This window comes from Pseudomonas coronafaciens pv. oryzae str. 1_6, from assembly GCF_000156995.2.
Taxonomy (GTDB): domain Bacteria; phylum Pseudomonadota; class Gammaproteobacteria; order Pseudomonadales; family Pseudomonadaceae; genus Aquipseudomonas; species Aquipseudomonas tremae.
Genome location: NZ_CP046035.1, coordinates 575,560 through 1,036,932, shown reverse-complemented (window position 1 = coordinate 1,036,932; position 461,373 = coordinate 575,560). Strand labels below are relative to the sequence as shown.

Annotated in this window: 373 protein-coding genes, 4 tRNA genes, 1 other RNA gene and 16 pseudogenes (2 of these 394 cut by a window edge); 197 read left to right on the top strand and 197 right to left on the bottom strand. The window is 57.9% G+C overall.

Annotation, left to right across the window (positions count from 1 at the left end):
• From POR16_RS04570 to mreB, 6 genes are all read right to left on the bottom strand, one after another.
• On the bottom strand, positions 1–921 hold the 5' end (the start) of the coding sequence (locus POR16_RS04570; RefSeq protein ID WP_005889030.1) for a YhdP family protein. Its footprint begins 2,895 nt before the window's first position; 921 of the gene's 3,816 nt are visible here — the first part of the coding sequence; its start codon is at positions 919–921; its stop codon lies off the left edge, out of view.
• Positions 922–1,114: 193 nt separating this feature from the next.
• Entirely contained in the window at positions 1,115–2,572 is a 1,458-nt protein-coding gene (rng, locus tag POR16_RS04565; protein WP_005889028.1) for a ribonuclease G, read from the bottom strand.
• Complete coding sequence (locus tag POR16_RS04560) at positions 2,569–3,171, bottom strand: Maf family protein (RefSeq protein ID WP_005889026.1); 603 nt, start codon at positions 3,169–3,171, stop codon at positions 2,569–2,571. The genes rng and POR16_RS04560 overlap by 4 nt, the downstream gene beginning before the upstream one ends.
• A gap of 67 nt (positions 3,172–3,238) precedes the next feature.
• Complete coding sequence (mreD, locus tag POR16_RS04555) at positions 3,239–3,730, bottom strand: rod shape-determining protein MreD (RefSeq protein ID WP_024668794.1); 492 nt, start codon at positions 3,728–3,730, stop codon at positions 3,239–3,241.
• Positions 3,723–4,790, bottom strand: coding sequence for a rod shape-determining protein MreC (gene mreC, locus POR16_RS04550; RefSeq protein WP_024690096.1), 1,068 nt, complete (start codon positions 4,788–4,790; stop codon positions 3,723–3,725). The genes mreD and mreC overlap by 8 nt, the downstream gene beginning before the upstream one ends.
• Positions 4,791–5,020: 230 nt before the next feature.
• Positions 5,021–6,058, bottom strand: coding sequence for a rod shape-determining protein MreB (gene mreB / locus POR16_RS04545; protein WP_002555108.1), 1,038 nt, complete (start codon positions 6,056–6,058; stop codon positions 5,021–5,023).
• Between the two features lie 205 nt (positions 6,059–6,263).
• Here mreB and gatC point away from each other — a divergent pair, with 205 nt between their 5' ends.
• The 6 genes from gatC to POR16_RS04515 all read left to right on the top strand — a co-directional run bounded on the left by gatC (position 6,264) and on the right by POR16_RS04515 (position 11,514).
• Complete coding sequence (gene gatC / locus POR16_RS04540; RefSeq protein ID WP_005889019.1) at positions 6,264–6,551, top strand: Asp-tRNA(Asn)/Glu-tRNA(Gln) amidotransferase subunit GatC; 288 nt, start codon at positions 6,264–6,266, stop codon at positions 6,549–6,551.
• A 14-nt stretch (positions 6,552–6,565) separates the two neighbouring features.
• Complete coding sequence (gatA, locus tag POR16_RS04535; protein ID WP_024668792.1) at positions 6,566–8,017, top strand: Asp-tRNA(Asn)/Glu-tRNA(Gln) amidotransferase subunit GatA; 1,452 nt, start codon at positions 6,566–6,568, stop codon at positions 8,015–8,017.
• A gap of 10 nt (positions 8,018–8,027) precedes the next feature.
• The gene (gatB, locus tag POR16_RS04530) at positions 8,028–9,473 is read left to right on the top strand and encodes an Asp-tRNA(Asn)/Glu-tRNA(Gln) amidotransferase subunit GatB (protein WP_005889013.1); all 1,446 of its coding nucleotides are present in this window, start codon (positions 8,028–8,030) and stop codon (positions 9,471–9,473) included.
• A 160-nt stretch (positions 9,474–9,633) separates the two neighbouring features.
• Positions 9,634–10,002, top strand: a complete 369-nt coding sequence (locus tag POR16_RS04525) for a septal ring lytic transglycosylase RlpA family protein (RefSeq protein ID WP_005889011.1) — start codon at positions 9,634–9,636, stop codon at positions 10,000–10,002.
• A gap of 64 nt (positions 10,003–10,066) precedes the next feature.
• Positions 10,067–11,098 (top strand): calcium/sodium antiporter, encoded by a 1,032-nt coding sequence (locus tag POR16_RS04520; RefSeq protein ID WP_005889010.1) that lies wholly within the window; start codon positions 10,067–10,069, stop codon positions 11,096–11,098.
• Positions 11,099–11,130: 32 nt separating this feature from the next.
• Positions 11,131–11,514 carry a carboxymuconolactone decarboxylase family protein gene (locus POR16_RS04515; protein ID WP_005889009.1) on the top strand — a complete coding sequence of 128 codons (384 nt, stop codon included), beginning with the start codon at positions 11,131–11,133 and terminating at the stop codon, positions 11,512–11,514.
• On the opposite strand, the gene POR16_RS04510 is transcribed toward POR16_RS04515, so the two are convergent.
• Both POR16_RS04510 and POR16_RS04505 read right to left on the bottom strand, forming a co-directional pair.
• Entirely contained in the window at positions 11,501–12,451 is a 951-nt protein-coding gene (locus POR16_RS04510; protein ID WP_005889008.1) for an AEC family transporter, read from the bottom strand. The genes POR16_RS04515 and POR16_RS04510 overlap by 14 nt on opposite strands.
• Positions 12,452–12,556: 105 nt before the next feature.
• Complete coding sequence (locus POR16_RS04505) at positions 12,557–14,140, bottom strand: alkaline phosphatase D family protein (protein WP_005889007.1); 1,584 nt, start codon at positions 14,138–14,140, stop codon at positions 12,557–12,559.
• A 163-nt stretch (positions 14,141–14,303) separates the two neighbouring features.
• Here POR16_RS04505 and POR16_RS04500 point away from each other — a divergent pair, with 163 nt between their 5' ends.
• The 3 genes from POR16_RS04500 to POR16_RS04490 all read left to right on the top strand — a co-directional run bounded on the left by POR16_RS04500 (position 14,304) and on the right by POR16_RS04490 (position 18,718).
• Positions 14,304–15,320: a class I SAM-dependent rRNA methyltransferase gene (locus tag POR16_RS04500; protein ID WP_005889006.1), complete on the top strand. Its 1,017-nt coding sequence runs from the start codon at positions 14,304–14,306 to the stop codon at positions 15,318–15,320.
• A 111-nt stretch (positions 15,321–15,431) separates the two neighbouring features.
• Entirely contained in the window at positions 15,432–18,386 is a 2,955-nt protein-coding gene (locus POR16_RS04495) for a DUF748 domain-containing protein (RefSeq protein ID WP_122381234.1), read from the top strand.
• A 26-nt stretch (positions 18,387–18,412) separates the two neighbouring features.
• Positions 18,413–18,718 (top strand): DUF2845 domain-containing protein, encoded by a 306-nt coding sequence (locus tag POR16_RS04490; protein ID WP_005889003.1) that lies wholly within the window; start codon positions 18,413–18,415, stop codon positions 18,716–18,718.
• A 148-nt stretch (positions 18,719–18,866) separates the two neighbouring features.
• Here the strand turns inward: POR16_RS04490 and POR16_RS04485 are convergent, their stop codons facing one another.
• From POR16_RS04485 to rlmE, 16 genes are all read right to left on the bottom strand, one after another.
• The gene (locus tag POR16_RS04485; RefSeq protein WP_002555119.1) at positions 18,867–19,220 is read right to left on the bottom strand and encodes a BON domain-containing protein; all 354 of its coding nucleotides are present in this window, start codon (positions 19,218–19,220) and stop codon (positions 18,867–18,869) included.
• Between the two features lie 290 nt (positions 19,221–19,510).
• Positions 19,511–21,616: a polyribonucleotide nucleotidyltransferase gene (gene pnp / locus POR16_RS04480; RefSeq protein ID WP_005889001.1), complete on the bottom strand. Its 2,106-nt coding sequence runs from the start codon at positions 21,614–21,616 to the stop codon at positions 19,511–19,513.
• A gap of 175 nt (positions 21,617–21,791) precedes the next feature.
• Positions 21,792–22,061 carry a 30S ribosomal protein S15 gene (rpsO, locus tag POR16_RS04475; RefSeq protein ID WP_002555121.1) on the bottom strand — a complete coding sequence of 90 codons (270 nt, stop codon included), beginning with the start codon at positions 22,059–22,061 and terminating at the stop codon, positions 21,792–21,794.
• A 158-nt stretch (positions 22,062–22,219) separates the two neighbouring features.
• A complete protein-coding gene (gene truB, locus POR16_RS04470; protein ID WP_005888999.1) occupies positions 22,220–23,137 on the bottom strand; it encodes a tRNA pseudouridine(55) synthase TruB in 918 nt (305 codons plus the stop codon).
• A gap of 3 nt (positions 23,138–23,140) precedes the next feature.
• Complete coding sequence (gene rbfA, locus POR16_RS04465) at positions 23,141–23,557, bottom strand: 30S ribosome-binding factor RbfA (protein ID WP_005888997.1); 417 nt, start codon at positions 23,555–23,557, stop codon at positions 23,141–23,143.
• Between the two features lie 159 nt (positions 23,558–23,716).
• Entirely contained in the window at positions 23,717–26,254 is a 2,538-nt protein-coding gene (infB, locus tag POR16_RS04460) for a translation initiation factor IF-2 (protein WP_005888995.1), read from the bottom strand.
• 27 nt (positions 26,255–26,281) lie between these two features.
• Positions 26,282–27,763 (bottom strand): transcription termination factor NusA, encoded by a 1,482-nt coding sequence (nusA, locus tag POR16_RS04455; protein WP_005888993.1) that lies wholly within the window; start codon positions 27,761–27,763, stop codon positions 26,282–26,284.
• A 59-nt stretch (positions 27,764–27,822) separates the two neighbouring features.
• A complete protein-coding gene (gene rimP, locus POR16_RS04450) occupies positions 27,823–28,281 on the bottom strand; it encodes a ribosome maturation factor RimP (RefSeq protein WP_005888991.1) in 459 nt (152 codons plus the stop codon).
• A gap of 130 nt (positions 28,282–28,411) precedes the next feature.
• Positions 28,412–28,488: transfer RNA gene (locus POR16_RS04445), tRNA-Met, on the bottom strand.
• A 95-nt stretch (positions 28,489–28,583) separates the two neighbouring features.
• Positions 28,584–28,669, bottom strand: a tRNA-Leu gene (locus POR16_RS04440).
• A gap of 46 nt (positions 28,670–28,715) precedes the next feature.
• Positions 28,716–29,096, bottom strand: a complete 381-nt coding sequence (gene secG / locus POR16_RS04435; protein ID WP_005888989.1) for a preprotein translocase subunit SecG — start codon at positions 29,094–29,096, stop codon at positions 28,716–28,718.
• Between the two features lie 4 nt (positions 29,097–29,100).
• Positions 29,101–29,856, bottom strand: coding sequence for a triose-phosphate isomerase (tpiA, locus tag POR16_RS04430; protein WP_005888987.1), 756 nt, complete (start codon positions 29,854–29,856; stop codon positions 29,101–29,103).
• A gap of 66 nt (positions 29,857–29,922) precedes the next feature.
• Positions 29,923–31,266 (bottom strand): phosphoglucosamine mutase, encoded by a 1,344-nt coding sequence (gene glmM / locus POR16_RS04425; protein ID WP_005888986.1) that lies wholly within the window; start codon positions 31,264–31,266, stop codon positions 29,923–29,925.
• A 16-nt stretch (positions 31,267–31,282) separates the two neighbouring features.
• Positions 31,283–32,134, bottom strand: a complete 852-nt coding sequence (gene folP, locus POR16_RS04420) for a dihydropteroate synthase (RefSeq protein ID WP_005888984.1) — start codon at positions 32,132–32,134, stop codon at positions 31,283–31,285.
• An 8-nt stretch (positions 32,135–32,142) separates the two neighbouring features.
• Positions 32,143–34,047 carry an ATP-dependent zinc metalloprotease FtsH gene (gene ftsH, locus POR16_RS04415; RefSeq protein WP_003313633.1) on the bottom strand — a complete coding sequence of 635 codons (1,905 nt, stop codon included), beginning with the start codon at positions 34,045–34,047 and terminating at the stop codon, positions 32,143–32,145.
• Between the two features lie 193 nt (positions 34,048–34,240).
• The gene (gene rlmE / locus POR16_RS04410) at positions 34,241–34,891 is read right to left on the bottom strand and encodes a 23S rRNA (uridine(2552)-2'-O)-methyltransferase RlmE (protein ID WP_005888982.1); all 651 of its coding nucleotides are present in this window, start codon (positions 34,889–34,891) and stop codon (positions 34,241–34,243) included.
• Positions 34,892–34,994: 103 nt separating this feature from the next.
• Here rlmE and POR16_RS04405 point away from each other — a divergent pair, with 103 nt between their 5' ends.
• On the top strand, positions 34,995–35,306 hold the full coding sequence (locus POR16_RS04405; protein ID WP_005888980.1) for a YhbY family RNA-binding protein: 312 nt from the start codon (positions 34,995–34,997) through the stop codon (positions 35,304–35,306).
• 80 nt (positions 35,307–35,386) lie between these two features.
• Here POR16_RS04405 and greA read toward each other — a convergent pair whose 3' ends face one another.
• From greA to grpE, 7 genes are all read right to left on the bottom strand, one after another.
• Positions 35,387–35,863, bottom strand: a complete 477-nt coding sequence (gene greA, locus POR16_RS04400; RefSeq protein ID WP_002555134.1) for a transcription elongation factor GreA — start codon at positions 35,861–35,863, stop codon at positions 35,387–35,389.
• The gene (gene carB, locus POR16_RS04395) at positions 35,860–39,081 is read right to left on the bottom strand and encodes a carbamoyl-phosphate synthase large subunit (protein WP_005888978.1); all 3,222 of its coding nucleotides are present in this window, start codon (positions 39,079–39,081) and stop codon (positions 35,860–35,862) included. The genes greA and carB overlap by 4 nt, the downstream gene beginning before the upstream one ends.
• 137 nt (positions 39,082–39,218) lie before the next feature.
• The gene (gene carA, locus POR16_RS04390; protein WP_005888976.1) at positions 39,219–40,355 is read right to left on the bottom strand and encodes a glutamine-hydrolyzing carbamoyl-phosphate synthase small subunit; all 1,137 of its coding nucleotides are present in this window, start codon (positions 40,353–40,355) and stop codon (positions 39,219–39,221) included.
• 215 nt (positions 40,356–40,570) lie between these two features.
• Positions 40,571–41,374: a 4-hydroxy-tetrahydrodipicolinate reductase gene (gene dapB, locus POR16_RS04385; protein WP_005888974.1), complete on the bottom strand. Its 804-nt coding sequence runs from the start codon at positions 41,372–41,374 to the stop codon at positions 40,571–40,573.
• Between the two features lie 22 nt (positions 41,375–41,396).
• Positions 41,397–42,536 carry a molecular chaperone DnaJ gene (gene dnaJ / locus POR16_RS04380; RefSeq protein WP_005888972.1) on the bottom strand — a complete coding sequence of 380 codons (1,140 nt, stop codon included), beginning with the start codon at positions 42,534–42,536 and terminating at the stop codon, positions 41,397–41,399.
• 326 nt (positions 42,537–42,862) lie between these two features.
• Entirely contained in the window at positions 42,863–44,779 is a 1,917-nt protein-coding gene (dnaK, locus tag POR16_RS04375) for a molecular chaperone DnaK (RefSeq protein WP_005888970.1), read from the bottom strand.
• Positions 44,780–44,889: 110 nt separating this feature from the next.
• Positions 44,890–45,453 carry a nucleotide exchange factor GrpE gene (grpE, locus tag POR16_RS04370; RefSeq protein ID WP_005888968.1) on the bottom strand — a complete coding sequence of 188 codons (564 nt, stop codon included), beginning with the start codon at positions 45,451–45,453 and terminating at the stop codon, positions 44,890–44,892.
• 270 nt (positions 45,454–45,723) lie between these two features.
• On the opposite strand from grpE, the gene recN reads away from it, so the two are divergent.
• Positions 45,724–47,397 (top strand): DNA repair protein RecN, encoded by a 1,674-nt coding sequence (recN, locus tag POR16_RS04365; RefSeq protein WP_005888965.1) that lies wholly within the window; start codon positions 45,724–45,726, stop codon positions 47,395–47,397.
• A gap of 47 nt (positions 47,398–47,444) precedes the next feature.
• Here recN and fur read toward each other — a convergent pair whose 3' ends face one another.
• On the bottom strand, positions 47,445–47,852 hold the full coding sequence (gene fur / locus POR16_RS04360; protein WP_002555142.1) for a ferric iron uptake transcriptional regulator: 408 nt from the start codon (positions 47,850–47,852) through the stop codon (positions 47,445–47,447).
• Between the two features lie 98 nt (positions 47,853–47,950).
• On the opposite strand from fur, the gene POR16_RS04355 reads away from it, so the two are divergent.
• On the top strand, positions 47,951–48,472 hold the full coding sequence (locus POR16_RS04355; protein ID WP_005888962.1) for an outer membrane protein assembly factor BamE: 522 nt from the start codon (positions 47,951–47,953) through the stop codon (positions 48,470–48,472).
• A 65-nt stretch (positions 48,473–48,537) separates the two neighbouring features.
• Here the strand turns inward: POR16_RS04355 and POR16_RS04350 are convergent, their stop codons facing one another.
• The 3 genes from POR16_RS04350 to POR16_RS04340 are packed head-to-tail and all read right to left on the bottom strand — an operon-like array spanning position 48,538 to position 50,690.
• A complete protein-coding gene (locus POR16_RS04350; protein ID WP_005888960.1) occupies positions 48,538–48,852 on the bottom strand; it encodes an RnfH family protein in 315 nt (104 codons plus the stop codon).
• Positions 48,845–49,279, bottom strand: coding sequence for a type II toxin-antitoxin system RatA family toxin (locus POR16_RS04345; RefSeq protein ID WP_005888959.1), 435 nt, complete (start codon positions 49,277–49,279; stop codon positions 48,845–48,847). The genes POR16_RS04350 and POR16_RS04345 overlap by 8 nt, the downstream gene beginning before the upstream one ends.
• Positions 49,280–49,286: 7 nt before the next feature.
• On the bottom strand, positions 49,287–50,690 hold the full coding sequence (locus tag POR16_RS04340) for a sodium-dependent transporter (protein ID WP_042932144.1): 1,404 nt from the start codon (positions 50,688–50,690) through the stop codon (positions 49,287–49,289).
• Between the two features lie 113 nt (positions 50,691–50,803).
• On the opposite strand from POR16_RS04340, the gene smpB reads away from it, so the two are divergent.
• The 4 genes from smpB to POR16_RS04320 all read left to right on the top strand — a co-directional run bounded on the left by smpB (position 50,804) and on the right by POR16_RS04320 (position 53,815).
• Positions 50,804–51,286, top strand: a complete 483-nt coding sequence (gene smpB / locus POR16_RS04335) for an SsrA-binding protein SmpB (RefSeq protein WP_005888957.1) — start codon at positions 50,804–50,806, stop codon at positions 51,284–51,286.
• Between the two features lie 283 nt (positions 51,287–51,569).
• Positions 51,570–51,854: a potassium-transporting ATPase subunit C gene (locus POR16_RS04330; protein WP_005888956.1), complete on the top strand. Its 285-nt coding sequence runs from the start codon at positions 51,570–51,572 to the stop codon at positions 51,852–51,854.
• A 111-nt stretch (positions 51,855–51,965) separates the two neighbouring features.
• Positions 51,966–52,357, top strand: a transfer-messenger RNA (tmRNA) gene (gene ssrA, locus POR16_RS04325).
• 183 nt (positions 52,358–52,540) lie between these two features.
• On the top strand, positions 52,541–53,815 hold the full coding sequence (locus POR16_RS04320) for an integrase domain-containing protein (RefSeq protein WP_005888955.1): 1,275 nt from the start codon (positions 52,541–52,543) through the stop codon (positions 53,813–53,815).
• A 201-nt stretch (positions 53,816–54,016) separates the two neighbouring features.
• On the opposite strand, the gene POR16_RS04315 is transcribed toward POR16_RS04320, so the two are convergent.
• The 5 genes from POR16_RS04315 to POR16_RS04295 all read right to left on the bottom strand — a co-directional run bounded on the left by POR16_RS04315 (position 54,017) and on the right by POR16_RS04295 (position 62,084).
• Positions 54,017–55,639, bottom strand: a complete 1,623-nt coding sequence (locus POR16_RS04315; protein ID WP_005888954.1) for a type I restriction-modification system subunit M — start codon at positions 55,637–55,639, stop codon at positions 54,017–54,019.
• Positions 55,636–56,835, bottom strand: a complete 1,200-nt coding sequence (locus POR16_RS04310) for an AAA family ATPase (RefSeq protein ID WP_005888953.1) — start codon at positions 56,833–56,835, stop codon at positions 55,636–55,638. The genes POR16_RS04315 and POR16_RS04310 overlap by 4 nt, the downstream gene beginning before the upstream one ends.
• The gene (locus POR16_RS04305; protein ID WP_005888952.1) at positions 56,832–58,145 is read right to left on the bottom strand and encodes a restriction endonuclease subunit S; all 1,314 of its coding nucleotides are present in this window, start codon (positions 58,143–58,145) and stop codon (positions 56,832–56,834) included. The genes POR16_RS04310 and POR16_RS04305 overlap by 4 nt, the downstream gene beginning before the upstream one ends.
• Positions 58,135–61,143, bottom strand: coding sequence for a type I restriction endonuclease subunit R (locus POR16_RS04300; RefSeq protein ID WP_005888951.1), 3,009 nt, complete (start codon positions 61,141–61,143; stop codon positions 58,135–58,137). Before POR16_RS04300 ends, POR16_RS04305 begins: the two co-directional genes overlap by 11 nt.
• A gap of 707 nt (positions 61,144–61,850) precedes the next feature.
• Positions 61,851–62,084 (bottom strand): helix-turn-helix domain-containing protein, encoded by a 234-nt coding sequence (locus POR16_RS04295; RefSeq protein WP_005888949.1) that lies wholly within the window; start codon positions 62,082–62,084, stop codon positions 61,851–61,853.
• A 203-nt stretch (positions 62,085–62,287) separates the two neighbouring features.
• On the opposite strand from POR16_RS04295, the gene POR16_RS04290 reads away from it, so the two are divergent.
• The gene (locus POR16_RS04290) at positions 62,288–62,692 is read left to right on the top strand and encodes a hypothetical protein (protein ID WP_005888947.1); all 405 of its coding nucleotides are present in this window, start codon (positions 62,288–62,290) and stop codon (positions 62,690–62,692) included.
• Positions 62,689–63,174: a hypothetical protein gene (locus tag POR16_RS04285; protein ID WP_005888945.1), complete on the top strand. Its 486-nt coding sequence runs from the start codon at positions 62,689–62,691 to the stop codon at positions 63,172–63,174. Before POR16_RS04290 ends, POR16_RS04285 begins: the two co-directional genes overlap by 4 nt.
• A gap of 579 nt (positions 63,175–63,753) precedes the next feature.
• Here POR16_RS04285 and POR16_RS04280 read toward each other — a convergent pair.
• The 6 genes from POR16_RS04280 to POR16_RS04255 all read right to left on the bottom strand — a co-directional run bounded on the left by POR16_RS04280 (position 63,754) and on the right by POR16_RS04255 (position 67,841).
• Positions 63,754–64,974, bottom strand: coding sequence for a hypothetical protein (locus tag POR16_RS04280; protein ID WP_005888943.1), 1,221 nt, complete (start codon positions 64,972–64,974; stop codon positions 63,754–63,756).
• 95 nt (positions 64,975–65,069) lie between these two features.
• Positions 65,070–65,699 carry a helix-turn-helix domain-containing protein gene (locus POR16_RS04275; protein ID WP_005888941.1) on the bottom strand — a complete coding sequence of 210 codons (630 nt, stop codon included), beginning with the start codon at positions 65,697–65,699 and terminating at the stop codon, positions 65,070–65,072.
• A 2-nt stretch (positions 65,700–65,701) separates the two neighbouring features.
• A complete protein-coding gene (locus POR16_RS04270) occupies positions 65,702–66,283 on the bottom strand; it encodes a recombinase family protein (protein ID WP_005888939.1) in 582 nt (193 codons plus the stop codon).
• A gap of 174 nt (positions 66,284–66,457) precedes the next feature.
• Positions 66,458–66,841, bottom strand: a complete 384-nt coding sequence (locus POR16_RS04265; RefSeq protein WP_051126717.1) for a recombinase family protein — start codon at positions 66,839–66,841, stop codon at positions 66,458–66,460.
• A gap of 2 nt (positions 66,842–66,843) precedes the next feature.
• Positions 66,844–67,086 (bottom strand): AlpA family transcriptional regulator, encoded by a 243-nt coding sequence (locus POR16_RS04260; RefSeq protein WP_005888935.1) that lies wholly within the window; start codon positions 67,084–67,086, stop codon positions 66,844–66,846.
• Between the two features lie 107 nt (positions 67,087–67,193).
• A complete protein-coding gene (locus POR16_RS04255) occupies positions 67,194–67,841 on the bottom strand; it encodes a hypothetical protein (protein WP_005888934.1) in 648 nt (215 codons plus the stop codon).
• Between the two features lie 640 nt (positions 67,842–68,481).
• On the opposite strand from POR16_RS04255, the gene POR16_RS04250 reads away from it, so the two are divergent.
• The 4 genes from POR16_RS04250 to POR16_RS04235 all read left to right on the top strand — a co-directional run bounded on the left by POR16_RS04250 (position 68,482) and on the right by POR16_RS04235 (position 70,709).
• Positions 68,482–68,985, top strand: coding sequence for an Hcp family type VI secretion system effector (locus POR16_RS04250; RefSeq protein WP_005888931.1), 504 nt, complete (start codon positions 68,482–68,484; stop codon positions 68,983–68,985).
• 11 nt (positions 68,986–68,996) lie between these two features.
• Positions 68,997–69,428, top strand: a complete 432-nt coding sequence (locus POR16_RS26980) for an STM2901 family protein (RefSeq protein ID WP_005888930.1) — start codon at positions 68,997–68,999, stop codon at positions 69,426–69,428.
• Positions 69,429–69,430: 2 nt separating this feature from the next.
• Positions 69,431–69,856, top strand: coding sequence for a DUF1493 family protein (locus tag POR16_RS04240; protein WP_005888928.1), 426 nt, complete (start codon positions 69,431–69,433; stop codon positions 69,854–69,856).
• A gap of 286 nt (positions 69,857–70,142) precedes the next feature.
• Positions 70,143–70,709 (top strand): GNAT family N-acetyltransferase, encoded by a 567-nt coding sequence (locus POR16_RS04235; protein ID WP_005888926.1) that lies wholly within the window; start codon positions 70,143–70,145, stop codon positions 70,707–70,709.
• A gap of 621 nt (positions 70,710–71,330) precedes the next feature.
• Here the strand turns inward: POR16_RS04235 and POR16_RS04230 are convergent.
• Entirely contained in the window at positions 71,331–71,762 is a 432-nt protein-coding gene (locus POR16_RS04230) for a GNAT family N-acetyltransferase (protein WP_005888924.1), read from the bottom strand.
• Positions 71,763–72,170: 408 nt separating this feature from the next.
• Here POR16_RS04230 and katG point away from each other — a divergent pair, with 408 nt between their 5' ends.
• Entirely contained in the window at positions 72,171–74,441 is a 2,271-nt protein-coding gene (gene katG / locus POR16_RS04225) for a catalase/peroxidase HPI (RefSeq protein ID WP_005888922.1), read from the top strand.
• Positions 74,442–74,563: 122 nt separating this feature from the next.
• On the opposite strand, the gene POR16_RS04220 is transcribed toward katG, so the two are convergent.
• Together POR16_RS04220 and nhaA are read right to left on the bottom strand one after the other, a co-directional pair.
• Positions 74,564–74,866 carry a hypothetical protein gene (locus POR16_RS04220; RefSeq protein WP_005888920.1) on the bottom strand — a complete coding sequence of 101 codons (303 nt, stop codon included), beginning with the start codon at positions 74,864–74,866 and terminating at the stop codon, positions 74,564–74,566.
• A 379-nt stretch (positions 74,867–75,245) separates the two neighbouring features.
• Entirely contained in the window at positions 75,246–76,424 is a 1,179-nt protein-coding gene (nhaA, locus tag POR16_RS04215) for a Na+/H+ antiporter NhaA (RefSeq protein WP_005888918.1), read from the bottom strand.
• A gap of 232 nt (positions 76,425–76,656) precedes the next feature.
• Between nhaA and POR16_RS04210 the strand changes: the two genes are divergently transcribed.
• The 4 genes and pseudogenes from POR16_RS04210 to POR16_RS04200 all read left to right on the top strand — a co-directional run bounded on the left by POR16_RS04210 (position 76,657) and on the right by POR16_RS04200 (position 80,213).
• Entirely contained in the window at positions 76,657–77,661 is a 1,005-nt protein-coding gene (locus tag POR16_RS04210; RefSeq protein ID WP_005888916.1) for a proline iminopeptidase-family hydrolase, read from the top strand.
• A gap of 197 nt (positions 77,662–77,858) precedes the next feature.
• Positions 77,859–78,629 (top strand): annotated as a pseudogene (locus tag POR16_RS26975) (MCP four helix bundle domain-containing protein); the annotation flags it as partial.
• Positions 78,603–79,484 (top strand): methyl-accepting chemotaxis protein, encoded by an 882-nt coding sequence (locus POR16_RS26970; RefSeq protein ID WP_371903653.1) that lies wholly within the window; start codon positions 78,603–78,605, stop codon positions 79,482–79,484. The pseudogene POR16_RS26975 and the gene POR16_RS26970, both read left to right, overlap by 27 nt.
• 228 nt (positions 79,485–79,712) lie before the next feature.
• On the top strand, positions 79,713–80,213 hold the full coding sequence (locus POR16_RS04200; RefSeq protein ID WP_005892831.1) for a GAF domain-containing protein: 501 nt from the start codon (positions 79,713–79,715) through the stop codon (positions 80,211–80,213).
• Between the two features lie 12 nt (positions 80,214–80,225).
• Here POR16_RS04200 and POR16_RS04195 read toward each other — a convergent pair whose 3' ends face one another.
• Positions 80,226–80,681 (bottom strand): GNAT family N-acetyltransferase, encoded by a 456-nt coding sequence (locus POR16_RS04195; protein WP_053480158.1) that lies wholly within the window; start codon positions 80,679–80,681, stop codon positions 80,226–80,228.
• 315 nt (positions 80,682–80,996) lie between these two features.
• Between POR16_RS04195 and POR16_RS04190 the strand changes: the two genes are divergently transcribed.
• The 3 genes from POR16_RS04190 (at position 80,997) to POR16_RS04180 (ending at position 84,103) form a co-directional block, all read left to right on the top strand.
• Positions 80,997–82,820, top strand: coding sequence for a sensor domain-containing phosphodiesterase (locus POR16_RS04190; RefSeq protein WP_005888911.1), 1,824 nt, complete (start codon positions 80,997–80,999; stop codon positions 82,818–82,820).
• Between the two features lie 91 nt (positions 82,821–82,911).
• Positions 82,912–83,697 carry a sulfite exporter TauE/SafE family protein gene (locus POR16_RS04185; protein ID WP_005888909.1) on the top strand — a complete coding sequence of 262 codons (786 nt, stop codon included), beginning with the start codon at positions 82,912–82,914 and terminating at the stop codon, positions 83,695–83,697.
• Positions 83,698–83,899: 202 nt separating this feature from the next.
• Positions 83,900–84,103 (top strand): hypothetical protein, encoded by a 204-nt coding sequence (locus POR16_RS04180; protein ID WP_005888908.1) that lies wholly within the window; start codon positions 83,900–83,902, stop codon positions 84,101–84,103.
• A gap of 262 nt (positions 84,104–84,365) precedes the next feature.
• Here POR16_RS04180 and POR16_RS04175 read toward each other — a convergent pair whose 3' ends face one another.
• The 9 genes from POR16_RS04175 to POR16_RS04130 form a co-directional block, all read right to left on the bottom strand.
• Positions 84,366–84,560, bottom strand: coding sequence for a hypothetical protein (locus tag POR16_RS04175; RefSeq protein WP_005888907.1), 195 nt, complete (start codon positions 84,558–84,560; stop codon positions 84,366–84,368).
• A 189-nt stretch (positions 84,561–84,749) separates the two neighbouring features.
• Positions 84,750–84,989: a PLD nuclease N-terminal domain-containing protein gene (locus POR16_RS04170; protein WP_005888906.1), complete on the bottom strand. Its 240-nt coding sequence runs from the start codon at positions 84,987–84,989 to the stop codon at positions 84,750–84,752.
• 177 nt (positions 84,990–85,166) lie between these two features.
• Positions 85,167–86,720: a galactarate dehydratase gene (garD, locus tag POR16_RS04165; RefSeq protein ID WP_053931536.1), complete on the bottom strand. Its 1,554-nt coding sequence runs from the start codon at positions 86,718–86,720 to the stop codon at positions 85,167–85,169.
• A 10-nt stretch (positions 86,721–86,730) separates the two neighbouring features.
• The gene (locus POR16_RS04160) at positions 86,731–88,116 is read right to left on the bottom strand and encodes an MFS transporter (RefSeq protein ID WP_005888903.1); all 1,386 of its coding nucleotides are present in this window, start codon (positions 88,114–88,116) and stop codon (positions 86,731–86,733) included.
• A gap of 164 nt (positions 88,117–88,280) precedes the next feature.
• On the bottom strand, positions 88,281–89,192 hold the full coding sequence (gene kdgD, locus POR16_RS04155) for a 5-dehydro-4-deoxyglucarate dehydratase (protein WP_005888902.1): 912 nt from the start codon (positions 89,190–89,192) through the stop codon (positions 88,281–88,283).
• A 501-nt stretch (positions 89,193–89,693) separates the two neighbouring features.
• Entirely contained in the window at positions 89,694–90,443 is a 750-nt protein-coding gene (locus POR16_RS04150; protein ID WP_002555183.1) for a FadR/GntR family transcriptional regulator, read from the bottom strand.
• 99 nt (positions 90,444–90,542) lie between these two features.
• Positions 90,543–92,276: an ABC transporter ATP-binding protein/permease gene (locus POR16_RS04145; protein ID WP_005888900.1), complete on the bottom strand. Its 1,734-nt coding sequence runs from the start codon at positions 92,274–92,276 to the stop codon at positions 90,543–90,545.
• A gap of 87 nt (positions 92,277–92,363) precedes the next feature.
• Complete coding sequence (locus POR16_RS04135) at positions 92,364–92,927, bottom strand: response regulator transcription factor (protein WP_005888899.1); 564 nt, start codon at positions 92,925–92,927, stop codon at positions 92,364–92,366.
• Positions 92,924–94,183 (bottom strand): ATP-binding protein, encoded by a 1,260-nt coding sequence (locus POR16_RS04130; protein WP_055003467.1) that lies wholly within the window; start codon positions 94,181–94,183, stop codon positions 92,924–92,926. Before POR16_RS04130 ends, POR16_RS04135 begins: the two co-directional genes overlap by 4 nt.
• Before the next feature lie 192 nt (positions 94,184–94,375).
• Here POR16_RS04130 and POR16_RS04125 point away from each other — a divergent pair, with 192 nt between their 5' ends.
• The 11 genes from POR16_RS04125 to POR16_RS04075 all read left to right on the top strand — a co-directional run bounded on the left by POR16_RS04125 (position 94,376) and on the right by POR16_RS04075 (position 109,505).
• Positions 94,376–95,089, top strand: a complete 714-nt coding sequence (locus POR16_RS04125; protein WP_005887034.1) for an SIMPL domain-containing protein — start codon at positions 94,376–94,378, stop codon at positions 95,087–95,089.
• A gap of 205 nt (positions 95,090–95,294) precedes the next feature.
• Positions 95,295–96,836 carry an HET-C-related protein gene (locus POR16_RS04120; protein WP_005887033.1) on the top strand — a complete coding sequence of 514 codons (1,542 nt, stop codon included), beginning with the start codon at positions 95,295–95,297 and terminating at the stop codon, positions 96,834–96,836.
• Between the two features lie 94 nt (positions 96,837–96,930).
• Positions 96,931–98,538, top strand: coding sequence for an ABC transporter substrate-binding protein (locus POR16_RS04115; RefSeq protein ID WP_005887031.1), 1,608 nt, complete (start codon positions 96,931–96,933; stop codon positions 98,536–98,538).
• A gap of 258 nt (positions 98,539–98,796) precedes the next feature.
• Positions 98,797–100,425 (top strand): ABC transporter substrate-binding protein, encoded by a 1,629-nt coding sequence (locus POR16_RS04110; protein ID WP_005887028.1) that lies wholly within the window; start codon positions 98,797–98,799, stop codon positions 100,423–100,425.
• 320 nt (positions 100,426–100,745) lie between these two features.
• Complete coding sequence (locus tag POR16_RS04105) at positions 100,746–102,335, top strand: ABC transporter substrate-binding protein (protein ID WP_005887026.1); 1,590 nt, start codon at positions 100,746–100,748, stop codon at positions 102,333–102,335.
• Positions 102,336–102,486: 151 nt separating this feature from the next.
• A complete protein-coding gene (locus tag POR16_RS04100) occupies positions 102,487–103,866 on the top strand; it encodes an OprD family porin (RefSeq protein WP_005887025.1) in 1,380 nt (459 codons plus the stop codon).
• An 83-nt stretch (positions 103,867–103,949) separates the two neighbouring features.
• Entirely contained in the window at positions 103,950–105,545 is a 1,596-nt protein-coding gene (locus POR16_RS04095; RefSeq protein WP_005887024.1) for an ABC transporter substrate-binding protein, read from the top strand.
• A 74-nt stretch (positions 105,546–105,619) separates the two neighbouring features.
• Positions 105,620–106,630, top strand: coding sequence for an ABC transporter permease subunit (locus tag POR16_RS04090; RefSeq protein ID WP_005887021.1), 1,011 nt, complete (start codon positions 105,620–105,622; stop codon positions 106,628–106,630).
• Between the two features lie 10 nt (positions 106,631–106,640).
• Complete coding sequence (locus tag POR16_RS04085; protein ID WP_005887019.1) at positions 106,641–107,552, top strand: ABC transporter permease subunit; 912 nt, start codon at positions 106,641–106,643, stop codon at positions 107,550–107,552.
• A gap of 10 nt (positions 107,553–107,562) precedes the next feature.
• A complete protein-coding gene (locus POR16_RS04080; RefSeq protein WP_005905942.1) occupies positions 107,563–108,531 on the top strand; it encodes an ABC transporter ATP-binding protein in 969 nt (322 codons plus the stop codon).
• The gene (locus POR16_RS04075) at positions 108,531–109,505 is read left to right on the top strand and encodes a peptide ABC transporter ATP-binding protein (protein ID WP_024690161.1); all 975 of its coding nucleotides are present in this window, start codon (positions 108,531–108,533) and stop codon (positions 109,503–109,505) included. Before POR16_RS04080 ends, POR16_RS04075 begins: the two co-directional genes overlap by 1 nt.
• Before the next feature lie 103 nt (positions 109,506–109,608).
• On the opposite strand, the gene POR16_RS04070 is transcribed toward POR16_RS04075, so the two are convergent.
• From POR16_RS04070 to POR16_RS04055, 4 genes are all read right to left on the bottom strand, one after another.
• Positions 109,609–112,134 (bottom strand): sulfite reductase flavoprotein subunit alpha, encoded by a 2,526-nt coding sequence (locus tag POR16_RS04070; RefSeq protein WP_005894262.1) that lies wholly within the window; start codon positions 112,132–112,134, stop codon positions 109,609–109,611.
• A gap of 132 nt (positions 112,135–112,266) precedes the next feature.
• On the bottom strand, positions 112,267–113,280 hold the full coding sequence (locus tag POR16_RS04065; protein WP_005894265.1) for an alpha-xenorhabdolysin family binary toxin subunit B: 1,014 nt from the start codon (positions 113,278–113,280) through the stop codon (positions 112,267–112,269).
• 35 nt (positions 113,281–113,315) lie between these two features.
• Positions 113,316–114,515 (bottom strand): alpha-xenorhabdolysin family binary toxin subunit A, encoded by a 1,200-nt coding sequence (locus POR16_RS04060; protein WP_005894266.1) that lies wholly within the window; start codon positions 114,513–114,515, stop codon positions 113,316–113,318.
• A gap of 283 nt (positions 114,516–114,798) precedes the next feature.
• Complete coding sequence (locus POR16_RS04055) at positions 114,799–115,962, bottom strand: type III PLP-dependent enzyme (RefSeq protein WP_003379704.1); 1,164 nt, start codon at positions 115,960–115,962, stop codon at positions 114,799–114,801.
• Positions 115,963–116,395: 433 nt separating this feature from the next.
• Between POR16_RS04055 and POR16_RS04050 the strand changes: the two genes are divergently transcribed.
• Complete coding sequence (locus POR16_RS04050; RefSeq protein ID WP_042932736.1) at positions 116,396–118,882, top strand: M60 family metallopeptidase; 2,487 nt, start codon at positions 116,396–116,398, stop codon at positions 118,880–118,882.
• Positions 118,883–119,165: 283 nt separating this feature from the next.
• On the opposite strand, the gene POR16_RS04045 is transcribed toward POR16_RS04050, so the two are convergent.
• The 5 genes from POR16_RS04045 to POR16_RS04025 all read right to left on the bottom strand — a co-directional run bounded on the left by POR16_RS04045 (position 119,166) and on the right by POR16_RS04025 (position 123,089).
• Complete coding sequence (locus POR16_RS04045) at positions 119,166–119,390, bottom strand: EF-hand domain-containing protein (RefSeq protein ID WP_005894268.1); 225 nt, start codon at positions 119,388–119,390, stop codon at positions 119,166–119,168.
• Positions 119,391–119,592: 202 nt separating this feature from the next.
• Positions 119,593–120,759, bottom strand: coding sequence for an osmoprotectant ABC transporter ATP-binding protein OsmV (locus tag POR16_RS04040; protein ID WP_005894269.1), 1,167 nt, complete (start codon positions 120,757–120,759; stop codon positions 119,593–119,595).
• A complete protein-coding gene (locus tag POR16_RS04035; RefSeq protein WP_005894270.1) occupies positions 120,756–121,409 on the bottom strand; it encodes an ABC transporter permease in 654 nt (217 codons plus the stop codon). The genes POR16_RS04040 and POR16_RS04035 overlap by 4 nt, the downstream gene beginning before the upstream one ends.
• Positions 121,410–121,422: 13 nt before the next feature.
• Entirely contained in the window at positions 121,423–122,316 is an 894-nt protein-coding gene (locus tag POR16_RS04030) for a glycine betaine ABC transporter substrate-binding protein (RefSeq protein ID WP_002555211.1), read from the bottom strand.
• Between the two features lie 14 nt (positions 122,317–122,330).
• Positions 122,331–123,089 (bottom strand): ABC transporter permease, encoded by a 759-nt coding sequence (locus POR16_RS04025; protein WP_268948630.1) that lies wholly within the window; start codon positions 123,087–123,089, stop codon positions 122,331–122,333.
• Positions 123,090–123,388: 299 nt separating this feature from the next.
• On the opposite strand from POR16_RS04025, the gene POR16_RS04020 reads away from it, so the two are divergent.
• Together POR16_RS04020 and POR16_RS04015 are read left to right on the top strand one after the other, a co-directional pair.
• Positions 123,389–124,972, top strand: coding sequence for a peptide chain release factor 3 (locus POR16_RS04020; protein ID WP_024670501.1), 1,584 nt, complete (start codon positions 123,389–123,391; stop codon positions 124,970–124,972).
• A 225-nt stretch (positions 124,973–125,197) separates the two neighbouring features.
• Positions 125,198–125,440: a PA4570 family protein gene (locus tag POR16_RS04015; protein WP_005894274.1), complete on the top strand. Its 243-nt coding sequence runs from the start codon at positions 125,198–125,200 to the stop codon at positions 125,438–125,440.
• Positions 125,441–125,519: 79 nt separating this feature from the next.
• Here the strand turns inward: POR16_RS04015 and POR16_RS04010 are convergent, their stop codons facing one another.
• The 5 genes from POR16_RS04010 to POR16_RS03990 all read right to left on the bottom strand — a co-directional run bounded on the left by POR16_RS04010 (position 125,520) and on the right by POR16_RS03990 (position 130,280).
• Complete coding sequence (locus POR16_RS04010) at positions 125,520–126,137, bottom strand: BamJ family beta-barrel-assembly machinery protein (RefSeq protein WP_005894275.1); 618 nt, start codon at positions 126,135–126,137, stop codon at positions 125,520–125,522.
• A 153-nt stretch (positions 126,138–126,290) separates the two neighbouring features.
• On the bottom strand, positions 126,291–126,599 hold the full coding sequence (locus tag POR16_RS04005; RefSeq protein WP_005894276.1) for a DUF6482 family protein: 309 nt from the start codon (positions 126,597–126,599) through the stop codon (positions 126,291–126,293).
• Positions 126,600–126,708: 109 nt separating this feature from the next.
• Entirely contained in the window at positions 126,709–127,197 is a 489-nt protein-coding gene (locus POR16_RS04000; protein WP_003379718.1) for a TIGR00645 family protein, read from the bottom strand.
• Between the two features lie 136 nt (positions 127,198–127,333).
• Positions 127,334–127,663 carry a PA4575 family protein gene (locus POR16_RS03995; RefSeq protein ID WP_032618620.1) on the bottom strand — a complete coding sequence of 110 codons (330 nt, stop codon included), beginning with the start codon at positions 127,661–127,663 and terminating at the stop codon, positions 127,334–127,336.
• 181 nt (positions 127,664–127,844) lie between these two features.
• Entirely contained in the window at positions 127,845–130,280 is a 2,436-nt protein-coding gene (locus POR16_RS03990) for a Lon protease family protein (RefSeq protein ID WP_005894279.1), read from the bottom strand.
• Between the two features lie 288 nt (positions 130,281–130,568).
• On the opposite strand from POR16_RS03990, the gene POR16_RS03985 reads away from it, so the two are divergent.
• From POR16_RS03985 to POR16_RS03970, 4 genes are all read left to right on the top strand, one after another.
• Complete coding sequence (locus POR16_RS03985; RefSeq protein ID WP_002555221.1) at positions 130,569–131,057, top strand: DUF3015 domain-containing protein; 489 nt, start codon at positions 130,569–130,571, stop codon at positions 131,055–131,057.
• Between the two features lie 62 nt (positions 131,058–131,119).
• Positions 131,120–132,973 (top strand): Lnb N-terminal periplasmic domain-containing protein, encoded by a 1,854-nt coding sequence (locus POR16_RS03980; RefSeq protein ID WP_122381232.1) that lies wholly within the window; start codon positions 131,120–131,122, stop codon positions 132,971–132,973.
• A 132-nt stretch (positions 132,974–133,105) separates the two neighbouring features.
• Positions 133,106–133,459, top strand: a complete 354-nt coding sequence (locus POR16_RS03975) for a lipoprotein (RefSeq protein WP_005894284.1) — start codon at positions 133,106–133,108, stop codon at positions 133,457–133,459.
• A 76-nt stretch (positions 133,460–133,535) separates the two neighbouring features.
• Positions 133,536–134,033 carry a GreA/GreB family elongation factor gene (locus POR16_RS03970; protein WP_122381231.1) on the top strand — a complete coding sequence of 166 codons (498 nt, stop codon included), beginning with the start codon at positions 133,536–133,538 and terminating at the stop codon, positions 134,031–134,033.
• A gap of 53 nt (positions 134,034–134,086) precedes the next feature.
• Here the strand turns inward: POR16_RS03970 and ettA are convergent, their stop codons facing one another.
• Entirely contained in the window at positions 134,087–135,751 is a 1,665-nt protein-coding gene (ettA, locus tag POR16_RS03965) for an energy-dependent translational throttle protein EttA (RefSeq protein ID WP_003399986.1), read from the bottom strand.
• Positions 135,752–136,130: 379 nt separating this feature from the next.
• Between ettA and POR16_RS03960 the strand changes: the two genes are divergently transcribed.
• The 4 genes from POR16_RS03960 to POR16_RS03945 all read left to right on the top strand — a co-directional run bounded on the left by POR16_RS03960 (position 136,131) and on the right by POR16_RS03945 (position 143,644).
• On the top strand, positions 136,131–139,967 hold the full coding sequence (locus POR16_RS03960; protein ID WP_042932738.1) for a sensor domain-containing protein: 3,837 nt from the start codon (positions 136,131–136,133) through the stop codon (positions 139,965–139,967).
• Positions 139,968–140,123: 156 nt separating this feature from the next.
• A complete protein-coding gene (locus tag POR16_RS03955; protein ID WP_005894287.1) occupies positions 140,124–141,116 on the top strand; it encodes a response regulator transcription factor in 993 nt (330 codons plus the stop codon).
• A 93-nt stretch (positions 141,117–141,209) separates the two neighbouring features.
• A complete protein-coding gene (locus POR16_RS03950; protein ID WP_042932739.1) occupies positions 141,210–142,145 on the top strand; it encodes a SphA family protein in 936 nt (311 codons plus the stop codon).
• 47 nt (positions 142,146–142,192) lie between these two features.
• The gene (locus tag POR16_RS03945; RefSeq protein ID WP_005894289.1) at positions 142,193–143,644 is read left to right on the top strand and encodes an amidase; all 1,452 of its coding nucleotides are present in this window, start codon (positions 142,193–142,195) and stop codon (positions 143,642–143,644) included.
• A 74-nt stretch (positions 143,645–143,718) separates the two neighbouring features.
• Here the strand turns inward: POR16_RS03945 and POR16_RS03940 are convergent, their stop codons facing one another.
• Positions 143,719–146,460: a HopW family type III effector protein gene (locus tag POR16_RS03940; RefSeq protein WP_162010122.1), complete on the bottom strand. Its 2,742-nt coding sequence runs from the start codon at positions 146,458–146,460 to the stop codon at positions 143,719–143,721.
• A gap of 346 nt (positions 146,461–146,806) precedes the next feature.
• On the opposite strand from POR16_RS03940, the gene glyA reads away from it, so the two are divergent.
• A complete protein-coding gene (glyA, locus tag POR16_RS03935; RefSeq protein WP_005894291.1) occupies positions 146,807–148,060 on the top strand; it encodes a serine hydroxymethyltransferase in 1,254 nt (417 codons plus the stop codon).
• A 108-nt stretch (positions 148,061–148,168) separates the two neighbouring features.
• On the opposite strand, the gene yjiA is transcribed toward glyA, so the two are convergent.
• The 3 genes from yjiA to POR16_RS03920 form a co-directional block, all read right to left on the bottom strand.
• Positions 148,169–149,146, bottom strand: a complete 978-nt coding sequence (yjiA, locus tag POR16_RS03930) for a GTPase (RefSeq protein ID WP_005894293.1) — start codon at positions 149,144–149,146, stop codon at positions 148,169–148,171.
• Between the two features lie 95 nt (positions 149,147–149,241).
• Positions 149,242–149,439 (bottom strand): YbdD/YjiX family protein, encoded by a 198-nt coding sequence (locus POR16_RS03925; RefSeq protein WP_002555232.1) that lies wholly within the window; start codon positions 149,437–149,439, stop codon positions 149,242–149,244.
• Positions 149,440–149,466: 27 nt separating this feature from the next.
• Positions 149,467–151,542 carry a carbon starvation CstA family protein gene (locus POR16_RS03920; RefSeq protein ID WP_005894294.1) on the bottom strand — a complete coding sequence of 692 codons (2,076 nt, stop codon included), beginning with the start codon at positions 151,540–151,542 and terminating at the stop codon, positions 149,467–149,469.
• 284 nt (positions 151,543–151,826) lie between these two features.
• Here POR16_RS03920 and POR16_RS03915 point away from each other — a divergent pair, with 284 nt between their 5' ends.
• On the top strand, positions 151,827–152,201 hold the full coding sequence (locus tag POR16_RS03915; RefSeq protein WP_005894295.1) for a PilZ domain-containing protein: 375 nt from the start codon (positions 151,827–151,829) through the stop codon (positions 152,199–152,201).
• A 13-nt stretch (positions 152,202–152,214) separates the two neighbouring features.
• On the opposite strand, the gene radA is transcribed toward POR16_RS03915, so the two are convergent.
• Positions 152,215–153,582 (bottom strand): DNA repair protein RadA, encoded by a 1,368-nt coding sequence (radA, locus tag POR16_RS03910; RefSeq protein ID WP_003381736.1) that lies wholly within the window; start codon positions 153,580–153,582, stop codon positions 152,215–152,217.
• Between radA and POR16_RS03905 the strand changes: the two genes are divergently transcribed.
• On the top strand, positions 153,581–153,763 hold the full coding sequence (locus POR16_RS03905; protein ID WP_144106539.1) for a hypothetical protein: 183 nt from the start codon (positions 153,581–153,583) through the stop codon (positions 153,761–153,763). The genes radA and POR16_RS03905 overlap by 2 nt on opposite strands.
• 13 nt (positions 153,764–153,776) lie before the next feature.
• Positions 153,777–154,223, top strand: a complete 447-nt coding sequence (mscL, locus tag POR16_RS03900) for a large-conductance mechanosensitive channel protein MscL (protein WP_005894296.1) — start codon at positions 153,777–153,779, stop codon at positions 154,221–154,223.
• Positions 154,224–154,395: 172 nt separating this feature from the next.
• Here mscL and POR16_RS03895 read toward each other — a convergent pair whose 3' ends face one another.
• Entirely contained in the window at positions 154,396–155,172 is a 777-nt protein-coding gene (locus tag POR16_RS03895; protein WP_005894297.1) for a ferredoxin--NADP reductase, read from the bottom strand.
• Between the two features lie 336 nt (positions 155,173–155,508).
• Between POR16_RS03895 and POR16_RS03890 the strand changes: the two genes are divergently transcribed.
• Positions 155,509–155,742: a response regulator transcription factor gene (locus POR16_RS03890; protein ID WP_005894298.1), complete on the top strand. Its 234-nt coding sequence runs from the start codon at positions 155,509–155,511 to the stop codon at positions 155,740–155,742.
• A gap of 128 nt (positions 155,743–155,870) precedes the next feature.
• Positions 155,871–156,995, top strand: a complete 1,125-nt coding sequence (locus POR16_RS03885; protein ID WP_005894300.1) for a methyltransferase — start codon at positions 155,871–155,873, stop codon at positions 156,993–156,995.
• 94 nt (positions 156,996–157,089) lie between these two features.
• Here the strand turns inward: POR16_RS03885 and POR16_RS03880 are convergent, their stop codons facing one another.
• The 6 genes from POR16_RS03880 to POR16_RS03855 all read right to left on the bottom strand — a co-directional run bounded on the left by POR16_RS03880 (position 157,090) and on the right by POR16_RS03855 (position 163,944).
• Positions 157,090–157,257 (bottom strand): DUF2474 domain-containing protein, encoded by a 168-nt coding sequence (locus tag POR16_RS03880; protein WP_005894301.1) that lies wholly within the window; start codon positions 157,255–157,257, stop codon positions 157,090–157,092.
• A 21-nt stretch (positions 157,258–157,278) separates the two neighbouring features.
• Entirely contained in the window at positions 157,279–158,286 is a 1,008-nt protein-coding gene (cydB, locus tag POR16_RS03875) for a cytochrome d ubiquinol oxidase subunit II (protein WP_005894303.1), read from the bottom strand.
• 3 nt (positions 158,287–158,289) lie between these two features.
• On the bottom strand, positions 158,290–159,729 hold the full coding sequence (locus POR16_RS03870) for a cytochrome ubiquinol oxidase subunit I (protein ID WP_024671634.1): 1,440 nt from the start codon (positions 159,727–159,729) through the stop codon (positions 158,290–158,292).
• Between the two features lie 500 nt (positions 159,730–160,229).
• On the bottom strand, positions 160,230–162,431 hold the full coding sequence (locus POR16_RS03865) for a xanthine dehydrogenase family protein molybdopterin-binding subunit (RefSeq protein ID WP_005894306.1): 2,202 nt from the start codon (positions 162,429–162,431) through the stop codon (positions 160,230–160,232).
• Entirely contained in the window at positions 162,428–163,417 is a 990-nt protein-coding gene (locus POR16_RS03860) for an FAD binding domain-containing protein (protein WP_005894307.1), read from the bottom strand. Before POR16_RS03860 ends, POR16_RS03865 begins: the two co-directional genes overlap by 4 nt.
• Positions 163,414–163,944, bottom strand: coding sequence for a (2Fe-2S)-binding protein (locus POR16_RS03855; protein ID WP_024671635.1), 531 nt, complete (start codon positions 163,942–163,944; stop codon positions 163,414–163,416). Before POR16_RS03855 ends, POR16_RS03860 begins: the two co-directional genes overlap by 4 nt.
• A 265-nt stretch (positions 163,945–164,209) precedes the next feature.
• On the opposite strand from POR16_RS03855, the gene POR16_RS03850 reads away from it, so the two are divergent.
• The 5 genes from POR16_RS03850 to POR16_RS03830 all read left to right on the top strand — a co-directional run bounded on the left by POR16_RS03850 (position 164,210) and on the right by POR16_RS03830 (position 170,154).
• On the top strand, positions 164,210–165,505 hold the full coding sequence (locus tag POR16_RS03850) for an NCS2 family permease (RefSeq protein WP_005894309.1): 1,296 nt from the start codon (positions 164,210–164,212) through the stop codon (positions 165,503–165,505).
• Positions 165,502–166,587, top strand: a complete 1,086-nt coding sequence (gene trmA / locus POR16_RS03845) for a tRNA (uridine(54)-C5)-methyltransferase TrmA (RefSeq protein ID WP_005894311.1) — start codon at positions 165,502–165,504, stop codon at positions 166,585–166,587. The genes POR16_RS03850 and trmA overlap by 4 nt, the downstream gene beginning before the upstream one ends.
• Positions 166,588–166,818: 231 nt before the next feature.
• Positions 166,819–168,105: an MFS transporter gene (locus POR16_RS03840; protein ID WP_005894312.1), complete on the top strand. Its 1,287-nt coding sequence runs from the start codon at positions 166,819–166,821 to the stop codon at positions 168,103–168,105.
• Between the two features lie 164 nt (positions 168,106–168,269).
• A complete protein-coding gene (ypfJ, locus tag POR16_RS03835; RefSeq protein WP_005894313.1) occupies positions 168,270–169,160 on the top strand; it encodes a KPN_02809 family neutral zinc metallopeptidase in 891 nt (296 codons plus the stop codon).
• 4 nt (positions 169,161–169,164) lie between these two features.
• Positions 169,165–170,154 (top strand): hypothetical protein, encoded by a 990-nt coding sequence (locus POR16_RS03830; RefSeq protein ID WP_005894314.1) that lies wholly within the window; start codon positions 169,165–169,167, stop codon positions 170,152–170,154.
• A 153-nt stretch (positions 170,155–170,307) separates the two neighbouring features.
• Here POR16_RS03830 and POR16_RS03825 read toward each other — a convergent pair whose 3' ends face one another.
• The 3 genes from POR16_RS03825 to POR16_RS03815 all read right to left on the bottom strand — a co-directional run bounded on the left by POR16_RS03825 (position 170,308) and on the right by POR16_RS03815 (position 172,478).
• Positions 170,308–170,898, bottom strand: a complete 591-nt coding sequence (locus POR16_RS03825; protein ID WP_005894315.1) for an HAD family hydrolase — start codon at positions 170,896–170,898, stop codon at positions 170,308–170,310.
• Positions 170,895–171,764, bottom strand: a complete 870-nt coding sequence (tesB, locus tag POR16_RS03820; protein ID WP_005894317.1) for an acyl-CoA thioesterase II — start codon at positions 171,762–171,764, stop codon at positions 170,895–170,897. The genes POR16_RS03825 and tesB overlap by 4 nt, the downstream gene beginning before the upstream one ends.
• Positions 171,765–171,908: 144 nt before the next feature.
• A complete protein-coding gene (locus POR16_RS03815) occupies positions 171,909–172,478 on the bottom strand; it encodes a GNAT family N-acetyltransferase (RefSeq protein WP_005894318.1) in 570 nt (189 codons plus the stop codon).
• A 119-nt stretch (positions 172,479–172,597) separates the two neighbouring features.
• On the opposite strand from POR16_RS03815, the gene POR16_RS03810 reads away from it, so the two are divergent.
• Entirely contained in the window at positions 172,598–173,521 is a 924-nt protein-coding gene (locus tag POR16_RS03810) for a histone deacetylase family protein (protein ID WP_005894319.1), read from the top strand.
• 70 nt (positions 173,522–173,591) lie between these two features.
• Positions 173,592–174,830, top strand: coding sequence for a TIGR03862 family flavoprotein (locus POR16_RS03805; RefSeq protein ID WP_042932741.1), 1,239 nt, complete (start codon positions 173,592–173,594; stop codon positions 174,828–174,830).
• A gap of 128 nt (positions 174,831–174,958) precedes the next feature.
• Here POR16_RS03805 and POR16_RS03800 read toward each other — a convergent pair whose 3' ends face one another.
• A complete protein-coding gene (locus tag POR16_RS03800) occupies positions 174,959–176,287 on the bottom strand; it encodes an RNA helicase RhlE1 (protein WP_054997672.1) in 1,329 nt (442 codons plus the stop codon).
• A 61-nt stretch (positions 176,288–176,348) separates the two neighbouring features.
• Positions 176,349–177,260: a drug/metabolite exporter YedA gene (yedA, locus tag POR16_RS03795; RefSeq protein ID WP_005894328.1), complete on the bottom strand. Its 912-nt coding sequence runs from the start codon at positions 177,258–177,260 to the stop codon at positions 176,349–176,351.
• A gap of 164 nt (positions 177,261–177,424) precedes the next feature.
• Between yedA and POR16_RS03790 the strand changes: the two genes are divergently transcribed.
• A complete protein-coding gene (locus tag POR16_RS03790; protein WP_005894329.1) occupies positions 177,425–177,910 on the top strand; it encodes an Lrp/AsnC family transcriptional regulator in 486 nt (161 codons plus the stop codon).
• On the opposite strand, the gene POR16_RS03785 is transcribed toward POR16_RS03790, so the two are convergent.
• From POR16_RS03785 to POR16_RS03770, 3 genes are all read right to left on the bottom strand, one after another.
• Positions 177,888–178,499, bottom strand: a complete 612-nt coding sequence (locus POR16_RS03785) for a 3'-5' exonuclease (RefSeq protein WP_005620592.1) — start codon at positions 178,497–178,499, stop codon at positions 177,888–177,890. The two genes, POR16_RS03790 and POR16_RS03785, sit on opposite strands and share 23 nt — an antisense overlap.
• Positions 178,500–178,520: 21 nt before the next feature.
• Positions 178,521–178,997: an NYN domain-containing protein gene (locus POR16_RS03780; protein ID WP_005894332.1), complete on the bottom strand. Its 477-nt coding sequence runs from the start codon at positions 178,995–178,997 to the stop codon at positions 178,521–178,523.
• Between the two features lie 250 nt (positions 178,998–179,247).
• Positions 179,248–179,955 carry a DUF2076 domain-containing protein gene (locus POR16_RS03770; RefSeq protein ID WP_005894334.1) on the bottom strand — a complete coding sequence of 236 codons (708 nt, stop codon included), beginning with the start codon at positions 179,953–179,955 and terminating at the stop codon, positions 179,248–179,250.
• Positions 179,956–180,154: 199 nt separating this feature from the next.
• Here POR16_RS03770 and POR16_RS03765 point away from each other — a divergent pair, with 199 nt between their 5' ends.
• Together POR16_RS03765 and POR16_RS03760 are read left to right on the top strand one after the other, a co-directional pair.
• On the top strand, positions 180,155–180,817 hold the full coding sequence (locus POR16_RS03765) for a YciC family protein (protein WP_024691261.1): 663 nt from the start codon (positions 180,155–180,157) through the stop codon (positions 180,815–180,817).
• Between the two features lie 39 nt (positions 180,818–180,856).
• On the top strand, positions 180,857–181,996 hold the full coding sequence (locus POR16_RS03760) for an endonuclease/exonuclease/phosphatase family protein (RefSeq protein ID WP_005894338.1): 1,140 nt from the start codon (positions 180,857–180,859) through the stop codon (positions 181,994–181,996).
• A 21-nt stretch (positions 181,997–182,017) separates the two neighbouring features.
• Here the strand turns inward: POR16_RS03760 and POR16_RS03755 are convergent, their stop codons facing one another.
• The gene (locus POR16_RS03755; RefSeq protein WP_122381236.1) at positions 182,018–182,794 is read right to left on the bottom strand and encodes a hypothetical protein; all 777 of its coding nucleotides are present in this window, start codon (positions 182,792–182,794) and stop codon (positions 182,018–182,020) included.
• Positions 182,795–183,025: 231 nt separating this feature from the next.
• Between POR16_RS03755 and POR16_RS03750 the strand changes: the two genes are divergently transcribed.
• Positions 183,026–183,280 (top strand): hypothetical protein, encoded by a 255-nt coding sequence (locus POR16_RS03750; RefSeq protein WP_005894343.1) that lies wholly within the window; start codon positions 183,026–183,028, stop codon positions 183,278–183,280.
• Positions 183,281–183,494: 214 nt separating this feature from the next.
• Here the strand turns inward: POR16_RS03750 and POR16_RS03745 are convergent, their stop codons facing one another.
• The 5 genes from POR16_RS03745 to POR16_RS03725 all read right to left on the bottom strand — a co-directional run bounded on the left by POR16_RS03745 (position 183,495) and on the right by POR16_RS03725 (position 188,200).
• Positions 183,495–184,529, bottom strand: a complete 1,035-nt coding sequence (locus tag POR16_RS03745; protein WP_005894345.1) for an iron-sulfur cluster-binding domain-containing protein — start codon at positions 184,527–184,529, stop codon at positions 183,495–183,497.
• Positions 184,530–184,535: 6 nt separating this feature from the next.
• Positions 184,536–185,312, bottom strand: coding sequence for a TSUP family transporter (locus tag POR16_RS03740; RefSeq protein ID WP_005894347.1), 777 nt, complete (start codon positions 185,310–185,312; stop codon positions 184,536–184,538).
• Between the two features lie 2 nt (positions 185,313–185,314).
• On the bottom strand, positions 185,315–186,226 hold the full coding sequence (locus POR16_RS03735) for a diiron oxygenase (RefSeq protein ID WP_032618589.1): 912 nt from the start codon (positions 186,224–186,226) through the stop codon (positions 185,315–185,317).
• Between the two features lie 254 nt (positions 186,227–186,480).
• Positions 186,481–187,386 (bottom strand): dihydrodipicolinate synthase family protein, encoded by a 906-nt coding sequence (locus POR16_RS03730; protein ID WP_005894353.1) that lies wholly within the window; start codon positions 187,384–187,386, stop codon positions 186,481–186,483.
• 31 nt (positions 187,387–187,417) lie between these two features.
• Positions 187,418–188,200 carry an aldolase gene (locus tag POR16_RS03725; RefSeq protein ID WP_024670297.1) on the bottom strand — a complete coding sequence of 261 codons (783 nt, stop codon included), beginning with the start codon at positions 188,198–188,200 and terminating at the stop codon, positions 187,418–187,420.
• A 149-nt stretch (positions 188,201–188,349) separates the two neighbouring features.
• Here POR16_RS03725 and POR16_RS03720 point away from each other — a divergent pair, with 149 nt between their 5' ends.
• Positions 188,350–188,892 carry a helix-turn-helix domain-containing protein gene (locus tag POR16_RS03720; RefSeq protein ID WP_024670298.1) on the top strand — a complete coding sequence of 181 codons (543 nt, stop codon included), beginning with the start codon at positions 188,350–188,352 and terminating at the stop codon, positions 188,890–188,892.
• 674 nt (positions 188,893–189,566) lie between these two features.
• Here the strand turns inward: POR16_RS03720 and POR16_RS26870 are convergent.
• From POR16_RS26870 to POR16_RS26515, 3 genes are read right to left on the bottom strand one after another with little or no spacing between them, the layout of a single operon-like run.
• Entirely contained in the window at positions 189,567–189,842 is a 276-nt protein-coding gene (locus POR16_RS26870; protein ID WP_005894366.1) for a BPSL0761 family protein, read from the bottom strand.
• Entirely contained in the window at positions 189,835–190,614 is a 780-nt protein-coding gene (locus tag POR16_RS03715; RefSeq protein ID WP_005894368.1) for an SIR2 family NAD-dependent protein deacylase, read from the bottom strand. The genes POR16_RS26870 and POR16_RS03715 overlap by 8 nt, the downstream gene beginning before the upstream one ends.
• 57 nt (positions 190,615–190,671) lie before the next feature.
• A complete protein-coding gene (locus tag POR16_RS26515) occupies positions 190,672–191,136 on the bottom strand; it encodes a hypothetical protein (protein WP_005894370.1) in 465 nt (154 codons plus the stop codon).
• A 199-nt stretch (positions 191,137–191,335) separates the two neighbouring features.
• Here POR16_RS26515 and POR16_RS03710 point away from each other — a divergent pair, with 199 nt between their 5' ends.
• Both POR16_RS03710 and POR16_RS03705 read left to right on the top strand, forming a co-directional pair.
• Positions 191,336–191,800 (top strand): helix-turn-helix domain-containing protein, encoded by a 465-nt coding sequence (locus tag POR16_RS03710; RefSeq protein ID WP_005894372.1) that lies wholly within the window; start codon positions 191,336–191,338, stop codon positions 191,798–191,800.
• Positions 191,801–192,157: 357 nt separating this feature from the next.
• On the top strand, positions 192,158–192,367 hold the full coding sequence (locus POR16_RS03705; RefSeq protein WP_005894374.1) for a hypothetical protein: 210 nt from the start codon (positions 192,158–192,160) through the stop codon (positions 192,365–192,367).
• 979 nt (positions 192,368–193,346) lie between these two features.
• Here the strand turns inward: POR16_RS03705 and POR16_RS03695 are convergent.
• Positions 193,347–193,661, bottom strand: a pseudogene (locus POR16_RS03695) (IS481 family transposase); the annotation flags it as partial.
• Positions 193,645–194,155 (bottom strand): annotated as a pseudogene (locus POR16_RS03690) (recombinase family protein). The pseudogenes POR16_RS03695 and POR16_RS03690, both read right to left, overlap by 17 nt.
• A 759-nt stretch (positions 194,156–194,914) precedes the next feature.
• Between POR16_RS03690 and POR16_RS03685 the strand changes: the two are divergent.
• The 12 genes from POR16_RS03685 to hopAD1 all read left to right on the top strand — a co-directional run bounded on the left by POR16_RS03685 (position 194,915) and on the right by hopAD1 (position 220,022).
• A complete protein-coding gene (locus tag POR16_RS03685; protein WP_005894383.1) occupies positions 194,915–196,444 on the top strand; it encodes a class I adenylate-forming enzyme family protein in 1,530 nt (509 codons plus the stop codon).
• Between the two features lie 86 nt (positions 196,445–196,530).
• Positions 196,531–196,782: an acyl carrier protein gene (locus tag POR16_RS03680; RefSeq protein ID WP_005894385.1), complete on the top strand. Its 252-nt coding sequence runs from the start codon at positions 196,531–196,533 to the stop codon at positions 196,780–196,782.
• An 11-nt stretch (positions 196,783–196,793) separates the two neighbouring features.
• Positions 196,794–197,291, top strand: a complete 498-nt coding sequence (locus tag POR16_RS03675) for a 3-hydroxyacyl-ACP dehydratase FabZ family protein (RefSeq protein ID WP_011105118.1) — start codon at positions 196,794–196,796, stop codon at positions 197,289–197,291.
• A gap of 29 nt (positions 197,292–197,320) precedes the next feature.
• Positions 197,321–198,430, top strand: a complete 1,110-nt coding sequence (locus POR16_RS03670) for a beta-ketoacyl-[acyl-carrier-protein] synthase family protein (RefSeq protein WP_005894389.1) — start codon at positions 197,321–197,323, stop codon at positions 198,428–198,430.
• A complete protein-coding gene (locus POR16_RS03665; RefSeq protein ID WP_005894391.1) occupies positions 198,427–198,960 on the top strand; it encodes a hypothetical protein in 534 nt (177 codons plus the stop codon). Before POR16_RS03670 ends, POR16_RS03665 begins: the two co-directional genes overlap by 4 nt.
• On the top strand, positions 198,957–200,375 hold the full coding sequence (locus tag POR16_RS03660) for a class I adenylate-forming enzyme family protein (protein ID WP_005894393.1): 1,419 nt from the start codon (positions 198,957–198,959) through the stop codon (positions 200,373–200,375). Before POR16_RS03665 ends, POR16_RS03660 begins: the two co-directional genes overlap by 4 nt.
• A 31-nt stretch (positions 200,376–200,406) precedes the next feature.
• Positions 200,407–208,422 carry a type I polyketide synthase gene (locus POR16_RS03655; RefSeq protein WP_162010121.1) on the top strand — a complete coding sequence of 2,672 codons (8,016 nt, stop codon included), beginning with the start codon at positions 200,407–200,409 and terminating at the stop codon, positions 208,420–208,422.
• A gap of 5 nt (positions 208,423–208,427) precedes the next feature.
• Entirely contained in the window at positions 208,428–214,628 is a 6,201-nt protein-coding gene (locus POR16_RS03650; protein WP_122381229.1) for a type I polyketide synthase, read from the top strand.
• Positions 214,625–215,068, top strand: coding sequence for a PaaI family thioesterase (locus POR16_RS03645; RefSeq protein WP_005894402.1), 444 nt, complete (start codon positions 214,625–214,627; stop codon positions 215,066–215,068). The genes POR16_RS03650 and POR16_RS03645 overlap by 4 nt, the downstream gene beginning before the upstream one ends.
• A 49-nt stretch (positions 215,069–215,117) precedes the next feature.
• Positions 215,118–216,323 carry a crotonyl-CoA carboxylase/reductase gene (ccrA, locus tag POR16_RS03640; protein WP_011105123.1) on the top strand — a complete coding sequence of 402 codons (1,206 nt, stop codon included), beginning with the start codon at positions 215,118–215,120 and terminating at the stop codon, positions 216,321–216,323.
• A 55-nt stretch (positions 216,324–216,378) separates the two neighbouring features.
• The gene (locus tag POR16_RS03635; RefSeq protein ID WP_005894403.1) at positions 216,379–217,122 is read left to right on the top strand and encodes a thioesterase II family protein; all 744 of its coding nucleotides are present in this window, start codon (positions 216,379–216,381) and stop codon (positions 217,120–217,122) included.
• Between the two features lie 1,001 nt (positions 217,123–218,123).
• Positions 218,124–220,022, top strand: a complete 1,899-nt coding sequence (gene hopAD1 / locus POR16_RS03630) for a type III secretion system effector HopAD1 (protein WP_005894404.1) — start codon at positions 218,124–218,126, stop codon at positions 220,020–220,022.
• A gap of 12 nt (positions 220,023–220,034) precedes the next feature.
• On the opposite strand, the pseudogene POR16_RS26865 reads toward hopAD1, so the two are convergent.
• Positions 220,035–220,438: pseudogene (locus POR16_RS26865) on the bottom strand (MATE family efflux transporter); the annotation flags it as partial.
• Positions 220,439–220,740: 302 nt separating this feature from the next.
• Between POR16_RS26865 and POR16_RS03625 the strand changes: the two are divergent.
• Positions 220,741–221,896, top strand: a pseudogene (locus tag POR16_RS03625) (IS3 family transposase); the annotation flags it as partial.
• Positions 221,897–221,908: 12 nt separating this feature from the next.
• Positions 221,909–222,513: pseudogene (locus tag POR16_RS26230) on the top strand (IS5 family transposase); the annotation flags it as partial.
• Positions 222,514–222,962: 449 nt separating this feature from the next.
• On the opposite strand, the pseudogene POR16_RS03620 reads toward POR16_RS26230, so the two are convergent.
• The 3 genes and pseudogenes from POR16_RS03620 to POR16_RS03610 all read right to left on the bottom strand — a co-directional run bounded on the left by POR16_RS03620 (position 222,963) and on the right by POR16_RS03610 (position 245,690).
• Positions 222,963–223,813 (bottom strand): annotated as a pseudogene (locus POR16_RS03620) (IS5 family transposase).
• A gap of 94 nt (positions 223,814–223,907) precedes the next feature.
• Entirely contained in the window at positions 223,908–243,887 is a 19,980-nt protein-coding gene (locus tag POR16_RS03615; RefSeq protein WP_154897045.1) for a non-ribosomal peptide synthetase, read from the bottom strand.
• A 953-nt stretch (positions 243,888–244,840) separates the two neighbouring features.
• A pseudogene (locus tag POR16_RS03610) lies at positions 244,841–245,690 on the bottom strand (IS5 family transposase).
• Positions 245,691–245,751: 61 nt separating this feature from the next.
• On the opposite strand from POR16_RS03610, the pseudogene POR16_RS26505 reads away from it, so the two are divergent.
• The 13 genes and pseudogenes from POR16_RS26505 (at position 245,752) to POR16_RS03550 (ending at position 255,677) form a co-directional block, all read left to right on the top strand.
• Positions 245,752–245,971: pseudogene (locus POR16_RS26505) on the top strand (type II toxin-antitoxin system RelE/ParE family toxin).
• A 328-nt stretch (positions 245,972–246,299) separates the two neighbouring features.
• Positions 246,300–246,551, top strand: a complete 252-nt coding sequence (locus tag POR16_RS03605) for a type III effector (protein ID WP_005906196.1) — start codon at positions 246,300–246,302, stop codon at positions 246,549–246,551.
• A gap of 150 nt (positions 246,552–246,701) precedes the next feature.
• The gene (locus POR16_RS03600) at positions 246,702–247,301 is read left to right on the top strand and encodes a response regulator (RefSeq protein WP_054079727.1); all 600 of its coding nucleotides are present in this window, start codon (positions 246,702–246,704) and stop codon (positions 247,299–247,301) included.
• The gene (locus tag POR16_RS03595; protein ID WP_005888854.1) at positions 247,298–248,773 is read left to right on the top strand and encodes a sensor histidine kinase; all 1,476 of its coding nucleotides are present in this window, start codon (positions 247,298–247,300) and stop codon (positions 248,771–248,773) included. The genes POR16_RS03600 and POR16_RS03595 overlap by 4 nt, the downstream gene beginning before the upstream one ends.
• Before the next feature lie 227 nt (positions 248,774–249,000).
• Positions 249,001–249,177, top strand: coding sequence for a hypothetical protein (locus tag POR16_RS26130; protein ID WP_007251965.1), 177 nt, complete (start codon positions 249,001–249,003; stop codon positions 249,175–249,177).
• A gap of 233 nt (positions 249,178–249,410) precedes the next feature.
• Entirely contained in the window at positions 249,411–249,641 is a 231-nt protein-coding gene (locus tag POR16_RS03585) for an acyl carrier protein (protein ID WP_005888851.1), read from the top strand.
• Between the two features lie 10 nt (positions 249,642–249,651).
• A complete protein-coding gene (locus tag POR16_RS03580; RefSeq protein WP_005888850.1) occupies positions 249,652–250,500 on the top strand; it encodes an alpha/beta fold hydrolase in 849 nt (282 codons plus the stop codon).
• Positions 250,497–252,284, top strand: coding sequence for an L-allo-isoleucine:holo-[CmaA peptidyl-carrier protein] ligase (gene cmaA, locus POR16_RS03575; RefSeq protein WP_005888849.1), 1,788 nt, complete (start codon positions 250,497–250,499; stop codon positions 252,282–252,284). Before POR16_RS03580 ends, cmaA begins: the two co-directional genes overlap by 4 nt.
• Positions 252,271–253,200 carry a chlorinating enzyme gene (locus POR16_RS03570; RefSeq protein ID WP_005888848.1) on the top strand — a complete coding sequence of 310 codons (930 nt, stop codon included), beginning with the start codon at positions 252,271–252,273 and terminating at the stop codon, positions 253,198–253,200. Before cmaA ends, POR16_RS03570 begins: the two co-directional genes overlap by 14 nt.
• Positions 253,201–253,209: 9 nt before the next feature.
• Positions 253,210–253,632 (top strand): coronamic acid synthetase CmaC, encoded by a 423-nt coding sequence (cmaC, locus tag POR16_RS03565; protein WP_005888847.1) that lies wholly within the window; start codon positions 253,210–253,212, stop codon positions 253,630–253,632.
• A gap of 9 nt (positions 253,633–253,641) precedes the next feature.
• On the top strand, positions 253,642–254,403 hold the full coding sequence (locus POR16_RS03560; protein WP_007251966.1) for a thioesterase II family protein: 762 nt from the start codon (positions 253,642–253,644) through the stop codon (positions 254,401–254,403).
• 5 nt (positions 254,404–254,408) lie between these two features.
• Complete coding sequence (locus POR16_RS03555; protein ID WP_005888845.1) at positions 254,409–255,047, top strand: alanyl-tRNA editing protein; 639 nt, start codon at positions 254,409–254,411, stop codon at positions 255,045–255,047.
• An 18-nt stretch (positions 255,048–255,065) separates the two neighbouring features.
• Entirely contained in the window at positions 255,066–255,677 is a 612-nt protein-coding gene (locus POR16_RS03550) for a LysE family translocator (protein ID WP_005888844.1), read from the top strand.
• 152 nt (positions 255,678–255,829) lie between these two features.
• Here POR16_RS03550 and POR16_RS03545 read toward each other — a convergent pair.
• Positions 255,830–256,033: pseudogene (locus tag POR16_RS03545) on the bottom strand (IS5/IS1182 family transposase); the annotation flags it as partial.
• 826 nt (positions 256,034–256,859) lie between these two features.
• On the opposite strand from POR16_RS03545, the gene POR16_RS03540 reads away from it, so the two are divergent.
• The 3 genes from POR16_RS03540 to POR16_RS03530 are packed head-to-tail and all read left to right on the top strand — an operon-like array spanning position 256,860 to position 258,063.
• Positions 256,860–257,357 carry a hypothetical protein gene (locus tag POR16_RS03540; RefSeq protein WP_011105131.1) on the top strand — a complete coding sequence of 166 codons (498 nt, stop codon included), beginning with the start codon at positions 256,860–256,862 and terminating at the stop codon, positions 257,355–257,357.
• A 25-nt stretch (positions 257,358–257,382) separates the two neighbouring features.
• Positions 257,383–257,634, top strand: a complete 252-nt coding sequence (locus POR16_RS03535; RefSeq protein ID WP_024691293.1) for a hypothetical protein — start codon at positions 257,383–257,385, stop codon at positions 257,632–257,634.
• Between the two features lie 9 nt (positions 257,635–257,643).
• On the top strand, positions 257,644–258,063 hold the full coding sequence (locus POR16_RS03530) for a hypothetical protein (protein ID WP_005888840.1): 420 nt from the start codon (positions 257,644–257,646) through the stop codon (positions 258,061–258,063).
• A 182-nt stretch (positions 258,064–258,245) separates the two neighbouring features.
• Here the strand turns inward: POR16_RS03530 and POR16_RS03525 are convergent, their stop codons facing one another.
• Positions 258,246–259,619 (bottom strand): hypothetical protein, encoded by a 1,374-nt coding sequence (locus tag POR16_RS03525; RefSeq protein ID WP_024691294.1) that lies wholly within the window; start codon positions 259,617–259,619, stop codon positions 258,246–258,248.
• A gap of 447 nt (positions 259,620–260,066) precedes the next feature.
• Here POR16_RS03525 and POR16_RS26225 point away from each other — a divergent pair.
• Together POR16_RS26225 and POR16_RS03515 are read left to right on the top strand one after the other, a co-directional pair.
• Positions 260,067–260,234, top strand: a pseudogene (locus POR16_RS26225) (hypothetical protein); the annotation flags it as partial.
• Positions 260,235–260,284: 50 nt separating this feature from the next.
• Positions 260,285–260,389: pseudogene (locus tag POR16_RS03515) on the top strand (IS5/IS1182 family transposase); the annotation flags it as partial.
• A 189-nt stretch (positions 260,390–260,578) separates the two neighbouring features.
• On the opposite strand, the gene POR16_RS03510 reads toward POR16_RS03515, so the two are convergent.
• From POR16_RS03510 to cmaL, 4 genes are all read right to left on the bottom strand, one after another.
• Positions 260,579–261,826 carry a hypothetical protein gene (locus POR16_RS03510; RefSeq protein ID WP_005888838.1) on the bottom strand — a complete coding sequence of 416 codons (1,248 nt, stop codon included), beginning with the start codon at positions 261,824–261,826 and terminating at the stop codon, positions 260,579–260,581.
• Between the two features lie 9 nt (positions 261,827–261,835).
• Positions 261,836–262,228, bottom strand: a complete 393-nt coding sequence (locus POR16_RS03505) for a CesT family type III secretion system chaperone (protein ID WP_007251972.1) — start codon at positions 262,226–262,228, stop codon at positions 261,836–261,838.
• Positions 262,229–262,615: 387 nt separating this feature from the next.
• Complete coding sequence (locus tag POR16_RS26770; protein ID WP_011105134.1) at positions 262,616–264,022, bottom strand: effector protein hopD2; 1,407 nt, start codon at positions 264,020–264,022, stop codon at positions 262,616–262,618.
• A gap of 503 nt (positions 264,023–264,525) precedes the next feature.
• The gene (gene cmaL / locus POR16_RS03495; RefSeq protein WP_005888835.1) at positions 264,526–264,822 is read right to left on the bottom strand and encodes a coronamic acid biosynthesis protein CmaL; all 297 of its coding nucleotides are present in this window, start codon (positions 264,820–264,822) and stop codon (positions 264,526–264,528) included.
• 778 nt (positions 264,823–265,600) lie between these two features.
• Between cmaL and xopB the strand changes: the two genes are divergently transcribed.
• Entirely contained in the window at positions 265,601–267,736 is a 2,136-nt protein-coding gene (gene xopB / locus POR16_RS03490; protein WP_081021955.1) for a XopB/HopD1 family type III secretion system effector, read from the top strand.
• A 233-nt stretch (positions 267,737–267,969) separates the two neighbouring features.
• On the opposite strand, the gene xopAG is transcribed toward xopB, so the two are convergent.
• The gene (gene xopAG / locus POR16_RS03485) at positions 267,970–269,451 is read right to left on the bottom strand and encodes a XopAG/AvrGf1 family type III secretion system effector (RefSeq protein ID WP_005888833.1); all 1,482 of its coding nucleotides are present in this window, start codon (positions 269,449–269,451) and stop codon (positions 267,970–267,972) included.
• Positions 269,452–270,262: 811 nt separating this feature from the next.
• On the opposite strand from xopAG, the pseudogene xopG reads away from it, so the two are divergent.
• Positions 270,263–270,928, top strand: a pseudogene (gene xopG, locus POR16_RS26965) (XopG/HopH/AvrPtoH family type III secretion system effector).
• Between the two features lie 146 nt (positions 270,929–271,074).
• Positions 271,075–271,482 (top strand): annotated as a pseudogene (locus tag POR16_RS03475) (type III secretion system effector XopQ); the annotation flags it as partial.
• A gap of 778 nt (positions 271,483–272,260) precedes the next feature.
• On the opposite strand, the gene POR16_RS26480 reads toward POR16_RS03475, so the two are convergent.
• The 12 genes from POR16_RS26480 to POR16_RS03410 form a co-directional block, all read right to left on the bottom strand.
• Positions 272,261–273,067 (bottom strand): hypothetical protein, encoded by an 807-nt coding sequence (locus POR16_RS26480; RefSeq protein ID WP_226992658.1) that lies wholly within the window; start codon positions 273,065–273,067, stop codon positions 272,261–272,263.
• Between the two features lie 97 nt (positions 273,068–273,164).
• A complete protein-coding gene (locus tag POR16_RS03460) occupies positions 273,165–273,392 on the bottom strand; it encodes a hypothetical protein (protein ID WP_005888829.1) in 228 nt (75 codons plus the stop codon).
• 481 nt (positions 273,393–273,873) lie between these two features.
• Positions 273,874–276,396 carry an ATP-dependent helicase HrpB gene (hrpB, locus tag POR16_RS03455; RefSeq protein ID WP_122381215.1) on the bottom strand — a complete coding sequence of 841 codons (2,523 nt, stop codon included), beginning with the start codon at positions 276,394–276,396 and terminating at the stop codon, positions 273,874–273,876.
• Positions 276,397–276,597: 201 nt separating this feature from the next.
• On the bottom strand, positions 276,598–277,020 hold the full coding sequence (locus POR16_RS03450; protein ID WP_005888823.1) for a hypothetical protein: 423 nt from the start codon (positions 277,018–277,020) through the stop codon (positions 276,598–276,600).
• A gap of 3 nt (positions 277,021–277,023) precedes the next feature.
• Positions 277,024–279,072 carry a site-specific integrase gene (locus POR16_RS03445; RefSeq protein ID WP_005888821.1) on the bottom strand — a complete coding sequence of 683 codons (2,049 nt, stop codon included), beginning with the start codon at positions 279,070–279,072 and terminating at the stop codon, positions 277,024–277,026.
• Positions 279,072–280,967 carry a hypothetical protein gene (locus POR16_RS03440; RefSeq protein ID WP_024689911.1) on the bottom strand — a complete coding sequence of 632 codons (1,896 nt, stop codon included), beginning with the start codon at positions 280,965–280,967 and terminating at the stop codon, positions 279,072–279,074. The genes POR16_RS03445 and POR16_RS03440 overlap by 1 nt, the downstream gene beginning before the upstream one ends.
• Positions 280,960–282,447 (bottom strand): site-specific integrase, encoded by a 1,488-nt coding sequence (locus tag POR16_RS03435; RefSeq protein WP_042932056.1) that lies wholly within the window; start codon positions 282,445–282,447, stop codon positions 280,960–280,962. Before POR16_RS03435 ends, POR16_RS03440 begins: the two co-directional genes overlap by 8 nt.
• 79 nt (positions 282,448–282,526) lie before the next feature.
• Positions 282,527–285,031 (bottom strand): ATP-dependent helicase HrpB, encoded by a 2,505-nt coding sequence (gene hrpB / locus POR16_RS03430; protein ID WP_122381214.1) that lies wholly within the window; start codon positions 285,029–285,031, stop codon positions 282,527–282,529.
• A 170-nt stretch (positions 285,032–285,201) separates the two neighbouring features.
• On the bottom strand, positions 285,202–286,104 hold the full coding sequence (locus POR16_RS03425) for a pyridoxal-phosphate dependent enzyme (RefSeq protein ID WP_005888810.1): 903 nt from the start codon (positions 286,102–286,104) through the stop codon (positions 285,202–285,204).
• Positions 286,105–286,117: 13 nt separating this feature from the next.
• Positions 286,118–287,311 (bottom strand): MFS transporter, encoded by a 1,194-nt coding sequence (locus tag POR16_RS03420; RefSeq protein ID WP_005888808.1) that lies wholly within the window; start codon positions 287,309–287,311, stop codon positions 286,118–286,120.
• Positions 287,308–288,102: an alanyl-tRNA editing protein gene (locus POR16_RS03415; protein WP_005888806.1), complete on the bottom strand. Its 795-nt coding sequence runs from the start codon at positions 288,100–288,102 to the stop codon at positions 287,308–287,310. The genes POR16_RS03420 and POR16_RS03415 overlap by 4 nt, the downstream gene beginning before the upstream one ends.
• A complete protein-coding gene (locus POR16_RS03410; RefSeq protein ID WP_005888803.1) occupies positions 288,099–288,812 on the bottom strand; it encodes a serine O-acetyltransferase in 714 nt (237 codons plus the stop codon). Before POR16_RS03410 ends, POR16_RS03415 begins: the two co-directional genes overlap by 4 nt.
• A gap of 167 nt (positions 288,813–288,979) precedes the next feature.
• On the opposite strand from POR16_RS03410, the gene POR16_RS03405 reads away from it, so the two are divergent.
• Positions 288,980–290,320 (top strand): aminotransferase-like domain-containing protein, encoded by a 1,341-nt coding sequence (locus POR16_RS03405; RefSeq protein WP_005888802.1) that lies wholly within the window; start codon positions 288,980–288,982, stop codon positions 290,318–290,320.
• Between the two features lie 80 nt (positions 290,321–290,400).
• On the opposite strand, the pseudogene POR16_RS03400 reads toward POR16_RS03405, so the two are convergent.
• The 4 genes and pseudogenes from POR16_RS03400 to POR16_RS03380 form a co-directional block, all read right to left on the bottom strand.
• Positions 290,401–291,524: pseudogene (locus POR16_RS03400) on the bottom strand (J domain-containing protein).
• Between the two features lie 97 nt (positions 291,525–291,621).
• Complete coding sequence (locus POR16_RS03390; protein ID WP_005888799.1) at positions 291,622–291,936, bottom strand: hypothetical protein; 315 nt, start codon at positions 291,934–291,936, stop codon at positions 291,622–291,624.
• A gap of 218 nt (positions 291,937–292,154) precedes the next feature.
• Complete coding sequence (locus POR16_RS03385; RefSeq protein WP_051126712.1) at positions 292,155–293,144, bottom strand: DKNYY domain-containing protein; 990 nt, start codon at positions 293,142–293,144, stop codon at positions 292,155–292,157.
• A gap of 123 nt (positions 293,145–293,267) precedes the next feature.
• Positions 293,268–293,651, bottom strand: a complete 384-nt coding sequence (locus POR16_RS03380; RefSeq protein WP_005888795.1) for a RidA family protein — start codon at positions 293,649–293,651, stop codon at positions 293,268–293,270.
• Positions 293,652–293,821: 170 nt separating this feature from the next.
• On the opposite strand from POR16_RS03380, the gene POR16_RS03375 reads away from it, so the two are divergent.
• Together POR16_RS03375 and POR16_RS03370 are read left to right on the top strand one after the other, a co-directional pair.
• Entirely contained in the window at positions 293,822–294,517 is a 696-nt protein-coding gene (locus POR16_RS03375) for a tRNA (adenine(22)-N(1))-methyltransferase (RefSeq protein ID WP_005888794.1), read from the top strand.
• A gap of 107 nt (positions 294,518–294,624) precedes the next feature.
• Complete coding sequence (locus tag POR16_RS03370) at positions 294,625–295,164, top strand: DsbA family protein (RefSeq protein ID WP_054997220.1); 540 nt, start codon at positions 294,625–294,627, stop codon at positions 295,162–295,164.
• 10 nt (positions 295,165–295,174) lie between these two features.
• Here the strand turns inward: POR16_RS03370 and POR16_RS03365 are convergent, their stop codons facing one another.
• On the bottom strand, positions 295,175–296,143 hold the full coding sequence (locus POR16_RS03365; RefSeq protein ID WP_005888788.1) for an alpha/beta hydrolase: 969 nt from the start codon (positions 296,141–296,143) through the stop codon (positions 295,175–295,177).
• A gap of 73 nt (positions 296,144–296,216) precedes the next feature.
• Positions 296,217–297,143, bottom strand: a complete 927-nt coding sequence (locus POR16_RS03360; RefSeq protein WP_055004139.1) for a Gfo/Idh/MocA family protein — start codon at positions 297,141–297,143, stop codon at positions 296,217–296,219.
• A gap of 536 nt (positions 297,144–297,679) precedes the next feature.
• Here POR16_RS03360 and POR16_RS03355 point away from each other — a divergent pair.
• Both POR16_RS03355 and POR16_RS03350 read left to right on the top strand, forming a co-directional pair.
• Positions 297,680–298,099, top strand: a complete 420-nt coding sequence (locus POR16_RS03355; RefSeq protein ID WP_005888782.1) for a hypothetical protein — start codon at positions 297,680–297,682, stop codon at positions 298,097–298,099.
• Between the two features lie 27 nt (positions 298,100–298,126).
• Positions 298,127–299,020: a cation diffusion facilitator family transporter gene (locus POR16_RS03350; RefSeq protein WP_005888779.1), complete on the top strand. Its 894-nt coding sequence runs from the start codon at positions 298,127–298,129 to the stop codon at positions 299,018–299,020.
• A 5-nt stretch (positions 299,021–299,025) separates the two neighbouring features.
• Here the strand turns inward: POR16_RS03350 and POR16_RS26860 are convergent, their stop codons facing one another.
• Entirely contained in the window at positions 299,026–299,736 is a 711-nt protein-coding gene (locus tag POR16_RS26860) for a DUF6515 family protein (RefSeq protein ID WP_005888777.1), read from the bottom strand.
• Here POR16_RS26860 and POR16_RS26855 point away from each other — a divergent pair.
• Complete coding sequence (locus POR16_RS26855) at positions 299,728–300,246, top strand: hypothetical protein (protein WP_050587048.1); 519 nt, start codon at positions 299,728–299,730, stop codon at positions 300,244–300,246. The two genes, POR16_RS26860 and POR16_RS26855, sit on opposite strands and share 9 nt — an antisense overlap.
• A 344-nt stretch (positions 300,247–300,590) precedes the next feature.
• On the top strand, positions 300,591–301,070 hold the full coding sequence (locus tag POR16_RS03340; protein ID WP_005888773.1) for an Lrp/AsnC family transcriptional regulator: 480 nt from the start codon (positions 300,591–300,593) through the stop codon (positions 301,068–301,070).
• Between the two features lies 1 nt (position 301,071).
• Here POR16_RS03340 and POR16_RS03335 read toward each other — a convergent pair whose 3' ends face one another.
• From POR16_RS03335 to POR16_RS03320, 4 genes are all read right to left on the bottom strand, one after another.
• On the bottom strand, positions 301,072–301,710 hold the full coding sequence (locus POR16_RS03335) for a pseudouridine synthase (RefSeq protein WP_005888771.1): 639 nt from the start codon (positions 301,708–301,710) through the stop codon (positions 301,072–301,074).
• 78 nt (positions 301,711–301,788) lie between these two features.
• Positions 301,789–303,252: an AMP nucleosidase gene (gene amn, locus POR16_RS03330; protein ID WP_005888770.1), complete on the bottom strand. Its 1,464-nt coding sequence runs from the start codon at positions 303,250–303,252 to the stop codon at positions 301,789–301,791.
• A 52-nt stretch (positions 303,253–303,304) separates the two neighbouring features.
• Entirely contained in the window at positions 303,305–304,954 is a 1,650-nt protein-coding gene (locus POR16_RS03325; RefSeq protein WP_054997219.1) for an acyl-CoA dehydrogenase family protein, read from the bottom strand.
• A 138-nt stretch (positions 304,955–305,092) separates the two neighbouring features.
• Positions 305,093–307,087, bottom strand: coding sequence for a sensor histidine kinase (locus POR16_RS03320; protein ID WP_005888765.1), 1,995 nt, complete (start codon positions 307,085–307,087; stop codon positions 305,093–305,095).
• Between the two features lie 373 nt (positions 307,088–307,460).
• Between POR16_RS03320 and POR16_RS03315 the strand changes: the two genes are divergently transcribed.
• From POR16_RS03315 to POR16_RS03300, 4 genes are all read left to right on the top strand, one after another.
• Positions 307,461–308,258, top strand: coding sequence for a hydroxymethylpyrimidine/phosphomethylpyrimidine kinase (locus POR16_RS03315; RefSeq protein WP_024670313.1), 798 nt, complete (start codon positions 307,461–307,463; stop codon positions 308,256–308,258).
• 23 nt (positions 308,259–308,281) lie between these two features.
• The gene (gene thiE, locus POR16_RS03310) at positions 308,282–308,899 is read left to right on the top strand and encodes a thiamine phosphate synthase (RefSeq protein ID WP_005892444.1); all 618 of its coding nucleotides are present in this window, start codon (positions 308,282–308,284) and stop codon (positions 308,897–308,899) included.
• Positions 308,900–309,319: 420 nt separating this feature from the next.
• The gene (gene hemL / locus POR16_RS03305) at positions 309,320–310,603 is read left to right on the top strand and encodes a glutamate-1-semialdehyde 2,1-aminomutase (protein ID WP_005888763.1); all 1,284 of its coding nucleotides are present in this window, start codon (positions 309,320–309,322) and stop codon (positions 310,601–310,603) included.
• 295 nt (positions 310,604–310,898) lie between these two features.
• Entirely contained in the window at positions 310,899–311,447 is a 549-nt protein-coding gene (locus POR16_RS03300; protein ID WP_005888762.1) for a tetratricopeptide repeat protein, read from the top strand.
• A 41-nt stretch (positions 311,448–311,488) separates the two neighbouring features.
• On the opposite strand, the gene POR16_RS03295 is transcribed toward POR16_RS03300, so the two are convergent.
• Positions 311,489–311,815: a DUF1820 family protein gene (locus POR16_RS03295; RefSeq protein WP_005888761.1), complete on the bottom strand. Its 327-nt coding sequence runs from the start codon at positions 311,813–311,815 to the stop codon at positions 311,489–311,491.
• Positions 311,816–311,945: 130 nt separating this feature from the next.
• Here POR16_RS03295 and miaB point away from each other — a divergent pair, with 130 nt between their 5' ends.
• The 5 genes from miaB to lnt all read left to right on the top strand — a co-directional run bounded on the left by miaB (position 311,946) and on the right by lnt (position 317,377).
• Entirely contained in the window at positions 311,946–313,274 is a 1,329-nt protein-coding gene (gene miaB / locus POR16_RS03290) for a tRNA (N6-isopentenyl adenosine(37)-C2)-methylthiotransferase MiaB (RefSeq protein ID WP_005888760.1), read from the top strand.
• Positions 313,275–313,451: 177 nt separating this feature from the next.
• On the top strand, positions 313,452–314,474 hold the full coding sequence (locus POR16_RS03285) for a PhoH family protein (protein WP_005888759.1): 1,023 nt from the start codon (positions 313,452–313,454) through the stop codon (positions 314,472–314,474).
• The gene (gene ybeY / locus POR16_RS03280) at positions 314,467–314,967 is read left to right on the top strand and encodes an rRNA maturation RNase YbeY (protein WP_005888758.1); all 501 of its coding nucleotides are present in this window, start codon (positions 314,467–314,469) and stop codon (positions 314,965–314,967) included. The genes POR16_RS03285 and ybeY overlap by 8 nt, the downstream gene beginning before the upstream one ends.
• Positions 314,968–314,972: 5 nt before the next feature.
• On the top strand, positions 314,973–315,815 hold the full coding sequence (locus tag POR16_RS03275) for an HlyC/CorC family transporter (protein ID WP_005888757.1): 843 nt from the start codon (positions 314,973–314,975) through the stop codon (positions 315,813–315,815).
• A 41-nt stretch (positions 315,816–315,856) separates the two neighbouring features.
• Positions 315,857–317,377 (top strand): apolipoprotein N-acyltransferase, encoded by a 1,521-nt coding sequence (gene lnt / locus POR16_RS03270; RefSeq protein ID WP_024670314.1) that lies wholly within the window; start codon positions 315,857–315,859, stop codon positions 317,375–317,377.
• Positions 317,378–317,429: 52 nt separating this feature from the next.
• On the opposite strand, the gene POR16_RS03265 is transcribed toward lnt, so the two are convergent.
• The gene (locus POR16_RS03265) at positions 317,430–318,200 is read right to left on the bottom strand and encodes a YdcF family protein (RefSeq protein WP_005888751.1); all 771 of its coding nucleotides are present in this window, start codon (positions 318,198–318,200) and stop codon (positions 317,430–317,432) included.
• A gap of 103 nt (positions 318,201–318,303) precedes the next feature.
• Positions 318,304–318,648: a hypothetical protein gene (locus tag POR16_RS03260; RefSeq protein ID WP_005888749.1), complete on the bottom strand. Its 345-nt coding sequence runs from the start codon at positions 318,646–318,648 to the stop codon at positions 318,304–318,306.
• Positions 318,649–318,958: 310 nt separating this feature from the next.
• Here POR16_RS03260 and leuS point away from each other — a divergent pair, with 310 nt between their 5' ends.
• From leuS to POR16_RS03230, 6 genes are all read left to right on the top strand, one after another.
• Positions 318,959–321,565, top strand: a complete 2,607-nt coding sequence (gene leuS / locus POR16_RS03255) for a leucine--tRNA ligase (protein ID WP_122381213.1) — start codon at positions 318,959–318,961, stop codon at positions 321,563–321,565.
• Positions 321,566–321,653: 88 nt separating this feature from the next.
• Positions 321,654–322,259, top strand: a complete 606-nt coding sequence (locus POR16_RS03250) for an LPS-assembly lipoprotein LptE (RefSeq protein WP_005888742.1) — start codon at positions 321,654–321,656, stop codon at positions 322,257–322,259.
• Between the two features lie 41 nt (positions 322,260–322,300).
• A complete protein-coding gene (gene holA, locus POR16_RS03245; protein ID WP_005888740.1) occupies positions 322,301–323,338 on the top strand; it encodes a DNA polymerase III subunit delta in 1,038 nt (345 codons plus the stop codon).
• A 5-nt stretch (positions 323,339–323,343) separates the two neighbouring features.
• Positions 323,344–323,565: a hypothetical protein gene (locus POR16_RS03240; RefSeq protein ID WP_005888738.1), complete on the top strand. Its 222-nt coding sequence runs from the start codon at positions 323,344–323,346 to the stop codon at positions 323,563–323,565.
• A 142-nt stretch (positions 323,566–323,707) separates the two neighbouring features.
• The gene (arfA, locus tag POR16_RS03235) at positions 323,708–323,863 is read left to right on the top strand and encodes an alternative ribosome rescue factor ArfA (RefSeq protein ID WP_003376569.1); all 156 of its coding nucleotides are present in this window, start codon (positions 323,708–323,710) and stop codon (positions 323,861–323,863) included.
• A gap of 83 nt (positions 323,864–323,946) precedes the next feature.
• Complete coding sequence (locus POR16_RS03230; protein WP_024670319.1) at positions 323,947–325,284, top strand: lytic murein transglycosylase; 1,338 nt, start codon at positions 323,947–323,949, stop codon at positions 325,282–325,284.
• Between the two features lie 119 nt (positions 325,285–325,403).
• Here the strand turns inward: POR16_RS03230 and lipA are convergent, their stop codons facing one another.
• The 12 genes from lipA to POR16_RS03165 form a co-directional block, all read right to left on the bottom strand.
• Entirely contained in the window at positions 325,404–326,411 is a 1,008-nt protein-coding gene (lipA, locus tag POR16_RS03225; RefSeq protein WP_005888734.1) for a lipoyl synthase, read from the bottom strand.
• On the bottom strand, positions 326,404–327,060 hold the full coding sequence (lipB, locus tag POR16_RS03220; protein WP_005888732.1) for a lipoyl(octanoyl) transferase LipB: 657 nt from the start codon (positions 327,058–327,060) through the stop codon (positions 326,404–326,406). The genes lipA and lipB overlap by 8 nt, the downstream gene beginning before the upstream one ends.
• Complete coding sequence (locus POR16_RS03215) at positions 327,060–327,335, bottom strand: DUF493 domain-containing protein (RefSeq protein ID WP_003340907.1); 276 nt, start codon at positions 327,333–327,335, stop codon at positions 327,060–327,062. The genes lipB and POR16_RS03215 overlap by 1 nt, the downstream gene beginning before the upstream one ends.
• Positions 327,336–327,428: 93 nt before the next feature.
• Positions 327,429–328,589: a D-alanyl-D-alanine carboxypeptidase family protein gene (locus POR16_RS03210; protein ID WP_005888730.1), complete on the bottom strand. Its 1,161-nt coding sequence runs from the start codon at positions 328,587–328,589 to the stop codon at positions 327,429–327,431.
• Between the two features lie 240 nt (positions 328,590–328,829).
• Positions 328,830–329,858 carry a septal ring lytic transglycosylase RlpA family protein gene (locus POR16_RS03200; RefSeq protein ID WP_005888728.1) on the bottom strand — a complete coding sequence of 343 codons (1,029 nt, stop codon included), beginning with the start codon at positions 329,856–329,858 and terminating at the stop codon, positions 328,830–328,832.
• Positions 329,858–330,865: a lytic murein transglycosylase B gene (gene mltB / locus POR16_RS03195; RefSeq protein ID WP_005888726.1), complete on the bottom strand. Its 1,008-nt coding sequence runs from the start codon at positions 330,863–330,865 to the stop codon at positions 329,858–329,860. The genes POR16_RS03200 and mltB overlap by 1 nt, the downstream gene beginning before the upstream one ends.
• 17 nt (positions 330,866–330,882) lie before the next feature.
• On the bottom strand, positions 330,883–331,986 hold the full coding sequence (gene rodA, locus POR16_RS03190) for a rod shape-determining protein RodA (protein ID WP_005888724.1): 1,104 nt from the start codon (positions 331,984–331,986) through the stop codon (positions 330,883–330,885).
• 31 nt (positions 331,987–332,017) lie between these two features.
• A complete protein-coding gene (mrdA, locus tag POR16_RS03185) occupies positions 332,018–333,913 on the bottom strand; it encodes a penicillin-binding protein 2 (RefSeq protein WP_005888721.1) in 1,896 nt (631 codons plus the stop codon).
• A gap of 28 nt (positions 333,914–333,941) precedes the next feature.
• Positions 333,942–334,409, bottom strand: coding sequence for a 23S rRNA (pseudouridine(1915)-N(3))-methyltransferase RlmH (gene rlmH, locus POR16_RS03180; RefSeq protein ID WP_002555336.1), 468 nt, complete (start codon positions 334,407–334,409; stop codon positions 333,942–333,944).
• 9 nt (positions 334,410–334,418) lie between these two features.
• A complete protein-coding gene (gene rsfS, locus POR16_RS03175; protein WP_002555337.1) occupies positions 334,419–334,805 on the bottom strand; it encodes a ribosome silencing factor in 387 nt (128 codons plus the stop codon).
• A gap of 60 nt (positions 334,806–334,865) precedes the next feature.
• On the bottom strand, positions 334,866–335,525 hold the full coding sequence (nadD, locus tag POR16_RS03170; protein ID WP_167346611.1) for a nicotinate-nucleotide adenylyltransferase: 660 nt from the start codon (positions 335,523–335,525) through the stop codon (positions 334,866–334,868).
• A 22-nt stretch (positions 335,526–335,547) separates the two neighbouring features.
• On the bottom strand, positions 335,548–336,813 hold the full coding sequence (locus tag POR16_RS03165; RefSeq protein ID WP_005888715.1) for a glutamate-5-semialdehyde dehydrogenase: 1,266 nt from the start codon (positions 336,811–336,813) through the stop codon (positions 335,548–335,550).
• Between the two features lie 316 nt (positions 336,814–337,129).
• On the opposite strand from POR16_RS03165, the gene POR16_RS03160 reads away from it, so the two are divergent.
• The 3 genes from POR16_RS03160 to POR16_RS03150 all read left to right on the top strand — a co-directional run bounded on the left by POR16_RS03160 (position 337,130) and on the right by POR16_RS03150 (position 341,326).
• Entirely contained in the window at positions 337,130–337,804 is a 675-nt protein-coding gene (locus POR16_RS03160; protein ID WP_024670322.1) for a DNA-3-methyladenine glycosylase, read from the top strand.
• Between the two features lie 3 nt (positions 337,805–337,807).
• Positions 337,808–339,124 carry a bifunctional DedA family/phosphatase PAP2 family protein gene (locus tag POR16_RS03155; protein ID WP_024670323.1) on the top strand — a complete coding sequence of 439 codons (1,317 nt, stop codon included), beginning with the start codon at positions 337,808–337,810 and terminating at the stop codon, positions 339,122–339,124.
• Between the two features lie 162 nt (positions 339,125–339,286).
• The gene (locus POR16_RS03150) at positions 339,287–341,326 is read left to right on the top strand and encodes a pilus assembly protein TadG-related protein (RefSeq protein WP_005888710.1); all 2,040 of its coding nucleotides are present in this window, start codon (positions 339,287–339,289) and stop codon (positions 341,324–341,326) included.
• Positions 341,327–341,361: 35 nt separating this feature from the next.
• Here POR16_RS03150 and POR16_RS03145 read toward each other — a convergent pair whose 3' ends face one another.
• The gene (locus POR16_RS03145) at positions 341,362–344,130 is read right to left on the bottom strand and encodes a PAS domain-containing sensor histidine kinase (protein WP_005888709.1); all 2,769 of its coding nucleotides are present in this window, start codon (positions 344,128–344,130) and stop codon (positions 341,362–341,364) included.
• Positions 344,120–344,575 carry a TadE/TadG family type IV pilus assembly protein gene (locus POR16_RS03140; RefSeq protein WP_005888708.1) on the bottom strand — a complete coding sequence of 152 codons (456 nt, stop codon included), beginning with the start codon at positions 344,573–344,575 and terminating at the stop codon, positions 344,120–344,122. Before POR16_RS03140 ends, POR16_RS03145 begins: the two co-directional genes overlap by 11 nt.
• 72 nt (positions 344,576–344,647) lie before the next feature.
• Here POR16_RS03140 and POR16_RS03135 point away from each other — a divergent pair, with 72 nt between their 5' ends.
• Together POR16_RS03135 and POR16_RS03130 are read left to right on the top strand one after the other, a co-directional pair.
• Positions 344,648–345,118: a prepilin peptidase gene (locus POR16_RS03135; RefSeq protein ID WP_024670326.1), complete on the top strand. Its 471-nt coding sequence runs from the start codon at positions 344,648–344,650 to the stop codon at positions 345,116–345,118.
• Between the two features lie 146 nt (positions 345,119–345,264).
• The gene (locus POR16_RS03130) at positions 345,265–346,059 is read left to right on the top strand and encodes a response regulator transcription factor (protein ID WP_202906980.1); all 795 of its coding nucleotides are present in this window, start codon (positions 345,265–345,267) and stop codon (positions 346,057–346,059) included.
• 6 nt (positions 346,060–346,065) lie between these two features.
• On the opposite strand, the gene POR16_RS03125 is transcribed toward POR16_RS03130, so the two are convergent.
• Positions 346,066–347,721 carry a response regulator gene (locus tag POR16_RS03125; protein WP_005888704.1) on the bottom strand — a complete coding sequence of 552 codons (1,656 nt, stop codon included), beginning with the start codon at positions 347,719–347,721 and terminating at the stop codon, positions 346,066–346,068.
• A 295-nt stretch (positions 347,722–348,016) separates the two neighbouring features.
• On the opposite strand from POR16_RS03125, the gene POR16_RS03120 reads away from it, so the two are divergent.
• From POR16_RS03120 to POR16_RS03095, 6 genes are all read left to right on the top strand, one after another.
• Entirely contained in the window at positions 348,017–349,096 is a 1,080-nt protein-coding gene (locus tag POR16_RS03120) for a DUF2333 family protein (protein WP_005888703.1), read from the top strand.
• Positions 349,096–349,641 (top strand): NUDIX hydrolase, encoded by a 546-nt coding sequence (locus POR16_RS03115; RefSeq protein WP_005888702.1) that lies wholly within the window; start codon positions 349,096–349,098, stop codon positions 349,639–349,641. The genes POR16_RS03120 and POR16_RS03115 overlap by 1 nt, the downstream gene beginning before the upstream one ends.
• Before the next feature lie 203 nt (positions 349,642–349,844).
• Positions 349,845–350,216, top strand: a complete 372-nt coding sequence (locus POR16_RS03110) for a translation initiation factor Sui1 (RefSeq protein ID WP_005888701.1) — start codon at positions 349,845–349,847, stop codon at positions 350,214–350,216.
• A gap of 87 nt (positions 350,217–350,303) precedes the next feature.
• Complete coding sequence (gene speA, locus POR16_RS03105; RefSeq protein WP_005888700.1) at positions 350,304–352,217, top strand: arginine decarboxylase; 1,914 nt, start codon at positions 350,304–350,306, stop codon at positions 352,215–352,217.
• 220 nt (positions 352,218–352,437) lie between these two features.
• A complete protein-coding gene (locus tag POR16_RS03100) occupies positions 352,438–353,829 on the top strand; it encodes a type VI secretion system Vgr family protein (RefSeq protein WP_005888699.1) in 1,392 nt (463 codons plus the stop codon).
• Positions 353,830–353,909: 80 nt separating this feature from the next.
• Positions 353,910–354,812: an alpha/beta hydrolase gene (locus tag POR16_RS03095; RefSeq protein ID WP_005888698.1), complete on the top strand. Its 903-nt coding sequence runs from the start codon at positions 353,910–353,912 to the stop codon at positions 354,810–354,812.
• Here the strand turns inward: POR16_RS03095 and POR16_RS03090 are convergent.
• Positions 354,806–356,146: an MATE family efflux transporter gene (locus tag POR16_RS03090; RefSeq protein ID WP_005888697.1), complete on the bottom strand. Its 1,341-nt coding sequence runs from the start codon at positions 356,144–356,146 to the stop codon at positions 354,806–354,808. The genes POR16_RS03095 and POR16_RS03090 overlap by 7 nt on opposite strands.
• A 226-nt stretch (positions 356,147–356,372) precedes the next feature.
• Between POR16_RS03090 and POR16_RS03080 the strand changes: the two genes are divergently transcribed.
• Positions 356,373–361,322, top strand: coding sequence for an alpha-2-macroglobulin family protein (locus POR16_RS03080; protein WP_122381212.1), 4,950 nt, complete (start codon positions 356,373–356,375; stop codon positions 361,320–361,322).
• A 166-nt stretch (positions 361,323–361,488) separates the two neighbouring features.
• On the opposite strand, the gene POR16_RS03075 is transcribed toward POR16_RS03080, so the two are convergent.
• Entirely contained in the window at positions 361,489–361,782 is a 294-nt protein-coding gene (locus tag POR16_RS03075) for a hypothetical protein (protein ID WP_005888694.1), read from the bottom strand.
• A gap of 95 nt (positions 361,783–361,877) precedes the next feature.
• Between POR16_RS03075 and pbpC the strand changes: the two genes are divergently transcribed.
• Complete coding sequence (gene pbpC, locus POR16_RS03070) at positions 361,878–364,226, top strand: peptidoglycan glycosyltransferase PbpC (protein WP_005888693.1); 2,349 nt, start codon at positions 361,878–361,880, stop codon at positions 364,224–364,226.
• A 145-nt stretch (positions 364,227–364,371) separates the two neighbouring features.
• Here pbpC and POR16_RS03065 read toward each other — a convergent pair whose 3' ends face one another.
• The gene (locus POR16_RS03065; protein ID WP_005888690.1) at positions 364,372–364,779 is read right to left on the bottom strand and encodes a response regulator; all 408 of its coding nucleotides are present in this window, start codon (positions 364,777–364,779) and stop codon (positions 364,372–364,374) included.
• Between the two features lie 42 nt (positions 364,780–364,821).
• Positions 364,822–365,049: a Flp family type IVb pilin gene (locus POR16_RS03060; RefSeq protein ID WP_005888688.1), complete on the bottom strand. Its 228-nt coding sequence runs from the start codon at positions 365,047–365,049 to the stop codon at positions 364,822–364,824.
• Between the two features lie 318 nt (positions 365,050–365,367).
• Here POR16_RS03060 and cpaB point away from each other — a divergent pair, with 318 nt between their 5' ends.
• The 20 genes from cpaB (at position 365,368) to POR16_RS02960 (ending at position 387,989) form a co-directional block, all read left to right on the top strand.
• A complete protein-coding gene (cpaB, locus tag POR16_RS03055; RefSeq protein WP_005888685.1) occupies positions 365,368–366,324 on the top strand; it encodes a Flp pilus assembly protein CpaB in 957 nt (318 codons plus the stop codon).
• Positions 366,325–366,344: 20 nt separating this feature from the next.
• Positions 366,345–367,595 (top strand): type II and III secretion system protein family protein, encoded by a 1,251-nt coding sequence (locus POR16_RS03050; RefSeq protein WP_005888683.1) that lies wholly within the window; start codon positions 366,345–366,347, stop codon positions 367,593–367,595.
• On the top strand, positions 367,592–368,782 hold the full coding sequence (locus tag POR16_RS03045) for a CpaE/TadZ family protein (protein ID WP_005888681.1): 1,191 nt from the start codon (positions 367,592–367,594) through the stop codon (positions 368,780–368,782). Before POR16_RS03050 ends, POR16_RS03045 begins: the two co-directional genes overlap by 4 nt.
• Entirely contained in the window at positions 368,782–370,038 is a 1,257-nt protein-coding gene (locus POR16_RS03040) for a TadA family conjugal transfer-associated ATPase (protein WP_005888680.1), read from the top strand. Before POR16_RS03045 ends, POR16_RS03040 begins: the two co-directional genes overlap by 1 nt.
• Before the next feature lie 19 nt (positions 370,039–370,057).
• On the top strand, positions 370,058–370,942 hold the full coding sequence (locus POR16_RS03035) for a type II secretion system F family protein (RefSeq protein ID WP_005888678.1): 885 nt from the start codon (positions 370,058–370,060) through the stop codon (positions 370,940–370,942).
• Complete coding sequence (locus POR16_RS03030; RefSeq protein WP_005888675.1) at positions 370,943–371,830, top strand: type II secretion system F family protein; 888 nt, start codon at positions 370,943–370,945, stop codon at positions 371,828–371,830.
• Between the two features lie 30 nt (positions 371,831–371,860).
• The gene (locus POR16_RS03025; RefSeq protein WP_024670340.1) at positions 371,861–372,601 is read left to right on the top strand and encodes a tetratricopeptide repeat protein; all 741 of its coding nucleotides are present in this window, start codon (positions 371,861–371,863) and stop codon (positions 372,599–372,601) included.
• Complete coding sequence (locus POR16_RS03020) at positions 372,598–372,867, top strand: DUF3613 domain-containing protein (RefSeq protein ID WP_005888667.1); 270 nt, start codon at positions 372,598–372,600, stop codon at positions 372,865–372,867. The genes POR16_RS03025 and POR16_RS03020 overlap by 4 nt, the downstream gene beginning before the upstream one ends.
• Positions 372,868–372,966: 99 nt before the next feature.
• Positions 372,967–374,751, top strand: coding sequence for a protein-disulfide reductase DsbD (locus POR16_RS03015; protein WP_005888666.1), 1,785 nt, complete (start codon positions 372,967–372,969; stop codon positions 374,749–374,751).
• Positions 374,752–374,880: 129 nt separating this feature from the next.
• Positions 374,881–375,333 carry a type II 3-dehydroquinate dehydratase gene (aroQ, locus tag POR16_RS03010; protein ID WP_005888664.1) on the top strand — a complete coding sequence of 151 codons (453 nt, stop codon included), beginning with the start codon at positions 374,881–374,883 and terminating at the stop codon, positions 375,331–375,333.
• Positions 375,334–375,409: 76 nt separating this feature from the next.
• Positions 375,410–375,871, top strand: a complete 462-nt coding sequence (accB, locus tag POR16_RS03005; protein ID WP_005888663.1) for an acetyl-CoA carboxylase biotin carboxyl carrier protein — start codon at positions 375,410–375,412, stop codon at positions 375,869–375,871.
• Between the two features lie 17 nt (positions 375,872–375,888).
• Entirely contained in the window at positions 375,889–377,232 is a 1,344-nt protein-coding gene (gene accC, locus POR16_RS03000; protein ID WP_005888662.1) for an acetyl-CoA carboxylase biotin carboxylase subunit, read from the top strand.
• Between the two features lie 137 nt (positions 377,233–377,369).
• Positions 377,370–378,248: a 50S ribosomal protein L11 methyltransferase gene (gene prmA / locus POR16_RS02995; protein WP_024670345.1), complete on the top strand. Its 879-nt coding sequence runs from the start codon at positions 377,370–377,372 to the stop codon at positions 378,246–378,248.
• A gap of 24 nt (positions 378,249–378,272) precedes the next feature.
• A complete protein-coding gene (locus tag POR16_RS02990) occupies positions 378,273–379,613 on the top strand; it encodes a DUF3426 domain-containing protein (RefSeq protein ID WP_005888659.1) in 1,341 nt (446 codons plus the stop codon).
• A gap of 317 nt (positions 379,614–379,930) precedes the next feature.
• The gene (gene dusB / locus POR16_RS02985) at positions 379,931–380,944 is read left to right on the top strand and encodes a tRNA dihydrouridine synthase DusB (RefSeq protein ID WP_005888658.1); all 1,014 of its coding nucleotides are present in this window, start codon (positions 379,931–379,933) and stop codon (positions 380,942–380,944) included.
• Positions 380,941–381,261 (top strand): DNA-binding transcriptional regulator Fis, encoded by a 321-nt coding sequence (gene fis, locus POR16_RS02980; protein ID WP_005888657.1) that lies wholly within the window; start codon positions 380,941–380,943, stop codon positions 381,259–381,261. Before dusB ends, fis begins: the two co-directional genes overlap by 4 nt.
• Before the next feature lie 80 nt (positions 381,262–381,341).
• Positions 381,342–382,946: a bifunctional phosphoribosylaminoimidazolecarboxamide formyltransferase/IMP cyclohydrolase gene (gene purH / locus POR16_RS02975; RefSeq protein ID WP_005888656.1), complete on the top strand. Its 1,605-nt coding sequence runs from the start codon at positions 381,342–381,344 to the stop codon at positions 382,944–382,946.
• A 198-nt stretch (positions 382,947–383,144) separates the two neighbouring features.
• A complete protein-coding gene (gene purD, locus POR16_RS02970) occupies positions 383,145–384,440 on the top strand; it encodes a phosphoribosylamine--glycine ligase (RefSeq protein WP_024690953.1) in 1,296 nt (431 codons plus the stop codon).
• Between the two features lie 90 nt (positions 384,441–384,530).
• Positions 384,531–387,320, top strand: a complete 2,790-nt coding sequence (gene retS / locus POR16_RS02965) for a hybrid sensor histidine kinase/response regulator RetS (protein ID WP_005888652.1) — start codon at positions 384,531–384,533, stop codon at positions 387,318–387,320.
• 72 nt (positions 387,321–387,392) lie between these two features.
• A complete protein-coding gene (locus POR16_RS02960) occupies positions 387,393–387,989 on the top strand; it encodes a MarC family protein (protein WP_005888650.1) in 597 nt (198 codons plus the stop codon).
• Positions 387,990–387,994: 5 nt separating this feature from the next.
• On the opposite strand, the gene POR16_RS02955 is transcribed toward POR16_RS02960, so the two are convergent.
• From POR16_RS02955 to cobG, 8 genes are all read right to left on the bottom strand, one after another.
• The gene (locus POR16_RS02955) at positions 387,995–388,630 is read right to left on the bottom strand and encodes a hypothetical protein (protein ID WP_024690951.1); all 636 of its coding nucleotides are present in this window, start codon (positions 388,628–388,630) and stop codon (positions 387,995–387,997) included.
• A 37-nt stretch (positions 388,631–388,667) separates the two neighbouring features.
• Positions 388,668–389,300, bottom strand: coding sequence for a hypothetical protein (locus POR16_RS02950; protein ID WP_005888646.1), 633 nt, complete (start codon positions 389,298–389,300; stop codon positions 388,668–388,670).
• On the bottom strand, positions 389,293–389,991 hold the full coding sequence (locus tag POR16_RS02945) for a hypothetical protein (RefSeq protein ID WP_005888644.1): 699 nt from the start codon (positions 389,989–389,991) through the stop codon (positions 389,293–389,295). Before POR16_RS02945 ends, POR16_RS02950 begins: the two co-directional genes overlap by 8 nt.
• Before the next feature lie 57 nt (positions 389,992–390,048).
• Positions 390,049–390,873: a hypothetical protein gene (locus tag POR16_RS02940; RefSeq protein WP_024670353.1), complete on the bottom strand. Its 825-nt coding sequence runs from the start codon at positions 390,871–390,873 to the stop codon at positions 390,049–390,051.
• A gap of 347 nt (positions 390,874–391,220) precedes the next feature.
• Positions 391,221–392,924 carry a precorrin-3B C(17)-methyltransferase gene (gene cobJ, locus POR16_RS02935; RefSeq protein WP_005888642.1) on the bottom strand — a complete coding sequence of 568 codons (1,704 nt, stop codon included), beginning with the start codon at positions 392,922–392,924 and terminating at the stop codon, positions 391,221–391,223.
• Complete coding sequence (locus POR16_RS02930) at positions 392,924–393,655, bottom strand: precorrin-2 C(20)-methyltransferase (RefSeq protein WP_005888640.1); 732 nt, start codon at positions 393,653–393,655, stop codon at positions 392,924–392,926. Before POR16_RS02930 ends, cobJ begins: the two co-directional genes overlap by 1 nt.
• Positions 393,655–394,281 carry a precorrin-8X methylmutase gene (locus POR16_RS02925; RefSeq protein ID WP_003368856.1) on the bottom strand — a complete coding sequence of 209 codons (627 nt, stop codon included), beginning with the start codon at positions 394,279–394,281 and terminating at the stop codon, positions 393,655–393,657. Before POR16_RS02925 ends, POR16_RS02930 begins: the two co-directional genes overlap by 1 nt.
• The gene (gene cobG, locus POR16_RS02920; RefSeq protein WP_122381211.1) at positions 394,278–395,618 is read right to left on the bottom strand and encodes a precorrin-3B synthase; all 1,341 of its coding nucleotides are present in this window, start codon (positions 395,616–395,618) and stop codon (positions 394,278–394,280) included. The genes POR16_RS02925 and cobG overlap by 4 nt, the downstream gene beginning before the upstream one ends.
• 135 nt (positions 395,619–395,753) lie before the next feature.
• On the opposite strand from cobG, the gene POR16_RS02915 reads away from it, so the two are divergent.
• The 6 genes from POR16_RS02915 to POR16_RS02890 all read left to right on the top strand — a co-directional run bounded on the left by POR16_RS02915 (position 395,754) and on the right by POR16_RS02890 (position 401,368).
• Positions 395,754–396,956 carry a bifunctional cobalt-precorrin-7 (C(5))-methyltransferase/cobalt-precorrin-6B (C(15))-methyltransferase gene (locus POR16_RS02915; RefSeq protein ID WP_005888633.1) on the top strand — a complete coding sequence of 401 codons (1,203 nt, stop codon included), beginning with the start codon at positions 395,754–395,756 and terminating at the stop codon, positions 396,954–396,956.
• Positions 396,956–398,068 carry a cobalt-precorrin-5B (C(1))-methyltransferase gene (locus POR16_RS02910; RefSeq protein ID WP_053931577.1) on the top strand — a complete coding sequence of 371 codons (1,113 nt, stop codon included), beginning with the start codon at positions 396,956–396,958 and terminating at the stop codon, positions 398,066–398,068. Before POR16_RS02915 ends, POR16_RS02910 begins: the two co-directional genes overlap by 1 nt.
• Positions 398,065–398,787 carry a cobalt-precorrin-6A reductase gene (locus POR16_RS02905; protein WP_055002334.1) on the top strand — a complete coding sequence of 241 codons (723 nt, stop codon included), beginning with the start codon at positions 398,065–398,067 and terminating at the stop codon, positions 398,785–398,787. The genes POR16_RS02910 and POR16_RS02905 overlap by 4 nt, the downstream gene beginning before the upstream one ends.
• 214 nt (positions 398,788–399,001) lie before the next feature.
• Positions 399,002–399,463, top strand: coding sequence for a copper chaperone PCu(A)C (locus tag POR16_RS02900; protein ID WP_005888622.1), 462 nt, complete (start codon positions 399,002–399,004; stop codon positions 399,461–399,463).
• Between the two features lie 46 nt (positions 399,464–399,509).
• Entirely contained in the window at positions 399,510–399,911 is a 402-nt protein-coding gene (locus POR16_RS02895; protein WP_042932088.1) for a DUF2946 domain-containing protein, read from the top strand.
• Positions 399,912–399,994: 83 nt separating this feature from the next.
• Entirely contained in the window at positions 399,995–401,368 is a 1,374-nt protein-coding gene (locus POR16_RS02890; RefSeq protein ID WP_005888619.1) for a PepSY-associated TM helix domain-containing protein, read from the top strand.
• Positions 401,369–401,784: 416 nt separating this feature from the next.
• On the opposite strand, the gene POR16_RS26470 is transcribed toward POR16_RS02890, so the two are convergent.
• A complete protein-coding gene (locus POR16_RS26470; RefSeq protein WP_230855599.1) occupies positions 401,785–402,141 on the bottom strand; it encodes a hypothetical protein in 357 nt (118 codons plus the stop codon).
• On the opposite strand from POR16_RS26470, the gene POR16_RS02885 reads away from it, so the two are divergent.
• The 12 genes from POR16_RS02885 (at position 402,127) to ureC (ending at position 415,489) form a co-directional block, all read left to right on the top strand.
• On the top strand, positions 402,127–405,039 hold the full coding sequence (locus tag POR16_RS02885; RefSeq protein ID WP_234887631.1) for a dermonecrotic toxin domain-containing protein: 2,913 nt from the start codon (positions 402,127–402,129) through the stop codon (positions 405,037–405,039). The two genes, POR16_RS26470 and POR16_RS02885, sit on opposite strands and share 15 nt — an antisense overlap.
• Before the next feature lie 257 nt (positions 405,040–405,296).
• A complete protein-coding gene (gene urtA / locus POR16_RS02880) occupies positions 405,297–406,562 on the top strand; it encodes an urea ABC transporter substrate-binding protein (protein ID WP_005888615.1) in 1,266 nt (421 codons plus the stop codon).
• Between the two features lie 172 nt (positions 406,563–406,734).
• Positions 406,735–408,324 carry an urea ABC transporter permease subunit UrtB gene (gene urtB / locus POR16_RS02875; RefSeq protein WP_024670363.1) on the top strand — a complete coding sequence of 530 codons (1,590 nt, stop codon included), beginning with the start codon at positions 406,735–406,737 and terminating at the stop codon, positions 408,322–408,324.
• Complete coding sequence (urtC, locus tag POR16_RS02870) at positions 408,324–409,403, top strand: urea ABC transporter permease subunit UrtC (protein WP_005888608.1); 1,080 nt, start codon at positions 408,324–408,326, stop codon at positions 409,401–409,403. The genes urtB and urtC overlap by 1 nt, the downstream gene beginning before the upstream one ends.
• Positions 409,400–410,260, top strand: coding sequence for an urea ABC transporter ATP-binding protein UrtD (urtD, locus tag POR16_RS02865; RefSeq protein WP_005888607.1), 861 nt, complete (start codon positions 409,400–409,402; stop codon positions 410,258–410,260). The genes urtC and urtD overlap by 4 nt, the downstream gene beginning before the upstream one ends.
• A 74-nt stretch (positions 410,261–410,334) precedes the next feature.
• Positions 410,335–411,033 (top strand): urea ABC transporter ATP-binding subunit UrtE, encoded by a 699-nt coding sequence (gene urtE, locus POR16_RS02860; protein WP_005888606.1) that lies wholly within the window; start codon positions 410,335–410,337, stop codon positions 411,031–411,033.
• Positions 411,034–411,081: 48 nt separating this feature from the next.
• A complete protein-coding gene (locus POR16_RS02855; protein WP_005888605.1) occupies positions 411,082–411,927 on the top strand; it encodes an urease accessory protein UreD in 846 nt (281 codons plus the stop codon).
• 43 nt (positions 411,928–411,970) lie between these two features.
• A complete protein-coding gene (gene ureA / locus POR16_RS02850; RefSeq protein WP_005888604.1) occupies positions 411,971–412,273 on the top strand; it encodes an urease subunit gamma in 303 nt (100 codons plus the stop codon).
• Between the two features lie 10 nt (positions 412,274–412,283).
• Complete coding sequence (locus tag POR16_RS02845) at positions 412,284–412,826, top strand: GNAT family N-acetyltransferase (RefSeq protein ID WP_005888603.1); 543 nt, start codon at positions 412,284–412,286, stop codon at positions 412,824–412,826.
• Between the two features lie 10 nt (positions 412,827–412,836).
• On the top strand, positions 412,837–413,370 hold the full coding sequence (locus POR16_RS02840; protein WP_005888602.1) for a GNAT family N-acetyltransferase: 534 nt from the start codon (positions 412,837–412,839) through the stop codon (positions 413,368–413,370).
• Positions 413,367–413,675 carry an urease subunit beta gene (locus tag POR16_RS02835; protein ID WP_005888601.1) on the top strand — a complete coding sequence of 103 codons (309 nt, stop codon included), beginning with the start codon at positions 413,367–413,369 and terminating at the stop codon, positions 413,673–413,675. The genes POR16_RS02840 and POR16_RS02835 overlap by 4 nt, the downstream gene beginning before the upstream one ends.
• Before the next feature lie 113 nt (positions 413,676–413,788).
• Entirely contained in the window at positions 413,789–415,489 is a 1,701-nt protein-coding gene (ureC, locus tag POR16_RS02830) for an urease subunit alpha (RefSeq protein WP_005888600.1), read from the top strand.
• Positions 415,490–416,027: 538 nt separating this feature from the next.
• On the opposite strand, the pseudogene POR16_RS26850 reads toward ureC, so the two are convergent.
• Positions 416,028–416,264, bottom strand: a pseudogene (locus POR16_RS26850) (thioredoxin); the annotation flags it as partial.
• A gap of 14 nt (positions 416,265–416,278) precedes the next feature.
• A complete protein-coding gene (locus POR16_RS26460; protein WP_230855601.1) occupies positions 416,279–416,836 on the bottom strand; it encodes a thioredoxin family protein in 558 nt (185 codons plus the stop codon).
• Here POR16_RS26460 and POR16_RS02820 point away from each other — a divergent pair.
• Positions 416,807–417,937 (top strand): sensor histidine kinase, encoded by a 1,131-nt coding sequence (locus POR16_RS02820; RefSeq protein WP_005888596.1) that lies wholly within the window; start codon positions 416,807–416,809, stop codon positions 417,935–417,937. The two genes, POR16_RS26460 and POR16_RS02820, sit on opposite strands and share 30 nt — an antisense overlap.
• Positions 417,938–417,996: 59 nt before the next feature.
• On the opposite strand, the gene cbpA is transcribed toward POR16_RS02820, so the two are convergent.
• The gene (gene cbpA / locus POR16_RS02815) at positions 417,997–418,941 is read right to left on the bottom strand and encodes a curved DNA-binding protein (RefSeq protein ID WP_005888594.1); all 945 of its coding nucleotides are present in this window, start codon (positions 418,939–418,941) and stop codon (positions 417,997–417,999) included.
• 313 nt (positions 418,942–419,254) lie between these two features.
• Between cbpA and POR16_RS02810 the strand changes: the two genes are divergently transcribed.
• Complete coding sequence (locus POR16_RS02810; RefSeq protein WP_005888592.1) at positions 419,255–420,520, top strand: Hsp70 family protein; 1,266 nt, start codon at positions 419,255–419,257, stop codon at positions 420,518–420,520.
• A 115-nt stretch (positions 420,521–420,635) separates the two neighbouring features.
• Here POR16_RS02810 and POR16_RS02805 read toward each other — a convergent pair whose 3' ends face one another.
• On the bottom strand, positions 420,636–421,646 hold the full coding sequence (locus tag POR16_RS02805; RefSeq protein WP_005888590.1) for an AI-2E family transporter: 1,011 nt from the start codon (positions 421,644–421,646) through the stop codon (positions 420,636–420,638).
• Between the two features lie 188 nt (positions 421,647–421,834).
• The gene (locus POR16_RS02800) at positions 421,835–422,125 is read right to left on the bottom strand and encodes a PsiF family protein (protein WP_024670367.1); all 291 of its coding nucleotides are present in this window, start codon (positions 422,123–422,125) and stop codon (positions 421,835–421,837) included.
• Positions 422,126–422,276: 151 nt separating this feature from the next.
• Here POR16_RS02800 and POR16_RS02795 point away from each other — a divergent pair, with 151 nt between their 5' ends.
• Positions 422,277–423,158 carry a DMT family transporter gene (locus tag POR16_RS02795; RefSeq protein WP_024670368.1) on the top strand — a complete coding sequence of 294 codons (882 nt, stop codon included), beginning with the start codon at positions 422,277–422,279 and terminating at the stop codon, positions 423,156–423,158.
• Here the strand turns inward: POR16_RS02795 and POR16_RS02790 are convergent.
• Complete coding sequence (locus tag POR16_RS02790) at positions 423,155–423,388, bottom strand: hypothetical protein (RefSeq protein WP_005888582.1); 234 nt, start codon at positions 423,386–423,388, stop codon at positions 423,155–423,157. The genes POR16_RS02795 and POR16_RS02790 overlap by 4 nt on opposite strands.
• 311 nt (positions 423,389–423,699) lie before the next feature.
• Between POR16_RS02790 and osmE the strand changes: the two genes are divergently transcribed.
• Both osmE and POR16_RS26455 read left to right on the top strand, forming a co-directional pair.
• On the top strand, positions 423,700–424,038 hold the full coding sequence (gene osmE, locus POR16_RS02785) for an osmotically-inducible lipoprotein OsmE (RefSeq protein ID WP_005888580.1): 339 nt from the start codon (positions 423,700–423,702) through the stop codon (positions 424,036–424,038).
• 201 nt (positions 424,039–424,239) lie between these two features.
• Positions 424,240–424,383, top strand: a complete 144-nt coding sequence (locus tag POR16_RS26455) for a hypothetical protein (protein WP_005888577.1) — start codon at positions 424,240–424,242, stop codon at positions 424,381–424,383.
• 301 nt (positions 424,384–424,684) lie between these two features.
• On the opposite strand, the gene POR16_RS27250 is transcribed toward POR16_RS26455, so the two are convergent.
• Complete coding sequence (locus tag POR16_RS27250; RefSeq protein ID WP_441344152.1) at positions 424,685–424,771, bottom strand: small membrane protein YohP; 87 nt, start codon at positions 424,769–424,771, stop codon at positions 424,685–424,687.
• A gap of 211 nt (positions 424,772–424,982) precedes the next feature.
• Between POR16_RS27250 and POR16_RS02770 the strand changes: the two genes are divergently transcribed.
• On the top strand, positions 424,983–425,522 hold the full coding sequence (locus POR16_RS02770) for a ferritin-like domain-containing protein (RefSeq protein ID WP_005888575.1): 540 nt from the start codon (positions 424,983–424,985) through the stop codon (positions 425,520–425,522).
• Between the two features lie 252 nt (positions 425,523–425,774).
• Here POR16_RS02770 and POR16_RS02765 read toward each other — a convergent pair whose 3' ends face one another.
• Positions 425,775–427,841 (bottom strand): AsmA family protein, encoded by a 2,067-nt coding sequence (locus POR16_RS02765; protein ID WP_005888573.1) that lies wholly within the window; start codon positions 427,839–427,841, stop codon positions 425,775–425,777.
• Positions 427,842–428,063: 222 nt separating this feature from the next.
• On the opposite strand from POR16_RS02765, the gene POR16_RS02760 reads away from it, so the two are divergent.
• The 6 genes from POR16_RS02760 to POR16_RS02735 all read left to right on the top strand — a co-directional run bounded on the left by POR16_RS02760 (position 428,064) and on the right by POR16_RS02735 (position 432,646).
• Entirely contained in the window at positions 428,064–428,696 is a 633-nt protein-coding gene (locus tag POR16_RS02760; RefSeq protein WP_024670370.1) for a TetR family transcriptional regulator, read from the top strand.
• Positions 428,697–428,934: 238 nt separating this feature from the next.
• On the top strand, positions 428,935–429,435 hold the full coding sequence (gene ureE, locus POR16_RS02755; RefSeq protein ID WP_005888569.1) for an urease accessory protein UreE: 501 nt from the start codon (positions 428,935–428,937) through the stop codon (positions 429,433–429,435).
• A complete protein-coding gene (locus tag POR16_RS02750) occupies positions 429,432–430,106 on the top strand; it encodes an urease accessory protein UreF (RefSeq protein ID WP_005888567.1) in 675 nt (224 codons plus the stop codon). The genes ureE and POR16_RS02750 overlap by 4 nt, the downstream gene beginning before the upstream one ends.
• A 21-nt stretch (positions 430,107–430,127) precedes the next feature.
• The gene (gene ureG / locus POR16_RS02745; protein WP_005888565.1) at positions 430,128–430,742 is read left to right on the top strand and encodes an urease accessory protein UreG; all 615 of its coding nucleotides are present in this window, start codon (positions 430,128–430,130) and stop codon (positions 430,740–430,742) included.
• A gap of 26 nt (positions 430,743–430,768) precedes the next feature.
• On the top strand, positions 430,769–431,341 hold the full coding sequence (locus POR16_RS02740) for a HupE/UreJ family protein (protein WP_005888563.1): 573 nt from the start codon (positions 430,769–430,771) through the stop codon (positions 431,339–431,341).
• A 90-nt stretch (positions 431,342–431,431) separates the two neighbouring features.
• Positions 431,432–432,646, top strand: a complete 1,215-nt coding sequence (locus POR16_RS02735; protein WP_122366187.1) for an AGE family epimerase/isomerase — start codon at positions 431,432–431,434, stop codon at positions 432,644–432,646.
• Here the strand turns inward: POR16_RS02735 and POR16_RS02730 are convergent, their stop codons facing one another.
• The 6 genes from POR16_RS02730 to POR16_RS02705 form a co-directional block, all read right to left on the bottom strand.
• Complete coding sequence (locus POR16_RS02730) at positions 432,647–433,411, bottom strand: SDR family oxidoreductase (RefSeq protein ID WP_005888557.1); 765 nt, start codon at positions 433,409–433,411, stop codon at positions 432,647–432,649. It abuts the gene before it with no gap.
• A 719-nt stretch (positions 433,412–434,130) separates the two neighbouring features.
• Positions 434,131–434,847: an ABC transporter ATP-binding protein gene (locus POR16_RS02725; RefSeq protein ID WP_003317226.1), complete on the bottom strand. Its 717-nt coding sequence runs from the start codon at positions 434,845–434,847 to the stop codon at positions 434,131–434,133.
• Entirely contained in the window at positions 434,844–435,719 is an 876-nt protein-coding gene (locus POR16_RS02720; protein ID WP_005888553.1) for an ABC transporter ATP-binding protein, read from the bottom strand. Before POR16_RS02720 ends, POR16_RS02725 begins: the two co-directional genes overlap by 4 nt.
• Positions 435,716–437,029, bottom strand: a complete 1,314-nt coding sequence (gene livM, locus POR16_RS02715; protein WP_005888552.1) for a high-affinity branched-chain amino acid ABC transporter permease LivM — start codon at positions 437,027–437,029, stop codon at positions 435,716–435,718. The genes POR16_RS02720 and livM overlap by 4 nt, the downstream gene beginning before the upstream one ends.
• 2 nt (positions 437,030–437,031) lie before the next feature.
• On the bottom strand, positions 437,032–437,946 hold the full coding sequence (locus tag POR16_RS02710; protein WP_005888550.1) for an ABC transporter permease subunit: 915 nt from the start codon (positions 437,944–437,946) through the stop codon (positions 437,032–437,034).
• A 162-nt stretch (positions 437,947–438,108) separates the two neighbouring features.
• Positions 438,109–439,245, bottom strand: coding sequence for an ABC transporter substrate-binding protein (locus POR16_RS02705; protein WP_005888546.1), 1,137 nt, complete (start codon positions 439,243–439,245; stop codon positions 438,109–438,111).
• A 495-nt stretch (positions 439,246–439,740) separates the two neighbouring features.
• On the opposite strand from POR16_RS02705, the gene POR16_RS02700 reads away from it, so the two are divergent.
• The 3 genes from POR16_RS02700 to nadE all read left to right on the top strand — a co-directional run bounded on the left by POR16_RS02700 (position 439,741) and on the right by nadE (position 442,826).
• The gene (locus POR16_RS02700) at positions 439,741–440,646 is read left to right on the top strand and encodes a LysR substrate-binding domain-containing protein (protein ID WP_005888544.1); all 906 of its coding nucleotides are present in this window, start codon (positions 439,741–439,743) and stop codon (positions 440,644–440,646) included.
• A 99-nt stretch (positions 440,647–440,745) separates the two neighbouring features.
• Entirely contained in the window at positions 440,746–441,969 is a 1,224-nt protein-coding gene (pncB, locus tag POR16_RS02695; protein ID WP_005888542.1) for a nicotinate phosphoribosyltransferase, read from the top strand.
• 26 nt (positions 441,970–441,995) lie between these two features.
• Positions 441,996–442,826, top strand: coding sequence for an ammonia-dependent NAD(+) synthetase (gene nadE, locus POR16_RS02690; protein WP_005888540.1), 831 nt, complete (start codon positions 441,996–441,998; stop codon positions 442,824–442,826).
• A gap of 154 nt (positions 442,827–442,980) precedes the next feature.
• Here the strand turns inward: nadE and azu are convergent, their stop codons facing one another.
• The 12 genes from azu to rnr all read right to left on the bottom strand — a co-directional run bounded on the left by azu (position 442,981) and on the right by rnr (position 460,339).
• Positions 442,981–443,427: an azurin gene (azu, locus tag POR16_RS02680; protein WP_005888538.1), complete on the bottom strand. Its 447-nt coding sequence runs from the start codon at positions 443,425–443,427 to the stop codon at positions 442,981–442,983.
• 154 nt (positions 443,428–443,581) lie between these two features.
• Positions 443,582–444,475: a transglutaminase family protein gene (locus POR16_RS02675; protein ID WP_005888537.1), complete on the bottom strand. Its 894-nt coding sequence runs from the start codon at positions 444,473–444,475 to the stop codon at positions 443,582–443,584.
• The gene (locus POR16_RS02670; protein ID WP_024670378.1) at positions 444,475–446,970 is read right to left on the bottom strand and encodes a circularly permuted type 2 ATP-grasp protein; all 2,496 of its coding nucleotides are present in this window, start codon (positions 446,968–446,970) and stop codon (positions 444,475–444,477) included. The genes POR16_RS02675 and POR16_RS02670 overlap by 1 nt, the downstream gene beginning before the upstream one ends.
• 87 nt (positions 446,971–447,057) lie before the next feature.
• A complete protein-coding gene (locus POR16_RS02665) occupies positions 447,058–450,336 on the bottom strand; it encodes a transglutaminase family protein (protein ID WP_055003685.1) in 3,279 nt (1,092 codons plus the stop codon).
• A 379-nt stretch (positions 450,337–450,715) separates the two neighbouring features.
• Complete coding sequence (locus POR16_RS02655) at positions 450,716–453,025, bottom strand: YgiQ family radical SAM protein (RefSeq protein WP_024670380.1); 2,310 nt, start codon at positions 453,023–453,025, stop codon at positions 450,716–450,718.
• Between the two features lie 102 nt (positions 453,026–453,127).
• The gene (gene dnaB, locus POR16_RS02650; RefSeq protein WP_005888531.1) at positions 453,128–454,522 is read right to left on the bottom strand and encodes a replicative DNA helicase; all 1,395 of its coding nucleotides are present in this window, start codon (positions 454,520–454,522) and stop codon (positions 453,128–453,130) included.
• 124 nt (positions 454,523–454,646) lie between these two features.
• Entirely contained in the window at positions 454,647–455,093 is a 447-nt protein-coding gene (gene rplI / locus POR16_RS02645) for a 50S ribosomal protein L9 (protein ID WP_003317208.1), read from the bottom strand.
• A 19-nt stretch (positions 455,094–455,112) separates the two neighbouring features.
• Positions 455,113–456,009, bottom strand: a complete 897-nt coding sequence (locus tag POR16_RS02640) for a YybS family protein (RefSeq protein ID WP_005888529.1) — start codon at positions 456,007–456,009, stop codon at positions 455,113–455,115.
• Between the two features lie 39 nt (positions 456,010–456,048).
• The gene (gene rpsR, locus POR16_RS02635) at positions 456,049–456,279 is read right to left on the bottom strand and encodes a 30S ribosomal protein S18 (protein ID WP_002551829.1); all 231 of its coding nucleotides are present in this window, start codon (positions 456,277–456,279) and stop codon (positions 456,049–456,051) included.
• A 28-nt stretch (positions 456,280–456,307) separates the two neighbouring features.
• Positions 456,308–456,733, bottom strand: coding sequence for a 30S ribosomal protein S6 (gene rpsF / locus POR16_RS02630; protein WP_002551828.1), 426 nt, complete (start codon positions 456,731–456,733; stop codon positions 456,308–456,310).
• Positions 456,734–456,947: 214 nt separating this feature from the next.
• Positions 456,948–457,709: a 23S rRNA (guanosine(2251)-2'-O)-methyltransferase RlmB gene (rlmB, locus tag POR16_RS02625; RefSeq protein WP_005888527.1), complete on the bottom strand. Its 762-nt coding sequence runs from the start codon at positions 457,707–457,709 to the stop codon at positions 456,948–456,950.
• On the bottom strand, positions 457,706–460,339 hold the full coding sequence (gene rnr / locus POR16_RS02620; RefSeq protein ID WP_005888525.1) for a ribonuclease R: 2,634 nt from the start codon (positions 460,337–460,339) through the stop codon (positions 457,706–457,708). Before rnr ends, rlmB begins: the two co-directional genes overlap by 4 nt.
• A gap of 225 nt (positions 460,340–460,564) precedes the next feature.
• On the opposite strand from rnr, the gene POR16_RS02615 reads away from it, so the two are divergent.
• Both POR16_RS02615 and POR16_RS02610 read left to right on the top strand, forming a co-directional pair.
• Positions 460,565–460,651 (top strand) — tRNA-Leu (locus POR16_RS02615).
• A 156-nt stretch (positions 460,652–460,807) separates the two neighbouring features.
• Positions 460,808–460,894: transfer RNA gene (locus POR16_RS02610), tRNA-Leu, on the top strand.
• Positions 460,895–460,999: 105 nt separating this feature from the next.
• Here POR16_RS02610 and POR16_RS02605 read toward each other — a convergent pair.
• A protein-coding gene (locus POR16_RS02605) for a methyl-accepting chemotaxis protein (protein ID WP_005888523.1) crosses the window boundary here: on the bottom strand, positions 461,000–461,373 show its 3' portion. The gene runs 1,561 nt beyond the window's last position; 374 of the gene's 1,935 nt are visible here — the last part of the coding sequence; its start codon lies beyond the right edge, outside the window; the stop codon is at positions 461,000–461,002.

Here is a 461,373-nt window from a genome sequence, read left to right as displayed (position 1 = left end):
AAAGCCTGCGTCTGTACGCGCGAACCAGGCGTTAAGTGCCAGATTATCGACCGTCGATGGCTTGCGGCCGGCGTAGGCGCCTTTGATCTGCGGCGCATTGAGGCGCGCGGTGGCGCTTTGGACGGTGCCTTTACCCCAGCTCATCCACACCTCGCCGCCAGCCTGCAGGGTCGAAAGGCTCCACTCACGCGTGAGGCTTTTCGGCAACCATTTGGCCCAGTCGCTTTGCGGCAGGCTGGCGTATATATCGGCCTCGCCTTCTTTCCACTGACTGGCCTGAATGCGCGAGCGCACGTTCAGCGCAAACGGCTGACCGTCCGGCAGAGTCAGGCGGGCATCAAGACGCTGGTGATAGGGGCCGGTGGCCAGGCTCAGATCGACATAGGTCAAGGTCATCGGCGCAGCATCATACGGCTGCACCGTCACCTGACTACCAAGCAGCGACAGATGTTCGACCGCCTGCACCTGGTTCAGCACCTGCTCGGGGTCGAACGGGCTGTCGTCACGCACCGGCAAGCCCTGCACTGCCCAATTGCCGTCCTGATCCTGCCTGAGGATGAACTGCAGACCGTCTACCTCAAGGTGAGCGATCCGCACTTCTCGGGCCAGCAGGCTGCCCCATAGATCGGGAACGACCCGCACGCGATCCAGACGCAAGGCTGTCGCCCCTTCGCCGACCATCACATCGTGGGCCAGCAGCACTGGAGCAAAGCGGCTCCAGCTGCCTTCCAGCCGCCCGATGCTCAATGGCATGCCCAGCGCGCTGGTGGCTTTGGTTTCTACATCGACACGGTATTCGGCAACCAGGGGTGTGAGCTGACGTCCGAGGCTGACGTAAAGCGCCGCGAGCACCAGCAGCAGCGCACACAGGCCGAGCCCCCAGCGCGTCAGAGTCGCAATGATGCGAGAAAGGCGCCCCATTTCAGGATGCCCTCCACTGCGGGATGCAAAAACCGGAATCGGCGAATCGATTCCGGCTCAACGGTGCAGGTGCGGTCAGGTACAGGTTTTGCTCGTTCGCCACACATCATTCTCGATAAAACGGCATACCTGCCAAAAACCCTTCGGGCGCTCGTTATAACTTCTCAAAATAACTTTCAAACGGCCAGCATCCTCAGAGCAGCACTACGTCGTATTGTTCCTGCGAGTACATGGTTTCTACCTGAAAACGGATGGTGCGGCCAATAAAGCTCTCAAGTTCAGCCACATTGCCCGATTCTTCGTCCAGCAATCGGTCCACCACACGCTGATTGGCCAGAACCCGATAACCCACGGCCTGATAAGCACGGGCTTCGCGCAGAATCTCGCGGAAGATTTCGTAACAGATGGTCTCGGGGGTTTTCAGCTTGCCGCGTCCGGCACAGCAATGGCAGGGCTCACACAGCACCTGCTCAAGGCTCTCACGGGTGCGCTTGCGCGTCATCTGCACCAGACCGAGCTCGGTGATACCGATGATGTTGGTCTTGGCGTGGTCGCGCTCCAGCTGCTTCTCGAGCGTGCGCAATACCTGACGCTGGTGTTCACCGTCCTCCATGTCGATGAAGTCGATAATGATGATACCGCCCAGGTTGCGCAGACGCAGTTGCCGGGCAATCGCGATCGCCGCTTCGAGGTTGGTCTTGAAGATGGTTTCTTCCAGGTTGCGATGCCCCACGAACGCCCCGGTATTGACGTCGATGGTGCTCATCGCCTCGGCAGGGTCGATCACCAGATATCCGCCCGACTTGAGCGGCACCTTGCGCTCGAGAGCTTTCTGGATTTCGTCTTCGACGCCATACAGGTCGAATATCGGTCGCTCGCCCGGATAATGCTCGAGTCGATCAGCAATTTCAGGCATCAGTTCAGCCACGAACTGCGTGGTCTTCTGAAAGGTTTCCCGAGAGTCGATACGGATTTTCTCGATGCGCGGGCTGACCAGATCACGCAAGGTCCGCAGCGCTAGCCCCAAGTCTTCGTAAATCACCGTGGGCGGGCTGACAGTCTTTATCTGCTCGGCAATCTGATCCCAGAGCCTGCGCAGGTAACGAATGTCCATCAGGATTTCATCAGCACCCGCGCCTTCCGCTGCGGTGCGCAGGATAAAGCCTCCGGCCTCCTTGATACCCTCAAGGGCCACGCAATCACTGACCACTTTCTTGAGCCGCTCGCGCTCCGCCTCGTCCTCGATTTTCAGGGAAATACCGACGTGGGCAGTGCGCGGCATGTACACCAGGTAACGTGAGGGGATGGATAGCTGCGTCGTCAGCCGTGCGCCCTTGCTGCCGATCGGATCCTTGGTGACCTGCACCACAAGGCTCTGCCCGTCGTGCACCAGCGATGCGATGCTTTCGACCGCAGGCCCTTCGCGCATGGAGATTTCCGATGCATGAATGAACGCCGCGCGGTCCAGGCCGATGTCGATAAACGCTGCCTGCATACCAGGCAAAACCCGTACGACCTTGCCCTTGTAGATGTTGCCGACGATACCCCGCCGCTGGGTGCGCTCGACATGCACCTCTTGCAGCACGCCGTTTTCCACCACTGCTACCCGTGATTCCATGGGGGTGATGTTGATCAGAATCTCTTCACTCATGACTTGTCACCTTCCAGGCATTGCCAGCAGGGTATGCCGAAACGGCCGAGCAGTTCTGCGGTTTCGCACAGAGGCAGACCCACAACCCCAGAATAGCTGCCTTGCAAGGCCTCGACGAAAATCGCCGCCAGCCCTTGAATGGCATAGCCCCCGGCCTTGTCGGCAGGTTCGCCGCTGGCCCAGTAGGCGTGTGCCTCAGGGGCCTGAATCGGGCGAAAGCGCACAAGACTGCTCACGACACGGGTTTCACTGCGTTGCCGGTCACAGAGCGCGACGGCCGTCAGCACGCTGTGTTCACGCCCTGACAAGGCATTCAGCATGGCCAGGGCGTCCGCTTCATCGACCGGTTTGCCGAGAATGCGTCCATCCATCACTACTGCGGTGTCAGCACCCATCACACACGCCTGCTGATCGGCTGGCAACAACGCCAGCCCGGCCTGGGCCTTTCCGAGCGCCAGACGCTCGACGTAGGCCGCAGGGGTTTCGTGGTCAAGAGGGGTTTCGTCGATCTGAGCGCCCAGCACAGTAAAGGGCACACCGATCTGAGTCAGAAGTTCGCGGCGGCGCGGCGAGCCAGAAGCCAGATAAAGCAAGGGCATAAGGACATCTCCGTGTCTGTGCGGGTGAGCACGAACGACGCAACAGGGCGTCTCGCTCACCTTGCGTTTAATTGATTTTCAAACGTTTGCGCAATCCACGCAGGCCGTAACTTATCCAGGGCCACAACAGCGCACTGACCAGCGCCGGCAGAACCAGCGCCAGAGTGGGCTGACGATTACCCGTCAACGCGCTCAGCCAAAGCTGCGCAAGCTGCGCCAGACCAAACACTACCAACAGCACCAGACACTGCTGCCACATGGGAAACATGCGCAGGCGCTGCTGCAAGGACATCACCAGGAACGTGATCAGGCTGAGGATCAGCGCATTCTGGCCGAGCAATGTGCCGTACAGCACATCTTCCATCAGCCCGAGTATCCACGCAGTGGCCATACCGTATTTGTGCGGCAGCGTCAGAACCCAGAAGGTCAGCAGCAAGGCCAGCCACAAGGGCCGGAAGATTTCCATGAACTGTGGCAGCGGCGAAACGCTCAGCAGCAGGCCGATCGCGAACGTCAGCCAGACCACCCAGCCATTGCGTCCGGAAACATGACTAACCATCGATAGGCTCCCGGGCGCCGGAAGGCGTCGTTGCAGCCGGTCGGGACGAGGCAGGCCGGGAGGCGGGCTTCGCTGGCGTGACAGGCACAGCGGCAGGCGCTGGCGTCGTCGGCTGAGCGGCAGATTTATGAGCAGCGGTGCTGCCGGGGAATACCGGGATGCTCGCCTGCGGCCACATCGGGAATGCGGGCGCCGGCGGAGGCAATGTCGCCATCACTGTAGGCTCGATACCCTTGTCGAGCGATTCCTGAGCCTGCGCAGCGTCGGCTGCCCGCTCTTCCGGCGAGCGACCGTCGGAGAACACCAGCAGCAGGTAGCGGCTGCGATTCAGGGCTGCCGTGGGCACAGCGCGAACGATCGCAAACGGCTGGCCGGAATCGTGAATGACTTCCTTGACGGTCGCCACCGGGTAGCCTGCCGGAAAACGCTGGCCGAGCCCGGAGCTGACCAGCAGGTCGCCCTCTTTGATGTCAGCCGTATCTGCCACATGCCGAAGCTCAAGACGCTCCGGGTTGCCGGTGCCACTGGCGATGGCGCGCAGACCGTTGCGATTGACCTGCACCGGGATGCTATGGGTCGTGTCAGTCAGCAACAAGACGCGTGAGGTGTAGGGCATGAGCTCGACAACCTGGCCCATCAGGCCGCGCGCGTCGAGCACCGGCTGGCCGAGCACCACGCCATCGCGCTCGCCCTTGTTGATGATGATGCGATGGGTAAAAGGGTTCGGGTCCATGCCGATCAGCTCGGCGACCTCGACCTTCTCATTGACCAGTGCCGAGGAATTCAGCAACTCGCGCAGACGAACGTTCTGCTCGGTCAATGCCGCCAGCTTTTGCAGGCGACCTTGCAGGAGCAGGGCTTCAGTCTTGAGTTTTTCGTTTTCTGCGATTAGCTCGGTGCGGCTACCGAACTGACTGGCAACGCCTTGATACAAACGTTGTGGCAGATCGACGATCCAGTAGGACTGCATGAGCACCATCGACATCTGGCTGCGCACGGGCTTAAGGATCGTAAAGCGGGCGTCGACAACCATCAACGCAACCGACAGAACGGCCAGCACCAGCAGACGAACGCCCAGCGACGGGCCTTTTGTAAAAAGCGGTTTAATAGGCCGCTCCTTCCAGGCATGCGATCGTCGGATCGAACTTCAAATGGCAATTATTCATGCGGTATGTAACCGGCCCGGACAAATGAGAGAGATAGGCACCTGTTTCGGCGTCAGCCTAATGCACACAGGTAGCACATACGCCACCTGCATACAAAAGGCTCCATGAAAGGCACCCCGGCGAATTATTCGCTGGAGAGCAGATCCATGGTGTGCTTATCCATCATTTCCAGCGCACGGCCACCGCCACGCGCCACGCAGGTCAGCGGGTCTTCGGCAACGATCACCGGCAGACCTGTTTCCTGAGCCAGCAGTTTGTCCAGATCACGCAACAGCGCACCACCACCGGTCAACACCAGACCACGTTCGGCGATGTCCGAAGCGAGTTCTGGAGGCGATTGTTCCAGGGCGCTTTTGACCGCCTGAACGATGGTCGCCAGCGACTCCTGAAGTGCTTCAAGCACTTCGTTGGAGTTCAGGGTGAACGCACGAGGCACGCCTTCAGCCAGGTTACGGCCACGGACGTCGACTTCACGCACTTCACCGCCCGGGTAGGCCGTGCCGATTTCCTGCTTGATGCGTTCGGCGGTGGACTCGCCGATCAGGCTGCCGTAGTTGCGACGCACGTAGGTGATGATCGCTTCGTCGAAACGGTCGCCGCCCACACGTACAGATTCGGCATACACCACACCGTTCAGGGAGATCAGCGCGATTTCCGTGGTGCCGCCGCCGATGTCGACAACCATCGAACCGCGAGCTTCCTCTACTGGCAGACCCGCGCCGATGGCTGCTGCCATTGGCTCTTCGATCAGGAATACTTCCCGTGCGCCTGCGCCCAGGGCCGATTCGCGAATGGCGCGACGCTCAACCTGAGTGGATTTGCACGGCACGCAGATCAGCACACGAGGGCTGGGCTGCAGAAAGCTGTTTTCGTGAACCTTGTTGATAAAGTACTGCAACATTTTTTCGCAGACGCTGAAATCGGCGATAACGCCGTCTTTCATGGGGCGAATGGCTGCAATGTTGCCTGGAGTACGGCCCAGCATGCGCTTGGCCTCGGTACCGACAGCGACGACACTCTTCTGGTTGCCATGAGTACGAATGGCGACGACAGAGGGCTCATTCAGAACGATACCGCGCTCACGCACGTAGATAAGGGTGTTGGCAGTGCCCAGGTCGATGGATAGATCACTGGAAAACATGCCACGCAGTTTCTTGAACATGGGAAAGGGACCCTAGGGAACGCGTGGTAAAAAAAGTGCGGCAAACTCTAACAACGACAGGGATTTTGGGCAAGGAGCCAATATGCTAAATTGACGCTTTTCCGAACCCTACCCTCGACGTTAGCGGCTTGAGACAGTCATAACGCGATAGTGTTCCGCAATTGGCAACAAAGCAAATCCGTCAGCCTTCCACTGGAGATACCCCATGGCGCTTGAACGCTCCGACGTGGAAAAAATCGCTCATCTGGCCCGACTGGGGCTAAATGACGCCGATATCCCGCGTACTACCGAGGCATTGAACAGCATTCTCGGCCTGGTCGATCAGATGCAGGCGGTCGACACCACCGGCATCGACCCGCTGGCCCATCCGCTGGAAGCAACCCAGCGCCTGCGCGAAGACGCTGTCACCGAGCGAAATCGCCGCGACACTTACCAAGCCATCGCACCTGCGGTCCAGGACGGTCTGTATCTGGTTCCGAAAGTCATCGAGTAAGGGAAAGCGCCTGCATGCATCAAATGACTCTGGCCGAGATCGCTCGCGGACTCGCCGAAAAAAAGTTTTCTTCTGAAGAGCTGACCCGGGTTCTGCTGTCGCGCATTGCACAGCTCGACCCGCAGCTCAACAGTTTCATCACCCTCACCGAAGACCTGGCCATCACTCAGGCCCAGGCGGCGGACGCTCGGCGTGCAGCTGGTGAGAATGGCGCCCTGCTAGGCGCCCCGCTGGCGCACAAGGACCTGTTTTGCACCCAGGGCATCCGCACCAGTTGCGGCTCGCTGATGCTCGATAATTTCAAGGCACCGTACGACGCCACCGTGGTTTCACGACTGGCCTCGGCTGGCACAGTGACGCTGGGCAAGACCAACATGGACGAATTCGCCATGGGTTCGGCCAACGAGTCGAGTCACTATGGCGCCGTGAAAAACCCGTGGAACCTGGAATGCGTGCCAGGCGGTTCTTCGGGTGGTTCGGCAGCCGCTGTCGCTGCACGCCTGCTGCCTGCCGCAACCGGTACCGATACCGGCGGCTCGATCCGCCAGCCTGCGGCACTGACCAACCTCACCGGCCTCAAGCCGACCTACGGTCGTGTGTCGCGCTGGGGCATGATCGCCTACGCCTCCAGTCTCGATCAGGCCGGGCCGATGGCTCGCACCGCAGAAGACTGCGCACTGCTGCTGCAAGGCATGGCCGGCTTTGACCCGCAGGATTCCACCAGCATCGACGAGCCGGTCCCGGATTACTCCGCCAGCCTGAATACCTCGCTCAAGGGCCTGCGTATCGGCGTGCCGAAAGAGTATTTCAGTGCAGGCCTCGACCCGCGCATCGCGCAGCTGGTGCATGAAAGCGTCAAAGAGCTGGAAAAGCTCGGTGCTATCGTCAAGGAAGTCAGCCTGCCGAACCTGCAGCATGCCATCCCGGCCTACTACGTCATTGCCCCGGCAGAAGCATCGTCCAACCTGTCGCGTTTCGACGGCGTGCGCTTCGGCTACCGCTGCGAAGACCCGAAAGACCTGACCGACCTGTACAAGCGTTCGCGCGCCGAAGGCTTCGGCCCGGAAGTCCAGCGTCGCATCATGGTCGGCGCCTACGCGCTGTCGGCGGGTTACTACGACGCCTACTACTTGCAGGCGCAGAAAATCCGTCGCCTGATCAAGAACGATTTCATGAGCGCATTTGCCGAAGTGGACGTGATTCTCGGCCCGACCACGCCTAACCCGGCCTGGAAAATCGGCGCCAAGACTCATGACCCGATTGCCGAATACCTGGAAGACTTCTACACCATCACCGCCAACCTGGCGGGCCTGCCCGGCTTGTCCATGCCAGCGGGTTTTGTCGATGGTCTGCCGGTCGGCGTGCAGCTGCTCGCTCCGTATTTCCAGGAAGGCCGCCTCTTGAATGTGGCGCATCAGTATCAGCAAGTCACTGATTGGCACACTCGCGCACCTGAAGGCTTCTGAGGAGAAACACATGCAATGGGAAGTCGTCATCGGGCTGGAGATTCACACTCAGCTCTCGACCCAATCAAAGATTTTTTCCGGTAGCGCCACCACATTCGGCTCCGAACCCAATACTCAGGCCAGCCTCGTAGACCTCGGCATGCCGGGCGTGTTGCCGGTCCTGAACAAGGAAGCCGTGCGCATGGCCGTCAAGTTCGGCCTGGCAGTTGATGCGGAAATCGGCCAGCACAACGTGTTTGCCCGCAAGAACTACTTCTACCCTGACCTGCCCAAGGGCTATCAGATCAGCCAGATGGAATTGCCGATCGTCGGCAAGGGCCACCTGGACATCACGCTGGAAGACGGCACGGTCAAGCGCGTCGGCATTACCCGCGCGCACCTGGAAGAAGACGCAGGCAAGAGCCTGCACGAAGACTTCCAGGGCATGACCGGCATCGACCTGAACCGTGCTGGCACGCCATTGCTGGAGATCGTTTCCGAGCCGGACATGCGCAGCGCCAAGGAAGCCGTGGCCTACGTCAAGGCGATCCACGCGATTGTCCGCTACCTGGGCATCTGCGACGGCAACATGGCCGAAGGCTCGCTGCGTTGCGACTGCAACGTGTCGATTCGCCCGAGGGGCCAGGTCGAGTTCGGCACGCGCTGCGAGATCAAGAACGTCAACTCGTTCCGCTTCATCGAGAAGGCCATCAACAGCGAGATCCAGCGCCAGATCGACCTGATCGAGGACGGCGGCAAGGTTATCCAGCAGACGCGCCTGTACGACCCGAATACCAACGAAACCCGCGCCATGCGCAGCAAGGAGGAAGCCAACGACTACCGTTACTTCCCCGACCCGGACCTGTTGCCGGTGATCATCGAAGACTCGTTCATCGAAGAAACCCGCGCCACGCTGCCGGAACTGCCACCCCAGAAACGCGAGCGTTTCCAGAGCCAGTTCGGCTTGTCGACCTATGACGCCAGCGTGCTGGCTTCGAGCCGCGAGCAGGCCGACTATTTCGAAAAAGTGGTCAGCATCAGCGGCGACGCCAAACTGGCGGCCAACTGGGTCATGGTCGAACTGGGCAGCCTGTTGAACAAACAGGGGGTCGAAATCGACCAGTCGCCAGTCAGCGCCGAGCAACTGGGCGGCATGCTCAAACGCATCACCGACAACACCATTTCGGGCAAGATCGCCAAAATGGTCTTTGAAGCGATGGCCAATGGTGAAGGTAGCGCCGATGAAGTCATCGAAAAGCGCGGCCTGAAACAGGTGACCGACAGCGGCGCCATTAAATCGATGCTCGATGACGTACTGGCTGCCAACGCAGAACAGGTCGAACAGTACCGTGCAGCTGATGAAGCCAAGCGCGGCAAGATGTTCGGTTTCTTCGTCGGCCAGGCCATGAAAGCTTCGAAAGGCAAGGCCAACCCTCAGCAGGTCAACGAACTGCTGAAGGCCAAGCTGGAGGGTTGATCGCCTCGTCACTCTAGCGTCTAGCGTCCCCATGCCCTGCGTGGGGACGCCTTTCCGGACGCTCTGCGTCGAGTACGCGGAGCATCACGAAATGCATATCAACGCAGAGCATTGGCACGAGATTCACCTCAATCCCACTGGCACTCAGGACCTCCCCCCCATGCGCCGACTTCTTCTTGCCGGCAGCCTGCTGACCTTGCTGGCTGGTTGCGCCAATCACATCATTGACCCTCACGGTTATGACGAGACGGGCACGGCCGCTTATTACGGAGCCCGCCATCATGGCAATCGCACTGCCAGCGGCGAGCCCTTCAATCAAAATGCCCTGACCGCCGCCCATAGGCAGCTGCCGTTCGGGACACGAGTGAAGGTCACCAACCTGAACAACGACAAATCAGTGATTGTGCGCGTCAATGACCGCGGCCCCCACACGCGCGGGCGACTGATTGATGTCTCTCGCGAAGCCGCCGAACAACTGGGTATGCTGCGCAGCGGCACCGCGCCTGTTCGCGTTCAGGCCCTCGATTAAACCCTCAGTCAAGGACACTCCTATTCTCCAGCTATCGGCCCTGCCCGCTCCCGCGCTGATTCAGATGCTCAGCGGTTTGCTGTTGCTGCTGATCGGCGCAGAGCTGTCGGTGCGCTCAGCCGTGCACCTGGCTGCAATTTTCAAGGTCAGGCCCTTGATCATTGGCCTGACCGTCGTGGCAATGGGCACCAGTGCGCCGCAGATGGCTGTCAGCCTGCAAGCCGCCTTCTCGGATAACACAGACATCGCGGTAGGCAGTGTCATCGGTGGCAATATTTTCAATGTGCTGGTCATACTCGGCCTTTGCTCGCTGATCATCCCGCTGCGCGTGGCCCGCCAGGTGGTGCGTGTAGACATCCCGCTGATGATCGGCGCCTGCCTGCTGGCCATCGGCCTTTCGTGGAGTGGCGAATTCAGCAGGTTCGACGGCCTGCTGCTTCTGAGCGGGCTGCTGGCCTGCCTGATCATCATCATCCGTCAAGGCGGGCATGGCCCTCGCCATGGCAACGCCGCCACAGCGGAAAAACCTCGTACCTTCACGCGCATGGCCATGCTTGCCACCGGTTTGCTGATGCTGACTGCCGGCGGACACTTGCTGGTCGGTGCCTCGGTGGTGATGGCTATTCATCTGGGGCTTTCCGAGCGTATTGTCGGCCTGACAGTGATTGCCATTGGCACTTCGCTGCCTGCGCTGATGACTTCGCTGATAGCGGCGCTGCGCGGCGAACGCGATATTGCAGTGGGCAATGTGATCGGCAGCAACCTGTTCAATCTTCTGGGAGTGTTGGGGCTGACTGCGCTGGTCGCCCCCGTGCCACTGACCATTTCGCCGAACGCGTTGGTGTTCGACCTGCCTGTCATGCTGGGTGTTTCGCTGCTGTGCGTGCCGCTGTTCTATTCCGGCTACCGCATCGACCGTATCGAAGGCCTGCTACTGTTGGCGCTGTACCTGACCTACGGGCTGCATATTCTGGCGATAAGTACCGGCATGGCGCTGGCCAGCAGGCTTGAAGGCGGGATGCTTGCCTTTGTTTTGCCTGTGCTGGGCCTTATCGTTGCCTGGCGCACAGTCAGCGCGTGGCGCCGCCAGCACTGATTTCAACCCGCATCGACCCAAGGAGAAACGCCATGACAGACAAAAAAATCAGCGACGGCGAGCAGATCCGCCGCCAGGTAATGGGCGATGTCTACGTCGACCGAGCCTTGGGTAATGCCACCGATTTCAGCCAGCCTTTGCAGGACTTCGTCAATGAACACGCTTGGGGCAGCGTCTGGAACCGTGAAGGTCTGCCGTTGAAGACCCGCAGCCTGATTACCCTGGCCACCCTGACTGCCCTCAAATGCCCGCAAGAGCTGAAGGGCCATGTACGAGGTGCGTTGAACAACGGCTGCACGGTCGAGGAGATTCGGGAAGCGTTGCTGCATTGCGCGGTATACGCGGGCGTGCCGGCAGCCATCGACGCGTTTCGTGCAGCGCAGGAAGTGATCGACAGCTACGTCACGTCGGCGTGATCCAGCCACCCCACTGCAGGATGAAAATTCCGACATTGGTGGTCACCGCGGCAGCCAGCGTGGTGATCACGATGATCGCCGCAGCCAGTTCATAGTTGCCGTTGGCAGTGCGCGCCATGATGTAGCTGGCTGCGGCGGTCGGGCTGCCGAAGTAGAGAAACAGAATCCCCAGCTCCGTCCCGCGAAAACCTGCCAGCCAGGCTGCCAGCGTGCAAAGCACCGGCAACGTGACCATCTTCATGACACTCGCGCTGATGGCCAGCTTGCCGCTTTTGCGCAACGACGCCAGCGACAGGGTGCCACCGATGCAGATCAGCGCCAGAGGTAACGTCATCTGTGCCAGATAGCTGCCGGAAGTCTCCAGCCAGGTAGGCAGACCGATGCTGAAGTAGGCGAAGGGTGAGGCAATGAGCACGCTGATGATCAGCGGGTTGGCCAGCACACTTTTGAAGATGCTCCAGGGGTCAGACTTGATCACCGGGCTGTATACAGCCAGCACTACCGTCGACAGCGTATTGTAAAACACGATAACGAGCGCCGCGAGAATCGCCCCCAGAGAAATCCCGGGCGGGCCATACATACTGGCTGCCAGCGCCAGACCAATCACGCCATTATTGCCGCGGAACGCGCCTTGGACGTAGATCCCCCGCTCGGCGTACGGGCAGCGCCAGATCGCCCAACCCCAGGCGAACGCGAAACTGAGCAGCGTCGCTATGCTGAAAAAAATCAGCAGCCGGGGTTGCAGCGCGGTGCGCAAATCAGCGTGGATGATGCCCAGAAACAGCAATGCAGGCATGGTGACGTTGAACACCAGCCCGGAAGCGGCGACGATGAAACCGTCGTTGATCGCGCCGATGCGCCTGAGGAACACACCCAGGAACAGCATGGCAAACACCGGGGCGGTGATGTTCAGGGTTTCGAGAAAGATAGCCAGCATGCAACGCATCCGGTCTCGTCGTTAGGTAGCTCATGATAGGCCACCGGCGACAAGCATGTTGCAAGGAATTTCCGAAAAACCTACCCGCCCCGCTACCGCTGTCTGTCAGACGATTCGGCTGACTTCCGCCGTCGGCTGCAATTTGCGCTCAAACACCGACACACCATCAAGATCACGCAGCGCGACGGACATCTCGCCGGTTTGCCCATCGATATTCACTTCACCAAAGAACTGGTAACCCGCGAAAGGTGAAGTGTTCTGTGCAGGCGGCGCCTTCTGGAACACCAGCTCAGGGCCAAACGTCTTGTCCAGCACGTTGGGGCCATAGCTGCCCGCATTCAGTGGCCCGGCCACGAATTCCCAGAACGGGTCAAAGTCCTGAAACACGGCTCGATCCGGCTGGTAATGATGCGCCGCGCAGTAATGGACATCGGCGGTCAGCCAGACACAATCGCGAACCTTCTGCGCGCGCAGGTACGCCAACAGCTCGGCAACCTCCAGCTCCCGGCCGAGCGCCGGGCCATCATTGCCGTTGGCAATGGCCTCCCAACGAGGGACACCGGGGCTCACCTCGCCATCCGGCACGCCCAGACCGATAGGCATGTCAGCGGCAATGACTTTCCATTGCGCACGCGACGCGCTGAGTTCGCGCTTGAGCCAGTCGAGTTGCTCACGACCAAGAAAAGCGGTGGTCGGGCCAGGCTTGTCGGCCAGGTTGGCGTCATTGCCGTCGCGGTAGCTGCGCATGTCGAGGACGAACACATCGAGCATCGGGCCATAGGGGATCTTGCGGTAGATGCGCCCGCCCTTGTCCGCCTCTTGCAGGCGCAAAGGCGCGTATTCCAGATACGCCTGACGGGCACGCGAGGACAGCAACTGAATATCCTTGACCTTGTAACGATCATCCAGCTGTTTGCTGGGCGACCAGTTGTTGGTGACTTCGTGGTCGTCCCACTGCCAGATCTGCGGCACTTCGGCATTGAAGCGGCGCATGTTTTCATCCATCAGATTGTAGCGGTAATTGCCCCGGTATTCGTCGAGGGTCTCCGCCACCTTGCTTTTTGCCTCGGTGGTAATGTTGCGCCAGATGCGGCCCCCTTCGGTAGTGAGCTGCTCCGGCACCGGGCTGTCGGCGTAGATGGTGTCGCCGCTGTGGATAAAAAAATCGGGCAAGCGCAAACGCATCGCTTCGTAGATACGCATGCCGCCAATGTCGGGATTGATGCCAAAGCCCTGCCCGACCGTGTCACCACTCCAGACGAAACGAATGTCACGACGCTGTTGCGGCATGCTGCGCAGATGGCCGAACCATGGTTCGCTGACCACACCGCTCTGTGCATCTTCAAACGAAACGCGGTAGAAAATCGCCTGATCGACCGGCAGTCCGCTCAATTCGACGCGCGCGGTGAAATCGGTGCGCTGATCAGCGAGCGCCGACACCACCCGACGAGGCTGGGTAAACATACTGCGCGTGTCCCACTCAACGACCATGCGCGAAGGCCGATCGCTGCGGCTCCAGACGATTGCCTTGTCGCCGAATACGTCACCGGACTGAACACCGTCAGCCATCTTTGGCCGGTCCTGGACGGATGCGATAACTGCCGGCGCAACGCCCGGCAGCATCAAACCCGCCCCGACGGCCCCGACTGCCTGAATGACACGGCGACGCTTGAGATCGAACTGGCTCACGGTTATCCCCTCACTGACAGGCAAAAAAGCAACTTAGCAGGACAATGTTGGCACTGTGTGACAGCCCCTCCCAGGCTTCCAGACTCTAGAACAGACGGCAAAAACCTCTGGCGACCGGTAACTGGTAAACTCCCGCGCCTAATTCCTGCCCGAGGCGCTCAGCATGTCTTCCTTGAATCAGGCGCTCGGCGTCGCCCTCGACAATCGCCAACCATTGCTTGGCGAACTGCACAGGCAGGGTACGGATTGCTATCGACTGTTTCACGGCAGCCAGGAAGGCGCCAGCGGGCTGACCATCGACCGTTACGGCCCGCAGTTGCTGGTGCAGAGTTTCCACACCCGCCTGGATCGCGAGGCATTGCTCGCTTTGCATGCGCAGGTCAATGCTTACCTGGGGCTGGAAACCCTGCTGGTCTATAACGATCGCTCGCAAGGCAACTCGCGTGTGGACCGTCAAGACACGGTCTACAAGGCTGAAGATGCGGCGCTGGCCGACCATGTCGGGCACGAATGGGGGCTCAATTACCGGGTCCGTGGACGACATGCCGGCCAGGACCCGCTGCTGTTTCTCGACCTGCGCAATACACGTGGCTGGGTGAAGCAGCACAGTGCGGGCAAGCGTGTCTTGAACCTGTTCGCTTACACCTGCGGCGTAGGTCTGAGCGCTGCGGCCGGTGGCGCCAGCGAGGTGTGCAACCTGGATTTCGCCGAAGGCAACCTCGCGGTGGGCCGCGAGAATGGTGCGCTGAACCCCCATCTGCCAACGATGCAGTTCATTCAGTCGGATTATTTCCCGGCGATTCGCCAGTTGGCCGGGCTGCCCATCGCAGCGCGGCGCAGCCAGCAGTTGCCCAGCTACGTAAAGCTGCAACAGCGCCAATATGATCTGGTCCTGCTCGACCCGCCTGCCTGGGCCAAGAGTGCTTTCGGCACCGTTGACCTGCTGCGCGATTATCAAAGCCTGCTAAAACCTGCCCTGCTGACCACAGCAGACGACGGCGTGCTGATCTGCTGCAACAATCTGGCAAAGGTCAGCATGCAAGACTGGCGTGAGCAGGTATTACGCTGCGCAACCAAGGCTGGGCGCCCGGTGCGCGACTGTCAGGAAGTGCGCCCCGCCGAGGACTTCCCTTCTCTGGATAATCAGCCCCCGCTGAAAACGCTGATTCTGCAACTTTGATCCGTATTTAATACCGGAAAACTCCTACAAGCCGTGACGGCAGTGCCTTGGGAACCGAACAGGCATGCCATACTCCAAGGGCTTCCAAAAGAGAGAGAGACGCCGCTGCCCATGTCCAGAGGATTGAAATACACACTTGGCTCCGTGCTGGCTGTGCTTACGCTCTACAGCTTGCTGGGGTTTTTCATCCTTCCCGGCGTTGCTCTGCGTGTTGCGAATCAGCAACTGGCCAATTACTCGACCGTACCGGCCAGGCTGGAGCGGCTTGAATTCAATCCCTACACGCTCGAATTGACCCTGTGGGGCATGAACATCGGTACGCCGGGCAAGGAGCAGGTTGCGTTTGAAAAGCTCTACGCCAATCTGCAAATCGACAGCCTGTGGACACGGGCCCTGCATCTGCAACGTGTCGAGCTGATCAAACCAAAGACCGAGCTGTTGTTCGACAAGCAAGGCAAGCTCAACCTGGCTCAGCTGTTCAAACTGCCAGCCAGCGAACCTAAGCAGGATGAGCCACCCGCCAAGCCGTTCCCGCTGCGCATCGACGAAATAAAACTGGCCGATGGCTACGTTCACTTTCAGGATCTGCGCCCCGGCCAGCCCATCGAGTTTCTCTACGACGCACTCAATTTCGAACTCAAGAACCTCAGCACGCTGCCCGAAGACAATGCCGACATGACACTGGTCGCGGCAGGGCCGGATGGCGGACAGATTGATTGGGTAGGCCGTATCAGCCTGATACCGATCACGTCCGAGGGCACGCTTAAAGTCACCGATGGAAAGATGAAACTGTGGTGGCCCTATGTGCGTGATGCCTTGCCTCTGGCACTTGAGGATGGCGTGCTCAATTTCAGCACCGCCTACAAGCTCGATCTGACCAAGGAAACCCGCTTCCAGTTGACCAACCTGTCAGCCAGCGTCGCGCCCTTTGCGTTGAACACGCCTGACAAGCGACCTCTGGTGCGCCTGCAACGCCTGGACGTCAGCGAAACATCGGTCGACCTGGCAAAGCAACTGGTCAACGTAGGCAAGATCCGCAGCCAAAAGCTGGAAACCTGGGCCGCGCGCGAGGCGGACGGGCAGCTGGACTGGCAAAAATTGTTCGCCAGCCAGCCGGGCAAGCCGGCCCCGCCGCAAAAGCCGGCAGTGGACGAAAAGGCAGCTCAGCCAGCGTCAGCCAGCAGCGCTCAAGCGTCGACGCCGAGCAAGCCATGGCAGGTGCTGTTGCGTGACGTACAGCTGCGCAACTACACGGTCCACCTTGCGGATCGCGTGCCCAAGGAACCTGTTGCGCTGGATGTCGGCCCGCTTAATGTGGATATCCAGAACTTCGACAGCCTGAATAAATCACCCTTTACCCTCAAGCTCGACACCGGGCTGGGTAAACAAGGCACTCTCAGCGCAAGCGGCGACGTAAATCTCAACCCGGTGAGTGCGCGTCTGAACGTGACGACCCGAGACATAGACTTGCGAGTGGCTCAGGCCTATATCAGCCCGTTCATTCTTCTGGAATTGCGCAGCGGCATGCTGGGCAGTGACCTGGCAGTCAATCTGAAAAGTACCGAACCGCTTGCATTCAGCGTGACCGGCAAGGCGCAGGTCAACCAGCTCCATACGCTCGATACCCTCAAACAGCGGGACTTTCTCAAATGGCAACAGCTGGAGCTTGAAGGGTTGGATTACCAGCACGGCACCGGGCTTTCGATCGCCAGGGTGAACATGAGCCAGCCTTACGCGCGCTTCATGATCAACGAGGACCGCACCACCAATATCGATGACCTGCTGATCCCGCAACCGGACGACAAGACTGCAGCGCAACCGAAAACAGCCAAGTCGCCGCCCAGGAAGAACAAGGAAAACCCGCTGGCGATCTACGTCGGTGAAGTGAACATCAAGGATGGCTCGGCCAACTTTGCCGACATGACCCTGACACCTAACTTCGCGACCGCCGTGCAACAACTCAACGGTCGCATAGGCACCATAGACAACCGCAAGGCCACGCCTGCTCCGGTAAACATCGAAGGCAAGGTCGACCGTTATGCACCAGTGACCATCAAAGGCAGCGTCAACCCGTTTGACCCGATGGCCAGCCTGGATATCACCACCAGCTTCAAGCGTGTCGAACTGACCAACCTGACGCCCTATTCCGGCAAGTTCGCAGGGTTCAGGATTCGCAAGGGTCGGTTGAACCTCGACCTGCACTACCTGATCACCAAAGGCCAGCTCAAGGCCCAGAACAAGGTATTGATCGAGCAGTTGCAATTGGGCGAACGGGTCGACAGCCCGGATGCACTTGATCTGCCTATTCGCCTGGCCGTCGCCTTGCTCAAGGACACCAAGGGTCGAATTTCGCTTGAGTTGCCGATCGAAGGGGACCTCAACAATCCTCAGTTCAGCGTGATGCCGATTGTCTGGCAAACCCTGCGCAACCTCGTGCTGCGCGCCGCGCAAGCCCCGTTCAAGATGCTCGGCGGGCTGGTTGCCGGCGGAAGCTCCGAGGACCTCGGTAGCGTCAGCTTCGCGCCAGGCTCGAGTGACTTGTCGGCAGAAGCGCAAAAGGCCCTGGACAAGCTCTCCGGCGCCCTCAAGGAACGTCCGGACCTCAAGCTTGAGATCGAAGGCACCAGCGCCGCCAGCAGCGACGGTCCGTTGATTGCCCAGCAGAGGCTCGAACGCGAATATCAATACACGTATTACAAGATTCTTCAGCGCCGCGGCGACAAGGTTCCGGCCAAAGCTGGCCTTATAGAGGTTCCAGACGTTGAGAAAGCACCGATGCTGGAAGGCATCTACCGGACTCGCCTGAAACAGCAGCCGCCTGCCGAATGGGCCAGCCTGAGCAAGGACCAGCGTGCCGGCCAGATGCGTGCAGCCGTACTCAAGTTCTGGAGCAGTAACGAAGTATTGCTGCGTGAGCTGGGCCAGAACCGGGCCAGCAGCATCAAGGACTACCTGGTTGACAAGGGCAAACTGGAAGACGCGCGGGTCTACTTTGTGGACGCGCGACTCGGTCAGGCCCAACCGGATGGTAAAGTCATCAGCCCGCTCCACCTGGACAGTGAGTAAATCCGTTGCCACACATGCGAATCAAAATGCTGATCAACCTGACACTGACCCTGGCAGCAGGATCAGTCGCCTTGCCGAGCCTCGCATCGACCTTGCGTTGCGGCAACCAGCTGATCAGTACCGGGGACAGGACGTTCGAGGTTCAGCAGAAGTGCGGCGCGCCAGCCAGTCAGGAGGTTACCGGCACCCAGGAAACATTCAGCGCCGACTATCGCCGGGCAGAGACCGTCAAAATCGAGGAGTGGATCTACGGTCCAGACAACGGGATGTATCAGTACTTGCACTTCGAAGGCGGACGTCTGGTCCGGATAGACAGCAGGCGCGGTCGCTGATCGCCACAAGCACCTGTCTGTAAAACGGCTGCCCACAATAGAACAGGCCCCAACTCTTCAGTCGGGGCCTGTAATGGCAACATCCTTGTTGCCTCGCATGAACTTTCCATCAATCAATGACTGCGGGTGTTCATGAGGCAGTATTCGATTACTCGGCTTTCAGGCCAGCAGCCGATACGTCTTTAACACCTTTGATTTTCTTGGTGATGGCGACGGCGGTGTTTTTCTGGGCTTCAGTAACTTTTACCATGGAGGACAGGGAAACCACGCCTTTGTTGGTCTCAACCTTGATGTCCGAACCAGGAATGCCTTTTTCAGTCAGCAGGTCAGCTTTGACTTTGGTGGTGATCCAGGTGTCAGAAGTATCTTCTTTGACTTCTTGAGTAGTGGTATTGGCTGCCAGAACCATTGGCGCTTGAGCCGAGGTCTGTGCAAAAGCAGCGTTAGCCATGGTCAGAGTCAGGGCAGTTGCGGTAGCGGCAGCGATAGCAAACTTCTTCATACGATAACTCCTGTTTTTCTCAAAAACTGCGCCAGGTGAGTGGCTGCAGGGTTACTGGTTATATCGCAAGCGCTGTGCCAGATACGAGCTCGACGAAAAATCCATATAAATCATATAGTTATATTTTTAGTTAGTTTGCGTAATCGTGCAGATTGCCCGTTAACCAGCTTTAATCCTTGCAAGATGCATGTTTCAAAGATGGCTTTTTGCGCGACGGCGCTGTAACCCCCTAATTGCGCACATAAAAAAAGGACTCCGAAGAGTCCTTTTTCACAAGCGGCTTAAATCAATCAGACGCCCGACGCTTTCGCTGCGGCTACGTCTTTGATAGACAGCTTGATACGGCCGCGGTTATCCACGTCCAGTACCAGTACTTCGACTTCTTCACCCTCTTTCAGGATGTCGGTCACTTTCTCTACGCGAGCGTCGCTCAACATGGAGATGTGAACCAGACCGTCCTTGCCAGGCAGAATGTTGACGAATGCGCCGAAGTCGACGATGCGCTCAACCTTGCCGAGGTAGATCTTGCCGATCTCTGCTTCTGCGGTGATACCCAGAACGCGCTGACGTGCAGCCTCAGCCGCTTCCTTGGATTCGCCGAAGATCTTGATCGAGCCGTCGTCTTCGATGTCGATCGAAGCCTTGGTCTCTTCACAGATTGCACGGATGGTTGCGCCACCCTTGCCGATCACGTCACGGATCTTGTCGGTGTCGATTTTCATCGCGATCATGGTCGGAGCATTGGCCGACAGCTCGTTACGCGACTGACCGATGATCTGGTTCATCTGACCGAGGATATTCAGGCGAGCTTCCAGGGCCTGGCCCAGAGCGATCTCCATGATTTCTTCGGTGATGCCCTTGATCTTGATGTCCATCTGCAGCGCGGTAACACCTTTGGAGGTACCGGCTACCTTGAAGTCCATGTCGCCCAAGTGATCTTCGTCACCCAGGATGTCGGTCAGAATGGCGAACTTCTCGCCTTCCTTGACCAGGCCCATGGCGATACCGGCAACCGGCGCTTTCATCGGAACACCAGCGTCCATCAGTGCCAGGGATGCACCGCAGACCGAAGCCATGGAGCTGGAACCGTTGGACTCGGTGATTTCCGACACAACACGGATGGTGTACGGGAACACATCAGCGCCCGGCAGCATGGCCTGTACGCTGCGACGAGCCAGACGACCGTGACCGATCTCGCGACGGCCAGCACCGCCCATGCGACCACACTCGCCCACCGAGAACGGAGGGAAGTTGTAGTGCAGCATGAAGGGGTCTTTTTTCTCGCCTTCAAGGGTGTCGAGCAACTGTGCGTCACGGGCAGTACCCAAAGTGGCAACAACCAGCGCCTGAGTTTCGCCGCGGGTGAACAGTGCCGAACCGTGAGTCTTGGGCAGAACGCCGACTTCGATGTTCAGAGGACGTACGGTGCGGGTGTCACGGCCGTCGATACGCGGCTTGCCGTTGACGATGTTTTCGCGAACGGTGCGGTATTCGATTTCACCGAAAGCCGCTTTGACTTCGCTGGCAGACGGGCTGCCTTCTTCAACAGCCAGCTTGGCAACGACCTGATCTTTCAGCTCGCCCAGACGCGCATAGCGGTCGGCCTTGACGGTGATGGTGTAAGCCTGGGAGATCGCGTCGCCAAACTCGGCACGGATAGCGCCCAGCAGTGCGGTCGCTTCAGGCTTAGGCTGCCAGTCCCATGTAGGCTTGGCGGCTTCGGCAGCCAGTTCCTTGATGGCGTTGATGACCACCTGGAACTCGTCGTGGGCGAACAGCACAGCGCCCAGCATCTGGTCTTCGGTCAGCTCTTTGGCTTCCGATTCAACCATCAGAACGGCTTCGGAAGTACCGGCCACAACCATGTCCAGGCTCGAAGCCTGCAACTGCTCGTAGGTCGGGTTCAACAGGTAGCCGGTGCTTTCGTGGAAAGCAACGCGCGCAGCACCGACCGGACCGTCGAACGGAATACCGGAGATGGCCAGAGCAGCAGACGTACCGATCATCGCAGCGATGTCCGGATCGATTTTCTTGCTGGTGGAGACGACGGTGCAGACAACCTGCACTTCGTTCATGAAGCCTTCTGGAAACAGCGGACGGATCGGACGGTCGATCAGACGCGAGGTCAGGGTTTCTTTCTCGGAAGGACGGCCTTCACGCTTGAAGAAACCGCCGGGAATCTTGCCGGCAGCGTAGGTTTTTTCCTGGTAGTGCACGGACAGAGGGAAGAAGCCTTTGCCAGCGTCAGCATGTTTGGCGCCGACCACAGTCACAAGTACGCTGACGTCGTCGTCAACGGTGACCAATACTGCGCCAGAGGCTTGACGGGCGATACGGCCTGTCTCGAGGATTACGGTCGATTGACCGAACTGAAACTTTTTGATTACCGGGTTCACGGTTTCCTACCTTTCTTTGTGGCTCTTGGGGAACTGGTTTCTTGCGAATTCTTGGGCAGCGTGGGGAATCGGCCCCTTCCACAGCCCAGATAAAACTTGAGGCTGGGAGCCTGCCATCCCCCCCGGGCAAGCCCGATGGATCATGACAGACAACCAACCTCTAGCAACGTCGTTATTAGCGACGCAGACCCAGACGACCGATCAGGGCGCTGTAACGGCTAACGTCCTTACCTTTCAGGTAATCCAGCAGCTTGCGACGCTGGTTTACCATACGGATCAGGCCACGACGCGAGTGGTGGTCCTTACCGTTGGCCTTGAAGTGGCCTTGCAGTTTGTTGATGTTGGCGGTCAGCAGTGCAACCTGCACTTCTGGCGAACCTGTATCACCAACAGCTTGCTGGTAGTCGGTTACGATCTGAGCTTTTTCTTCAACGCTGAGTGCCATGTGGGCAATCCTTATTTCAGGGAAGCGCTTCCGGAGAAACGTTTCCAACAGGCCGGGGACAAAACCCCGTATTAAAAAATGAGATATGACCGTGCCTGTTGACAGCCATCCTCGTTCCACCCCACTCGCAGGCTAGCCTGCCAATGGACTGGTTTCGGTCACTCTGACCGAATCAATCGACGCGGCGCAATGCGCCCGTCTTCGCTGACTTCACCGATACCGATGAAGCGACCTTCGTGATCCTGCACCCGTACCATGCCGAATTGCGGCGCGTCCGGGGCGCGTACTGGCTGACCATGCAGCCAGTAAAACGAACTGTGCTCGGAAAACTTCAGCAGCGGCCAGTCCAGCAAGCCACTGTCCGAAGGCATCAAAAAGCGGTCTACCGCTTCATTGCCGCCGTCGGCATGCACTTGCTCCAGCTCTTCCAAGGTAACTGTTTGTGCCAGCGAGAAAGGCCCGGCCTGGGTACGGCGCAGCTCTGCGACGTAAGCACCACAACCAAGCTTCTCACCAATATCCTCGACCAGCGTACGGATATAGGTGCCTTTACTGCAGTCCACCGAAAAACGGGCTGTCTCGCCTTCGCAATCAAGTAATTCCAGGCGCGCAATAGTAACAGAACGAGGCTCGCGCTCCACTACTTCCCCTGCACGCGCCAGCTTGTAAAGTGGCTGCCCGTCACGCTTGAGGGCTGAGTACATGGGAGGTATCTGGCTGATTTGCCCGCGAAAATGCGGAAGAACCGCTTCAATATCGTCGCGACCAACGGTCACCGGACGGGTCAGCAAAACCTCACCCTCGGCGTCGGCCGTGTTAGTGGTCTTACCGAGTTGCGCCAGGGTCTCGTAGGACTTGTCCGAATCGAGCAAGTACTGAGAGAACTTGGTAGCCTCGCCAAAGCATAACGGCAGGACGCCGGTTGCCAGAGGATCAAGACTGCCCGTGTGCCCGGCTTTCTCGGCATTGAGCAGCCAGCGGACCTTCTGCAGTGCGGCGTTGGAAGTGAAGCCCAGCGGCTTGTCGAGCAGGATGATCCCGCTGACATTGCGACGTATACGCTTGACCTGAGCCACCGCTTATTCCCCGGTACTTTCAGGTTTTGCGTCTGGCGAAGCAGGGCCTTCCTGATGCTGGCCGTCTTCTGCCACTGCGCGCTCGATCAGGGCCGAGAGGTGCGCACCACGTACGACGCTTTCGTCATAGTGGAAATGCAGTTGAGGCACGCTGCGCAACTTCATTTCACGGGCCAGCTGCATGCGCAGGAAACCTGCTGCAGAGTTGAGCACCTTGATGGTCTGCGCGATATCTTCGGCATTGTCCTGCCCCATGACAGTCATGAAAATCTTTGCATGACCGACATCACGGCTGACGTCTACGGCGGTGATAGTGACCAGACCCACACGTGGGTCCTTGATTTCGCGACGAATCAGCTGCGCCAGTTCGCGCTGCATCTGATCACCGATACGTTGGGTACGGCTGTATTCTTTTGCCATGTTTGTTACCTGTTACTGATCCGGGACCAAACCCTGACCGTCTGAAAGCGGCAAACGCCCGGCCTGACAATTGTCAGACCGGGCGTTGCGTTTAGAGCCCACGCAGGAAACAGGGCATTTGCATGCGACGCTTCCACCGTGGCTCCCGAGGCTCGCGATTTAGAGGCTGCGAGCCACTTGGACCTTCTCGAAGACTTCGATCTTGTCACCGACCTTGACGTCGTTGTAGCTCTTGACGCCGATACCGCATTCCATGCCGGCACGTACTTCGGCAGCGTCGTCCTTGAAGCGGCGCAGGGATTCCAGCTCGCCTTCGAAGATAACGATGTCTTCACGCAGTACACGGATCGGACGGTTACGGTAGACAGTGCCTTCCAGAACCATACAGCCTGCGATCGCGCCGAATTTCGGCGAACGGAACACATCGCGGACTTCGGCGATGCCCAGGATGTTCTCCCGAACGTCGCTGCCAAGCATACCGGTAAGGGCTTTCTTGACGTCTTCGATGATGTCGTAGATCACGTTGTAGTAACGCATATCCAGACCTTCCTGCTCGACGATCTTGCGGGCGCCAGCATCGGCACGCACGTTGAAGCCGAACAGTACAGCGTTGGAGGCCAGTGCCAGGTTGGCGTCGCTCTCGGTGATACCACCGACACCGCCACCGACCACGCGCACTTGCACTTCGTCGTTACCCAGGCCGTTCAAGGCGCCGTTCAACGCTTCGAGGGAACCACGTACGTCAGATTTGAGGACGATATTAAGCGTCTTCTTCTCTGCCTGGCCCATGTTCTCGAAGATGTTTTCCAGCTTGCCGGCATGAGCGCGAGCCAGTTTGACCTCGCGGAACTTGCCTTGACGGAACAGCGCGACTTCACGGGCTTTCTTCTCGTCAGCCAGTACCGACATCTCGTCGCCAGCATCCGGAGTACCGTCAAGACCCAGGATTTCGACCGGAATCGAAGGACCTGCTTCTTTGACCGGCTTGCCATTCTCATCAAGCATGGCGCGAATGCGACCGAAGTTCGAACCGACCAGAACCATGTCGCCCTGACGCAGAGTACCGTCCTGAACCAGAACAGTAGCGACCGGGCCACGGCCCTTGTCAAGACGGGACTCGACAACAACACCACGGCCAGGAGCCGAAGGAGTTGCCTTGAGTTCCAGAACTTCAGCTTGAAGCAGAACAGCTTCCAGCAGTTCGTCGACACCAGTACCCATTTTCGCGGAGACCGAAACGAAAGGCGTATCACCGCCCCACTCTTCGGAGGTCACGCCATGGACTGACAACTCGCTGCGGATGCGATCGAGGTCGGCACCCGGCTTGTCGATCTTGTTCACAGCAACGACCAGCGGCACACCAGCAGCAACAGCATGCTGGACGGCTTCGATGGTCTGCGGCATCACGCCGTCATCGGCAGCAACCACCAGGATGACGATGTCGGTAGCCTTGGCACCACGAGCACGCATGGCGGTAAACGCGGCGTGACCAGGGGTGTCGAGGAAAGTAACCATGCCGCGTTCGGTTTCAACGTGGTAGGCACCGATATGCTGAGTGATACCACCGGCTTCGCCAGCAGCTACCTTGGCGCGACGGATGTAGTCGAGCAGCGAGGTCTTGCCGTGGTCGACGTGGCCCATTACGGTCACAACCGGCGCACGAGAGAACGACTCGCCTTCGAACTTCAGCGATTCAGCCAGGGAATCTTCCAGGGCGTTGTCGCTGACCAGCGTGACCTTGTGGCCCAGCTCTTCGGCGATCAACTGGGCAGTTTCCTGATCCAGTACTTGGTTGATGGTCACCGGGGTGCCCATCTTGAACATGAACTTGATGACTTCAGCAGCCTTGACCGACATCTGTGCCGACAACTCGCCGACAGTGATGGTCTCGCCAATGGCAACGTCACGAATAACAGGGCCGGTAGGGCTCTGGAAACCGTGCGCGTTACGCTTCTTCAGCTTGCCTTTGCCGCGACCACCACGACGGAAGCTGTCGCTTTCTTCGTCGGTGGTACGAGGAGCAACGCGAGGGGCCGGAGCCTTCTCTTTTACCGAAGCGCGATGCGGCGCGTTTTTACGCTCGCCGTCGCCGCCACGGGCATTGCGGTCATCAGCACGAGGCTTGTCAGGGCGACGCTGTTCGTCACGCTTGCGAGCGTCGGCTGAAGGTGCGGCATTGGCAGGTGCCGGAGCAGCGGCCACCGGTGCTTCACGCACTGGATCGGCAGCAGCGACAGGCTGAGCAGGTGCCGAAGCAGCCTGTTCGGTAGTCTGGGCACCAGCAGGCTGGCTACGCGCATCTTCTTCAGCGCGGCGCTTGGCTTCTTCTTCAGCCTTTTGACGAGCGGCATTTTCTACCGCACGGCGTTCGTCCATCTCGCGCTTGCGCTCGGCTTCGATCTCTTCCGGGCTACGCTGCACGAATACTTTTTTCTTGCGCACTTCAACGCTGATGCTCTTGCTGCCAGCAACGCGCAGGGTGCTGGTGGTCTTGCGCTGCAAGGTAATCTTGCGAGGCTCTTCCACCTTGGCCTTGTGACCACTTTTCAAGTGCGTCAACAAAGCCTGTTTTTCGTTATCGGTCACAACTTGCTCGGCGGCGGTGTGTGGCAGACCTGCCTCACGCATCTGCTGTAACAGGCGCTCTACCGGTGTGTCGACCACTTTGGCCAGTTCTTTCACCGTGACTTGCGTCATGCACTTCTCTCCTCAGGCCGCGCCTACTTACTCGAACCAATGGGCTCGGGCGGCCATGATCAACTTGCCGGCACGATCATCGTCAATGCCGTCGATGTCGAGCAGATCGTCTATAGACTGCTCGGCCAGGTCTTCGCGGGTAATTACGCCGCGCACCGCCAGTTCCATCGCCAAATCCTTGTCCATACCCTCAAGCGAGAGCAGGTCTTCGGCCGGATGGGCGTCTGCCAGCTTTTCCTCTGTAGCGATGGCTTTAGTCAACAAACGATCCTTGGCACGAGCGCGAAGCTCGTTGACGATGTCTTCGTCAAAGCCGTCGATGTTGAGCATTTCTTCCAACGGTACGTAGGCAATCTCTTCCAGGCTGGTAAAGCCTTCATCAACCAGAACCTGTGCCAGTTCTTCATCGACTTCGAGCTCTTCGATGAAATTGCGCAGGATGTCACCGGTTTCAGCTTGCTGCTTGGCCTGGATGTCCGATTCGGTCATTACATTCAGGGTCCAGCCGGTCAACTGACTGGCCAGACGCACGTTCTGACCGCCACGACCAATAGCCTGGGCCAGGTTGTCCGCCCCCACTGCGATGTCCATTGCATGCGCATCTTCATCTACGATGATTGCCGCTACTTCTGCAGGGGACATTGCATTGATCACGAACTGCGCAGGGTTATCGTCCCAAAGCACGATATCCACACGTTCGCCACCCAGCTCGCCGGAAACAGCCTGAACTCGCGAACCGCGCATGCCGATACAGGCGCCTTGCGGATCGATTCGTTTATCCTTGGAGCGAACAGCGATTTTTGCACGCGAACCCGGGTCACGGGAGGCAGCCATCACCTCGATGAGACCTTCGGCAATTTCCGGTACTTCAATGCGGAAAAGCTCGATCAGCATCTCTGGCGCAGTACGCGACAGGATCAGCTGAGGGCCACGGTTTTCAGTGCGAATTTCCTTGAGCAGAGCACGGACGCGAACACCGACCCGGAAAGTTTCCCGGGAAATGATGTCTTCACGCGCCAGCAATGCTTCGGCATTGTTACCAAGATCAACGATGACATTGTCACGCGTGACCTTCTTAACAGTACCAGAAATGATTTCACCCAGACGCTCGCGGTAGGCATCTACTACCTGCGCACGCTCGGCCTCACGAACTTTCTGCACAATGACTTGCTTGGCAGTCTGCGCCGCGATACGACCGAATTCGATGGAATCAATCTTTTCTTCGATCAGCTCGCCAGCAACGGCACCCGGCCTTTTAGCCTGGGCCTGATCAACGGCCAGCTCGTAAGCCGGATCGTCCAGGTCTTCGTCCTCGACAACTGTCCAGCGACGGAAAGTCTCGTAGTTACCCGTTTGGCGGTTGATCTCTACACGGAGCTCAACTTCATCTTCAAAACGTTTTTTGGTAGCAGTGGCCAGAGCCAGCTCCAGCGCTTCAAAAATCACACTTGCCGGAACGCCCTTTTCATTGGACACCGACTCAACAACCAGCAGTACTTCTTTGCTCATCGTACGCCTCGCCTTTCGCAAGCCATTGGATCCGCGGGATCCGCAATAACCGGCACGTCTCAGTCAAACGTGGGAATAATGTTGGCCTTGTCGATCAAGTCGATCGGCAACAGGAATTCATGGTCTTCAACCTGCACCACGACATCCTGCTCCTCCACCCCGCGGAGAAGGCCTTGAAAGTTGCGCCGACCTTCGAAAGGCGAGCGCAGCTTTATTTTCACTTGTTCCCCGGCGTACGAAGCAAACTGCTCAATAGTGAACAGCGGGCGCTCCATGCCAGGAGAAGACACTTCGAGGGTGTATTCGGTGCTGATTGGATCTTCTACGTCCAACACACCGCTGATCTGGCGACTGACGATTGCGCAGTCGTCCACCAGAACACCACCTTCCTTGTCGATATAAATGCGCAGCACCGAATGCTTGCCCTGGGAACTGAAATCGATCCCCCAGCATTGATAGCCAAGGGCCACGACCACCGGGGCCAACAAGTCCTGCAACTGTTCCAGCTTGCTCGACACCTGAACCCCCTCGTGCATGCTTTAAAAATAAAAAAATGGGCAAAAGCCCATCCCTGAAAACGCCGCTGAACATCGACGTCATGTACTGTCCAGCTAACAAAAAGCCCCTTAAAAGGGGCTCCGCTAAAACTGGTTGCGGGGGCTGGATTTGAACCAACGACCTTCGGGTTATGAGCCCGACGAGCTACCAAACTGCTCCACCCCGCGACAAAGCTGGGGCGGAAGTATACGACCGATCCATTGCTGGGTCAATCCAACATCCACCTACAAGAAAGCCCGCTAATGCGGGCTTCCTTGTTAATTGGTACCGAGAAGGGGACTCGAACCCCTACACCCATTGGGCACAACCACCTCAAGGTTGCGTGTCTACCAATTCCACCACCTCGGCATTACAACTCTTTGGCGATCTCGCAGAAACATCGCCGAATTCTTTTTTACTTTTGCTCGGAAGCTGGAGGTACTTCAGCAGGAACAACTGCTGGCTTTTGCGCTTCGAGCACCGGAACATCATCTGCCGCCGGCTTTTGCTTCACTTCCAGTACTGCCGGGTCTGGCAAACCTGCTTGAGTCAGCTGATGAGCTTTCTCTTTAGCAAAGTAACCTAACCCCAAGCTGGTTATGAAAAAACATGCCGCAAGTATAGCAGTAAACTTACTGAGAAAGGTAGCAGTTCCTTGCCCACCGAAGACGGTATTTGATGCACCGGCTCCGAAAGACGCACCGGCGTCCGCACCTTTACCCTGCTGCAGCAATACGAGAGCAACAACGCCCAGAGCGCCCAACAGGTGAAAAACAATTACGACTGTTTCCAGCATTTTTTCAGTTTCCCGCGGCGCGACAGATCGCACCGAACTCATCTGCATTCAGGGAGGCGCCACCAATGAGCCCCCCATCGATATCCGGCATACTGAAAAGCTCGACCGCATTGGCCGCCTTCACGCTGCCGCCATAGAGAAGCCGCACACCTTGTGCGACTTCGGCATTCTCTTTTGCCAGTTGCGCACGAATTGAAGCGTGCACGTCCTGCGCCTGTTGAGGCGAAGCGGTCAATCCGGTGCCAATGGCCCAGACCGGCTCGTAGGCGATGACTGAATTGATCAGCGCCTTGATGCCAAACTCGGCAATTACGCTGTCAAGCTGACGCCCGACAACTTCAAGCGTCCGACCTGCCTCGCGCTCTTCCAGCGTCTCACCTATGCAAAGCACAGGGGTCAGACCGCTTGCCTGAATGGCTGCAAACTTCTTGTTGAGCACATCATCCTGTTCGCCAATCAACTGACGACGCTCGGAGTGCCCGACGAGTACCAGTCTGCAACCGGAATCAGCCAGCTGGCTCGAAGCAACTTCACCCGTCAATGCGCCCTGCTCGGCCTTGATGGCTGCATCTTGCGCACCAACGATGATGGAGGTCTTCTGCAGCCCCTCGACCACTTGATGAATGAACAGACTCGCAGGCATTACGGCAATATCAACGTTGCCTGGCAACACCTGCGTGCCCAGCCCCTCGATCAGCTCAGCGACGCTGGCGCGGGTACCGTGCATTTTCCAGTTACCAGCTACCATTGGGCGACGCATGCTACACCTCGTGGGTCAAAGTGGGCGCAGATGTTACCCAACACTTCCGACACTGGCAAGCCGAAATCAGGCGCAAACTTCAGCAACCAGTTTTGCAAGCTCTTCGGCGTACGCCCTGACCTGCGCCTCGTCCTCACCTTCGACCATTACACGCACAAGCGGCTCGGTGCCCGACTTGCGCAACAAGACCCTGCCACGCCCCGCCATCTGCTCTGTAACGCGCGCACAGGCCTCCTGCACAGACGGATGAGTAACCGGGTCGACACTTGAGCCCTCGAACCGCACGTTGATCAGGATCTGCGGGCATTTACGCAACTTGAGTCGCGCTTCGGCCAGGCTGATGCCACTGCGACGCAGCGCCAGTATCACTTGTAACGAGGCGATAATCGCATCGCCGGTCGTGGCATGCTGGAAACAGACAATGTGGCCGGAGTTTTCTCCGCCGATCTGCCAGTTGCGCTCGAGAAGCTCGGCGATGACGTAACGGTCACCGACGTTCGCGCGCACGAACGGAATATTCTGCTCGGCAAGGGCCAGCTCAAGCCCCAGGTTGCTCATCAGCGTACCGACGACACCACCCTGCAAGCGGCCACGTTCATGCAGGTCACGAGCAATGATGTAGAGCAGTTCATCGCCATCGACGATGGTCCCGGTATGATCGACCATCAGCACGCGATCGCCGTCACCATCGAAGCCGATGCCCATGTCGGCATGCTCCGCAACCACTGCAGCCTGCAGCGCCTCCATGTGGGTAGAACCGCAATCCTTGTTGATATTGAGCCCGTCAGGCTGCGCAGAAAGCACCACGACCTGAGCACCCAGCTCACGAAAAACGTTCGGGGCAACCTTGTAGGTAGCGCCATGCGCGCAATCGATCACAATCTTGAGACCGGCGAAATCGGTGCTGGTCGGCACGCTGCTCTTGCAGAACTCGATGTACCGCCCTGCGGCGTCGTTGATCCGCGAGACCTTGCCGAGATTTTCGGATTCGGCCACGGTCATCGGCGCATCAAGCAACTCTTCGATCATCATTTCGATTTCATCCGGCAGTTTGGTGCCCTGCCCGGAGAAAAACTTGATGCCGTTGTCGTAATGCGGGTTGTGCGATGCGCTGATGACAATGCCCGCTTCGGCGTGAAAAGTGCGTGTCAGGTAGGCGATGGCAGGTGTCGGCATCGGCCCCAGCAGCAGCACGTCGGCACCTGCCGCAGAAAGTCCGGCCTCAAGCGCGGACTCGAACATGTAACCGGAAATACGCGTGTCTTTGCCAACCAGAATCCGGCAGGTGCCCATTTTGCGGAAAGCCATGCCTGCAGCCCAGCCCAGCTTGAGCATGAACTCGGGTGTGATCGGGAACTGCCCTACCCGACCACGAATGCCGTCGGTTCCGAAATATTTTCTGGTACTCATGGATGCCCCACTGTTGTTATTCAGCTGCTTCGACAGCTGCGATCATGCGCACCACGTCAGCCGTTTCGGCGACATCGTGCACACGTAGAATTTTTGCTCCTTTGGTCACAGCCAAAGCAGCGAGGGCCAGCCCTCCCGACAGACGCTGGTCTACCGGACGCCCCAATACGGCGCCAATCATACTCTTGCGCGATACACCGACCAACAAAGGCTGACCCAGAACATGCAGCGCCTCCATCTGCCTGAACAGGCTGAGGTTGTGTTCAAGCGTCTTGGCAAAACCAAAACCCGGATCAAGAATGATCTGATGCCGATGAATACCTGCAGCAACGCAATGATTCATGCGCTCGAGCAGGAACGCACTGACCTCACCCACCAGGTCCTGATAATGCGGATCGTCCTGCATGGTGCCGGGCTCGCCCAGCATATGCATCAGGCAGACCGGCAAACCCGTGCTTGCAGCAGCCTCAAGCGCGCCTGGACGCTGCAGGGAGCGTACGTCGTTGATAAGGCCTGCGCCCAGACGCGCCGCCTCCAGCATGACCTGAGGCGTGGATGTATCGACCGAGATAATCACGTCAAGCTCACGCGCGATGATCTCGACAACAGGCGCCACGCGCTCTACCTCCTCGGCGGGAGATACCGGTCGTGCACCAGGGCGCGTGGACTCTCCACCGACGTCGATCAGAGTGGCACCTGCCATGACCATTGCTTGCGCATGCCGCAGCGCAGCATCCAGCGTGCCATAACGGCCGCCATCGGAGAAGGAGTCTGGAGTTGCGTTGAGAATGCCCATCACGTGCGTATGAGCCAAATCAAGAACCCGGTTGCCGCAAGGCAACCGGGTCGGGTACAGCGCAGATGTCATGTCAGACCTTAATGCTCGGCAGCCGGACCGCCGATCGGAGTCTCAGGGCGTGGGTCCGGTGTAATCGGCGTACCATTGGTACCCGAGCCACCGCCCCAGTCACGCGGCTCGCGCGGTGTACGACCAGTCATGATGTCGTCGATCTGATCGGCATCGATGGTTTCATACTTCATCAACGCGTCGGCCATCGCTTCGAGCTTGTCGCGATTGTCGGTAAGCAACTGCTTCGCAGTACCGTAGCAGTGGTCGATAATGCTTCGTACTTCCGAATCGATCAGCTTGGCGGTATCACCGGAAACGCTGGAGTTCTGACTGCCGCCACGCCCCAGATAACCTGCATCTTCATCTTCGGAATACATCAGCGGGCCGAGCTTTTCGGAAAGGCCCCATTTGGTGACCATATTCCGGGCAATCTGGCTGGCACGCATGATGTCGTTAGAGGCGCCCGTCGTGACGCCGTCAAAGCCCAGTGTCATTTCCTCTGCGATACGGCCGCCGTACAGCGAGCAGATCTGGCTGATCAGCGCGCGCTTGGACAGGCTGTAACGATCTTCTTCAGGCAGAAACATGGTCACACCCAGCGCTCGACCGCGCGGGATGATCGAAACCTTGTAGACCGGATCATGCTCAGGCACAAGGCGTCCTACGATGGCGTGACCCGCCTCGTGGTAAGCCGTGTTGCGCTTCTCTTTGTCGGACATGACCATCGATTTGCGCTCGGCGCCCATCATGATTTTGTCTTTGGCCAGTTCGAACTCTTTCATCTCGACGACACGCTTGCCGGAGCGCGCAGCGAACAACGACGCTTCGTTGACCAGGTTGGCCAGATCGGCACCTGAGAAACCCGGAGTACCGCGAGCGATAACGCCTGGATTGACGTCTTCACCCATAGGCACTTTGCGCATGTGAACTTTGAGAATCTGTTCACGACCGCGAATATCCGGCAGCCCGACCACAACCTGACGGTCGAAACGGCCTGGACGCAGCAACGCAGGGTCCAGCACGTCAGGACGGTTGGTCGCTGCGATAACGATGATGCCGTCGTTCATCTCGAAGCCGTCCATCTCCACCAGCAATTGGTTGAGAGTCTGTTCGCGCTCGTCGTGACCGCCACCCATGCCAGCGCCACGATGACGGCCGACCGCATCGATTTCGTCGATGAAGATGATGCACGGAGCGTGCTTCTTGGCTTGCTCGAACATGTCGCGAACGCGGCTTGCACCGACACCCACGAACATTTCGACGAAGTCGGAACCGGAAATGGTGAAGAAAGGCACTTTCGCTTCACCGGCAATAGCCTTGGCGATCAGCGTCTTGCCGGTACCCGGAGGACCGACCATCAGCACACCGCGAGGGATTCGGCCGCCGAGACGCTGGAACTTGCCCGGATCGCGAAGAAACTCGACCAGCTCGCCAACTTCTTCCTTGGCTTCGTCACAACCTGCAACGTCAGCCAGGGTCGTCTTGACCTGATCTTCGGACAGCAGACGCGCCTTGCTCTTGCCAAAGCTCATCGGGCCGCCTTTGCCACCCGCCCCGCCCTGCATCTGGCGCATGAAGAACATGAACACCGCGATGATGACCAGTATCGGGAAGCTGGCTACCAGCAACTGGGTCCAGATGCTTTGCTGCTCGGGCTGCTTGCCTTCGATCACGACATTGTTGCTGACCAGATCGCCAATCAGACCGTTGTCCGGGATGTTCGGGCGGATGGTCTTGAAGGTATCACCGTCACTGCGTTTGCCCGTGATGACGTAGCCGTCTACAGAAACCTTCTCGACCTTGCCATCCTTGACCTGCTGGATGAACTCGGAATAGTTGAGGTTCTGCGGCTCGTTCGGGCTGGAGAAGTTGTTCATCACCGTCACCAGGACAGCCGCGATGATCAACCACAGGATCAAATTCTTTGCCATATCGTTCAATTAGCTACCCTCTGAAGCAAGCTCCACGCAGCAAGCGTGCCTCGCATGATATTCACCGGCCTAACTTACTACAGAACCTACAGATACGGCAGACACCGTCTGTAACCCTTTGTGAAACTTTGACAACACGATGTTCAGTCATGCTGCATCGATTACGCCATTTGAAAAAAGCTATCGCGCTTCGTCAAAAACGCTCGATGCTGGCTGCACCATCGATTCCACGAAAGCCACGAGCCAGCAGATATTGTTCGCGTGACCTGTCGCGGGACGACGAAGGCTTGCGCATCTGCACCTTGTCGAACAGCTTGCGAATATCCTTGTGGTAGACATCGAAGCCTTCACCCTGGAAGACCTTGATCAGAAAATCGCCACCGGGACGCAGTACCCGACCGGCAAGATCGAGCGCCAATTCACAGAGAAACATTGCACGCGGCATGTCGACAGCGCTCAATCCACTCATATTGGGGGCCATATCGGAAATCACAAGGTCTACCTGTGTATTACCGACAGCCTCCAGAATCTGTTCCAGAATGGCATCCTCGGTAAAATCCCCCTGAATGAAGGTCACATCCGGGATGCTGTCCATCTCGAGTATGTCGGAAGCAATCAGACGACCTTGACCGCCGATCAGACGACTGGTCACCTGCGACCAGCCTCCAGGCGCGGCACCGAGGTCGATAACGGTCATGCCGGGACGAATGATCTTGTCCTTTTCCTGAATCTCTAAAAGCTTGTAGCTGGCACGCGAACGGTAGCCGTCCTTTTGAGCCATTTTGACGTACTTGTCGTCGAAGTGTTCTTTGAGCCAGTTATGGCTTGTCTTGGAACGGGCCACAGGGCACCTCAAAAATAAACGAGTCGTGATTAACTGGGCGGTCCCGGACTCGCTCGGGTAAACTGGCCGCCGCTTTTAAAAGATCAGACGCAGAGGTCAGATTATGCCGCTCACTCCAGAGCAGAAGAAACAATACAAATCCATTGGCCACCATCTGAAACCGGTATTGATCGTGGCAGACAATGGTTTGACTGAAGGTGTGCTTGCAGAACTTGAGCGCGCTTTGAGCGATCACGAGCTGATCAAGATCAAGCTCAATATCCTCGACCGCGAAAGCCGTCTGGGAGCCGTAGCAGAACTGTGCAAGGCGGGCTCGGCCGACCTTGTACAGGTCATCGGCAAGATGGCGCTGATCTACCGCAAGAACCCAAAGGTAAACAAGCTGCTGTCCAACGTCCACCGCGCACACGGATAAAAACAGAAGTCAGGGCCGCCAAAAGCGCGCCCTGACTCTTTTTTACCACTGACTGCGCCCGCCACAGCGGGCGACAGGCATCAGATATGACGCACTTCGATGATTTCGTACTCGATGACGCCACTCGGCGTTTTTACGACAACGACATCACCCTCTTCCTTGGCAATCAAGGCACGAGCGATGGGCGAACCCACTGAAATCTTGCCCTTCTTGATATCCGCCTCGTCCTCACCCACGATCTGGTAGACCACGCTTTCATCCGTTTCGACGTTGGCGATTTCGACTGTCGTGCCGAAAATAACCTTGCCGGTATGCGGGATAGTTGTGACATCGATCACCACAGCGTTCTGCATGCGGCCTTCGATATCACGAATACGTGCCTCGACCATACCCTGCTGCTCACGAGCAGCATGGTATTCGGCGTTTTCCTTAAGGTCGCCTAGCTCACGCGCAGTACCGATGTCCTGGCTCAACTTTGGACGAATCACCTTGGTCAGGTGAGTCAGTTCTTCTTCCAGGGCGCGAGCGCCCTGAACAGTCATTGGGTATTTGATCATGCCTTCAATCCTGCATGGAGATCCTGCAAGCGACGCACGGTCTTCTCAGGACCGAACTTGAGCGCTTCACAGATCGCTTCGCCCGCTGCAATGGTAGTGGTGCAGTAGATTTTATGCTGCAAGGCGTTGCGACGGATGGAGTAGGAATCCGCGATCGACTGACGCCCCTCGGTGGTGTTGATGATCAGCGTGACTTCGTCATTCTTGATCATGTCGACCACGTGTGGACGGCCTTCGGTGACCTTGTTGACGCGACGCACTTTCAGGCCTGCCGCCTCGATCAGCTTGGCAGTCCCCGCCGTTGCGACGATCTCGAAGCCCAGATTGATGAGGTCACGAGCGACCGCTTCAACCAGAGGCTTGTCATCGTCCCGCACGCTGATGAACGCAGTGCCACCCGTTGGCAACACTTCGCTGGCGCCCATCTGGGCTTTGGCGAACGCTTCACCGAAGGTATCGCCTACGCCCATCACTTCGCCGGTCGACTTCATTTCCGGGCCGAGGATCGGGTCAACGCCAGGGAACTTGGCAAACGGGAACACGGCCTCTTTCACACTGTAGAAATTCGGAATGATTTCCTTGGTGAAGTTCAGCTCTTTCAGGGTTTTACCTGCCATCACGCGAGCGGCGATCATGGCCAGGGAAACACCGATGCACTTGGACACGAACGGCACGGTGCGCGATGCACGCGGGTTCACTTCAATGACGTAGATATCTTCGCCTTGAAGGGCCAGCTGTACGTTCATCAGTCCGACGACGCCTAATTCCAGAGCCATCTTCTTGACCTGCTCGCGCATCTCGTCCTGGATATGAGCAGGCAGCGAGTATGGCGGCAGCGAGCATGCGGAGTCACCGGAGTGAACGCCCGCCTGTTCGATGTGCTGCATGATCGCGCCGATCACCACATCGGTGCCGTCGCAGACCGCATCGACGTCCATCTCGATTGCACAGTTCAGGAAGTGGTCGAGCAACACAGGGCTGTCGTTGGAGACCTGAACCGCCTCACGCAGGTAACGCTTGAGCTCGTCTTCCTGGTAAACGATTTCCATCGCCCGACCGCCCAACACGTAGGACGGACGCACCACCAGCGGGTAACCGATCTTGGCCGCAGCCCGAATAGCTTCATCTTCACTGCGCACGGTAGCGTTTGGCGGCTGACGCAGGTTCAGACGCTCGACCATGTGCTGGAACCGCTCGCGGTCTTCGGCACGGTCGATGGCATCAGGGCTGGTACCGATAATCGGCACGCCAGCAGCTTCCAAAGCGCGAGCCAGTTTCAATGGCGTCTGGCCACCGTACTGGACGATGACGCCTTTCGGCTTCTCGACGCGCACGATTTCCAGCACGTCTTCCAGAGTGACTGGCTCGAAGTACAGACGGTCGGAAGTGTCGTAGTCAGTGGAAACGGTTTCCGGGTTGCAGTTGACCATGATGGTCTCGTACCCGTCTTCACGCAGCGCCAAAGCGGCATGGACGCAGCAGTAATCGAACTCGATACCCTGGCCGATGCGGTTCGGGCCACCACCAAGGATCATGATCTTGTCGCGAGTCGAAGGGTTGGCTTCGCATTCTTCTTCGTACGTGGAGTACAGGTACGCTGTATCGGTGGCGAACTCGGCTGCGCAGGTATCGACACGCTTGTAGACCGGGAACACTTCGAGTTTGTGGCGATGCGTACGCAGATTCTTCTCGGTGACGCCCAGCAGCTTGGCCAGACGCGCATCGGAGAAGCCCTTGCGCTTGAGGCGGAACATCAGGTCGCGATCGATAGCCGACAGACCCAGGGTCTTGACCTTTTCCTCATCCTTGACCAGATCCTCGATCTGAACCAGGAACCAGGGGTCAATCATGTTCATAGCGAAGATGTCTTCGACCGACATGCCCGCACGGAATGCATCGGCGACATACCAGATGCGCTCGGCACCCGGCACAGTCAGCTCACGCTTGAGCGTGCTCATGCTTTCCGGATGGCTCAGGTCCAGCTTCGGGTCAAGACCACAAACGCCCACTTCCAGACCGCGCAGGGCTTTTTGCAAGGACTCCTGGAAGGTACGGCCGATGGCCATGACTTCACCGACCGACTTCATCTGAGTGGTCAGGCGGGCATCTGCGTTGGCGAACTTCTCGAACGCAAAGCGCGGCAGCTTGGTGACCACGTAATCGATGGACGGCTCGAAAGACGCCGGTGTCTTGCCGCCAGTGATTTCGTTCGACAGTTCGTCGAGGGTGTAACCGACAGCCAGCTTGGCAGCGACCCGGGCAATCGGAAAACCGGTGGCCTTGGAGGCCAGCGCCGAAGAGCGCGAAACACGCGGGTTCATTTCGATCACGACCATGCGACCGGTGTCCGGGCAGATGCCGAACTGTACGTTGGAACCGCCGGTTTCAACGCCGATCTCACGCAGTACCGCCAGCGAGGCGTTACGCAGGATCTGGTATTCCTTGTCGGTCAGGGTCTGTGCGGGCGCAACGGTGATCGAGTCGCCGGTGTGCACGCCCATCGGATCGAAGTTCTCGATGGAGCAGACGATGATGCAGTTGTCCTTTTTGTCGCGGACAACTTCCATTTCGTACTCTTTCCAGCCGATCAGAGATTCATCGATCAGCAGTTCCTTGGTCGGCGACAGGTCCAGACCGCGGGCGCAGATTTCTTCGAACTCTTCGCGGTTGTAAGCGATACCGCCGCCCGTGCCACCCATCGTGAATGAAGGACGGATGATGCAAGGGAAGCCGAGTTTTTCAAGAACCGCGTTGGCTTCTTCCATGCTGTGCGCGATGCCGGAACGTGGGCACGCCAGGCCGATGGACTTCATGGCCTTGTCGAAACGCGAGCGGTCTTCAGCCTTGTCGATGGTGTCGGCATTGGCGCCGATCATCTCGACGCCGAACTTCTCCAGGACGCCTTCGCGCTCCAGGTCCAGCGCGCAGTTCAGCGCGGTCTGGCCACCCATGGTCGGCAGCAGTGCGTCCGGGCGCTCTTTTTCGATGATCTTGGCAACGGTCTGCCACTTGATCGGTTCGATGTAGGTCGCGTCGGCCATCGCCGGGTCAGTCATGATGGTGGCGGGGTTGGAGTTCACCAGGATGACGCGGTAGCCCTCTTCGCGCAGTGCCTTGCAGGCCTGGGCGCCAGAGTAGTCGAACTCACAGGCCTGGCCGATCACGATGGGGCCGGCACCAAGAATCAGGATGCTTTTTATGTCTGTACGTTTTGGCATGGTTGGTCACTCAAATCCGCAGGTTCAGTCGGCAAGCCGTCTTGAACATTTATCTGAGGTGGCCGGGGCGGCAGCAACCGGACATTGGGTCCGGGGCCGCCCTGGGCACCTGCGTATTACAGTCTCAAGGCAACCGGTCAGCGGCGCTTGGCCATGGCTTCGATAAAGCGATCAAACAGCGGCGCTACATCGTTCGGGCCAGGGCTCGCTTCGGGGTGACCCTGGAAGCTGAACGCGCTCTTGTCGGTCAGCTCGATACCCTGCAGGGTGCCGTCGAACAGCGACTTGTGGATAGCGCGAACGTTGCCCGGCAGCGTCGCTTCATCAACCGCAAAACCGTGGTTCTGGCTGGTGATCATCACAACGCCGGTGTCCAGATCCTGAACCGGGTGGTTTGCACCGTGGTGGCCGTGACCCATTTTCACGGTCTTGGCGCCAGCAGCCAGCGCCAGCAACTGGTGACCGAGGCAGATGCCGAATACCGGCAATTCGGTTTGCAGCACTTCTCTGATGGCCTTTATAGCGTAGTCGCAAGGCTCGGGATCACCCGGGCCGTTGGACAGGAAAACGCCGTCCGGCTTGTAGGCAAGCACTTCGCTGGCAGGCGTTTGCGCCGGGACCACTGTCACACGGCAACCGCGCTCTACGAGCATGCGCAGGATGTTGACCTTGATGCCATAGTCGTAGGCGACAACGTGGTAAGGCAGCTCGGAAGCAGCGATCTCAGGGTGGCTGTCGGTCTTCAGATTCCAGACACTGTGGCGCCACTCATAAGTGTCCTTGGTGCTGACTTCTTTCGCCAGATCCATGCCCTTGAGGCCAGGGAAGCCGCGAGCGGCAGCAATGGCTGCCTCTTCCGAAATGTTATCGCCGGCCATGATGCAGCCGTTCTGGGCGCCTTTCTCACGCAGGATGCGGGTCAGGCGACGCGTGTCGATGCCAGCGATGGCAACGACGTTGTTGGCTTTCAGGTAATCACCGAGGGACATCTTGTTACGCCAGTTGCTGGCTACCAGCGGCAGGTCACGAATGACCAGGCCGGCTGACCACACACGATCAGACTCTGCGTCTTCAGGTGTAGTACCGGTGTTGCCGATATGAGGGTAAGTCAGGGTAACGATCTGCTGGGCGTAGGAAGGATCGGTAAGAATTTCCTGATAGCCTGTCATTGCGGTGTTGAACACCACCTCACCAACGGTCTGACCGTCGGCTCCAATGGCTTCGCCGCGAAAAATGCTGCCATCAGCAAGGGCGAGTATGGCTGGCTTAGTCAAGAAGACCTCCCGTAAATAAAACCTGAAAGGGCGATCGCAGGCTGCAAAAAAGCGGAATGACGTAGTAACGTCACCCCGCTTTCTTATGGAATCATCTGCGCGCTTTTAGTGGACACACTAAAGCTGTAGCTTACAGAAAAGGCCCATTTTGGTCTACCACCAATGAGCCTGAAAAGCGGGAAAATGCGACAGGGCCTTGGCCGGCCCTGTAAAAATCAATGCAGACCCAATACATCCTGCATGTCATAGAGCCCTGGAGCCTTGCCTTCAAGCCACATGGCCGCACGGACCGCGCCCTTGGCGAAGGTCATGCGGCTGGATGCCTTGTGAGTGATCTCGACCCGCTCACCTTCAGCTGCGAACAGCACGGTATGATCACCGACCACGTCACCCGCACGAATGGTCGCAAAGCCGATGGTCTGGCGATCACGCGCGCCGGTCTGGCCTTCACGCCCATAGACAGCGACTTTTTCCAGATCCCGGCCCAGTGCATTGGCAACCACCTCACCCATACGCAGGGCGGTTCCGGAAGGCGCATCGACCTTGTGCCGATGGTGCGCCTCGGTGATTTCGATATCGACCTCATCACCCAGAACCCGTGCCGCAGTGTCGAGCAGTTTCAGGCAAAGATTCACACCGATGCTGAAATTGGCGGCAAACACGATCGGAATGTCTTTGCCCGCCTCTGCCAGACGCTGCTTTTCTTCGGCACTGAAACCGGTCGTGCCAATGATCATGGCCTTGCCTGCCTTGCGGCAGAACGCCAGGTTCTTCAGCGTCACCGACGGATGAGTAAAATCGATCAGCACGTCGAACTCGTCCGCCACTTTTGCCAGATCACCTGACAGCGGCACACCGATACGACCCAGCGCCGCCAACTCGCCGGCATCAGCCCCCACCAGCGTGCTGTCGGGACGATCGACAGCAGCAGTCAGCCCTGCGCCAGGCGCCTGCTGAACCGCTTCGATCAAAGTCTTGCCCATGCGCCCTGCGGCACCTACTACAGCAATACGTCGCATGCTCTGCTCCTGTTTGTCAGCCTTACAGATCGCCGAAGAAACGCTTCACACCCTCAAACCAGCCACTGGCCTTGGGAGAGTGGGATTCGTCGTTTTCGAGCGATGTGCGGAACTCTTCAAGCAATTCACGCTGACGCTTGCTCAGGTTGACCGGCGTCTCGACTGCCACGCGGCACATCAAATCGCCCGCACCGCCGCCACGCACCGGAGCGACACCCTTGCCGCGCAAGCGGAACTGCTTGCCGGTCTGAGTACCTTCCGGAATCTTCAGTTTGACGCGACCGTCGAGCGTCGGCACTTCAAGCTCGCCGCCCAGCGCTGCATCGGTGAAGCTGATAGGCACTTCACAGAAAAGATGCTTGCCGTCACGCTGGAAGATCGCGTGTTCGCGCACATTGATCACGACATACAGGTCGCCAGTCGGCCCGCCCTGCACGCCCGCCTCGCCCTCACCAGACAGGCGGATACGGTCACCGGTATCGACGCCAGGCGGCACTTTGACGGAAAGCGTCTTGTACTCTTCAACACGACCTTCGCCATGACACGAATCGCACGGGTCGGAAATGATCTTGCCCTGACCATGACAGCGCGGGCAGGTTTGCTGCACAGAGAAGAAACCCTGCTGCATACGCACCTGACCAATACCGCCACAGGTAGGGCACGTCACGGGGGCCGAGCCTTTCTTGGCGCCGCTGCCGTCGCAAGGTTTGCAATTGACCAGTGTCGGAACACGAATATTCACGGTCGTGCCGCGAACTGCTTCTTCCAGATTCAGCTCCAGCGTGTAACGCAGATCGCTGCCACGCTGCGCACCGCCGCGACCACCGCCGCCGCCAGCGCGACCGCCACCGAAGAAATCGCTGAACACGTCGCCGAAGATATCGGAGAAATTGGCGCCACCGGCGCCGCCACCGAAACCGCCGCCACCCATGCCTGGGTCGACACCGGCATGACCATATTGATCGTAGGCAGCGCGCTTGCTGGCATCCGAAAGAACTTCGTAAGCCTCGTTGGCCTCTTTGAACAGTTCTTCCGACGCTTTGTCATCAGGGTTACGGTCAGGGTGGTGCTTCATTGCCAGACGACGGTAAGCCTTTTTCAGGTCTGCCTCGCTGGAGCCTCGCTCCACTCCCAACACTTCGTAATAATCACGCTTTGCCATAGTTCTTCCGTACTCTTGAGGACGTTCGGCGAGACTCTCCTGAGACCTGCCAAACTCGTTGAGCCCAACTCAGGCCCCGGACCCAACTCACGTCGATTCAACGATCCTGGTCTTCATTCAAAAGCCAGATATGACTGACCGGTAAAGCGGCAGAATGAGTCGCTACGCAGGAGCGTAGCGACCTTGCCACATGACATGCGGAGCGACTCCACACGTCGAAATTTTGGGTGTTCCAGACACGCCAACGCGGGAGCAAGCTCCCGCGCGGCGACATCCTACCAGCCACCGCCCGAAAGAGGTCAACCGGCTTTCAAGTGAGCCTGCGCTTACTTGTGGTCTTTCACTTCTTCAAACTCGGCGTCGACGACATCGTCAGCCTTGGTCGCTTCTTCAGCAGGCTTGGCTGCTGCTTCAGGGTTTTCGGCCTGCTCGGCATACATCTTCTGAGCGATTGGCGCGGAAACTTTCGACAACTCTTCGACCTTGGCTTCAATGACAGCCTTGTCGTCGCCCTTGATGGCAGCTTCCAGAGCAACCAGCGCAGCTTCGACGGCTGTCTTCTCTTCGGCAGTGACCTTGTCACCTGCGTCAGTGATCATCTTGCGAGTCGAATGGACCAGTGCATCGCCCTGGTTACGGGCAGATGCCAGCTCTTCGAACTTGCGGTCTTCTTCAGAGTTGGCTTCGGCGTCGCGAACCATCTTCTGAATTTCTTCCTCGGACAGACCGGAGTTGGCCTTGATCACGATGGACTGCTGCTTGCCGGTCGCCTTGTCTTTCGCGCCAACGTGCAAGATGCCGTTTGCGTCGATGTCGAAGGTTACTTCGATCTGTGGCACGCCGCGTGGAGCTGGCGGAATCTCGGCCAGATCGAACTTGCCCAACGATTTGTTCTGAGTCGCCTGCTTACGCTCACCTTGCAGCACGTGAATGGTCACGGCGTTCTGGTTGTCGTCAGCAGTCGAGAACACCTGAGATTTCTTGGTAGGAATCGTGGTGTTCTTCTCGATCAGCGCAGTCATCACGCCGCCCATGGTTTCGATACCCAGGGTCAGCGGGCTTACATCCAGCAGCAGAACGTCTTTGACATCACCGGCCAGTACAGCGCCCTGGATGGCAGCACCCATTGCAACAGCTTCGTCCGGGTTGACGTCTTTACGTGCTTCCTTACCGAAGAACTCGGTAACAAGCTTCTGGACCAGCGGCATACGAGTCTGACCACCGACCAGAATCACGTCGTTAATCTGGCTTCTTTCGATACCGGCATCTTTAAGCGCCATTTCGCACGGTGCGATAGTGCGCTGAACCAGGTCTTCAACCAGTGATTCCAGCTTGGAACGCGAGATTTTCACGTTCAAATGCTTTGGACCGGTTGCATCTGCAGTGATGTAAGGCAGGTTGACATCGGTCGACTGGCTGGACGAAAGCTCGATCTTGGCTTTTTCAGCAGCCTCTTTCAGGCGCTGCATGGCCAGCGGGTCACCTTTAAGGTTCATGCCGCTTTCTTTCTTGAACTCGTCGACCAGAAAGTCGATCAGGCGAATATCGAAGTCTTCACCGCCCAGGAACGTGTCACCGTTGGTTGCCAACACTTCAAACTGGTGCTCGCCATCAACTTCAGCGATCTCGATAACCGAGACGTCGAAAGTACCGCCACCCAGGTCATAAACGATGACAGTGTGATCGCCTTTGGCCTTGTCCATACCGTAAGCCAGCGCGGCTGCGGTTGGTTCGTTGATGATGCGCTTGACGTCCAGACCAGCAATACGGCCAGCGTCCTTGGTTGCCTGACGCTGACTGTCATTGAAGTAGGCCGGAACGGTAATGACCGCTTCGGTAACCGTTTCGCCGAGGTAGTCTTCGGCAGTTTTTTTCATTTTCTTCAGGATTTCAGCGGAAATCTGAGGAGGCGCCATTTTCTGGCCATTCACCTCAACCCAGGCATCACCGTTGTCAGCCTTGACGATCTTGTAAGGGACCATCTGGATATCTTTCTGAACGACATCCTCTTCGAACTTACGACCGATAAGGCGCTTCACCGCGTACAGAGTATTGTGCGGGTTGGTGACCGCCTGACGCTTGGCGGACTGACCGACCAGAATCTCGCCATCATTTGCATAAGCGATGATCGAAGGTGTAGTACGAGTACCTTCGGCGTTCTCGATAACCTTGACGTTACCGTTTTCCAGAATGGAGACGCAGGAGTTGGTAGTCCCCAAGTCGATACCGATAATTCTGCCCATCTTGACTCTCCCGAAACTTGCAAAATTTGAATGTGGTTGCCGCAATTGCGTTTACAACTTGCGGTAGCTCTTAAACGCTTGACCTTTAAATGGGGGCCTTACTGCTTATTTCAAGCCTGCTCGTTGATTGACGGCGTTGCAGGCGACGGTGCCTTGCTGACCACAACCATGGCCGGGCGCAACAGACGACCGTTAAGCTGATAACCCTTCTGGAACACTTTGAGCACCGTATTGGGCTCTACATCAGTACTTTCCTGCATGGCCATCGCCTGGTGCTGGTCAGCACTGAACGGTTGACCGTGCGGATCGATGGCTTCCAGCTGATAACGCTTGAGAGTGTCCTGGAACATCTTCAAGGTCAGCTCGATGCCTTCACGCATCGGACGAATGCTTTCATCGTCCGGACTGGACAGATCAAGGCCTCGCTCCAGACTGTCGATGATCGGCAAGAGATCACCGGCAAATTTTTCCAGCGCAAACTTGTGCGCCTTTTCAACATCCTGTTCGGCACGGCGGCGGACATTCTGCAGATCCGCAGCCACCCGAAGAGATTGGTCCTGCGCAGCAGCCAGTTGCTCTTCGAGCACCTGCACGCGGGTTGTCAATTCTTCACCCGCGCCTGCCTCGGCAGCCTGATCCTGAGCCTGCGCATCCAGATTCTGTTCGTCAGCCATAAGTATTCTCCTCTAAAAACTTCCGCGATCCCGATTCGCGCTTCTGTCCCCTATATGGGACCGGATTTTTCGGCTTCAAGGGTTCCAAGTCATCCAGATACGTATTCCCTGACAAAAAATCCGCCTTCCAGCCCCTCGGGAAAATCGCCCAGGCGAGCAACAGGGACTAAGAACCCCTGGAAACCGATCAAATCGAGCTAAGCAGGGGCATTGTCAGCAACAAGAAAAACACTGTATAAATAACCAGACAAACAGCCCGGGAGCCGCTCAATGCTGGTGCACCTTTCCGTACACAACTACGCCATCGTCGAACACCTTGATCTTGAACTGGATCGGGGCATGAGCGTCATCACCGGCGAAACCGGCGCTGGCAAATCGATCATGCTCGATGCTCTCGGGCTGACTCTGGGCGATCGGGCCGACAGCGGCGTGGTCAGGCCTGGTGCCGACAAAGCCGACATACTCGCCACGTTCGATCTGGGCGACATTCCCGAGGCCGAGGCCTGGCTGAAAGAGCGCGACCTGGACAACGACGGCCCTTGCATCCTGCGTCGTGTGATTACCGCCGAAGGTCGTTCACGCTCTTATATCAATGGTTCGCCCTGCCCTCAGGGCGACCTGAAAGCGCTGGGCGAACTGCTGATCGACATCCACAGTCAGCATGAGCATCAGTCGCTGCTCAAGACCGACACCCATCGTCGCCTGCTGGACGAGTACGCTGGCGCAACCGACCTCGCACGTCAGGTCCATCTTGCCGCCCAGCGCTGGCGCCAGACACGCCAAGAGCTGGAGCGCCTTTCCAATTCCGGCGACGAACAACGCGCCCGGCATCAGCTATTGAGCTATCAACTGGAAGAGCTGGAAAGCTTGAGCCTCGGCGAGAACGAGCTTGAACAGCTCGAGCAGGAACACAAGGACCTGACCAACGCAGAAAGCCTGCTGAGCATCTGTCGGCAAGTAGTCGAGCAGTGCAGTGAAAGCGACTCCGGCAATGTGCTGAATGCCCTGACCGCCAGCCTTCACAGGCTCGGCAGTGTCGACCATTCGCCCTCGGCATTGAGCGAGGCGACAGGCTTGCTGTCCAGCGCCCAGATTCAGGTTGAAGAAGCGGTGGGCGAACTGAACCGCTTTCTGGATCATTTCGATGCCGATCCGGCTCGACTGCAACAGCTTGAAGAGCGACTCGATGCTATCTATACACTGGCACGCAAACATCGCATCCAGCCGGGCGAAGTCGCTACACTGCAACAGAAACTGCTGGATGAAATAGAAACGCTGAACGCCAATGACGAATCCATCGAGCGCTTGGAGCACGAAGTCCAGGCCTTCGCTCGCCACTACCAGGAAAAAGCCCGTGAGCTGAGCGATCTGCGCCACACGTCGTCGACAAAACTGGCCAGCGCCGTCGAACAGGAAATTCATCGCCTGGGCATGCCCGGCGGTCGCTTCCAGATCGAGCTTAAACCCAATGCCAATGCAGAACCGCTTCCGCATGGCCTGGAGCAGGTAGAACTGCTGGTCAGCGCCAACCCGGGCCAGCCGCTGAAGGCACTGGCGAAAGTCGCGTCAGGCGGTGAGCTTTCGAGAATCAGCCTCGCCATCCAGGTCATTACTGCGCAAACCTCGCGCGTCCCGACGCTGGTGTTCGACGAAGTCGACGTCGGCATTGGTGGCCCCACCGCTGAAATCGTGGGCCAGCTCTTGCGCCGCCTGGGTGAACGCGGGCAAGTGATGACCGTCACGCACCTTCCGCAGGTTGCAGCGCAGGGCCATCAGCACCTCTTCGTGCACAAGGTCAGGGACAACGACGCAACGCGCACAGCGGTTTCCAAACTCAGCAAAACTGAGCGCATAGAAGAAGTGGCCCGAATGCTGGGCGGCATCGACCTGACCAAGGAATCCCTGGCGCACGCCAAGAAGATGGTCGTCACGGCCAAAAGCTGAACGATAAAAAGCACAAAGGCGACCCTGGGTCGCCTTCGTTGCTAGTGCTATGCCTTCTTGTTGCGGACGTAGAGCACCAGATTGTGATCCACCAGGTCAAAGCCGTGTCTTTCGACAATGGCCTTCTGAAGCTTCTCGATTTCTTCGTCGAAGAACTCGATCACCTCACCTGACTCCACATTGACCATATGGTCGTGGTGGCCGCCGTCAGCCAGCTCGAACACAGCGTGACCGCCGTCGAAATTGTGGCGAACCACCAATCCCGCGGCTTCAAACTGGGTCAGGACACGGTAAACCGTGGCCAGGCCGACGTCCTCGCTAGCCTCCATGAGAGCCTTGTAGACATCCTCGGCGCTCATGTGGCGCTGCTCGGCAGAATCGAGCATTTGGAGTATTTTAACCCTCGGCAATGTTACCTTGAGTCCTGCTTTACGTAGTTCGCTATTTTCAACCATGGTCAGCTTTCTCGCAGACGCTGCTTCGCAGCTTCTCTTAATGCAGGTATGATCGGGGTTTACGTTGTCCCAGCCAAGATAGTGGAAGTCGCCCACCGATGCAAAACACCAAGCTCTTGCTAACCAGTTTCACCTTCGTGGGACTGCTCGCACTCGCCGGTTGTTCATTCCCCGGGGTTTACAAAATCGACATCCAGCAGGGTAATGTCGTCACGCAGGACATGATAGACCAGTTGCGCCCCGGAATGACCCGGCGGCAAGTACGGTTTATCATGGGCAACCCCCTGTTGACCGACACTTTCCACTCCAACCGGTGGGATTACCTGTACAGCCTGCAGCCAGGTGGCGGTGAACGCCAGCAGGAGCGTGTCAGTCTGGTATTCAACGACAGCGACCAACTGGTCAGCCTGTCAGGTGACTTCATGCCCGGCGTCAGTCGCGATGAGGCCATTCTCGGCAAAGGCAGCGATACCGCGACGCCTGCAGAGAAGCAACCTGAGCAGAAACCAGAAGAGCCAGCCAAACCAGGCTCGCTGCTGGACACTATCCAGAAGGACGTGGACAGCGTTGAGACCGTTCCGGTCCCGACCCAGGAGCCGCTGGACACTAACAACCGTTAGTCTTCAGACGCTCATCAAAAAGCCCGGCGTGCCGGGCTTTTTTGCGGGTCTCTTTCAGCAAATGTTCAGCCAGACAGCCCTCTTTTTTCACGCGCCTTGGCTGCGCGCAGACGTCTGATTTCCATCGGGTCGGCCAATAGCGGGCGATAAATCTCGATCCGCTCCCCTGCTGCCAGCAGACGCTCGGCGGGATTAGTGACCACTTTACCGAAAATACCCACCGGGCATTGAGTCAGATCCAGCTCGGGAAACTCCCGATCCATGCCACACATCGCCAGCGCCTGACTCACGGTCGAGCCGGCGGGGACCTCAACCGTCATCAACACCTGACGCTGTACCGAGGCATACACCACCTCGACCTGAATCGATGCCTCAGCCATGTAGCTCTTTCGCCCGCTGGCAGAACGCATCCACCAGCGTATTGGCCGCCTGATTGAACAGTGGCCCCAAGGTTGCGCGAACGATTGTCCCGGCGTAATCAAACGAAAGATCAAGGCTGATCTTGCAGGCTTTCTCACCCAACGGCTTGAAAGTCCAAACGCCGTGAAACTGCTCGAATGGCCCTTCGACCAGATCCATCACGATCGACTCGCCGGGAATCAGCGTGTTGCGCGTCATGAATTTCTGACTCAGACCGCTCTTGGCAATCTCCAGACTGGCGCGCATTTGCGCTTCACTGGCCTCCAGCACGGTGGCAGACGAACACCACGGCAGAAATTCGGGATAACGGGCCACATCATTGACCAGGTCGTAAAGAAACCTGGCCGGATAAGGCAATAGGGCAGAACGTTGTATGTGCGTAGTCATGTGAGCGTCATTTCCAGAGCTGAGCGGCAAACACCACAAGAATGCCGAGCGGCGCCACGTAGCGCATCAAAAAGAAGGTCAGGTTGAAGAGCAATGGGCTGCGAATCGACAATTCGTCGCGCACCGCCTCACGGTTCATCACCCAGCCAGCGAATACCACGAAACACAAACCACCCAGCGGCAGCATGATCCGCGAAGTGAAGAAATCAATGACTCCGAAGAAGTCGAGGCCAGTTGATGCCCCCCACTGGTAGAGGTGGAATACGCCCCCATCGTTCACGAAGAACTTCGCTCTTTGCCAAATATTGAAGGAAAACACCGTCCCGAGCCCGACAAACCAGCACGTAAACGCCAACCAGAACGTTACCCAGCCCCGGCGAACGCGGGTGCGTTCGACCAGATAAGCCACCATCGGCTCTAGCAATGAAATGGCCGAGCTCCAGGCTGCGACGGCCACCAATACAAAGAACACGATGCCCATCAACTGACCGAAAGCCACATTGCCGAACGCGTAAGGCAAGGTGACGAACATAAGGCCGGGGCCTTCACTCGGGTTGAGGCCGGCGGCAAACACAATCGGAAACAGTGCCAGCCCTGCCAGCAGCGAGACGAACGTGTCGAGCAATGCAATGCCGACAACGGTTGTGCTGATCGAGGCGTCTTTGGTCATGTAAGCGCCGTAGACCATGATCGAGCCAACGCCGACGCTCAACGAAAAGAACGCGTGCCCCATCGCCGGCAGCAAGCCATCCAGCACTTTGTCCGGGTTGAAGTCAAACATGAAATGCACACCTTCCATGAAGTGCCCGGTTGTCAGGCTATAGCCCAACAACGCCAGCATCAGCAGGAACAGCATGGGCATCATGATGCGCAGGCTTTTCTCCAGGCCCGCCTCGACGCCTTTGCCGATCACCACGGCCGATAGCAGCATGAACATGGTGTGCCACAGAATCAGGCGCCACGGGTCGGCAATTACAGCGCCAAAATACGCACCGACCTGATCCGGCGACACATCCTGAAAATCGCCGCGCCCCATGTCGATGATGTAATCCAGCGACCAGCCGCCCACCACACTATAAAAGGAGAGAATCAGCAACGCCGTGATCATCCCGGCGAAGGCCCCCCAGGACCAGCGCGCCGAATGTCCCGATTCCACCGCCAGGGTCTTGAGCGCATTGGCAGGGCTGAGGCGCGAGCGACGACCGATAAGCGTCTCCGCAATCATGACCGGAATGCCGATCAACGCGATGCACGCCAGAAACACCAGCACAAATGCGCCGCCGCCATAGGCACCGACCATGTACGGGAATTTCCAGATACTGCCCAGCCCCACGGCGGAACCAGTGGCAGCCAGGATGAACACCCAGCGGCTTGCCCAGCTACCGTGGACCGAAACCTTGTCCGTCGACATTATTGAAACGCCCAGCCAAAAAAGATCGCGCATTGTCCGGGATTCAACCTTTGTGCTCAAGCACGCGCTTTCCCGTAGCCGACATTGATGCAACTCCCTATAATGCGCCCCCTATGGCTAAGCTCAAGAAAAACCCCACAGGGACCATCGCGCAGAACAAGAAGGCGCGTCACGATTACTTCATCGAACACAAGTTCGAGGCCGGTCTGGTCCTGGCTGGCTGGGAAGTAAAAAGCCTGCGTGCCACAAAGGTACAGCTGGTCGACAGTTACGTGCTGCTCAAGGACGGTGAGGCCTGGCTGATGGGTTGCCACATCACGCCGCTCAAGACTGCCAGCACGCACGTCATCGCTGACCCGACACGCACCCGCAAACTCCTGCTGAACCAGCGCGAGCTCGAAAAGCTCACCACCGCGGTTCAGCAGAAAGGCTATGCCTGCGTGGCCCTTTCCATTTACTGGAAGCAGCACCTGATCAAGTGCGAAATTGCTTTGGGTAAGGGTAAGAAGGAATACGACAAGCGCCACACCGAGCGCGAACGCGACTCGGACCGCGAGCTGCAACGCGCCGTTCGCTCCAAGGGCAAGGACGAATAAGTCCTGCGACGCGTCCAATGCCATGCCCGTGCATTGGACGCTCCTTCACCTCAGCATTGCCCTCTCCTCCGCTAACAATCCACAATCTCCTCGAAGATCGCCCCACTTTGGTGCCCGAACAGCCCTATTTGGCTTTTTCGCCCCTGTCCAAAAATAAAATAGAACGCCTGCGTTACGACACAGTCAATCTTTTAGGCCCAACTGTAAAACGGGCTTTCAAAACCCTCGGGCGACGGCGTCAAAGACCGGCCACACCGAGTCCACAGGTTATAAGGAGAGACATATGAAGCGTACCGCCCTCACTGGATTGTTCTTCAGCGCTGCCCTGTTGGCTTCGCCGGTTTTCGCCGCCGATGATTTGTGTGCTGCGAACATCAAGACCATCGAAAATGCCCAGGCCTCTTCCGGCACCAACCTGAGCCCTGAAAACAAGACCATGCTCGAAACCACCGAGAAGAACGCCAAGGCCGCTCAAGCCCAGAACGACGAGAAAAAATGCGTCGAAATCACCACCAAGGTGATCACTTCGCTGAAAAACACTGGCTCGGGTAGCGAAGGCACTAAATAACACCGTCGATCAGGCTGGCTGTGCAGGCTGACCTGATCGATTGCAGCAAACGGGTCGACGTGGCACGCCAATCGGCGTACACTCCGCCCCAGCGATTGCGAAAGCAATCTCGGGGCCGATTTGGATTCGACGCCGGTGATGAAACTTTAGGTGCATGCCGAGTTGGTAACAGAACTCGTAAATCCACTGTTGCAACTTTCTATAGTTGCCAATGACGAAACCTACGGGGAATACGCTCTCGCCGCGTAAGCGGTGCTAGCCTTCCTTCTGGTAGCTTCGGCTCCAGCAATCATCAGGGGATGCCTGTAAACCCGAAATGATTGTCATATAGAACAGGATCGTCGCCTAGTACGTTGCGGACGAAGCGACTAAAACTTACGCAACTCGCCCAAAGCACCCTGCCCGTCGGGTCGCTGAGGGTTAACTTAATAGACACGGCTAAGCATGTAGTACCGACAGCGGAGTACTGGCGGACGGGGGTTCAAATCCCCCCGGCTCCACCATATCAACATCTAAAGACGTCTAAGGACGTCTTTTTTTGTGCCTAAAATCCAGTAAATACAAAGGTTTAGGCTCCATAGCAGTCTTATTGCGTCTAGGGACATCTGCTGGCTCGTGTATTCCAAGTGGTATTCCAAGCGTTCACCTGCTAAATTTTGGAATACATAAATAGCTTGGAATACATCATGGGAGCTCGAGCGGCACGCCTTTCAGACGTCAAAGTGAAGGCCGCCAAGCCGAAGGAGAAGGACTACATCCTCACTGATGGTGACGGCCTTCAGATGAGAGTTAGGGCCAATGGATCGAAGCTTTGGAACTTCAATTACATCCACCCGGAGAGCAAAAAACGGATCAACATGGGTTTGGGTACCTTTCCAGAGGTAAGCCTGGCTCAGGCACGGACACGCACCGTGGGTGCCAGAGAGCTAGTTGCTCAAGGTCTCGATCCTAAGGAAAAGCGTGACACGGATCGGCAGACGTTAAAGGCGGCCACGGAACACACATTTAAGAACGTAGCCACCACCTGGTTTGATCTCAAGAAAGACTCAGTGACCACGGCTTACGCTGAAGACATCTGGCGCTCTTTAACGCTCCACGTCTTTCCCGATCTGGCGCTGACGCCGATTTCGGCAATCACTGCTCCAGTGGTCATTAAATTGCTGAGACCTCTCGAGACAAAAGGCAGCCTAGAGACGGTCAAGCGGCTTAGCCAACGCCTTAACGAGATCATGACTTACGGGGTGAATGCCGGGCTCATTTTCTCTAATCCACTCAGTGGCATCCGGTCCGTCTTCAAAAAGCCGAAGAAACAAAACATGCTAGCGCTCGCGCCGGATGAGCTTAAAGAATTGATGATAACTATCGCCAATGCCAGCATAAAGAGGACAACGCGCTGCTTGATTGAGTGGCAACTCCACACCATGACTCGTCCAGCGGAAGCAGCTACGGCTCGCTGGGCAGATATCGACCTTGAGAAGAAGGTATGGACGATACCTCCAGAACGCATGAAAAAACGTCGCACGCATGTTATCCCGCTAACCCAACAAGCTCTTGAGCTTTTGGAAGCTATAAAGCCTTTCAGTGGGCACCGTGAGTATGTGTTCCCGGCGGATCGAAATCCGCGCACCCATTGCAACAGCCAGACTGCGAATATGGCGCTCAAACGGATGGGATTTGAGGGGCGTCTAGTGAGCCACGGTATGCGCTCCATGGCGAGCACCATACTTAACGAACATGGATGGGATCCAGAGTTGATTGAGGTCGCACTCGCACACGTTGACAAGGACGAAGTACGAAGCGCCTATAATCGGGCTGACTACATCGAGCGTAGGCGTCCAATGATGAAATGGTGGAGCGAGCACATCCAGACAGCGGCTACCGGAAGTCTCTCGATGTCAGCAATCATTTGCGCGGGGGAGGGAGCACTCACTAGACCTTACCGTGACACGAGTGATCATTAAAAGCTGGGCGTATAGCAGGAGATTGCCAGCTCACGCTTGCATACTGACACGCTCGCGAAGCTACTCTCCCGCTATCGGGGGGGGGCTAAAATCGGCCGGTCTACCCTATAAGTAAATCGTCCCCTTTTCTTTAGACGCATAACAAGGCATTGCTGTCCATGCAGTACCTTGTTGTGCTAACTCGCTGAATAGCTTCGCAGTTCACACTAAGAGTGGCAGGCCAAGCTCTTTCAAAAATGCATTGTGTTTGTCCCGAGCCTCTTGAGTAGCCTCTTCCAGTGCGGCCAGCTCGTCATTCACCGCTTGTAAATCAATCTCTGTTTCCGTGCTTGCAGTACTAATGTAGCGGGAAATATTCAAGTTGTAGCCGTTCTTTTCGATCTCCTCCATTTCTACCCGGCGCGCATAGCCAGGCTCTGGTTCACGAGTCTGGTAGGTGCTGATGATCTTGGCAATGTGCTCTTCCGTGAGCTGGTTCTGGCGCTTGCCTTTAGCGAAGTGCTCAGCCGCGTTGATGAACAACACGTCGTCCGGTTTTTTGCATTTCTTAAGTACAAGAATGCAGACGGGGATACCGGTGGAATAAAACAGGTTGGATGGTAAGCCGATCACGGTGTCTATGTGGCCGTCTTTCAGAAGCTTAGTGCGGATACGCTCCTCGGCACCGCTACGGAACAACACGCCATGCGGAAGGATGATGGCCATCACACCCTCGTCTTTCAGGAAGTGAAAGCCATGCAGCAGAAAGGCAAAGTCAGCAGCCGACTTAGGTGCCACGCCGTGGTTTTTGAAACGCACGTCATCGGCCATGGCTTCTGTTGGATTCCAGCGGTAGCTGAACGGTGGATTGGCAACGATTGCGTCGAATGCAGGTTTTTTAGCGGGGTTCAGCTCGCGCAGAATGTCCCAATCATTGCTCAAGGTGTCGCCGTGGTAAATCTCGAACTCAGTGTCCTTCACACCGTGCAGCAACATGTTCATGCGGGCAAGGTTATAGGTGGTGATATTCTTTTCCTGGCCGTAAATCTTGCCAACACCATGTGGCCCGACACGCTTACGCACATTTAGCAGCAGAGATCCTGAGCCGCAGGCGAAGTCCAGCACGCTTTCCAACCGCTTCTTCGGGCCGGTTTTCGGTTCCTGGCTGTCCAGAGTGACGATGGCTGAGAGGATGTCAGAAATCTGCTGGGGGGTGTAAAACTCACCCGCCTTCTTGCCGGAACCGGCGGCAAATTGGCCGATCAGGTATTCATAGGCATCTCCCAACGCATCGATGTCCGTGGAGAACTCGTTCAGCCCCTCGGCGATCTTCTGGATGATAGTGCAAAGCTTGGCGTTGCGGTCGACATAGGTTCTACCCAGCTTATCTGAGCCGAGGTTGATCTCGGAAAAGAGCCCCTGAAAGGTGCTCTCAAACGATTCAGTTTCGATGTATTTGAAGCCCGCTTGCAATGTGCTGAGTAGCTCACCGTTCTGAGTGCGAGCCATATTAGCGATGCTATTCCAGAGGTGTGCCGGCTCGATGACGTAATGAACCTTGCGACGCATCTGCTTCTCAAAGGCCGGAATGTCAGCTTTGTTCTCTTGATACCAGACTTGTAGAGGAGTCGCTGCTCCCTTTTTTACCAAAACGTCAGTTGGCAACTCGGGATAGTCGTTTCCAAGTTCCTTTTTGGCTGCTATCTCATAGTTATCGGAGAGATAACGCAGGAAGAGGAAGGAAAGCATGTAATCGCGAAAGTCGTCTGCGTTCATGGCCCCGCGTAGCTGATCTGCGATGGCCCAAAGGGTTTGGCCAAGTTGTTTTCGATTGGTGTCGTTCATGTGGTGGCTTCGGTTGTGGGCGCTGGGATTGGCGCGGCAGCAGCTGCGGCTGGCGACGGGCCCAATAGGTCAGGCAGGGCGAATTTAAATGTGTGGATGAAGTCACTAAGAATGCGGCGGAACAAATTTTTATTGTCATCGCCCATTTCAGTTGGTTCATGTACGGCATATTTTCCGTGGCTCAGAAGGTTGAGGGCACGGTTGTAGAGCGCTGTGTCTTCCTCGTTCCCGAGAGCTTTGAGGCAAAAGGAAATGTCCGCGTGCCCAAAGAACGAGGCCGTCTTCTCCATGATGCTGCGCAGAGCATTGAAGTGAAACGTGTAGAGCTTGCCGGAGCCAGGATCAGCGGCTGCCTGTAGTTCTGCGAGGGCCGCGACATGGTGGAAAAACGGGGTATCCTCGGTGGACCGTAGCGTAAAGGCAGCTTCACCATTAGGACGGTGCAGGAAGTATCGTTTGTGAGACACCTTCGGCTCCCCTTCCTTCGCCCTGCCGATCTCATTGCACATCACGTTGAAAAAGAGGGCGTGATGGGAGGAAAAAATCACCTTAATGGGCTCGGGAGCGCCATTCAGCCCCGTTCGACTAGCGGCCCGGCGCAGGAGTTTGGCAAGGTCGCAGGCAACAGCAATGGCGTTGTTGTCGTCAAGCGATGATATGGGGTCGTCGATGTAGAGATATTTGTTTGATTGATAAGAAACGTGCCCGTCAAGCATGCGCTCGCAGATGGCCATGAAAAGGCACCAAACGAAAATATTCTGCTCACCTCGGGAAATCTTGATGTTCTCAGTTTCGCCTTTGCGGAAAGTGACCTTCCATGTCCCGTAGTCAATGTCGAAATCAAAGTCTGCATAACGGCTGAGGTAGCCCGCAATAGTTTCATCGAGCGAAAGGTCTTTCAGGCCGTTAAAGAAAGTAGAGCCAGAATTGAGCTGCAGGTAGCGGGCTGTATCACCGACGAGGTCATTTTCCCAAGTGAACAGGTCCTCTGTATAGGCGTTGAAGTAGAGTGTGTCAGCGGTGCCGTTGTTCTTCCGCTTGCCTGCGTCCTTGAACTCCATGGAGAGCCGTGTCTTGCCGGTGCGGTTGTAAGCATAAAGAAGAACTAGTTCTGTGGACTTCGTCGGATTGTTTAAGTCGTCGCGCAGCCGTGTCACCAGCGTGCGCAAACTTTGGTAAGTGCGAATACCGCTCATGCCTCCACCTGCGCTGGGGCTGGGAAAAGCTGCTGCATTAGCGCTTTCTTGTGGGTCCTGAGAGAGTCAAGTCTTTGGGTCTGAGCAGCGATCAGGTCGTCGAGGGCGGTGAGGCAGTCGGCGATGCGTTGTTGTTCGAGAAGTGCCGGAACAGAAACTATCAATTCTTTCTTAAAAGTAGTCGGATTGATATTCGCCTGGCTGATACTAGGTTTGGCCAGTTTCTTGATTCGTGCCTGGTACAGCGGTGTGTTCAGCATGTAGTTGCAGAATGAAGGATCGATTCGATTTTTTTTCAGACGATACGTGACAATATACGAGGCTGTTATACACTCTGATTTGAGCTGGAAGAGCGAAATTTTTCCGACTAAGGCGGGGCTGTTGGTTCTATTGAGCAGAATATCTCCTTCCTCCAGCCGGAAGGATTCGAACGAATCGGGATCCAAATCGATATAGACTAAGTTAGTGAAATCCAACCTGCCGTCAGACATGTTCCCCATGCGCAGGACCGGATACTGGCCTGTCGGTGAGGTTGAACTTGATGTTCCGTAGAAAGACTTAGCTACAAAATCTTCAAATGGATGCGCATTCCACTCCCCGGCATTTTTGAATTCAGGGAAACGGAGGCGGGGTTGAGTTTCGCCTTCCTGGGGAAAAATCTGCTGCATTAGCCCTTTTTTATGAGACTTGAGCGCATAAACTTTCCGGGTTTGCGCGGCGGTCAGCTCGTCCAAAGAACTGAGGCAGTTGGCGATTTTTTGTTGTTCTGGGAGAAGCGGGACCGGGATTTCAACGCCAAAAAAAGTCTCTTTGCTGATATTCAGCAAGCCATTGCTCCGAGCCCCACTTGTGATGTGTTTCTTGAGCTGATTTCCATGCTGGTTTTGCTCGAAGCAATTTTGAAAAAAGCCATTCGAGTAATCGTCTTTTAGCCGGAAACAGATGAAGACATTTGGCGCAGCCACCTGCCCCCATCCCTGCAAAAGGTACACGCAACCTTGCGGAAACTTGAGTGAATTGCCTTTGTTAAAAACAAAGTCCCCATCCCGGACCAAGGTGTAGAGTTTATATTGCTTGCCTGAAATATCGCGACCGAACTTCTCGGCCTGCGGCACAAATCCAACTCCAGCAGAAATGCTCACCGGCGTAAGTTTCCTTTCGCCGACTCGCTCAGTCACTGGCACGGATGCTTTCCGCAGTGTTACTGGTTTCCACCCTGACGCGTCCCGAAACTCCGGAAACCGCAATTTAGGAATCAGCGCGGGCATGCTGTCTCCCAGCACGCTGGTTGTTTTTATCTTACTGCTCATACGCGCTGAGTCCTGAGATGTCGCGGCCTTGGGCGCGCTTGTGAAGGAGGGGATGCAAGTCTTCCATAAGGGCAAGTTCGGCCTGGGTGCGGGCCTTCCAGCCGAGATCTAACGGTGCCATAAGGTCGCTGAGCTGTTCGCCGTCGAAGATCATGCGCTGCAGGATGCTGTTCACAAAATCTTGCAAAGCAGCAGGGGACAGGTGATGTTTACTCGCAATGTCAGCGAGTTCGGCGGCATCTTTACGTTGTTTGAAGCAGGTATAGCCACTTCGAATAGCAGTTTCGCTAAGGCCTTCACCAGCTTTGAGGGTAGTGATGTAGGCAGCAATGTCTTCGCGCTCGTTCATAAACTTGGCGTCGGCTTGGATCAAGCCGATGAGCTGCTCGCGACTCATCTTCTGCTTGCTTGGTTCCTGCTGGGAGAAGCGTGACATCAGCCCCACGATGTAATCGTAATCAATAACGGCGGAGGCGAAGAGCACAAACTCGAAATCGAGCTGGTCCACTGCATCGACTTTGCCACCTGGGTCTTTGCTGTTCTTATCTTGCTGAGCCTTAAGGCGCTGGGCTGTTTCCAAATAAGCACCGCGAAAGCCCAGAAGGTTTTCTTTTGGCAGGATGTGTTCAATAGCAGCGGAGTCGTCTTCAGTGAGGTCGGTGTATTGGTCAAGCTGCGTTTTGAGGCGCTGCACTTCCTTAAAGTGGCTGATAAAAGCAGCGCGCGCATCATCGCCTTTTAGATTATGTACGGCCTCAGGTGCGCAGACCACACCTTGCGATTGCATAAAGACATCCAGCTTTTGCACGGCAGTCTGTAATTTTTCAATAACCACAGGAGCTTTATCTACCAGCCAGATTTCGCGGGCCTGTTTGCCAGATTGTTCGCCAGAGAATCGAGAAATAGCGATATCTACAGCGTCTTGCTGCTGACGGAAGTCAAGAATGTTACCGTAGGGTTTGGTGCTGTTAAGTACTCGGTTTGTACGCGAGAACGCCTGGATCAAACCGTGGTACTTGAGTTTTTTATCCACGTAGAGGGTGTTCAGATATTTAGAGTCGAAGCCAGTGAGCAGCATGTCCACCACGATGGTGATGTCTATTTTCTGCGTATGCGGGTGGTCGGTATTGGGCCACTGTTGGTCTTTGATGCGCTTTTGCACGTCCTGATAGTAGACGTCGAACTCGCTGATACTGTAGTTGCTGCCGTAGCGGATGTTGTAGTCCGCCAGGATGGCTTTGAGCGCCGCCTTTTTGCTTTCTGGGTCTTCTTCGTTGTCCTGTTTTTCTTGCGGTAAGTCCTCCTGAATCTGCTTTACGTCCGCATTCCCTTCGGCAGGCGGCGAGAATACACAGGCGATATTCAGCGACTGGTGGTCAGGATTGGCCTGCTGCTTGGCGCGTTGCAGCTCCGTAAACAGTCCGTAGTATTCGATCGCATCGTTGATGCTGGATGTAGCAAAAATGGCGTTAAAACGACGTTGCGCAGTGGCCATGTCGTGCTTGGCGAGTATGGCTTCGACCACCGCTCGCTTAGCCAAGCCTTCTCCAGGCTTGGGTGTTTTTTTGCCCTCTGGTTTGAAGTAGTCGATATGGAAGCGTAGTACGTTTGCATCCTCAATAGCGTGAGTAATGGTGTAAGCATGCAACTGCTTCTGGAATAGCTCATCTGTGGTTTGGTAAGAGGCCTGCTGGTCTTCCACTTTTATACGCAAGGCGTTTTCTTCAAAGATGGGCGTGCCGGTAAAGCCAAAGAGTTGGGCTTTGGGGAAGAACTCTTTGATGGCTTTGTGGTTCTCCCCAAACTGGGAGCGATGACATTCATCGAAGATGAAAACAACGCGTTTATCGCGCAGTGGAGCCAACTGCTCCTTGTAGGTAAGCTGGTCATTCCGCTTGCGCTGCCTGTTACGCTTGCTATTTTCATCCAGCGCGAGGCCGAGCTTCTGGATAGTAGTGACGATAACTTTGTCAGAGTAGTCCTCGGACAGCAGTCGACGCACCAGCGCAGCGGTGTTGGTGTTTTCTTCGACACAGCCTTCCTGAAACTTGTTGAATTCCTCACGGGTCTGGCGGTCGAGGTCTTTGCGATCCACCACAAAGAGGCATTTCTCAATCTCTGAGTTGTCCTTGAGCAAGGTGGAGGCTTTGAAGGACGTGAGCGTTTTGCCGCTGCCGGTGGTGTGCCAGATATAGCCGTTGCCGCAGTTCTGCTGGATGCACTCGACTATGGCTTTGACTGCATAGACTTGGTACGGGCGCATCATAATGAGCTTTTGCTCGCTGGCAATGAGCACCATGTAGCGGCTAAGTGTTTGGCCAAGTGTACATTTGACGAGGAAGGTCTCGGCGAAGCTGTCGAGATAGGTAATCTTTTTATTCGCCTCATCAGCAAACTGATAGATGGGCAAGAAACGCTCATCAGCGTTGAACGAGAAATGGCGGGCGCTGTTGTTGGCGAAATAGTAAGTATTGTCGCGATTGCTAACGATGAACAATTGCAGGAAGCACAGCAGTGTTTTGGTGTAGCCATTGCCGAGGTCGTTTTTGTATTCGACGATCTGCTCCATGGCGCGCCGCGGGTTGATACCCAGCGTTTTGAGTTCCACTTGAACGCACGGAACACCGTTGATAAGGATGAGAACATCGAAGCGGTGGTGGCTGTTGTCGGTGTTGATGCGTAGCTGGTTAACCACCTCAAAGGTGTTTTTACACCAGTCTTTGATGTTGACCAGCGTGTAGTTCAGGGGTGTGCCGTCTTCGCGGGTAAATGCATTACGTTCGCGCAAGCTGCGCGCCGCCGTAAACACGTCAGGGGTGACGATCTCGTCGAGCAGACGTGCGAATTCGCCATCAGTGAGACGAACGCGGTTGAGCTCCTCGAATTTTTCGCGAAAATTGAGCTCCAGTGAGGTTCGGTCCGTGATATCTGGGCGGTACGTGTATTTGAGCTCAATTAGCTTGTCGATAAAGCCTTGTTCGATTCTTTGCTCACTCATGGATGGTGCTCTGCGATCTTCGTATGGCCCGAAGTCTATCGTCACTGTCAGCGTCGTGCAGTCATCTGCTGAATATGGTTACGAATCGTTCTGGTCAAGCCTGTGCCGCGGGAACTCTGAAAAAATATTATTCCAAGCGCTTGCTACGGCTCGGCGTCTACTGTCCATCGTAAAAAACTCCTCATGCAGAGAATGCGTCGTGGCAAAAAAACAGCGGCTACTTATCGCTACGCCATGCAGCTGCGTCCGACCTGTCTGGTGGCGAGGGTCTGAGACAAGCATCGTCAGCGGAATGTCTCGTCGCGTGAGAAGCAATGGCCGGGATGCCCCTGAGAGTTTGCTGAGGCTTTCAAAGCAGTTACTCGGGGGAGAAGCTCAGTATGGCTGCAGAGGTTGCTAAAGCGGTTATAGAGACGTAGCCGAAACCGAACGCTACGTAAAGCGCTCTGCCTGCAATGGTCACAAGCTTATAAATGCTGGCGGACCACTGTCATCCATTGCGCCAAGCCCAGATGACCTCATAGGAAACTTTCAGCTCTGCGTGAGCTCCTGGACAACGTACTCCGGACGTTTTTACGCCTCCGTTCAGTGCAGTTTGGTAGCAGTGCTATCGTCCTCTCTAATGCAGCAACCAGTTCAACCAGCGGTTTGTGATCGGGCCGAATTGCTATGAGTAACCAGTTCAGATGGGAGTACAAAACCACTTGTCATTTAGGCTCAATCAACAGGTCTACTGCCTCAACCTGAAGAGCACAAGCTAGCCGCCATATATTGTAAATAGTGACATTTTTTTCACTCCTTTCAAGCATCCCGATGTAGGTCCGGTGGAGCCCGGCGAGCTCCGCTAACTCTTCTTGCGAAAGCCCGAGCGCCAGCCTTTTGATGCGCACATTGGAGGCGAAGGTGGCGACGAGTGGGCATTGATCTGGTGGGATAGGCATAGGCCAAATTTGGCTTTTTGCATACTATGGGTCGACATACTATGATTAGCATCTCAGGGCATTTGCTTGATGCTCGTCGCGTAATACAGACCCGTCGCCTGCAAGGAGCTGCATGTGCTAACCGCTGAACCAATGGTCATCCGTTTTACCCCTCATCCCAGCCTGTCAAATGAGTCAGGCGGAAATATCTCTGGTGATGCGTTATGAACGGGTGGCAGCGAGCCTGGGCGGTGTGTTGCGTCGCACTGATTTTGGCGCCGGTGTATGTCTACCGTACGTACATTCCTAGCGATGAAAAGTTGAATCGGGATCATCAGAAACGTATTGAGGAGCAGCTAGCGGATATCAAGACTATTGAGGAACCAGTGCACGGTTCGAACCGCCTGGTTCGTGATGCTCTGATGCATATCCCGGCTTCTGTACGTCTCGCCCAAATCGAAGAGAGCAATGCCCAGCATGCTGAGTTCATGGCAAACGTGAGCAAGCAGCGGCCGGTTACTGTGGCCCAGCTCGCTGGAGCTTGGATCGTTTTATGTTCGTTGCTCTATCTCTTGGGATGGAGCATCGCTTGGGTAGCTAGGGGTTTGGGTAAAGGGGCCGCCGCATGATCGCTGATTCAACTGGGCATAAAACACCTGACGGTTGCGAAGTGCGTGAATCGATGAGCCTACGCAGAGCGAGAGGATTTTCATTTGACGCGTCTCTAGGATGTATTGCGTTGCTGATCACTATTGCCGCTATGGTCACTGGATGCAGCTATGGTCTTACTCAGAAAGGCATCGACAATTCGCCAGAAAGTAGGACAGTCACAGTAAAGGGCTCAGCCCGTCAGGTTTACCAGTCGCTCGCTCAGGAGATGCAGGGGCCAGGTTGCCCTCCGATTCATTCAAGTAAGCTTTACGGCAATGGAGACGGTTTCGTGGTTTATTTTGGCGAGAACTTCATTGGGCACAGCTACATTTGGGACGGCGCTTACGGAAAGCAGGATGGTGATGCGGTCAAGGTGACGATACGGGATCAGAGCTACACACCCCAGACTGACTTTGTAGACGAGATCGCTACTTTTTTGAAAACAGGTTCGTGCCAGTAACATTCCGGTCTTGGATGGGGGCTATCGGGGGAGCAGGCAGTTCTCAAAAGCGTTCGCAGGTGACTCCGAGTCCACAGAAGCTTTTGATTTGGGGCTGCGTGCTTATGAGCTTTTTTACCCGTGTCGAGTCAAGCAATAGCCAATCGATCAGAGCCTCTTTCACGACGTGAGCTATACATGGATGAGCGGGGAATTTGGATGTTCCTTGCCTCGCATAAGGAGGTGTGTGATGTATGAAGTATTTGATGTGAATACGTACTGCCAGGAGCTCAGCAAAAGCGAATTGCTCAGCGCCAGGGTGATCGGGTGGACCGGGCGATGGTCACTCTTTGGAAGCTTTGTTCTGTGTTGTCAGTGCCTAAACGCGCAATCTGTTGATGATGCAGGTCGTGCCTTTACGCATCTGCCTGGGTGTACAGCAGGGCAGACTGGCAGCAACCCTTGGCGCGAGCTAAGGCAAGTTCTCATTGATGTACCGCTGCCTGACAATCATGCGCAAGCACGGCTCGGTGACCCTCGCTTTATGTAGGTCAAGCATGCGTTGCGGCGATAGGCGCACAATTCGCCTGTCGCTGGCAGCTACTCCCCAAGCCAAGCGCTGATGGTTTTATAGAAAGCTTTCGCGTCCTTAGTCAGCTCTCGAGTCGAGTATTCCGGACGGGTTTTTCGCCCACGATCAGTCGTCAGCTTGATAGCAGTGGTGTCGTATTCTTTCACGCAGTAAGCAGCCCACCAGTGAGAGCTCCGAGGCTGTTCGATATGAACTGCAAGGTTCTTGTACCGCTGCCTGTAACCTTCCGCCAGAGCACTCCTGAGCGCCTCTGTGACCTCATTTACTTTGTCATCCGGGATGCATAGCGTGCCGTGAATATGCGCGGGGTGATTTTCCGTGCGACCGGTGTGATTGAATTCAAGATTGAAGGTCAGATCAGTTTCGATACCCAGCTTCGCCAAGGTTCGCTTTATAATCGCAGCGAGGTAGTTCGCCGGGCCACGTGCAGCAACCAGAGCAGCCTCAGCCGTTTTGTGATCGAGCCGGATGGTGAGGGTTTTTGAGTCAGGCTTCCCACACTGATGGAAGATACGGAAAAACTGTTTGATTTCTGGACTGACAAATTTTTCCCAACCTGGCAGCTCTCCTGCTCCCTGATAATCACGCACCAGCTTTTGGATAAAGGTATCTATCTTGAGGAGCGCCTCTAGCTGATCATGATCAACGTCTGGGTGTAGTTTCTTAATAGCTACAACGTGCGCCTCGTGACTCAAGCTGAAACTAGCTACAAGCCCTGCCCTGCCTGGAGTTGAGAGGGACTGCCCAAGGCGATTTGAGCGGCTGCTTTTTGCATTTACTCCAAGCTCGGCGAGAATCGCCTGGCGCGGGATGCGCTGCTCATCGAGAAAGTGGATTGCCTGTCCTGGCTCCTGACGAGGCATAGCTGAAGCAGCAACACGATATGAAGGTGCGCCAGCAAAGAGCCCCGGCTCAATAGCCGAATATTTTCCAGGCTCACCGGGTGTTATCGCCGACCTCTCCAACGGACACTCGTCGAGTAGAGCATTCAGGTCCGCTGATAACAGGTCGTCGCTTAAGTCTGTATCAACCGTTTCGCCCTCAAACCACTCATCTCCGAAAAGAGCTCTGTAGGCTTTCCTCTCCACTAGATTTTCTGCGTGCCGGGTACGAGCACTATCGAGCAGGCGCCTTTGAATCTGTAAAACCTCCCCCTCCTTGAATGGGCTCTGATGTCTGATGGTCATGGCGGTCTCATTGCCGGAAATAGATCCGGGGCAGATTTTCATTTTCGTGGTTCCCTGGTTGTCGCCAGGGTGTTCGGCACTTTTCTATGGTTCTAAGGGTTTGACACTTGCCCGGTCAACCTAAGGTCAAGATGTGTTCACTCTTCACTGACGATGTCATTATCTAACTCCTGAGCTTGGACTAATCGTCTCTCTGCCAACCAGCTCAACGTCTCAATAGCATCGTCTACACCTTCGCTATCTCCGTTGATCTCCGCATCTTCGCGGCGCTGGTGCGCTCGCATTTCGGCCACATCATGCTCATTCATAATGTGTATCTGGAGTACTGGGAGCTCCTCTCTTTCGAGCGACTGATCAAGCTTGTCTAGAGGCAATGCCCGACGAGTGATGTCCTGCGTCAATTTCAGCGCTGTTGCGCTAGCAGCTAGAGATCGGAAGACTATCGGATTGCTCACATCGAGAACGTCTATAGCAGACGAGAGCTTTGTCCGGATCTTTTCACTGAGCGCCAGATCGTCGAGAATAAGTGAGGCCGCTTTCCGCTGAACGTTCTCCAAGGAGAAAGCCATGTCCAGCATTCCCTCTCTAGCTCTTTCTATCAGTGCCAGGGTACTGGCGCCTGACACTGCGCCGTGCTTTTTCAACAACCGTTGGGCGGTGCTGATGCTGATCTCCAATTGACCAGCAATGGCCGAGATAGTCCAACCTGCTTCCCTGAGTATCACTGCCTGCGCGGCTTGATCTGGGGTTTTCTGTTTACCTGACATGATCACGCCCCCTCTACGGTGCTGATGGGATTGTTAGCGCAAGCTCGTTTGACTGCGGCAATTGAAATCCCGAATTGATTGGCCGTCTCTTGGATGGTCGCCTTGCTTGCTCTACGCCAATCACTTACAGCGGCGTCATCAATCTTTTTAGGGGCCCCAAGCTTTTGCCCAGTTGCTCGAGCTCGAGCGATACCGGCCATCTGACGCGCCTTGATGTTCGATCTTTCTAACTCAGCAACGGCGGCCAGCATCGTAAGCATCGCCTTCCCAATTGGAGATGAGAGGTCAAAGCCTTCACGCATTGACACGACCGCTACACCTTTGGCCTTAAGAGCTTCGACGGTTTCAAGCAAATCAATGGTGTCTCTCCCCAGTCGATCAATTGCAGATACGATCAAGGTATCGCCCTTGCGAGCGAACTTGAAAAGCTCTGCAAAGCCGGGGCGATCTAAAGCTTTGGTCATCCCACTGGTGGCCTCGTCAGCGTACCAATGTTCTACATTGTGCAATTCAGCAATCGAATGACGCTGTGCGTCAGTGCTTTGGTCTTCGGTGCTGACTCGGACGTAGGCTAGAACTGTCATTGGTACGCATCACTTAATAGCTCAAAAGTATAGCTCAGAATATACATGATAGCTCAGATTAAAACAACACATTTGAGCCATCGGTGGGAGCAGCATTTACAGCTATAGGAAAAGACTGATTCCCTGGCTCAAAAAGTACACTCTTTGAGCCAGCGAACGGCACGACCATGACCGTCAACCTAGTCGTAAGAAATACGCCCCCTTTTTGCCCGTTAGGGCTTCAGCCAACAGCTCCTCTACTGCAACCCCGCCAAAAGCGAAGAGATGAAGGCCTTCACGTACCGAGATCACCGCTACCTCTTTTTCTCTGAGCGCTTGGAAAACCTCAAGTAACTCCGTGGCACTTCCACCTAAACAATCGAGTGACGGAACAATCAAGATGTCGCCCTTCCTGGCAAACTGATGGAGCTCACCGAACCCGGGCCGCTCTAGCGCACCGATAAAGCCGACGGACCCCATATCTGAAAACCAATGAACAACATCCTGCGCCATTTCAATAGCTTCCAACTTAGGCAGGGTTTCTTGGCCATCAGTGCCAACTAGAAAATAGGAGAGCATTCTCACACACGTTCTCCTTTCACAGCGGAACCGCTGGTGGCGTCGTAAATACGATCCTCAATCCATTTTTCTACTGCGAGTGAGTCCCAGCCCACCGCCCTGGGTCCGAGAGGCACTGACCGTGGGAATAATCCTTGGCTCATCAAGCTGTAGATGTGAGCCCGCTTGAATCCTATCCTTACCTGTACTTCAGGCAGTCGGAGAATCCGGCGTTGTGTTGTGGTGTGACTGAAACCAGTTTCCATTACCTTGCTCCTTGGCGCTCGGTGGCGCTGTGTGGTTGATGAGCAAGGTACAAACCAGAGGAGTGAGGATGTTCTAATAGTGAAAGGTTTAGGTCTATTAGCGGCTATTAGGCTGATGGTGAGGCAGTAGGTCTAGACCCCTTCGCCGCCTTCAAATACTTGATAATCGTGTCTTTGGTGAGGGCTTTGTAACCGCTAAGCTGGGTCGCTGTTTGAATAGTAATCGCATCCGCGGCTGGGTGAACGAGGTCCAGGCCTGCCATTTCCGCTAGCGTCTCGATCAGTTGGTTGATACTTTTTCGTTCACGCGGATCGAGATCGTCCGCACCATTTATTTGGCTTGCAAGGTCGCGAATCTCCGACGTTTTGAAAAAGAACGGCTGATCCGGGTCAATTGAAGCATCCCAACCGATATTTTCGACTTCAGGAGACTTGACGTCTGGTTCCGTTCGAACGCTCCCGGTCAGGCGGACCATCACAGCTTTACTTTTGCGCTGAGCTATCAAAAGCTCGGGAGTAGCAACGTGCTGATATCCCACGCCAATCACTTCATATGTCCACTCACCTGCACCATCCTGTATCGGTTCGTCGCACCTACCTGTGGAAGGGCTTATCCGAATGTAAGCTCCGCATTGTCCCTCATCGCAGAGTCTGATTAAGTCAGCCGCTGTCGTGGGAAGCTTGGTCATTTCTTGAAGGCATTCTAAGGCTTGGTCAAGGTTAAGCCACTGGAGCAGAGCAAAGTCTTTTCTCACAGGTCTCTCTCCGGCGTGAGGGTCAAAGGGTCAGATGTGCCACCGTATCAGAAGGGATATTTCTGCGAAACTTGCGCTGTTAGTCATTGGCTCTTGACGGTTGCCGGACTGAGTAACTCGTCGACCCACAGCTCCCGTCGCGTCAGAGACGGCGTACTCTTACCAAAACCGCGTCACCTTAGATGAGCCGATACCTCCCGTTATGAGCATGCCAACGACTTCGGTATTCCAAAAAGCATTCCAAAGTTTTTTTTGAATCAGAAAAAACTTGCAAAAACAGCTACTTAAGTTATCGATTCAGATTACCCCGGCCCATACAAGCGTTACAAATCAAGCACTTCGCGTTTACGCAAGTGCTTTTTTTGTGCCTTTTTGGGCTGTTTTGGCTGAGTGATGCAAGCTTAATGATAGCAAAAACACAGCGGACCAGTTGGCCGCAGAGGCTGGCAGAGATAGTGAAAGATTCTGATACTTGCCATCGACTGGAATCCGAACCAGAATGATGCGCCATTATAGGAATGGGGGTTACGCCGAGAGGTCAACCTATACTGTCTGACGGTTGCTTACGAGCCTTAGATACATACTTTATGCTATCGTGTAAAGGCAACAATTCACATTAAAAATATTCCAAGGAGCTGGAATGAGTATTGATGCATTTCTTTGGATTGATGCTATTAGTGGAGAGTCAACGGACTCTGACTGCAAAAACTGGATTGAGATTAGTACGTTTTGCTTATCAGCCGCTCAGTCAGTGTCAAGAACCGCAAGCTCGGCTGGCGGGGCTACAGTTGGCCGAGTGTACTTAAGCGACTTCAGCGTTGTAAAAACCATTGACACTTCGACACCTAAGATTTTCGAGGCATGTTGCGCAGGCCAACATATTAAGCAAATGAAGCTATGCGTGCGTCGTGCTGGCGGCGAAAAGCAAAAATATCTGGAATATGTGTTTGACGAAGTCATCATAAGCGGCGTTGCCTCCGGCAATCTATTTGAGCAATCGCCCTCAAACTTTCCCGAGGAGGTGGTAAGGTTTAGTTACGCTAAGGTCAGCATGCAGTATTCACAGCAAAGCCGAACCACCGGCTTGATAATTGGACAGATCTCCGGCGGCTGGGATCAAATACGAAATAGCACTTACGCATAAGGACATCTTAAGTGGCGAGAATATATTGTTATGACGGCGACTGCGGACTAACCGCGAATGAACTGCTATTTGTTATTGCCACGGAGGTGGCAATGGATGAATTTGGATTGGACGATGTAGGGGCTGCACTGTCCATCGTCTTAGGCGCCAATATAATACCTACTAGAGCGAAGCCTGGCGGAGCGATTAATAACACGTCGATCATGTCTATAGTCATGCGGCGCACTCTAAATAACCGCAAGTTCCCCGGAAGCTTCAGGGCACCGTCTCTTACAGGATGGTTCCCGCCGCACCTTCGATGGACACGAAGTATTGGTGGTTTCATCGCACGAGCAACACCCGTTATAGGATGGTCCTATACCGCATACGAGCTTGGTAAAATAGGCTACATAACGGTGAACACCTACAACTCTATCGTAGATGAACAAGATCAGGTTTTTTAAAAATGGATAGAAACGATCTGAACTATGAAATAGTTGACTATCTCGTAGAGAGAATCTACTTTTATGTTGGATTTGGCCGAAAGGCTTTTGAAACTCTCAGCCTCGCCACTAGAGTCAGCTGGGATCTAGGGCTTGATGGTGACGATGCCAGTGACTTTATGGAAAATTTTTTCGAACATTTTGGTGTTGACCCCGGCGACTACGACCATTACCGTTACTTCAAGCCAGAAGGGACTGACATTTTTGTGTTCTTCAGATCTAAAGACCGACGCGCAAAGAGGATCATGACGTTAGGCATGCTATATAACGCTGCCCAAACCAAGACATGGAACTGCGAAACTCTTGAAAACATAAACTTTAGCACTTCGCCAATTTACAATCGAACCGAAGAAATCCCTCTTGAGGGCTTTAGCATAAGAACAAGGTAATATCTGTGTCGGAGGATAGACCAGTGAACACTCGCCGAGTCGGCCCTTCCCGGACGATAAACTCGCCAGTCCGCATTTTCGTTTCTTGATACAGTGCTCAAATCTCCAGATTGTCGATCAATGACTTCTACAAATCTCGTTAGCATGATGTACCCCTTGATGACTGCCTTTGGCGGGTCATAGGGCGGTGCGCGCTTAGAACAGAAGCATTGACCAGAAGCCCCGCCAGAAATGGATAGGGCTTTTTCATTGCCCTTCCAACTCATTGATGACAAGGAGAGTGAAGATGCTGTTGATTCGCCCAGCCAAACGTACTAACACCGAGGCCGTGTTTGATATACGCCTCCAGGCGATCCGGCATCAATGCATTACCGTCGATACCGCTGAGCAGATAATGGCGTGGACTGATGTGCCGCTCACAGACCGATATCGGGCTTGGGTGGAAAAGGAGTACCACTTTGCCTGGTTGGGCGAGATACCGGTCGCAACAGGTCTGATTGATTTCCAGTCTGGAGAGATAGGCGCTATTTTCGTATTGCCTGCATTCATGGGACAGGGGATTGGCAAGACAATGCTCCTATACCTTGAGCGACTGGCCTTTAAAGCTGCGATCGTCGACATCCATTTAGATGCTACCTCTAACGCAACCGCGTTCTATCGTCGGTGTGGCTATCACGGAGATATTCAAGCTTTCTATACCTCGCCCACCGGTCTTGAGCTGGCTTGTACACCGATGCGGAAAAACTCCGGCATCTTTATAGCGATTGGCTGCATCCCAATCCAGGGCCTTGGCGAAAAACTCATCCAACTGGCCATTAAACGGATCACCGCTGGCGTGCGGACGCCAGACTGAAATCTGATCCTCGCGCTCCAATCGTTTATCCACAAAGCAAATGCGGTGAGCGATCTGGCCAAGTAAAAATACGTCCACGCGAAAGGGGTCGAGAATGTCGCCCGCTCCGCTGAACACATCTTCGGGCAGTTGCAACTGCGTGCTTTTAAGCAGTGTCCGGATGTCTTTGACTGTGGTTTGTTCGGAAATAAATGAGGCGTAGTATTCCGAGGTCACAATAGTGGCGTTATCCGTTGCATACCACAAATTGTGGCAATCCACGTCGCGGTGAGCCATGCCCATACCATGCAGCTCTGCAAATGGTACCAACAAGGCTCGTACGTGGTCAGCACGTTGATCCATTGTCCAAGTGGGCCCGTTTTGATTTAAGTAACGATCAAAGCGCTTCATGTTGTGCCTAAGCTCAAAAGCTTCGGCGTAATAGGTCTGAATGTCCTCCGGGTCTAGGCCAAAGGCCGGCCGCAGCATGAACTGTTCAAGTCGACTATTTTCGGTACGTGCACGGCACTACTGAGCCTATCACCCTTGCTATCGAACAAGTTGAAAAAGCGAAACGTATGGGATGTGGTGACAAGCTAGCCAAAATATTATCGATTTTTATCCCAGAGAGAGCCCCCCCCTTCAAACATCCCCCTCCCGCCGCACCATCGAATACCGATCAATATCTTCCCGCAACACCCAACCCTGCCCCGACCAGTACCGCCCAGCAGCCTCATTCGTCTTCATCACATCCAGATGGCACTTATAAATCCCGATGTTCTCCAGGCAACCAAGACACCGCTCAACCAACTCTTGGGCGATTCCCTGCCGCCGGTAATCAGGCAGCACAATCAAATGCTGCAGATACCCTCGGCGACCGTCGTGGCCACACATGACGCAGCCGCACAGAACGCCATCGGCTTCGGCGACAAAGCTCATGCCAGGGTTGCGCTCCAGATAGCGTGCGGTCAATTCGCGAGAGTCGGCGTCGCGGATCGAGATGCCGGGTGTGGTGCGCATGAGTTCGATGACTGCGTCGTAGTCGTTCATCGTCATGGGGCGGATTGTGATCATTGGTGAATCCATTCTGCTGTCCGAACGGCTTCACAGGCTAGCAGATGGACTGGGCATTTCGATGACACCGCGCTATAGATCCGCCAGCACGACCCGTCTCTAAATCTCCCTATCACCCCCCAACGTTCTTTCTATTAGAAATATCCGCCAAGGAGGCTAATCTACAAGGCGTCGGTGGAGGCCGCACGGTTTTACCCTGATGAGGAGATAAGAATGAGCTCAGGTTTACTGCGCACGTTGTGGGCTCGCCTCGCGGCAATCTGATTATCGCCACGCGACGTATTTACAGAGTTGGCCTGATCGTTGATCGAACGGCCGATATGAACCCTGTGCTATGAGTTCTTTCAGTGTTGTTCAGGTCCCGAAGGACTGGATGACCGAATGAAAATGACCAAAGGTGTATCAAGCATGTCAACTGAATCGAAGTGCCCTTTCAACCATGCTGCCGGCGGCGGTACAACGAACCGTGACTGGTGGCCGAAGCAGCTGAATCTTAAGATTCTGCACCAGCACTCCCCGCTCTCTGACCCGATGGGTGAGAGCTTTGACTATGCGAAAGAATTCAAGAGTCTGGACTTTGAAGCGGTCAAACAGGACCTGCGCGATGTCATGACTCAGTCCCAGGACTGGTGGCCAGCTGACTTCGGCCACTACGGTCCGTTGTTCATTCGCATGGCCTGGCACAGCGCTGGTACTTACCGTACCGGTGACGGCCGTGGCGGTGCAGGTGCCGGTCAGCAGCGGTTTGCGCCGCTTAACAGCTGGCCTGACAACGTCAGCCTGGATAAAGCCCGTCGTCTGATCTGGCCGGTCAAACAGAAGTACGGCCGCAAGATTTCCTGGGCCGACCTGATCGTGCTCACCGGTAACGTGGCGCTGGAGTCGATGGGCTTCAAGACCTTCGGTTTCTCTGGTGGTCGCCCGGATGTCTGGGAGCCGGAAGAAGACGTTTACTGGGGTTCCGAAACCACTTGGCTGGGCGGCGAAGAGCGTTACGGCGCGCAGAAGAAAATGCAGCAGCCGGGCGACGGCACGCTGGTGGCCGAGCCGGAGAATCACCCTAACGAAGAAAGCCGTACCGCCAGCGGCGAACGGAATCTGGAAAACCCGCTGGCCGCAGTGCAGATGGGCTTGATCTACGTGAACCCGGAAGGCCCTGAAGGCGTTCCTGATCCGGTTGCTTCGGCGCGGGACATTCGTGAAACCTTCGGCCGCATGGCCATGAATGATGAAGAGACCGTGGCGCTGATTGCCGGTGGTCACGCGTTCGGCAAGACTCACGGTGCCGGCCCTGCCGACAACGTCGGTCCGGAGCCGGAAGCCGCGGGTCTTGAACAGCAAGGCTTTGGCTGGAGCAACAAGTTCGGTACGGGTAAAGGTGGTGACACCATCACCAGCGGCCTGGAAGTGACCTGGACCTCGACGCCCACCAAGTGGAGCAACGAGTACCTCGAAAACCTCTTCGGCTTCGAGTGGGAGCTGACCAAGAGCCCGGCGGGCGCACATCAGTGGACGCCGAAGAACGGCGCTGGCGCCGGCAAGATTCCGGATGCCCATGATCCGAGCAAACGTCATGCACCCAGTATGCTGACTTCTGACCTGGCGCTGCGTTTCGATCCGGCTTACGAGCAGATCTCCCGCCGCTTCCTGGCCAACCCGGAGCAACTGGCCGATGCATTTGCACGCGCCTGGTTCAAGCTGACTCACCGCGACATGGGCCCACTCGCCCGCTACCTCGGTCCGGAAACACCGGCCGAAGAGCTGTTGTGGCAGGATCCGATTCCGGACGTTGATCATCCGTTGGTGGACGATCAGGATGTTGCCGCGCTCAAGAGCAAGATTCTTGCTTCGGGGCTGTCGGTGTCGCAGCTGGTTTCAACCGCATGGGCGGCAGCTTCCACCTTCCGCGGCTCTGACAAGCGCGGTGGTGCCAACGGCGGGCGTCTGCGTCTGGCGCCGCAGAAGGACTGGGCTGTGAATCAGCCTGCGCATTTGGCGAACGTGCTGAAGACCCTCGAAGGTATTCAGAGCGAGTTCAACGGCGCTCAGTCGGGCGGCAAGAAGATTTCCATTGCTGACCTGATCGTTCTGGCCGGTAGTGCAGGCGTCGAACAGGCCGCTAAAAACGCTGGCCAGCACGTTTCGGTTCCGTTCACACCGGGCCGTGCCGATGCTTCTCAGGAGCAGACCGACGTCGAGTCGTTCAGCTTCCTGGAACCTATTGCCGACGGTTTCCGCAACTATCAGAAGGGTCATTACAAGGTGTCGGCTGAGTCGCTGCTGGTCGACAAGGCACAACTGCTGACCCTGACTGCACCGGAAATGTCCGTGCTGTTGGGTGGCCTGCGGGTCTTGAATGCCAATGTCGGGCAAAGCAAACATGGCGTGTTCACTCACACTCCAGAAAGCCTGACCAACGACTTCTTCAAGAACCTGCTGGACATGGGCGTCGAGTGGAAAGCGACTTCGGGTGCCAACGACACCTTTGAAGCACGTGACCGCAAGACTGGCGAAGTGAAGTGGACCGGCACACGTGTCGATCTGGTCTTCGGCTCTCATGCTCAACTGCGTGCGATCTCCGAGGTGTATGGCAGCTCGGACGCGAACGAGAAGTTCGTCAAAGACTTCGTGGCCGCCTGGACCAAGGTGATGAACCTTGACCGTTTCGACCTCGCTTAATGCTTGGGTGATATACCGAGTGTAAAAAACGCCTCCCTTGTGGAGGCGTTTTTCTAGGCTTGCGCTTGCAACAGGGCCCTTATTGCTAATGCACCTTGGACCGTAAATGCCGAGAAAGAGGATTAATTTCCGAGTTTCTTTTGTGCATCCTGCTCTTGGTCAATACAGCCTGAAAGTATCTGATAGCTGCCACCGATTGACTGGGCAACCTGATCGCAATATTTCAGTATTTTTGGCGTTGCGTTTTTGCCCGGTATAGCAGCTTTCGCATCGTTTTCCTGCTCACGACATCCGAGTTCGATTTGAGCGCTCCCACCTACAGAGTCGGCTACTTTTTTGCAGTACGTCTTTACGTTGTATTCCGCTGCGTACGTGAAAAAAGGCAAAGCACACAACAGTAAAGCCATCGGAATCTTTGAAGTCATAGCTGAATCCCTTCTTTAATAAAGACGTAAAATTGCCATCCTTAGATGGGTTATTGCAACAGGACGAGGTTTGCGATCACTCTGCGGGTCCGTTTTTTTCAGTAGCGCGCAGATCGGGCGTTATAGCCAGCATGTGTCATTCAAGGCCTTTCACACCGGATAATTGACCGCTTGACCAGCAAGGCCTGTTTGCTCAAGCTGTATCGACGCTCAACCCATAAACATTAATAAACAGGATCCTGTGACGGTCCCATTTTCCGGGTAACTCAGGGGTTGTGTGTAACGCGTGTGAACGAGAGTCTGCATAGTTTCAGACCCGCTTTCCAAGCTCATCGAGACTTTTGCGTAAAGATGAGTGCTTGTTGCGCAACGCAGCGATTCACCCCCGCGCCCCAAACCTGCGCAACACCATCACCCCCAGCAACGCCGACAACACTGACCCGATCAGCACGCCCACCTTGACCTCATCCACCAGATCCGGAGCGCCTGGGAAGGCCAGTGCGCCGATGAACAGGCTCATGGTGAAACCGATACCGCACAGTGCCGAGACGCCGTATAGCTGGCCCCAGTTGCTGCCGTCTGGCAGCCGGGCCAAACCGGCGCGGATGGCGAGAGCCGCCATTGCAAAGATGCCGACCTGTTTGCCGACCAGCAGCCCCAGTGCGACGCCAAGCGGCACCGGGTCTACCAGTTTGTCGGCGGTGATGCCTGACAGTGACACGCCAGCGTTGGCAAAGCCGAAGATCGGTACAACGGCGAACGCGACCCAGGGGTGCAGTTTTTCTTCAAGGTGCAGCAGCGGCGAAGTAGCTTCTTCATCGGGTTTGCCGAGCGGAATGCACAGTGCCAGCGCGACACCTGCGAGGGTGGCGTGAATACCGGACTGGAGCATGAAGAACCACAGCAGCGCGCCGATGATCAGGTAAGGCAGCAGCTTTTTCACACCCAGTCGATTAAGTGCAACCAGCGCGGCAATGCTGGCAAAAGCTGCCAGGAGCATGGGGATCGACAGGTCACTGGTATAGAACAGCGCGATGATCAGGACAGCACCGAGGTCATCGAGAATCGCCAGTGCCGACAGGAATATCTTGAGCGACAGGGGCACGCGCTTGCCAAGCAAGGACAACACGCCCAGCGCAAACGCTATGTCGGTCGCTGCCGGAATGGCCCAACCGCCGATGGTGTCTGGATGGCCCCAGTTGAATGCCACGTAGATCAATGCCGGAACCACCATGCCGCCCAGCGCGGCGAAGCCTGGCAATGCTCGCTGGCCCCACGATGCGAGCTGGCCCGCAAGCACTTCACGTTTGATTTCCAGCCCGACCAGCATGAAGAAAATCGCCATCAACCCGTCGTTGATCCAGTGCGCAACCGACAGCCCGGCGAATACCGCGTGCAGCGCCGCAAAGTAGCTGTCGGCCAGTGGCGAGTTGGCAACGATCAGGGCAGCCAGAGCAGCGCCCATCAGGACCAGCCCGCCAGCGGACTCAGCGGCGAAAAACCGCGTGATGAACGCCAGCGCGTTAGGGGATTCGTTATGAGGCGTGGGGGTGTGCATGAAGGCTCCGCGGGGTGTAGCGTAAAAAGGCAGCGACTTTACCACCCGCCGCCCTCGCCAATGCCCAGGTAAACCTGAGGATACAAATTAGCCGCTGGATGCACAGTGCTCCTGCCGCCAGCCAGGTGCGACAGCCGACCGGGCTCTCGGCCAAAACCTATCACTTCCTATAGTTACAAGATTTTCCCGCCCGCGCTATGGTGCCAGTAATTATCCAGCAGGGACCGGTGATATGGCATATATGCCGATAGAGGAAGGCTACGCGTCCTTTGGCGAATACAGGACCTGGTATCGCGTCACTGGTGATCGCCATACCGGTAGCACGCCGCTGGTCATCCTCCACGGCGGCCCTGGCTGTACACATGATTACGTCGATTCGTTCAAAGACATTGCCAGTACGGGCCGGACTGTCATCCATTACGATCAGTTGGGCAACGGACTCTCGACCCACCTACCCCACAAAGGCACAGCGTTCTGGACAGTCGATCTGTTTCTGAAAGAACTCGATAACCTGCTGGCGCACTTGAAAATCACTGACAATTACGTGCTGCTCGGCCAGTCCTGGGGCGGCATGCTGGCTTCGGAGCACGCTGTGCTCCAACCGCCAGGCCTGAAAGCACTTATCATCGCCAACTCGCCGGCGGATATGCATACCTGGGCCAGCGAAGCTAACCGGCTGCGCAAGGAATTGCCTGAGGCCGTGCAGACGGCGTTATCGCTTCATGAACAGGCTGGCACGCTGGACCATCCGGACTATCTGGCAGCCTCCGGGCTTTTCCACAAGCGCCATGTGTGTCGCGTGAAGCGCTGGCCGGACGAGGTGAAACGCACTTTCGAGCAGATCGACAAAGACCCGACCGTATATCACTCGATGAACGGGCCCACGGAGTTCCATGTCACCGGCACGTTGAAAGACTGGTCCATTGTCGACCGCCTGCCGCTCGTCAATGTCCCTGCCCTGTTGATTTCCGGTCGCCATGACGAAGCCACCTCGACGGTGGTCAGGCCTTACGTCAAAAAAATCCGCGGTATCGTCTGCAAAGTATTCGAGGATTCAAGCCACATGCCGCATGTGGAAGAACGTATCGCCTGCATGGGCTGTGTAGCGAACTTTCTGGATAACGTCGCCGACGCCAACCGGCGATCTGTCGCTCACGCGCAGACGGAAGAAGGGTTCATCGACAATAAAAAGCTGCCCCATAAAGAGCAAGGCAGTAAAAATAGAGTTAATACTTAAATCGAGAAGTGCAATCATCAGCATCTGAAACTATCAGCGCTGGGACCTCACAGTAACTCGTTACATCCAGCAACTTAACGCGAGCATGAAATAACTTTCATGGCGTTTTGATTAAAGCTCTATCAACTTCGGCAGAAAAACAGGCATAGGAAGGGGCTTTTCACCCCTCCGTCTGTTTTTAGCCGCTGGAGGCTGATATGAATCTCAGGTCGTTGAATATCTCGCGCAGAGCATCCTTATGCTTTGGCATCATCACCATGATCCTGATAGGCCTGGGCGTGTTTTCGTACATTCAGATCGGACACCTGCGTGCGGCAGAGCAGAACATCGAGGAGAACTCACTGCCCAGCGTTCAGGTCGTCGACGACATCCAGATCGCCCTGCTTCATGCTCGCCTGGAAAGCATCCGCATGCTGGCCAGCACCGACTCTACCGTACGAAGCACGGCGGCGAGCAGCGCCCGGGAAGCCATTGACACGCTGCAGGGGCGCAGTGAGTTCTACCGAAAGAATTTGATCTCCGACGAGCAGGACCGGGTGCAGTTCGAGGAGGCCCACAACAAGATGGACAATTACGTGGCCGGCGTGAAGCAGATAATCACGACCGACGCGACAGACCACGAAAAAGCCCTGTCTTTCGCCAACAACGAACAGGTTCAGCGAGCCAATGCCTATCAGGCCGACCTCAACACGCTGCGCGGTCGTAACGCAAAAGACGCCCAACGCTCAGGCGAGGACGCAACAGCGGTCTATAACCACAGCGTCAATGTGTTGGTGGCTGTCGTCATCGTTGCGTCGATCCTCACCGTATTCCTCGCCATTGCACTGACGCGCAGCATTGTTCGCCCGATCAGCGCTTCTCTGGAGCTAGCAGAAGACATTGCTGCGGGTGATCTGACCCGGCAACTGGAAGTCTCCGGCAAGGATGAGGCGGCCCGGCTGATGACCTCGCTGAACACGATGTCGAGCAACCTGCGCGATACCATCCGGCAAATTTCCGGCGCGTCCGCTCAACTGAGCACTGCCGCCGTCGAGATGACCTCGATTACCGAAAGCGCCGACCGCACATTGCAGCAACAGAACAGCGAAATTGAACAGGCCGCAACTGCGGTAAATGAAATGAGCGCCGCCGTAGAAGAGGTCGCTCGCAACGCCACGTCAACGTCTGCGGCTGCTCAGCAGTCCAGTGTTTCCGCCGATCTGGGCAACCAGCGTGTCGCCGAAACCCTGACCGCCATGCAGAACCTGACCGGGCTGGTAGAGGGCTCTTCCGCACAGGTCACGGCCCTTGCGGGCCAGGCGCAGGACATCAGCAAAGTGCTGGGCGTGATTCGCGGGATTGCCGAGCAGACCAACCTGCTGGCACTCAACGCCGCCATTGAAGCCGCGCGTGCAGGCGAACAGGGCCGCGGGTTTGCCGTGGTGGCGGATGAAGTGCGCGCACTGGCGCATCGCACACAGACTTCCACTCAGGAAGTGGAACAGATGATTTCGGCGATACAGGCTGGCTCGTCCGCCACGGTCGAATCCATGCAAAAGAGCACTCTTGAGGTACACAACACGCGCAAAACGGCTGAAGACGCCGGGCAGTCGTTGCGGCAGATCACCGATTCGGTATTGGAGATCAACAACCGCAACCTGCAAATCGCCACGGCGTCCGAACAACAGGCGCATGTGGCAAGAGATGTGGACAGAAGCCTGATCAGTATCCGTAACCTGGCCGTGCAAAGCAGCGAGGGCACACGCCAGACACTGGAAGCCAGTAACGAGCTTTCGGAACTGGCGGTAAATCTGAACGATTTAGTATTGCGATTCAAAACCTGATGCGCTTGTTTTGACAGTGGCGACAACGGCACCCGACAAGTAAGGCCTTGTTTGGGTGGTCGCGCTGAGAACGTACTGAAAGTTGATAGCCGATCGTGACGTACGTGGACCAAGATAGTTATGTAAGCCTTGATCAGATATGGCACGATCACACCCTGCACAAGATCGGCATGCGCCAGGCGTACTGCCAAGGTTGCGTGAGTGCTTTTATGACCAGGGTGACGCATTTTGAACAACAACCTGACTTCGGCAGAGCTGGCAGTCATCAGTGAAATCGAAGCCACTTCCAGCCTTCTGCGGCTGGTAACCCGGCTGACCGGGCTGAGATTCGCGGCTATTGCAAAAGTGACCGACAGCAGCTGGACCGCGTGTGCGGTGTATGACGAGATCCAGTTTGGACTGGAACCCGGCCATCAGCTTAAACTGGAAACAACGCTCTGCAACGAGTTGCGTCAGCACAGAAAGCCTATCGTGATCAACGAACTGGCCACTGATGCGGTTTACTCCGAGCACCCGGTGCCGAAACTCTACGGGTTTCAGAGCTACTTTTCGTTGCCGATCATTTTTCCCAACGGAGACTTCTTCGGCACGCTGTGTGGCCTGGACACGCTGCCCGCGCAGCTCGACGATCACGATACGCTCGACACCCTGAAAGTGTTCTGCACGTTGATCGGCAGCACGCTGTATGCCCACTACCAGCTACAGGAAATCCAGGAACTGACCACCTGACCCTTCGTTGCCTCAGCTGTGCAGGTGCCGCTCCATGATCAAGGTGCGTTCTTCGTCCTCAATGTGCTCGCGCACAACCTTGAAGCCCAGAGCGGCGTAGAACCCCTGCGCGGTCACTGACGACGGCACCACCAGCCGCTCTTCGCCCGCGCCACGGGCCACGCGCTCAATCTGCTCCATCAACAACCGGCCCACCCCGCGCCGATGCCAGTCGGGGTCCACGAATACCGAGCGAACGGCATGGCCGTCCAGGCTCGCCGTTCCGACAATGACGGCTCTTGCTACTGCCACAAACATCTGGCGTTGCCTCATCAGTGCACAAAGCGCAGAAGCACTGAAGCTCTGCGCGACACGCTCGATTACGTCGGCCGAGTAATCCCTGGCATTGCTGGTGTGCAAGGCTGCCAATACCACTCGACTGATGACCTCGGCATCTGCCTCGCAGGCGGGCCGGATCTGGACATTCATATGAAGCGCTCCATGACTGACGATCACTGAGCTTATTTCGGACTGCAAAAGCCTGCAAATCCCAAAGACAGCGCCCGGTGCAATACACGAGATTCGAAGGTTTTCCTGACAAGCCGACGAATGGCACCACGCGCAAAACCCCGAGAAATATGAAGCTGCATCCTTTATCTATCTGCCCCATAGAGCGATTACGCTAAAAAATAAGTGGCCGCTGCCGATTAACTGGCATCTCGCGCCCGTGGTCGAAATCTTTTCTCCTGCTAAAGTGCGTTTCGTGATGTCAAATAGGCATCACCGCACACCCTTGAGAATCTTATGAACGCCAGCGCCCCTATCCCGTTTAATGAATCGCAACGTCTGTTGCGCATACGGGAGCTGTGCGTGCTCGACGATACGTCAGACGACGTACTCGATGAGATCGTGGCGATGACTGCCGAGTTTTTTCAGGCACCTATCTCGCTGGTCTCCATCGTCGACGAGAATCGCCAGTGGTTTCGCGCCAGGGTTGGCCTGAAACCACGGGAAACGCCGCGTAATGTGTCGTTCTGCGCCTATACGATCCTTTCCGACGTCCCGTTTGAAGTTCCTGACGCAACCATTGACGAGCGTTTCGTGAACAATGGCCTGGTCACCGGCCACCCGGATATCCGCTACTACGCTGGCGCGCCGCTGATCACCGACGACGGCCTTGCGCTGGGCAGTCTGTGCGTGATCGACACCAAACCTCGCGAGCCGATGAGCGAGCATCAAATGCTGATGCTCAAGCGCTTCGCCTCGCTGGTCATGAAACGCATCGTCAGCCTGCGACTCAGCTGCTTCATCGATCAGCCTACCGGCCTGTACAACCGCTCGCGCCTGCAGGAAGACATCCATCAGGCGCTAGCCTCGACTCTCGATTATCAGCTGATTGCGGTGGACATGATCACCTCCGCGTTCCTGAATGACATCGTCAAGGCATTGGGCTACAGCTTCTCCCAAGACCTGGTGACAGCGATCAAGGGCCGCCTGGAGGCTTTGCTGCCGCCGACCTGTCCGCTGTACAAAGTCAGCCCTACCCGCTTCGGTTTTCTGCTGCCTGGCGATCAGGTGCCTGATTACCTGCTGCGCATCATTATTGAAGATTTCCAGACCCCCGTTGAATGCCGAGGCATTCCCGTGCAGATGCAGGTGGGCCTGGGCGTCGTGACGCTGAGTCGCGACGCGGCCGAAGAGCAGGACTGGATGCGCATGGTCATCAGCGCCGCCGATGACGCGCGTGATCGCAACCTCGGCTGGGCAATGTACGAGCCGCATTTCGATGCCGCGCAACAACGCGCCTTCAAATTGCTCAGCTCATTGACCACTGCTGTGCATGCCGACAATCAATTGCGTCTGGTCTACCAGCCGCGCATTGATCTGGCGTCCGGTCTCTGCACATCGGTAGAAGCCTTGCTGCGCTGGAATCATCCGACACTCGGCCCCATTGGCCCGGCCGAGTTCGTGCCGCTGGCCGAAAAGACCGCCCTGATGCGCCCGCTGAGCCTGTGGGTGCTCAAGACCGCAATCGAGCAGGCCGCGCAATGGCAGCAGAAGGGGTTCGACTTCCGCATTGCGATCAACGTCAGCCCGGCAGACCTCTCCGGCCCTGCGTTTACCGACCGGATGATTCGCCTGCTGAGCCAGCACAAGATCGACCCCACGCGCTTTGAACTTGAGTTCACCGAAGGGGCGCTGATGCAGAACCCGGCGGAAGTGCGCCACCAATTGGAACGCATGCGTCAGATGGGCATGGACGTGGCAATCGATGACTTCGGCACTGGCTATAGCAACTGGAGCTACCTGCGCCAGTTGCCCGCGACCACGGTCAAGCTCGACCAGTCGCTGATTCGTAACCTGGCGTCCGACAAGACCGATCAACGCTTGGTCAAAGCCTTGATCGGTCTCGCCAAGAAGCTGGGTTATTGCGTAGTCGCCGAAGGCATCGAGACAGATGATATCCGGCGCCTGGTCAAACAGTGGGGTTGCGACGAAGGCCAGGGCTACCTGATTGCCAAACCGATGGAAGCCGACGCACTGCTGAAATGGATTGGCCCTACTCGGCGTCTGCAAAGCGTTGCCGAAGCCGCTGAGGCCGCTGTCATCCGTGACAAACGGTTATAACCTTAGACCACATCTTCATAACCGTTTCAGGCATAAGCCGTTATGCTGCCCGCCACTTTTTACCTGATGCGTTTGCTTGACAGGGTTGGATATGGAAGCGGGTGGTCTGGGGTTTGTAGTTGCAGGGCTGGTAGTCGGTTTTATCGTGGGCATGACCGGAGTCGGTGGCGGCTCGCTGATGACGCCGATTCTGTTGTGGTTTGGCATCAACCCGGCCACAGCGGTAGGCACGGATCTGCTGTACGCGGCGATTACAAAATCCGGCGGGGTGCTGGTCCATCGCAAAAATGACAACATCGACTGGAAGGTCACAGGTCTGCTGACAATGGGCAGTGTGCCTGCAGTGCTGTTGACGCTGTGGTTCCTGAGCACCTTGCATGCTGCACCCGAAGCCCTGAATGCAATCATCAAGCAGGCGTTGGGCTATGTGCTGCTCCTCACTGCCCTTGCCGTCCTCTTCAAGAAAAAACTGTTGGCGTTCGCTCATGGTCGCGGCGACGGCCACTCGTTTTTCAGCGGCACCAGCCTGACGGTCCTGACTGTCATCACCGGCCTGATCCTCGGCACCATGGTGGCGCTGACCTCCATCGGTGCGGGCGCGCTGGGCACTGTCGCCTTGTTCATCCTCTATCCGCTGCTGCCTACCCGGCGTCTGGTGGGCACTGAAATCGCCCACGCGGTTCCGCTCACGCTGGTTGCAGGCCTGGGCCACGCCAGCATGGGCAACATGAACTGGGCATTGCTGGGCTGGCTGCTGATGGGCTCGTTACCCGGCATTTATCTAGGCAGCCATATGGCAGGCCGGATTTCCGACGATATCTTGCGGCCCTTCCTGGCAATCATGCTGGGCATGATCGGCTTCAAACTGGCGTTCTGACCCTCCCCCATCAGCCTGTCACATTTTTGCGTCAGGCTGCGCGCATGCAAACAACGTCAGGATCTGTTGCGCGAGGCTTACATTCATCGGGAAGTGTGATTTTTTGTAGCCCCGCACAGGTTTTCGGCGCAGGATTTTGTCGGTCTGCTTTCACGCCGATGACCCGGCACAGATTTACCCTCGCTAACAGGAGATGCCAGCAATGCTTATCCGAATTGAAGAAGGTGTATACGGGGCTGATTGGGTTGTAAAACTTGATGATTACCCGGTCAAGTGCAGGAGTTGGCAGGAAGCCAGAGAATTTGCAGATCGCATGAAATCCAGAATCGATGCGCCTCACTCGTTGCCCCACATGGCACATCGGGTGATGCCTGCTGAAAGAACCGCAAGAGCAATGGCCCGCTAAGTCCCCGCGTCTCGTCCAGGCAACAGCCAGGACCCGCCACCAAACAGCGTTATCACACAGCTGACAACGCTGTTTTATCCAGATGGCATCTTTTTTTCAAACTGAAAGACTTCTCATTTCCATGACATCCGTTTCACATCCTCTTCACGTCTGGATGGGTAAATTGACCCCACTCCTTTGATGAATCCCATTTGGCCCACCCTGTTGTGGGCCATTTTTTTGCCTGCAGAAAAGTAAGGCCATCTAGCGGCTTGTGCGTGATTTATTCGCCCTGCACAGTCGCGGAGCGGGTGGCGCTCACAGTCGTGCTGCTGAGTACACCAACGCTCAACTCGGCCAGACGATCGCTGCCGGTGCCACTGGCAACACCGCTGTTCCAGCTTGCCGTCACTGTCGCCATCCAGCCCAGCACAATCAGTGCAACCGCCTGCAACGCCCACTTGGTAATGATAGACATGCGCTCTCTCCTTTTCGGGTCTGAATGGCGAGCATATGAACACCTCACCATGTCAGAAGAATTGCAGAGATTTGAATTTTTGCCAGCTGGCGACTCATCTTTATGATGACAGCTGCCCGGCGGGAGAGAATCAGGGGCGTATAAACAACAATGCCCCGCAGCAAGGCGGGGCATTTCTGGAAGACGGGGTTAATACTTTGTACTTTGCTGCTCAGGTCGCGCAGGGGTGTCGACAAGGCGCGGTCCCGCAATGACGAGTGCCAGCACGCCCAGGACAGGCACAGCGATGACAACGATGATCCACATCAGCTTGTTGCTGGATTCAGTCTTGCTTTTGCGAATGCGCATGACCGCCCAAATGTCTGAAATCACGACCAACGCCGTCAGCGCCGCAAACAGCCATAAATGATTTTCCGATATCCAACCCATTTGAAATCTCCTGCACCTTCAACGAAGGCAGCCAGACCGGCCGCCCTTACTGTAGAAGAGGCCTGAAAGTGCCTTAAAGTTCAGAGAATCTTTTGGATCGGACCTTTACGCAGGATTGGACGGACGCCGCCCCGCTAGAGTGAGAGCGACGTCCGTAGCGTTCTGCGTAACAGACTGTCAGGTAATAGGCGCAGGGTTGAACAGGGTGATGTCGTTGTGCAGCCGGTAGTGCTCGGTCCAGGTCTTCTTCTTGCCGCTGGCCACGTCCAGGTAGAAGTGAAACAGCTCCCAGCCCAAGTCCTCGATGCTTGCGCGCCCGGTGGCGATACGGCCAGCGTCGATATCGATCAGGTCAGGCCAGCGCTGAGCCAGTTCGGTGCGGGTCGAGACCTTCACCACCGGCGCCATCGCCAGGCCGTAAGGCGTGCCGCGCCCTGTCGTGAACACATGCAGGTTCATTCCGGCAGCCAGTTGCAGCGTGCCGCAAACGAAGTCGCTGGCGGGTGTGGCACAGAAGATCAAGCCTTTGCCACTGACCCGTTCGCCCGGCCCCAGCACGCCGTTGATGGCGCTGCTGCCGGATTTGACGATGGACCCGAGGGACTTCTCGACAATGTTCGACAATCCGCCCTTCTTGTTGCCCGGCGTGGTGTTGGCGCTGCGATCGGCTTCGCCCTTGGCCAGGTAACGGTCGTACCAGTCCATTTCGCGAACCAGCGCTTGCGCGACTTCTTGATCCTGCGCGCGGGATGTCAGCAGATAGATAGCATCGCGCACCTCGGTGACTTCGGAAAACATCACCGTCGCCCCTGCGCGCAGCAGCAGGTCCGAGGCATAACCCAGAGCCGGGTTGGCAGTGATACCGGAAAACGCATCGCTGCCGCCGCACTGCATGCCCAGGATCAGCTCCGAAGCCGGAACAGTCTCGCGGCGGCGCAGGTCCAGTTTCTTCAAGCGTGTCTCGGCCAGCTCCATGATCTGCTCGATCATCTCGTTGAAGCCGTGGCTGGAGTCCTGAAGCCGGTACAGCCAGGGTTCGCTCAGGTCCACCGAGCTGTCGCCTTCATGCATGACCTGCCCGGCCTGCAGCTTCTCGCAGCCCAGGCTGATCACCAGCGCCTCGCCACCCAGGTTCGGGTTGCGTGCCAGATTGCGCACGGTCCGGATCGGGATGTAAGCATCAGTGGCTGTGATAGCAACGCCGCAACCGTAGCTGTGGGTCAGGGCCACCACGTCATCGACATTCGGATACTTGGGCAACAGTTCGTCACGGATGCGCTTGACCGCATGATCCAGCACGCCGGTCACACATTGCACCGTGGTGGTGATCCCCAGAATGTTGCGGGTGCCCACCGTGCTGTCGGCATTTCGGTAGCCCTCGAAGGTGTAACCCTCCAGCGGCGCCTGTTTTTCCGGCACTGCATCAGACATTGGCAGGCTGTCGAGCGCGGGCGCGGATGGCATGCGTAACTGGTCTTCCCTGACCCAGCTGCCACGCGGTATCGGTTGCAGCGCGTAACCGATGGTATGGCCGTAACGAATGATCGCCTCGCCTGTTGCCAGGTCAACGGTGCTGACCTTGTGGCTCTGCGGCACGTTGTCGACCGTCACCAGCCCGTTATCGAACTCGGTGCCGGCTGGCACGCCCTGATCGTTGACCACGACCACGACGTTATCCAGCGGATGCAGCCGGATGTAACGCGGAGAATCGGCATGTTGAATCAGGTTCATCACGGTTTCCTCAGGATTTTGCTTCGGAAAGGTCGCTGACCGAGTCGTTCAGCGATGGCCCCTTGGCAGGCGGCTCTTTCAATTCCACACGCTTTATTTCGCCCACGATGAAAATGTAACTGATCACCGCAACCAGCGCGTTGGCGCCCACGAACACCAGTGCCCATTTGAACGAGCCGGTGCTGCTGATGATGTAACCAATCACGATTGGGGTGGTGATCGATGCAACGTTACCAAAGGTGTTGAACAGGCCACCGCTCAAACCGGCAATCTGCTTGGGCGAAACATCGGACATGACCGCCCAGCCCAGCGCACCGACGCCTTTACCGAAGAAGGCCAGCGCCATGAAGCCCACGACCACCCATTCGACATCGACATAGTTGCAGGTCACGATCGAGGTGGACAGCAACAGGCCGCCGATGATCGGCGCTTTGCGGGCGAAGGTCAGCGAGTGGCCCTTGCGCAGCAGGTAGTCGGAAATGATCCCGCCCAATACCCCGCCAATGAAGCCGCAAATAGCCGGCAAGGAGGCAATCATGCCAGCCTTGAGGATGGTCATGCCGCGCTCCTGAACCAGGTACACCGGGAACCAGGTCAGGAAGAAGTAGGTGATGCCGTTGATGCAGTACTGGCTCAGGTAGATGCCGAGCATCATACGGTTGGTCAGCAACTGACGGATGTAGTCCCATTTGGGGCCACTGCTGGCTGTTTTCTGTGTGCTCTTGCCTTTGTCCTGATCAAGATCGACCAGCGCACCGTTGTTCGATATGTGCTCGAACTCGGCCTCGTTGATCATCGGGTGGTTACGCGGGCCGTAGATGACCTTCATCCAGACCATCGAGAACACGATACCGAATGCGCCCATGACCACAAATACGTGCTGCCAGCCGTAGGTGTAAACGATCCAGCCCATCAGCGGTGCGAATAGCACAGTCGCGAAGTACTGCGCCGAGTTGAAGATCGCCGAGGCCGTGCCGCGTTCGGCGGTCGGGAACCAGGCTGCCACAATGCGTGCGTTGCCCGGAAAGGAAGGTGCTTCAGCCAGACCGACGAGAAAGCGCAACATGAACAGCGCGACGATTGCCGTGGAGACGCCGAACTCGCCCACGTAGCCTTGCAGCAGGGTGAACAGCGACCACGTGAAAATGCTCATGGCGTAGACTTTTTTCGACCCGAACCGGTCGAGCAGCCAGCCACCAGGGATCTGACCGGCCACGTAGGCCCAGCCAAATGCGGAGAAGATATAGCCCAGAGTGACAGCACTGATGCCGAGGTCTTTCTGGATGCTGGAACCAGCGATAGCGATGGTGGCGCGGTCGGCGTAGTTGATCGTGGTGACCAGAAACAGCATCAACAGGATCAAATAGCGGACGTGCGTCGGCTTGGACTTTTGCATCGTAGAGCTCCCACTGATTATTTTTTTACGCGGGTAAAGCTGTTTTGGGGTGTAGCGTTACAGGCCCCTTGGCAGTGTCACGGCGACGACATCTACCACCTGTAAGGGTCATGCGCGGCAACGAAAAAACCGCTGATCGCTCAGCGGCTCTGTCGTCACAGGTGTTATTGCTTGCCTTGCTTGTCCATCAGGGCAGCGAGCATGTCGCACTCGTCTGGCGTAAGGTCGGTCAATGGCGCACGAACCGGACCTGCGTCGTAACCGGCGATTTTGGCACCGGCCTTGACGATGCTGACTGCGTAGCCCGCTTTGCGATTGCGGATGTCCAGATAAGGCAGGAAGAAGTCGTCGATGTACTTGCCGACTGCTTCATGATCGTCTCGGGCAATGGCGTGGTAGAAGTCCATCGCCAGTTTCGGCACGAAGTTGAACACCGCCGACGAGTAGACCGGTACGCCCAGCGCCTTGTAGGCAGCGGCGTACACTTCGGCGGTAGGCAAACCGCCCAGGTACGAGAAGCGATCACCCAGACGGCGACGGATCGAAACCATCAGTTCGATATCGCCCAGGCCATCCTTGTAACCAATCAGGTTCGGGCAACGCTCGGCCAGTTGCTCCAGCAGCGTTGGTGTCAGACGGCAGACGTTGCGGTTGTAGACAACCACACCGATCTTGACCGATTTGCACACAGCCTCAACGTGCGCGGCAACACCGTCCTGGCTGGCTTCGGTCAGATAGTGCGGCAGCAGCAGCAAACCTTTGGCGCCCAGACGCTCGGCTTCCTGAGCATATTCGATGGCCTGACGAGTTGCCCCGCCTACACCGGCCAGGATCGGCACACTGGTAGCGCAGGTGTCGACAGCAGTCTTGATGATTTCGGAGTATTCGCTGGCTGCCAGGGAAAAGAACTCGCCTGTACCGCCTGCAGCAAACAAGGCACTGGCACCGTACGGGGCCAGCCACTCGAGGCGCTTGATGTAGCCAGCGCGATGGAAATCACCTTGGGCGTTGAAATCGGTAACCGGGAAAGACAGCAGACCGGAAGAGAGGATGGACTTCAGTTCTTGTGGATTCATTATTCGAACACCCTGGGGGACATAATTGTTAGAAGATCACCGGGTCGTTGCCGATGTCGTAAGTCATCGTACAACTGATAATAAAATCACTCAACAGGGATTTAGGGTTTTTTCAGCGGGAGAGGATGGAGTCCGATTTTGACGCTGCGGTGCGAAACGGCACCAAAACAAGCCACCTCGGCTGTATCTGTATGCGAGTGACCGGGGCGGCGATCCGCATTGCTCACGACGAGGCCATTACAGCCTCTGGAGATAACTGACCTGTCAGACCGCCTTCGTGGACAAGTCCGCGGGTGGTCTTCGCCATACGTCGTGGGAGCGAGCTTGCTCGCGAATGGGCCAGTACATCCGGTGCATTTTCTGTGTCTGAACCATCGCCTTCGCGGACAAGTCCGCTCTTACATCCCCCCGCACAAGGAGCTTAATCTGATGCGAAGCCATTGCAGCCTCTCGAGATCGCCGACCTGCCAATTCGTCTTCGCGGCCCGCTACATCCGATCCTCAAGCCCGCTGCGACTCTGCTTCTTCATGCGCGTGGCGCAGGCGTTCGCGGCTGTTGGTCAGGTGCAGGCGCATGGCAGCGCGAGCGGCATCGGAGTCCTGACGGGCGATGGCGTCGAAAATCTCTTCGTGCTCACGGCTTAGCCGGTCCATGTAGTGCTGCTGATCATCATGGGCCAGACGCGCCGAGTTCAGGCGCGTGCGCGGAATGATGCTGGTCCCCAGGTGAGTCATGATGTCAGTGAAATAGCGGTTGCCGGTCGACAGGGCAATCTGCAGATGAAACTGGAAATCCGACGCTACTGCATCGGTGGCATGTGCGGCACTTTCATTGAGTGCGTCCAGTGCCGAACGCATGGCCGCCAGTTGCTCATCGCTTCTGCGCTGAGCTGCCAGCCCTGCCGACTCGACTTCGAGGCTGATGCGCAATTCGAGAATCGCCAGTACATCACGCAGGGTCACGATGGTCGCCGGATCAATCCGGAAGCCGCTGGGGCTGGGAGTGTCGAGAACGAAGGTGCCGATCCCGTGACGGGTTTCGACCAGCCCGGACGCCTGCAGGCGCGAAATGGCCTCGCGCACCACCGTGCGGCTGACGCCCTGCTCTTCCATGATCGCGGATTCAGTGGGCAGTTTATCGCCACGCTTGAGCTGTCCGCTGCGAATACGCTCGGACAGCTCGGTGACCAGCTCCTGCGCGAGGCTGCGGTGTTTTCTACGGGCGCGGGGCGGAGCGCTTTGATTTTCCATCCAACATCGATCTCTGGACTGCTAAACAAGGGCTAATGATAGCTCAGCGGTTATATGATCACACCCTCAAAAAATACCGCCTGTAGGACACAAGCCTTGTCAGACAGAGCCCGCTGCCCGCTGTTCGACCAATTGACCGCCCTCGACACGCACATGCCGATCGTGAAAACGTTGCAGGCTGCTGCGATGGCCGACGCTGACCAGCGTCAGGCCGGGCAAGCCGTCAATGATCGCGCGATGCATGGCGGTTTCGTCATCCTCGTCCATGGCTGAAGTGGCCTCGTCTACCAACAACCAGCGCGGTGCAATCAGCAAGGCGCGCGCAAACGCTACCCGCTGCTGCTCGCCCGGCGACAGAAAACGCTGCCAGTGATTGCTTTCATCCAGTCGTGGAATCAGGTGTTCCAGACGGCATTGATTCAACACGTCGGCAAAGCGCTCGGCAGCATAGTGATCTGCAGGCTGTGGATAACTCATTGCCTCGCGCAGCGTCCCGATCGGTAGATAAGGCCGTTGCGGCAGAAACAGCGCTGGCCCTGCGGGAAGACGGATCTGCCCTGAACCGTTTGGCCATAGCCCGCCCAGCGCCCTCAGCAGCGAGCTTTTCCCGCTGCCGGAACGACCGCTCAACATGACCCGCTCGCCTGCACCAATACGCAGGTTGGCATCGGTGAGCAATTGACGACCACCGGCAATTTCCAGCCCCAGATTACGCAGTTCCAACGCGTCTTCGGAGCGTGTCCTTTCGATGGCAGGTTGCTGCGCCTCGTGATCGCTCATGGCCTGTCGGAAGCTCAGCAGACGGTCAGACGTGGCACGCCAGGAAGCCAGCGTCCCATACGCACTGATAAACCAGCTGAAGTTCTCCTGCACGTTACCGAACGCCGAGTTGATCTGCATCAGATCACCCAGTTCGATCTTGCCCGCGAAATACCGTGGAGCTGCCACGATGAAGGGGAAAATCAAGGCGATCTGCGAATAGCCCGAGGTGAAGAAGGTCAGTCGCTTCTGCACTTTCATCGACGTTCGAAAGTTATTCCAGATCATCTGGAAGCGTCCGCTGAGGCGCTGGTTTTCATTACGCTCGCCCTCGGACAAGGCGATGCTCTCGGCGTTTTCGCGCACCCTGACCAGCGCGAAGCGCAGGTCTGCCTCAAAGCGCTCCTGCTGGTTGTTCAACGGGATCAGCCGTTTACCGATCCAGTGCGTCAACAGGCTGCCCACCAGCGCATAGAGCATGGCCGCCCAGAACATGTAACCTGGAATGGTGATGCCGAACAGCTCGATGCTGCCTGACACGCCCCAGAGAATGACCGAAAACGAAACAAGGCTGACAACCGAACTCATCAGACCGAGCCCCAGACTGAGGGTGCTGGTGGTGAATTCGTTCAGGTCTTCTGAAAGGCGTTGGTCAGGGTTATCGGTGTAACCGCCCTGCTCCAGGTGATAGTAATTTTTATCCGCCAGCCAGCGGGCGAAGTGCTGCTCTGTCAGCCAGCGGCGCCAGCGGATGGTCAGCAGCTGGGTCAGGTACAGGCGATAGACCGCAGCCAGAATGGCGATGGCTGCGATGCCGCTGAAGTACAGGATGAGGTGGGTGAACGCCGCCAGATCCTTGTTCTGCAGGGCGTTGTAAAAATCCCGGTACCAGCTGTTGAAGAAGACCGACACCTGCACGCTGAACAGCGACAGGGCGATCACCGAAATCAGCAACAGCCAGGCAGTGGCCTTTTCTTCGCTGCGCCAGTACGGCGTTATCAGCTTCCAGACGCGGCGTAGAAACGCCCCTTTGACAGCATCGTTGACGGCAGAATATTCAGCATTGCGATTCATGTAGTTCAGGCTCGCTCTCTTTGAAAGTACGGCCTGAGCACAATGAAGCAAAAGAACGCTTACACGATCACTATGAAAAAACCTTCATCAACGCCGCACCGGGCGCTTCTGCAACTTGCGCTGCAAGGTCCGGCGATGCATGCCCAATGCACGGGCAGTTGCTGAAATATTGCCCTCGTGTTCAGTCAGCACACGCTGGATATGCTCCCACTGCAGACGATCCACCGACATAGGGTTCTCGGGGACCAGCGTGTCGAGATTGGCGTGTTCGGACAGCAGCGCCGCCAATACGTCGTCCGCATCAGCCGGCTTGCACAGGTAGTTGCATGCACCACGCTTGATGGCTTCGACTGCGGTGGCAATGCTCGAATAACCGGTGAGGATCACCACGCGCATGTCCGGGTCCAGTTCCAGCAGCTTGGGCAGCAGAACCAGACCGGAATCGCCGTCCATTTTAAGATCCAGCGCGGCATATTCGGGAATGTCCTGCTGCGCCAGCGCCAAGCCCTCTTCTGCCGAGCCTGCCGTGCTCACGCGAAAGCCACGGCGGCTCATGGCCCTGGCCATCACACGGGTGAACGTCGCGTCGTCATCGACCAGCAACAGATGCGGCAGCTCTTCGCCTTCGACCTGAATGTCATCCTCACTCATGCTTCTTCTCCTCGCGTGTTTCGGGGCAGGCGCAACTCGGTGAGCGTACCGCCTTCTTCATGACTGTAGAGCTTTACCGAGCCACCCGCACGGGTGACGCTGGCCTTGCTAAGGAACAGACCCAGGCCGAAACCTTTGCCCTTGGTAGTAAAGAACGGTTTGCCGATCTGCTCGGCAATGGCCAGAGGCACACCGGCGCCGTGGTCACGAATACTGATGCAGATTTCCGCGTTGTCCCAATCCAGGTTCACTTCCAGCCCGTCGGGACAGGCATCGGCAGCGTTATTAAGCAGATTGAGCAACGCCTGAGTCAGGTCGGGCGGCGGCGCCAGTGTAGGCACTTCGCCCTCGCCCAACTGATAGAAGCGGTAACTCACTTCAGGGCGCATCAAGTGCCAGCGATTGAGCGATTCGTCCAGCCAGCGCGTGGCAGTCTGATGCTCGACGGCCATGCGCCGGTTGGCCTCGGCAGCCCGCACCAGTTGCTGGAGGGTCTGCTTGCACTGCTTGACCTGCTCCTGCAACACCGACAGGTCTTCTTGCAGCGCCGGGTCGCTGTGGTCCTGACGCATTTCCTTGAGCAGCACGCTCATGGTCGCCAGCGGTGTACCCAGCTCATGGGCGGCGCCTGCTGCCTGGGTGGCGACGGCGAGCAACTGCTGGTCGCGCAGGCCCTCCTCACGACGCTCGGCACGCAGTTGCTCCTGACTACGTAATTCTTCGGCCATCTTTGCCGCGAAGAACGTGATGACTGCCGCTGCCAGCGCAAAGCTCAGCCACATGCCGTAGACCTGCATGCTCTCACGGGCAATCGAGTCCGTTTCCAGCGGGTAGGAACGCACCATCAACAGGGTGTACATGGTCAGCGCGAAACCGGACAGAATCAGCGAGTAACGCCACGGCAAGGTTGCGGCGGCGATGGTCAGCGGCACCAGATAGTAGGAAACGAACGGGTTGGCCGAGCCGCCCGAGTAGTACAGCAAGGCGCTGTGGATAAGCAGGTCCAGCGCCAGTTGCAGCGCATACTCGAACTCGGTCAGCGGCAGGGACGTGCGCAGGCGGATCACAGTCAGCCCGCACAGCACCAGCGAGCAACCCAGTGTTATAGACAGTTGCAGCCACGGCAGCGGCAGAAAGTCGAACAGCCACGCCATTCCCACCGAGCCCGCTTGCGCGGCCAGCACCAGAATACGGATGAATGTCAGGCGCCACAGGTTTTGCCGTGTGGCTGAAAGCATTTGAACGGGGGCGAGCATGAGCTCTCCTGATGAGTGCTCCAGGTGGATCGTTGCGAGTATAACCAAGCGGGAGCCAAAACTGGAAAAGTGCGTCAACGCACCGCACACCGAAGCAGTCTGTCATCGCAGGAACCGGGCCAAACCGCTACAGTCAGAGAACTTTGCGCCATTCGACAATTGTCGGCGGCCGTTTGATAACAAGGAGCTTTCATGTTCAATCTCCGTCCTGCTGCCGCGCTCGTCGCGCTGGCCGCTGCCCTGTCCAGCCTGCCAGCGCTGGCTGAAGAAGCCCGCTATAACCAGATATCCTTGCGCGCCGAGGTCAATCAGGAGGTTCAGCGCGACCTGATGCTCGTCACGCTGTACACAGAAGCCCAGGACAGTGACCCGGCCAAACTGGCGGCACAGATCACTGAGACACTGAACAAGGCGCTGGGTCAGGCACGGCAGGTCAAGGATGTGAAGATTCGCCAGGGCAGCCGCAACAGCTACCCGGTCTACGACGACAAAGGCCAGAAGATCACCGGCTGGCGTGAACGCGCCGAACTGCGCCTCGAAAGCGCAGACTTCGCGGTGCTGTCGAAGCTGACCGGCGAGCTGCTGACGGACCTGAAAATGGGCGGCATGGACTTCTCGATATCGCCTGCGACCCGCAAGACCAGCGAAGACGCATTGCTCAAGGACGCCGTGAACGCATTCAAGGCCCGCGCGCAACTGGTCACCGAGGCGCTGGGCGGCACAGGCTACAAGCTGGTCAACCTGAACCTCAATACGTCAGGCTACCCGCAACCCTACCTGCGTGCGCCCGTCATGATGATGGCCAAATCGTTACGTGAAGATTCTGCACCGACCCCGGATGTCGAAGCCGGCACCAGCCAGGTCAGCGTTGCAGCTGATGGCATCATCGAAGTCGCTATTCCCTGAATCATGGGGCGGTAGTTTCGGCTACCGCCTTTTCCCACACTCGCCCTTCTCTTGCCCCCCTCCCCCTCGGCAATCGCCTACGCCTGCTGATACGTCGCCTGATTGTCGGCAAACCCGGTGCGCGCGAAAATTGCCACCTCCCGTTCAAACACGGTCACGCCGGCCGAATGACCCGGCTCGCCGTCTTATCATCAAGGAATCAAGGATGAGTCCCCAGCACCCGGCTGTTGCCATCGATCAGATCATGGATAGCAACGGCGAAGAGCTTCCAGTGCCACTGCGATTTGAAGCAGGCAAAGGCGACGAAGACAAACACACGCATGCTTCGATCGAGACTGCTCTCGAATCTGCCGGTTTCACGCCGGAACAAATCCGCGCGATCTATTTCGGCAACTGGCTGCGCGACTATTCGCAACTGCTCGACCCGAAGATCGTCAGGGCGACGAGCATGCCGAAAAGCTTCCCTGACCTGCTTTCCCGCGATGCACTGACCCGCATCGTGGATGTTCTGGCAGTGAAGGAGTTCACCGACCTGATGCACGTGGACCGTTCACACTTTGTAGTAAATGCGCAACGGCTCTGCGTCTATCGCCCTGGCGAGCACATCGACAACCCTAAGGCTACAAACCCCAACCCGGCCAACCCAAAAGAGCGCGACGGCGACTTTGACGAATGGGTACTACCTGACGATCCGGCCTTGCAGGTCGACCATGACACCTCGATGAAGCGCTACCTTCAGCGCTCGGCAGACATCATGACCGCAGGCCTGAAGTCGGCCGTAGAGGCCGGTGCCCACTCCACGGACGGGTTGCGGGACATGGGTGCTGCACTGCATGTTCTCGAAGACTTCTTTGCCCATTCCAATTTCGCTGAACTGAGCCTGATCAAGCAGGGCTATACCGACGTGTTGCCGTGGACGTCGAAGGCAGACTGCAGGCACTCACTGCCCCTCGTCACAGGTACGTTCGGCGGCAGCGACATCATCGCCAGCCTTGCAGAACCCCTTGGCAAGATTCTGTTCTCGCCAGACGACAAACCGTTCGAAGCGTTCAAGGCCGGAGAACGCTACGAGCGCGACCAGATCATCCAGATCATCCTTGGCGAGCACCCTGACCAGCGCCTGCTTGCAGGCTACGAGGCTTTCCTCGAAGCGCGTGACCAATGGGCCAGCCAGCCGTTCTCCGAACAGGTCGAACAGTTCTATGCCTTCATTGTTACACCAGGACGATTGCTGGGAAATGCTTTCGGGATCGTCCTGCAAAGCCTGACCGTCTGGCTGGGCAACAGCGTTGACGACGTGCAGACCATGCTCGACGAGGACCCGAACACCAGCGGCTCGACCGACCCGTCGCATTCCCAGCTGGCCAAAGATCATGCGCAACATCCGCTGCATGTCCTCGCCGCAGAGCTTGCCAGAACAGCGGTGCTTGAAACAGGCAGGGCCGTTCTGAACCATTGGCACGCGAAGGAAGGTGTCGAACATCCGGCCCACGTTGCCGCAAGTTTTTTCACCCACCCGATGGACTGTGACTGGCAGGACCGCATCGTCAGTGAATGGGCCGAGGCAAACCCCGAACAGCTCAGCCGTGCTGCACTCAAGAGCGAGCTGGACCAGACCCGTGTTCAATTGCAGAGCAACGCGAAGAAAGACCTGCAGCGTTTCAGCCAGGACGGCAGCCATTTTCTGAACGTATTCTTCGAAAGTGCCTCGCTGTCGGACTTGTGGGCGAGGATTACCGGCAAGTAAGCGTATTGTCCCACCCGGACCAAGTACGGCACTATCCGTGTCTATCTTATTGTCGACTTAAAGCACGGTGACTGCCGTACCACGCGAGGGATCCATGGGACACACACTTTTCAAACCGCTGCTCCTGAGCACCACACTGCTGGCCTGCGTCCCGCTGGCCCACGCAGCCAGCACCCTGGTGTACTGCTCTGAAGCCAGCCCGGCAGGCTTTGACCCCAGCCAGTACACCAGCGGCACCGACTTCGATGCGTCGGCCGAAACCGTCTTCAATCGCCTGACCCAGTTCAAGCGTGGCGGGACCGAAGTAGAGCCCGGGCTGGCGTCCAACTGGGACGTATCACCCGACGGGCTGACCTACACGTTTCATCTGCGCGACGGCGTGAAATTCCACACCACGGACTATTTCAAGCCAACCCGCGCGTTCAACGCCGACGACGTTTTGTTTACGTTCAACCGCCTGCTCGACGCCAATCATCCTTTTCGCAAAGCCTACCCGTCGGAGTCGCCCTACTTCACTGACATGGGCCTGAACACGACAATCAAGAGCGTCGAAAAAATAGACCCGCAAACCGTCCGTTTCACCCTGAACACTATCGATGCAGCGTTCGTGCAGAATCTGGCCATGAGCTTTGCCTCTATTCAGTCCGCCGAATACGCCGACCAGTTGCTCAAGGAAGGCAAGGCCGAAGAACTCAACCAGAAACCCATCGGCACCGGGCCGTTCGTATTCAAGCGCTACCAGAAAGACTCGCAGATCCGTTACGTCGGCAACACCGAGTACTGGAAGCCCGAGGACGTGAAGATCGACAACCTGATCTTCTCGATCAGCAGCGATGCCGCGGTGCGCATGCAGAAGCTCAAGGCCGGCGAGTGCCAGGTCAGCGGCTATCCGCGTCCTCAGGACATTGAAGAAATGAAAAAGGACCCTGACCTCAAGGTCCTCAGCCAGCCTGGCTTCAACCTGGGTTTCCTGGCCTACAACGTTACCCACAAGCCACTTGACCAGCTCAAGGTCCGTCAGGCGCTGGACATGGCTATCGACAAGCCGGCCATTATCAAGGCGGTCTACCAGAGCGCAGGTCAACTGGCCGAGAATGCCCTGCCGCCAGACCAGTGGAGCTTCGACCCGACGATCAAGGATGCGCCACACGACCTGACCAAGGCCAGACAACTGCTCAAGGAAGCTGGCGTCGCGCCGGGGACCAAAATCGACCTGTGGGCCATGACGGTCCAGCGCGCTTCCAACCCCAATGCGCGCATGTCGGCGCAGATGATTCAGTCGGACTGGGAAAAGATAGGCATCAAGGCCAACATCGTCAGCTATGAATGGGGCGAGTACATCAAGCGCGCCAAGGCAGGCGAGCACGACGCGATGATCTACGGCTGGACCGGCGACAATGGCGACCCTGACAACTGGCTGGGTGTGCTCTATAGCTGCGCAGCTGTCAAAGGCAGCAACTACGCCAAATGGTGCGACCCGGCTTACGACAAACTGGTGCAACAGGCCAAGATCACGACCAACCGGGACGAACGCATTAAGCTCTACCAGCAGGCTCAGCACATCCTCAAGCAACAAGTGCCGATCACGCCCATCGCCAACTCCAAAGTGTTTCAGCCAATGCGCAAGGAAGTGCAGGACTTCAAGATCAGTCCGTTCGGCCTCACCCCCTTCTATGGTGTCGGCCTGACTACAGCGAAGTAACAATATGGCCCTAACCGGGTGCATTTTTCACACCCGGTTGCGCCTTAACGGTGCGCGAACCCCTGCGAAATACCCCGCGCAAACGTTCAACTCTCCAAAAAATTACACTTTCGCGACATTCCTGTACGATCGTGCCACTCTTTGTAGCTTCTTTGACGTCATTGTCTTGCTTTGGGTATGGCCCCTGCATAAGTATCGGATGGATCGGCTCATGAGGTCGTTCCCTCTAATCAAAAAATGACAACAACTGAGGCAACCATGCTCAAAAACGCGGTCATTCCGTTTCTGCTCGGCGCCAGCTTGCTAGCCAGCGCACCTTTCGCCCACGCAGCCTCGAACCTGGTGTTCTGCTCCGAGGGCAGTCCTGCCGGATTCGATCCGGGTCAATACACCACAGGCACTGACTTCGACGCCTCGGCAGAGACCATTTTCAACCGCTTGAGCCAGTTTGAACGTGGCGGCACCGCCGTTGTGCCAGGCCTGGCCACAAAATGGGACATCTCTGAAGACGGCCTGACGTACACCTTCCACCTGCGCGAAGGCGTCAAGTTCCACACCACGCCGTACTTCAAGCCGACGCGTGAATTCAATGCCGATGACGTGTTGTTCACGTTCAACCGCATGATCGACAAGGACATGCCTTACCGCAAAGCGTATCCGACCGAATTCCCTTACTTCACCGACATGGCGATGGACACCAACATCACCAAGATCGAGAAGGTCGACGATCACACCGTCAAATTCGTTCTTGGCAAGGTCGACGCTGCGTTCATCCAGAACATGGCCATGAGCTTTGCGTCGATCCAGTCCGCAGAATATGCCGCCAAGCTGCTCAAGGAAGGCAAGCCCGAGCTGATCAACCAGCAGCCGATCGGCACTGGCCCGTTCGTGTTCAAGAGCTACCAGAAAGACTCCAACATCCGTTACACCGGTAACAAGGACTACTGGAAGCCTGAGGACGTCAAGGTCGACAACCTGATCTTCGCCATCACCACCGACGCCTCGGTGCGCATGCAGAAGCTCAAGAAAAACGAATGCCAGATCACCGCTTACCCACGCCCTGCCGACCTCGAACCACTCAAGGCCGACAAGAACCTGAAGATGCCTGATCAGGCTGGCTTCAACCTGGGTTACATCGCCTACAACGTGATGGACCAGATCAAGGGTGAAGACCATCCGAACCCGCTGGCCCAGTTGAAAGTGCGTCAGGCACTGGACATGGCGGTCAACAAACAGCAGATCATTGACTCGGTGTATCAGGGCGCAGGTCAATTGGCAGTCAATGCCATGCCACCGACACAGTGGTCTTATGACACCACCATCAAAGATGCCAAGTACGACCCCGAGAAAGCTCGCGCGCTGCTCAAGGAAGCAGGCATAAAGGAAGGCACCGAAATTACCCTTTGGGCAATGCCGGTTCAGCGTCCTTACAACCCCAACGCCAAACTGATGGCCGAAATGCTTCAGTCTGACTGGAAGAAGATCGGTATCAACGCCAAGATCGTCAGCTATGAATGGGGCGAATACATCAAGCGCGCCAAGAATGGTGAAAACGGCGCGATGCTGATTGGCTGGAGCGGCGACAATGGTGACCCGGACAACTGGCTCGGCACCCTGTTCGGCTGCGACGCACTCAATGGCAACAACTTTGCCAAATGGTGCGACAAGCCGTTCGACACGCTGATCCATCAGGCGAAACAAACGCCTGATCAAGCCAAGCGCACCGAACTGTACAAACAGGCGCAACACCTCTTGAAAGACGCAGTGCCGATGACGCCTATCGCGCACTCGACGGTCTATCAACCCATGCGCACCAGCGTACAGGACTTCAAGATCAGCCCGTTTGGCTTGAACTCCTTCTACGGTGTGAGCGTGACCGGCAAGTAACGGCGCCGGTCTGCTGCGCTGCTCACGCGGCGCAGCACAGCTGCTACACCTGAACATGAGCCTATGCGACCAGTGAAAGAGTGTCGTCACCGACACTCTTTCACTGTCATCGCGATTTTTCCTACGAGCTTTACAGCATTCGAGCCTATTTACCGCGTGCCTTTACCGACTTACCGTCCAAAGGTCGCGACAACAGGCAGGAAGCTGTCGCGTGGGGGCTATGGCAAATCGTGAAGCATGGGGCGCGCTCTTTCGGTTATCGCCTGTGGGCCTGTTAGACATTCGAGCCGCGGCTCGTCCTTTGAGGGATAGGGATTATCATGCGTAAAACTCTTGCGATGACGTCGTGCCTGGGGCTGTTTGCCCTGGCTCCGCTGGCCCATGCAAATAATCTGGTGTTCTGTTCGGAAGCAAGTCCTGCAGGCTTTGACGGGGCGCAATACACCTCATCAACCGATAACGACGCTTCAGAGCCGATCTATAACCGCCTGACCGAATTCAAGCAGGGCGATACCACGGTGGTGCCGGCTTTGGCGACCTCGTGGGATGTTTCAGAAGATGGGCTGGTCTACACGTTTCATCTGCGCGAAGGCGTGAAGTTCCACAGTAACAAGAACTTCAAACCCAGCCGTGATTTCAATGCCGACGATGTAGTCTTCACGTTCAATCGCATGCTTAACCCCGAACATCCATTTCGTAAAGCCTACCCGACCGAGTTCCCTTACTTCACCGGTATGGGCCTGAACAAGAAGATCAAGTCCATCGAGAAGACCGGCCCGCTGACGGTGGTATTCACCCTCAATACGGTCGACGCTGCGTTCATTCAGAACATCGCGATGAACTTCGCCAGCATCCTGTCTGCCGAGTACGCCGAACAACTGATGGCCAAGGGGGACGTTCGCGACATTAACCAGCAGCCGATCGGCACTGGCCCATTCGTGTTCCAGCGTTATCAGAAAGACTCGCAAATTCGCTACAAGGGCAACAAGGAGTTCTGGGACCCGAGCCGGGTGAAGATCGACCAGTTGATCTTCGCCATAGTCACCGACGCTTCGGCGCGCATGCAAAAGCTCAAGGCCAACGAGTGCCAGGTTTCGGTCAACCCGCGCCCTGCAGACCTCGCCAAGCTCAAGGAAGACAAAAGCCTACAGATCATCGAGAAACCGGGCTTCAACCTCGGTTACATCTCCTACAACGTGCGTCATGAGCCATTAGGCAAGCTGGAAGTGCGTCAGGCGCTGGACATGGCCGTCAACAAGAAAGCCATCATCAACGCGGTTTACCAGGGCGCCGGGCAACTGGCAGTCAACGCCATGCCGCCAACCCAGTGGTCCTACGACGACAGCATCAAGGACGCACCCTACAACCCGGAAAAAGCCAAAGAGCTTTTGCGTGCAGCCGGGGTCAAGGAAGGCACCGAACTGACCCTTTGGGCCATGCCGGTACAGCGCCCTTACAACCCCAATGCGAAGTTGATGGCCGAGATGCTTCAGGCCGACTGGAGCAACGTGGGCATCAAGGTCAAGATCGTCAGTTACGAATGGGGCGAATACCTCAAGCGCACCAAGAATGGCGAGCACGATATCTCGCTGATCGGCTGGACCGGCGACAACGGTGACCCGGACAACTGGCTCGGCACCCTGTACAGCTGCGCGGCAATTGGCGGTAACAACTACTCGATGTGGTGCGATGAGAAATACGACCATCTGGTCAAGGCCGCCGTCGCCGTCACTGACCGCGAGCAACGCACCGACCTGTACAAACAGGCACAGCGTTACCTCAAGGAACAGGTGCCAATCACCCCGATTGCCCACTCGACGGTCAATCAGCCGTTGCGCGCCGAGGTCAGGGACTTCCACGTCAGCCCATTTGGCCGCAACAACTTTTCCGGCGTAAGCATCGCCGACTGATCGGAAATCAAGCTTGCCTGCGCTGCCTTGAAGGGTGGCCGGCGCCAGCACTTGCGCATTGATAACAACGCAGGGCCACCAACCCTGCACCACCAAAAGCCAGACCTTAAAGAACTGGCATTTATAAAAGTGATAAAGGGAGCAGTACATAGTGAAAACCACAAGCACCGCATTATTGGCCTTGTCTCTGTCCTCGTTCGGCGCGTTGGTTCAGGCAGAGCCAGCCAGCCAGACATTCGTGCCGACCCAGCTGAGTTCCAAGAATGCCCAGGCCGACGCCAACGGCTTTTTCGAAGATCAGCACCTGACCGGCACGACCCGTAACTGGTATGCCAATGAACTCAAGCGTCGCGACGAGGTGTTCCGCTACAACGACAACGGCGTCGCTGAGCAGACCTCGCGCCGTATCAACTGGCAGCAGGGCACCATCGTCAACTACACCTCGGGTTACACCCAGGGTGTTGTTGGTTTCTCCACAGAACTGGCCCTGTACAACGCCATCGCACTGGACCGCGACACTGATGACTTCGCAGGCAATTCCAACCGTACCCTGGCCCACAGTGACGGCGATGCAGTTGGCCAGTGGAGCAAAATGGGTCTGGGCAACGTCAAGGCCCGTGTCTCCAATACAGTTCTGACCATGGGCCGCCAGTCGGTGAACACGCCGGTTATCGCCTTCATCGGCAACCGTGCCCTGCCGTCCAGCTTCCAGGGTTTTGCCGTACAGAGCGACGAATTCAACAACCTGTCCCTGCAGGCCGGCAGCTTCGACCGCGTGTCGCCACGTATGGAGCAAAGCCTGGACAAGTTCCGCTCCGAATACGGTGATCGCAGCAAGACTGCTGATCGTCTGGACATGTTCGGCGGCGACTACAAGCCTACCGATAGCCTGACCGCCAGCTTCTACGCCTCAAACCTGGAAGACTTCTGGCATCAGTACTACTTCGGCTTCACCCACGAACTGGGTGACAGCAAGGCCTTGGCCCTCAGCACCAACCTGAACTACTACAAGACCAAGGATGCTGGCCAGAGCAAGCTGGGCGCGATCGACAACGACACCTACAGCCTGTCCTTCACCGGAACACACAACGCCCACAGCGTGAGCGTTGCGTATCAGGAAGTGAACGGTAACGAGTACTTCGACTACGCCCACGACACCAACGCGATCTTCCTCGCCAACTCCCTGCTCTCGGACTTCAACGGCCCGAATGAGAAATCCCTGCAGATCGCTTATGTGCTGAACATGGCCGAATACGGCGTGCCAGGCCTGAAGTTCAACATCTACCAGGCTCGCGGCTGGGACATCGACGGTACGCATTACAAAGGCACCGGCTACACCGACGTGCTGGCAATGGACGGCGAAACCCACTACGAGTACGGCATCGGTTCGTCTTACTCCGTGCAGTCCGGTCCGCTCAAGGCTACTGCTATCCGCGCGACCTACACCACCCACCGCGCCAGCGAGAATCAGGCTGATGGCAACATCAACGAATTCCGTCTGGTGACCACTGTCCCGTTCAACATTCTCTGATTCGCTGAAAAACGCCCTGACGCAATGCAACAGCCTTGCGTCAGGGCATCACCATCGGCGTCAACTCTATGGAGGGTTCACAAATGAAACTGTTATCGCTACGCAACTCGATCGCCCTGGCCCTGCTCAGCGTCGCCGTCAGTGTTTCGGCTAAACCCCTGGTGGTCTGCACCGAAGCCAGCCCTGAAGGCTTTGACATGGTGCAGTACACCACTGCCGTCACGGCCGATGCCGTGGCTGAAACCGTGTTCAACCGTCTGGCAGATTTCAAGCCCGGTTCGACTGAAGTCATCCCCGCACTGGCTGAATCCTGGGAGATCAGCGAAGACGGTCTGACCTACACCTTCCACCTGCGCAAAGGCGTCAAGTTTCACACCACCGATTATTTCAAACCGACCCGCGACATGAACGCCGACGATGTGCTTTGGAGTTTTCAGCGCCAGCTGGACCCGAAACACCCGTGGCATGACAAGTCGAGCGTGGGTTTCCCCTACTTTGAAAGCATGGGCTTCAAAGAGCTGCTGAAAAGCGTCGAAAAAACCGACGACTACACCGTCAAGTTCACCCTGACACGCCGAGAAGCGCCATTTCTGGCTGACATCGCCATGGCTTTCGCTTCGATCTACCCGGCCGAGTACGCCGACCAGTTGCTGAAAGCCAACAAGACCGGTGACCTGAACAGCAAGCCGATCGGCACCGGCCCGTTCATCTTCCAGCGTTACGCAAAAGATGCCCAGGTGCGTTTCAAGGCCAACCCGGATTACTTCCGTGGCAAGCCACCTGCCGAAGCACTGATTCTGGCCATCGCCACCGACAACAACGTGCGCCTGCAGAAGCTCAAGGCCAACGAATGCCAGATCGCGCTGTACCCCAAGCCGGACGACATTCCGAGCATCAAGAAAGACCCTAATCTGAAGGTCGAAGAACTGGAGGCCATGACGACTTCCTATATTGCGATCAATACGACGCACAAGTACCTGAGCGACGTGCGAGTGCGCAAAGCGATCGACATGGCCTTCGACAAGGCAGCCTATGTCAATGCACTGTTCGGCAAGGGCAATGCGCTGGTTGCGGTCAACCCGTATCCGCCGACCCTGCTGGGTTACAACAACAGCCTGAAGAATCCGCCGATTGATCTCGACAAGGCACGGGCCTTACTCAAGGAAGCCGGTGTGCCGGAAGGCACCACGTTCACCCTGTTCACCCGCAATGGTGGTGGCCCGACCAACCCCAACCCGATGCTCGGGGCACAAATGATGCAGTCCGATCTGGCCAAGATCGGCATAAAGATCGACATTCGCGTCATGGAATGGGGTGAAATGCTCAAACGTGCCAAAAATGGCGAACATGACATGGTGTCTGCCGGCTGGGCAGGCGACAATGGCGACCCTGATAACTTCCTGACCCCGATGCTCAGTTGTGAAGCGGCGAAAAACGGCGAGAACTATGCGCGCTGGTGCAACGCCGATTTCCAGAAACTGATCGATCAGGCTCGCGAAACAGTGAACCCCCAGGAGCGCGCCACGCTCTATGAACAGGCCCAGGCAATCTTCAACAAGGACCAGCCTTGGATCAGCATGGCTCACACCAGAATGTTCACCGCCATGCGCAACAACGTAGAGGGCTATGTAATCAGCCCGCTCACCACCAATAACTTCGCCACTACCCAGGTGAAGTAGAAAAATAATCCGGCGAGCTCGTCACCCGAGACTCGCCGGAGCACGCCTAACCGGCTGATGAGGTACACACCAAGATGTTTAGTTTTATCGCCCGCCGAGTGGGGTTGCTGATACCCACTTTCTTCGGCATCACCTTGTTGACGTTCGCACTGATTCGTCTGATCCCGGGCGACCCGGTTGAAGTCATGATGGGTGAGCGCCGGGTCGATCCGGAAATGCACGCTCAGGCCATGGAACGTCTTGGCCTGAACAAACCGCTGTATGCCCAGTACATCGATTACATCGGCAAGCTCGCCCAAGGCGATCTCGGTGAGTCGTTGCGCACGCGCACCAGTGTCTGGAGCGAGTTCACCTCGCTGTTCCCGGCCACCCTGGAGTTGTCGCTGGCAGCCCTGATTTTCGCGGGTATCCTTGGCCTGCTGGCGGGCGTGATCGCCGCACTCAAGCGAGGGTCCCTGTTCGACCATGGGGTCATGGGTATATCCCTGGCCGGCTATTCCATGCCGATCTTCTGGTGGGGCCTGATCCTCATCATGTTCTTCTCGGTGACCCTGGGCTGGACCCCGGTGTCCGGGCGGATCGACTTGCTGTACGACATTCCGCCGGTCACCGGCTTCATGCTGATCGACACGCTGCTCAGTGACGAGCAAGGCGCGTTTCTGGATGCCCTGCATCACCTGATCCTTCCAGCCATCGTGCTGGGTACCATCCCGCTGGCGGTGATCGCCCGGATGACTCGCTCGTCGATGCTTGAAGTACTGCGTGAAGACTACGTGCGCACGGCTCGCGCCAAAGGCCTGTCGCCTGCCCGCGTGGTGTTCGTTCACGGCTTGCGTAACGCGCTGATCCCGGTACTGACCGTATTCGGTCTGCAGATCGGTACCTTGCTGGCCGGTGCGGTTCTGACAGAAACGATCTTCTCCTGGCCCGGCATCGGCAAATGGCTGATCGAAGCCATTGGCGCACGGGACTACCCGGTCGTGCAAAACGGCATTCTGCTGATCGCCTGTCTGGTGATCCTGGTCAACTTCGTGGTGGACATCCTCTACGGCTTTGCCAACCCACGCATTCGTCACCAGCGCTGAGATTATCGATATGAGCACCCCTACTCCTGCGGTAGCAGTCGATCAAAGCCTGCTTTACCCGTCCCCGTACAAAGAATTCTGGCAAGCGTTCTCCAAGAACAAAGGCGCAGTTGCCGGCCTGATGTTCATGATCCTGATCGTGTTCTGCGCCCTGTTCGCCCCATGGGTTGCCCCCCATGACCCGAGCGAGCAGTACCGCGACTTTCTGCTGACCCCTCCGGTCTGGCTAGAAGGCGGCCAATGGCAATTCATCCTCGGCACCGACGAACTGGGCCGTGACCTGCTGTCGCGCCTGATCCAGGGTTCGCGCCTGTCTCTGCTGATCGGCTTGGCCTCGGTGGTCATGTCGCTGATCCCTGGCATCCTGCTGGGCCTGCTGGCGGGCTTCTTCCCGCGCGTGTTGGGCCCGTCGGTCATGCGCCTGATGGACATCATGCTGGCCCTGCCATCGCTGCTGCTGGCGGTCGCCATCGTGGCAATTCTCGGCCCTGGCCTGATCAATACCGTCATCGCCATCGCCATCGTGTCGCTGCCGTCCTACGTGCGCCTGACCCGTGCTGCGGTGATGGGCGAACTGAACCGCGACTACGTGACCGCTGCACGTCTGGCCGGTGCCACCCTGCCGCGCCTTATGTTCATCACCGTGCTGCCGAACTGCATGGCGCCGCTGATCGTTCAGGCAACGCTGAGCTTCTCGTCGGCGATTCTCGACGCAGCGGCACTGGGCTTCCTGGGCCTTGGCGTACAACCGCCAACGCCTGAGTGGGGCACCATGCTCGCCTCGGCCCGCGACTACATCGAACGTGCCTGGTGGGTCGTAAGCCTGCCTGGTCTGACCATTTTGCTCAGCGTGCTGGCAATCAACCTGATGGGCGACGGTCTGCGCGATGCGCTGGACCCGAAACTCAAAAACGCCGCCTGAGGAGATTCGCATGTCACTTCTTGAAATCAAGAATCTCAATGTCCGCTTCGGCGACACCACGGCCGTACCCGTTGTGGACGGCCTGTCCCTGAGCGTAGACCGGGGTGAAGTACTGGCCATCGTGGGTGAATCGGGTTCCGGTAAATCCGTCACCATGATGGCGCTGATGGGGCTGATCGATTCGCCCGGCATCATCACCGCCGATGCGCTCAACTTCGACGGCAATGACCTGCTCAAGCTCAGCTCGCGGCAGCGTCGTCGCATCATCGGAAAAGACCTGTCGATGGTTTTTCAGGACCCGATGACGGCCTTGAACCCGAGCTACACCGTCGGCTTCCAGATCGAGGAAGTATTGCGCCAGCACCTGAACATGTCGGGCAAGGCTGCACGTCAACGTGCGCTGGAACTGCTGGAAAAGGTTGAAATACCTGGCGCTGCTGCGCGTCTGAATGCCTACCCGCATCAGCTGTCGGGCGGCATGAGCCAGCGTGTGGCGATTGCCATGGCCATTGCCGGCGAGCCAAAACTGTTGATTGCCGACGAACCGACCACCGCACTGGATGTGACCATTCAGGCGCAGATCATGGACCTGCTGCTGAGCCTGCAGAAAGAACAGGACATGGCGCTGGTGCTGATCACCCACGACCTGGCCGTCGTTGCCGAAACAGCGCAGCGTGTCTGCGTGATGTACGCCGGTCAGGCTGTCGAAGTCGGTCAGGTGCCGGGGCTGTTCGACGTACCTGCCCACCCGTACAGCGAGGCGCTGCTCGCCGCCATTCCCGAGCACAGCATGGGCGCCGAACGCCTTGCCACCTTGCCGGGCATGGTCCCAGGCCGCTATGACCGCCCGCAGGGTTGCCTGCTGTCGCCGCGCTGCCCTTACGTGCGCGACAACTGCCGGACCCAGCGTCCGGACCTGGCGCCTAAGGCACATAGCCTGGCACGCTGCTTCTATCCCTTGAACCAGGAGGTGGCGTAATGAGCGTCGTACTTACCGCCCGCGACCTTACCCGTCACTACGAAGTCTCCCGCGGCCTGTTCAAAGGCACAGCGCTGGTGCGTGCGCTCAATGGTGTGTCCTTCGAGCTGGAAGCCGGCAAGACCCTGGCGGTGGTCGGCGAGTCCGGCTGCGGCAAGTCGACACTGGCCCGCGCCCTGACCCTGATCGAAGAGCCTTCCTCCGGTTCACTGAAAATCGCCGGTCAGGAAGTCACTGGAGCAAGCAAGTCTGAACGTAAGCAACTGCGCAAAGATGTACAGATGGTCTTTCAGAGCCCTTATGCCTCGCTGAATCCGCGTCAGAAAGTCGGTGATCAATTAGGCGAACCGCTGCTGATCAACACCAAACTGTCAGCCGCAGAACGCCGCGAAAAAGTGCAGGCCATGATGGCTCAGGTCGGTTTGCGCCCTGAGCACTACCAGCGCTATCCGCACATGTTTTCCGGTGGTCAGCGTCAGCGTATCGCGCTGGCCCGGGCGATGATGCTGCAGCCCAAAGTGCTGGTGGCGGATGAACCGACTTCAGCGCTGGACGTGTCGATTCAGGCGCAGGTGCTGAACCTGTTCATGGATCTGCAAAAGGAGTTCAACACTGCTTACGTGTTCATCTCCCACAACCTGTCGGTGGTGCGTCATGTCGCCGATACAGTTCTGGTGATGTACCTGGGCCGCCCTGCGGAAATGGGCCCGAAGGAAGAGATCTACAACCGTCCGCTGCACCCTTACACACAAGCGCTACTGTCTGCGACCCCGACCATTCACCCGGACCCGCTCAAACCGAAGATCAAGATCGTCGGCGAACTGCCCAACCCGCTCAACCCGCCAAGCGGCTGCGCCTTCCACAAGCGCTGCCCCTATGCGACCGAGCGTTGCTCCACCGAAGTGCCGGAGCTGCGTCTGGTGGACAACCGCCAGGTGGCCTGCCATTACGCCGAGCAGTTCGTAGCCGCGTAGCTAAAAGCTAAAAGCCTATCGTGCCCATGCTCCAGCGTGGGCACGCCTTTCTGGACGCTCCGCGCCTGATCTTCATAAACCGCTCCATTAGCAAGAACCCCGGTCAGTACACATCCCGCCGATAACGTCCCTGCTCGATCAGCTCACTGACTCTCTGCTCTCCCAGCACGTCCTTCAACACCTGATCCACCCCCGCCGCCATACCCAGCAAGCTGCCGCAGATGTAGATAGCTGCACCGTCATCAAGCCATGTGCGCAACTCATCAGCCGTCTCGCGCAAGCGATCCTGCACGTAGACCTTCTCGGCCTGATCACGCGAGAACGCCAGGTCAAGACGGCTCAGACGACCGGCCTCCAGCCAACTCTGCAGTTCTGTAGCGCAATGGAAGTCATATGCCCGATTACGTTCACCAAATAACAGCCAGTTACGCATCTGCCCTTGGGTAATGCGGGCCCTTAAAAGGCTGCGCAAGCCGGCCAACCCGGTGCCGTTGCCAAGCAAAATCAGCGGCACCGGTTCAACCGGCAGGTGAAAGCTGCTGTTACGCCGCACGCGCAGGCTGATCGCGCTGTCGAGAGCGGCATGCTCGGTAAGCCAGCCAGACCCCAGCCCCAGCGTGCCGTCGGGATGAACCTCCTGACGAACAATGAGTTGCAGACAGCCATCTTCGGGAATGGAAGCGATTGAATACTCACGCGCAGACAGAGGCGCCAACGCATCGACCAGCGCTTGCGCATGCAGGCCCACCAGATGCGCACGGTTCTGCGGTAACTGGCAGGTGGCCAGCGCCTGTACGAGTGATTCGCGCAACCCGCCGACCTGCACCTGAGTAAACGGATCAATGCCCAACCCATCAAGAAACGGCTCAATGGCAGAAGCTGCGTTACGAGGCATCACCTCGGCCAGGTCACCCGCCTGCCAGCTGGTTGATGCTGGAGCAATCAGGTCCAGCAGATACACCTTCGAACCGCTGCTGCCAGGGTTCAGGTGCTCGCGACGCGTCAAGGTCCAGTTTTCGAAAACCGGCGCTTGCCAACTTCCCGATTGCGGTGCGCTACCGGTCAGTTGCCCGAGTTGCTGCTGCCATCGCTGCAAGGCGGCGGGATCGACCCTGTCGACTTCGATCGGAGCGAACAGGGTGCGTGCGCCACGTTCGGCCAGCCAGTCATTCAAACGATGGGCGAAACCACAGAAATGCGCATACTGCCGGTCGCCCAGCGCCAGTACTGCGTAATTGAGCGTGTCCAGAGCGATCGGGCTGCCCATTAGCTTGCGCTCGAACCCTCGGGCACTGTCCGGGGCTTCTCCGTCTCCGAATGTGCTGACGATAAACAGCGCGTTACGGCTTTGACACAGATCCTGCACGGTCACGTCGCCCAATCGCTGCACGCGCGCAGGCACCCCTGCGACCTGTAACTGGCTCGCCGTCTGCCACGCCAGTTGTTCGGCAAAGCCGCTTTGACTGGCGAAAACGATCAACCAGGCAGGCGTGTCAGCGGATACGTCTTCTGACAACGCCATGCGTGCGCTTTTGATGTCACGCTGCTTGCGGCGTCGATCCAGGTACAGCAACCAGCCAGTAACAAAAAACAGCGGCATCATCAACGCCGCAGCAGTCATGACGATTCGACCAAAGAGGCCGAAGTAGCTCCCCACGTGCAGCGCATAGTTGCTGGCCAGCAATTGCTCCCCGATGCTGAGCTCGGCATAGCGCGACACTGAACTGACCTGCCCGCTGGCCGGGTCAAGCGTGATGCTGTTCAGGGCGCGCGAATGCGGCGAGTTCTGCAGCAGGTAAAATACCGTGGCAGGCTGACCACCCGCAGCAGGCAGGCGCAGGTTATAAGCTCGTAAGCCAGGCCCGGCAGTTTTCTGAATACTGTCCCAGATGGCCGCATAGTCCACTGCCAAAGGTTCTTTATTGCCGGTGATAACCGTGGAGATCTTGCGCGGCTCCAGCGACGGGCCGCCCAGCAGCTTGTTCAGACCATTGCTCATCCAGTCATAAGACCAGCTCAAGCCAGTAATGGCGAACAGCAGGTAGAACAACAGGCACCATGTGCCAAAAACCGAATGCAGGTCCCAGTTGAAACTGCGGCCTTTTTTGGCCCAGTCGAGGGTCAGCCAGACACGCCAGTTGCGTGCCTGTCGGGGCCAGCGAAGGTAAAGCCCGGACAGGCAGAAGAACACCAGAATCAGCGTACAGGCCGCCGTAATCTGCTTGCCGAACTCGCCCATGGCCAGATAACGATGCAGTTTCAGGACGAAATCGAAAAAACCTTCACCCGCAGCATCGCCCTTCAGCTCGCCCGTGTAAGGATCGAAATTGCGTTTGGGGCCTCGTCTTTCGCCCGGTTCAGGTGTGAAGTACACCTGAGCGGCACGATTCCCAACGGTCTCGACACGCAGGATGGCAACGGTTAGCCCGGTTGCGGCCTCCAGTTTGCGCACAAGCTCGAGGGGCGGCAGTGTCGCGTGGCGCGCTTCAACAAGCAGAGCGTCAGGGTTGAAGGCATCGAGAATTTCGTCCTCGAACGAATACAGTGCGCCGGTGATACCCATCAGGGTCAGAACCAGGCCTGCCGTGATCCCGAAGAACCAGTGCATCTGAAACAGGACTTTCTTCAACACACTCGCTACTCACTCATATTGCGCGGCGCAATTAATGCACTGACGGCCATGGTGTGTCCATCTGTAACGTGCGTTTTGCCATAAGCCGCAAAGCCAGCCGGTGGTGCCAGGCGTTGCAATACCGGGCTATCAGCTACGCCAGTCGCCTCGCAGATCCACCAGGTAAGTGTTCAACGCGTTCGCCTGGCGGCTGAAATGTGTGACACGTTCTTCGCTCGTGTCGGTGGCAGGCAGCAGGCAATTGGACAGGACCTGAGACAGCGCCGCGTGGAGTTTTTCGACCTCTCGAGCGTAGTCGCCCCTGTATCCATGAACCAGTACCAGGCCAGAGAGCTGATCGCGCTTGCCTACTTCGATTGCAAGTGCTGCCCGAGTATCGCCAATCGTTTCCTGTCGGTCGGTCAGCTGTGCTTGCAGCCTGTCTCTAAGGGCCAGCAGATGATCGTAGTCAACGGCAGCGTCCAACAGGTTCAAAATGTTGGACACACCGACGATACCCGCCTTGATTGAACCAATCAGTGGACTTCTGGGATCGATGTCCGCCAGTTTCTCCAGCGACGCAACCAGAGGCTTCAATCTGTCGAAAATACTGAGGTTCTCGAGGTCTGTAATCAACGCGTTAACCACAGCGGCCTGTTCTGACACTTCATCCAGGCGCGTATTTTCAGCCGCCAGTCGAGCGCCGAGCGCAATGATTTCCTGATCAAGAGCGGGCGCAAGATAATCGACGGCGTCAACCTGCACTGCATTCAGATTGGCCAGAGCCTTATCGAGAACTTTGGCGTGGTTAGCCAGATAGGCGATTTTTTCGTCCAGCAGCGTGCTGATGATCTTATTGAACTCTGCAACCGCAGCGTCACGTTTAGTGTCGTCAGACTGGCCCTTGAGTTGTTCGACAGCCTCAAGATAAGGCAGCATCTCATCACTGTTGAAGCCATGCGGGACAAGCGTCAGCGTATCCAGCACGTTCTTGTCGACATTGCCCACTTCGATGAGCAGGCTGCGCAAGGTTTCCATCATCACGGGTAAATAAATATCACCCAGCGCGTCCGCTTGTTGTTTCAGTTTTTCACGACCGGCAACAAGCACTTCCATGTTGGGTGCGGGCAGTTGAAAAGGCGTATCAAGCACGTGAACATTCATCACAGTATTTCCTTGAATATAAGTTATATCCGCACTCAGACAACGGGCTCGTCCAGTGCATTATTGAAAGCGGTCAACAGATCAAAGGCCTGGGCCTGAATCTCTTTCCAGTTGCTCATCAAGGTTTGAAAACGGGACACAAAACTGACGAGGTACACGGCATTGCTGGTACTTTTTATGCGGTCGTAGGAGGACTCGACCAATTCTTCCAGCAGTACCCACAGGCTTTCAATGTTGCTGACGCCACTGGCAGCGCCATCAATTCTGGCTTTCAAATCCTGAAGACTGGTTTCGAACGCCAGCAGATCGCTCAACAACCTGTTTTTTTTGTTTATCGACAGTTCTATCTGACGCTTCTCTTCAATCAGCGTGTCTTTTTCAAAGAGCGCCGCGGATGCTTTGGGGCCATAGATAGAGTAGGACACCGCCCCGCCAAGAAACCCCCACCAGAAACCGATCCACCTGTAATCACAGTACGCTTCATATTCCGCAAGCTTCTGATTGATGCGCTTGTTGAGCTGCTCGGCTTCACCGGTGAGCCAGGCGATATCGTTACCTGCACTTCCTGAGCTGACCAGGTTTATTTTCAACGCCACTGCAGGAGAGATATCATCCTTGAGGTGACGCTTGAACTCAGTCACGCCGACCCTGGTACGCGTGGTGCTGGCGCTATGCTCCTTGATGTAGACCTTGAGGTCATCAATCAAGGCAAGCAAACCGGGCATCTTCTTGCTGTCCTGGTCCATCAGCGCGACCGGAGGCATCTGATCGATCTGCGACGGAGTCAAGTCGCCCACTTGAAGGGTCTGATAGGAATCCAGCCCTTTGATGAACCCGACAATCTCGGTTGCGATAGTAATCAGATTGCCCGAGAAGACATAAAGATCGCTGCCGACTTTTTGCATATTGGTTTCAATCGCTGACCAGCTTTTGGCATGGTTCTGGATACCGGTGTGCAACTCGGCAATTGCTTCCGGGCCCAAGCCGGGAATGCCATTGTCACTGCCACCTACTAACTGGCGTACTTCTTCCAGTGCGGTAGGCAGTGCCAGCCCCGTGTTGACATAACGCCTGATGCGTCGAACATCTTCGTTGGTGATCAACAAACCGGGGGCACGCGCAACTTCCGCGCCCTGACCAGTAAGGACGTCCATCAACTCCTTGCTGACACGACTGACCTCTTCCAGCGAGTGTTCATTGCCATCTGTAAATTGCGGTTCAACCGTCGTAACCATTATTAATTTCCTTATTATTGAAGCCCTGTTTTGCGACAATCAAGAACTGCCGCTTCAAGGCCACTGAAAATTAACAGAGGGTGTCAACTTTAAACAGCGAACGTAATGGACGACCCCTGTAGGAATAAGCAGCGCACCGCGCTAGAACTTATTACACACCAGAGAATACGATCATTAATACTGTGGCACCTACCGTACTTTCCGCCACACAAAGACTTATATAATTATTTTTTTGCGAACAAAAAAAAACCCATTTTCATGGGTTTTTTCTTAAGCCGGGAATTTACAGGTAAAACGATTTCAATGGTGGGAAACCGTTGAATTCCACAGCGCTGTAGCTGGTGGTGTAAGCACCGGTCGACAACCAGTACATACGGTCACCAATGGCCAGGTTGAGTGGCAGGCCGTACTTGTAGTTTTCATACATAATGTCGGCGCTGTCGCAGGTCGGCCCCGCGATGACCACTTCTTCCATCTCGCCTTTCTTCTCGGTCCAGATCGGAAACTTGATGGCTTCGTCCATGGTTTCGATAAGGCCGGAGAACTTGCCCACGTCGGTGTATACCCAACGCTCGACCGCCGTACGCGATTTACGCGCGACCAGTACCACTTCGCTGACCAGGATACCGGCGTTGGAGATCAGCGAACGGCCTGGCTCCAGAATGATTTCCGGCAGGTCATCACCGAAGTCTTCCTTCAGGAAGCGGATGATCTCTTCAGCGTAGGTTTCCAGGCTGTTGGTGCGGGTGATGTAGTTGGCCGGGAAGCCGCCACCCATGTTGATCAGCTTGAGAACGATGCCGTCTTCTTCTTTCAGGCGCTCGAAGATGACCTTGACCTTGGCGATGGCCGCATCCCAAACGCTGATGTCGCGCTGTTGCGAACCGACGTGGAACGAGATGCCGTAGGGCACCAGACCCAGATCGCGAGCGAGGATCAGCAGGTCCATCGCCATGTCGGTCTGGCAACCGAATTTGCGCGACAGGGGCCAGTCAGCCGTGGTCGAACCTTCGGTCAGGATACGCACATAGACTTTCGAGCCCGGTGCAGCCTTGGCAATGTTGCGCAGGTCCGCTTCGGAGTCGGTTGCGAACAGACGCACGCCCTTCTCGTAGAAGTAGCGAATGTCCTTGGATTTCTTGATGGTGTTGCCGTAGCTCATGCGCTCCGGGCCAACGCCACAGCTCATGACCTTGTCCAGCTCGTAGATCGACGCGATGTCGAAGCTCGACCCCTTGTCCTTGAGCAGATTGATCACTTCAACGGCCGGGTTGGCCTTGACGGCGTAGTAAACCTTGGCGAATTCGAAGCCCGCACGCAGGTCGTCATAAGCCTTGCTGATGATGGCGGTATCAATGACCACGAACGGAGTTTCTTGCTTGTCAGCGAACGCTTTCATTTTCTTGAAGGTGTCGGCTGAGTAGTAGTCTTCGACATTGATCGACATGCTGCGGGAACTCCTGATGGCAAACGGTATTGGTAAATGGGTGCAAATGAACGCCCTCTGTGTCCCCACTTTGGTTCGCCTACTTCCCAAGGCACGTCGCCGAAAGCAAAAAGGCCCTGAAGGGCTGCCTTCCTGGCCTTGCTGTCTCGTCGTCAGTACTTGAGCCGGATGGATCGTTTCCAGCATGGACGTTCGGCGCGAACTTTAGGACCTGAGGGGCCGGAGATCAACAAAAAATGTCGCGTTCTTGCACAAGGCGCTTGAGTTGCCTCGTCAAGGACCTGTTTAACCGACCAGCATGACAGGCAGATGTTCCCCTGGGCCCAGAACACGATGAGGCAAAGAGCAGCCAAACCTGTCAGCTCTGACAGTAGACGGATCGACTGCCCACGCGCCCAATATAAAGCCCAAGCCACCTCATCCGGAAATGATCATGGACGATAGACACGGTGACACTCCAGGCTCGGAGCCTGTCAGCCCCACACCACGTCAAACAAGTTTTACCGTCACAGGGAGAACCTCTGCCTACCTGAACAAGGTTCGGCAGATGCGCCCCAGGGCGCACAGTGACTACCAACCAACCAGTTTCTATGTCACGAAAGGCGAGCGCCTGGAACTCAGCCACTATGAGCAATCAGCAGGGAAAATCTCCGCTGTTATCGGCGTCCCCCGAATCAATACCCCCATCGTTATTGATCTGAAGGTCGGTCTGAATGCCATAGACGTGCCTGAGTCAGGCCTGCTGAGTTTTATCTATCAAGAGGCGGGCAAGTCTGTCCCTATAACCATAAAGGGCGACTACAGCTATGTGCCAGCCTTCACGTTGAAAGAAACAACCAACGCGATGTGGCAGGCCAGGATGGCCCAATACAACAATGCGCCTGTTGTGATGCTTACCAGCGAGCGAGCCATCATCATCGTCCGCTACGAAAGTGCCCGGCTCTACATCACCGACCCTGAAAAGCTGATGGCTTACTACGATGAAGTCATTCGGTCTCAGGATGACATCTCGGGGGCCTTGGGCGAAGGTGAGACGGAGTGGGCAATAGACCCCAATAAGCATTTCCATGTAGAAGCAGACACAGGCTACATGTTTGCCGCGGATGGACATATGGGCTACAGCGGCGCAGTGGCCCTGAGGTACTTGTTATCAGGCAATATCGCTGAGGAGCGCTGGGGCCCGTGGCATGAAAGTGGTCATCAACGGCAGATAGACCCCATGACATGGGCGGGGATGACGGAGGTGACCGTCAATATATATTCACTTGCAACGCAAGAAAGAATGGACGGCCGTGCCTCTCGCCTGGACAACCAGTACCCGTCCATAAAACAGTACCTGAACAGTTCACACCGCGTTTTTAGTGAGCTGCCCAATCTTTTTCAGAAAGCCGCCATGTTTTGGCAACTTCACCAAACATTTGGTCCGCCGTTCTACCCTCAATTGCACCAGCGCTACCGGCTCATGCAAGCCCCGCCGCAGCAGAGTGGCGACAAGATTCAACGTTTTATCGTGGAAACCTCGCTGATTAGCGGCAGGGATCTCTCAACATTTTTTGATAAGTGGGGCATTTACTCGACGCCAGAAACACTGCGACAAATTACCGATTTGCCTTCGCTGGAAAAACCAATCTGGGAGACCGATGCGACAATAACCTTTCCGATTTCTCTGCCTGTTCCGGTGTATTTTCCTGAGCTGCCCCATATCCTGTCGGACCTGAAGGCAGATTTCAACCAGACCACCCGCTTCTCTATCAATGAGAAATGGTTCGAGAAATTCCGCTACAACGTGACCAGAAACGGACTGGTTATGGCAACGGTAAATCATGCAGTCTGTACAAATTGCAGCGTCATTCTTGACGGCAACCGTTGCTATGTAGAGGTCCACATTCAGATCATGCCGGGTGAGAAATGGGCTGTAAATGTCGTCACCCACGAGCCCAATTCATTGCAGTATGAGGCGGCCAGTACCCGATCCTACCCTTTGCTCTTGGCCACCATAAGAAACCTGTTTACCGATGACCATTGTGCCGAGCTTAGACCGGGGCTTACTCAGCTCGCTTTGAATACGTATTTCTCGGAAGTCAACAGACTTCAAATCAACGAAATCCATGCTCGTTTACTGCGTCGGGCACAGCGCATTTATCTACAAAAAATGATCGCCAGCGTGCAGATAAGTTCGGGATTCATCAGCGTCGCGTTCGCCACCGCAGACTTCAAGAACTACACCTATGCACTCCGCGGCACTTCGTTGGTCTACGCCACGCTTGACAAGGGATACCCAAGCCAATCGGACCTGATCGAGAACATCTGGGTCAAGTATGGAGCTGTAGACCCCAACGACACCTACTCCATTACCGTCAGCATGGATCACTCCAGCACACCCTATGTGCTTTTTTCGGCAACCTTGGCGGAAAGCCGAATAGCGCTCCCGATACGAGCACTTTTCACTGATTACACCATGACGACGCTAACACCATTGGCCGATCAACAAACCATCAACACCCTGTACAGGACCGTCAATGGCGACCCGCTTATCAGTATTACCAATAGAGCGGACTACCAGTCTTATCTGAGCATCGCACAGCGTTTGCTGCTTCAAACAACCATCGCCAAGGTGGTGCGAACAGCAAATAGCCTGTCTGTCTACTTCGAAGGGGACGTCTTCAAAACACACAACTATAAACTTTATGTCAACGACCGATATTCCTCCGAAGTCACTCAAGGGCGCCCGTATTATTCAAGCCTGTCGAACGGAGTCTGGACCAGTAATGCAAAGTTCGACAGCGATGACAATTGCAAAGTCTTTTGCGAGCACAGCGGCATGACGTATACCCTGTATGAAAGCAATACCGCTACTGCAGTACACCTCTCAGCGTTGCAAGACGCAGACTTGACTCACTGCGACCCGAGCGCACTGTAAACAGCCCTCAGTGCCGCCGGCCATGCAGAATGGCGGCACTGCGGTAATGCTGCAACTCCACAAATCAGGAAGCCACTTGCTCCGCTGGCGAGACAATACTGGTCTTCATGCCACGCGAACGGCCCGACTTCGAAAAGACCGCACGTCTCCTCTGACCTCATCACCCACAAAAAAGATCGACAAAAAAAAGCCCTGACTCAACTCGGGCAGGGCTTAAAGTATAACGTCCAGACGTAAAACGGCCTATCGAACGTCGTCATTCTGCATTGATGACGCTGTCACACTAACCCAGGTCATTCTCATAATCCGTCAGGAACTCTTCCCAGCTTATTTCGTCATTACCATCCGAATTTATCTTGGCAAGCAAGGCTTCAAAATCTTCCGGAGTCAGGTACTTTTCCATCGTTAAACGAAACTCTGCGACGGTTACTTTTTCATCGCCATTCGTATCGTACCGGTAGAAGTCTTCGAGCGCTCGCGCCAATTGCTCATCCGTAAGCGTGGCCATCACTCACTCCCTCACTTGAATATAAAACAGCACGTAAAGCCACGAAAGTAAACGGTGCTGCGTGAAGCCACGTTAGACTCGCGACCCTCGCAACGCTACTGACAGATCTGAGAGTTGACTTACATTGTGAGGTGTGAAAAAGCAAACGCTATCTGATCAGCTTAGCCCAGGCATTTGCAGCACCGGGCTATGCATTTTCACATCAAACCTGCGCGTCTGCCGCCGCTTCCGCTGGCGAGACAATACTGGTCTTCATGCCACGCGAACGGCCCGAGCTCAGATACGCCGCAATGGACTCTTGCGTCACTTCACCTAGGAACACGTTCTCGGCATCCAGCACCGGCAGCCAGGCGCGGTTGAACTCATACATGCGCGACAGCAGGATGCGCAGGTGCTCGTCGTATGCCGCAGTGGCATTGAACTCGCGCAGGAACTGCGCACAGTTGCCTTGCTGACGATGCAGGTCACGACGACGCACATAGCCCATCGCCTTGTTTTCGCTGTCGGTGACGACGATGTAACGACGGTCGTTTTCGTCCATCACTTCCAGCGCATCGGCAACAGGGGTTTCCGGGCTGACTGAAGGTGCGTTGTCGGCGGCGTCTTCGGCCTTGACCAGCAGCAGACGCTTGAGGGTGCTGTCCTGGCCAACGAAACTGCTGACGAAGTCGTCAGCCGGATGCGCGAGCAAGGTGTCCGGGTGGTCGATCTGCAGCAGCTTGCCGCCACGGAAGATCGCGATCTTGTCGCCCAGCTTGATGGCTTCGTCGATGTCGTGGCTGACCATGATCACAGTCTTGTTCAGCGCCCGCTGCATCTCGAAGAACTCGTTCTGGATCATCTCGCGGTTGATCGGGTCGACCGCACCGAACGGCTCGTCCATCAGCAGCAACGGTGCGTCGGCAGCCAGGGCACGGATCACACCGATGCGCTGTTGCTGGCCACCGGACAATTCGCGCGGGTAGCGATGCAGGTACTGCTTGGGCTCCAGCTTGATCATACTCATCAGTTCACGAGCACGGTCATGGCAACGCTGCTTGTCCCAGCCGAGCAACTTGGGCACGACCACGATGTTTTCTTCGATGGTCATGTTCGGGAACAGACCGATCTGCTGAATCACGTAGCCGATGTTGCGACGCAGGGTCACTTCGTCCAGGCCTGTGGTGTCTTCGCCGTTGATCAGCACTTTGCCGGAGGTCGGCATGATCAGACGGTTGATCATTTTCAGCGTGGTGCTCTTGCCGCAGCCCGACGGGCCGAGGAAGACACATATCTCGCCTTCATTGACTGTGAGGCTGACCGAATCGACAGCCTTCACTTCTTTGCCGTTGCTCTGGAAAGTCTTGGAGAGGTTCTGGAGTTCGATCATTTCAGTAATCCTTTTGGAGTCAGCGTGCGTTGCAGCAATTGCAGAAGCAGGTCGGCGATGATGGCCAGAATACTGACCAGGACCGCGCCGACGATCAGCATCGACATATCGCTGCGGCTGATGGAAGCAAGAATAAGTACACCCAGACCACCGGCACCGATGGTCGCGGCAATGGTCATGACACCGATGTTCATCACCACCGCGGTGCGCACACCGGCAAGGATCACAGGCACCGCAATAGGCAGCTCGACCATGCGCAGACGCTGGCCGAAGGTCATGCCGATGCCTTTGGCGGCTTCGCGAATACCGGGTTCGACGCCAGTCAGCGCCAGGTAGGTGTTACGCATGATCGGCAACAGCGAGTAGAGAAACACTGCAGTAATTGCCGGCATCGGACCAAGGCCCTGACCGAATTTGGAGTAGAACGGCAGCAGCAGGCCGAACAACGCAATGGACGGCACGGTCAGCAGCACGGTGGCGCTGGCTTGCAGCGGGCCGGCCAGCGCCGGAAAGCGGGTCATCAGTACGCCCAGCGGGACGCCGACCAGAATGGCCAGGGTCACAGCAATGCCGACCAGGGTGATGTGCTGCGTGGTCAGATGCAGCACCTGAGCCCAGTCGATCTGGGAGAAAACGTTAAAAAAACTCATGTCGTCTCCGTCCTTAGTTAAGTGGGTGCTGACGCAGGAAATCTGCGGCAACTTTGGATGGACTCTCGTGACCAACATCGATGCGGGCGTTGAGGTCGATCATGGTCTGGGTGTCCAACAGATCAGCCAAAGGCTTGAGCAACGGGGCAATATCCGGGTGCTTGTCCAAGTAATCCTGACGGATCACCGGCGCGGCGGTGTAGTCCGGGAAGTAACGTTTGTCATCTTCCAGCACCTTGAGCTTGAAGGCGTTCAAGCGACCGTCAGTGGTGTACACCAGGCCCGCAAACACCTGGCCGTTCCGTAGCGCGGTGTAAACCAGCCCCGCGTCCATCTGGCGAGTGTTCTCACGACCGAGATTCATGTCGTAATGCTTGACCATGCCGAGCAGACCGTCGGAACGGTTGGCGAACTCAGTGTCCAGCGCTACGAGATGACCCTCTTTCGCTTCGTCTTTGAGAACTTTGGTCAGGTCGGTCATGGTGTTGACCTGTGGGTACTTGTCAGCGATTTTCTGCGGCAGCGCCAAGGCATAGGTGTTGCTGAATTTCGACGGGGAAAGCCAGACCAAGCCTTTTTTCGCGTCGAGTTCTTTCACCCGAGCGTAGGTTTGTTCGCTGTCGAGCTTTTCATCAACGTGGTTGTAATTCACCAGCGATACGCCGGTGTACTCCCAGATCAGATCCAGTTGAGCACTTTCCTGCGCGCTACGCGCCAGGCTGCTGCCCAGGCCGCCGGTGACTTGAACGTCATAACCCTTTGTACGCAGGTATTGCGCAGTGAGTTCAGACAGAATGGTCTGTTCGGTGAACACCCGTGCGCCGACGCGTAGCAGCGGCTTTTCTGCCGCCTGGGCAAATGCCGGAAACAGCAAGGCAAAGCCTAAAAACAAACATATTCTTTTCATGATAATTCCTTCGCTCAGCGAGCCAGACCGCGTTCCAGCCAGATACGACTGGCCAGTGTCACCAGGCCGTCGAGCAGCAGCGCCAGCAGAGCGGTACATGCCGCACCCAGCACCAGTTGCGGCTGATTGTTCAGCGCGATGCCGGGGAAAATCAGGCTGCCAAGGCTGTTGGCACCGATAAGAAACGCCAATGGCGCGGTCCCGACGTTGATCGCCAGCGCGACGCGCACACCACCGATGATGATCGGGACGGCATTAGGCAACTCGACACGCCACAGCACTTGGCGCGGGGTCATGCCGATGCCGACGGCAGCTTCCTTGAGTGAACCCTGGACGTTTTTCAGGCCTTCGTAGGTATTGCGCACGATGGGCAACAACGAGGCGAGGAACAGCGCGAAGATTGCAGGCCCGCTGCCGATCCCGAGAATCCCGAGGGCAATGGCCAGAACGGCGAGAGGCGGAACAGTGTTGCCGATGTTGAATATCTGCATGAAGCGTTCGGCACGGCCAACCATGCTCGGACGGCTGAGTGCGATACCTGCCGGGATACCGACCACCAGGGCCGCCAACATTGAAACCAGAACCAGAATCAGGTGAGCCTGGAGGTAGAACAGCAGGTCGTCCTGGTATTGCTTGATAGTACTGATGCCGATCCAGTGGATCAGCAGGGCCAGGAGTGCGATCACAACCGCGCCTCCCAATAGCCCCTTGCCATAGCGATTTGCCACAGGCGGACTCCTTATTTCAGTCGGCGAACGCGTTGACCTGTGCATCCGAAAGGGATGCCGCCAATAACGTTCGCGAAGAGCAGCGGGTGGGTCGCCGGTAAGGGATTAACCTCGGCGAAAACACAAGCCATAAGCGCAGCTTCGTCAAACCAACATGCTGATGATTCAGCCCCCGACGTTGGCCTCCGTAGCGGCCTTGACGGGGGAATGGACGTCTCCACGACCGGAAAGGTTCCCACATGAGACATTATCTAGCCATCGTTTATTGTCTGAACGGTTCGGTTATTGCCGCAAGTTGAGCTATAATCTGCGCCCTTTTTCGATCCCATTCCAGGCGATTTCCCATGACCCAACAGGCCGCCGAAGTCGCGAAACGCCGCACTTTCGCCATTATTTCCCACCCGGATGCGGGTAAAACCACCATCACGGAAAAACTCCTGTTGATGGGCAAGGCAATCTCCATTGCCGGTACGGTCAAGTCGCGTAAATCCGACCGGCACGCCACATCCGACTGGATGGAAATGGAGAAACAGCGTGGTATTTCGATTACCACATCCGTGATGCAGTTTCCGTATCGCGACCACATGATCAACCTGCTCGACACGCCGGGTCACGAAGACTTCTCCGAAGACACCTACCGCACCCTGACGGCAGTCGACTCGGCACTGATGGTCCTTGACGGTGGTAAAGGTGTCGAGCCACGTACCATTGCGCTGATGGACGTCTGCCGCCTGCGCGACACGCCTATCGTGAGCTTCATCAACAAGCTCGACCGCGACATTCGTGACCCTATCGAGCTGCTCGACGAGATCGAAGCGGTCCTGAAGATCAAAGCCGCACCGATCACCTGGCCGATTGGCTGCTATCGAGATTTCAAAGGTGTCTATCACCTGGCCGATGACTACATCATCGTCTACACCGCAGGCCACGGGCACGAGCGCACCGAAACCAAAATCATCGAGAAGCTCGATTCGGACGAAGCCCGCGCCCATTTGGGCGACGAGTACGATCGCTTCGTGGAGCAACTGGAACTGGTGCAAGGCGCCTGTCACGAGTTCAACCAGCAGGAGTTCATCGACGGTCAATTGACCCCGGTTTTTTTCGGTACGGCGCTGGGCAATTTCGGGGTCGATCATGTGCTTGATGCCGTGGTGAACTGGGCGCCGATGCCGCTGGCACGGGTTGCCAACGAGCGCACCGTCGAGCCGGAAGAAGAAAAATTCGCCGGCTTCGTGTTCAAGATTCAGGCGAACATGGACCCCAAGCACCGCGATCGCATTGCGTTCATGCGTATCTGTTCGGGGCGCTACGAGAAAGGCATGAAAATGCGTCACGTGCGCCTGGGCAAGGACGTGCGGATCGGCGACGCGCTGACCTTCTTCTCCTCGGAACGTGAGCAACTCGAAGAAGCCTACGCTGGCGATATCATCGGCTTGCACAACCACGGCACCATCCAGATCGGCGACACCTTCACCGAAGGCGAAGCACTGGGCTTCACCGGTATTCCGCACTTCGCCCCGGAGCTGTTCCGTCGCGTGCGACTGAAAGACCCGCTCAAGTCCAAGCAATTGCGCCAGGGCCTGCAACAGCTGGCCGAAGAAGGCGCCACCCAGGTGTTCTTCCCGCAGCGCAGCAACGACATCATTCTCGGCGCCGTCGGTGTGCTGCAGTTCGACGTGGTCGCCAGCCGCCTGAAGGAAGAATACAAGGTCGAATGCGCGTATGAGCCGATCACAGTGTGGTCAGCTCGCTGGATCGACTGCGCCGACAAGAAGAAGCTCGAGGAGTTTGAAAACAAGGCCGTGGAAAACCTGGCAGTGGACGGTGGCGGTCACCTGACCTACCTCGCCCCTACCCGCGTGAACCTGGCGCTGATGGAAGAACGCTGGCCCGACGTGAAATTCCGCGCCACTCGCGAGCACCATTGACAGACCGATAGCGAGGCAGTGTGACGCAGAGCGTGACCCTACTACCGCCTCTATCGTGCCCATGCTCCGCGTGGGCATGTCTTTCTGGACGCTATGCGTCCGATTCTGAAGGGCATTCACTGACCTGCATCAACCATTCAGCGCAAAATGAGAATTAATCTCAATAGTGCCTTGCTATTATCCCGATAAGAATTATTCTCATCTTACTTGCACAGGAGATGAGACATGACTTATTTGATCGATGCTTGGCTGGACCGCCCACACCCTTATCTTAGAATTCTTCATCGGGAGACAGGTGAGGTGTGTGCCGTTCTGGAAGAGGAAGCGCTCGAAGAGCTGCGCGATCAGGGCGATCTGGACGTTTACAGTCTGAGTTCAAGCGAGCCGATGGTGCTGAAGGAACTGGTGAGAAACCTGTTTCTGTTCTGCTATGCAAGGGCGTTGCGCCCGATGGGTGAGTTGCACTGAGCATGAAGCATCAGCACAACTCCGTCGCTGAACGAATCAGCGCGATTCGTTCAGCGACCCTCTGTATCGACCGGGTCGATTACAGAACGTCCAGCAGTTCCACGTCGAATACCAGCACGCTGTGCGGTGCGATGCTGCCAACGCCCTGGGCGCCGTACGCCAGTTCGCTCGGCACGTAGACGCGCCATTTGCTGCCGCTGTTCATGAGCTGCAGCGCCTCGGTCCAGCCTGCGATCACGCCGCTGACCGGAAATTCTGCAGGTTCGCCACGATCATAGGAGCTGTCGAAGACAGTGCCGTCGATCAGCGTGCCGTGGTAGTGAACGCGTACCTGATCTTCGCGGGTCGGCTTGGCGCCGTCGCCTGCGGTCAGGACTTCGAACTGAAGACCCGAAGCCAGAGTAGTCACGCCTTCGCGCTTGGCGTTTTCAGCCAGGTAGGCCTTGCCGGCACCCGCAGCCTGCTCAGCCTTGGCGGCTGCTTCAGCCTGCATGATTTCACGGATAACCTTGAAGCTGGCGGACATTTCTTCCTGACCCACACGGCTTGGCTGACCGCCAAAAGCATCGCGCAAGCCCGCCACGATTGCTTCCAGGTTGACGCCCGGCGGCGGGTTTTCGCGCAACTGGTCGCCCAACTGACGGCCAATACCGTAGCTGACGCGGGTTTCGTCGGTAGACAGATTGACTTCGGACATGACACTGCTCCGCAGAGGGGCACGCAGTCGATAATCGCGTGAAAACTGAACGGCAATCACGCTTTACCCTGATGCGCCCCGAACCAAAAGGCCGAGCAGCCTAGCACAGTTGACCCGGCAGGCCCTACTGCGCCTGCGATTGCCCCTTGGCAATCAGGACCATGAAGAGTGGAAAGAGATTGGCAAGCGCATTTCCGAGCGGTCATTGACCGGCATACCGCACAACTCGTCGTGGACCACGCAATGCACCAGATAAAACGGCACCACCGGAACATCTTTCAGCAATTCGCGTGCGTGTTCCACCGAGCGCAGGTGCAACGTCTTGCCCGCTGGGTCCTTGAGCATCACCGAAGTGCCGTCCATGCGCACATCCAGCAGATAGATACCGCCTTCGATGGAGATCAGGTTCAGCTCCTCGACGCGCCCTGCCTGGGCGTGCGCGGTAAATTCCTGATAATTCATAATCGAACCTCCTGCGCTGCACGTTAAGCATCGGAACGGACGTTTTACCGCATCATCGAGCAACATGCCAGAAACAGGACCTGCCAGGCCGCCTGATACAGCCTGGGCTTCAATGCTTGGTCAGCTTGTCCAGATAGCCCATCGCAAACGCCGAAATAACGAACGTCATGTGGATGATCACGTACCACATCAGGTATTCCGGCTTGATGTTGGTGGCATCCATAAACACCCGCAGCAGGTGAATAGACGAGATAGCCACGATAGAGGCGGCGACCTTCATCTTCAGCGAGGACGAGTCCATCGTGCCCAGCCAGTTGAGCTTCTCCTTGTCTTCGTCGATGTCCAGTTGTGACACGAAGTTTTCGTAACCGGAGATCATCACCATCACCAGCAAGCCCCCTACCAGGGCCATATCGATCAGCGACAGCAGCACCAGAATCAGGTCCGCTTCAGCCAGGGAAAAGATATTGGGGATGACGTGGAAGATTTCCTGGAAGAACTTCAGACACAACGCAAGAAGGCCCAGCGACAGCCCGAAGTAAATCGGGGCCAGCAGCCAGCGCGATGCGTACATGGCATTTTCAAAAAAACGTTCCATTGGTACTCGCAAGGTGTTTTGGAGGGACGGGCGAGTATATCAGCGGTTACACGCCGCTCTGGGCGTGCGACAAAATATCGCACAGCGGCCAGACCCGCACCGTTGAGGAACTGAATACACGGAAGCCGGGAGGAACCTAGAAGGTTGAAGACTTTTGTCGAAGTGCATTATCACTGTTGATGCGCCGTAACTCGGCCTGCATGTGCAAGACCCAGATAGGCACATCGTCGAGGCATTGGTAGCCCTGCACAGAGAGGTTTTCGACAATGGCCGTCAGTACCGACCGGGCGCAGGGCAAGCCCGGAAAAGGACCCTGAAACCTCACTGCAGAAGGCTGTTCTCCAGCCATTCCTGCTGCCAGCAGCACGATCCACTGGGCGTTGTCTCTGGGAAGAGGCCGAATGACGCATTCGATTCGAGTCATCAGCCCCATGCATTCTCGGGTGAGGCAAAGGCTACGCTGCATGATGCGCTCCTGATCAGCGAAATTGTTCATCCTTCTCACAAAGCAGGATGTACGCCAATCCGTCTGGCCACTGCGATTAAGGTGAAAGACTAGAAGAAAAACGCGCCTGCGCAAAACATCCCTGATGAACGGAAGAGTAAGGCACCGGGCGGCATCTGAGCTGCCCGGTATCTGGCGTTTATCAGGCTTTCAGCTCGGGCTGCAACTGAGCAGGCTCTTTCTCCAGTTCTTCCTTGAGGTCTTCGTCGCTGAGCATTTCCGCGATGTCGCGCAAACGCTCCACCACGCGCGCGTTCACGCTGCCCTCCGGAAATTCACCGTTCTCGTCAGGCGTACCGGCGGGCTCGCCGACCAGCAGGCTCAAGGCCTCATCCGCCTGACGCACAGCATAGATATGGAATTGCCCGTCACGCACCGCCTGCACCACACGCTCGTCCAGCATCAGCGTAGTGACGTTGGCGTGCGGGATAATTGCGCCCTGCTCGCCCGTAAGACCACGCGCTTCGCACAGGCGGAAAAAGCCCTCGATCTTCTCGTTGACCCCGCCCACCGCCTGCACTTCGCCGAACTGGTTGATGGAGCCGGTGATCGCGAAGCATTGTTTGAGCGGGGTGCGTGACAACGCGGAAATCAGCGTGCAGGCTTCGCCGAGCGACGCACTGTCGCCATCCACGTAACCGTAGGACTGCTCGAGCGCGATGCTCGCGGAAATCGCCAGCGGGAATTCCTGAGCGTAGCGGCTGCCCAGGTACCCGGTCAGAATCATCACCCCCTTGGAGTGGATCGGCTGGCCGAGGTTGACTTCACGCTCGATGTCGACGATCCCGCTGCCACCCGGGTAAACCGTGGCCGATATACGGGCCGGTACACCGAAGGCGGAATCACCGACTTCCAGCACCGTCAGGCCGTTGCATTTGCCGACAGCCGCACCGTCGGTGTCGATCAGGATCACGCCGGCCATCATGTCATCGAGAATACGTGCCGAGACCCGTCCGGTACGCGTGGCCTTGGCTTTGAGGGCCCGCTCGATATGCCCTGCATCGGTCTTGTCGTCATTGGCCAGTTGGCGAATGAAGTCAGCCTCGCTGACCAACTGGAACAGATCGCCGATGCGCGCAGACAAACGCCCCTGATGCTCGGCCAGTCGAGCGCTATAGGTCGCCAGCCGCGCAACCGCGTCGGCCGTCAATGGCGCCATGCCTTCTTCCGAAGTACGGGTTTTCAGCAACTGGGCGAATTGCTCCAGTGTCTCGTCAACCATGGGGATTTCTTCGTCGAAATCGACCAGCACCCTGAACATCTCCTGGAAGTCAGGATCGAGGTCTTGCAGGGTGTAATACAGCGAGCGCGAACCGATGATGATGATCTTGACGTTCCACGGGATGACCTGCGGCGTCAGGCTCACGGTGGCGACCCGGCCCAACTCACCCAGAGGCGATTCCATCTTCAACTTGCGCGACTGCAGCGTGCGCTTGAGGGCATCCCACACGAAGGGTTCGCCGAGCATTTTCTCTGCTTCAAGAATCAGGAAGCCGCCGTTGGCACGGTGCAGGGCGCCAGGTCGCAACTGGCGATAGGTGGTGTACAACGCGCCCTGATCGGTACTGTATTCAATGCGCCCGAACAGGTTGTCATACGTAGGGTGCTGCTCGAAAACCACCGGCGCACCGCCATTATGGTTATTGCCGACCACCAGGCTCGGGCTGTATTGCTCCTCCAGCAACTTGCGCGCCTGGGCGTCGGTCTTGGCATCGTCGACCAGTTGCTCGACCACTGTTTTCAGCAAGTAAACCTGCATTGCCTGCAAATACGCGCAGACCGCTGCATTTTCGGCGTACTTTTCCGACAGCGGTGCCAATAGCGGCTGCAAGGTCAGGGTGATGGTTTCTTCGTTCAACTGACGCAACTGATTATTGGACTCGCGCTTCCATTGCGGCAGGCTGGCCAATTCTTCATTTAGACGCTCTTCAAGGGCGGAGATGTCTTCATGAAAACGTTCGCGGTCAGCCTCGGGCAACTGTGAAAACTCGGCTTCGTCCAGCGCCTTCCCATCCGCCATCGGGGTGAAGGCGATGTTGGTGCTGTCGCGGTACAGCGCGATGTCTTTCTCCAGAGAAAGGCGCTCGATCACATCCAGCGCACGGTCATAGCGCTGATTGAATGCACGGTCGATCGAGCTTTTCTTCTGCTGGTAGGACGGATGCTCGAACACCGCCGGGAACGTCACCAGCAAATTGTCGATCAGGCCATTGATATCGGCGATGAATGCGTGCGCGCTGCCTGGCGGCAGCTCCAGTGCCTTGGGCTCGCGGGGTTCGTCAAAGTTGTTGACGTAAACCCAGTCCGACGGGGTCTGCATCCGCTTGCCTTCGGCCTTGAGGTAGCGTTTGACGAATGAAAAGCGCCCGGTGCCGGGTTCGCCCATGACAAAAACGTTGTAACCGGGACGCGGCATGGCCACGCCGAACTGCAAGGCTTCTACAGCGCGCTCCTGGCCAAGTACACCGCGAAAGGGTTCAAGCTCGTGGGTAGTCGCAAAGCTGAACTGCTCAGCGGAAAACGGACGGGTCAGCGCGTGGGGCGCTAGGCGTAGGTTGGCTGCGACAGAATCGGGCATCAGTGTTCCTTACATCAGGCAGGGCAGATGTCGGCATTCTGGCGCTCGCCGCATGCGACTTGCAAGGCAGGAAAGAACCCGAGGCCTTGCCCGGCAGGAAGTAATGGTCGGGACGATGCCGAACGCAAGATGAAAAAACAAATTTCAGGTAATAATCTGTGACAGGTCGCGGAACCCTTCGAACCCGCCTACGCTCCAAATTGCACAGGTGGTTGCTGGCAGACCATCTGTCTTGATGTGACGACTCAAGAAACTCGACCCTTGGCTGAACTAAAAAGAGAAAAAGCTATGAAACGGATTCTTCTTGGAACGCTCTTCGCCGCTGTATCCATCAACGCTATGGCACAAGCTCCAGGCGGTCCTGACTGCGGTTGGGGCAACATGTTGTTTGAAGGCCAGCGCGGCACTCCAGCTCACTTCCTGGCTTCGACCACCAACGGCACTTCGGGTAACGCCACGTTCGGCATGACCTCCGGCACCAACGGCTGCTCCACCAATGGCGCACTGACCTACGGTGGTAAATCCTGGCTTGCCATGAATGGCATGATGGACGAACTCTCCAAGGACATGGCGATGGGTCAGGGCGAAGCGCTGACCACCTACGCCGTGGTATTGGGCGTTGCGCCTGAAGACCGCGAGCATTTCGCGGCCGTCACTCACGAACACTTCTCGCAAATCTTCAGCAAGGCCGACGCCACCGCTGAAGACGTTCACACCAACACTGTCAACGTTCTGAAAAACGATCCGACCCTGGCCAAGTACGCTACCCAGGCTTAAAGTCGTTCGCCCGCCTCTCTTTCGTGAGAGGCGGGCTCCTCCTTCCTGACTAGTTGCCCTCTATGCTCAAACGTCTTGTATCGCTGACGCTGTTTGTCTGTGCCCCCTTGTCTGCGGCCCCTCATGCACCCGCCGACCGTTTGCAGCAACTGGCCAACGAGCCATTCTGGATTTCACTGGGCCACTACGAGGCTGGCAAGCTCGGCGGCTGGCGCAGTTACGTGACCGACCCCAAATTCTTCCTCGCCGCCGACGGTGCTCATGACCCGCAGGCAGAGCTGAGCGCAACCCTGGACGCTATTTACGCGCCAGTCACCGATGAGCAGAACCACGCCCAGTGCGTGTACCCGGCCCGAACCCGCTGGCTGCGCGATCAGTTGCACCTGACCGGCCTGCCGACCCCGGAATGCAAGGAGTTCAAGGCTTGGTACAAGGACGTGGCCCCGGACAGCACCGTGCTGATTTTCCCGGCGGCCTACCTCAACAGCCCGTCCTCCATGTTCGGCCACACGCTGCTGCGCATCGACCCGGCCAGCGCGAAAACCAACAACACCACACTGTTGAGCTATGCGATCAACTTCGGTGCCTACATAGAAGGCATGGACAACAGCATTCTGTATGCCTGGAAAGGCTTGGCGGGCGGCTATCCGGGGCTGTTTGCACTGGTCCCTTACCAGGAGAAGCTGTCCGAGTACCGCAGCCTGGAAAACCGCGACTTGTGGGAATACCGGCTGAACCTGACCCCGGAAGAAACCGGGCGCATGGTCGAGCACGTATGGGAACTGAAGCAGATCCGCTTCAGCTACTTTTTCTTCGATGAAAACTGCTCCTATCGTCTGCTGGAATTGCTGCAGGTTGCACGCCCGGGGCTGCATCTGACCGACCAGTTCGAATTGACCGCAATCCCTACCGACACCGTCAAAGCCATCAAGGCCGCCGGGCTGGTCGAAAAAATCGACTATCGCCCGTCCCGCGAGCGCGAACTGCTGAGCCGTGCGGCGCCGCTCGATGCCGACGAACAGCAGTGGGTGTTGAAGGTCAGCGCCGATCAAAAGCAGTTGCAGGATAGCCAGTATATGGCCCAGCCCAAAGAGCGCCGTGCGCTGATTCAGGATGCGGCCTATCGCCTGGAGCGTTATCGCGCCAACGGGCTTGAGCGCGACACACAGCGCTCGCAACGCAGTTTCGAGTTGCTGCAGGCGATCAACCAGAACCCGCCGCCACAACTGGATATCCAGCGTCCCGGTCTGCCGGAAGAAGGCCATGAGTCGCGCACCTGGCAACTGGGCGCCGGTACACGCGGCGACAAAGCTTTTGCCGAGTACGGCCTGCGCATGGCCTACCACGACCTCAACGACAACGCTTACGGCTTCCCGCTGGGCGCACAGATCGAGATACTGCAACTCAAGGTTCGCCAATACGAGGGCAACGACTGGCAGGTTCAGCAACTGGATCTGGCGACCATTCGCTCGCTGACGCCGCGCACCGAGCTGCTCAAGCCGTGGTCATGGCAGGTCACTGGCGGGCTCGAACGGGTGCTCGGCAAGCATGGCGATGAAAACCTCGTCAGCCATGTCAACGGTGGTGGCGGCGGAACCTGGCAACTGGCCGACGAAGTGCTCGGCTTTGCACTGGGTACGGTGCGCGTAGAGCACAACAACGACTTCGCCGAGTTCATCTCCCCCGCTGCCGGCTTCAATACCGGCGTGCTGTGGCGCAACCCGCTTGGCAACCTGAGCCTGGAAGCCAAGGGCGATTATTTCACCAATGGTGAAGTACGCCGCAGCGTCAGCCTCAATCAGCAATGGGAGCTGTCCCGCAACCTGGGCTTGCGCCTCAGCGCACAACGCGAATTCAGCCAGATGAGTTCGCCGCAGAACGAAGTAATGCTTGAAGTGAAGTGGTATCACTACTGACTCGGCTGCTAAAACGCTTTCATCGCGCCTGGGGCGATGAAAGCGTGATCACCTGACACATTCCCTACGTCGCTTTTACAAATAACTCACACATTTGCTTCTAGACTCCTCCAATAAGAAGAGGAAACCATCATGAAGCGGTTTTGGCTGTTGTTGTCGCTGGCCATTGTGCTGGCGGGTTGTCAGTCCACCCGTGACCAGATGCTGGCCGAGGGTTATCCACCCGGTTTTGCCGACGGGTACCAGGACGGTTGTGGCAGCGGCCGTGAAGCGGCAGGCGCCAGCACCGGGCTTTTCAGAAAGAACGTACCTCGTTACCTGAAGGAAAAACTCTACGCCGAAGGCTGGACGGATGGTTTTCGCCAGTGTCAGGCCGCCCAGAACAACCGCGACCGCTTCTACCCCGGGCAGATCCTCAATGATCGTGATCGTGCCTGGGAACAGGAAAAGACCCGCAGCGCCGCCAAGGCCTATCGTCCAAACTGACTCGCGGACAGACTGGAAATCCGACGAAACCAATAACCTGCACGCGTGGCCTAACCTCTATTAGGGAGGACACTTCATGAGTCGCGCTTTTGTAAACGAAGACAACGCTGCCGCCGATGCCGAACAACCGATAGAACGGCTGGTCAGCGAGCAGACCAATTACGTCACCGCACTCGGTCTGCAGCTGTTGCATGAACACGTGAGCACCCTGCAAGCCCAGCACAGTGCGCAAAGTGCCTTGGGAGACGACTTCGACAAACAGCGACTGGCCGACATTGAACGCGATCTGCGTTACTTCAACCAGCGCTTGCAAAGCGCACAGGTGGTCGCGCCCGCGGTCTCGACCGACAAGGTGCAGATTGGCAGTTGGGTGACTTTCGCCGATGAAGACGACAATCGCCAGCGGGTGCATCTGGTCGGGGAAGATCAGGCTGATGCAGCCAACGGGCTCATCAACTGGGGCTCACCACTGGGTCGTGCATTGATTGGCGCCCGCCAGGGTGACGAGGTGGTGTGGCAGCGGCCGGCAGGGGATCTTTCGATTGAAGTGCTGCTGATCGAAACCGAAGAATGACCCTTCAAAACAGCGCCGCTCCCGGTCGGGAGCGGCGCATGCCTGAACGCTGATCAGGCCAGTTTTTTGTGCCGAACGCGGTGCGGTTGAGCCGCTGCTTCGCCCAGACGCTTCTTGCGGTCGGCTTCGTACTCGGTGTAGTTGCCTTCGAAGAAGATCGCCTGTGAGTCGTCTTCGTACGCCAGAATGTGCGTGGCCACGCGGTCCAGGAACCACCGATCGTGAGAGATCACAATGGCAGCGCCCGGGAAGTCGAGCAGCGCTTCCTCCAGCGAACGCAGGGTTTCCACGTCGAGGTCGTTGGACGGTTCGTCGAGCAGCAGGACGTTGCCACCCTCCTTCAGCGTCAACGCCAGGTGCAGACGACCGCGCTCACCACCGGACAGGTCCTTGACGAACTTCTGCTGATCGCCACCCTTGAAGTTGAACCGACCAACGTAGGTACGCGACGGAATTTCGTAGTTGCCGATACGGATCACATCGGAACCGTCGGAAACAGCCTGGAATACCGACTTGCTGCCGTCCAGATCGTCACGGCTCTGGTCGACACAGGCCAGTTGCACGGTCTCGCCGACTTCGATGCTGCCCGAATCCGGCTGTTCCTTGCCCATCAGCATGCGGAACAGGGTCGACTTACCGGCACCGTTACCACCGATAACGCCGACGATGGCGCCTTTAGGCATGCTGAACGACAGGTTGTCGATCAACACGCGGTCGCCGTAACCCTTGGTGACGTTCTTGAATTCGATGACCTTGTCGCCCAGACGCGGACCGGCAGGGATGTAGATCTCGTTGGTCTCGCTGCGCTTCTGGAATTCCTGCGACTGCATTTCTTCGAAGCGTTGCAGACGTGCCTTGGATTTGGACTGGCGCGCCTTGGCGCCCTTGCGGACCCACTCCAGCTCGTCTTTCATGGCCTTTTCATGGGCGGTCTGCTGCTTGGATTCCTGGGCCAGACGATCGGACTTGGCTTCAAGCCAGCCAGAATAGTTGCCCTCATAAGGAATGCCCGCGCCACGGTCAAGTTCCAGAATCCAGCCAGCCACGTTATCCAGGAAGTAACGGTCGTGCGTGATCGCTACCACGGTGCCCGGGAAGTCGTGCAGGAAGTGCTCCAGCCAGGCGACGGAATCGGCGTCCAGGTGGTTGGTCGGTTCGTCGAGCAGCAGCATGTCCGGCGCAGACAAAAGCAGACGGCACAGTGCCACGCGGCGCTTTTCACCACCTGACAGAACCGAAACCTTCGCGTCCCAGGCTGGCAGGCGCAACGCATCGGCCGCCACTTCCAGCTGGCGCTCCAGGTTGTGACCGTCGCTGGCTTGCAGGATGGATTCGAGCTTGGCCTGCTCGGCCGCCAGCTTGTCGAAATCGGCATCCGGCTCGGCGTACTCGGCATACACCTGATCAAGACGCGCCTGCGCATCCTTGATGACGCTGACCGCCTCTTCCACGACTTCACGAACCGTCTTGTTCGGATCAAGTTGCGGCTCTTGTGGCAGATAACCCACATTGAGTTCCGGCATCGGGCGAGCTTCGCCATCAAATTCGGTGTCGACGCCTGCCATGATCTTCAGCAGCGTGGACTTGCCCGAACCGTTAAGGCCCAGCACGCCGATCTTGGCGCCTGGAAAGAAAGACAGAGAAATGTTTTTCAGGATTTCACGCTTCGGCGGCACAACTTTGCTCAGCCGATGCATGGTGTAGACGTATTGAGCCATGGAATGAAAACCTAGCGTCTGTGATGAAGACCGATTTGGGCAACGAGCTTAAAGCTCCGGTCGAAAAAAGCTTTATTTGTCCTTGAAACTTGCCGCCTGACCGTTCCGCGCCTTGAATCAGACAAGGCATAAACAGATTGGGGCAGTGCAGGCAATTATAAAGCCGGGTCGATAGTGCAAAAAGTGGGGTCACTCATGCAGGAGTCTGCGGGTAACGCGCGTTGCGCAAAGCTACCGGAATGCAGGCCGCAGGGCAAACAATCCGCCCCCAAAAGGCTGGCACTCTGCCATAACTAAGGGCATGCTAGCCGCCCCTCGGGCAACCGACCTGTTTACTATAAAGCACCACCGCGTCAGTCCAGCAATCAGGAACAACGATTTGCCCACTACAGCACCTTCGCCGTCACCCAATGTCGCTCCGGAAAGTACGACCAGGCCTCTGCGTGGGTCAGTGAAAGGTGCGCTGGCAGCGTTGGTGCTGGTAATGCTGGCGCTGTTGCTGTGGCAGTTGATCGAGCAGTTCCATCAGACGCAGGAGCGTCAGCGTCAACGTAGTCTGGACTACAGCGTCCAGCTCTCCGACCGATTGAGCCTGAACATGGCGCTCAAGGCGCAGATCGCCATGAACCTGCTGGACGAGGCCCAGGCTTCCGGGGAACTGCTGGGGCAGTCGGCAACGCTGGCGCACCTGCGTACAGCCCTGCCCGCGCTGCGCAGCTTCGCCCGTCTGAACATGAGCGGAGCCGTCGTCAGTGACAGCGCCGAAGCGTCCCGGGACGGAGAATTTCTCAAACAGGCGATGAAACAGGCGCTCGGTCGGCCCTACTTCTATACCAGCACTGACGACAGCACACAGGTTTACGCGCTGATTCGCCAGGGTAGCGACGCCAACGGCTACTACTGGGTATTGCGCATGGCCCCGGAAGCCCTGAAGGATCTGGCAAGCCAGCCAGGTCAGAACTTTCAGTACGCCTGGCGCCTGGAGCAGCGCAAGACCCAAAGGGTGATTCTGCGCGAGCCACTGCCCTCCAACGAGGCGGACAGCGGCCTGTCCGAAACTGTTCTGCTGCAACCGCTCAGCAACAGTGACTGGCAACTGCGGGGCATGTACGATGCCTACAAGGCCCGCAACGATCTGCTGACGCCATTGATAGGTAAATGCCTGATCGGCCTGCTGCTGTCGATTCTGCCGCTGATCGCACTGATCAGCCTGCGCAGGCGTCAGCGCCAGATGATGCAAAGCCGTCGCCGTTACCGAGACATCTTCGAAGGCGCAGGTGTCGCGATCTGTGTGATGGACATGTCCGGCCTTCAGGAGCAACTCGAGGCGCTTCAGGTCAGCACTGGCGAAGACTTCGAGGTTCTGCTCAAAAGTCAGCCTGCGTCGCTGAAACGGCTGTTACAGCAGTTGCGCATCAATGAAGTCAATGAAGTGGCTCTGGGCCTGCTGGAAATAGAGAGCAGCGAACAGGCCTGGCAGCAATTGATCGAAGGCGAACCGCGTTTCCGCCGCGGCATCGGCGTCCAGGTGATTCATGCTGTACTCGCCAGACAATCGCGGCTGGAGCTGGAAATATGCCTGCCCCGCGCCAGCGGCGAGGATCAGCATCTCTGGCTGGTCATGCGCCTGCCCGAAGCTCGCAGTGACTTCGATGCAGTAATTCTCAGTATCGGCGACATCACCAGCCGCAAACAGGTAGAGCTGTCGCTGCAGGATCGCGAAAGCTTCTGGTCCGATGTGGTCCGGACCGTGCCGGATCACCTGTACGTTCAGGACGTACTCAGCCAGCGTATGATCTACAGCAACCATCATTTTGGCCACACGCTGGGGTACAGCGCGCCGGAACTACGCGCCATGGGCGAGTTTTTCTGGGAGGTCCTGTTACATCCGGAGGACGCCAAAAGCTATCAGGACATGCGACTGCGTCAACGCCATCATGGCCATAACGAGCTGCTGCAAAGCGTATTGCGCTTTCGCGATAGCCAGAACAACTGGCGTAGTTTCGATGTGCGCGAGCAGGCATTGGCCTGGGACTCAGAGCATCGGGTCACGCGCATCATCGGCATTGCCAAGGACATCACCGAGCAGGTGGCATCCAGCCAGTCGCTGCGTGACAGCGAACAGCGTTATCGCATGCTCGCCGAAAGCATCAGCGACGTGATCTTTTCCACAGATGGCCTGCTGGACATCAACTACGTAAGCCCTTCCGTAGAACGTGCCCTGGGCTACAGCGCCGACTGGATTGTCCAGAATGGCTGGTCGGCAGTACTGGCCAACCGTCAGCAACTGGCTGGCTTCGACGCCCTGATGAGCAGGATCGGCAAGGTACTCAAAAAACCTCGGGAACTGGCCAGGCTGCGTGATGAAGTGACCACCCGGATGTTTGTGTTCGACTGCCTGCGCGCCGACGGTCGCAAGATCCCGGTGGAGCTGCGCGTCGTGCTGGTATGGGATGAGCACGGTCACTTCGAGGGTATCTTCGGCGTCGGCAGGGACATCAGCCAACAGCGCCGCGCCGAGAAGGACCTGCGCATGGCCGCCACGGTATTCGAACATTCGACATCGGCAATCCTCATCACCGACCCGGCGGGCTATATCGTCCAGGCCAACGAAGCCTTCACCCGCGTCAGCGGCTATGAGGTGGCTCAGGTACTCGATCAGTTGCCCGGCATGCTCACTGTAGAGACCGAGCAGGAAGCGCAAATGCGCCATATCCTCAAGCAGTTGGACGGTCGCGGCACCTGGGAGGGTGAGATCCGGCTGAGAAGACGTAACGGTGAACATTATCCGGCCTGGGTCGGTATAACGGCCGTTGTCGATGATGAAGGCGACCTGGCGAGTTACGTGTGTTTTTTCAGTGATATCAGCGAACGCAAGGCCAGTGAGGACCGTATCCATCGTCTGGCCTATTACGATGCACTGACCCATCTGCCCAATCGCACGCTCTTTCAGGACCGGCTGCATTCAGCGCTGCAGCAGGCCGAACGCCAGAAGGCGTGGGTGGTGCTGATGTTCCTCGACCTTGACCGTTTCAAGCCGATCAATGATTCCCTGGGCCACGCCGCAGGCGACCGGATGCTTCAGGAAATGGCCACCCGTCTGCTTGCCTGTGTAGACATTGATGACACCGTCGCACGCATGGGCGGCGATGAGTTCACGTTGCTGCTGCAACCGGCAATCACTCGCGAAGCTGCGCTGAACCGCGCCATTCATGTTGCAGAGCGGATCCTGACCAGCCTGGTGACTCCGTTTGTGCTTGAAGGCCGGGAGTTTTTCGTGACCGCGAGTATCGGCATCGCGCTCAGCCCACAGGACGGCAATGAGCTGAGCCAACTGATGAAGAACGCCGACACGGCGATGTACCACGCCAAAGAGTGCGGCAAGAACAACTTCCAGTTCTATCAGGCGGACATGAACGCGACGGCGCTTGAACGCCTGGAACTGGAAAGCGATCTGCGTCACGCGCTGGAACAACAGGAATTCACCCTTTATTACCAGCCGCAGTTCAGTGGCGATGGCAAACGTCTGACCGGCGCAGAAGCTTTGCTGCGCTGGCGTCATCCACGCCGCGGGCTGGTCCCGCCGAACGACTTCATCCCGGTGCTCGAAGAGCTCGGGCTGGTCGTCGAAGTCGGCGACTGGGTACTCGCTGAGGCCTGTCGGCAGCTCAAGCACTGGCATCAGGCCCGGGTGCGAGTCCCCAAAGTGTCAGTCAACATCTCGGCGCGACAGTTTTCGGACGGCCAGCTCGGCAAACGTATTGCCGGCATTCTGGAGCAGACGGGGCTGTCACCCGCCTGCCTGGAGCTGGAGTTGACCGAGAGCATCCTGATGCGCGAAGTCGAGGAAGCGATGCACATCCTTGATGGCCTGAAAAACCTCGGGTTGAGCATCGCTGTGGACGATTTCGGCACAGGCTATTCATCACTGAATTACCTCAAGCAGTTCCCGATCGACGTTCTGAAGATCGACCGCACCTTCGTGGACGGCCTGCCGTCAGGCGAGCAGGACGCCCAGATCGCCCGCGCCATTATTGCAATGGCCCACAGCCTCAACCTCTCGGTCATCGCCGAGGGCGTGGAAACCCACGAGCAACTGGAATTCCTGCGCCAGCACGGCTGCGACGAAGTTCAGGGCTACCTCTTCGGCCGCCCGATGCCTCCTGGCCAGTTCGAAGCGCAATTTAGCAATGACGCGTTGTTCATGCTCGATTAGCAGGCTGTCTTGCCAGGCGCACGTTCGAATAATCCCGCCACCATCGTACATTTGAACGATAGCCGAAACCCTGAATATGGGTAGACTTGAGCCACTGCCTCGCACAGCGTTCACGTGCGATTGCTCTACCCATAACAATGAACACAAGGGGGTAGCATGGTCGACGAGATAACATCCCTGAACAGTGTTTCCTGTCAGGTCATAGACGCCTTGAACACGGTAATTCTTGAACTACAGACCGGGGTTCGCAGCGCATCGATCTCAACGTTTCACCAGCAGGCGCTTGCGCAGGTAAACACCCTGGTGTCATTCGACAAGGCCTGGTGGGGCCGATCTGCCTGGCGTGACAACTGGCCTGTCGAGCACAGTTCTTTTTTGCTGGGCCTGTCTTCCGATTACCCGGCCGAGTGGGAGAAACTCAAGACCGAAGATGCCAGCCTCGGCAAAATGCACATGAACCGGGGCATCTGTGAGGTCATTCACTGTGTTGCACCAGACGCACCTGCAGCGCTTGCCGGACTCGGCCGCCGTTACGATCTATCGTTCGCACTGGGCATTGTGCTGACAGACCCTCACACACAACTGGGCGTCCATTTGACGCTGTTCCGCTCGGAAGACGGTGAACCCTTTTCACCCCTGGAAAAACGCTTGGTCGAGTGGTTGATGCCGCATCTGATAGCCGCCGAACAGGCAAGTTATCTCAGAACACTCGTCACCCTGAGGGAAACTCAAGGGGCCTGCGACGAGACGGCGATGGCCGTAAGCGATCGTTACGGCGTGCTGCTTTCGATGGAGCCTGCGTTTTCTTCGATGCTGAACCCGGAATGGCCTGACAGGCCGTCCAATCGTCTGCCAGGACAGGTCTGCCCTGAAAAAGGCTACCTGAGCCAGAACCTTCAGATCACCGCCCAACCCATAGACGACCTTGTACTGCTGACGGCTCGCCGACGCAGCACCCTGGAACTGTTGAGCCAGCGAGAACTTCAGGTCGCACAAGGCTTTGCGGTCGGACAAACCTACAAGGAAGTCGCCCGCACGATCGGTGTTTCTCCCTGCACCGTCCGCCATCACCTGAGAAAGATATACAACAAGCTGGGTGTCACCCGTAAAGCGCAGATCACTCAGTTACTGCATTTGACTGACGGCTGACGTCAGGCACTTAACCCCCGTCGAAATGTTCAATAACGGCCACCCTGCCAGGGAGGCACGTGTTCGCCCATAAAAATAACAAGGCGCATTCCAATGTCATTAAAAAAGCGGATCCTTACAGCGTCAGGACTTGTCATTCTGATCTTTGCACTGGCGCCCGGAACCTACGCTACCGAGAACGCAGCCCCCACCACAGCGGCGGGGGTGTTCGACTTCGGGTCAGGGTTCATGCCACCGTCGACACCCAATGGCACCGTCGGAATGCGCGTCAGCAACTACCGGGCGAACGTCATCACCGACAGCAAAGGCAATAACAGCGGTAACGATTTCCATATCAACGTTCTGGCAATCGGCCTGGCTTACTTGCGCATGACCGGGCAAACGTTTCTGGGCGCCCGCTATGGCTTCGCTGCAGTGCCCGTGTTTTTCAAGATGGATGCAGACCTGGGCGTGAACGCCGGAGGTCAACGCGTCTTCAGCGACAGCGCATCGGTCTTTCGTCCCGCAGACCTGCAAGTGGTGCCGATTATTCTGGAATGGACGCCTGGCCCGGGCCTCGGTATCAATACCCAACTGATGATTCAGGCCCCTACCGGAGACTATGACAAGAACCGTCTGGTCAGCCCCGGAACCAACCACTGGACGCTCTCCCCCTTGCTGAATGCGACCTACATTTCACCCGGCGGATTTGAGGTTTCTTCCAGTTTTCAGATCGATATCAACGCGCGAAACCCCGACACCGACTACCGCAGCGGCGTCGAATATCGCCACGAGTTCGCGGTGGGTCAACACGTTGGCGACTGGACCCTGGGCATCGGCGGTTACTACTACAGACAACTCTCGGATGACGACGCGCCAGGACTGACTCGGGGCAACCGCGCCCGCGTAATCGCCGCAGGTCCCGCCGTGAGTTACTTCAAACCCGGTAGCGGTCTGCCTCCTGTGTGGCTGCACGCCTACAAGGAGTTCGATGCCCGCAATCGGGCCGAGGGCTACACCGTCGCGCTGCGCACCGGCATCAGTTTTTAAGTGGCGTACTCATCACGACCACCTGCTTTAACTCCTGGAGGCAATCAATGAAAGACCTGCACGAATTATTCAATACCCTGGATGGACGTGGCCTGGCAGCGCTGGTACGCAAAGGCGAAGTGAGCCCGAGTGAACTGCTGGAAACCGCAATCGCGCGGGTCGAACAGGTAGAACCCAGCCTGAATGCGGTCTGCGAAAAGCTCTATGAACAGGCGCGCGGTCAGGCGACCGAAAATAGCGTTCGACAGGGCGTTATGGCAGGGGTCCCTACCCTCGTGAAAGACATGTTCACCCCTATGGCAGGTGCGCGGATGACCTGTGGCTCACGCGCATTGGGCGAGTTCCGCTCGGACATCGACTGCGAAATCGTCAGCCGGCTGCGTCGCGCAGGATGCCAACTGATCGGGACCACCACTGCACCTGAGTTCGGCGTCTCTTACAGCACCGAATCGCAACGTTTCGGGGCGACCCGTAACCCGTGGAATCTGGATTACAGCGCGGGCGGCTCCAGTGGTGGTGCCGCAGCGCTGGTGGCAGCACGCGCCATCCCCTTCGCGCATGGCAACGACGGTGGCGGCTCCCTTCGCGTGCCGGCCTCCTGCTGCGGCGTATTCGGCTTCAAACCATCGCGTGGCCTGTTGCCTTCAGGCCCTATGGTCGGTGAAGGTTGGGCAGGACTGGGAACGGCGCATGCAATTACCCTGTCGGTAGGCGACAGCGCCGCCCTGCTCGATGCCACCGCAGGAATTGATTCAGGTGCTCCCTATGCGGCGCCCATGCCGCCAACCTCCTTCTCGCGGGCAGTAGAACGCGAACCCAAACGGCTGAAAATCGCCTTGATCTCGACCCTTTCGCCTTGGCATGCAGAACCGGAGGCCCTAGCTGCACTGCAGCACACCGCGGCCTTGCTGGAGTCGCTCGGCCATTACGTTGTGCCAACGACACTGCCGGTCAGGCTGCCTGAATTCCTCGATGCGACGTTCGACATCATCGGCTCCCACACCCAGGGCTACCTTGAGCTGCTCGGAAAAATGCGCGGTTTCCCGGTTGCCATGGACGAACTGGAGCCCCGCACCCGCGTCATTCTGCGCGAGCGTGGCCAACTGCCTGCGACACGCTACATTTCGGCAGTCGAATCAATGCATGCACTGGGCCGGGCCATGGCCGGCTTCTTCGAGGATTACGATATCGTCCTCACCCCGACGCTCAACCGCGCACCACCCCGACTCGGAGAACTGGCGTTCGACGACGACAGCCGTTCGCTGCAAGACTTCATTGCCCTTTCACACAGCTATTCGCCTTACACGGCGCTGTTCAATGCGACAGGGCAACCGGCCATGTCCGTGCCTCTTTACTGGACAGCCGATTCGCTACCTCTGGGTTCTCACTTCGCAGCCCGGTTTGGCGACGAACTGACCTTGTTGAGCCTTGCAGCTCAACTGGAACGCGCCCAACCGTGGGCAGCACGCAGGCCTCCTTGCAGTGCAAAAGGGGATTGATAAGGAGGGATTGTTGCCGGAGGCCAGGCGGGACTGCAGCCTAGGTCGCAGGCTGCAGTCTTCAGGCTAAGAACTTATGGCTCGCCAGCCGTTTCCTGTACAGGCTCCGGGTGCGCCCCGGTCATGTACCGGTAGCGGTCATAGAGGCTCGCCACTACTTGCCCACCGGCAACCCTGCCGGGAATTGCAGCCTGCAGAGAGCTGACCGCCCCCCCAAGACGTGAGATGCCGACGTAATTGCCGGCCCGGGACGCTGCCGCCTTGCCAGCCTGGTGCGCCGCCTTGCCCTTGTCAGTCAGGTAGCTCAACCCCTTGCCGGCTGCGGCGCCTGCCACTTCGCCAACCATACCGGGCAGCGTGAGGTTGGCTGCGGTCAGCACTGCGGCGCCCGAGGCGTAGCCTTTCAAACCCTTGTCGAGGAAATTCCAGGCTTTGTTGACGCCCAAAAACCCCGTCATCACCAAGTTAAGCCCGACGATTTCCTTGAAGACCTGAACCGCCTTTTGCATATCGACTTCGGGATTCATGGCCAGTTTGAGCATCTCCGACACGCACCAGGCGCCGTCCGCCGCATAATCGGCTTTACCGACCATGCTTTTCATCAACATCACCAGCGCCGCACCGATACTCGCAGTGAGAGCAACCAGACCCAGCTTGGTGTAGAAATCAGGGTCCTCCTTGCGCTCGCTCGCAGGCAGTTCCAGCCCTGCACGCATGGCATCGGCGACTTCGAATGTAGCCCGGAACTCGCTGCTCTTGGAGCCGAGATACGTCAGGCTTGAATTCATGATGTCGGTGATGCTTTTGTCCTGCTTGTAAACCTCGGTCGCCACTTTCATCTGCTGAGCGAAATGCTCGCTGACGTCGAAGTGCTTGACCACGGCAAGGTGATCTTCTTCCGAGATGTTCGCGTCCCCGGTGTCTTGCTTTGACTTGCTCTTCACCATCTTGAAAGCGGCTGCAATCGACTCGCGGTTGAACACGCCCAGCGTGGCCGCGCCGGACGCGACAGCCGTTGCGATACCAAAGCCGACCTGATCCAGCAGGTGTTCGTTTTTGGCGAAAGTGGGCTGCGCCACGATGGCGTTGGACAGCAACGTGACGAAGTAGCGGTTGAGGCCGTGATCGACGTTGGTCCGCGCGTTGGTCAGCTCGTTCATCATCAGGCCGGCCATGAACACGGCGTTCTTGGTGTAGTGTGCAACCAGCGATGAGCTGTAGGAGTTGTCATTGCTGACGAACGCCACGGCCAGAGGCAAGGGGGCCAGCGCGAGCAGCATCGCCGGGCTTGCGCCAACGCGGCTGATCAACGAGGCGCCATTCTTGAGCGTGCCCAGTTCGGCATTCATGCTTTTATTGAGGCTGAGCAACTCCTCACGCACGTGGGATGGCAGCCCCGAGCGCTGCAATACCTCAGGCAACTTTTCGTTGTGAGCGCGCCAGGCGTCGAGTTGTCCCTGCGCGTTGGCCTGAACGATTGCGCCAAGCATGTCGTGCTCTGCCTCGGTCAGCGCAGACGATGGTTTTTCCAACAGCGGCTTCAACACGTCGGATGTCGTGGTACTCGCCTTCGGTAACTCATCGAGTTCGGCCAGTTGTTCCTCGGTCAACACCAGCGTGCCTGCGGCCAGCGCCAGCCGCAGTTTTTCATCGAACCCCATGCCGCGCTGGGCCTCGATGTTTTCTTCAGAGGCGACAGGCAATGGTGTTTCGCTGACGATGTTGCGCTGCTCCTGAGTGAGGTGGAGCACATGCCTGTTCAGAAAGGCATGCATCTGATCGGGCGACAGGTGCGGCGCCGGGGTGCGCATCAGGGCCAGCAAGCCCTTGTCATCCATCGGCGCCAACGCCCCGTAGGCATCGAACTTGCGCACCAGATTGCCGCCGGCCATAAGCAGTGCCTGGCTTCGCGTCAGCCTTGGCTCGGCGGGCTCGACAGGCTCCTCACTGTGCACTGATGCCTCTTCGGGTTCACTGGAGATTTCCTGCAACTGCGGCAAAAGATCGTGTACGCGTAATTGCTGCAGCAGCTCCCCGGCCACCTCCGCCAACTCCTGCAGCGCGTTGCGGGCAGACACGTCCGGGCAGTTTTCTGTCAGTGCCTGCAAGGCGCCAGGCAATCCCTCAAGGCTTTTGAGCGTATCGGCATGCGAGCGCAACAGACCGACGGTTTCTGCGGATTGATGCTGAAGGTTGTTAATCAACTCAAGCGCACGATGTTTGGTCGTCTGAACGAAACTGCTGAAGAGCGCGTACGACAAGGCATTGGTGGGCTTTGCGGCCAGAGACTCGGGTTCCAGATGGGCCAGCGCCAGCAGATCCGGGACCGCTAGCGCCAAGGCAGGCGTCCGGGTGGTCAAACAGGCGAGAGACTGATGCAGCCGCGCCGTGCTGAGCCCTTCAAGGGCCTGGGCCAGCGACGCGTGGGATGCGCTGGACCCGGGCTTATCGAACAGACTTTTAGTGCAATGATCAAGCACATTTTTCAGCGCTGGCTGCTGATCTTCGCTTGCCAGCTGATGCCAGCCCTGCTCAGTCATGGCGACCTCCGCGAGGTCCTGCCCGAGCTGGGCAACATCGGGCCAGGACGGGTGTGTCTTGCCCAGTTCACGCTGGAGATTAGACAACAGGCGCACAGGGTCCTGCACCGGCACAGCGGAAGTGCGACCAAATGCCACGGCCAGCTCGCCGGAGGCGACAAAGGCCGTGGTACGAGCCTGTTGCGGGGTTTGCTCACAGCTGCTGGCGGCATCGGAGGACGCCGGGGCGGCGTCCGGTAATGAGGAATGAGAGGAGCGCGTGATCTGAGAGGGCATCATGGGCGTTTTCCCTGTGGTTAGTGGGTACAAGCAATTGACCGACTAAGTGGCATCCGACCCGCAACGGTTCCCGGCAGCCAAGGAAGAGTCGACGCATGGCCACTGAAATTTAGAGTGAATGTGCCGGGATCAAGCCAGGGATGACGCCATCGAACCGGGCAATCTCATGCGGGTGAGCCCCGCCCAGAGCAGGGCTTGCGCCTGCACAGTGGCAATGATTTCACGCCTTGCAGAGCGCAGCGTGAACGCTGTCACTGGTCAAGATGACTGCCTTTCATATGCCAGATAAAACCCGATGGGGTAGAATAGTCGCCTTTTCCGCCATGCCCCTTTGAGGACTGCCATGTTCAGCCGTGATTTGACTATCGCCAAGTACGACGCCGATCTGTTTGCCGCCATGGAGCAAGAAGCTCTGCGCCAGGAAGAACACATCGAGCTGATTGCCTCGGAAAACTACACCAGTCCGGCCGTCATGGAAGCTCAAGGCTCGGTCCTGACCAACAAGTACGCTGAAGGCTACCCAGGCAAGCGTTACTACGGCGGCTGCGAGTACGTCGACGTTATCGAGCAACTGGCCATCGACCGCGCCAAGGAGCTGTTCGGCGCCGATTACGCCAACGTTCAGCCACACGCAGGCTCGCAGGCCAACTCGGCTGTCTACCTGGCCCTGCTGCAAGGCGGCGACACCATTCTCGGCATGAGCCTGGCCCACGGTGGTCACTTGACCCACGGCGCCAGCGTTTCGTCCTCGGGCAAGCTGTACAACGCCGTCCAGTACGGCATCGATGCCAACGGCATGATCGACTACGACGAAGTCGAGCGCCTGGCTGTTGAACACAAGCCGAAAATGATCGTCGCCGGTTTCTCTGCCTACTCGCAGATCCTCGACTTCCCGCGCTTCCGCGCCATCGCCGACAAGGTCGGTGCCTACCTGTTCGTCGACATGGCTCACGTTGCCGGTCTGGTCGCAGCAGGCGTCTACCCGAACCCGGTGCCATTCGCCGACGTCGTGACCACTACCACGCACAAGACCCTGCGCGGTCCACGTGGCGGCCTGATTCTGGCTCGCGCCAACGCCGACATCGAGAAGAAGCTGAATTCAGCTGTATTCCCTGGCTCGCAGGGCGGCCCGCTGGAGCACGTCATCGCGGCCAAGGCGATCTGCTTCAAGGAAGCACTGCAACCCGAGTTCAAGGCTTACCAGCAACAGGTGGTCAAGAATGCCAAGGCGATGGCCGGTGTCTTCATCGAGCGCGGCTTCGACGTCGTGTCCGGCGGTACTGAAAACCACCTGTTCCTGCTGTCGCTGATCAAGCAGGACATCTCCGGTAAAGACGCAGACGCCGCACTGGGTCGCGCCTTCATCACCGTGAACAAGAACTCCGTACCGAACGACCCACGCTCCCCGTTCGTCACCTCCGGCCTGCGCTTCGGCACCCCGGCAGTGACCACTCGTGGCTTCAAGGAAACAGAGTGCAAGGAACTGGCTGGCTGGATCTGCGACATCCTGGCAGACCTGAACAACGAAGCAGTGATCGACGCTGTCCGTGAAAAGGTCAAGGCCATCTGCGCGAAGTTGCCGGTCTACGGCGCTTGATAGACTTCGTCTAGACGCAACACCGAAAAGCCCCGGTTCGTGAGAACCGGGGCTTTTTTTTGGGTGGTTCACTAGCGGAGGCAGCTACTCAGATCATAGCCAAATACCTTATGCACAAACCCTCTCGAACCCCGCTCGAATCTTCTCCTCCGGCAACTCATCGGCAATAAACACGATCACGCTCTCGCGCTGCTCGCCTTCAGCCCACTCGGTATCCCAGTCAAAGCCGTACAGTTTCAGCACCCCCTGAAACACCATTTTGCGCGGTTCGTCTTCGATGTTGAGCACGCCCTTGTAGCGCAACAACTGCTTGCCGTGGTCTTCCAGCAGTTCGTTCATGAACTCACTGAGACGGTCCAGGTTCAGGGGTTTGTCGCTGCGCAGGACCAGGCTGGTGATGCGGTCGCCGGAGTTGCCGACCGGGGCCAGTGGTCGCAAGACCATGCCGCCGCCGAGGTCGGCGTTGAGGTTGAAGCCACGCACGTCGAGCAGTTCGGCGAGGTCGATCTTGCCGTGGTCGACGATGCGTATCGGGGCGCGGCGGTTGATGCGCGCAAGACGCGCGCTGAGGGCATCGAAGGCTGCGTCGTCTACGAGGTCACGCTTACTGACCAACAGACGGTCGGCAAAGCCGATCTGTGCCTGGGCGATGGTTTGCGCCAGATGGGTATCTGCGTGGGCAGCGTCCACCAGGGTAATGATGCCGTCGAGGATATAACGCTCGCGCAGCTCTTCGTCGATGAAAAACGTCTGGGCGACCGGTGCCGGATCGGCCAGCCCGGTGCATTCGATCACCAACCGATCGAAAGCGATTTCGCCACTGTCCAGGCGCTCCAGCAGCAGATACAGCGCTTTGGTCAGGTCGGTGTGAATGGTGCAGCACACGCAGCCGTTGGACAGGGTCATGATCTGCACCGGGTCGGTGCCGAGCAACTGGCTGTCGATACCGGCATCGCTGAATTCGTTTTCGATTACCGCAATCTTCAGGCCGTGCTCGGCCTTGAGCAGATGGCGCAGCAAGGTGGTTTTGCCTGCGCCCAGAAAACCGGTCAGCACGGTCACGGGGATGGGTTGCAACTCAGTCATAAGGCTCCTGGCGTGATGCATTCAGCTGGAATGAAAACGCGCCACAGGTGATGGCCTGTGGCGCGTCGGGTCAGACAATAACGCAGATCAGCATATCAGCAGCACTTCGGCCCGCCCTTGCCGCCGTAACGTGCCTCTTGCCGCTCCCGAAAGAACTGCTCGTAGGTCATCATCGGCTTGTCCGGGTGGGTGTTCTGCATGTGCTCGACATACGTATCGTAGTCAGGCATGCCCACCATCAGGCGCGCGGCCTGACCGAGGTATTTGCCGAGGCGACTCAGGTCATTGAACATGGGCAAATCCTCTGTGGGTGAACATCATCACACCTGCGGCGCTGGCGGCATGGCCTGATAAGGAGCTTCCTTGTCGGAGCGCTCCTTGGTCGTCCACGCCGCACGGCCTACTTTGATGGCATAGAACAGAATGCTGAACACCACAAACAGGAACAGCATGGTCAGCCCGGCGTTGGTGTAGGCGTTGAAGATCACATGTTGCATCTGGTCCATGGTCTTCGCCGGAGCCAGAATCTGACCGGCATCCGCAGCGGCGCTGTACTTCTTGGCCAGGGCCAGGAAGCCGACCGCTGGGTTGGCGTCGAACAGTTTGATCAGGCCAGCCGTCACGGTGCAGATCAGCAGCCAGACAGCAGGCAACATGGTGACCCAGACGTAGCGCTGACGCTTCATCTTGATCAGCACGACGCTGGCGAGCATCAGCGCGATACCGGCGAGCATCTGGTTGGAGATACCAAACAGCGGCCACAGGGTGTTGATGCCACCCAGCGGGTCGATCACGCCCTGATACAGCAGATACCCCCACAGGGCGACGCAACCACCTGTACCGATGGCGTTGGCGGTCCAGGATTCGGTGCGTTTCAGGGCTGGCACGAAGCTGCCCAGAAGGTCCTGCAGCATGAAGCGTCCGGCCCGTGTGCCGGCGTCGACAGCGGTGAGGATGAACAGCGCTTCAAACAGGATCGCGAAGTGGTACCAGAACGCCATGGTGTTCTCGCCCGGCAATACCTGATGGAGAATCTGCGCGATACCGACCGCCAGGGTAGGCGCACCACCGGCGCGGGCCAGAATGGTGTTTTCGCCGATGTCTTTGGCGACCGCTGTCAGTTGTTCGGGCGTGATGGCGAAGCCCCAGCTGGAAACCGTCTGCGCGACCGTCACCACATCGCTGCCAACCACGGCAGCCGGGCTGTTCATCGCAAAATAGACACCTGGTTCGATGACCGAAGCGGCGACCATCGCCATGATCGCCACGAATGACTCCATCAGCATGCCGCCGTAGCCGATGTAACGGGCATTCTTTTCGTTATCCAGCAGCTTGGGCGTGGTACCCGAAGAGATCAGCGCGTGGAAACCCGACACCGCGCCGCAGGCGATGGTGATGAACAGGAACGGGAACAGCGCGCCTTTCCAGACCGGGCCGGTGCCATCGGTGAACTGGGTCAGGGCCGGCATTTTCAGCTCGGGGGCCAGAATCAGGATACCGATTGCCAAGGCCAGAATTGTGCCGATCTTGAGGAAGGTCGACAGGTAGTCACGTGGCGCCAGCAGCAGCCAGACCGGCAGCATGGCTGCGACGAAACCGTAGCCCACCAGCATCCAGGTGATCTGTATGCCGGTGAAGGTGAACATCGGCCCCCAGGTCGGATCAGCCGCTACCGCACCGCCGACCCAGATCGAACCCAGCAGCAGAATGACACCGACAATAGAGATTTCTCCAATGCGTCCCGGACGGATGTAGCGCATGTAAATGCCCATGAACATTGCAATCGGAATCGTCGCCATGACCGTGAACATGCCCCAAGGGCTTTCGGCCAGCGCCTTGACCACAATCAGCGCCAGCACCGCAAGGATGATGATCATGATCAGGAAGCAGCCGAACAAGGCGATGGTACCGGGAATGCGGCCCATTTCCTCGCGAACCATGTCGCCCAGCGAGCGACCGTCGCGGCGCGTGGACAGGAACAGAATCATGAAATCCTGCACCGCTCCTGCCAGCACCACACCGGCGATCAGCCAGAGCGTACCGGGCAGATAGCCCATTTGCGCGGCCAGCACCGGCCCGACCAGCGGCCCCGCGCCAGCGATGGCGGCAAAGTGGTGACCAAACAGGATATGTTTGTTGGTCGGCACGTAGTCCAGACCATCGTTATTGACCACCGCCGGCGTGGCACGCAGCGGATCGAGCTGCATGACGTGCGTGGCGATGAAAAGACTGTAGTAACGATAAGCAACCAGATAGATAGCCACCGCAGCAACCACTATCCACAAGGCATTGATCGCCTCTCCGCGACGCAAGGCCACGACCCCAAGAGCACATGCTCCGACAATTGCAACGATGAGCCAAGGAACGTGGCGCATCAGGCTATTATTATTTTTCATTTTTTATTCCAGCAGAGTTGACTAGAAGGCAAGCAGTGCGAGTTTAGCGTCGGATCCACGAAAGACCACCCCCAACCAAGGTCTAGGTCGAAAAATGATCAATTGCGGCAGATACCCGGCATAGAGGGCTGGAATGGCCTCAAGAGATGGTGGCCGGATCACAAAACGGCAAGGAGGAACTGTTCTGCCATTGCTTTCCGGTCTATCGTGCAGAGACGAAAGAATTGCTCGGAAAACAACCTGCCCGCTGACTGGTTTCAACGGGCGACAAGAGAGTTAACCCGATGACCGACTCACCCGAAGATCGCCGTCGTTTCAAACGCATTGCCTTTGATGCCAAGACCGATCTGAAGCAAGGCGACAAAAGCTGGAAAGTGAAACTGGTCGACCTGTCCCTCAAAGGGTTGCTGATCGAACGGCCTGATCCTTGGAACGGTGATCCGACGCAACCCTTTGAAGTCGACATCATTCTAAGCAACGATGCCCACGTGAAAATGGATGCCGAAGTCACCCATGACAACAACCGGCAACTGGGGTTTGTTTGCCGGCATATAGGGCTGGAGTCGATCAGCTACCTGAGGCGGCTGGTCGAATTGAACCTCGGCGACCCCGAGGAACTCGATCGGGAACTGGCGGCCTTGATCGAGTTGTACGAATAACCCCAAGGGAGGGTTACTCGAACAGCGCATCCAAAGCCTGCTCCAGGCGCGTGACAGCAATGATTTGCAAGCCGGGAGGTGCTTCTTTCGGCGCATTGCCTTTCGGCACGATGGCCCGTTTGAAACCGTGCTTGGCGGCCTCCTTGAGGCGCTCCTGACCACTGGGCACGGGCCTGACCTCACCCGACAACCCCACTTCGCCAAACACCAGCAGGTCATGCGGCAGAGGCCTATTGCGCAGGCTGGACATGACCGCGGCCATCAAGGCCAGGTCTGATGCGGTCTCGAGCACCTTCACGCCCCCCACCACGTTGAGGAACACGTCCTGATCGTGGGTCGGAATGCCGCCATGCCGGTGCAATACGGCCAATAGCATCGCCAGACGGTTTTGATCGAGCCCCAGTGTCACCCGGCGCGGATTGGACATGTGGCTGTCATCCACCAGTGCCTGGACTTCCACCAGCATGGGTCGCGTACCTTCCCACGTAGCCATGACCACGCTGCCCGGTACTTCTTCCTGAGCACGGGTCAGGAAAATCGCCGACGGATTGGAGACTTCCTTCAAGCCCTTGTCGGTCATGCCGAACACGCCCAGCTCGTTCACGGCACCGAAGCGATTCTTCACGGCCCGCAACAGGCGCAGACGGCCGTCCGACTCGCCTTCGAAATACAACACGGTGTCGACCATGTGCTCCAGCACGCGTGGACCGGCCAGCGCGCCTTCCTTGGTGACGTGACCCACCAGAAAGATCGCGGTGCCGCTTTGTTTGGCGTAGCGCACCAGCAAGGCAGCGCTTTCACGAACCTGCGATACGCCACCCGGTGCGGATTGCAACTGTTCGGTAAAGATCGTCTGGATCGAGTCGATCACCATCACTTTCGGCTTTTCGACCTTGGCTGTGGCAATGATCGTCTCGATGCAGGTTTCGGTCATGACGCGCAGTTTGTCCTGCGGCAGGCCCAGACGGCGGGCGCGCATGGCCACTTGCTGTTGGGATTCCTCACCAGTGACATACAGGGCAGGCATGCGTTGCGCAATGTTGCACAGTGTCTGAAGCAGAATGGTTGATTTACCGATGCCAGGATCACCGCCGATCAACACCACCGAGCCGTCTACCAGACCGCCACCGAGCACGCGATCCAGCTCGGCGGAGTTGGTGGAGAAACGCGGGATCTCTTCGACGCTGACTTCCGCCAGGGTTCTGATCTGCGCCTGCGAACCGGTCCAGCCCGTGCGTCCACTGGGGGGCGCAGCGGCACCACTCTCAATCATGGTTTCGACCAGTGTGTTCCAGGCGCCGCAATCAGCGCACTGGCCCGCCCACTTGGGAAACGTCGCGCCACACTCGGTGCAGCCGTACAAGCGTTTGGCCTTGGCCATGACAACCCCAGTCGTGAAAAACGCCCATCATAGCGCAGGTTTCGGTACCCGCTACTCGCTCGGCGAAGCACAGGTTTCAAAACCGGATAAAACTTACGCAGGCGGCTCCGGTCGATTAAACGTGGTTCAAGCGGCAACACTACGGCTGGGCTACACTCTTCTGGATCAATTTTATCTGTAACAAGGAATTACCCATGAGCGTACTTAGCGAGTTCAAGGCCTTTGCGGTCAAAGGTAACGTGGTCGATATGGCCGTCGGTATCATCATTGGCGCGGCATTCGGCAAGATCGTTTCGTCGTTCGTCGGCGATGTCATCATGCCGCCGTTAGGCCTGTTGATCGGCGGAGTGGACTTCAGTGACCTGGCCGTCACCCTGCGTCCAGCACAGGGCACAGCGCCCGCAGTACTGCTGGCGTATGGCAAGTTCATCCAGACCATCATCGACTTCATCATTGTCGCGTTCGCGATCTTCATGGGCGTTAAGGCGATCAATCGCCTGAAACGCGAAGAAGCCAAGGCGCCTACCCTGCCGCCAACGCCTTCCAGGCAGGAAGTTCTGCTGAGCGAGATTCGCGACCTGCTGAAGGAACAGAACAAGCCGGCAGAACCCGTCACCGTGGACCCTGCACGCCCACTCTGATTGTGGGTTTGAAACACGAGCTTGTGTTTGTGGGGCGTGGGAGTATCAGAAGGTTACGATAGCTGCGATGGGCTGCGAAGCGGCCCTGAAGCAGCTTGCTGCCGGTTCCCGGCATATCGCGGACGAGTCCGCTCCTACGATCCTTGGGGATTGTGGACGAGCGAAGCGTCGTCTACCAATACGTCTCGACTGCCACCTGCCCTGGCTTACGTGACAGGCTCAGGCGCATGTCGCGCTGTTTGAGAATCGCTCGTGTGTCATCGATCATCTGCGGATTACCACATAACATTACGCGCGAATGCTCTGGCGTGAGGGCAATTCCGGCGGCGCGCTCCAGTTCTCCGTTGTCGATCAGTTGCGTGATGCGTCCATTCAATGCGCCCGGATGCTGCTCGCGGGTTACCGTGGGCAGAAACAGAAACTTGTCCGCGTACTCAGCCAGATACTCACGCTGCATCAGCTCGGCAATCAGCTGCTGATAGGCCAGCTCGCGGGACTCGCGCACGCTGTAGACAAGGATCACCCGCTCGAACTTCTCCCAGACTTCGAAATCCTGAAGGATCGACAGAAAAGGCGCGACGCCTGTGCCTGTAGACAACAGCCACAGGTCACGGCCATCAACAAATCGATCCAGCGTCAGGTAACCAAATGCCTGCTTTTCCACCATCAGGGTGTCGCCTTCGCGCAGGCGGTTCAGCTCGCTGGTGAACTCGCCGTCGGGCACCACGATGGAGAAGAACTCCAGAAACTCGTCGTAGGGTGAAGACACCATCGAATAGGCACGCCACACGGTCGTGCCATCGGCCTTGGTCACGCCAAGCCGCGCAAACTGGCCGGCACGAAAGCGAAAACCCGGATCGCGTGTAGCGCGCAGGGTGAACAGGTTCTCGGTCAGCGGCGTGACACGCTGCAGTGTCTGTCGGGTGAACTTGTCATCACTGACGGTCATGGTGCGCTTTGAACTCCTGAATATGGAAAGCAGAACCCAGTGTCCCGCAAAGCCGTCGCGATAAACACCGGCTGTTTGTGATGATTTACCTCGAAACCGACCTGTCGGCTTAGAGCATTTGGTTCTCGAAGACTGCCTGAGCTGGCTGAACGGCTGCGCGACAAATTACCTGAACCGCTCTTGCACAAGGGTTACAGGGTAAAGACATATTTCGCGGTGCCAAGTGCCATCAGTCCATCCGTCAGCGCGCCTGCGCAGTCGGCGGGTTGCCGGTGATTTGTTCCTAGACTGGATAAGCGAACAGCAAGGTCTGGATACACACCGCAAGGAGGCTTCATGAACACCATGGAAATCAATTTTCTACAGCCCTCGCCAGCAAAGAACCTGACACAGAGAGAAATCGAAGTCCTCAAGTGGTCCGCAGAAGGGAAAACAGCTGGTGCCATTGCAATCATTCTTTGCCTGAAGGAGCGCACCATTCACTTTCACATCGCCAGTGCCATCCAAAAGATGGGCGTGTGCAACAAGACCGCCGCTGCTGTACGTGCTGCGATGAGCGGCATGTTCTGACAAAAACCGCCGTTGTTCAGCAATAGGCAGATATCTGTCGGAAAACTACGTAAAATCCCGGGTATCGGCGAGTCTGCCTGTCACAGGACTCGCTGATATACCTTCGATTGCACAGAGTTCTCCCGCCAATGCCCCTGCTCATCAGTCCCTTCGCTGAACTTGATCTCATCCGCCAGCCAGAGCAACAGGATGAGCCGCTGCAGGCATTCGATGCCGCTGACGAATACCTGCTCAGCCACGTTGCAGAGACCGGGCTGAGCCTTCAAAGCCGGGTGCTGGTGCTCAACGACAGCTTCGGCGCCCTTGCGGCGAGCCTCGCCCGCCACGCGACAGTGTCAAGCAGTACCGATTCGTACCTGGCGGCGCAAGGGCTGGAAAAGAACCTGGCACGCAACGGCATGGCCTATGACGCAGTGCCTCTGATACCAGCCAGCGAGCCACTGAACGGCCCGTTCGACTGGGTGCTCATCCGCGTCCCCAAGACCCTTGCCCTGCTGGAAGAGCAACTGATACGACTGCAAGGCCAACTGGCACCCGGCGCGCGGGTGATCGCTGCGGCGATGGTCAAGCATTTGCCGCGCTCGGCCGGAGACTTGCTGGAAGAGTATGTGGGGCCGGTGCAAGCCTCGCTGGCGGTGAAAAAAGCCCGATTGCTGTTTGTGACACCGCAGGCGCAGGAGGTGCAAGCCTCGCCCTACCCGACACGTTACCGGCTGGATGAACCGGCCATCGAACTGATCAACCACGCCAATGTGTTCTGTCGCGAGGGTCTGGATATCGGCACTCGGGCCTTTTTGCCTCAGCTGCCGAAGAACCTGGGCAGCTCGCGGGTTGCAGACCTGGGTTGCGGCAACGGGGTGCTGGCCATCGCCAGTGCGCTGGACAATCCCGATGCGCACTACACGCTGGTGGACGAGTCATACATGGCTGTGCAATCGGCTGCAGAAAACTGGCGGGCACAGTTGGGCGAGCGAGAAGCCGTCATCCGTGCAGGCGACGGGCTGGACGGCCAGGAACCTGACTCTCTGGATGTGGTGCTGTGCAATCCGCCGTTTCATCAGCAGCAGGTGGTAGGGGATTTCCTCGCCTGGCGCATGTTCCTCCAGGCGCGCGAGGCGTTGGTAACAGGTGGCGCACTGTATATCGTCGGTAATCGACATCTGGGTTATCACACCAAGCTGTCGCGCCTGTTCCGGGGTGTCGAGCAGGTTGCATCCACACCCAAGTTCGTCATCCTCAAGGCACGCAAGTAAGCCGCAGCACGCAAAAAAAGACCCTCTTGCCACACGAGCGGTGACAGAGGGTCGTAAACGTGCCCGGAAGGCACGAACGGGAATGCAGTGATGATCAGTGAGTCGTCAGGCCTGCAGCGCTCATGAACATGCGCATCAGGCTGGCGACGATGAACAGCGCAAACACACTGCCCGACCAGATCCCGACCAGCCAGGCCAGTCGTTGCCAGAGCGGTTTGCTCAGTGCCGGATCCGGATCGTGCATGGAATTTTTACCAGACATCGTCATTCTCCTCGGTTCGGGCTAGTGATAACCGTCTTCGGTCGTCACCTTGCCGCGGAACACGTAGTAGCTCCAGAAGGTGTAGCCCAGGATAAACGGAATGATGAACAGCGTGCCGACCAGCATGAAACCCTGGCTCTGTGGCGGCGCGGCGGCCTGCCAGATAGACACTGAAGGCGGAATGATATTCGGCCACAGGCTGATGCCCAGACCGCTATAGCCGAGAAAGATCAGCAACAGGGTCAGCAGAAACGGCGTGTAGTGGGCATTTCGCGCCACAGCCTTGAACAGCCCGTACATGGTCACCAACACCAGAATCGGCACCGGCATGAACCAGAACAGGTTAGGCATGCTGAACCAGCGATGCGCAATATCCGCATGCGCCAGCGGCGTCCACAGGCTGACCATGGCCATGACGGCAAGAACCGCCAGTGCCAGAGGGCGCGCCAGGTCATGCATGGCCTTCTGTAGCGGGCCTTCGGTCTTCATGATCAGCCAGGTGCAGCCCAGCAACGCATAGGCAACGATCAAGGCCAGGCCGCAGAACATCGGGAACGGCGAAAGCCAGTCCAGCGAGCCGCCTGCAAACTGACGATCGACCACCGGAATGCCTTCAATATAGGCACCCAGCGCCACACCCTGAAAGAAAGTCGCCGCGAGCGAGCCGCCAATGAAGGCCTTGTCCCACCAGTGACGCTTCAGCTCGGTCGCCTTGAAGCGGAACTCGAACGCCACGCCGCGGAATATCAGGCCCATGAGCATGAACATCAGCGGCAGATACAGCGCAGACAGAACCACAGAATAGGCCAGCGGAAACGCGCCAAACAGTGCAGCGCCGCCCAGTACCAGCCAGGTTTCGTTACCGTCCCAGACCGGCGCGACAGTGTTCATCATCACGTCGCGGTCGTGACTTTCCTTCATGAACGGGAAGAGAATCCCGATGCCCAGATCGAATCCGTCCATCACGACGTACATCATAATGCCGAAGACGATGATGATGGCCCAGATCAGCGGAAGATCGATGCCCATGGCTTAGTTCCCCTTGCCAAGATGGTCAATATTGTCGCCATCTTCTGCGCCTTCAACAGCGGCGGAGAGCGGACGGGCCGGTGTGCGTTTCTGGCCAGGACCACCGTCAGGTACGTGCTCGACGTAGGCTTTCGGCCCTTTGCGGACCAGCCGCATCATGTAGCCCAGACCTGTGCCGAACAGCACGAAGTACACGACCACGAACAACACCAGGGTGATGCTCATCTGCGCAACGCTGTGACCCGAAGAGGCATCTGCGGTACGCATCAGGCCGTAGACCACCCACGGCTGACGACCGATCTCGGTGGTGAACCAGCCCGCCAGGATCGCGATCAGGCCCGAAGGTCCCATCCACAGCGCCATGTACAGGAACGGACGCGAGTTATACAGGGTGCCGCGTTTGCGCAGCCAGAGGCTCCACAGGCCGGTGAAGATCATCAGCATGCCGAGTGCGACCATGACCCGGAACGACCAGAACACGATCGTCGAATTAGGGCGATCCTCGGGTTTGAATTCCTTGAGCGCAGGCACTTGCTTGTCGAGGCTGTGGGTCAGGATCAGGCTGCCCAGGTACGGGATTTCCACCGCGTACTTGGTACGCTCTTCCTTCATGTCGGGGATGCCGAACAGAATCAGCGGCGTGGGCTTGTCACCCTCGTTTTCCCAGTGGCCTTCGATTGCTGCGATTTTCGCGGGCTGATGCTCGAGCGTGTTCAGACCGTGGAAGTCACCGACCACTGCCTGAACAGGCGCCACCAGGAGGGCCATCCACATGGCCATCGAGAGCATCTTGCGTACCGCCGGTGTATCGCGGCCACGCAGCAGGTGCCAGGCGGCGGAAGAACCGACAAAGAACGCAGTTGCCACGAACGCAGCGATCGCCATGTGTGTCAGGCGATACGGGAACGACGGGTTGAAGATCACGGCGAACCAGTCAGTGGGGATAATCCGACCATCGATGATCTCGAACCCTTGCGGGGTCTGCATCCAGCTGTTGGACGACAGAATCCAGAAGGTGGAAATCAGCGTGCCGATGGCAACCATCACCGTGGAGAAAAAGTGCAGGTTGCGACCGACGCGATTCCAGCCGAACAGCATCACGCCGAGGAAACCGGCCTCCAGGAAGAAGGCGGTCAGCACCTCGTAGGTCAGCAGAGGGCCGGTAACAGCGCCGGCAAAATCAGAGAAGCGGCTCCAGTTGGTGCCGAATTGATAGGCCATGACCAGCCCGGACACTACGCCCATGCCGAAATTGACGGCAAATATCTTGGACCAGAAGTGGTACAGGTCACGGTAGACATCATCGCGGGTCTTCAGCCACAGGCCTTCGAGCACAGCCAGATAACTTGCCAGACCAATGGTGATGGCAGGAAACAGGATGTGAAACGAAATCGTGAATGCGAACTGAATTCGGGCGAGATCGATAGCCTCTAAACCGAACATAAAACGTTCCTCTCTCAGATGAAACCTGCTGCCGACAACAAGCCAACAGCGATTGCCCCCACGGTAATGAGTGCATTTGTTTCTTTTTATGCAGCGTTCTTGAACGAGCAAATGCTGGTCGATTGGTCATCCTGTGCCTTTAAGCAATGACGTAGATCAATCGACAATGAAAGAGTAGTCCTGTTCAGCCCTTTAAGCCGTGTGGTCTATTGTCGCGTGGCGGGATGTCTCACGTGGAGAGCGACGCTCCGCTTCTGTGGGAGCGGAGGGAGAGGAATTGTGTAGGAGCGGACTTGTCCGCGAACTGCCGGGAACCGGCAGCAGGAACGTGAACAGCATCAGGCACAAGCAATGTCGCCCGTTCAGAGCCGTTTAGCAGCCCGTCGCAGCCGTCGTAACCTCCTGAAGCCCCCACGCCCTCCGGGAAGAAGCCCTATCTGCGGGCCTCTCAAGACTCGCTTACAACGACGAGCATGGGCGTGGGAACGACAGCCGAAGAATTACAACAGCTTGTCCAGCGTGATCGGAAACTCGCGTATCCGCTTGCCGGTCGCGTGGTAGATGGCGTTGGCAATAGCTGCCGGTACTCCCACGATGCCGATTTCGCCGACGCCTTTGGAGCCCAGCGCATTGACGATCTCGTCATTTTCTTCGACAAACAGCACGTCGATGTCACCAATATCAGCGTTCACCGGGATGTGATACTCGGCAAGGCTGTGGTTCATCGGGCGGCCAAGGTCATGGTCAAGCATCGCTTCTTCATGCAGCGCCATGCCCATCCCCCAGACCACGCCACCCAGAATCTGGCTGCGTGCCATTTTCGGATTCACCACCCGGCCTGCTGCAACCGCGCTGACCACACGGTTCACCTTGACGGTGCCCAGATCTTCATCCACCAGCACTTCGACGAATACCGCCGAGTGCGTTGCCGCCGCGTAGGCTTCGCGCTTCTTGTCCGGCTCGGCGTCCACCTGCACTTCGATCGCGCCATTGGCCTGCGACGCTGCAAGCTCGGCCATCGACAGCACCTGATCACCCAGGTACAGCTTGCCTGCTTCAAAGCGAACCTGATCTGGCGTGGCAGAGGCGAACTGCGGATGCAGACCTTTGGCCACTTCCAGTACTTTACGCTGCAAGGCCTGACAGGCCTGCTGCACCGCTGTACCCACTGAAGACACGGTAAACGAGCCACCCTGCAACGGCGCGGTCGGCAACGACGAATCGCCCAGCAGGAAAGTGACCTTGTCTACATCGACACCCGCAGATTCGGCTGCGATCTGGGTCATGACAGTGTAAGTGCCTGTGCCGATATCGGTGGTGGCACTGCTAACCACCAGCGAACCGTCTGCTCCCAGACGCGCCTTGGCACTGGCTTTCATCTGCATGGCTTCCCAGACACCGCCTGCCATGCCCCAGCCCACCAGTTGGCGGCCCTGGCGCATGCTGCGTGGCTCAGGGTTGCGGCGTTCCCAGCCAAAACGCTCGGCGCCCTGGCTGTAGCATTCGCGCAACTCCTTGCTGGAATAAGGCTTGTCTTCGTTACCATTGCGTTCGGCATAGTTGGTCAGGCGCAGGCGTACCGGGTCGATCGCCAGCGCGCAGGCCAATTCATCCATCGCGCATTCCAGGCCGATCATGCCCAGTGCAGCGCCCGGCGCACGCATGTCCAGCGGCGTGAACACGTCCAGCGGCACCAGCTTGTAAGTCAGTTGCACGTTGTCACACTGATAGAGCATGCCGCTCCATTCCACGACGTGCTCGCTGAAATCCTCGAAACGCGAGGTCTGGCCGATGGCTTCGTGGCCCACAGCCAGCAGGCGGCCATTGGCAGCAGCACCCAGGCGCAGACGCTGAACAGTGCGTGGGCGGTAACCAAAGGTGAACATCTGCTGGCGAGTCAACGTCAGGCGTACCGAACGCTTCAAGTGCAGCGCAGCCATCACCGCCAATGGCAGTTGATACTGCGGTCGCAAGCCGGAACCGAATGCACCGCCGACAAAGGCAGCCAACACACGAATCTTGTCCTTTTCCAGACCGAAGACCTTGTGCAGGTAGTCCTGACAGTTCTGCGTACCTTGGGTCTTGTCGTGGATCTGCAAACTGCCGTCTGCCTGATACAGAACCGTCGAAGCGTGCGGTTCCATCGGGTTGTGGTATTCGCTTGGCGTGCTGTATGTCACATCGACACTCAGCGCAGAACTTGCCAGCTCACCCTCGAAGTTGCCACGCGGCGGCGGCAGTTCGGCAGGTGCGTCGTACGCGGTATCCAGCATGGCCTGCAGATCGGTCTGGTGGCTGGCCTGTTCGTAATCGATGCGTACCAGCGAACCAGCGTGTCGCGCCAGCTCCTGGGTGTCGGCCACAACCAGCGCCAACGGCTGACCGCTGTACAACACTTTATCGTTGTACAGCGGACGGAATGGCGAGCCGTCTGCCGAGTCAGCGTCTTCATAGTTCTCGTCATAGCTGGCCAGCGAAGGACGATTGGTGTGATCAATTACCGCAACTACACCCGGCACTTTCATGGCTTCGCTGATATCGATGCTGACCACGCGACCGCTGGCGATGGTGCTGGAGACCACACTGCCGAACAGCAGGCCTTCTTCAGGGTACTCGCCGGCATAACGTGCGCCGCCGGTTACTTTCAGACGACCGTCGACGCGGTCCACGGGTTTGCCCATTGGCGAAAATGGCTGGTTCATTGGGCGCTCCCTCCTGTTGCGGCGTCGCTCAAGGCACGAATGATCGCGCGGCGGGCCAATCGAACTTTGAAACCGTTGTGCGCAAGCGGCTGCGCGTCTTCCAGCATGGCGTCAGCCACTGCTGCGAAGTTTTCGCGAGTCACGGGCTTTCCGACCAGCAGGCTCTCGACAGCTTTGTCACGCCACGGCTTGTGCGCGACGCCGCCCAAGGCAATGCGCACGTCGCGCACCACGCCATTGTCGAGTTCCAGCGCGGCTGCAACCGACACCAGTGCAAAGGCGTAGGACTGACGGTCACGAACCTTGACGTAGGCGCTGTTGCTGACAAAGCGCGCCGCTGGCAATTCGACGGCAGTGATCAACTCGTCGTCTGCCAGTTGGTTGTCACGCTGCGGCGCATCACCAGGCAGGCGATGGAAGTCTGCAAACTCGATGGTGCGTTTGCCGGCGCGGCCTTCAACATGCACAACGGCCTCGAGCGCAGCCAGGGCTACGCACATGTCAGACGGGTGAGTCGCCACACAGGCATCACTGGCACCGAGAATCGCGTGAATGCGGTTCAGGCCATCGCGGGCCGGGCAACCGGTGCCGGGCTCGCGCTTGTTGCAGGGCACGCCGGTGTCGTAGAAGTAATAGCAACGGGTGCGCTGCAACAGATTGCCGCCGGTGCTGGCCATGTTACGAAGCTGCGGCGATGCACCTGCCAGTACAGCCTGACTCAACAGCGGATAATGCTGCTCGATCAAGGGGTGATAGGCCAGATCGGCGTTGCTGACCAGCGCCCCGATCATCAGCCCGCCAGACGCGGTCTCGCTGACTTCACGCAATGGCAGGCCGGTGATATCGATCAAATGCTCAGGCCTGGCAACGTTTTCCTTCATCAGGTCCAGCAGGTTGGTGCCGCCCGCGATAAACCGTGTGGCCGGCCCGCTCAGATTGACCGCTGCACTGACGTCGGTCGGCTTGCTGTAGGTGAACGGGTTCATGCGTTCACCTCCGGCTTGGCTGCGGCATTGTGAAACTGTGGCAGCGCTTCTTCGACGGCAGCAATGATGTTGCTGTAAGCACCGCAGCGGCACAGGTTACCGCTCATCAGCTCCTGAATTTCGGCGCGGGTGCTGGCACGACCTTCATTGGCGAGGCCCACCGCCGAGCAGATCTGCCCAGGGGTGCAATAGCCACACTGAAAGGCGTCATGCTTGATAAACGCTTGCTGCATTGGATGCAGTTGCTCACCGTCGGCCAGGCCTTCGATGGTGGTCAGCTCAGCGCCGTCGCACATGATCGCCAGCGTCAGGCAGGCATTGATGCGCGTACCATCACGCAGCACGGTACATGCGCCACACTGGCCGTGGTCGCAGCCTTTCTTGGTACCGACCAGGTCGAGCTGATCTCGCAGCAGATCAAGCAGCGTGGTCCAGGGCAGCACATCAAGCTGACGGAGCTGCCCATTCAGGGTCAGGGAAATCGCGTGGGTAGCGAAATCCTGGGGGTTCGGGGTCGTTGCACTCATGGAAACCTCACGGTAGGCGGTCGCTTGGCGCACTTTTTATGCGTCTTAAGGGGTGGGACTTCGCGAGGTTTGCAACGTTCAGGCTTTCTGGATGAGCGTACTTATCGTCGAAAGACCGTCATCCGCAGGCAGCCATCCCGACAAGCTGCTGGTATGATGCGCGGCTTTTTCCGACCCGCAAAAATCGAGCGGGCTGCCCTGCAGTCTGTGCTTTGCTGTTGGAGTCGATCATTCACGACGCACGCCGCGTCACGGAGAGCCAGACATGCTGGAAAGGCTGTTTCAACTCAGGGCACACAACACCAACGTGCGAACCGAGATTCTTGCGGGCGTCACGACTTTCCTGGCGATGGCTTACATCCTGTTCGTCAACCCGAGCATCCTCGGCGAGACCGGCATGGACAAGGGCGCCGTGTTCGTCGCCACCTGTCTGGCGGCAGCCATCGGTTCGACCGTAATGGGCCTGATCGCCAACTACCCGATTGCCCTGGCACCGGGCATGGGCCTGAACGCCTTCTTTACCTACACCGTCGTTCTGCACATGGGCCATAGCTGGCAGGTGGCGCTGGGTGCAGTGTTCATTTCCGCTGTGATGTTCTTCATCCTGTCGATCTTCCGCATCCGCGAATGGATCATCAACAGCATCCCCCTGCCCTTGCGCTCGGCGATTGCCGCCGGTATCGGCCTGTTTCTGGCACTGATTGCCCTGCACAACGCAGGCATCGTGGTCAGCAACCCGGCCACCATGATCGGCATGGGTGATCTCAAGCAGCCTGCTCCGGTGCTTGCCACCCTGGGCTTCTTTCTGATCGTTGCGCTGGACCACCTCAAAGTGCGTGGCGCCGTGCTGATCGGCATTCTGGCGGTCACTCTGGTTTCCATCGCACTGGGCTTCACGCCCTTCGGCGGCGTTGTGTCGATGCCGCCTTCACTCGCACCGACTTTCATGCAACTGGACATTATGGGCGCGCTGGATGTAGGTCTGGTCAGCATCATCTTTGCGTTCCTGTTCGTCGATATCTTCGACAACTCCGGCACCCTGATAGGCGTGGCCAAGCGCGCCGGGTTGATGGGCAAAGACGGGCACATGCCGAAAATGGGCCGTGCACTTATCGCCGACAGTACCGCTGCAATGGCAGGCTCGCTGCTGGGCACCTCGACCACCACCAGCTACATCGAGTCGGCTGCGGGCGTGAGTGCTGGTGGCCGTACCGGCCTGACGGCGGTCGTTGTCGCCGTGCTGTTCCTGTTGGCACTGTTCTTTGCGCCACTGGCGAGCAGCGTGCCAGCCTTCGCGACGGCCCCGGCTCTGCTGTTCGTGGCAGTACTGATGGCTTCGGGCATGGCTGAAATCGACTGGGATGACATCACCGTGGCAGCACCTGTGGTGATCACGGCCCTGGCGATGCCATTCACCTATTCCATCGCCAACGGCATTGCTTTTGGCTTTATTTCCTGGACCGCGATCAAGCTGCTGTCGGGACGCTGGCGCGAGCTGAATTCGGCGCTGGTGATCCTGTCGATTCTGTTCGTGATCAAGCTGGGCTGGTTCAACGCATGAGTGTTTCCTTCGACCCTGCGAGCTACGACCGTCAGCTCGAAGAAAAAACCGTCCGCCTGCGCGAGCTGCTGGCACCGTTCGATGCGCCCGAGCCGCAGGTGTTCGATTCGCCACGCGAGCATTACCGGCTGCGCGCCGAGTTCCGCCTGTGGCGTGAAGATCAGAAACGCTATTACGCGATGTTCGCGCCGGGCGACAACAAGACGCCGATCCTGCTCGAAGGCTTGCCGATTGCCAGCGAGCGCATCAACGCACTGATGCCAGTGCTGCGTGAACGCTGGGAAGCCAGCCTGACGCTGAACCACAAGCTGTTTCAGGTGGACTTCCTGACCACTCTGGCCGGCGACGCGATGATCACCCTGTGCTATCACCGCCCGCTGGACGATCAATGGATGGCTGAAGCCGAGACGCTGGCAAAAGAGCTGGACGTGAGTGTTATTGGCCGCTCCAAGGGTCAGAAACTGATCATCGGTCACGACTACGTCACTGAAAAGCTCGACGTCGCGGGCCGCACCTTCAGCTATCGCCAGCCGGAAGGTGCGTTCACCCAGCCTAACGGCACCGTGAACGGCAAGATGCTCAACTGGGCCTTCGATGCACTGGGCGAGCGGGAAGATGATCTGCTGGAGCTGTATTGCGGCAACGGCAACTTCACCTTGCCACTCGCAACCCGCGTGCGCAAAGTGCTGGCGACCGAAATCAGCAAGACCTCGGTCAACGCCGCTCTGAGCAACCTGGATGACAACGGCGTCGACAACGTCACGCTGGTGCGCTTGTCAGCAGAGGAACTGACCGAGGCATTGAACGAAGTGCGCCCGTTCCGTCGTCTGAAGGGCGTGGACCTGAAAAGCTACGATTTCGGCAGCGTCTTCGTCGACCCGCCCCGCGCCGGCATGGACGCAGACACCTGCGAGCTGACCCGCCGCTTCGAACGCATCCTGTACATCTCTTGCAACCCGGAAACCCTGGCCGCCAACATCGCCCAGTTGCACGACACACACCGGGTCGAACGCTGCGCCCTGTTCGATCAATTTCCGTATACCCACCATATGGAATCGGGGGTATTGCTGGTTCGGCGCTGAGGCACCTTTGACTGTCCGTAAGAACACTATCGTGCCCATGCTCCAGCGTGGGCATGCCGCTCCGGATGCTTCGCGTCCGATCTTGACTACGCAGCGCAAGTTTGTGGCATGACAGCGTCGCGCAGAGCCGAATCAGTGAATCGCGAAACTGTCAGATTATTTATTAGCTTCCTATCGATACGCTGAGGTATAAACCGAAAAGTGAATTAGCCGCTTCGATGGGATCCAGTCTTGAGCTCCGAGTCCTCCACGCCTTCTGCCCCGGCCAAGCTGTCCAGCCAGCCCGGTTTCATCAGTTTTATCCTGTCACGCCTGATGGCGGTGTTTGCCATGCAGATTCAGGCGGTGGTCGTCGCATGGCAGGTTTATGACATGACCCGCGAGCCGATGGCGCTTGCGTATGTCGGCCTGGCTCAGTTCATCCCCATGTTGCTACTGTTGATGCCCGCCGGAGATCTGATCGACCGTTACAACCGCAAAGTCATCCTGATGATCAGCTGGAGCGTGCAAGCGGTCTGCGGTGTCATTCTCTTCGTGTTCTCGGCGCTCAAACTGCAAGACCTGCGGCTTATCTATGGCGCGCTGATGCTCTACGGCTGCGCCCGCGCCTTCACAGGCCCGGCTCTGCAAAGCCTGCTGCCGCAAATCGTCCCGCGAGACCAGTTGCCCTCGGCCATCGCCACCAACAGCGTGATCATGCGCTGCTCGACCGTTGGCGGTCCGTTGATAGGCGGCTACCTCTACTGGCTGGGCGGTGCCGAACTGACCTATTCAGTGTGTGTCGCGGCGTTCATCGCAGGCGTTCTGTTGCTGGCTCCGGTTGCCACGCCCTTTGCCGGCAAGCCGATGGAGCTGGGTTCAAGTGCATGGGGACGATTCACCGCGGGCATCGCCTTCATCCGCTCGCGGCCGATTATTCTTGGCACCATTTCGCTGGACCTGTTCGCCGTGCTGCTGGGCGGCGTGGTGGCCTTGCTGCCGATCTACGCCCATGAAGTGCTGAACCTCGGGCCGCAGGGGCTGGGCATGCTGCGTGCGTCAATGAGCCTGGGCGAGCTGGGGGTCGGCATTTACCTAAGCATGCGCCCGCTACAGCGCAATGTCGGCATGACGATGTTTCTCGCTGTCGGGCTGTTCGGTGTGGCGAACCTGGTGTTTGCCCTGTCCACGCTGTTCTGGCTGTCATGCCTGGCGCTGCTGGTCGCGGGCGCAGCGGACATGGTCAGCGTATTCATTCGCTCGGCGCTGGTGCAGTTCTCGACCCCCGACAACATGCGCGGGCGGGTCAACGCAGTAAACATGCTGTTCATCGGCTCCTCCAATGAATTGGGCGAATTCCGGGCTGGCACCAGTGCCTCGCTGATAGGCGCGATTCCCGCTGCGATCATGGGCGGCGTGTGCACGCTGGGCGTGGTCGGCGCCTGGATGACGTGCTTCAAATCACTGCGTCAGGTCGATCGCTTTGCCGATGCCTCACCTCCAGACTTGCAAACGGCGCAGCCCGTAAAACAGGCCTGACCGCAGCAGGCATCCGGAAAACACAAACGCCGCCTTAACCGGGCAGAACCAATCTGCCCGCCATACCTCTATACTCTCGCATTCTGCACAGCGCTGGTCGGACCGCCGCAATGGTCAGACCTATCAGCAGCAACACTCATTGCAAGAAAAAAGAGGGATCCGACATGCTCTGGAAAAAAGGCCGACGTAGCGACAACGTAGTCGATGCTCGCGATGGCGGCAGCAGTGGGGGTGGCGGAGGCATGCGCATCGGCGGCAAAGGGCTGGGTATCGGCGGTATCGTGATCATTGTCGCGATCGGCCTGCTGACCGGTCAGGACCCGATGCAGATTCTTGGCCAGTTGACCGGCCAGAGCACCGAGCAAAGCGCACCACCCACTGCCCAGACGCGTGAGGCGCCGCCGGCCAATGACCAGCAGGCCGAGTTCGTGCGCAGTATTCTGGGAGACACCGAAGACACCTGGCGTGCAGTGTTCGCGCAAAGCGGTCGCGAGTACAAGGACCCGACACTGGTGCTGTTCAGCGGCCAGGTGAACTCCGCCTGCGGTCGCGCCACCTCGGCAACCGGGCCGTTCTACTGCCCTGCGGACCAGCAGGTCTATCTGGACATGGACTTCTTCCGAGAAATGTCCCAGCGCTTCTCCGCCGCCGGGGACTTTGCCCAGGCTTACGTGATCGCACATGAAGTCGGCCACCACGTGCAGACGTTGCTGGGCATTTCAGCAAAAGTCGACAAGGCTCGTCAGGCCGGTCAAAAAATGGAAGGCAACAACGGTTTGCTGGTGCGTCAGGAGCTTCAAGCCGATTGTTTTGCAGGCGTTTGGGCCTACAACGCACAAAATCGTTTGAACTGGCTCGAGCCGGGTGATATTGAAGAGGCATTGAATGCGGCGAACGCCATCGGCGATGACCGCTTGCAGCAGCAGAGCAGTGGCCGGGTCGCTCCAGACTCCTTCACTCACGGGACTTCTGCACAGCGTGTACGCTGGTTCAAGACCGGCTTCTCCCAAGGCCAAATCAATCAATGCGACACGTTCGCCGCCAAGAGTCTCTGAGCACATGATTAAACCGCTTCTGGTCCTGTTATTGAGTACCGCCTTCGTGAGCCTTGGGGCGCATGCCGAGGATCAAGCGGTCAATTCAATCAGCCCGGATCGCCTGGCGATCAATGGCGCCGAGGCGACACTCGGGCTGAGCCAGGAGTGGGTACACCCCAAACCGAAGATCGAGCGTGTGGTGATCGTCCTGCACGGTCGCCTGCGCAACGCGCAAACGTACCTGCGCAGCATCGAACGTGCTGCCAACCAGTCCAGAGAGCGCAGCAAGACCCTGCTGATCGCGCCGCAATTTCTGGATGAGAAAGACATAGTCGCCCATCACCTGCCTGAGTCGATCCTGCGCTGGCGGCAGAACAGCTGGATGGAGGGCGCAACGGCCAGTAATCCCAAGCCGGTCAGTTCGTTTCTGGTGCTGGACCACATCCTCAAGCGCCTGAGCGACAGCAAACTGTTCCCCAACCTGAAAGAAATCGTCATCGCCGGGCATTCCGGAGGGGCGCAGGTGGTGCAGCGATACGCAATGATCGGTGGCAAGGAAGACGCCCTGCTGCACCGCGAAGGCGTGAAACTGCGCTATGTGATTGCCAACCCGTCGTCCTACGCCTATTTCGATGCAGAACGACCAGAGCCGGTGACCGCGCAAAGCTGCCCGAACTTCAACGACTGGAAATACGGCTTGAACAAGATGCCGTTCTATTCGGGCAAGGAAACGCCGGCTGACATCGAAAAGAACTACGTGAAGCGCGACATCACTTACCTGATGGGTGAGCTGGACACCGACCGTAACCACCCGGCACTGGACAAGACCTGCGCTGCAGAAGCCCAGGGCCCTTACCGTTTGATCCGCGGACAGAACTACTTCAACTACTTGCAGAAGCGCCATCCGGAAGGGCTGAATCAGCGCTTGGTGATCGTGCCGAAAGTCGGCCACAACGGTGACGGGATCTTCACCTCGCCGGAAGGTCAGGCGGTGCTGTTCAAGCCGTTTTGAGTGGTATGGATATCGTCCCCATGCTCCGCGTGGGGACGCATTTCTGGACGCTCTGCGTCCAATCTTGAGTGTGCGATGCTGCTCAGCTTTGTGAAGTGGGAGCGTCAACCGGTGCATGCCAACGAACAGCATTGGCATGGGAGCCCGTTCAGATCACCCCAACATCCCGCGCAGCGCCTTGCAATCCACCGCGTGCCAGTCGGTCAGTTCCGGCCAGGGATTATCCGGCAGGTTGACCAGGATGGTTTTCGCCCCTGCGGCACGCCCGCAGCTCAGGTCGTGCAGGTAATCACCGATCATGACCATTCGTTGCGGCTCGACTTCCCAGGCACCCGCCAGCTTCAGCAAGCCTGCAGGGGCCGGTTTGGGCGTGGCTTCGTCGCGGCCCAGCACGTCTTCGATGGCAAAGCAGTCAGCCAGGCCGATGGCCTTCAAGGTGATATACGCCAGCTCTTGAGCGTTACGGGTCAGTATCCCCAGCCGATAACCGCGCGCTGACAATTCTCGAACCAGCTCGACCGCGCCGTCGGCAGGCAGCGAACCCAACGCAAGCTCACGCTCGTGCTCCAGCAGCCAGGCATGCTTGGCCGCCGACTCCTCAGCTGGCAACGCGGCAAGATGGCCAAGAATGTCGTGATCCTGCGGGATATCCAGCTCACGCTTGATCGCTGCAAAGTCATGCACAGGGACAGTCAACGTGCCGTCCATGTCAAAGACCCAATGCCGTATGCCGTCGAGTGTCATGCCCAGTCCTCGCGATGGCGGATCAGCCCTTCCTGACTGACCGATGCGACCAGTTGCCCGGCGCGGTTGAAGATACTGCCCCGCGAGAAGCCACGGGAATTGCCTGCCCACGGGCTGTCCATTGCATACAGCAGCCAGTCATCGGCACGCAGGTCGTTATGAAACCACAGCGAATGATCGAGGCTGGCAACCTGCATGTCACGCTGCCAGACGGTCTTGCCGTGGGGCAGCAGCGACGTGGTCAGCAAGTTGAAGTCCGAAGCGTAAGCCAGCATGTAGCGATGCAACGCCTGTATATCCTGCAAACTGCCATCAGCGCGGAACCACACGTACTTGATCGGCTCGCCAGGCTTGGGATCATACGGATCCTCAGCCGTCACCGGGCGAAACTGAATCGGCTTGGGACGCAGAAACTTGTCATGCGCCGCTTCCGGAATCAGGTGCGCGCGACGCGTCAACAGCTCAAGTTCGGAGGGCAGGTTTTCCGGGCCGACGATTTCCGGCATCGTGGCCTGATGTTCGAAGCCTTCTTCGTCGTACTGAAACGAGGCGCTGCACGTGAAGATCGGCTTGCCCTTCTGGATCGCCGTGACGCGACGGGTGCTGAAGCTGCCGCCATCCCGCACGCGGTCAACCTGGTAGACCACAGGCAGAGCAGCATCGCCGGGACGCAAAAAATAGCCATGTAGCGAATGGACGTGCCGAGCCTCCTCGACGGTCTGACTGGCAGCAGAGAGCGACTGGCCCAGCACCTGACCACCAAAGAGCTGGCGAAAGCCCAAGTCCTGACTGCGTCCGCGAAACAGGTTTTCTTCAATGGGTTCCAGCGTCAGCAGTTCAACCAGATCATCCAGCACTTGACTCATTCTCACTCCTGGCGCACATCAAGGCAGGCCCCGCAAGGCAGCTATGGCCGATGTGGTGTGTGGCAAGCCCTTTGGCCCGCAGCATTTAAATGGAATGATACAGATTTTAAGAGGATGAGCCGACGTGCAACTTGATCGGCCCGATCAAGGCTTCAAAGTCTTGAGCCACTGCGCCTGGCTGACCCGGTAAAGCACATGCGGCTTGAGCGGATGGCCGTCCGGCAAGCCGGGGTGCTCGAAACTGCCGGATTCATCCTGTTGCATACCGATCGCCTGCATCACTTTTTGCGAAGGCTCATTGTTGACGGCCGTGAACGACACGATTTCTTTCAGCTTCAAGCGTTCGAAGCCACACCCCAGTGCAGTCCAGGCAGCTTCACTGGCAAACCCAAGGCCCCAATGTTCACGCGCCAGCCGCCAGCCGATTTCGATCGCAGGCGTGAAAGGCGCCTTGAAACCCACCACATGCAACCCGGTGAAACCGATGAACTCGCCCGTGTCCTTGCGCTCGAGCGCCCAGAACCCGAAACCCAGTTCGGCAAAATGCCCACGCAGGCGGCCGATCATGGCCGCACTTTCAAGGCGACTCAGGGGCTCGGGAAAATAGCGCATGACTTGCGGGTCCATACAAAGGGCGGCGAACGCAGGCAGGTCGTCGTCACGCCACTGACGCAACAGCAGTCGGGCGCTCTCCAGCTTGAGTATCGGTTCCATCGATTTCCCCGTGTAACGAGACATGAGTATCAGCCAGCATTCCTACCGGCCCGCCACTTGACTGGGCGTCCGGCTACATTACTGGCACTATCGAGATTCGCCCCTTGAACGGACGCACAATGTCACTGCCGCTCATCTACCACGACGATTACAGCCCGGCCTTCCCGCCGGAACATCGGTTCCCGATGGACAAGTTCCGGTTATTGCGTGACTACTTGGTCGACAGCGGCCTGACCAGTGACGTTCAATTAATACGGCCCGATATATGTCCGGCGGACATTCTGGCGCTTGCTCACGACCCTTCCTACATAAGCCGCTACCTGAGTGGCGACCTGTCGCGAGAAGACCAGCGGCGCCTCGGCCTGCCCTGGAGCGAGGCGCTTGCACGCCGCACGGTGCGCGCTGTTGGTGGCTCACTGCTAACCGCCGACATGGCACTGAAACATGGTCTCGCCTGTCATCTGGCCGGCGGCACCCATCATGCGCACTACGATTACCCGGCCGGTTTCTGCATTTTCAACGACCTGGCGGTGATCAGTCAGTACCTGCTGCAAAGCGGTCGCGTGGATAAAGTATTGATCTTCGATTGTGACGTGCATCAGGGTGACGGCACCGCTCGTATTCTCGCGGATACAGAAGATGCAATCACCGTCTCGCTGCATTGCGAAAAGAACTTTCCGGCCCGCAAGGCCCAGAGCGACTGGGACATCCCGCTGCCGATGGGGATGGGCGACGCCGAATACCTGAACGTTGTCGATGACCTGCTCAATTATCTGCTGCCGTTCTACAAGCCGGATCTGGTGCTGTATGACGCCGGCGTGGATGTTCACAAAGACGATGCCCTCGGCTACCTGCAACTGACAGACCAGGGCGTGGCCAGGCGTGACGAAGCGGTAATGCGCCACTGTCTGGGGCGCGACATTCCGGTCATGGGCGTGATCGGCGGCGGCTACAGCAAGGACCGTCAGGCATTGGCGAGACGCCACGGCATATTGCATCACAGCGCGCAAAAGGTATGGAACGCTATGGGGCTGCGAGCCTGAGCGGCAGTCACACCTGAAAAGAGCGCTCGGGTAGAATGCCTGACCCTTCTTCCGACGACCTCTGCCGACCATGACTGACTTCGCCTCCTCCGCTGCCCGATCCGTTGCCATCATCGGAGGTGGCCCTGCGGGGTTGATGGCAGCTGAAGTGCTGAGTCAGGCCGGAATCAAGGTAGACCTGTATGACGGCATGCCCTCGGTGGGACGCAAGTTTCTGCTGGCAGGCGTGGGTGGAATGAACATCACTCACTCCGAACCCTATACGGCCTTTCTGGCGCGATACACGGAACGTTCGCCAATGATCGCGCCGATGTTGCGAGATTTTGGCGCCGACGCGCTGTGCCGCTGGATTCATGAGCTAGGCATAGAGACATTTGTCGGCAGCTCTGGCCGGGTGTTCCCCACCGACATGAAAGCCGCACCACTGCTGCGCGCCTGGCTCAAGCGATTGCGGGATGCGGGCGTTGCTATCCACACCCGACATCGCTGGCTGGGCTGGAATGCCGATGGCAGCCTGCGCATCGACAGCGTGGGCGGCGAACTGGCGCTAAAGCCAGCGGCGACGCTGCTGGCACTGGGTGGTGCCAGTTGGGCCAGACTGGGTTCAGATGGTGCCTGGCTGCCGTGGCTGCAAGCAAAGCAGGTAGACGTTGCGCCCCTGCAAGCCGCCAATTGCGGTTTTGAGGTGAGCGCGTGGAGCGATCTGCTGCGCAGCAAGTTTGCCGGTGCGCCACTGAAGAACATCGCCATGGGCCTGACTGGCCTGACGCCGCGGCTGGGTGAATGCGTACTGACTGAAACCGGTGTTGAAGGCAGTCTGGTTTATGCGTTGTCGGCGCAGATACGCGAACAGATCAACCTTCATGGCTCAGCGACTGTGCAAATCGATCTGCTGCCCGGTAAAAAGCTGGCAGACATACAGAAAGCACTGAACAAGCCACGCAGCTCACGCTCGATGGCCAAGCACTTGTACAGCCAGCTGGGGCTGGACGGCGTAAAGGCAGCGCTGTTGCGCGAGCTTGCACCTCGTGAAGCGTTTGCCGATCCGCTGATGCTGAGCGAAGCCATCAAGGCCCTGCCACTGCCCCTGCTCAAACCGCGACCCCTTGATGAGGCAATCAGCACAGCGGGCGGCGTGACATTTGAGGCGATGGACGAGCGCCTGATGCTCAGGCAACTGCCTGGCGTATTCTGCGCAGGCGAAATGCTCGACTGGGAAGCCCCCACTGGCGGCTACCTGCTGACCGCCTGCTTCGCCAGCGGTCGAGCTGCGGGGTTGGGAATGGTGGAGTGGCTGCGCTCGCGATAATCATCGTCCCGGCACCCTGCGATCAGCGGGAGCGCGGGAGGTGTGCGAGATAACACTATCGTGCCCATGCTCCAGCGTGGGCACGCAGTTCTGAACGCTCTGCGTCCGATCCTGGGGTACAACACCTTTCAAGGCTTCTTTTTACGCGGCCCGGTATTGAAAACGGGCACTTTACGCACAGGTTTGACCGCCGGCGTTGGCTCGGACTCGCCGCTGTCGACCCATTTACCAAGGTTGCGCTTGCTGCCTGAGACCTTGGGCTTTTTCGGCTTCTTGGGCTTTTTCAGGATCTGGCCGCTAGCATCAGTGCTAGGGACCCGGTGCTCCGGCTCGAAGTCCTGCTCTTCCCTGCGCTCCAGGGTCTGTCGGGTCAGCACTTCAATGGCCGACAGCAATTCCACCTCATCGGCACACACCAGCGAAATGGCTTCACCGGTCTGACCCGCACGGCCCGTGCGGCCAATACGGTGGATGTAATCCTCGGCAACGATCGGCAGGTCCAGGTTGACTACGGTCGGCAGGTCGTCGATGTCCAGGCCGCGAGCCGCCACATCGGTTGCGACCAGAATCTTCACTTCGTTGCTCTTGAAGCGGTCCAGCGCACGTTGACGGGTAGCCTGTGGCTTGTCGCCATGAATGCCGTCAGCGTTCAGACCCAGCCCCTGCAAACGGTCCACCAGTTGATCGACGCCAACGCGGGTCTTGGCAAACACCAACACCTGGCCCCAGCGATGCTTTTTCATCAGGTGAATGAACAGATCAGCCTTGCGCTTTTTATCCACCGTAACAACCCATTGCCTGACCGAAGACGCCGCGACGTTGCGCGGGCTGACTTCGATGGTCAGCGGGTCATTCAGCATCTGCGAGGCCAACAGACGAATCTCGTCGGAGAAGGTGGCGGAGAACAGCAGAGTCTGACGCTGCTTGGGCAATACGGCATAAATCCCGCGCAATTCCTCGGCAAAACCCAGATCGAGCATGCGGTCGGCTTCGTCGAGGATCAGGGTCTGCAATTGTGAGAACTTGACTGCCTTCTGACGATGCAGATCAAGCAGGCGACCGGGTGTCGCGACCAGCACATCGACGCCCTTGCGCAGCTTCATCATCTGCGGGTTGATGCTTACGCCACCGTAGGCTGCGTAGGTGCTCAGCGGCAGGTGTTCGGCGTATTGACGAATGCTTTCGTGAACCTGATCGGCCAGCTCGCGAGTCGGTGCCAATACCAGCGCACGAATCGAGTTGGGCGCGACCTTCGGCCCTTCCATGGTCAGGCGTTGCAGCAGCGGCAGGGCAAAGCCGGCGGTCTTGCCGGTGCCGGTCTGGGCTGCAGCCATCAGATCGCGGCCCGCCAGAACCGGGGGAATGGCCTGGGTCTGTACAGGCGTCGGAGTCTGGTAACCGAGCGTTTCAAGGGCGCGCAGCAGGGGTTCGATCAGGCCGAGAGAGGCGAATGTCATGGGGATACCGTAGGAAAAATTCACGCAAGGCGCGCAGTTTAACCTGTCCGGCCTGCCTCGGTTAGCTTGTACGTGTTGATCCGGCTTCGCGCAGTGGCGGTCTGCGCCATTGCGGCAGGCCGATCAGTACCACGCCGCTGATGATCACCATCGCCATACACTCCTCGAGGCCGATGGTCTCGCCAGCAAACAGCACACCGAGCATTACCGCCACCGCCGGATTGACGTAGGCATAACTGGTCGCGGCGGCTGGCCGCACATTCTTGAGCAAGTACATGTAGGCGCTGAAAGCGACGATGGAACCGAACACCACCAGATACAGCAGCGCACCCCAGCCCGCAGCTGTCGGCATATGTGCCAGGCGCTCGCCACTGAGCGTGCTGCCGATCAGCAGCACCGCCCCTGCAGTGATCATCTCCGCTGCACTGGCCATCGGACCTTTCGGCAGCGGCAGATGCTTGCTCAGCACCGAACCAAAAGCCCAGGCCGCCGCTGCAAAGATCACCACTGCTGCGCCGTACGGACTGGCTTGCAGGTTGGAACCGAGATTCAAAAGGCCGATGCCGATCAGGCCCAACACTATTCCCGCCCACTCGAGACTGGTTGTGCGGTTGCCCCAGAACAGCCCGAACACCAAGGTAAACAGCGGCATGGTCGCCACCGCCAGTGCTGCAACGCCCGACGCAACGCCTGCGTGTTCGGCAAGCGTTACACCGCCGTTACCACACGTCAGCAGCAGAAACCCGATCACGAAAGCTGCCTTCCACTCGGCCCAGGTCGGTGCGGGCACGCCACGAAAGCGCAAAAAACCGTACATCAGGCTGCCGGCGATCAGAAAGCGTACACCCGCCATCATCAACGGCGGCCACGACTCGACGCCAATGCGGATCATCAGGTAGGTAGACCCCCAGATCAGGTACAAGGCCAGAAAAGCGCCAATGAGCAACGGCGAAACACGAACGGACTGCGGCATGGTCAGGCTCTGGGATCATTGTTATGGTTAACCTATTGTATGAAGGCCATAACTGGACATTAAGCAGTAAAACCTGTTTAACCAGCCCCACGACTTATGAATCAACGCTTGTTCGGCACCTTTACCTTTCTTTGAAAAACATGCCACGCAACGAGAGACCCACCATGACGCTCGATAAATATGACCGGATATTGCTGGATGAACTGCTGAAGAACGGCCGCGCTTCTTTTGCGCAATTGGCAAAGCTGGTTAACCTCTCAGCGCCCGCTGTCGCAGAGAGAGTCGCCAAGCTGGAAGCCAGTGGCGTTATTACCGGTTATGAGGCCAAGGTCGACTTGTCAAAAGTCGGCCTGCCGATTCAATGCATCATCGAACTGCGCATGGGCAGCCACGGCAATCAGCAGGCGTACAAGGAATTGTGGAAAGTGCCCGAATTGATTCAGTGCTACCGAGTGACGGGCGACCCGTGTGTGATCATGCGGGCAGCGGTCGACTCGATGCCGCACCTGGAGGACCTGATCAACCGGATTGCCAAGTTCGGTTTCAGCAAAACCTCTATTGTGCTGTCAACCGCGGTCGAGAGAAGCCTGCCGTCCGATTACCTGACCAGGCAGGAAAAACCAGAGATCAAAAACCGCGCTGACGCTTGAGCGTTTCGCCGATCTTCGCAGCCGGGACTTTCTGCAGCGAACACAGCATCTGATGGGAGATCCCGGCGATACCGTGGGTATTGCGCAGTTCGTTGGTGAGGTACGCAGTCAGGTTGGCGGCCATTTCCGCATCGGCCATCGCCCGGTGAGCCTTGCCGGTGTTGGGCAGGCGTGCATAGCTGGTCAGCGTACCGAGCTTGTGGTTTGGAGCACCGGGCATCAGACGCCGGGCCAGCAGCATCGAACAGGCAAAGCTCTGTTCGCGTTTGCGCTGGATACGAGACAGCTCGTAATCCCAGAACTTCTGGTCGAACGACGCGTTGTGCGCCACTAACGGAGTCGAACCGACAAAGTCTGCCACATCGCCCATCACCCGTTCGGCACTGGGCGCGGTGCGGATCATGTTGTTGCTGATGCCCGTCAGGCCTTCAATAAAAGCAGGAATGCGTACACCGGCATTCATCAGGCTCTGAAAGCGCTCGACGATACGCCCCTGCTCCATGATGACCACGGCGATCTCGGTCGCCCGGCAACCAGGGTTCGGGGAGATTCCGGTGGTTTCAAAGTCGATGACTGCTACACGTTCCAACACTGGCCTGGCCCTGTAAATTCATTTCAACAACAACGCGCCTTCGATGGGCACATAACGACTTGCAGCGCGGATCAATGAGTTCGCTGTCAGCCCCGGCACCCCGTAGGCCACCGCTGCGACGCCGTGCTTGCTGATCACACGATCAAGCAGCATATCGAAATCGCCATCACCCGATGCCAGCACCACTTCATCCACCTGCGGTGCAAAGTCCATGATATCGATGGTAATGCCGACATCCCAGTCCCCTTTCGCGGACCCGTCGCTACGCTGGATATAAGGCTTGAGCCTGACCGTGAAGCCCAGATTGCGCAGGATCTGCTGAAACTGCTGTTGCTTGCTGTCGCCACGGTCGATGGCATACGCGAACGCATGAACAATTTCGCCACGCTTGCTGATATCCGCCCACAACGCGGCGTAATTGAAATGACAGCCATGCGCCTGGCGCACGGTGTAATACAGGTTCTGCACGTCGGCGAACACCGCAATCTTCTTCACCGCAATTCCTCATGGCGGGCAACGTGCCCACTGGTTACAGCGATCCGGAATGTGAATCGGCGCCCAGTATGCCAGCTTGAGGAAAGAATTGAGGCCGAGACAAGGATTATCGTTACCACGCTCGGGCGTGGTAACGACTTTCTGGATGCTCAGCGTCCGATCCTGAGTAAACGGCGCTGCGCAGATTTATGACGCCGAGCGTCACCCAGTGCCCCCCCACGCTGGAGCGTGAGGAACACGCATCACGTCATCAGACAAACGAATCATCATCGTCCGAAAACATGTCGCCGCCATTATCGAAGCTGTCATCGGCGGTGTATTGCTGATCCGGCTGGCCCCAGCCGCCCTGATCACTGGATGAGCTGGTGTCCTGCACCGGCGGCGCATCATGAATGACTTCGACAATTTCCTGCGGCTGACTATGGTGGCTGAACATGCTGCTGATTCCTTCCGCCAGCAGCACGCCGCCCGCGACACCGGCTGCAGTCTTCAACGCACCGCCCAGAAAACCGCTACCAGCCGCAGCGGCTGCGGGCGCAGCATAGCCGCCCTGCGGCGCTGCAGGTGCCGGAGCAGGATTGAACCCTGCGCCATCACGCCAGCCGCCTCCGGAAGGCTGCCCCTGTTGAGGCTGAGGCGCGCGCGAAGCACTGCTGCCAAAGATGCTCGACAGAAACCCGCCGCTGGCTGGCGCAGACGATTGCCCCTTGGCCTGCTGAAGCTCAGCCTGCAACTGCTGAATCTGCTCGTCACGCTGTTTCACCTGCTGATTGAGCTGATTGACCGCAGCCTCCTGCACCAGAATCGCCTGCGTCATGTAATACGGCGCTGCCGGCTGACGGGTCAGATGCTCCTTGATGCGTGCTTCGGCCGCTGCATCGCGGGGCGCGGAAGCCGTTTCGGCGTCTTTCAATTTCGTGAAAAGACCATCGATCAGGGTTTGTTCTTCGCTGTTCATGACCACCTCATTGAGTTGCCACTGGAATTCTTCCCTGCCGCAATAGCAGGGCCATGAATAGGAAATGGGGCCTGCGCAACGCGCTTCAATGACATGAAGAAAAAGATAACAAGTCACAAGGCCGCGTCATTGCCGTGCTTGGTTCAGCGAGGGGCATGGGCTAAAGTGGCGACCTGCTTTCAGCCTGTGATCTACCCACATGAACCCGTTGAACATCATCCAGGATTCGCTCTACTTTTTTCGTCGCCATCTGGGCGGCATTCTGGTGCTGTGTCTGCCGCTGGTCATACTCGAAGTCCTCGCCAAACAGGCCCTGACCGGCGCCATGCCGGCCCAGACATCGCCTGCCTACACACTGGTCATAGGGCTGTTCTTCTACCCGATCTACACCGCAGCGCTGATCCTCTTCCTCGACACCCGCAGCCGTGGCGAAGACGTACACACCCGTGACCTGCTGGCCATGGCATTACGCCTGTGGCCAACCTTCGCAGTGCTTTCGGCCATGAGCACCCTGCTGATCATGTTCGGCCTCTCGCTGTTCGTCGTTCCCGGCCTCTGGGTGATGGTCAAACTGGCGTTCAGCGAGTACCTGCTGGTCCTGCGCAAACTCACGCCGTTCATGGCTATGCGCGAAAGCATGCTCATGACCACCGGGCACTTCACCCGCATTCTGGTGTGCGTACTGAGCGTCTACATTCCGCTATGGCTGCTCGAGGGCGCCAGTCTTTACCTGTTTCCCGAACCGCAAAGTCTGCCGGTTTCAGTGGCCATCGACAGCCTCAGCAGCTTTCTGCAACTGTTCATCAGCATCGTGATGTTTCGTTTGTTCATGCTGGTCAGCGAGCCTGCGCGCAAAGCCTGACCCTGAACCCGGGGCTGACGTCAGGCGCGCTGATTCGGTATGCTCCAACCCGAATCCCTCACCGAGCGCCATGCGCGCCAAGTCGAGCCGATGCCCCGTGTCCTGTTACGCCTGACCTTGTACTGCCTGATCATGATCGCCGTGGCGCTGCTGCTGGTCTACCAGTTGACCTGGCGCCCGCCTGCTCACGAATTGATCACCGCCAGCTGCAACCCGGCGATACAGGCGCCAAAACTTGTGCCCGGTCAGGCCCTGAAAGTCATGACCTGGAACATCCAGTACCTGGCGGGCAAACGCTACGTGTTCTGGTACGACATGGCCGACGGCAGCGGCCCGGACGAACGTCCGACCCACGAAGACCTTGCCTATAACCTGGATGAAGTGGCACGAGTGATCCGCGATGAACAGCCTGATATCGTGCTGCTTCAAGGCGTGGACGATGGCGCGAAGAACTCCGACTATCAAGACCAGTTGAAGCTGCTTGAAGAGCGACTGACCGACCTGTACCCGTGCAGTACCCAGGCGTTCTACTGGAAAGCGGAATTCGTGCCCAACCCGCATATCTGGGGCAGCGTCGGCAGAAAGCTCGCCACCCTCAGCCGCTTCCATATCGACAGCGCCGAACGCCTGCAACTGCCGGTGCCCGACGCCAATATCATCAGCCGCCAGTTCCAGCCAAAGGATGCATTGCTGGTCAGCTACCTGCCCTTGCGCGACGGCGGGGAACTGGCCGTCGTCAACACCAGCCTCAGCACCGCTAAACGCGACGGCACTGCCCAAAAACAGATTGCGGCCACGGAAACACTGCTCGACAAACTGGAAAGCGGCGGCACGCCCTGGCTGATTGGCGGCGACTTCAACCTGCTGCCGCTGGGTCAATACCAGCGCCTGCCGGAACCGCAACGCCAAAGCTACGCCGCCGACAGCGAGCTGCACGCGCTGTGGGAAAAATACCCGATGATCCCCAGCAACGCAGAATCCAGCGGCATCGACCGCAGCAAATGGCTGACCCGCTTCCCCAACGACAGCCGCATCAATGGACCAGACAGGACGGTGGATTACCTGTTTTACAGCCCGAGTTTGAAGCGGGTCAGTGCGAGGGTACGGAGGGATGACACGTTGTTGATCTCTGATCACTTGCCGGTGATTGGGCGGTTTTTGTTGCCGGTTTTGCCTTGAGGGATAATTGGCATCAAGGCTTCACTTGCGCTCAACATCGGTGCCCAGCGTCGCGTCGAGTGCGTGCTCAAGTTTCACTAGTTCCACCTCAAGACCCTTTTTGTAAATTGCCGTACCGCGACCGCAGTCGATAATCACCGTTGTTCCGACTCCGGTAAGCCTTCCGGGATATTTGCGCAGGGTCAACTCGACACATGAGCAGTCCAGCCAGCGTGCCTGATCGACTGACCAGCAGTTGTCTTCAAAGGCAAACACACGCATATCGCGCCTGATGTCTATTATCTCGGGTGGATAAATCCACTGTGTGGCAAGTGCCTCGTAAGGCGTCGCCTGGACACGATAGCGAGCACTGGGAGACAGAGCGATCACTTCGATGCGTTCTCGTTGCGTGATCCCGCCTTCATGCTCAGCGCTCGAGAATATAGGTTCATAACCTTTCCTGTTGAGCGTAAAGAATTTCGTTTTTCCATCAGCCTGCAACTGAGCCAGAGCTGCGCTCACCAACGGAAGGGACCGATCGTCAGGCTCAAGCGCCCGGTCATATCCATCAAACTCGATGCCCATAAAATCCGCCCTTTCTGCATCATCCGTGTAGCAGCGAGCGACGAGGGACAAGGTGCCTTCGGTGAAGTAGTACATATCGTACTCATAGTAATAGTCATAAAAGCCGTCCTTGTCCTGAGTACCAGCGTCGATATGGTGATACCTCTCCATGCGGATTGCACCTGGCCCCTGGGATGTCCACTCAGGCTTAAGCTCGCGGTTGCGGCCGTCATCCCGCGAGAAGGTATTTTTCATCCAGCGCTTGATGCAGGATTTGAAAAGCAATTTGACTCTATTCAATGTCCCTCCCTGATTACCCGGTTGCCAAGCGACTCCGTGATCAGCTGCGAGCCTTGGCATCTGAATGGTGTCCCTCGAGGGCCTGTACGATCAAAACAGTTTGAACCGTTTTCGAGCGCGCTCGCCTAATGATTAGCCTGTGGATACTCCCACAGGCGAGGTGCCAATATCGGCATACACCAAAGGGTGATCAACGTGGCTAAAGACGACAAGAAAAGCAAAGGCGAAGCCTCCAAAGCCAGCAAGGACCTGAAGGACAAGAAAGCATCCCCGGCAAAGAAATCTGAAGCGGCCTCGACGCTTTCCAAGTCTTCCGAAAAGAAAGACAAGAAGAAAGACGTCGAGCCAAAGAAAGCTGCCAAAAAAGCTGATAGCAAGCCAGAAAAGGCCAAGAAATCAGACAAGGCAGAAAAGCCGGCCAAGGCTAAAAAGAAAAAGTGATGTTTGCTGCCTGCCAGGGCTTTACGCCCTGGCGTTCTCTGGCGCTGTTGCCGTCCTTTTTAGTCCCCTAACAGCCTGTTAATGGCGGGTGCTGCAACAGTATATCGACGGTCATCAAAACAAGTCCCACCTGAGTAGATCCACGCGACAGCCTATATCCCGATTGCTTTGATAGGTATTTTGGTCGGGGTACTGTACTTCCAACATATGGTGGCTATATTTCTATGCAGATACTCTCGCTCGTCGGATAAGAGCAACATGACAGTATATATCCATTCTCCTTCTCTCTAGGGGTCAATGCAAAATCGCCGTCGCTTCGTACAGACCCACTTCTCAGCCTCACCCTGCAACTGCCACAAATACCGGATTTACACTGGCTTTTGACTTCGAGATTGCATCGAGAAAGTTCGCCAAGTAGCGTAGCACTTCTGGAAACCTGATGCTGCTGATCGGTTCCATAGACAGTGACATTACACGAGACTTCATCACAGCCTGCAAAACTGCTTGCTGAGTCAAAGACCTGCGTGAAATTCTCTATCAGTAATTTTGTTTCCGGAAATAAGTGATTCAGGACGTCACGATTTTCCGAAACAAAGCCTTTACTCCCACAAATCACGGAAATATCCGGAACACTCATTTCCTTGTAATCTGCTCGCAACGGCCTACCCGAGGTAAAAAGCCTGGAGTCACTGACGAACTTTTCCTGTGTTAGAAAAATCCTCACGTCGAGCCATGCGCTCGAAAGTGACATCGCCAAAAGCTCATCCAAATAGGGAAGTTCTACAAGCGAGGGCACTGACACAAAAAGCTGAACGCTCGGCGTCCGCAGTTCTTGCTTGGCCCGCTTGTCCAGTTGGCGTATGAGCGCCATGGGTAAAGTTATACCAATACCCCCAGCAAACATGGCAACGCTCTGCGCATCCGCCAAGCTCTCTATCGTGATAGCGCCTCCAACCCCAGCAGAGAGCAGCAGTGAGTCTACAACCACGTTTGAATGAAGCTGACTTGATATGCCTGACCTGCCGGTGTCCTTGACCGATATCTCGACCAAGTCCATTTCGGGCCTGCCGACGATCGAATAATTACGCTGCTGAATAACGCCCTCATGATCAGGAAGCTCTAAAATCAAATACCTCCCCATGTCACATTGCTCGACCATTTCCTTCGCGAGCACCCGCAAAGCGTATGTTCTGACCGAGGCAGTATCCTGAGTAATGTTCTCACAGCGTAAAAAACTTCTGTTGTGCATAGGTCATCAACTATAAATGGATTTTACGGCCATGCCAATGCAAGCCACAACAACTAACGGTTTAACGAGTTTCGTGCCGTTCTTCTGGACCAGATGCGAGCCCAAGTAAACACCTGCAACCTCGCCTATAGACATGGCGAAACCGGCGATCCATACCATCTTCCCGAGCAAAATAAAGATCAGCAGAGATATCGCATTGCTAAACAAATTTAAAACTCTGGAATAGGCAACCGCGTGAGTCATAGCCATCCCGCCCAGCGACACCAAAGCCATCAAATAAAACGTACCGGCTCCCGGCCCAAAGAACCCATCATAGAGACCGATACAAGGGATGACTGATGCCCCCAACATCGATATAGGCATAACCGCTTTTCCGCCGACATCGCTGACTTGGGGAGAAAACGCAAAATAGAATGCCATGGCCACCAACATTATTGGCAGCGCGGCCTCCATAAAACTGTTGCCTACAAAATAGACCATTAATGTGCCCAATGTCCCACCCAGGAGGGAACCAAGGGTCATCTTTTTCAGCACAGCCCATTCGATTATTTTCTTATTTAAGTAATAGTGGGTTGAAGCAAGGCCGCCCAATGTACCCTGAAGTTTATTGGCTGCTATGGCTTCAGCGGGTGTAAATCCGGCGAGCAGCAGAACCGGAACAGAGATCAGACCGCCTCCGCCGCAAATCGAATCAATAAACCCGGCAACCGTGGCGCCAGCGATGAGAAAAAGAACAACATAGACAGAAACCCCAAACATTTCGTGGAAATGTAAAGCATCCATTATCAGTTCAACCCTATACGATCAATCAACGACTCAACAGAGCCCGTGTAGATGTTTATGCCATCCAGAGACTTCGTATCATGTAGCAGTTCCTTGTAACCCTGCAGGCCAATCACAGAGAATGCTTTCTCCCATGCGCCGAGCTCATTGTCGGCAAACATGCATACCGTTTTTGTGATGATGGCTCGGAGGTAGTCTCGTTCGTTGCGACTCAACCCTTGGACGATGTCGGTGGCGACCAAGCTGAACACGCTTGAGTGACTCCATTCATCCATAGCGTGAGCGCGGGTGACCTCATGACAGATGGGCTGAATGGACGTATCTTCAGACATGGTTTTCAGGTAGTCCGTTATTAATGTTTCGCTGGCACAGGCAATCCCGAATCGGGTTAGCCGACGCTCCCAAGCTGCCGTACAAGATGACAAAATATCCCGCTGCCATTTCACCAAATTGAAATCTGTGAACTCAAAATAGTCGATACCGCGCAGCTTATAAATATAGTTACAGGCGGACAGTGACATTTTCGTATGCAGGGCTTCATCCAGCAATGCTTCGGCCATAACGTCCTGAATAATCTCCCTATTGCTCGAGTTGGAGGGAGGGGATTTGATCAGGTCCTCACACACGGGCGTAACTATATCGCATTCGATGTAGATAGTTTTCATATTGTAAATGATCCAAGCATAAGAAAGGCACTTGGATCGAATGTGCGCCGGTGCGTCGAGCCATACCTGATGCTCTTTGAAGGGCAGCAGCGACTCGCTGTAGTCAGCTTTGCCAGGGTCGAATGCCAGTGCGGAATAAATCAAGGGGGGCTTATTTACAGCCGCCCTACTGGCCCAAAGATCTGATAACTTGTTGAGCATCGCGCCCACATTATTGTTCCCACCAAAGCTTTGATTAAGCGACGTCACTGTTACTTCCCATCTTCAGTCTATATAAAAAACATGCCCACGCAAAACAAGGGAGCTTCATAAATATGCAGCACACTGATTTTTCGGGCGGAGGTAAAATTCCATTTTGCTCGCTGGCGTTGCAAGCATGGGCAAACGGATCAAATTAGATCCAAGCAATCGTTCATGTCAGCGTGATAGAGTCCGCCCGGCCTAATTCTTTTGTGATTGAGGCCGGCGAAGCCAGACAACATAAGGCTCAGGCGGCAACTCACTCAGCGTGTAACATCTTCCTGTCGCACGTTAGCCAGTAAGGCGCGCAACTCAAGACAGGCATCATCACTTAATGCAGACACCGGCAACCGTGGATCTCCAACCTCTAGCCCGGACATGCGGAGACCTGCCTTGATGGTCGCCGGCAATCCGCCTTTTAGTATAAAGTCCAGCAATGGAAGCTGCCTGTAAAATAGCTCGCGGGCGCTACGCAGCTCATTGCCAAGAATGGCTTTATACAGTGCTACATTCAAGTCAGCAATCAGGTTGGGCGCCGCAGTGCACCAACCTACAGCGCCAGCTGCGAACGCTTCCAACGCCAAAGGGTTACACCCATTATAGAATGGCACCCGGCCTTCTCCGAGAAGGTGCATTTTGTGCATCCTCTGAATATCGCCAGTGCTCTCCTTGACCATCGTAACGTTTTCCACGGCATCGAAAATCCGTAAAATAAGTTCCACCGGCATGTCGGTACCGCTGACAGCCGGATTGTTATAAAGCATGATTGGCAAACTTACGGAGTCACCAATAGTTTGGTAGTGCTGCAGGATTTCCTGTTCGCTCAGCCTCCAATATGATGATGGGAGCACCATGACGGCATCAGCGCCATGGGCTTCTGCAAAGCGCGCCCGTCTTACAGCATTACCAGTGGTCAAGTCCGACACACTGATTATAGTAGGTACGCGCTTGGCAACATGAGAAAGACTGTACTCAGCGACCTGATTCCACTCCATATCACTCAGGTAAGCCCCCTCACCAGTGCTGCCTAACGGGGAAATTGCGTGAACGCCTCCGCTGATCAGACGATCAATTGAGCGGCCAAGCGCATCGAGCTCAATGCCTTCTCCATTAGAAGTAAAGGGGGTAATGGTGTAACCGATTATTCCGTGTATGGAAGGGGTAGACATCATGTCTCTCCAGTAAAGCAAATGGCTTAGTTCAGTTCAGGCAGTCGGCATGCCGACGCAGTATTTGCCGCGCATAGTAGTTAAATGCTGCGCTGTGCCGTTTGGGCCTGGAAATCCAGTCGTGAGCTTCTTGCCCTAATTCCGGTCGTATGGGCTTGATTTCACCTGCTGCGCTGGCCAGCAACTGCAGCTTAGCGGCGCGCTCGATCAGCAGTGCGGTAACACAAGCTTCCTCGATTGTTCGCCCTGTCGACAACTGACCGTGATGGGCAAGCAAAACCGCCCGCTTCTCCCCGAGCACACGCGTGATGAGTTCTCCTTCCTCATTCCCTACCGGTATACCCGGCCAGTGCTCTAAGAAGGCGCAATCGTCGTACAGCGGGCATACATCCATGTGCGAAACGACCAAAGGCAGTTCGAGCATTGAGAGCGCCGCAATATGAGTCGGGTGGGTATGAATCATGCACATCACATCTGTGCGGCCGCGATATACCCAACTGTGGAAACGGTTAGCGGGATTAGGCATACCGCTGCCTTCCAGGACATCAAGATCTTCATTTACCAGAAGCAAATTGCCTGCTGTTATTTCGTCGAAGCCCATACCTAACTGTTGGGTGTAGTAAGTACCAGGCTCTGGGCCACGAGTCGTAATCTGTCCAGAGAGTCCAGAATCATGGCCGTTTTCATAGAGAATACGGCACGTCAATGCCAGCTTCTCCCGCTCAGTCCATGTGTTGTCAGCGAGGTTGCTTTGCATCTTTTCAAGGGCCTGCTTGACAAGCTGATCCTTTGGTAATGCTAATGTCTTAGCCATGTCCGTCCTTAGAAGCCACCTGAAATATGCCGTCAAAGGTTCCACCTGATGTGTCGCTGATGATCAGGTAGAATGCATATGACACAAATGAAGATATATGACACATTGTGTCATTGTCAACTGGAAAAAGCTTTTTACGGAAATGGTAGATGTCTATCCGACTGAAAATGTTAAGAAAACGGCTGGGAATGACCCTTGAGTCACTTTCCGAAAAAACAGGCTTGACCAAGAGCTACCTGTCCAAAGTGGAGAGAGGGTTGAACACGCCCTCGATTGCAGCAGCTTTAAAGCTTGCAACGGCGTTTAACGTGAGTGTTGAAGAGCTTTTTACGGAAAGATCGACTTCACACGCCAGCTATAGCCTAGTCAGAAGCAACGAGCGCCAGTCCCTACCGTATAACGGTCACAGGGCTGACTATGCTGTATTAGCCCACAGAATCGCAGACCTCACGCTGTTGCCATTCATCATTCGCCCACCTACGACCTTCGACGATTCGACATTCAAAGAGCACCTTGGTGAGGAGTTCTTATTCGTCCACGAGGGCGAAGTCGAGGTGGATTTTATGAATGAAAGGGTGATTCTCAGTTGCGGGGATGCGTTGCATTTCAATGCACAAAAACCGCATCGTTTACGTTCGGTTGGGGAGAAGCAGGCGCAATTGCTGGTCGTGATTCATAACGATGAGGAGTGATGCTAGCGGGTGCAGTTATCCGTCTCGGGTCACGTTACAGAATCTCCTTGCGAGAGCCTCGACCTCTCTCAACGTTTCAGAATCTCTTCATGAACCATTGCAGCATCTTGAGACACGCGGATGCCGACGCCTCAGAGTTCGGACAATACAGCTCCGATTTCGAGCCGTCTCAGTACTACGTCCCCCGCGGCTTCACCCTAGCCGTCGCCTCCGCAACCAACGGATCATCCGGCCAGTAATGATTTGTACCACGTGAGTGCTCTGAAGATTGACAGGCTCCAGAACCAGTAAAATATATACTCCATGAGAGATGCTCGTGACACTGGTTGACCGTCAATCCATATACGCTTTATTGACAGTAACTAGACTGAAATACCGCTTGATTGACACTCGATCCAGCGCGACTTCCCGGGTAGGCGTGACAGGATTGACACTTCCTCATGGCAGGCATGAGATAGAACAGCTCCAACATCGTCATAAAATGGGAAATGAGCTCTGACTCACAACCTTACCCCCACCAAGCCTGCATCTTAATCAACGCGGGTATGTGCTCAAAAAGAGACTAAGAGACTTCCCCATACATCGAGCCGTAACGCTTCGTCATGTGATGGCCACCTGTGGGTTTAGGCTTCTCAATCCCCATCGCATCAGGTCGACACCGGCACGGCTGACGGTCACATTTTGTCCTGAGAATCGCAAAAAAACGGTTCGCAGAGTGGCCAGGTTAGGAGGACTGCTGGCAAAGGCACGGGCGTAGTAGAGAGTTGAAGGATTTCATTTTGCCTTAACAGCTCGAGACGCCCGGCCAGCCAGACTTCGTGTGCACTGGGGTAATGACGTAACAGCCTTTTGGCCTCATTACGGATGAAGTCTGGCAACGCAGTGTCTTTAACTATTTCAGCCAGAAACTCGCCCGCCTGAACAACGCTACGGGTTCGCTCATCAACCATTGTCATTGTTCTTCCCGGTCGACAGAGACTCGTGAATCTTCGCGAGCACATCGGTAGCCCGACCTACGAGCATGAGTTCATTAGCCGCTTGCGCTCCGACATCAACAGTATTGACATGAATAACCGTTGCTCCCGACGCCAGTGCAATGTGGGGGAGATCAGCAGCCGGAGTAACTACTCCAGAGGTACCCACAGATATCAGAGCATCGCAGTTCTTCACGAGTGAAACTGCATTCTTCCATGTGCCCGGTGGCAGATCCTCTCCATACCAGACAACGCCAGGACGCAACTTGCCTCGACACCTTTTACAGCGGGGAGGTTCGACGAGCGCTCCTTCATCCGGTATTTCCATCTGATCAGATGTCAGCTCGGCTGGTCGATGGCAAGCGAAACACTTGGGCATCGTAAGACTGCCATGGAGATGAATCACATCTGTAGACCCGGCTCGTTCATGAAGGTCATCAACGTTTTGAGTGACGACAGAAACCTCGTAGCCAAGATTAACCATTTGAGGCCACACTAAATGTGCTGCGTTGGGTTGGGCGCGGTCTACCTGGCGCCGTCGCCATAGGTACCAGCCCCAAACCAATGCTGGGCTTTCGCGGAAGGCGTTGGCTGTTTCAAGCGCACGAGGGTCATAAGGTGCCCACAACTTAGGCATCTGGTCTAGGTACGTCAGAATGCCGCTCTCAGCAGAAATCCCTGCACCAGAGAAGCAGACAATTTTTCTGGCATCCTTCAACGCCTCTGCAGGTAGTCTCAAAACCGCCATCGGATTCCTCGTTGTTATCAGCAGCTCGCCTCGGATAAAGCGACTCAAAAATTCGCCTTATCGCCTCGCGGAATAAAGACGTTGCTCGCTCAGCTCGATCGCACGATCAGAGGTTCGGGGCAAACGGGAGCGAACCTGTGCCTCGGAGAACCAAGCGCGCGATGTTTTCTTTCTACGAAGATCGAGATCACCTAGTTTGTATGTCCCTCCTGATGTCCGATAAATCACTGCGGATTCATCAATATCCACGCCATTGAAGAAGATGATCTCTACCAGTTCCTCCAGACTCCAGACGCTTCTACCGGTCAAAGCCGGCGGGCATAGCATCTGGACTCCTTCGATCACAACGTCTTCAGCGTTGAGGAGGTACGCCTGAAGCTCATAGGCGCAACGAACGATTGCAGCTCTGTCTCGCTTCCCTGTCTGGATGCACGTAATTGTTGCTAAGAAACATAGGCCTTCAACTTCGCAGTGCGACCTTGCATCGACGTCTTTGGTGACGGGGTCAAGCACGTATATCACTGGTTACACCATTGTGTGTCGCTAGCCAAGCACGTTAAACCACTTGAGTTGGGGAATTGCACCATGAGCAGTGGACGGTCTCGTGCGATCAAAAAAGAAGCCTAAATCTCACAACATCACCACTTCGTAATCTTATAGGTACACGATGATGGGTGTCAAAGCGTGGCCTTATAGTTTCTTTTAAGGCCACGGATTATTCATGGAATATCGGGAAGCCCTTGGACAGGTGTTAAGAGAAATTCGAGTGGCAGCAGGATTACGTAGGGAGGATTGTTCGGCAGCTCTTAGTCGCGAATACCTTGCCGGCGTCGAACGAGGCCAGCGAAGCATTTCTATTGAGAAGCTTCACTCAATCTGTGACTGTCTGGGCATAACACCAAGCTTGGTGCTTTTTGCAGCAGAAGCACGCTTAGCCGCTTTGAGCTTGGAGGACTACCGGACAAGGCAGGACCACCAAATAAGAGCACACGTTGATGCTGAGAGACTGCGCAACACTGCCGACACAAAAGTGCATGAGGGGGTTCGCGGCAAGCGCGCTGAGATCACCCGAAAGTCTATTCAAGCCTTGAAGGCAGAGGGATCTACGAAAACAGAAGTCGCTCGGAGACTTGGCGTTGGACTCAGCACAGTTGATCGGTATTGGCTGAAAGCTGACAAGGAGTGACTCAGCAAAACCGCTTGAGAGGTCAGCTAAGCGACGCTCAAACTCGGTTGTGACGGCCACCCTCATCAGCCAACCCGACGCTTGATCCCCCGCCCGAGCGAGGTTCGAAGATGGCCCGGACGGACGGTTACATAAATTCATCGTTTATGAATCGTCCATATCGCTAAACCGAAAATCAAGCGCCCTAAGCGCTGGAGGTCAGAGGGTGAGTTCGGCAAGCGCATACGGTGGAGCTGAGAAATGTCACGGTTTGGTTCAAGGTTAATTAGTGGCTGTTTTCGCCGACGACCGAGTAGGTTGTTTTTTGCGGGTAGCACGATGTAAATGGGTTGTGGCATATAACCATTGGAGGCTTTTATGTGCGCCACCATTCATCAAGGGAACGGGGGCGGCATGGACGATATCGAGCGACGTATAAGCGAAAAGTACTTCAGGAATGGCGAGGGGTTTCTGCAGATCTATCCAGGCGACCAAGACGGCGAGATCTATGGCTCGCTTCTGCGCAAAGGCAGGGAAATCTGTGCTTCGATGGGGTGTCGTGTCAGGCTGGTGCGGATCAGGAGCTAAAAGTGCTTCTAGTGTGGGCGGGTATGCTTGATCTGGTATTTAAGCTAGCCGTCTTGGTGACCGTGTATGCCAAGCCCATCCCATCTGCACACCAGGTCGTCCTCTTGCCTTGGGGTGGAGATATTAAGGCGTGGCTCAGGGATGGCGTCTTCGACTGGAATGCACGGATTACCGGCGCGAGAGGCCCAATGCGATCACCGCTGCTTGCTTTACCTTTGCTTAAATTTCGGTATCGGCAGTGTTCTGGGGATTCAGCGTCGTCATTTCCCGGACGAGTCGCATCAGGAGAATGTCTACCCTGGGCATTCCTTCCGGCTGCGTTCGACTTAGAGCCCGGCACTGGAGCATGGAATAAATGGTCTCGAACCTAGGTTGGCTTTCTCGATAGTTGGAATGGCGATCAAACAGTGCTTTGGAATCTTCAAGAACATCTCAAGCGCTGATTTCGTCGCGTGGGATCAAGCCCTTCGAGATCCTATCCACGGTGCTCATTACAAAGAGGTGTGCTAGAAGGTCAGGTATTGATCGAATCCCTTCTATGGCAGCAGAAGTTGATCTGCCGCCTTCAACCTTGAATGCCCTGAACCAATGGGTGTCTCGCCATCCCTCTGCAACCGCAACGTGGGAAGCCTGGAAGAGGCCATTCGAGATGGTGGCCCCGCAGAATCTCGCGGTGCTGCTCCAGCGCATCGACTGCGACGTGCTTGGGTCGGGCGGTATCAACAACCCTGTCTTTCGCCACATGATGGGCGCACTGGCAGCCGATCGAACCGGGTCGGTCGCGGTAGGAACAGCAGTTACCTGCCGCCCCCCCGCACAGAACCGCTCGACCAGATCCTTGATGCGACAGCCATGGCGCGTCAGGGTAGGCTCCAAATCATCCAGTTGCCGCGACAGCACGGACTCCACCAACTCAGCTGAGACAGGTTTCTCGCCGGTCAGGTGCCCTGACCAAGCCTTGCTCAGTTTCCACTCCTTAATCTTCCAACAGAGTGGAAAGGTGACGCCCTTGCTTGTTCGTGGTACGTAGTTTGAGCGCAGCGATCAGCTCGCATTAGCGTTCCAGCTGGGCCTGCTGCAATACACGCGACTTACCGCGATCGGCACGCTGGACCGCATGGGGTTTATAAATGAGGTTCAGCGCCCGGTACACGGCGCTGGGGGACACGCCATACAACTCAGCTATCGCGGCCACTTGTGTAGCCCGCTCCGGGCTTTTCTTCGGTAAGCGGTCAAGCCGTTGCCGTAATTGCAGCAACGAGTCAACAGGAATGGAACTACGTTTGGCGTCCATTTTGAGCTAGAGCTCGATACTCTGAAGCACGACCAACGCCGAGCTTTCGAGCAATTTCTGTGGCACCTAGATTTTCTTCGGTCCATAAGCGCTGAACTTACAGCGGGTCAATCGACGGTTTGCGGCCCCGGTAAAAACACCACGAGCTTTAGCGTCAGCAATTCCTTCCAGCTGCCGATCGCGTCGCAGGTGAGTTTCAAAATCAGCAAACATGCCCAGCATGTTCAAAAATGCTTTTCCGGCTGCGCTCTGCGTATCGATTGGTTGCTCCGTCCTCTTGAGACTAACCCCACGTTCTTTGAATGTATAAACGATGTCTTGAAGATCCTTGATGCTCCGCGCGAGACGATCAACACGCGTCACCACTAACGTATCGCCAAGGCGTAGAAAATCGAGCAGTGTTTTCAAATCCGTCCGACCAACCCGGCTAGCCCCGCCTTTTTTCTCGGCGCGCGCGACATCATAACCCGCTTCACGCAAAGTTTTTCTTGCAGAACGAAATCTTAATCGCTTGTGGAAACACGAGTGTATCCGTAAACGGCCATCGTCAAATTTGTCTCTTTAAGCTCTAGAAGGCGAGTGGTCACTCGCAACTAATTCTGGTTCATGCCGGTCGCTAGCAGGTCTAACCAGATGAGTGCAGGTTCATTCGCAAATAATCCCGGTTTGCCGGATCGGATAGACGCAATCAATCCCGGTCGAAAAACGCGATGATTGCAGGTCGAGGCCATTCAGATTGCAGGTCGTTACGCCTAGGGAGCTTTTGGTCAAAATGGACGATGGGCGTTAGCCCATTATGCCTTTAACGTAGGTTCGTGGTTGAGCGTGGGCTATCTCCCTGAACGAGCAGATGGTTTGCGTCCCGATGATAATACTTTGGCGAAGGTTACCCTCATTGCGATCAGTCATTCAGCGTTACAGAACCGTTCTAGAAAACGGCTTTGCAGGTGCCTTACGCCAAGCGGACTTAATCCACTCCCCCTTCCCAATGGGGCTTCAGACTTGTCCGCCTCTGCTCCTTGACCGGGCAGCATCAATGAAGCCGACGCTTCCGCAGCAGCGCTTTATGCTCCGACACCATGCGCTGCTCGCGACTGTGGGCCCTCCCAAAACCAAGCATTAGCGGACCGGTACGTCTGTAAGACGGCCTCCCGTACGGAGGCCCTTGAATCCGGTCCTGCTTAGGGACGCAGCTTCACAACACGCCTCGTATTTTCCGATCTGCACGCAGGTGCAAAAAAAGGTGATCTAGCATGAGTCTGATTTCTGAGTTCCGCAGCGTCGTCGCCCAGCAGCCGGATACCACGGCCGTAGTGGAAGATCAGCGCGCGGTTTCCTTCACAGAGCTGGCACAACTGGCCGACAAAGTCTCCGCCGGGCTGTTGCAAGCGGGCCTGCAGCCGGGCGATCGCGTGGCTATTCACCTAGGTAATCGGCTGGAACTGGTGGCGTTGTACTATGCCTGCCTGGAAATCGGCGCAGTGACAGTGCCTATCAATCGGCGCCTCGTCACCGGCGAAATTGAGCATCTGCTCCACCACAGCGGCGCCCGCTACTACATCGGCGACCAGGAGACCTACAGCCGTTACGCCGCTGTGATCGCGGGTAGTGCCACGGTGGAACGGGCCTGGATCGTCGCGGGCGAGGAAGCGCTCAAGGAGGAGCAGTATCTGCCCTGGTCCGATCTGCTCGTCTCGTCGCCAAGTAAGCGGCCGCCTAGCCACGCGGATTCGCTCGCGGCGATTTTCTATACGTCCGGCACCACAGGACTAACTAAGGGTATCGTGCATTCCCAAGCGACCCTGGCGCAGGCCGTCGATCTGATGAAGGCTATGATGCCACCCCGCACGGCCCAAGGTGCCCTCGACACGGGGGCCGTCCATTCGATGATGGATGCGATCGTGCCTTGGAGCATCCTGATGATCCTGGCCGCGCACCGTCTGGGGCGGGCCGTCGTGTTGCTACCCGTACTTACGGCGGAGACGACCCTGGCGCTACTACAACGACTGCCGCTGAGTTTTCTCAAAGGCGCTCCCTCGCACTTCAATAATCTGCTCGCTGCAGGCGAGGCATCGGCAGCCACCCCCCTTCCCTCTCTGACGAGCACCTATAGCGTCAGCGGCGGTGACCCCTGCCCTCCGAAGCTGGGTAGGCGTTGGCACAACCTATGGGGCGGCACGTTGCGTGGTTCCTACGGTACGACGGAGTCTGGCCCGATCTTCTGCCAACCCGATGTAGCCGCCACCGAGCAGTCATCGATCGGCTGGCCGCTGCCTGGCGTCGCGCTGCAGCAGACGGAGAACGGCGAGCTGTTGATTCGCTCGCCAGCCAATACCCCGGGACTGTGGAACGGCCAGGATGCAGATCGCCTGCCTGCTGCGCGCTGGATAGCTACGGGCGACCTGGTGCAGCGCCAGGACGATGGCGGTTATCTCATCATCGGTCGGGAAAAGGACATGCTGAAATGCGACGCTTACTCCATCTCCCCCGTGGAAGTCGAGCAGGAGCTGCTCAAGCTGCCCGACATCGCCGAAGCCGTGGTGTTCGGTGTTCCTGATGCCACCATCGGCGAGCGCCCAGTCGCTCTGTTGCGTACTACCAGTGGGCGGGAGCTTCCCACGCAACAGCTGAAGCAGCACTTGAAGGCGTTGATCGCAGAATACAAGCACCCCCGCCAATACCTGTTCGTCGAACGTATTCCGCTGTCCTCCGCGGGGAAGGTGAGCCGTAAACAATTGGCAAGCGACTACCGAGAGATCCTCGGCGCCGCCCCATCGACCTAGCCCCGTCAGTGACGCGCGTTGCCTGCGGGACCGGCTCTACAGCCGGCCCCGATACCAACCCTTTGCCCACCACTGGAGCTCTCAACGTGAACGAGATCGAAAAAACCATCGTCGACATTCTGGTCGATGACCTGTTCATCAGCACGCCCCGCGCGGATATCGACCTCAACGCCAACCTACGCAACGCCCTGGGGCTGGATTCACTCGGGTTCAGCGAATTGCGGGCCCAGTGCGAATACGCCTTCGGCGTCAAAATCGAGGACGAGGACTTCAATCCGAAGCACTTCGACTCGGTCCACACGCTGGCCCAGTTGCTGACCGCCCTGCAGGCCAAGTGAGGGCTATCGCCATGAGCCTTCCCGAGAGCGATAAGCAGCCCCGTGCACAACGCACTATGGGCTTCACCGAACTCAAGACCTGGCTGCGCCATCGCCATCCAATGGTGTACCTGGATCGTGTGCTCGACTACGAGCCAGGCGTCCAGATCAAGACGCTGATGGCGGTATCGGGGCAGACCGACGCGCTCGCCGGCCACTTCCCGGAACGGGCGATCTACCCGGCGAGCCACCTGATGCAGGCCATTTCTCAGTCGGCGATCATACTGTTCCAGCTATCGACCTCGCGCCTGGCGGGCGATGAGATGACGCTGGTCGGCTCGATCAAATCGCGCTTCACCCGCCCCGTGGTACCGGGCGACCTGGTGATCTTCCAGCTCGATTGCGAAAGCCTGAGGCCGGATTTCTTCACTTTCAGTTGCCGAGCGACGGTGGACGGTCGCAGTGTCGGGATGCTCAAGGGTTCGCTGGTCCGCAAGTCGCTCGCCGACTTGGGAGAGCACCTATGGTGAGCCGCCCCGTGGAGGTATGGGTCACGGGGATGGCTTGGTCAACCGCTTTGGGCGACGATCTGGAAGTCGTCTGGCAAAGCCTGCTCGCCGGACGTTCGGGCATCCGCTCGGTTGACTTCCCTGTTGCGCTGCGCAGTCCCTTGGCTTCGCCATTGCCCGACCTAGACCCAGCCCTGCCGCTGCCGGAGCGTCAGCACCGGTTGACGGTGGCGACCCTGCGCCGGGCGTTGCAGGACGCTGGACTGGCGAAAGCTACCGAGGAAGTGGTGCCGGTCCTGGCCACCAGTTATGGGCACCATCTGGACGTGCCGGAGACCGAATCGCTCTCCCGCTGGGCGGTGGAGGCGGCGCGAGAGGCAGGCTGCCAGCACGCGCCGATCACCGTTAGCACGGCCTGCTCGGCAGGGGCCGATGCGCTGTTGCTGGGGTTGAGCCTGATTCGCAGGGGCTTCACCGATACTTGCCTGTGCGGCGGTGCTGACATCCTCACCCCGGCCAAGCGGCTCGGGCATTCGCAACTGGGTACGCTGTCGGCGGACGGTCTGCGTGCCTTCGATCGCGCGCACAGCGGGACCGTACTGGGCGAAGGCGCGGGTTTTCTGGTGCTGGAAACGCGGGCCGCCGCACTGGCCAGGGGCGCGCGGCCCTACGGCATCCTCGCCGGGGCTGGCTCGGCCAACGACGCCGTGAGCGCGGTCGCGCCGGACCTGTCGGGCGACTGTCTGGCCTTGGCAGTACGACGCGCTCTTTGCGACGCGGGCCTTACCGCCCACGAAGTCGGTTGCATCAGTACCCACGGTACCGGCACGCGGCTCAACGACGAGGTCGAAACCAAAACCTACAGCGATCTATTCGCCAGCTCGCCACGCCTTCCACTGCTGTTCGGCACCAAGGGCGCCTTCGGGCATACGCTCGGGGCTACCGGCGCGCTGGAGGCTATCAGTCTCCTGCTGGCGCTAGGTAACCAGCAGGTACCGCCAATCGTCGGCCTGGAAAATCCCCTGACAGGGATAGCGCTGCCCTTGGCCATGCGGACGGCGCTTGCCTGTCCCGCCGAGGTCGGCATCAGCGTGACCCTAGGCTTCGGTGGCTTCGATACCTGCCTAGTCTTTCAACGTGCACGAGAGGCGATGCGATGACCGACCTCGATTGGAGCGTCTACCATCTAAACGCCCTTGGTCAAGCGGAGTCAGTGGCCGCCCTTGGCTCGGAGGGAGGCGCGGCGCAAAAAGCCTCCGCCTATGCCGATCCACTGTCCTGGCTGGTGTTCGAGGCCGTGGATTACGTCCTGGACAACTGCCGCGATGCGGTGCTGGCCGCCGGCCAGACGGTGGGGCACATTGTCGTGAGCGACGTCTGCACCCTGCACACCATGCAGCATATCGCCCGCGGTCTGGGTAGGAATCGCCTGTCGCCGCTACGTTTTTCCGGTGCCTGTCCGGGACTGGTCTGCAGCCTGCCAGGCCAACTGCTGCGTTTTAGCGGTCCCAGCCTGGTCCTGTCCATGCCCCCCCAGGGCGGCCTGAGGCCGGCCGCCCTACTCGCCCGGGACTGGCTCGATAGCGGCGCTGCCAGTTACGTATTGGTGAGTGCCCACGACACGGACGGCGCACAGCATCGAGTGCGCTGCACCTTGCTGCAACTGCAGACCGAGCAGGTGAGCCCATGAATGTGGTTGTCGACACCCAAGGCGTCCAGGCGCTCTTCGAGCGGGTACTGCCTATGGAAGCGGGCAGCGGACGCGAGCCTTTTGAGGGATTCGCCACCCTGTGCGAGGGCTTGCAGCGCCTCGGGGTCAAGCCCGGACGCGCGGTGCTGGTGGCGCTGCCCAACGGGACCCACTTCGTGGCCTTGCTGTTTGCGCTGCTGCTGCTGGGTGCGGTACCGACCCCCTTGCCCTACGCAGCACCGCCTGGACGTATTCGCCGCTTCGCCAAACTACTAGGCGCCGACCTGTTGATCCTGCCCTGCGGCGCCGCCATCAAGGCGCTCGACGCGCGGGAGGCCGGACGGCTATCGAGCGAACTGCAATGGGCCAGACTGAAGGACATCGTCACCCTGCCCTACGAACCAGGCGAAGTGGTGCTGCTCACCTCTGGGACTTCCGGCATCTTCAGCGGCTGTGTGTTCGACAGCGCGGCGCTACTGCTCAACGCTAGGCGACATGCCGCCTCCATTGGCCAAAGCGCCGCCGATCGGCTGTTGATCAACCTGCCGCTATTCTACTCTTTCGCCTTCGTGGCGCAGTTGCTCAGCAGCTATGTCCTGGGCAACGAGGTGGTCCTGGCTACGCCGCCGTTCACTCCGATCCATTATCACCGCACGCTCCTGGACCTTGGCATCACCCTCTCTTCCTTGACGCCCGTGATGGTTACGGCGTTGTGTGCGGCGGACCTGGATGGGCTGCCGCCCTCACTGCGCCGGTTGACGATCGGTGGCGACGCCTTGGCCGCCAATCTTGTGCCGCGGCTGCTGGCCCGCAACCCGGACCTCGAGCTCTATCTGACCTATGGCCTGACCCAGGCCGGCCCACGCGTAGCGACGCTGGCCGCGCACCTCGAGCCCGCCGAACGGCACGCGTCGGTCGGTCGGCCGTTACCGGAGGTCGAGGTCGAGCTGGGAGGAGCGCCGGGTGCTAGTGAAGGGGAGTTGTTGGTGGTCACAGACACCGCCATGCAGCGGCGCATCCGTGCCGGTGAAACGGACCGCTTGCCGCCGCTGCGCGGCCAGAAGCGCCTGGTCGCCACCGGTGATCACTTCCATATCGATGCGGATGGCTATCTGTTCTTCCGCCAGCGTAAACCGACGTTCGTCATGCGCCGAGGGGAAAAGCTCTGTCCCCGCTCGATTTGCGAAATCGTCGAAAGCCTGCCCGGAATCGTCAGTGCCGAGGCTTGGGTACGGCCGAACGCCGGGCCGAACGACGAGGTAGCGCTGATCCTCGATGTGCAGAGCCAGGACCCCGATCTCAATGAACAAGCGCTACGGCAACAACTTGCCGGGATCCTGTTGCGCGCTGAGCAACCGGATCGACTGGACGTCACCTTCGCGCAGCACGCCATCTGGCAAAAAGGCCGCCGTTAATCGTTTCCAATATTTCTGCAGGAGTCTGCCCGTGACCACCTTCACCGTGCCCCTGATTCTGTCGGATGCAAGCCCCACGGCACTCGCCGCTACCGCGCAACGTCTGCGCGCCGAGCACGAGACGCGCTCCTTCGCCGAATGGCAAGTATTCTGCCGACAGCAACTGACACGCGACCATGCCGAATACCGCGCGGCCATCTTAGCCACCGATCAAGCCAGCCTACTCAAAGGGCTGGATATGCTGGCCCGCGGCCGAGCCTCGCGCCATCTGGTGCTGGGCCGCGCCGACCAGTTGCGGCAGCCGGTACTGGTGTTTCCAGGCCAAGGACCGCTATGGCCGCGGATGACTACCGGACTGAGCGCGACCCTGCCGAGCTACCAGCAGGCCCTGCACCGCCATGGCGATGTCATAGAGGCGCGTATTGGCTGGAATCCAGCACGGGCCCTCGCCGAGGGCGAGGGAATCGAGCGCCTCCTGCGAATCCAACCGCTGCAATTCGCGCTGGCCTGTAGCTTGGCAGAAACCTGGCGGGCCTTCGGGATCGAGCCCGCTGCCGTGATCGGTCACTCCGTGGGCGAGGCCGCCGCCGCCCACGTCGGCGGCTATCTGGACGAGGCCAGCGGTGCCGCGCTCACAGTGCTCTGGGGCGAGACGCTCACCGCCATCGAAGGCCAGGGCGGAATGCTGTCGGTAGCCGCAGCGCTGGACGACATCAAGCCCCTGCTGGACGACCAAGAAAGCCTCAGCGTCGCGGCCATCAACGCGCCGCGCAGTGTGACGTTGAGCGGCACCCTGATGGCCCTCGATGCTTTGCAGGCGCGACTCACCGACGCTGGCTTCTGGGCCTGGCGCGTACCTGGTGGTCAGGTGGCGGGTCATGGGCCGCAGGTGGAGCAGCTACGCGACGCCGTAACGTCGCGCGCCCCGGCCAAAGTCATGGACGGACAGGTTCCCTACTATTCCTCGGTCAGCGGCGGACGGCAAAACGGCGAGCATCTGGATGCGGACTATTGGTTCCGCGTACTCCGCGAAACCGTGCGCTTCCAGGATAGCCTGCAGGCGTTGATTGCCGATGGGCACCGCCTGTTCATAGAAGTGAGCCCGCATCCGGTGCTGACCTCGCTTATCGACGAAGCCCTACGTGGCGCTGGTGTCGTCGACGGGGCCGTGGCTACCCTAGACCAGCGCAAGGATGATCGTGAAAGCCTGCTGCAGGCCATGGCCCATGCCTTCGTGCACGGCGCCCCGGTGGACTGGTCGCAGGTGATCGAGCGGTTGCTGCCGGAAGGGTCGATGTCAGCGCAGCTGGCGCCCACCGCCGCAACGGCAGGTGACGATACCCTCGCCGCGGCGAACCTCGCCCAACTCGGTGAGCCTGAACAGTGTCGGCTGCTGCTCAAGCTGCTGGCGCAGGAGATGGAAACGCTGATCGGCCAGCCATTTGCCAGCGAGACCCAGGCATTTCGCGACTGCGGCTTCACCTCGCTGCATGTGGTCGAATTTGCCCAGGCCGTGTCGGCCGCGGTCGGCGTCAGCCTGCCGGTGACTCTGGTATACGACCATCCTACCCCTCGCGCCGTCGTCACCTATCTGCGCGGCGTCCTTGGGCTGCAGTCACCGAGCCAGCGCCAGGCCGCACCCATCGTGACGGGCGCGCACCATGACGAGCCCATCGCCATCATCGGCATGAGCTGTCGTTATCCGGGTGGCGCCAACAGCCCGGAAGCGCTCTGGACGCTGTTGATGCAAGAGCGGGACGCGATCAGCGAGTACCCGACCGACCGCGGTTGGGACACCACCAAGCTCTACGATTCCGAGCCCGGACGGTTCGGCAAGATATCCACCCGCACCAGTGGTTTTCTGCATGATGCCTCGGCCTTCGATCCAGCCTTCTTCGGTATATCGCCGCGTGAAGCCCTCACTTTGGAACCTCAGCAGCGCCTGTTGCTGGAGGTTTCCTGGGAGGCCCTAGAGCGTGCTGGAATAGACCCGGCCTCGTTGCACGGCTCCCTGACCGGGGTCTACGCCGGCATCATGGGGACGGAGTACGGTACCCAGATCCAGCACGCCTCGGAGGACGTGACCGGCTATGGCTACATGGGCACGGCCACCTGCGTAGCCGCGGGCCGGGTGTCCTACTGCCTAGGCCTGCAGGGACCGGCGCTGGCGATCGATACCGCCTGTTCGTCCTCGTTGGTGGCAATCCATACCGCCTGCGAAGCGCTGCGTAGCAACGACTGCCAGTTGGCCTTGGCCGGCGGGGTCACGGTCATGCCGACCCCCGGGGTGCTGATCGACTTTTCCCAGCAGCGGGTTCTGGCCCCGGACGGCCGCTGCAAGGCCTTCTCGGCGTCGGCCGATGGCGTTGGCCTGGGCGAAGGCGTGGGCATGCTGGTGCTCGAACGCCTCTCCCAAGCGCAAGCCAAGGGGCGCTTGATCCTCGGCGTCATCCGCGGCAGCGCCGTCAACCAGGACGGCGCCTCCAACGGCCTGACCGCGCCCAATGGCACCGCGCAACAACAGGTCATTCGCCACGCCCTAGCCAATGCGGGTCTGCAGCCCGAGGACGTGGATGCCGTCGATGCCCACGGCACGGGCACCCGCCTCGGCGATCCCATCGAAGCCAATGCCCTGCTGGCCACCTATGGCCAGCGCCCGGCGGAGCGGCCGCTGCTGCTGGGCTCGATCAAGTCGAACACCGGCCATACCCAGGCCGCCGCCGGGGTCGCCAGCCTGATGAAGATGGTGATGGCCCTGCGCACAGGCACCCTGCCCCGCAGCCTGCACATCACCGCGCCCTCCACCGAGGTGGATTGGTCGACCGGTGCCATCGAGCTGCTCAGCGAACGGCGCCCTTGGCCAACCGTAGCCGACCGGCCGCGCCGCGCCGGGATTTCCTCTTTCGGGGTCTCCGGCACCAATGCGCACCTGATTGTCGAAGAATACGTCGCCCCCGCGGCTACAAGCGCCTGCCAGGTGCCCGAGACCCAGGCTCCGTTGTGGCCGCTGGCAGCCAAGAGCACCGAAGCCCTGCGCGATGTTGCCGCACGCCTGCACGGCCATGTGCTCGAGCAAGCGCACCTGGCGCCGGACGATATCGGCTACACCCTAGGCATCTCACGCAGCGGCTTCCCCTTCCGCGCCGCTCTGCGCGGCACCTCGCGCGAGGCACTCTTGGAAGCCTTGCATGCGCTAGCGAGCGGTACGGACCATCCGTGCCTGCTCCAGGGCACGGCGCAGGTCCGGGCGCGCAAGCGGGTCTTCATCTTTCCCGGTCAGGGCTCCCAGTGGGCCGGCATGGGTATGGAGCTGTACGCCGCCTTCGCCGTCTATCGCCAAACCATCGACCAGGTCGAGACCGCGCTGCAGCCCTATGTCGACTGGTCGCTGGTCGCGGTGCTGCGTGGCGAGGAAGGTGCACCTTCGCTTGAGCGTATCGACGTGGTCCAGCCCGCCCTGTTCGCGGTGATGGTGGCCATCGCCCGCCTTTGGCAGTCGCTGGGCTGCACCCCGGACGCGGTGATTGGTCACTCGCAGGGCGAGATCGCCGCGGCCTATATCGCCGGGGCCCTGAAGCTGGAGGATGCGGTCAAGATCCTGGCCATCCGCTCGCAACTGATGCTGGCCCAGGCCGGCACCGGCGCCATGGCTACCGTCGTCCTGCCGGAGCAGCAGGCCGCCGAACTGGCCGCGCGGGTGGACGCCTCGCTGACGCTGGCGGTCTTCAACAGTCCTAGCAGCACGGTGATCTCCGGCGCCACCAATGCCATCGCGCGGCTCCTGGAAACCTGCAAGCGAGAACGCATCGTAGCCAGGCGCGTCGCGGTCGACGTGGCGGGGCACTCCCCACAGATCGAAGTCCTGCGTCCCCAGTTGCTGGCGCGCTTCGCCGACCTGCGACCCCAGGCGACGCAGATCCCCTTCTACAGCACCGTCGCCGGACACAATCCTGCCGTCTCCCTGGATGGCCGCCAGCTGGGCGCGGGCTATTGGTGCGACAACCTCTGCCTGCCAGTGCGCTTCGCCGACACGGTCCAGGCGCTGAGCAGTGCAGGCGACGTCACCTTCATTGAATGCAGTCCCCATCCGGTGCTCTTGCCACCACTGGAAGAAACGATTGGCGACCAGACCAGCAGCCTCGGTTCGCTGCAACGCAACAAGCCTGCGGTCGATTGCCTTGTGGCAGGCCTCTCGCAGCTCTACCTTGAGGGTCACCCGTTGAGCTGGCGGGCGCTGTATCCCCAGGGACGCATCGTCGAACTGCCCACCTATCCGTTCGATCACAAGCCGTTCTGGCTTACCGGACAAGGACCGACCGATGTCACCGGTGCGGGCCAGCGAGCCACCCAGCACCCACTGCTGAGCGCGGCCGTGGATCTACCCGAGGGTGGCATGCTGCTGACCGGCACCCTCGGACTCGGCGCCCATCCGTGGCTGGCGGATCACGCTGCGGCCGGCGTGGTACTGCTGCCCGGGACCGCCTACCTGGACATGCTGCTGTTCGCTGCGGCCCAGACCGACTGCACCCAGTTGCTGGAGCTGACGCTACAGGCACCCTTGGTGCTGGAGCAGCAGGGGCAGATCGACCTGTTGCTCACGGTGAGCCGAGCGGAAGCCGAAGGCCTGCGCCAGGCCAGCCTGCATGCGCGACGCCATGGCGATGCCACCGCCGGTTGGACCCTGCACGCCAGTGCGCAGCTGGTGCCGATGCCCCCCCAGACACTTATTCCGCTCGACCAGGCTTGGCCACCGACGGCCGCCATCCCCTTGGACAGCGCCGCGCTCTATCAACGGCTCAGCGAGGCCGGCTACGAGTACGGCCTGGCCTTCCGGGGGCTAACCGCCGCCTGGCAGGACGGCGAACGGACCTACGTCGAGGTAACACTACCCGAGACCCTGCCCAGCGGCACCCACGTCCTGCACCCCGCCCTGCTGGATGCGGCCCTGCATCCCTTGGCACTGGCTGACGAAGAAGCCGCCGCGCCATTACGGCTGCCCTTCGCCTTCTCAGGCGTCAGCGTGACCGCGGAGCGCCCGCGCCAGCTCCGCGCAGTGCTGCAGCGCACTCAGGCCGAGACCTATTCGGTCAGCGCCTATGACGAGACGGGTAACGCCCTGCTGCACATCGCCGCGCTCCAGCTGCGCCCGGCCTCCCGTGACACCCTGCGAGATCTGGCCCGTGTCCAGCCCGCCCATGACCTGCTGCGGCTCACCTGGAGTCAGTTGTCGGCACGACCGCGCGTGCAGCGAGCCGTGACGCGCTGGGTACGGATAGGCACTGCCGAGCCAGGGCTCAGCAGCGCGCCGACCTATCCCTCTCTTACGGCTCTCGGCCAAGCGTTGGAGTCCAGCACCACACCAGCCGATGTCCTGGTCTGGCCCTTGCCCGAGGTGCAGGGCGCGAACAGCGCGCTGGCGACCCGCCAGCTATGCGTCGAGGTGATCGCCCAACTGCAGGTCTGGCTAGCCGAAGAGCGTCTGGCCGATACCCGGCTGCTGGTAGTGACCCGCAAGGCCAACGCCACGGTCGCCGGTGAAGCCGTCGATCCGGCTCATGCTGCCCTCTGGGGTTTGCTGCACAGCGCGCAGAACGAGAATCCGGGGCGCTTGTTGCTGCTGGACACCGAGGGGCCCTTGGCCGATCCGGCACCATTGCAGGCCGTGCTGGCCAGCGACCAGCGCCAGTTGGCCCTGCGGCGCGGCCAGCTGCTGGTTCCGCACCTTACCCGCAGCGGCCCGAACAGCGTTCTCACCCCGCCGCTTGGCGGTGGCGCCTGGCGGCTAGAGATCACGCGTGCAGGCAATCTCGACGACCTGGCGTTGCAACCGGAACCCCAGGCCGATGCTCCATTGGAAAACGGCCAGATACGCTTGGCAGTGCGCGCCGCCGGGGTCAACTTCTACGACGTGGTCTGTGCCCTAGGGCTGATTCCGCCGCAACACAAACTGGGGACGGAAGCCGCAGGTATCGTCACCGAAGTCGGCACGGGCGTCACCGACCTGCGGCCCGGCGATCGTGTTATGGTAATGAGCGAAGGCGCCTTCGGCCCGCTGCTGGTCGCCGACCAGCGCACGGCGCGCAAACTGCCCGCCGACTGGACCTTCGCCCAGGCCGCCGGCTTCCCGGTAGCGTTCCTGACCGCCTACTACAGCCTGGTCCGGCTCGCCCAGGTGCGCCCCGGTGACAAGGTGCTGATCCACGCGGCCGCAGGCGGTGTCGGCCAGGCGGCAATCCAGTTGGCGAAGCATCTGGGCGCCGAGGTCTTCGCCACCGCCCACCCGGACAAATGGCCGATCCTGAAGGCCTTGGGCATCGCCCAGGATCATATCGCCACTTCGCGGGATCTGAGTTTCGCCGGCCGCTTCGGCGCCCTGCTTGGCGAAGCGGGGATGGATGTGGTGCTCAACTCCCTGGCCGGCGAGGCGATCGGCGTCTCCTTGGCCTTGCTCGGTCGCGGCGGACGCTTCATCGAACTGGGCAAGACCGAGGTACGCGAGCCCGCCGCGGTCGCGCTTCAGTATCCCGGACGCCACTATCATTACCTAGACCGACCGGACCAGGATCCACAGGACACCGGGCGTATGCTCGACGAGTTGCTCGGCTTGATGTGCGACCGGATACTGACGCCCCTGCCGGTCACAGCCTTCGACCTGCGCGATGCTGTCCAGGCCCTGCGCTGGATGCAACAGGGGCGCCACACCGGCAAGGTGGTGCTGACCCTGCCGCGCACCCTGGACCCGGACGGCACGGTACTGATCACCGGCGGCACCGGCACCCTAGGTAGCCTGGCGGCACGCCATCTGGTCGTCACCGGGCAAGCCCGGCATCTGGTATTGGCCAGCCGCAGTGGCCCCCAAGCGGACGGCGCCCTGGCGCTGCGCCAGGAGTTAGAGGCCGCGGGCGCCCAGGTCCGGCTGGCAGCCTGCGACCTAGCCGATCCCGAGTCCGTCGAACGCTTGCTCAACTCGCTGCCTGCCAAGCACCCGCTGACCGCCATCATCCATACCGCCGGGATCCTAGCCGATGCCACCCTGCCCAACCTAGGCCCCGAGGAGCTGGAGCGGGTCTTCGTGCCTAAGGCGGACGCCGCTTGGATGCTGCATGAGCGCACCCGCCAGCTGGATCTGGCGGCGTTCGTCCTCTACTCTTCCAGCGCCGGCACACTGGGCAGTCCCGGCCAGGCCAACTATGCCGCGGCCAACCGCTTCCTCGATGCTCTGGCGCAGACGCGGCAGCGCCAGGGGCTGCCGGCGACCTCCCTGGCATGGGGCTGGTGGCAGCCGGTCACCGGGCTCTCCAGCCGCCTCACGGCGGCGGATAATGCTCGGATCGCCCGCACGGGCTTTGCGCCCATCACCCCCGAGCATGGTCACGCGCTGCTCGACACGGCAATCGCCGCGCCCCAGGCATTCTTCGTCGCGGCACCGCTCAATCCGCAGACGCTACGCAAGAATGCCCAGGCGGGTACCTTGCACCCGCTGTTCGAGCGTCTGGGGGGGGGCAGCCCCGGCGCGCGGGGCAGCGAGGGTCCGGCAAAGGTGCAGGACCTGCGCCAGCTACTGGCTGGACTTGATCCTCAAGCACGAACCAAGCAGTTGCAGACCGTCATCGCGACCCAGGTCGCCGCTATCCTGGGCCTGGACGATCCGGGCCAGGTGCTACCGGAGGCGACCTTCAAGGAGAGTGGCATCGATTCGCTGATGGCGCTCGAGCTGCGCAACCGGTTGGCTACCGCCGCGGGGTTAAGGCTAGCGGCGACCCTTACCTACGACCAGCCGACACCGGCCGCCTTGGCGGCCTACCTGAACGACGCCTTGTTCCCCGACGGCGGCGCCCCCGACGCGGACACCGCGGCGATAGACGAGCCTAAGGTGCGGGCGCTGCTCGCCAGCCTGTCGCTGAGCGCCTTGCGGGAAGCCGATCTACTCGCCCCTCTGCTGCAGCTTGCCCAGCATCCCTTTGTCAAGGCGCCGCCCCTTGCCGCCGACCTCGCGACGGCGAGCGCGGACGAGCTCGTTGCCCTCGCCCTGCGAACCCAGGAGTAAGCGCCATGACCGAGACCAAGAACACCGACAGCGAGCGGCTGACCGAAGCCCTGCGGGCTAGTCTGATGGCCAACGAAACGCTCAAGCGGCAGAACCACGAGCTGCAGGCCGCCGCCCAGGAACCCATCGCCATCGTCGCCATGGGCTGCCGGTTGCCCGGTGGCCTGGCTTCACCGGAGGCGCTGTGGCGCCTCGTCGAAGCGGGAGAGGCCTTGAGCAACGCCTTGCCGAGCGACCGGGGCTGGCAGCTAGACAGCCTGTTCCCCGCAGACTCGCCGCTCCGCGAACGCGTTGCCGGCTGGCGGGGTGGTTTTCTCGACAAGGTCGCCGGCTTCGACGCCGCCTTCTTTCGCATTTCCGACCGTGAGGCCCTGGCGATGGACCCCCAGCAGCGACTCCTGCTGGAGGTCTGTTGGGAGGTTCTGGAACGGGCCGGCATCGTGCCCGACACCCTCAAAAACAGCGCCACCGGCGTGTTTCTCGGCGCGACTCAGAACGGCTATCTCGCCGACTTGCAACGGCGTAACCCGGCTGCCGACGGCTATCGCTTGCAGGGAGGACTCAGCAGTATCATCTCGGGACGCATCGCCTTCGTCCTCGGCCTGCGAGGCCCGGCGGTAACGGTCGATACCGCCTGCTCCGCTTCCCTTACCGCCATCCACCTAGCGGTCCAGTCGCTACGCAGCCACGAGTGCTCGCTAGCGCTGGCCGGCGGGGTGACCGTCATGGCCACGCCTGAGGTCTTCGCAGAATTCACCAGGCAGAACGGCTTGGCCGCCGATGGCTACTGCAAGGCCTTCGCCGAACAGGCCGACGGCACCTGCTTCGCCGAGGGTGCCGGCGTGTTGCTGTTGGAGCGGCTCGCCGACGCCCAGCGCGCCGGTCATCCGGTGCTGGCGGTGATCCGCGGCACCGCAATCAACCAGGACGGCGCCAGTAACGGCCTGACCGCGCCGAGTGGCTCGGCCCAAGAGCAGGTGATCCAACTGGCGCTACAGAATGCGCGGTTACGCTCGCTCGACATCGACGTGGTCGAGGCGCACGGTACCGGTACCGCGCTGGGCGATCCCATCGAAGCAGGCGCGCTGATCAACACCTATGGGCGCGGACGCCCGCCGGAGCGGCCACTCTGGCTGGGCTCGCTCAAGAGCAACATCGGGCACACCCAGTTGGCGGCGGGCGTCGCCAGCGTCATCAAGATGGTGATGGCGCTGAACCAGAGCTTGCTCCCCAAGACCCTGCATGCCCAGGAGCCCTCCCGAAAGATCGATTGGTCGGAGCAGACCGTGCGCCTGCTCGACAGGGCGCGTCCTTGGCCCGAGACCGACCGGCCCCGGCGGGCCGGAGTGTCGTCGTTCGGCTTCTCCGGCACCAATGCCCACCTGATCCTCGAACAGGCGCCACCGGCCACGCAGGTTGCCTGTCACCCGACCGTCGCCGAGCTGGAAGGGCTGCCAGCCATCAGTTTCCCGCTGTCGGCCGCCTGTGCGAAAGGCTTGCGGGCCCAGGCGCGCCAGACCATCGCCCTGCTCGAAAACCCGACAACCGACCTGGCCGCGCTCAATGCATCGCTGGCACTGCAGCGCAGCGCCTTCGATCATCGCGCGGTGATTCTGGCCACCCAGCGCGAAGACGCCCTGATGCAACTCCGCGCGCTAGCCGAAGGCCGGCATGCCCCGGGCCTGATCCAAGGCAAGCGCTCGCCAAGCGGCACGACCGCCTTTCTGTTTTCAGGCCAGGGCGCGCAATGGCCGAGCATGGGCCGTAATCTGTACCGCCTCTGTCCGCCGTTCGCCGCAGCGCTGGACGAGGTCTGCGCCGCCCTCGACCCCTTGCTGGCGCAGCCGCTCAAGAACGTCATGTTCGCCGACAAGGGCAGCGACCGCGCCGCGCTTCTGGATCGCACCGACTTCACCCAGCCAGCCTTGTTTGCCTTTGAGGTGTCCCTGTACCGGATGCTGCGGCATTTCGGAATTGTCCCCGACGTGCTGCTGGGCCATTCCATCGGCGAAATCGCCGCGGCCCATGTCGCTGGCGTCTTCGCGCTGGCCGATGCCGCACACTTTGTCGCCGTGCGTGGCCGCCTCATGCAAGCCATCACCCATGAGGGCGCGATGGTCGCCATCGAAGCGAGCGAGCAGGACGTCAGGGCCACCTTGGCCGGACTCGAACAGAGCGTCGCCATCGCCGCCGTGAACGCGCCGACGGCCGTGGTGATCTCCGGCGATCGCAGTGCGGTCGAGCGCCTGGCCGCGGACTGGCAGCAACGGGGGCATCGCACCCAAATGTTACGGGTCAGCCATGCCTTCCACTCGCCGCACCTCGACGGCATCCTCGCAGAACTGCGCCAAACCCTGGCAGGGCTCAGCTTCCACGCCCCCACCCTGCCCATCGTCTCGACCGTCACCGGTATGCCGCTGACCGCCGAGCAGGCGCGCTCGCCCGATTACTGGGCCGACCAGGCCCGCCAACCGGTACGCTTCGCCGCTGCGCTGTGCTGGCTGCTGGAGCATCGCCTGACCACGGCCGTAGAAATCGGGCCGGATGCTGTCCTCACGGCGCTCGGCCGGACCAACGCGAGCCACCATCCCAACGGTGATACGGCGGCGCAGTGGATCGCCCCCCAGCGTCGCGACAAGGACGATTCTCGCCCGCTGTTCGCAGCGCTCGCCCAGCTATACACCCGCGGCGCCGCGCTGGACTGGCGCCGCCTGCTGCCGCCCGCCCCCACCTTGGCCTTGCCCACCTATCCTTTCCAACACCGGCACTATTGGTTGCAGCCGCGCTCCTGCGCGAACGGCCACGCGGGCAACATGCCAGGCCTGCTAGCTCTGGAGCATCCACTGCTGGCGCACGGGCTCGAACGTGCCGATGGCCAAGGTTGGGTGTTCTGGGGGCAACTGGATGGTTCCCGCCAGCCCTGGTTGCTGGAACATCGCGTCGGTGGCCAGGCGTACGGTGCCGGCGCCATGACCGCAGAGTGCATCCTGACAATAGGCAACCGGCTGGGCTGTCCGTGGCTCCAGGACCTGACACTGCAACGCCTGGTGCCCTTGCCGGAGCAGGGTGCGGTCGATATCCAGATTTACCTCGACGTACCCGACGCACAGGGTGTACGTAACGTCGCGGCCTACTATCGCCCGGCGGAGCCAGATGCCACGGGTGGCTGGCAGCACTTTGCCAGTTGCCAGCTGTTGCCCGACCCTACCGAGCCACCGCTCTGGCCTGACCTGCAGACCGCCGTCTGGCCGCCAGCCCACGCCGAGCCGACGGCCTTCGCCGACCTCTATGCGCGCCTGGCCGAACAGGGCGTGGTACTGGAAGGCTCCTTCCGGCGGATCGTCCGCGCTTGGCAGAGCCCCGAAGGCATCTACGTAGAAGCGGAGCGTGCCCATAGCGAGCCAGGCTCGACTTTTACCCTGCACCCGACGCTGTTGGACGCAGGCCTGCAATCGGGCCTGCTGGTCGAGGGTGCGGCGTCTTCCGCCGCCGCACCACGCCTGCTATTCTCCATGAGTGGCATGCGCCTGTACCAAGCCGGTGCCACGCAGCTACGTGGCCTGCTGCAACTCAAGGCGCGGCCCACCTCGCCGACCGCGCCCCGCGACTACCGTATGCGCCTCGCGGACTACCAAGGCCGGGCCGTCGTCACCCTGGACTCAATGGTGCTGAAGTCGGCCAGCACAGGCGTCCTACCACGCCGCCTCGTCGGCTACCGGGTACTGTGGCGCGAGGTATCGCCCGACCACGTGGCTGACCCGCACGAAGCGCTCTGGCTGGGCGCCAAGGACGACCTGCCGAGCGATTGCGTCAGCGCTGCCTACCAGCACCTGGCCGACGCGATCACCACCTTGGCAACGACGCCACCCGGCACGGCGCTCGTTCTTGTACCGCCAGTACCCCCGGCTACGCCGGCCGCGGCGAACCGCGCCCTGCAAGACCTAGCGGCCACGCTACGCGAGTGGCTGGAAGATGAGCGGACGGCAAGGCATCCGTTACTGGTGGCAACCCGCCGGGCGGTGGCCACCGCCGATGACGAAGACGTGCCCAACCTGTCCCAGGCGGCGCTCTGGGGACTCGTGCGTACCGCACAGGAGGAACACCCCGGCCGTATCCTGCTGCTGGACCTGGATACCGCACACGCTACCCCGCGTGACTTCGCGCGCGCCTTGGCAGCCGCAAAGGGCGACGAACCGCAATTGGCATGGCGCCAGGGGCGTCTGTTGACACCGCGACTGGTCCGATCCAGTGGCGTGGAGCCGGCAACCGAGCAACGATCGGACGTCTCGCTCGATCCGGAGGGCACCGTGCTAATCACCGGGGGCACCGGCACCTTGGGTCGGGCCCTCGCGCGTCACCTGGTCGCCAAGCACGGCGTACGTCACCTGCTCTTGGTGAGTCGTAGCGGTGCCGCCGCGCCCGAGGCCACCGCCTTGGTGGAAGAGCTGGCCGAACAGGGGACCGCCACCACGGTCGCCGCCTGCGACGTCGCCGACCCGCAGGCCCTCGCGCAGTTGCTGGACGGCCTGCCCGCACGGCATCCACTGACCGCCGTCTTCCATGTCGCTGGCGTCATCGAGCCGGCGCCTCTGTTGCAACTCACCCCCGCACAGCTCGAAGCGGTGGTAAGGCCCAAACTGGACGCGGCCTGGCAACTCCACCTCCAGACCCGCCATCGAAACCTGGCTGCCTTCGTTCTCTATTCCTCGGCAGCCGGCCTGCTGCCCCAGCCGGGCCAGAGCCACTACGCCGCAGCCAACACCTTCCTCGATGCCCTCGCCCACCATCGTCGCCACTTGGGCTTGCCCGCAGTGGCCCTGGCCTGGGGCCTGTGGGCCGAGCGCTCGGCCATGGGTGAACGAATGGCCGCCGCGGGTATCCAGGAACTGCTCGACCGAGGTCAGTTGCCCATCGCCCTGGAGGATGGCCTGAGCCAAGTGGATCTGGCGCTGACCGGCTCCCTGCCGCCCCTCGCGATTCCTGCACGCCTGGACCTGCCGGCACTCCGCCGCCATGGCCCCCTGGCGCTGCTGCGCGAATTGCTCGCCGAAGGCAGCGGGCAGACGGCAAGCCAAGGCCCCGAAGCGTTGGCGAAACTGGCTCCCACCGAGCGGCGGACACGCCTGCTCGCGGTGATTGCCCAAGGGGTCGGTGAGGTGCTCGAGCATCCCGATCCAGCGGCGATACCTGGGGATACCGAGTTCCTTGTCCTAGGTTTCGATTCCCTCACGGCCGTCGAGTTGGGCAGTTGGCTGGCGGCCACCACCGGCATCCGCTTGCCGTCCACGGCCGTGTTCGACCATCCGACCCTCAGCGCCTTGGCCGACCACCTGAGCGCCTGCCTAGACCAACCGGAGCGCGCCCCAGCGCCAACCATCGCGACAGTGGGCATGCTTTTCGAAGAATTGCGCGAGGCTATGCGGCAGGGGCGTCTGGCACAGGGGCTGGAACGATTGGCGCAATTCGCGGCCAAACGTCCGACGTTTGCCCCGGATGCCGCCGAAGGGCACGCGCCCGCGCCCAGCTGGTCGCGACAAGAGCGTGACCGGCCACTGCTCATCTGCCTGAACTCCTTTCTGCCCGCAAGGGCCAATCTCACCTATCAGCGCTTGGGCCGCGAACTCAAAGGCCACTATGACATGGCCACCTTGCCCCTGCCTGGCTACGATAACGGGCCGTTGCCGGCCTCCGCCGAAGCTGTTGCAGTGGCGCTCGCGCACGCCGTCGAAGCCTGCGCTGCCGGTCGCCCCTTCACGCTGCTCGGCTTTTCCACCGGCGGACTGGTCGCCTATGCAGTCGCCGAGCTCCTGCAACAGCGCGGCATCCACCCCGCGGCCCTCTGCCTGATCGACACCTACCCGCCGGCCGCCATGCGTTCGGCGGTCCTTAAGGAAGTCCTGAGCGATTGGTTGGAAAGCCGCAGCGACTTCTGGTCGACCGACGACGACGGCCTGAGCGCCATGGCCTATTACCTGGAGCTCTTTGGCCGCTGGAGCCCCCTGCCGCTGGAGGCTCCGGTCCTGCTGCTGCAGGCGGAGCAGGCCTCCGCAGCGGGCGCCAGCGACACCTGGCCGCAACTTTGGCCACGCCTGACGCAGGTGGTGAAGACGTCTGGACGGCACTTCGCCCTGCTCAGCGATGAGGTGCAGCAAACCGCACAGCACCTCATCCTGGTGCTGGCGGACTACAGCGGAGCGGCGTCATGACCTCGGAGAACTTCCAATATATCCTGGATCGGTCGCCACTCTTCCAGAGCCTGGGCCTGAGCGTCGTTACCCTGAGCGCCGACAGGGTCTGCCTAGCCATCGCAGAGTCGTGCCCGACCCATGGTGGCGCCTTCGGAGACATGACCCTGCCTGGTATCAATGGTGCCGTGCTTTGCGCTGCCTTGGAGGCCGCCATTGGTCTCGGCGGTCATGCCGCCCTCGGTCACACGCCTGCGGGCGTCATCGAGTTGTCGGTGAAGCTGCTGCGCCAGGTACGTCACCTCCCCTGCTACATCACGACACGGCTCGATCGCCAGGCACCGGGTCTGACATTCGTTTCCGCGGTCCTGACCAACTCGCGAGGGACGCCTTGCGCCACGGCCTCCGGCATCGTGGTCGCCACCAGGGGGGCGACCGAACGAGGCCTCCCTCTCGACTAGCCCCAGATCGGCCTTACCGATTCTCAACCTAAAAACCAGTAGGAAGCCCATGAATCAAGCACTGACTGAAACCATGCAGGCCTTTCTGATCCGCCCCGAGCGCTATGGCGAACCGCAGCAGGCCATCCAGCTCGAACAGGTCCAGATCCCCACCCTGGGTCCGCATCAGGTCCTCATCGAAGTGATGGCAGCCGGACTCAACTACAACAACGTCTGGGCCGCCCAGGGTAAGCCGGTGGACATCATCGCCGCGCGGCGCAAGCGGAACCGTGACGCCGAACCCTTCCACATCGGAGGCTCGGAAGCCTCCGGTTACGTGAAAGCCGTGGGCGACGCTGTCACCCACGTCAAGGTGGGCGATACCGTGGTGGTGTCCTGCTCGGTCTACGACGCCACGGCCATCGAATCGCGCGTCGCCCCCGACCCCATGTTCTGCAGCAACCAGGAAATCTACGGCTACGAGACCAGCTACGGCTCCTTCGCCGAATACACCCTCGTCGAAGACTACCAATGCTTCCCAAAACCAAAGTTCCTGAGCTGGGAGGAAAGTGCCACCCTGATGCTCAATGGTCCGACCGCCTACAAGCAGCTCACGCATTGGGCACCCAATACCGTCAAGCCTGGAGACGCAGTCCTGATCTGGGGCGCGGCAGGTGGCCTGGGCTCTATGTCTATCCAGTTGACCCGCGCGCTCGGGGGGCTGCCGGTGGCCGTGGTGTCCAGTCCAGACAGGGGCCGCTACGCCTGCGAACTCGGCGCCGTGGGGTACTTGCTCAGAACCGACTATCCGCACCTGGGACGTCTGCCGGACTTGAACTCCGACGCTCACAGCGCCTGGACCAAAAGCTTCGCGAGTTTCCGTCGCGACTTCTTCATGACGCTGGGGAAAAAGGAGCTGCCCAAAGTGGTGATCGAGCACTCCGGCCAAGCCACCTTCCCCACCTCGCTGCAGATCTGCGACCGCTCCGGCATGGTGGTCATCGTGGGTGGCACGTCCGGCTACAACTGCGACTTCGATGTCCGCCACCTGTGGATGCACCAGAAGCGCATCCAGGGCTCCCACTACGCCAACATCCGCGAGTGCCAGGAATTCCTGCAACTAGTCGAACAACGCCGGGTAGTGCCGACCCTGAACACCCTCTATCGCTTCGAGGAGACACCTAGGGCGCATCAGGCGCTACTGAGTGGAGAAGTCGTAGGCAATGCCGCCGTGCTGGTCAAGGCCGAGCGACCCGGCCTAGGGGTCGGTTGTTGAACGGTTGCCGGCTCGACGCGCGACCTCCTACTCCCTATTGCTCTGAGACCTAGCCATGTCCTCAACCAATGACCACCCCTGGCTGGTACGGGCCAGCCGCGAGCAACGACCGCGCACCCTCTATGCCTTTCCCTATGCCGGTGGCGACGCCCAGGCCTACTTAGGCTGGGCGAGCCGGCTCGATGCCTCCATCGAGTGGATCACCTTGGAACTGCCAGGCCGAGGGAGTTGCCCCGCAACGTCCTATGCCGACGTCCAGGAATTCGTCCAGGCGCTGGTGCCGCTTTTCGCCGACTGCCAGAAACCCTTCGCTTTCTTCGGCCATAGCTTCGGGGCCCTGCTGTCCTTCCTGATATGCCGAGCCTTGGCAGAGCGACAGCTACCCTTGCCACGCGGCTTGATCCTGTCTGGCTGCAAAGCCCCCGCCTACTTCGAACCGGTAGCGCAGCCAGCACTTTCCGACGATGATACAATTGCCCTTATCCGCGCCTACGGCGGTACGCCCGAAGTTGTCCTGAGCAACCGGGCACTGATGAGTTTCTTCCTCCCGACCATCAAGGCAGACCTGACCCTAGTTCGTAGCTATCGCTGGCAGCCGCAACCCCGCCTGCCGATCCCCCTCTTGATTTTGAGCGGTCGCCAAGACTCCACCCATGGTCCCGACGTGGCCCAGGGTTGGCGCGACGTAACCTCTGGTGAAACCACCTTCCAAGCATTCGACGGCGGCCATTTCTTTATTAAGGACCATCATTACGACGTACTACAGATCATGAATCAATTCTTGCTAAAATCCTTATAAAGTCGGGCATTCTTGGACGATTTGAGACTTGAAGAGCTTGGGATAAGTTGTGCGTTGACGCATGGTGAACCTGGCAATAAGGGCTATGGTGTCCACGTATTTCAAAGTGGACACCATCGTCATTAATGCTGGGGGTTTGAAGGTGTATTCGCCGGCCGCTTACGATCCAAGTCATATGCATTTCAGAAGGCGCTGGGAATTTATGTATCCAGATTGAAGCACCGGTTTTTTTGCGGCACAGTCCAAACACGTTGATAGCAAAGTGACCGAACGCAAGGCTGGCCCTGTCATTATTCATAAGCGCCGGTGGCGTTTGTTTTGGGCTTGGATGAGCAATTTGCGCCGCGTCGGCCAAGGCAAAGTGATTTTCCTGCCCGGCCCACCTGTTTTTTTCCAGCAAAAGCTAGCCTCTTTCAGGAACCTTTTTCTTGCATAGCGCCACAGACTGACAGTGGCGTAAAGAAAGAGAATATGTCATTGAATGACTAAGGGTCTAAAGGCAAATTCATAGCGAAAATCACTACCATTTAGAGGTAATATCCGTGACTAATCGCGTCCGTGGCGGGACTGGCAGATCAGCTTATTACCCCTCAAACTTCTGATGAGTTGAAACTCGATCAGGGGCAAATTAAGGAAGGGGGGGGGGGGAAGCTGAAAGAGAAAAGAGACGTCACTATTCCCAAGTTGAAACCACGAGAAGCTATTTGCGTCACCAAAACAGTCTCAGCGATACCGCCTGGCAAACGATAACGCCGGATAAGACGTTGACCTAGGGGCGATCGCTATTGAAAGCTCCAAAACTGCGGTTGCAAAACATATTGCTACCACTCGTACCGTGCCTACCCAAGTTGACGTGCTGTTACATAATCGCCGCAAGCCGCGGCCAATGCGAAGGAAAATTTGAACCGAGAATTTCCATAGTAGTACAAAAACGGGCAGGTATTGCAAGCTCGTATTAGATCTTAATGCTTCCTAACTGATTTTAGAGAGAGCACCACACAATGCTTATCGGGCACAGCTTGCATCACATGCGACCCACTGCTATGGATTCTAGCCTACCAACTTCCGCAACTAGCCAGACTATCAGCAATACCAAAAGTCGGCTGGATCCGCATCGTGTCCGTGAACTTACATTCATCGGAGTGGGTAGTAGTGTTGCCTACCTACTCAATGAGCTTAATGGTCGCTTTGCCGATAGCGGGGTAACAACGCCGTTTTTAGGAAAAGTCAGTATTGTAGGCAAGGACGACTCTTGGGCCGAGAATGTTCGTGGGAAAGGTTATATTAACCACCAGACTGAAATTATAAGCCAATGGGACCAACAGGTTCCAAAATATGATCCTAACTATGCTGCTCGTGCCGAATTTTCTGCGAGTAACCGAAGACAGTTGACGCGAACAGTGGAGTTAGGCGCAGAACATTTGAAAGCACAGGTAACAGGCATTTCGCGATTGGATGACGGTTGTTTTCGAATAAATCTGGACAATGGCCAGATTTTGCAAAGCCGACAGATTGTACTGGGGACTGGTGCCGGACCCCATACCAGTATCTGGAACAGCGTTACATCACACACTCAAGCAGAAAAACGACTGGACAACATCAAATTGCATGAGCAGAAAGCCTTGCGTGGCAAGGTGCTGGACCTGGATGAGTTTATGCGAGCGAGTGATGCCTCTCCCCAGACGTTTGCTGGAAAAACGGTGGTGATACATGGACCAAATGCAGGCATTGATGCAGCTGAACGTGCCGGGGAGCTTGGGGCAAATGCGGTTTGGTTTACCCGCAGTACGAATCCGGTATTGCTGGATGGCAATCAACTAAAATTCGCGCCAGAGCTGGCCAAAAGCGCTATACATAAAGTTGACAAATTAGATATTCGCCCAACAAAACTAGAGAATGGTTTCGCATTGCGACTACATTACAGTTCGCTAGGACAAGACTCACGGGAGCCAAAGAAGGTGCTAGATGCGGACTATTATGTGTACGCCATGGGTCAAGATATTCATAAGCCGGGTAGCGCAGCGGCCATACTAGGCAGTCTTCTTGACCACCTAGAACCTATATATGACTACGATCAAGTCTATAGCGACCAGCCTTTCAAGACAGTAATAGGCTTGCAAAGTCGCGGCTCCAATAGCGATAATGGTTTAATTATTGTCGGGGCGGCAGTTGCTCAGCTGGCCACTAATGTTCAGCATAGCTATAAGGACCACGCGTTGGATCGTATACTTGAGGAAATGACCAGGCTCCCCGAAAAGCAAACAGAAAAGCTATCACAAATGCTGTTAGAAGGTGCGCCATCAGTACAGATCCAGACATATCTAAAAACCTGGCAGTTAGATAGCGGTCAACCGCCAGATAAACAGGTACTGCAGAATCAAGTAGAAAACTATCTGGCGGCCCGAGACTACTTCCAGCGGCAAATCAACGAACAAAAGGGCAACCTGGACGGGGTTGCCGCAGAGGTAAAAAATCAAACCTTAACCGAGGTTGCATCGGTCATCGTGTCACCACAGTTAGGCACGATCAAGGCCTCCGCTGCAGCATTGTCGGGACTTATGCCAGCATATGTGGCTAACGGCGAAAATAACTTTACCACCGATAATCGAACTATGCTCCGTGCCGGCATTGCAGCAAGATATCCGAATATAGGTAACGCTGAAGCCAGTGCATTTATCGATGAAGTAGTAACTTTGCGTCACCTTAATAGTCAGCGTTTTATTGAGAAGGTAGCAGGCGAAATGATGGACAAAGGAGCTCAACCACTGGTGTCGTTACGCCCCCCGGTCCTAGGTGTCCCGGCGTCGGTCAGGACTGCTTATGAGGCTTACTTGCACGCGCTGAATTCTGGAGCGCACGATGGTACGCCGTTAAGTCAGCGCTGGCTGCCCAAAAAATAGTTCCACAGGGACAACATGGGACAGGTCGGCTAATGGCTCAACCAGCAGAATCAGTAACATCGAGGTGACTGCGCCGTATCCGATCAACAACCCCTACGTTGTCGTTATGGCTTGCGAAAAGCGAGCAGTGTGCACAGAGGTTCTGCACCAGTCTCCGGATCAGCGCACCGGACAAGGCGAACTCGACACAAAGAGCAACCTGAATGACACTGCCGATAACACCCATAGCGGCCAGCTCCTGAGAGCAGAACGGCGCCATCGCAGCCATTACGTATGGCTATGCCCACTGGAGTTGACAGGTTGCCGATCATCGCAGGCAAGACAGTTCGGCCGATATTGCTGATGTCACCTGAAAGGTCTGATGGGTGACTCAGTGGACGTAATAAACCCAGACATGCCGCTACTAGGTTCTGTACGAAAAGTCGGCGCGCGAAGGTCAGGCAAGGCAAAAACAGGCGAGGAACGGCCGGGGTTGCGTTCGACTCTACGTGTTGTAAATGAGCATTCCGATTGGACTCGCATCCGAGCCTGTTTTTAACGCAGCATAACCGCAGCCACTTTTCGTACAGCCCCTAGGCTCGACATCAGGTAGGCGACGGCAGTCGCCGTTAGCAGGGTCAAAACCGACTGTTTGCCGAAGCCAGCACTGCGCAATATTTGTACTGGTCTAATGATTCCGGACACTCACTTAGGCAAGAATGTCGCCAGATAGAGGTGTCTGAGGACAAAACAACGCCGTACCTTCTCCACTGAATTCAAGCGCGAGGCCGCAGGCCTCGTGCTCGATCAAGGCTATAGCCATATCGAAGCCGCCCGCTCGCTCGGGGTGGTGGAATCTGCGCTGCGTCGCTGGGTGAGCCAGCTCCAGCAGGAGCGCAATGGCGTAACGCCCCAGAGCAAAGCCCTGACGCCCGAGCAGCAGAAAATTCAAGAGCAGGAAGCCCGGATCGCTCGCCTTGAGCGGGAGAAATCCATTTTAAAAATGGCCAACGCGCTCTTGATGTCGGAAGAGCACGAGCGCATGCGCTGATCGATCAGCTCAGTGCCATGAGCCGATCGAGTTGCCGTGCGAAGTGTTCGAGATACCTCGCTCATGCTACTACGACCATTGCTTGCGACGCCGGTCCACCAACTCCGAACTGGTGCGGCTACGCGGGCGGTTCAATGAGCTGTTTACACAAAGTCGAAGCGCTGCTGGCAGCCGCAGTATTGTGTCGTTGATGCAGGAAGATAGCGAGCAAATCGGTCGGTTCAAGGTGCGTGGCCTGATGCGGGAACTGGGATTAATCAGCAAGCAACCGGGCTCGCATGATTACAAAAAAGCAACAGTGGAGCGACCTGACATTCCGAACATTTTGAATCGGGAGTTCGATGTAACCGCGCCCAATCAGGTCTGGTGTGGCGACATCACCTACATCTGGGCGCAAGGAAAATGGCATTACCTGGCGGTGGTTATGGATCTTTATGCGCGTCGGGTGCTGGGCTGGGCGTTTTCAAAAAAATCGGATACGGACTTGGTGATCAAGGCGCTGGACATGGCTTATGAGCAACGCGGCAAGCCTCAGGGCCTGCTGTTTCATTCGGACCAGGGCGCCCAATACGGTAGCCGACAGTTTCGCAAGCGGCTTTGGCGATATCGCGTGCGCCAGAGCATGAGTCGCCGAGGTAATTGCTACGACAACTCGCCGATGGCGCGTGTATTCCGCAGCTTGAAAACCGAGTGGATACCCGCCGTGGGCTACATGACGGCCCAAGAGGCACAAGGGGATATTAGTCATTATCTGATGCATCGCTACAACCGGGTTCGGCCACACCAGTTCAATGATGGACTGGCGCCCGCTCAGTACGAGAAAACCTTAACGTCGTGTTCGGGATCCGTTGACCATTACATTCGACTCAATCAGCAGGGACTGATCGATCTGAACACCTGGATGATCGACTCCACGGCGGTACGTGCAACCCGAGCCTCTTCAGGCGCCGGAAAAAGGGGGCCTGAAGAACCGCTAGACCATGCTCTGGGGCGCAGTCGAGGCGGCCTGACAACCAGGATTCATATGGTTTACGACGCTAATGGCGTACCATTGCGCTTCATGTTTTCACCGGGACAAGCCAGCGATATCGCCCACGCCCAGTCGTTGCTGGATCTGGTGCGCGTTCCCGGTAAGCCGGGGCGACCACGAAAGCGCAGTAGATGGTTACTGGCTGACAAAGGCTATGGTGCAGAACACCTGCGTTACTACTGCGACCGTTATCGAATGCAGCCTGTGATCCCGCCACGCGCCATGCCACGCAAACCCGGCCTGGCTTGCCCCGACTCTTTGATCGTCCAAAGTATCGGCAGCGCAACATAATTGAGCGGATGTTTGGCTGGCTAAAAGAGAACAACCGAATCGGCACTCGCTACGACAAGCTGGCCAAGAGCTACGCAGCCATGATCACGCTGGCCTGCAGCCTACGTTGTAGGCAGCAATACTTTTCTTACAAAACCTAGCTTTGGTATTTCCTTACACCTCGCGGTCAGCTTCTATGGATTCAACCTGAAAGGCTACATGCTAGGCGTACGATTTTTTCCGTTTTATCTATCGATCCCATCAAGGACCACACAGCGATGACCTCGAATGATCATTTTTTTGGACAGGTCGAAATATCCTCCCGCACAGGCGAAGCCATTCTTTCACTCCCCCCTAGCGCAGCTGGTTGGCCGTGACCACTTCACAACACAGCTGCGCCGGCTGCTAACGTTCATGGGCACGTTGCGCCTACTGACGGTGCCTCAGCGCCAGACTTTGCAACCATGTTGCAGCACCTGTTATAAGAGCAAATTGGTTATGCCCGCCTGAGCCTGCGGCAGGCATCTCCGAAGGTAACAATTGGGTCTGCACACTGATATTTGTGGAAGGAACACCCGAAATCCGGGCCATTCGGACTGGTTACAAAGAGCTAGGGATTGTCTGAAAAGTCAGCCCGCAAGCATCTTTCGATGCATACCCAGTGTGACCATGGCTTTAAAGCTACTGGCCAGTTTGTCGTAATGCGTACAGATCCGACGTTTTTCCTTGAGCAAGCTGAACAGCCGCCCAATACCGTTGCGTTTTCTGCCCTGAGTCCCGTCAAACAGCCGAGGCACGCCAGGTCGAGGCTTGCGGTGCATCCTGCGCAGAGGAATCACCGGCTGCATGCCGTAGCGATCGCAGTACTGACGCAAGATCTGGCTGTCATGACCCTTGTCGGCAAGCACATAACGGCAATGCTTGCGCGGGTGCCCCTTGCTGCCAGGAAGGCTGATCTGATCCAGCAACGGCGTGAAATAGCGCGAGTCAGCCTGTTCGCCAGGCGACAGCAGGATGGCCAGCGGGAAGCCATGGCTGTCGCAGGCTAGGTATATCTTGGTATTCAGCCCGCCCCCGCTTCGGCCGAGACAGTGATGTGGCAGTTCCTGCGGGCTCTTTTTTTCCAGCGCCGCTGGCTGTTCGGGTGGCCCAGATTGGCGTGGAATCGAACATACAGGTGTCCAGATCGATGAAACCGTCTTCTCGCAAATGAAGATGAAGGTGGCGCAGAACCTGCTCGAACGTGCCGTTGTAACGCCATTGTCTGAAACGCTAGTAACCGGTCTTCCAAGGCCCGAAACGTTCTGGAAGATCCCGCCATTTGGCACCAGAGCACAAAATCCAGAAGATCCCGTTAAGCATCTGACGATCATCTCGCCTTGGCCGCACCATGTATTGAGGAGAAACAATGGCTTCAATGATCGCCCAACGCTTAGATGAAATTTCATAACGGCTTGTCATACCGGCTCTCCTTGCAACCAGAGGGCATCATTCTAGCCAAAGCGACTTTTCAGACAAACCTTAGGGCTTCGGGTGATGGCAAAAAAAAGTCACACTAAACTAAACTGGTTTTGGCTGCCCCCTTATTGGTGACTACCTCAAGGATCGCCCGTCCCAGAGCACGAATGTCGGGTTCTTTCAAAATAGAGTGATGAGTTCCCCTGACGGAGATGATTTGCAGTTGCTCCTTGGGGATAAGCCCCCCCCAACCAATGCTGATATCACTGCGACTTTCTCCGGTCGCCGAGAATAAAGTGAGGCGTGTCGGTAGCGCTGGCGGAACGTAACGGTAGAGGGCCAGACCGATACTGTGGATCAGTGCCAGGTATCTTTTTGCGAGATCACTATCTATCCCTTCGGGAAGCAGACCTTGAACTTGCGTATAAGCCAATAAGGCCTCGAAATCCCGAGCAGCAGCCAGGTGGCTGACAGCCCCGTGACGTGCATCAGGGGACAAAAGCCTCAACAAGGCTTCGATCTCAGGCGTCTCATAGGGATGAGCGTGTTCAACCTCCTGCGCATTAAACAAATGCCTATAGTCACTGGTGGTGTCGATAAGCCCGAGAAACTCTACTGTAGCACCGGCCCCTATCAACTGATGGGCAATTTCATAGGCGATCGTTCCCCCGGCAGACCAACCGGCGACGCGATACGGCCCATCCGGCTGTATATGGCGGATACCCTGAATGTAGCGTGAGGCCATTGCCTCGATAGTGGTGAGGTGCTCCTCTCCGATTTGCAGTCCGCTCGCCGAAAAGCCATACACCGGGATATCAGAGGAAATTTGCTTCGCCAGCTGTTGGGCATAACCAATATCCCCTGAGCCTTCATGAATGAGGAACAAGGGGTATTGAGTCCCCTCTTTGCGAATGGTGGTTAGATTCGGATGAAGAGACTTGTTCAAACCACTAAGACAAGACGCGGCAAGTTCACAGATTGTCGGATGCAGGAACAGATCGCCCAATGCCACTTCGACCTCGAAACGCTCACGTAGGGACGAAACCAGTTGCACCGCCAGTAACGAATGCCCGCCCAGTTCAAAAAAATGGTCATGGCGACCCATCCGCTCCAGCCCCAGCAACGCCTTCCAGATCTCTGCCAGCGCATGCTCGATTTCACCTACCGGCGCCTCGTAACCACGACTGGCATAAGCGTCGTCTTCCGGCGCCGGCAATGCCCGTCGATCCAGCTTGCCGTTCGGCGTTAGCGGGAAACTCTCCAGCGTTACAAAGGTACTCGGAATCATGTATTCGGCCAGCCCTTGCGACAGTTGCTCGCGCAACTGCGTCGCCGACAACACGGCACCTTCATGCGCTGTCAGATACGCCACCAGGCGTTTGTCTCCGGGACTGTGCTCGCGCGCCAGTACCACTGCCTCCCTGACCCCGAGACAAGCCGCAAGCTGCGACTCGATCTCGCCCAGTTCGATACGGTAGCCCCGGAGCTTGACCTGATCGTCGTTACGCCCCAGGTACTCGATATTGCCGTCCGCCAGCCAGCGCCCCAGATCACCGCTCCTGTACATCCGCGCCGCCGGCCCTGCACTGAACGGATCCTCCAGGAAACGCTCCGCCGTCAATTCCGGTCGATTCAAATAACCGCGGGCGACCCCTACTCCGCCGATATAAATCTCGGCGCTGATCCCGATGGGCACTGGCTGGCCGTGCATATCCAACAGGTAAATCCGTGTATTCGCTATCGGACGGCCGATCGGAACGATCCCGATCTCCTGCTCTGCCACGTAATGCCATGCAGTGACGTCAATGGCTGCTTCGGTGGGTCCATAAAGATTATGCAACTCGCTTTTCGGGAAATGCGCCTGGCTTTGCAATTGCAAAGTATGCGGCAGTGTTTCTCCACTGCAAATTACTCGCTTGAGCGTCGAACACCGCCCTGCTGGCGTCTGATTGACAAAGGCCTGCAGCATGGAAGGAACGAAGTGCAGCATGCTAATGCTTCGGCGCTCGATCACTTCCATCAGGTAGTGAGGGTCTTGATGGCCTCCGGGGCGGGCCATGACCAGCTGTGCTCCGGCAAGCAGAGGAAGAAAGATCTCCCAGACCGATACATCGAAGCCGAATGGAGTCTTCTGCAAGACACAATCGTCGGCCCCGAGCTGGTATTCACTCTGCGCCCACCACAACCGGTTTACGACGCCGTTATGCTGGTTGGCCACACCTTTGGGTTTACCAGTGGAACCTGAGGTATACATCACATAGGCCAGGTGCTGCGGCTTGATGGTCGGCACCACGGGATTATGATCAGCCTCAACCTCCCAGTCGCCTTCTTGCAGATCAAGCATCGGCACCGCCAACTCGCCCAACAACATCCGGGTTTCGCCCTGCAACAGCAACCCCACCGGCGCACTGTCTTCCAGCATATAGCGCAACCGCTCTGGCGGATATCCAGGGTCCAGCGGCACATACGCACCGCCCGCCTTCAAAATTCCCAGCAAGCCCACCACCATTTCCAGACTGCGCTGAACACAGATCGCCACCCGATCGTCCGGCTGGACACCCAGGCCGATCAGATAATGTGCCAGTCGATTCGCCCGCACATTCAGTTCGCCATAGGTCAGGCTTCCGGCTTCATCGACCACCGCCAGGGCATCCGGATGTTGTGCCACCCGCTCCTCGAACAGTTGATGAAGCAGCTTGTCCGCCGGGTAGGCCGCCGCCGTATCGTTGAACGTCTCCAGCACCTGCCGACGTTGCGCGCAGGACAGCAGCGGTAGTTTTCCGACCGGCTGCTGGTCATCCGCCACCATCCCTTCCAGAAGCACCTGCAAATGCCCCGCCATCCGATCGATCGTCGCACGCTCGAACAGATCGCTCGCGTATTCCAGAGAACCGAGCAACCCACCCTTCGCCTCGACAAGTGAAAGCGACAGGTCGAACTGGGCTGTCGTGTGCGGCGTTTGCAGCGGCTCCAGGCTCAGCTCCGGCAGGCTGAGTTCGCCGCCGCCCGGGGTGTTGTTCAGCGCCAGCATGACCTGGAAGATCGGGCTATGGCCCAGGCTGCGCGGTGGCTGCAACGCCTCCACCACCTGCTCGAACGGCAGGTCCTGATGCGCATGCGCCGCCAGCATGACCGCCTTGACCTGCTCCAGCAACGCCGCCACGCTCAGGCTCCCTTCCGGCCGGATGCGCAGCGCCAGTGTGTTGACGAAGAAGCCGATCAGCGACTCCAGTTCGCTACGCGGACGATTTGCCACCGGTGTGCCGATCACCACGTCATCCTGCCCGCTGAACCGGCTCAACAGACTCGACCACCCCGCCAGCAATGTCATGAACAGCGTCGCACCATGACGCTGACCCAACTGTCGCAGCCCTGCCGTTAATGCTGGGCCCAGGGCCAGACTCACCCGCCCGCCCGCGTAACTGCGCAATGGTGGCCGGCGGTGGTCGGTGGGCAGCTCCAGCAGGGCCGGAGCTCCGCTCAGGTGTTGCCGCCAGAAGTCGACCTGCGTTTGCAGGGTTTCGCCCTGCAACCACTCCCGCTGCCACGCGGCATAGTCGACATACTGGAAGGCCAGTGCCGGCAGAGGATCGGCCAGCCCCTGGCTGAAGGCGCGGTACAACGTACCGATTTCCTGCAGCAGAACGCCCGTCGACCAACCGTCCGAAACGATATGGTGCTGCGTCACCAGCAGGACGTGCTCTGTCTCCGACAGTTGCACAAGCCGCCCACGAATCAGCGGACCACTCGACAAGTCGAACGGTGCAACCGACTCCTCGCGAGCGAGCCGCTCGACCGCCTCGTGCTGCGCCGTGCTGCCCAGAGAGCGCAGGTCGTGGGTAGCCAAGGCAAACCCTTGGGCCGCTGGTGCGATCAACTGTATCGCCTGGCCCTTGTGCAAGACAAAATGGGTGCGCAGGATTTCGTGGCGAGCCACGATGCGGTCCAGCGTGGCTTGCAAGGCGTCGCGATTCAATTGGCCGCGCAAGCGTAGCCCTGCAGCGATGTGATAGGCGGCTCCCGCCGCACGGTCCAGTTGATCGAGGAACCACAAGCGCTGCTGCGACCACGACAACGGCAATGGCAGATTGCGGTCGACCGGCGTCAACGGCGGCTGCGCCGTGAGCCTGGCGTTCGTCACCTGCCGTGCCAGACCTTGTAATGTAGGCTCGGCAAACACATCTCGCAGTGCCACGTCGACTCCGAACTGCCGACGCAGGCGTGAAACCAGTTGCACGGCCAGTAACGAATGCCCGCCCAGTTCGAAGAAGTGGTCATGACGACCCACCCGCTCCAGCCCCAGCAGCGCCCGCCAGATCTCGGCCAGCGCAGGCTCGACTTCACCTGTTGGCGTCTCGTAGCCACGACTGGCATAAGCGTCGTCCTCCGGCGCCGGTAATGCCCTACGATCCAGCTTGCCGCTCGGTGTCAGCGGGAAGCGCGCCAGCGTCACAAAGGCGCTCGGGATCATGTAATCCGCCAGCCCTTGCGAAAGTTGCTCGCGCAACTGCGCCGCCGACAACACCGCGCCTTCCTGTGCTGTAAGGTAGGCCACCAGTCGTTTGTCTCCGGGACTGTGCTCGCGCACCAGTACCACCGCCTCCCTGACCCATGGGCACTCGGACAGTTGTGACTCGATCTCGCCCAGTTCTATACGAAAGCCCCGGATCTTCACCTGATCGTCATTGCGCCCCAGGTACTCGATGTTGCCGTCCGCCAGCCAGCGGCCCAGATCGCCGCTCCTGTACATCCGCGCCGTCGGCTCGGCACTGAACGGGTCCTCGACGAAACGCTCCGCTGTCAGTTCCGGCAGATTCAGATAGCCACGGGCAACGCCTACACCGCCGATATGGATCTCGCCGATGACCCCGATCGGTACCGGTTGGCCGTATGCATCCAACAGGTAAATCTGTGTGTTCGATATCGGACGGCCTATCGGAAGCGAGTGGCCGGCTTGAACAGCGCTGTCGCACAGGTAAAAAGTAGAGTCAGCCGCCACTTCCGACGAACCGTAGAAGTTCAGTATCGTGGCCGAAGGTAACCACGCGCGAGTGCGAGCAAGCAGGGAGGACGAAAAAACCTCGCCACTGCAAACGATCAGCCGCTTTTCTTGCGAAACTTGCCGGTTCTCCATCCTCGACAACTCTTCCAACAGTGACGGGACAAGAACCAGACGGGTCAATTGATGCTCTGTAACCGCCTGCCATAACTTTACCGGATCCATGGAGGCCAACGGCGACACGATATACAATTGCGCACCAAACAGTAAGGGCGTCAGCGTTTCGCTCAACGAATCGAGAAAACTGATCGACGTTTTTTGTGCATGCTTTTCGAATCGCTGACCATCGAAAGTGCTATGCATCCAGTAAAGACGGTTAACCATGCCCTGATGTGAGCCGCCCACGCCTTTCGGTTTACCGGAGGAGCCTGAGGTGTAAAGCACATAGGCCAGGTGCTGCGGCTTGATGGTCGGCACCACGGGATTGTGTTCAGCCTCAACCTCCCAGTCGCCTTCTTGCAGATCAAGCATCGGCACCGCCAACTCGCCCAACAACATCCGGGTTTCGCCCTGCAACAGCAACCCCACCGGCGCACTGTCTTCCAGCATATAGCGCAACCGCTCTGGCGGATATCCAGGGTCCAGCGGCACATACGCACCGCCCGCCTTCAAAATTCCCAGCAAGCCCACCACCATTTCCAGACTGCGCTGAACACAGATCGCCACCCGATCGTCCGGCTGGACACCCAGGCCGATCAGATAATGTGCCAGTCGATTCGCCCGCACATTCAGTTCGCCATAGGTCAGGCTTCCGGCTTCATCGACCACCGCCAGGGCATCCGGATGTTGTGCCACCCGCTCCTCGAACAGTTGATGAAGCAGCTTGTCCGCCGGGTAGGCCGCCGCCGTATCGTTGAACGTCTCCAGCACCTGCCGACGTTGCGCGCAGGACAGCAGCGGTAGTTTTCCGACCGGCTGCTGGTCATCCGCCACCATCCCTTCCAGAAGCACCTGCAAATGCCCCGCCATCCGATCGATCGTCGCACGCTCGAACAGATCGCTCGCGTATTCCAGAGAACCGAGCAACCCACCCTTCGCCTCGACAAGTGAAAGCGACAGGTCGAACTGGGCTGTCGTGTGCGGCGTTTGCAGCGGCTCCAGGCTCAGCTCCGGCAGGCTGAGTTCGCCGCCGCCCGGGGTGTTGTTCAGCGCCAGCATGACCTGGAAGATCGGGCTATGGCCCAGGCTGCGCGGTGGCTGCAACGCCTCCACCACCTGCTCGAACGGCAGGTCCTGATGCGCATGCGCCGCCAGCATGACCGCCTTGACCTGCTCCAGCAACGCCGCCACGCTCAGGCTCCCTTCCGGCCGGATGCGCAGCGCCAGTGTGTTGACGAAGAAGCCGATCAGCGACTCCAGTTCGCTACGCGGACGATTTGCCACCGGTGTGCCGATCACCACGTCATCCTGCCCGCTGAACCGGCTCAACAGACTCGACCACCCCGCCAGCAATGTCATGAACAGCGTCGCACCATGACGCTGACCCAACTGTCGCAGCCCTGCCGTTAATGCTGGGCCCAGGGCCAGACTCACCCGCCCGCCCGCGTAACTGCGCAATGGTGGCCGGCGGTGGTCGGTGGGCAGCTCCAGCAGGGCCGGAGCTCCGCTCAGGTGTTGCCGCCAGAAGTCGACCTGCGTTTGCAGGGTTTCGCCCTGCAACCACTCCCGCTGCCACGCGGCATAGTCGACATACTGGAAGGCCAGTGCCGGCAGAGGATCGGCCAGCCCCTGGCTGAAGGCGCGGTACAACGTACCGATTTCCTGCAGCAGAACGCCCGTCGACCAACCGTCCGAAACGATATGGTGCTGCGTCACCAGCAGGACGTGCTCTGTCTCCGACAGTTGCACAAGCCGCCCACGAATCAGCGGACCACTCGACAAGTCGAACGGTGCAACCGACTCCTCGCGAGCGAGCCGCTCGACCGCCTCGTGCTGCGCCGTGCTGCCCAGAGAGCGCAGGTCGTGGGTAGCCAAGGCAAACCCTTGGGCCGCTGGTGCGATCAACTGTATCGCCTGGCCCTTGTGCAAGACAAAATGGGTGCGCAGGATTTCGTGGCGAGCCACGATGCGGTCCAGCGTGGCTTGCAAGGCGTCGCGATTCAATTGGCCGCGCAAGCGTAGCCCTGCAGCGATGTGATAGGCGGCTCCCGCCGCACGGTCCAGTTGATCGAGGAACCACAAGCGCTGCTGCGACCACGACAACGGCAATGGCAGATTGCGGTCGACCGGCGTCAACGGCGGCTGCGCCGTGAGCCTGGCGTTCGTCACCTGCCGTGCCAGACCTTGTAATGTAGGCTCGGCAAACACATCTCGCAGTGCCACGTCGACTCCGAACTGCCGACGCAGGCGTGAAACCAGTTGCACGGCCAGTAACGAATGCCCGCCCAGTTCGAAGAAGTGATCTTGACGCCCTGCCCGATCGATACCGAGCAACGCCTGCCAGATCTCCGCCAGCGCAGGTTCGACTTCACCTACAGGCGCCTCGTAATCACGACTGGCATAAGCGTCATCCTGCGGCGCCGGTAATGCCCGTCGATCCAGTTTGCCGTTAGGCGTCAGCGGCCATTCCGACAATTTCATATATGCCGCCGGCACCATGTATTCCGGCAGCCTTGCCAGTAAGGCAGCACGTAACGTCTGCGCCGTAATAGCTTGTTCCGCTTCCGGCATTGTGTAATAAGCCGTCAGGCGCTTTTCACCCGGTGTGTCCTCCCGGGCGATCACTACGGCGTCCTTGATGTTCACGATCTGCCTCAGCTGCATCTCGATCTCGCCCAGCTCGATACGAAAGCCTCGTATCTTGACCTGATCGTCATTGCGCCCCAGGTACTCGATGTTGCCGTCCGCCAGCCAGCGGCCCAGATCGCCGCTCCTGTACATCCGCGCTGCCGGCTCGGCACTGAACGGGTCCTCGACGAAACGCTCCGCCGTCAGTTCCGGCAGATTCAGATAGCCACGGGCAACCCCCGCACCGCCGATATGGATCTCGCCGCTGACCCCGACGGGTACCGGCTGGCCTTGGGCATCCAACAGGTAAATCCGTGTATTGCCGATGGGGCGGCCAATGGGAATCGAGCGCGAATTGTTGGACAGCGCATGGACTTCGTAGGTGCTGGCAAATGTCGTTGTTTCCGTTGGCCCATAGCCATTGATCAGATGCCTGGGCCGATGGGCGCTGGACAAAACCTTCGCAACGTTCACTGGATCGAGCACATCCCCACCGACCAGGAGGTATCGCAGCTTTGAGAAGGCTACGGCGAGTACATCGACATATTCATTGAACAATCCAGCAGTCAACCATAAAGCAGTCACGCCACCTTCAATCAATACATGGTTCAAGCGCGCGGCATTGAGTAGCGTCGCCTGAGACACAACCAACAGTTTCGCGCCATTGAGCAGCGCACTCCAGATTTCCCAGGTCGATGCATCGAAGGCCGTATTGGCGCCGTGCGCAACACAATCATCGGTGGCAATCAAGGCATAAGGATTATTGATAACCAGACTCAGCACACTGCGATGTTCAATCAGCACGCCTTTCGGTCTTCCCGAGGAGCCGGATGTGTACATCACATAAGCCGGCATTCTCGACGTCAGCCCTAAGGCATCAATATCCGGATTGCCGCACGGTAGATCACCGGGCCCGGGGGACAGGTCCACGCTATCCAAAACGACACGCGGCACATTTACCACCGGCAGGCATTCCTGCAGCGCCGCTTGCACCAGCACCGCCACCGGCGCACTGTCTTCCAGCATGTAGCGCAACCGCTCTGGCGGATATCCAGGGTCCAGCGGCACATACGCACCGCCCGCCTTCAAAATTCCCAGCAAGCCCACCACCATTTCCAGACTGCGCTGAACACAGATCGCCACCCGATCATCCGGCTGGACACCCAGGCCGATCAGATAATGTGCCAGTCGATTCGCCCGCACATTCAGTTCGCCATAGGTCAGGCTTCCGGCTTCATCGACCACCGCCAGGGCATCCGGATGTTGTGCCACCCGCTCCTCGAACAGTTGATGAAGCAGCTTGTCCGCCGGGTAGGCCGCCGCCGTATCGTTGAACGTCTCCAGCACCTGCCGACGTTGCGCGCAGGACAGCAGCGGTAGTTTTCCGACCGGCTGCTGGTCATCCGCCACCATCCCTTCCAGAAGCACCTGCAAATGCCCCGCCATCCGATCGATCGTCGCACGCTCGAACAGATCGCTCGCGTATTCCAGAGAACCGAGCAACCCACCCTTCGCCTCGACAAGTGAAAGCGACAGGTCGAACTGGGCTGTCGTGTGCGGCGTTTGCAGCGGCTCCAGGCTCAGCTCCGGCAGGCTGAGTTCGCCGCCGCCCGGGGTGTTGTTCAGCGCCAGCATGACCTGGAAGATCGGGCTATGGCCCAGGCTGCGCGGTGGCTGCAACGCCTCCACCACCTGCTCGAACGGCAGGTCCTGATGCGCATGCGCCGCCAGCATGACCGCCTTGACCTGCTCCAGCAACGCCGCCACGCTCAGGCTCCCTTCCGGCCGGATGCGCAGCGCCAGTGTGTTGACGAAGAAGCCGATCAGCGACTCCAGTTCGCTACGCGGACGATTTGCCACCGGTGTGCCGATCACCACGTCATCCTGCCCGCTGAACCGGCTCAACAGACTCGACCACCCCGCCAGCAATGTCATGAACAGCGTCGCACCATGACGCTGACCCAACTGTCGCAGCCCTGCCGTTAATGCTGGGCCCAGGGCCAGACTCACCCGCCCGCCCGCGTAACTGCGCAATGGTGGCCGGCGGTGGTCGGTGGGCAGCTCCAGCAGGGCCGGAGCTCCGCTCAGGTGTTGCCGCCAGAAGTCGACCTGCGTTTGCAGGGTTTCGCCCTGCAACCACTCCCGCTGCCACGCGGCATAGTCGACATACTGGAAGGCCAGTGCCGGCAGAGGATCGGCCAGCCCCTGGCTGAAGGCGCGGTACAACGTACCGATTTCCTGCAGCAGAACGCCCGTCGACCAACCGTCCGAAACGATATGGTGCTGCGTCACCAGCAGGACGTGCTCTGTCTCCGACAGTTGCACAAGCCGCCCACGAATCAGCGGACCACTCGACAAGTCGAACGGTGCAACCGACTCCTCGCGAGCGAGCCGCTCGACCGCCTCGTGCTGCGCCGTGCTGCCCAGAGAGCGCAGGTCGTGGGTAGCCAAGGCAAACCCTTGGGCCGCTGGTGCGATCAACTGTATCGCCTGGCCCTTGTGCAAGACAAAATGGGTGCGCAGGATTTCGTGGCGAGCCACGATGCGGTCCAGCGTGGCTTGCAAGGCGTCGCGATTCAATTGGCCGCGCAAGCGTAGCCCTGCAGCGATGTGATAGGCGGCTCCCGCCGCACGGTCCAGTTGATCGAGGAACCACAAGCGCTGCTGCGACCACGACAACGGCAATGGCAGATTGCGGTCGACCGGCGTCAACGGCGGCTGCGCCGTGAGCCTGGCGTTCGTCACCTGCCGTGCCAGACCTTGTAATGTAGGCTCGGCAAACACATCTCGCAGTGCCACGTCGACTCCGAACTGCCGACGCAGGCGTGAAACCAGTTGCACGGCCAGTAACGAATGCCCGCCCAGTTCGAAGAAGTGATCTTGACGCCCTGCCCGATCGATACCGAGCAACGCCTGCCAGATCTCCGCCAGCGCAGGTTCGACTTCACCTACAGGCGCCTCGTAATCACGACTGGCATAAGCGTCGTCCTCCGGCGCCGGCAATGCCCGACGATCCAGTTTGCCGTTCGGCGTCAGCGGGAAACTCGCCAGCGTCACAAAGGCGCTCGGGATCATGTGTTCCGTCAACCCTTGCGACAGTTGCTCGCGCAACTGCGCTGCTGACAATACGGCACCTTCCTGCGCCGTCAGGTACGCCACCAGGCGCTTGTCTCCGGGGCTATACTCGCGTGCCAGCACCACCGCTTCCCTGACCCCGGGGCAAACCGCCAGTTGCGACTCGATTTCGCCCAGCTCGACACGAAAGCCCCGGATCTTGACCTGATCATCATTGCGCCCCAGGTACTCGATATTACCGTCCGCCAGCCAGCGGCCCAGATCGCCGCTTCTGTACATCCGCACCGCCGGCTCAGCACTGAACGGGTCATCCAGGAAACGCTCCGCCGTCAGTTCCGGCAGATTGAGATAGCCACGGGCAACCCCCGCACCGCCGATATAAATCTCGCCGCTGACCCCGATGGGCACTGGCTGGCCGTGCACATCCAACAGGTAAATCCGTGTATTCGCGATCGGACGGCCGATCGGAAACACCGAAGACCGATAACAGTCGATATCCTCAACCAGTCTATGCCAGGCCACCACGTCGCTGCACTCCGTGGGCCCATAACTGTTAATGAATTCCGGCCTCGGCTCGGGAAGCATTTCCAATCTGGCGAACTGAACAGGCTCTCCGCCCAGTACCACCCGGCGAATGCTGTCTAGTTGCCTTGAATCGTTTGCATTGATGAGCGCGTTGAACGCACTGGGTGAAAGATTGATGTGGGTAATACGCTCGCGTTGAATCTGCTTCAGCAGCACGTCGGGAATAAAAGCCTCTCTGGCCAGATGCAGCGTTCCACCGACCAACAACGGCCCCAGAATGTTTTTTTGCGTCAGATCGAAGCTATAGGATGAAACAAGCAGTACGGCATCATCGGACGCCAGTTTCAGCTCGTCGAGATACCAGTGCATCAGATTGCGAAAACCCTTTTGCTCAATCAACACGCCCTTGGGTCGGCCGCTTGAGCCTGACGTATAAATCACATAGGCCAGATGATGCGGCTTGACTGCTCGCGCCACTGGATCATAGTCAGCCTCAGACTCCCAGCCCCCGCCTTCCAGGTCGAGCAACGGCACTGCCAACTTGCCTGGCAACGCCCGGGTCATGCGCTGCACTAGTACCGCCGCCGGCGCGCTGTCTTCCAGCATGTAGCGCAACCGCTGCTCCGGATACGTCGGGTCCAGCGGCACATAGGCAGCGCCCGCTTTTAAAACCCCCAGCAAGCCCACCACCATTTCCGGGCTGCGCTCCACGCAGATCGCCACCCGGTCATCCGGCCCGATGCCCAGGCCGATCAGATAATGCGCCAACTGGTTGGCACGCGCATTCAGTTGCGCATAAGTGAATTTGCGCGCCTCGAATACCAGCGCAATCGCTTCTGGCGTCTTTTCCACTTGCGTTTCGAACAACTGATGGACGCAGGTGTCTTGCGGGTAATCCACGGCCGTCGCATTCCACTCCTGAAGCAACTGACGCTCGGCTCGCGGCAGCACGTCCAGACGGCGCAGCAACGACTCGGGATAGTGCTCCAGCGCTTCGACCAGACTCTCCAGCGCCGTCTCCATGTAAGCACATACCCTTTGCGGATCGACCCCCGCCGTGGATTGAACGGTCAGTGCAAAGCCCTCGCCCAGATCGTCCACGGCAAGCGTCAACGGATAGTTGGTCCACTCATTCCAGCCCAAGACCTCGATTTCGCCCCAAGGGCGGTCTGCTTGATCCGATATTTCCGGCTGGGCGCTGTGCCGATAATTCAGCAGCGCGCTGAACAGCGGCAACGACGGGGCAATGGCGCTGCAGCGTTGCGCCAGCGGCAACGACGCATGTTCGTGACCAAGCAGCGCAGTCAGGCGGGCATGCGTGGCCTTCACCCCCTCACTTACGCTTTGCTCACCCACGTTCAAGCACACCGGCAAGGTATTGATGAACATCCCCAACGAGCGGTCGGCACCGTCGCCACCCTGCATCCGCCCCAGCAACACCGTACCGAACACAACCTCTTCCCTGCCCGACGTGCGTCCCAGAACGTGCGCCCACGCCAGATGATGCAGGCTGGCAGCACTCACACCCAGACTCCTGGCTTGCCGACGGATCCTGCCCGCCAGCTCTGCGGGCACTGCCTGCCTGGCTTGCCTTATGTCCCGACCGTCACCCTGCACATCGTGCAAACCGAATGGCAGCGTCGGCTCCGTCACCTGACCGAGCATTTCCTGGAAGAACGCTTCGTGGGCCGCTTGGCTTACTCCCAATCGCGCCTGCGCAACATGGTTACGATAAGGTACCGGCGTCGGCAGTCGCGCTGCCTGCCCCAGCAGATCCGCCTGTACCTCATGTTGCACCACTTCCAGCGCCATGTGGTCCAGCACCATGTGGTGAAACAGCAGAATCGCCACCCAGCGACTATTTGCGTCGTCGTAGGCGTAAGCCATCTTCATCAAGGGGGCTTTTGTCAAATCCAGCCGGCAATGCCTGGGATCGAAGCGCTCCTGAAGTTGCTGTTCGATGTCTCCGTCAGCCGCCTTCAGTTCCAATGCTTCCACGGCCAATGGCGCTTCACGCCAGACTATCTGGACCGGCTCGTCCAGCCCCTCCCACAGCACCGCCGTTCTCAAGATGTCATGCCTGGCAATCACGCCCTGAAGTGCCCGCACGAAAGCCTTCAGGTGGTCTTCGCTTGGCAGCGCAAAACGCGTATTCAGCAAATAGGGGTCACCCTCTAGCGACGCAAGGTGGTGGAACAACACCCCTTCCTGCAGTGGCGCCAGTGCGTAGATATCCTGGACGTTCGCCGTACCGCCCGGCACAGTACTCACAATTCGCTCGATGGCGTCCTCGCTGAGGTCTGCGAGCGGCAACATCGACGGGGTAATTCGTGTGCACCCGACCACGATTCCGTTGGCGGGCACCTCCACCTCATGACCGTTACCCAAAACCTCGGCAAACGCCGAAAGAGTCGGCTGAGCAAACAGCATCCGTACATCCGCCGACAGTCCCGCTTGACGCATCCGGCCCATCAGACTGACGGCCAATAGCGAATGCCCGCCCAGTTCGAAGAAATGATCGTGGCGCCCTACCCGTTCGACATCAAGCAGCTCCTGCCAGATTTCGGCAAGCGCCATCTCCACCTTCCCGCGAGGCGCTTCGTAGCCGCGGCTCACATAAGCATCACCCTCCGGCGCGGGCAGCGCCCGGCGATCCAGCTTGCCGTTAGGTGTCAGCGGCCACCCCGACAATTTCACATACGCCGCCGGCACCATGTACTCAGGGAGACTCGCCTGCAAGGCCGCACGTAGCGTCTGCACTGCAATAATCTCTTTCGCTTCCCTCGTCGTGTAATAAGCGATCAGGCGTTTCTCACCCGGCGTGTCCTCCTGGGCAACCACCACAGCCTCTCCGACACCAGCACACCCAGCCAGATGCGCTTCAATGTCGCCCAGCTCGATACGGAACCCACGGAGTTTGACCTGATCGTCGTTGCGTCCCAGATACTCGATATTACCGTCTGCCAGCCAACGCCCCAGATCGCCGCTCCTATACATCCGCGCCGTCGGGTCGTTACTGAAACGGTCTTTCACGAATCGCTCCGCGGTCAGCGCATCACGATTCAAATAGCCGCGAGCGAGCTGTATACCCGCGATGTAAATCTCGCCGCGCACGCCAACCGGGACCGGTTGCATATGCGGGTCCAACAGATACAGCCGGGTATTGGCGACGGGCCGGCCAATCGGCACGATCCCCGTATGCAGGTCGGGCACGCAGTGCCAGTAGGTGACGTCGACAGCGGCTTCAGTAGGGCCATACAGGTTATGCAATTGCACATGCGCAAAGCGTTGCTCGAAGTGCTTTTGCAAACTATAGGGCAACGCCTCGCCGCTACAGAACACCTGCCGCAATGTGCTACATGCCAGCGGGCCAACCTGATTGAGGAAGCTCTGCAACATGGAGGGTACAAAATGCAATATCGTCACTCCCGAGCCTGCGATCAACTCGGCCAGATACTCGGGGTCCTGATGGCCTGCCGGACGTGCGATCACCAATTGCGCACCGGCGAGCAAAGGAAGAAAAAACTCCCAGACCGACACGTCAAACCCGAACGGTGTCTTCTGCAAGAAGCGGTCTTCGCGACTCAGCCGATAGTGGTCCTGCGCCCATAACAGGCGGTTCACAATGGCGCAATGCTCAATCATCACGCCCTTGGGCTGGCCGGTCGAACCCGAGGTATAGATCACATAAGCCAGGTGCTGTGGCGTGACCGTCGACAACACGCGATCATGCTCAGCTTCAGCCGCCCAGTTCGCGCTTTGCAGATCCAGCACCGGCATCGCCAGCGCACCCAGCAGCTCCCGGGTTTCGGGCTGCACCAGCACCGCCACCGGCGCGCTGTCCTCCAGCATGTAACACAACCGCTCCAGCGGATACCCAGGGTCCAGCGGCACATATGCACCGCCAGCCTTCAGGATCCCCAGCAAGCCCACCACCATCTCCACACTGCGTTCCACACAGATCGCCACGCGGTCGTCGGCAACAATGCCCAGTGACAGCAAGACATGAGCAACCTGATTACTGCGTTTGTTGAGATCGGCGTAAGTCACTCGTTCGTCGCCGCATACCAGCGCAAGCGCTTGCGGCTGCTGCTGCTGCGCTTGCTGTTCGAAAAGCTGATGGAGCAATAAATCCTGTCGCAAGGCCTGGTGTGTTGCGTTGAACTCGACAAGTACTTGCCGGCGTTCGGTTTCGCCCAAGAGCTTGATCGCTCCGACTACCTGGCGCTCGTTCTCGACCATTGCACGCAGCACCCGTTCCAGATACGCCACGTAGCTTTGCGCCGTATCTCTGTCGAACAGCGCCGTCGCATATTCCAGCGAACCGACGATCCGGCCCTCTACCTCCGCCAAGTCGAGCGACACATCGTACTTGGTGGTGCGTACTACCGAATCCAGCAGCGTCAGCTCCAGCCCGTCGATCGCGAGTTCCGCCGTCGGCATGTTCTGCCACGACAGCATCGCCTGGAAAAGCGGGCTATGGGACAAGCTGCGCACCGGCTTGAGCAACTCCACCACCTGCTCGAACGGCAGATCCTGGTGTTCATACGCCGCCAGCGTGCAGGCCTTGACTCGACTCAGCAATGCCTCGACCGTCGGGTCGTCTGACACATCTACCCGCAACGCCAGGGTGTTGGCAAAAAAACCGATCAGGCCCTCGACCTCCGCGCTCATCCGGTTCGCCACCGGCGAACCGATTACCACCTCATCCTGCCCTGACAAACGACTCAATACCGTTGCCCAGCCCGCCAGTAGTGTCATGAAAAGAGTGGTGCCGTGCCGCCGACTCAACGTCTTGAGCTCATTGCTCAGCGTCGCATCCAGCACCACAGCTACCGACGCACCCGTATAGTCCTGTTGCGCAGGACGTACACGGTCAGCGGGCAACATCAGCAATGCCGGCGCATCGAGCAGAGCCGTCTGCCAGTAAGTGCTTTGCTTGTGCAATACCTCGCCGCTCAACCAACTTCGTTGCCACATCGCGTAGTCCGCGTACTGAATCAACAACGGCGGCAACGGGGCTGCCTCATCTTGGCAACCGCTCGCGTAGAGCGCTCCCAACTCGCGCGTCAAAATGCCCATCGACCAGCCATCCGATACGATGTGGTGCATGGTCAACAGCAGCACATGCTCTTCATCGCTCAGACGAACCAGGCTCCCTCGAATCAGCGGTCCCTGCTGAAGATCGAAGCGCCTAATGGCTTCTTCGTCCACCAGTCGTGCCAACTCACGCGAGCCATCGGCATGCGTCGTGAGATCGTACTTGCGCAAGGGGCAGCCTGTTTCCTCGGGATGTATGCGCAGCACCACGGACTGGTCCGCGGTCTGCTGGACAAACGTTGTGCGCAGTACTTCGTGACGCGCCACTATCCGGTTCAACGATCGTTGCAAGGCGGGCTCATCCAGCGCGCCGAGTATGCGCAGCCCCGCCGGTATGTGGTAAGCAACGCTGGCACCTTCCATCTGGGCCAGAAACCACTGCCGTTGCTGAGCAAACGACAGCGGCAATGGCATCTCTCGTGAGACTGGCGCAATCTGCGGCAGCGCGTTGCTTTGTGCCTGCTCAACCACGCAGGCAAGCGCCTCGAGCTGCGGATGTGCGAATAACTCGGCCAATCGCAACTCTACGTTCAAACGCTGTCGGACCAGGGAGATCAGTCTCATCGCCAGCAACGAATGCCCACCCAGCTCGAAGAAGTGATCGTGGCGCCCTGCCCGATCGATACCGAGCAGCTCTTGCCAGATATCCGCCAGTGCACGTTCGACTTTGCCTGCCGGCGCCTCGTAGTCACCACTGGCGTAAGCGTCGTCCCCCGGCGTCGGCAATGCCCGCCGGTCCAGCTTGCCATTGGGCGTCAGCGGCCATTCCGACAATTTCACATACGCTGCCGGCACCATGTATTCAGGCAGCCTCGCCTGCAAGGCAGTACGCAATGTCTGCGCCGTAATCGCCTGTTTCGCTTCCTGCTGTGTGTAATACGCCGTCAGACGCTTCTCGCCCGGCGTGTCCTCTCGGGCAACCACCACCGCTTCCCTGATGTTCGCTATCTGTTTCAGCTGCGTCTCGATCTCGCCCAGTTCGATACGCAAGCCTCGTATCTTGACCTGATCGTCGTTGCGCCCCAAGTATTCGATATTACCGTCCGCCAGCCAGCGCCCCAGATCGCCGCTCCTGTACATCCGCGCTGCCGGCTCGGCACTGAACGGATCCTCGACGAAACGCTCCGCCGTCAGTTCCGGCAGATTCAGATAGCCACGGCCAACCCCCGCACCGCCGATATGGATCTCGCCGCTGACCCCAATGGGTACTGGCTGGCCGTGGGCATCCAACAGATAAACCTGCGTATTGGCTATAGGACGGCCTATGTGCAATACCGACTGTGTTGCATCGATCAGACCGGATGTCGCCACAACCGTTGTCTCGGTCGGACCATAGTTGTTGATCAGCGCGACCTGACTATCCGGATTGGGAAACCGACGCAACCGGTCTCCGCCAATCAGCAACGTTTGCAGCGTGGCCGGTTCGATCTCTTGGGTGAATGCCATCTCGGCAACCGGCGTAGGCAGGAAGCTCACATCCAGATCTTGCCGACGCCACCACCACAGCAGTGCATCCACATCGTTGCCAAGCGCTTGTCCAGGCAGCAGCGACAGGCTGGCTCCCACACACAAAGCTGGCCATATTTCCCAGGCGCAGGCATCGAAACCGACTCCCGCCACGCTCGAAACGCGATTGTGATGGGTCAGATCGAATGCATCGCAGTGCCAAGCCACCAGGTTAACGAGATTGCGATGCTCAATCATCACGCCCTTGGGTTGGCCGGTCGAACCCGAGGTATAGATCACATAAGCCAGGTGCTGTGGCGTGACTGTCGGCGACACGCGATCAAGCTCGGCCTTAACCGCCCAGTTCGCGCTTTGCAGATCCAGCACCGGCATCGCCAGCGCACCCAGCAGCTCCCGGGTTTCGGGCTGCACCAGCACCGCCACCGGCGCGCTGTCCTCCAGCATGTAGCGCAACCGCTCCAGCGGATACCCAGGGTCCAGCGGCACATATGCACCGCCAGCCTTCAGGATCCCCAGCAAGCCCACCACCATCTCCACACTACGTTCCACACAGATCGCCACGCGGTCGTCGGCAACAATGCCCAGTGACAGCAAGACATGAGCCACCTGGCTGCTGCGTCTGTTGAGGTCCGCGTAAGTCACACACTCGTCGCCGCACACCAGTGCAAGCGCTTGAGGCTGCTGCTGCGCTTGCTGTTCGAAAAGCTGATGGACCAATAGATCCTGCTGCAATGCCTGATGTGTTGCGTTGAACTCGACGAGCACTTGCCGGCGCTCGGTTTCGCCCATCAGCGCAAGCTGGCTAATCGGTGTTGAGTCATGAGCGGCAACCAACTTCAGGAGCAGCGTAATGCGGTCCCGAATCCGTTCAATTTCGTCTTGGCCAAAGCAGGTCAGATTGAAGTTAAAGTCAACGACAATGTCATCGTCTGAATAGTAATCGCAGATAGCGATTGAGAGTGGCGTCTGATCGAAGCCGCTGTACATCCTGATCGCCTGCGCAGGGGAGCCGCCAAAGATAAAGTCCGCGTCAAATTTTTCGAATGAAAGCGTGATATCGAAGATCTGCTTGCGCCTGGAATGCCCAATATTGAGGGCGCGATTCAGTTCCGCGATTGGAAAATGCTCATGGCGGTAGCAGCGTCGCAATTCGGCGGCCACATTGCCCATCAATTCGAGCAGGGAGCGATTGGGGTCGACCCGTACGCCGATCGGAATAACGGAAGAAAACATACCGATCGTCTTTTTCTGACAGGCCGTCGTGCGGTTATGCAGGGGCATGCCGATGATGACCTCTTCAGCATCACCAACACGTGAAAAATAGGCGCCTACGGCGGCAAAGAATATCGCGACAGGAGAAAGGTCATGCTCGGTGGCAACGGCGACCAGGGCATTGAACAGGTCACGCTTTATCGTCGAGCGAATATGACCGCTCTTGCACATTGAACCCACGGCATGATCGCCGGACCACTGCAGCAGAGGTGGCGGCAGTTGTGTATAGCGTTCGCGCCAAAACGCCCTGTCGCGCTCCAGGCGCGACGAACTCAGATAGGCCTTGTCTTTGATCAGGAAGTCGCTGTAGGAAGGGGCTTCCTCGAGCTCGTCGATGCCCGCCAACAAATTATTGTAGGCTTTCTCCACTGCATGGCAGAACAGCGTTACCCCTGCGCCATCCATGACCAAATGATGGCACCGCCCCAGCCAGTAATGATGGGATGCACTGCACCGTACGAGCTGCACCTCCCAAAGAATGCCTTCCAAGGGATTGAACGGTCGGGAAAATGATTGTTGAAGGTATTCCAGCGCTCGCTCGACACTGTCAACGTAGTCTGAAAAATCGACGAGTGCGAGTCTGATATCGACAGATGGCAGCACCCTCTGCCTGGCTATATCGCCCTCATGGAACAAGGCAAGCCGTAGTGCATCGTTATGCTTGGCAACCAGATTGATAGCCTTCTCGAACATCGGAATATCGAGATCACCATTGATCTCCAGTCTCATGCCAATGTTGTACAGTGGTATGTTCGAATCCGCTATCTGACCGAGCCAGATACCCTGCTGTACAGAGGACAGTTCATACGAGAAATTTGAGTTTTTCGATGCTTTTTGATTTGATGGCTTCATGCGTAAACATCCATGATTTTAATATTCTTCCGGCAGCTGAATGATGATGTTCGCGGCCCTACCGAATTCCTGTAGTGCTGGCCAAGTTTCATACAGAGATGGGTAGTTACAGCACAATTTTTCGCAGATGAACTGGGTGTCAGAACCTAGGAAGGTTCTGAAGTAGCCATCAGCTTTTGTTCAGCTTTTGACCTAAGATTTAAAAAACTTCCTTACTTTCAGATAATCAGACTTTCCCCGTGTTTAACTCATTAATTTTTGTCGATTAGCACCTTCCCAAGACGTTTTTCGTATTTAGGTGCAGGTTTCCCATCCTAAGCAGCTCTTTCGCACCATCCAAATATTAGACTGGGTAAATAGCGCGGCCTGTTGCCCGGTGGTTTTAGCCCAACCGCGGAGCCGCAACTTTGTGTACGCAAACTGGCACTTGATCACGCAGAACGAATGCTCGACTTTGCGGACACCTCCACGATCCAACTTGTCTCACCACGCTTTTAGCGGCTCGGACGTACCGCATCGGCCAGCTAATTTGACAATCCTGATGTTCCTGACACTTGTCCACGGCGGTGTAACCCGCATTACCGCTTATCCCGCCTGCTTACTCATGCTTCGTGCGCAACACGGCCGTCGACAGAACTGCCATACGTCCCCATTCGCATTTCGGACATTGAGGCTTGACCAGAACGCTCTTTAGGGACTTGCTTACGTTTGCCAGCATAATCGGCGTCGGGGAATATCATCTGCGTCCTTGGTGTGCCTAAGCTGTGGAGATCAAACACTCTGCCAAACCTAGAACAGCTTCATCAGAATGTCCTTAAAACATGTATGTGGCCAAAAATTTGTTATCGGTTCCATGCCATGAACTTTATTTTTAAGTGAACATCATTGGTGTATGCCGTCTTCAAGACGGCGCACGGTGGTTGAAAAAAATCCCATCAGGCAAATCAGCCCGCCTAGGTTTTGTACGAAAAGTATCGCCGCTACAACGTAGGCTGCAGACCAGCGTGACCATGGCTGCGTAGGTTTTGGCCAGCTTGTTGTAGCGAGTGCCGATTCGGCGGTTCTCTTTTAGCCAGCCAAACATCCGCTCAATGATGTTGCGCTCCCGATACTTTGGACGATCAAAGAGTCTGGGCAAGCCAGGCCGGGTTTGCGTGGCATGGCGCGTAGCGGGATCACAGGCTGCATTCGATAACGGTCGCAGTAGTAACGCAGGTGTTCTGCGTCATAGCCGTTGTCAGCCAGTAACCATCTACTGCGCTTTCGCGGTCGCCCCGGCTTACCGAGAATGCGCACCTGATCCAGTAACGGCCGGGCGTGGGCGATATCGCTAGCCTGTCCCGGTGAGAGCATGAAGCGCAATGGCAAGCCATTAGCGTCGCAAACCATATGAATCCTGGTTGTCAGGCCGCCTCGACTTCGCCCCAGAGCATGGTCTAGCGGTTCTTCAGGCCCCCTTTTCCCGGCGTCTGAAGAGGCTCGGGTTGCACGTACCGCCGTGGAGTCGATCATCCAGGTGTCCAGATCAATCAGTCCTTCATGGTTGAGTCGAATGTGCAAGCGTTCCAGCTTCCGGTCGAACGTGCAGTTATCGCGCCAGTCACGAAAACGCTGATACACCGCCGACCAAGGCCCAAAGCGTTCCGGCAGATCACGCCAGGCAGCACCTGAGCACAAAATCCAAAGGATTCCGTGGAGTACCAGACGATCATCGCTACGTGGGCGACCCATTTTCTGCTCGGGAGAAACCAGATCCTTGATCAATTCCCACGATGCGTCGGAGAGTTCGTAAAGCGTTGCCATGCGGGCCTCCAGCCAATCATGGCGGCAACTCTACCCCTACCGACTTTTCGTACAAAACCTAATGGAGTTGAAGTGTACAAGCAAGGTGCTTTCCGACATTATCCGATTGTACGAGTTTTTGGCAGCGGCGAATCAGCCTGCTGCCCAAACATCGTGCAGCAACTAATCTATTGCCATGACTGCGCTGTTGGCCAATACACGCATTGGTGAGCGACTTGAAAAATTTGAACCGAGGGGATTTAAGCCGAATCCATATCAGCTGTCACGAGATGCGCTACTAGATAGTAGATTCGACTAAGTACCTGCTGTGCCTGTGGCACACACGCGATGACAGGTAACTGAAGCCCTACAAAGACTCGTAATAACCAATCGGTTGATTTTTCCCGGACTCTGCGGACTCCTTAAATGCATTTTCTGTTCCATTGCTAACCGAACCACGTTACATGCTGGCGAATTTCAACAGCTTGCCAGAGAGCAAATATTTCCCAGTAGGCTAGGAACTGCAAGCTGGTGCGGCTCCACTAAAACCTCCGTCCTCTCCACAAGCGTAAAAATGAGGACTGCAGGCCTGCTCCTGCACCGTGATTTTTTTGACAAAGAGGTTTTTCAATGAATCGCATTTCAACCAGCTCAGTAAATTCCAGCTTCAATTACACGGCCCCTACGAAGGAAGCGCAAAACCGCTTCGCCTCAGCGCCCGACAATTCCCCTCTAGTTGCCACCACAACATCTATCACCCAAACCCTCGTGCAGCCTGGTCGACTCGATAAAAACCACCGTCTGATGGACTCCAAAATCATCAATTTTTCAGTCGCATTTAATCTCGGTCGGACGCGCTCGATTGCTGGTGGCAGTGCATGAATGCAGGGTCTTTTGCAGTCAGTGCTGGTTCGCGGGGCCGGATAGACTCAATTAATGCGGTTCGAAAAACGCGATAACTGCAGGTCTAGGCCATTTCGATTACAGGTCATTACACCTAGGGATACTCTTTACAGGAGATATAAGTAGTCTATGCCGAGCTCTTCGATCTTGCTCATTGATGATCACGTCTTGTTCCGTTCAAGCGTGGCCCTGATGTTGGAAATAAGGCTGCCGGTTGGTACGACAGTCAGCGAAGCAAGTAGGATCGAGCAGGCGCTTGCCCAGGCGTTGCCGGCACCCGATCTCATCCTCCTCGATTTGCAGCTGGAAAGTGCCAACGGCCTGGAAGGCATCGCCTTGTTGCAAGAGCGCTGGCCCTTGGCGAGGGTGGTGATCGTGTCCGCCTTCGATCGGGATGCGATCGTGTGCGAGGCGATCCAGCGCGGTGCGGTGGAGTTTCACTCTAAGACAGAGTGTCCAGAGCATCTACTGCAGCGGATCCAGGCGCTGCTCTCTGGAGAGCTTCCCGAACCGAGGACTATCGCCTCCACCCCGTTGACGCTCACTTCACGCCAGCGCCAAGTGCTCGGGTTGCTGTGCCAGGGATTGACGAACAAGGAGATCGCCTCGCAGCTCTGGCGCTCGGAGCACACGGTCCGCAGCCATGTCCAGGCGATACTGACCATCCTCCAGGCGTCCTGCCGTACGGAGGCAGCCGATACCGCGCGCCGCCTAGGACTCGTCCTGTGAGGCACGACGCTCGCTCATACCAGGAGGCCCTGCGACTCATTCTGGTCGAACTCACCCAGTCGCTGGTCAAGACTACCCTGCTCGCTACCAGCCTGATCCTGACCTTCAGCCTGATCGACGGCTTTCAGGCCCGCGTGTCTTGGTCAGCCCTAGCGCAACTGAGCGGCGACTGGGACCCTGACGCCATCCAAACGCAATTGTTGCTTTGGTATGTCGCCGTCGTGAGTCTTAGGGTGGGCCAAGTCATCTATGCGCGTCAGGTATTGCTACTCCGCCTGGACGCTGGCCGGGTTAAGCCAGTGGCTCGGGTCCTAATGCTGGCCGGTATCTTGGAAAGCGTCGTCTGGGTAATACTGTGCGAAATTGCCCTCCAACAGGCCTTTCCTACGCCCTTCATCGGCTTGCTGTTGGTGCTGTTCGCCACGCTCGGCCATGCCATGGTGTCGCTGAACTGTGCCGTGCCCAGTCTTTATCTGGGACGCATCCTGCTGCCGGTGGCACTGATCGCTATGTGGTTTCTGCGCATTGGTGATGACCTGCACAGGATTCTGGGGATCACCGTGCTGCTTTACGGCTTGGGTCTCTGCCGATTGGCGCGCTCGGGTTGTCAGCACCTGGTGAAGCAATTGAAAAGGCAATTGCTTCTGGATGAAACCGCCAAGCGGGCACGCCGTGACCTGCAGCAGCTCCGCATCGCTTTGCAACGGGCGCGGCAGTCGAATACGGCGCGCTGTCAGTTGCTGGCTGGAGCCAGCCATGATCTGCGCCAGCCCCTGCAGGCTCAGGGCTTTTTTCTGGCAGCCCTGGCCGGCAGTCCGCTAGATCCCCAACAGCGGCAATTGCTGGTCAGGGCCCGAACGGCCGTCAAGACTACTACCGACATGCTGAATACCTTACTGGACCTATCACGCATCGAACTAGGAGCCTTGCAGCCGACATTGCAAGTCTTTGCCCTGCAGCCACTGCTGGATAAACTGGAAATGGAGCTTGCGCCCCTCGCCAACGGCAAGGGCCTCAGCTACCGCACGCTGGATACGGAGCTATTGTCTCTATCCGATCCAACCTTGCTGGAGCTGATACTGCGAAATCTCATCGGCAATGCGATCCGCTACACCCTGAGAGGCGGCGTCCTGATCGCTTGCCAGCGGCGCCATGGCTACCTTCAGATCGAGGTCGTCGACACCGGCGTCGGTATCGCTCTCCAGCACCAGCAGGAAATCTTTCGCGACTTTCACCAACTCGATCATCCGACCCGGAACAACCACGAAGGGCTAGGCCTGGGGCTTGCCATCGTTGCCAGGCTGGCTCGCCTATTAGGCCATCCGTTGACCCTGGCTTCCCGAGAGGGGCACGGCAGCACTTTTCGGGTGCATCTCCCCCTGGTCAGGCCGGTGAGAGCTGATGGTGAGACGGTCATTGTGCCCAATACATCCAAGACTGAGCGAGAGTCTTGTGTGCCGGCGCCGTTTTAGCGCACCTCAACCAAAGCCTGGCGCGGAGCGGCATCGTAGAGTGAGCGACAACGGAGTGGTGATGAGGGGCGAGGAGCCACAGGAGAGCAGCGCCTAGATCCGCTGTAGCAGGTGCTCTGGACATTCTGTCTTAGAGTGAAACTCCACCGTACCGCGCTGGATCGCCTCGCACACTGATCCCGTTCGAAGGCGGACACGATCACCACTCTCGCCGAGGACTAGCGATCTTGCAAGGCTATGCCTTCCAGACCGTGAGTACCTTTCATTTGCAAATCGAGCAAGATGAGATCGGGGGCCGGCACGCTTGGGCAAGCGCCTCCTCGATCCTGCTGGCTTCGCTGACCGTCGTCCGTGGCAGCCTCATTTCCAACATTAGGGCCACGCTGGAACGGAACAAGGCGTGATAATCGATGAGCAAGATCGAAGAGCTCGGCATGGACTACGTATACCTCCAGTAAAGCGTATCCCCGGGGCGCTTTTGGTCAAAATGGACGATGGGCGCTCGCGCGGTACGCCTTTAAAGTCGGTCCGTGGTTCAGCGTGGGCCATCTCCCTGAGCGAGCAGATGGCTTTCGGCGTGAAGCTTACCAATGTGCCGGGGAACCGGCTCCCTTATTGACGACGAGGCATGTAAACCATGAGCTCAGCAAAACTCGATCAGATCTTCGAGGCAATTTTTCAGCGTCCGGTGGAAAATGACGAAGATATCTTCGACCTGGGTGCCAATTCTCTTACCGCTATCCAATTGATTGGTCAGGTCAACGAGGCGTTTGGCGCCAATATCAATATGGAGCAGTTCTTCTTGACGCCCTGCAAGCAAACGGTGCTTGCGCAGTTGCAAGTCGCCGCTGCGGCGGATAAAGCCTGAGAGGGTTGCCATGCACAGCCTGTTCACACTAAACCTGGACCTAGAGCGAGCGGGCAAGGTGATCTGTGTCCAGAGCTTGCCGTTCGACACTGCCCGGGAAACCCTCCTATTGTTGTCGCCCGTGGGCACCCAGTGCTGCTACATGAAGAACGCTGCACTATTTTTGATCAGCCATTTCAATTTGATCATCCTGGAAAGCGACACCTGGCTGGCGTACGCCAACGAAGCCGGGGTCAATCCCGAAGAAGGCGTTGCGGACTTCATCCGCCAGTTCAATGCAGCGCTGCCAGAACCCGTGCGTGTAGATGCACTGGTGGGCTATTGCTCCTCAGCGCCTTTGGCACTCTTGGCAGCCAACCAAGGTGCTTGTCGCACCTTGCTACTGCTTAATGGCGCGTACTTTCTCAAAGACGACGGGGTGATCAAGAGCCAATACGAGCGCGACGTGGAGCGCATGATGCAGTCCATTCCCCAAGGCAATTGCGCCCAAGTCTACGAAGCCGTGAGTCTGTTGCACACCAAAAGCGCCTATACCCCGAGTGACTACCGCTACCAGCAGGTTCGCCCTCTGCGAGAACTGTCTGCGTTCCGCCAGTACCTTACGTTCCTCAACAGCTTGGCGAGCTTGGAATCGGTCAGAATTGCGCAGACCGTAAAGACCCCCACGCTGGTGTGGTGCGGCAGCCAGGACCGTTATACCGACACCGCATCTTCCCGGTACATTGCCCAGCTGCTGCCTCACAGTGAACTGGTGGAAGATCCTGATGGCCAGCATCACGATTTTGTCGATGGCCACGAACGTTTGTACCTGACGATGACCCATTTTCTGACCCGTCACAAGCAGAGGGCCATTCAATGACCTCCTACCATTCACATCCCCCCAAAGCCTACCGCCGATTTGAGTCGGTCTGCACGCAAGCGCCAAACGCAATTGCGGTGGTGGACGAAGGAAAACTAGTCACTTATCAACAGCTCCAGACGCAGGTGTTGGAACGTAGCGAAGCACTGATACGTCAAGGCCTGGCAGACCATCCTTACATGCCGCTGATGGCCAACCGTTGCCTTGAGTATCTGATAACGATGCTGGCCTGCTGCAAACTGGGAATTACCTACGTCTCCATCGAGCCAGGCACGCCAAGCAAACGCCTGATCGCCGTGCTGGAACAATTGGGCTGCAATCATTTGCTATTGCTCGGTCAGCCAACGGACTTGCGCCCTGACCCAACGCTGACATGCTTTCGCCTGGACGACTGCGGCACTCTGTGCTACGACGGCCCTGCCCTACGTCCGCCTATCCGAAGGCGTCTGGATGATGCCTCGGTGATAACCGTGATGTTTACCTCTGGCACTACCGGCCTCCCCAAAGGTGTACGCATCAGCCATGACGGGTTGCTGAATCTAGTAGACAACGTACAGCAACAGGTCCAAGGCAAGCCCCGCAGCTACGTACATCACTCGTCCATCGGCTTCGATGCTGCCTTGTTTGAAGTTTGGGTACCGCTGCTGACCGGCGCCTGCGTCACCCTGCAACCTGGCGCGTTCAATATAGATGCACTGGATCACTGCGTACGCGCGGCCAGCTGCGATGTGCTGTTACTGACCACCTCACTGTTCCACCTGGTGGCGCAACACCGCCTTTCAATGCTAGACGCTGTGCGCGTGCTCTATGTCGGCGGTGAAGTACTTAAACCGGTGCATGCCCGCGCGCTGCTGTTGGCCAATCCTCGCATTACCTTGGTGAATGGCTACGGCCCGACCGAGAATACTGTGTTCTCCACTTGGTACAGTCTGAACAAACCTGAGGACGCCGAGCGAGACGTAATGCCCATCGGGCAGTTCCTACACCAGGTGTACGGCAAAATCGTCGATGCCAAACTGCAAGAGGTGGAGGTCGGCACGCCCGGCGAGTTGCTGCTCACGGGTGCGAATCTAGCCCTAGGTTACCTCGACGACGCTTTGACCCAAACCCGCTTTCTACAACTGCCGGAAGGCACCTATTACCGGACCGGTGACTATGTCATCGAAGATGAGCACGGCATGCTTTTCTACCAAGGCCGCATCGACGAACAGGTAAAAATCAAAGGCTTCCGGGTGGAGATCGCCGAGGTCGAACATGCGCTGACCCAACTGCCTGGCGTCGCCCAGGCTGTGGTGCAGGCGCACGTCATGAACGATTTGGAAAAAAGCCTACACGCTTTCATCGTGCTCCGGCATGGCTCGCCAACTATCGAAGAAAGCAAGCTCATGAGCCTATTGGGCGACCGGCTTCCTCATTACATGGTACCGAGGCGGATCCACTACCTAGCGGAACTTCCGCTGACGGCCAATGGCAAGGTCGACAAGCGTTCCTTACAGCCACCGGAGAAAGCAGCGGCGGCGCCCCCTCAGGCCGGTTCGGCAGTGCTAGATATCTGGTCCGGCATCCTCGGCACCCGCAACCTGCAGTTGGAACACTCAATTTACGGCTATGGCGCCTCATCTCTGAGCGTGGTCATGGCCCATAGCCGCATCAACGAAATACTTGGCAGAACGACCCCTTTCGACGAAGTCGCCAGGCTGAACACCTTTCAAGAGTGGGTGCAGTACTACGCAACACATGAAGACCCAGTAACTTCTCTCAGGAGCCAACATGGAAATGACTGACTTTTCGTTGACGAAACAGGAACTTCAGCAGTTTGATCGAGATGGGTTCATCGGTCCCTTCACGCTCTATGAGCCTGAAGAGATGAAACAGATGCATAAGACCATCCGAGCACAACTGTTCAACCGCACCCATGCTCCCTACGACGCGCCACTGGATGTCGCGATCACCAACTACGACCGGCACCTGGATGTGGACTTGCTGACCAGTCATGTGTTTCGCAAGGAAATCGTGCATCGAGTGCGAAGCATCCTCGGCCCGGATGTAATCTGCTGGCGCAGCGAGTTCATCCCCAAATACCCTGGCAACGAAGGCACTGACTGGCACCAGGCAGACACTTTCGCTCACGCCTCCGGCGAGCCGCAACTGGTGTGGCCCGAGGGCGAGCCGTTCGGCGGCGCTATTAATGTGTGGACGGGTTTCACTGATGCCACCCAAGAAAACGGCTGCATGCAGTTCATCCCCGGCAGCCACAAGCAAATGAACTACGACGAAACCAGAGGCATGACCTTCGACCCGGTCACCAACAATAATGTGGTCAAGGGGCAGTACCCACGTGGATTCAACGGCTACGACTACACCACTCTGCAAAAGGACAAGTCATGGAAGCCGGATGAAGCATCGGCAGTACCGATCGTGATGAAAGCGGGCCAATTTGTAATCTTCCGCTCGATGCTTATGCACTCCTCGCTACCCAATTCGACACCCGACAAGACCCGCCTGGGCTATGTGGCCCGCTACGTACCCGGACGGGTCAAGGTTTATCCAGATACAGATTACGTTAAGGAATTCGGGGGCGAGTATCGACTTGATCGGTTCGGCGTGGTGCAGGTGTCCGGTACCACCACCGACCCCAAGAACAGAGTGGCCCGCAAGAGCCTAAGCGGCATGGACCTGAAGCCCCTAGTCATTTATTGAGGATTGATCATGGAACAGCCCTCCTACCTGGCAATCGATCACATCGCGTATGCCACGCGGTCTACGGAGAAAACCTCGGAGTTCTTCACGGCCCTGGGGTTCGAGGTGCTGTTCCATAAACAGCCAATCGAAAAGTTTGGCGTGTTGATAACCAAGCTCCGCTCGCCAGCAGGCGAAATCGTGGAAGTGGTCGAACCCTTTCGACCTGACAGCGTGGTCAGCCGGCTGCTGGTGAATGTGGAGGCGTGTATCTACCACGCGGCCTTTAGGGTCCGCGATATCCAGACTACTCAGATTTCTCTGGCCAGTATGGGAGGCGTCTCGGTAACCAACCCCATGACCATTCCGTACCCGGCCACCGAGGAACATCGCTCGCTGACAACCTCGCACATGTTCCACCCCGCGGTGGGCCTGTTCGAGATCACCGGTTAAGGAGCAGCCATGGCCGATCCTTTTGTGGTGCAACGACCCTGGCTTGCACCACTGCCAGGCGCCCCTATGAACGCATGTCGCCTGCTGCTGTGTTTCCCCTACGGAGGGGGTGGCGCCTCAGCGTTCAATGATTTGAGCCGACTAGCCGATGTCGGCGTTGCGACATGGGCAGTGAAACTACCTGGACGCGAGGACCGAAGTATGGAAGCGCCGGTCACGCGGGTCGCGAATGTTATCGAGGCGATCGTCGATGCACTGCAAAGCGTAGGCATACCGTACGCGTTTTACGGTCACAGCTTCGGTGCCGGGTTGGCGCTTGATGTAGCCCACGCGCTAGCCGAACGCGACCGGCCGCTGCCGACGCATTTGGTCCTGTCCGGGCGCATGCCGCCCCACACCGGCTACTCACCGCTACTGGGTGCGATGGACGACAACCAACTGTGGCAGCACGTATGCTCAGAGAGCCTCTTACCACTGCCGACGGATGCCTCGTGCAGTTTTGCCAGACATGCGCTGGGCAAGCTCAAAGCCGATCTAGCGCTCAATGCACAACTCACTTATCGCTTTATCCGACCGCTGCCAGTGCCCCTTTACGTTCTCAACGGCCAGGACGACCCGTTGCTTGAGCTCCATCGCCTAGACGAATGGCAGCGCTACACCAGCACAAGCTTCCATAGCGAGTACGTACCCGGCGGACATTTTTTCTTCAACATCAATTTTCAGCTTTTGTATTTGCCTCTGTTAACCGCTCTAGATGAACAAGGCAGTTGAGCGTTATGGAACGTGCATTTTGGAACACCCCTTATCTCTCGTCCCTAGACGCCCGCGTGCTAAGTATTGACGGGCGCGACGTGGTGATCAGCCCGACGATTTTCTTCGCCGAATCCGGCGGCCAGGAATCGGATAAGGGTTGCATCAACCGTATCGAAGTCACCCAGGCCACGGTTGTTGACGAGCGCATCATCTATCGCCTTGCCGAAGATCCAGACTTTGCCGTGAGCGATCTGGTTAGCGTGGAGATCGATTGGCCTCGTCGGTATGCGCTTATGCGTTTGCACTTCGCCGCTGAAATTGTGCTGGAGTTTTTCTATAAAAAATTCCCAGACCTGGAAAAGATCGGTGCCCATATCGGCCAACACAAAGCGCGGATCGACTTCTCGCTGGAGGGTAATGTCAGCCAGTACTTTCCGGAAATCCTGCAGGGCGTAGAGCACCTCGTAGCCGCCGGCCTACCGATTGAAAGCCGCTTTACGGACACCAAGTGCTTGCGCCGTTGCTGGTACATCAAGGGGTTTTCAGAGGTGCCCTGTGGCGGTACACATCTGCGTACCACGGGCGAGGTCGGGCGTATTCGGCTCAAGCGCAATAACATCGGCGCGCACAAAGAGCGTGTCGAAATCTACCTAGTGGATTGACCGCCCAGGAGAGCTATCATGTTCAACATCATGTCTGTACTTGGGTTGCTGCTCTTGATGCCAGGGCCCACGAATACATTGCTGCTGCGGTCTGGAGCACTGAGCGGATTCCGACACGCCTGGTCTTTGAGCCTGCTGGAGTACTCGGCCTACCTGCTGCAGATTTCCTTTTGGGGGTATCTGCTCAGCCATATCGGTGACAGCGCTCCCTGGTGCCTGCAGGTGGTACAACTGGCGTCGATGGCTTATCTGTTCAAAACCTCACACCGGCTATGGCGCAACCCCGATAACCCTTACCATTCCTCACCCAACGTGCATATCTCCAGAATGTACTTTTTTCGGCTGACCCTGATCAACCCCAAGGGTCTACTGGTGGTTTCGTTCATCGCTCCCGAGCAGACCTTTACCGATATCAAGTTGTACCTGTATTTTGTCGCGCAACTCAGTATGGTGGTAATCCCGATTGGCTGCGCCTGGGTGCTGCTTGGCGCATACATCAAACGCAGCGGGCATGCTTGGCTGACAACGCTGAATATTAATCGCACAGCCTCGGTGATCATTTGCTGCTTCGCGGTGGCGATCCTTTCCCAATTGACTGACTCACTGATCAAGACCAAATTGGCATTTTAGGTGTTAGGGAAGCTCTGAAGTAGGCATCGATCATTGATGCCCTCGTGGCCTGAGATTCATAAAACGCACGCCCGATCAGATAATCAGACTTTTTTAGCTTTTAACTCATCGACTTTTCTTCAAACAGCACCTTTCCAAGGTGTTTTTCCGTATTACAGGCGCACCTCTCCTATCGCCAACAGCCGTTTTCGTACCATCCAAAGGTTCGACAAGGCAAACAGTTTGGCCTGTTGCGTGGTATTTTTAACGAGCCCGCGAAACCGCACTTTCGTATAACCAAACTGGCGCTTGATCGCACGAAATGGATATTCAACCTTCGCTCGCACCTGGGTTTTCGTGAACTCGATCTTGCGGCAACACATCAAAGAAAGGCTGCGAAATTTTGTAGATAAGTCCCCTGAAAGAATAGAGGTGGCCGGCATAAAAAAATCTGCGAACAGCAAGTATTATCCGAGCTGCCAAATCATCAGTTTTATATCCCTGGAGCGGCCTTCAATGAGTAAAGACAGACAACCCCCAAGACAAACTCCTCAGGACCCACCCAGGCCAAGGCCTCAAGATCACCCTAGGCCAGACACCGATCACGGTAAACGACATTTAGAGCCTGATAAACCTTGGCCAAGACGCTGATTTTTTATATAGAAGGTATGGAAAAATGGATTACGAGTCTCTGCCGAGCTCTTGGGTAATTGAGGAAGCACGTACTTTTGAGGGCTTCGCGGCTGCTTGAACAGAGCGCCTCTGATGGTGATGTAGCTCTATAGTAGCCAGCAGCGATGACCTCCGCTCTCGCGTCGGAACTGTACCTCAAGTCATGTCTCGTGGAGGCAGCCCCTTGTTCTCCAAGGACTGAAGACAATCCTGAGGGGCACCTCAGATTACTTATCGGTTTGCCTAGGCCGTCATGACATGACAGCGCTGCGCAAGGAGTTGGCTGAAGCTTACCCAAGGGGTGCGCGAGAAACTATCCCTACAAGGTTTGGTTGGTCAAGATTCGCCATCAGTTGGGCCACCCGCTGAATAGGCCGAAAGCAGATCCGGGGAACACTCAGCTCGACATGTTTAATCAAAATTAGGAAAGCGTTCAAATGCACTCTCAACCTCTGGCCTAAAAGTTGGGGCCGAGTATGTAGATAGGGAGGCTTTCCGCTCCCAGGATCGAGCAGCAAATTGGAGGCAAATGTGAAGGCTCGCAATGAATTGAATCTGAAGTTCACCACAGATGTTCGCACCCAGGAAGCCTGCAAGCTTGACCTGAGTTCGGGCGTGACAGCTGAAGTTTTTGGCGATCCTGAGAACGCTAGTTATGAATGGCGTCTCGTGCATGCCAACGGTTTGGTCGAGCAGCATTCCGATTGCTGCTATGGCAACCCTGCAATCGCGATGCGGGATGCCCTTGTGATCTTCTACGGACCTCCGCGATTTGGCGGAGACATTGTGGATCTTCGGCCTGCGGATCACGAACCAAACCATTGGGGAGAAGTAAAAGGCAAAGCCAGCTCTATCACAGTTGATCTGATTGAGGCTGCAGACAACGAACTGAACGCGCTGCGCCGAGACGCAGAGCTCTATCGCGTGTTACGCGAAAACTGGCTTCGGATCGAACAGGGATCGACTGTGCACCGTGCCGGTGGTCTGGATTTGTGGTGCGACGAGCGCCTGCCAGACTCAGATCAGTAATAAAAATTTGAAGGCAATCGTGACCATTGCACAACTGATCGAGGCGTTACGCTCGACCGCCGCGAAGTGGCGAGCAGGCAACCAGGAACACCGTGAAGGCGTCGTGCTGGTGTGGGACGGCGAGGTGTACGGCTGGAAGAATGAACTGCGCGACCCAGACAGCGAGCGCCCAAGTGCATATGCCTTGGACAAGGCTGGGCTGATCTTCAGAGCCGAAGGCGGCGATGACTACAATGGTGCAAAAGCGTGGGTCGCGGTTGACCCTGATACGCAATAGGAAATCACAATGGACCACATCCATGTTGCGCATGCCTTCCGTGAAGAGCTTGAAAAGCAGAAGAGTTTGGATCAACTCCCGTGTCATTTGAAGAGTTTTCCCAGGGGCTGCTGTGGTGTGGTGTCGGAACTGCTCGGTGACTATCTGAACGCGCAGCTAGGCCTGCAGGTTGAGTATGTATGTGGAGAAAAGGACGGTGGCTCCCATGCATGGGTCGAGTTAAAGGGTGTCGTCATCGACATTACCAGCGACCAATTTGAAGGACGTCCGCCGGTCTACATCGCTGCTAGAGACAGCTGGTACACCTCTTGGGAGGAGGAATCGCGGCACCTTGCAGTTCATCATCCAAGCGCATGGACATATCGCGAAGAGCGTGAAGTGCTTCGAGCAGTTCTCAGGGGTGCCGGACTGCCCAACTCAGACTTATAGGAAATCGCTTCAGCAAGCACTACGGAAGCAATCCCCCCGCAAAGCGGTGCGATGAACTCGCTCAGCAAATCAAAGTTCGCTAATCCACACCACCTGACGGGAAAAGCGAACTCTGATCATGCCCCTTACGATGGTTTTCAGTTACATTGCTCCGCAAACCCCAGTTGCAACCCACAGGCCGCTTACAAACGCCTGAGCTGAAACGGTGTTTCACTTCGAGAAAACGCCGAAATCCCACCTTCTTCGATATCAGCTTCCGGAGCGGAGCGATGACGCAGGTTATTGACAGTACTGCGTAAGCTGGCACCGGTGCTGGAGATCGCCTCCCCGCTCATGTCCTTGACTGTTTTCGCCAGTTTGACGGTCTGGTCGGCAACATAGCTTGTGGTACTAGATGCGGTCGATTTCACCTTATCCTGTATAAACGACTCGGCTTTCTTAACCGCAGGGTCAGTCGCCAGTCCAGCGGTGGTCCAGCCTGCGAAAACGCCTACCGAACCCACCAGGTTGCTCAGCTGACTAACCGCAGCCTTGGTCGCCGAATCAGTGATATTTTTCGTCGCCATTTTCTGCAACTTACTTACCCCGGCGTAACCACCGGCTAGGGCCAGGCCATTTTTTGTCAGGCTGGTGGCCGACACCAGACTTCTCACCGCCTTGAGCCCGTCGGTCGCGACGTCCAGTGGCAGGCCGGCCATCCGCTTGCCCGCATTGAGCGCCGCACCTGAGTAGCTGGCCGACTTGATCGCTTTGTAAGCATCAAGCCAATCAGTTTCTTCACTCAACGCGGCCTTGGGCTCTTTATCTTTCATGCCAAGTACGAATGCCCCCCCACGCAGTTGATCGCGCGATTGCACACTGAGCATGCGGTCGCCAAAGCCTGCATTCGCAACCAAGCCACCCGCCGTAGATACGCCAAAATCAACAGCACCCTGCACCGACGGTCTGGACGCTAGTGCTGGAGCCAATACGGTACGCACCACATTTAGCGCCGAGAACGTCTGCACTGCAATCCCCATGTCCACAACCTGTCGACCAAGCGCAGGCGAGTGGCGCTTCACCGATACGGCCATCGCATCATGCAACTTGTCCGGCGAAGTGCTCAGGTAATGCAGATCACCCCTCGCACGATCCATCATTTTGGTGCCCACCTGGTCCATGGCTCCCGACAGCGCTCCGGAAATGAGCGGGGTCAGCGGCTTGAGCGGCGTTGCTAGCCAATCGCCCTTGTTGATCGCAGGCTGCATGTACTGAAGCACCGAGGCAGCGGCAAATGGCGTGTTCTCAAAAGCACTTGATGCGGTCGTCGCCAAACGGTCGAACTTTTCCGCCTTGGCGAATGTTTCGGCGATGGTTGCGGGGGTCTCCCCTTCGGAGTACAGGCGGTTGGCGCGTGTCTCTACCAACGCATCGATCTGCTCGTTGTGTGCAAGAGCGGCATCACGCTCATCCGGTGAGCCTATTACCGAAAACCTGTGCGCAGCGAACACGTGATGTTTCAGATAATCGGTAATAGCTTGTAGATCGCGGCACGAGGTAGTGCTGACAGACCGCACAGAACTCGAAGCAAGGGACGCGTCGGAAGCTGTCCGAAAACTCTCCATTGCAACGCCAGGCGGTTGTTGGGCGGATTGGTTGATGTGCATGGAAATTCTATCTCGGTCTACGGAAGTTTGAGCAGCTGTATCCTGAGTCAGGCTTGTCCGGAGCGAATGTTTGCGTGAAAGCAATACAGAGAAGTTTCGATCAAACAGCGCCAGAAACAGCGGAAACGTCAGGCTACACTCCAGTTGAACTGGATTTACAAAAAGCTGTGTAGTCGCTGGGCCGTTAACGGTTCCATCGCTGCACTACCAGCTCGCCCAGTCGCGGGCTTTGGCAGTACCAGGGCGCGGTTTCGCGTCCGCCAAAAGCAGATAGGGAGTCCGCAGTGCTCGACGTAAATAACAGCACCGAATACGAGAAGGTTGCCCAGCAGGTCTACCAAGCGATTCTAGCCAGCGATGTGGGAAGGCGAAGTGTATGGCTGGAAAAACGAACTGCGCGATCCAGAAAGCGAACGACCAGGCGCATACGCCGTGGACCTGGCCGGGCTGGTCTACATGGCACAAGGCGGTGATGACTACAACGGCGCAAAAGCGTGGGTCGCGGTTGACCCTGACGGACAGTAGGAAAACCTTAGCGTACGATTTTTTCCGAATTCTGTAGGCTCCCCCTCTACATCAAGCGCCAGTTTGGTTATACGAAAGTCCGGTTTCGCGGGCTGGCTAAAAACACCGCGCAACAGGCCACTCTGTTTGCCTTGTCGAACCTCTGGATGGTTTGAAAACGGCTGCTGGCGATGTGAGAGGTGCGCCTGTAATGCGGAAAAACGCCTTGTAAAGGTGCTGTTTGTAGGAAACTCGATGAGTTAAGAGCGGAAAACGTCTGATTATCTAATCGGGCGGGCTTTTTTTAAACCTCAGGCCATGATAGCGGCAAAAATCGATGCCTACTTCAGACCCTCCCTATACATTTACTTTCTATCCGGAATAACTTTTTTCCAGTGCATCAGCAGGTCCTCCCGTAGCATGCCAAGTGCCAGTCTCTGGGTCTTCAGGTCAGGTGAAAAAAACGCTGTATCGAACACAATTCCCATCCGCTTTTGACTTTTTTCCGCTTGCGCCTGTATTTTTTTCGCGTGACCAGGGCTTATATCTGAATAGCTAAATACAGGTAGCAGATAATTCGTAAAACTGTCAGGCAGTTTCTGACCGTTTTTGAGCAAAGCACCTACGTAACACTCGGCCAGCTGTTGTCCTCCACGCATGCTGCCCGCTTGATACAACTCCCTCTCGGTAATACGTGAGGCAATCTTGGGGTAGATCTGAGCAGCGGCTTTAGCTACTTCACTAATAGCCTGGTCATCGCCGCCAAAGAACGCTTTCAACAACACATCTTCGCCAACTTCGTCTTCGATTCGCCTGGCCGCATCCGGCCAGGAGTCCCCGGTGGACAGCTTGAAACCATGATAGGGATCCTTTGCCAAGGGAATGGGCAAGAGACGCTTAGGGTCTGGCAGTTTCTCTGTCAAACGAGTCGTCAACCCTTCGTTCAGGGCTTTCCAGTGCGGATGTTTTATATGGCGTTCGACAAACTCAGGATGCGTGTAACAGTGTATGAACTCATGTCCGGCGACCTGTGCCGGATGGCTCTCGAAATGAATGTTAGGGTTCAGTTTTACCCGTTGGGTTTTGTGGTTCCACTGCCCTGCCACGCCTGAGGGAACATCGTGTGTGACGTCAGCGCGAGCTTTGAAACACGCACTGTCTTTTGGAATATGTGCACCGAAACGCTCAAGAACCGTCTTATTGCCTTGTTCAAGATGTGTGACGCTCGAGCGATGCTGCAGATTGATTGCTGCCCATACACTGCCTCCCGGATCCTTCGCGAAATCACCTGGGTATCTTGCAAAACGGACTCCTGTCGACAGCGCCAGAGTTCCTACCATCAGTTTAACGAAGAGTCTCACAGGACCTACACCCATTTCTGGACGAACATCAGCAGGTGGAGGCTGATTCACGTCAGCAGGTGCAGTCGTTCCTGCTTCTTCACTGGGCATGCCACCTGCTATCGCTCGCAAACGTAATGATGACGGTGCATCCATAGGGGCTTTGGGCTTCTGGCCTCGGGCAGCATCAAGCCGCATAGGCTCCGCCCCTGCAGGCGCTTCGACATGCGGGGCATTATCTACACGAGCACTGTTCCCCACTTTATCCAACATACTCTTTCCTCAGTTAAAACGAAAATGTGTCGCTGTGTCTCGAAGCTCCTGCGCCGTTTCAGCAAAGTTGGCCAGCAGGCTCTCAAAACGGGCTTTGTCCAGAAGGTGAAAATCGTGTTCATAAGAGAAAACCAGGGCACTTTCATCAGGGTTGATGGTAAGCGCGCCACGGCGCAGACGCAGGCCCGGAAACGTATGGGTAAGCAGCTTGCGCAATAAAATGTCGTCTTTAGGGTCTGTACGCAGTTCTATGATTTTAGCTAGTAAGGTAAGGCTGTCGCCGCTGACATGCAGCGTTATATCCATGCCTTCCTGCCACTGGATAGCCTCTGTGACAGGCTTGGCATTTTTTGTCGGGCCCAATATATTAGTTAGCTTTTGCAGCGTCGGCGATAAGCTCATGATTACATCCGTAGATAGCAATATCTGTACTAAGTGGCCGTAACAGCGGACACGTTCCCTCGGTACATAGAAATTTCAAATGCCTACGCATCAAGCTGACGCTATGAAAGGAGCTTCATGGCTTCATAGCGATGCGTAGGATGATACCGCTGAAGCAGAATTGACCCATGTGCCGACTTGGCGTTGCCCCATAAGTATTCAGCCCAAGGTCAGACCTGCTAACGCTTTACGGAGCAGAAGTTTGGGTCAGCGAAATTTCGGCAGCTGGGTCAACTCTGCATCAGCGGCGACACCAGTACCCAGCAGATAGGCTAATTGTGGACATGTGATGAGCCTTACCTAGAGCTGGTGACAGCTAGCGCGAGAAACACTAAAGGGCTGGGCCTATCATTCTAACGCTATTTTTGCGCGCCACTGTGTCCAATTAAGAGATAATCCGCTTGGGTTGTTGCGGGCATAGTCGTGAAAGGCCTGCAGAAATTTTAGTCTGTCCTCTAGGAATGGCCGCTTGAGTGCAGAAATGCTGCCTAGATCCGTCATGTTGTAGTCATAGCTTAGCTTGGCCATACGCGTGATGAGGGTTTCTGCGGAATGGTTACGAGCGTTCTTAAGCATGTCGACCATTATCATAGCCGTGGTAGTACGGCCCCGACCGCCGTTACAGTGCACAACTAGCGACTCATTTGCCTGCAGGCAGTGGCGCATGATGTCTACTAGCTCGTCGGTCGCTTCCGGACTAGGCCTGTTATGGTCGGTAATGGCCACGCGGCGATAGGTCGCGCCGGCCTCTGTAACGACTTCTCGCTCGCTCCGGACATTCAAATTTTTCAGTTCTGTCGTTTGAGGATTACTTTTTTTACCTTTTACATAATTGGCATCGACCAACGTTAAAGACTTAGTGCGCTTCAGTTCTGTAATCATGGCACTTTCACGTGCCGCTCCGTCAACCTGGGATAGGCCGGCGTTGGCCCAATCCATCGGGCCACGTAAGGTGATAGGCAAACCGTTGACAATCGCATGAGATTCTTCGCGCAGATCTAGTACGGTGAGCGGCCCGCCTCCAAGCGCTGCGCGGATACTCTTCACCTGCTCGACGGAAGAAATACGTTCACAACCAGCCAATTTCAGGTCGGACAACCCGCCCGTCTCCATTCCCAAAGGCAGTTTGCTCAAGTCATTAGTGGTACGGAAGAAAGACATTTTGCCGTGTTTGGGGGGGGGCATTTTGTCGATCACCATAACACATTGGTCTTCGGTTTCCCGAGGGGGCACCGCGTAGCGTAAGAGGACACGATTCATACCTAGATGCGTACGTTCGCTCAAGCCAGAGGACGCTAGATCGTTGGCCGAGGGAGGACTGGATGCATCGATGGATATGGCTTCCGAAGGGCCATACAAATGAGCGCTGACGATGTCGTACTCAAGTTGATCATTTAATCGGGCCTGAACCGTCAGCTCGTTATTAATTAAGTGGGCGGCCCCCATGGTGTCGGCGTTAGCTGGCGGACAGACTGAAGTTTTATAGGTTACTTGCGTGTCGTTACTGGATTGAAGTTGGAACTTACCGTCCTGCACAGCGTTGCGTACCAGTGATGCAACGCGTTGGTGATCGGTATTAGGCTGAGTTGAAAGGTGATCTAGAGCTAGGTGAGCGCTTTGGCTCAATTGGGAAAGCGAAATCCTGTCAGGATGGGAATAGGAATTGTGGGCCTGAGAGCCCTCCGCCTCTAATTGCTGACCGCCACTCATTTGGGAATTTGTAATGCTGTGCTGAATAGGTTGCAGGGGATTCATAGCTGTATGAACTATCTCGGTTGAGTAATTGGCTGACGAAAGGCATTGGATCCTAATGCGTGATCATAAGTGCTTGTGGGGTTCCGAAGACAGATTCAAGACGACAACAGAGAAAACGGAAAAACCGCTGCACCACCAAGCCCGCCACAAGGCGGGCTTGGCCACTAGGAGAGGGAGCTTTTCGCGCCCTGAGATCGAGCAGGGAGTTACCAATGCAGATCGTGAAAACTAAGGACATCTCATCTACAGTGCTAATCAGGTCTTCTTCAGAGTTTCCTTAAGTCCCGTTAAGTAGTGGTTTGGATAATGCTTGCATCGTTCGGGGTCTCTCTGCCACTGCTCTTGGATAAACCCAAAGGAGGATATTTTGTTGCAGCAAGCATGGGCCGCATAAAGACAAACAGGTTAGTACGAGGATCTTCTTATAGCGTTAATACTTTAGATATCTTCCGAAGTGGCATTTTTCTTACTCATGATTATATTAAGAGCTCATGGCGTAAATTCTAGTTATCCACTCCCTCCACAATGAACAATTGCATCTCGTCGGCTGCACCTTCGCGGAGGTGTCTAGCCTTTGTATACTCTTCAGAATTGTAGAACTTCTGTGCTGCCTCAACTGAAGGGAACTCTACAATCACCACACGACGGCTTTCAGCCTCTCCTTCCAAAAGAAACTTCTGGCCTCCTCTCGAGATGAAGCGGCCTCCATGAGCTTTCACAATGTCAGGCGTTAGCCGCTTGTAATTATCATACCGAGCTTGGTCGGTGATACTCATTTTACCAATAAGATAGGCGCTCATTTTACCCTCCACACATCAAAGCAAAAACCCGACAGCGGGTGCCATAATTTTTTTCCAAGAGAGTCACCTTCGCCATGGGCTTAGCATCGGGATGCAAGCCATCTGATCGTTCAAGGAGACGGCCCACGCTCAACCATGAATCGACCTTAAAGGCGTAATGGGCTAGCGCCCATCGTCCATTTTGACCAAAAGTGCTCCGGGGATACGCTTTACTGGAGATATACGTAGTCCATCCCGAGCTCTTCGATCTTGCTCACTGATGATCACGCCTTGTTCCGTTCCAGCATGGTCCTGATGTTGGAAATGAGGCTGCCGCAGAAGACGGTCAACGAAGCCAGCACGCTCGATGACGTTCTCACCCAAGACGCGTCTCTTGGGTCATTCCTGAACCCTGGTGTCCCGAGAAGGGCACTGCAGCACTTTCCGCGTGCATCTCCCTTGGTCAGGCCGGTGGTAGCTGATGCTGAGCGACGTCTTTTTCCCGATAGCTGATAGGCCTTCGGCAAGCTGCTCCTACAGGCGCTCTGGAGTATCACCAGCACTGGAATAGGCGCCGCCAGGTGGGCAAGTGACACCAGTTCAATAACGGACTCGCACCAGCTTTGTACGAAAAAAGACTCAATGTCGTTTCCGGGATGAGTTGACCACTACATGTCCACGTCAGCGTGATGCTTCCAGATCAACGCATTCGTCAGTTTTGAGTTTGTCTTCGGAACCCACGAGCCCTTGTGACCACATATGGGATCCAATTAATTCATCCGGGACAGCTCATAGCTCTATGAATCCTCTACAATCTACTCAACACAGCATTACAACTCCCCTAATCAGTGGCGGTCGGCCATTAGACGCTGTGGGCCCTCAGGCCCAGCAATCTCACCCTAAAAGGATTTCACCCTCTCAATTGAGCCCAGGCGCTCACCAGGCTCTAAAACGCCCTTCAGCTAATGCCGAACACCAACGCATTGCATCACTGGTACGCAACGCTCTGCAGGATGGCACACTTCAATTTCAATCCAGTAACGACAAGCAAGTAACCTATAAAGCGCCAGTATGCCTGCCAGCTGACACCAGCACCGATACCGATACCGATACCGTGAGAACCGAACGCTTGATTAATAACGAGCTGACGGTTCAGGCCCGATTAAATGATCAATCGGAGTACGACATCGTCAGTGCCCATTTGCATGGCTCTTCGAGATCCATATCCTTCGATGTGCCCAGCCCACCGCCTGCACATGGCTCAGCATCTTCAGCCTTGAGTGAACGGACCCATCTAGGTATGAGTCGCGTTCTCTCACAAGATGCAGTAGATGGCAGTGGCTTGGAAAGTCCGTTACTGAGCTCGCGAGCACATTCTCGTCCGCCATCACAGCCAGAGCCCGTGCATATCGGATCAGTCCGCAGGGACTCTGGCAGCCTTGTTTCCGATAACCCGGTAGTGCACGCACTGCTAGCCTTCGCGCAGGCCGACCAGGCATTCCCACCACAGGCCGCTAGCATTGACGGAGTCCAGCTGGAAATGCGGCCAACTCGAGATATTGAGCAAGCACTTAAGAAATTCAAAGATGCCTTCACGGTGGAGAAGGCGCAACTGATGTCCGTTACAAACTCGTCGGAGCGGGCAGATGAGGATATCAACGCAGACATCCATATCCCGTTATTGCTTAAGGCCATTGAGCAGGGTGCTGCGGCATTTGGCCCAAACGCATCGATCGGCCAGAATAGCGCGAAAGCGTTTCTCGCCTCGTGTGCTCCCACGATCACGTCTAATGACGATGTCCTCTCAGCGTTCATCAACCAGAAGCTGAAGGGGGACGATGATCTTAAGGTACGCCTAGGCGCACAGGAATTGTTGCACGTCGCCACCAAGAAAGAGTTTCAACTCGGCGGTCTTGCCGGCAGCATCGGGGTCAGCAGCATACTCGGCTCGGCATGGGAGCTTGGAGCTTCGGAACTGTTGAAAAATGCCATCTTCGGCAAAAACTTCTCACCCAGTCAATATGCCCTGCAATTGGCCGGGATCGATTCGGTGCCTCCTTTGATGATCGAGTCCATGGACACCATGTGCGTACTTGCCATCATCAAGGGTATGAAAGGTGAGGAGTGGTCCATGAGCGATCTACTCCCCAAGGCGTTGAAGGCCGGCGCCATCTCATCGGTGGTCTCATTCCCCAATAATGTTTTGCAGTATGCAGGCTTCAAATCCAGAGTCGGCGATCTTGCCGCAAACTCGGTGACAACTGAAGCGGCAATCTTTGGCGCCGCCTCCGGTATTCCACCCGAGGTCAAGGAAAGTGAAGAGCTGATGCGTGCTGGCTTGTTCCAAAGCATGAAGGACGGCGTGATGGCTCATCCCGGCGAGGGGGTGGACACCAAAGAGACGATTGAGCGGATGACGCGCCATGCGCTGGATATCGCTCCGGGTGAAAGCACCGCTGTCAAGTCCATGGGGCTGGCATCGATTGTCGGGATGATTCCACTGATTGCCAGCAACAAGGCAACCGGGCTGCTGTCAGAACAGGTACTGCGTATTTTTCGGAGCGCCGTCTTCAATCCAATCGAAGCCATCGCTCTGAACGCGTTGGCGCTAGGAGGGCGTGTCAACGTTCCCGGGCTATTTGATTCCGACAATGCAAAGCATGCACGCGTGGTACAAACCATTCTTGCGCGGGCCAGCCAGCAAATGGAAGCTGGAGACCGTAACATTTCCGCAGAGGAGCTACATCAAATGCTGGCTCCCCGGAGCGAGTTCCTGCGCCATGTGGGATCTGCGATTGTCAACGGCATGAATGCCAGCTTTGAGGCAATTCCCGCGCTGGCTCGGAAGCTTGGATATGGTGAGGCTCCGTTGGCCGAACGTATTCCGTATCAAGACCTGGCTGTGCGCGACTCGCCGCGTCAGCCCGCCCCCTGAACCATAGTCGCCGCGATCTGCCGGACTACACGAGGAGCGGCCAAGCGGGTACCCGCGTGTAGCCTCGGCTGAATTGCGTCGCGCTTTCAAAGTCGGCTTCGACTGCAGCCGATATGACGCTCTGGGAATTCAAAGCAACTTTTCAGACAAACCCTAGGAAACATCTGAGAGGCGACAACCATCCTGAGACCGGAGGGACGATCGGCATGCTTTATGTCGACCGTCCCCACACTTTAGCCGTTGTAAAACTGCTTAGAGGCGTTTTTGCAGATCTGTTTGTAGAAGTCGTCACCGTCCTGGACCGTAAAACCAGCACCCACAAAGCACCCTCGTGCAATTTCGCGGAGAGAATGCCTTATTCCGCTCGAATTGTCGTATACGGCGTTGAGGCAACCTATCAGAATCACAACATCATCTTTTGACAAGGGAGGCTCACCACTCATTATTCTTGCGTGATTAACACAGGACGTCGCGTTGAGAGCTGTAAACGAGTCTCCTAACCCTGAGGCGTCTTCAAATCCCACACCGGAATTGCTAAGCTTAACATGAGTCAAAGGCAGGTTTTTCAAGTCTGCCATTGATTTATGTTTCAAATCTTCTATTTTGTCGGGGGGTAGCTTGAAGATTTTTTCTTGTATATAAATATATGCGTGGTAGAGCACTGGCCCTGCAATGCTGGTATTCCTCTTAAACATATTCTTTGCTAAATCTTGCTCTGAGAACGGCCTACTTAGTTCTATTTTATCAGCTTCATCTTGGAGTACAGTGCCCCGATTATAATGGCTTTTCAATATGACCCGTTCCGCATCCCCCCAAGCGTCTTCACCCGCATAGACCTGTCTGAAAACCAAAAGTGCCTGGCCTGCTGCGAATTGGGAATCACTGTTGAGCGTGATACTTTTTCGAAGTAAGTTATCAAGAGTTTCCATACACTGCTTGGGCGTGAGAGCTTTTTCGCCATGAGTCGCTTTTATAAAGTGTTTCAGGCCTTTTTCCACAAATGGCTTTGTGATAGAACGAGATGTATAACCAGTAGATCCCGTCTCCTCATTTTTAACGCCGGTCAAAGAATATTTGTTCTTGCTTATATAGGCTTCGCTATTTGTAAGGTCATAGTCTTTTGGTGTTTTTTCCGGGTTGAGTTTTTTTATTGCCTCTTCATTGGTAAGCTCACCTTTCAGGCACATAATATTCTTCAGAATTGATGTGTGCGCTTGCTCCGTGTCAACTAGGTCGGAGAGGTAAATCTTAGTTGCTGCACGATAATCAATCATCGTTAAGAACTGATTCTCTCCGCAAAGCCTAAGCGGGCTTAAAAGCGAGTTTTTATTTTCAAGAGTGCTGCTATGGTTGTTTTGGTAGCGCTTTCGCGCTTTATCTTGTGCATCGTTAAGCCTGGCATCGCTGGTAAAACCACCTTTGCCATCATGCAGAGAAGTGGTAGAAAGAAAAAAATTATTGGCAGTTTTATCGTAGAGGTAGGCGCTGCCTGCAAGGTATGCAGCGTACCTCATGGCGCGGAAGGGCAATTTAGAGTTATTGCTGGATTGGCCTTTTGAATCGCCTTCGTGTGTCTTTGCAGTTTGCGTAGCGCTCAGCGCAGCAGGTTCATTATTTTTTGCTATTGCATTAGTTGCTTCCATCTTAGGCGAGGCATTAAAAGTATTCTGCACCATTCTTGAAGCTGAATAGAGATGACTGTTCTTTATTTGCATAATCTACATATCCTATGTGCTGCGGGTCATTAGCTCATTTTACAAGGTCATACGTGGTCATACGTGGTCATCGCCAAGCGTAGAGTTCCACTAGTAAGTTTTCTTCGTTCTCCAGCGCCAGCCCAGAACGCATTCAGGTTGTTCATCTTGCCGACGCTCTGGACGGTTTACTGTCCGCTAGACAAAATCAACTAACTATTAACATGAGTCAGAGATTGTCATAGTTATCTGATCCGAAATGCGCACTAATTGCGAGCATTGCCGTTTTCGATTGCAAGCCACTACAGCTACAAAACTACAGGACCTGCGAGCAGCCGAGCAGCCAAGGCGACAGCGATTCCGTTGAAGCGAGGTCATGGAGGATGGAACTATCTTCCCACACGGAGCCACTTAGCCTCTCCGTGATCACTGGACTCCCCCCATGCCCCGCATTAATCCAACTAGCTTTATTGGCATCTACGTCGAAACGTCCGACAATCCAGATCGAAGTGGCTTCTTGGCTTCCAGAGGGAAACCACATCTGCATTGTCGCAGTTAAATAAGAGTTACGCCCGACGCACGTTAATTTTCAAACAATGAGGCCACCTGTGAAATGGAATATCATCCAAAAAATGCAAACATACTTATCAGAAGCACAATTACAGTGATGCACTTGTAGTGTGCGACTATGAAAACAATAGCGGCACAAGCTTTAGAATAAACTTTCGAAAAATTACCAGAAAACTAGATCCATCCATCACTCAGCGCTCATTGAGAAGCTTCAAAAATCACTTACTTATTAGATTAGTTTGACCACCTATCAGGGAAACTTATGATAACCCCATCGCGATACCCAGGCATCTATATTGCGCCTCTTAGCAATGATCTTACTGCAGCGAACGCTTTCAAAGAAAAGGCAGAGGAGGCGCTGGACCATACCAACGCAGGTCCCTCTGGCGATAAACTTTTGCGAAAAATATCTACCCTTAGCAGTCAAAAAGAAAGAAAAATAACCCTAAAAGAGATTGAAATAAATAACCAATGCTATACGGAACCTGTTCTGAGCAGGAGACAACTGGAAAAGTACAAACCAAAAGATCTCACCGAGAATAAGTGCATTGCATCACACCTTTCACGAAAGGGAACCTTTACTAAGGGCGAAGGAAGCAATGCGATTATTAGCTGATCACCAAACAAAGCAAGTATCCGCTTAAACCAAAATAGCTCGCCGTTACACCTCGGAATGGACAATGTGGACAAGATAACGACATTGGCTCATGAGTTTGTCAATGCTCGACATATTTTGAGTGGCAGTTCCTTAGCCGATGACGGGGCCCGCTATAATCCCCGGACAGGTTCTGGCAAAGAGGAGCTGCACGCCGCTGGACTAGAGAATTATCGTTATTCAGTTACAAAAAAGCCTTCAGAGAACTCCATCCGTGCTGAACACGGGCTGCCTCTATCACCACAGTCTGTACCACTTCACGCCTCATCCTAGATCAATCAAAACAGATATCACGTACCCCATCGGAAAGTAGCGTGTAATCAGCACTTCCTCAGCAAAAAAGTATGAGCAGCCCAGCTTTGGAGCGATCGAAAAGTGCGCCAACGTTATTGACTTCTGCACAGCGCGAGATGCTTGCACACCCAGTAGGCCAATACCTGAGAGACGTTCAGAAGAGTGCGTTGAAAGGCCTCTGGGAAGGTATTCAAGCTGGATTGCTTCCTGGGTTGGATGACTCGTGGTTCTTTCGGACGTTCATGCCGAATGCACAGATTGAAGCAGCACAGATGGATAAAAATAAAGAGAGGTCGTTTGATGATATCTGGCCTAAAGTGACGGAGCTAAACCTGTATGATCTTCTGACATTAATGGCCTCAGTCCCGGGCGCGGCGAAACTGCTCTTTAAACCCAAAGCTACACACTCAGAGGGATTTGGTGTTCTAGAGCAAGTAGGTCCAGATGATGTAACGCATCCAGAGAAAGCAAAATTATTGATGTCCGCTTTATCCAAATCTGCGCTTGTCCAGTCGACGGCAGTCCCGGATTGACCCACGGCAAATGCCTACAGGAAACAGGCCTCCTTGTTTCGCAGCGACGATGGCCTGGCAGAGTGAAGACAATACTTGGTGGTCACTCTGTCATGCCTGTCAGCTGAGCCGGTGACGAAGCATATTCTTTTTCTAGCTGCCCTCTCGATGTGTAGGGTTTTGAATACTACACACGAACCTTTGCCGTCTTATCCTCCTTGCCGTGTGCTAGGGTTGTCTGAAAAGTCAGCCCGCAAGCATATTCCGATGCAGGTCAGTGTGACCATGACTTTAAAGCTGCTGGCCAGTTTGTCGTAAAGAGCCGGGGGCGTTCGTTGGTGACCAAATAGCAGTCTGTAGCTGTAACGATCTGCAATCGAAATGGCGCCGACCTGTAATCATCGCGTTTTTCGACCGACATTAATTGAGTCTATCTGGCTCCGCGAACCAGTGTTGACTGCAAACGAACCCGCATTCATCCGCTTCGACCTGCAATAGAGCGCGGCCGACCAAGATTAAATGCGACTGAAAAATCGATGATTTTGGAGTCCACCAGACGGTGGCTTTATCGAGCCGACCAAGCAGCACGAGGGTTTACGGACAACGCTTGAGGCGTACGTGCAGACCGAAACCAGCGACCAATACAAGCTTGCATTGGTGCTGAGAGTATAGGTTGATGCCTCGCAGTTTCATGGCTGCCCGGCCTGCGCCGGTCGCGCATCGAGTGGCAATGATCCCCTTTTTAGACCTGTAACGGCGACGTTTTTGTGCCGGATTCCAACCCAGCCCTCAATAACTGTTATTCGGAAAACGACGACGTTTTCACTGGATAAAAGTCACCTGTCTTCAAAATGGGTTCAAGGAACTTCTGGTATTCAGACCAAGAGCTATAAACTTCAATTTTTGCTTTAGGGTTTTCAATATCACCACTCACTCTGACGAGAAAAATACCACAACCTGCTTCGATGATTCGCTTCGCTTTTTCACCAGTAGATCCATAGGATAATAGGTAGCCAAGCGAAGTAATTCCTAGCAAAGAACCTTTCTTAGCAGCAGATGCTTTCAGCAGCGGCTCTGCTGGAAAGTCGGAAATCATCAGCATCAGAGCGCCTAGATGATGAACCTCGCCATCGAAACCATCAGCGAGCTCTTTGCCTACTCTTAAAGCGTCGGCAGCACAAGATTTAGGTATCTCGTTTTCATGGGCGAATGAGCCATAGGAAGTCAGCAGAACTGTACCAACGGTGGGAGGGTTTTTTGGATAGGGTATATAGGTTTGCATGCCGGCCTCTAAAAATTGATCCATAGCACAATGACGGCGCTCACAAGTTCTGCACAATAGCTCTGCTGCTCGAAACTCCGATCCCTTATTGTATCTTCCTATGACGTAGGCTTGAGTGGACTTTGAGGCGGATTTGGTTCCCCGCAAACGTGGACGACGCCAGAGCTTTACTCTGCGCAGATGGGCATTCCCGAACTGCTCTATTATCGCAGCCCCCTGCGAAAATTTGTATATGTCTTGGCTTTTGTCTTTGCCGGTATCTGAGTTCGGCATCCACTTAACAAAAGCCCCGAATGTAATTGTTACTGCTATCCCTACTTTCATGGCTGCTCTTTAGCTGAATGCGCTGTCCTGCAATGCTACCTGCAATGGCCTGCGACAAGCGTGGCTTCGGGCAGATCAACTGCAACTGGCCCGAGCCTCAGATCGGCAACCCCGCCGCCAGCATCCAGTCGCGCAGTTCTGTAGTGCGAGCCGGATCGAGTGCGTTACTAAACAGTGCCTTGATCTCGGTAGGCTTGGCGTCGAACTGCTCGACCAGATCCTTGATGCGATAGCCATGGCGTGTCAGGGTAGGCTCCAAATCATCCAGTTGCCGGGACAGCACGGACGCCACAAACTCAGCTGAGACAGGTTTGTCGCCGGTCAAGTACGGCCTCCTCTACCTGTGTGGGGGCGACGTCCGGAATAGGGGAAGCAGTTTCACCGAACAGCGCGCGCCGCATTTCTTCTTCAGTTAACTCACCGTTCATAAAGTATCTCAAGGAAAGACAGATTAGATCCTCTAGACTTTACTAGATTGCTACCCTCCGGTAGTAGCTACCACCGGAGGGTGTACAAAAAGCGGCGAAGGATCAGGTGGATCGAAATTGTGGTTCTGGACGGATGTGATGCCTACGACGCTACCCGCATCGGTGGCGTCCGGCTTAGTCGTGTAAGACAATGCCTGCAGGTGCGTGGCATAGGTACGCCCCCCGCATTGCTTGAGTCCATCACCTACTTCCATCGCTTTTGATGCCCAAGGCCATGGAAAAACACATGTGACGTCCACGCCTAATGGCCTTAGGCTATTTTGCCTGCGACGGTAGGCGAAGAAGCGGGCCTGACGTGAGGATGATTTGGCCCGAAGGTCAGGACTTTCGGAGCTTGGCGTTGGCCGTCGCCTCAGCCACTAATGGATCTTCGGGCCAGTAGTGTCTTGGGTATCTGCCTTTAAGATCCTTCTTCACTTCCACGTAGGTGCTGCGCCAGAAATTGGCTAGATCTTGGGTGACCTGTACAGGCCTCCGCGCCGGCGACAAAAGATGCAACGTCAGGAGCTGTTTACCTTGGGCAATCCGAGGTGTATCTGACAGACCAAAAAGCTCCTGCAGCCTCACAGCCAAGATCGGAGGATGCTGCGAATAGTCGATTCGGATATTCGACCCAGACGGCACCTGGATGGTCAGAGGTGCCTGAGTCTCCAACTCCTGTGGAAGCGGCCAAGACAGAAGATTTATGACAATCGATGACAGATCCAGGTGGCTGAAGTGGCTGAGCCTCGTGACTTTGCCCAAGTACGGTGCGAGCCACTTTTCCAGCGTTTCTAGAAGGCTGGTATCGCTGAGATCAGGCCACTTGCTTTCTGCTTGGCCATTTTGGATATCCAGCTGACGCAGCATATCAACCCGCGCTTGCCACTGGCGCAACTCAGGGTTCCAAGGCAGAAGTTCGATGCCTTTGCGCCTCACCAGATTGACCAAGGCTAGCGAACGAGCTTGCTCATCAAGGCTTGGCAAAGGTGTTGCGGACAGTACCAACTGCCCCACCTTTAGCTGCCGCTCAGCCTTGAGTACCCCCTCCCTCTCGTCCCAGTCAACCTCATCGACTGACCCTACAAGGTCAGCCAGCTCGCCATCGAACAAAGCAGGATCGAGATCGCTCGCAAGGTAGACCCGCTCCTCGCGCTGCCCTTGCCGGCTACCCAGATCGGCCACTACTAGCCACTCATGTTTAGTGAGAGCATCAGGCTCTGAGAACACAGCAGCCCGCCCGTTGGAGAGACGGTAGTCAGAGGCATTCGCACGCCTCTGGAGACCGATTCGATCAGGGTAAGCGAATGCCAGTAGGCACCCTACCCACCTTAGGTGATCGGGCTCACTAACAGGGCTGGCGGCCCTCCCACGCAGCAGGGATCGATACTGCCGAGCAGACTGTTTTACCCGCTGGAAGGAACCACCACCTCGACGTGAGTAATGCTCGCCTGACAAGGCACTCAGCCTAGTGTGAAGATCGGCGCCTGCACCGCGCAGGATATCTTTCTCACCCAGCAACGCGGCAATGTTGCACGCAAGGTCATCCAGCCCCATCGCATTGCCTTTGATGAGAAGGTGAGCGATCCGTGGATGCGCTGGAAGCTCGCTCATGGCGGATCCGTGCGATGTGAGCTGGCCAGCAGCATCGAGTGCGCCTAGGCGCTTCAGCAGGTCTCTGGCCTGGGCGAAGGGAGCTGACGGAGGTTGGTCGAGCCAAGTCATTTCCTCTGGCTTCATTCCCCATCGGGCCAACTGAAGTGCCAAGGCTGAGAGATCCGCCTGCAGGATTTCAGGGGTGCTGTAGCCGGCTATTTGCTCGTGTTGCGTTTCCGACCATAGGCGATAGCACACACCTGGCTCCAAGCGCCCTGCTCGCCCCATACGCTGAGTAGCGCTGGCCTTCGAGATGCGCTGAGTGTCGAGGCGAGTCATACCACTGCGAGGATCGAATTTTGGTACTCGCTCAAGGCCGCTGTCCACGACCACCCTTACGCCTTCGATGGTCAAACTGGTCTCAGCAATGTTTGTGGCCAGAACGATCTTCCGCGAGCCAGTTGGTGCCGGATTTATCGCGGCGCGCTGGGCATTGAGATCAAGGTCTCCATACAGCGGGCATACGGTCACGTCTGAACGGTTGCTGAGTTGCTCTTCGAGAAAATCGGCTACTCGACGAATCTCTGCCTGCCCAGGAAGGAAAACCAGGATGCTTCCCTGCTGCTCATTGATGGCGGCTAAGCAGGTGTCCGTAACTCGCGCATCGATACGCTCACCCGGTTGATACGGGCTGCCCCAGATCGTGGAGACCGGATACATCCGGCCTTCACTGGTGATCACAGGAGCATTGTTCAAAACCTTAGAAAGACGAGCTCCCTCCAGCGTTGCGGACATCAGGAGCAGTTTCAGTGGTGGGTCATCACGTAGCAGGTCACGGCCACTCAGGCAAAGAGCCAGTGCAAGGTCAGAGTGCAGGTTGCGCAGGTGATACTCGTCGAAGATGACCACGCCAACACCATCCAGCGCAGGATCATCTTGGAGCCGGCGAGCCAGGATACCTTCCGTGACCACTTCAATCTTAGTGCGCGGCCCTACCTTGCTTTCAAGGCGAATGCGGTAGCCGACAATTTCCCCAACCTTCTCTCCCAATTCACTCGCCAAGCGTTCAGCAGCGGCCCGAGCGGCCAGTCGCCGAGGTTCGAGCATCAAGATCTTCTGGTCGCCAAGCCAAGATTCGTTCAGCAGCGCCAGAGGTACTCGAGTGGTCTTGCCCGCACCTGGAGGCGCTTCAAGGATCACTTCATTGCGGTTGACCAGCGCCTCTCGCAGGTCTGGCAAAACGAGGTCGATAGGCAGAGAAATCATCGGAGCTCCCAAATCAAGAGAGTAGTATACCCGGTGGATCTGAATTAGCAGTTCGGTCTTGAGGTAAATAAAACGGGAAAATCATGAACCAATATCAGGCGACGCCTGACATATAGCTTCGGCACGAGAAAGCGGAACATGGGGCTATTGGCACATCCTTGCCTCTGCAAAGAAGAGGCGCACACCACTTCATCAATGAGGCTACTTTCGTATTTGAGTGACATTCAGCTTAGCAATATTATTAAGGCTCTTCAGTTGTTCTTCGAGGTAACGCACGCGTTCCACTAGCTGAATGTTCTGCGTCATGACTTGATAAAGCTGGCCTTTCACAACTTCGAGCTCGGCATGAGCCTTCGTTGCCTTATCATTAGCTCGTTTTATTTGTAACGCTTTAGAAGAGCTGACTGTACCGAAACTGTTGCGATACGCTTCAACCTCTGCAATTAACTGCTTATGATTATTGCGGTCTTTTTTCAGATAGCCACGATCAAAGCCCGCCTCGAAACTCACAATACCTGCAGTAATTCTTGTAGGATCCAATCCCATATGGGCTGCAACTCGAGGTTGACCGAGCTTTAGTCTCTCGAAAGCCTCCCTGCAAGCATTTAATCCAGTACCGGCCATACGCTATACCTCAACAACCGCAATGAATTTCTGGTGGAATTTTTTTAAGCTTGTCAACTCGGCCTCAACAACCTGGTACTCGCCTGAACCAGGCTCATATAGCAACAGATCCGCCTCGCTGTCACCGATGGCCTCTTCCAGCTTATCTCGTTCAATGATGCCATCTGCACAAGACAAGCATGATGTAATATCCCCCAAAAGATAGGAGTCGCACTTTCCAGGGTATGTACAGGCACCCAGCAAGGTAACTTTAAAAGAGATCCTGCCATCTAATGCTTGGTTTTCCGTCTTCTTCCTCAGAGTAGCAATATGAATACCACTCTCATGCATCTTTTTGCGCTGAGTGGAAATGTAGCTTCCAGTTCCCCCAAAAAGTTGCGCACCGTCTCCAAACGCGTGAGAAAGAAGATCATATGCGATATTTAAAGGCATGCCAATTTGATATTCGAAAAGCACATGATGCTTAGGCAGTACAAAGTCACCTACCTCCTCATCGTAGTACCCAAAAATAGTTTTGAGCCTTGAGAAGTTATTCGCATAATAGCGCGTCATTTGAACAGAAAGATGCTTGAACTGCTTTCGAAGAGTGGGGAGAGAGATAAATCCACTATTACTTCCATAAAAAGCCAGCGACCGGCGAAACTGATGACTTGTAAATGACCATGGCGAACCAATACTGAAACCTGCCGCGCTTAAGAAATCTCGGAGAGGGTCGGTAGCCTGCAACTCCTGAAAGTCAGACTCTGTGATTACTAGCTGATTCAAAAGAAACTTCGGCTTCGACACGTCGTTCCATGTCGGCACGCCTACTTTCGTTTCACGCCTATTAATAATCGCTGGATTGAGGAAAAGAGGCATATCCTCTGGGCGAACTCCGAATAAATTGGAGATCGCTCGACAAATGGAGCGAGCAATTTCAACTGCACGTACAACCTCATCCGTAGCCAACCAAGACGAGGACTTACGATATCCAGTGAATTTAGTCGTACTCGAAAGCACCTTCACGATTTTCGGTTTATCTCGACTCACTCCATCCTCATCAAGAGTCGCAGCAACAACCTCCTCGACGTCGATACAGTTGTAGGGCAGAAGCATTACTTCCTGGTCACGCATACCTGTGTAGATATGAATGACCGTCTTAAGAATCCATTGCACTTTTAGAATAGCCGAAGACAATACACCTCGACCAGCGCAATTCAAATCTCCGGTGAAAATCTTATCAAGCTTATGTAGTCGCAAAGCCTGATCAAATTCCGGCTCGACTACATCCGGCCCTCCGAACATAGTTTCCTGATGGGCTTCTGTATATCCGTAATATGGACTTATGAAGCAATCTAGGAAATGCTCAATAGCTTTCCTCTTTGGATAAATGAAATCCATCCAATCGCCAACAGAATTAATTACCCCGAGATATATCTTTGTCGGAATTACTGGATGCTGATGCTGAACTTCTGCGACAGCGCAAAAGTCAATATTAAAGACGCCATGCAGCTTATAGCCTAGACGCTCTTCGCCAATGGCGACCATATGCGAAATAAGGGACTTAGTGAGCCTTCGCTGAGTACTCCCTATATTCTCCCTAGCCATCCATTTACTATAGGCATTAAGATAGGCCGGATTAGAAAATAACTGCTGGAGACTTATGACACCTACCAGCGGATTGGCTTCTTGATCCCAGCAATAGCGCGCAGCTGTTCGTAAAGTCAAAAAATATTGGCCTAGCATCCCCGCGCTCATCCTTCCTAGATGTCCGGTCTGAACATAGAAAAACAAGCAAAACAAGAGATACCTCACTTCCTTTACAAGACAACTCTGGCCAGAGTCATACTTTTTGAAAATGCTATTAAACCCGATCATGGCGATGCGATTTGCCTTGAGCCTTATGGGATTAAGATCCCACTTCGCTCCGCCGTAACATGCTGTAACTTCACCATCGACATTGCGACAAATGACGAAATCAGCCGAAGGCCTCCAAGTTGGATCAACAGGAATTGAACCCGCTGCGTCGAATGGCTGAGTTTCATTAACGACACCTTCATAGAAGTCAACCATCAGATATAAATCCCCATCTTTTCATAACGCTGCAGCCGCCTTTCCCAAAAAGGCGTGAGGATTCCCAACCTGAAAACTTTTTTCCGCATAGTACCAACTAGACTTGCTATTTCAGGAGAGCGTTTGCAAACAGCTTCTAAAATAAAATCAATGCGAATAACTACATCCTTGAAGAACTCTTCAGAAAACTCAAAGTCGGGAGCATTGGCCCTCACGCCCTCAATTACGTACTGAAAGCTCAGAAGCTTATGAATATCCAACTCATCGGAATGAACAACATAGTGAACACAAAATAAACAACCATATTGGGTTTTGCAATCTGGTTCAATCGCAACTACCGAAACATCTTTCTCGGGACTATCAATTGAATCACAGTGTCCTACCGCAATAGAAACACCTGGAGCGTGCTCTGAATCTTTAATCCGCGCAGCGGCCTTCTTAATGGCGGCCCAGTATTTGCCGAACTCCGCCCTTGAATTAGCGCTCGTAGTTCCCGCATAAGACTGAACATTAGTTCGCGAACTATGATTCATAACCGCACCCACCAAAAGCGGCGAATGCTTCAACTGATGAAGCGTAAGACTTTTAAACTTACGAACCAACACCGGCGGGATATTTTTTGTGCCTTCTGGCACAAACACCCCTTCAATACGCTTAAAAAACGTGGACGAAAAGTTTTCCTCTAACGGCCTAGGTTCTTTTGGAATATACTGCCATCCGAGCAACTGAAAAAAAAGTAACTCACTCTTACGACCGTTTAAAAACCACTCCCGAAACCTGAGATACTCGCGCAAGATTTGAATACCAGGCCCACGCCCGACCGTATAGGTGACATTCAAGCCTTTCGCTCTTAGCTTCACTGCCGACAGTTCGTTTTTCAACGGAGACTTCACAAGCTCGACTGCATCATCATGCAGAAACTGAATAAACTCACTTGAGTTAGCACCAACCACGCAGTTCAGCAAACAGGCGTAGGCTTTCATGGCCATGGTTGCGATTCGCAACCGGAAGGGATGATATAAATCAGCATTAACCTCGACCATCAGGTTTTGAGCACGTTCCACAGCCTTTTTAAGTTCACCCAAGGAAAGATTAGGAAACGTACTCTTCAATTCTTCAGTGGAAAAAATACGCCCATCTTCGTAGTTATACGCCTGATACTCATGCTTTCCCTTAGTGTGAGGTGTAATAGGCTTTCCATTGCCAGGAAAAAGATGAGCATGATATTCATTAGTTTGAAATTTAAATGGGAAGGGGGCTCCGTCAACCAAAAACCTTGAGAACTGAAAGGCAATATTCAAGGTGATATCTATGTACTTTTTTACATCCCCATCTTCAGGCGGCGTCAGCCCATCGCGCCTCGTCTTAATAGGAGGAACACTAGAAATAATATTTTTACTGGCTTCTGGAAACTGAAGTTGGAGGATACGCCTTAAAATTCCTTGGCGAAGCTGTGCCGTAAGTGGCGCCATACCGTTGGGTTTAAGAATTTCCTGAAACAGGAAATTCGAATATTCTACGTAAGCTGCTCGAGCGGCAGCAGGATTACAGAACACCGCAGAATGGCCATTTTCATCACACCAGTTAACAGCACGATCAAGATACTTGAAATCTGTCTCAATCGACTTGTGGGATGAGTTCGAAACATAATGTTTTTCCAAAAAAGCCAAAAGCATCTTACGTCGACTCGGAACCACTGATTTCACATCAACCAAATACTTTCTAGGCTTATCCGTCTTTGCGCGGACAGAATACACATAAATCCCAACATCGAGCGGACTTACTCTATGATCGAGATTGAGGGCCATCAGTTCCGGGTGAAGAATCTCTCGTTGATCGGCAATTTCAGGAAGTCGAACAACATGAAGTTTACGTACCTGTGAAGCATCAAGCATTATCATCAACCAAAATCAAATCGCTATAGGACGACATTTTGAATAGTACACCCTCATAATCTTCCTGGGCGCGAATCTTATCAGGCGTCATTTTGAAGAGCTTTAAGTAGTTTTCAGTGGTCTCGCGGCGCTCATGATGCATGCGTGACTGAATGATGGAGATATCCTCTCCAGACAGCAGATGCCCACCCTTCAAGAGAGGAATCAAGTGCTGATAAAGTTGATAAGCAAACGTTGCGCGAAGCCAGTGGTAAGTAAAACCTCGGGGAAAACTGGACGACACAGAGCGTTTTATTTTCTTCTTAAGAGTATCGGCTACGGCACCTAGCGGCCTAGTCTTAATGAATGGAAAACGCGGGTCATTTGAAGCCATATAATAACAGTTAGCCTGCTCCGACAAAAACACGTACATGTCTTCGTCTGGAATACTTTTAAGATGAGGATAATCTGTTGCATAGTTCAACTGAAAGCGTTTCCTGCGGTTTTTTGCATAGGCGCTTCTAACATATGTTAGCAAGTCTTCGGCTAGTTGCTCCGGGACATGTAGGGTCTGAGGCTTGTTGCCTTTGGTATCAATCCCTGTCCTAGGCCCAGCCTTCAACAGGTACGTACCCTTAGGGGTACGCAAGCCCTGCATCAACGCCTCAACGTGTTTTACTCGAAGCGTTAGAACAGTTTGTTTTCGTGACCCGGTCAGCAAGGGCAACAGGATAATGAGACGCTCTTGCGCATCCCACCCCCCCGAATCGAAAAGGGATAGCAAATCTGAAAGTTCCGGATTCGTCAATGGCCTTAGGCATTCACCTTCGTCGTCCACCAACCCAATCGGCACCACCTTACCTTTGTTAGTCTTCTGCGTTTGACTTCTTTTCTCTACGGTGATTTGCCGGGTGAACCCATGTTTATTTTCTATAGCTACCTTTATCTCGCGAACCGAATCAACCCTGGCAATATCAATAGGGTGCCAATGCATTGAAACAAATTTATAAAACTGATAAACAACACTAGTATACTGATTGGCCACAGCAGGCCCACGCTCTAGGAGCTGGAATAAATACAGATGATACTTATACGTCGGTCTATGAACTATTCGTCGCCCGGAGAAGTCCATCCAATGGATATTATTATTCTCAGTAAATATTAAATAGTCGAGTAACCGACTAGCCTTTCGTCTTGCTTCGTCTGCTGGACGACTGCTTACATGTTTGTTTTTTACAAGACTGAGAAGAAAAGAATTTGCTTCTTTCCAAGGTTCTCCATTGCGATGAAATAAAAAAGGCATGTTGAAGATGGCTCTATCTGCAGTATCGCCAATTGCCTCGTTTACCTGAAAGCCGTTTATTTGCCTGTCAACACCAAAAATGGTTACAGGGATTGAACCCTCAGGTGTATCGCCAAAGCAAAGATCAGCAAAAGCATCGATTACTTGGGGGATGAGAACTAAACGCCCTTCATGATCTGTGTTTTCGTAAGCAGCCACTGAATACCCAATTCGCTAGAACGTCAATGATAAACGTTAGGCAATATTTTTCCAACAAAAATGTCAATACTCCAACGTTTCACGCATATGCCAATTGATGAACGTTGCGTGATAGCTTCGGATACCGCCCTTTCAAATCCTTTTTCACATCGATATAGGTCGACCGCCAGAAGTTAGCCAGATCCTGAGTAACCTGCACGGGACGACGCGCCGGGGATAACAAATGCAGCTTCAGCACCTGCCGCCCGCTAGCGATGCGTGGCGTATCGGATAACCCAAATAACTCCTGCAGCCGCACCGAGAGAACAGGCGGCTGTTCGTTGTAGTCGATACGGATATTCGAGCCGGACGGCACCTGGATGGTCTGCGGGGCCTGCGCTTCGAGTTGTTGCGGGAGAGGCCACGGCAGGAGGTTGCGCAGGATGGATGACAGGTCGAGCTGGCCGAAATGGCTGAGTCGGGTGACTTTACCCAGATAGGGCATCAGCCAGTTTTCGAGTGTGGCCAGCAGTTGTGCGTCGCTCAGGTCGGGCCATTCGCTTGTTGCGTTTTTGTCGACATCGAGGTTGCGCAGCAGCGCGACACGCGCTTGCCACTGACGCAGTTCCGGCGTCCAGGGCAGCAGTTCCAGACCTTTGCGACGCACCAGCGCCAACAACGCATGGCTGCGGGCTGCCTCGTCGAGTCCGATCAGTGGTTCGCGGCTGATGATCAGTTCGCCAGCTTTGCGCTGTCGCTCTGCGCGAAACACGCCTTCGCGCTCGTCCCAGTCGATCTGGTCCAAGGTAATGACCTGCTCGGCCAACACGGAGTCGAACAATGCCGGATCAAACTCGGCGGCGAGGTAGATGCGTTCTTCGCGCTGGCCTTGGCGGCTGCCGAGGTCTGCGATGACCAGCCACGGCTGTTTCATCAGTGCGTCGGCCTCGGCGAACAGAGCCGCACGACCATTAGCCAACCGATATTCAGCGCCGCCAGCGCGACGTTGTTGCGCCACGCGATCCGGATAAGCCAGCGCCAGTAGAGCACCCAGCCAGCGTGGATGGTCAGGATCGCTGACCGGGCTGTTTGCTGCGCCGCGCAGGTATCCTCGATATTGCCGCGCAAGCTGCTTGGCTCTCTGCACGCCGCCTTGTGCGCCACGCGCAGCACGCTCGCTGCCCGCCAGCAAGGTCAGGCGGCTATGCAGATCCGCACCGCCGCCGCGCAGGATATCGCGCTCGCCCAATAGCGCGGCCACGTCACAGGCCAGCTCGCCCAGGCCCAACGCATGGCCGCGCAGCAGCAAGTGCGCGATGCGCGGATGGGCGGGCAGCTCGGCCATCGCCTGACCGTGGGGCATCAGGGCTGGCAGTTGTCCCGGCTGATAGCTAAGTGCCTCAAGCCGTACCAGCAGGTCCTGCGCCTGTGCATAAGCTGCGGCTGGCGGTATGTCGAGCCAGACCAGTTGCGCAGGCGTGACGCCCCAGCGCGCCAGTTGCAGCGCAAGCCCGGCGAGGTCTGCCTGAAGAATTTCCGCCGCCCCGTAGGCAGCCAGCTGATCGTGCTGCGCCTCGGACCACAGCCGATAACAAACGCCTGGCTCCAGTCGCCCTGCCCGTCCGGCCCGCTGAGTAGCGCTGGCCCGTGAGATACGCTGGGTGTCGAGGCGCGTCATACCGCTGCCCGGATCGAAACGTGGCACCCGCGCCAATCCGGCATCGATCACCACACGCACGCCGTCGATGGTCAGGCTGGTTTCGGCGATATTGGTCGCCAGCACCACCTTGCGTGTCCCCTTGGGCGCGGGCTCAATGGCCGCGCGCTGCGCACTGAGGTCAAGCTCACCATGCAAAGGGCAGAGCAGAATATCGGCGCGCTCGCCCAGCGCTTCCGCCAACTGCTGGTTGACCCGACGAATCTCGACCTGCCCCGGCAGAAACACCAGCAGGCTGCCGGACTCGCTGCCCAGCGCATCCAGCACCGTCTGCACGACACGCGGCTCGATAAACTCACCCGGCTGAAAAGGACGCCCCCACTGCATCGCTACTGGAAACATCCGCCCATCACTGCGCACCACTGGCGCATCGCCCAGTAACGCCGAAAGCCGCTCGCCTTCCAGCGTTGCCGACATCAATAAGATTTTCAGCGGTTGATCATCACGAAACAGCTCGCGGCCATTGAGGCTAAGGGCCAGCGCCAGATCGGCGTCCAGGCTACGCTCGTGAAACTCATCGAAAATCAGCAGCCCTACGCCTTCAAGGGCCGGATCGTCCTGCAAACGACGCGTAAGAATCCCCTCGGTGACCACTTCAATACGCGTCTTCGGCCCCACCCGGCTTTCCAGACGAATCCGATAACCCACAGTTTCGCCCACCTTCTCGCCCAGCTCACTGGCCAACCGTTCCGCCGCCGCACGCGCAGCAAGACGGCGCGGCTCCAGCATCAAAATGGTCTGCCCGGACAGCCAGGTTTCCTCAAGCAGCGCGAGCGGCACCCGCGTGGTCTTGCCCGCACCGGGCGGGGCTTCAAGCACGGCTTCATGGCGTGTGGTCAGGGCCTGGCGCAGGGCTGGCAGCACGGTGTCGATGGGTAACTGAATCATGGGAGCTCCCAGGGAGATGCGGGGGAGTATACCGGGGTGGGGGTGCAAGAGAGTGAGCAGGCTTATAGCAGGACGCAGAATCAAAAATCGGGCGAACTATTGATCGCCATGCTTACAACACGTCAATGTTTGCGGCCGGATCGAACTTTCCGGCATTATCTGTTGAGCAATCAAGCAGCCGTCTGCGTTACAGATTTTTGCAAGTCGTGATACCAAAGCCCAGAATCGTAAGCAATAGTAACCAGCGTGGTATCAGCATATTCAGGAAGGCTGGCCAGATTGTGCGCGGCTGATAGGCAAGCCGCGGAGGTATTACCAACAAACGTACCGCTTTGCATATAGAAACATCGTTGCGCGGCTAACATCTCCACATGCTTAACATGACGTCGGACGTTCACCAGAGACCAGTCCAAAAAAGGCGGACAGACGCCAACCGCCATTCCTTCAAGACGATGTTCCAAAAAAACACCTCTCCTCGAATCGCAGCCAGAGGGCTCAACCAACACAGTCGAAACGTCAAAGCCAAAATCTTTCAAACCCAAGGTTATACCTGTAAAGCTTGCACCAGTACCTGCGCAACCTACAAACAGCAAACGTCTGCCAACACCAGACTCTGCCAGTTGGCATGCGAGTTCAGAAGCGGTCTGATAACGGTGGGCTTCGATCCCGACATAGTTGTTAAACTGGTCAGTGTAATAGTACGACTTTCCCATTTCTGTCTGATGCTTCAAATGGTAGGTAACGACCTCTTTTGGCGATGCACCAGCGGCCAGCATATCCTTTCCAATCAGCTTGGCGCCAAAGCATTCCAAGAGATCTCTTTTGATCTGGCTGAAACCCAGGCCCACTACCAACTCAACTGGAATGTCATGCTTGTGACAAGCAGCTATCAAACCAAATCCAAAATTACCGCCAGTCTTTTCAATCACCGTAGTAATCCCTGGGATAATCCTGCAGGTGTGCAAGGCGTGCTCTATGATGAAACTGGCCGCACGGTATTTGTGACTACCTCCGGGGTTGTTCATCTCCAACTTTGTCAAAATTCTACCACCCGTTCTGATAAGTTTGCTCACTTGTCGCCTCCTGTCATGAGCCATTTGATTCCGGCTTTCGACTCAGCAAGCTGACCGTTACCGCTAACAATGCTACGCACAGAGCAACGCATATAACGTTGGTGCCAACCCACCCCACGGTACTTAGCAAGAGTGATGGAGTAAAGGCGCCAATTGTTGCAAAAACGGCGATGGCGAGATCGTTTTTACCCTGCACTTGCATGGCGCCAGGGCTATCCTGCAAGGCATGAGCCAGCAGTGCACCGCCTCCGACGTAAGTCAGGTTCCAGCCCAAACCAAGAACGATGAGTGAAACAGTTAGTGTCTCATAACCATTTGAAACCATGTTCATGGCCGCGCAGGCAATCAACATCATCAGGCCCACGCAGATAGTAGTTTTTATTCCGAGTTTTTGGATGATAGCGCCTGTAAAAAAGGAGGGCGCGAACATGGCGATCACATGCCACTGAATCGCAAGGCGGATATCCGAAAAATCTTGATGCAGATGTTTCATGTGCATAGAAGCCTGAATCATCAGCAAGTTCATGATTCCATAGCTTATCGCCGCGACTGTCATGGCAACCATTACCGGTGGTTTCATTGAGCACGGGAGGTTTTTGGCAAGCCGGTCATTTGCATTGTAACGTGCAGGTAAAATAGGATCACCTGGCAGGAATACGGTAATAAACAAAGACAGTGCCGCCAACCCTACAAATGAAGCGTAGCATAGGGAAAATAGAGGGTAGCCACCCAGATCCCTAAGCAACCCAGTCAACGCTGGCCCGAGCAAGGCGGCAATGACTCCTCCAGCCACGACCAACGAGAGAGCTTTTGGCTTTAGTCGTTGTTCTAGATTATCGGTTGCCGCGAACCTGTTGAAGTTGGCAAATGCGATATAAACTCCAAGCGCAGAATGACTAACCACCAGCATTGGAAAATGCTGATGATCAACAGCCCAAAATCCCGTAATGCCAGATATTACCAACGGGATTGCACCAAGCATGAATGCCTTTTTACGACCGATGCGACTCATCAATCGCGAGACAGGGTATGTAGCGAGCATCAAAAATAGAAACTGGAACCCATACGGTACCGTTGAAAACCTGGCGTCAGGTACGAGCGCTGAGCCCACAATGGCAGCCATAGTCACTGACATAACTGCCGTGGTCAGGTTGATGGATTGTGCGGCGAAATAAAGATATGTATGTTTGGGAAGATTACTTGTCATAAGGCTTGCCCATGATACGGAGATAAATCAATCACCGCACCAGGAAAATCACAAATAAGTCGCTCTTTACATTTGCCCAAGCGCTTACGACGAACGCTTAAATGCCCTATTGCTTGAGGAGAGTCCAAGTGAGTGCCACCACACGGAATCTCTATGCCTTGGTAAACCCACATCCGTGCATCCTCTAATCCTTGCACTGCATAATTCTCGATTATCTTATTGCGGACGATCAACTCATTCGCCCGACGCTCTATTTCACTGACCTCCTCAATACTGAAAGGTTTTTCCACAAGGAAATCGAACCGTGCCGAATCTTCTTTAATATGACAGCCCAGGGTCCACTGTTTAAGCTCTTTGCGCAAACTCACTGCTGCAGCATATAAAAAATGGCTAGCGGTGTGTGAAAGGGTTAATCGCGCGCGACGAAGAATATCGATTTTAACATGAGCAGTCATGCCTTCATTTATCTTATCAAGCAAATGCAAATCGTCCGGGTGAACCATATGAAGAATAATCCCACCCAACTTCCCCCCTTTAAAACCTTCTAACCGAATAGGGGTGCCGTAGAGTTTTTTGGCTCCTATAAACCGCACCAAACCACTGCGAAGTTCGATCGTACCAAAATCCGCCTCCTGACCACCGCCCTCCGGATAAGCAACGGTGCGGTCTACTTCAATAGCATCAAGTTGTACTCGGGTCACTGTGGCACGTGCAGACATCAAATACTGATCTTGATAGTAAAGCTTTCTGGTACTGCGTAACACATCTTGGTTTATGGCAGTATTTTTCATTGCGCCGTCACCACCTGCAACATTGTTTTAACCTGTACCCTAGCACCAGAGGGAATGTCTTTAGTGATAATACAACCGGGACCAATGAAAGCATCATCCCCCACCTCCACAGGCCCCAAAACACTCGCAAACGCACCGATCTGTACGCGATTTCCAATTCTAGGATGACGGGGTGTTGCAGCATTACTGCTAATACCTCGCGCGCCCAGTGTGACGCCCCCAAGAATATAGCAATCGTCACCAATGGAAGAGGTTTCACCAATGACAGTTCCATACCCGTGATCAATTATTAGTCGGGCGCCGATACGACTACGAAAGTGTATTTCGGCGCCCGAAAGCATTTTTCCTCTTCTGGAAATAACAGCAGCGAGTGACTGGTTACGGAAAATGCACAGTTGAGCAGCATTAAGATTGACCCAGCTGGCAAGCCGGTAATGCATCACTGCAGCATACGATGTGTAGGTTCTTGCGATAAAGAGTGGATCAGAACCTGCCGCAGGGTCTTTACTTGCGAACATGATTAAGTCTTCATGGGCCTGCTGGGTAACACATTCAATGAGAGGTGTCTTTTTCAGCTCATTAAACTCATCAACAGAACAGCACTCAAGTAACGCGGCGATGACGAGATTCCTTATTAGCTGAAATGATTCATGATCGGGTGTGGCAGAGAGCCTGGAAGGCCGTGCGGCCTGTGTGTCCAGATACGGCATTATCTCGATATCCAGTTTTCTGGTTTGCGGGGCTTTAGGATGTGGTTTTTAACGGCCTTTACGCCGATAGACCCATCTTGGCATTAGCTGGCGCCTTGAAGGCACACAGTCGACAAGCTTTCCAGGTAACTGTTAGGGTGTTTTTCCTATCAGTCTGCTGCCCCCCTATGAGCCTAAATTCTCTCTACGACTCGTTGAAGCAACGCCTTGAATCAGGCGAGTGGCTTGGCGGGCAACGCATGCCCTCAATCAGAAAACTGGCCGCATCCGCTGACGTCAGCTATCACGATGTGGTGTCTGCTTATGCACGTTTAGTAAGCGAAGGCGTCCTAACGGCGTCTCCCGGACGCGGCTATTTTGTAACGGGAGGTATATCGCACGAGAATCCCCCCAATGAGCCCGAATGGGTGGCCGAGGATCCCCTATTCAAGCTTTTGCAAGCCGGGCCCCACTACAACAAATTAGGATGCGGCTGGTTGCCACCGGCATGGCGAGATACAGAATTGCTAGCCAAGGCCATTCGGCGCACCGCGAGGCTGGAACAGAGCTCACTGGCCGAATACGGCGACGTTTCCGGATACCTTCCAATGCGCAAGCAACTTTGCGTGCATATAAAGCGCCTGACGCGTATCGATATCAGACCGGGGCAGGTTCTTACTACGCTGGGGGCGACGCAGGGTCTGGACCTGGTGGCAAGGCTGTTGATCAGGCCGGGGGATCATGTATTCGTGGACGAGCCGGGGAATGGAAACCTGATCAGGTTGATCCAGTTGGCAGGCGGTCACGTTGTAGGCGTGCGCCGGACTCAAGACGGTCCCGACATTGCCGAGATGGAAAGTTACTTGGCAAAGCACACTGTTAAAGCCTTCTTCTGCAATAGCACTTTTCACAACCCGACCGGCAGCAACATTAGTCCGCATAACGCTTTCAAGGTATTGCGTCTCGCCGTAGAACACGAGTTTTATGTGGTCGAAGATGACGTATACGGCGACTTCAGCCCGGTGGTTCGCCAGACGTTTGCCGAGCTGGACAACCTGGAGCGAGTGATTTATGTCGGAAGTTTTTCCAAGTGTCTTTCCGCATCGTTGCGCGTGGGCTATATCGCTTGCTCACAAGGCCTCATAGAACCCCTGACACGCCTGAAACTATTGACTTGCGTCGCCGTTCCAGCGTTTTGCGAACGGTTCGTCAATACCATTCTGGCAGACGGTACTTACGCACGGCATATGCAGAATGTGCAGCAAAGGCTCATCGGCCAACAGGTACAGACACAGCGCTCATTACTTGAACGGGGCTGGAAGTTTGATATGGCGCCGCAAGGTGGCATGTTCATATGGGCCTATCACCCGGACATCCCTGACCTGAAGCCATTCATGACGAAACTTGAGCAACACAACATCCTGCTAATGCCGGGCTCGGCGTTTTCGGTGACTCGCGATTACCAGCGTTTTGCCCGGATAAACTGCACGCATTTTTCCGATACAGTGGAAGAGCACTTTTCGGTGTGATCGGCGAAGAGCAGCGTTTAGTTATCTTGACTGCTTACGCGCGGCACCCGCCGCTCAACGGCGCCGCCGTGAGCGTGGAGTCAGACCGGAACATCTACCCATGCCCTATTACCAGCCTCATTGATACGGCCATTGTCGTAATCCTTGCGCAACTCCGGGTCGGACAAAATCTTGTACGCATTTGAAATGACTTTGAAACGCTAGGCCGCCTCGGCCTCGTTGCAGCGGTTTTTATCAGGGTGGTTCTTCAGCGCGGCATCTCTGTAAGACTTTTTAACGGCAGATACATCTACCGACATGTCAGTGAGGCCAAGGTGCTCGTACAACGGCTTGACGGGCGGCTTGGCAGGCACGGAATCGCCCACCCTGGCAGATGCGTCAGCAGCCGATGTGTTATTAGGCCGCGCCGTTGAAGGCCGTTCGCCGCCTGCACTGGGTTCTGCTTTCGGCAGCAGTGTCGGAGTGCTATTGGCCCGCGGTCGAGTACGAGGCGGTGTTTCCGGGCGTGCCTGCTTTTGGTGGCCGTCAGGTCGGCCCGACGCAGGTCGTGGCTCTGCTTTGGGCGGCGGCGCACTGCAGGCTTGTGGGCGAGTGCCAGGACGCGCTTGCTGCTGAGCGCCGTCAGGTCTCCAGGATGGGCCGGGTGCGGATCGTCGCACGCGAGCACCGTTCGACTGGCGAATCTTGTTGAAAACCTGGTCAGTGAGGTCGCTCATCAACTTGTTCAGTTTCAAGTTGCTGGAGAAATAGGCATGGCGCGCATTAGTGGCTTCACTGTTGTCCTTGCCAGGCTCAGACTTGGCCATTGCATCCGCCAGCTTCTTGCCCAGAGAGAAAAACATCTTGCCCTTGCTGTCGCTGACGCCCAGAAAGCTCATCACGTTATGCATCGACTTGTCGCGCTCCCAGACAACGCTGGCCACGTCGAAGGCGGCTCGCGCCAGATTGAATCGGCCTCCCCCTTCGTGCGTCTCGACATTGTTCAACGGCTCCTTGCCGCTCAAGGCCTTGAGAATCATCGAGAGCCCTTCTGCTGACGCTCGTTAAGCAGACCTTTCTGCTCCAGTAATGAGCTGGTGATCTGCAGCACGACTTTGCCAGCGATGTGGCTCGCGACGTTTATCGCGCGCTCCATCTTCGGCTTTGTCGAATCGCTGAGCGCTGCCCGCGCCAATGAAGACGCAATGTGGGTGAGGTTGATCATAGGCTTCCCCGGGAACTGATATCGCCTTGATAGCAAGCAACGAGATCTGGTTCCACGGTGGGATCAATATTCGCATCAGACTTTTAGGGGCGGCGATTCAGCGATTGGGCACGTGCGTTTCGATAAGCTCATCGAGCTTTTCCAGCGCTGCCCGAAACTCGTCCAGAGCAAAGCTCACAGGCTCACCGCCAGCGTTCCATCGAGTCGAAATGCCGACTTTCAGTCCATCCGAAACACTCCAGCCAAAACGCACCCAATGCACCGTGTCATCTTTTATAACCTGCTCTGTGACCAGCGTCGTGTTGTCAAAATCCAGGTCCTCATTGAATACAAGCAGCGGAACAATTGTCGATGAGCCATCCGCTCCAGGGATAAAACGTCTCTTCGCCAAAGCATCTTCTTCGTCATACAACAGCCAAAGCAGCGAAAGACCATATCTGGAGACATCTGCATGATTGAGGTGAACAGCTAGCCACTGTTCAATCCCGACGCCATCAATTATCAGCCATGCACATTTGTCGCGAGCGAAGGTTGCTTCATGATAGGCAGCGTCAATGCGATGAGCAGGTGGGGATTCCTTCTGTTGTCAACGCCGAAAAACGTGTGCCGTTGAAAATGAAAAGAATCGGGTCACCAACGATTATTCTCAAAATCATTCATGTCAATCGGTATCAGTTTCCTATCAAAAGGATATTGGGTACCCAGCTCATAAAACTGTGCCTTGGTGTATAGATACATTTTCTTGCTGGTCGCGAACATAAATGTGTCTAAAGATGCCATATCAGCGAACCGCTCAACGCCGTAGGTATACAGAAATATAACATCATCCCCTACCTGCCCCAGCAGACCTTGATCCCAGTTGCCGTATTCAAAAAAAACGTTCACGTCTTTATAGCTTGTACAGGCAGAGAGTCCATGCCCGGGGCAGGCAACAGGGATAAATAGACGGAAATTATATAAATCAATATTTCCGACGCCCATACCCCCGATAAACTTTTCTTTTCCGCTTACGGCAACAGAGTACTTATACCATCTCTTATCATCACCAAAAGGGAAGATTACCGAAAAGTCATTTGGCTTTGCCCCTTTTAACTTTCGTCCACGGTAGTAAACAGAAGAATCGTCCTTTGCATAATAGGCTAACTGATCAAGCTGCCAATCAGTAAGCCCCTTTAGACTGCCCTCCATCGACTGAAAGGCAGGCGAGTTATGAGCCACCAGATGAAGCTCACGCTCCTCGATCGAGTTGATCTGACCTTGCTTCGAGAACAGGCATGAAAACGACAAATTACTAATCGCTCCTGAGGCATCACCGGCCCCAGTAATGCAGGGCTTTTCTTTATAACGCACCTGACTCATCCAATAGACATCGTCGTCAAGAACCACATAATTAGTAGAGATAGCGCGCATACCTGAAGAGCACTTCCGCGTTTTATTTTTGGTGTCATCAATGCTACCGTCGCCATCGAAGCGGCCGATAACAACCTCATTGCAAACGACATTTATATGGTCACTACCCATATCACCGGGCAAGGCCTCATAGACGGCTTTGCCTATGAAACCTGATACGACTACCCCAACGGCGATCACCAACAGCCTGCGGCCCGACCTCACATACATCTCCTTATGTTTACTGTTACTAAACGCTGACAGTCGCGCTAAGCCTCATCAGTTTTGAACAATATTCGCTGAAATGTGTACCAGCGCATTGGCACGAGAGTCACTAATCAGAAACGACGGGCATCAGCCCGCCTTGGCCGCCATCGCTGTCACTTCCACACGCATTCCATCCACTGCCAGCGCAGCCACACCCACCGCTGCCCGAACAGGCCACGGTTTTTTGAAGAAGCGTTTGTACACTTCATTGAATGCCGCGCGATCTGCCATGTCGGTCAGGTAGATGGTCAGGTGCATGACCCGGTCCATCGAACTGCCAGCGCTCTCCAATGCGTCTTTCAAGGCGCGAAGCGTGCATTCGCTTTGTTCGCTGATGTCGCCCAATTCCAGGCTGCCGTCGGGTCGAGTCGGGATCTGGGTGCTGACCAGCAGGCCGTTGAAATCGGCAACATCAGAGGAAATGGAGTCCGCATCCGGGTCGGGAGTGAAGGTAATGTCTGCGTTTGCCATGAGGTCTCTGCTCTGCCAAGTACGTAAAACGGCAAGCCTACGCGAGCGACAGGGGCGGGTCGAGTCGTGGGCTTTTTCGTGGAAAGTTGAAATGCGCAGCGTTGCCCGACAGAATCGCGGCCCCGATCCAGCCAACAGTGTCGGATGTTTCCGGTTAAAAGGTGTGGCGATTGAAAGAACAGACATTGTCCATGCGCCTTGAGCGCGTTGCCTTGCATGTGCCGAAAGGCGCGCGGCTGGCTGATATCGGCTCGGATCACGGCTACCTGCCGGTGGCACTGTTGAACCGTGGGGTCATCGCGGCGGCGGTAGCAGGCGAAGTAGCGTTGACGCCGTTTTGCGCTGCCGAGCGCACGGTGCGCGAGAACGATCTGGATCAACAGATCAGCGTACGTCTGGCTGATGGCCTGGCGGCGATCGAGGCGGCAGACGGGATCACTGCAGTCAGCCTCTGTGGCATGGGCGGCGAGACGATTCGCGACATCCTCGAAAGCGGCAAGGCGCGCCTGAGCGGTCAGGAGCGCCTGATCCTGCAACCCAACGGTGGTGAACAGCCGCTGCGCCGTTGGCTGATGGAGAATGGCTACCGCATCGTCGGCGAGGAGGTGCTGCGGGAAAACCGTTTCGATTACGAAATCATCGTCGCCGAATGCACTGGCTCAGTGAAGTACACCGCAAAAGAGCTGTATTTCGGCCCTCTGCAGATGCAGGCGCGCAGCCCCGCATTCTTGCTCAAATGGCAACGGTTGTTGGGTGAAAAACAGAAGACACTGAGCAGCTTTGCCAAAGCACAGAGGGCAGTACCCGAAGAAAAAATGCAGGAGGTTGCGCAGCAGATAAGGTGGATAACCGAGTTGCTGGCCTGAAAATCGAACTCCCCGCCTGAGCAGCTCTCAAAAGCGCAGGGTCGACAGACCGCGTAAATCAGTCTCCACGCGCCTCTTGCGCAATCATCGACAGGAGAAACACAAGCATGCAGTCAGACTCACTTTCCTGGGGCCACGGGCCTCGCCTGTTCGAAGTATTCCTTGAGCCAACCTGCCCTTTTTCGGTGAAGGCCTTCTTCAAGCTCGACGAGCTGCTGGCGCAAGCCGGGGAAGACAGGGTCACTGTCAAAATTCGCCTGCAATCTCAGCCTTGGCACATATTTTCCGGGGTCATCGTGCGCTGCATTCTGGCGGCAGCAACTCTGGAAGACGGCAAGGAAAGCGCCAAGGCGGTGATGACCGCGGTTGCCTCGCATCGCGAAGAGTTCGAGTTTGAACACCATGCTGGCGGGCCAAACCTCGATGCCACGCCCAATGACATCATTGCGCGAATCGAACGTTACAGCGGCTTGGCGCTGGCCGAAGCGTTTGCCAATCCCGAGCTTGAACAGGCTGTGAAGTGGCACACCAAATATGCACGACAGAACGGCATTCACGTCTCGCCGACGTTCATGATCGACGGCCTCGTGCAGCCCGGTTTGAGCAGCGGCGACCCGGTATCGAAGTGGGTCTCGGAGATAGCCTGAGGCAAAGGGCTCAGGCCAGCGCCGCAGTCCGCTCGTTTATCCATTCATGAGTGCGCGCAAGAACCTTGCGCGCCAATGCGGTCGGAAAGTGGATAAACCCATGCGGACACTCAGGCAAAAGATGCATTTCAACGTTCGCCGAGTCTGACCAGCGCTCAGCCATTTGCAGCGTGTCGTCCAGTAGAGGGTCAATCTCCCCGACAAACATCAATGCGCGCGGAAGGTCGGTCAGGTCGCCATAGAGTGGCGATAACGGCGGGGCGCGGCGTTCTTCGTCGCTGATATCGGGGGTGAGCGAGCGCATTGCGCTGACCATTCCCGGGCCGTCCAGCACCAGCGTATCGGGGCCTGCAGTGCGCACGCTCGGTGTTCCGGTCAGGTCGTAGACGCCGTAATACAGCACCGTACCGATGACGCGCTCGAGCAAGTCGGGCCTGGCTTTCAGCCTGAGCAAAGTGGCGGCAGCCAAGTGCCCGCCCGCTGATTCGCCGACGACGATGACGGGCAGCCCGGCAAACTCTTCACAGTCGCCCAACAGCCAGCAAGCAGCAGAGAAACAATCGTCCAGCAGGCCTTCAACGGGGGTTGATAACGCGAGACGATAATCAACCGAGACAACAGCTACATCGCACGCATTGACCATGCCGACATTCAGATCGTCATTCATCTGCGCGTTGCCGATCACCCAGCCGCCCCCATGAATATCCAGCACTACGGCCTTGGGCGTGCCCCGCGGCTTGATAATTCGCACCGGCACCGGAACGTTATTGGTGCTGACCACTCTTTTTTCGATTCGCAGGCCATGCCTTGAAGGTTTGAGGGCGCCGCCAACCTGACTCACACGCAACAATGTCTGGATCACCAAAGGCGTGACGCGGTTGCGGATTCGAAAGCGTGGCAGACGTGCGAGGGTTTTGTTGAACCGACGCACTTCCACCAACTCTTGCTCGCTGAATGGCCAAAGCTGTTTGATGTCCACGTTTCACTCTCTAGTCAGGCTGAGGTGGCGAGAACCAGCACGATGCTTGCTCCCGCGTGTACCTGAGAGGCGGTTAATCGTAAAACGGTTCAACCGACACGCGACTGCCGACAAAAAAACTGTCCGCGACCAGTCTCAATGGCTGCAGGTCCATGTCACTGGCCTTGTTGCTGATCAGGCGTTGAAAGTGACGATATACAGCTGCGTACTCGCCCTCTTCCGAAACGGCCTGACGCACGCCATCGATACTCAGCAGCGCGCCGCCGTTATCCAGTCGCAACGTGCCTTCAGCGCAACGAATCTCGATACTCCAGAGCTCATCATGGCCGTGATCGAAGTCGAACTCTGCGCGGACATCGAGTTGACGGGTATCGGACATCTTGATCGAAGCGGCAATTGGCGACTGGCAGTTGCTGGGTACGCGCAGTTCGGCAGCCGCTACGAACAATGGAAGCGGCAACAGATGGGTTGCTATCGACAGGGCATTGATACCTGGATCGAATACGCCGAGACCACCAGGTTGCCAGATCCACGCCTGGCCTGGGTGCCACTTGCGCACGTCTTCTTTCCAGTCGATCTGTACGCTGTGCAGGGTACGGGTCGACAACCAGTCACGCGCGGCCTCGATACCGGGCGCGTATCGCGAATGCCAGGCGAAAAAACCGCTGACGCCCTGCTCCGTTGCCTGCTGCACCAATGCCATCGCTTCGCCCAATGTGGCGCAGGGCGGTTTTTCAACCAGCACATGCTTACCTGCGGCCAGCGCCTGCTGCACCAGCGCGAATCGTCCCTGAGGCGGCGTGCAGAACGCGATTGCATCAACGTCCAGGCCGCTTTCAAGCAGTTCGCTCAAGGACTTGAAGTTCTCCACCCCGGCACACGGCTGACCCTGCGTAGCAACAGCCACTAATTGAAACGCTGGATTGGCGTGGATGGCGGGCACGTGCTGGTCCTGAGCGATCTTGCCGTAGCCCACCAGACCGAGACGAATCGGTTGCATACATGACTCCTGGGTCTTTGTAATTATCTTGGGCACAGTAAACCAGATGTTAATCATGATCGGTAAGGGGCATCGGCAAAGCACAGTTGTTTTCAGTGGATGATCGTCGAGGGCAGTATTGAAGCCGTTGAGCGCTTATCCCTGGTTTGAGGCTGGAGTACGCCAATCACTATCGTGCCAATGCTCCGCGTTAGCATGCAGCAGGCCTGGCGCGCGCCTGCATCTTGTGCGGCCTGAAGCAAGCGTTGTCGCTGCGTAGCGAACTGCATTCCCACGCAGAGCGTCGGGACGATCTTGATAACTGCCCGGCTCGCTCTTGTGGTAAACGTGCTTCCGATCTGCAGGGGACCGGCAGCAAACGCACTGCGGGTAGAAGCCTGTTTTAAGGGCGTTCAAGGCTTGTGTGTAACGCTCAGCACAGAGGACAGGCACGAGCATCGATATTCATCAGCCACAGAACCACTCCCATCGCTCAATAGTCTTAGCCTTGCAGCCATTGCCTTGTATAGTTGCCCTCTTCATTTCAGGAGCTTTCCATGCGCATTCCTTCTCGCTTGATCGGTGGCGTTCTGGTCGCCACGTTGCTGACTCAGATTTCTGCCTGCGGCAGTATTTTCTATCCGGACCGCCGGGGTCAGATTGATGGCAAGGTTGACCCGGCCATTGCGGCGCTGGATGCGTTCGCGCTGTTGTTCTACATCGTCCCCGGTGTGATCGCGTTCGCGGTGGACTTCGCGACAGGTGCAATCTATTACGCGCCAGGCGAGCACGCGCAGATTGATCCGCAGAAACTGCAAAAAGCGCTCAAGGCCGACGGCAGCGTCGATAACACCAAGCTGCAAGCCATCATCGAAACCGAACTGGGCCGCTCGCTGCCATTGAATGACCCACGCCTGATTCAGCACAAAGGCAGCGTCGAGCAGCTGGCTTCACTGGGTCTGGTCCCGGCGGCCTGATACACATACCGTTCAAGGAAAAGCGTCATGAGCACCACTGCCGAACATTCCCGACTGCTGCGTCTGGCGACCCGGGCCTCGCTGGCGGTTGCCGTGACGCTGATTCTGGCCAAGGGCGTGGCCTGGTGGCTGAGCGGATCGGTAAGCCTGCTGGCCGGGCTGACCGATTCGTTGCTCGACGGTGCAGCGTCGTTCCTCAACCTGCTCGCGGTGCATTACGCGCTGCGTCCCGCCGATGATGATCATCGTTACGGTCATGGCAAGGCGGAAGCGCTTTCAGGCATGGCACAGGCGCTGTTCATCACCGTCAGTGGCGTGCTGATCGCGGTTCAGGCAATCGAGCGCATCCAGAACCCCGAACCCTTGGGCGCGCCGTTGCTGGGCATGGTGGTCATGGTTATTTCCATCGCACTGACGCTGGCACTGCTCACTCTGCAATCGCGGGTCATCAAGGCGACGGGGTCTGCAGCGATTCGTGCCGACTCGCTGCACTACCGCTCTGACCTGTTACTCAACGCCAGCATTCTGGTGGCCCTGACCCTGGCTTATTTCGGCTGGCAACAGCTGGATGCCTACTTTGGCCTGGGCATCGCGCTTTACATTCTGTGGAGCGCCCTGCAAATCGCCCGCGAAACCGTCTCGGTGCTGATGGACGAGGAATTGCCGGCGGATGTCAGCACCCGCATGCTGGAACTCGCCTGCAGTGTGCCGGGTGTTCTCGGGGCGCACGATCTACGCACACGAATTTCCGGCAATCACTGGTTCGTGCAGTTGCATCTGGAATTACCGGGGGCGTTGACCCTGTCGGTGGCTCACGCGCTGTGCGACAAGGTCGCCGATGCCATTCACGAGCAGTTCCCGAAAGCCGAAGTGCTGGTCCACGCCGACCCGCAGGAAGTGGTCAGGAACAGTGACGCCTGACGAGCCTAATTGACGCTGTAACCGCGCCCTGCCAGACACGCGCCCATCGAGCGGCGATACAGGTCGACTACGTCAGGCGGCGGCTGGCCGGAAAAATTGGCTGGGTCAAAGCCGCTCTGCTCGGCGGCCCAGCGGTAGCACTGGTAACGATCAAGTTCGACTTGTTGCGGGCTTTGACCGTTCTGAGGATAGGCAACCGGGTCGTAGCCGTTGCTCTGCTGCTCGGCCGGGGCCTGATAACCCGCGTCGTTCTGCGGCGGATTGACCACTACATAATCCTGAGTATCAGGCTGATACGCATAATAAGTACCTGCGGCCAGAAACAGCAGGCTGCTGCCGGCCCATACTTCCTGTGAATAGGAAGGCAGTCTGCTCACGCGAACGCCATACGGCGGCGTCACCACAACATAGCGGGGGCCTTGCGGGCGATACCAGTAGCCCTGCGAATAGTAGAAATCCTGTCCGCGATAGGGAATGCGCGAATAGCCGCCCGGGACGCGATCTATCGCATGGCCGGGACGATATTGCGGGCCTGGCCCCCAGCCGTTGCCGCGCCCGTCCGGACGACCTTCCCAGCGATCATTGGGGCGACCGGCCTGCCAGTTGCGGTTATTGCCGCGCGGGATGTCCTGATAGTAACCCTCACGCGGTGGCTGGCTTTGCCAGACCTCTTTCGGCCCGCTCTGGATAGGCAGATTGTCCTGACTCTGGCGCAACTGCTGGCGCTGCTGGTTTTGCTGCTGTTGAATCTGACGTTGCTGATCGCGCTGCTGCTGTTCGATCTGCTGTTGCTGCTGACGTTCGACGTTGCGCTGCTGAAGCTGTTGCTGCTGAATCTGCTGCTGTTGCTGGCGCTCGACCTGGCGCTGCTGGGTCTGCTGTTCCTGGATCTGGCGTTGTTGATTGAGCTGTTGCTGATTGATCTGCTGTTGCTGCTCACGCTCGACCTGGCGCTGCTGATTCTGCTGTTGCTGAATCTGGCGCTGCTGATTGTTCTGCTGCTGGTAGAGCTGTTGTTGTTGCTGTTGCTGCTGCTGGCGCTGCTGCCCGTTTTCACCGGGGCTGCCATACAGCTGGTTTTGCCGAGATTCATCACGCTCGTCGGCCCATGCATGAGCGCCGATGCTCAGACACAACAGACTTACCCCCGCAAACTGCCAGATGCCAGATTTCATGCTTTCCTCACTCGGACGCGGGTAGACGTTATTAAGACTGCTGAAGCGTAGCGCCGTTCTGCGCACTTTATCAGCAGACAAAGAAAAGGGGACCCTGTGGCCCCCTCGAGATATTTCGTCGTCCTGCGCAACGCTTTTGACGTCGGCTCACCGCATGCCGTCTTCTGGACAGTATGTAGCCCGGGGGCCTTGCACACCCTATCGGGTGGTAGGCCGCGACCGGCCTGATTGGGCGGGTCGCGCTGGACGCTGTGTCCGGGCAGTGATTACGCTTAAAAGAATAGGCCCGATGCGGTGGCCGAAGATTGCTAATATTGCCGATTAAAACATCACTTGCGCAATTTTTGACTTCAGATGAATAATCCAGCGCAATTGAACTCATTAAGGGATGCACCGTGAGCAAGCTCGACAGATATGACCTGAGCATTTTGGCGGAACTGCAGCGGGATGCGCGCATTTCCAACCAGGAGCTGGCCGAACGAATTGGTCTTTCGCCTTCACCGTGTTCGCGTCGGGTGAAACAGCTGGAGGACGACGGCTACATCGTGCGTCAGGTCGCCCTGCTGGATCGCAAGAAACTCGGCTTGAACCTGACCGCCTACGTATTGATCGGCATGGACCGACACACGCCAGAGCGGTTCGAGAATTTCGAGCAGCACATCCGTAATCTGCCGCAGGTCCTGGAGTGCAGCCTGGTGACCGGCATGGACGCGGACTATCAGCTGAAAGTGGTGGTGCCGGACATGGATCACTATCAGAAGCTGCTGCTGGGACACCTGACGCGTATCGAGGGCGTGACCAGCGTCAAGTCGAGTTTCGTGCTCAATCAGGTGCTGGCCAGCACGGAAATGCCGCTGATTCACCTGCGCAGCTGACTCATAGCTGTGCAGCGACTTCGCGATATTGGCCCTGATCCAGCCCGTCGAGCGTCCAGTTGCCGATTTTGACTCGCACCAGCCGCAAAGTGGGCAATCCGACTGCGGCAGTCATGCGCCTTACCTGCCGGTTGCGCCCTTCCTTGATCACCAGTTCCAGCCAACTGGTCGGCACGCTTTTGCGAAAGCGCACAGGCGGGTTGCGAGGCCAGAGCTGCGGCTCTTCCAGTTGCCGAGCTTCGGCCGGCAAGGTCGGGCCGTCGTTAAGCTGGACACCGTCGCGCAATTGCTGCAATTGGGCTTCGTTCGGCTCGCCCTCGACCTGTACCCAATAGGTTTTGGCCAGCTTGTGCTTCGGATCGGCAATCCGCGCCTGCAACTGACCGTCGTTGGTCAGCAGCAGCAAACCTTCACTATCGCGGTCCAGCCGCCCTGCCGGATAGATGCCGGGAATGTCGATAAAGTCCTTGAGCGTGGCCCGACCACCTTCGTCACTGAACTGCGTCAGCACGTCGAAAGGCTTGTTGAACAGGAACAGGATCAGCTTCGGTTCGGCTGGCGGCGCTTTGGCGACACGGCGGGAAGCATTCGCCGGGCCGGGAGTAGCGCGTCGGGAAACAGGGCGTTGAGTGCGGGGCATGGGAATGGGCAATCGGAAAACAGAAAGGGCCACTTTAGTGGCCCTTTCTGCAAATACCAACCTATTAACGAACAGCCATCAACGAAATGGCGGCTCATCGAAGCTGCGCAGTTTGCGCGAGTGCAGCGAGTTCAGTTGAGTGCGCATCAGGTCCAGCGCAGCAATGCCGATCTTCAAGTGCTGGCTGACCGCACGCTCATAAAACGCATTGGCCGAACCCGGCAGCTTGATTTCGCTGTGCAATGGCTTGTCGGAAACGCACAGCAGCGTGCCGTAAGGTACTCGCAGACGATAACCCTGGGCGGCGATAGTGCCGCTTTCCATGTCCACCGCCACCGCGCGGGACAGGTTGATCAACGGCCGTTCCTGCGCCCAGCGCAGCTCCCAGTTGCGATCGTCGTACGTCAGCACGGTGCCGGTGCGCAGACGCTTCTTGAGCTCTTCGCCACGTTCGCCGGTAATCTGCGCAGCAGACTCCTGCAAGGCAAGCTGCACCTCGGCCAGGGCCGGAATCGGAATGTGCGGCGGCAGCACGCGGTCGAGAATACCGTCACGACGCATGTAGGCATGGGCCAACACGTAATCGCCGATGGTCTGCGACTGACGCAGGCCACCACAGTGACCGATCATCAGCCAGCAGTGCGGACGCAGCACCGCCAGGTGGTCGGTAATGTTCTTGGCGTTGGAAGGGCCTACGCCGATATTGACCAGCGTCACGCCATGGCCGTCTTCGGCGATCAGGTGGTAAGCCGGCATCTGGTAGCGGTGCCAGACCACGCTGGCAACAATCGCCTGGGCTTCGTCAACGCCCATGCTCTTGTCCACTACCACATTGCCCGGCAGGACCATGCGCACGAAGCGCGGGTCTTCACGGAGTTTTTCCAGGCCATGCAGAATGAACTGGTCAACATAACGGTGGTAGTTGGTCAGCAGAATCCACGGCTGAACATGACGCCAGTCGCTGCCGGTGTAATGCACCAGGCGGCGCAGAGAGAAATCCACCCGTGCGGCATCGAACAGCGCCAGTGGCAGCGGATCGACATTGGCCCAGTCATAAAGGCCATCGGCAATACCATCGGTCGCGGCGGACAGGTCGGTGCTCGGGAAGACCCGCGCCAGCGCAGCAGCGGTCACGCCGGTGCCCGCCAGCTCGTCACCCTGCTCCACCACGTAGGGATAGGGGATGTTCTGCTCGCTCATACCGACTTCAACCGTCACGGTGAAGTCGCTCATCAGCGGAACCAGTTGCTCCAGCAGATACTTTTTGAATGCCTTGGGCTGCGTGACAGTGACGCTGTAAGTGCCCGGCAGCTGGACCTTGGCGTAAGCGCGGGTCGTCAGCGGGACTTCACCGTGGCATTTGTATACCAGGCGCAGCTCCGGATAGCGGAACTGCGCACGTTCTTCGGCGGTCGGCTCGACGCGGTCTTTCAGGTAGCGCTTGAGCGCCTGGCTCAACGCGCTGGTCGCACGTTCGTGCAGCTCGGCAAGCCGCTCGACGGCTTGCTCGGCGGTGTCTACGACAACAAAGGCTTGGGTCACGTTTCATGTCCTGTCTGATCTTGCAGTCGTGCATCGTAACGGGTTCGCGTGCTCATGCCACCTGCGGCGAAGACCTTCGCAGTAATGTTTCTACGTCGACCCCTCGTGGCAAGGCGCCATATACCCGCCCAACTGACGCGATTCGACCAGCAATAAAACCATCACTGACCGCTGCATTGCCAGCTTCCAGCAATAGCTTGCCTTGTACAGCAACGGCGATGTCTTCCGTCAGTTGCCGGGCGCGATACTCAATGTCGCCAGTGTCGTGAAATGCCGTTTTGAGCTTGCTGATATGCAACGCCAAGTGCCGGTCGCCATGCCCGTCGCCCAGTTCGTCGAACAGCGCATCAAGTGCGCCGGGCTCTTTGGACAGTGTGCGCAGCACGTCAAGGCATTGCACATTGCCGGAGCCCTCCCACGTCGAATTGACCGGGGCCTCGCGGTACAGCCGGGGCAGAATGCTGTCTTCGACATAGCCCGCGCCGCCCAGGCATTCGGCGGCTTCGTTGATCATGGCCGGGGCACGCTTGCAGATCCAGTATTTGCCCACTGCCGTGATTAGCCGGACGAAACGCCTTTCGTGGTCATCATCCAGATGATCCAGCGCACGGCCCAGGCGCAAGGTCAGCGCCAACGCGGCCTCGCTTTCCAACGCCAGGTCAGCCAGCACGTTCTGCATCAGCGGTTGCCCGGCCAGCAGTCGACCGCCCACCGCTCGGTGCGCACAATGGTGTGTGGCCTGGGTCAGCGCCTGACGCATCAGGGCGCTCGAGCCGATCATGCAATCGAAACGGGTCATCGCAACCATTTCGATGATGGTTGGCACGCCGCGTCCTTCCTCGCCGATCATCCACGCCAGCGCGCCACGAAACTCTACTTCGCTGGAGGCGTTGGACCAGTTGCCGAGCTTGTCTTTCAGACGCTGAATGTAAAACTCGTTGCGGGTGTCATCAGGCCTGTGGCGGGGCAGCAGAAAGCAACTGAGCCCTTTTCCAGTCTGCGCCAGAGTCAGAAACGCATCGCACATCGGCGCAGAGCAGAACCACTTGTGCCCCACCAGCTCATAGGCCTTGCCTGGGCCGCCGACACCTGCCGGAAAAGCGCGTGTAGTGTTGGCCCGCACATCGGTGCCGCCCTGTTTCTCAGTCATCGCCATGCCAATGGTCGCACCGGCCTTGTGCGCAATACCGACATTGCGGGGGTCGTACTGAGTGGACAGCACCTTGGGCAGCCAGATGTCGGCCAGGCCCGGCTGCTGCCTCAACGCCGGAACACTGGCAAAGGTCATGGTCAGCGGGCAGCCACTGCCGGGGTCGGCCTGCGTGTGCAGATAGCTCATCGCGGCGCGTGCGACGTGAGCGCCGGGCTGCGGTTCGGTCCACGGCAGTGAAGTAATGCCATGCTCGATGGCAGTACTCATCAGTTGGTGATACGCCGGGTGAAATTCGACAAGGTCAATGCGATGCCCGTAACGGTCGTGGCTGGCAAACACAGGCTTGTTCCGATTTGCCAGAAAACCCGCAGCCATCAAGGGCCCGCCCGCCAGCGCACCATAAGCGTCGATCCGCGCCTGCGCCCAACATGCTCCGTATCGCTGGCTCCATTTCTGAAGCGGCAGGTCAATGCGGTAGAGATTTACGCCGTCCAGCGATGGCGGCTGATTGGTGACCAGATGAGTTTCAGCGAATGGCCTCAGGGTCATGGGTCATCTCCTGCCTGTTTGCATGCGCACCCGGCAGATAGTGAATCACGCACCCGATGCGGGCGACAGTGGCATAGGCGCCGAAACGTCAGAGGTTTCGACGGTCAGCCATACCGGAATGTTATTGCAGCCGCGCGCTCATATGCCCCACTGCGCTTTCAACTGCGGTGCCCTGCGCACAGCGCCCGGCACAACCATCAGCACCGGAATGTTCAACGTGAAGCAACTGCCCTTGCCAGGCTCGGAACGATGGCTCAATTCGCCGCCCTGCAGCTCCGCCAGCTTGCGACAGATCGCCAGACCGATACCCAGCCCGCCATATTCGCGGGTCATCGAGCCATCGGCCTGAAAGAAATGCTGATACAGCACGGCGTCATCCAGTTGGCTGAAGCCGATACCGCTGTCCATCACTTCGACGCGCAGGTCCATGCGCTCAAGGTCCCGTGGATGACCGCTGAAGCGAACCTGCACCCGGCCCTTGCGAGTGAATTTTATCGCGTTGTCCATCAGGCATTCGATGCACTGATAGAGCTTGGCGGCATCGCCGCGAATGCCTGGAGGCAGCTTATCGTCCACATCAAGGGTCAGCATCAAGCCCTTTGACTGAGCCACGCCACTGAAGCGATCACGCAACCTGTCGACCAGATCAAGCGGCGCGAAGGCGTCGCAATGGGCATACAGCACGCCGGCCTGAAGTTCGGTAAGCGTCAGAATGCCGTTGATCATGCACATCATGTCCCGGGCAGAACTGGCCGCCGTCTGCTGATACATCTCGACCTCGTCGTCCATATCGAGGGTCTGCATGACTTCCAGCGAACCGATCACGCCGTTCATTGGCGTGCGCAACTCGTGGGTCAGCGTGGCGAGAAATTCATCTTTCAACCGGTTGCTGGTGGCCAGTTGCAGATTGAGGCGTTCAAGGTCCTGACCGGCAGCCAGCAATGTCTGTGCCTGTTGACGCCGGTTGTGGTTGATACGGTCTGCCAGCGCCATGGACAGGAATGCCATTTCCAGCACAGTGCCGATGTGCGAGGCATAGAGAGTCAGGAATGTATTGGGGAGGTAGCCCAGCAGCATGAGCATGAAAATCAGCCCGCTGACCAGAAAGACCGACCAGGCGAGCACAAAATAGCGTCCGACGCGCTCGCCCTTCATTACGGCGACGATGCCAGCCAGATAAATCGTGAGCGTGCCCGCCATCACCAGATAGGTTGCCGAGCGCAGCGCCGGTCCATAGCCAAGAAACAGGGCCATGCCCATCACCAGCACCGCTGCACCAATGATCGCCAGCAACAGGCGATCAAGCCAGCGCCCAAGCTGGGCGGTGACCAGAAAGCTGCGCGAGAACTGACAGGCAAACAAAGTGGCCACCGCCATCAGAAACGGCGTGCACGCGTTCGCCCACCAAGGGCTGTCAGGCCACAAGTACTCGATCGCCACGCCATTGATCGACATCTGGTAAAGCCCGAACGAAGCGACATACAGCAGGTAATACAGGTAGTCGCGCTCACGAACGCTGACGTAGATGAACAGGTTATAGACGAGCATCCCCAGCAATACGCCATACATCAGGCCGAAAACGTAAATCTTGGAGGGCTGCGATTCGAGATAGGCGTGCGAGGACCAGAGATTGAGCGGCGCCTGAACGGAGCCTTCGCTGCGAATGCGCAGATACACCGTACGCGTCTGCCCCGCTGGCAAGTCCAGTTGAAAGAGGTAGTTGTTTTGGGCGAACTGGCGGCTGGAGAAAGGCAGCATGTCGCCGGTCTGCCAGGTCAGTCTGGGGTTTCCGTTGGCATCCGGGGCGTAGAAGTCGATGTGGTCCATTGGCGGATAGGCCAGTTCCAGAAGCCATTCGTTATGGGTTTCGGTGCCGACAGGCCGATACGACAGCTCGACTTTCAGCCAGAAAGCCGAACGTGAATAACCGGCATTGAAGGTCCCGCCACGCAAGGGCTTGAACGCATCCGCCAGCGCTGCAGAGCTGACGCTTTCGATAGTAGCTTCACCGGTCGGGTCTTCAAATACCTGAAGGGCACGACCCAGCGGCAGAAAACGAGTGTTTTCATCAAACTCGACTGCATGCACCTGCAACGGCAGCCAAAAAGCCAGAATGATCAACAGATAGCGCATTGAAGCCCCAAGGTAGGTCGTCGCATTCAATCCATCCATTGATGACGACGTCCCGCAAATTTCTATCCTTGAAACAGGCTAATGATTCAAACAGACAGTTGAACGTGAATATGCACCGGCGAAATTCGCCATAAGAAAAGCTGCAGACCGACGATAATCAGCCATACCAGTGAAGCATAGCCGCTAATAGCGCAAAGACAGTACCGCCTCGAAAATCGACTTAACAGCTCTATATCGGACATCTGCGCGCAAACATGAAATTTCTTCACGCTGATTTGTCTGATCTTGCAATTGGCCGCGCGCCTCACCGGCCTGATAAAAACACGGTATCCGCGAGCGGTCGTCATAAGGTTTAGTGATAAGCTCGCCCACCATGAATATCTACAGTTCCCGTCCCGTTGTCCTCTGCCTTTCCGGCCACGACCCTAGTGGCGGTGCCGGTATACAGGCCGATATCGAAGCCCTGCTCGCCCAAGGCTGTCATGCCGCTCCCGCCATTACCGCACTCACTGTGCAAGACACGGTAGATGTCAGCGATTTTCGCGTGCTGGATCGCGAATGGGTAATGGCACAGGCCAATGCAATTCTCAACGACTCGTGTGTGGCTGCCGTCAAGCTGGGCATGCTCGGCTCGCTGGAGATGGTCGACACCGTTGTCGAACTGCTGCAAGCCAACCCGCATTTGCCAATGGTCTGCGACCCGGTCCTGAGAGCGGGCGGTGGCGGACGGTTGGGCAAGGACGAGGTGGGCTACGCCATGCGTGAGCGGCTACTGCCATTGTGTGCAATTGCCACGCCAAACCTTCCGGAGGCACGCATCCTCGCCGAGCTTGCAGACGGTACAGCAGACGAGTGCGCAGAAAAACTACTGCCTTTCTGTGAATACCTGCTGATCACTGGCGGCCATGGCGACGAGCAGCAAATTCACAATCGTCTTTACATACGCGGTGGGCAGACCCACACCTTTGTCTGCGAACGCCTGCCCGGCAGCTATCACGGTTCGGGCTGCACGCTGGCCAGCGCGTTGGCCGGGCGTCTCGCACAGGGCGAAGAGCGGGTCAGCGCCGTTAAGTCGGCACTGGACTACACATGGCGCACACTGCGGGACGCCGAGCAGCTGGGCCGAGGGCAGTTTGTGCCTCGTCGCTTACCGCTGGATTTCTGTTCGTAACGCACTGCCATGAGGCTCGATGCATGAAACTACGTGGCCTGTATGCCATCACCGACAGCCAGTTGCTGACTGGCAGGTTCCTGTCTTATGTCGAGGCAGCACTGGAAGGCGGCGTTACCCTGCTGCAATACCGTGACAAGACCCACGACGAATCTCGCCGGCTGCGCGAAGCCACCGAACTGTTGAAGCTGTGTGAACGCTACAAGACCCGCCTGATCATCAACGACGACGCCGAACTCGCGGCGCGCTTGGGGGTTGGGGTACATCTGGGGCAGACTGACGGCTCGTTGCCGGATGCACGCGCCTTGTTGGGGCACAAGGCAATTGTCGGCGCGACCTGTCACGGCAGCCTTGATCTGGCTGAAAGAGCCAAGGCAGACGGCGCGACGTACGTTGCCTTTGGCCGATTCTTCAACTCGCAGACCAAACCGGGCGCCCCGGCAGTGCCGCTGGACCTGATCGCTCAGGTGCGCACCAAGGTCCATCTGCCGATAGCGGTAATCGGTGGCATCACCCTGGAAAACGCCCCGCAACTGGTCGAGCACGGTGCAGACCTGCTGGCCGTCGTGCACGGCCTGTTCGGCGCCGAGACTTCCCGGGAAGTCACCAGGCGGGCCAAGGCATTCACGGCACTGTTGTAAGCATTGCAAGCCCGCTTGGGACACTGGCCGAAGCTGCGGGAGATTCTATGGCGTCGATCAAGCCACGATGGTCCAGACGATGGACTTTAGCCGCTTGACCATCGTGCCAATGCTCCGCGTTGGCATGCAGTTCGTGACGCTCTGCGTCACGAATATTCGGGCTGGTGACACAGTACGCCTAACCGCGCACAAGGCCTCGCCAAGCGTCACGAACTGTATTCCCACGCTCTTGATAACTGCCCGGCTCGCTCTTGTGGGAGCGACCGGGGCAAGCATGCGCTGCCCGGCATTTGATATAGTGCGCGCTCCTGCGCCTTCTCTGGCTCACGCCACCCAATAAAGCAGCCCGGTATAAAGCTGCCCGCCTCGGCTGACCCCAGCGTAGACACGAATTCCCCGTTTCAAAGCAGAGACCAGATCATGTCCCGTTCCGAAACACTGTTCGCCAACGCCCAAAAACACATCCCCGGTGGCGTCAATTCGCCGGTTCGCGCTTTCAAGAGCGTGGGCGGCACGCCACTGTTCTTCAAGCACGCTGCCGGCGCTTACGTGACTGACGAAGACGACAAACGCTATGTCGACTACGTAGGCTCCTGGGGCCCGATGATTCTTGGCCACAGCCACCCGGAAGTGCTCGACGCCGTCCGTAACCAGCTGGAACACGGGCTGTCCTACGGCGCGCCGACGGCTATGGAAACCGAAATGGCCGATCTGGTTTGCGAACTGGTGCCTTCGATGGAAATGGTCCGCATGGTCAGCTCGGGCACTGAAGCCACCATGAGTGCGATTCGTCTGGCCCGAGGCTTCACTGGTCGCGACAGCATCATCAAGTTCGAAGGCTGCTACCACGGTCATTCCGACAGTCTGCTGGTCAAGGCCGGTTCGGGCGCACTGACGCTGGGCGTGCCGAGCTCCCCCGGTGTACCCGCCGCTTTCGCGAAACACACGCTGACCGTACCGTTCAATGACCTGGACGCTGTGCGTGAGCTGCTGGCAGAGGTCGGTCAGGAAGTGGCCTGCATCATCGTCGAACCGGTGGCTGGCAACATGAACTGCGTGCCGCCTGCGCCGGGCTATCTGCAAGGGCTGCGCGCCCTGTGCGACGAGCATGGCGTGGTGTTGATTTTCGACGAAGTGATGACCGGTTTCCGTGTCGCCCTCGGCGGCGCGCAGGCTTACTACGGCGTGACGCCCGACCTGAGCACCTTCGGCAAGATCATCGGTGGTGGCATGCCGGTCGGTTGCTTCGGTGGCAAACGAGAAATCATGTCGCACATCGCACCGCTGGGCCCGGTTTACCAAGCAGGCACACTGTCGGGCAACCCGTTGGCGATGGCCGCCGGCTTGACCACCTTGCGCCTGATCAGCCGTCCGGGCTTTCATGATGAACTGAGCGATTACACCCGCCGCCTGCTGGAGGGCTTGCAGCAGCGCGCAGATGCAGCGGGCATCCCGTTCGTCACCACACAGGCAGGCGGCATGTTCGGCCTGTACTTCAGCGAGGCCAGCGAAATCGTAACGTTCGAAGACGTGATGACCAGTGATGCCGACCGCTTCAAGCGCTTCTTCCACATGATGCTCGACGGCGGTGTCTACCTGGCGCCAAGTGCTTTCGAAGCCGGTTTCACCTCGATTGCCCACGGCGATGCAGAGCTGAAGCTGACACTGGATGCTGCTGAAAAGGCTTTTGCTGCGTTGAAATAAGTTCGCCAGGCTCGCGTGCGCAAGGTGTCATTGAACCGGCGCACGTGAAGCTTGTGAATGAAACGGAACGTTAAGTGTGTATTTTGCTTCTACAATGCAGTGCGCAAACTGCAAATACACGGCACAGGAAGTCTTGTTCAGGGCAATGCCTCACTCAAGACGAGTTTTTTCCAGCCGTGCAGCAGAAAATCCGTAAAGACTTTGTAAGGTTGGCTCAGCTTATTTCATAATGCGCAGCCAGCCCGTTTAGCTGGTCGGGCATGCCCGCACCTTTTTCAGAGGTAAGTCGACTCCCATGAACCGCACCGGCCGCACCCTTGTATTGGGCTGCCTGTTGCTTGTCTATCCTCTGCTGGCCAATGCCGGCGGCAACTCGTTGTTAATTCCGGCGATGGGTCGTTGCACCCTGAATACACAGCCAGAAAACCTGCCCGCAGCACTCGCAGCCTGTCAGCAGGCCGCTCAGGGTGGAGATGCGCAGGCACAATACGAGTTGGGTGAGTTCTATTACGAGGGCAAGAATGCACCTCGCGATTTGCCGCAGGCGCTGAGTTACTTCGAGCAGGCTTCGCTGCAGGGCCATGCCCAGGCACAGTATCAACTGGGCTTGATGTTCAGCCGTGGCGAAGGTGTGCAGGCCAATAACATTCAGGCGTATATCGTGCTGAAAATGGCCGCCGTCAACGGTTCTGAAGAAGCGCTGGATGCCGCAGACGAAGTATCGGCAAAAATGCAGCGTGACGAGCTGGAAGTGGCGACTCAAGTGCTGGGCCAGATATTCCGCAAATACCTGCTCGAACTGCAGACCGCCGAAGGTCGCAGCCCGTTCTCCCCATTGCCCTGACCTGATTCGCTCAGGGCAATCGCTGTTCATAACCTGTGTTGCTATTTTTCCGGCATCGGCACGGGGAACGGCATCACGTTGCTGGTGCCGCGTGCTTCGCTGATCTTTGGCGTGCCTATGCGCTCGACTTCATCGATACGCACGATCGAATGCATCGGCACAAAACTGCGCACAACGCCCTCAAACTGGGCCTTGAGTTTTTCTTCGCTCGGGTCGACCACGACAGTCGTACGTTCGCCGAAGACGAATTCTTCCACTTCCAGAAAGCCCCACAGATCACTTTGATAGATCTGCTTGGCATACATTTCAAACACCTGTCCCTGGTTGAGAAAAATCACCTTGTAGATTGGAGCTTCGCGTTTGGTCATAACGGGCGGGTAACGATCAGAGATGAAAAAGGGGCGCGGACTATAGCATGTCCATCGGACAGCCAACGCTAGGAACCCGAGCCCTTCATCCTTATAATGCGCGGTTCACTGAATCGGTTGATGATCACGCATGGCCAAGAAGCTTTACATCGAAACCCACGGTTGCCAGATGAACGAGTACGACAGCTCGCGCATGGTCGATCTGCTGGGCGAACATCAGGCTCTGGAAGTCACCGCTCGCGCGGAAGACGCCGACGTGATTCTGCTCAATACCTGCTCGATTCGCGAACGCGCCCAGGATCGTGTGTATTCACAGCTCGGCCGCTGGCGCGAGCTGAAGCTGGCCAACCCCGAGATGGTAATTGCCGTCGGCGGTTGCGTTGCCAGCCAGGAAGGCGCCGCCATTCGCGACCGCGCGCCCTATGTGGACGTGGTGTTCGGCCCGCAAACCCTGCATCGCTTGCCGGAAATGATCGACGCGGCCCGCATTACCCGATTGCCGCAGGTCGATGTCTCGTTCCCGGAAATCGAAAAATTCGACCATCTGCCAGAGCCTCGTGTCGATGGCCCGAGCGCTTATGTGTCGGTCATGGAAGGCTGCAGCAAGTACTGCACCTTCTGCGTAGTGCCCTACACCCGTGGCGAAGAAGTCAGCCGACCGTTCGATGACGTGCTGAGCGAGGTCACTCACCTGGCCGACTACGGCGTGCGCGAAGTCACCCTGCTGGGCCAGAACGTCAACGGCTATCGCGGCAACACCCATGACGGGCGCGTCGCAGATCTGGCTGACCTGATCCGGGCCGTTGCCGCCGTCGATGGCATCGATCGCATCCGCTACACTACCTCGCACCCGCTGGAGTTCTCCGACAGCCTGATCCAGGCTCATGCCGACGTGCCGCAGCTGGTCAAGCACCTGCACCTGCCGGTGCAGTCAGGCTCCGATCGCATTCTGGCGGCCATGAAGCGCAACCACACCACGCTGGAATATAAATCCAGGCTGCGCAAACTCAGGGCTGCGGTGCCGGGAATCAGCATCAGTTCGGACTTCATCGTCGGCTTCCCGGGCGAGACCGAAAAAGATTTCGAGAACACCATGAAGCTGATCGAGGACGTGGGTTTCGACTTCTCGTTCTCGTTCATCTACAGCCCGCGCCCCGGCACGCCAGCCGCCGACCTGAAGGACGACACGCCGGAAGCCCTCAAGAAAGAGCGCCTGGCAGCCCTGCAACATCGCCTCAACCAGCAGGGTTTCGAGATAAGCCGACAGATGGTAGGCAGCACGCAACGCATTTTGGTGACCGACTATTCGAAGAAAGACCCGGGCGAACTGCAAGGCCGCACCGAGAACAACCGGATCGTCAACTTCCGCTGCGATAATCCCCAGCTGATCGGGCAGTTTGCCGATGTACACATCGATGATGCACAGCCTCATTCCTTGCGTGGCTCACTGCTACAGTAAGGCTTGCATCCCGCCGCAGAAACGAATCGCCGAATGAATTCGTTTCTGTGCGGTCCCTACCCTTGAGCACGGTGAACTCCTGGCGCGGCCTTTAACGAGGCAAAGCTTTCGCACAACCACCGCCAGAGGGTATTCTTCAATACATTCAAATTGCCGCCGGACGGCCATTAAACGACCTTGAACGCACCCATAGAACCTCATCGCTTCACCCTCGAGCCTTTCGAGGCCCATCGTTTCGCCAACTTGTGCGGGCAACTCGACGAGCACTTGCGCCTGATCGAACAACGCCTGGACATCGAGATCCGCAACCGCGGCAATCAGTTCGAACTCATTGGCGAGACCTCACAAACCCAATCCGCCGAGAACCTTCTGCGCCGCCTGTACCGGGAAACCAAAGGTACCGAGCTGACGCCGGACATGGTGCACCTGTTTCTTCAGGAATCCGGCGTTGACGGCCTGGACAACCACCCTGCCGCCGAAGTCGGCGTCTCGCTGCGCACCAAAAAGGGCATGATTCGCCCGCGCGGCCTGAATCAGCAGCGTTACGTCAAGGAAGTGCTCAGCAACGATATCAACTTCGGTATCGGCCCTGCGGGTACTGGCAAGACGTACCTGGCGGTGGCTTGCGCAGTCGATGCGCTGGAGCGCGAGCAGATCCGCCGCATCCTGCTGGTGCGCCCGGCTGTAGAGGCTGGCGAGAAGCTTGGCTTCCTGCCCGGCGATCTGGCGCAGAAGATCGACCCGTACCTGCGCCCGTTGTATGACGCACTGTACGAGATGCTCGGCTTCGAGTACGTCGCCAAACTGATCGAGAAACAGGTCATCGAGGTCGCACCGCTGGCTTACATGCGCGGACGCACCCTTAATAACAGCTTCATCATTCTCGACGAAAGTCAGAACACCACCGTCGAGCAGATGAAGATGTTCCTGACCCGTATTGGCTTTGGCTCCACAGCCGTGATCACCGGTGACATCACCCAGGTCGACCTGCCCAAGGGCACCCGGTCGGGTCTGACGCACGTCATCGATGTGCTCAAGGATGTGCCGGGCATCAGCTTCACGCATTTCAAACCCAAGGATGTGGTTCGCCACCCGCTGGTGCAGCGCATCGTGGAAGCCTACGAGCGCTTCGATGACCGGCTCAGCGATGGCCCGTCGGGCAACAACAGCTACTCACGGGACAAGAACCGCGATGCTTGAGCTGGATCTGCAGGTCGCAAGCGAAACAAGCGCACCCAGCGAAGCCCAGTTCCGCCTCTGGTGTGAAATGGGCCTGCGCCAGCGCAGTGCCGATTCCGAGCTGACTGTCCGGCTGGTTGACGAAACCGAAGGCCGCGAGCTCAATCACACTTGGCGGCACAAGGATTACGCCACCAATGTGCTGTCTTTCCCGGCGGACGTTCCAGATGACATGCTGGACATCCCGTTGCTGGGCGATCTGGTCATCTGCGTACCGGTGGTCAACCGCGAAGCAGCCGAACAGGGCAAGTCCATCGACGCGCACTGGGCGCACATGGTCATTCATGGCTGCCTTCATCTGTTGGGTTACGACCACCTCGATGATGAAGAAGCAGAAGAAATGGAAGCACTGGAACGAACGTTGCTTGAGGAGTTGGGCTACCCCGACCCTTATGCCGACGACGAAAGTGCCGACCTCCCCCATTCAGACACACCCAGCAAGGACCACGAGTAAGGGCTATGAGCGAAGATCGATCGAGCAACGGGCAAAAGTCATGGTTGGGTAAACTGACCCAGGCCTTTGTCCATGAGCCGAAAAACCGCCAGGAGCTGCTTGAGCTGCTGCGCGAAGCCCATCAGAACAAACTGTTGGACAGCGAAGCGCTGGCCATCGTCGAGGGCGCCATTCAGGTGGCTGACCTGCAAGTGCGCGACATCATGGTGCCGCGCTCGCAGATGATCAGCATCAAGGCGACCCAGACACCCCGCGAATTCTTGCCTGCGGTCATCGATGCGGCGCATTCGCGCTATCCGGTGATCGGCGAAAGCCACGACGACGTGCTCGGTGTGCTGCTGGCCAAGGACCTGCTGCCACTTATCCTCAAGGCTGACGGTGACAGCGACGACGTCAAAAAGCTGCTGCGTCCGGCTACCTTCGTGCCCGAATCCAAGCGTCTTAACGTGCTGCTGCGCGAGTTCCGTGCCAACCACAACCACATGGCCATCGTCATCGACGAATATGGCGGCGTGGCAGGCCTGGTGACCATCGAAGACGTGCTGGAACAGATCGTCGGCGACATCGAAGATGAGCACGATGTCGAGGAAGACAGCTACATCAAGCCCCTGCCAAGCGGTGACTTCCTGGTCAAGGCGCTGACGCCGGTCGAGAATTTCAACGAGTTCTTCGACAGCAGCTTTTCGGATGACGAGTTCGACACCGTGGGTGGTTTGGTGATGAATGCGTTCGGCCATCTGCCCAAGCGCGCCGAAATCACCGAGATAGGCGCCTATCGTTTCCGCATTTTGAGCGCCGACAGCCGTCGCATTCATTTGCTGCGTGTAAGCCCGATCTCACGCCCGTGATCACCGTCTGCAACAACTTGATGCCGTTTTAAGGAATCTACATGCGCTGGATAACCCGCCCCGGCTGGCCCGGTAATCTGCTGGCCCTCGCGGCCGGCGGACTCACGACACTGGCCCTGGCGCCGTTCGACATCTGGCCCTTGGTGCTGGTGGCGGTGGCGATGTTCTATCTGGGGTTGCGCGAGCTGAATCCGCGCCAGGCCCTGGTGCGCGGCTGGTGTTATGGCTTCGGTCTGTATGGCGCTGGCACCAGCTGGATCTACGTGAGCATCCACACCTACGGCGGGGCTTCGGTGCTGCTGGCAGGCTTGCTGATGCTGCTGTTCATCGCCGCCATTGCCTTTTTCTTCGCCCTGCCCGCCTGGGTCTGGGCGCGCTGGCTGCGGCGCAATGAAGCGCCTCTGGCTGATTCACTGGCCTTTGCAGCGCTATGGCTGTGGCAGGAAGCGTTTCGCGGCTGGTTTCTTACCGGTTTCCCTTGGCTTTATTCCGGTTACAGCCAGCTTGACGCACCGCTCGCCGGGCTCGCGCCGCTGGGCGGCGTCTGGCTGATTTCGTTTGCACTCGGCCTGACTGCGGCATTGCTGTGCAACCTGCACCGCTTACGGGTACGCAAATCGTTTCTGGCCATGGGCGTGCTGCTGTTGCTGGCCCCGTGGGTCACAGGGCTGGCCCTGAAGAATCATGCGTGGACTTCCCCTTCCGGCCCACCGCTGAAGGTCGCGGCGCTGCAAGGCAATATCGAACAGAGCATGAAATGGGACCCGCAAAAGCTCAACGACCAGTTGGCGCTGTATCGGGACATGACATTCCGCTCGCAACAGGCAGACCTGATCGTCTGGCCCGAAACCGCCATACCGGTTCTCAAGGAAAGCGCTGAGGGCTACCTGGCAATGATGGGCAAGTTCGCTTCGGACCGTGGCGCGGCGCTGATCACCGGCGTGCCAGTGCGCGAACCGACAGGGCGTGGCGAGTATCGCTACTACAACGGCATCACTGTAACGGGCCAGGGCGATGGCACTTATTACAAGCAAAAGCTTGTCCCGTTCGGTGAATACGTGCCGCTGCAAGACCTGCTTCGCGGGCTGATCTCTTTCTTCGACCTGCCGATGTCGGACTTCGCTCGAGGCCCTAACGATCAGGCGCTGTTGCAGGCCAAGGGTTATCAGATTGCGCCGTTCATCTGCTACGAAGTGGTTTACCCCGAGTTCGCCGCAGGCCTGTCGGCGCAAAGCGACCTGTTGCTGACAGTCAGCAATGACACCTGGTTCGGCACCTCTATAGGCCCGCTGCAGCACTTGCAGATGGCCCAGATGCGCGCCCTCGAAGCCGGTCGCTGGATGATTCGTGCCACCAATAACGGCGTGACTGCGCTGATCGATCCGTTTGGCAAAATCACGGTACAGATTCCGCAATTCGAGCGCGGCGTGCTGTATGGAGAAGTGGTGCCCATGCACCAGCTCACGCCTTACCTGCAATGGCGTTCATGGCCATTGGCAATCGTCTGCCTGTTGCTGTTTGGCTGGGCGTTGATGGCGGCACGGATCTCCAAGACGGTCTGAGTGAAAGACATGACGCCGGTTTCGCCTGTCTTCAGGTGGAATCGGCTTCAGGTCAGTGCTTGTTTTCATAGATCCACGGGTACACCAGCAGGCCAGCCGCTTCGTTGAGCAACACCCCACTTTGAGTAAACACCCGGCTCTCGGGTAGCCAGCCGCCAAAAGGCCGGGCATTGTCCACACCAAGAAAGCCGACCGGCGCACTCACCACAGTAAAACCGGCCTGCTCGAAGCTCCAGCGAGCGCGAGGCATATGCCAGGCCTGAGTAACCAGCACCACACGCCTGATACCCAACGGCTGCAGAACCCTGGCGGCCATCGTGGCGTTTTCCCATGTCGTGCGGCTCTGCCCTTCCTGCCAGCGCACCGTCACGCCGAAGTCCTCCTGCAGCGATTGCGCCATGATGGACGCCTCGCTGGGCGGTTGATCAAAATGCAGGCCGCCCGCGGTCATGATCGGCAGCCCGGATTCTTTCGCCAGGCGAGCCGCCAGACGCAGCCGCTCCAGCCCCAGACCGGTGGGCGTGTCAGCCCCCCAGGTCGGAGAGTTGCGTTCACGCCCATTGCCCAGCACCACGATAGCGTCGGCCTGCTGCGCCAATATCGGCCATTGCTGTCGGGGTAACGGGGTTGTTCGCTCAAGCTGGCGAGCGGAAAACTCCACCACCACCGGTAGACTCATCAGCCACAGCCCACCCAGCCCGACGATAAAGCAGGCAGCGGCCAGACGCGGGCGGGATCGGCGCAGCCACCAAGCGGCGATCAGCAATAGAAAAAGAATGCCGGGCGGCAGCAAGAGGGTTTTGAGCAAATAGCGCAAAGGCATCAGGACATCTCCAGAGATGTCCGCAGCCTAGAATGTTTGAAGCATGGCAACAATGCCGGAAGGAGCAGGCCCTCAGCCCGCGTGATAGACAGAAATGTAAAGCTTAGCTGTGACGGCCCAGCCGCACCGTCGCCTTTGCCCGCCGCTTGTCTTTCAGCCAGATGATAGTGGCCGTTGCTTTGGGCGCATTGATCAACCGGCTATGCTCTGACGATGTCGCGTAGCTGCCCTTGATGCTGGCAGTTGCACTGGTCGCCATCACGTCCTTCTCGAGATAAGCCTTTATCCACTCGAACTCGGCACAACTCAAGCCCTGGAGTTCAAGCTCGGCGGGCAACTCGTTTCGGAGCCGCAACGATGTACGTGCCGTTTCAAGGGCAAGCCCGAGACGATCGATCAAACGTTCGTAAAGCTCAGATGTACTTACCGCGTGCTGCAACTCAGTCATCCGCTCACCTCCTCGAAGATAATCATCACCCTCGACGTTGAGCTTAGCGCTGCTTCGAAAACAGGCCGGGGACTGCGACCAACGGCCAGATAGAGCAGTCAGACGGGCTTTGCCCTTGTCAGAGGCAATCAGGGTTTCCCTCGATAGACGGCCCTCATGTATGCTACGGCGCTTCCTGTAATTCCACTTCCGTGCTCTTGAGCCCGAACGCACCGCACAGACAGTTGCAATTGTCCGTCCCGCGGTGCCGACCTGACTCGGCGAAGCAATGAAGAGGTCAAGGGTCACTAATCTTTAGTCAAAAGTAGCCATGCACGAACTCTATCAGCCCCGCGAAATCGAAGCCGCCGCCCAAACCTTCTGGGATGAGCAAAAGTCTTTTGAAGTCAGTGAACAGCCAGGCAAGGACACCTTCTATTGCCTGTCGATGTTCCCTTACCCGAGCGGCAAGCTGCACATGGGCCATGTGCGCAACTACACCATCGGTGACGTGATCTCCCGCTATCAGCGCATGCTGGGCAAGAACGTCCTGCAACCACTGGGCTGGGACGCATTCGGCATGCCGGCTGAAAACGCCGCGATCGACAACAACGTCGCGCCAGCCAAGTGGACCTACGAAAACATCGCCTACATGAAGAACCAGCTAAAGAGCCTGGGTCTGGCGGTCGACTGGTCGCGTGAAGTCACTACCTGCAAGCCCGATTACTATCGCTGGGAACAATGGCTGTTCACTCGCCTGTTCGAAAAAGGCGTGATCTATCGCAAGAACGGCACCGTGAACTGGGACCCGGTCGACCAGACCGTACTGGCCAACGAGCAGGTCATCGACGGCCGTGGCTGGCGTTCCGGCGCGCTGATCGAAAAGCGCGAAATCCCGATGTACTACTTCAAGATCACTGCCTACGCCGACGAGCTGCTGGAAAGCCTCGACGAGCTGCCGGGCTGGCCTGAACAGGTCAAGACCATGCAGCGCAACTGGATCGGCAGGTCGCGCGGTATGGAGGTGCAGTTCCCGTACGATCAGGCCTCCATCGGCGAAGCAGGCGCACTGAAAGTCTTCACCACCCGCCCGGACACCCTGATGGGCGCGACCTATGTTGCCGTTGCCGCTGAACACCCGCTGGCCACCCTGGCTGCGCAGGGCAACCCGGCCCTGCAGGCTTTCATCGATGAGTGCAAAGGCGGCAGCGTTGCTGAAGCAGACGTTGCCACGCAGGAAAAGAAAGGCCAGCCGACCTCGTTGTTCGTCGAGCATCCGCTGACCGGCGAAAAACTGCCGGTGTGGGTCGCCAACTATGTATTGATGCATTACGGCGATGGCGCTGTCATGGCAGTCCCTGCGCACGATGAGCGCGATTTCGAATTTGCCAGCAAATACGACTTGCCGATCAAACCCGTAGTACGCACCAGCGCTGGCGATGAAACGCCTGCGCCGTGGCAAGCCGAGTACAACGAACAAGGCCCGCTGATCAATTCCGGCGAGTTCACCGGCCTGAATTTCCAGGACGCATTCGATGCCATCGAAGCCGCGCTGGTCAAGAAATCCCTGGGCCAGTCGCGCACCCAGTTCCGCCTGCGCGACTGGGGCATCAGCCGTCAGCGTTATTGGGGCTGCCCGATCCCGATCGTGCATTGCGACACCTGCGGCGACGTGCCGGTCCCTGAAGACCAGTTGCCGGTTATCCTGCCCGAAGACGTGGTGCCGGACGGCGCAGGCTCACCATTGGCGCGCATGCCCGAGTTCTACGAATGCAGTTGCCCGAAGTGCGGCGCACCGGCCAAGCGTGAAACAGACACAATGGACACGTTCGTTGAGTCTTCCTGGTACTACGCGCGTTATGCTTCGCCGCATTACGAAGGTGGCCTTGTCGAGCCGAACGCTGCCAACCACTGGCTGCCGGTTGATCAGTACATCGGCGGTATCGAACACGCAATCCTGCACCTGCTTTACGCTCGCTTCTTCCACAAATTGATGCGCGATGAAGGCCTGGTGACGTCGAACGAACCGTTCAAGAACCTGCTGACTCAAGGCATGGTCAACGCCGAAACCTATTTCCGCATGGAAACCAGCGGCAAGAAGACCTGGATCAACCCGGCCGACGTCACCCTCGAAAGAGACGCCAAGGCCAAGGTCATCAGCGCCACACTGACCAGCGACGGCCTGCCGGTTGAAATCGGAGGCACTGAAAAGATGTCGAAGTCGAAAAAGAACGGCATCGACCCGCAGACCATGATCGACCAGTACGGTGCCGACACCTGCCGCCTGTTCATGATGTTCGCCTCGCCACCTGACATGAGCCTCGAATGGTCTGATTCTGGCGTAGAAGGTTCGCATCGCTTCCTGCGTCGTGTGTGGCGCCTGGCACAGGCGCACGTCAGCCAGGGCGCGCCGGGCTCACTCGACATTGCAGCACTGACCGACGAACAGAAAGCCGTTCGCCGCTCGATTCATCAGGCCATCAAACAGGCGAGCCAGGATATTGGCCAGAACCAGAAATTCAACACGGCCGTCGCGCAAGTGATGGCCTTGATGAACGTGCTGGAAAAAGCCCCGCAGGCCACTGCGCAGGATCGCGCATTGCTGCAGGAAGGCCTGGAAACGGTCACCCTGTTGCTGGCACCGATTACGCCGCACATCAGCCACGAGCTGTGGACCCAACTGGGCCATGGCGAGCCGGTCATCGATGCGGGCTGGCCAGTGTTCGACGCAGAGGCTCTGGTGCAGGACAGCCTGCAACTGGTCATCCAGGTGAACGGCAAGCTGCGCGGCCATATCGAGATGCCTGCCAGCGCCAGCCGTGAAGAAGTCGAGGCGGCCGCACGCATCAACGAAAACGTATTGCGCTTCACTGATGGCCTGACCATACGCAAGGTGATTGTCGTGCCTGGCAAACTGGTCAACATCGTCGCAAGCTGATTGGATCGGGCGCCCTGCGAATGCTGGGCGCCGACTATATTTCCAGGGCACGCACTGCGGCCCAAACGGATTCAAGGGGAGCATCAAGATGATCAAACGCAATTTGCTGGTGATGGGCCTGGCTGTTCTGTTGAGTGCCTGTGGCTTCCATCTGCGTGGCACCGGTACGACAGAGCTTGCGCTCAAAGAGCTGGATGTCAGCGCGCGCAACGCCTACGGCGAGACCGTGACCCAACTGACACGCCTGCTGACCAGTTCCGGCGTCAAGGTTTATACCGGCGCGCCTTACAAGCTGATCCTGACCAACGAAGCTGAAACCCAGCGCACCATCAGCTATTCCGGTTCGGGCCGTTCTGCCGAGTACCAGTTGACCACCACCCTGACCTATGAAGTGCATGGCGACCGGGATCGTGTACTGCTGGACAGCAAAGTCAGCGCGGACCGCTCCTACGTACACGACGGCAATAACCTGACCGGTTCCGATCAGGAAGCTTCGCAGGTACGTCAGGAAATGCGCAATGACCTGATCCAGAAGCTGATGGCACGCCTGCAACAGCTGACCCCGGCACGTCTTGACGAACTGCAGGCCAAGGCCGATGCGGTTGCCAAGGCCGAAGCCGACGCACTGGAAGCCGCTCAGCGGATCCGTGACGAGACGCCTCAGCAGTCGCCTGTCGAAGTTCCGGCCAGGTAAGTGTCCGGGGCCAGTGATCTGGCCCCGACATGCTCTGACTCGTGAAACTCGCCCCCCCCCAATTGGGTAAGCACCTGCAAGGTGCGCTTGCGCCTGTCTATGTGATCAGCGGCGACGACCCGTTGCTCTGCCAGGAAGCAGCCGACGCAGTTCGCGCCGCCGCACGTCAGCAAGGCTTTGATGAACGCCAGGTCTTCAGCGCTGACGCCAGCTTCGACTGGGGCACCCTGCTGCAGGCAGGTGCGAGCATGTCGCTGTTTGCCGAGCGTCGTCTTCTGGAGCTGCGCCTGCCCTCGGGCAAGCCCGGTGACAAAGGTGCTGCGGCGCTCATGGAATACTGCGCACGGCCTGCCGAAGACACGCTACTGCTGATCAGCCTGCCCAAGCTCGATGGCAGCGCGCAAAAGACCAAATGGGGCAAGGCACTGATCGACGGTGCGCAAACCCAATTCGTGCAAATCTGGCCAGTGGACATCGGCCAGTTGCCGCAATGGATTCGCCAGCGTCTTTCTCAGGCCGGGCTGGCCGCAACCCAGGATGCGGTAGAGCTGATCGCAGCTCGGGTTGAAGGCAATCTGCTCGCCGCCGCGCAGGAAATCGAAAAGCTCAAATTGATGGCCGAAGAAGGTCAGATTACTGTCGAGACGGTGCAGGCTGCCGTCGCTGACAGTGCGCGTTTCGACGTATTCGGCCTGACCGATGCGGTGCTAAACGGCGAAGCAGCCCACGCGTTACGCATGCTCGAAGGCCTGCGCGGCGAAGGCGTAGAAACACCCGTGATCCTTTGGGCGCTGACCCGCGAATTGCGTGCGCTGGCCAACATGTCCCAGCAGTTCAGCCAGGGCGTGCCGCTCGACAAGGTATTCAGCTCGGCCCGCCCACCGATCTGGGACAAGCGCAAGCCGCTGATGAGCAAAGCCTTGCAACGCCATTCGGCGAAACGCTGGAGCCAGCTGCTGATGGATGCACAGCGCATTGACGCGCAGATCAAAGGCCAGGCGGCAGGTTCGCCGTGGAGCAGCCTGAGCAGACTGGCGCTGCTGATGGCCGGACAGCGACTGGCGTTGCCTGCGGAGTAGGCCTCATGTGCGACATACCTGCAGGTCTTTTTGAAGTCGTTGGTCGTGCCATTTTCTATCCGGTCGGATGGCCGATCGTAAAACTCCTGACGCTTGGCAAATACCCTGCAAAAGGCTCCTGGTTTACAGAAACCCCGGCCGCGAACTGGGCAACCGGAGTCGGAATGGCCATCTTGGCCCTCATCATAATGGCGCTGTTTCATCAGTTCAGTCTGCCGCCTGCCTGACCTAGGGCATGGACCTGACACTACGCGTATCCTCTCGTCCCTACGCTCTGCGCTGATCGCCATAGCACACGACTATTAGACACAACCGCGGATCTGCCTGATGATTTGCGGCGCTTTACAACACCCATCAGGAGTACGCGCCATGAGCAAGCCAAAAAGGCCGAACAAGGCCAAATCGATCATCGCCCAGCCATTGTTCCGCAGTCGTCAGGAACAACCCTCCAAGGGCAAAGGCAGCTACCGCCGCGAAGCCTTCCAGTCTAAAAGCTGGGAGGCTTCCTGCTTTATGGCTGCGTGATATAGAGCAACATCTCCGAGGCGCTTTCCACCGCTTAGCCGTGTTATGGTCTGCACCTACCGGTAATACCCTTGGACTCAAGCATGCCTTCTCGTTTTACCCATCGCCCGCAGCTGCGCCAACTCATCGCTGCCTCCAGCCTTATTGCCCTGGTAGCCTGCGCAGAAAAACCCACTGCAGCCGATGCCACGCCTCTTCAATCCAGCAAAGTGCAGACAAACCCTCCTGCCGTGGCCCCCACGCCAGCGCTGGTCGTCGATGACACCCTCACCATTCAGCCCGCCGTCAGCTTCAGCGAATGGCAGGCCGGCTTTCGCGCTCAGGCGTTGAAAGCAGGTATCCGTGCGGACGTATTCGACCTGGCGTTTGCCGGCGTCACACCCGACATGAGCGTAGTGAAGGCAGACCGCAGCCAGCCAGAGTTCAGCCGCCCGGTCTGGGAATACCTAGACGGCGCGATTTCCGCTGTGCGTGTGCGCAAGGGTCAGGCGCTGCTCTCGCAGTACGCCGATGATCTGCAAAAAATCGAGCAACAGTATGGCGTGGACCGTCAGGCATTGGTCGCGGTGTGGGGCATGGAGAGTAACTTCGGCTCGTTCCAGGGTACGCAGTCCGTCATCCGTTCATTGGCGACACTGGCCTATGAGGGGCGTCGTCCAGGTTTCGCACAGAGCCAGTTGCTGGCTGCGCTGGAGATCATCCAGCATGGCGACATTACCCCGGACAAGATGCTCGGTTCATGGGCTGGTGCGATGGGCCAGACCCAGTTCATACCGACCACTTACAACACACACGCCGTGGATTTTGACGGCGATGGCCGCAGGGATATCTGGAATACACCGGCGGACGCCCTCGCCTCCACTGCTCACTACCTGCAAAGCTCTGGCTGGCAGCGTGGTCAGCCATGGGGCTTTGAAGTGGTGCTGGGCACTGGTTTCGATTATTCCCTGGCCGACTCGACCACCCGCAAGAGCCTTGCCGAATGGCAGCAACTGGGCCTGAAACAGCCCGACGGCTCCGCGATCCCGGTTGCGGCCAGCCAGCAGCAGGCCGCTTTGCTGTTGCCTGCCGGCTACCGTGGTCCGGCATTTCTGGTACTGGATAACTTTCGCGCCATCCTCAAGTACAACAATTCCACGTCATACGCGCTGGCGATCAGCCTGCTGTCCGACCGCTTCAAGGGCGCAGGCTATGTGGTAGGCAGCTGGCCGCGCGGAGACCTGCCGCTGAGCCGCTCTGAGCGCATCGAACTGCAAACCCTCCTCACGGCCCGTCAATACGACGCAGGCGCGCCAGACGGCATTATCGGGGCCAATACACGCAAGGCAATCCGCAGCGCCCAGCAATCCTTCGGCTGGCCTGCAGACGGGTATCCGACGCATGAGTTGCTGGAAGCGCTTCGCAAGCCTGTCGGGCAGTAATCGAGAGGACGCAGATCGTCCAGAACTGCATGCCCACGCGGAGCATGGGCACGATGATCAGATAAAACAAAAAAGGGCCAGGTATCGCTACCGGGCCCTTCTTGTTTTAGCGCTCGCGGTCAGAGCATCGCCTTGGCGATCTTGGCCTGTTCGTCGGCGTGGTACGAAGAGCGTACCAGCGGGCCTGAAGCAACGTTCTTGAAGCCCATCTTGTAGCCTTCTTCGGCGAACCAGGCGAACGTGTCCGGATGGACAAAGCGTTGCACCGGCAGGTGGTTGCGCGAAGGCTGCAGGTACTGACCCAGGGTCAGCATGTCGATGTCGTGCTCACGCATGCGTTGCATTACTTCGATGACTTCTTCGTCGGTCTCGCCCAGCCCCAGCATCAGCCCGGACTTGGTTGGCACGTGCGGGACCATCTGCTTGAAGCGTTGCAGCAGTGTCAGCGACCATTGATAGTCCGACCCCGGACGCGCAGCCTTGTAGAGGCGCGGCACGGTTTCCAGGTTGTGGTTGAACACGTCAGGCGGCTCGGCGGCGGTGATTTCCAGCGCCACGTCCATCCGCCCACGGTAATCGGGTACCAGCGTTTCAAGCTGGACACCCGGTGACAACAGACGGATCTCGCGGATGCAGTCGGCAAAATGCTGAGCACCGCCATCACGCAAGTCGTCGCGGTCTACCGAGGTGATCACCACGTATTTCAGACCCAGGTCGGCAATCGCAATGGCAAGGCTCTTCGGCTCGTCGGCGTCGAGTGCTTTCGGACGGCCGTGGCCCACGTCGCAGAACGGACAACGACGGGTGCAGATGTCGCCCATGATCATGAAGGTCGCGGTGCCGCCGGAGAAGCACTCGCCCAGGTTGGGGCAGGAGGCTTCTTCGCAGACGCTGTGCAGCTTGTGCTTGCGCAGCAACTGTTTGATACGGTCGACTTCCGGAGAAACCGGGATACGAACGCGGATCCAGTCGGGCTTTTTCGGCAGATCGACGGTTGGAATGATCTTGACCGGGATGCGCGCAACCTTTTCCGCTCCGCGCAGCTTGACGCCCGCTTCGACTTTCGGACGGGCCACACGCTCGGAAACGTCAAGCGTCGGGATCAGGGTTTGCACGGTGTCAGTCATAATGGTTTATTCCGCCCGTAAGGGTCGCCTGCTCAGCGTAGTCGAGGTGTTTGACGAGCTGCATGCGCAGTCGGACACTTACCTCGGAAAATTCTATCTGCTCTGCCTGATCGCTCAGTTGGGTCATGGCCAGCCCGGCGTAGCCGCAAGGATTGATGCGGCGGAACGGCTCCAGATCCATGTCGACGTTCAACGCCAGACCATGAAACGAACAACCATTACGGATACGCAGGCCGAGCGACGCGATTTTAGCGCCATCGACGTACACGCCCGGCGCGTCGGCTTTGGCGGCTGCCGCAACGCCATAATCGGCCAGCAGGGCAATCAGCGTGTTCTCGATCCGGGTGACCAGATCGCGCACGCCGAAACCAAGGCGCCTGACGTCAAGCATCAGGTAAGCCACAAGTTGGCCCGGGCCATGATAAGTCACTTGGCCGCCACGATCGACCTGTACAACAGGAATATTGCCCGGCAGCAGCAAATGCTCGGGCTTGCCGGACTGTCCCTGGGTGAAGACTGGCGGGTGCTGGACCAGCCAGACCTCATCAGCAGCGTCCCGGCCACGTCCGTCGGTGAAGCGCTGCATGGCGTGCCAAACGGTTTCGTAATCGATCAGCCCCAGATCACGAAAGCCCAAGGCACCGCCCATCACAGCACCATGTGCACGAAACCCGTAGCGCGAAGGGCACTATTGATATCGCGCAGTTGATCTTCGCCAGTGGCGACGATGTGCAACTGGACGGTGGTGTATTTGCCGTTGCTGCTCTGACGTTCAGCGAGCGTCTTGAGGTCGACCGTGGCGTGCTTTTCAAGCACTTCCATCACGGCAGCCGTAAAACCCACACTGGTGTCGCCGATCACCTTGATCGGGTAGTCATTGCAGGGAAATTCGATTTTGTGCGACTTGATGTCGGTATCGGTCATGGCAGTAAAGGTCTCACAAGCCGTGACGACGGACACGCCGCCCACTCAGATCATGAGCGGGCGGCGAGAAGGTCGGCAGTAGTTACTGGAAGGTCAGTTGAACAGGCCGTAGAAGAACAGGCGAATGCTATCCCACACGCGGCGGAAAATGCCACCTTCCTCGACGGCTTCAAGCGCGACCAGATTGGAGGTGCGAACCACCTGATCGTCTTTCTTGACTTCAACCTTGCCGATTACGTCGCCCTTGGCGATAGGTGCAACCAGCTGCGGGTTCATGGTCATGCTGGCAGACAGCTTTTTCATGTCGCCCTTCGGCATGGTCATGCTCAGATCTTCAGCCAGACCGGCCTTGACCTGACGCTCGGTGCCTTTCCAGACAGTGGCCTGAGCAAGCTCGGTGCCCTTCTGATAGAAGTTCTGGGTTTCGTAGAAACGGAAGCCGTAAGTCAGCAACTTCTGGGTTTCGGCCGCACGAGCCTGCTCGCTGTTGGTGCCGAACACCACGGCAATCAGACGCATGCCGTCACGAACAGCCGAAGAAACCATGCAGTAACCGGCTTCATCAGTGTGACCGGTCTTCAGACCGTCAACAGTCTTGTCGCGCCACAGCAGCAGGTTGCGGTTAGGCTGTTTGATGCCGTTCCAGAAGAACTCCTTCTGCGAATAGATCGCATAGTGAGCCGGGTCTTCGTGAATGATGGCACGGGCCAGAATCGCCATGTCATGAGCCGACGAGTAGTGCTCCGGATTCGGCAGACCGGTCGGGTTCATGAAGTGGCTGTTGGTCATGCCAAGGTCGGCAGCCGTCTTGTTCATCATGTCGGCAAACGCATCTTCGCTACCGGCAATGTGCTCGGAAATAGCGACGCTGGCGTCGTTACCCGACTGGATGATGATGCCGTGCAGCAGATCGCTGACGGTTACCTGGCTGCCCACCTTGATGAACATCCGCGAACCGCCTGTGCGCCAGGCGTTTTCACTGATGGTCACCGGATCGTTTTCACCGATCTGGCCGCGACGGATTTCCAGGGTCGCGATGTAAGCGGTCATCAGCTTGGTCAGACTGGCAGGCGCCAGACGCTGGTCACCGTTGTTCTCGACCAGAACGTTACCGCTGGTGGCGTCCATCAGCACGTAGGCCTTGGCCGCCAGTTGCGGTGCGGCAGGCGTCATCTGCTCAGCAGCCCACGCAGCCGGGGTGATTATCAGTGGAACAAGCAGGCACAAGCGTTTTGCAAAGGTGGTGATGTTCATCCGTCTCTCGAGAATCCTAATGGGCAAACATGCCCTTGCGGGCAAAACTGAACAGACCGGCGAGACGAAAAGGCCTCGGTACGGCTCGTGGCGCCAGGCTGTTACCCTGGCTGACAAAGTCGCCTGTTCGACACACGACCTTGTGGCAGTTACCTGCAACGCCTGCCCTTGGGCAAATGTGCGCCGCCTGCGACTGCATTTCGCCCTCCGATATTGCCGGAGGGCGACTGTCGAAAAAACTTACTGATCCGATGTCACTACGCTTGGCTGACCCAGATTGGCCGACCTAACGCTGTTTTGCAGCTGCTGGGCTTCACCCGGCGTGTCGATCGGTCCCATCCGCACCCGATAGAGCGTTTGCTGATTGCGAGCTATCGAGCTGACGAAGACCGGCGCTCGAACCATCCCGCTCAGTTTCGACCTCAGGAGTTCCGCAGCGTCCGGATTGGCGAAGGCTCCCACCTGGAGAAACAGCCCAGCGGCTTGTCCTGAAGCGTTTTTTTTTGCGTCAACCTGCAAGGGCACGACGGGTGCTGCGTGCTGCTGGGGTGGCGGCGTGTACTGCTCGACGATTCCGGTCGAGGTGGACAGCGCGGGCGGCGTGGCCTGGGCAGTCACCTGCGGCTGATTAAGCAGCAACGGTGCCGGTCGGCCACGTTGTGCCCACCACTCCTGAGGGTCGATACCTTCGACCTTGACCCGTGCAGTGCCGGTTTCGGCATAACCGAGTTTTTTCGCTGCTGCGTAGGACAGATCGATGATCCGGTCCGAATAGAACGGGCCGCGGTCGTTGACGCGCAGAATCACAGTGCGGTTGTTGTCCAGATTGGTCACTTTGACGTAGCTGGGCAACGGCAGGGTCTTGTGTGCGGCACTCATGCCGTACAGGTCATACACCTCGCCATTGGCGGTATTCTGCCCGTGAAACTTGGTGCCATACCAGGACGCGGTGCCCGTCGCGACGTAGCGCTTGGAATCGCTCATCGGAAAGTAGGTCTTGCCCAGCACGGTATACGGGTTGGCCTTATAGACACCCGTGTGCAGGGTCGGCGTCGCATCGGGGATGCGTGAAACATCCACGTCCCACCACGGCGCGCCGTCCTTGTGGGCACGGTTGATGTCCAGCCCCGGCATCGAGCGCACGACGGCACCGCCTTTCGGCGCTTGCGTACTGGTCGTGCGCGATGGCGAGGAGCAACTGGCAACCAGCAACGCGAGGCCACTCAACGCCAGCAGCTTTAATGATTGACGGATTGGCATTGCCCGCATTACTTGACGCCTCGAGCTTGAACCAACGATTCAGACAGCTGATACACGGCCATGGCGTACATCACACTGCGGTTATAACGGGTAATTGCATAAAAATTGTTCAGACCCAGCCAGTATTCAGGACCATTATCGCCATCAAGACGGAACGCCGTCACCGGCATGTCGTCGCGCAGCGCATCATGACTCGCCCAGCCCAACCCTCGCAACTCCCCAACCGACATTACCGGATCAAGCGCAGGACTCAAGCCCTCGTCAACCCGATCGCCGCGTACAGTGACACGACTGACCACCTGCTGACCCGCGACCCAACCATGCTGCTTGAAGTAGCTGGCGACGCTGCCGATAGCGTCGTCCGGATCGGTCCAGATATTGATATGACCGTCGCCGTCGAAGTCCACTGCGTAAGCGCGGAAACTGCTCGGCATGAACTGCGGCAGCCCCATCGCCCCGGCGTACGAGCCTTTGAGGGTCAGCGGATCAACCTGTTGCTCGCGAGCCAGCAGCAGAAACTCGCGCAGCTCCTTGCGGAAGAACGGAGCGCGTGGCGGGTAATCGAAACCGAGTGTCGACAAGGCGTCGATCACCCGGTAATTGCCGGTGTTGCGACCGAAAAACGTTTCAACGCCAATGATCGAGACGATGATCTGCGCAGGTACGCCGTATTCCTGCTCGGCACGTGCCAGCGCAGCCTCGTGTTGCCGCCAGAAGTCCACGCCTCGCGCGATGCGCGTATCGGTGATGAACATCGGACGATAGTCTTTCCACAGCTTGACCCGTTCGGCCGGGCGGGAAATTGCATCGAGAATGGCCTGCTTGCGCTCGACCTCACGAAACAGGCCCATCAACTGCTCACCGGCAAAGCCATGATCGCGGGTCATTTCACCGACGAACTCAGCCACTTGGGGCGAGCCGTCATAGTCACCGGCCAGCGCTTCCTGCACCGACCCAAGGATGCCCACCAGGCCGACCACCGGAGCATATCGAGCCCAGTTACGCATTGCTTGCATTGAGTTGTTCACCTTAATCAAACCTGAGCGATCCATTTACGATGTGTGTGGATCGACATCAAAACCCCAAACGCTGACAGTAGGGTCACAAGCGAAGTTCCGCCATAGCTAATGAAGGGCAACGGCACCCCCACCACGGGCATCAGGCCACTGACCATACCGATGTTGACGAAAACGTAAACAAAAAACGTCATGGTCAACGCCCCGGCTAGCAGTTTTCCGAACAATGTCTGGGCCTGCGCGGTAATGACAAGCCCGCGACCGATCAGCAGCATATAGATGATCAGCAGCGCGCAGATCCCCACCAGCCCGAATTCCTCGCCCAGTACCGCAATAATGAAGTCGGTGTGGCTTTCCGGCAGGAAGTCGAGGTGCGACTGGGTGCCGAGTAACCAACCCTTGCCGAATACCCCGCCTGAACCGATGGCGGCCTTGGACTGGATGATGTTCCAGCCGGTGCCCAGCGGATCGCTTTCCGGGTCCAGAAACGTCAGTACGCGCTGCTTCTGATAGTCGTGCATGAAGAAGAACCACATGGCGACTGCTGCGGGCACGGCTGCGGCCAGCACACTTAGAATCCAGCGCCAGCGCAGGCCCGCCATGAACAGCACGAAAGCGCCGGAAGCCAGAATCAACAACGACGTGCCAAGATCGGGCTGACGCACGATAAGAATGAACGGCACGCCAATCAGGGCCAGACTCACCGCTACGTGCTTGAGGTGCGGCGGCAGCGTGCGCTTGGACAAGTACCAGGCAATGGTCGCCGGCATGATGATCTTCAGAAATTCCGAAGGCTGAAAACGGATCACGCCGGGAATATTGATCCATCGGGTCGCCCCCATCGCGTTATGGCCCATTACATCCACAACCACCAGCAACAGAACGCCGATCACATAAAGCACGGGCACCCAGCGCGCCATGAACCTTGGCTCGAGCTGGGCAATTACTACCATCGCGACCAGACCGATACCGAACGAACTGGCCTGCTTGATTAGCAGGTCCCAGTTTTTGCCGCTGGCCGAATACAGCACGAACAGGCTGCCTGCCGCGAGGGTCAGCAGCAGAATCAACAACGGACCGTCGATATGAATGCGCTGCAGGAACGTGGCGCGGCGGCGCATCACGTCTTCGCTGGACAGGATGCGGTCGAAATTACTCTTCACGGGCCGCAGCCTCCAGATTCAGGGAACCGGCGTACTCAGGCTTGAGATGGCCGTTTTCGTCAAGCAGCCAGGCGTCCAGGACCTGCCGCACCACAGGCGCCGCAACGCCGGAACCGGACTCGCCGTTCTCGACCATCACCGCGACGACGATTTTAGGGTTGTCGGCTGGAGCAAACCCCACGAACAAGGCGTGGTCGCGGTGACGCTCCTGAACCTTGGTGCGGTCATACTTCTCGCCCTGCTTGATGGCGACGACCTGCGCCGTACCGCTTTTGCCGGCAATCCGGTATTGCGCGCCGACGGCAGCCTTGCGTGCCGTGCCTCGCGCACCGTGCATGACCTGTTGCATGCCGTGGTTGACGCGTTCCCAGTTGGCCGGATCACGCAATACGATGTTCGGCATCGGGTTCTCGTCGACAGGCGCCTTGCCTTCGATGGTTCTGGCCAGATGCGGACGGTTCCACACACCTTTGTTGGCCACCAGCGCAGTTGCCTGGGCCAGTTGTAGCGGTGTCGCCTGCATGTAGCCCTGACCGATCCCGAGAATCAGCGTTTCGCCAGGGAACCAGGCCTGACGGCGCGTGGCGCGCTTCCACTCACGCGAAGGCATGAGGCCTGGCGATTCCTCGAACATGTCCAGCGACACCTTTTGCCCGATGCCAAACTTGTTCATGTAGGTGGCAAGCCGATCAATACCTACTTTGTGCGCAAGATCGTAGAAGTACGTGTCATTTGAACGCATGATCGCTGTATCAAGATCTACCCAGCCGTCGCCGGTACGGTTCCAGTTGCGGTATTTGTGATCGTAGTTGGGCAACTGGTAATACCCTGGATCGAATACCCGCGAGCCAGGCGTCACAGCGCCGGAGTCCAAACCTGCAATTGCCACGGCAGGCTTGATGGTCGAACCCGGCGGATACAGGCCACGAAGAATGCGGTTGAACAGCGGCCGGTCGATGGAATCGCGCAGCTCGGCGTAAGCCTTGAAGCTGATGCCGGTCACGAACAGGTTGGGATCGAAGCTGGGAGCGCTGACCATCGCCAGCACTTCTCCGGTAGCAGGGTCCAGGGCCACCACTGCACCGCGACGCCCGCCAAGCGCGGCCTCGGCAGCTTCCTGAAGATTGATGTCCAGGCTCAGGACGATGTCCTTGCCGGGAATGGGATCAGTACGTTTGAGCACTCGCAGCACGCGACCACGAGCGTTGGTCTCGACCTCTTCGTAGCCGACCTGACCATGCAGCTCAGGCTCGTAGAAGCGCTCGATGCCCGTCTTGCCGATATGGTGGGTGCCGCTGTAGTTGATCGGATCGAGGCTCTTGAGCTCTTTTTCGTTGATCCGCCCCATGTAGCCGACCGAGTGGGCAAAGTGCGGCCCTTGCGGGTAATGCCTGACCAACTGCGCAACCACTTCGACGCCTGGCAGGCGGAACTGATTGACCGCAATCAGCGCGATCTGCTCTTCGCTCAGCTCGAACAGGATCGGCACTGGCTCAAAGGGTCGGCGCCCCTGCTTCATGCGTTTTTCAAAAATGATCCGGTCATCGGGGGTGAGCTGCAGGATCTCAACGATGGTGTCGAGCACGCTGGACCACTCACCGGCACGCTCGCGGGTCATGGTCAGGCTGAAACTGGGCCGGTTGTCTGCCACCACAACGCCGTTGCGGTCGTAGATCAGCCCTCGGCTGGGCGGAATAGGCTGAACGTGAACGCGGTTGTTTTCCGACAGCGTCGAGTGATAGTCGTACTGAATGACCTGCAGGTAATACAGACGCGCGATCAGGACGCACACCAGCAACACGACCGCCACTGCACCGAACACGACCCTGCCGCGCACCAGACGTGCGTCTTTTTCGTGGTCTTTGAGGCGGATCGGTTGAGACATTTAGGCCGTGTTCACAATAAAGGCGATGCTACTTGTGATAAGGGTGCCCGGACAGGACTGTCCAGGCGCGATACATCTGCTCGCCAATCAGGATGCGCACCAGCGGATGCGGCAAGGTCAGCGGCGACAGCGACCAGCGCTGCTCACTGCGCGCGCAGACCTCAGGCGCCAGCCCCTCGGGGCCGCCCACCATCAGGTTGACCGTGCGTGCATCGAGGCGCCAGCGATCGAGTTCGACCGCAAGCTGTTCGGTGCTCCACGGCTTGCCATGCACTTCCAGTGTGACAATTCGCTCACCCGGCTGCACTTTGGCCAGCATCGCCTCGCCTTCCTGACGGATAAAGCGCGCGACATCAGCGTTCTTGCCACGGGTATTGAGCGGAATTTCCACCAGTTCAAGCGCAAGCTCTGAGGGCATCCGCTTGGCGTACTCATGCCAACCTTCTTCCACCCACTTGGGCATGCGCGAACCGACAGCAATCAGACGCAAACGCACATCAAGGCCTTATTCGTTGCCCGGAGTGTGGTGCGCAGCGCTGGCAGCACGGCTTTGTTCGGCACCCTGCCACAGACGCTCAAGGTCGTAGAACTGGCGTGCTGCAGCGGTCATCACGTGAACGATCACATCACCCAGGTCCAGCAGAACCCAGTCGCTGTCGCCCTTGCCTTCTTCGCTCAGCGATTTCAGGCCGGCAGCCTTGACCTTGTCACGAACGTTGTCGACCAGTGCGTTCAACTGACGGTTGGACGTACCGGTGCAGATCAGCATGTAGTCGGCGATGCTGGTCTTGTCGCGCACGTCGATGGTCAGGATGTCGGCACCCTTGACCTCTTCAAGCGCTGCGATCGCAACATTGATGACTTCTTCACTGCTCATTTTTTGCTTTGTCATATAAAACTCATTCAGCTCGTATGTGTGGGACCGTCCAAACGCTTATCGATCAAAGCAGTTTCAGGACGACCCATCAGTGTTCGGCGCACGGTAAAGCCCGCGCGCATCGATATAGGCCAGTACCGCGTCTGGCACCAGAAAACGTACCGACTTACCGCTGGCCAGCAGTTGACGGATCTGGGTGGCAGACACCGATAAAGGCGTCTGCCAGACGAATGTAATGTGTCCACCCGGCCCTTTCAGGGCCTTCGGGTCGCTGACTGCGCGTGCCGCCAGCAGGTTGCGCATGGCATCCGGCGACTCGCTGTCTGCGTCCGGGCGTTGCAGCACCACGATATGGCAGTGCTCCAGCAGTTCTTCCCACCTGTGCCAGGTTGGCAGCCCGCAAAAGGCATCCCAACCCAGCAACAGGAACAACTGGTCCTGAGGCGCCAACTCGGCGCGCATCGATTCCAGTGTGTCGAGGGTATACGACGGCTTGTCCCGCTTCAGTTCACGGTCATCCACCGTCAAGGGCAACACACCTGCAACCGCACTGCGGACCATCGCCAGACGGTCCTCAGCCGTAACGCTCGGCATGTCACGATGCGGTGGCCTGGCGCTGGGCGTCAGGCGCAACTCATCGAGTTCGAGCAATTCGACCACTTCGAGCGCACCGCGCAAGTGGCCGATATGAACCGGGTCAAACGTGCCCCCGAGCATGCCGATACGTCTGGGCAGCGCTGTCATGGGGCTTTTCAAGTCAGGCTTGTCCGCGCAATTGGCCATCGCCGATCACGATGTACTTCTCGCAGGTCAGGCCTTCCAGCCCCACAGGACCGCGGGCGTGCAGCTTATCAGTAGAGATGCCTATCTCGGCACCCAATCCGTATTCGAAGCCATCCGCGAAACTCGTTGGCGCATTGACCATGACCGAACTGGAATCGACCTCGGCCATGAACCGGCGAATCTGGCTCTGGTGATCGGAAACGATGGCATCGCTGTGATGCGAGCCATAATGATTGATGTGTTCGATGGCCTCGTCCAGCCCGGACACCACGCGAATCGACAGGATGGCCGCCAGATACTCGGTGTGCCAGTCTTCCTCGGTGGCCGGAATGACGTCGATCAGCTCACGGGTGCGCTCGCAGCCGCGCAGCTCGACGCCCTTCTCGCGAAACTGTGCAGCCATCGGCGGCAGGAACTCTGCGGCAACGGTTTGATCTACCAGCAGGGTTTCCATCGCGCCACAGATGCCATAACGGTAGGTCTTGGCGTTGAAGGCAATCTGCTGGGCCTTGGCCAGGTCGGCGTGGGCACTGACGTAGACGTGACAGATGCCGTCGAGGTGCTTGATAACCGGCACGCGTGCGTCGCGACTGACACGTTCGATCAGCCCCTTGCCGCCACGCGGAACGATCACATCGACGTATTCGGGCATGGTGATCAACGCACCGACCGCAGCGCGATCAGTGGTTTCGACGACTTGCACCACGGCAGCAGGCAAACCCGCCTCGGCCAGACCGCGCTCGATGCAGGCGGCAATGGCACGATTGGAGTGAATGGCTTCAGAGCCGCCGCGCAGGATGGTCGCATTGCCCGACTTCAGGCACAGGCTGGCCGCATCGATGGTCACGTTCGGACGCGATTCGTAGATGATGCCTACAACGCCAAGCGGCACACGCATCTTGCCGACCTGAATACCTGAAGGCCTATAACTCATGTCGCGGATCGCGCCCACCGGGTCTGCCAGACTGGCGACCTGACGCAACCCGACGATCATGCTGTCGATGCGTGCGGGGGTCAGGGCCAGACGTTCCAGCATGGCAGGCTCAAGGCCATTAGCCTGACCGTTGGCCAGGTCCAGCGCATTGGCCGCGGACAATTCGTCGCGAGCCTCGTCCAGCGCGGCCGCAGTGGCTTGCAGGGCACGGTTCTTCTGCGCAGTACTGGCACGACCGATCACGCGCGATGCTTCGCGGGCGGCGCGCCCCAGGCGGGTCATGTAGTCAAGAACGGACTCAGTCATGGTCTCAGAGGTCTTGGCAAAGAGGAAAGCGGCTGATTATAGCTGTCGCAGGGCGCGAACGACAGCGCGGACAGGCGGAAGGTCGATATCAGTGCGCATATTCACTTCGCTCGATAGCGCTCGCCACTTTGGTCCTGCTTCCCGCGTCGGCGGTATGACCAAGCGGCGCTCGTACAGAAGATGCGGAACCAGGCAGGATGGCATGTCACGATTTCGTCATTTAAAGAAACAACAAAGTTTTTAATACCGACACATTCAGCTGCAATTAAAGTTGTGCTTGTTATGATCGGGCACCTTGTCAACGTACTGCCTGATCATGCCCACAGCCCTTCCAGACCTGTTCTTCCAACGCGATGCCCAAATACTTGCCCGTGACCTGCTGGGCAAGGTCATCCGCCACAAGGTAGGCGAACTGTGGCTGGCCGCGCGCATCATTGAGACGGAAGCGTATTACTGCGCCGAAAAAGGCAGCCACGCATCGCTGGGTTACACCGAAAAGCGCAAGGCCCTGTTCCTCGACGGCGGCCACATCTATATGTACTACGCACGCGGCGGCGACTCCCTGAATTTCAGCGCCGAAGGGCCGGGCAACGCGGTATTGATCAAATCGGCGTTCCCCTGGACCGACGCGACCAGCGACGAAAACGCTCTGGCACAGATGCAACTGAACAATCCTGACGCCAGCGGCGCGATCCGTCCGGCGCAACGGCTCTGCGCTGGCCAGACCCTGCTGTGCAAAGCGCTCGGCCTGAAAGTACCCGAATGGGACGCCAGGCGTTTCGATCCGCAAAAGCTGCTGGTCGAGGATGTCGGCCAAAGGCCCGAACGCATTATCCAGACCACCCGCCTGGGCATCCCCAGCGGTCGCGACGAGCATTTGATGTATCGCTTCGTGGACTCGGGCTATGCCCGTTTCTGCACACGGAACCCTCTCAGACGCGGTCAGGTCGAAGGCCGCGACTATCTATTTCTCGATGATCAAGGAAACTGACCCATGGGCGACCTGCTCAATGGCATGACCGGCTGGCTGACGGCGAACCCCTCCTGGGTGGCGGTGGCGATCTTTTTAGTGGCCTTTGTGGAATGTGTCGCGATTGTCGGGATCGTTGTGCCGGGCACGGTGATCATGTTCGCCATCGCAGCCCTGGCTGGCAGTGGCATTCTGCCGTTGAGCGAAGTGCTGTTGCTGGGCTTTCTTGGCGGGCTGCTGGGGGATGCGGTCTCTTACTTCATCGGCCGCCGCTTTCATCAGAATATCCGTCAACTACCGGGCCTGCGCACGCACCCCGAATGGATGGCCGGTGCCGAGAGCTACTTCCATCGCTACGGCATAGCCAGCCTGCTGGTTGGCCGCTTTATCGGCCCTTTGCGCCCCATGCTGCCGATGATCGCCGGCATGTGCGACATGCCGCTGCCGCGCTTCGCCGCCGTCAGCGTGCTGGCTGCGGCTGGCTGGTCGATTGCCTATCTGATGCCGGGCTGGGCGGCCGGTGCGGCCATTCGCCTGCCATTGCCGGAGGGCTTCTGGCCTGAAGCTGCTGTGGTCGGCACTGGGCTTGCGGTTCTCTTCGGGCTAAGCATTCAAAGCAGCATTCGCCAGAAACGCTACGCCACCAAGCTGATCTCCGCGCTCAGCCTGACACTGGTTGCAGCATTGTTCATCGGCTGGCCTTACTTGGCGGATTTCGACAATGGCCTGATGAAACTCATCCAGGAACACCGCAGCGAAGCCGCGCAGAACATTGTGCTGTTCGTCACCAGCATCGGTGACTTCAAAGCCCAGTTGCTGGCGGCATCCTTGCTGGTCATAGTACTGGCAGTCGCCAGGCAGTGGCGCCATGCAGCCTTCGCCCTGGCAGCCACATTGGGCACCGCTGCCGCCAACGGCGTACTGAAAACCTTCTTTGCCCGCGCCCGCCCTGAAGTGCTGGTAGACCCGCTGACAACCTACAGCATGCCCAGCGGACACAGCTCTGCGGCCTTTGCGCTGTTCATGACGCTTGCCGTGCTGGCCGGACGTGGCCAGCCGGTCCGCTTGCGCCTGACCTGGATGCTGGTGGGCGGCATCCCGGCATTGGCCATTGCCTTGTCGAGGGTCTACCTGGGGGTTCACTGGCCGACGGACATTCTGGCAGGAATGCTGTTGGCCTTCTGCGTTTGCGCGGCCAGCCTGGCGTTCATTCAGCGCGAGCAGTCCCTGCCTGCCATGTCGGTACGCGTCTGGTGGCTGATCGTGCCGGCAATGACCGCGCTGCTCGGTATATTTGCGGTTCGCGCCCTGTCGCATGCCGTGCTGCGCTACCAGTACTAAGCGGCATTTGAACAGCAACATCGGCCGATTCATTCAGCCAGACGGTGCCCGTGCAACCGGGCACTCGTTGGCAAATCCGGCACTTTGCCATTGCTCTTTCGACGCGTTGACTACACTCCCTGAAGCAGGCGAGTGAGCGACAGCGTTGTCGAAGGAGTGCTGATGTCCGACCTGATTCATTACACAGCGACACCCGCCCGACAGCGTGGCGCAATCGGCCTGATGGCGGCGCTGACACTGGGCCTGGCGCTGCTGTGCGCGCTGGTGGTAGTGGACAGCGGCAGGCTGTATCTGGAGAAGCGCTCGCTGCAACGCATCGCGGACATCGCGGCGCTGGAAGCTTCCGGACGCAGAGGCACCTGTGGCAGCGCGGCCACAGCCCCGGAATTTGCCAACCAGAGCGCCACCCGCAACGGTTTTACGCCGAATACCGATGGCCGGACTCTTGTGATCCGGTGCGGCGCCCTGGCTCTCGGCCTTTTGAGCAAACGCGTATTTGTTGCTGATTCCACCCAGACTCAGGCCATTCAGGTGGTCGCGGCACACCCGGTGCCACGAAGCATTGCAGCGGGTATCGGTGCATTGTTCGACAGCACGCCGACGCCTGCGGACATCACGCTCAGCGCCACGGCGGTCGCCGTGAGTGCTGCGCCACTGGCGGCGCTGACCATTCGCAGCGCCGCGGTGACAGTGGACAGCACCCGTGCAGCCATTCTGAACCCGGTCATCGGCAGCCTGCTGGGCGGCTCGCTCAACCTCGGCATCGCCAATTGGCAAGGCATCGCCAGTACCGATGTAAGCCTTCTGAACTACTTGAACCGTCTCAAGACCGACCTCAACGTAACGGCTGTGGGCTACAACGATGTACTGGCCACCTCCGTTTCGGTCAGTCAGTTGATCCAGACCGCCATCAATGTGCTTGACCCTGGCGGCACCCTGAGCGGGACGGCAACGATTGCCGGCCTGCAAGCACTGAAGCTGGCCAGCGGCACAACCCGAGTGGTGCTGGGCGAGTTGCTGTCGATACAAGGCAGCCCGGACATCGCGGCTCTGAACACCAAGCTGCGCCTGATAGACCTGGTTCAGGGGATCGCGCAACTGGCCAACGATAAAAATGGCATTTCGGCCGCGACGCAGATCAATGTGGCGGGTCTGGCGCAAATAACAACGCGCATTCAAGTGGTTGAGCCGCCTCAGTTGTCTGCCATCGGCGACCCGAGCATGATCGACCCGCTCAATCCCAGGACCGGTGCCAACCGGATCTACGTACGTACCGCACAGATGCGTGCGCTGGTGTCGATCAATCTGCCGGTACTAGGCACTATCACCTCGCTGGTCAATACGGCTGGCTCGGTGGTCGGCAGCCTGACGCCGGTCCTCAACAACGCTCTGGGCCTGAACATTGCCGGCGTGCTGGGCTCAACCTCGTGCGCGCTGGGTCTGACCAGCTGCATGGTCACCGACATCAAGTTTTTGACCTCGAGCACCTCGCCGAGCGCCGGGCCGAAAATCGACCTGAGCCTGTCGCTGGCCAGCGCCGACAGCTACGTCACCGGATTCACCTGCACCAGCAATACGGTCAAGTCGCTCAAGGTTCACACCGAAGCGGCATTGCTCAGTGCCAAGGTCGGGCAGATCAGCGACAGCAATGCCTTCCCTGCGAGCGTCGACCCTTCGACAGTCACAGCCCTGCCCATCCCGGTGATCGATATCGGCACCCAGGTCTGCCAGAAACCGCTGGGCCTTCCGGGACTGGGAACGTGTGCCGCGCGCGTCCCTTTTGGTGGTGGCGGCATCGGCCTGAGCTTCGACCCGGTCTCCCAATCGCAGCTGAGCAGTCCGGCGGCAACCGACAGGACCTTCAGCACGCCCAACCTGCCGGAAATAACCCAGGTCCCGCATTTCCAGACAGGTATCGCAACCACACCACCCAGCAGCGTACTGAACGGCGTGGTATCCAGCGTCAAGGTGAATGTCTACAAATCTGCAACAGGCACCGTATTAGGCACCGTCATCAACGGCACAGCGTCGATATTGAACAGCCTGACCCTGGCGCTGGACGGCATTGTCGAAAACACCCTCAAGCCGCTGCTGACCTCGGCAGTCGACCCACTGTTTCAAGCCCTCGGCTTAGGTATAGCGCCAGCCGACGTCGGCGCCAACCTGAGTTGTAATCTGGGTCAGGCGACGCTTGTCATCTAGCGTGGTGTTTCTGAAACACCACGCTAGATGACCGTTCAGACGGTATTGAATATCGGCAGTTCGATCCTGAATCGCGCGCCCTCGTCCACATTGCTGACGCTGAGCTGGCCGCCCATCTGATCGACAATCCCGTAACTGACGGACAGCCCCAAGCCGGTCCCGACACCCACCGGCTTGGTGGTGAAAAACGGCTCGAAGATGCGTTCCAGCAAACGCGGATCAATGCCGCCGCCATTGTCCTGGACCACCAGCCGAATGATATTTTCATCACGCTCGGCGTCAACGCTGATCCACGGCTCGAAATCCCGGTCTTTTTCACGGCGTGACAGCAAGGCATCGCGGGCGTTGACCACCAGGTTGATCAGCACCTGCTCGAGCTGATCGACATGCCCGCGAACCTGCACGGCTTCGATCATGCTCCCGACCCGCAACTGCACGCCCTTGCCCTTCATCCCTTCGGCGAGCATGGAGGTCGTGCCCTCTACCGCCTGCGCCGGGTCGAACAGCTGCTCCTCGACTTCAGAACGCCTACCGAACACCCTCATGTGATCCACCACCCGCGCAGCGCGCTGCACCTGGGTGTCGATACGGTTGAGTTTTTCGGTAAGGTAGTCGATATCCACGTCGCCACGGCCCAGTCGCTTGAGAACGTTGACCACGGCCATGCGCATGACATTGAGCGGCTGATTGATCTCATGAGCCAGACCGGTGGACATCTCCCCTAAAGTCGCCATCTTCGCGCTCTGGTTCAACTGCATTCTGGAGCGGCGCACATCGGTGTTGTCGCGGCCCACGGCCTGAACCTCGACCAAAGTGCCTTGCTCATCAAATATCCCCCGGTCGGCCCATACCCACCAGGCGTACTCGCGACCGGGCAACTCGATACAGATCTCCTCGGTGCTCAGCGGTGCTTCCGGCGTCAACTGGCCGATTCGTCGCAGGAACGCCTCGCGCTGCTCTGCCGATAGCCAGTCCCCCAGATTGACGCCGGTGAGCTGCTCGGGGGTGCATTCCATGTAGTTGGCCAACGGCCGGTTGCCGAAACTGAGCACCAGGTCCGGAGAATAGCGGCAGATCATCGCCGGAGAATCCTCGACCAGAATGCGGTAGCGCTCTTCGCTCTGGCGCACTTGCTCGGCCGCCAGCGTTGCTTCGGTCACATCCAGCCACAGACCCACTGCTTCCACCGGCATGCCGAGGTCGTCACGCAGCAATCGCGCCTCGTCCAGCAGCCAGTGATAGTTGCCACTCTTGTCACGCAAACGGTAGCGCCTGCTGACCAACCCTTCTCGCAGCAATTGCCGGGTGCGCTCGAACCAGATGTCCCGGTCCTCGGGGTGAATGTATTCCGCCAGTTGCCCCTCGACGCACTCGGCCAACGTCCAGCCCAGCAGAGGCGTGAGGCTGTCACTGAAAAAGGTTGGTTCCAGATTGCCGTGGTCGTAACGCTGCACGTAAATCACGGCTGGCGAACTGGCGATGAGATTGTCCAGCCTGGCGTGCGCCGCAGCTGCCTCGGTTTCCTGATTTTTTATGTCACTGACATCCAGCATGAAACCGAGTACACGCTGCACCTGCCCGCTGATCAACGCCTGGCCCTGAATCCGGAACCAGAGGATGTCCTGAGCAGGGTCGCTCTGTGCCAGACGAACGCAGAGCAGCAGCGGCGTGCCTTTGTCACGCAACTGCGCCAGACGACTGGACAGCTCCTGACGATCGGCCGGATGAATCAGCGCCAGCCAGTCCGGACGCGACAGGCTCTCGACCCGGTTGCCGAGGCGCAGGCTGCGGGCCAGTTGCGGCGCCAGCAATACTTCGTCGCGGGCCGGTATCAGTTCCCACCAGCCTGTGCCGAGCAAATCCTGAAGTACCGCCAGACGTTCTACATGGTGACGGTTGTGCTGCTCGGACAAGCGAAACAGCACCGGGCCGGCCAGCGCAGAGCACAGGTTAAGCCACTCGCGCTCCCCGAGGTCCGGCGCCTGCTGCTGCGGATTGTAGAAGCCGAACATCAGCCAGGCCTTGGCAACGTTGTCGCGGCTGTGGGGGATCAGAAAACCATCAGCGTTACCGAAGGCACTTTGCAGCGGCCCTTGATCGATGCCGTCAGCAAATCTCAATTGGCGGGTGGCATCGGCATCGAACATATCCAGCGCGATGCCCAAGCGCTGCCCGACCTGCCATAACTCAGGCGCTGTATGCGCGCTGTACTGGCAATAGACGCGCCAGCCAACGCCGCTGACCTCTGGTAAAACCAGCGCCACACAGGGGATGCGCCACAACTGCGCCAGCTCTTCCAGTTGCTCGGTGACCACCGCCGTCAAGCGATCGACATTGCAAACACGCACGCGCTCGGCCATCTGCCCGGCAAAACGCAAGCATTGCTGGCGGCTGCGGGCGGCACTGGCCTCTTCCATCAGGTCGCTGATATCAAGCAGTTGCAACAACCAGCTTTTGCCCCGCGCCTGCACCCATCCACGGGCGTGCAAGGTATGTGCGTCAGCACTTTTGAAATCCAGATCGAGCATATGCCCCTGCCAGTCAGACGGCACGCCTTCAACCACCAGCGCGCTGTTGGGCAACAGCAAGTTCATTAACCGTTGCGTCGAAGAGGCCGGCGCAGCCAGGCCCAGTCGCGCCGCGAGGTGCGGGCTGACGCTTTTGATCGCGCCCTCGTCATCGAGCAACACGTAAAGGTCGGCACCGATCGGTTCGGGTTCGCTCGGCGCGGGCACCGCCTGACTTGCGGGCGGCGTTTCGCCACGGCCCAGCCAACGGCTCAGTCGATTTTTTTCAGGGGGCAAGTTGCAGGCTCGCTTGTGCAGTCAGGTAGGTCGGCAGACGCGGGACCTCACCGACGCCGGGCAGCTTCAACAGCGGCAGGACTTGGGTCAATCTGGTTTTGGGATACTGAATACTGACAGTCAACACGCCCGCAGTGTAGGTCACATGAGTGTGATCGGCACTGAAACCCAGCGCGGGCGGTATCCAGGATAACTGGTTCATCACTGCACTCTGCGCCTGACCGACCAGCAGTTCATTGTAATTGGCAGCTGCCGGACTTAGCGCCACACTTCGGCGCACGGCCTCACTGGCAGCAGCATTGAATGACTGCATCATGAGCAACGGCAGGCTGTAACTCACCATCGCGTAGAACACTGAAAAGAACACCACGAACACCACCGCAAATTCAATAGCGGCGGCCCCTCGTTGCTGACGGTACAGTGTATGTATGGGAATGGTTTTCATATCAACGTCTACCCTGACATTGGCGATTAAGCACAGCATAGATTCTTTAGAGAACCCGGTATGTTTTGCGTGATGAAATTATTTCTGCTGCTGGCCTGGTTTGTAATTTGCGCCGAACAGGACGCGCGACGCAAGGAAATTTCCAACCGGCTGACAATAGGCGGCGCGGTGCTGGCCGCTGCGTATCTAAGTTTCACAGGGGTTGCCTGGCTGGGTGCGCCAGCCAGCGAGGCTGGGCTGGCACTGGTGCTGGCGCTGGCCCTGACGCTGCCCGGGTACATGATGGGCAGGCTGGGCGCTGGCGACGTCAAACTGATGACAGCCATGGCGCTTGCCTCCGACAGTGCCTACCTGCTGTGCACTTTTGTTGGCGCAGGCGTCGCCCTGCTGCTGTGGTTTCTTATAGGAAAACACCTATGGCCTCACATGCCACAGCGGGTAACGCAGCGTTACGCCTGCCTGAACCCGAGGACGTCGGACAAACTTCCCTTTTCTCCCTTTTTATTGATCGGCCTGCTACTCAGCGCCGGGCTGCTACATTAATCGAACGTAAAACCAATGCTATGTACATAGTCGGAAAGTAGAGCTACGGTTAATGCATTGCGTTGACGTACGGTCGCGTACAGCAACAACTCTGCGGTGGGTGTTTGCTGAATGGATAAAGGTCACGGTTGACTGAATTTAACAGCATGGAGTCGCACGTGAATAACTTCCCGGACATGAAAGTGCTTGTGGTGGATGACCAGCCGTTAATTGTCGACGAACTCTGCGAGTTTCTGGAAGGCAATGGTTATACATGCGTGCGCTGTTACTCCAGCCTTGAGGCCATCGAGCATTTCACTCATGACAGTACGGTCGGCATCGTGCTTTGTGATCTGGAAATGCCCGGCATGAATGGTATCGAGATGGTCGAAGCCATGAAGATGGCGGGCGGCAAGTCGCACCTGTTCGAAGCCATCATGCTTACCGGGCAAGCCGAGAAAAAGGACGTCATCAAGGCTTTGCGAGCCGGCATAGCGGATTACTACCAGAAGCCGGTGAATCTCGACGAGTTACTGGAGGGCGTCCAGTTGCAGGTCGAAGCGCTCAACGAGCGGCAACGCAATTACCATCAATTAAGCCTGCTTAACGAGAAGTTGCGATTTCTGGCCGCTTCGATCGAGGACATTTATCAAAATATGGATAACGTCCAGAGCAAGCCGCCGCCTGAGAAAAAAATCGCTCCACGCCCGAAAAACGACGCGCAGATGCGCGTAACGCTGGCCAAACTGTCACGCCGCCAGCAGGACGTGGCGCGCCTGGTGAGCACCGGGCTGACCAACTACCAGATTGCCTGCGAGCTGGGTATTACTGAAAATACTGTAAAACTTTATGTATCGCAGGTGTTGCGCCTGACCCACATGCACAACCGTACCCAGCTGGCACTGGCCTTTTCGCCGGGACAGTCCGGTGAACGGCATAACCTGACCGAAAGCCAGGGCTGAGCGGGTTCAGGCCTCTATTTCCGACCGAGCCGTGTGAAACGTCACGCTCGCCAGGGCTGAATGCACCTGATTGCGACCCGCATGCTTGGCCCGATACAGAGCCGTGTCAGCCTGGGATGCCAGGCTAAGACTATCGACATGCGCGCCAAGCGACACCACCCCGGCGCTGAAGGTGCAGGACAGGTCCGCAGGCTGCGCCGGATAATGGATTTCTGCGAAACGCAGGCGGATTTCATCAAGCACCTTGTGAGCGCTATGGATATCGGTGTCCGGCATGACCACAGCGAATTCTTCACCGCCGTAGCGGCCGATGAAATCAGTCTTGCGCAGGCGCTGCTTGAGAAACAGTGAAAGGCTTTTGATCACCCGATCGCCCATCGGGTGACCATGGCTGTCGTTGACCTTCTTGAAGTGATCGATGTCGAGCATGGCGAAGCAAAGCGGCTTGCCCTCGCGTCGCGCTCTAAAACTACAATCTTCCAGCAATTGCAGGATATGCGTGTGGTTATAGAGCCCGGTCAGGCTGTCGCGAACCATCCGCGCCTTGAGGCTTCGCGCTCTGGCGGCACGATTGCGAACCGTGGTGATCAAGTGTCGCGGCTTGATCGGCTTGGTGAGAAAGTCATCGCCGCCTTCGCTCATGGCATCGAGCTGTTTGTCCTGATCGTCTTCTGCCGACAGGTAGATGATCGGCACGCTGACGTAGCGGTCGTTGTGACGAATGACCTTGGCCAGTTCAGTCCCGGTGCAGCCTGGCATGTACATGTCGAGAATGATCAGGTCCGGCTGGAATTCAGCCAGCTCGGACATTGCCTTGATCGGGTCGAGCAAGACCTTCGTGACAATCCCGGCGGCATTCAGCACGCGCTCGGTGTGCATCGCCTGAGCGCGGGAGTCATCGATGATCAGCACCTTGTAGGGCTCGTATTGGGCCACGCAGGTCAGCACTTCAATCTTCTCGAGCAGGCTCGAAGCTTCCAGCGTGCCGGTCAAAAACTCTTCACCACCCGCCCGCACAGCCGCCAGCCGGGTGGGCGTGTCCGTTTCATTAAGGCTGAAAAACAGCAGAGGCAGCTTGTGCTCTAGCCCTTCCTGGGCCTGCGAAGCCAGTTTGAGCCCCTGACCGGGCCCATTGAAGTCGACATCCATGACGATCGCCGCCGGAAGGCGTTGAGCCATTGCGTGCAAAAAATCGCTAACCGTGTGCAACGACATGGCAGCCAGGCCGAAGAATTCGAGCTGCCTGGCCAGACGCTCGGCGCGCTCATGGTCCTGCAGCGCAATATAGACAGGCTTGCGCAATGGAGGCAGCGAGGTTTGCTCAAGCCTGTCACCATGCCGCAGCCCGGTGCGCGACAGCCGCTGCATCAAGCGATTGAGTTCGGTGATGACGTGGCTGTTCAAGCGCCCGCGATTGGCTTCGACGGCGTCCAGCACCTGAGTGATTTCGTTCGCCAGCGCGATGTGTTCAGCCTGTTCGAAACGCTCGGCAAAACGCTGCAGACGCAGTGTCGATTCCTTGAGCTCAGCCATGTGGCATGCCGACCACTCGGCTTTTTGCAGACGCTGCCACGTTTCCAGAATCTGGCGCGCCTGGTGTATGACCCGTTGTGCAAAATGATGCTTGAGGCGATCTCGGCTAGGATCTTCTGGCTCGGTCATATTCGGGCTACTGTGGTTTTGCTGGGCATGATGAAGGATGGCGCTATGCTAGCACCTTGGATACGCATTAAAGATGTCGTGAGCCAGTTATTTGACAACATTTTGATGGCGCTTGGCCATTGCTCAAAATCAATGAGCTGATAGGCTTTGACTATAAGAATAATGCTGCAAGTAAATCGCCCTGCCGGCTTGCCACTTCAAGCCTGAAACTCGATACCTTGGCACCTTGAGACAAGGTTGCGGTCGAACACCACGTGAAGCATTAAACTCAAGATCAGATCGAAAGGACCCTACCATGCTGGATTGGAAAAACCGCGCAGGCAGCGCGGGTGAGCGCACCGCTGATACGTCATCGGTCAAACGCCGCGGTTACCTGGGCAACCTGTTCTACAGCCGTGCTCTGGGCGCCCTGATCTTGATTTATCTGCTGGTCGCATTATTGGTCGGTTGGTACTGGAGCAAGGAACCCGCCCTCTTCCCTGTACAGCAAAATGCACAGGCTGCAGCCGAGCGCGAAGGCAAACAGATGGTCATCGGCTACACCACGGTCGAGACGCTCAAGTCCGTGGCCGGCACCCTGCTCAACAAGCCGGGTGGTTATCTGCTGAATGACAAGCTGCCGCCGGGCGTATGGCTGGATAACATTCCCAGCTGGGAATACGGCGTACTGGTCCAGGTTCGCGACCTGAGCCGTGCGCTGCGCAAGGACTTCGCCCGCTCGCAGTCCCAGTCTGCTGAAGACAGCGATCTGGCCCGCGCCGAACCGCTCTTCAACGTCAAGGACGATACCTGGATGTTCCCGTCAAGCGAGTCTCAGTACGCAGAAGGCATAAAGGCCCTCAGCCGTTATCAGGCGCGGTTGTCCGATCCCAACCAAAAAGGCGCGCTGTTTTATGCTCGTGCCGACAACCTGAACAACTGGCTGGGCGATGTCGGTACCCGCCTGGGTTCGCTGTCGCAACGCCTGTCGGCCAGTGTTGGCCGGGTCAAGCTCAACAGTACGCTGAAGACCGAAAGCAACATCTCGGTCAAGCCGGGTGAAGTGCCGCAGGTGGACGAAGAGATTGTCGAAACACCGTGGCTGCACATTGACAACGTGTTCTACGAAGCACGCGGTCAGGCCTGGGCGCTTTCGCATCTGTTGCGCGCCATCGAAGTCGACTTCGCGGACGTGCTCGCCAAAAAGAACGCGACGGTCAGCGTGCGTCAGATCATCCGTGAGCTGGAGGCCTCGCAGGAACCCATGTGGAGTCCGGTGATCCTCAACGGTAGCCCGTTCGGGATGTTCGCCAACCACTCGCTGGTGATGGCTAACTATATTTCACGCGCCAATGCTGCCGTGATCGACCTTCGCCAGTTGCTGAACCAGGGCTGATGCCTATCCCGCCAAACGAGGCCGCGCACCGCGCCGCCTCGGACGCCGAGCAAATCGCGTGGGTCGATGAGCAGGATCGTCTGCTGGGTTCGATGGTTCGCTCCGATTTGCGCGACCAAGGCCTGATCGGGCGCGGCACGTACATTTTGCTGTTCAACAGTGCAGGTGAACTGTGCGTTCATCGACGCACCCTCAGCAAGGCTATTTATCCCGGTTACTGGGACGTGGCAGCCGGCGGCATGGTCCAGCCTGATGAAAGCTACGCCGAGTCTGCTGCTCGCGAGCTGGAAGAAGAACTGGGTGTACGTGACGTGCCGTTGCAGGCACATGAACGGTTTTTCTTTGATCAACCTGGTAACCGCCTGTGGTGCGCGGTTTTTTCGGCGGTGTGGGACGGCCCTTTGATACTCCAGCCTGAAGAAGTGCAGGAAGCGCGTTTCATGCCTGTTCCTGAAGTGCTGCGTCAGGCCGGGCAAATGCCTTACTGCCCGGACTCGCTGGCTGCGCTGAAGCGTTATCTGGTGCAAGTCCCGGTGGGGCAGTAAAGAAGTGCCCGGTAAAGCAGCGGTTCAGTAAATTGGACCCTGCGCCCCTTAGCAACGGGCCTGTTTGCCGTTACACTGCGCGACCTTTTCAAACTGTATCGGCCCTGCCGTTGCAGTAGCGCTGCCCCTGCCAGAGTGGGGCCTCGCGGTCGATGGCTGTTAAAGGCCCGACCCGTCTTCAGTCCTCAACAAGAGGATGTTACGTGGCTAAAAAAGCCGCTTCCCTCGCTGCCTTGGGTGGCCTGGTATTTTCGACCGACGCAGGGCGTCATTGCCCCGATTGTCGTCATCCCGTTGCCGACTGCACGTGCAAACAGACCGCTCTCCCGGAGGGCGATGGTGTTGCCCGTGTCCGCCGTGAAAGCAAGGGGCGTGGCGGCAAGACTGTCACGACCATTAGCGGCGTGCCCTTGGCCGAAGAGCCGCTCAAGGAGCTGGCCAAGGCCCTCAAGCAGCGCTGCGGTACTGGCGGATCGCTCAAGGACGGTGTGATCGAGATTCAGGGCGACCATGTCGAATTACTGCTGGCAGAGCTGGTCAAGAAAGGCTTCAAGGCTAAAAAGTCCGGCGGCTGAACCCGCGAATCAAATCGTCATTTCAACTCATTACAATGCGCCCAGCCGGCTTGAGGCTGGCGCAACGACTTTTTATAGGGGACTTCGATGTCCGTACGACGCACACGTAAAGACGATGGCAGCCAATGGACCGTTGCAGACAGCCGCAGCGTTTATGGCATTCGCCATTGGGGCGCTGGTTATTTTGCGATCAACGAGGCCGGTCGCGTCGAAGTTCGTCCCAATGGGCCGGACAGCTCGCCGATCGACCTCTACGAGCAGGTCGACAACCTGCGCAAGAGCGGCCTTTCGCTGCCTTTGCTGGTGCGTTTCCCAGACATCCTGCAAGACCGCGTTCGTCAACTGACCGGGGCGTTCGACAGCAACATTGCACGCCTCGAGTACCAGAGCCAGTACACCGCGCTGTACCCGATCAAGGTCAACCAGCAGGAAGCGGTGGTGGAAAACATCATCGCCACGCAAAACGTGTCCATTGGCCTGGAAGCCGGCTCCAAGCCCGAGCTGATGGCCGTGCTGGCACTGGCTCCCAAAGGCGGCACCATCGTCTGCAACGGCTACAAGGACCGCGAGTTCATCCGTCTTGCACTGATGGGCCAGAAGCTGGGCCACAACGTCTTCATCGTCATCGAGAAAGAATCCGAAGTCGAGCTGGTCATCGAAGAAGCCGCCGAGCTGAAAGTCGCCCCGCAGGTCGGCCTTCGCGTGCGCCTGTCTTCTCTGGCGTCCAGCAAGTGGGCCGACACCGGCGGTGAAAAATCCAAATTCGGACTGTCGGCCGCGCAATTGCTGTCAGTGGTCGAGCGTTTCCGCAAGGCAGGCCTGGATCAGGGCATTCGTCTGTTGCACTTCCACATGGGCTCGCAGATCGCCAACCTGGCGGACTACCAGCACGGCTTCAAGGAAGCGATCCGCTATTACGGCGAACTGCGCAAACTTGGTCTGCCAGTGGATTACATCGATGTCGGCGGTGGTCTGGGCGTCGATTACGACGGCACGCACTCGCGCAACGCCAGCTCGATCAACTACGACATGGACGATTACGCCGGTGTCGTGGTCGGCATGCTCAAGGAGTTCTGCGACGCGCAGGGCCTGCCGCACCCGCACATTTTCTCGGAAAGCGGTCGCTCGCTGACGGCTCACCACGCCATGCTGGTGGTTCAGGTGACCGACGTCGAGAAGCATAACGACGAAGTTCCGGAAATCGCCGACAAGGAAAGCCTGCCGGAAACCGTGCAATGGCTGGTTGATCTGCTGGGCCCGACCGACATCGAGATGGTCACAGAAACCTACTGGCGCGCCACGCACTACATGAGCGACATCGCCGCCCAGTATGCCGACGGCAAGATCAGCCTGGCCGAAAAGGCACTGGGCGAGCAATGCTACTTCGCCGTCTGCCGCCGCCTGTACAACTCGCTGAAAGCCCGTCAGCGCTCGCATCGTCAGGTGCTGGACGAACTCAACGACAAGCTGGCCGACAAGTACATCTGCAACTTCTCGGTGTTCCAGAGCCTGCCGGACACCTGGGCCATCGGCCAGGTGCTGCCGATCCTGCCACTGCACCGCCTGAACGAAGAGCCCGTACGCCGCGCCGTGCTTCAGGACCTGACCTGCGATTCCGACGGCAAGATCAAGCAATACGTCGACGAGCAGAGCATCGAGACCAGCATGCCGGTGCATTCGCTGAACGAAGGCGAAGACTACCTGCTGGGGATCTTCCTGGTGGGCGCGTATCAGGAAATTCTGGGCGACATGCACAACCTGTTCGGTGACACCGATTCGGTGAACATCTACCAGAACCCGGACGGCAGCGTTTACCACGCCGGTATCGAAACCCACGACACCATCGAAGACATGCTGCGCTACGTGCATTTGTCGCCGGAAGAACTCATGACCCATTACCGGGACAAAGTCGCCAGCGCCAAGATCACCCCGCGCGAGCGCACCTACTTCCTCGACGCCTTGCGTCTGGGGCTGACGCGCTCATCGTACCTGTCGTCCTGACCCCCTATTTAAGGGAAAGGCTCGTCATTTCTCGTTCCCATGCCTGATGGGAACGAGAACTCCCCCCGGACGCTTCTCGTTCGTCCCGCTCGCCAAGCCATTCAGCGTAGTCCCCCGCCTCCATTTCTGTAGGCAACGTCCTTTTCTACCTCGCTTCACGCTGCACCACCCGCCTTCTCCGCCAGAATCCTCGACCGCATTCCCGGAAGAGACACCTTTTATGACCGACCCAGCCAGCGTGCCGCTCCTTTGCCTGGAAATCGCCCGGCTGCAGCGCCGTTTTGAAGTGCTCTCATTCACTGCGACCGAAGCCATCAGCCAGCCGTTTTTGTTTGAGATAGAGATTATCGGCGACGGCTTCTACCTGGACCTGACCAGCATCATGTACCTGCCTGCCTTCCTGAACTTCGGCAACAAGCACGGCACACACGGGCAGATCCAGGCGGCGACACGCAAGCATTATCAGAGCGGGCCGGAGTGTTACACCGTGAGGCTGGGGCCACGTCTGAACTGCCTCGGGTTACGTCACAACTCGCGCCTGTTCCAGCACATGAGCGCCGTTCGCATCATCACTCAGGTGATGGAAGAACATGGCCTGAAAAAGAGCTTCCGTTTTGACCTGCGGACCGACTGTCACGAACGCGAAAGCTGCGTTCAGTATCAAGAGTCCGACCTGCAATTGGTCCAGCGCCTGTGTGCAGAAGAAAACATCCACTACCTCTTTATTCATTCCAGACACCGCCACGAACTGATTTTCGGCACAGGCCTGCACGGGTTTCAGCGAAGCCCCATCGCACCCTGGCGCCAGTTTGCCGGGCAGTCGGGGGTGACGCGCTTTGCCGTCACCGATGCGCACAGCGCTGTTCCCGGCAGCCGCGCAGGCCAGCACGCCACCGGACGCAGCACCTTGCCATTTGTGTCCTGTGGGCAACTGCTGCCGCTGGCCGGGCACCCGGAAAAACGCTGGAATCGTCTGTGGCTGATCACCGGGGTCCGGCACCGCTTTACTGCTACTGAAGGCGGAGCCGAACGTTACCTGAACCGGTTTGAAGCCATACCGTGGGAAGCAGGGTTCAGCACGCCGGCACCGCTGCCACGCCATCCGGTTGCGCCCTTGCAGCAGGGCTGGATCGTCGGCACCCGCGATGAACCGACACGGCCTGATGCCTCGGGCCGCGTACCGGTGCACCTCGAATGGTGCTCGCAGCCTGCAAGCAAACCCGATGGCTGCTGCTGGCTGCACCTTGCTCCGGGCCTGAGCCTTGAATGCCGGGGCGGCATGGCCGTGCTGATAGGCTTTCCCGACGCCGACCGAACGCCGCCACAGATCATCGGTTACCTGCCAGAGCAGGCACTCGAGGTTCCTGTCGAGGCTACTTCAGAATCTATCGACAACCTGCACATGCATCTCGACTGGCCATTGACCTCCGGGACCGAGCTGCAACTGGGCGACGGTCCAACTGTATACCTCGACGAAGGCAGCAGCCTGGCGGTAGACGCAGGTGCCAGCCATGTACACATCGACCATGACGGCATGACGCTGAGCAGCCCGCGCATCAGCTTCACCAGCAAAACGAACGACATCGAAAGTGATCCGGAAGCCAGCCAATGACGTAGGGGGTAATTGTGTGGCACTGGGGCGCAGAGAGGTTGTCTCAGAACTGTCCGAACTACCTGCCAGAGCCCTTTTACATGATCCGAGCGATTTTCCTGACACTGATGACCGGTGCAGTACTGGCAACGTTGTCCGGCTGTTCACCGCTGAAGCTGCTTAATTCGTTGAATCCGACAGGTCCGGTCGACCACGTCTACGGCGTCGCCTACGGGCCGGACCCGCGCAATTCGCTTGATATCTACACGCCTAAATCGAAACCGGCCGACGCGCCGGTCGTGGTGTTTTTCTACGGCGGCAGCTGGAACAGCGGTTCGAAAGCCGACTACGCCTTTGTCGGAGAAGCGCTGGCGGCGCGTGGCATGGTGGTTGTGATTGCCGACTACAGGCTCTATCCGCAGGTGCGTTACCCGAGTTTTCTGGAGGACTCGGCCAAGGCCCTGGCCTGGGCTCACAAAAACGCAAAAACCTACGGCGGCGACCCAGACCGGCTATACGTGATGGGCCACAGCGCAGGCGCTTACAACGCTGCAATGCTGGCACTCGATCCTCGCTGGCTGGCTCGTGAAGGGTTATCACCCTCCATTCTCAGCGGCTGGATCGGGCTGGCCGGGCCTTACGACTTCCTGCCCATCGAAAACCCGGACGTGAAACCGGTGTTCTTCTTTCCCGCCTCGCCGCCGGATTCGCAGCCCATCAACCACGTTACGGCCAGTGCGCCGCCTGCGCTGCTGATGGCCTCGAACACCGACTCGCTGGTCAACCCCAAGCGCAACACCGGCGGTCTGGCCCAAAAGCTGCGCGCTGCGGGCGTTCCGGTGCGCGATCTGTATTTCTCCCGCACCAATCACGGCACGCTGGTCGGCGCATTCGCCAAACTGTTGAGTCGCCTGGCGCCGGTGGCCGACGAAGTGGACATGTTCGTCAAACACACCCCTCAAACACATGCTGAAGCCGAAGAATCGAAGCCGAAGCCTCAGTGAACGAACCATCCGTCTTTGCGCGTGAGACGCCAGGCGATCATGCCAAGGCTCAGGCCGCGCAGCAGGGTGAATGCCAGGAATGTCAGCCACAGCGCGTGATTGCCGTGGCTCGAAGCCAGCCAGACGAAGGGCGCGATGCCTGCCGCGCTGAGTAACATAGCGTTGCGCATTTCTCGGGCGCGCGTGGCACCGATGAACAGACCGTCCAGCAAATAGCTCCAGACAGCCAGCAAAGGCATCAGCGCCAGATAAGGCAGGTACGTCATCGCCGTTGCCCGGACCTCGGGAATGTCGGTCTGCAAACTGACGAAACCGTGCCCGCCAATCAGAAACAGCAAGGCGAACCCCACGCTGGCAATCAGCGACCAGCCCCCCGCCACTACCAGCGAGCGCCGCAAGGTGTCGCGATCACGCGCGCCTATGGCGTGGCCGCACAGCGCTTCGACCGCATGCGCCAGCCCGTCCAGCGCATGAGCCGTCAACAGCAGGCCGTTGAGCAGCAGCGCATTGGCAGCAACCGTTGCGTCACCCAGACGAGCGCCCTGCACGGTAATCAGAAACATCACCGATTGCAGGGCCAGTGTGCGCAAAAAAATATCGCGATTGACCGCCAGCAACGGTCGCCAGTTGCTCCAGAGCTTCAGGGCCGACCATACAATCCGGCCCGGCCAGGCGCGCAGTGTCTTGCGAGCCAGCACCAGACCGAGCACCACACCGGTCCATTCCGCCAGCACGGACGCACGTGCAGAGCCAACCACCCCCCAGTCCAGCCCCATCACGAACCAGAGGTTGAGCACAATATTCACCAGGTTGGTGACGAGCAGAATGGCCAGTGGCGCTCTGGCGTTTTGTGCGCCCAGAAACCAACCAACCAGTGCGTAACTGGCTAACGCCGCAGGCAGACCGAACAGGCGAGTGTGGAAGAAATCCAGGGTCATCTGTTGCAGGTCGGCAGACGGCTGCATCATTGCCAGCGCCAGGTGGCTGAACGGCAAGGCGATAACGCCCAGCAGTAACGCCAGCCCGACGGCCAGCAGCAACCCCTGCAAGAGAATCCGGCGCAGCGCTGCGCTGTCCCCACGCCCCGCCGCCTGCGCGGCAAAACCGGTAGTGCCCATGCGCAGAAAGCCCATCGCCCAGGCGAGAAAGGTATACAGCGTCGCTCCGACAGCCACGGCACCCAACTGATGAGCATGGGGTAAATGGCCGATCACCGCACTGTCGACCAGCGCCACCAGCGGAACGGAAATATTCGACAGAATCATCGGCGTCGCCAGCGACCAGACACGACGATGGGTTGGACGATGACGCCAGTCAGTGAGCAACGTGGACATAAGAACTCCCGGCAAGGCAGGCATTGTAACGAGGAAGCGCAGATTTGTGACGTAGAGCGTCAGCCAAGGCATTCCTGTGCTGGAGCGCAAGGAAAGATAATCCCGACTACCCTTCCCACGCTCTGCGCAACTGCGGCCGGGCATAGACTGCTGAATCTGACAGTAATACTTGTCATCACGACTGTTATATAGTCGCCTCCTCTCCACCGCTGCCGACGAGTGCCCCATGTTAAACAAAGGATTGTTTCTGGCCTGCGCGCTCGCGCTGCTGAGTGCCTGTGATTCTTCCAGCACGGACAAACCGTCCGCCGCCGGGGCGCCTGCGAAACAGGCAGCGATCACCGATACAAAGCCCAAACCCGCTGTCGACCTCGCTGCGCTCAGCAAGCGTTACGCGGGTCGTGAGCTGACTGTCATCGACGTATCGGAAATACAGCTGGACGGCGCCAGCGCGCTGTCGGTGAGCTTTTCCGTGCCGCTGGACCCGGAACAGAAGTTCGCTGAAAAACTTCATCTGGTGGACAGCAAGAGCGGCAAGGTCGATGGCGCCTGGGAGCTGTCGGACAACCTCATGGAGCTGCGTCTGCGCCATCTGGAGCCGCAGCGCAAGCTGGTACTGACCGTCGATGCAGGCCTGCAAGCAGTCAACAAGGCCGGACTGGCAAACGAATACATCAGCCGTCTGGAAACCCGCGACCTGCAAGCCACCGTCGGCTTTGCCAGCCGTGGCAGCCTATTGCCGACCCGACTGGCCGAAGGTCTGCCGGTCATCGCCTTGAACGTCGACAAAGTGGATGTCGAGTTCTTCCGGGTCAAACCCGACTCGATGCCGAACTTCCTTGCCCAATGGGACGGCGCGTCGAGCCTGTCCAGCTACAGTTCGGAAGAACTGCTGCCCATGGCCGATCTGGTCTATAGCGGCCGTTTCGACCTTAAGCCCGCGCGCAATACCCGCGAAACCGTACTGCTGCCGATTGCCGGTATCAAGGCCCTGCAACAACCAGGCGTCTACCTGGCGGTGATGCGCGCCTCGGGCACGTACAGCTACTCGCAACCGGCCACTCTGCTTACCCTCAGCGATATCGGTCTGTCGGTGCATCGTTACAGCAATCGCCTGGATGTGTTCACTCAGGCGCTTGAGGGCGGCAAGGCCTTGGGCGATATCAACGTCGATGTGTATGACGACAGTGGCAAGGTCGTCGCTCAGGGCAAGACCGACAGCGATGGCCATGCGCAACTGCCGCTGCCTGCCAGGGCTGCGGTGGTGCTGGCGCACAAGGATGAACAGACCAGCATGCTGCGCCTGAACAGCTCGGCGCTGGACCTGGCCGAGTTCGACATCTCCGGCCCGCAGGCACATCCGCTGCAATTCTTCATTTTCGGACCGCGAGACCTCTATCGCCCCGGCGAAACCGTGCTGCTCAACGGCCTGCTACGCGACGGCGATGGCAAAAACGTCAAACCACAACCGATCACCGTCGAAGTTCGCCGTCCTGACGATCAGGTGAGCCGCAAGTTTGTCTGGGAAGCCGACAGCAATGGTTTCTACCAATATCAATTGCAGCTTGCCGAGGAGGCACCGACCGGACGCTGGCAGCTGGTGTTCGACCTCGGTGATGGCAAGCCTCAGCTCTACGAGTTCAAGGTCGAAGACTTTCTTCCAGAGCGTCTGGCGCTGGAACTCAAAGGCAGCGACGAGCCAGTCGCGCCAGCTGAAAATCCTCAATTCGACGTCACCGGGCGCTACCTGTACGGCGCGCCAGCCTCAGGCAACACCCTGACAGGCCAGGTTTACGTCCGTCCATTGCGCGAAGCGGTGGGCAAACTGCCGGGCTATCAGTTCGGCTCGATCACCGAAGCAGACCTCAAGCACGACCTGGAGCTTGAACCCTTCACACTGGATGCCGAAGGTCACGCGACGCTCTCCGTGCAGAGCCAATGGGCACAGGCCAGGTCTCCGCTGCAACTGATTCTGCAGGCCAGCCTGCAGGAGTCCGGCGGTCGTCCGATTACCCGCCGTCTGGTGCAGCCAATCTGGCCCGCCGAGCATCTACCCGGCGTACGTGCGCTATTCGGCAGCAGCACTGGCGACGACGATTACGACGACGAAGCCGGAAAGGGCGAAGCCCAGACCAATGGCGATGGCCCGGCCGAGTTCGAAATCGTGATGGCTGACGCTGCGGGCAACAAGCTGGCCGCTGATAACGTCAAGGTCAGGCTGATACGTGAACGCCGCGACTACTACTGGAACTACTCGGCCGATGATGGCTGGAGTTACCATTTCAACGAGAAATTCCTCAATCTGAATGAGGAAACCCTCACTGTCGCCAAGGATTCCAGCGCCAAAATCAGCTTCCCGGTCGAATGGGGTCCATACCGCGTAGAAGTGGAAGACCCGTCCACCGGCATGGTCAGCAGCCTGCGCTTCTGGGCAGGCTATCGCTGGCAGGACAACACCGACGGCGGCGCGGTCAGGCCGGATCAGGTCAAGCTGGCGCTAGATAAACCGGCCTACAACGATGGCGATACCGCCAAAGTGACGGTTACGCCTCCGGCCGCGGGCAAGGGCTATTTGTTGATCGAGTCCAGCGAAGGCCCGCTGTGGTGGAAGGAAATCGACGTACCGGCGGAAGGCAAGTCGTATGAAATCCCGCTGGACAAGCAATGGACGCGTCATGACCTGTATGTCACCGCACTGGTGATTCGTCCCGGCGAGCGCAAGGCCAACGTCACGCCGAAGCGTGCTGTGGGCGTGCTGCATCTACCGCTGGACCGCGCGCAGCGCAAACTGGCGCTGAGTGTCACCGCGCCCGAGAAGATGCGTCCCAAACAGCCGCTCAAGCTCAAGGTTGTCGCCAAAAACGCTGACGGCAGCGTGCCCAAAGAGGTACGAGTGCTGGTTTCGGCAGTGGATGTCGGCATTCTCAACATCACCCGCTATGCAACGCCCGATCCGTTTGCCAGCCTGTTCGGGCGCAAGCAGTACGGTGCTGACCAACTGGATATCTATGGCCAGTTGATCGAAGCGGGCCAGGGTCGTCTTGCCAGCATGGCGTTTGGCGGCGATGCGCTGGCCAAGGGCGGTAAACGCCCGGATACCAGTGTCACCATCGTCGCGCTGCAAAGTGCGCCGGTGACATTGAACGAGGCGGGCGAAGGTGAAGCCAGCGTCGATATACCGGACTTCAACGGTGAGCTGCGCATCATGGCTCAGGCCTGGACCGACGACCGTTACGGCATGGCCGAAGCGAAAACTGTGGTAGCTGCGCCGATCATCGCCGAACTGTCGACGCCACGCTTTTTGGCTGGTGGCGACCAGACCAGCGTTGCGCTGGATATTTCGAACCTGTCGGGCAAAGCGCAGAAACTGGACGTAAAAATCAGTGCCGAAGGCCAGTTGAGCATCCCTGGGGGTGATCAGAGCAAGCCCTTGCAGCTCAAACAGGGCCAGCGCATCACCCTGAAAGTGCCAGTGCTGGCGCAAGGCGGCCTGGGTCAGGGCAAAATCAAGGTGCAGGTAGAAGGCCTCGATCTGCCGGGCGAAAACCTGCCGGCCTTTACCCGCGAATGGACCGTCGGCGTGCGTCCTGCCTACCCGGCGATGCTCAAACATTACCGTGCCACTCTCAATGATCAGCCCTGGAGCCTGCCTGAAGGCGCGCTGGAGGCCTTCGAGCCTGCCGGACGTGAAGCGCTGCTGTCGCTGTCAAGCCGTCCGCCGCTGAACCTTGGCGAACAGATCCGGGCACTGAAAGCCTATCCATACGGTTGCCTGGAACAGACCGCCAGCGGCCTCTACCCGTCGTTGTATGCCGACGCTGCAACCCTCAAGCGCCTGGGCCTGACTGGCGAGCCGGAGGCCGAGCGCAAGCGCAAAGTCGAGATCGGTATCGAGCGCCTGCTGGGCATGCAGCGCTATAACGGCAGCTTTGGGCTGTGGGGCTCGGACAGCGAAGAAGAGTACTGGCTGACTGCCTACGTCACGGACTTCTTGCTGCGCGCCCGCGATCAGGGCTTTGCCGTGCCGCCGGATGCGCTGAAAAAAGCTAACGAACGCCTGCTGCGCTATTTGCAGGATGCAGGGCAGATTCAGGTCAATTACAGCCAGAACGCCGAACATACGCGCTTTGCGGTCCAGGCGTATGCAGGTCTGGTGCTGTCGCGCAGTCAACAGGCGCCGCTGGCGGCGCTGCGCAGCCTGTTCGACCGCCGCAGCGATGCGCGCTCAGGTCTGCCGCTGGTGCAGCTGGCCGTTGCGCTGGAGAAGATGGGCGACAAGCCGCGTGCCGATCTGGCCCTGACTGCAGGTCTGGCGGTTGGTCGCAAGAACGAGTGGCTGGCCGACTATGGCAGTTCGCTACGCGATCAGGCGCTGATTCTTGCATTGCTGGAAGAGAACGACCTTGCCAAGGACAAGCGCGAAGAGCGTCTGTTTGCCCTGGCCGATGAAGTCGCGGCCAACCGCTACCTGTCCACTCAGGAAAGCAACTCGCTGTTCCTCGCAGGTCGTAACCTGCTGAGCAAACCGGAGCAGGACTGGACCGCAAGTATCGCCAGCGGCACCGAAACCCGCGAACTGAGCAACAAGCAGCCAGGCCTCAAGCTGGATGGCGCTCTGCTGGCCTCGCCCCTGTCGGTTCACAACCAGGCCCGCGAGCCGCTCTATCAGCAGCTGACGGTCTCGGGCTATCCGGCCCAGGCACCTGCGTCCGGCGGTGAGAACCTGAGCATTCGTCGAGAATACCTAAACCTGAGCGGCGCGCCGCTGAATGTCGGCGCGTTGAAAACCGGGCAACTGGTGCTGGTGCATCTGGAGATCGGTGCAAAGCAGCGTGTGCCAGATGCCTTGGTAGTGGACTTGCTGCCGGCAGGCCTGGAACTGGAAAACCAGAACCTGGCGCAAAGCTCGGCCAGCCTGGAAGACGCCAGCGAAGAGGTGAAGACCATCCGGGCTTCGATGGAAAACGCCGGAATCAAGCATCAGGAATACCGCGGCGATCGCTACGTGGCCGCGCTGGATATCGACGGCAGCAGCAGCGTGCATCTGCTCTACCTGGCACGGGCCGTCACGCCCGGCACTTACCGCGTACCGCCGCCGCAAGTGGAGTCGATGTATCGCCCGAACTGGCAGGCTCTGGGTGAAACGCCTGCGCAGATGGTAGTGAAGGGGAAATGATCGCTAATTTATTTATCCGAATGTGTAACTGAGGGAGCGAACCAGGCGAGGCTTCGCGTGTTCGCGAAAGGGCCGGTACATCTGCTGAAGATATACCGGTCGCAATAGAGCCTTCGCAAACACGTTCGCTCCCGTAGAGGGAGCGCACTGGTGAAATCTCAACCCATCAATGAATAATCCAGCTCAGCAACCACAGGCCCAGGGCCAGCCAAATGATCCCGAGGATGATCGAAGCACGCATGAATGCCCTGACGGCCGAATACAGCAGCATCAGACCAATTATCAGCGCAACGATGCTGATCAGCGAGGTGTCCATGCCCAGCGTACGCGACAGACCGTCGACAAAGTTTCCGCCGGCATGGGTAAACCCGTTGAACAGCCACGCCAGGCCATCGATGAAGAAGCGAATCACCGCGCCGATGGCTTGTCCGAGCCATTCAAAAAAGCCTTCTACCTGCATATGTGCGTCCTGATTGGGGTCGTGAAGAAGATGATCTGCTCGCTTTGGCCGTCGCCAGGCGTGTCAGGTTCCGTGGATCATAAAGGCTCTTTGTGTTGAAACCTGAATTTCTTCTGCGCCTCATGCAAAAACTCAAATGGCTGGCAGGCGGTACTTTGCTGCTGATCGCGCTGCTCTGGCTGGCTGATCGCGTGTGGCCACTGCCGCTACCCAAGGATGATCTGGCGCGGGTCGTGCTGGCTGAAGACGGCACGCCGCTGTGGCGCTTTGCCGATGCCAGCGGCGTCTGGCGCTATCCGGTCACTCATGAACAGGTTTCGCCGTATTACCTGGAAGCGCTGCTGACCTACGAAGACCGCTGGTTCTACCGCCACCCCGGCGTGAACCCGCTGGCGCTGGGGCGTGCCAGCTGGCAAAACCTCAGTGGGGCCCGGGTTGTTTCAGGGGGCAGCACGCTGTCGATGCAGGTTGCCCGCTTGCTTGATCCGCATTCACGTACCCTGCCCGGCAAACTTCGCCAGTTATGGCGCACGGTGCAGCTTGAGTGGCATTTATCCAAGGATCAGATCCTTGACCTGTACCTGAACCGGGCGCCGTTCGGCGGCACGCTGCAAGGTGTGGCTGCCGCCAGTTGGGCGTATCTGGGCAAGTCGCCGCAGAACCTGACCCGCGCTGAGGCTGCACTGTTGGCGGTGCTGCCGCAGGCGCCGAGCCGCTTGCGCCCGGACCGTCACCCGCAGCGCGCACAATTGGCGCGCGACAAGGTTCTCAGACGCCTGGCCGAATTCAAGGTATGGCCGCAAGGCAGTGTGGACGAGGCGCTGGAAGAGCCGCTGTGGCTGGCGCCGCGGCAGGAACCCAGCCTCGCCCCTTTGCTGGCCCGCCGTTTGAATAGACCAGACAGCCCGCCGCTGATCCGCACCACACTGGATGCCACATTGCAGCGGCGCATGGAAGACTTGCTGATGGGCTGGCGGGCCCGGCTGCCGGAGCGTACCTCGGCGGCGATTCTGGTGGTCGAGGCAGAAAACATGGCAGTGCGCGCTTATGTGGGCTCGGTGGACATCAACGACGCAAGGCGCTTCGGGCATGTAGACATGGTGACCGCACTGCGCTCGCCAGGCTCGACGCTCAAGCCATTCCTCTACGGCATGGCAATGGACGCCGGGCTGATCCACTCTGAATCATTGATGCAGGACGTGCCGCGTCGCTATGGCGATTACCGGCCTGGCAACTTTTCCACCGGCTTTGGCGGGCCGGTGGCGGCCAGTTCGGCGCTGTCGATGTCCCTCAATCTGCCTGCCGTGCAATTACTGGAAGTTTATGGGCCGAAACGCTTTGCCGCCGAGCTGCGCAACGGCGGCGTGCCGCTGACCCTGCCACCACTGGCCGAGCCCAATCTGGCGCTGATTCTGGGAGGCGCAGGCAGCCGGCTGGAGGATCTGGTGACGGGGTACAGCGCCTTTGCCCGAGGAGGCAGGAGTGCCGACGTTCGACTGCAACCACAGGACCGGCTACGCGAGCGGCGCATGATGTCGCCAGGGGCGGCGTGGATCATCCGGCGTATTCTCAGCGGCCAGTCGCGTCCGGACATCGATCCGCGTGCAGAGTTAGTACAGCGTCCGCAACTGGCCTGGAAGACCGGCACCAGCTACGGCTTCCGTGACGCTTGGGCGATTGGCGTGGGGCCGCGCTTTCTGGTGGGCGTGTGGATTGGCAGGCCGGACGGTACGCCGGTGCCGGGACAGTTTGGACTGGCGTCCGCAGCGCCGCTGATGCTTCAGGTCCATGATGTATTGGTCAATCGCGACAGCCAGCGCGGGATCGCAGCGCCGGTTCAGCCGGTGCCGTTGAATGTTGGTGTGGCAGCGATCTGCTGGCCGCTGGGTCAGCCGATGAGCAAAAGCGATCCGAATTGCCGTCGCCAGCGCTTTGCCTGGACACTGGATGGCACCACGCCGCCCACCCTGCAAGCAGCCGACCAACCGCTGGGGCTGGGTTTGCAGGAACGTATCTGGGTCAATGCCGAGGGGTTACGCGTAGGAGCCGGTTGCCCGAATGCCCAGCCACAGGACATCGCGCTGTGGCCTGCACCCCTGGAGCCCTGGCTGCCCAGAGCAGAACGTCGCGAAGCACGATTGCCGCCGGCCGCCCCTCACTGCCCGCCGCAGAACCTGAACATGGCCCCGCCTTTGAGCATCGTCGGCGTGCGCGAAGGCGACAATCTGCGCCTGCCCGCCGCCAGTCGTCAGGCCTTGCGCCTGAAACTCTCGGCCTTGGGCGGCAGCGGTCGGCGCTGGTGGTTCATCGACGGCACGCCAATGGCGGACACCGACACCCGGCAAGATTTCACACCGACGCTGAACAAACCGGGTCGCTACCAACTGAGCGTCTTGGACGAAAGCGGCCAGACCGCGCGCGTTGAATTCAGCGTGGTGGAGTGAGCGCCATACTCAGACGGCCAGCCGACGCAGACGGGTGTGACGCAGAGGGTCACGAAGGGCATTCCCACGCTAAGCGTGAGGAACGAGAGGTGTCAGGGACAACACCATCGCGCCCGCTCTTCAGCGTAGTGCGTGGCGCCTGTCGTTACTGAACCTGAAAGATCTTCGTCTCGGGAAACAGGTTGTTGAGGGTTTCCAGAAGCCGGACGTGGTAGATGGGCTTGCGGAACAGATCGAGCACATGAAGACGCAGCATGTCGCTGACGTCGTCCATGTCGGCATGGCCAGAGGTGACGATAACCGGCAAGTGCTGCCGCGAGGTGTGGTCGCGAAGGTGCTTTATCAACTGGATGCCGCTCTCCTCCGGCATCCGCAGGTCGGTGATCACCAGCGCAATATCCGGATGAATGGTCAACTGATGCAGGGCCATCTTCACCGAAGACGCCGTGAAACAGCAGAACCCCTCGCCTTCGAGCAGCTCTGCCAGTTCTTCGTTAGCGTCCTCTTCGTCGTCAACCAGAAGCAACTGCTGGCGGGGGGGATGGAGAGCCATGTGGTTATCTCAACAAAATGATCTCAGAACCATGATCATAAACTACCCCCCGGCGGGTGTGGAGGATGTTGTCTTGGGTGGCGTCAAGGCAGTTTCAATTTTCGTAAAGATATCGCCGACCTTTGAGCTGATACCCGGAACAAAAGCAATCAATGCCACTGCAACCATTGCCGCGACTAACGCGTATTCAATACCCGAAGCAGCCTCACGGTCTTTTAGAAAAAACCTGACTCGGGTATAGGCACCTACATACATCTTGGTAAGGAACATCTTGTTTCTCCTTGCGCCTCCGAGGCGCGAACATGCATGACACATGCGAAAACGTCTGCATCGCCAGCATTGTCTGCAATCGCCAAACCCACAATTACAAAAAAGCATTAACCCGAAAGTTATAACCCTGACATGACCTCGTAAACAGGCACTCCTGACGCCCTCCCATCAGAAAAAAACCTTTTATACCAAAGCACTATGGCGCTTTTTAAACAATGAGCTACCGTCACACAAAAGCCTGTATTCCGTTTACCGTTGCTGTTACAAAGTTGATGCGCCGGTTCAAGAGTGTCCTGCAATGACAAAGGAAAAGTTGCCATGAGCAGTCGTATCACCATGGTGCTCGCTGTGCTGTTTTTGCTGGGCGCATTGATCGCCGGGTATCTGGGAATTGTTGTCAGCAGGCAAGCTGAAGTGCCCGCTGCCGTCACTCAGTCAGCACCTTCACCCGCCGAACAAGCCCCACAGGCCCCTGCGCCACAGCCTGTTGAAGATGCACTGCGTCACAATGTTGTGGTGGTCGCTCGGGACATCCCCGCTTACACACCCATTACGGCGGATGACGTGGTGATCGAACGGCTCAAGGTCGCACCGCCTGGCAGTTTCGACAGCGTTGAGCGTCTCGTCGGACGCAGCAGTTGGCGCACGCTGAACGCCGGAACCTGGCTCAGCGAAAGCAGCTTTGACGCGGGAGGCACTCTGGCACGGATGATTCGCCCTTATGAGCGGGCGCTGGCCTTGCAGGTGGACGAAGTGATCAGCGCTTCCGGTCAACTCAGCCCCGGCGACTACGTGGATGTGCTGCTGTATCTGCCTGAGGACACGCTCAACCCAAATCGCTCCAGCCAAGTGGTGGTACCTGCGTTGCGAATCCTCGGCATCGGCGGGCTGCTTGGCACCGACCACGATGGCAAGCCGGTACAGAACATCAGCGCCGACGAACGTCTGAGACAGGAACAACTGCGCGCCAACGCACGAACTGTGACCGTCGCCGTGCCGGAAGCGTTGGTGAGCCGCCTGATGCTCGCCTCGCAAACCGGCGTCCTGCGCCTTGCAGTGCGCAGTGCCGACGAAGGCAATCTGCAGAACTACTGGTCTGCCGAGCCCGGCAGCAGCGACGTGGCCGAGCGGCTGGACTCCGCCAACCGACAGTTGGTCGGCTTCAGGCAATTGAGCCTGAGCACGCCCGGTACGCCAGCGTCTGGCGCCGTAACGCGCGCGCCCCGGGCCGTCGAGGTCATACGCGGCAACCAGATCACGCAACAAACTCCCTGATTGAGCAAGGATTGCATTTAATGAGCTGTTGTTCCGTGCCCGTTATAAAGCCCGGATTTCTGGGTGTGCTGATTATCGCCCTGTCGGCGCCCTCGGCCTGGGCTGCATCAGGCAGCTGCAACGGGCTTGCAGCGATGCCGGCCGCCATTGAAATCGACCAGGGCATTCAACAGAACGTGCAGTCTCCTGTGGCGATCACGCGCATTGCGGTGGGTGATCCGAAAGTCGCCGACGTACACGTCAGCAACAGTGACGGCTTTCTGCTGACCGGCGTTGCACAGGGCACGACCAGTCTGATGGTGTGGACCGCCTGTTCCAGCGCTCCTCGTCAGAGCATGGTCTTTGTGCGTGGCAGAGCCTCGGCATCGATGGTCGAAACCCTCGCCGCACCGTCCACGGACGCTAATTTACCCAGCCAGGTGCAGACCGATATCCGCTTCATCGAAGTCAGCCGCACCAAGCTCAAGGAAGCCAGCACCTCGATCTTCGGCAAGGGTTCGAACAATTTTCTGTTCGGCGCGCCCGGCACGGTTCCCGGTGTCAACGTCACCCCCGGCACGGTAAGTGGTACGCGGCCGAGCATTCCGTTGAACAACAGCAATTTCAATATCGTCTGGGGAGGCGGCAGCAGCAAGGTGCTGGGCATGCTCAACGCCATGGAAAACAGCGGCTATGCCTACACGCTGGCGCGCCCCAGCCTGGTCGCGCTCAATGGTCAGAGCGCCAGCTTCCTGGCCGGTGGCGAGTTCCCGGTGCCGGTCCCCAATGGCGAGGGCAACGGCATTTCCATCGAGTACAAGGAGTTCGGCGTGCGCCTGACCCTGACACCGACCGTCGTGGGACGCGACCGGATTCTGCTCAAGGTCGCCCCGGAAGTCAGTGAACTGGACTTTTCCGCCGGCATCACCATTTCCGGGACCACCGTACCGGCGCTCAATATCCGCCGTACCGACACCAGTATTGCGCTGGCCGATGGCGAAAGTTTCGTGGTCAGCGGGCTGATCAGCTCCAGCAACAGTGGCTCGGTCGACAAGTTTCCCGGGCTGGGCGATATCCCGATTCTCGGCGCGTTTTTTCGCAGTTCGCAAATCCAGCGCGATGAGCGCGAACTGCTGATGATTGTCACCCCGCATCTTGTGCAGCCGCTGGCTGTCGACGCTCGCCTGCCTTCGCTGCCCGGTGAAAGCCTGCGTAATTACGACCCAAGCTTCCCGCGCCTGTACTTTCTGGAAAACGGCGACTTTGATCGCCGCGACGGGTTGTCCCAATGAGCCAGAGCCTGAGCCAGACGTTTCTGGCGATCACCCGCAATAATACCGATCTGGAGTGGCTGCAAAGCGCACTGGGCTCGCTGGGTCAGGTAGTCAGCGCAGGAACCGGCAGCCTCGACGACCTGCTGGCATTGGTGGACGTCACCTTTGCCAGTGTGGTGTTCGTCGGCCTGGACCGCGAACACCTGATGACTCAGAGCGCGCTTATCGAGAGCGCACTGGAAGCCAAGCCGATGCTCGCAATCGTTGCGCTGGGCGACGGCATGGACAACCAATTGGTGCTCAACGCCATGCGCGCCGGCGCTCGCGACTTCGTGGCCTATGGCTCGCGGTCCAGCGAGGTCGCCGGGCTGGTCCGACGCCTGAGCAAGCGGCTGCCCGCCGTCACACCCAACCCGAACATGAGCGGCCTGTCAGTGCTGTATGGCGCACAAAGTGACGACGATGGGGCCTTGATCGCGACGCACCTGGCGATGGTGGTACACAAGACCGGGCAACGCACGCTGCTGCTGGACCTCGGTTTGCCGCGCGGCGACAGCCTGCAAATGCTGGGTCTCGAGTCGACATTCAGCTTCGGCGACGCCCTGCGCCACTTACGCAGGCTAGATGCCACCCTGATCGACAGTGCGTTCACCACCAGCGAAAGCGGACTGCGGATTCTGGCCTACAGCGAAGCCGACGATCACCTGGAGCAATCCAGCGCCGCAGAGCTTTATATGCTGCTCAGCGCACTGCGCCAGCATTTTCAGCATGTGGTGGTGAACCTGGTGGGCCAACCGGACAGCGAGGCGCTGCGCTCGCTGGTCAGCCATTGCGACCAGTTGCTGTGGTACGCCGACCAGAGCGTGCTGGGTTGTCGGCGCAACCTTACGGTGCTCAACAACTGGCGCGAAAAAGGCATGAAAATGCAGCATGCCGGCCTGTTGGTCGATCGCTATCAGCGCTCGGTCGCGCCCAACTCGGAAACCGTAGCCAAAACCTTCGGCCTGCCGGTGCTGGCCGTACTGCCGCTCGCCCCCGAGTTGCGCCTCAACGCCAAAAATCAGGGCGTTACCCTATTCGAACTGGCGTCGCGCGACGCCCTGTGTTCCGGGTTGCGGCGCCTCGGCGAACACTTGGCGCGTCATTCCGACGTCCAGGTACAAACCGGTCAAGGCTGGCTCGCACGGCTGTGGAGGAGCAAATAATGGCGGAAAAACTGTTTGGCGTGTCCTCTCGCTCTTCGGGCCAGGACGATGGCGGACAAGGCCTGAAACTGGTACTGCACCGCTACATCATCGACGGCATCGAAGAAAGCGGCAAAAACCTGCTTGAAGGTTCGCGTCCGGCGCTTGCGCAGTTTGTCATCGACAAGGTTGCCGAGTATGTCGCCCGTCTGCGGCTGGCCATCTCTCGCTATGAAATGGAGCGGCTGGCTGAAGAGCTGGTCGACGAACTGACCGGTTTCGGCCCGCTGGAAGTGCTGCTGCGCGACAGTTCGGTTACGGAAATACTGGTCAACGGGCCGAGTAAGGTGTTCGTCGAACGTGACGGCGTGTTGCACCACACGGACCTGCGCTTCATGGATTCGCATCATGTCGAGCGCGTCATGCAGCGCATCCTCGCGCCCCTCGGGCGGCGGCTGGACGAATCATCGCCGATGGTCGACGCCCGCCTGCCGGATGGCAGCCGGGTCAACGCTATCATCCCGCCTATCGCGCTGGACGGTCCTTGTTTGTCGATCCGGAAGTTTCGCAAGGACATGCTCAAAAGCGCTGATCTGGTGGCCATGCAGACCATCGACCAACCGATCTTCGAATTCTTCCAGGAAGCCGTCGGCAAGCGCTGCAACATTCTGGTCAGCGGCGGCACCGGCACCGGCAAGACCACCATGCTCAACGTGCTGAGCCAGCTGATCGACAGCCATCAGCGGCTGGTAACTATCGAAGACGTGGCCGAACTGCAACTCAGCCACCCGCACGTGGTGCGCCTGGAAACACGCCCGCCGAATGCCGAAGGGCATGGCGAAGTGCGTGCCAGCGACCTGATTCGCAACTCGCTGCGGATGCGCCCGGACCGCATCATCCTCGGCGAAATCCGCGGTGTCGAAGTGCTGGATGTACTGACCGCAATGAACACCGGCCACGACGGTTCGATGAGCACGGTTCACGCCAACAATGCTCAGGATGCCCTGCTGCGTCTGGAAACCCTGGTTGGCCTGACCGGACGATTGATCCCGGAAAAGACCCTCCGGCAAATGGTTTGCGCGGCGCTGGACGTGATCATCCAGTTGACCCGGCTGCCAGATGGTCGACGCTGTGTCAGCGAGGTGGTGGAAGTAGTCGGCGTGCGTGATGACATCTATGTCACCAATACGCTGTTTCGCCTGGATCGCCGCACGGGGGTCAGTTTCATGCGCGAAGCCGCCCACGCCGCCGGTGACAAGCTGCGGCCGGGCTACTGAGCTCGCCAAAGGAGGCCTCGTGACAGCATCGTTGATATTGGGTGTGATTTCCCTCCTGCTGCTGATCGCCTCTGTCCGTATGTTCTATCTGGCGCTCAATCAGGATGCCAAGGAACGGGTCCGCAGACGCCTGACCGCCGGGCAGATCGAGCCTGTGGTCGAGAAGCCCGGCTGGGCCAGACTAGACCGGGCCTTTATCCGCGCGGGGCTGGGCCTGCCGACCGAACGCATGGGCCTGGCATTGACGCTTTATGCGCTGCTGATTCTGATCGGCTACGCGATGGCCGACGGCATTGGCGCGGGCTGTGCGCTGGTCGGTGTTCCTCTGGGCCTGCGTCTGTTCGTGTCCTGGCGGTCGCGCGTACGCGTGCGGCGCATGATCGAGCAACTGCCGCAATTGCTTGACCATAGCGTCCGCAGTCTGAAATCAGGCAGGACCCTCGCTGATGCGGTGCTTTTTGGTATCACAGCGGCAAACCAGCCACTCAAGGAGGGCATGAGCCGCATCGAGCGCAACGTGCAATTGGGGGTCAGCCTGCCGGATGCTGCGAGGGATTTCGCTGAACTGTACGAAAGCGACGAATTTCACCTGTTCGCGCTCGGGCTGCGGGTCAACCATCGGTATGGGGGCAATGCCAGCGAGCTGATGGAGAACCTGATCCGGCTGATTCGCGACCGTGAACAGGCCAGTCGCCAACTACGCGCCATGACCGGAGAAACGCGCATGACGGCACTGGTGCTGGGCTTGCTTCCAGTAGGAATGGCGGGCTACTTCATGGCCGTGAACCCGGCCTATCTGATGCACATGTGGAACGACGGCAGTGGACGAATTCTGCTGAGCATGGCGTTTGCCCTCCAACTGCTGGGCTGTCTGATGTTGTGGCGCATGCTGAGGAGCATTTGAATGGAGCTGTTGTTCAGTGCCTTGATGCTCGCCGCTGCAGCCTTTCTTCTGTTGTCCGGCCTGGCCCGGCGACGTCGCAACGAGCGTCTGGTGGCGCAACGCCTGCGAGGAAAAGTGGTGCGTGAGAGCCGTATCGGCAGCCTTTTGCGGCTGCTGGGCGACACGCGCATTGGCCAGCGCAGTATCAGCCTTGACTCGGAAACCCAGGTATTACTCAACCGTATCGGCTGGCGACGCGCGAGAAAACGTTCGCTGTTCGCCGCCTGCCAGATTGGCGTGCCCATCGGTCTGATGTGCGTCGTCGCACTGGGCCAGTTGCTGTTTTTCAAAAATATCGAGCAGCCATTGATAGCGCCGGTTTTTGCGCTGGGCGCCGGGTATCTGCTGCCCAAGCGGGCTCTCGCGGCGGTCGCCAAACGCAGGCAGAAGCAGATAGTGGTTGAGATTTCCACGTTCATTCCCCTGCTGCGCATCCTGTTCGAGTCAGGCATGGCCGTCGAACAGGCATTGCGCGTGCTGAGCAACGAGGGCAAGGACCTGCTGCCGGTGCTGTCCGAAGAAATCCGCGTGGTCCTGGCACGGGTAGATTCCGGGCTGGAGCTGGGCGAGGAGCTGCGCAAAATGGCAGCGCTACTGGACGTCGATGAACTGAGCGACACCTGCATCATCCTCAATCAACTGATTCATCAGGGCGGAGGCGCCCTGAAATCGCTGCTGACGCTCAAGCAACTGATCGATGATCGACGCCTGACCCGTTTGCAGGAATACATTTCCAAGCTGTCAGCCAAAATGTCGATGGTCATGATGGTGTTTCTGTTCCCCGCCTTGCTGATTGTGCTGGCCGGTCCGGGGTTTATCGCTATCAGCCGCGCATTGGGCGGTATGTAAGCTGCGTCGCCACTACAAGGAGTAAAAGGTTTGAAAGCAGCCATTGCGGTTATCGGCATCCTCGCGCTGAGCGGCTGTGCCAGCGACGGTCGGGCACTGTGGGCACAGGCATCGCCACAACAAGCCAGCGTGTGCCCCAAGCTCACCTCCGATCAGGAATTCGCCCTGAATCTGGCCCAGAACATGGCCGACGAAGGGCGCCTGCACGCCAGCCTGGCCAACCTGGAAGGGTTGCCGGACAGCCTCGGCGAGGTGCGTCTGCGCAAGGCTCGCGTATTAAGGCTGCTGGGCAGCAATGAAGCAGAGCCGCTGTATCGCAGCCTGCTGGGTACTTGCCGGGCAGCGCAAGGTGAACATGGATTGGGGCAACTGGCGGCAGCCCGAGGCGACAACGTGTCGGCTCAGCAGCACTTGCTCAAAGCCAGCAAACTGCAGCCAACCGACGAAAAGATCCGCAATGATCTGGGTGTGGTGTACCTCAATCAGTTGCAACTGGAGCAGGCGCGCTTTCAGTTCCTGACCGCGATGGAGCTTAAACAGTCTGACCCGCTGGCGGCGGTCAACCTCGCCACCCTTCTGATCTACCAGAACAACTGGACCCAAGCCGCCGAGCTGGCATCCAGATCAGGGCTGACACCCGCGCAGATCACCGATGCACAGGCCCGCGCCGAAAAACTGAAAAAGAACCTGCGCCCACCGCTGGCCTCAGCCGGCCCAGACCCAGCGCTGCCTGAGCAGCATGTTCGCCAGCCAACAGGAGTACAACCATGAGAAGCCTGATTGTCAGCATTGCCATGCTGCTGAGCGCAAGCAACACGCTGGCCAACGACGACGCGCGCCCACTTACCGAGCAAAAACAGACTGAAACCTGGCTGCAACTGCAGGCCAGCGGCAAGGCTGCATCACCTAAACCGCAGGCTGCCACGGCGGCGGAGCGCGACCTGAGCCTGCAACGCTGGCTTGACACGTATAAAAACAAAATCCCGGAATTCTACGAACAGGACGCTGGTGGCAGTTTTTCCTCGGGCAGCAAATAGCCTGTCCGTTTACCCCCGACACTGCACCTTACAACCTGCGCTCGGCAGGTTGCTGGGCACTCCGTTATCATGCGCATACTTTCGAGACTCGAGACTGCCATGCGTCGCTTGTTATGCCTGATGTTATTGATCCTGGCCCTGCCTGTTTCCGCAGCGGGTCTGCTGGACAGTCGCCCGTCGTCAACGCTGGGCGGTGGCTCGCTAGACAACAGCAAGGACTTCCTGCCTGTGCGTCAGGCCTTTCAGCTGAGCCTGATCGAAACCACACCGGAATCGATCAAGCTGAGGCTGGTCGCCACCGACGGCTACTACCTGTATCGCCATCGCTTCCAGTTCCGCACCGAACCGGCCGACATTGGTCTGGGCGAAGCGCAACTGCCCAAAGGTGAACAGAAGCACGATGAATACTTTGGCGATGTCGAGGTCTACCACGGCATTCTCGACATTGATCTGCCACGCAAACCCGGCGAACAGCGGCCCTTCACACTGGCGGTGACGTATCAGGGCTGCGCCGACAAGGGCCTGTGTTACCCGCCGGAAACCGAACGCCTGAGCATCGGTGATGTGGCTGCAAGCCCGGCCGGGGCAGTCTCCAGCCCAGCTCCAGCCAACACCTGGAGCTGGAAAGAACTCGCGCTGTTTTTCCTCGCAGGCGTAGGCCTGACCTTTACCCCTTGCGTACTGCCGATGCTGCCGATTCTGTCAGGCGTGGTGCTGCGCGGCCAGGTCGGCGGGTTGCGCGGCCTCAGCCTGTCGCTGGCCTACGTGCTGCCAATGGCAGCCTGTTTTGCACTGCTTGGCGCGCTGATGGGCGTATTCGGCGCAAGCCTGAATCTGCAGGCGCGTCTGCAATCGGCTTGGGTGCTGGTGCCGTTTGCAGCGTTTTTCGTGATTTTTGCCGTGGCAATGTTCGGGGCTTTCGAGCTGCGCCTGCCACAGTCGATCAGCTCACGCCTGGACCGCATCGCCGGCAAGACTGAAGGCGGTTCATTATGGGGCGCAGCCGTACTGGGCGTGGTCTCCAGCCTGCTGGTTTCGCCATGCGTATCGGCCCCGCTGGCCGGCGCTCTGCTGTACATCAGCGCCAGCGGCGATGCCATTGGTGGCGGGCTGAAACTGTTTGCACTGGGGCTCGGGATGGGTGCGCCACTGCTGTTGATCGCGACGGGTGGAGCCACATGGCTGCCGAAAAGCGGCCCTTGGCTGGTGACGGTGAAGAATGCGATCGGCGTGCTGCTGCTCGGTCTGGCGATCGGCCTGCTGAGTCGCGTGCTGCCGGGGCAAATCACCCTGCTGCTGGTTGGTCTGCTGTCGGCAGGCGTTGCCCTGTTTCTCGGCGCACTGGAGCGCACTGAAAAGACCACGCAGCAAAAACTGGCTCAATTGCTCGGTCTGGCGCTACTGGTCTACGCGCTCGCCTGCTGGTATGGCGCGCTTTCCGGGCAGACTGACCCCATGCGCCCATTGGGCCGCGAGTACGCCACCACAAACAACAGCGCAGTTGCCTCGACCTCATCTCAGTGGCAGACGGTAACCACTTCAGCCGAACTGGACCGCGTCATGCAGGAAGCGCAAAGCGCAGGCAAGCCGCTGCTGCTCGACTGGTACGCCGACTGGTGCATCAGTTGCAAGGTCATCGAACACGAAGTTCTGCCGGATCCTGACGTCGTCGCCAAGTTGGCGGGGCACAGCCTGATACGTTTCGACATGACCGACAGCACCTCAGAGCAGCGCGCACTGCTCGACCGCTACAAATTGTTCGGCCCGCCGGCCTTGCTGTTTTTCGCTAAAAACGGCGAAGAACTCTCCTCCGTTCGGATCGTCGGCGAAATCGACGCTGCAGGGCTGATAGAGCGCCTCAACAGCGCAAATGACCAAAACTAAAAGGCCAGTCACAAACTTTGCGCGAATATCGCTCATCGTGCTGGCTACTGTTGTTAACTGGACAGTCCATTGCCCTTCCGGCATAGTCGCCGGGCGTAAACAGCTCGCAGACAATAAAAGGAACACGCGATGGCGACTATCCTGGTCCTTCACGGGCCCAACCTGAACCTGCTGGGCACTCGGGAACCCGGGGTCTATGGCACCGTCACCCTGCCCCAGATCAACCAGGACCTGGAGCAGCGCGCTCGCGATGCCGGTCACCATCTGATGTACCTGCAAAGCAACGCCGAATACGAACTGATCGACCGCATTCACGCCGCCCGCGACGAAGGTGTGGATTTCATTTTGATCAATCCGGCCGCTTTTACGCACACAAGCGTTGCAATACGTGACGCGCTGATGGGAGTGAGCATCCCATTCATCGAAGTGCATTTATCAAACGTGCACAAACGCGAACCTTTCCGCCATCACTCCTACTTTTCAGACGTCGCTGTAGGAGTGATCTGCGGCCTTGGCGCCAGCGGATACCGCTTGGCTCTGGAAGCCGCCCTGGAACAATTGGCCGTTAGCGCCAAGCCATGACGAGTACAGCCTCAGGCTGTGCCGCATGACTTGAACCGGTCGCCAAAAGCCCTAACAGAACCTTGGGAGTTGATTAATGGATATTCGCAAAGTCAAGAAACTGATCGAATTGCTGGAAGAGTCCGGCATCGACGAATTAGAAATTCGTGAAGGCGAAGAATCCGTGCGGATCAGCCGCCACAGCAAGACTCCGGCGCAGCCTTACTACGCACCTGCCCCGGTTGCCGCGCCAGTCGCTGCACCAGCACCTGTTGCCGCTGCAGCGCCGGCTGCTGCAGAAGCCCCATCGGCTCCGAAACTGAACGGTTTTGTGGTCAAGTCGCCTATGGTCGGTACCTTCTACCTGACCCCGGCGCCTACTTCGCCTGCCTATGTCAAAGTCGGCCAGACCGTGAAGAAAGGCGACACCATCTGCATCGTCGAAGCGATGAAAATGATGAACCACATCACCGCAGAAGCCAGCGGCGTAATCGAATCTATCCTGGTAGAAAACGGTCAGCCGGTTGAGTTCGACCAGCCGCTGTTCACAATCGTTTGATCCGGGGAGAGCCTGCGATGTTGGAAAAAGTTCTGATCGCCAACCGCGGCGAAATTGCCTTGCGCATCTTGCGTGCCTGTAAAGAATTGGGCATCAAGACCGTCGCTGTACACTCAACGGCAGATCGCGAGTTGATGCACCTGGGCTTGGCGGACGAAACAGTCTGCATCGGCCCGGCACCGGCCAATCTGTCCTACCTGAACATTCCGGCGATTATCTCGGCCGCTGAAGTTACCGGCGCTACGGCGATCCACCCTGGCTACGGTTTCCTTGCAGAAAACGCCGATTTCGCCGAACAGGTCGAAAAATCAGGTTTTGCCTTCATCGGCCCCAAAGCAGAAACCATCCGCCTGATGGGCGACAAGGTTTCTGCCAAGGACGCCATGAAGCTGGCCAACGTACCGACCGTTCCGGGTTCCGACGGCCCGCTGCCGGAAGACGAAGAAATCGCTCTGCGCATCGGTCGCGAAGTAGGCTACCCGGTGATCATCAAGGCCGCCGGTGGCGGTGGTGGTCGCGGCATGCGTGTGGTTCATCGCGAAGAAGACCTGATCGAAGCCGCTGCCCAGACCCGCGCCGAAGCGGCTGCCTGGTTCAGCAACCCGATGGTCTACCTGGAAAAATACCTGACCAACCCGCGCCACGTGGAAGTCCAGGTCATTTCCGACGGCCAGGGCCAGGCGATTCATCTGGGCGACCGCGACTGCTCGCTGCAGCGCCGTCACCAGAAGGTTCTGGAAGAAGCACCGGCACCGTTCATCGATGAACAGGCACGTGCGGACGTACTCGCCGCCTGCGTCAAGGCATGTGTCGATATCGGCTACCGTGGCGCTGGCACTTTCGAGTTCCTCTACGAGAACGGCCGCTTCTACTTCATCGAAATGAACACCCGCGTTCAGGTGGAGCATCCGGTTTCGGAAATGGTCACCGGCATCGACATCGTCAAGGAGATGCTCAGCATCGCCGCCGGCAACAAACTGTCGTATACCCAGGATGACGTCGTCATCAAGGGCCATGCGCTGGAATGCCGGATCAACGCCGAAGACCCGAAAACCTTCGTGCCGAGCCCAGGTCTGGTCAAGCATTTCCATGCCCCAGGCGGCAATGGCGTACGGGTCGACTCGCACCTGTACAGCGGTTACAAAGTGCCATCCAACTACGACTCGTTGATCGGCAAAGTGATCACCTGGGGCGCGACCCGCGAAGAAGCCATGGCACGCATGCGCAACGCCCTGGACGAAATCGTGGTTGACGGGATCAAGACCAATATCCCGTTGCACCGTGATCTGACTCGCGATGAAGGCTTCTGCGAAGGCGGCGTCAACATCCACTACCTGGAGCACAAACTGGCCAATCAATAAGCCAGTGTGTTTCAAAACGACAAAGCCGCAGAGATGCGGCTTTGTTGTTTGCAGCGCATAGCAGTAAACTTGCCCGCTTCCTGCGGCCATATCGGCCCTGTCAGCCGCACTCATATTCAGATCGAAGGTAATCCGCCATGCCTTGGCTGCAAGTCCGCCTCGCCATCAGCCCAGAACAAGCCGAAACCTACGAAGATGCGCTTCTTGAAGTCGGCGCCGTGTCCGTGACCTTCATGGACGCCGAAGACCAGCCGATTTTCGAGCCGGAACTCAACACCACGCCGCTGTGGACGCACACTCACCTGCTCGCCCTGTTCGAGGCCGACACCAACGCGCAACTGGCGCTGGCGCACCTGAGCCTGCTGACCGGGGAAGAATTGCCTGAACACAGCGCCGAAGTCATCGAAGATCAGGACTGGGAACGCAGCTGGATGGATAATTTCCAGCCCATGTGTTTCGGCCAGCGCCTGTGGATCGTGCCTAGCTGGCACGCTGCGCCACAACCAGATGCCGTGAACCTGCTGCTCGACCCGGGCCTGGCATTCGGCACCGGCACGCACCCGACCACCGCCCTCTGCCTCGAATGGCTGGACGGCCAGGACCTCCAGGGCTGCCACGTACTGGATTTCGGCTGCGGCTCGGGCATTCTGGCCATCGCTGCGCTGCTGCTGGGCGCCGAGCAGGCCGTCGGCACCGACATTGATGTTCAGGCGCTGGAAGCCTCTCGCGACAATGCCGGACGTAACAACATCGCTGCCGAGCGTTTCCCGCTGTACCTGCCCGAAGACCTGCCGCCTCAGCAGGCTGATGTGCTGGTCGCCAACATTCTGGCTGGCCCGCTGGTTTCTCTCGCACCACAACTGGCAACGCTGATCAGGACCGGTGGTCGCCTGGCTTTGTCAGGCATCCTCGCCGAACAAGGTGAAGAAGTCGCTGCGGCCTATGCTGACAGCTTTGATCTGGACCCGATCGCAAACCGAGATGGCTGGGTACGCATCACGGGACGCCGCCGTTAACCGCCGCTTCAACCGGACAGCCGCATGACCGACAGTTTTGTCACCCAGTGCCCGCACTGCCAGACCAGTTTCAGAGTCAGTCACGCTCAACTGAGCGTGGCCCGGGGCGTAGTGCGTTGCGGAGCCTGCCTGCAGGTTTTCAACGCCGCCCGGCAGTTGCTGGAACAGCGTGCTATCGATGACTCCGAAAAAGCGCCACCGGCCAGCGTGCCGGTCGTGCTCGAGCAACCTCGCCCAGAGCCCCTTCCGGAGCACGAGCCAGTGCCGATTCCGGAACGTGCGCCCGAACCGGAAAAAGCGGTCGAGGAAGACGACCCCTGGCAGGTCAGCGAAATGGACCTCGACAACCTGAACCTGGACGAAGAGCTGGCGCGCCTCGAACGGCGAGAAACACGCCGCCCCGACACCTTTGGGCGGTCGGTCAGCAAGGTCGACGATGAGCCGGTGAACCTGAGCGCGAAGCGCGATACCCATCAGACCGAAGAAGCGGCCTGGGTTGACACACTGCACAACGACGACGTCGAACATCTGCCAGAGCTGCACGCCGAAGTCATCCCCGACAGCGATTCGACCGAAGATGCGGCCCCTCTGTCGCCTGCTGACCGGGACCGTACCGAGCCATCCCTGAGCCTCGACAAGGACCTGGACGACGACGAGCCAGACATGCCGGTCATCATCTCGCGCAAAACACCGCCAGCCGAGAAAGCTGAACGCTGGTCAGCTGTGGATGACGACGAAGACGATGCCCCCCATGACGACGACCACGAGCCAGAGCCGGACCCGCGCAGCAAACGCGGACGCAACGAGCCTGCGGTTCGCGATCAGACACTTCTGGACCTCAGCGATGACCCGCTGCAGCTGGATTGGCAGCGTCCCAAACCCCGCTGGGGCCGCCGTCTGGCCTGGGGCTTGCTGGTAGTGCTGGCGCTGGCAGGGCTGGCTGGTCAGTACGTCTGGTATCACTTTGACCAACTCGCGCGCCAGGATCAGTATCGACCGTGGTTTCAGCAGATCTGCCCGCAGATCGGCTGCAAGGTGCCGTCGAAAGTCGATATCTCACAGCTCAAGAGCAGCAACCTCATCGTACGCAGCCACCCTGAATTCCAGGGAGCTCTGGTGGTTGACGCGATCATCTATAACCGTGCGCCGTTTTCACAGCCCTTTCCCCTGCTCGAGCTGCGTTTTTCCGATACCGGCGGTCAGTTGATTGCCAGTCGTCGATTCAAGCCCAGCGAATACCTGAGCGGTGAAATGGCCGGCAAAGAGGAGATGCCACCGCAGACGCCAATCCATATTGCGCTGGACATCCTTGATCCTGGCGCCAAAGCGGTGAATTACAGCCTGAACTTCCGCTCTCCCGAATGAGTGCTTTACGCCGAAGAGACACACAGCGTCTAAACTGAAAAAGGCGCTCTGCTCACCGGAAGCCTGCACGATCGCCGAAGTTTTTCCTCTGGATGCACCGAAAATGCGCGGCGGATGCCTGCAAAAGAACTGTTCAGATTTTATCCAATTCAGCCTTTATCCAGTCATCGAGAGCGGGTATCATGCCAACCCTTTTTCAAACTCTCGGTTCGATTCGGGAGTGGCGCAGACGGCTGGCTGGACAGGCCGTTGCAGACCGGGTGAAACGGTTTTTTACACGGCCTGCGGATGATTTGGCCTCCACTACAGGTAAGGCTATGTCGGCAGTACGCATCGGCCCATATACAGTGCATAACGGCTTGATTCTCGCCCCGATGGCGGGCGTCACCGACCAGCCTTTCCGTCAGCTGTGCCGACAACTCGGCGCCGGTCTGGTGGTGTCGGAAATGGTCACCAGTGACATGAGCCTGTGGAACAGCCGCAAATCGCGTCTGCGCATGATCCACGAAGGTGATCCCGAGCCACGCTCGGTGCAGATCGCCGGAGGTGATCCGCAGATGCTGGCAAACGCAGCGCGTGCCAATGTCGAACTGGGCGCCCAGATCATCGACATCAACATGGGTTGCCCGGCCAAGAAGGTCTGCAACAAGGCGGCGGGTTCGGCGCTGCTGAAAGACGAGCAACTGGTCAATGACATCCTGCAGGCCGTCGTGGCTGCGGTGGATGTGCCGGTAACGCTGAAGATCCGCACCGGCTGGGATCGCGACAACCGCAATGGCCTGACAGTGGCGAAAATTGCCGAGCAGGCAGGTATTCAGGCGCTGGCGGTACATGGGCGAACCCGTGCCGACCTTTACACCGGCGAAGCCGAATACGACACCATCGCCGCGATCAAGCAGGCGGTGTCGATCCCGGTCTTCGCCAATGGCGACATCGATTCACCGGAAAAGGCCCGGCGCGTGCTTCAGGCCACCGGCGCAGACGGGTTGTTGATTGGCAGGGCCGCTCAGGGGCGTCCCTGGATTTTTCGCGAGATAGAACACTATCTGCTCACCGGAGAAACACTTCCGGCCCTGCAGTTGAGTGAAGTGGAACGCATTCTGCTTGAGCATCTGGCAGCGCTTCACGCGTTCTATGGAGACGTGATGGGTGTGCGCATTGCGCGCAAACACGTCGGCTGGTATCTCGCAACCCTGCCGGGCGCCAGAGAGTTCCGCGCCCGTTTCAATCGTTTGGACGATACAGATGCACAGTGCGCCAACGTTCGGGAGTTCTTCAGCCAAGGCTGCAAGGGCCCGGATAACCAGAATGATAAAGAGGTGGCCGCATGACGTTGATGACCGAGACTTTAGTGAGTGGAACAACACCCGTGAGCGACAATGTCAATTTGAAACAGCACCTCAACACGCCGAGCGAAGAGGGTCAGACCCTGCGCGGAAGTGTCGAGAAGGCGCTGCACAATTATTTCGCCCACCTCGAAGGCGCATCCGTCACTGACGTCTACAACCTGGTGTTGTCGGAGGTCGAGGCGCCACTTCTTGAAAGCGTGATGAACTACGTGAAGGGCAACCAGACGAAAGCCTCCGAGCTGCTGGGCCTGAACCGAGGCACCTTGCGCAAGAAACTCAAACAGTACGATCTGCTTTAAAGCATTCAAAACAGAAAAGGCGACCTTGCACCGTGGTCGCTTTTTTTTGCTGACTTCTTTTGCTTTTGATGGAAATCGAGATGACCGACCAGATTACCCGCCTGCCGATCCGCCGCGCCCTGATCAGCGTATCCGACAAGACCGGAATCCTTGAGTTTGCCCGCGAGCTAGAAGCGCTGGGCGTCGAGATCCTCTCCACTGGCGGTACGTTCAAGCTGCTCAAGGACAATGGCGTTGCGGCAGTCGAAGTGGCCGACTACACCGGCTTCGCTGAAATGATGGACGGTCGGGTCAAGACCCTGCACCCCATGATCCACGGCGGCATTCTGGGTCGTCGCGGTACCGACGACGCGATCATGAACGAACACGGCATCAAGCCGATCGATCTGGTAGCCGTCAATCTGTATCCGTTTGAAGCCACTGTTTCCAAGCCAGGCTGCGACCTGCCGACCGCCATCGAGAACATTGATATCGGCGGCCCGACCATGGTCCGTTCTGCAGCAAAGAACCATAAAGATGTCGCCATCGTGGTCAATGCAGGCGATTACGGCCAGGTACTGGAAAGCCTCAAGGCTGGAGGCCTGACCTACGCACAGCGTTTCGACCTGATGCTCAAGGCCTTCGAACACACTGCGGCCTACGACGGCATGATTGCCAACTACCTGGGTGGCGTCGACCAGACTGCCGACACCCTGAGCACCGAAGGCCGCAGCCAATTCCCGCGCACTTTCAACACCCAGTTCGTCAAGGCTCAGGAAATGCGCTACGGCGAGAACCCGCACCAGAGCGCGGCGTTCTACGTGGAAGCCAAGCCGGCCGAAGTCGGTATCGCCACTGCGACCCAGTTGCAAGGCAAGGAACTGTCGTTCAACAACGTTGCCGACACCGATGCTGCGCTGGAGTGCGTCAAGAGCTTCGTCAAGCCCGCCTGCGTTATCGTCAAGCACGCCAACCCGTGCGGCGTAGCAGTCTGCCCTGACGACGAAGGCGGCATTCGCCAGGCCTACGAACTGGCCTATGCCACCGACGCCGAATCGGCATTTGGCGGCATAATCGCGTTCAACCGCGAGCTGGACGCTGCAACGGCCAAGGCCATCGTCGAACGCCAGTTCGTTGAAGTCATCATCGCCCCAAGCGTCAGCGCCGAAGCCCGCACCATCGTGGCCAGCAAAGCCAACGTGCGTCTGCTTACCAGTGGCCAGTGGAGCGAGCGTCTTCCGGCCTGGGACTACAAACGCGTCAACGGTGGCCTGCTGGTGCAAAGCCGCGACATCGGCATGATCACCTCGGATGACCTCAAGGTCGTTACCCGGCGTGCGCCTACCGAACACGAAATGCATGACCTGATCTTCGCCTGGAAAGTCGCCAAGTACGTGAAGTCCAACGCCATTGTCTACGCCCGTAACCGCCAGACCATCGGCGTCGGCGCAGGTCAGATGAGCCGCGTGAACTCCGCGCGCATCGCCGCGATCAAGGCAGAGCATGCCGGTCTGCAGGTGCAAGGAGCAGTCATGGCGTCCGATGCATTTTTCCCGTTCCGCGATGGTATCGACAACGCGGCCAAGGTCGGCATCACTGCCGTCATCCAGCCAGGCGGCTCGATGCGCGACAACGAAGTGATTGCTGCGGCAGACGAAGCCGGCATTGCGATGGTGTTCACCGGCATGCGCCACTTCAGGCATTAATCAGAAAAACGGTCGCACTGTCACAGGTTTGTGCTTCGCTGGACGGGGCTTCGCTGATGCACATTGCCAACAGGCAATCGGGCTCAGCGAAGTCCGCTCCGCCTCGCATGCACCCGCGCCATTGCGGCCTCGTACTGCGGCACTGGTCGTCATCGACACAGCGCGTACTCCAGAACCAGCGTCATCGAGGTTTTTGAAATGAATGTTTTGATCATCGGCAGCGGCGGTCGTGAACACGCCCTGGCCTGGAAAGTAGCTCAGGACCCACGTATTCAGAAGGTGTTTGTCGCACCTGGCAATGCGGGCACTGCGATCGAGGCAAAGTGCGAGAACGTGGCCATCGACGTTCTGGCACTGGAACAACTGGCGGATTTCGCAGAAAAGAATGTTTCCCTGACCATCGTCGGCCCGGAAGTGCCGCTGGTTGCGGGTGTCGTCGACCTGTTCCGCAGTCGCGGCCTGGATTGCTTTGGTCCGACCGCCGCTGCTGCGCAGCTCGAAGGCTCCAAGGCGTTCACCAAGGATTTCCTGGCACGTCACAAGATCCCCACGGCCGACTACCAGAACTTCACCGACATCGAGCCTGCGCTGGCCTACCTGCGTGAAAAAGGTGCGCCGATCGTCATCAAGGCCGATGGCCTGGCCGCCGGCAAGGGCGTCATCGTCGCCATGACCCTGGCAGAAGCCGAAGATGCAGTTCGCGACATGCTGGCAGGCAATGCTTTCGGCGACGCGGGCTCGCGGGTAGTAATCGAAGAGTTTCTGGACGGCGAGGAAGCCAGCTTCATCGTCATGGTCGACGGCAAGAATGTGCTGCCCATGGCCACCAGCCAGGATCACAAACGGGTCGGCGATGGCGACAGCGGTCCGAACACCGGGGGCATGGGTGCCTACTCCCCTGCCCCGGTAGTGACTGCCGAGGTTCATCAACGTGTCATGGACCTGGTCATCTGGCCGACCGTCCGGGGCATGGCCGAGGAAGGCAACGTCTACACCGGTTTCCTCTATGCTGGTCTGATGATCGACAAGGCTGGCAACCCCAAGGTGATCGAGTTCAACTGCCGCTTTGGCGATCCGGAAACACAGCCGGTCATGTTGCGTCTGCAATCGAGCCTGGTATTGCTGGTCGAAGCAGCTCTGGCGCAGGCGCTGGACAAGGTCGAAGCACAATGGGACCCGCGTCCGAGCCTGGGTATCGTGCTGGCAGCTGGCGGTTATCCTGGCGATTACGCCAAAGGAGCGGTCATCAATGGACTGGACGCTGCCGCACAACTGCAAGGCAAGATATTCCACGCAGGCACCGCCTTGCAGGATGATCGTGTCGTGACCAGCGGCGGTCGTGTACTGTGTGCCACAGCATTGGGTGACAGCGTGGGCAGTGCGCAAAAAAACGCCTACGCGCTGGCAGCGAAAGTCGATTGGCAAGGTTGTTTTTATCGTAATGACATTGGCTACCGTGCCATTGCCCGCGAGCGTGGCGAAGAACAGGAATAATCGACCGGGCTGGCACCTGATCAAAGGTGCTGGCCGGTTTACCTGGCGTTGCGCGGTTTACCTGGCATTCACTCACGAAGGGATTTCATAGTGCGCTGGCTCAGGATTGCCATAGCCTCAACTGTCGGACTGCTGACCTTGCTGTTCATGCTTTCGGCTCAGGCAGAGCATGGCGCAGGCTGGTCAACGCTGCTCGACGAAAAAGCCAGCCTGACGCTGGATGAAATCCGCTCGGCGCGCTATCAGAATCAGTTCAGCCCCATCGAACTGGAGCGCGTCACGGCGACAGATCACAGCGGTGCGGTCTGGCTGCATTACCGGCTGCATCCCACGCAGCATGAGCAACTCCTGCGCATCTTTGCACCTGACCTTGCCAGCGCAGACATGTACGTCATGGATGGCGACCGACTGGTTGATCACTTGCGCACCGGCAATGACGTGCCTCTGGAAGATCAACGCCTGCCGTCCAACGATTTCCTGCTGCCAATCCCGCAAAGTGCGGCTTCACTGGATATCTACCTGAGGCTTGTATCGGCTCAGAAAATGCGCCCCAGTATCACCCTGGAGCCAGCCATCGAGAGCGCTGCCAACGAGACCGAACCGTTACTGTTCGGCCTGCTGTTTGGCGCGTTGGCGATGCTGATCGTACAGAACCTGACACGGTTCGGGCATACGCGTTCACGCAGCAATCTGTGGCTGGCGGCCTGCGAATCCCTGCTCGGGCTCAGCGCCCTGCTGCTGCTGAATCTGCTCCGCCCGATCGACCCCTGGCACATTGCGCAGACACCCAGTTCGCATCTGGCGCTGCTGCTGGCCGCTGTCGCAGGTCTGATCTACACCTATTGCTTCTTCATTCATCGTCGGGCGCGCAAGCTGGATCGCCTGTTGCTGGGCATTGCAGCGCTCATGGGCCTCGGCGCTCTGGTGGTGCTGTCCGACAGCAGTCTGCCGATCAATATCCTGACTTTCGTTCTGGTCTCCATCACGACGCTGAGCATTCTTGCCGTATCCATGTGGCACTGGCAAAAGGGCTATCGCTCCGCGCGGCTGTTCGTGTTCGGGATGATCACCTTCAATATCGGTTACATGGTGGTGTTGCCAGGCCTGCTGTGGTTGAGCCTGGTGCCGCCACAATGGCTGATACTCGCGCTGCTCAGCGTTTTCTGCATCAGCGGCCTGCTGATGAGCCTGGCACTCGGCGAACGTCATCGCAGCATCACCGAAGACCGCTTCAGCCTCAGCCGCGATCAGGCAGCCAGTACTGCCGAAATCAATGCCAAGGCAGAGTTTCTGGCCAAGATCAGTCATGAGATCCGTACGCCCATGAACGGCGTGCTGGGCATGACCGAACTGCTGCTCGGCACGCCCCTGTCAGTCAAACAGCGCGACTATGTGCAGACTATCCACAGTGCCGGCAATGAACTGCTGACATTGATCAACGAGATTCTGGACATCACCAAGCTGGAGTCAGGGCAGATCGAACTCGATGACGTGCAATTCGATATCGCCGCGCTGGTCGAGGACTGCCTGAACATTTTCCGCGCCAAGGCCGAAAAACAGCAGGTGGAGCTGATCAGTCTGATCCAGCCGCAGGTGCCTCGCGTCATCAATGGCGACCCGACCCGTCTGCGCCAGACGCTGCTGAGCCTGCTGGAAAATGCGCTGAAGAACACCGACGAAGGCGAGATTCTGCTGGCTGTTGCGCTGGATACCTCGAAGTCCGGCAGCCATCGCCTGCGCATATCGGTCCAGGACAGCGGAGAATCGCTCTCCGATGAAGAAAGGGACGAATTGCTGCACGCTGAATTGCACAGCAGGAATTTCCTGGCCAGCAGCAGGCTGGGCGGCCACTTGGGGTTGGTCATCGCGCGTCAGCTGATCGTCCTGATGGACGGCGAATTCGGCATCCAGAGCAGCGGCATTAAAGGCAACATGCTTTGGCTGACGCTGCCAATGGACGCAAGCCTGCTCGAGCAGCCGACCATTGACCTGGACAGCCCTCTGAAGGATGCCCGCGTACTGGTTGTCGATGACAATGACACCTGCCGCAAGGTGCTGGTCCAGCAATGTAGCGCGTGGGGCTTGAATGTCAGCGCTGTCGCTTCCGGCAAGGAAGCGCTGGCGCTGCTCAGGACCAAGGCGCACTTGCGGGATTATTTCGATGTGGTTCTGCTCGATCAGAACATGCCCGGTATGACGGGTATGCAGCTGGCAGCCAAGATCAAGGAAGATCCAAGCCTCAATCATGACATTCTGCTGATCATGCTGACAGGCATCAGCAATGCGCCGAGCAAGATCATCGCGCGCAATTCAGGCATCAAGCGCATTCTGGCCAAACCGGTGGCAGGCTATACGCTCAAGACCACGCTGGCCGATGAGCTGACCCAGCTGAACAAAGGCGTGACTGCCTCCAAGGCCAACAACGTGCCGAACATTCCGGCCAGCGTGCCCGGCGACTTTCGCATTCTGGTGGCCGAAGACAACAGCATTTCGACCAAAGTGATCCGGGGCATGCTCGGCAAGCTCAACCTGAACCCCGACACCGCCAGCAATGGCGAAGAAGCACTGCGCGCCATGAAAGCGCAGCGTTACGACCTGGTACTGATGGACTGTGAAATGCCGATACTGGACGGGTTCTCGGCCACCGAGCAATTGCGTGCATGGGAAGTCGGCAATCAGCGCGTGCGCACACCCGTCGTTGCACTGACCGCGCATATTCTCGCCGAGCACAAGGATCGCGCACGTCAGGCGGGCATGGACGGTCATATGGCCAAGCCCATCGAGCTGTCCCAACTGCGCGAACTCGTGGAGCATTGGGTCGCTCATCGCGAAAAGGCTCGCGGGCTGACCTCGGCTGGCGAACTGTATCAGCAGAACTGACACCGCTACGGGAAGCCGCTAAAGGCCTGATAGACTGGCGGTGCCATCCACCTGCTGCTGTGAGTCGAAGCCATGCTTCACGTGTTGTTCAGCGTTTATCTGAAAATGCTGGTGCTTTACAGTCCGTTCTTCGTCCTTTCCTGCTTCATCAGCCTGACCCGCGGCCACTCGCGCAAGGAGCAAAGGCGTCTGGCCTGGAAAGTAGCGCTCGCCACGCTGGTCTCCAGCGTACTGTTGTACCTGTTCGGAAGAGTGATTTTCGATGTATTCGGGATCACGGTCGACGCATTCAGAATCGGCGCCGGCACTGTGCTGTTCATCTCGGCATTGGGCATGGCTCAAGGCAAGTCAGCCGTGCAGACCGATAATGTCCAGCAGGACGTCACCATTGTTCCGTTGACCATCCCCCTGACGGTAGGCCCCGGCACGATTGGCGCACTGCTGGTCATGGGCGTCAGTCAGCCGCATTGGGACGACAAACTCGCGGCTATCCTAAGTATCGCTCTGGCGAGCCTGACAGTCGGGGTCGTGCTGTATCTGGCCAATCGCATCGAACGTATTCTCGGTGATCAAGGTTTGCAGATCGTCAGCCGCCTGATGGGGTTATTCGTCTGTGCATTGGCCGCACAGATCATATTCACCGGCATCAGGGGCTATTTGTTGCCTTGAGCTGTTCAGATAGAGGCGGCACGTATCAGGCTTTTCGCCCTGCCATCCAGATAGCGCGCCACGTCATTACGATGTTCCGCATAAATCTTTGTGTCGAAGGTGTAACTGCCGCCCTTGAAATGGAACAGCAGCCTTCGTCTGCCTGCACTACGTTCGTCGATGCTCAAGTGCAGACTGCAAAGCAGCAGGAGTATCCGGCCCGGTTCATACTTCTCGCAGGGCACCACTTGAAAGCTACCCAGACGCCCCTGATCGAAGCCGTCTTGAAAGTAGGACGCTGCCGCCTGATTCACGCCCATCGCCGTGAAGGCACGCTGCACCATGCTGCCCAGACGCTTGCGATCCGCAGGATTGCTGACCTTGAAAGTTGCCTGCACCAAATCGTCAACGTTGCTTACGATAAGTGAGTCGCCCAGAACCACGCCTTTTTGCTGTAGGCCACGCGTCCTGAGCCGGCTGCGGTAATAATGCATCCAGCTGCTCCACTGCGTCGTGAAATCAAACTGTTTGCCCGCGAACAACTGCGCATCCAGAAGAACGTCCAGAATGTCGTTACGATCCTCGCCCGAAAGCCCGGGAAGAAACGCCACCATACTGTGGATATCACCCAGATACGCTCCATTACCTGTGCCCGAATTCATTTGCATTACTCCCTTCCATGGGGGCTTGGCCGCACTGTTAAAGACTGATGATTTCGGCCCGTGCGCGATCAGCCAGAGCATCTTGAACAGTTTGTCGAAAAGGCTCGAAGCTCTGGCGACTGAAGCGGAACGCTGCACTGATTGCATGCACTCGCATTTCTCCGCCGAGTATCTGCCAGAAATAGAATGCGGGCCTCAACGCTGTGGTCGTCATCTGCAGGCTGCACAAAAGGATCGTCGCCTCATCTTTGTTGTGCATGACACATGGCATGAGTTGAAAGCTTTCAGAGCGCCCAGAGGTAAACCAACTGCTGAAAAAAGTCTTCGCATGGTCACTGGCCAGTAGAGTGTCGAGCGAACGGTGGTACAACCGGCGAAGTTCGACGGCATTATCAACCACCGGAAACCGCAATTTGCCGATGTCCCGGAAACTGTGAATGTTCAACCGTACGTCGTTGCCCCCCGCGCTACGCAGCCCGCCATTGGCAACAATAGATCTCTGGTAAACGTCCAGCCATAAATGCCAGGCCCGCTGAGGAGAGTGTTGATCATCCGCGACAAGTCTGGCGTGCTGCAGGCAGCTTATGATGTCCTGGCGCAAACAAGCGTCGATATTGTGGAAGGACAGCAGGCTGGAGCCTGTCAGCAGGGTTTCATCCGGATCAGACATCAGGCCTGTCTCCAGGCGTCATGATCAGACCGACACGTTTGCTCGACAGCGCTGCGTCTATGCCTGCGCGAAACTGTGAATAGACCTGGTCGATCAATTGCATTGAATAGACAGTCACGGCGATGTTGCCGTAGATGCTCTGCGGTTCGAGTACCTCGAAAAGAAAGCCGGATGCCAGTGGCTGACGGGTGGCGAAATGAAGCTGCGCCAGTGTCAGGTTACGCTGAGCGTCGAAAAACCCGAGTTGCAAGACCACGCTGACCTGCAATCTTCCTGCATGATCCAGACCGCTCTGTAGCGTATGACGACTCAGCAACTTAAGCGCTTCGTTTCCGGCGCGATGATTGCAAACCAAGCGCATATATGCCTCTGCACGCCCTAGCGCATCGGTTGACGCCGTAGGAGCAAGGGCAAGCCTCATGCGATTCCATATTGTCTCTACACTCCCCACCTGCAAAGGCTCGCTGACATGTTCGCTGGCACTCAGCACCCAGCCGAAACGCAGAGTTGCAGCAAGACGGGTTTCATTCCATTTTTCAAAGTCGGCAAACTTTGGGTGTTGCTTTGATGCGGCCAACTGCACGTACAACATCGAGTCCAGCACATCGTTGTTCAGCGCGACCTGCTGCGGCCCGGAAAAAAATAGCAAACAGCCCGCATTAACGACGACAGCATTCAATTCCTGCTTCATGGGAAATTCCTTTTATCCCGAACGCGGAGGCAATCATTGCCTCCGTAAACAACCCGATCAGATTTCAAACTCCTCGATTGCACTTTTGGCGTTGTCGCCGAGCCTTTGCTGAATCAGGTCGCGATGGCGCGAATACAGGCCTGCATTGAGCACCAGATTGTCCTCGCCTTTCCAGGTTTCAACATGGGTGTCCTGCCATTCCCAGAACAGGACATTGGTGACCTCACTATCAGTCTTGAAGCTGACCGCGCCCATGGCCAGAATCACAATCTTGTCAGCGGATTCCATGCAAGAGGCAACGCGAAAACTGCCCCCGCGATGTGACTTGGCCTGGCTCTCGAACAGGCGTAAAGGTTCTTTTTTGGCTTTCAGCGCAGCCAAGGCGTCAGCGGCGACCTTGAGCATCAGCAGTGATGCAGGCCCCGGCAAAGCTGCTGCGGTAACAGCCGAAGCAAGGATCTCAAGACCCACCTCATCCATGCTGAAGCGCTGCTGGGCAGCGTGATAGCGTGCATAGTTCCAATGGGTGGAAAGCCAGCCAAGCCTGGAGAGCACTTCGTTGAATTTGTCATACCACTGATCACCTTGAGTTTCAGGGTTGAACGCCTTGTTGGCCACCAGGGTGGCAAACAGAAAGGAGTCCATGACGTCTTCCTTGCTCTGGCGCGACATACCCTCGGCAAATGCCAACAGACTGCTTGCGACAACTGCCCCCTTGGCAGGCTCATCGCCTGGATCGGAGTCAGTCAGATCGTCTGCCAAGAGCAATTCGGGCTTTCTGGCTGCGGAGTAGGCGGTCAACGATGGTGGGCATTCAGCCAGTTCACAGGTGGCAATGTAATGAAGGTTGTCAGCAGTGTTCATTGTATTTTCATGTTTCATTTCATTAGTCCTTTAATTCATGAGCCCTGATGGACTGGAAGAAGACTAACGAAATAAATCAGGCATTTTTTGGCACAGACAAACCGCACATTGCAGGCTTTATGAACTGTTTCTGAAGCTTTCACTGGAATGCACAGGGTTTCCGCACACTCAGCACCCGGTGTGAATAGTGGTCAAACGAAGATTCTCTGGCTGCACAGGGAAACGTCCCTCAAACCTGACAGCACGAAGAGCCCCCGGTCGCTCGAACATCCAGGTAAAAACCTTGACCTGAATACTTGGCATTGCACAGAAGTTTCAGCACGTTCCCACAACAAGCTCGATGCCGGTATGACAAGCCTGCGGTCTCAGACTGTAGGTTTCTTGCCATACCAACGCGGCGTATAGACCCAGCTGCCGCCTTCGTTACGAGGAAACGTGCAGGTCAGAGACGAGCCGATCAGCACCATCGTTCGCATATCCACCTGTTCCGGCGTCAACTCGCCCAGTGTGATGACACGCAGCGTCTGGCCCGGACGGCCCACGTCACGCCCAAGCGTAACGGGCGTTTGCGGACTGCGATGCTGACGAACGATCTCAAGCGCTTTGCCCAGCTGCCAGGGTCGGGAACGGGAAATGGGGTTGTAGAAAGCCAGCGCCAGATCTGCCTGACATGCAAGGTCCAGGCGTTTCTCGATGATTTCCCACGGTTTGAGATTGTCGGAAAGCGACAGCACGCAGAAGTCATGCCCCAGGGGCGCGCCCGCCTGTGCGGCAGTGGCCAGAGAAGCCGAGACGCCCGGCAGGATTTCCAGTTCGACAGAATGCCAGTGTGGGTCATCGGACTCGTGCAGCGCTTCGAGCACCGCCGACGCCATGGCGAAAACCCCGGGGTCACCCGACGACACCACGGCCACCGAGCGCCCCTGCGCAGCCAGCTCGAATGCATGCCGGGCACGCAGCATTTCTTCGCGGTTGTCGGTGCAGTGCAGCACTTGATCGGCGCGGAACGGTCCGGCCATGCGCACGTAGGTTTCATAGCCAAGCACATCATTGGCGCGCGCCAGTTCGGCCTTGACCGCAGGCACCATCAGGTCCGCTGCGCCAGGGCCGAGGCCAATGACCGCGAGACGCCCGCGCCCACGGCCAATGCTCTGCACATCCAGCGGTTGCGCCGCGACGGCGATCGCAATGCCATCGCCCATGCCGAGCAGCGCCAGCCGTTGCGGTACTGCACCTGTGGCCATTTCGCTGGCCGATCCGGCCCTTTCAAAGCGTAAAGGAACACCCAGCGCCTCTGCCGCCTGATGCAACAGCGCACTGGCCATCTGATCTTCGCTGGCCAGCAGACAAGCCAGAGATTGCTCGGCTATGTTTGCGTCGCGCAATGCAGTGCGCACTTGCGCAGCCAGCTCATGGGTTACTGCGCTGACAGACACCAGCACACTGCGCGGATAGATCAGCAATTCGTTAGACGAAGGCGCGCGCACCGCCGAACCGACATGAATCGTCCGCTCGGCCTGTGGGTCCTCGGGCAGCTGCGCCTGTGCCAGCCACGGAGCCTCGCCTTCGATGCGCACATGCTCGCCGGAGAGCAAGTCGGAAACGAAGCGTTTGCCCAGTTCCAGATCGCCCAACGCATAGCCGCTGGGCGGATTAAGCAGGCAGGTGCCAAAGCGCAATTCACCGCTGGTGGTTATCGCCGGCGCGATACCAAGCCCGTTGGCAATGCTGCGCGCCATGACATTGACCCCTCCCAGACCGCCAAGCAGCGGCACAACGGCGCTGCCGTCTTCAGCCACGGCCAGCACTGGCGGCTCGGCGCCTTTTTCCAACAACAATGGCACCAGCGTGCGGATCACAATGCCCGCAGCACACAGGGCAATGATCGGCGTATTCTGCTGATACAACTGACGCACCGTTGTACCGAACTCGTCGTAGACGTTATCGGCCCCCTGCACACGCTCGGCAAGGCCATGAATCAGCGCTCCAGGATAAAGCTGTTGAATGCGCTTTGCAGTCGCCAGGCTACCGTTGCCGAGAATGACGATGGCGGGAGTTTCGAGAGTCATCAGCCTTGCCACCTGTCGCCGGGAACAATGATCAGTGAGAAGTAAGGCGACGACATCGGGTCGACCTGGTCCAGCGGCACGATCTTCTGATTGGTCATGGTAGCGCGCTCGACGTACAGCGCGCGCCCGGCCATGCCCAGCTCGGTCAGCACTTCACGCACCTTGTGGAAGTTGCGTCCCAGTTTCATGATCACCGCCGCATCGGCGTCCGCCAGCTTGCGTTTCAGGTCGTCGTGGGACAGCACACCGGACAGCACCGACAGGCTCTGGTTGCGATACACCAAAGGTGCGCCCAGCACCGACGCGCCGCCGAGCATCGAACACACACCCGGAATCACTTCGGCCTGATAACGCTCGGCCAGACGATCGTGCAGGTACATGTAAGAGCCGTAGAAGAACGGATCGCCCTCGCAGATCACCGCCACATCACGTCCGGCATCCAAGTGCGCGGCGACCAGAAGGCTCGATTCGTCGTAAAAATCACTGATGACTTTCTCGTAGGACAGCGACGCAGGCAGTGCCTCGGTAGTGACGGGATAGACCAGTGGCATCAGGGTCTGCATGTCCTGCAGATGTGCTTCGATGATGCCGAACGCATTACCTTTTTTGCCCTTGGCCACGAAGTACGCGACCACGGGCGACTCACGCAGCAGGCGCAGCGCCTTGACGGTAATCAGCTCCGGGTCGCCGGGGCCGACGCCCAGGCCAATCAATCGACCGCGTGCCTGCATCATTCGATCTCCGTGGCCAGTGCGTTGACAGCGGCCACGGCCATGGCGCTGCCGCCGCGACGGCCCTGCATGATCACGAATGGCACGCCGCGGCTGTCGGCGGCCAGCATCGCCTTGGACTCGGCAGCGCCAACAAAACCGACCGGAAAGCCGAGAATAAGCGCGGGTTTCGGCGCGCCTGCGTCGAGCATTTCCAGCAGATAGAACAGGGCCGTCGGCGCGTTGCCGATTACCACCACGCTGCCTTCCAGGTGCGGACGCCACAGTTCCAGCGCCACGGCAGAGCGCGTATTGCCAAGCTCGAGAGCCATTTCTCGCACGCCTTCATCATGCAATGTGCAGATGATCGGGTTGTTGGCGGGCAGGCGCGTGCGGGTGATGCCTTCGGAAACCATGCGCGCATCGCACAGGATCGGCGCACCGGCCGCCAGAGCATTGCGCCCGGCTGTACCGGCACCTGGCGAGAAGCGCAGGTCTTCGATGACCTCGACCATCCCGCAGGCGTGAATCACACGCACGGCGAGTTTTTCCAGATCGGCGGGGATCGTGTCCAGGCGCGCCTCGGCGCGAATGATCGAGAAGGAATTGCGATATATCTCCTGACCATCGCGGATGTAGTCAATCATGCAATGTTGCTCCGTGAGTCAGCGTTCAACTGCGCGCTGACTGCTTCAATAGTAAGGTCACGCGCGCGCAGCACACCGAAACCGGGATGCGCTGCGTCGCGAAAATAAAGGTCATAACGGCCGGGCGCAACAGCCAGCAAGGTCACCGGGGCAACGTGCGCAGCGGCACACGAACGCTTGCAACCGCTCAGGTGCACGGCCTGACTGTCAGCCAGCCCGGCCGCCAGCTGCAAGGCATCTGCCTTGGTGTCGGCCAGCCCTTTGGCGCAACCGGCGCAACCGGTACACGCCAATATCTGCGCCAAAGGCTGTTCGACCGAACAGATCAGGCCCATCGCGTGTAATTGCGCCATTACCACCGACGCCTGCTCGACTGGCACATTGGGCAGCAACAGGCTTTGCCAAGGCGTCAGGCGTAATGTGCCATCACCCTGATCGACCGCCAGTTGCGCCACCGCAGTCAGCATTGCCGCGTCAAGACGCCCCAACGGCACTACAGCACCGACTGCGACCCTTCCAGCCTGCCGCTGCGGGTAGACACCGATATGCCCGTTTCTCGGAAGGGCCGGACGCTGCCAGCTGGTTACCCTTTGATCAACCCGCAACGCAAGTCCTGGGCGGGCCGACAATTGCTGCAGCAGATCATCCACCGAGACCTCGGCCAGCAAATGCCGCATCCGGGTGTGCTCGGGACGGGCCAGATCGAGGAACAGCTCGAGCAGCGCGATAACCAGTACCTGCCCGGCAGCCAGCGGCACGGCAGCCAGCGGGCGATCACTGGCCGGACAACCTGCCAGGCCGAACGCCAGCAGCACTTCGTCGTCAATTTTCAAAGCCGACAGCCACACATCGTGCGGATGCTCCAGCATCACCAGCGCTTCACCGGCGTCCAGCGACAGCGCGAACTTGGGTGACAGCTCGTGAAAACGCGGGTGACTTTCAAGAGCCCCGAGAATCTGCGTCGCCAGGGGGCGGGCATCGAACAGCATGTGCGGATCAAGCCCGGCGGTGGGGCTGAGCATCAGGTTGCGCACATCATCACTGGCAGGGCTGGCAGGACCAAGTCCTGCGGCCATCAGCGAACGGATCAGACCGTCGTGATCGGCGCCGACGCCGCGAATCTGCAGATTGGCGCGGTTGGTGGCTTCTATTACGCCCCGGCCATACGTCTGCGCCGCTTGCGCGACCGCCAGTGCCTGCGCACTGGAGATGACGCCGCCCGCCAGCTTGATCCGACAGATTCCGCCGTCCAGCGCCGGGACGATACGCAGCAACCCCGGACAGGCCGAGGGGCGTAGCGTTGCGGACGATGTGCGAGCGGCTGGCTGCTCGTTCAAAGGGTCACCCGTTGTGAACTGGCTGGAAACGGAAGCTGTTTAGAGCACTTGTACCCCGTCGGGCGCGGTATTATGCCTGCTTTGTCCGCAGGCATGAAAAGACGCTCTGTCGGAAGTTCGGATCGAGGTAGGTACATGTCGCCGTGGCTGACAGTCGTGGGAATCGGAGAAGACGGTTACAAAGGGCTGGGCAAGAACGCCCGGCATGCTCTGCTGCACGCTGATCAGGTGTTCGGCGGCCCGCGCCAGCTGGCGTTGCTGCCACCTTGCATCCGCGCCGAACGGCGCGCGTGGCCGAGCCCTTTTTCGCTGAACCCAGTGCTGGAACAGCGCGGTGCAGAGATCTGCGTGCTGGCCAGTGGCGATCCCATGCTGTTCGGTGTCGGCGCCAGCCTGACGCGCGTGGTCGCTATCGAAGAAATGCGCATTCTGCCTGCGCCCTCCTCTTACTCGCTGGCTGCGGCTCGCCTGGGCTGGCCGCTGCAGGAAGTGGTCACCCTGTCGGTGGTCGCCCGTCCAGTTGCCGCACTGAATGCCCACTTTCATCATGGCGTACGCCTGCTGGTACTGAGCAACGACGGCAGCAGCCCTGCAGTTATCGCCGGTTTGCTGCGCGAACGAGGCTTTGGCCCGAGCCGCATGGCCGTACTGGAGCATCTGGGTGGCGACGCCGAGCGGCGTGTCGAGGGGCTGGCCAGCGAATGGGGCAACCCTGAGATCGCAGCGCTCAACCTGGTTGCCATCGACTGCCGCGCCGCGCCAGATGCCGTTCGTCTGAGTACCCTGGCAGGTTTACCGGACAGCGCCTTTGAACACGACGGGCAACTCACCAAACGCGACGTTCGGGCCATCACCCTGGCCCGCCTTGCTCCGCTGCCGGGCGAATTGTTGTGGGATGTGGGTGCGGGCTGCGGTTCTATCGGCATCGAATGGATGCGCGCCCACCCGACCTGCCGGACCATGGCCATCGAGGCTGATGAAGGCCGTCAGCAACTGATCGAATTCAACCGCGATGCACTGGGCGTGCCCGGCCTGCAATTGGTACGCGGTAGCGCGCCCCAGGCACTGAACGGGCTGGAACGACCGGACGCGGTGTTCATCGGCGGCGGCGTTACGCGTATCGGTGTGCTCGAAACCTGCTGGGAGCAGCTGCGCTCCGGCGGTCGGCTGGTGGCCAACGCTGTGACTCTGCAAAGCGAGGCCGCGCTGATGGCCTGGCGCGAGCGACACGGCGGCGAACTGACGCGCATCCACGTCGCGCATGCCCAGCCGCTTGGCGAGTTCGACACATGGCGTCAGGCGCTGTCGATCACCCTGCTGGAGGTAGTCAAACCCTGATGCGCGAAGAAACCGCCGAACAACCTGCCCCGCTGCGCAGTGGCCTGACCACTGGCAGTTGCGCGACCGCGACCAGCCTGGCGGCGGCGCGATTGTTGCTCAGCGGGCAGGTCAGCGACGCAGTCGAAATTGTATTGCCTAAAGGCAAACAGGTGCAGATGCGCCTGGAATTCTGCCGCCTTGTGGATAATTTCGCCGAAGCCGGAACGATCAAGGATGCCGGTGACGACCCCGATGTCACCCACGGTGCGCTGGTATTTGCCCGTGTCAGGCTGGAAACGACACCAGGCGTGCGCTTTGTGGCCGGCGCAGGCGTCGGCAGCGTGACCCGGCCCGGTCTAGTGCTGGCGGTGGGCGAACCGGCCATCAATCCGGTGCCGCGCCGCATGATGACCGAACACTTGATTCGGCTGGCGGATGAATCGGGCTATAGCGGTGGTTTCGAGGTAACGATTGGCGTCGAGGGCGGCGAGGCGCTGGCCCTCAAGACCATGAACCCGCGCCTGGGCATTCTCGGCGGGCTGTCGATTCTCGGCACCAGCGGGATCGTCCGGCCCTTTTCCTGTGCGGCCTACATTGCCTCTATTCATCAAGGCATCGATGTCGCTACCGTCAATGGCCATCGACACATCGCCGCCTGTACCGGCAATGCCAGCGAAGACACCATGCGCTGCGTCTACAACATCCCCGACATTGCGTTGATCGAAATGGGCGACTTCGTTGGCGCGGTACTCAAACACCTGCGCAAGGTGCCTGTGGATAAATTGAGCCTATGCGGCGGTTTCGGCAAGATCAGCAAACTGGCTGCCGGCCATATGGACCTGCACAGCCGTCACTCCAGCATCGACCTGCCGCAACTGGCGCGCTGGGCAACAAATGTCGGCGCAGATGCCGCCTTGCAGCAACAGATCCTTCACGCCAACACCAGTCAGCAGGCATTGGCCATGTGCGCTGCGGCCGGGGTGCCACTGGGTGACGAGGTGTGTCGCCATGCCCTGGACTTCGCCCGCAGCGTGGTGCCCGCAAGCGTTCAGGTCGAGGTGTTCGCGATTGATCGCCAGGGCGGCCTGGTGGGTCAGGCAGGTGTCGCATTCCCCAAGGAACCTCTATGAAAAAAATTCTGCTGCTGGGCGGCATCACCGAGGCGCTGGCGATTGCACGCAAGCTTGGCCCTGAGCATATCTACAGCCTGGCGGGTGTAGGCCGGGTGCCGACAGACCTGACTTGCCAGTTGAAAGTCGGTGGGTACGGTGGCGCCGAAGGGATGGCGCAGTACATTCGTGAACACGATATCGATCTGCTGCTGGATGCCACCCATCCGTATGCCGCGCAGATCAGCCACAATGCAGCGCGCGCTGCGCAGCTTGCGGGTATTGCATGCTGGGCCTTGCGTCGCGCTGCCTGGCAAGCCGGTCCGGGTGACGCTTGGCGCGAAGTGGCCGACTGGTCTGAACTGGTCACAGCACTGGCGCCGTTCAAGCGACCACTGTTCACTCTGGGCCGCGAGCCCTTGCAACATCTGAATGAAATCCCGGACCACCAGTTCTGGACCCTGCGCGCCCTGGACAGCTACCCCGGCAACGAGCGCTGCGAAGTCATCGGCGCCCGAGGCCCGTTCTTGCTGGAAGACGAACGACAGCTGTTCGAGCAACGTGATATCGACGTGCTGATCAGCAAAAACAGCGGCAGCGGCTCGACCGAACCCAAGTTAGACGTCGCCCGCGAACGCGGCCTGCCGGTTTTGATCCTGAAACGCCCGCATTTGCCTGGAGTGGACCGACTGTTCTGGGCTGTTGATGAGGTGCTGGAGGCGTTGGGACTTGAACCTTGAGAGCGCCCCGTGCGGAAGCCTGCTCACTCAGGGGCCGGTACGTCCGCCGACGCTTTATGCCGCAAGCACTATGGATCGTCGGCGGGGTCACACACGATTGATGTTTTCAGAGCCAGGTTGCGCCCCGGCATCTAAAGGTTTAACTGAGTGTTTCGTATGTACAGTCGGTAAGCCCTCCACTCCTTTCCTCGACCACTCCCGGAGAATCCTCTACATGTTCAAAAAAGCACTCCTGCTGGCCGCATTGATGTTGCCGGCCTGCTTCGTCCAGGCCCACGAATATAAAGCCGGGGCGCTGCTGATTGGCCATCCGTGGTCGATGGAGCTACCGCCCAATGCGCCCACTGTGGCGGCGTATTTCAGTATCGAGAACAAGGGTGACAGCGCCGACCGTCTGCTCGGTGCCGATACGCCCATCGCCGGGCAGGCCCAGTTGCATGAGCACGTACACGCGGATGGCCTGATGAAAATGCAGCACGTAGAGGCTGTCGATATCCCGGCAGGCGGCAAGGTGAGTTTTGCCCCGATGGCATGGCACGTGATGCTGCTGGACATCAAGGACCGTTCGAAGCTGGTCGTCGGCCAGCGCTTCCCGATGACCCTGCATTTTGAAAAGGCGGGAGATATCGAGGTGCAGGTCGTGGTACAAAAGCAGGCTTCGGAACACCAGCATTGAGTAGTTTCCCCGATTGAGCACCACCTGCCGCCGCGACGGTTCAACCATTCCCCGTGACAAAAGGGGCGCATGGCTGAGCCTGTTCGCCATGTTGATGATTTTTATCGGCCCACTGGTTTCCCAGTCGATGCCGATGAATCAGCACGCGGGCATGTCGATGGCCATGCCCGCAACGATGGACATGACAGCCGACAGCCATGCCCATCATGGTGCAGAACATGCGCGAGCTGCTGACACAGGCATGAGTGATCACGCACTGTGGGCAAAGTGCGGTTATTGCACCTTGCTGTTCAGTTGCCCGGCGCTGCCCCATGTACTTGAGCTGGTGGCTGCCACGCCGCCCGCGCCAGGCAACTTCTTCGCTCGGGCACCGCGACAAGGCCATGCACACAAACCGGTCTTCCCCAATGCCCGAAGCCGGGCCCCTCCGACACTCATGGCTGCCTGACCAGCAACAAGATTCCACGACCGCGCCCGGCCCAGAGCTGTGCGCGTCTCGTGCTGTGTTATCCCTGATAGGGAGCGTTGAACGTGTCCAAACCTGCTGTCTCTTTTTATAACCTGGCCTGGCGATGGCATTTCTATGCCGGGCTGTTTGTCGCGCCATTCATGATCCTGCTTTCATTGACAGGGATCATCTACCTGTTCAAGCCACAGCTGGATAACCTGATGTACAGCGACCTGCTGTACGTCACCCCGACCGAGCATCGCCTCGCTGCCGATGAGCTGCAACAGCGGGTACTGAGTACTTATCCACAGGCCGCCATCGGTAAATATTTCCCGCCGACCAGCGTCGAGGGCAGCGCCCAGTTTGTGATCCGCGAACAGGGCCGCGAGGTCAATGTGTTCGTTGATCCGTATCGCGGCGAAATACTTGGCACTCAAGACGCCAAGGACAATTTGCAAGCGATTGCCCGCGCACTGCATGGCGAGTTGATGATCGGCACTGTGGGTGACCGGCTTGTCGAGCTGGCGGCGGGCTGGGGCATTGTGCTTGTCGTCTCCGGCCTTTATCTGTGGTGGCCACGAGGCCGTTCGGCTGCCGGTGTGTTCTGGCCACGCCTGACTGCCAAAGGCCGCGTGTTGTGGCGGGATCTGCACGCAGTGACAGGTTTCTGGGGCGCGCTGTTACTGCTGTTCATGCTGTTGAGCGGCATGACCTGGACCGGGCTGTGGGGCAAACAGTACGCCGCGGTGTGGAACACCTTCCCGGCCGCCATGTGGACCAACGTCCCCATGTCCGACAAACAGGCTGGCGAACTGAACAATGCCAGCGTGCAGACCGTACCCTGGGCGATGGAAAACACACCGATGCCGGTATCGGGCGGTGATCATGCCGAACACATGGGCCACATGCACATGTCCAGCGCTCCGGCAGCGCCCAAAGTATCGCTGCAGCAAGTCGTCGACATCGCCCGGGCGAGAGAGATCGTACCGGGCTACAGCATTACTCAGCCAAAGAATGCCGACGGTGTGTTCACAGTATCGGTGTTCGCTGACGACCCACGCGACGACGCCACTCTGCACATCGACCAGTACACCGGCAAGGTGCTGGCGGACGTGCGCTATGTCGATTACAGCGCGGTGTCCAAGGCAACCGAGCTGGGCGTGATGCTGCATGAGGGCAAGTTTTTTGGCTGGATCAACCAGCTACTGATCTTGCTGGTATGCCTGATGGTACTGCTCAGCTCCGTCAGCGGCCTGGTGATCTGGTGGAAACGCCGACCCGACAGTGGGCTGGGCGTGCCCCCTTTGCGTCACGACCTGCCACGCTGGAAAACCGCGACAGTGGTGATGATTGTTCTGGGCGCGATATTCCCCCTGGTGGGCATTTCGATGCTGATTGTCTGGGTGCTTGATCGAATAGTGATTTCGCGCTTTGCCAAACGGGCGACAACAGCTTAGATTGCACGCTGCGAGGCCTGAAACCGTTGAGTGGCGTTGTGATGAATTCCTCCTCATACCCGGTTTCAGGCCTCGCCCCTTCCTTGCCAGCTCGCGCGCTTCCCCTTCCTACCAGACGCATGGACGATGCCACGAGCATCGAGCAACCCTGCCCGACAGCTATTTGCCGCCCAGACTGACTAGATGCAATGAACCGCCGGCTAAGGCCTTGAGCGGATCATCTTTCATCCAGAAGAATCGGCACCATGAACGCAACCCTCCCGACACCCCCTGACCCTCTAAAGAAGCCGCCCGACAGCGAAACCTGCCTGCCAGACCTGGCTGAAACGGTAGGTGAACTGGTGCATGAAGCACTCAGAATGGTAAAGCCTGACCTGAATGTTCATGCCGCCTGGCTTGCTTATCGTGACAGCAGGTTACCGCCTGACGCCGATGACAATGTGCACAGTGCTCCACTGATCGCCAGCCTTATCGAGCATTTCACCGGCAAGCTGAGCTGGAACGACAACGAAGTACAAGGCATCTACCCGACGCCCTCTGTCAGCACACAGACCCTGGTCATCGAACCACTGGGTCGGACGGCGATCCTTACCCTCTACGCTCATGTCAGGCAACAACTGGAAAAACGCTACAGCCAGAAGCTTGCAGATTACTGGGCGGCTGCATTGCCCGATGGCAAGACCCGACGCAGTGAGTTTCTCTCCGACCAGATCCAGTGCCTGAGATCTGAATGCGCAATACGGATAGCGCTGGGAAAGATGACCACCAGTCACTACAGCATGCTGCTGACTGTCCTGAAACGATGCATCACCGAAGCCACTGACGAAACTCAGGCACACAGCGTTTACAACCTCAGGGCAAGCATCGACGGAGCCAAGCAGATTGCACTGCCCGGTGCCTTCATCATTACTCGCAGGTTTAGAACACAACCGGCGCAAACAGATGATGACGAACGAGAAGATGTTCTGCTGTTCACCCAAGAGGACGGTCTGGAAGGATTCAACTCGTTCAAACAGATGAATGACAGCCTCATAGGGCGAGGAAACGAGCCTCGATACAGCCAGCGTTTTCAGGCTCTGCTCACTTTGGAAGAACCTGAGCCAACAGCTGACAGCCCGATGCTGTGGAGCTACACATCAATGGCGGGTAACTTCCTGAGCCAACTGTTGACCCTCCAGATCATCAGGCAGCAAGGGCTGTTCGCTATTGCCGTACAGCGCGCCCTGGCAGAGCGAATGGACATGGCCTGTTTTGAGCAACTGATCTGGCAACTGCTCAAACCCGAACTTCAGTTGGATAACTGCCAGCGCCTCGAACAGATGGACAGCGAACTGATTCAAACCCAGATGCCCGACTGGTGGCAAACCATGGAGCAAAAACAACGCAAGGAATGGTGTGAGCAAGCGCAGCGCTTTGGCGAAGCGGTCGTGAACATACATAGCGTCAGCAAAGACCGCTTCGACCGCCCCGAAGTTGACGGCCGCCTCTACTTTGCTCGCTACATAGACCAACAATTGCATGATGCTCTGAAGCGAGCGTCGGTCGAGCTTGCAGCTGAGCGGATCATGGTTTCTCTGACCTATGGAGTCCGCCAAATAAAGCCGGAAATCCCGGGGTTTAATGGAACACCTGTCATCGAAACGAGAACAATGTCACTCCGGCATCTGATGCACTCACCCGTCTTCCGGGTCAAAGCCAGGCACGCATTGTTGATCGGCCTTACCGACGACACAGGCAAATCAATAGAGCAACTGGACAAGCTCTTCGTCAAAAATATTGTTGCGGCTATCCACGATCCGCAACACCTCGACAGCTATCTGGACGACCAGTTGAGGTCGTCGGCTTATGCACAACAACTCAAGCGATCGCGACAACAACTGCTGGAATCCCAAATGAGAATGAGGCTGCTGGAGATCGAGCAGCAAGCCTTCCCATTGAGCGGCTCGACCTGGATCAAAGCAGTGCTCGATGCTCCTGCACCTGAAAGGCGGCGTAACGTCAACAGCGAAAAAATAGAAGTCCGGTTACTCAGTATCAATCAGCTCACGATAAGTAACGTCATGTTGATTGCCCCGGTCGATAAATTCGAAAAAGGCCCCTTGGTGCTCTGCACACTGGATGCGAGTGACGGCGTCGTTTTTCGCTGGTTCAACAGCATGTTTCACCTGACCCAACTCCTTGAAGATGAGCCATTCCAGCGCTATCTGATGCGGCAGATACCCGTTTCCAGACGCATGGAGATGCTGTACGCCATGAAGTACGAGAAGGAGGCAAAGCACTGGCGTCTACCGGAAATAATCACCCGGTTTTCTCCGATAAAATTTCCTGCAGGACTGTTTAGGCCGATAGTTTTCATCCCGCAGAGCAATAACTTTTATGAAGAAAACCATAAGACCAAGATCAACCTTTTGATTCAAGAGGCCAAACAGCGAATGAGCCCTGCGCATGGAACGGGGCAATCCGGCAATGGCTTCGACTTCACCGCCAATATCGTGCTTCTGTTCTTGCCTGACGCAATCCTGATGCCTCTCGCGCTGGGACTGGCGCTGTACAAGACATGGAGCGCTTTTGAAAAAATTGAGGAGAACGACATACGGGGGGCTGCCGATGAATTTCTGAGCGCTATAAGTTACCTTGCCATCGCCTTGCTGGGACACGTAGCACTGGCTCTCAAGCCTGCAGTACGTGCTCGGGCTGCAATCAGACGCCCAAACCTGATACGCCAGATCGGGCGCGACGGTCAGCCACAGATCGGCTACCTGATGTCGCATACCGGCGCCCCCAGATTCGGCGAATCGAAACTCACCGTTGCACTGGTCCCCAAACGCTTCACAGCTATCGAATTAGAGAATCAAACCTTTTATGTCAGCCGACGTAATAACCTGTTTGGTCATTCTCGCCTTTATCGACAACACCCGATCGATGCAACGCTGCTGGTGCATGAGCACGAGTACGCGTTACGCACCACTAGTGGAGCCTGGAAAGTTGTGAGTGAAGGAATACCGCGCCTAAGTCCTCAGGCAATCCGGAAGGCCAGAGCACGCCTGGCCAGTTTACTGACTGACTGGCCCTCTTCCCTTCAGGAAACTACTGCTGCCGAGCGTATGGCGTTCGAAGCCGACTATATAGCCTTGAGCAAGACATCCAATGCAGAGGGCCTGCCTGCAATCACGGCCTATGCAGAAGGCGGTTCAGGCGAGATCAACCCACTGCTGAGAAGCGGTGTACGCAACGCCACAACACGCGAGTTTCTTGATCAGTTTCACCGTCTGAAGGAATGGCACGGCACTGCGTTTCGCGCCACTTACGTGTCCAGCGAGGGGCTGGCGTGTCTTGAGGGGGAGACAGGCGCAGTGTTTATGGATAACGGTGTGCAATCCGCGTCCGTGTCACGAACCAACGCCCTCGAATGGAGCCAGGACGAGTTTGTCACCCGCAATGCCAACGCTGAAAACCACCCGGTGTTTTTCATTTTTGCACCGGCAGTCCCCAAAAAGAACATGTTCACGGACTTTCTGGGCGACCACGTCGCGATACCACCCTCCACACTCCTGCAACTGGGCGCAACGAGCAGGGTCAATGGCCAGCTATACGCCTATTTCGACATCCCGGAGCAGGTTATGGATCAGGCCTATGACCTCTACAGCGGCGAGAAAGAATTGTGGGTTTAACGCCATCTATACACTGAAAAAAGAGACGGTCGAGACTGGCTTTTCTCGAGCCGCACCACGATAAGGCAACCTTTGCCAGGACCGCCTGACATCGTCCCATGCTGGTGCGCATAACCGGGCACACGCGACACATTCGTTCCATTTTGCGACGTATCAACGTTTGGCCCAGCATTTGCTAAAGCTTGATCAGCGCTATTGTTCGCCTACAACCAGAATCCCCAGACCCGATCCTAAAACCATACGAATGGAGTCCACTGATGAAGCGTCGCAGTCTGATCAAAGCCTTCACCCTGTCCGCATCGATCGCCGCCATGGGGCTGACCTGGACCGTTCAGGCTGCAGAGACCATCAAGGTCGGCATCCTGCATTCGCTGTCGGGAACCATGGCCATTTCCGAAACGTCGTTGAAAGACATGGCGTTGATGACCATCGACGAGATCAATGCCAAGGGCGGCGTAAACGGCAAGATGCTCGAACCCGTAGTTGTGGACCCCGCCTCCAACTGGCCGCTGTTTGCTGAAAAGGGTCGTCAACTGCTGACCCAGGACAAAGTGGCCGTGGTGTTCGGCTGCTGGACGTCGGTCTCCCGCAAGTCGGTTCTGCCAGTGTTCGAGGAACTGAACGGTTTACTGTTTTACCCGGTGCAGTACGAAGGCGAAGAAATGTCGCCCAACGTGTTCTATACCGGTGCAGCGCCTAACCAGCAGGCCATTCCTGCGGTCGAATATGTCATGAGTGAAGACGGCGGCTCGGCCAAGCGTTTCTTCCTGCTGGGCACCGACTATGTCTACCCGCGTACCACCAACAAGATTCTGCGCGCGTTCCTGCATTCCAAAGGCGTGAAAGATACCGATATCGAAGAGGTCTACACCCCATTCGGTCACTCTGACTATCAAACCATCGTAGCCAACATCAAGAAGTTCTCCGCCGGAGGCAAAACAGCTGTCATTTCCACCGTCAACGGCGACTCCAACGTGCCGTTTTACAAGGAACTGGCCAATCAGGGCCTGAAAGCCACCGACGTTCCCGTGGTGGCATTCTCGGTAGGCGAAGAAGAACTGCGTGGTATCGATGCCAAGCCTCTGGTAGGTCACCTGGCCGCCTGGAACTACTTCCAGTCTGTGGAAAACCCGGTCAACAAGAAGTTCGTTGCCGACTGGAAAGCCTATGCCAAAAAGAAAAACCTGCCGGGCGCTGACAAAGCCGTAACCAACGACCCGATGGAAGCGACTTACGTTGGCATCCACATGTGGGCGCAGGCGGTGGAGAAAGCCAAATCCACCGATGTCGACAAGGTCCGCGAAGCAATGGCCGGGCAGACGTTCGCCGCTCCTTCGGGTTTCACCCTGACCATGGACAAGACCAACCATCACCTGCACAAGCCAGTGATGATCGGCGAAATCCAGGACGATGGGCAGTTCAATGTCGTCTGGGAAACCAAGGACCCGATCCGCGCCCAGCCCTGGAGCCCTTACATTCCCGGCAACGACAAGAAGCCGGATGCTCCGGTGAAGAGCAACTGACCCTCGATTGATGATCGCTCCCACGCTGAACGTCATGCACAGGCCCTGAAGCACCTGAAACAGGGCTTCAAGGCATCTGCCCGAAGGATGTGGGAGCGAACGAGTTCGCTCCCACGGCCTGCGGCCAGGATCAAGAGCAGACGGCGCCCTACCAAATCAAGGCCATATTGATATGCCTTCTTACTTCTACCGCTTTATTCTCGCCATCAGCCTGCTGCTGCCCGTTGTGGCTCAGGCCAGCGACGCCAGTGATTTTGTCGCAGCCAGCTCCTCGAAGCAGGCAGAACTGCTGGAAACCTGGGCCGCCACGCCGACGCCGGAACGTGTCGAACTGCTTGAAGCCCTGCGCGACGGGCGGGTTGGCGCCGACAGCAGCAAGCGCGCCTGGATCGAAACCAACGATCAATACGTCGCCGTCGATGCACAAGCACCCGCAGCGGCGGACGCCCCAAACCCTGACGAACCGCGCAAACTGCGCTTGAACAACCGGTTGCGAGGGCTGGTGGAAACGGCACTTGCCAGCCACCAGCTGCTGGCGTCTGACAGCGCCGTTCGCCTCGCAGCGGCCCAACAGTTACAGCGAAGTGCCCGCCCGGCACAACTGGAGCTGCTCAGCCAGAGAGTGGCCAGCGAAACCGACGCTGGCGTTAAAAGTGCGCTGACGCTGGCCCTGGCTAACCTGCAGATGGTCGACTCAAGCCCCACGGTGCGCCTCGCCGCCGTCAGGCTGCTGGGCGAAACCGGCGACCCGCTGGCCCGCACTCGTCTTGAATCATTGCTGGCGCCAGGTGTGGAAAACGACGCATCGGTCCGCACCGCTGCCGAAACCAGTCTGGCTCAGGTCAAACGCAAGCTGTTGATCGGCGAATTGCTCGGTCAGGCGTTCAGCGGCATGTCGCTGGGCTCGATCCTGCTGCTCGCTGCATTGGGCCTGGCAATTACCTTCGGCCTGCTCGGCGTGATCAACATGGCGCACGGCGAAATGCTCATGCTGGGTGCCTACTCGACTTACATGGTGCAACTTATGTTCCAGCGCTATGCGCCGGGTGCCATCGAGTACTACCCGTTGATCGCACTGCCGGTGGCGTTTTTTGTCACCGCCGCGATCGGCATGGCACTGGAACGAACGGTGATTCGCCACCTGTATGGCCGCCCTCTGGAAACCCTGCTCGCCACCTGGGGCATCAGCCTGATGCTGATTCAGGCAGTGCGACTGGCCTTCGGCGCGCAGAACGTCGAAGTGGCAAACCCCGCATGGTTGTCCGGCGGGATCCAGGTGCTGCCCAACCTGGTGCTGCCCTACAACCGCATCGTCATCATCGCCTTCGCGCTATTCGTGGTGGTGCTGACCTGGCTGCTGCTGAACAAGACCCGACTGGGTCTGAACGTGCGTGCCGTGACCCAGAACCGCAACATGGCCGCCTGCTGTGGCGTGCCGACCGGACGCATCGACATGATGGCCTTCGGGCTGGGGTCGGGCATCGCAGGCCTGGGCGGCGTCGCGCTCAGTCAAATCGGCAACGTCGGTCCTGACCTTGGCCAGAGCTACATCATCGACTCATTCCTGGTGGTGGTGCTTGGCGGTGTCGGGCAACTCGCCGGGAGTGTCACAGCCGCCTTCGGCCTGGGCATCGCCAACAAGATTCTTGAACCGCAGATCGGCGCCGTACTGGGCAAGATCCTGATCCTCGCGCTGATCATTCTGTTTATCCAGAAACGTCCGCAAGGCCTCTTCGCACTGAAAGGACGGGTGATCGACTGATGAGCCAGCCACTGATGATAACCGCCGCGCAAAAAGTCGGCCCCAAAGGCACGCTGACTGTCGGCATGCTGATCCTCGCCGTGCTGCTGGCACTGCCGCTGCTGTCGTTGTTGCCAGCCGATAACAGCTTTCAGGTCTCGGCCTACACCCTGACGCTGGTCGGCAAGATTCTCTGCTATGCCATCGTCGCCCTCGCCCTGGACCTGGTGTGGGGCTACGCGGGCCTGCTCTCGCTGGGCCACGGCTTGTTCTTCGCACTGGGCGGCTATGCGATGGGCATGTACCTTATGCGCCAGGCCGCCGGTGATGGTTTGCCTGCGTTCATGACATTCCTGTCGTGGACCGAGCTGCCGTGGTACTGGGCGGGCACCGATAACTTTCTCTGGGCGTTGTGCCTGGTGGTTCTGGCGCCGGGATTGCTGGCGTTGGTGTTCGGCTTTTTCGCTTTTCGCTCGCGGATCAAGGGCGTGTACTTTTCGATCATGACCCAGGCCCTGACGTTTGCCGGCATGCTGCTGTTCTTTCGTAACGAAACCGGTTTTGGCGGCAATAACGGCTTCACCAACTTCCGCAGCATCCTGGGCTTCAGCATCAGTTCGCAAGGCACTCGTGCGGTGCTGTTTCTGAGCACTGTCGCGTTGCTGGTCGCGAGCCTGTACATCGGCTGGAAGCTGGCACAGAGCAAGTTTGGCCGGGTACTGACCGCGCTGCGTGATGCCGAAAACCGGTTGATGTTCTGCGGTTACGACCCGCGCGGCTTCAAACTGTTCGTCTGGGTGTTGAGCGCTGTGTTGTGCGGCCTGGCCGGGGCCTTGTACGTGCCGCAGGTCGGCATCATCAACCCCGGCGAAATGTCGCCGACCAACTCCATCGAAGCCGCTGTGTGGGTGGCTCTCGGCGGTCGCGGCACGCTGATCGGCCCGCTGCTCGGTGCAGGCGTGGTCAACGGCATGAAAAGCTGGTTCACGATGGCTTTCCCGGAGTACTGGCTGTTCTTTCTCGGCGCGCTGTTCATCATCGTCACGCTGTACCTGCCCAAGGGCGTGATCGGTCTGCTGAAGAAAAGGAGCGAGCAATGAAAACCACTCCGACGCCCTCGTTCATGCTTGAGCCGATTCTGGCCCCCAACTCCGACGCAGGCACCAGCCGCGACGCAGTGGGCTTCGGCAAAAGTGCCGGCAAGGGCCTAAACACACGTCATGGCACGATCCTGACACTGGAAGACATCAGCGTCAGTTTCGATGGTTTCAAGGCCTTGAATGATCTGAATCTGTACATCGGCGTGGGCGAACTGCGCTGCATCATCGGCCCCAATGGCGCAGGCAAGACCACGCTGATGGACGTCATCACCGGCAAGACCCGCCCCAGCCAAGGCAAGGCCTGGTTCGGCGAGACACTGGACCTGACGCAGATGAGCGAAGTGCAGATCGCGCAATCAGGGATCGGCCGTAAATTTCAGAAACCCACGGTATTCGAAGCCCTCAGCGTGTTCGAAAATCTGGAGCTGGCGCAGAAGACCGATAAATCGGTGTGGGCCAGTCTGCGTGCGCGCTTGAGCGGCGAGCAACAGGACCGCATCAACGAGGTGCTGGAAACCATCCGTCTGGCCCCTTCCATGCACCGCCCGGCAGGGTTGCTGTCGCATGGCCAGAAGCAGTTTCTGGAAATTGGCATGCTGCTGGTTCAGGACCCGCAACTGCTGTTGCTCGATGAACCGGTGGCTGGCATGACCGATGCCGAAACCGAGTTTACTGCCGAGCTGTTCAAAGGCCTTGCAGGCAAGCATTCGCTGATGGTGGTGGAACACGACATGGGCTTCGTCGGCTCGATTGCCGACCACGTCACTGTGTTGCATCAGGGCAGCGTTCTGGCCGAAGGCTCATTGAACGACGTACAGGCCGACGAACGCGTGATCGAAGTCTATCTGGGGCGCTGATGAGAGCCCCCCATCGAACCGACACTACGCGTCGTAGAACTGCGATTACGCTGTAACACACGAGAAAATCAACCATGCTCCAGGTCGAAAAGCTCCATCAATATTACGGCGGCAGCCACATCCTGCGAGGGCTGTCTTTTGATGTGAAGGTCGGTGAAGTCACCTGCCTGCTGGGCCGTAACGGCGTCGGCAAAACCACCCTGCTGCGCGTGCTAATGGGCCTGCTGCCATCGAAAGAAGGCACGGTGAAATGGGAAGGCAAAACCATCACGGGCATCAAGACCCATCAACGAGTACATGCCGGTATCGCTTACGTACCACAAGGTCGGGAAATTTTCGGACGGCTGACGGTCGAGGAAAACCTGCTGATGGGCCTGTCGCGCTTTCCCGGCTCCGAGGCCAAAGAGGTGCCTGCCTTCATCTACGAGCTGTTCCCGGTGCTGCTGCAAATGAAACATCGTCGCGGCGGCGATCTGTCCGGAGGCCAGCAGCAACAACTGGCAATTGGCCGGGCGCTGGCAAGTCGTCCACGCCTGCTGATTCTCGATGAGCCCACAGAAGGCATTCAGCCCTCAGTCATCAAGGAGATCGGCGCGGTCATCAAGAAACTGGCCGAGCGTGGCGACATGGCGATTCTGCTGGTCGAGCAGTTCTATGACTTTGCGGCAGAACTGGCAGATCAATACTTGGTGATGTCGCGAGGTGAAATCGTCCAGCAGGGCCGGGGCGAGAACATGGAAGCCGATGGCGTGCGCGGGCTGGTCACCATATGAGGCGCCAATCCGTTATCGTGCTGCCCTTGATCAGCCATTGAAGACGCCATGAATCTGCCTGCACACACTGCCTTGTTCACACCCAGCTGGCACGCCGAGCTGGAACTGGGCTATGGCCGTTTCGACGACTGCACGCGCCCGACCCAACGCCGCCACAAGGGCCCCTTGCGGGTCCAGAAACATTTGTACGCCGAAGGCCCGCAGGTGTGTCAGCACATCATCGTCCACCCGCCTGGCGGCATAGCCGGGGGCGACCGCCTGGATATTTCGGCCACCGTCGGCGCCAATGCCTGGGCGCAGCTGACCAGCCCTGGCGCGGCCAAATGGTATCGCGCTGCAAGCCCGGCGTTTCAGCAACTGGAGCTGCATGTCCAGCCCGGAGCGACGCTGGAGTGGCTGCCACAGGAAACCATCGTCTTCAGCAATGCTCAGGCCGAGCTGACCACACGCATCGAGCTGCACGGTGACGCCCGACTGTGCTACTGGGACGTCGTGGCGCTGGGCCGTCCGGCCAGTGGCGAACGTTTCGAACACGGCCATTTTCAATCGCATCTGGATATTCGTCGCGACGGAACATTGCTCTGGCATGAGCGGCAACGCATTATCGGCGGTGACGGGCTGCTGGATTCGCCTGTCGGCCTGGACGGCAAAACGGTGTTCGCCACCCTGCTGCTGACCGGCGAAGTGGCCAGCGACCTGCTTGAAGACTGCCGCTCGCTGTCGATGCCCAATCCGGTTCGCGGTAACCTGACACAGTTGCCGGGGTTGGTAGTCGCGCGTTGTCTGGCCGACGAGGCCTTGCACGCCAGGGCCTGGCTGATAGAAATCTGGAAACGCCTGCGCCCGGCCCTGCTTGGCCGCGAGGCGGTAACGCCGAGAATCTGGAATACCTGATTCGGGTACGACCCACCACCGAATGTGAAGAAGCAGAAAGCCTATGGACCTGACGCCACGCGAAAAAGACAAGATGTTGATTTTCACCGCCGGACTGGTTGCCGAACGGCGTCTGGCGCGCGGGGTGAAACTCAATTATCCGGAAGCCATGGCCTACATCTCGGCGGCGTTGCTGGAAGGTGCGCGTGACGGCCAGACAGTCGCCGACCTGATGCACTACGGCACTACCCTGCTGAGCCGCGATCAGGTCATGGAAGGCATTCCGGAAATGATCCCGGAAATCCAGGTGGAAGCCACCTTCCCGGACGGCACCAAGCTGGTCACTGTACACCAGCCGATTGCCTGAAGGAGTGATCATGCAAGAGCTGATTCGCGATGCGCTGCCGGGCGATCTGCCGGGCATCCTGGCCATCTACAACGATGCAGTGCTCAATACCACGGCTATCTGGAACGAGCAGCCGGTCGATCTGGCCAACCGCCAGGCGTGGTACGCGTCTCGCCAGGCCCAGGGTTATCCGATCCTGATCGCCATTGACAGTGCCGGCGATGTACTCGGTTATTCATCGTTCGGGGACTGGCGCCCTTTCGAAGGCTTTCGCCATACCGTCGAGCATTCGGTTTATGTGCGCGCCGACCAACGTGGCAAAGGTCTGGGGCCGCGTTTGATGGCTGCTTTGATCGAGCGCGCGCGCACCTGTGACAAACACATGATGGTGGCTGCCATCGAAAGCGGCAACGCGGCCTCCATCGCCCTGCACGATCGTCTGGGCTTCAAGATCACCGGGCAGATGCCGCAGGTCGGTACCAAATTCGGCCGCTGGCTGGACCTGACATTCATGCAGCTTGATCTGTCCCCCGGCGCGGCGGCGCCCGCTTCGCAAGCCCCCGCCCCCCTCTAGAGAGCACGCCATGAACCATGCACAGTTGCGACGCGTCACCGTTGAAAACTTCGCGTATTACCGCCACGGCCTGGCGCAGTTGCTGTTCGACACGGTTCACGGCGGCGCTTCGATCGGCTTCATGGCCGACCTGGACATGGAGCAGGCTTACGCCTGGTGCGATGGCCTAAAAGCCGATATCGCTACAGGCAGCCTGCTGCTTTGGGTGGTGGCTGAAGAAGCGCATGTGCTGGCCAGCGCGCAACTTTCACTGTGCCAGAAGCCCAATGGCCTGAACCGTGCCGAAGTGCAGAAACTCATGGTGCAGCCAGCGGCCCGAGGTCATGGCCTTGGCAGACAACTGATGGAAGAGGTCGAGCAGGCTGCTGTGAAACACAAACGCGGGCTGCTGCATCTGGACACCGAAGCCGGCTCCACGGCTGAAGCCTTCTATCGCTCGCTGGCCTACAACCGCGTCGGCGAGCTGCCGGATTACTGTGCGACACCGGACGGTCGTTATCGACCAACCGCCATTTATTTCAAAACCTTGGGGCAACCGACATGATCCCTGGTCAGTACCAGATCCAGCCCGGCGACATCGAACTCAACGCCGGACGCCGCACCCTAAGTCTGACCGTCGCCAACAGTGGCGACCGGCCGATTCAGGTGGGCTCGCACTTCCACTTTTTTGAAACCAACGACGCCCTGACCTTCGACCGCGCCGCCAGTCGTGGCATGCGCCTGAACATTCCGGCCGGCACCGCCGTGCGCTTCGAACCGGGCCAGTCACGAGAAATCGAATTGGTGGACCTGGCGGGATTACGCAAGGTCTTCGGCTTTGCCGGACGGGTAATGGGCGAGCTGGATTGAGTCGTTTTTGAATATTGTTCCTACGCGCCGCGTGGGATGCGTGCCAACGCGGAGCATTGGCACGATAGTCATAGTCAGTCGGGGTTGCGCATAACGATGCACAAGGAATCACTATGAAAATCTCCAGACAAGCCTACGCCGACATGTTCGGCCCCACCGTTGGCGACAAGGTTCGACTGGCGGATACCGAATTGTGGATCGAGGTCGAGAAGGACTTCACCACTTATGGTGAGGAAGTGAAGTTCGGCGGTGGCAAGGTCATCCGTGATGGCATGGGCCAAGGCCAACTGCTGGCTGCCGATGTGGTCGATACGCTGATCACCAACGCCTTGATCATTGATCATTGGGGCATCGTGAAGGCCGACGTCGGCATCAAGAATGGCCGTATTGCAGCAATCGGCAAAGCCGGTAATCCGGATATTCAGCCAGACGTGACCATCGCCGTCGGCGCGGCCACCGAAGTCATCGCAGGTGAAGGCATGATCCTCACCGCAGGCGGCGTCGACACACACATCCACTTCATCTGCCCGCAGCAGATCGAAGAAGCGCTGATGAGTGGCGTGACCACGATGATCGGCGGCGGCACCGGCCCCGCAACCGGCACCAACGCCACGACGGTCACCCCAGGCCCTTGGCACATGGCGCGCATGCTGCAGGCCTCGGATTCGTTCCCGATGAACATCGGCTTCACCGGCAAGGGCAACGTCAGCCTGCCCGGCCCACTGATCGAGCAGGTCAAGGCCGGCGCTATCGGTCTGAAACTGCACGAAGACTGGGGCACAACGCCTGCCGCCATCGACAATTGCCTGAGCGTTGCCGATGAATATGACGTACAGGTCGCCATCCATAGCGACACGTTGAACGAGTCAGGTTTTGTCGAAACCACCCTGGCGGCGTTCAAGAATCGTACGATCCACACTTATCACACCGAAGGTGCCGGTGGCGGCCATGCGCCGGACATCATCAAAGCCTGCGGTTCGCCGAACGTGCTGCCGAGTTCGACCAATCCGACCCGGCCCTTCACTCGCAATACCATTGATGAGCACCTGGACATGCTCATGGTCTGCCATCACCTGGACCCGAGCATTGCCGAAGACGTGGCTTTCGCGGAAAGCCGCATTCGCCGTGAAACCATTGCTGCCGAGGACATTCTCCACGACCTGGGCGCGTTCTCCATGCTCAGTTCCGACAGCCAGGCGATGGGCCGGGTCGGCGAAGTGATCATGCGCACCTGGCAAACCGCCGACAAAATGAAAAAACAACGCGGCCCGCTGCCGCAGGATGGCCCCGGCAACGACAACTTCCGCGCCAAGCGTTACATCGCCAAGTACACCATCAACCCGGCAATTACCCACGGCATCAGCCATGAAGTGGGTTCCATCGAGGTCGGCAAGTGGGCAGATCTGGTGCTATGGCGTCCGGCATTTTTCGGCGTCAAACCTACCCTCATTCTCAAAGGCGGGGCCATCGCTGCCAGCCTGATGGGCGACGCCAATGCTTCGATCCCGACACCACAACCGGTCCACTATCGCCCGATGTTCGCCAGCTATGGCAGCTCGCTGCACGCCACCAGCATGACCTTCATCAGCCAGGCAGCCTTTGACGCAGGCGTGCCGGAAACCCTGGGCCTGAAAAAGCAGATCGGCGTGGTAAAAGGCTGCCGCACCGTGCAGAAAAAAGACCTGATCCACAACGACTACCTGCCGGACATCGAAGTCGATCCGCAGACCTATCAGGTAAAGGCAGACGGCGTGTTGCTATGGTGCGAACCGGCCGATGTGCTTCCGATGGCGCAGCGGTATTTTCTGTTCTGAAAAAAATGGCCTTCGACTTCAGAAGGCCCTTCAATATTTCCCGCCAAGTTTACTCTGCGAGGCCAAGCAACTCGTTGATCTTGGCTCTGAACCAGAATTTCAAGTGAAAATTAACGGTTTCATCGATCTTTTTACCGTTCTTGAAAAAGATAACAGTCGGCGCTTTAGTCAAATTGTAGTTTAGCTCTGCAGTGGGGCAGGCGCCCGGCGGCACACGAAGCATGACGACCCTCCCTTCAAACTCAGGCGCAAGATCATCGAGAATGGCCCAAGTCCGCATGACGTTGTAAGCTTCAATTTCCTTCCTCTCTTTCTCCTCCTTCTCTTTCTTCTCTTTCTTCGCCTTCTCTTTCTTCTCCTTTTCCTCCTCTTTCTCGTCCTCTATCTCCTCGTCTATCTCCTCCTCTTTCTCCTTCTTTTTCTCGCTGCTCGGGGTGCAGAATCCCAGCAACACCAACGGGTTGACTTCGCTCCATTTGCGATTGAAATCGTCATCGTCTTTAACTGTCTGGACGGTGGCTGCTTTTTTCTTGTAATTCAGAAGCGTTTCTTCGGATTTCAATACATCCAGTGCCTGCAGCGAATCGTTGATAGCGTCAAGCATACCCAGATCCTGACTGTTTTTTTCGCCCTGCAACACTCGGCTCAAAGCACTAAAAAAAGTGAGCTTTCCTTGCGCTAGATCGCCCAGCTTGTTGGCCTTCTTGTCGGCCAGTATTCCCGAGGCCAGCGTGATCTGTTCTTCGACGAACGCTGCGAATTCTGTGTTCAGCATGGTGAATATCTCCTTCATGAGGTGAGCAGCAATTCATCCAGCACTCGCACCATCCGCTCATTGGTCTGCAGCCCGACAATGTCTTCTCTTGCCCTTTTGCCTGCCTTGAAAAAAACGATCGTCGGACCGCAATTTATCTTGTATTCCTTTGAGGCCACGGGGTTCAAAGAGTCCTCGAGATCCAAATCCAGTTCGATATACACCCTGACCAGGATGGCTTTTTCAGCATACTTCTCTGCAAGATCATCAAAGATGACGTCCATTTTGGCGCTGGCTTTTTTTTCCTTCCCTTTCGTTGAGAACTCTACCGCCACAAGCTTGTGGTGGCTGGCCTCGACGACCTCTTTCTGGAAGATTGCATCGGTAACAGTTATTACACTCATGCGCTGGCCCTTCGTTCGATTAATCACAGATCGAACATAGGCCTGTGAAAAAAAGGCGTCTACTGACAGAAATGACAGTAAACGCCCTGTTTGTGGTGCCCTGTAAAGGGGGTAATATGCGCCATCTTTTTTACGTCCCTCCAGCAAGGTAGTCGGCACATGCGCCTTTCCGAATTCATCGTTGTTCATGTGGACCGCATCGTCGATGAATGGGAAGACTTTGCCAGAACGCTGAAACCGGCCGCCGAGAGCATGACCCAGGTTGAACTAAGGGATCACGCCAGGTCGATTCTGCTCGCGGCTGCACGGGACATGAATACCGCACAGAGCAAAAGCGAAGAGGTCGCCAAGGCTCGGGGCGAGGAGCTGAACAAGACGCCGAGCCTGGATGAAGCTGCCAGCAGTCATGGCGAGTTGCGCCATGAGGTAGGTTTTGATCTGGTGCAGATGACGTCCGAGTTCCGCCACCTGCGCGCCAGCGTCATACGTCTCTGGGCCGAGAATATGGCTACGCCGCAACGGGATGACCTTCAGGACGTAATCCGTTTCAACGAAGCCATCGACGAAGCGCTGGCCGAGTCCACCGCCGCCTACGCGGAGCGCGTCGGGCGCTCACGGGATATTTTTCTGGCCATCCTCGGCCATGACCTGCGCGCACCGCTTCAGGCCGTCAGCATGTCTACCGAACTGCTGGCGCGCAAAATATTGCCGGACGAAAAGACCCAGTCCTATGTATCGCGCATCCAGACCAGCACCCGGCACATGGGCGCGATGGTCAGCGATCTGCTGGAGTTCGTGCGCAGCCGGCTGGGCGCAGGGTTGCCAGTGGAGCGCAAACACATGGACCTGGCCGGCGCTTGTCGTGAGGCTATCGAAGAGGCCTGTGCAGGGCGACCGGGCTCGACGCCGGTCCTGAACATCGAAGGCAATACTCAGGGCCATTGGGACACCGGCCGGATCAGCCAGATGCTGCAGAATCTGATCGGCAACGCCCTGCAACATGGCGCGGCCAGTCACGAAATCACGCTCAGCGTCACCGGCAACGATAAGGCCGTGGTGCTGGTGGTACACAACGAAGGCAAGCCGATCGCAGAAGATGCGATCGGCACGATTTTCGATCCGCTGGTGCGCAGCACAGAGGAAGACAGCGAAACACGCGGCACGTCAACCAGCCTTGGGCTTGGCCTGTTCATCGTCAAGGAAGTGGTCAACGCCCACAGCGGTAGCATCACCGTGACCTCAAGCATTGCCGATGGCACCACCTTTACTGTGATGCTGCCAAAAAACTGAGCCCGTCAGGTTGTCGTGCCAATACGCTGCAAAGGTGACAACCCGCGTTACATCGGCAATCAGCCCTTCCAGTGAGCCCGTGGATCAAACGAGGCGCTGTCGGCCAGTTTCTGCCAGAGCGCACGGGTCGCTTCATCCGTATGCTTGGGCACGACGATCTTGAGCTGGGCATACAGATCACCGCGTTCGCCACTTTTGGTCATCAGGCCGTTACCTTTTATGCGCAGCCGCTGACCGTTCTGACTGTCGGGACGTATGGTCAGGTTCAGCCTGCTGGTGAGGGTCGGCACGGCAACCTTGGTCCCCAGTACGGCTTCCCATGGCGCCAAGGGCACGGTGATCACCAGATCGTGGCCTTCGACCTCGAACATAGGGTGTGGCGCCAGGCGAATAATCAGGTACAGGTCACCAGCGGCTCCGCCCGCCACACCAGGCGCGCCCTGCCCTTTAAGGCGAATACGCTCGCCATCGGTCACGCCCGCAGGAATCTTCACGTTCAGGGTCTTGGTGATGTCACCCATGCGCTGCCCGTTGGGACTGTGCTGAGGCACCTTGAAGCTGACCTGCTTGGATTCGCCCGACAGGGTCTCCTCAAGGAACACCGCCAGTTCCATTTCAACATCCTGCCCGGTGCGACCGGGGTTGCGGGTACGTCCGCCCTGCTGTGGCCGGCCACCGAAAATGGAGCTGAAAAACTCGGAAAAGTCTGCCGTTTCCTCGAATCCGCCAGCACCTGCTCCGGCGCGGCTTTGCCAGCCGGGCGGAGTCTGGAACGGACGCCCTTGTCGACCGTACTTGCGCAGCTCGTCGTACTCGGCCCGTTTGTCGGGGCTGCTGAGCACTTCGTAGGCTTCTGACGCTTCCTTGAACTTGTCTTCCGCGCCGGCTTCCTTGCTGACATCGGGATGATACTTGCGTGCCAGTTTGCGATAGGCGGTCTTTATCGCCTTGTCGTCCGCAGTGGGCTCAACGTCAAGTATCTTGTAGTAGTCTTTGAAATCCATGTAACGATCACCCATCCGATTTATCCGGCAAAGCCAGATACGCTGGCGTCACGCGCCCAGCTCCCTCCCTGTAGAGAGGTATCTGGATTGCCTAACGTCGAAAAATGTACCGATAGCCAGCCGCGTTTGCAGGCGGTTCGAGTGTTCGACAACCTGGTCTACCGAGAATCCCTTCAAGATTGGGGGTAATGAGCCTCAGTTCAAGCCTTGGCGGCAAATACCGTCAGGCAAATATAAGCGACGCGTCGCGCTACGCAATTTGCGTGCGCTGACATAAACTGCGCGGCCGTTTTTTGACTGGAACGTAAAAGACATGAATGACCAATCCCCGGCCCGTGCCTGCGGCATCGATTTCGGCACGTCCAACTCCACTGTCGGCTGGCAACGACCCGGCGTGGAATCGTTGATCGCGCTGGAGGACGACAAGATTACCCTGCCATCGGTGGTTTTCTTCAATATGGAAGAACGCCGCCCGGTCTACGGACGCCTCGCGCTTCACGAGTATCTGGAGGGCTACGAAGGCCGCCTGATGCGCTCGCTCAAAAGCCTGCTGGGCTCCAAGCTGATCAAGCACGACACCAGCGTTCTGGGCACCGCGATGCCGTTCAAGGATCTGCTGGCCCTGTTCATCGGCGAACTGAAGAAGCGCGCCGAGCACTTCGCAGGGCGCGAATTCGAGCACGTCGTGCTGGGCCGCCCGGTACACTTTGTCGACGATGACGCGCAGGCTGATCAGGAGGCTGAGGACACGCTGGCCGAGGTAGCACGCAAGATCGGCTTCAAGGAAGTGTCATTTCAGTTCGAGCCCATTGCGGCGGCATTCGATTACGAATCCACCGTCATCGCCGAAGAGCTGGTGCTGATTGTCGACATCGGCGGCGGTACCTCGGACTTCTCGCTGGTGCGCCTGTCACCCGAGCGGCGCGAGCACGATGATCGCCAGCAGGACATCCTGGCCACAGGTGGCGTACACATTGGCGGGACCGACTTCGACAAGCAGTTGAGCCTGCAAGGTGTAATGCCACTGTTCGGCTACGGCAGCCGCATGAAAAGCGGCGCCTACATGCCGACCAGCCATCACATCAACCTGGCGACCTGGCACACCATCAACGCGGTGTACTCGCAGAAATCCCAGCTGGCACTCGGCAGCATGCGCTACGACATCGAAGACACCGGCGGTATCGATCGCCTGTTCAAGCTGATCGAACAGCGCGCCGGGCATTGGCTGGCAATGGAAGTGGAAGAAACCAAGATCCACCTGACCCATGCCGAACACCGTCATTTGCCGATGGACCGGGTCGAGCCCGGGCTGAGTGTGGAGCTGAGTCGGGCCATGTTCGAAGCGGCGATCGACGCTCAGCTCGAGCGTGTGCGTAACAGCGTGACAAATTTGCTGAATGACGCAGGCGTGGGTGTCGAGCAGGTCAATACGGTGTTCTTTACCGGCGGTTCAAGTGGCATCCCGGCATTGCGCAACAGCGTCTCTGCGATGCTGCCCAACGCGCGCCATGTCGAAGGCAACATATTCGGCAGCATCGGCAGCGGTCTGGCGATAGAGGCGAAGAAGCGCTACGGCTAGGCGAATGATTCCTTCCCTGAGCATCGGCGCAGGGTTATACACAGGCCCGCTTTTGATTCTGGCCGAAGGCCGTGGGAGGGGGCTCATCCGCGATCTGTCGGGTACAGCCTAGACGCTAGACCAACCCTTCCTTCTGCAGTTCGCTCTTCAGGTACGCATAGTAAATCGGCCCTGCCACCACCCCCGGCAGGCCGAAGGCTGCTTCGAACAGCAGCATCGCCAGCAGCAACTCCCACGACTTGGCGTTAATCTGCCCGCCGACGATTCGCGCATTGAGGAAGTATTCGACCTTGTGGATAACGATCAGGTAACACAGCGCGGCCAACGCGACCCAGATCGAGATCGACATGCCGACGATGAAGATCAGCGTGTTGGACATCAGGTTGCCCACCACCGGCAACAGGCCGAGCAGGAAAGTCATGATGATCAGGGTTTTGGTCAGCGGCAGGTGGATCCCGCACAGCGGCAACACGATGGCCAGGAACACCGAAGTGAATGCGGTGTTCAGCAGGGATATCTTGATCTGGGCGAAGACGATATTGCGAAACGCCCGGCTGAGCAGGTACAGGCGGTCAAACAGCGCGGCTGCCAGGGGCTTGCGAACGTGGTCTGCGGAAATTCGCTGCAAGGCGATGATTGCGCCTAGCACCATGCCTATCAGCATGGTGACGAACATATGCGCCGCGCCCTTGCCGATCAATTGCAACTCGCCCACGTGCTTCTGCAGCCACAACCCGAGGGAAACCCGAAACTCTGCAGCACTGGCCGGCAGGTAAGCATCAATGAAAGGAGGCAACTGCCCGCGTGCGCGGTCTACCAGAACCATGAACTTGTCCAGCGAAGCACCGGGGTTCTCGGCCTCATGCAGCACAAAGCTGATGACGCCAGCAAAAATCAGCGTCAGCAGACTGACGACGACAGTGCCCAACAGCGCGACGGCCAGCCAGCGAGCACGTTCGCCGGAAATAAGACGCTGCAACTTGGGAGTCAGCATGTTGACCAGTTCAAACACCAACAGACCGGCTAGCAGGCTGGGCAACAACTTGAAAGGCAACACCATCAACAGGCCGCCAAACACAAGGATCCAGCTGGCGATTAACACCTGACGCGCAGAAAACGTTGGCATAGACCCTCAAAGGGCAACACTAGGAAGGTGGGCAGTCTGCCAGCCTTCTCAGCCGAGAACCAGCGATGCGAAGGGTGTAAAAAGCCAGGCGCAATTGTCCGCCCGATGATCGGCCCTTCAACTGCGCGAAAGTGCAGTGTTTACTGCACCCGCGCTGACCTCTGGCAGGAGCCGCCAGCGTCGGAAAATTATTTCTTCTTGAGACAATCACTCATGAAACTCTTGCGGGCATCGCCCTTGAGTGCCTCTGCGCTGGCCGTCGCATTACAGGTTTTCATCTTTTCCTGCTGAGTGGCAGCAGGCGCCGGCGCAGCTTTCAGGCAGGTACTCATGAACGTCTTGCGCTCGTCGCCCTTGAGCGATCTGGCACTGGCGTCGGCATTGCAGGTGGTCATCTTGTTCTGCTGCGTGGTGGCAGCAAAACCCTGGGCGGAACACATCAGGCCAACGAGCAACAAAGGGATACCTAACTTGTTCATCGATTGACTCTCCACATACCCTGCGCCGGACGGCACAGGCTGTGATTCAGTGTAGTCAGCATCGCAATACATGAAGGCTTAAGGTACATCGCCGCTGGCCTTTGCGAGAAACAAGCGGATAATTACCCCTCGTTTTAATGATGATGCCCTCATGCAATACGCTTTCCCGCTGATTACAGTCCTCATCTGGGCGATCAATACAGCTGTCACCAAGGCATCCGCCGGCGTGATCTTCCCGGCTGAAATAGGCTTTTATCGCTGGGCACTTGCTGCACTGCTGTTCACGCCGTTCATGCTCAGGCCCGTCTGGGCAAACCGTGCCGCCATCAGGCCGGTGCTGGGGAAAATCTTCATTCTGGCCGTACTGGGCACCGCGCTTTATCAAAGCCTGGCGTACTTCGCTGCCGGCCTGACTACGGCCACCAACATGGGCATCATTCAGTCGCTGGTGCCCATGATGGCGCTAGGGCTGTCGATTGCCTGCCTGGGCACTCGGCTGACCTCTGGCGCGCTGTGGGGGGCCGTTCTTTCATTCGCGGGGGTGGTCGTGGTGGTCTCGGCGGGGAATCCGGCCCAGTTGATCGAGCATGGTCTGAACCGTGGAGATGCGATGGTGCTGGTGGCAGCGACGTCCTATGCGATCTACAGCACGCTGCTGAAGAAATGGCAGTTGCGTCTACCGCCCCTGCAATTGCTGTATGTGCAGATCCTGCTGGCAATCATTGTGCTGTTGCCACCGTTTCTGCTGTCGCCTAAAACCGGCTTGAACGCGAGCAATATTCCGATGGTGTTATATGCCGCCATCCCCACCTCGATGCTCGCGCCGTGGCTGTGGATGACATCGATCATGCGCCTGGGGCCCAGCCGCACGACCTTGTTCTTCAACCTGATGCCCATTGCCACCGCATTGATCGCCGCGGCGACACTGGGCGAACAGCTGGCGCTCTATCACCTGGCTGGCGGAGCGCTGACCCTGTGCGGAGTCGTCCTCGCAGAACGCTGGACGACTCCGCTGCGGTCCAGGGCAGCCTAAGCAGTCGCGCTGCTTTCAACGCCCTCCAGGCTATGAATCGACACATCGGTGATACCGGCTGCGTGAGGCATGCCGGTATCGCCGCCGGGAAGCTCGTCCAGCTCTACGTGATGCTTGAGCGCCAGCTCGTGCACCACTTCGATGATGGGTACGTCCAGATTCTCGATAACGTCTACGTGGTGCTCGCCGAGCAGTGTGTACTCGATCTCATACAGCTCTTTATCGCTCATCGCATCTTCCTGGCCGTCACTGAGGATCGGCTGATTAACGAACTACGGTCTGAAAAACCTGACGATGACCTGACCCAAGGTCGAACCAGACGCTCGACCATGCCATCAGATTGACCTCAGTGTTTCATGAACGTGCCAGCAATTATTCGGCGAGCTGCTTTTCAGTCTCGGTCGAGGTATTTAGTCGCGGAAAAGCATCAGCGCGCAAGCAAATGCTGCCTCATCGCCATCTTTTTTTCGAACTCTCACCCCTCTTCCCTGCTCCAAGGCATACCGGGCCAAAACCGGCTCTGACTTGTGGAGCAATAACGATGTACAAGAAAATCCTCGCAGCGACCTTTGTATTGGCAACGATGGCTGGCTGCAGCAATACAACCGTGCAGAACCCGGTGGACTATGTCACTTATCGCAACGAACCACTGGTCAAGCAGGTCGAGAACGGCATGACCCGCCAGCAGGTCCGGACCATCGGTGGCGAGCCGTCGACCACGATCGAGCGCAAGGTCAATCCGGGGACGTGCAACAACTACGTGATGTACAAGGATGGCCATAAACAGGTCTACCACGTCAGCTTCAACAGTGATGGCCGCGTGACCAACAAAGGTTTCATGACCTGCGAACAGCGCGAGCAGAACGAAAAAGCGATGTAACTGAAATAACGCATAGAACTATCGTATAAAAGCCCGACGTGCAATGCGTCGGGCTTTTCCATGCTTAATGCTTAAGCAATTAACGCACAATTAAACATTGCGTTTCAAATCACCTTTGACGCTTTGCAACTTATGTAAAGACTTGATGTTATAGCCGCTCACCGCAAACGCTGCACCACTGATGGCCAAAGAACGGCTCATATGGCTTTTGATGCTTTTACTCAAATCGCAGACATCGCGGGCGAGGCACTGGACGAGAAGTACAACAAATGGATCGTCGATGGCACGGCGGGCGGTAACGTGACAGGCGGTTGGGACCGAATCAATGATAAAAAGTGTTCGTGAGGCACGATCCTGCTATTAAGCTGAAGTGGATACTGCTTACGCCATGGATCACGCAGCTTACGCCATACACAGTTCTTATTCTATTTCAACTATAGACATTCTTTAGCACGCACGCATAAATAGCTGGACGGCGCAGATTGCGGTGCTAATCGAACTGATATGTTTCACTCAGATTGCGATTCCCAACGCCTGAACAATCTTGCGCTGCACATGACAGCAAACGCTCTGAAAAAGAAAACAATCACCGCGCCCCGAAGAATCCCCCAGAGCGCAGTGGCAAGGCCAACCATCAGGTTGACGCTTAGAAAACCAGCTTGAACAGGGCGATAACCACGACCAGGCCGATCAGAAAGATGATGCCGACGGTGCTTCCCAGGAATTTAAGCATTGTATGTATCTCCACGATTTATTTGGGTCTCTTGCTTGGGACAGCAGTGGATCACGCTCGTTTCTTATATTTTTACATTTAGTCACACCCGTTCTGGCCAGCGAAAATCCGATAAAACTTTTTGGCCCTCTTGTACTCACAACCCTTGCTGATCTTGCCGGGCAACACACAGAGCGAGACCGCAAAACCTGATGAGTCCTGGAGATAAATGATGAATTCTGCACCGCAATCACAGCTATCCGATGTAACTACCCTGCGCCAGCGTGCGCGCCAAAATGTTGAGAATGGTGCGGTCACTGAAGGCTACAGCGCCGACCGTGAGACTGTATTGCGTCTGCTCAACGAGTCGCTGGCCACCGAGCTGGTGTGCGTGCTGCGCTACAAGCGCCACTACTTCATGGCATCCGGCCTGAAAGCCAGTGTCGCTGCGGATGAGTTTCTCGAGCATGCAACTCAGGAAGCCGAGCACGCCGACAAGCTGGCCGAGCGTATCGTGCAACTGGGTGGCGAACCGGAATTCAACCCGGACCTGCTGTCGAAGAACTCCCACGCACAGTACGTTGCGGGCAACACCCTGAAAGAAATGGTCTACGAAGACCTGGTAGCCGAGCGCATTGCCGTCGACAGCTATCGCGAGATCATTCAGTACATCGGTGACAGCGACCCGACGACTCGCCGTATCTTTGAGGAAATCCTGGCTCAGGAAGAAGAGCACGCCGATGACATGGCGGACATTCTCGAAGGCCTGTAACACGCGGCAAAAAGCGAAAAGCCAGGACCTGTGTCCTGGCTTTTTTGTGGGCGATGGATTATCGCGCTGGAGCGTGCGGAACGATGCTCATATAGCCCTAACGCACTACGCAGATTCTCGTTCCCCACGCTCTGCGTGGTAACGCATCTCGTGACGCTTTGCGTCATCCGTCGCAGCCTTGACGCTCACTTCAGACCGAACGAGGCCCGGTTCCATTGAAGCCAGAGCGTGAAGAACCAGACTGCCCCCAGGTTACTTCACCGTCTTCGGCGCCTTGCCGGTGCGCATCTGTTCCAGCAGCGGTCCGCACTGATTCGGCGCACTGTCGCCAGTCGCCACCAGCGCCAGCAAGCCTGCCGCCGGGCCTACGGTTGCACCGAGCAGGACCATGCCCGCCCCGCGCAGCAGCAACGGACCGGAATGCACGCCGGCGTTAGGCTTGGCGAACGGGCCGTTGACGTACAGTGGCGAACGCAGCGAAAAGATGCGGAACCCCTTGGACTCAGGGTTGATCTGCAAATCAAGCTGCTCGGTCTTCATGTTCGCGGTGCCGTCGATGTAGATGATGGCGTTCTCGGTATCGAAAACGAACAACTTACTGGTCGCCAACCCGTCTTTGATGCCGAAGTCGGAAGCCGCGCAATTGATCTTCACGTCCTTGTCGCCAAACAATTTGCCGACCACGTAATTGCCCACGTTGAGCCCGGCAATTTCCATCAGGCCGCGACTGATAGCACCGTCGTTGACCAGCATTTTCATTTCGCCATTGGCGGTGCCCAGCAAGGCAGCGATGGAGTTGCCCCGCCCACTGATGTCAGCATCACCGTTCAACTCACCAAAACTGGTCTTCATCGGCTCGAAGGTCGGGAACAGCTGTTTGAGTTTGAAGTTGCGCGCAGACAGCTTTGCCCGACCCAGCAAGGGTTTGTTGCGCCCGTCGAGCCGGATGTCGCCATCCAGCTTGCCGCCCGCAACGCCGAAGCGCAGCGGCTCGAGGCTCAACTGGCCGTCGTCGAGAATCAAGTGCGTATAGAGGTCAGTGAACGGCAGATCAGGGCTTTGCACGATGCGCTTGCCGGTGAACTCCACGTCCGCATCCATTGCACGCCAGCGGTCGGTCTGGAACTCCTCTACCGGCAGGACCTTGCCCGAAGGCTGTTTGCTCTCGCCGCCACGTTTTTTCTGCGCGGCGTTGGAGTCGGCGCCGATCAGCGGCGCAAGGTCGCTAAACAGCAGTTGATTGGAGACCAGCACACCACTCAGCTTGGGCCGAGGCTGGCTGGCGACGTAACCCAGGTCGCCGTGAATATCGCTGTTGCCGATCTTGCCGTTGAAGCCTTCGTAACGAAAGCTCGCGCCCGCAGGGTCGTGCAGCTTGGCAATCAGCCGGCCGTCAGTGGCATAGGCAGGCGAATCCGGCAGCGTCACGCCAGTCAGCGGGTAAAGATTGCTCAGGCTCGCGCCGGACAATTTCAGGCGCAGGTCCAGCGCGCCGAGGTTCTGCGGGTCAGTCAGGGCGCCGGCAATCACCGCATGGGTGTCGCCGATCTTGACGTCTGCCTGTACCGGAAAGGGCTGATTGGCATCCTTGAGCGCCAGCAGGCCACCGATCTTGCCAGTGCCGCTCAGCTTCTGGCCGTGGTACTGGCCTTTGACAGCCAGCCCAAAGGCATAGTCCTGTGGCACAGCGCCTTTTTCCTGCGCCTTTTGCGCCTCTTTGCTGCCGACGATTTCGCCGAACGGAATTGGCTTGCCCAGCATGTCGATCACGACATCGAGATTGGCATTCAGCGTCTGATCATTGAAGCTCACCAGCCCCTTGTCGAACTTGATCGCGCCGATATCCACCACCCACTTGGACGGCTCGGCATCCGGATCGGACTTGGGCAGGTCAAAGACCCAGTTGGCACGACCGTCGGCGAGGCGCTCAAGTTTGGCTTCCGGACCGGTCAGGTCAATACGCGGAATGACCACTTGCTGCACCAGCAACGGCAGCAGCGAGAGACGAAATTCAACGTGCTTGAGGGTCACCATCTGCGGGGTTTTCGACCATTCAGGGTTGCCCAGCATCAGATCATCGGCCACAAAATGCGGCGAAGGCACCCAGGCACGCCAGCCACCCAGTTCAGGTTCGCGCGTCCAGCGCACATCCAGATCCCCGTTGATTGCAAACGGACGATGCAACGCCTCGCTGACTTTCTCGTTGAGAGTGGGTTTGATGCGGTTCCAGTCGAAAGTGACGATCACGATGATCAATAGGGCCAGCACCAGTAACAGGGTGGCGCCCGTCCAGGCGAAAATCTTGCGGCTGCGCGTCATGCGTGACTCTCCAGAAAACAGCGCCCCGACCCTGGCGCGCTGAATATGACTTGAATGTTCGACTGAAAAACGCGCCGAGGGTTTGATTTGAATATGAATCCGTGGCAAAAACCAGCACCAATGCTGTGCAGGCAATCAAAGACGCACCTTAAAACCCCTTCGACGTAAGCGAAGCGCATTTGCTAAAGTGCTGCACAGCCTAATCCAAGAAACATTTGAGCCATGCTGCCCCGCGCCGAACAGAAACAACAAACCCGCAGAGCCTTGCTGGACGCCGCCCACCAGTTGATGGAGAGCGGGCGTGGTTTCGGCAGCCTGAGCCTGCGAGAGGTGGCGCGCACGGCGGGCATCGTGCCCACCGGGTTCTATCGACATTTTGAAGACATGGACCAGTTGGGCCTCGCACTGGTCAGCGAGGTCGGTCAGACCTTCCGTGAAACCATCCGGCTGGTGCGGCAAAACGAATTCGCAGTGGGCGGCCTTATACGCGCCTCGGTGAAGATATTTCTGGAGCGCGTGGCTGCCAACCGTTCACAGTTTCTGTTCCTGGCCCGCGAGCAATATGGCGGCTCGCTAAAGGTGCGGCAGGCGCTCGGGGCCTTGCGCGAAGGCATCAGCGCCGACCTGACCGCCGACCTGGCGAAAATGCCCAAATGGCGACATCTGAATGCTGATGCACTGTCGATCATCGCCGACCTGGTGGTGAAAAGCGTCTTTGCCATGCTGCCGGAACTGATCGACCCCCCACCCGCCTCGCTCGCCCCGCACCTGACCCCGCAGGCGAAAATTACCCAGCAGTTGCGTTTCATCTTTATAGGCGCGCGACACTGGCGAGGGCTTGGCAGCCACGATTGAAAGCTGTGCATCGCTCTGCACGTTCTAGCTTGAAACCGCTTTCGCAGGCTGGCCCATCATCCGGCGAAAAATTAATGCACCAAACTGAAGCACACCCCTAAATTCGCACCACAATGAATCGCAACCATGCTCATGGAGCGCGTTTTAAGCCACGTCTTTCAGCCATTTCCTACACCTTGCTCTGTTGGCAAGCACCTTGCTCTGCTTTAAAGCATCGAAATTGGCTGGAAGCTATCTGATGCTGGTGATTCACACACGAATCGAACCTCAGGCCGAATGGGCCGCCGAACTGCATTTGAATTTCGAAGCGCGCAGCAAGAGCCGTTTGCGCTGCTTCAGTGCAGAAAACGAAGACGTCGGGCTGTTCCTGCAGCGCGGCCAGTCACCTTTGCGTGATGGCGAGTTTCTGCGGGCGGAGGACGGGCGCATCGTACGGGTCTGTGCGCGGCCCGAAAAACTGTTGCATGTCACCTGTAGCAGCACCTTCGAACTGACGCGCGCCGCCTACCATCTGGGTAACCGGCACGTCGCCTTGCAGGTCGGTGATGGCTGGCTGCGCTTGCTCGACGATTACGTGCTCAAGGCCATGCTTGATCAACTGGGCGCTACCACTGAAACCATCGAAGCGCCATTCCAGCCGGAACATGGCGCTTACGGCGGCGGTCACCACCACTCACGCGCCGGGGAAGAAGACTTCAATTACCCGCCGCGCATGCACCAGTTTGGCGTGCGCACGTGAACAGCGCCTGGGCGCTCTTGCGCCTGGCCAGTCCGCAGTTGCCGATTGGCGGTTACAGCTACTCGCAAGGACTGGAAATGGCGGTAGAGCAGGCCATTGTGGTGGACCCGCAGACTGCGGGGCGCTGGATCGGTGATCAGTTGCTGCTCAATCTTGCCCGTTTCGAGGCGCCTCTGTTGCTGGCTCATTGCGAGGCTGCGGTAGCCGACGACTGGGCGCAATTGCTGCAGGTCAGTGAGCAGCATCGCGCCAGCCGCGAGACTCGCGAACTTCATCTGGAAAGCCGTCAGATGGGCTATTCGCTGAAACAGTTGCTCAACGGGCTGCCCGAACTGGATCGCGATGCCCGCCACTTTCTGGAGCAGACCGTAGAGCCGCATCTCGCCCTGGGCTGGGCGCTCGCTGCACGTACTTGGCAGATCAACCCGCAGGACGCGCTGGCCGCGTGGCTCTGGAGCTGGCTGGAAAACCAGCTGGCAGTGCTGATGAAAACCTTGCCGCTTGGCCAGCAGGCCGCTCAACGCCTGACCAGCGAGCTATTGCCATTGCTGCAACAGGCTCAGGCAAATGCCACACACCAGGACATACATCATGTTGGCAGCGCAGCTTTTGGTCTGTCGCTCGCCAGCATGGCGCACGAACGTCAATACAGCCGGTTATTCCGGTCCTGATCAGCCTTTAAGGAGAATTCAATGAACAGCCAACCCCTGCGCGTCGGCATTGGTGGCCCGGTAGGTTCCGGCAAGACCGCACTGACCCTGGCGCTGTGCCTGGCCTTGCGTGATCGTTACAACCTGGCCGTCGTGACCAACGATATCTATACCCGTGAAGACGCCGACTTTCTGGTGCGCAACGAAGCACTGGCGCCCGAGCGCATCATCGGCGTTGAAACCGGTGGCTGCCCGCACACGGCGATTCGCGAAGACGCTTCGATCAATCTGGAAGCGGTCGATCAACTGAACAGGCGCTTCGAAGCTCTGGACATGATTATCGTCGAGTCCGGTGGCGACAACCTGTCAGCCACTTTCAGCCCCGAGCTTTCTGACCTGACGATCTACGTGATCGACGTGTCGGCGGGCGACAAGCTGCCACGCAAGGGCGGGCCAGGCATCTGCAAATCCGACCTGCTGGTGATCAACAAGATCGACCTCGCGCCGCTGGTAGGCGCTTCACTGGAGATGATGGACAGCGACACGCGCAAAATGCGTGGCGAGAAGCCGTTTGTCTTCAGCAACCAGAAAACCGGCCAGGGTCTGGAACAGATCATCGCCTTCATCGAGCGCCAGGGCTTGCTGACTGCCGCCTGAAATCACCTCTCTAAAGGAACCTGTTGATGAACTACACAAAAGCCTTTGGCGCACTTGCCCTGCTGCTGGCTCCGACCCTGGCCCTGGCTCACCCCGGCCACGGCGATAACGGTTTGATCGCCGGCATAAGCCATCCGCTCGGCGGGCTGGATCATTTACTGGCGATGCTTGCAGTCGGCCTGTGGGCCGCTCAGCAAAAAGGTGCGGCGCGCTGGGCACTGCCTTGTGCATTTGTCGGCACCATGTTGATCGGCGGCGTTCTGGGTTTCGAAGGTCTGAACCTGCCAGGGCTGGAAAGCGGCATTGCGGCTTCGGTGCTCGCATTGGGCCTGGCTGTCGCCCTGGCGGTTCGTCCGCCGCTGGCACTGGCGGTGGCTGCAACGGCACTGTTCGCAATGTTTCATGGCGTGGCGCATGGTCTTGAACTGCCTGAGATGTCCAGCCCTTGGGCCTATGCAGCCGGTTTCGTGGCGGCAACGGCAGCCTTGCATGCAGTGGGTTACGCCGTAGTGCGCGCACTGCCGCAAGCCGCCGCACCCTTGGTTCGCATCGCAGGCGCAGCCTCGGCAGCTACTGGCGTGTGGTTGCTGGCAGGCTGAATGTTCCAAGGAACACTTCAGCGCCGTGAGTAACGAGAGGTACAGGCACACAGCGGCCTGAATGCTCATCCGCGCAGCAATCCTGATAACATGCTGCGCAACTCGACACTGCCGCGATGCCCGCCGATGCCTCTTGCTTCCAGCTCTGCCCCCACCCCCGAACTGAATCCGGTTTTCGCCGCCTTGCAGGCGCATTTCCTGCAAGTGGTCGTGCCGCTCTGGCAGGGGCCTGGCTGGAACGCGCAATTGGCATTGCCTTACGAAGCACTGGACGTCAACGAGCAGCCACTGCCACCGCAGCGTTATCGGGCGATGGCTTGTGCGCGCCAGCTGTTCCTTTTTTCCAGCCTGATCGGTCATCCCGAAGTGCCGGCGGCGCGTACCCGGGCCAGTGCGCTGTTTCGCTCTCTGCAACAACACTTCCATGATGCCGAGCATGGCGGCTGGTTCTACAGCATCGATCCGCAGGGCAAACCTCTGGATCGCCGCAAGGACCTCTACACACATGCCTTCATCATCTTTGCCTGTGCGCATTACTGGGCGAAGGTACAGGATCCGCTCGCCGAATCGGTGCTCAATGCAGCGCTCAATGTCGTAGCCGAGCGCTTTGCCGACGATGACGGGCTGTATGAAGCGCAACTCGATGAAGACTGGTCAAGACTGGGCACCGGGCCACTGCAGAACCCGCTGATGCACCTGGCAGAAGCCTTTCTGGCGACGCTGTCGGTGCGTGCCGATCCGGCAACCCAGTCGGCGATGGACGCGCTGGTTATCCACATGCAGCGCCGTTTCGTCGATACAGCGACCGGCGTAATGCTCGAAAAACCGCTGGGCGCTGTGGATAACTGGTACGAGCCAGGTCATCAGTTCGAATGGTTTTTTCTGCTGCAATCCTCGCCTGACCTGCACGATCGCGAACTGCACCAATCCATGACTCGGGCGTTCGCCTATGCAAAGGCACAAGGCGTTGATGCATATACCGGCGCTGTCACCGCCATGCTGACGCTGGACGGCACGGTACGCGATGCTACCCAGCGTATCTGGGCGCAAGCCGAATACCTGCGGGCAATGGCGCTGACGCCCGAGTGCGAGGCTGGGCTGGCCGACCAGTTACTGGCGTTCGAACAGCGCTTTCTGCACGCCAGGGGCTGGAACGAGTGCGTCGAGCCAGATGGCCGTGTCAGTCGCAGCGATATGCCATCGACCACGCCTTACCATCTGGCGACTTGTTACATCGGGTTGGCCGACTATATCGAGAATCGCTTCATCACCGCGTTCCCGCCGCCGACGCCCGCAGAGGGCTGATCAGCCGCGGTTGCGATCAATCGCGAAACCGGCCCAGGTCTGACTGACAGGCATCAGTTCCAGACTGTTGATGTTGACGTGCGCCGGCGTGTTCATAATCCAGAAAATCGTGTCGGCAATGTCTTGCGGCTGAATAGGCTCGGCACCCGCGTAGGTGGCGTCGTATTTGGCCTGGTCGCCACCGAAGCGCACCAGCGAAAACTCGCTCTCGCACAGCCCTGGCTCAAGGTTAGTCACCCGCACACCCGTACCGATCAGGTCGTTGCGCAGGTTCAGAGAGAACTGGCCGACGAAGGCCTTGGTGCCGCCATAGACGTTGCCGCCCGGATACGGATAGTTACCGGCCACCGAGCCCAGGTTGACGATGCTCGCACCGCGACCGTGCGCGATCAGGCGTGGCAGCAACAGGCGAGTGGTGTAGACCAGACCTTTGATGTTGGTGTCGATCATGGTGTCCCAGTCATCCAGATCGCACTTCGGCGCAGGATCGATCCCCAGCGCCAAACCGGCATTGTTGATCAGCCCCTGAATGGTGGCGAACTCTTCAGGCAAGTCTGCAATTGCACTCTCCATGGCCTTGCGGTCACGCACATCCAGCACCAGCGTATGCACCCTGGTTTGCTTCGACAGCTCGGCGCTCAAGGCATCCAGACGATCCTTGCGGCGGCCGGTCAATACCAGCGACCAGCCCGCCTCGGCAAACCGGCGAGCGCAGGCCTCACCAAAACCGGAAGTAGCGCCTGTGATGAATACCGTGGAAGTCATTTGGTTCTCCTGACATGGCGCAAAAAAAGCGCAGCCTGTTAATAAGTTATCCGCAGGGCAGCAGAATGCCTTTGTGCGGGACTGCGATGCAACAACCCGACGCATTTGTACAAAAAACAACCAGCAAGAGCAGAGCCATATGTTCCGGGCCTTGCAGCTAGTTTTGCCCACCTTATCCACAGTCAGACACACAATCTCTGGGGGCAAGTCAGTCCTGCTGAAAGTCCCGCCGTTCGGGGCCTCCAGCGTGTCGGGCAAAGTTTTTCCCTTGACTTTGATCAAGACTCGCCTGCGCGCCTAAAGCGTCAGAAAACCGTGATGGCCTGTAGCCCATACGCAGTAACGCTCAGCTCACTCTTTCCAATGCTTGTTCACAGACTTATCCACAGGGTTTGCATCGGAAAAAACTGTATGAACAACCAGCCTCAAAGCAGTTGACAACAGCCATTAAATTTTGGTCGAAATGCGCTGTACATAATTTAACCAGAGCGCTACAGGCCTTATGCATAAAGGGCTCCAGCTAAATACTCCCAAGTTATTAACAGCCGGTTCCACAGTAATTCTGAACAAGTCGAAACTGTGACAAAACAACCGTTTGCAGCGGTTTTATGTCGCATCCGGAGAGGTCGTCAGAAATGTTTTCCACAATCGAAAAGAATGACGCCCCGAATGTTTCGACATTCGGGGCGTTCGCGAGAAACGGCAGCGTTTTGACGAACTCAGTGCCCGCCCAGATAGGCGTTCCTGACCTCTTCATTTACAAGCAATTCCTTGCCCGTACCGGAGAGACGAATTTCGCCATTGACCATCACATAGGCACGATCAGACAGCTTCAGCGCATGGTTGGCGTTCTGCTCGACCAAAAAGATGGTCATGCCTGTGGCCGCCAACTCGCGCAGGGTCGAGAAGATCTGTTTGACGATGATAGGCGCCAGACCCAGGCTTGGCTCATCAAGCAGCAACAGCTTTGGCCGGCTCATCAGCGCTCGGGCAATGGCGAGCATCTGCTGCTCGCCACCGGACATGGTCATGGCGCGCTGGTTGCGGCGCTCCTTGAGCCTTGGAAACAACTCGAACATGCGCTGCATGTCTTCGGCCGAGTGCTTGTCGCCGATCGGAATGGTGCCCATCATCAGGTTTTCCTCGACCGACATGTCGGGAAATACACGTCGCCCTTCTGGTGACTGCGCGATGCCGTTGGAGGCGATGTAGTGCGAGGACTTCTGGGTGATGTCAGTGCCCTGATAGATGATCTGCCCACTGGCGGCGCGCGGCTGCCCAAAGATCGACATCAACAGCGTTGACTTGCCCGCGCCGTTGGAGCCGATCAGGCTCACCGTTTCGCCTTCGTTGATGTGCAGCGAGACCTTCTTGAGGGCTTGAATCGGCCCGTAAAACACATCGATCTCTTTCAGTTCGAGGATCGGCTTGCTCATACCAGCTCCTCTTCATCGGCGCCCAGGTACGCAGCAATCACTTTAGGGTCGTTGCGGATCTGTTCCGGCCCGCCCATGGCAATAACGTTGCCGTGGTCGAGCACCACAATATCGTCGGAAATACCCATGACCATGCCCATGTCGTGCTCGATCAGCACGATGGTCATGTCGTGTTCGTCGCGCAGCAGACGGATCATGCCGCTCAGTGCTTCGGTTTCCTGCGGGTTGAGACCGGCGGCCGGCTCATCCAGGCAGATCACCTGCGGCCGCGTACACATGGCACGGGCGATTTCCAGACGGCGTTGCTGGCCGTAGGACAGCTCGCCCGCCAGGCGGTTGGCGCAATCCACCAGATCGACCACTTCCAGCCAGTAGAACGCCGTATCAAGCGCGTCCTCTTCGGCCTTGCGATAGCCTTTGGTGTTGAGGATCCCGCTGATCAGGCTGCGGTTGACCCACATGTGCTGGGCAACCAGCAAATTCTCGACCACCGACATTTCCTTGAACAGACGAATGTTCTGGAAGGTGCGCGCCAGCCCTGCCCGGTTGACCAGGTGAGTGCCACCGAACATTTTGTAGTACACCCGGCTGAGGAAGCTTTTCGGCGAAATAAAATCAGTGGCCTTGAACGGCTCGCCCAGCAACCTGATCACATCGGTGGTCTTGCCGCGGGTGTGCAGCTCGATGCGCCCGCCAGTGGCCTTGTAGAAACCGGTCAGGCAGTTGAAGACTGTGGTCTTGCCAGCGCCGTTGGGGCCGATCAGGGCGAAGATCGAGTTGCGCCGCACCTTGAGGCTGACGTCGCTGAGGGCCTTGATGCCGCCAAAGTGCATCATCAGGTGCTCTACAGAAAGAATCACTTCATTGCTCATCGTGCGCCTCCTTCTGTCACCAGTGCGCCCTTGCGTGGCTTGACGCCGGTGCGGCTGATGCGGATCAGCCCGCGTGGTCGCCAGATCATCATCAGCACCATCAGAATGCCGAACAGCAGCACCCGATACTCGGAGAAGCTGCGCAGCAGTTCAGGCGCAACGGTCAGCACGAACGCGGCAATCACCACGCCGATGGTAGAGCCCATACCGCCCAGCACAACGATGGCCAGAATCAGCGCCGACTCGAAGAAGGTGAACGAGGTCGGGTTGACGAAGCCTTGGTAGCTGGCGAAAAACACGCCCGCAAGCCCCGCTGTCGAAGCACCTATGGTAAACGCCGAGAGCTTGACCAGAACGTGATTGAGCCCCATCGAACGACAGGCGATCTCATCCTCGCGCAACGCTTCCCAGGCACGTCCGATCGGCATGCGGGTCAGGCGATGCTTGATGAACAGAACCGCCAGCACGACCAGAAACAGCACGGTATAGATGAAGATGAATTTCAGGTCCGGGTTGTAATCGAAGCCGAAATATTCATGGATGGGGATCCCGCCGTCCTTGGCACGACGACCGAACTCCAGGCCAAAGAAGGTTGGCGACGGCACCGGCACCCCGTTCGGACCGCCGGTGAACGACAGCCAGTTGTTCAGTACCAGACGAATGATTTCGCCGAAACCGAGCGTCACGATGGCCAGATAGTCGCCATGCATGCGCAATACCGGGAAGCCGAGAATGCACCCGGCAAGCGCCGCCGCGATCGCTGCCAGCGGCAACGCCGACCAGAAACCCAGGCCCAGATACTGATAGCCGAGCGCCAGACCATAGGCACCGATGGCGTAGAACGCGACGTAACCCAGATCGAGCAACCCCGCCAGACCGACCACGATATTCAGCCCAAGGCCAAGCAGCACGTAGATCAGGCCAAGGATTACAACCGTCAGGATGTATTTGTTGGCGAAGATCGGAAACACGATAGCAATGACGATCAGCAGCGGAATGATCCAGTACAGGCTGGACTTGTGATCGGGCTTGAGCACATGCACGCCAGAATCCGAGCTTTCAAAGCTCTGAGACAGGCGTATGCCCTTGGGCGTCTGCAGAAAAAGACTGATCAGAAAACGCCCGACCATGACCACAGCCACCAGCCAGGCCACGCGCGTGGGCTGCAGGTTGAAGCTGTAACCGTCGAGCACGATGCCGACAATAGGACCGAACACGATCAGCGCCAGCAGTCCGGCGATCACGGCATCGATCAGGCTTTTTTTGATTTCAACAGGTTTGGTGACAGGACCAGCAACGGAAGCGGACATACTTATACCTTCGCCACGAGTGGGCGACCCAGCAGGCCTTGAGGACGGAAAATCAGGATCAATACCAACAGGCCGAAACTGAACACGTCTTTGTAATCGGAGTTGACCAAGCCGGAGAACTGCGACTCGGCAACCCCCAGAATCAGTCCACCCAGCATGGCGCCCGGCAGCGACCCGATCCCGCCCAGTACCGCGGCGGTGAACGCCTTGATGCCGATGATGAAGCCTGCGTAGAAATCGAAAGTGCCGTAGTTCATGGTGATCAACACACCGGCCAGTGCAGCCATGGCAGCGCCAATGATGAACACGTAGGAAATCACCCGATCGGTGTTGATCCCCAGGATCGACGCCATCTTGCGGTCCTGCTGTGTAGCGCGGCACATGCGGCCCAGTTTGGTGTACTTGATGATGTAGGTCAGTACGCCCATGCCGACGAAAGCGGCAATGAGGATGAAGATCTTGGTGTAGGTGATCTGCACAAAACCGCTGCCGATCTCGATGCGCCAGGCGCCCTCAAGCAATGTCGGCACGCCTTGCTGGCGAGCCCCCTGACTGATCTGCGCGTAGTTCTGCAGAATCAGGGAAATACCGATGGCACTGATCAGCGGTGCCAGGCGGGTCGAGTTACGCAGTGGCTTGTAAGCCACGCGCTCGATGACGAACCCATATACCCCGGTGACCACGATGGTAAAAACCAGGGTGCCAAGAATCAGGAATGGAAAGGATTCCACGCCGAAGAAAGACAGGACCGCAAGGCCGATGGCGGCCAGGTAGGCGGAAATCATGTAAACGTCGCCGTGGGCGAAGTTGATCATGCCGATGATGCCGTAGACCATCGTATAGCCGATGGCGATGAGGCCATAGACAGACCCCAGAGTGAGTCCGTTGACCATTTGTTGCAGGAAAATCCCATCCATCACGCACGCTCACACACTGAAAGGCAGTTCAGCACCCTGCCGGTCGTTCCCTCGTGAGGCGCGACCAGCAGGTCCGAAAACAACAACAGAGATGCAGGCGCGCTCATGGGCGCGCCCATCACCGCATCAGCGCCTGGGAGGCAGGGCTGACAGGGGGTTATCTCACTTCTGTTTTTCGAGTTGCTTGTATTTGCCGTTGGCGTCCCACTGATACACCACATAGTCGGAGACTTTCAGGTCGCCCTTCGCATCCCAGGCTTTTTCGCCCATAACGGTCTTGACCGGGTTGGCCTTGAGCCACTTGGCAGCCTCTTCGCCCTTGTTGGACTTGGCGCCATTGAAGCCGGCCGCCAGGGCCTGCACGGAAGCGTAAGCGTACAGCGTGTAGCCTTCAGGCTCGTAACCGGCCTTGCGGAACTGGTCAACAACTGCCTTGCTGTCCGGCAATGCGCGCGGGTCGGCACCAAAGGTCATGTACACGCCATCAACGTACTGCGCACCGCCAGCGGTGGTGGCCAGTTCGTCAGTCACGACGCCATCGTCAGACATGAACTTGACGTCCTTCAGCCCCTGCTCACGCATTTGGCGAACCAATGGGCCAGCTTCAGGGTGCAGGCCGCCGAAGTACACGACATCAGCGCCAACCGAACGAATCTTCGTGACCAAGGCGCTGAAATCTTTCTCGCCACGGGTCAGGCCTTCCTCAAGTATCGGCTTGACGCCGCGCGCTGTCAGTTGCTTGGCCGTTGCATCGGCAAGGCCCTTGCCGTAAGTGTCCTTGTCGTTGATGACCGCGATTTTCTTGCCCTTGAGCACGTCGACGATGTAGTCGCCAGCGACGATGCCCTGCTGGTCATCACGGCCGCACATGCGGAACATCTCTTTCATACCGCGCTCGGTCACTGTGGGGTTGGTCGAGCCAGGCGTGATGGCAATCACACCCGCATCGCTGTAGACCTCGGAAGCCGGAATGGTCGACGACGAGCAGAAGTGCCCGACCACACCAATCACTTTGTCCTGATCCACAAGACGGTTTGCAACCGCAACGGCCTGCTTCGGCTCGCAGGCATCATCGCCCGCCACCAGCACGATTTTCTCCCCGTTCACACCACCTGCCGCGTTGATCGCATCGGCCGCTGCCTGCGCGCCTTTCATATATTGCTCGCCAAACGATGCATTCGCGCCGGTCATGGGACCCGCGACGCCGATTTTCACATCCGCCTGTGCAAACGAAGACACGCCCAATGCAGTTGCCACTGCGATTGCCAGAAAGCCTTTCCTGTAAAACGTATGCGACATGAGTGGTGCTCCTGAGGATATTTTTTTAATGGGCACTGCGATTACGTGATTGCCTGGGTATGGGTTGCTCGATTACAGAGTTGCCTAGAGCAAGGCCCGTGCCATCGCTTTTTTCATTATGAGAATTGTCGTGTTTATCTTTTCATTCAATGACCTGATCGTCGTGCGCCGTGGTTGTGCAACCAAAAAAACGCAGAAAGGTGCAACTCTTCCCGATGAAAGAGCAACCAACCCCCCTTCAGAGTGCAACCCGCATTACACCCACAGGGCAACCCACTTGTAACATTACACGTCACCGAATTGCACACGCCCGGTGCGCGAACGCTACGAGACGCACCAATTGAGGTTAGTGGATTTGGCAGGAAATGCCGTGGGCCATACCTGCCCCTTATTGCTAACCAACAAGCGTCTGGCCGACAAACGACGTTCCAGCGGGATATCATTCCGATTACTCATATTGCTCATGCACGCTCGCGGGAACACAGAGAAGTCACCATGCTGAATAAACGCCACTTGCCCTCGATAGCCGCACTGCAATGCTTTGAGGCGGTGACCCGGCATTTGAGCTTCACCCGCGCCGCCGAAGAACTCAACCTGACCCAGAGCGCCGTCAGCAAACAGGTCGCGCAGCTCGAAGAGCTGGTCCAGCATCTGCTGTTTCAGCGCGTGCGACGTCGCCTGCAACTGACCCCGGCGGGTGCGCTGTATTTGGCGGAAGTGCGCAAGATTCTGACCCAGATAGAGATGTCCACTCACTTCCTGCGCTCCTATGGTGGCGAAACCGAAGTGCTGCGGGTCTCGACACCCTCGACGTTCGGCGCCCGCTGGCTGGTGCCGCGACTGAAGGGCTGGCGCTTGCGTCATCCGCACATTCACCTGGACCTGATCAACGAGCAAGAGGCTGACGACCTGATCAAGGGCCGTTGCGATGTGTCGTTCTACTTCGGCCAGGCTGCCATTCCCGGCGCCGAAAGTGTGAAGCTGTTTGGCGAAGAACTGGTGCCGGTCTGCGCACCTGAAAGTCTGCCGGACGAGCCATTCAGCGATCCGACCCAATTGAGCACACTGGTTTTACTGCAGAACGCCTTCCGCCCGAGGGCTTGGCACGAATGGTTCGAAAGTCAGGGGTATCAGACTGACCACAGCTATCACGGGCCGCGCTTTGAAACCTTCTATATGTGCATTCGTGCTGCGCAGGTCGGCTGCGGTGTCGCGCTGCTGCCGCGTTTTCTGGTCGAGGAGGAACTGGCCGAAGGCAAACTGGTGATTCCCTGGGATTACAGATTGCCCAGCACTAACAGCGCCTATTACCTGTCCTATCCGGAACACACTGCCGACGTGCCCAAAATCCGGGTTTTTCTGCAGTGGATGCTGGAACAGTTGGATCAACCGCCACATTAAAGGCGACAATGCACACCCATCCGGCCGTGAGCTTTCCGTGGTGACAGACAGGAAGTCGCGGGCCCGACATTATCCGGCTGCTCTGGAGAGCCCGATTCAATGAGCGAGAGCGCCTTTTCAAATCGCATCGTGCAAAGCCTGCTCGATACTGATTTCTACAAGCTGACCATGATGCAGGCTGTCCTGCATAACTACCCCAACGTGGACGTCGAGTGGGAGTTTCGCTGCCGCAATGGTGAAGATCTGCGTCCTTATCTGGACGAGATCAAGCACCAGATCGAGTTGCTGTGCGAGCTGTCTCTTACCCCTGAGCATCTGGGCTTCCTGGAGCGCATCACGTTCCTGAAGCCGGACTTTCTCAGGTTTCTAGGGCTGTTCCGCTTCAACACCCGCTATGTCAAAACCAGCATCGAGGACGGTGAGCTGTGCATTCGTCTGCACGGGCCGTGGCTGCACGTCATCCTGTTCGAAGTGCCGTTGCTGGCGATTGTCAGTGAGGTCAGGAACCGCCACCGCTACCCGGACACCTTGCTCAGTCAGGCTCGGGATCGTCTCTATGAAAAATTCGACTGGCTGAACAGTAACGCCACGCCGGATGAGCTGGCCGAATTGAAAGTGGCGGATTTCGGCACCCGCAGGCGGTTTTCCTACCGCGTTCAGGAAGAAATCCTCGGCGTACTGAAAAAGGATTTCCCGGGGCAGTTCGTCGGCACCAGCAATGTGCATCTGGCACGCCAACTTGATCTGAAGCCGCTCGGCACAATGGCGCATGAATGGATCATGGCTCACCAGCAACTGGGGCCGCGCCTGATCGACAGTCAGATCGCCGCGCTCGATTGCTGGGTGCGCGAGTATCGAGGCCTGTTGGGCATCGCGCTGACGGACTGCATCACCACAGATGCTTTCCTGAATGACTTCGACCTGTACTTCGCCAAGCTCTTCGACGGTTTGCGCCATGATTCGGGAGACCCAGTGAAGTGGGCCGAAAAATGCATCTCGCATTACCAGAAACTGGGCATCGACCCGATGAGCAAGACACTGGTGTTTTCCGACGGACTGAACCTGCCCAAGTCACTGGAGATTTTTCGGGCGCTGCGCGGGCGCATCAATGTCAGCTTTGGCATCGGCACCAACCTGACGGCTGATATCCCAGGCATAGCGCCCATGAACATGGTGCTGAAGATGACCGCCTGTGCAGGTCAGGCGGTAGCGAAAATTTCCGACGAGCCCGGCAAGACACAGTGCAAGGACCCGAATTTTGTCGCTTACATGCGGCATGTGTTCAAGGTCCCCAGCTTGCCGACGCCTGAAAAACCCGCTTGAATTATCCCACTGACGAGGAGTGAATCATGCACGCCGTACAGCGCCAGATTGCTGACCAGCTTAATGTCCAGCCACCTTTCGCGGACCAGAACGCACTGCAGGCCGAAGTGGCCCGCCGCGTCGACTTCATCAAAGAATGCGTGCAGAACGCAAGGCTGAAAACGCTGGTGCTGGGCATCAGCGGCGGTGTCGACTCACTGACTGCCGGCCTGCTTGCCCAGCGCGCGATCAAGGAGTTGCGTGAAAGCACCGGTGACAACGGCTATCGCTTCATCGCCGTGCGCCTGCCTTATGTCGTGCAGGCAGACGAGCATGAAGCCCAGGCATCTGTGGATTTCATCGAGCCGGACGAGCGCCATACCATCAACATCGGCTCCAGCGTCAAGGCACTGGCTGCCGAAGTGAAAGCAGCGTTCGACGGGCTGCCGGCCAGCGCTGTGGATTTTGTGCTCGGCAATACCAAGGCGCGTATGCGCATGGTTGCCCAGTACACCGTGGCGGGGGCTTATCAGGGGCTGGTGATAGGCACAGACCATGCGGCGGAAGCTGTCATGGGCTTTTTCACCAAATTCGGCGACGGCGCTTGCGACCTTGCCCCATTGAGCGGGCTGGTGAAAAACCAGGTACGCGCAATCGCTCGCCATTTCGGCGCGCCGGAATCCCTGGTAGAAAAAGTACCGACTGCCGACCTGGAAGACCTTTCACCTGGCAAACCGGACGAAGCCTCTCATGGCGTGACCTACGCAGAGATAGACGCCTTCCTGCATGGCGAGCCGGTGCGTGAAGAAGCATTCCGCATCATCTGCGAAACCTACGCGAAGACCCAGCACAAACGCGAACTGCCGTACGCACCTTGAGTGACTGGCTCAGAACTGTGACGCGAAGCGTCACGCAATGCATTCCCAATCTGGAGCGTGGGGAACGATAGTCGTCAAGTAGACACTATCGTGCCCATGCTCGGCGTGGGAATGCCGTTGCGGACGCTCTTCGTCCGCTGCTGAAGGCTTGCCGTTACTTCAGGGTCACGGTGCCTTTCATCATGCTGATGTGCCCCGGGAAGGTGCAGAAAAACTGGTACTTCTCTGCTGCATCAAGTTTGGACACATCAAACGTCACCGAGTCTTTTTCACCGGCACCGATGACTTTGGTATGAGCGATGATGCGATCGTCGCCAGGCTTCAGATAATCCTTGTCGATACCTGCAGCCATGCCATCGTTGGTAATCGCCTGAGCGTCAGCGTCTTTGCTCAACACCCAGTTGTGCCCCATGACGTTCTTCGGCAGGTTGCCGGAATGCGTCAGGTTGACGGTGAACGTCTTGCAGCTCTTGTCGATCTGGATGGCTTTGGTGTCGTACATCATCTGATCGGTCGAATCGACTGTGGTGGAGCACTCGGCGGCCAACAACTGGCCACTGGCCAACGACAACAGCGAAATCGCTACGAGCTTGCGAATCATTTGAATCTCCAGGCAGGCCATTTGAGTAAACGTTGAAAATTGATGTAACAAGAGAGTGCCTTATCGGCGCCAGGGTTCCAAAGACGTGTATCGAAAGGTCCCGGCACAATTGCTCCTTTGAAGAACGATTCAAGAGGCCCGCTAATTAGGCGGCTCAGGCAGCGACGGGCATGACGGTGACGCGGACTTCGGGATCGTGGCTGCCGCCGCCCAGGATAACCCCACGCAAAGGCGATACATCCGAAAAGTCACGCCCCCAGGCCAGGCTGATGTGCTCCAGTGCAGGCTGCGCATTATTGGTCGGGTCAAAGTCGACCCAGCCCGACGCCGGACAAAACACCGACACCCACGCGTGCGAGGCATCAGCACCGATCAGCCGGGGTTGACCGGGCGGAGGCTGAGTCAGCAGATAACCACTCACGTAGCGTGCCGCCAGCCCCCGCGAGCGCAGGCACGCCAGCATCAGGTGCGCAAAGTCCTGACAGACACCGCGCCGTCGCTCCAGCACTTCCACCAGCGGTGTCGCTACCTGAGTCGCTTCTTCGTCGAAAGTGAATTCGCTGAAGATCTTCTCCATCAAGGCCTGCACACCCAGCAGCAACGGACGTCCGGCAGGAAAGCAGTCCTGCGAAAACTCGACGAACGAACGTTTCAGGTGTACGTAGGGAGACTCGAAGCGATAGCGGCAGGCCTCCAGAATATCTTCGGTCATCGGTTTGGCGCTGTAAGTCAGCGCACTGCGCGTCACTTCCCATTCCGGCGACAGGTTGAAATCCAGAAACGGGCGTTCGAGTACCTCGATACGCAGCCGGGCATTGACCTGCAACTCATCATGAGGACGCTCGAACGCCAGGCGCGTCAGCGGGTTGCCGAACACGTCCAGCTCGTCGCGACGCGTGGTCGGCGTCGGGAATATCTCCAGTGCCTGCTCGGTGCAACGCTGCCACTGACTGCTGCGTGGCCACAGATGCGCCAACTGCTGAGCCAGGGAAACCGGGCTGTCGTACTTGTAATGCGTGTCGTGAAAAATCTGGTAGAAGGCGCTCATCAGACAGATACCGTGCGTTGGCTGACGTCATCGACGTGGGCAAAATGGCGCAGGGCCAGACGGTCTGAGGCCTGCCCACTGCTGTCGCCGATGCTCTGCAACAGGTCGGCCAGCCCGTCGAGGACTGCGTCGATGCTGCTCTGACCAAACAACGGGTTTTCCAGGCTACCCAGATCGAAGGCAGCGAGACGCTGAGCCAGCACCGCAAGGCCGTTATCGCGCGGCGCATCGAACTCGTCGTTCAGGCGGCGCAGCGAACGTTGTACCAGTTTGAGCTGAAACAGCACCGCATGCGGATTCTGCTCATCAAGCAACAGCAGGTCCAGCACTGGAATAAGGTGCGGCACCGACATGTAACGCGAACGGTAGGTGATGCTGCTGTTGCCCAGTTCCAGCAACCATTCCAGCCCGGCCTTCTCCGAAACCGCCGAACCGCGCAGAAAGGCCGCCAGGCTTGTGCTGAGAAACTTCAGACGCTCTATCCGGCGCCCGATCATCAGGAAGCTCCAGCCTTCATCACGGGTCATGTCATCCATGGCAAAACCGGCAAGCGCCGCCAGTGACATCACCAGACGGTTGAGAAAATCCACCAGCTCGCCAAAGTCCGGCTCCTCGGTATCCAGGCTCAACGCTTCGCGCTGGAGCTCGACCAGCGCCTGCCAGTTTTCTCTCGATAGCTTGCCGCGCACCTGTGAAGCGGCCCACTGCAGACGCTGCAGATTGCCACGCAGGCTGAATGGCCACTCTTCACCCAGAAGCGCCGCAAGCAGGCGATCCTTCAGCTCTTCGCCCTCTTGCGCTTCGGGCAGCATGCCGAGGCTTTCAGCCAGCGCGACAGCAGCCTGTAGCGCAAGCGGGTCATCATCATCGACGTATCGCGTGAGCATGATGCGCAGCAGGCGCGCGCTGTCTTCGCAACGTTCGCAATAGCGGCCGAACCAGAACAGGTTTTCCACCACCCGCGATGGCAGATAGGGGTCGCGCCGGATCAGGTCATAGACCCCCAGCACACGCTGACCTTTCCAGGGTTCACCGAGGTGCGAGCGCTCGCCCAGCACCCAGGTGTCCTTGCTCGCACCACCGCGCTGCATAGAGACCACCTCGGCATCGGCTTCAGCGGCCACTCGGGTCAGACCGCCCGGCAGTACACGATAGCCGTCGACGCTGGCCACGGCGTAAACGCGCATGCCAATGGCACGCGGCTGCAAACCGGTGCCATCGGCCTGCAGCACCGGCGCATGGGACAATTGCGCCAGCTCTTGGGCCACATAGGCATAAGGCCGCGATTGCATGCGTTGGGCGAGAGCCGTGCGCTGTTCCTCGTTGAGATCGCGTCCAAACACTGGGGCAAAATGCTGCGAGGGAAATGCGGGTTTGATCAGTAAGTCAGGCAGTTTTTCCAGCGCCTGCGCCAGCACGGTCGGCTCTCCGCACCACCAGGTTGCCACCGATGGCAGAATCAGGTCCTCACCGAACAGGTACTGACTGATTTTCGGCAAAAAGCCCAATAACCCAGGCGATTCAAGCACACCGCTGCCCAGCGCATTGGCGACCAGCACGTTGCCTTGACGCACCGCCTCCAGCAAACCCGGCACGCCGAGTGCGGAATCGGTTCGCAATTCCAGCGGATCACAGAAATCATCGTCCAGACGACGCATGATCGCGTGAACCCGGCGCAGGCCGCTGAGGGTTTTCAGGTAAACGGTGTCATCGCGAACGGTAAGATCGCCGCCCTCGACCAGCGGATAACCCAGCTGCCGCGCCAGATACAGGTGCTCGAAATAACTTTCGTTAAAGCGCCCTGGCGTCAACAACACCACCAGCGGCGCCTCGCTGCTGGTCGGCGCCTGACGTGAAAGGGTCTGTTGCAAGGTATCGAAGAAGCCTGACAGATGCCGGACCTGCAGGTCGCGGTAGGTTTCAGGCAAGGCACGGGCGACGCTCTGGCGATTCTCCAAAGCATAACCCGCCCCGGAGGGCGCCTGAGTACGGTCGGCGGTAACCCACCAGCGCCCGTCCGGCGTGCGCGCCAGGTCAACGGCGTACATGTGCAAAAAGGTGCCTTCAGGCGGTTTTATGCCCTGGCATGGCCACAAGAAGTTGTTATGGCCGAACACCAGTTCGGCAGGCAGCAAACCATTGGCGATCAGGGTCTGGGGACCATAAAGATCGGCCAGCACGGCGTTGAGCAACCGCGCACGCTGGGCAATCCCTGCCGCCACGTGCTGCCACTCATCCGCCGCAATAATGTGCGGCAACAGGTCCAGTTCCCATGGACGATCAGCGCCCTTCGGGTCGGCGTAGACGTTGTAGGTGACGCCGTTTTCCTGAATCTGCCGGGTCAGCAGGGCTTGACGCTGAATCAATTGCGCCGACGTACTGCGTTGCATGTGCTCGTAAAGGCGTCGCCAGTGTGGACGAACGGCGCCATCAGCATCGAGCATCTCGTGGTAAGTGCCCTCGGAAAGAGAGTAGCGATCAAGCAGGTCAGGCATGGAAGGCTCGGCAGGCAACGTAAGGACTTCAGAGTAGTGCTGCCAGATGTCACATCCGTGTGCATCTGACGCACAGAGCCACTGTTTTTAATGCAGACGCATATCCAGCGTCATCGGCAGCTCGTCATTAATATTGAGCGACGGAACGGTCAGCTTGCCGGGTGTGTGACCGATGCGGAAGAAACGTGACAGGCGACGGCTTTCCGCTTCGTTGGCGTTGACCGGCAATGTCTCGTAGTTGCGACCGCCCGGGTGGGCGACATGATACTCGCAGCCGCCCAGCGAGCGGTGCATCCAGGTATCGAGCAGGTCGAACACTAGCGGGGCATGTACGCCGATGGTCGGTTGCAGGCAGTTGGCCGGTTGCCAGGCACGATAGCGTACGCCCGCGACAAACTCGCCGACGCGTCCGGTCGGCTGCAGGGGTACGGGTATGCCATTGCAGGTGAGCAGATAGCGTTGCGGCGGCAGCCCGCTGAGATGCACCTGCAAGCGTTCCAGCGATGAATCGACATAGCGCACCGCACCGCCAGCCGAGCCCTCCTCGCCCAGCACATGCCAAGGCTCCAGCGCCTGACGCAGTTCCAGCTCGATGCCGTTGACGGCGTAATCGCCCACTTTCGGAAAGCGAAATTCCAGATGCGCGGCAAACCAGTCGGCCTTGACCGGATAACCGGCCGCGTTCAGGTCGGCCACTACGTCGGCGAAATCCTGCTCGATGAAATGCGGCAGCATGAAGCGGTCGTGCAACTGCGTGCCCCAGCGTGCCAGTTTGGCCGGTGCATAAGGCTCGCGCCAGAAACGGGCGACCAGCGCGCGCAGCAGCAATTGCTGGGCGAGGCTCATGCGCGCGTGAGGCGGCATCTCGAAGGCGCGCAGCTCCAGCAAGCCCAGGCGCCCGGTCGCGCCATCGGGCGAATACAACTTGTCGATGCAGAACTCGGCGCGGTGGGTGTTACCGGTGACATCGATCAGCAGGTTGCGCAGCAGGCGATCCACGACCCAAGGCGCAACGTCTTCTCCGGGTTCGGGCATCTGCGCGAAGGCAATTTCCATTTCGTAGAGCGAGTCGTTACGCGCCTCGTCGATACGTGGCGCCTGTGAGGTAGGGCCAATGAACAGCCCGGAAAACAGGTACGACAGCGAAGGATGGTTGTGCCAGTAACTGATCAGGCTGCGCAGCAGGTCTGGACGCCGCAGGAACGGAGAATCGCCCGGTGTCGCCCCGCCCAGCACGAAGTGATTGCCGCCGCCAGTGCCGGTATGACGACCATCTATCATGAACTTTTCGGTGGTAAGACGTGTGAGGCGCGCCTGCTCGTAGAGAAATTCGGTGCGCTCGACCAGTTCGTCCCAACTTGCCGAGGGCTGCACGTTGACTTCGATCACACCCGGGTCAGGCGTAATGCGGAAGTTGCACAGACGCGGATCGCTCGGCGGCTCGTAACCTTCGAGCAGAACCGGGCATTGCAATTCTTCGGCAGTTGCTTCGATCACGGCTACAAGCTCAAGGTATTCCTCAAGCTTCTGCAGCGGCGGCATGAACAGGTAGAGACGCCCAGCACGCGCTTCGGCACACAGCGCCGTACGGGTCAGCCAATCGGCGGACTCGTCGATCTTCGGCGCGCGTTCAGCGTCTGTCTCGTTTGACTTGAGTGCCGAGGTCAGCGAATCGCTGTCGGCCAGTTCAGGAAAGTCCTGATTATGGTCGGTCGGGTGAATGAACGGGTACTCCGCCGCCTTGACCCAAGGCTGCGAGGCCAGTGGCAGTCGATACCCCAACGCTGAATCACCTGGCACCAGACGGCAATGCTCGTCACGCAGATACCAGCGGCCGCTCTGCCAGCTGTCACCTTCTGCGCTACGGGCCAGCGGCAAGACCTGGCCGATCATCTTGTCCAGCCCCTGCGCGAAGACCTTGCGCAGGCGCGCCCGCTCAAGCTCGTCGCCCAGCCGCGAATCTTCGGCGGTCACGTTGACCGGCAGCGCACCTTCGCGCCACAGGTAGTAGAAATTATCTTCGTAGGCCGGAAAAACAAAACGGGCCGGCAGTTTCAGGCGCTCGGCAACGCTGGCCAGAAAACGCCCGGCCAGCTCGCCAGTTGCGCCGTAGTCCTGTGTTTCATTGGCGATCAGCGCATTGTTGCGCCAGACCGGCTTGCCGTCCTTGCGCCAGAAACAGTTCAGCGACCAGCGCGGCAACTGTTCCCCCGGATACCATTTGCCCTGCCCGAAATGCACGATCCCCAGAGGCGCATAGTGCGCGCGCATGCGCTGGAAGAGTTCGGCAGACAGCTCACGCTTGCGCGGCCCCAGCGCTGCAGTGTTCCATTCGGGGCCATCGCGATCATCAATGGAAACAAACGTAGGCTCGCCGCCCATAGTCAGGCGCACATCATCGCGGATCAGATCGGCGTCTATCTGCCGCCCAACCGCCTGGATGTCCTGCCACTGCTCTTCGCTGTAGGGCTTGGTGACGCGTGGCGCCTCCCAAATACGCTCTACAGACATTTCATGGCTGAACTCGGTTTCGCACGGCTCGACCAGCCCGCTGATCGGTGCTGCGGAGGATGGCTCGGGACTGCAGGCCAGCGGAATGTGGCCTTCGCCGGCGAACAGTCCAGAGGTGGCGTCCAGCCCGACCCAGCCTGCACCCGGCAGATACACCTCGCACCAGGCGTGCAGGTCGGTGAAGTCGACGTCGGTACCGGAAGGCCCGTCCAGCGCTGCAACGTCAGCTTTGAGCTGGATCAGATACCCCGACACGAAGCGCGCGGCCATCCCCAGATGGCGCAGCAGCTGCACCAGCAGCCACGCAGAATCGCGGCAGGAACCCGAGGCGTTTTCCAGAGTGAACTCGGGGGTCTGTACACCCGGCTCCATGCGAATCAGATAATCGACGTCCTGGCTCAGACGCTGGTTGAGGCCAACCAGAAAGTCGATGGCCGGAATCGGCTCACGGCTGATGCTGTCCAGATAGGCCTGGAATTTCGGGGTCAGCGGCAGTTTTTCGAGATACGGTGCCAGTTCACGCTGCTCTTCGCTGGCATACGTGAACGGGATGTTTTCAGCGTACGGCTCGAGAAAGAAATCGAACGGGTTGAACACTGCCATCTCGGCAACCAGATCGACCTCGACACGGAATTCCTTGGTTTTTTCCGGAAAGACCAGGCGCGCCAGATAGTTGCCCTGTGGGTCCTGCTGCCAGTTGATGAAATGATTTTCAGGCAACACTTTCAACGAATACGACAGTACGCGTGTGCGGCTGTGAGCGGCCGGGCGCAGGCGAACGATCTGAGGACCCAGTTCGACCGCGCGGTCGTAGCGATAATGCGTGACATGGTGCAAGGCAATATGAATCGACACGGCGTGCCTCCTGCGAGCCTGAACGGTAAATGAGCCGCGCAAGACTTATGCCATCCGGTCAAAGTCAGGCGCCTACGACATCGGCACTACCCGCTTTACGAGGCTCAGCACCAAAATCGTGCCGGCCTGAGCCGACGGTGCAAGGGTTGCACAGTAATAAGGCAGACAGTGTGGCAGAGGGATTGGGTGTGGGGTGAAGAATTGTGAGCAGCGTGGGTGCCTGGTGTGACGCAGAGCGTCACGAACGGCATTCCTACGCTTGAGCGTGAGTAACGAGCATACGCTGAATATCGTGCCCAAGCTCTGCGTGGGGTGGGCATGCCGCTCTGGACGCTCTGCGTCCGCCCCTGTTCAAGCAGGCGGCGCTATGCGATGTACGTTAGCGCGGTACTACCGGCTTGCGCTTGGCTGGCTTGGGGCCTTTGCCTTTGGCGGCGTCAATGCGCTCTTTGGCGGCCTGCTTGTTGCGCGCCATTGCGGCAGCCTTGGCTTCTTCACGCTTGTCCCACGGCTTGCTGCCGTCGCTGCCACGTGGCGGCAGACCGGTGTGCTGGGTCTGAATCAGCGTGGTCTTGGTGTTCTTGCCGACCTTGTGGCTACCTGCCGGTGTCGAGTTCTTGCGGCGGGCACTCTGGTAGGTGTCGGTCGCAGGCTGATGCAGCGGGATCAATTGATCTTTGCCCGACCCGATGAGGTCGGAACGGCCCATACGCTCCAGCGCCTCACGCAGCATCGGCCAGCCTTTCGGATCGTGATAGCGCAGGAATGCCTTGTGCAGACGACGCTGTGCTTCGCTCTTCACAATCGTGACGCCGTCACTCTTGTAAGTCACCTTACGCAACGGGTTCTTGCCCGAGTGGTACATCGCCGTGGCCGTGGCCATTGGCGACGGGTAGAACGCCTGCACCTGATCCGCACGGAAGCCGTTGCCCTTGAGCCACAGCGCCAGGTTCATCATGTCTTCATCAGTGGTGCCCGGGTGGGCGGCGATGAAGTAAGGAATCAGGTACTGCTCCTTGCCTGCTTCCTTGGTGTACTTCTCGAACATGCGCTTGAACTTGTCATAGCTGCCAATGCCCGGCTTCATCATCTGGTTGAGCGGACCTTCCTCGGTGTGTTCCGGGGCGATCTTCAGGTAACCACCGACGTGGTGCGTGACCAGCTCCTTGACGTATTCCGGCGACTCGACCGCGAGGTCGTAACGCAGGCCGGAAGCGATCAGGATTTTCTTCACACCCGGCAACGCTCGGGCACTGCGGTACAGCTGAATCAGCGACGAGTGATCGGTGTTCAGGTTCGGGCAGATACCAGGAAACACGCAGGATGGCTTGCGGCACGCCGATTCGATCTCCGGGCTTTTGCAGGCGATGCGATACATGTTCGCAGTCGGTCCGCCCAGGTCGGAAATAACGCCGGTAAAGCCTGGCACCTTGTCGCGGATCTCTTCGATTTCACGAATGATCGATTCTTCGGAACGGTTCTGAATGATCCGGCCTTCATGCTCGGTAATCGAGCAGAACGTACAGCCGCCGAAACAGCCGCGCATGATGTTCACCGAAAAACGGATCATGTCGTAGGCAGGAATCTTTTCCTTGCCGTACGCAGGGTGAGGAACGCGCGCGTAAGGCATGCCGAACACGTAGTCCATTTCTTCGGTGGTCATCGGAATGGGCGGTGGATTGAACCAGACGTCAACTTCACCATGCTTCTGCACCAATGCGCGGGCGTTGCCCGGATTGGTTTCAAGGTGCAACACGCGGTTGGCGTGAGCGTACAGAACGGCATCGTTCCTGACCTTTTCCACCGACGGCAGACGAATCACAGTCTTGTCGCGGGTCATGCGCGGGCTGGCAAGGATCTGCACCACCTTGGCTTCATTCGGGTCTTCGACGTCGCCTTTTTCCTGCTCGATGGCGCAGGCCTGGGTGTCCTGGGTGTTGACGTACGGGTTGATGATCTTGTCGACCTTGCCCGGACGATCGATGCGCGTCGAGTCGACTTCATACCAGCCTTGCGGCGTGTCACGACGGATGAAGGCAGTACCGCGCACATCGGTGATGTCTTCGATCTTGTGGCCATAGGACAGACGCTGGGCAACTTCGACAATCGCACGTTCGGCATTGCCGTACAGCAAGATGTCGGCGCAGGCGTCAATCAGGATCGAGTTGCGAACCTTGTCCTGCCAGTAGTCATAGTGGGCAATACGGCGCAACGAGGCTTCGATGCCGCCCAGCACGATCGGCACGTGTTTGTAGGCTTCCTTGCAGCGCTGGCTGTACACCAGACTCGCGCGGTCCGGGCGCTTGCCAGCCATGCCGCCAGGTGTGTAGGCGTCATCGGAGCGGATTTTCTTGTCCGCTGTGTATCGGTTGATCATCGAGTCCATGTTGCCGGCAGCAACACCGAAAAACAGGTTCGGCTCGCCGAGCTTCATGAAGTCGTCTTTGGACTGCCAGTTGGGCTGCGCGATGATCCCGACCCGAAAGCCCTGGGACTCAAGCAAACGGCCAATGATTGCCATGCCGAAAGACGGGTGATCAACGTACGCATCACCTGTGACGATGATGATGTCGCAGGAATCCCAGCCAAGCAGATCCATTTCTTCCCGGCTCATGGGCAGGAAAGGTGCTGGTCCGAAACATTCGGCCCAGTACTTGGGATAGTCAAATAACGGCTTGGCTGCTTGCATGTTCAGGACCTACGTTTGCACGTTGGAAAAATCGCGGGCGCGGAATATAGCACATTTTTTGATCAAGCCCGACAACGGCGGTCGGATTTGACTGACCTTAGATCAATCTTCGTCGAAGTTGTAACTGCCGGGGGCCAGGTTCTCGAAACGCGTGTATTTGCCGATGAACGCAAGGCGTGTAGTGCCGATAGGGCCGTTACGCTGCTTGCCGATAATGATCTCGGCAATGCCCTTGTGTTCGGTTTCGGGGTGATACACCTCGTCGCGATACACAAACATGATGACGTCGGCATCCTGCTCGATCGCTCCGGATTCCCGGAGGTCGGAGTTGATCGGGCGTTTGTTCGGTCGCTGTTCAAGCGAGCGGTTCAACTGCGAAAGGGCAATAACCGGGCAGTTGAACTCCTTGGCCAGCGCTTTCAGGGACCGGGAAATCTCGGAGATCTCGTTGGTACGGTTGTCGCCGCTCGAACCGGGAATCTGCATCAGCTGCAGGTAGTCGATCATGATCATAGCGATGTCGCCGTGCTCTCGAACGATACGGCGTGTGCGTGCGCGCATTTCCGAGGGGCTGATGCCTGCTGTATCGTCGATGAACAGCTTGCGATCGTTGAGCAGATTGACCGCCGAAGTCAGGCGCGGCCAGTCATCATCTTCCAGACGGCCGGCGCGCACCTTGGTCTGATCGATACGCCCCAGCGATGAAAGCATACGCATGATCAGCGATTCACCTGGCATTTCCAACGAATAGACCAGCACCACCTTGTCGCTGCGCAACACAGCGTTTTCGACCAGGTTCATCGCGAAAGTGGTTTTACCCATCGACGGACGACCTGCAACGATGATCAGGTCAGATGGCTGCAGACCGCTGGTTTTTTCATCGAGATCGGTGTAGCCAGTGGAAAGGCCGGTGATTGCGTTGTCGCTGTTGAACAGGGTATCGATACGGTCGATGGCCTTGGTCAGCAGGTCGTTGACACTGACCGGGCCGCCGGTCTTGGGCCGCGCTTCGGCTATCTGAAAAATCTGCCGTTCGGCCTCGTCCAGAATCTCTTCGGCGGTTCGACCTTCCGGGTTGAACGCGCTGTCCGCGATTTCAGTGCTGATACCAATCAACTGCCGCAATGTGGCCCGCGCACGAACGATCTGTGCATAGGCCTTGATGTTGGCAACAGAGGGCGTGTTTTTCGCCAGTTCGCTGAGGTAGCCCAGGCCACCGACTTGCGAGGTCTGGCCTTCCTTGTCCAGCTGTTCGGCCAGGGTAACCACGTCGATCGGGCTGTTCTGATCAGCCAGCCGGGCAATGGCGCGGAAGATCAGACGGTGGTCATGTCGATAGAAATCACCATCAGAGACTTGATCGAGCACGCGCTCCCAGGCGTTGTTGTCCAGCATCAGACCACCGAGCACAGCCTGTTCGGCCTCGATGGAATGTGGCGGCACCTTGAGGGCAGCGGTTTGCAGATCGTATTGCTCGGGGGCGGATATATCGTTCATGGCCACTTTAATTCGGGGGGTTGCAGAATGGGGATGGCACAAAGACAAAGGGCACGACCTGTAAACAGGATCGTGCCCGATGTTAATCCTCTCACGACAATGCCGCCAGACGATTCAGTGTTGCTTAAGCAGCCACTACGACAACGCGTACGGTCGCTTCTACGTCGCTGTGCAGATGCACGGCTACGTCGAATTCGCCAACGTTGCGGATAGTGCCGTTCGGCAGACGAACTTCGCTTTTTGCAACTTCAACGCCAGAGGCGGTCAGTGCATCAGCGATGTCGTGAGTACCGATCGAACCGAACAGCTTGCCTTCGTCACCAGCGGTGGCAGTGATAGTCACTTCCAGCTCAGCCAGTTGGGCAGCGCGAGTTTCGGCAGATGCTTTCTTGTCTGCAGCCAGTTTTTCCAGCTCGGCACGACGCTCTTCAAACGCAGCCACGTTGGCAGCGGTTGCAGCGGTTGCTTTGCCGTAAGGCAGCAGGTAGTTACGACCGTAACCGGCCTTAACGTTTACTTTGTCGCCCAGGTTGCCCAGGTTGGCGACTTTTTCCAGAAGGATCAGTTGCATGTGGAAATCCTCTTAACTTTTAACCTTCACCGTTCGCAGGACCATTGCCGGAGTCTTTCGAACCCCGGCGACCGCGAAAATCAATCAGGCTGTCGACAATGGCAATTACCACGAGCAACGGATAGATCAGTTGCATAAACACCAGCAGCGTGATGTACATCCCTACCAGCCAGAACCGCGAAAGGCGCTTTTCAGCAACCAGTCCGTGAATCAGGGCCAGCCCGGCAAATGCCAGCGGTACGCTGCACAGCGGTGTGATCATGGCTACCTGAGGCCCGAAATTCGGCCCAACCAGCATGCACACCAACAGCGCCAACGCAGGCACCAGTGGAAGTTTCACGGCGCGAAATTCACGCCCGAAACCACCAGGGTTGTACAACATCGCTTGCCAGTACCGGCCCAGCATCAGGCACAGCACACTGACGATTTGCAACACAGCCGCTATCAGGCCATTCAGGACGGGAGCAATCAGTGACCCCAGACGCGCTCGCTCTTCTACGTTCAACTGCTCGTAGAGCCCGGCCAGCATTGTCGGCAGATGTTTCTGCAACTCCTGCGACATTGCTTCCAGAGGTTCGCGAAAAACCGTGCCCAGAACCACTGCGTACACCACACCCAACGCCACGCTGACCAGCAGCACGCGGACCCAGGACTCGCTGGCACGCAAAACCATTGCCAAACTCAGCGAACCCAGCAGCACCATGGCTGTACGAGGTTCACCGAAATACCACCAGACCAAGGCCGGCAGCAGAGCCCAGGACAGGACACCAACGGCATCACTGAACCCGCGTCGCAGGAGCACAAGGCAACCTGCGGCAGCACTCAACCAGAACAACAGCGGCAACGCCGCACATCCAGCCACTACGAGAGTGGCCTGCATACGGCCGCGCATGATGAATTCAGCCAGGGCACGCATGCTTTCTATCCTTTGTTACGTTTTGTCGACTACCTGGTCTCAGCGGCCGTGGCTGTCGGTGTAGGCCAGCAGGGCCAGGAAGCGGGCACGCTTGATAGCGGTGGCCAGCTGACGCTGATAACGTGCTTTGGTACCAGTGATACGGCTTGGAACGATTTTGCCGGTCTCGGATACGTAGGCTTTCAGAGTGTTGAGATCTTTGTAATCGATCTCTTTGACGTCTTCAGCGGTGAAGCGGCAGAATTTACGACGACGGAAGAAACGTGCCATGTAATTGGCTCCTCAAAAGGTCCGTGGATTACTCGTCAGCGTTATCGCTAACGTCGCTGTTGTCGCCGTCATCGCCATCGGCGCTGTCGGAGTGCTCAGGACGGTCACGACGCTCACGGCGCTCACTGCGGTTCTCTTCAGCCTTGAGCATCTCGGACTGGCCAGTTACGGCTTCGTCGCGACGGATGACCAGGTTACGGATCACAGCATCGTTGTAACGGAAGTTGTCTTCCAGCTCGGCCAGAGCCTTGCCAGTGCACTCAACGTTCAGCATCACGTAGTGAGCCTTGTGAACATTGTTGATTGCGTAAGCCAGTTGACGACGGCCCCAATCTTCCAGACGGTGGATTTTGCCGCCGTCTTCTTCGATCAGCTTGGTGTAACGCTCTACCATGCCGCCGACTTGCTCGCTTTGATCCGGGTGGACCAAAAAGATAATTTCGTAATGACGCATGAATGCTCCTTACGGGTTGTAGCCTGCCGCTCAAATAGCGGTCAGACAAGGAGTGAATGACACTGTTGGTCTTGCTCAGGGACAGGCACATGAGCGCCTGCCGTGACAGCAAGGGGCGCAATTGTAGAGAAGGGTCGAGGGAGGTGCAAGGCAATTGGTAAGCCAGTGAGCAGATAGCGAAACGCGACCTGCTCACTGGACGACCGGCAAGGGGTCAGGATTTCTTGCCGGCAGCCTTTACACTGCGCTGGCGCAGCGCTTCAAAAAGACACACGCCGGTCGCAACCGACACGTTCAGGCTGCTGACACTGCCCGCCATCGGCAGACGCACCAGATAATCACAGTGCTCGCGGGTCAGGCGACGCATGCCCTTGCCTTCAGCACCCATAATGATGATGGTCGGCCCGGTCAGGTCCTGCTGATACAGCTCGACCTCGGCCTCGCCCGCCGTACCGACAACCCACAAACCGCGCTGCTGGAGCTTTTCCAGCGTGCGCGCAAGGTTGGTCACGGCCACCAGAGGAATCACTTCCGCAGCGCCGCAGGCGACTTTTCGCACAGCAGGCGTCAAGGTTGCAGACTTGTCCTTGGGCACGATAACAGCCAGCGCACCGGCCGCATCGGCGGTACGCAGGCAAGCGCCCAGGTTATGCGGATCAGTCACGCCATCAAGCACCAGCAGCAACGGCGGCCCCTCGCTGCGATCAAGCAGCTCATCGAGCATTGCCTCGCCCCAGACCTGGCTCGGGCTGACGTCGGCGACCACGCCCTGATGCACGCCTTCAACCCAGGCGTCCATTTCGCGACGCTCGGCCTGACCGATAGTCACGCGATTTTCGCTCGCCAGTGAGACCAGCGTTTGAACACGAGGGTCATTACGACCCTCTGCCAGCCAGATGTGCTTGACGCGCTTGGGGTGATGACGAAGCAAAGCTTCTAGGGCGTGTACGCCGTAGATTTTTTCCAGCTGACTCATGACTTGGCCTTGGGTTTACGAGCGCCACTGCTTTTTGCAGCCGGCGCGGAGCCCGTCTTCGACGAGCCTTTGCGGTGCTTGCTGGCCGGCTTGCTCGACGAAGGAGCAGAGCCCGACCTGTCAGACTTTCCCGACGACGCCTTGCTACCACCCTTCGCGTCTGCCAGAAGTGCTTTCTTCAGTTCGCGGCTTTTACGCACTTCTGCGTTTTTAGCCGCCGCATCGCCCGGGCGATACGCTTCGGAACTGGTCTCTTTGGCCGAAGAGGTACGGCGACCTGACTTGGTGGCAGGTGCCTTGTCCTTCTCAGCCGCAGCGGCTGCAGGTGGCGCAGTGTCATGACCGCGACGCTTGCGACCGACAGGTGTAGCGGCGGCTGCCGTTGCGGAAATCTCGAAATCGATCTTGCGCTCATCCAGATCGACACGCATGACGCGCACTTCAACAGTATCGCCAAGGCGGAAATTACGCCCGGTACGCTCACCGGCAAGGCGGTGATGCAGCGGGTCGAAATGGTAGTAGTCGCCCGGCAGTGCGGTGACGTGGACCAGACCCTCGACATATATATCGGTCAGCTCGACGAACAGGCCAAAACCGGTTACCGCCGTGATCACACCGGGGAACGACTCGCCGACGCGATCCTTCATATACTCGCACTTGAGCCAATTGACCACGTCACGCGTGGCCTCATCAGCGCGGCGCTCGCTCATCGAACACTGCTCGCCCAACTGATCGAGCAATGCGTCGTCGTACGGATAGATACGCGCTTTCGGAATCGTTGCAGCGCCTGCACGACGAACATGCGGGGTATCCTGCTTGGAGCGGATAACGCTGCGGATCGCGCGGTGCGTCAACAGATCGGGATAGCGACGGATCGGCGACGTGAAGTGCGTATACGCCTCGTAATTCAGGCCGAAGTGGCCATTGTTGTCCGAGCTGTACACCGCCTGACTCAACGAACGCAGCATCACGGTCTGGATCAGGTGATAGTCCGGACGATCACGAACGGTCTCAAGCAGTGCCTGATAGTCCTTCGGCGTCGGACCTTCCTTGCCTTTGTGCAGGGTCAGACCCAACTCGCCAAGGAACGCACGCAGTTTTTCCAGACGCTCCGGTGGCGGACCATCGTGGACACGGTACAACGCAGGAATTTCGTGCTTTTTAAGGAACTGCGCGGTGGCCACGTTGGCAGCCAGCATGCACTCCTCGATCAGCTTGTGAGCGTCGTTGCGGGTAGTCGGACGAATTTCGGCGATCTTGCGCTCGGAGCCGAAGATGATCCGGGTTTCCTGAGTTTCGAAATCGATCGCACCCCGCACATGACGCGCGCCAAGCAACACCTTGTACATGGCGTAAAGCTGCTTGAGGTGCGGCACCACATCGCCATATTCGCCGCGCAGGCTCTTCGCCTCGGCGGTTTTAGGCTGCTCCAGAATCGTGCTGACCTTGTTATAGGTCAGACGGGCATGGGAATGGATGATGCCTTCGTAGAACACGTAGTCAGTCATTTCGCCGGTCTTGGAGATAGTCATCTCACAGACCATGGCCAGACGATCAACGTGCGGGTTCAGCGAGCACAGGCCGTTGGACAATTGCTCAGGCAGCATAGGTACGACACGCTCGGGGAAATACACCGAGTTGCCGCGTACCTGAGACTCGGCATCCAGCGCCGAACCGATTTTTACGTAGCTCGATACGTCGGCAATTGCCACGTAGAGCTTCCAGCCACCGGAGAACAAACGCAGTTTGCCCGGCTTGGCTTCGCAATAAACCGCATCGTCGAAGTCGCGTGCATCTTCACCATCGATGGTAACGAAAGGCAAGTGGCGCAGATCGACGCGATGCTCCTTGTCCTTCTCTTCGACTTCCGGCTTGAGCTTGGCAGCCTCCTTGAGGACGGCTTCGGGCCATACGTGCGGAATATCGTAAGTACGCAGCGCAACATCGATCTCCATGCCCGGAGCCATGTAGTTACCGACCACTTCGACCACATCACCTTGCGGCTGGAAGCGCGGGGTTGGCCAGTGAGTGATCTTCACCTCGACGAACTGGCCGATTTTGGCGCTGTTGTTGCGACCCGGCGTGACCAGCACTTCCTGCTGGATCTTCGGGTTGTCGGGCACCACAAAACCAATGCCGCTTTCTTCGAAATAGCGACCCACTATGGTTTCGTGAGCACGCGAGATCACCTCGACGATCACACCCTCGCGACGGCCACGACGGTCCAGGCCGGAGACCCGAGCCAGCGCCCGATCACCGTCGAACACCAGACGCATCTGCGCCGGGCTCATGAACAGGTCGTCGGAGCCGTCGTCGGGAACCAGAAAACCGAAACCGTCGCGATGGCCGGAGATGCGACCCAGGATCAGGTCAAGCTTGTCTACCGGTGCATAGGTGCCACGACGGGTGTAGATCAATTGGGCGTCGCGCTCCATCGCACGAAGGCGACGGCGCAGGGCCTCGAATTGATCCTCGGTGGTCAGGCCGAATTCTTCGACCAGTTGCTCGCGACTTGCCGGCGAACCGCGCTCGGCAAGGTGCTGCAAGATCAGCTCGCGGCTGGGAATGGGGTTTTCGTATTTTTCCGCTTCACGAGCGGCCTCGGGATCGAGGGACTGCCAATCGGCCATTAGATAGTTTTCACCTTGTATATATAGGGGTTAGTTTGGCATAGACCTCATGAAACGGGAAATTTCACGCTCAAACCGGCCTGTAAATCATCGGCTCGACCACACTGAAACGCCCGAAACACGCCGTCTGTGATTTTTTTGGACTTTTTTTCACTGCCGGGGTTTACAGCCCAAAAGACGCTCCGTATAGTGCGCGCCATCGACAGGCCTGTGCCTTCCGATACTGCCCAGATGGTGAAATTGGTAGACACGCCAGCTTCAGGTGCTGGTGACCGCAAGGTCGTGGAAGTTCGAGTCTTCTTCTGGGCACCAATTCAGGCGACAGACTACAACAGTCTCAAGCCTCACAAAAACCCGCGAAAGCGGGTTTTTGCATTTTCCGCCTTTGATTAATCAAAACAGGGGTTTACAGAGCAAAACGATGGCCGTATAGTGCGCCCCATCAACGGCGTACACGTCATTGATACTGCCCAGATGGTGAAATTGGTAGACACGCCAGCTTCAGGTGCTGGTGACCGCAAGGTCGTGGAAGTTCGAGTCTTCTTCTGGGCACCAATTCAAAAAAACCGAGCCAATGGCTCGGTTTTTTGCTTTCTGGGTTTTGCAAAAACAGTCCGGCCTGCACCCGGCACTGCAACTGCAGCGCCGAACCACGCGCACTCAAGCCCTGAACTGCCCCAGGCTGGCTTTCAGCTGTGCAGCCAGCCCGCTGAGTACTTTGCCACTGGCGGTCGTTTCCACCACCGCTTTGGCAGCTCGCTCGGCCTGAGCGTGAATCACCTCTACCCGACCGCGAACAGCCTGTGCACCCTGCGCCTGATGAACCGCTGCCTGAGTTGCCAGGCCAATGGCTGCATGCACCTGCTCGACAGAAGCCTGAACCGTCTGCTGACGCTTGGCACTGTCGCGCAACACTTCAAGCCCTTCCTTGGCCTGTCGACCAGCGACACCGATGGCGGCTACAGCCTCTTTTGCGCCACGCTGCAAGGCGATGATGTGTTCCTGAATATCCCCCGTCGAACTCTGCGTCTTGC

Coding starts and splice junctions, on each gene's coding strand:
- POR16_RS03415 (WP_005888806.1), bottom strand. CDS start 288,102: ATGAAAAATACTGCCATAAACCAAGATGTGTTACGCAGTACCAGAAAG.
- POR16_RS03615 (WP_154897045.1), bottom strand. CDS start 243,887: ATGAAGCCATCAAATCAAAAAGCATCGAAAAACTCAAATTTCTCGTAT.
- ureA (WP_005888604.1), top strand. CDS start 411,971: ATGGACCTGACGCCACGCGAAAAAGACAAGATGTTGATTTTCACCGCC.
- POR16_RS03015 (WP_005888666.1), top strand. CDS start 372,967: ATGCGTCGCTTGTTATGCCTGATGTTATTGATCCTGGCCCTGCCTGTT.
- POR16_RS03815 (WP_005894318.1), bottom strand. CDS start 172,478: ATGGAACCGATACTCAAGCTGGAGAGCGCCCGACTGCTGTTGCGTCAG.
- cobJ (WP_005888642.1), bottom strand. CDS start 392,924: ATGACTCTCGAAACTCCCGCCATCGTCATTCTCGGCAACGGTAGCCTG.
- POR16_RS03995 (WP_032618620.1), bottom strand. CDS start 127,663: ATGCAGCGTAGCCTTTGCCTCACCCGAGAATGCATGGGGCTGATGACT.
- carB (WP_005888978.1), bottom strand. CDS start 39,081: ATGCCAAAACGTACAGACATAAAAAGCATCCTGATTCTTGGTGCCGGC.
- infB (WP_005888995.1), bottom strand. CDS start 26,254: ATGACGCAAGTCACGGTGAAAGAACTGGCCAAAGTGGTCGACACACCG.
- POR16_RS04120 (WP_005887033.1), top strand. CDS start 95,295: ATGAGTCCCCAGCACCCGGCTGTTGCCATCGATCAGATCATGGATAGC.
- POR16_RS03980 (WP_122381232.1), top strand. CDS start 131,120: ATGCTCAAACGTCTTGTATCGCTGACGCTGTTTGTCTGTGCCCCCTTG.
- POR16_RS02740 (WP_005888563.1), top strand. CDS start 430,769: ATGAACTACACAAAAGCCTTTGGCGCACTTGCCCTGCTGCTGGCTCCG.
- POR16_RS03635 (WP_005894403.1), top strand. CDS start 216,379: ATGTCCTCAACCAATGACCACCCCTGGCTGGTACGGGCCAGCCGCGAG.
- POR16_RS03550 (WP_005888844.1), top strand. CDS start 255,066: ATGTTCAACATCATGTCTGTACTTGGGTTGCTGCTCTTGATGCCAGGG.
- POR16_RS03385 (WP_051126712.1), bottom strand. CDS start 293,144: ATGTATGTGAGGTCGGGCCGCAGGCTGTTGGTGATCGCCGTTGGGGTA.
- POR16_RS04315 (WP_005888954.1), bottom strand. CDS start 55,639: ATGAACGACACCAATCGAAAACAACTTGGCCAAACCCTTTGGGCCATC.
- POR16_RS02710 (WP_005888550.1), bottom strand. CDS start 437,946: ATGGATGGGATTTTCCTGCAACAAATGGTCAACGGACTCACTCTGGGG.
- cbpA (WP_005888594.1), bottom strand. CDS start 418,941: ATGGATTTCAAAGACTACTACAAGATACTTGACGTTGAGCCCACTGCG.
- POR16_RS03200 (WP_005888728.1), bottom strand. CDS start 329,858: ATGCGGGCAATGCCAATCCGTCAATCATTAAAGCTGCTGGCGTTGAGT.
- lnt (WP_024670314.1), top strand. CDS start 315,857: ATGCGCTGGATAACCCGCCCCGGCTGGCCCGGTAATCTGCTGGCCCTC.
- rlmB (WP_005888527.1), bottom strand. CDS start 457,709: ATGAGTCAGCTGGAAAAAATCTACGGCGTACACGCCCTAGAAGCTTTG.
- POR16_RS04185 (WP_005888909.1), top strand. CDS start 82,912: ATGGAAGCGGGTGGTCTGGGGTTTGTAGTTGCAGGGCTGGTAGTCGGT.
- POR16_RS02945 (WP_005888644.1), bottom strand. CDS start 389,991: ATGAAGCAGGAATTGAATGCTGTCGTCGTTAATGCGGGCTGTTTGCTA.
- POR16_RS02770 (WP_005888575.1), top strand. CDS start 424,983: ATGAATTCTGCACCGCAATCACAGCTATCCGATGTAACTACCCTGCGC.
- POR16_RS04495 (WP_122381234.1), top strand. CDS start 15,432: ATGTCCAGAGGATTGAAATACACACTTGGCTCCGTGCTGGCTGTGCTT.
- POR16_RS03130 (WP_202906980.1), top strand. CDS start 345,265: ATGGAGTCGCACGTGAATAACTTCCCGGACATGAAAGTGCTTGTGGTG.
- POR16_RS03045 (WP_005888681.1), top strand. CDS start 367,592: ATGAGCCAGAGCCTGAGCCAGACGTTTCTGGCGATCACCCGCAATAAT.
- fis (WP_005888657.1), top strand. CDS start 380,941: ATGACGTTGATGACCGAGACTTTAGTGAGTGGAACAACACCCGTGAGC.
- POR16_RS03650 (WP_122381229.1), top strand. CDS start 208,428: ATGACCGAGACCAAGAACACCGACAGCGAGCGGCTGACCGAAGCCCTG.
- POR16_RS03555 (WP_005888845.1), top strand. CDS start 254,409: ATGGAACGTGCATTTTGGAACACCCCTTATCTCTCGTCCCTAGACGCC.
- POR16_RS03450 (WP_005888823.1), bottom strand. CDS start 277,020: ATGGCCGGTACTGGATTAAATGCTTGCAGGGAGGCTTTCGAGAGACTA.
- POR16_RS02930 (WP_005888640.1), bottom strand. CDS start 393,655: ATGCAGGCACGCGGTCGATTGATTGGCCTGGGCGTCGGCCCCGGCGAC.
- POR16_RS03300 (WP_005888762.1), top strand. CDS start 310,899: ATGAACCGCACCGGCCGCACCCTTGTATTGGGCTGCCTGTTGCTTGTC.
- rsfS (WP_002555337.1), bottom strand. CDS start 334,805: ATGACAAAGCAAAAAATGAGCAGTGAAGAAGTCATCAATGTTGCGATC.
- secG (WP_005888989.1), bottom strand. CDS start 29,096: ATGCTGGAAACAGTCGTAATTGTTTTTCACCTGTTGGGCGCTCTGGGC.
- POR16_RS27250 (WP_441344152.1), bottom strand. CDS start 424,771: ATGCTTAAATTCCTGGGAAGCACCGTCGGCATCATCTTTCTGATCGGC.
- glmM (WP_005888986.1), bottom strand. CDS start 31,266: ATGAGTACCAGAAAATATTTCGGAACCGACGGCATTCGTGGTCGGGTA.
- POR16_RS04310 (WP_005888953.1), bottom strand. CDS start 56,835: ATGAGCGGTATTCGCACTTACCAAAGTTTGCGCACGCTGGTGACACGG.
- POR16_RS03885 (WP_005894300.1), top strand. CDS start 155,871: ATGCCCCTGCTCATCAGTCCCTTCGCTGAACTTGATCTCATCCGCCAG.
- POR16_RS02900 (WP_005888622.1), top strand. CDS start 399,002: ATGTTCAAAAAAGCACTCCTGCTGGCCGCATTGATGTTGCCGGCCTGC.
- aroQ (WP_005888664.1), top strand. CDS start 374,881: ATGGCGACTATCCTGGTCCTTCACGGGCCCAACCTGAACCTGCTGGGC.
- ettA (WP_003399986.1), bottom strand. CDS start 135,751: ATGGCTCAATACGTCTACACCATGCATCGGCTGAGCAAAGTTGTGCCG.
- urtC (WP_005888608.1), top strand. CDS start 408,324: ATGAGCCAGCCACTGATGATAACCGCCGCGCAAAAAGTCGGCCCCAAA.
- POR16_RS04145 (WP_005888900.1), bottom strand. CDS start 92,276: ATGAATCGCAATGCTGAATATTCTGCCGTCAACGATGCTGTCAAAGGG.
- POR16_RS02940 (WP_024670353.1), bottom strand. CDS start 390,873: ATGAAACATGAAAATACAATGAACACTGCTGACAACCTTCATTACATT.
- pncB (WP_005888542.1), top strand. CDS start 440,746: ATGAGCGAGAGCGCCTTTTCAAATCGCATCGTGCAAAGCCTGCTCGAT.
- rpsF (WP_002551828.1), bottom strand. CDS start 456,733: ATGCGTCATTACGAAATTATCTTTTTGGTCCACCCGGATCAAAGCGAG.
- POR16_RS04230 (WP_005888924.1), bottom strand. CDS start 71,762: ATGATCACAATCCGCCCCATGACGATGAACGACTACGACGCAGTCATC.
- POR16_RS04015 (WP_005894274.1), top strand. CDS start 125,198: ATGACTTATTTGATCGATGCTTGGCTGGACCGCCCACACCCTTATCTT.
- dnaJ (WP_005888972.1), bottom strand. CDS start 42,536: ATGGCAAAGCGTGATTATTACGAAGTGTTGGGAGTGGAGCGAGGCTCC.
- POR16_RS03990 (WP_005894279.1), bottom strand. CDS start 130,280: ATGCCCGATTCTGTCGCAGCCAACCTACGCCTAGCGCCCCACGCGCTG.
- POR16_RS02855 (WP_005888605.1), top strand. CDS start 411,082: ATGAATCTGCCTGCACACACTGCCTTGTTCACACCCAGCTGGCACGCC.
- POR16_RS03860 (WP_005894307.1), bottom strand. CDS start 163,417: ATGAACCCGTTCACCTACAGCAAGCCGACCGACGTCAGTGCAGCGGTC.
- POR16_RS03580 (WP_005888850.1), top strand. CDS start 249,652: ATGCACAGCCTGTTCACACTAAACCTGGACCTAGAGCGAGCGGGCAAG.
- dnaB (WP_005888531.1), bottom strand. CDS start 454,522: ATGAACGATATATCCGCCCCCGAGCAATACGATCTGCAAACCGCTGCC.
- POR16_RS03800 (WP_054997672.1), bottom strand. CDS start 176,287: ATGACATTCGCCTCTCTCGGCCTGATCGAACCCCTGCTGCGCGCCCTT.
- POR16_RS03645 (WP_005894402.1), top strand. CDS start 214,625: ATGACCTCGGAGAACTTCCAATATATCCTGGATCGGTCGCCACTCTTC.
- hemL (WP_005888763.1), top strand. CDS start 309,320: ATGTCCCGTTCCGAAACACTGTTCGCCAACGCCCAAAAACACATCCCC.
- POR16_RS03030 (WP_005888675.1), top strand. CDS start 370,943: ATGGAGCTGTTGTTCAGTGCCTTGATGCTCGCCGCTGCAGCCTTTCTT.
- POR16_RS04280 (WP_005888943.1), bottom strand. CDS start 64,974: ATGAAAATCTGCCCCGGATCTATTTCCGGCAATGAGACCGCCATGACC.
- POR16_RS26970 (WP_371903653.1), top strand. CDS start 78,603: ATGACCTCGCTGAACACGATGTCGAGCAACCTGCGCGATACCATCCGG.
- POR16_RS04135 (WP_005888899.1), bottom strand. CDS start 92,927: ATGAGTGAGGATGACATTCAGGTCGAAGGCGAAGAGCTGCCGCATCTG.
- grpE (WP_005888968.1), bottom strand. CDS start 45,453: ATGGCTGACGAACAGAATCTGGATGCGCAGGCTCAGGATCAGGCTGCC.
- dapB (WP_005888974.1), bottom strand. CDS start 41,374: ATGCGACGTATTGCTGTAGTAGGTGCCGCAGGGCGCATGGGCAAGACT.
- POR16_RS03895 (WP_005894297.1), bottom strand. CDS start 155,172: ATGACCGTCAGTGATGACAAGTTCACCCGACAGACACTGCAGCGTGTC.
- POR16_RS03360 (WP_055004139.1), bottom strand. CDS start 297,143: ATGCAACCGATTCGTCTCGGTCTGGTGGGCTACGGCAAGATCGCTCAG.
- POR16_RS03670 (WP_005894389.1), top strand. CDS start 197,321: ATGGCTTGGTCAACCGCTTTGGGCGACGATCTGGAAGTCGTCTGGCAA.
- POR16_RS03660 (WP_005894393.1), top strand. CDS start 198,957: ATGAATGTGGTTGTCGACACCCAAGGCGTCCAGGCGCTCTTCGAGCGG.
- POR16_RS04265 (WP_051126717.1), bottom strand. CDS start 66,841: ATGCTCTCCTATTTTCTAGTTGGCACTGATGGCCAAGAAACCCTGCCT.
- POR16_RS03880 (WP_005894301.1), bottom strand. CDS start 157,257: ATGTCTGGTAAAAATTCCATGCACGATCCGGATCCGGCACTGAGCAAA.
- POR16_RS03920 (WP_005894294.1), bottom strand. CDS start 151,542: ATGAAAAATAATAATAGCCTGATGCGCCACGTTCCTTGGCTCATCGTT.
- POR16_RS03510 (WP_005888838.1), bottom strand. CDS start 261,826: ATGTTGGATAAAGTGGGGAACAGTGCTCGTGTAGATAATGCCCCGCAT.
- POR16_RS04170 (WP_005888906.1), bottom strand. CDS start 84,989: ATGGGTTGGATATCGGAAAATCATTTATGGCTGTTTGCGGCGCTGACG.
- POR16_RS04345 (WP_005888959.1), bottom strand. CDS start 49,279: ATGACTACGCACATACAACGTTCTGCCCTATTGCCTTATCCGGCCAGG.
- greA (WP_002555134.1), bottom strand. CDS start 35,863: ATGATCAAATACCCAATGACTGTTCAGGGCGCTCGCGCCCTGGAAGAA.
- POR16_RS03705 (WP_005894374.1), top strand. CDS start 192,158: ATGTGCGCCACCATTCATCAAGGGAACGGGGGCGGCATGGACGATATC.
- ypfJ (WP_005894313.1), top strand. CDS start 168,270: ATGCTCTGGAAAAAAGGCCGACGTAGCGACAACGTAGTCGATGCTCGC.
- POR16_RS03320 (WP_005888765.1), bottom strand. CDS start 307,087: ATGCGCTATCTGTTGATCATTCTGGCTTTTTGGCTGCCGTTGCAGGTG.
- purD (WP_024690953.1), top strand. CDS start 383,145: ATGAATGTTTTGATCATCGGCAGCGGCGGTCGTGAACACGCCCTGGCC.
- POR16_RS04055 (WP_003379704.1), bottom strand. CDS start 115,962: ATGTCGATCAATGTCGAAGACTACTACTCAGCCGACACCTTCAAGAAA.
- POR16_RS03315 (WP_024670313.1), top strand. CDS start 307,461: ATGAATATCTACAGTTCCCGTCCCGTTGTCCTCTGCCTTTCCGGCCAC.
- POR16_RS03925 (WP_002555232.1), bottom strand. CDS start 149,439: ATGTTCAATGACCTGAGTCGCCTCGGCAAATACCTCGGTCAGGCCGCG.
- POR16_RS04150 (WP_002555183.1), bottom strand. CDS start 90,443: ATGGAAAATCAAAGCGCTCCGCCCCGCGCCCGTAGAAAACACCGCAGC.
- mreD (WP_024668794.1), bottom strand. CDS start 3,730: ATGGTTAGTCATGTTTCCGGACGCAATGGCTGGGTGGTCTGGCTGACG.
- rng (WP_005889028.1), bottom strand. CDS start 2,572: ATGAGTGAAGAGATTCTGATCAACATCACCCCCATGGAATCACGGGTA.
- POR16_RS03720 (WP_024670298.1), top strand. CDS start 188,350: ATGTCTATCCGACTGAAAATGTTAAGAAAACGGCTGGGAATGACCCTT.
- POR16_RS03685 (WP_005894383.1), top strand. CDS start 194,915: ATGAGTCTGATTTCTGAGTTCCGCAGCGTCGTCGCCCAGCAGCCGGAT.
- POR16_RS03730 (WP_005894353.1), bottom strand. CDS start 187,386: ATGTCTACCCCTTCCATACACGGAATAATCGGTTACACCATTACCCCC.
- ureE (WP_005888569.1), top strand. CDS start 428,935: ATGCTGGTGATTCACACACGAATCGAACCTCAGGCCGAATGGGCCGCC.
- urtD (WP_005888607.1), top strand. CDS start 409,400: ATGAAAACCACTCCGACGCCCTCGTTCATGCTTGAGCCGATTCTGGCC.
- speA (WP_005888700.1), top strand. CDS start 350,304: ATGTCCGTACGACGCACACGTAAAGACGATGGCAGCCAATGGACCGTT.
- POR16_RS04320 (WP_005888955.1), top strand. CDS start 52,541: ATGGGAGCTCGAGCGGCACGCCTTTCAGACGTCAAAGTGAAGGCCGCC.
- POR16_RS03420 (WP_005888808.1), bottom strand. CDS start 287,311: ATGACAAGTAATCTTCCCAAACATACATATCTTTATTTCGCCGCACAA.
- POR16_RS03850 (WP_005894309.1), top strand. CDS start 164,210: ATGCTGGAAAGGCTGTTTCAACTCAGGGCACACAACACCAACGTGCGA.
- POR16_RS03940 (WP_162010122.1), bottom strand. CDS start 146,460: ATGCCCTCTCAGATCACGCGCTCCTCTCATTCCTCATTACCGGACGCC.
- yedA (WP_005894328.1), bottom strand. CDS start 177,260: ATGCCGCAGTCCGTTCGTGTTTCGCCGTTGCTCATTGGCGCTTTTCTG.
- kdgD (WP_005888902.1), bottom strand. CDS start 89,192: ATGAATCCACAAGAACTGAAGTCCATCCTCTCTTCCGGTCTGCTGTCT.
- POR16_RS03760 (WP_005894338.1), top strand. CDS start 180,857: ATGCTCCAACCCGAATCCCTCACCGAGCGCCATGCGCGCCAAGTCGAG.
- POR16_RS03675 (WP_011105118.1), top strand. CDS start 196,794: ATGAGCCTTCCCGAGAGCGATAAGCAGCCCCGTGCACAACGCACTATG.
- POR16_RS03950 (WP_042932739.1), top strand. CDS start 141,210: ATGTCATTAAAAAAGCGGATCCTTACAGCGTCAGGACTTGTCATTCTG.
- POR16_RS03665 (WP_005894391.1), top strand. CDS start 198,427: ATGACCGACCTCGATTGGAGCGTCTACCATCTAAACGCCCTTGGTCAA.
- POR16_RS03955 (WP_005894287.1), top strand. CDS start 140,124: ATGGTCGACGAGATAACATCCCTGAACAGTGTTTCCTGTCAGGTCATA.
- cpaB (WP_005888685.1), top strand. CDS start 365,368: ATGAGCAGTCGTATCACCATGGTGCTCGCTGTGCTGTTTTTGCTGGGC.
- POR16_RS02840 (WP_005888602.1), top strand. CDS start 412,837: ATGAACCATGCACAGTTGCGACGCGTCACCGTTGAAAACTTCGCGTAT.
- POR16_RS04275 (WP_005888941.1), bottom strand. CDS start 65,699: ATGTCAGGTAAACAGAAAACCCCAGATCAAGCCGCGCAGGCAGTGATA.
- POR16_RS04490 (WP_005889003.1), top strand. CDS start 18,413: ATGCTGATCAACCTGACACTGACCCTGGCAGCAGGATCAGTCGCCTTG.
- nadE (WP_005888540.1), top strand. CDS start 441,996: ATGCACGCCGTACAGCGCCAGATTGCTGACCAGCTTAATGTCCAGCCA.
- accC (WP_005888662.1), top strand. CDS start 375,889: ATGTTGGAAAAAGTTCTGATCGCCAACCGCGGCGAAATTGCCTTGCGC.
- POR16_RS03090 (WP_005888697.1), bottom strand. CDS start 356,146: ATGTCCACGTTGCTCACTGACTGGCGTCATCGTCCAACCCATCGTCGT.
- POR16_RS04270 (WP_005888939.1), bottom strand. CDS start 66,283: ATGACAGTTCTAGCCTACGTCCGAGTCAGCACCGAAGACCAAAGCACT.
- ftsH (WP_003313633.1), bottom strand. CDS start 34,047: ATGGCAAAGAATTTGATCCTGTGGTTGATCATCGCGGCTGTCCTGGTG.
- POR16_RS03210 (WP_005888730.1), bottom strand. CDS start 328,589: ATGAACATCACCACCTTTGCAAAACGCTTGTGCCTGCTTGTTCCACTG.
- POR16_RS03805 (WP_042932741.1), top strand. CDS start 173,592: ATGACTGACTTCGCCTCCTCCGCTGCCCGATCCGTTGCCATCATCGGA.
- POR16_RS02800 (WP_024670367.1), bottom strand. CDS start 422,125: ATGAACAAGTTAGGTATCCCTTTGTTGCTCGTTGGCCTGATGTGTTCC.
- cmaA (WP_005888849.1), top strand. CDS start 250,497: ATGACCTCCTACCATTCACATCCCCCCAAAGCCTACCGCCGATTTGAG.
- lipB (WP_005888732.1), bottom strand. CDS start 327,060: ATGGGCGGTGCCTTGGGCTTTCGTGATCTGGGGCTGATCGATTACGAA.
- arfA (WP_003376569.1), top strand. CDS start 323,708: ATGAGCAAGCCAAAAAGGCCGAACAAGGCCAAATCGATCATCGCCCAG.
- POR16_RS03295 (WP_005888761.1), bottom strand. CDS start 311,815: ATGACCAAACGCGAAGCTCCAATCTACAAGGTGATTTTTCTCAACCAG.
- POR16_RS02820 (WP_005888596.1), top strand. CDS start 416,807: ATGCGCCTTTCCGAATTCATCGTTGTTCATGTGGACCGCATCGTCGAT.
- POR16_RS04220 (WP_005888920.1), bottom strand. CDS start 74,866: ATGACTTCAAAGATTCCGATGGCTTTACTGTTGTGTGCTTTGCCTTTT.
- POR16_RS03905 (WP_144106539.1), top strand. CDS start 153,581: ATGACAACCCCAGTCGTGAAAAACGCCCATCATAGCGCAGGTTTCGGT.
- POR16_RS03410 (WP_005888803.1), bottom strand. CDS start 288,812: ATGCCGTATCTGGACACACAGGCCGCACGGCCTTCCAGGCTCTCTGCC.
- POR16_RS04050 (WP_042932736.1), top strand. CDS start 116,396: ATGGACGATAGACACGGTGACACTCCAGGCTCGGAGCCTGTCAGCCCC.
- rodA (WP_005888724.1), bottom strand. CDS start 331,986: ATGCGCCGCCGCGCCACGTTCCTGCAGCGCATTCATATCGACGGTCCG.
- POR16_RS04105 (WP_005887026.1), top strand. CDS start 100,746: ATGCGTAAAACTCTTGCGATGACGTCGTGCCTGGGGCTGTTTGCCCTG.
- rplI (WP_003317208.1), bottom strand. CDS start 455,093: ATGCAACTGATCCTTCTGGAAAAAGTCGCCAACCTGGGCAACCTGGGC.
- POR16_RS04350 (WP_005888960.1), bottom strand. CDS start 48,852: ATGGCTGAGGCATCGATTCAGGTCGAGGTGGTGTATGCCTCGGTACAG.
- POR16_RS04060 (WP_005894266.1), bottom strand. CDS start 114,515: ATGGTTACGACGGTTGAACCGCAATTTACAGATGGCAATGAACACTCG.
- POR16_RS03915 (WP_005894295.1), top strand. CDS start 151,827: ATGACCGACTCACCCGAAGATCGCCGTCGTTTCAAACGCATTGCCTTT.
- POR16_RS02795 (WP_024670368.1), top strand. CDS start 422,277: ATGCAATACGCTTTCCCGCTGATTACAGTCCTCATCTGGGCGATCAAT.
- rpsR (WP_002551829.1), bottom strand. CDS start 456,279: ATGGCACGTTTCTTCCGTCGTCGTAAATTCTGCCGCTTCACCGCTGAA.
- POR16_RS02810 (WP_005888592.1), top strand. CDS start 419,255: ATGAATGACCAATCCCCGGCCCGTGCCTGCGGCATCGATTTCGGCACG.
- POR16_RS04290 (WP_005888947.1), top strand. CDS start 62,288: ATGAACGGGTGGCAGCGAGCCTGGGCGGTGTGTTGCGTCGCACTGATT.
- tesB (WP_005894317.1), bottom strand. CDS start 171,764: ATGAGTCAAGTGCTGGATGATCTGGTTGAACTGCTGACGCTGGAACCC.
- POR16_RS02910 (WP_053931577.1), top strand. CDS start 396,956: ATGCGCGAAGAAACCGCCGAACAACCTGCCCCGCTGCGCAGTGGCCTG.
- POR16_RS03790 (WP_005894329.1), top strand. CDS start 177,425: ATGACGCTCGATAAATATGACCGGATATTGCTGGATGAACTGCTGAAG.
- POR16_RS04115 (WP_005887031.1), top strand. CDS start 96,931: ATGGGACACACACTTTTCAAACCGCTGCTCCTGAGCACCACACTGCTG.
- POR16_RS04295 (WP_005888949.1), bottom strand. CDS start 62,084: ATGCCTATCCCACCAGATCAATGCCCACTCGTCGCCACCTTCGCCTCC.
- POR16_RS03135 (WP_024670326.1), top strand. CDS start 344,648: ATGAAATTATTTCTGCTGCTGGCCTGGTTTGTAATTTGCGCCGAACAG.
- xopB (WP_081021955.1), top strand. CDS start 265,601: ATGAATCCTCTACAATCTACTCAACACAGCATTACAACTCCCCTAATC.
- POR16_RS02925 (WP_003368856.1), bottom strand. CDS start 394,281: ATGATTGACTACATCCGCGATGGTCAGGAGATATATCGCAATTCCTTC.
- POR16_RS03975 (WP_005894284.1), top strand. CDS start 133,106: ATGAAGCGGTTTTGGCTGTTGTTGTCGCTGGCCATTGTGCTGGCGGGT.
- POR16_RS02725 (WP_003317226.1), bottom strand. CDS start 434,847: ATGAGCAAGCCGATCCTCGAACTGAAAGAGATCGATGTGTTTTACGGG.
- POR16_RS02765 (WP_005888573.1), bottom strand. CDS start 427,841: ATGACGCGCAGCCGCAAGATTTTCGCCTGGACGGGCGCCACCCTGTTA.
- POR16_RS03970 (WP_122381231.1), top strand. CDS start 133,536: ATGAGTCGCGCTTTTGTAAACGAAGACAACGCTGCCGCCGATGCCGAA.
- gatA (WP_024668792.1), top strand. CDS start 6,566: ATGCATCAAATGACTCTGGCCGAGATCGCTCGCGGACTCGCCGAAAAA.
- dnaK (WP_005888970.1), bottom strand. CDS start 44,779: ATGGGCAGAATTATCGGTATCGACTTGGGGACTACCAACTCCTGCGTC.
- rpsO (WP_002555121.1), bottom strand. CDS start 22,061: ATGGCACTCAGCGTTGAAGAAAAAGCTCAGATCGTAACCGACTACCAG.
- POR16_RS04025 (WP_268948630.1), bottom strand. CDS start 123,089: ATGCACAGGTCAACGCGTTCGCCGACTGAAATAAGGAGTCCGCCTGTG.
- POR16_RS03810 (WP_005894319.1), top strand. CDS start 172,598: ATGTCACTGCCGCTCATCTACCACGACGATTACAGCCCGGCCTTCCCG.
- ureC (WP_005888600.1), top strand. CDS start 413,789: ATGAAAATCTCCAGACAAGCCTACGCCGACATGTTCGGCCCCACCGTT.
- POR16_RS02730 (WP_005888557.1), bottom strand. CDS start 433,411: ATGACTTCCACGGTATTCATCACAGGCGCTACTTCCGGTTTTGGTGAG.
- POR16_RS03855 (WP_024671635.1), bottom strand. CDS start 163,944: ATGAGTGCAACGACCCCGAACCCCCAGGATTTCGCTACCCACGCGATT.
- POR16_RS02675 (WP_005888537.1), bottom strand. CDS start 444,475: ATGAGCGCCTTCTACCAGATTTTTCACGACACGCATTACAAGTACGAC.
- POR16_RS03605 (WP_005906196.1), top strand. CDS start 246,300: ATGAATCGCATTTCAACCAGCTCAGTAAATTCCAGCTTCAATTACACG.
- POR16_RS03585 (WP_005888851.1), top strand. CDS start 249,411: ATGAGCTCAGCAAAACTCGATCAGATCTTCGAGGCAATTTTTCAGCGT.
- POR16_RS02905 (WP_055002334.1), top strand. CDS start 398,065: ATGAAAAAAATTCTGCTGCTGGGCGGCATCACCGAGGCGCTGGCGATT.
- POR16_RS04330 (WP_005888956.1), top strand. CDS start 51,570: ATGAAGCGTACCGCCCTCACTGGATTGTTCTTCAGCGCTGCCCTGTTG.
- POR16_RS04010 (WP_005894275.1), bottom strand. CDS start 126,137: ATGTCCGAAGTCAATCTGTCTACCGACGAAACCCGCGTCAGCTACGGT.
- POR16_RS04560 (WP_005889026.1), bottom strand. CDS start 3,171: ATGCCCTTGCTTTATCTGGCTTCTGGCTCGCCGCGCCGCCGCGAACTT.
- POR16_RS03335 (WP_005888771.1), bottom strand. CDS start 301,710: ATGCCCCGCACTCAACGCCCTGTTTCCCGACGCGCTACTCCCGGCCCG.
- POR16_RS03065 (WP_005888690.1), bottom strand. CDS start 364,779: ATGGCTCTCCATCCCCCCCGCCAGCAGTTGCTTCTGGTTGACGACGAA.
- POR16_RS03115 (WP_005888702.1), top strand. CDS start 349,096: ATGCCTATCCCGCCAAACGAGGCCGCGCACCGCGCCGCCTCGGACGCC.
- POR16_RS26480 (WP_226992658.1), bottom strand. CDS start 273,067: ATGAAAGTAGGGATAGCAGTAACAATTACATTCGGGGCTTTTGTTAAG.
- POR16_RS04250 (WP_005888931.1), top strand. CDS start 68,482: ATGAGTATTGATGCATTTCTTTGGATTGATGCTATTAGTGGAGAGTCA.
- POR16_RS02720 (WP_005888553.1), bottom strand. CDS start 435,719: ATGAGCAATGAAGTGATTCTTTCTGTAGAGCACCTGATGATGCACTTT.
- POR16_RS02670 (WP_024670378.1), bottom strand. CDS start 446,970: ATGCCTGACCTGCTTGATCGCTACTCTCTTTCCGAGGGCACTTACCAC.
- POR16_RS04525 (WP_005889011.1), top strand. CDS start 9,634: ATGCGCCGACTTCTTCTTGCCGGCAGCCTGCTGACCTTGCTGGCTGGT.
- hrpB (WP_122381215.1), bottom strand. CDS start 276,396: ATGATTTCTCTGCCTATCGACCTCGTTTTGCCAGACCTGCGAGAGGCG.
- POR16_RS04180 (WP_005888908.1), top strand. CDS start 83,900: ATGCTTATCCGAATTGAAGAAGGTGTATACGGGGCTGATTGGGTTGTA.
- POR16_RS03060 (WP_005888688.1), bottom strand. CDS start 365,049: ATGTTCCTTACCAAGATGTATGTAGGTGCCTATACCCGAGTCAGGTTT.
- POR16_RS03080 (WP_122381212.1), top strand. CDS start 356,373: ATGTTAAACAAAGGATTGTTTCTGGCCTGCGCGCTCGCGCTGCTGAGT.
- POR16_RS04240 (WP_005888928.1), top strand. CDS start 69,431: ATGGATAGAAACGATCTGAACTATGAAATAGTTGACTATCTCGTAGAG.
- miaB (WP_005888760.1), top strand. CDS start 311,946: ATGGCCAAGAAGCTTTACATCGAAACCCACGGTTGCCAGATGAACGAG.
- gatC (WP_005889019.1), top strand. CDS start 6,264: ATGGCGCTTGAACGCTCCGACGTGGAAAAAATCGCTCATCTGGCCCGA.
- POR16_RS02805 (WP_005888590.1), bottom strand. CDS start 421,646: ATGCCAACGTTTTCTGCGCGTCAGGTGTTAATCGCCAGCTGGATCCTT.
- POR16_RS04040 (WP_005894269.1), bottom strand. CDS start 120,759: ATGATCGAACTCCAGAACCTCTCCAAGACTTTCCAGAGCAACGGCAAA.
- POR16_RS26455 (WP_005888577.1), top strand. CDS start 424,240: ATGGCTTTTGATGCTTTTACTCAAATCGCAGACATCGCGGGCGAGGCA.
- nusA (WP_005888993.1), bottom strand. CDS start 27,763: ATGAGCAAAGAAGTACTGCTGGTTGTTGAGTCGGTGTCCAATGAAAAG.
- yjiA (WP_005894293.1), bottom strand. CDS start 149,146: ATGACTGAGTTGCAACCCATCCCCGTGACCGTGCTGACCGGTTTTCTG.
- POR16_RS03100 (WP_005888699.1), top strand. CDS start 352,438: ATGACCGACCCAGCCAGCGTGCCGCTCCTTTGCCTGGAAATCGCCCGG.
- POR16_RS04235 (WP_005888926.1), top strand. CDS start 70,143: ATGCTGTTGATTCGCCCAGCCAAACGTACTAACACCGAGGCCGTGTTT.
- POR16_RS03150 (WP_005888710.1), top strand. CDS start 339,287: ATGTCCGACCTGATTCATTACACAGCGACACCCGCCCGACAGCGTGGC.
- urtB (WP_024670363.1), top strand. CDS start 406,735: ATGCCTTCTTACTTCTACCGCTTTATTCTCGCCATCAGCCTGCTGCTG.
- POR16_RS02915 (WP_005888633.1), top strand. CDS start 395,754: ATGTCGCCGTGGCTGACAGTCGTGGGAATCGGAGAAGACGGTTACAAA.
- POR16_RS04260 (WP_005888935.1), bottom strand. CDS start 67,086: ATGGAAACTGGTTTCAGTCACACCACAACACAACGCCGGATTCTCCGA.
- POR16_RS03120 (WP_005888703.1), top strand. CDS start 348,017: ATGCTGGATTGGAAAAACCGCGCAGGCAGCGCGGGTGAGCGCACCGCT.
- ureG (WP_005888565.1), top strand. CDS start 430,128: ATGAACAGCCAACCCCTGCGCGTCGGCATTGGTGGCCCGGTAGGTTCC.
- dusB (WP_005888658.1), top strand. CDS start 379,931: ATGTCGGCAGTACGCATCGGCCCATATACAGTGCATAACGGCTTGATT.
- POR16_RS03870 (WP_024671634.1), bottom strand. CDS start 159,729: ATGTTCGGTTTAGAGGCTATCGATCTCGCCCGAATTCAGTTCGCATTC.
- POR16_RS03095 (WP_005888698.1), top strand. CDS start 353,910: ATGATCCGAGCGATTTTCCTGACACTGATGACCGGTGCAGTACTGGCA.
- POR16_RS03985 (WP_002555221.1), top strand. CDS start 130,569: ATGAAACGGATTCTTCTTGGAACGCTCTTCGCCGCTGTATCCATCAAC.
- cmaC (WP_005888847.1), top strand. CDS start 253,210: ATGGAACAGCCCTCCTACCTGGCAATCGATCACATCGCGTATGCCACG.
- hrpB (WP_122381214.1), bottom strand. CDS start 285,031: ATGATTCAGTTACCCATCGACACCGTGCTGCCAGCCCTGCGCCAGGCC.
- POR16_RS04285 (WP_005888945.1), top strand. CDS start 62,689: ATGATCGCTGATTCAACTGGGCATAAAACACCTGACGGTTGCGAAGTG.
- accB (WP_005888663.1), top strand. CDS start 375,410: ATGGATATTCGCAAAGTCAAGAAACTGATCGAATTGCTGGAAGAGTCC.
- POR16_RS04515 (WP_005889009.1), top strand. CDS start 11,131: ATGACAGACAAAAAAATCAGCGACGGCGAGCAGATCCGCCGCCAGGTA.
- POR16_RS03405 (WP_005888802.1), top strand. CDS start 288,980: ATGAGCCTAAATTCTCTCTACGACTCGTTGAAGCAACGCCTTGAATCA.
- POR16_RS03160 (WP_024670322.1), top strand. CDS start 337,130: ATGCCCACAGCCCTTCCAGACCTGTTCTTCCAACGCGATGCCCAAATA.
- POR16_RS04080 (WP_005905942.1), top strand. CDS start 107,563: ATGTCACTTCTTGAAATCAAGAATCTCAATGTCCGCTTCGGCGACACC.
- POR16_RS03740 (WP_005894347.1), bottom strand. CDS start 185,312: ATGGATGCTTTACATTTCCACGAAATGTTTGGGGTTTCTGTCTATGTT.
- POR16_RS03040 (WP_005888680.1), top strand. CDS start 368,782: ATGGCGGAAAAACTGTTTGGCGTGTCCTCTCGCTCTTCGGGCCAGGAC.
- folP (WP_005888984.1), bottom strand. CDS start 32,134: ATGACATCTGCGCTGTACCCGACCCGGTTGCCTTGCGGCAACCGGGTT.
- POR16_RS03370 (WP_054997220.1), top strand. CDS start 294,625: ATGCAGTCAGACTCACTTTCCTGGGGCCACGGGCCTCGCCTGTTCGAA.
- POR16_RS03945 (WP_005894289.1), top strand. CDS start 142,193: ATGAAAGACCTGCACGAATTATTCAATACCCTGGATGGACGTGGCCTG.
- POR16_RS02885 (WP_234887631.1), top strand. CDS start 402,127: ATGACCACCAGTCACTACAGCATGCTGCTGACTGTCCTGAAACGATGC.
- purH (WP_005888656.1), top strand. CDS start 381,342: ATGACCGACCAGATTACCCGCCTGCCGATCCGCCGCGCCCTGATCAGC.
- POR16_RS03770 (WP_005894334.1), bottom strand. CDS start 179,955: ATGAACAGCGAAGAACAAACCCTGATCGATGGTCTTTTCACGAAATTG.
- mrdA (WP_005888721.1), bottom strand. CDS start 333,913: ATGTCTCAACCGATCCGCCTCAAAGACCACGAAAAAGACGCACGTCTG.
- POR16_RS03830 (WP_005894314.1), top strand. CDS start 169,165: ATGATTAAACCGCTTCTGGTCCTGTTATTGAGTACCGCCTTCGTGAGC.
- livM (WP_005888552.1), bottom strand. CDS start 437,029: ATGTCCGCTTCCGTTGCTGGTCCTGTCACCAAACCTGTTGAAATCAAA.
- POR16_RS03265 (WP_005888751.1), bottom strand. CDS start 318,200: ATGCCTTTGCGCTATTTGCTCAAAACCCTCTTGCTGCCGCCCGGCATT.
- ccrA (WP_011105123.1), top strand. CDS start 215,118: ATGAATCAAGCACTGACTGAAACCATGCAGGCCTTTCTGATCCGCCCC.
- POR16_RS03125 (WP_005888704.1), bottom strand. CDS start 347,721: ATGACCGAGCCAGAAGATCCTAGCCGAGATCGCCTCAAGCATCATTTT.
- POR16_RS02735 (WP_122366187.1), top strand. CDS start 431,432: ATGCTGCGCAACTCGACACTGCCGCGATGCCCGCCGATGCCTCTTGCT.
- POR16_RS03075 (WP_005888694.1), bottom strand. CDS start 361,782: ATGCAGGTAGAAGGCTTTTTTGAATGGCTCGGACAAGCCATCGGCGCG.
- POR16_RS02835 (WP_005888601.1), top strand. CDS start 413,367: ATGATCCCTGGTCAGTACCAGATCCAGCCCGGCGACATCGAACTCAAC.
- POR16_RS04485 (WP_002555119.1), bottom strand. CDS start 19,220: ATGAAGAAGTTTGCTATCGCTGCCGCTACCGCAACTGCCCTGACTCTG.
- POR16_RS02655 (WP_024670380.1), bottom strand. CDS start 453,025: ATGCAAGCAGCCAAGCCGTTATTTGACTATCCCAAGTACTGGGCCGAA.
- POR16_RS03715 (WP_005894368.1), bottom strand. CDS start 190,614: ATGGCGGTTTTGAGACTACCTGCAGAGGCGTTGAAGGATGCCAGAAAA.
- prmA (WP_024670345.1), top strand. CDS start 377,370: ATGCCTTGGCTGCAAGTCCGCCTCGCCATCAGCCCAGAACAAGCCGAA.
- POR16_RS03530 (WP_005888840.1), top strand. CDS start 257,644: ATGGACCACATCCATGTTGCGCATGCCTTCCGTGAAGAGCTTGAAAAG.
- POR16_RS04065 (WP_005894265.1), bottom strand. CDS start 113,280: ATGAATGTTCACGTGCTTGATACGCCTTTTCAACTGCCCGCACCCAAC.
- POR16_RS03600 (WP_054079727.1), top strand. CDS start 246,702: ATGCCGAGCTCTTCGATCTTGCTCATTGATGATCACGTCTTGTTCCGT.
- POR16_RS03710 (WP_005894372.1), top strand. CDS start 191,336: ATGGAATATCGGGAAGCCCTTGGACAGGTGTTAAGAGAAATTCGAGTG.
- POR16_RS04195 (WP_053480158.1), bottom strand. CDS start 80,681: ATGAATGTCCAGATCCGGCCCGCCTGCGAGGCAGATGCCGAGGTCATC.
- POR16_RS04075 (WP_024690161.1), top strand. CDS start 108,531: ATGAGCGTCGTACTTACCGCCCGCGACCTTACCCGTCACTACGAAGTC.
- POR16_RS02640 (WP_005888529.1), bottom strand. CDS start 456,009: ATGCGTGCCCTGGCTGAATTCATCATGCGCGGCCGTATGCAGGCCACT.
- POR16_RS03440 (WP_024689911.1), bottom strand. CDS start 280,967: ATGCTTGATGCTTCACAGGTACGTAAACTTCATGTTGTTCGACTTCCT.
- POR16_RS03865 (WP_005894306.1), bottom strand. CDS start 162,431: ATGAACCAGCCATTTTCGCCAATGGGCAAACCCGTGGACCGCGTCGAC.
- leuS (WP_122381213.1), top strand. CDS start 318,959: ATGCACGAACTCTATCAGCCCCGCGAAATCGAAGCCGCCGCCCAAACC.
- urtA (WP_005888615.1), top strand. CDS start 405,297: ATGAAGCGTCGCAGTCTGATCAAAGCCTTCACCCTGTCCGCATCGATC.
- POR16_RS26770 (WP_011105134.1), bottom strand. CDS start 264,022: ATGAATCCCCTGCAACCTATTCAGCACAGCATTACAAATTCCCAAATG.
- rbfA (WP_005888997.1), bottom strand. CDS start 23,557: ATGGCAAAAGAATACAGCCGTACCCAACGTATCGGTGATCAGATGCAG.
- POR16_RS03825 (WP_005894315.1), bottom strand. CDS start 170,898: ATGACACTCGACGGCATACGGCATTGGGTCTTTGACATGGACGGCACG.
- POR16_RS03765 (WP_024691261.1), top strand. CDS start 180,155: ATGAACCCGTTGAACATCATCCAGGATTCGCTCTACTTTTTTCGTCGC.
- POR16_RS03445 (WP_005888821.1), bottom strand. CDS start 279,072: ATGGTTGACTTCTATGAAGGTGTCGTTAATGAAACTCAGCCATTCGAC.
- thiE (WP_005892444.1), top strand. CDS start 308,282: ATGAAACTACGTGGCCTGTATGCCATCACCGACAGCCAGTTGCTGACT.
- POR16_RS04005 (WP_005894276.1), bottom strand. CDS start 126,599: ATGAATTATCAGGAATTTACCGCGCACGCCCAGGCAGGGCGCGTCGAG.
- POR16_RS02705 (WP_005888546.1), bottom strand. CDS start 439,245: ATGTCGCATACGTTTTACAGGAAAGGCTTTCTGGCAATCGCAGTGGCA.
- xopAG (WP_005888833.1), bottom strand. CDS start 269,451: ATGCAAATAAAGAACAGTCATCTCTATTCAGCTTCAAGAATGGTGCAG.
- azu (WP_005888538.1), bottom strand. CDS start 443,427: ATGATTCGCAAGCTCGTAGCGATTTCGCTGTTGTCGTTGGCCAGTGGC.
- cydB (WP_005894303.1), bottom strand. CDS start 158,286: ATGGGCATCGATCTTCCGCTGATCTGGGCCATCATCATCGTCTTCGGC.
- POR16_RS03275 (WP_005888757.1), top strand. CDS start 314,973: ATGAGCGAAGATCGATCGAGCAACGGGCAAAAGTCATGGTTGGGTAAA.
- POR16_RS03140 (WP_005888708.1), bottom strand. CDS start 344,575: ATGAAAACCATTCCCATACATACACTGTACCGTCAGCAACGAGGGGCC.
- POR16_RS04405 (WP_005888980.1), top strand. CDS start 34,995: ATGCCGCTCACTCCAGAGCAGAAGAAACAATACAAATCCATTGGCCAC.
- POR16_RS03050 (WP_005888683.1), top strand. CDS start 366,345: ATGAGCTGTTGTTCCGTGCCCGTTATAAAGCCCGGATTTCTGGGTGTG.
- POR16_RS03260 (WP_005888749.1), bottom strand. CDS start 318,648: ATGACTGAGTTGCAGCACGCGGTAAGTACATCTGAGCTTTACGAACGT.
- POR16_RS04190 (WP_005888911.1), top strand. CDS start 80,997: ATGAACGCCAGCGCCCCTATCCCGTTTAATGAATCGCAACGTCTGTTG.
- lipA (WP_005888734.1), bottom strand. CDS start 326,411: ATGACTGACACCGTGCAAACCCTGATCCCGACGCTTGACGTTTCCGAG.
- POR16_RS02990 (WP_005888659.1), top strand. CDS start 378,273: ATGACCGACAGTTTTGTCACCCAGTGCCCGCACTGCCAGACCAGTTTC.
- mltB (WP_005888726.1), bottom strand. CDS start 330,865: ATGCAAGCAATGCGTAACTGGGCTCGATATGCTCCGGTGGTCGGCCTG.
- POR16_RS03890 (WP_005894298.1), top strand. CDS start 155,509: ATGAACACCATGGAAATCAATTTTCTACAGCCCTCGCCAGCAAAGAAC.
- smpB (WP_005888957.1), top strand. CDS start 50,804: ATGGCTAAGCTCAAGAAAAACCCCACAGGGACCATCGCGCAGAACAAG.
- POR16_RS04110 (WP_005887028.1), top strand. CDS start 98,797: ATGCTCAAAAACGCGGTCATTCCGTTTCTGCTCGGCGCCAGCTTGCTA.
- cmaL (WP_005888835.1), bottom strand. CDS start 264,822: ATGAGCGCCTATCTTATTGGTAAAATGAGTATCACCGACCAAGCTCGG.
- POR16_RS04020 (WP_024670501.1), top strand. CDS start 123,389: ATGACCCAACAGGCCGCCGAAGTCGCGAAACGCCGCACTTTCGCCATT.
- POR16_RS04095 (WP_005887024.1), top strand. CDS start 103,950: ATGAAACTGTTATCGCTACGCAACTCGATCGCCCTGGCCCTGCTCAGC.
- trmA (WP_005894311.1), top strand. CDS start 165,502: ATGAGTGTTTCCTTCGACCCTGCGAGCTACGACCGTCAGCTCGAAGAA.
- POR16_RS04210 (WP_005888916.1), top strand. CDS start 76,657: ATGGCATATATGCCGATAGAGGAAGGCTACGCGTCCTTTGGCGAATAC.
- POR16_RS03240 (WP_005888738.1), top strand. CDS start 323,344: ATGTGCGACATACCTGCAGGTCTTTTTGAAGTCGTTGGTCGTGCCATT.
- POR16_RS02790 (WP_005888582.1), bottom strand. CDS start 423,388: ATGAGCGATAAAGAGCTGTATGAGATCGAGTACACACTGCTCGGCGAG.
- POR16_RS03155 (WP_024670323.1), top strand. CDS start 337,808: ATGGGCGACCTGCTCAATGGCATGACCGGCTGGCTGACGGCGAACCCC.
- POR16_RS03570 (WP_005888848.1), top strand. CDS start 252,271: ATGGAAATGACTGACTTTTCGTTGACGAAACAGGAACTTCAGCAGTTT.
- POR16_RS04125 (WP_005887034.1), top strand. CDS start 94,376: ATGTTCAATCTCCGTCCTGCTGCCGCGCTCGTCGCGCTGGCCGCTGCC.
- POR16_RS02955 (WP_024690951.1), bottom strand. CDS start 388,630: ATGAATTCGGGCACAGGTAATGGAGCGTATCTGGGTGATATCCACAGT.
- POR16_RS03745 (WP_005894345.1), bottom strand. CDS start 184,529: ATGCACAACAGAAGTTTTTTACGCTGTGAGAACATTACTCAGGATACT.
- POR16_RS04175 (WP_005888907.1), bottom strand. CDS start 84,560: ATGTCTATCATTACCAAGTGGGCGTTGCAGGCGGTTGCACTGATTGTG.
- nhaA (WP_005888918.1), bottom strand. CDS start 76,424: ATGCACACCCCCACGCCTCATAACGAATCCCCTAACGCGCTGGCGTTC.
- POR16_RS03350 (WP_005888779.1), top strand. CDS start 298,127: ATGAGCACCACTGCCGAACATTCCCGACTGCTGCGTCTGGCGACCCGG.
- osmE (WP_005888580.1), top strand. CDS start 423,700: ATGTACAAGAAAATCCTCGCAGCGACCTTTGTATTGGCAACGATGGCT.
- tpiA (WP_005888987.1), bottom strand. CDS start 29,856: ATGCGTCGCCCAATGGTAGCTGGTAACTGGAAAATGCACGGTACCCGC.
- fur (WP_002555142.1), bottom strand. CDS start 47,852: ATGGTTGAAAATAGCGAACTACGTAAAGCAGGACTCAAGGTAACATTG.
- POR16_RS04340 (WP_042932144.1), bottom strand. CDS start 50,690: ATGTCGACGGACAAGGTTTCGGTCCACGGTAGCTGGGCAAGCCGCTGG.
- POR16_RS02700 (WP_005888544.1), top strand. CDS start 439,741: ATGCTGAATAAACGCCACTTGCCCTCGATAGCCGCACTGCAATGCTTT.
- POR16_RS04520 (WP_005889010.1), top strand. CDS start 10,067: ATGCTCAGCGGTTTGCTGTTGCTGCTGATCGGCGCAGAGCTGTCGGTG.
- gatB (WP_005889013.1), top strand. CDS start 8,028: ATGCAATGGGAAGTCGTCATCGGGCTGGAGATTCACACTCAGCTCTCG.
- POR16_RS04510 (WP_005889008.1), bottom strand. CDS start 12,451: ATGCTGGCTATCTTTCTCGAAACCCTGAACATCACCGCCCCGGTGTTT.
- POR16_RS04355 (WP_005888962.1), top strand. CDS start 47,951: ATGCAAAACACCAAGCTCTTGCTAACCAGTTTCACCTTCGTGGGACTG.
- POR16_RS03380 (WP_005888795.1), bottom strand. CDS start 293,651: ATGGCAAACGCAGACATTACCTTCACTCCCGACCCGGATGCGGACTCC.
- radA (WP_003381736.1), bottom strand. CDS start 153,582: ATGGCCAAGGCCAAACGCTTGTACGGCTGCACCGAGTGTGGCGCGACG.
- POR16_RS04090 (WP_005887021.1), top strand. CDS start 105,620: ATGTTTAGTTTTATCGCCCGCCGAGTGGGGTTGCTGATACCCACTTTC.
- POR16_RS26870 (WP_005894366.1), bottom strand. CDS start 189,842: ATGGTTGATGAGCGAACCCGTAGCGTTGTTCAGGCGGGCGAGTTTCTG.
- glyA (WP_005894291.1), top strand. CDS start 146,807: ATGTTCAGCCGTGATTTGACTATCGCCAAGTACGACGCCGATCTGTTT.
- POR16_RS04500 (WP_005889006.1), top strand. CDS start 14,304: ATGTCTTCCTTGAATCAGGCGCTCGGCGTCGCCCTCGACAATCGCCAA.
- POR16_RS04030 (WP_002555211.1), bottom strand. CDS start 122,316: ATGAAAAGAATATGTTTGTTTTTAGGCTTTGCCTTGCTGTTTCCGGCA.
- POR16_RS02950 (WP_005888646.1), bottom strand. CDS start 389,300: ATGTCTGATCCGGATGAAACCCTGCTGACAGGCTCCAGCCTGCTGTCC.
- hopAD1 (WP_005894404.1), top strand. CDS start 218,124: ATGCTTATCGGGCACAGCTTGCATCACATGCGACCCACTGCTATGGAT.
- POR16_RS03755 (WP_122381236.1), bottom strand. CDS start 182,794: ATGAAAAATACCTTCTCGCGGGATGACGGCCGCAACCGCGAGCTTAAG.
- ybeY (WP_005888758.1), top strand. CDS start 314,467: ATGCTTGAGCTGGATCTGCAGGTCGCAAGCGAAACAAGCGCACCCAGC.
- POR16_RS03325 (WP_054997219.1), bottom strand. CDS start 304,954: ATGACCCTGAGGCCATTCGCTGAAACTCATCTGGTCACCAATCAGCCG.
- POR16_RS03230 (WP_024670319.1), top strand. CDS start 323,947: ATGCCTTCTCGTTTTACCCATCGCCCGCAGCTGCGCCAACTCATCGCT.
- POR16_RS04305 (WP_005888952.1), bottom strand. CDS start 58,145: ATGAGCAGTAAGATAAAAACAACCAGCGTGCTGGGAGACAGCATGCCC.
- mreB (WP_002555108.1), bottom strand. CDS start 6,058: ATGTTCAAGAAACTGCGTGGCATGTTTTCCAGTGATCTATCCATCGAC.
- POR16_RS04130 (WP_055003467.1), bottom strand. CDS start 94,183: ATGCTCGCCCCCGTTCAAATGCTTTCAGCCACACGGCAAAACCTGTGG.
- POR16_RS04085 (WP_005887019.1), top strand. CDS start 106,641: ATGAGCACCCCTACTCCTGCGGTAGCAGTCGATCAAAGCCTGCTTTAC.
- rnr (WP_005888525.1), bottom strand. CDS start 460,339: ATGGCCGATTGGCAGTCCCTCGATCCCGAGGCCGCTCGTGAAGCGGAA.
- POR16_RS26460 (WP_230855601.1), bottom strand. CDS start 416,836: ATGAACAACGATGAATTCGGAAAGGCGCATGTGCCGACTACCTTGCTG.
- POR16_RS04300 (WP_005888951.1), bottom strand. CDS start 61,143: ATGAGTGAGCAAAGAATCGAACAAGGCTTTATCGACAAGCTAATTGAG.
- POR16_RS02845 (WP_005888603.1), top strand. CDS start 412,284: ATGCAAGAGCTGATTCGCGATGCGCTGCCGGGCGATCTGCCGGGCATC.
- POR16_RS03725 (WP_024670297.1), bottom strand. CDS start 188,200: ATGGCTAAGACATTAGCATTACCAAAGGATCAGCTTGTCAAGCAGGCC.
- katG (WP_005888922.1), top strand. CDS start 72,171: ATGTCAACTGAATCGAAGTGCCCTTTCAACCATGCTGCCGGCGGCGGT.
- POR16_RS03355 (WP_005888782.1), top strand. CDS start 297,680: ATGCGCATTCCTTCTCGCTTGATCGGTGGCGTTCTGGTCGCCACGTTG.
- POR16_RS03165 (WP_005888715.1), bottom strand. CDS start 336,813: ATGACTGAGTCCGTTCTTGACTACATGACCCGCCTGGGGCGCGCCGCC.
- POR16_RS04045 (WP_005894268.1), bottom strand. CDS start 119,390: ATGGCCACGCTTACGGATGAGCAATTGGCGCGAGCGCTCGAAGACTTC.
- mscL (WP_005894296.1), top strand. CDS start 153,777: ATGAGCGTACTTAGCGAGTTCAAGGCCTTTGCGGTCAAAGGTAACGTG.
- POR16_RS04000 (WP_003379718.1), bottom strand. CDS start 127,197: ATGGAACGTTTTTTTGAAAATGCCATGTACGCATCGCGCTGGCTGCTG.
- garD (WP_053931536.1), bottom strand. CDS start 86,720: ATGAACCTGATTCAACATGCCGATTCTCCGCGTTACATCCGGCTGCAT.
- POR16_RS03215 (WP_003340907.1), bottom strand. CDS start 327,335: ATGACCGATACCGACATCAAGTCGCACAAAATCGAATTTCCCTGCAAT.
- urtE (WP_005888606.1), top strand. CDS start 410,335: ATGCTCCAGGTCGAAAAGCTCCATCAATATTACGGCGGCAGCCACATC.
- POR16_RS03505 (WP_007251972.1), bottom strand. CDS start 262,228: ATGAGCTTATCGCCGACGCTGCAAAAGCTAACTAATATATTGGGCCCG.
- POR16_RS02960 (WP_005888650.1), top strand. CDS start 387,393: ATGCTTCACGTGTTGTTCAGCGTTTATCTGAAAATGCTGGTGCTTTAC.
- POR16_RS04035 (WP_005894270.1), bottom strand. CDS start 121,409: ATGAGTTTTTTTAACGTTTTCTCCCAGATCGACTGGGCTCAGGTGCTG.
- recN (WP_005888965.1), top strand. CDS start 45,724: ATGCTGGTGCACCTTTCCGTACACAACTACGCCATCGTCGAACACCTT.
- POR16_RS03250 (WP_005888742.1), top strand. CDS start 321,654: ATGATCAAACGCAATTTGCTGGTGATGGGCCTGGCTGTTCTGTTGAGT.
- POR16_RS04160 (WP_005888903.1), bottom strand. CDS start 88,116: ATGCAAAAGTCCAAGCCGACGCACGTCCGCTATTTGATCCTGTTGATG.
- POR16_RS03020 (WP_005888667.1), top strand. CDS start 372,598: ATGAGAAGCCTGATTGTCAGCATTGCCATGCTGCTGAGCGCAAGCAAC.
- POR16_RS02760 (WP_024670370.1), top strand. CDS start 428,064: ATGCTGCCCCGCGCCGAACAGAAACAACAAACCCGCAGAGCCTTGCTG.
- POR16_RS03560 (WP_007251966.1), top strand. CDS start 253,642: ATGGCCGATCCTTTTGTGGTGCAACGACCCTGGCTTGCACCACTGCCA.